The following is a 461,373-nucleotide window of genomic DNA, read 5'->3' on the forward strand; positions in this document are numbered from 1 at the left end:
GAGGAACAAATTGGGAATGTACAGAAAATCGTAAAGGAAACGATTGGTACGGAACCGAAATTCTTCCGACCTCCTTTCGGCTCTGGCGGGGATACCGTCAAGGACATTGCCAAGGATCATGATTTGTTATTCATGACTTGGTCCAACGGCTCGCTGGATTGGGAAAGCAAAAACAAAAACAAACCCGATGCTGTGGTTAACAATGTACTGGAGCAGCTTCATCCCGGCAGCAACATCTTGATGCATGAGCTTCCCTGGACCGTCGAAGCACTTGACAGTCTGCTCACCAAGCTCGAGTCTAAAGGTTATGGATTTGTGGATCCTGGATTGATCGAACCGAAAATAAGATAACCCTCAATACAAAAAAGCCTTAATTCCGCCGTCATCACTTTGACGAGTTGGAATTAAGGTTTTTTGCGCAATGTAATGACATGATATTCCGCCGGACACTTCAAGCGCAGCGGGATGTGCGAGGTGCCAAATCCGCGGCTGATCAACATTCGGGAAGTGTGAAGGCTGTCGCCAACTTTTCTCGGCAGTGAATACCAACCTGATTTAAACTTCTTATAGAAGCGCTCCAGCCGTACGGCACCGGCAAAAGGAAGCACGATCTGTCCCCCATGCGTATGTCCTGCCAGCAGGAGATCACCGTTCGTTTCCTCCCTGTCCTTCACCCAGATCGGATCATGGACAAGGATGATGTGGTATGAATCTTCTTTTGGATTGCCGCGAAATTGCGTATACGGATGCTTTTTGCTTGCTGGCTGCCGAATTCCGCTCAGCGTTATACTCTCTTCATTCTTCTTCAGTGTAATTGTCTTATCACTCAACAAGGCAACCCCTGTCTCGCGCAGAACCTGACGAACCGCATCCTTGCCTGCATATAGATCATGATTACCCAGGACCGCATATACGGGGGCTATACGGAGCAGGACCGACATGTTATGCCTCATCCGCTGAAAGGATACCCCTTTTTCCGTAATATCTCCTCCAAGAAAAACGCAATCCACTGGCAAGAGATTGGAGGTCAGCTTCTGTTCTGACAAAACTCTGCGATGTATATCGGTTATGAACAATATTCGATACCCGTCAAAAGACTGAGGAATACGGTCGGATACAACTTCCTCTTCACGTACGCGATATCCTCCGGCTTCGGACCTCATCCAGCCGATTGTGCCTGCACCAACAGCCGCAGCACCGGCTAACCACATCAACACACTCATAATAACTCCTTTAATAATTCGCTTAATGGAGGCGCGCCGATCAGTCCCCACCACAACAGTCCTACCATTAATAATATGAATATGACAATCAATGAGTTCACAAACCATTTGCTCATTCTGACACGATAGGAGGAATACGTATTCGTTCGTTTAGGCGCCGATACCTCTTCCCCGGATTGACCTGAGCGTGACCTTGTCGATCTGGACCGGCTCAGTCCTTCAGTCGGACTGTCGTCCTGAAGTTTCTGCTCCACCGGTTCTTTATGTACCGATGATTTAGAGCGATTTAATGTATCTTCTGCACGTTGTGACTTTGATGCAGTTCCTTGTTCCGAAGCAGCGGGTGTCTTGTTCTTCCGGCCTTTATTACGGCTCCGATGTCGTTCCATTCTGCTAAGCTCGTTCATTTTCCTCTTTCCTCCGAAATCGAATCAGCATCCCTGAGATGAAATCAATCAGAAAATGGCACAGTATAGGCGCCCACAGAGTACCTGTATGAATATAGACGTACCCCAGGCCATAACTGCTCAAGAAAACCCATCCTGTAGGAAGCCAATGCTTTAGATATCTGACATGTATAAGCGCGAACAAAATGCTGGTCCAGTAGGGTCCAAATGCATGCTGTACCGCTCCACGAAACAGAAGTTCCTCACATACAGATACGATCAGGGCAATCACCAAAATATGCCATACCGGCCTGTTCCGAAACAACATTTCATTGATTCCGCCGTCATCCATACTATCTTCAGATACAAAACGGGACAATACAAAATCCACGATCAGCATAGCTGCAGCAAGACCAAGACCCCAATATACAAACTCGACTTCTTTCGGAATGACAAACAGCTCAAACGGATTCCTCTTTTGAAACAAGATCCAGATCAAACCCACAATGAGGGTTAAGGCTTGGGTAAGATACAGATTGATAAGCAGCAGTCGGTCATTCAGTTGATGGGCTTCGATTCTTTTTACGCGTATTTTAAATTTTTTCATAGAAGATGGGCCTGTCTTTCATCTTGATATTTTAGGATAATCTTCGTGTACAACCTCAGTGATATAAGATTGATTCCATCATAGGCGGGCATAAGCATCATAGCAAATTACCGGCATGGTATTCAAGGCTATCCCCTGTTTCTTCGCTCTAAGGACGGAATAAACACCTATTGACACAATGTTAGAGCCATGATACATTATGAAAAAATTAATCTGTGAAAACCGATGATGGAAAAAAGAAGCTGCAACGTCCTCAGAGAGCCGATGGTTGGTGGAAATCGGTGGCGGTAAAGTATTCTTGAGCGTTCCTGAGATATTTCGCTGAACATTGAAGTAGGCGTAAATCGGATGATATCCGTTACCAATCATGGTCTGAACAGACCGCTTGAGGCTGCAGCAAGACAGCAGCGAATAAGGGTGGCACCACGAATAACTCTCGTCCCTTACTACGGAAGTAGTATGCGGATTGAGAGTTTTTTATGTTCCTGATTCTTTGTCACGACACCGCGTCAAACCTGTATAGAATTCTTCTGGCTTTACTAGGCAATCTTTGAACGTGTATAACGGAATGCGCGCCAAGCGTAATCCTTATTCAATATTGCAGTACCGCATTTATAGAGGATTTTAAGGAGGAAGAGAAACCATGTTTAAAGTATTGGTATCGGATCCGATCAGTGATTTGGGGATTCAGCAGTTGATGGATGCTGCCGATGTGCAGGTAGACAAAAAAACCGGGCTCAGTGAAGATGAGCTCACTGCCATTATCGGTGAATACGACGGACTCCTCGTACGGAGTCAGACACGTGTAACAGAACGCATTATGAATGCAGGAACAAACCTCAAGGTGGTTGGCCGGGCTGGTGTCGGTGTTGACAATATTGACCTGGAAGCCGCTACGAAGCGCGGTATCGTTGTCATTAACGCTCCGGATGGCAATACGATTACAACGGCCGAGCATACCTTTGCTATGATGATTGCCCTTGCCCGCCATATCCCGCAAGCCTATGCAAAAACTATAGGCGGATCCTGGGATCGCAAATCCTTCCTCGGCGTCGAGCTGCGCAATAAAACGCTTGGCGTTATGGGAATGGGACGAATCGGCAGCGAGGTTGCCAAACGCGCCAAGGCATTCGGCATGAACATACTTGCCTTTGATCCGTTCTTAACGGAGGAGCGTGCAGACAAACTCGGCGTGAGTCTCTCCTCGGTGGATAACATTATCCGCAATGCGGATTTCATTACGGTCCATACTCCGCTTACTCCTGAGACCCGCCACATGATCGCAAGACCGCAGTTTGAAGTGATGAAACGCGGCATGCGTATCGTGAACTGTGCACGCGGCGGTATTATCGACGAGCGCGCACTGGTCGAAGCCATTGATGAAGGCATTGTAGCTGGAGCTGCTTTTGACGTATTCGAGCATGAACCGCCGGAAAGCGACCATCCGTTCCTGACCCATCCAAAGGTGATCGTGACTCCGCATTTGGGTGCATCTACGATTGAGGCTCAAGAGAACGTAGCCATCGATGTATCGGAGCAGGTGCTGCATATTTTGCGCAATGAGCCGTTTAAGAATGCCGTCAACTTCCCGCTTGTAGCAGCAAGCGTCATGAACAAACTCCAGCCATACTTCTCCCTCGGTGAGAAACTCGGCAGTGTGGCCGCGCAAATTACCGCGCACGCTGTGAAGGAGATTCATGTCGACTATGCGGGCGAGCTGGCTGAAGTGGATACCCAAGCGTTGACACGCTACATCGTAAAAGGCGTGCTTGAGCGTCATCTCGGAAACGAAGTGAACATTGTAAACTCCATGCACCTGGCCAAAAGCCGTGATCTGCATGTCGTTGTATCTCAAACACCAAAAACGAAAGACTTTACCAATCTGGTTACCGTTACGCTTAAAACCCAAAACGGTCTGGAGCGGATTGTAGCCGGTACACTCCTTCTCGGTTATGGGGAACGGATTGTCCGCCTTGACAAATTCCCGGTCGATATCTCGCCGGAAGGTCATCTGATTCTGATCTCTCATAACGATAAACCGGGCATTATCGGTCGTGTCGGGACGCTGCTTGGCGAGAACGATGTCAACATCGCCTCCATGCAGGTGGGCCGTAAAGTCATCGGCGGCGAGGCTATCATGCTTCTGACCGTAGATAAGGACGTGCCTAAAGATGTTCTGATCAAACTCACAGGGCTGGCAGAACTGAACACCGCGCAACAAATTGCACTGGGCTAAACAACTGATTCAGATAAACGCGGGTTAGTCGATGTTCCACGTAGAACAAGATTACCCCCTTTATTTCAACAAAAAAACACGCTCCATGTGAGCGTGTTTTTTCTTTTGTGCGGGCATTCCCTATGATTCTACCGCTTTTGTGGGAATGATCATCGTAAATATGGTGCCTTTGCCAACCTCACTCGTTGCGTTAATCGTTCCGTGATGCGCAGTCACGATGTTTTTCACAATGGCGAGACCAATACCGGTACCCACCGTTTCACCTCTTACACGCGCTTTGTCCGCCTTATAGAACCGTTCGAAAACAAAGGGCAGATCTTCGGGTGGAATGCCGACACCCTGGTCGCAGATTTTCACCTGAAGTGCTTCATCGTCCAAAAGGGTGATCCGGTCTGCGGTGATCTGGATTTGCTTGCCTGAAGGGGTGTGACGGAAAGCATTATCCAGCAGATTCGTAAGCACCTGCTCCAGCTTATCTTCGTCTGCTGCTTCAAGCATCAGATTCGGATGAAGTTTATTCAACTGAAGATCAATTTCCCGCTCCTTGGCACGCACGGCGAATTTCCGGTATACCCGCTCGCACAATTCACCGGCATCCATTTTCCTCAGTGACAACTCCGCGTGTCCCGCTTCCATGCGTGTCAAATCAAGCAGATCCTTCACCAAGCGCCCCATCCGTAGAGATTCCTCATGGATGACCTGGATAAGCTCCCTGCTCTCTTCCGGCGAAGCCGCCATGCCGTCAAGCAATGCTTCGCTGTAACCCTGCATCATCGACAGCGGTGTCCGGATTTCATGTGACACATTCGCAATGAAATCCGTACGCATCTTCTCCAGGGTCACCTGCTCGGTAATATCCCTGAGCACGACAACAGCGCCCCGGATCATATCGTCCGCGTACAGCGGGGCCATATGGGCCGACCATATCCCCTGCTTGACATGCAGGTCTGCACTCTGGTCCCTGCCTTCGTTCACGGTGCTGTAATAGAGCTCGCTCAGCGGCTTCGGCATTACATCAGCGGCCCAGCCGCCCCCTTGCAGCTCATCATCCCACTGCAGTCCCTTCCAGGTCTTCATGATTTCCTGTCCGGGCGGGTTCACCAGTATTACTTGACCATGATGGTCAAAGGTAATGACCGCGTCACTCATACTTCTCAGCACGCTGGACAGATGCTCCTTCTCATGGTTCAAATTACGAATATTTGTCTCCAGTTCGGCTGCCATATGGTTAAACGTATTGGCCAATTCACCGATCTCATCACTGGTTACCAGATTCAATCGTGTTCCGTATTTCCCTTTCCGAATATCATTGGCAGCCTCAATCAATTGCTGCATGGGCTGCGTGATCTTGGTTAACAGAAACAGTCCAAAAAAGGTGGTCATCGAGAATCCGATGATCGCCACATAAGTAAATAAACGTTTGATGGCATCCGAATTCGCAAACGTGGTGTCGATATACGGCAGCAAAAATAATCCGAGCGTCAGCAGTACGCACGCAACCAAACAGGTTATCGTAATCCACAGCTTGCCGACGAGTGATCTCCAGAAACTCACGTTACTTCGGTACCTCCAGCTTGTAGCCCACTCCCCACACGGTTGTAATCATCGCTGCGGAATCGGAGGATACCTTATTCAACTTCTCGCGCAATCGCTTCACATGGGTATCCACTGTGCGAAGATCACCGAAAAACTCATAATTCCATACATCCTTAAGCAGTTCTTCACGAGAAAACACTTTATCTGGCGAGGATGCCAAATAGTGAAGAAGTTCGTATTCTTTCGGCGTCAGGCTGATTTCGTGTCCTCCTGCCGTCACGCGGTGAGCGTCGTGCTCTATGACGAGATGCGGGAATACGATGCTGTTGCTTGGATTCGTTTCCTTGCTCAGGTAGGCAGTCGCTGAAGACCGGCGTAAAATAGCTTTTACACGATAGATAACCTCGCGCGGACTGAACGGCTTCACGACATAATCGTCGGCCCCCACTTCAAAGCCCTGTACGCGATTGATCTCCTCGCCCTTGGCAGTCAGCATCAGGATCGGCGTAGACTTCACCTGACGAAGACGCGTGCACACCTCGACGCCATCCATGCCGGGCAGCATGACATCCAGAATAACAAGTCCATAATCTTCTGAGCTGGCTTTGCGAAGCGCGGTCTCCCCATCCTCCGCCTCTTCGATTTCATAACCTTCCTTCTCCAGATACATCTTCAACAATCGACGAATCCGTTCTTCATCATCTACAACAAGGATACGATTTCCGTGCTCTGACATTGGCAGCAGCTCCTTCATGTTTATAGGGAAAATCAGAAGTGGCCCTCTTGAATAGGAAAGGGCCCTTCTGATTGTTAATTCATTGCTATTAAGTTAACCATTAATCGGTTCCGGCATAAGAGTGCAGGCCCGCAATAATCAAGTTAACGCCCACCAGCGTGAACATGACAACGATAAAGCCAATAACGGACAGCCAAGAGGAATGTTTGCCCTGCCAGCCCCGTGACAGCCGCAGATGGAGATATACGCTGTAGAAGAGCCAGGTGATAAGCGCCCATACTTCCTTTGGATCCCAGCCCCAGAATCGGCCCCAGGCAATTTCCGCCCAGATCATGGCGAATATGAGTCCGCCGAGCGTAAATACCGGGAAACCAATCGCAATGGCGCGATAACTGATCTCATCCAGATCATCCGGATCCAGTCTGCCGAGCGCAGGCTGGATGAACTTCGCCAGCGGCTTGCGCAGAATGAGACGCAGCAGACCGTACAGGATCAAACCGCTGAGCAGCGACCATATTACTGTATTCAGCTTACGTCCTGCATTCACCCCGTGCATCCATGACGGAGCTTCCATGAGCGGAGATTTCATGCCCAGGAAGGATTGCATACTCTCCGTCTCACTCTTATATGGTGCAACAAGTGGAGGCATGTTATATTCCACTTTTACTATTGTACTATTTTCTGTCTTCGGGTCAACCAATGTCTGATTAAACTCGGCCTGATATCCGCCCGCACGGAAGCTGTATACCGACAAAATAAATCCGATCAGTACCACGATGGCAAACATGCAGAGCTCAAGCCAGCGCTGTTCCCTGCGCGAGCCCTTGTCAGTTCCGCTAAAGTTAACGGTACGAAGCAGGTGCATCAATCCGGCTATAAAACCGACGGCAAAAAACGCATCACCCAGCGCCGCCAATGTCACGTGAATCCCCAGCCAGTAGGATTGAAGCGAAGGAATGAGCGGCTGTACCTGCTGCGGAAATACGGCTGCATAAGCCATGATCAGTATAGCCAGCGGCAATGCAAACAATCCGAGCAGCGATTTTTTGTAGATAAAATAAAGGACTAGGAAAGCAATCATGATGGCCATCGACAAGAAGGACATAAACTCATACATGTTGCTGACAGGCACATGCCCCGAGCCTGCCCATCTTGTAAAGAAGTACAGCAAGTGGCCGATTAAACCGATCGTTGCTGTAACAAATGCAATCTTGCCCCACTTAGCCAAATGAGCTTCCGGATCCCGTTTACGGAACCGGCGTCCCATAACGGCAAGTGCATACATGATGAATGCCGCGCAGTATAAGGTAAAGGCTACAATAAAGGCGTCGCCGCTAAACTCAATTAGATTCATCCTTACTCCCCCTGTTATTCTCCAATGACTTTTCATCGACTTCGATATTCATTTGCTTGAGGATCGCGGAGATTTCCTTGCGAAGCCCAAACCAGTTTTTGTTCGTATGTGCGCCGAGAGTCAGTGTTTCGTTATCAATACGCAGCCAGATCCGGCGATGGGTGAAATAAAAGCCCATAATCAATCCAATCATGCCGATAAAACAACCCACCCATATGAATGGCATCGCTTTATCCACACGAATATTCAAATACGTCGTAGATTCCGAAAAGTCCACATCATCCATGCTGAGCACGTCCAGCGATACGAGCGACTCCCCACCCGCCAGCTGTGCATTGATTGCTTCCTGATTGAACCGTTCCTTATCGAGCTGCTTGGGAAAGTAGAAGTATTGAATGCCTTCCTTCGGCAGATCAGGCCCCTTAATCAGAAATAAGAATGCAGGCGCATTCGGGTTGGGTGACAGGTTGACCGGATTACCGTTATCGCCAAGTCCAAAATCAGTAAAGGATTGTGTAAGCGTTAACGTATATTCCCCTGCCTGATACTCCCTCTGGGGATCATTGATCGATAATGTAATCTTGCCAAATTCTTTACCGCTCTTACTATCAATCAGCACCGGCGAAACCGTACGAAGAATCGGGGTCAGGTCATAATCGAATTGGTAAGCTTTAAACCCTTTGTAATTGAGCGGATGATTAACCTCAATGTTATGGCGTGTCAATTCCACGAGCTGAGGCTCTTTATCCAGTCCATCGCAATTGGCCTCACACATATACAGAACAGCCTGGGTTTGGAATTCTTTTGGCAGCACTTTGTTCTTGCCTTTGAATTCTTCAGGCATATCCTCTTCCGTGTAGAATTCAACCTTAAATCCATTATTCAACAAATAATAACTGGTGTTCTTGATGTGCACAGGTTCCCCCTCGGGAAATGCCATGTGCTCGTCCATGTGCAGTCCGGGCAAATTCCGTCCGAGAACTGCAAGTAGGAATATAATGAGACCGATATGAAGCACATAAGGACCCCAGCGGCTGAACCGCTGCTTCTCTGCCAGAAGCGTCCCGCCGTCCGTGCGAACCCGGTAGCCCTTCTTCTTGATCATCGGCTTCACCCGTTCGACCCACTCTGCTCCATCCTCCCCGACCTGCCCTTGATAGACAACTTTCTGACGGGTAAGAAATGACATATGCTTCGGGATACGCTGTCTGCTGAGTGCCTTGTAGAGCGGCAGCACGCGATCAAGACTGCAGATGACAAGCGATGCGCCGATCATGACGAGCAGCAGCACGAACCACCATGATGTGTATGTATGTGACAGCCCGAGCAAGTAGTATATATGCCCCAGCTGCCCGTACTCCTCTTTGTAATAAACCGAGGGGTCAATATTGAGGAATGTGCTCTCTTGCGGAAAAATGGTCCCCAAAGAGGAGCCAATCAGGGTCAGCAAGATCAAATAAATGGCTACCTTTACCGAAGAAAAGAAATTCCATACCCGATCAATAATACCGGGATTTGCTTTTTGTGATCGACGGGCCACCCCGTCATAACGCATTTCCAGAACCGGCTGGGCCTCTGCTTCTTCGGTCAACGGCTTGCCGCATGCCTCGCAAAGGACCGTCCCCGTTGGATTCTGGTGTCCGCAATCACACTTTGTGTTTTGGATCAAAGGCTTGGAACCTTGACTCATTTCGCATTCACCAACTGTTCAATTTGTTTGTCAAGGGTGTTCAAATCCAGTTCGCCTATACGAATATGGTCTATCTTGCCGGAGGCGGAAACAAAGAAGGTTGTTGGCATGGGTCCGACGCCAAAGCTGGCAACGGCATCCCGCTTAGGGTCCATCAAGATGGGGAACTGAACTCCCGTCTGAGCCACAAAATTCTCAACGGTCATCTTGTTCTCTCCCACATTTATGCCAATGATCTCAACGCCCTGACTGCTCCATTTCTCCCACTGAGCTTGAAGAGCCGGCATTTCCCGCACGCATGGCGGACAGTAGGTGCCCCAGAAATTAATAACCCTGGCTTTACCTTCATATTCACTCATGGTATGTACTTTGCCATCCATGCCTAGAAGTTCAAAATCCGCTGCCTTCTGTCCCACTTTGGGAACCTCGTCAGAGCCGAATACAACCGTTGCAACGGCGTACACTCCGACCAGGATGATGGCAAGCAGAATAACAATCTGTACGCTTTTCTTCGATTTGCCCATAAAGCAGCAGCTTCCTTTCTATGACATTCATCATATCGTATACTACGGGTGTGAACATCCTATGAACAATTATAACGAAATTTGTCATAAACGCCGCTCGCCATTTTGAATATTATGTGTCGGGTTTAACGTTTTTTCTTCGGATTCCCGCCTGGCTTCGCGGCTTTGGCCATCTGCATGAGCTGGTTGATTTCATCCGCTGTTAGATGGCGGTACAAGCCACGTTTTAAATTTTGCAGGAGCAGATCCCCGTAAGAGATCCGTTTCAAGCGCAATACCGGATGGGAAATGGCCTCAAACATCCTTCTCACCTGACGGTTACGGCCTTCGTGAATGGTGATGGATATAACGGATTGCTTATTATCAGGATCAACATCCTTGTATTCCACTTCGGCTGGCGATGTCATGCCGTCCTCCAGCATAATCCCCTGGCGCAGCTTGTCCAGCTCAGTGCCATGAGGCACCCCTTTCACAGTAGCCAAATAGGTTTTTGGCACATGATATTTGGGGTGGCTGAGCAGATTGGCAAATTCGCCGTCATTGGTCAGCAGCAGAAGTCCTTCTGTATCGTAATCCAATCGTCCAATCGGATAGACGCGCTCTTTTATGCCCTTCAGATAATCCGATACAATTTTTCGACCTTCGGGATCAGAAGCACTCGTAATGACTCCCTTCGGTTTATTCAGCATGACATATACCTTTTTCTCATGCTTGATCGGTTTGCCAGAAACCGTGATCATATCCTGGGCTGGATCGGCCTTCGTGCCGAGTTCGGTAACGGTCTCTCCGTTCACCTGCACCTTGCCTTCAAGAATCAATTCCTCGCACTTGCGGCGGGAAGCGACTCCGGCCTGTGCCATAATTTTCTGTAATCTCTCCATGTTCGTTAGGTCACCTCATCCCTAATGATAACCATCGACAGGATAAATCACAAGCGCGTTCCATGGAAAATGTGCTCCAGGGCAGGAGTCGGAGTGTGGAAATAAGTATAGCGGAGAAATATCATGAAGCCTGGATAGCTCCAAAATGATTTTGCTGGCGGTAAAAAGCTGGGTTTTCTGATCCAAATTCATGGACTCGTAACCGAGATTGAAGTCTCCTTCCAGGCAGATGTGTATGTGATCCCGCCGCATCAGCACAGACGAGGAAGAAACCGACCCATCCGGGTGGATCTTGAAATCCCAATTCGGCGGCTCCTGCTCGCATACGGTATGATGAATAACAAAACCCTCGAATTCCACTTGCGCCACCCCCACTACAATTCGTAATTGCAGCAGTATATGACACCGTGAAACCAAGGGTATAGGCATACGTCCTGTTACATCGAAAAACGTCCCGTCTTGTTGCATACCTTATCATACCATCGCACACTCCATAGGATATAGGGCTAACCAAAAACCAGCAAACAAACGGCGATTGCGGCAATAAACCCAACCAAATCGGAGAACAGCCCCACCTTCAGCGCATAACGTCCGTTGCGAATACCAACTGCGCCAAAATAAACGGTCAGCACATACAAGGTTGTATCCGTGCTCCCCTGTATAGTCGAAGCGATCCGGCCAATCATGGAATCCGGGCCGTATGCCCTGATCAGTTCCGTGGTGTAGGCAAGTGAACCGGTGCCTGTCAGGGGACGGAGTATGCCTAGCGGCAGTATCTCGCTTGGCACTCCCAATGAATGGAGAAAAGGGCCCGTCCAGCCCACAAAAAACTCCAGCGCGCCGGAAGATCGGAAAACACTGATTGCCACCATCATGCCGACCAAATGCGGAATGATCCCAATCGCCGTGGAGAAACCGTCTTTGGCTCCATCCACAAACGATTCATATACGGGAACTTTGCGTGTATAAGCGTACAGAGGAATGAAGGCGATAATGACGGGAATGGACCATGCGGATACGAGGTTAATCCAAGACAGCAAAGTTCATCACCCCTTTACGTCCGGGCCCAGGCTTGTACCGATTCCCGGCGCCTTCTGGCGACGAATCGTGCGTCTGCGGTACCACCTGTCAGCCATAATTGCTGCCGCAGTAGCAACGGCTGTAGCCAATAACGTGGTGCCTACAATCTCTGAAGGATTGGCCGATTCATAATTCAGCCTGATCGCGATCAGCGTGGTGGGTATGAGCGTAATGCTTGCTGTATTTAATGCAAGCAGCGTACACATTGCTGGAGAAGCCGTCTCCTTGTCCGGATTCAGCTTCTGAAGCTCTTGCATCGCTTTAATTCCCATCGGAGTTGCCGCATTGCCCAGACCGAACAAATTAGCGCTCATATTTGACAGTATATAACCCATCGCGGGATGATTCTTGGGCACATCCGGGAACAGAAAGCGAACAACTGGCCCGAGCAGCTTGGCAACCTTTTTCAGCAGGCCCGAATCTTCTGCCAGCCGCATCATGCCAAGCCAGAACACCAGTATGCTGATCAGACCGAAGGAGACTGTCACCCCTGTTTGAGCTCCGTCAAATGCGGCTTTTGTGACGCTGTCAATGTTCCCGTTAATAGCCGCAAAACCAAACCCGACCAGTATCATCCCCATCCAAATCAAATTAATCATCTCTTCGCCCCCAGTTCGATGCCTCGCTGCATGAGAGTGTAAACAACTCTTCAGCGAAGACTAGTTATGATTGGCCCTGAACAGATGCCTGATCACTTCTCCGGCCGACTGCCATAATGACAACGAACCCAGCGGTCCGGATGTGCTTCTGGACTTCTGCATGACGTCCGGGGTTTCAGGAAGCCTGCTTCCTTCTTCGTAAACAGGAACTTTACCTATGCTGACGTTATCCAGCAGCAGTTCAATATGGCCGCGAAGTCCGAACGAAACATCCGGCGCAGTCGCTTTATGCAGAACGAGTCTCTTCACCAGGCGACTCTCCTCATCATGCGCAAACGCATAGGTGAAGGAACTTCCCGTGACAAGGGTGTATCCCTGGATTTTCTGCCCTTTTTCGGTAACCTTCTTTAGAGGAAAATGGGCAAATCCGTAATCCAGCATGTTGGAATGATCGTTCCAGTCATTACCATCGTTCAGCGTTACGGCTGCAATCTGCTGGCCATTCCGGGTGGCGGAGCTCACCAGGCAGCGGAATGCTTTTTTGGTGTAGCCAGTTTTAACACCGTCGGCCCCTTCATAGAAACGAAGCATTTTGTTCTTATTGTCCCACTTGTAGTCCCATGACTCGTTTGGATTAGGCGCTTTTTTGGTTGGTGTTTTGACAATTTCACTAAAAACAGGGTTCTTGAGTGCGTAAGCCGTCAGTTTGGCCATATCATTAGCCGAAGAGTAATGCTCGTCATGATCCAGTCCATGCGGGTTCATGAAATGCGAGTTCGTCATGCCAAGCTGGGCTGCCTTTTCGTTCATCAGCATCACAAAGCCTTCCTCTGTACCGCCGACATGCTCGGCAATGGCTGTAGCGGCATCGTTACCCGAACGAAGCATGAGGCCGAACAGTAAATTCTCAAGGGTCATCTCCTCGCCCAGCTTCAAAAAGATAGAGGAGCCTTCCTTGGCAAAAGCATTTTTGGAGATCTTGACACGGTCGTCCAGCTTGCCATGTTCAATCGCCACAATGGCTGTCATAATCTTTGTCAGGCTGGCGATTCTTAAGCGCTCATCACCGTTCTTGCTGTAAAGCATCCTCCCGGAAGTCACATCGATCAGCGCTGCGGCCTGAGCATGGTTCGCTGGCCCTTTCTCATGATCTGCATACACCACGGGCGCAATCGTAACCAGCAAGCAGCATACAGCGATTAACATGGATAACAAGGACTTGCCTTTTTTCCATTTCATTTTCATCATCTTATCCTCCGGTGTTCAGAAATCTTGTACAAGTATATGTCGCCTTCGCTTAAGGTATGTCCAATTCATCAGAGAAACGTCTATCGACGGATTTATACAGTTGCCATGGGGCTTTATTTAGAGGAGGTTTTCCTGCACGCATCATCTTAACGGCAAAAATCCCTTCCGTTAGGAACGGAAGGGATATGCTTGCTCCAATCAGTACGCAGGCGGTGGTGTTGTGCCAGTGCTGTTGCCTGTTTGAAACATCGACTGAATTTGCTCAAGCAAATACGGGGTCGAATCAATGATCCGTTCGAACAGATGGGTCTGGTTATCCAGCGGCACGATGTGCACGCCTTCGTTTCCTACGACTAGAAAAGCAATCGGTCTGATGGATACGCCACCGCCGCTGCCTCCGCCAAAAGGATGGGAAATATGGTCGCTATGCGTCCCGTCTGTGGAATGATGGTGTGTGCCACCGGCTTCAACATTGTAGTCGCTGCCGCCAGCTGCAAAACCAAAGGCCACTTTACTGATGGGCAAGATTACGCTGCCGTCAGGTGTATTAACGGGGTCGCCAACGATCGTATTTACGTCCACCATTCCCTTGATGTTCTCCATTGCCGTTTGCATCAAGCCTTGAATAGGGTGTTCTGCCATGATCTAACTCCTCCTTTCACCTTTAACACGCGAACTATAAGTACCAGTCCAGCATACATAGCTTTTCCGCAGGAGATTTTCGCTATACAGTATAGTTCAGTGGAAATTTGCGGCGGGCCATTAAATATCGGTACCACATCGATTTGAGGCATGTCCTTCATGTTTAAACGGTGGGACATCCATCCAAGAAGCGTATGCTTCACCCCATGCAGCATCCCGGTTGCAACGGCCGTATCTGCCGCATGTTCCAAGGCAATCCGCGTCGACCATCGGACATCCATGAGATGAACCGCCGCCATCGTCTGCTTAACCCATTTTTTAAGACCTTTCGTCGATAATAATGCCCGCACATAATCCCTGTATCGAATGGTTCTGCTTGAAGAAATCTTCTCCTTGTTAGAACCTAACGGGATCCCCTGTTCTCCGGGAACGGTCTCCTTCTTATATTCAATGCCACCGTTGGCCAGATGAAAGGGGACTTCATATTTGCGCGTAATCAAACCGAAAATCATCTTAAGTTCCGCTAACGCTTTATATTCATCTTTTCTTAGAACCACATCCAGCTTAATCGTTATCTTGGAACTCAGCACAACGATCAGCAATACGATGAGGAGGACAACCAGACCGACCGCCAGAAAAATCCAAACCCTCACAAAGTAACCCCCAAAACGAACTTAGTAAAATGTAATCCGCTTGGCTTAGTATGGCAAAATCTCCTCAAAATGATGCGAAAACTATCCCAGGTTCCCGATTTCATGTACTTTCAATCAAAAAAAATCCCGGACGGTGAATTCACCACGCCCAGGATCAGCTCTTACTTAAGGCTTATAATATTGAATAATGGCTAGCTTTCCTCCACATCATCAAATGTAAGCTGACGACCATCAAGCTTATCAAACAGCAGCTGCGTTTCCTCTTCCAGATTATCGGTATCCTCAAACTGCGACGGCTCCGGCAAATCCTTGATATTGGCAAGTCCGAAATATTCGAGGAACGATTTGGTTGTACCATACAGAATGGGTCTGCCAATCGCCTCCGCTCGCCCGACTTCCTCGATCAAACCTTTACTGACAAGGGTGTGAATTGCCCGCTCGGACTTAACGCCGCGAATATCTTCAATCTCTACGCGCGTAATCGGCTGCCGATAGGCAACGATGGAGAGTGTTTCCAGCGCTGCTTGAGACAGTGAAGACCGTGAAGGCGAATAGGCCAGGCGTTCAAAATACGGCGCATGCTCAGACAATGTAGCCATTTTGTAGCTTCCCGCGATTTGAACAATCTGAATTCCGCGCTCCTGACGCTCCCACTCCTCCTTCATATCCTCAAGCGCTTCGCCAACCAGGCCATCCGACTGCTCGGTGATCTCAGCAATTTGCCTTACCGACAAGCCCTCTTCCCCCGATAGGAACAGAAGCCCCTCAATAATCGATTTCAGCTTCGGATAATCCATCAACACGTTCTTCCCCTCTCCACTCCATGACAATATCTTCAAACAACTTCTCTTGATAGCACAATATCTGTTTCATTTTCATCAATTCCAAAATGGCCAGGAAAGTCACTACGATTTCATGCCGTTCCATCTCTTCGTGAAGCAGCTTGGAGAACAGCACACGTCCTCCCGGTCCCACTTGCTCCAGGGCATCCATGACTTGACGAATCCGATCCTTTACCGATATTTCATCCCGCTGAATACGGGCATACGATGTACGTTTGACTGCTTTGTTTAACGCTTTTTGAAAAGCACTGATCAAATCTGAAATGTGCAGCCCCAGCACCGGGTTCTCTTCCACCTCAGGCATAAAAGGAGTGAGGTCTTCCGCTTCCTTGGAGTAGATCAGACTCCGCTCCCATTCCTTCTCATGAAGATGGCGGGCAATGCCTTTGTATTTGCGATATTCAATCAGCTTCTGAATAAGCTCCGCTCTCGGATCCATGTCGTCCTCATCATAAAAATCGAACTCGTCCATTTCGATAACCGGGGGCTTCGGAAGCAGCAACTTGCTCTTTATAGACAGCAGCGTTGCAGCCATTACCAGAAATTCGCTTGTAATTTCGAGCTCCAGCTCCTGCATATTGTGCAAATAGGCCATGTATTGTTCGGTAATCTCGCTGACGGGGATATCCTGGATGTCGATTTCCGCTTTATCAATCAAATGCAGTAGCAGATCGAGCGGTCCTTCAAACGTTTCCAGCTTGTATAATACGGTCACGGTGAATCCTCCCGCCAAAAAATAAAATGCAGTGCTCTGAAAAAGAGCACTACATTAAATAAGCACTATTTTAGGCTTTTCGTCAAGTTTGCCATTTCGATGGCCGCCATGGCTGAATCCCAGCCTTTGTTACCGGCTTTCGTTCCCGCACGCTCCACGGCTTGTTCGATATTCTCTGTCGTTACCACACCGAAAATGGTAGGTACGCCGGTCTTCAGGTTAATGGCCGATACGCCCTTAGCCACTTCGTTGCACACATAATCATAATGGGTAGTGGAGCCGCGGATGACGGTTCCCAGGGTGATAATGGCATCATATTTGCCGCTTTCTGCCATCTTCTGGGCAATGAGCGGGATTTCAAACGCTCCCGGCACCCAGGCCACATCAACTTCATTCTCCTGGGCTCCGTGACGCTTCAATGCGTCGAGTGCGCCGCTCAGCAGCTTGCTGGTAATAAATTCATTAAAACGACCCACGACAATACCGTATTTCAGACCTTCGGATATTAATTTACCTTCAAATATTGTTGCCATAATGGGATGACTTCCTTTCGGATTGGAGTTTATATAAGGTCTCACTGGTGTTTACAATTGCTCCTTGAAGCCCGCTGCGCTGACGGCTGCTGCTTCCGATCGCTGTTAACTCCTGATTTCAGGATTTATTTTCCAAGGTGGAAATCAGGAGTTAAAGGCGACCGCTAACGCTTCTCCAGCAGCATTCCGTCCTCTTCGCTCGGTCTGTCTAAGAAGCAACCAAAAAACCAGATTGACCTTTTATTTTGTTGGGGATTAGTTGGTGCTCTCGTTCTGCTCGATATCATCGAATTTCAGCATATGACCGAGCTTCGCTTGCTTCGTATGAAGATAGCCGGTGTTATCCTCGTTCTCCGGCATCTGGATCGGCACGCGTTCCACGACCTCCAAGCCATAGCCCTCCAAGCCTTTGATTTTGCGCGGATTGTTTGTCAGCAGGCGGATCTGCCTTACGCCCAGATCCTTCAGAATCTGAGCCCCGATGCCGTAATCCCGCAAATCGGCGGCAAAGCCAAGCTTTAGGTTCGCGTCAACCGTGTCCAGACCTTCTTCCTGCAGCTTATAAGCTTTCAGCTTATTGATCAGGCCAATGCCGCGCCCTTCTTGACGCATGTAGAGAAGAACGCCTCTTCCCGCCTCATCAATTTGACGGAGTGCCGCCTCGAATTGAGGACCGCAGTCACAGCGATGGGAGTGAAATACATCACCTGTCAGGCACTCGGAATGCACACGCACCAGGACAGGCTCGCTGCCGTCAATCTCCCCTTTCACCAAGGCAATATGCTCTTTATTGTCCACATCGTTGGTATAGGCAACAGCCTGGAACACGCCGAAATCGGTAGGCATCCGTACAGATACCTCTCGCTGGACAAGCTTTTCCTTCTCATTGCGGTAATGAATCAGATCCTTGATGCTGATCAGCTTCAAGTCATGTTTCTTGGCAATCTCCACCAGATCCGGAAGTCGTGCCATTGTACCGTCCTCCTTGATCACCTCACAGATGACCCCGGCAGGATAGGACCCGCTTAATCTGGCAAGATCTACAGCAGCCTCTGTATGGCCGGCCCGGCGAAGGACTCCGCCGTCTTTGGCTATAAGGGGAAACATATGCCCCGGTCTGCGAAAATCAGCCGCGGTTGCGCTTGAATCCATAATGCCCCGAACAGTCACGGACCGTTCATAAGCGGAGATGCCTGTCGTGGTATGCTTATGATCAATAGAAACCGTAAAGGCCGTTCCATGATAGTCCGTGTTCTGGGTAACCATCGGTTTAAGATCAAGCTCCTGTGCCCGGGACTGCGTCATCGGCAGACATACCAGCCCCCGGCCTTCCGTAATCATGAAATTAATGACTTCCGGAGTTGCCTTGTCGGCAAGTGCGATGAAGTCCCCTTCATTCTCACGGTCTTCATCGTCTACTACAATGACAACCTTGCCTTCCTTCAAATCTGATAACGCCTCTTCGATGGTATGAAATGAAAAGCGCTCTTCCATTGCTACTCCTCCTTCTTCTCATGGAGATACCTGTATGAATATCAGCTAGGCAAATCCATGCTCGGCAAGGTAATCCCTGCTGATTCCCGGGTTCGTCCCACGTCTGCTGCCCGCACCCTCCGAGCCGTAATGCAGCAAGTGGTCCACATATTTACCAAGAATGTCGCATTCGATATTAATCGTATCGCCCGCTTTTTTATAGGCCAGCACAGTCTCGGCCAGCGTGTGGGGGATGATGGAAACCGTAAAGGAGGAATCCGTTGTTTTCACAACGGTCAAGCTGATTCCATCCAGTGTAACCGAGCCTTTGGGGATGATGTATTTAAACACGTCATCTTGCGAAGGTGCAATCTCATAGACCACCGCATTCTGATCAGCCTGCACGCTGCGAATCACGCCGACTCCATCCACATGTCCCTGGACGATGTGGCCCCCGAATCTGCCTCCGGCCGCCATTGCCCGTTCAAGATTCACCTTTCCACCTGGTTGAAGCTCCTTAAGGTTGGTATTTCTATAGGTTTCCGGCATCACGTCAACCGTAAATATCCCTCGATCTATCGTCGTTGCAGTCAAGCATACGCCATTGACCGAAACGCTGTCACCCAGCTTCAAATCCTCCATGATCCGGCTGGCCGAAATGCTCAGCAGCATGGCTTCGCCTTTGCGGCCAATTCGCCTCATCTCACCTATTTCCTCAACCAATCCCGTAAACACAGGCTTCCCTCCTTCCTTCCCGATGTCTTACATCCAGACCGGAATGCCGGTGATGTAAATATTGTCGCCCAGTCTTTTACTTTCAAGCCCTGTCAGCACGATGGCTTGGTTCATTTGCTCATAACCGCTAAACATGAAATTCCCCGGAGCATCGTACCCTCCAATGATTTTTGGGGCAATAAACTGGATAAGCCGATCCACAAGCTTCTGTTCCAGCATGGCGCCGTTCAGTGTGCCGCCTCCTTCAAGCAGAATCGAGGAAATGCCCATCTGGCCGAGCTTCGCTATGGCCGCCTTCAGATCAACGCGCGGACCTTCCCCGCATGGGATCACTTGAACTCCCCGCTCCTCCAGCAATGTCCGCTTGCCTTCATCTGCCTGCTCCGTTGTCAAAATCCATGTGGGCGCCGTTCCGTCCGATACCACATGACTATCAAGCGGCATTCGCAGGCTGGAGTCCACAATGATCCTGACCGGATGCAGCCCTCCAACACTCAGTCTCGTTGTCAGGCTTGGATTGTCCGCAATGACCGTGGACACCCCGACCATAATGCCTTGATGACGATGACGAAGTGTGTGAACTAGCTCCCTGGATTCTTCGCTCGATATCCACTTGCTGTCACCGGTTTTCGATGCAATCTTGCCATCCAGCGTGCTTGCTGTCTTCAACGTGACGAACGGCTGACCCGTCGTAATGAATTTAATGAAGGCTTCGTTTAAGCGAAGCGCACGTTCTCTCAAGATCCCTGTCACGACCTCGATTCCGGCTGCCCGCAGCATCTGGATGCCTTTGCCCGCAACGAGCGGATTCGGGTCCTCACACGCCACGACCACCCGCTTGACCCCTTCGGCGATCAACCTTTCGCTGCAAGGAGGTGTCGATCCGTAGTGGCTGCAAGGCTCCAGCGTCACATACACCGTGCTGCCAGCCGCTTTGGTTCCGGCCATGTTCAAGGCATGAATCTCGGCGTGCGGGGTTCCACGCTCCAGATGGGTTCCCACTCCTGCAAGCGCACCATCCTTCACAATGACACAGCCGACAACCGGGTTGATACCGGTCTGTCCTTGAGCACGTTCGGCCAGGTCCAGTGCAAGTGACATATAGAATTCATCGTTGACGATATCCATGGTACACATGGGCCCCCTCTCACAACCTCCATAAAAAATAAAGTGATCGATGTACATTCCACATTGTTAGACTGCAGTTAGCAGTAATTGGTCTTTCGATATCATAAAAGCCCCTGTTTCAAAGGGGGCATACTCTCTGATATCTAAAAAAGCCCTGCTTCAGATTCAGAAGAATCCGGAACAGGGCTTGATGGAAGTTAAAGGATGACAAGGTAAATAACCGTCATGAACGCAGGTTTTGCCTACAACAAACAACTCAAAGCCATACACAGCGACAACAAATAATCGCCAAAGCCTGCTTTGATTCGCATGTGAAAACCTGCACATAACGCATGTCACGATCTGTGCATAGACACGACTGCACTTGCTGCCGCCAATGTGTCTTTCACTCCTTCTCCCATCCAGACTATACTGTCGGTCCCGGATTTGCACCAGGTCCACCGCATACGGTGTCATTCACACACGTATCCGGGTCACGGACTAAGATGCAGTCATTGGCTAACATTACGTTAAGCCCACTGCATTCATCACCGCCGGTAGGGAATTTCACCCTGCCCCGAAGGATTAAACTTATGAAGTTGTTTTATCTTATGATGAATCTTATCACCACCTTTTGAAAATTGCAAGGAAAAACCACTAACTTTTTTTAAGCACATAACTTTAATATTCATTTCCCATGACCTGCTGTTTTCTTCAATGATGCGCTGGGAGCAGGAGTATCCTGTCGTAAGAGAGAACATAATTGATGGATAAACATGAGGTATTGATCTCTGTTAAAAAGGAGCAAACAACGATGAAAACATCCCTGGACATCATCGTCCGACCTACGGAAATTGACGTCAATGGACATGTAAACAATGCTAAATACCTGGAGTATCTCGAATGGGGCCGAGAAGAATGGTACGAGGCTGGGGACCTCCGGTATGACGTGCTAAAACAACTCGGTGTCCAAACCGTAACCGTCAACATTAATATCAATTATCGCAAGGAGTGCAGTCAAGGCGATCGGTTGACCATCTCGACCGAGCCGAAATCTGTCGGACGGACGAGTTATGTCATGCTGCAGCAGATCCACAACAAGGAAGGTGAACTGTGTGCAGATGCAGAGGTAACCAGTGTAGCCATGGATCCCCATACTCGCAAAAGCAGATCAGTTCCGGAGGAGCTTCGCAGATTATTTCCTTCGTAATCCGCATCCCCGATTTTCTAATTACCATCATCATAAAAACAGGCACACCCTAAGGTGCGCCTGTCCAATCCGGAAGCTAACAATTACGCTTCGTATACTTCTACTTTTTCCATTTTGTCGCGGCCCTTGAATGCATCCACGTACTCCATGCCTTCCACAACTTTACCAAACACAGTATGCTGACCGTCCAGATGCGGCTGCGGCTCGTAGCATACATAGAACTGGCTGCCGCCTGTGTTACGGCCTGCATGCGCCATAGCCAAGCTTCCACGCTCATGTTTGTTAGGGTTAATCTCACAGTTGATGGTATAACCCGGACCGCCGGCACCTGTTCCTTGCGGACAGCCGCCTTGAGCGACAAAGCCAGGGATTACGCGATGAAATACAAGGCCGTTATAAAAACCGGAGTTAGCCAATTTCTCAAAGTTGGCTACCGTGTTCGGCGCCTCGTTCTCAAACAGATCAAGCAATACCTCTTTACCGTTTTCCAGTGTGATCTTCGCTTTTTTTGCCATATAGGTGTATCTCCTTCCGTTATTAGACCGCTTCAGTAGTTTTGTTACATAATGCATTTTATAGTTTACTATGAATTGAGCCTCGAAGCAAAATGAACTTGTCCTCGCGCACCCGCCATGTCGAGCTGAACAGGCACACCAAAGAGCCCTGACCGCAGCCCTGAGGCATTGGCGGGCCCTCTGATGGAATGGCTTTTCATATCTAACTGAGGTGATTATTTAGCTCGTTACGGTTTCTTTTGCCACATTCGCAGGCACGATGTCGTTACTGATGATGTCTGCAAGCGACTCGCGACGTACGACCAGATTGCTCTGGCCATCCTTCACAAATACGACTGCCGGCTTGCGGATGCGGTTGTAGTTGCTTGCCATAGAGTAGTTGTAGGCACCTGTACAGGATACAGCCAGCAAATCACCTGTCTCTACCTTCGGAAGATCCAGATCCCAGATGAGCATATCCCCGCTCTCACAGCATTTGCCAGCGATGGACACGGTTTCTTCAACCTTATCGTTAGCACGGTTGGCAAGCACTGCTTCATATTTCGATTCATACAACGCCGGACGAGGATTGTCCGTCATCCCGCCATCTACGGCAACATATTTGCGTACGCCTGGAATATCCTTGCTTGTGCCCACCGTGTACAGCGTGGTGCCTGCATCGCCAACGATGCTCCGGCCCGGCTCCACCCAAATTTCAGGAAGTTCGGAACCCAGACCAGCAAAGTGAGTTTTCACCGCATCCGTAATCGCTTTTACATACTGGGATACTTGAAGCGGAGTGTCTCCATCCACATAACGGATACCAAACCCGCCGCCAAGATTTACAACCTTGAACACAACGCCCAAGCCTTCTTTTACAGAAGAAGCAAACTCGGCAACACGCTGAACGGCCATCTGGAAGCCTTCCACCTCAAAAATCTGGGAGCCGATGTGGGAATGAATGCCCATCAAGTTAATGTTCCCTTGTGCTTCTGCAAGCTTTACCGCTTCATATGCGGAGCCGTTACCGATATCAAAACCAAACTTGGAGTCGGTTTGACCTGTGGAGATGTACTCATGCGTATGAGCCTCAACACCCGGTGTCACGCGAAGCAGAATGTTAACGGTGCGGTTCTTCTCGGCTGCAATGGCCTGCAGCATGTGCAGTTCAATCACGTTATCCACTACAAAACAGCCGATATGTGCATCAAGCGCCATTTCAATCTCTTCCGGCGTCTTATTGTTCCCGTGGAAATGAATCCGTTCCGCAGGAAATCCTGCTTGCAGCGCTGTGTACAGCTCGCCATCGGAAACCACGTCAAGCGACATGCCTTCCTCATCCGCCAAGCGGCACATAGCCATGACGCAAAACGCCTTGCTTGCATACGCGACTTGGAATTTCAACCCGGAAGCATTGAATGCCTCGATATATTCCCGACAGCGGTTGCGCACCGACTGCTCGTCTACAATATATAGTGGTGTTCCATATTGAGCTTTCAAATCGGATGTGTCGCACCCGCCGATTTCCAAATGCCCCTGATCGTTGATCTTACTTGTACCGTGTAAAAACATGCTTACAATTCCTCCGATCCATTGTTTCAAAATAGGATAACCGAATAATTGTTCACAGTATAGCAGACAACGTAAGCGAAGCAAAATGGATTTTTCAACACAACATTTGTGTTATTGTTAATGCTCTCCTCGCGGATTCATGTCAGAGCCCATTTTTGTGTTGTCACGGGTTTTATTGATAGCCGGCCTTCTTCTCGACATCAGCAGCGGTTTCCGGAATAAAATTTCGCCCATTGCTTTTGCACTAAATGGTATGAATGGCCACAGGTAAGAGGAGTTATAGGAGCGGTGGGTGGTCAGAACCAGAATCAGAAGTGTGGTCCCTATGACAAAGCCCTTTGCTCCAAACAAGGCCGTGGCAATCAGCAGAATCAGCCTGACCATCCGGTTGGCAAGCCCCAGCTCGTAACTCGGGGTCGCATACATCCCGATGGTCGCAACCGCCATATACAGAACGACCTCGTTGACAAACAATCCGGTTTTAACCGCGATATCGCCAACCAAAATGGCAGCGATCAACCCCATCGCCGAGGCCAGCGGCGTCGGCGTATGAACGGCAGCGAGCCGCAGCAAGTCCACACCGAACTCAACGATCAGAAACTGCAGAATAATCGGAATTTCCGTATTCTTCTGCGGTCCGAGGATGTCCAGTCCGGGTGGCTTCATTTCCGGATGGATCACCAAGAGCATCCACAACGGCAGCAGGAACATGGATGCAAATATACCAATAAAGCGTATCCAGCGGAGATACGTCCCCATAAACGGGGTCTGCCGGTTCTCCTCGGCATGCTGACAGAGATCGAGGAACGTGGTCGGCATAATCATCACACTCGGAGAAGTATCCACCATGACCACGATCCGGCCTTCGAGGAGATGCGAGGACACTACGTCAGGCCGTTCAGAATACCTGACAAGCGGATAGGGGTGCCATCCCTTGTTCACAATCGCTTCCTCCAGCTGCTTATCGCCTAGGGGCAATCCTTCCAGATCCACTTCCTCGATTTTATTGCGAATAGCCTCAACTTGGGTGCGGTCGGCTATGTCATCGATGAAGACCAGACTGACGTCCGTTCTCGTCCGCCTTCCCACTTTGATGATCTCCACGTGCAGTCCGGGATCACGAACCCGTCTCCTGACCAGATTCACGTTGGTCACAAGCGTCTCCGTAAACCCGTCCCGGGCGCCTCGAACGACACGTTCGACCGCAGGCTCTTCAAGTCCCCGAACCGGATATTTCCGGGTGTCCAGGATGATGGCGGAATGGGCATCCTCGATGAACAGGGCGCATAAGCCTGAGAGAACCTCGTCAATTACCTTGCTGAGCCTCGTATCCCGTTCCACCTGGACATGAGGAATATATCGGTTCATCATTTCGTTCAGCGCCTGGTTGTTTACGTCCTCAGGCTTCAGGTACGTCAGCCGGGTTAATATTTCCGTCACCACCATATCGTTGGTGAACCCGTTCAAGAAGAGAAGCCCTGCATTTCTGCCGGCAAAATTCATTTCGCGGAATATCACATCAAACGAGACTCCGAGGCCGATCACTTCCTTAAGCGTTTCTTTCAGATCACTCAGCTTCGCGGGAACATCGTCCGTCTGCTGCCAATAGATGACCGATTCCTTAGTGCTGTCAGAGGTTTCGGCTTCCCTCTTCTCCTTCAGTGCCTCTTCATTCAACTTTTTAATCTCCGACGGGGGAACAATCGGAATATCTTTAACCAGATCACCGTTGCCGTCATTATGTGCTGTTTTATCGTCCATAACCTACCTCCTAGCCATAAACTATCATTTACTGAATACGAACCAGTCGAACAGGGAGCCCGCCACCTTGCCTGCCACCATGGCCATTAGAAGGCCGAACAGATACCCCTTTAACCGGAGCCGCTTGGCCAGGATTGGCAGCACATTCAGAACTTCCGTCAGCGCGGCTGCCAGCATGCCGATAAAAATGCCGCACATCAACCCGATTACGGTACTCACGATCGGTCCCAGCGGAACGGACCATCGCCAGAAATCTGCCACCGTCCCGATAAAAGACCCTGCAATCAGCGCACCTTCATACCAATGCACCCGGTTATAGGTTCCGGTCAGCTGAGACAGTCTGGGAATGATGTCCAGCACAATGATGAGCGCGATCACTCCGCCGCCGACTGCAATGCCTCCCGCTACGCCGAGAACACAGGTGAATATAGCCTGGAGAATGGACAAGATCATGGTTTTTCACCCGGTGGTTTAGCCGCGGTGTTCATTTTTCGGTATTCCTCGGCAACCACGAATTGGTCCAAATTTTCCTGGTAAAGATACATCTCCACCTCAAGCGGGGTCGGCTCCTCATTCCATTTTTTCTTGAACAAATGATTGAAGAACACCGTCATCCCGAAACCGAGACCCAGGGAATACGCAATTTGAAACAAGTATGGATGCTCGTCTCTTTTCCCTGTCACCATTTCGACGATTCGAATTTGTACCTCGAGCATATTGACGTCCGCATGAAAGTTCATGATGGTTAGTGCGGACCCGAAAAACAACAGCAGCCAGATTAGCGGAAACCAGAGTTTCGATCGTTTGCTGTCAGGTCCTACGAGCTCCACGAGGGTATGATGATTTCCCATCGTTTCAATATGGGCGCCCGGAATCACCTTCTTAATCTTCGGTATGATTTGAATCAGATCCATGACGAGCCGGTTGCCATCGATATCCTTCGGCTGCGTTAGCGGCAGGTCTCTAAGCCTTCTCTCCCATTCGGGTTCACAGACTATGAAGGCAACATCACCTAATTTGACGGTCTGATCTCTCGGTAACTTGATGCGGCTCCGGAGCTGCAGAAACACCGTCGGAGTGGGATTAACCTTCATCCGAAACACTCCTTTACTGCTAAATTACCGTTAGTATGGGAAATCCTCCTCGTTTCTACTCGGATTTACCATACTTTCTTTTTTCGGCCACTTGAAAAACAGCTTCGGAAACGCAAAAAAGCGCCACCCTAAAGGCGGCGCCGAATGGAGCAGGCTTATATAGAAAAAAGGAAGCGCTACTGCGCAATCTCGTTTCGAATGCTCTGCAATATTTTTTTCTCAAGCCGCGATACCTGTACCTGGGATATCCCCAGCCGGCTGGCAACTTCCGACTGTGTCTGATCCCGGTAATACCTCAGATACACAATGAGCCGCTCCCTCTCGGTCAAGCCGCCTATCGCTTCGTTCAAGGCCAGCTTGTCGAACCATCGTTCCTGCGATTCATCGGCTATCTGATCCATCAGCGTAATGGGATCTCCGTCATTCTCAAATACGGTTTCATGAATCGAGGTCGGCGGTTTATTCGCCTCCTGGGCAAACACCACTTCCTCTGGTGTTACCCCTAACTCTTCGGCAACCTCTTTCACCGTAGGCAGACGATCCAGCTGCTTGGACAGCTCGTCCCGCTTCTTCCTGACTTTGTTCGCCATTTCCTTGAGCGACCGGCTGACCTTCAGGGTCCCGTCGTCTCTCAAGAAACGCTGAATTTCTCCGATAATCATCGGTACGGCATAGGTAGAGAACTTTACGTCATAACTGAGATCGAACTTGTCCACTGACTTCAGGAGACCGATACAGCCGATTTGAAATAGATCATCAGGCTCATACCCCCGGTTCATGAACCGCTGAACGACAGACCAGACAAGACGAATATTACAGTTGACGAGCGTATCCCGGGCGACATTATCCCCACTTTGGCTAAGTGCAATGAGTCGTTTGACCTCCGCGTCGTCCAAATAAGTCTGCGAAGTTTTCTTCACATCGGCATCCATTTGTCCAACCCCTAATTATATAAAGCTTTCTTAGATTCGATCCTCTTTTTCATTTTGATCGACGTACCGCTGCCTGGTTCGCTGACCACTTCAAATTCGTCCATGAAATTCTCCATGATCGTGAATCCCATGCCGGATCGCTCCAGCTCCGGCTTGGATGTATAAAGCGGCTGCTTGGCCATTTCCAAATCTTCAATGCCTCGACCCGAATCCTCAACGCGCAGCGTGATCATATCCCCGTCAATCGAAGCCTCAATCTTGACAACGCCCACCGGATCGCTGTCATAGCCATGGATGATGCTGTTCGTGACCGCTTCGGAAACCACCGTTTTCAGGTCACTGAGCTCATCCATGTTAGGATCCAACTGGGAGATGAACGCAGCTACGGCGACACGGGCAAAGGATTCGTTTTCCGACTTTGCGGCAAACTGCAGAGTCATAAAATTATGCTGTGCTCTTCCTTCACTCATGACACTACCTCCAAACCCGAGAGTGCCGTACCCTCGTTCTCATATATCGGCATGATTTTGAACAGCCCCGACATTTCAAGCAAGCGGTAAACTTGCGGCTTCACATCGCATACCGCCATCTTTCCACCCTTTTGCTTGATGAATTTATAGCGTCCCAGGATGACCCCGAGACCTGAGCTGTCCATAAAGTCCAATTCCTTTAAGCTCAGCACCAAGTGCTCTGTTTGACGTCTCTGAATGGCTTCTTCCAGCTGCATCCGGACATGATCGGCCGTGTGATGATCCAGTTCCCCGGATAGACGGACGATCAGAATATGCCTGTGATGCTCCATCTCAACCTGCAGATTCATGTTTGCTCACTCTCCTCCCTGACATGAACAAAGATTTCTACATTTGAAAAAGACATTCCTGCATCACGACAAAACTAGAAGAAAACTCCCATTAATCTACATGAAACAACTTGCCGGTTGTCCGTTTGAACAGCTTCCAGAAGCCTGCCTTCTTCACCTCAACCGGAGATGTCAGCTCAAACTCCTTCACCAGTCGGTCCCCCTGATAGACCAAGAGCTTGCCGATGACTTGTCCGGCGGAAACAGGAGCCTTCACATTCTGATCCATCTGAATTTCATGACGGATATCCGGGTCCTTTACGCCCTTCTTCACAAGCACGCTGTAGTCTCTGTCCGCTTGAATGGACAGTTCCGGCACATTTCCTTTCTGAACCTTCACGATGCCCAATACTTCGCCTGGCTTATAGATAGAATGCATCGTGTATTGAGCGAACGCATAGTCAAACATACGGGATACTTCATTATTCCGCGTCTTGGTGTCAGGAGCTCCCATGACAACGGCTACTGCGCGCAGTCCATCCCGTTTGGCCGTTGCGGACAAACAGAATTTAGCCTCTGACGTATATCCGGTTTTCAGGCCGTCTGCACCTGTGTAGAAACGAACCAGCTTATTGGTGTTCACCAGCCAGAACGGCTTTTGCGAATCCTTTCGCAAATAATCCTGGTACGAGCCTGTATATTTGGTGATCTGCTCATATTTCAGCAATTCCCTGCTCATGACCGCGATGTCATGAGCTGAAGTATAGTGATTCTCTGCCGGAAGTCCGTTGCAATTCACAAAATGCGTATCTTTCATTCCCAGCTCAGCCGCTTTGTCATTCATCATCTTGACAAAACCTTGTTCGGAACCGGCAAGCTTCTCCGCCATCGCAACAGAAGCGTCATTGCCTGATGCCATGGCAATGCCTTTCAGCATTTCATCAACGGTCATTTCTTCCCCAGGCTCAAGAAAAATCTGCGATCCACCCATGGAGGCAGCATATTCACTGGTACGTACCTTATCCGTCCACTGCAATCGTCCCGCATCAATGGCCTCCATCGTAAGCAGCATCGTCATAATCTTGGTGATGCTGGCCGGAGGCAGCTTATCATGGCTGTTTTTTTCATAAATAATGGTTCCGGTATCCGCATCCAGCAATATGGCGGAACGAGCACTAGGCGCCAGTTCCTCTTGAGATGACCCTTCGCCGGTTTTACTATTTTCTTCTGCATAACTTGGAACAGCCGTACTGGACAACCCAACAAATAGAACAAGGAATCCAGCGATCAACGCTTTTTTCAATTCCGTCCCCTCCTGACATTCGTAATGGCATCCCGCAAGTATACGGGTCTGCTATTCATTGTCGTCAGGATGAAAACAAATTATTCCAGTATTTTACGGAAAAGTTAGGACTCTATACTTTCGGGAGCATAGCAAAAAGGCCGTACTCCGGTAGATTCGCATCTACTAGAGTACAGCCTTGTACTTGGAAATATTACATTTTCGGGATAATGGCCAACACAAGCGCAAGGAATTTCTCGCGAACCTTCTCTGCTGTCTCCATAACCTCATCATGGGAAAGCGGCTGATCCAGAATACCTGCTGCCATGTTGCTGATGCAGGAGATGCCCAGCACCTCAAGCCCCGCATGTCTGGCCACAATCACCTCAGATACCGTTGACATGCCTACCGCATCCGCGCCCAGTGTGCGCAGCATGACAATTTCAGCCGGCGTTTCATAGGTTGGCCCAAGCAAGCCGGCATAAACCCCTTCTCTAAGAACAACGCTCTGACTCACGGCTACTTCTTTTGCCAACTGACGGAGCTTCCGGCTGTAGGCCTGCGACATATCCGGGAACCGTACGCCAAGCTCAGGATCGTTAGGTCCGATTAACGGACTGGTTCCCGTCATGTTCAAATGATCGGAGATCAGCATAAGGTCGCCCGGCTCGAAGGAGGTATTGATACCGCCTGCCGCATTGGTAACGAGCAAACTCTTCACGCCCAGCTCTTTCATGACCCGTACCGGGAACGCCGTCACTTCCGGACCATAACCTTCATACATGTGGAAACGGCCCTTCATCATGACCACAGGTCGGTTGTGAATCGTGCCCAGGAGCAGCTCCCCTTCATGACCTTCTACCGTCGATACCGGAAAATGCGGAATGTCGGTGTATGGGATCGAAACCGGGTCCTGAATCAATTCGGCCAGGACACCGAGTCCCGAACCCAGAATCAGGCCAACCTCGGGCTGAACGCCATTCTGTTCGCGTATGTAAGCTGCTGCTTCCTTAATGCTCTGTTGATTAACTGAACTCATGTTAATACCTCTCCTAACTGAAAATAAGTTGTAGATCAGTGGACATGTTGCGGTCCTTAAGATCTCGGGTGGTAATGATCATAAACTTCCTTCATGCTCTTCTTGGTGGATTGATACATGCCCGTGGTGGATAATGCCGAGTGACCCAGCATTTCCTGAACGGAGCGTAAATCGGCACCATTCTGCAGCAAATGTATGGCAAAGGAATGGCGAAGGGTATGCGGCGTTATTTCCTCATCGATTTCGGCCAGCTTGCCGTACTTTTTAATAATTTTCCAAAATCCCTGCCGTGTCAAGCGGGTACCCAGTGAATTCAGGAATAATGCCTCTTCCTCGGCATCTCTTATAAGCTGGCTCCGCATATCACGCATATAATAAGCCACACTCTGGGCTGCAATCTGGCTGATCGGAAGAATACGCTCCTTCCCCCCGGGTACGGCACAGCGCAAAAATCGCATCTCCATATTCAGGTCATGAATGCTGAGTGAGACCAGCTCCGAAACCTTGATGCCTGAGGCATAGAGCAGTTCCAGCATCGCCCTGTCCCTTGCCCCCTGCGGCGTGTCGGAATCCGGGGCGGACAGAAGCTTGTCCACCTGCTCAATGGTTAAAGCCTGTGGAGGCTTCCGTTCCGGCTTGGGACGATCCAGCAGCTGGGTTGGGTCTTGTCCGATAACTGATTGACGCACCAGATATTGAAAAAAGGACCTCAGGGAAGCCGTGCAGCGAAGCTGGCTCGATGCCGCCTTGCCCTGCTGCCTCAGTCTTCCCAAATACAATCCCAACACCGTCCGGTTCACATCCTGTGGATGGGTCACTTCCCTGTCCGCTGCATATTCAATAAATCCGTTAAGGTCTGCCCGGTAGGATTCAATCGTGCTCCGGGACAGTCTCTTCACTTCTTCCAAATAGGTTACATATTCGTCCAGATATTGCTTCATGATCACTTTATCTCCTATTCCGTGCACCTAAAAAAACACAGTCATTCCCCGTACCAATAATACAATCGCAGGCGTTCCGCCGGCGAATACCGGGAATCCATGGTGCTTTCAGGCTGAAATGCCTTTACAGCTTGGCCCGAAGGTGCACTGTAAGGATCCATCGGGGTCAGCCAGTCGCTTACCCAGCCCAGCACAAAATAAAAAAACATCGCCAGAACGGCAAACATCGAAATAAAACGGATCAGTGAGCCTATTTTCCGAATCGATATAATCACATGCAGCGCCTCTCTTTCATCATCGCGATATGAAAGCTGGTATTCCAGGTATCGCATCACGTAAAGCCTATGATACAAGCTGCAGGATTATGACGACATGACCCTTATTTTCCTATACGGAATAAGGTAAAGGCATCTGATATTTTGAAGAATAAAAAAAACGTCTGACGACGTACTTGTAAATGGTACAGATGGAATGCTCTTATGTGAACGAAACAGATGCGTGCATGTTTATGATTATAGGATTGCTATCTAAAAAACCCTCCCGGCTTACCGCCGTAGAGGGCTTGCCGTGATCGTCATCACTGCTGTTTGGTTAATTGATATAAAATTTATGATTTGTCCTGGTCATTCTTGCCCTTCTCTTTGCAACGGTAGCATATGCCATGGAAATCAAGCCGATGGTCATGAACGGTAAAGTTGAACTCTCGCTCCAACCGCTCTTCCAAAGGGCCGAGCCAATCCTCGCGTATCTCATCCATGCTTCCACATTGAGTACATATCAAATGGTGATGGTGATGCTTCGAAGTATCCGTCCGCAAGTCATAACGGGCGACACCATCGCCAAAATTTATCTTCTCTACAACATGAAGCTCACTGAGCAGCTCTAGGGTACGGTACACGGTTGCCAGACCGATCTCCGGAGCCTTCTCTTTCACGAGCATAAATACATCCTCTGCGCTAAGGTGGTCGTCTTCATTTTCCAACAATACGCTTACCGTGGCTTCCCGTTGGGGCGTTAATTTGTATCCTTGGGATTGTAGCTGCTGCTTAATTTTGTCGATCCGCGCTTCCATCGTTTCCCTCCCCCTTGGAAATCACTGCACGTTATTGTTCACTTCCTTCATTATAGGGGGATTTGACAAACAAAGTCAAACGGTTTTGCTATATGGAAAAATTCGCGGATTAAAGCAACATTGGAGTGACCCAGCGCATCATAACAGGGGTAACCCAGGTTTCAAAGGATGCAACTCCGAGTGTCAGCAGGACCATGCAGAACGTCAACAAAGCATAAGATGCAAATGGCTTCATCATGCTGCCGCCGCGATTCATAATAAAACGGTCTCTGATGATATATAGAGAGAAGGTGATTGCTGCTACACTGCACATCATGAGCACCGGAATAATCAGCAAATTTTGCGGCGCAATCGACACCAGGGCAAACAGCAGTCCTTTCCACGAATATTGCCCGACCAAATAACCGACCGTGAACCCGATAAGAACTCCCTTTAAGAAATCCAATATCAATATTCCAGGAAGTCCGATGACGGACAATCCCAGAATCCATATCAAGCCGATCCATTTCAGATGAAGGGCTGCGATGCTCCAGTAAGAAGATTGACTCATGGCTTCTCCACCGTCCTGCACGTTAACAAAAAAGTGATTCAAATATCGGGCCATTTCCTGCTGCTGCTCCAGTGAAAGTGCATTGACCATCAACGCTCCAAACAGTACGCCGACTAAGAACAGGACGGCAACAAACACATAGAGCGTAGTCTGATCCTTAAAGGCTTGGCGGAATGATGACATAGAATAGAGTCTCCTTTCTGCGTCTCTACTCTACTCTATGACACTCGTCCTTCTTCTATGACTTTCGGTGAATGAAAGAGAGTCCCGTGGATTTATCGAAGCACTTTCCCGTAAGTGCCTCCCCCGCCTGCCGACAGGGACAGCGTCCCGTTTCGGGCCATGACAATGCTTGCCGCCAGCTGATCGCCGGCAACTGCCGCAAGCTCTGCCTCCGTCGCCTGATGAAGGATATTCATTTCCGTTCCAAAGGCTTGCAGCAGCTTCGACATGGCGGATTTGCCAAGCCCGGGAATGAATTCTAGCGGAACCTGATAGTGATACTCCGGTCGGCTGAGGGGAATCACGGGTTCTTCACGATCCGAGACATGAAGAATCCGATCAAATACCCCCTGTACCAACTTGGTGCTGCCGCAGTATGGGCAGCGCTTCATTTCTTTTATATCACTGCCCTCATCCAGAATGCTATTGCATCCGCTGCAATAGGTCCGATGGTATTTTCCCAGTCGGGGATTAAGCCCGTAGTTTGCGCTGATTTTCCTCCCGTCCTTGGCCTCGAGTGCCATTCGGAATTCCGCAAAAGAAGGCTCAGCCATGTCAATTCGGTTATACTCCCTGCCGATCTTACCAAGCGAATGGGCATCGGAGTTGGTCAGAAAGGAATAACCGTCCAGCTCGCTTATCCGCCCTGCCATCGAGGAGTCCGCACTGAGCCCAAGCTCGATTCCGGCGATCCCGTTCAGGTCGAATACCTCGCTCATACGATCCGCCATGCTGCCATACAGCCCCTTATGAGGCGTAAACACATGTGCAGGCACCAGCAAACCGCCGCGGTCAACAATCTCCTGCTGCAATTCACGCGGAGTAACGTAGATGCGCTGAGAGCTCAGCTGCACATTTTTCATAGATCTCGCCATCCAGACGGTGAAATCCTGCATCGTACCCAGATCTGGAAAATAGGCCAGCACATGGGCTGCACCACGGCCGCTTTCACGAATTTCGATCTCGCTGCCAAGCAGGATGACCGTATCCCGGTACGCTATCCCTCCGCCATCGATCTCTTGCATGGCTCCACTGTCGAGACACTGGATAATATCCTCCTGCACCGAAGGAGAGTGGCAATCGATGATGCCAATCATCTGGATGCCTTTTCGCTCCGATGCCTCGATGGCAATATTCTCAAAGGTCAGATTGTTGCTTGCGCTTATTTTCACAGCTTGCCCGCTGCTCGTGCGTCCGATGTGAATATGCATATCACCATAAAAAGAATGAAGCTTCCGGGCCGTTGTCTGTTCTAAAGATGACAGCATATCAGATTTTCCCTGTCAGTTTGTACATATTCCAGGCATACACAGCCAGGATGGTCTTCGCATCGCTGATCCTCTCTTCTTGAATGAGGGAATAAGCTTCTTCCAGCGTAATTTCCATCATTTCTATAAATTCATCCTCATCCGGATTCATATCGCCGCTAACGAGATCTTCCGCCAAATACAAATGAATGATTTCATCCGCAAAGCCCGGTGACGTGTAAAAGGAATGAAGCTTCCGAATGGAACCGCAGGTATACCCCGTCTCTTCCTGAAGTTCGCGCTTGGCAGCCTCCAGAGGATCCTCCCCACGCTCCAGCTTGCCCGCAGGTATTTCAACCTCGCAGCGGCCCAGCGGCTGCCTGTACTGATTCACAGCCAGCATTGTGTCGCCTTTTAATGCCAGCACGGCGACCGCACCCGGATGCCGGACAACTTCACGGCTAGCGGTCTGTCCATCCGGAAGTTTCACCGTGTCCACCTGCAGCGAGATAATTTTCCCTTCAAAAATCGATTGAGAAGACAACGTGGTTTCTTCCAGCAATTTATCCGAAGCTTCCCGGTTCTTACTGCCGATATCGCTCATAAAATGACCTCCTTTGTTTAAAAACGGCATGTCTGACCATGCTATTGCATAAGGTGTATTATATCAAAATTCCGCAGAAAGAAGGTAACACCCATGAAAAGCTATAAAGGAGACCATTCGATTCATTTGGTAGGACAGGCCTGGCAGATTCGGATTATGCTGAAGCAGTGGCAGGAGCAATGGGGCTCAGAGACGAGAGTTATGGATATTATTTCAAAAAATACAATAAATAAACGCGAAAGCGGGACAAAGAATTAGGTTCTAAGACCTATTTTTCGACTTTTTTCTGTTTTTTTCGAATATAGACCATGACCTTTTCACCTAAACGGGTGTTATACCATTGGGAGGCTTCGACATGCGACAATTACCTATTATTGAATCCGAACCAATTACAAATCCACCATCAACTGATTATGAACGCGGAAAATGGTACAAAAGACGCGGGTATCTCGATAAAGCTCTGGAAAGTTTCAAGGAAGCTGCGAAGTCCGATCCAACTGACAATACCCGTTCCGGATGGAAAGAGATTGACCTAAGCTGGCTTGAGTACGGGTTATTAAGCATGCGTATGCGCGCCTTCCACAAATCTGAGGAGGCCTTTAAGACCGTCCTGCATCACGCGGGTACATATGCTCAGGAGGCGCTCAATCACTGGGCAGCCCTTCTGCTTCTGCAAGGGACGACCGATGAGGTTATATATGAGCAGCTATTGGCTGAAACGAACCGCTTTCCCGCATCCCATGCAATGGTTGGCAGGTCGTTGTATTACATCGGAGCTTACCCTTTTGCTTCCCTCTGTTTTGCCAATCAGGAGAACTTGAATCCCGATACCTGCATCCCATACGTGTCCTGTCTCATTATGACCGATCAGCTGCCTGAGGCCATAGAGCTTATTGACAGTTATCTGCATGGCTCCAAGAACAGCCAAGGAGAGCAGGCCTGCCCGAGAGCAGCCGAAAGGAATCACTTGGCTAGAATCAGACAGCTCTGTGAGTGGAAATGGGAAGGTAGAGCTCCGGACAGGTTCATCATCATGTCCGAATTGCTTGAGTTAGCCCGTACCGCCATATCACTTGGCATGGTATCAGTAGCCGAGGAGCTGCTTTCGGATTGCAGCGATCACACTGATTATGCACTGATCTGTTTTCTTTATTATGAAGGTTACAGGGGACTCGCTGTATCCAAAATAAATCAATTGGAAGCGCTCCCTCTCCAAGAACATGGCAGCTATAGTATGAACGTATGTTTTATAGCGGCAGAGAGTCTGTATGACCAAGGAAAATACGATGAAGCCGCATCCTTGCTGGAGCAGCTAAGACGGTCTTATCCTGAACACACCGAGACGCGATTCGGCGAAGCTGCCTGTTATTTACAATCTGCCTTGATATCCCTCTCCTCACGACTGGAGGAGCAGTATCCATCAGAACCTGCGCGGAAGGAAATCGAGCAATACATGGACAGCATCCATGCCGCGCTGCATGTTGTAGAAAGCACGAACTGGCATACTACCTGGTCGCCTGCACAGAGACGAATAGAAGGCAATTCGTTGACGATGTCATTCTTGAACTGATAGATAAATTCACAATAAAAGCCCGAAGCGGACTTCATCGTCTGCCTCGGGCTCTTTTATTGTATTCCTATCAACTAAGCCTTAGCCGTTTCTTGGATAATCCCTACGACAATCTGGGCAGCTTTTACCAGATCAGCCGCTTGAATGCGTTCCTGCGTGGTATGGATTTCTTGATATCCGATGGCCAAATTGACGGTTGGAATGCCAAGACCATTGAAAATGTTGGCATCACTGCCACCGCCGGACTGGAAGGTTCGGGTTGGGAAACCTAATCCACGGATGGCACGCTGTGCCAGCTGAACAACCTCATCATGTTCATTAAAACTGAATGCTGGATAAACGATTTCGCTGATGAACTCGCAATTGGCGTTGTATTCGCGAACCGTGGTCTCGAGCGCCTCACGCATATCATTGACTTGTTTATCCACTTTCTCCTGAACGATGCTGCGCGCTTCCGCATCAATCTGAACATGGTCGCACACGATATTCGTTGCGCCCCCGCCCTGAAACTTGCCGATGTTCGCCGTGGTTTCCTTGTCGATGCGTCCCAGCTTCATTTTCGATATGGCTTTGGAAGCCACTTGAATTGCACTGATGCCATCCTCCGGATTGACACCTGCATGAGCAGATTTTCCTTTGATAATCATCTTGATTTTTGCCTGGGTTGGCGCTGCAACAGCAATCGAACCCAATTCGCCATTGGAATCGAGGGCAAACCCGATATCCGCGTCCAAATAATCGGGATCGAGCGCACGGGCTCCGACCAGCCCCGACTCCTCACCTACCGTAATCACAAACTGGATTTGTCCGTGGGGAATGTTATTTTCCTGGATTACCCGAATACCCTCCAGAAGTGCTGCGATTCCCGCTTTGTCGTCCGCGCCGAGAATGGTCGTGCCGTCGCTTCGAATCCAGCCGTCTTCACCAAGTACGGGTTTGATGCCTTTACCGGGTGTTACGGTATCCATGTGGCAGGTAAAGAGCAATTTAGGCGTTTGTTCAGCAGCCTGATCCGCTTTCCAGGTAATAATCAAATTACCCGCGCCGTGACCTGTTTTTTCCTTTGCATCATCTTCGGTGACATCAAATCCAAGACGGGTAAATTTATCTTTAAGCACTTTCGAGATCTCTTCTTCATGTTTCGTTTCGCTATCCACCTGAACTAATTCCATAAACTCTCGAATGATACGTTCTTCTGAAATCACTAGACTTCCCTCTCTTTCGCAGATACGATACAATATCCTTATATCCATTTCTTAAATCGATGATGCAGATGCAAGTCTTGTTCATCATTAAACCTATTTCAAAGGAGTTACACCATGCAACGTAAAAAGTGGTTTCGAATTGTTATCTATCTTATGCTGATTGCTATGATCGGATCAACGCTTCTGATTGTACTTGAGCCTTTGTTCCTTCGTTAAGGCCTTGCCGCTACTCACAGCTCCCGTTTACAACCAATGAGCCTCATATGGAAATACCCGGGTGAAGTAAGGCACGATCTCCCGGGCTACTTCCTCTACTTCAAACGTATGCCCCGTACAATCCTCCAGCGAAGTTACACCAAATTCCTGTATTCCGCATGGAATGATGCCTGAGAAGCCCGCGTCGGCAATTCCGGATTTAATATTAAACGCAAACCCGTGGCTCGTCACAAATCCGCGATGCTGTCGACATTTATTAAACTTAACGCCAATTGCGCAGATTTTCGAATCCCCTACCCATACCCCGGTATATTCGGGTTTGCGCCCTGCTTCAATATGATAGGAGGCCAGGTAATCAATAATAACCTGTTCCACATCGCGAAGAAATCCGTGCAGATTCAAATTCTTCCCGCCATCCAGAAGCAGCAGCGGATATCCGACCAGCTGCCCTGGTCCATGATATGTAATATCTCCGCCACGATCAATTTCAAACAGGCCGATTCCCTGTTTCTCCAGCTCCTCTTTACTAAGCAGCAAATGCTCCGGATGGCGCTGTGAACCCATCGTATAGGTTGGAGGATGCTGAAGGAGCATCAAACTTTCGTGACGCTCCCCTTGATCAATGGCAGAAACATGCAATTTCTGAAGTTCCCAGGCCATACCATAATCTACAATTGGCGTATACGATACGTCTAACGGTTTATTCATCTGCTCACGCCTTCTTTCATAGGGTTCCGACTAACCTAATGAAAACTTTATGCCACTGACTTCATACGAAAAAAACGGCAATTTTTAGTAGAGCTTTGTATCCAAGGTATAACCTTCGAGGTTATCTTTAACACGCTGCAGGAACCTTCCGCAGATGACGCCATCCAAAATCCGATGATCCAGAGACAGACACAGATTCGCCATCGAGCGAACAGCAATCATGTCATTGATGACAACCGGCTTTTTAACGATGGATTCAAAGGTCAGAATCGCCGCCTGCGGGTAGTTGATGATCGGATACGACAGAATCGAACCGAAGGATCCCGTATTGTTTACCGTAAACGTCCCGCCCTGCATATCGTCCAGCTTAAGCTTGCCCTCGCGTGTCTTGCGTGCCAGCTCCTCGATCTCTCTTGCCAATCCCGCAATGTTCTTCTGATCGGCACGATGAATAACCGGCGTCAGCACGGAATCCTCTGTTCCGACTGCCAGTGATAGATTGATATCGCGCTTCACCACGATTTTATCCACTGCCCAGAAGGAATTCATGATCGGATAATCTTTAATTGCGTTCACAACGGCTTTGAGCAAGAAGGCCAGGTAGGTGAGATTAACTCCTTCCTTGCGCTTAAACTCGTCCTTCAGCTGATTGCGAAGCAGCACAATGTTGGTCACATCTACTTCAATCATGGTCCAGGCGTGCGGGATTTCCGTCACGCTTTGACGCATATTTCTAGCGATTGCATTGCGCATTGGAGTAACGTCAATAAAATATTCCGATCTTCCGCCCTCCATTCCCTCCACTTCGATGGTTGGAATCTTCGGCGATTCCGTCAGATGCAGCCCGGAGTGGCGCACATTCGGGATAGCCGTACCGAGCGGTGGCGACGGTTCCGACGGCGTCTGATGCTGCAGACCTTCAAATGGTGACATCGAACGATGCTGTACCGTCTCTTTCGGGGCTTGCGATGGATTGAAGGCCGCTCCTTCGGCCGCATAACTTGCGGCTGCTCCACCTTTTTCGATATAAGCCAGTACATCCTTACGCGTTATTCTTCCACCCATGCCGCAGCCCTGTACTTGCGAGAGGTCAATCCGGTGCTCTGCAGCCAGACTCTGCACCGCCGGTGAATAACGCGAGCGCATCGAATACGCTTCATTAGTACCCTCTTGGGGTTGACCCGCTGTGGAAGCATTTCGGTTGATTGCCGTCTGTGACAACACCGCTGCCTCCTGAGCGGAAGCAACCGATATCCGGCAAATTACCTCACCTACATTAACGGTTTGACCTTCCTGGGCAAGAATCTCTCCCATGACACCATCCAGCGTAGATGGAATCTCCGCATTAACCTTATCGGTAATCACTTCGCAGATCGGTTCGTACTGCTCTATGGAATCCCCCGGCTTCTTCAGCCATTTGGCAATTGTCGCGGAAACAAGGGATTCCGCCAGCTGAGGCATCGTAACATCGGTCAATTTCTGATTTTCAGACATGCTCACAACTCCCTGTTCTTAATAAAGCGCCAATTGACGCATGGATTCTTTGACTTTGTCCTTGTTAAGCATAAAGAACTTCTCCATCGGTGGACTGATTGGCATGGCCGGTACATCCGGACCGCAGAGACGCATAATCGGGGCATCCAAATCGTAGAGGCAGTGCTCCGCAATAATAGCGGATACTTCCCCTCCAACGCCGCCGGTCTTATTATCCTCATGCACGATCAGCACTTTGCCCGTTGTACGGGCTGCTTCGATAATCGCTTCCCGGTCAAGCGGTTGAATGGTACGCAAATCCAGGACATGGGCGCTGATGCCCTCTTCCTTCTCAAGCTCCTCGGCAGCCTGCATAACAAAATGCAGAGGCATGCTGTAGCTGATTACCGTAATGTCCGATCCTTCACGCAGCAAATTTGCTTTGCCAATCGGTACAACGTAATCGTCGTCCGGAACATCGCCGGTTATTAGTTTGTAACACTTCTTATTCTCAAAGAACAGCACCGGGTCCGGGTCGCGTACAGCCGCTTTGAGCAGTCCCTTGGCATCATAAGCTGAGAACGGGGCAACAATCTTAAGTCCCGGTGTTCCAAAGAAAACGGATTCCGGACATTGGGAATGATACAATCCCCCGAATATCCCGCCGCCAATAGGTGCACGAATGACAACCGGGCAGCTCCAATCGTTATTGGAACGATAGCGGATTTTTGCCGCTTCGCTAATAATCTGATTGGTAGCCGGGAACATAAAGTCGGAATATTGCATCTCGGCAATCGGCTTCATGCCATACATCGCAGCACCAATCGCCACGCCGGCAATCGCGGATTCTGCCAGCGGCGTGTCAAGCACCCGTGCTTCGCCGAACTGGTCCATTAAACCTTTGGTTGTGGTGAATACGCCGCCTTTTACGCCAACGTCCTCACCAAGGACGAATACCGATTCGTCACGCTCCATCTCTTCCTTCATGGCCAGACGAATTGCATCTATATACTCCATTACCGCCATTCTGCTGCGCCCCCTTCATCATCGGCATATACGTGAAGAAGCGTATCTTCCGGCTTCGGAAACGGAGAGTAGTCTGCAGATTCCGTCGCTTCTTTGATCTCCAGATTCAATTGTGCGACCAGATCCTGATCGCGTGTTTCGTCCCAGAGCCCAAGGTCGATTAAATAGGTCTTAAAGCGGGCAACGCCGTCTTTTTTCCAGTTCTCTTCAACCTCTTCTTTTGTCCGGTAAGCCAGATCGTTATCCGATGTGGAATGAGGGGACAAACGGTACATCATGGATTCAATCAGCGTAGGTCCTTCCCCGCGAATCGCACGTTCGCGTGCTTCCTTCACGGCTGCGTACACTTCAAGCGCATCATTGCCGTCTACTCGAATACCAGGGAAGCCATACCCAAGAGCACGATCGCTCACCTTACCGCTAATCTGTTTATGAAGCGGCACCGAGATGGCATATTGGTTATTCTCACACATGATAATGACAGGAAGCTTGTGAACACCTGCAAAGTTGCAGCCCTCATGAAAATCGCCCTGATTGCTTGATCCTTCACCAAATGTAACAAACGATACAAAGTCCTTCTTCTGCATTTTCGCGGCAAGCGCAATACCGACCGCATGCGGAACCTGGGTTGTCACCGGGCTTGAGCCCGTCACAATCCGCAGACGCTTGCTGCCGAAGTGTCCTGGCATCTGGCGTCCCCCGCTGTTCGGATCTTCAGCCTTGGCAAATGCCGACAGCATCAATTCCCGAGGCGTCATGCCAACGGCCATTACAAATCCGTAATCACGGTAGTATGGTAAGAAATAATCCTTCTCCCGGTCCAGTGCAAAAGCAGCAGCAACCTGGCATGCCTCCTGCCCGATACCCGATACGTGAAAATTAATTTTGCCCGCACGCTGCAGCAGCAGGTTGCGCTCATCGAACTTTCGCGCCAGTACCATATATTTGTACATGTCTAGCACTTGTCCGTCGGTCAGTCCAAGCTGCTCATGCCTATTGTTGTTCGCCGTAACCGTTTCATGTTCTTTCATGGAGATCCCTCCTTTATGTGAGCCATGACTATCAGGCTTGACCTGCCCATTTCGTTAAGAAGGGGGCATATTAGATCAAGTATTAAAACCTGGTACTAAGACTTGGCTTAATGTTATTATAATCCCTTTCTCCGCAAAAAGAAATGAGGGATTCCACAAAAGAATACACTCATCTCTACAAACCAATAGCCCGTCCATCCACCGCAAGCATCGCTTCGCCTATAATTTCCGACAAAGACGGATGGGCATGGACAGCCGTCCCCACTTCCCATGGTGTCGCATCCAGCACTTGAGCTAATGCCGCTTGACCAATCAGCTCCGTTACATGCGGACCCACCATATGCACACCCAGAATATCCTGTGTCTTCTGATCGGCAATGACTTTAACAAACCCTTCCTTCGTTCCATGGATCAGTGATTTGCCAATCGCCGAAAACGGGAATTTCCCAATCTTGATCTCATGCCCGCGTTCTCTGGCCTGCTTCTCGGTCAGACCAACGCTCGCCGCCTCATGACGGGTGTATACACAGCGAGGAATCCATTCACTGCGGAAAGTCTCCGACTTCTCGCCCGACAGATGGTTTACGGCCGCAATGCCTTCATGACTCGCCGCATGGGCAAGCTGAAGCCCCCCGATGCAATCTCCGATCGCATATATGTGAGGCTCTGTCGTCTGCATATTCGCATTCACCGTTATTACACCGTTCTCCACCCGAACATCGGTATTCTCAAGGCCAATATTCTCGGTATTGCCTACTCTTCCGACTGAGAGGAGCAGCTTGTCCGCGGATAACCTTCTTGTCTCATCGCCTTGCTCGATCGTAATGGAGACGCTATGATCCTGGATTTCGCAGCTGTCGGTCAAAAGATTAATGTTCGTGATCACCTCAACGCCTCTGGCGGAAAGCATCTTCGTAAGCGCTCGCCCGATTTCTTCATCTTCGGATGGCAGCAGATGAGCGGAGGCCTCTACTACCGTCACCTTCACGCCAAAATCGTTCAGCATGGAGGCCCATTCCACGCCGATGACGCCGCCCCCTACGATCATAATGGATGAAGGAAGCTCCTCCAGTTGAAGTGCATGATCGCTTGTCAGTACATGTATGCCGTCCGGCTCAAGGCCCGGTAAGTGACGCGGCCGCGATCCGGTCGCAATGATCAGATGGGCGGGAACCACCGTCTCCATCTCCCCATCCGGAAGCTCAACCGCCACAGCACCGCTCCGCGGGGAGAAAATCGATGGACCGATGACTCTCCCTTTTCCTTGTATGACGGTGATTTTATTTTTACGCATTAAATATTGGACGCCCTGATGCAGCTTATCCACGATGCCGTCTTTACGCTTCTGCACGTTGCCAAATGACAGCCGAATCCCGTTCGTCTCGATTCCGTAACTCTCGCTATCCTTCATTTCTGCATACAGTTCAGCACTGCGAAGCAATGCTTTGCTGGGAATACAACCGCGGTGAAGACAGGTTCCCCCCAGTTTGTCCTGTTCAATGATGACCACATTTTTGCCAAGCTGGGCAGCACGAATGGCAGCTACATAACCACCGGTTCCCCCGCCAAGAATTGCTACGTCACAAGTTATAGCCACAAACGGCACCTCCATAATAAGTCCAGTTTTCACTATCATTGTACTCTCTTTTTTTCGGATTACAAAATCCGAATCGATAATCGAAATAGACATCATCATATGAAAAAGGTATGATAAACGTTAGTTACTTACATCAGTCGCAGGAAGGAATCTCCTATGAAAATGTTAATTTCCCGCTTTATTGCCATCTTGATTTTGGTCATCCCGGGCTTCATGGCAATGAAGGGTTTCTTAATGATGAAGGATGCGGTTTTTCTATATATTTCCGTTCATGGGGATGATAGCGTGGCGAATCCCGCTTTCGGCTGGCTGCCGTTTTTAGGCGGACTTTCGCTGTTTGTCATCGGCATCAGTTTCTTGGGCGGGTGGATCCTGTTCCGGGATCGCAAACGAAATTACGTCGGCCCGAGATTCAAAAAGAAGCGTCCGACGTCAAAATCAGGAACGCCATCCAAAAGTTAATCAAGCGATATGAAACAAACACCGGAGAGCCATCCCCGGTGTTTGTTTTTTTTGATTGTTTGAACCAGCTATTCCATCAAAGCATCCTTCAATTTGCTCGACATTCTTGTCTGTTTGGAAGTGGCCTTCAAAACGGTTTTGCGGAGATTCATGTTTTGCTTCGTTATAACTTCAAGTTCTTCATACATGGCATGAATTAACGTTGCTGCTTCCGGAGATAAGCCTCCCTGCGACTCCACCTCTTGCATACGTGCCTTCCAGGTTTCCATCTTGTCACTCATGCTTGTCTCCCTCTCAGAGCATTTCACTCTACTCATACTTGAACGATCTATCCGTTCCTATTAATGAACTATCGAACCTTCAGATCAGCAGACAATTCAGCAATCAATTTTGGCATCCATTCCTTCAACTCCCAAAACGAAAAGCCGGCAGTAGCCGCTTTGGCATGATCCATCGTCCAATCCCCCGGAATGCCGAAAGGAGACATATGCTCAGGTGCCGCCGATGTCTGAAGAGGTGCCGATCTTCCAATTTCCTGCTGAATCAAGCCCATGATTTCTCTGACTGATATTGTACCGACGGAACAAGCATTAACCGGTCCTTCAAACTGAACCTGACCTGCCCACTCCAGAAACTCGGCCGCCTCCTCAGCATGCACAAACGATATTTCCGCATCCGGATCGGGCAACCCAATAGCTTCTCCGCTGGCAGCATGCTCAATATGGAAGAGCAGTCTTCTTGTATAATCATCCGGTCCCAGGACAATCGGTAATCGAACGGCGGTGACATTCAGGTTATGTCGGCTAAACAACACGGCCTCAGCCTGACGCTTGCCTTCCTTGTAGCTGTAATCCTGGCTTGCATTCATCATGACAGGATATCTGTAAGGATCGAAGTCCTCTTCCCGCACAGGGTGATCTGCAAAATCATATACCGATAGCGTGGAGGTCAGCACATATTGTCCAACCCGTCCCGTAAAAATATCGGCTGCTTGTCCCGCTTCTTCTGGAGTATAACATATATTATCGTACACGATGTCAAAGTCCTGATTCCCCACCGCTTGCTTCAGGCTTTCCGGATCTTTGCGATCCACGGCAACTCTCTGTACAGCACCTCCAAAAGAATCCTGGTGTTGTCCCCTCGTCAAAATCGTAACGGCATCTCCGTTAGCCAGCAGCCGGTTAACAAGCCTTCTGCCAAAAAAACGGGTTCCGCCCAATACTAGAATCTTTGCCATTTATAATTCCTCCTTACCAGGAAATAAAGTTATCGCGTTTAAAATTCGGTGTATTCATCTTAACCAGTAGTATCGTTATCTGTCCCTTTTTCTCCATCTGCATCGCAGACTCCTTCTTTTCTCCTATTTTATCTTTGTAACCACCTTCCCAAAAAGCAAAAACCGACCAAGCTGGCGCTCAGTCGGTTGGCTGCTGCATATACGGAGCTGCTGCTCCTGTTATACGAATTAGAATCAGGTTTAGGAGCAGAGGTTATGACCTGGATGCCAGATCACTATCCGCTCTCGGTACCCCGAAATCCGGCATTCCATCCTCTGTCCACTGGAAAATCTGCACCCGCGTATGTCGATTCGGATCGTATAAGGGGTCTCCCACAATCTCCTTATAACTTCTCGCATGGTAGACCAGGATGTCCTGCGAGCCATCCTCGGAAACGGTGAAGCTGTTATGCCCTGGCCCATATTGGCCGTTAGCTTCCGATGTAGCAAATACAGGCGATGGTGATTTCATCCACGAGTCAGGATTTAACAGGTCACTGTCCTCATCTGCCGTCAGCAGTCCCATCGCATAGTTATGGTCGGTGGCGCTTGCCGAGTAGGTCATGTAAATACGTCCGTTGCGCTTAAGCACAGCGGCCCCCTCGTTTACGAGATATCCGATCTTCTCCCATTCGTACTCGGGAATCGATATACAGACCTGCTCGCCTGTCAGCGTCCATGCGTTTTCCATCAATGAAATGTACAGATTGGAGTTGCCTGGAATAGCAGGATCCTTCTGAGCCCACACATAATACCGGTTTCCTCTATGCTCAAACGTTGTTGCATCCAAGGCAAACGACTCCCACCGGGTAATCACTTGGCCTTTCTCCACCCATTCCCCATCCAGCGGGTTTGCCGCCTCGTTCTCCAGCACAAACATACGATGATCAAACAACCCGTCCCTTGTTTCTGAAGTATGGGCAGCTGCATAATAGACATACCATTTGCCGTCGATGTAATGCAGCTCAGGAGCCCATATGTTGGCACTCATCAGGCCTGATTCATGCTTGCGCCAGATCGTCGCCTCTTGTGAATCCGCGAGCCCTTGTATCGTTGTCGAGCGCCGTAGCACAATGCGGTCGTATTCCGGGACGGAACCGGTAAAATAATAATAACCATCGACATGTTTATAGATCCATGGATCTGCCCGCTGCTCGATCAGGGGGTTTTTTATATATAATTCAGACATGGTGACGACTCCTATACCTTATTATTTTATTTGTATTCTATCTAACCCTTGATACCGGCGTTTAAGTTAATAGACTGCACAAAGTATTTCTGGGCAAACAGGAACAACAGCAGCGTCGGAATGATCGCTAGAATGGCAGAGCCCATTAATTGGCCGATCATGCGATAATTGCCGTATATGTCCTGCAGCAGCAATAGACCTGCGGTGACCGGCATTTTCTCCACATCCGTATATACGATGACAGGCCAGAGAAAATCATTCCAGGACCCTGTGAAGGAAAACAACCCGCACACAATCAATACCGGCTTCATAAGCGGCAAGATGATAGAGTAATAGATTTTAAAATCTCCCGCACCATCAACACGAGCCGATTCATCCAGATCCTTGGGAACGCCCATCATAAATTGCCGAACCAGAAAAATGTTACCCATGCCCGCCAACCCCGGAATAATCATCGCCCATGACGTGTTCACCCAGCCCAGCGCATCGATGATTTTGTAAGACGGGATGAGATTAACCACGCCAGGAAAAAAGGAGATACCCAGCAAAGTAAAGAACAATGCATCTCTGCCTTTAAACTTCATGCGTGAATATCCATAACCAGTAAGTGAAATGACCACAATCACCAGCAGTGTATGCAGGGTTGCAATGAACACCGAGTTCATCAGCCAGCGTAAAATAGGGGCCGTCGACGTGTTCTGCAGAATGGTAACATAATTATCGAAAATCCAGTTGACGGGCAGCAATCTGAAACCGCTGGACACCACTTCAGCTTGCGAGCGAAAAGATGTGGTAATGCCAAAAATGACGGGAATTGCCCATATGATACACAGCACAATCAGAAATGTGTAAGCTATATATTTTGAGATGCTTATATGGGATGCAGCCTTCTTCGGACCGGATGGACCAAGCCTTGGATTCTTCATATCGGTTTCATTTAATACCGGTTTCGACATTGCACAGTACACCTACCTTTATCGTTTCCGTTGCTTGCAAGCATGGCTTGCCATCTATGAAGCGTTTCGGTTCATGACATAGTATTGAAGAGCTGAGATCACAAGTATGACTAATCCCAGCAGCACTGCCATTGCGGAAGCCATACCAGCAATCGATTCTCCATGACCGAAAGCCAGCTGCCGAATGTACATCATCAATACCGTTGTGCTCTGCCTTGGTCCCCCGTCCGTCATCATGAGCGGTTGACCGAATACGTTGAAGGCTCCGGCCGTTGTCATAACAAAGGTATAGATCAGCGGAAAACGAATCGACGGCAGCGTGATGCTCGAAAACCTGCGAACCGGTCCTGCTCCGTCCATTTCTGCTGATTCGTACAAATCCTTGGATACGCCGCTTATGGAGGCGCGGTAGATAATCATGTTTCCACCCACGCCGCCCCATACCGTAATGACAATGATAATGAGCCAAGCGTAGGGTTGATTTGCCGCCCAGACGGTTTCCGAACCGAAGATATTATTCGTGATTCCAAGCTGCTTATTAAATATTAATGACCAAATAAGTGCCGCCGCGGAAATCGAGATGAGTCCGGGTATATAGAGAATGGACTGGATGACATTTTTCATTTTCACTTTTTTATGCTCAAGTGAAACAGCAATCATTAAAGGGATGATAATTAATACAGGCACGCTCAGCACAACGAAAATCAGCGTGTTTTTCAGACCATTCATAAACTGGCTATAGAACGTGGACTCCGTGTTGAACAGAATTGTTTTATAGTTGGCAAGCCCAACCCACACGGGATCATTGATCAAATTCCATTGCGTAAACGATGCATATATCCCGTAAATGGTCGGCAGCAGGATAAATACGATAAATAAAATCAGATGGGGACCTACAAAGAAAAAAGGCGTCAACGACTTCTTATTCATACCCTTTCATGTCTCCTTTGGAGAAGAAATGTGTCTTGGATCCAACGACACGTTTCTTTTTTTCAATCGGTTCGGTTCAGATTCCCTGCCTGTTATTTCGCGCCGCTATTGCCCTCAGCTATTTTATCCTCTACAAACTTTTGCATTGTCACCAAAGTTTCGTCGATATCGACATTTCCTCTTACGATATCCCCTGCATAGGTATCTACGGCTTCTGCCACATACGGATAGTATTCATAGGTGTAGATGTACAACGATTCGATCTCCTTATCGTTAGAAGTGAAGAACGACTGGATGTAGCTGTCGTAATCAAGGCTCTCAATGACTTGTTTACTGGCCACGATCTGTCCCGCCTTTGCCCACTCTATGGAGTGTTCCCGTATGAATTCGAGGAACTGGCCGATGGCTTGTTCTTTTTCATCCGTTCTCTTCTCGTTCTTCAGCATGGAGAATAAGTGTGAGGAGGCACGGTTCGTGAATGTATCTGCACTGGTCGAATAGATGTTGGTTACGCCAAAATCCAATCCTTCCACGCTGGCATGTGCCGTCGAACTCCATGTGCCGTCTGTAGAAAATAAAACGTTTCCAGCTTGGAACATCAAGTATCCGTCTTCGCCGAACGGAGTCATTAACCCCGCATCCGATATCTTCTTAATCTCGGTTAGGGCCTGCTTCATGGCTTCTGTGTTTACGGCCGGCTTGCCGTCTTGCTCGATACCGCCGCCCAGATTCTGAATCTGAGCCAACACAACCCAGCCTAACAATGCATCGTTGACCACATAGTCGCCTTCATCTAACTTTCCTTGCAGGGATAATATTTCATCAATGGTAACGACATCGTCATCGAGAAAACTTTCGACATTGTATTTTTTGAGCAGGTTCTTGTTGTAATACATCGCATTGCTATGAATATCGAGAGGCACAGTATATTGGGTACCCTCCACATTTCCGGTTGCCCAGGCTTGTGGCAAATAATTGTCTTCTTTCAGTTCTGGTTGCGCTTGCATAACCGTTGTCATGGGTTCAAGTACGCCTTGCTTCACAAAGCTCGGCACCCGGTCGGCATGAATAATGGACAAATCCGGTACGCCCTTGCCGGAGTTCAGAACCGTGGATATCTTGGTATACATATCCGAAGTAATCACATGTTTCACTTTATACTCGGGATTTGTTGCATTATAGTCCTTTACGAGCTGATCCATGTAAGCTCCGTCATCACCTGTCAAAGGCGTCCAGAAGGTGATGGTGTTTTTGTCTCCGTTTCCACATCCCCCTAGAACTGCTACGGCTAACCATACAAGTATCAGTGAAACCCCCATTTTTTTCTTCAACAAACTCTCCTCCTATTACTAATCATTTGGTTAATCATTCACCTGTCAGGGAAATGGAAACGATTAACTTTGGTTCAGTATACACTCGCTCTGAAAGCGGTGTCAATAACTTAAATATAAATCTAATATAATAATTTTATATTTAATTAACTATTATGTTAATCATATACTCGAAATTTTGTTTCTATAAAAGAGGTGATTTATATACAGGTTAACCTTGCCTATGGTATGATGCTTATTAGTTAATGATCTTTGTTCATCTTGGTTCATGAAAACTTTTTTGAAAGAAGTGGTCATATGCAATTGGAAATAGACAAGTCATCGCTTGTGGTTTATGAGGCGTTGGCCAGCGAAGTTCGAATCAAGATAATTCAGCTGCTCTCCAAAAACAAAATGAATATCAAGGATTTGGCTCAAGAACTTCAAATTAGCAGTCCGATTGTGACAAAGCATATTAAAAAACTGGAAGATGCGGGGATTATACGCACGGAGAAAATCCCCGGAAAATCCGGACAGCAAAAAATTTCAATCCTGAAAGTGGATCATATCGAAATCAATTTCCCCAAAAAAATTTTTCATTCTTTTGCTTCCTATGAAGCTTCGGTGCCTATCGGCCATTACACGGATTATGATCTGAAGCCTACCTGCGGCCTTGCGACTGAAAAGGAGTTTATCGGAAGGGTGGATGAGCCTAAGTATTTTATGGATCCGAAGCGGGTTGATGCAGAGATTCTATGGTTTACCGAAGGGTTTATCCAGTACAACATCGCTAACTTTCTTCAGAAGGACGAGAAGCTGCAGCAGTTCGAGATCAGCTTGGAGCTGTCGTCGGAATTTCCTTTTTCCAACGATGTTTGGCCTTCGGATATTACGTTCTCATTAAATGGGATTGAACTCGGTACGTGGACAAGCCCCGGGGATTTCGCAGATACGCGAGGGAAATATACACCTGAATGGTGGCCGCACAACATCAACCAATATGGACTACTGAAAACGATCCGGATTACAAGTCATGGCACATACATTGATGGCGACCCGCTCTCCCCTGTCTCTGTGAACGATCTGGATACCACTTGTGACCGTTGGACCTTTCGAATTGAAGTAAAGCCAGACGCGGAGCACGTTGGAGGAGCCACGATATTCGGCAAAAAATTCGGCAACCATGAACAAGATATCGAGTTCAAAATGTATTATCTGTGAGGGGGATAGGATCCCGAGCATTAAGAATGAGGAGCATATAGCGAGAAGAAACCAGCCGAATCAACGGCTGGTTTCTTTTGTGGAGATCTTATTTTTTATTTCACTTAGCAGGAAGATAATTTCGGCAAACGCTATTGTGAAAAAACCTGATACGGTACCAATTATCAACCAGGGTAAAGCAACCATATAATCAAAATCATCATATGACATTTCTGGCTTACCAATTATAAAGAAAACAATCACTGAACAGATTACCTCAATAATTCCGATCGAAAATACGATACTTCCAATCGTATTCTTACGCTGATTGCCTGTTTCCACGGATTTAAGAGCGATAGAACTATTCACGTCTGTTTCCTCTTCGTTTGTTGCTGTCCCACAATGAATACAAAACGGTGCATCAACAGGTAGATCTTGTTTACAGTTGTTACAGTACATTTTGACCTCCTACATTTTATCTCCCTTCTCTTTTTATCGTATACTGTAACTTTTTAATGAAGGGTATACTCAATAAACAAACTAACAAAAAAATAAAATCACTCCTTCACAGGTTACTCATTCGCAACCAATAAAGGAGTGATTTCAATGTTAGTCCTTACCCTTTCAAGAAACCTTATGCTCGATTCTCAGCTTGTCTGCCACCATCGCGATGAACTCGCTGTTTGTTGGTTTGGATTTGCTGATGTTGATCGTATAACCAAACAGATGGCTGATGGAATCGATATTGCCGCGCGTCCAGGCCACTTCAATGGCGTGACGGATGGCACGCTCCACTCGGGAAGGCGTTGTTTTGAACTTCTCGGCAATGGCCGGATACAGTGTTTTGGTTATCGCACCCAAAATTTCGATATTGTTGTATACCATAGTAATCGCTTCCCGCAAATATTGGTAACCTTTGATATGAGCAGGAACGCCAATTTCGTGAATAATCGATGTGATATTCGCATCCAAATTCTTGCCCTTGCCCATAGGAACCACATTGGATTTCATGCTTGAAAACGGCGTGCTGGACGAGATATTGCTTGGCGATCCAACCAGCTGGCGAATGCGGCTAGCCAGAACCTCCATATCAAACGGCTTCAGAATATAATAAGAGGCACCCAATTGCACAGCACGCTGAGTAATATTCTCCTGACCAAATGCCGTGAGCATAATGACTTTCGGCTGTGGAGACAGGTTCATATCGCGTAAACGCTCAAGTACGCCAAGTCCATCCAGATGAGGCATAATAATATCAAGGATTAGCACATCTGGTGCTTTTCCTGATTCCTCAATCATGTTCAATACTTCTTCGCCATTATAAGCGATTCCGGATACCACCATGTCTTGTTGATCCGAAATGTATTCACCAAGCAGGTTTGTAAACTCACGGTTGTCATCTGCCAATAATACTTCGATCTTTTGCAATTCGTGCTCCTCCTTTATCAGATCAGTGATTAGTTTAGAACATTTTCTTGTGTTTAAAGTTTTCGACATGCTTATTTAAATTCCTTCTGTCGAAAATTATTTTTCTTTATTTTTTTTTGAAGTTGATTTATAATTAAATATTTTGTTTCAAATTAATCTGTATTTCGTTATTTTACGACAAAAAATCTCAAGGCATTAACCTGCCTTAAGATTTTGAGGAATTGACTCTGTAGATTGTAGTACACCGGAATCCTGAAGCATCCATTCAATAAAGCATCCATATCCCGATTTGGGATCATTCACAAACACGTGGGTTACAGCTCCAATCAGCTTACCGTCTTGGATAATTGGACTGCCGCTCATGCCCTGTACGATACCGCCTGTCTTCTTGAGCAGCCTTGGGTCCGTAATGCGCAGCACAAGCCCTTTCGTTGCCGGAGCGTCCTGTTTGGACACATGAACAATCTCAACTGTGAAGCGTTCGACTTCCTGACCTTCAACAACGGTCAAAATCTCGGCTGGGCCTTCCTGAACCTCATGAGACATGGCAACCGGTATCGGCTCCTGATAAAGCCCGTGATCCGGCAGATCATTCATTTTACCAAAAATGCCAAAGTGGGTGTTACGCTCGACGTTGCCCAAAATCTTGCCGTCCTTCGTGAAGGTTGCCCGTTTTTCTCCCGGCTCGCCTTCTTCACTACGGCTAATGGACGTGACGTTAGACTGAACGATCTGGCCACTTCCAACCTCAATAGGGGTTTGAGTATTCATATCGGTGATGACATGGCCCAGGGCGCCATAGACTTTCTGGTGGGGTGCATAAAAGGTCAAGGTGCCTACACCTGCGGCAGAATCACGGATATAGAGGCCAAGGCGCCAGCTTTGATCTTCCTGGTCATAAGCTGGACTCAGCTTGGTCTTCATTTCTTTACCGCCCCGCTTAAAAGAGATATCCAGTGGCCGCTTGGCTTTGCCCGCCTTCTCCACGAGATCTGCAACCTTAGTTACGTCATTGAGCGGCTTGCCATCCATCGTCGTAAGCAGATCGCCAAGTTTTAAACCTGCTGCTTCTCCGGGTGACACTTTGGCACCGTTTTGAACGCGTACCAGGTGATGACCAACCACGAGAATTCCAGAGGATTTCACTTTGACACCGATGGTTTGACCACCCGGGATTACCTTGAGTTCAGGCATCACTTTGACATGTACAGTCTTCAGAGGAATTTTACCGAATAATTTCAGTGTAACTTCAGCTTTTCCGCTTTGCTGAGGATTTAAGTGCAGCGGATGCTTCAATGATACTTGAAGCTGCGATTCGCTGGAGCCGTTGAGTTGCACGACATCCGGACGATCTACTGAAGCGAGTGCTTGAACGGGCATGGCAACATCCAGGCGGGACTGCTGACCGGAAATCAACCTAAGCTCATCAGGCAATGAAGCAAAAGATTGGACAGGATCAGCAGATCCAAGGAAACAAAGAAGGAAAGCAAGAACGAAACCGAGCAGTTTTCTCCTGAGGTTAGGCTTCAATGGCTGTCACGCTCCCTTTTTCTTCTTTCGCTTGACGAAAAGGTGGTCGCCAATTGCGTACCTTTAAGTTACCCTGCCCTTAAGGTTTTATAACTGTCAATCATTGACCCAAAGCCTTTCTGGAAGCCTTTTGCGCTGCCGCCAGATTGAGCATTTCCTGGGCATGATGCAGCGTCTTTTCCGTGATTTCGACTCCGCCAAGCATTCGTGCAAGCTCTTTTACACGCCCCTCTTCCGTCAGGTTCTCCACTTGGGTCATCGTTCTGGAGGCTTCAAGTTTCTTCTCGATTAGATACTGATGATCCGCCATACAAGCCACCTGAGGCAAATGCGTAATGGAGAACACCTGACAGGTTTTGGCCAGCAAAAACAGCTTCTCAGCAATCGATTGGGCTGCTCTGCCGCTAACACCCGTATCGACTTCATCAAAGATTAAGACCGGAATTTGATCATGACGGGCAAATATACTCTTCATCGCCAGCATAATTCTGGACATTTCACCGCCTGAAGCAATCTTGGCAAGCGGACGCAGCGGTTCTCCCGGATTGGCGGATATGAGGAATTCCGCTGTATCCATTCCTTGTTTGGTCAGCCGTACTCGATGTCCTTCATATTCATATCCGTTAGGATCCACCTGCAGCTCTAAACGTACCTCCAGAGAGGTTCGCTCCATCTGAAGATCCTTCAGCTCGCCTTCCACTTGTCGTGCCAAATCCTGCGCGCACTGCTTGCGGGCAATACTGAGCTCTTTAGCACTAACCAAAAGCACGCTCAATAGCTCATCCCGTCGCTGCTCCAACGCTTGAATAAATTCGTCCTTGTTTTCCAGCATGTCAGTTTCCTGCTGAATTCTCACGTAGTATTCCAGAATTTGCTCCACATTATCCCCATATTTTCGGCGTAATCCGGATATCATTTCTAAACGAAGCTCAATGTCGTTAAGCCGCTCGGGATTGAATTCAATCCCGTCCCGATAATCGCGAAGCTGGAATACGGCATCCTCAAGCTGATAATACGCAGATTGAAGCTGCTCGACCAGCGGCTTTAACCCCTTCTCGTCATAAGCAGATACATCTTCCAATTTCGACAGTGCCCGGCTGACGGATTCGAGACCCGAGGCCCCGTACAAGAGGTCGTATGCTCCTGCTACGGAGTCCATCATTTTCTCACTATGGGACAGCTTGGTCCTTTCATCGGAAAGTTCCTCGTCTTCGCCTGTTTTTAGCTCGGCTGCCGCTATTTCCTCCAGCTGAAAACGATACATATCCAGCATTTGATACGCCTTTTGGCTGGTCTCTTGCAGGTCCCTAAGCTCTCTTTCCACTTTACTAAACTCGGAGTACAGCTCCTGGTATTTACGCTTGGCAGGTCCTATGACCTTATCTCCGTACGTATCCAACAAGCTCATATGCTGCTCTGAACGCAGCAAACTTTGATGCTCATGCTGACCATGGATATTAATCAGTTTCTCGCCGACTTCACGGAGCATACTTAGATTCAGAAGCTGTCCGTTAATACGGGACGTGCTTTTCCCTTGGGCTGTCAGCTCTCTTCGGATCAGCAAATGTTCCTCCCGATCCGCTTCCACACCCAGCTCCTTCAGCGTATTCCAAACCGGATGATCAATGGGAAGCTCAAATAAGGCTTCGATCTCCGCCTTGTCACAGCCGTAGCGAATCAGCTCAGCAGAACCGCGCCCGCCTGCAATTAACCCAAGCGCATCGATAATAATGGATTTACCCGCCCCAGTCTCCCCTGTTAGGACATGAAATCCCGGATAAAATTGCACATCCACACTCTCAACAACTGCCAAATTACGAATGGATAACGTGTTTAACATGCTTAACACCTCCACAGCCTGCTTATATATAGGACATTGACTTACGATATGAATTTATTGATCTGGGATACAACGTGTTCCCCATCGGCCTCCGTACGGCAAATTAACAATATGGTGTCATCTCCGCAGATGGTTCCCATAATTTGGGACCACTCCATATTATCCAGCAGTACCGCAACCGAGTTGGCTGTTCCAGGCAAACATTTCATGACGACAAGGTTTCCGGTACGATCGATGTATACGAAATTATCGATCAGTGCTCTTTTGAGCTTCTGTACAGGATTGTAACGCTGATCAGTTGGCATGGAGTATTTGTAACGCCCATCATCCGTTGGCACCTTAATGAGCAGCAGTTCTTTTATATCTCGTGAGATTGTAGCCTGTGTAACCTGAAAACCCTCAGCACGCAAAGCATCCACAAGCTCATCCTGTGTCTCAATATCATGGTGGGTAATTATATCCCTGATTTTAATATGGCGTTGTCCCTTCATAAAGAGCCTCCTGAGTATTAACTGTTGTATTCATCATTGCCGATCCATTCTTCGTCTGACCAATCTAAACCTAAACGGTGAATGACCTGTTCATTCATATCGATATAGAGCAGCCCGGCACATTCCGGATACAGCAGCAAAAATGGCATGAGCCGGTCACGGATGCCCGAGCCTGTCCAATCGACCGGCATTCGGTCCCGCGACACCTTTACCATATACAGCTCACCTCTGTCATCGGATGCAACATAATCGACAAACAGACGACTATGGATCGGCCTCTGTCCCGTTTCGAAAGATAAGTTTATTTTTACTTTACCCCCAACTACATCATATCCCTCTTCTTCAAGCATCCCAATCGCTGGATGATCTGGTATTCGCTCATTGATCGGGATACCCGGCAGCCGGTCCGGTGATGGTGACATCAGCCAACGATTCAGCCTATAGCCGATAAGCAAGGCAATGACGACACCAAGCAATATCATTAATAACCAATCATAACGCTCATTCATCCTCTCACCTCGAATTTTGTATTCGCGGATGAGAACATAAATTCCTCTTTTTCAGCAAAAGAAACCCATCATTTCGATGAGTTTCCCGTAAATGTATGAGCCGCTTGTGTTACAACGGTGTCAATCCATTGACTCAAGTGGACAGCATCTTGTCCATCTCCCTGAATCGGTGCTTCCGAAACTTCAGAAACCTCCGGCTCTAAACGCCAGTGGGCCAGGAATTCAATATTTCCTTCCCCTCCGGTAATCGGTGAGAAAGTAAGATTTTTCAATTTGAACCCTATCTCTTCAGCAAAAGTCAGCACCTGCGTTAGAACTTCCTTGTGAACCTTCGGATCCCGAACCACGCCGGATTTACCGACCTTCTCCCGCCCTGCCTCAAATTGAGGTTTGATCAGAGCGGCAACATCTCCGGGTTTACCCAGCAGCATTTTCAATGGTGGCAAAATAATGCGGAGGGATATAAACGACACGTCAATGCTTGCGAAATTAGGCTGTGGGCCCTTCAAATCCTCCGGTGTCATATATCGGAAATTCGTTCGCTCCATGACACACACGCGCTCATCGTTACGCAATGACCAGTCCAGCTGATTATAGCCAACGTCAATTGCATATACATAACTTGCCCCGTGCTGGAGTGCGCAATCCGTAAAGCCGCCAGTCGAAGAGCCGATATCCAGCATCGTGCGCTCCTTCATATCGATATCGAATTCACGAATCGCCTTCTCAAGCTTTAAGCCCCCACGACTGACGTACGGATGAACAGAGCCTTTGACTTTCAGTTCTGACGTCCTCGGGATTTTCATGCCGGCCTTCTCGATCCGCTCGGTTCCAGCGTAGACCAGTCCCGCCATAATCGCAGCTTTGGCTTTTTCCCTGCTTTCATAATATCCCTGCTCCACGAGCAAGACATCAATCCGTTCTTTCTGAGATGAATCCATATTATACTCCCGATCGTTACTAAGACATAAAACTTCTCTTGCCAAGCTCAGCGGTCCGAGCGGTTTTCAATTTCCGGATTTCCTGACACACCGATTCCAGGGTCAGCCCTACTTCTTCACGCTGCTGCGGAATGCTTCCATGCTCGATAAACCGATCCTCAATGCCCATTAAGGATACGACTGCATCATGTATTCCCTGTTCTGCAAAATACTCCAGAACCGCACTGCCCATACTGCCCGCTTGGGAAACCTCCTCTAGAACCAGCATGGACGTACCGGTCTCTGCCAAATTCTTGAGCATCTCTCCATCGAGCGGTTTAATGAACCGGGCATTAACGACTTCTACCGAAATGCCTTCCCGCTTAAGCTGCTCGGCCGTTTCCTCGGCTAATTGTACCATCGGGCCCGAAGCCAAAATGGCATATCCTTCACCCGGACGAACGATTTCCCAAGTTCCGATAGGAATGGGTACCAGTTCGGTATCCATCGGGACACCACGAACGTTGTTCCGAGGGTAACGATATGCAATCGGACCCTCATTATAGTCGAGAGCTGTTTTCATCATATGACGAAGCTCATTCTCATCTTTCGGCATCATAATGACGATATTCGGGATGTGACGCATAAAGGCCACGTCGTATACCCCTTGGTGTGTTTCGCCATCAGCGCCAACAAAGCCGGCGCGATCAATCGCAAACATAACGTTGGCGTTATGACGGCAAATATCGTGCACGATCTGGTCATAAGCGCGCTGCATAAACGTCGAATACACGGCAAATACAGGCTTCATGCCCTCCATCGCTAGAGCTGCGCACAGTGTTGCTGCATGCTGTTCGGCGATGCCCACGTCAATCATCCGGTCAGGGAATTTCTTGCTGAACGGGATTAAGCCGGATCCGCCCGGCATCGCTGGCGTAACGGCTACGATGCGTTTGTCCTGCTCACCCAGCTCAATCAAAGTTTGACCAAACACTTCGGTGTACATGGGGTTGCCAACAGCTTTAAGCATTTGACCGGATTCAATCTTGTAAGGAGTAGAAACACCATGCCATTTATGAGAATCTGATTCTGCAGGACGGTAACCCTTGCCTTTGGTGGTTACCGCATGGACCAGAACAGGTCCATCTACGTTGTCAGCCTGGTTTAACGTATCGATCAGCTTGTTCAGATCGTGTCCGTCCACAGGTCCCAAATACGTAAAGCCAAGCTCCTCGAACAGAACGCCGGGAACCATCATGTATTTGAGGCTGTCCTTCATCTTCTCCGCAGTCTTTGCCAATTTCCCGCCGATAGCAGGAATCTTCTTCAGCACCATCTCCACTTCGTCTTTAGCGCGAAGATAAAAGCGGTCTGAACGAATTTTGCTTAAATAGTTATGCATGGCACCCACATTGGGTGCAATCGACATTTCATTATCATTTAAAATGACTATCAGCTTTTTCTGCTCATGGCCAATATGATTGAGAGCCTCAAACGCCATGCCGCCGGTAAGGGCGCCATCCCCGATCATGGCGATAACCCGATTGTTCTCACCCTTCAGATCGCGTGCCATAGCCATTCCCATTGCAGCTGATAGCGAAGTGCTGCTGTGCCCGGCTTCCCAGACATCATGCTCGCTTTCAGAACGCTTAACGAAGCCGCACAAACCCTTGTATTTGCGGAGCGTGTCGAACTGATCCATCCGACCCGTCAGGATTTTGTGTACATAGGCTTGATGACCCACGTCAAAAATCATCTTGTCACGAGGGCTGTCAAAGCAATAGTGCAAGGCCAGCGTGAGTTCAACCACTCCCAGGTTCGGTGCAAGATGGCCACCGGTAACGGACAGTTTTTCAATTAGAAAATTACGGATTTGTACAGCTAAATCCTCGAGTTCGTTCACCGATAAGTTCATTAGTTGTTTGGGATGTTTGATATTTGGAAGAAGCACGAAGAATCTCCCCGCTTTCCTTGATTAAGTTTACGTTTCTGAGGCTGACTTGTGAATCAGCCATTAATAGACATTATATCACAAAAAAACCTTATGCATGTAATGCACGCTTAGTGGTCCCGAGCCATCAAGAAATCTGCAATCTCGAGCAGTCTGGATGGATCGTTGAAATTCCCCTCGGTGATAACCCTCTTGGCTTCTGCTGTCAGGCGTTCAACCTCTCGCCTTGATGGGTCCAAACCGATGAAGTACGGATAAGTTACTTTTTCCTGCTTCACATCGCTCTGTACCGGCTTCCCAAGCTTGGACTCATCCCCGACCAGATCCAGAATATCATCCTGAATCTGAAAAGCAAGCCCGATGTGGTGTCCAAAAGTCCGAAGCGACTCAATCTGGGCTTCCGTGCATCCGGCGATATGCCCGCCTGCCATGAGTGAGAACATGATCAAATCACTGGTCTTGTGCAGATGGATATACTCCAGCTGCTCCAGCGTCGTCAACCCTTGTTCACCCTCCATGTCGGCAACCTGGCCTCCTACCATTCCCCGAGGCCCTGCATACTCAGCAAGATCCTCCACAATCGACAGCACGCGTTCTGCCGGAACGCCAAACTGTCTGGAAGCCTGAATTATGCTATAGAAAGCGTGGGTCAGCAAGGCGTCACCAGCCAAAATAGCACTGGCCTCACCAAATACCTTGTGATTTGTCGGTTTGCCTCGGCGGTAATCGTCATCATCCATCGCTGGCAGATCATCGTGTACGAGCGAATATGTATGGACCATCTCAACAGCACATGCCACCGGAATTGCGGCATCGCGTGATCCGCCCCCCGCTTCGCAGGCAGCAATCACAAGCAGCGGACGCATACGCTTTCCGCCTGCCATTAAAGAATACGACATGGACTTGTGAAGGGTTTCAGGAACTTTCCAACTTGGGGGAAAAAGATTCGTAAGCTCACTATCAAGCCTGTCACAAATTTCATTCATATATTGATTGATCGGTTGTCTATTATTCACCCAGTTCACCTGTCTCCTCCAGCGTCCCGCCAAAGGGCTTGCGCTTAAGTTCCCCGCCTTCTTCAACAATCATTTCGATCTTCTGCTCAACCTGCTCCAGCTTTTGGCTGCACATCTGCGACAGCTTCATGCCCTGTTGAAATAAATCGATGGCCTTCTCCAGAGGTACGTCTCCATCTTCCAATTGCTCTACAATGGTCTCAAGCTGAGCCATTGCCTCTTCAAAACTGATCTCCACGGTTTCATTCGCCATGCCCTTCATCCTCCTTCATTCCCCATACTTGACACTGCAGCTGTCCATCACTGACCCTCACATTAACCAAATCGCCCAACTGCACATCCTCTAAAGACTTCACGAGTCTCTGCTCTTTCTCGTCATACACCAGACTATACCCTCTGGACATAATCTTAAGCGGACTGAGTGCATCGAGATGCCGCATTTCGGTTTGAAGCTGTGACAGCCTGGATTTCATGATGGACTGCATCGCATTCATTAACTGGCGGTTAGCCTGATCTTTCCTTCGCGCCGCAAACTCCGCTTGCGTGCGCGGATTGTACCGAATCAACCCCTGATGCAGTGATTTTTGCCGCTGACGGCTCAGGGATAGCTGCGATTTCAAATTCCCGTGCAGCCGCTGTGACAGCATGTCCAACCGCTCAGCATGCTGCAGCATGTATCGGCGAGGGTGAACAAGGACGGGAGAGCGCTGAAGTGAAGCTAAACGCTCACGGCTCCGCTTCAGGCGCTGCTGAAGCCCCTGATTCAGCTGCCGCTGTCTCTGAACAAGCTGCCCCTTCAATTCTGCGCTGCTTGGTACCGCAAGCTCCGCTGCAGCAGTTGGCGTAGCTGCCCGAAGATCGGCAACAAAATCGGCGATCGTAAAATCCGTCTCATGACCAACGGCCGATATGACAGGAATGTCCGATTCATAAATGGCTCTTGCTACGATCTCCTCGTTAAATGCCCACAATTCTTCAAGCGATCCACCGCCGCGTCCTACAATGAGTACGTCTGCCTCAGCCATGTCATTCATTGTCCGAATCGCTTTAACAATCGAAGGAGCTGCTCCTTTTCCTTGGACCAGAACGGGATACAATATGGTTCTCGCTTGAGGGTACCGCCTTCTAATGGTAATCATAACATCCCGAACAGCGGCTCCCGTCGGCGAGGTAATGACGCCAATCGTCTTGGGATAAAGCGGCAGGGGGCGCTTGCGATCAGCCGCAAACAAACCTTCCTCCTCCAGCTTGGCTTTCAACTGTTCATATGCCAAATACAAACTGCCGATACCATCCGGCTGCATTTGAACAGCATAGAACTGGTACTGCCCATCCCGTTCGTAAACCGACACGTTTCCACGAGCTATGACCCGCGAGCCTTCCTTCGGAATAAAGGGAAGTCTCTGATTGTGGGTGGCAAACATAATTGCACGAATCCGACTTCCTTCATCTTTGAGGGTGAAGTACATATGACCGCTGGAATGATGGGTGAAATTCGAAATTTCACCTCGGATCCAAACATCTGAGAGCCGCGAGTCGCCTTCCATTTTCATACGGATATAACGGTTTAAATCCTTTACGGATAAAACGCGTCCTGGATCTGCCGATTTCATATTAGGCCAACCCATTCAGCCTTTTGGCGGCTAACAAGGTATTCTGCATCAGCATCGTGATGGTCATGGGGCCTACGCCTCCAGGAACCGGGGTAATAGGGCCGGACACTTGCTTCACGCTCTCGAAATCAACGTCCCCGGCAAGCTTTCCGTTCTCCAGGCGATTCATCCCGACATCGATGACAACGGCTCCAGGTTTCACATAGCTGGCATCGATCATATTGGCTCTGCCGATCGCGACGACCAGAATATCCGCTTGACGAGCAATTTCGGCCATGTTGGCAGTTCTGGAATGACACATCGTAACCGTGGCATTCTCCCGCTGAAGCAGGAGGGACACCGGCTTGCCCACAATATTGGATCTGCCGATTACAACGGCATGCTTGCCCGCAATCTCTATGCCGGTTCGTTTAATCATTTCAATCACACCTGCTGGAGTACATGGAAGCAAGCTGTCATCGCCTATTACGAGGTTACCCACATTAACCGGATGGAAACCATCCACGTCCTTCTCCACCGAGATTGCATCGATGACAGCTTTCTCATGGATGTGTTTGGGCAGAGGCAGCTGAACCAGAATCCCGTGAATGGAATCCTGGGCATTAAGCTTGTCCACCAGCGCCAGCACTTCTTCTTGGCTGGAATCCGCGGATAGCCGATGCACCTCCGAATAATAACCCAGATCCTGACATGCCTTTTCCTTGTTACGAACGTAAACATGCGAAGCCGGATCATCACCTACAAGTACAACAGCCAAACCAGGACGTACATTCTGCTTGGACAATTGTTCTACTTCTAACGCAATCCCCTTGCGAATTTCCTCGGAAATCTGTTTACCGCTAATAATCGTTGCTGCTGTCATCCTTATCTCTCCTCCACTATGATGGAATGATGCGGCCTTTACGTTAAGTGCGCACAGTTCAAGACTGACGCAGCTTCAGTTTGACTTGGTCCAGTTCTTGAATCATCCGGCCCAGTACGCCGTTCACGAATTTACCGGACTCATCGGTTCCAAAATGCTTGGACAACTCAATTGCCTCGTTTACGGCAACCTTCCCGGGCACATCTTCACGGCTGCTCAGTTCATATACTGCCAAACGGAGAATTTGACGATCCACACGGGAAAGACGACTCACCTGCCAGCCTTTCAAATAATGAGCGAGCAGTTCATCAATGGATTCCTTGGATTCCCAAGTTCCGTTAACCAGCTGCAGTACATACTCCTTCATTTGGACTTCGTCACCGATTACCCGCTCGGTCTCATTCTCTTCGGCCGCTTCCGAGAGCAGCATCGACACGGCTTCCATGCTGTCGACTTCGTTCATCTCCATTTGGTAAAGGCTCTGAACGACAATCTCTCTAGCTACACGTCTTTTCATTTCGTTCCTCCTGTGGACCCTGCCTGAATCCATTTTTTCTAATTAGTATGATCCATTTATCATCAAGACTTGACAACAATAAAACTCCAAAAAAAAACCTGTGAATATCTCTCTCCGCAAAAAAGGCGCACTAAACCTGTCCTCAGCATTTTTTCCGGAGAAAGCATATCACAGGGTTCATTTAAACGGCCGCCAACGCTCAGAAAGCCAGCGCCCCCATTCCTGAAAGTGGAACATGGAGCCTTGCTTCAAATCCTTACGTTTGCCAAATATATAGCCGATAAATACCACTAATGCAAAGAACAACATATCCCAAAAACCGGATAATAAATAAATCAGTCCGCACACAAGCCCGCCGGTCACGCCGGCAATTCTTCCTCTGTGACTCTCCCATATTTCTTTCCAGGGCATTTGGGAAGCTCACCTCTATTCCACGCGGCTCTTGAAGCTTGGTGCCTGAACCACGTTAGCAATATACACGGATACGGATGACACAGGTATTCCAGTTGTATCCTCAACAAAGTCGTGCACCTGCTTCTGTACTTCGGTTGTCAGCGTTGGAATGGATTCCTCTCCATCAACCACGGCGCGAATCGCGATATCCAGACCTGACTGGGATACTTTGATTCGGGACTTCAAATCCTTTACGCCTCGGACGCGTGAAGCAGCCTTGAGACACAGATTCTCGATCGTCTCCACAGAGATTTGGATATCGCCAAATTCTGTACGCTGATCAATGGAATTCAGGTTCGAGCGATCACGTCTTACTGAGATGTAGAAGAAACGAATGCTCAGCAAAAACAACACCGCAGCTACGATAATTCCAGCCCAGAAAAGACGTTGTTCCTGCACACTCGTTAACGTATACGGAACAGCGCCGCTCAACAGGAGGATGGCAACTACGGATATAACACCGATGCTTAAGCTGTAGATAAACAGCAGAAGTCTGTCCATTATTTTGGCCACGATTCAGCACAGCCTCCCTTATAAATTAGAGTAAACCCTCGACATCGCTGCCCAGGGCTAGCCTGAAACTATTCTATTTCACGCGTTGAGCCAGATCCAACTCTTCCGTCTTCTCTACGGATTTCATGAAATGGACATCATGAATATGTACATTGACTTCAATAACCGTAAGCCCTGTCATATTCTCTATTGAACGTTTCACGTTGCGTTGGATTTCTCCAGCTACTTCCGGAAGACGATACCCGTATTCCACAATAACGGATACATCAACAGCAGCTTCGCGTTGTCCCACTTCCACTTTAACACCCTTGGATAAGTTTTTGCGTCCGAGCAGTTCAGCAATACCGCCTGCGAAGCCTCCGCTCATTCCTGCAACTCCACGCACTTCAACCGTGGCAAGTCCAGCGATGACTTCAATAACTTCCGGCGCAATCTGAATCTCACCGATATCTGTACGTTCGAATTCTGTAGGCAAAGTTTCCGCCATTGTCTCAACACACCTTTCAGAATAAGTAAGCGGATGCACCCGAACTGCATAAGGCATGCGCTCTTATTACTCATACTATACCATTTGGCCAAGTTTATGACAAACTTGGCCAAAGTATTCAAATCTCATTTTCTTCCAAAAATTTAATATCAAAGTCACCCTTCAGGAAGGTGGGATGATTCATCAGTTTTTGATGGAACGGGATTGTAGAATAGATTCCCTCAATCTCGAATTCCGCCAAGGCGCGCTTCATCTTCGCAATCGCTTCTTCACGAGTCGGCGCCCATACAATCAACTTGGCAATCATGGAATCATAATAGGGCGAAATGGTATAGCCGGGATATGCCGCGCTGTCCACCCGCACGCCAGGACCACCTGGAGGTAGATAGAACTGAATCGTTCCCGGTGCAGGCATGAAGCCTTTGTCCGGATTCTCGGCATTGATGCGGCATTCGATGGACCAGCCGTTAATGACAACATCCTCTTGACTGAAGGAAAGTGTGTTGCCTTCAGCGACAGAGATCATTTCCTGGATCAGATCCACCCCGGTTACCATTTCGGTCACCGGATGCTCTACCTGAATCCGCGTATTCATTTCCATGAAGTAGAACTGACCGTCTGGCGACAATAAAAATTCAAGCGTTCCGGCACCAGAGTAATCAACAGCTTTCGCCGCGCGCACCGCCGCTTCTCCCATCCGGCTGCGTACCTCTTCACTTAGCACCGGACAAGGAGCTTCTTCAACCAGCTTCTGTCTCCGGCGCTGCACGGAACAGTCACGCTCTCCGAGATGCACGGCGTTGCCGTGTTTGTCAGCCATAATTTGAATTTCGACATGCTTCATGCCGGTTAAATATTTCTCAAGATAAACTCCCGCATTGCCGAATGCTTTCTGAGCTTCCTGCTGTGCGTTTGTAATCTGCTTAACGAGCGACTCTTCGTCCTCTGCGATCCGAATTCCCTTACCCCCGCCACCTGCAGTGGCTTTGATAATGACCGGATAGCCGATATCCCGGGCAAGCATAACCGCCTCGTTCAGATCCTCTACCAAACCGTCCGAGCCCGGAATAACCGGTACACCGGCATCCTTCATCGTTTGTTTTGCAACGGCCTTATCCCCCATACGGTTGATTGCGTCAGCCGAAGGACCGATAAAGGTAATATTGCAGGATTCACAGATCTCAGCAAAGTCCGCGTTCTCGGCCAGGAAGCCGTAACCCGGGTGAATGGCATCACACTCGGTCAGTGTGGCAACACTCATAATATTGGTGAAATTCAGATAACTGTCTTTGGATAGTGTAGGGCCGATACAATAAGCCTCATCCGCTAAGCGAACATGCAGCGACTCGCGATCCGGCTCCGAGTATACAGCAACGGTTGCGATGCCGAGTTCCCGGCATGCCCGGATGATACGAACGGCAATCTCTCCCCTGTTCGCAATAAGCACTTTTTGAAATGTCATGCAGTAACCTCCTTCGGACTCTTACGACTCTCGTTCTTGGCGAGTCCCTCCATATTACTCCGGCTTCACCAGAAACAGAGGCTGCCCGAATTCTACAAGTTGTCCGTTCTGAGCGAGAACCTCTACGATTTCGCCTTTGATCTCTGCTTCCAGTTCGTTCATCAGCTTCATGGCCTCAATGATGCAGACCGTCGATTTATCAGTCACCTTGTCCCCGGGACTAACAAACGGCCCAGCTTCTGGAGAGGGGGAACGATAAAAGGTTCCTACCATCGGTGAAACGATTTTATGTAATGAGCTGCTGCTATCCTCCACTGTATCCTGCCCCGGTGCGGCTGCAGGCGCCTGATTCCCCGTATTCGGCTGTACGATCTGTGGTGCCATCACTTGCTGTGCTGGTATGTACGCTTGCGGCGCAGCTTGATAGTTGTTTACAACCTCAGCTGCATTGGGTTTCTTAATGGACAAGCGTGTACCTTCGCTCTCAATCTCCAGTTCATGTACGGAAGTTTGATCCACCAGCTTAATAAGTTCTTTGATTTCGTTTAATTTAAACATTATCGACGTTCACTCCTTCACTTTCTTGGAAGCCCTTGCTTAGGACAGTCAGTCAATAGCTTAGAGTATTATATCACAATCAGGCGAAATAGAAAGAGCCCAAGGCAATCCTTAGACTCTTTCAAGAGTATCGTATAAAGATGCTTTATGTTGAATCCTGCAGACGGGCTTACGGCGTAACATATCGGACAGTTACTTTATCCGGTGAAACCTTCAGTTCCTTCATCACAAGATCGACAATGCCGGCTGCGCCTTTGGCATCAAGTTTGTCGCTCAGAACAACAACATTGTACTTCTCGCTTTCTTCTTTTACAACAGCGTTGCCAAATTGCTGCTGCAGCGACTCCTCGATGCTGAGAATCACTTCCTCTTTCTCTTCAGCCGCTTTCAGCTGTTGGGTTGCTTGTGCCGTTTGCTCCGGCTTATCTTCGTGATTGTCGATCTTTGTCATCAAATCATCGTATAATTTCATATTTTTTTGTGCCCGCTCTAATTTATAGGACTCCAATTGAGCTTCAGCGGAAGTTGCGTTGGCAGCCACTTGCTCTAATATTTCTTTCTCTGATCCCTCTCCGGTATTCGTGCTGCTGGTATCTTTGGAATTCTCAGCTCCATCCTTGGATTCCTTCACCTCAGGCTCTGCCGGTTTTTCTGCTGCCCCATTCTCTTTTCCTTCATCCCCTTGCTCTCCCTGTGTCGCTTCCGCAGGGTCTTGAGCACCTGTGGCACCTGTGTCGGTTGTTCCAGCCCCTTGCTCATTAGCACCGGAATCGCCGTCCGTGCCTTCTTCGAGAACTTCGTTCACAACCAGTTCGTCACCAGTGCCTGTAGTTCCGTTTGCTTCTTGTCCAGCACCTGGCTTCTGTCCGTCAACCTGCGTGCTCTCGGCAACAGGCGGTGCTTTGGTTCCGGAATCATCCGTAAATAAGTAGTAGGCTGACAGAATGACCATTAAACTCAGCATGGAAACCAACCAGATGGTTTGTCTTTTGTTATTCATTTGAACTTTTCCTCCTTTAATTGAAAAACCTTGGAATGAACGATCGGCTCATTCGCGAGACTCCTTGCTTACTACTGCTTGCGTGGGACAACGGATATTCGATAGGATGGGACATTGAGGCCGCGCTGGATCGCATCCACGATCAAGCTTTTGACAATTTCATTCTCCGCGCCCTTGGCTACGACAAGCACACCCCGGACCTGCGGCTTGATCTTCTTGGTAATAATGGGCGTTTGATCACCGGCTGAATCGTAAGTGACGATCTGCCCGTCGCGCTGATAGCTTGTAACATGACGTTTCCCCCCGTTTGCATCGGTTTCCTCCGTCAGCTCTTGTGTATCCTTCATGTTGCGCTGAACCACCAGTTCTTCCGTAGAATCCACGGTTACCATCACATCGACGGATCCTACGCCTACAATCTGTTCCAACATGGTCTTGGTACGCATCTCGAAATCCTGCTCTATCGATTCAAAATCCGCGCCGCCGCTGCTTGAAGTCCCCCCTTGCGTTGTAGATACTGAGGCCGATTCGGGCGGTGGCTCACGGCCGATATTCTCGTGATCAAGCTTCTTTACATTCACGAAAGAATTGAACAGCATGATTGCCACACCGATAAGACCCAGAATGATCAACCAGCGGAAGGTTTGTATTTTTCTTGCTCCGCCAGCTCCTCCGCCAAGCCACTGTTCCAATCGCTTCAACCAATTCCCCATCATCCTCACCTCCGCTACAGCTTTTTATCCTGCTCCTGGCCTGGCATATATATCGTGATCAGATCCGGCTCCAAATCCCAGCGACGGCTGATGTAATCCCGTACGGGCTCCGCCCTTGCCTCCTCGGCTATGCTTACGGCCTCTGCGTTATCCTTAGCGTTTGCCTTCCCATCTCTTTCCGTTGATGAAGGCTCAACGTTGACTCGAACAGAATCCACAGGGGGGATGCCGATGGGGTGCTGATTTTCTTCCTCTACTGCAGCATCCGCTTGTTCCATCCCGGTCAGTCTGACATCGACAGAACGTATTGCCGCGCCGGAATATCCCTTGTCCTGTCCGGCAACCGCAGCCAGTACCACCTTAACCTCTTGTACCGCTTCCCCTGTTTCTGCGGAAATTTCTTCCTTCATCACCCGTGCCAGTTCATTGCCTGCCCACTGAAGGCTTTGACTCTGCTGCATATCCTTCAGCTTCTCGGCCTGTGCCATAATCTGTTCCAGTTGAACCTCTTCCGGCAGCCCCTTCTCCTGACGCTCCAGCTCCATCGCCAATTGGTTCTCGGGCGGGTCCGTAATCAGCGAGATAATCGGACTTAGCAGTGTGAGTAGGATGAGGAGGCTTAGAACTAACCGGGCATAACGTTCCATCGCCTTGCCAGGCAGTATCAGATCAACGAAGGCCGCAAAGAGGACCACCATAATGACGCTTTTCAGCCAAGCTCCAAGCCAGTCCATTCGTCAACCCTCCTAAACTGCGACTGTTGCATTACCTTTTCACCTCATCATGACGGTGATGTTGCCTGCGGTGAGCAATATCGTTATCGCCAGGAAGAACATCATGCTCACGGCGGCCAAGGCTGCAAACACATACAGCATCGTCTTTCCGATCGTTTGCAAGCAGGTCCCGATCGGCGTGTCCCCAAGCGGCTGCATCACCGCAGCTGCCAGATTATATATCAAGGCAAGCGTCAAGATTTTGATTGCAGGAAATGCACACAGAAACAAGATGATGATGACCCCTGCCAGACCGATGGAATTCTTAACGAGCAATGAGGCCGAAATCACGGTATCCGTCGCGTCTGCAAACATCTTGCCGACTACCGGAACGAAATTGCCTGTTACATATTTGGCTGCCCGGATCGTCACGCCGTCCGTAACCGAGCTGGTTAACCCTTGAACGGAAATGACGCCGAGGAACACGGTAAGCAGCACGCCCAGAACCCCCATGGAGATTCCTCTAAGCAGATCGGCAAGCTGGGTCAGCTTGTACTTTTCAGACAGCGAACTCACAAGATGCAGCAGTGCCGAGAAGAACAGCAGCGGGAAAACAATCGTGCTTATCAAGGTGCCTACCGTATGTACCATGAATATGACCAGGGGATGAGCAACCGATACCGTTACAACATTCCCCATTGACGCCATGAGCGCAAAGAGCAGAGGAAGCATCGCCATCATGAAGTCAATCATCTGCGTGATCGCATCCCGCGCATATCCAATCGCGATGCTGAAGCTGTTAACAGCAATGACCAGCACGACCATATAACAGATCGTATAGGCTACGCGGCTCACCGTGCTTTTTTCAAAAGCCGTCTGCAGGTTCTCCAGGATGAGACTCATGATGCTCAGCATGACGATGGTAGCCAGCAGTTTGCCGTTATAGAGCACCTCATGCCATAAATATTTCCCAATACCGGACATAACCCCTTTGAAACTTAACCCGTCGCCGCCCGGCAGCAGCATATCCATCAGAGACGGCGTCTTGCCGTCCGGGAAGAATCCGCCGTAATCCTTCATCAACCGGTCCCAGTATTTCTCAACCTGGTCCGTCGGCAGCTGCTCCGTCTGCTGCTCCACCCAATCTCCTGCCGGATTTGATGCCTCAGCCGCGGATACCGTGCCGCACAACAAGCCGGAGAGAAACAACATCAAGGTTAGTAAACGAAACACGGCTAAGCCTTTTTGAATGGTCGCTCCTCTTCCCATGTCCCCCCACCTTTATCAAGCCGGGAGGAGCTTCAGGACCGTCTCGATAATGATCCCGATAATCGGTACAGCGAGCACCAATATGAGCACTTTTCCCGCCAGTTCTATTTTGGATGCGATTGATTCCTGTCCGGCATCTCGTACGATCTGGGCTCCCATCTCCGCAATATAGGCAATGCCGATAATCTTCAGGACCGTCTTTAGATATATGATCTGGACTCCGGAGTTCTCCGCCAAATCCTCCAGCATGGATATGACATTTCCGATCTTCCCGATGAGGAAGAGAAAGATCAGCACTGAGGTCGCCACGGCGAGAAGAAAGGCAAAGAGAGGCTTCTGTTCCTTGACCACCAATATCAGCACGGTTGCGATGAGACCCAGCCCTACCACCTGGATAATTTCCATAAAGGTCCACCTACTGGAATAGAAAAATACTTTTGATTTCCTTAAGCAAATCGTCGAGCAGTCTTATGACCATAAACAGCACCACCACAAACCCGATAAGAGTCACCCAATGCGCCATGTCTTCCTTGCCCATTTGTTTCAGAACGGTATGGATCATGGCGATAATAATGCCGATACCCGCGATCTGGAAGATGGCATTCACTTCAATGTTCATTTCCTTGGCACCTCGCTAAAAGATCAAAATGACGATCAATGCTCCAATTAGCAGCCCCAGACTCTTGCTCATCTTTTCATATTTGACCTGGTCGTCCCTAGCCGCTGCTTCTTCATGCTTCAGCTGACCGACGGCCAGAGCTATATGTTTGATCTGGTCCTGCCTGTCACTGGTGCCAAGTACGCCGCTAAGCTGCTCCAACACCTCTCGCTCGGCACTTTTCATCGATGTTCGCTTCCAATATTCGCCAAGTGCCTTCCGGATGCTGTCCTGTGCGGATAACCCGTAGTCGGGTCTCATGTAAAGTGCAGCTGAGGCAAACAAGGATCTGAGCGGCTCTCGAAGGGAAGTGCCAATTCGCTCCAGTGCATCGGGAAGCGGTGTAAAACCGTAGCTGATTTCCGTCTCTAGCCGTTGAAACGCCAGAATGAGTTCTCTTAGCTGCCTGGGTCTTGTCGCAAACTGCTGGGCTTGAAAAAATCCGGCCAAAGTACCTGCTCCCAGCACGAGCACCGCGCCCACCAGTTTAAGCATAGGCATCACCGCCAGGCGGGCCGCTCGCAGCCGGCTGAAGTGTGCGCTGACCTCCGTCATACAGCTTGTATGATCTTTGGTCACCCGTTCTGTTAAGAACGGCATACATCTCAAACATCCGGTTCTCCAGTAATCCGGAGAGTGCTGGTCGGCCCCGCATATCCTGGACGGATGAACCATGCGCCGTTGCAATCACGCTTATGCCTGCATGCAAGGCTTCAATGACAGCTTCGGCGTCTTCCGGGCGGCCGATCTCGTCCACAATCAGCACATCCGGCGACATGGACCTTATCATCATCATCATCCCTTCCGCTTTCGGACATCCATCCAGCACATCCGTACGGGGACCCACGTCAAATCCCGGCACTCCCCGCAAACAACCTGCAATTTCAGAACGTTCGTCAACGATGCCAACTTTCATTCCCGGCCAATGCACGGCCGACTTCCCCCATTTGCCATGGCTGATTTGCCTCGCCAAGTCCCTGAGCAGCGTGGTCTTGCCTTGCTGAGGCGGAGATAGAATCAGCGTGTGCAGGACCCTCTTCCGCTTGCGGTCCAGTAAATGCGGGATGATATCGTCTGCTGCTCCCTGTACTTCCTTGGCAATCCGTACATTGAATCCGCTGATGTCCCGAATGTGTTCAACTCTACCTCCGCTAAGCACGGTCCGGCCTGTGAGTCCAACCCGATGACCGCCGGGTATCGTGATGAACCCTTTGCGCAGCTCCTCTTCCATGGTGTAGAGGGAATGATTACTGATGAGATCCAGCAGCCTGTGGGTGTCTTCGCGTGTCGGTTTATACGCTTCTTCTGGCCGCAGAGTGAGTCCGCCCCGCAGGTCCAGAAAGTGATGCTTACCCGCCGAATTGATTTCGAGCGGACGCTCCTCCCGGATGCGCACCTCCTCCACATGATGGAGAAGCTCGTTCGATAAGCCCAGCAGCATTCGTTTTACGGTTTCGGGAAACAGTTCCAGCCAGCTCAGTGTCATTTCAATTTCCCCCAAGTTGTCCTTTTTTGAAATATGGCGCTTTACAGAACGTCATTTAAATAAATAGAACTTCTTATCCCATGTGTATGCTTGTACCGAGAAATTATGCAGCGAATCTATCATTTTTTTAAAACTCCGTATAAGAGACAGGAGACGCCGCACAAAATCCAGCCAATCTTCCCCCAAGACAATTTATCTGCCATTCCTACAAGACCGATCGTTGTCGTAATAATCAACACCAGCGGACCCGTGAAAGCCAGTGCTGAATTAACAGCCAGCGCTTTATCAACTTGATTCAGTCGAAGCATGATGATGGCCGCCACAATCTCGAGACTGCCGGAGAAAATTCGCAATGTAGCCATACTAGCGACAAACTTGTCCAGCATGCTGTTTATCCTCCTTCTTCCTTCTTCACGTCAGTGATGTTTAAAAATATGCGAGTGACTCTCGTTTTATCTCTATTTTTTTTCAATTTCATAGAACCGATATCTGAAGCGAATGAACAACGCAAAAAATCCCGATCGATATCGACCGGGATTACTCTATTAAAACAGGTATAATAGCTGAAAATGTTATCGTCGAACCTGCGGTCCGCCAACGGAAGCCTGCTGGTCTGTATCCAGCCCGTACGCAGTATGCAGCGCCTGTACAACACCTTCGAGATTGCTGCCCTCAATTACGCAGGACACTTTAATCTCGGAAGTGCTAACCATCTTGATGCTGACGCCTTGCTGTGAAATCACATCGAACATCTGAGCTGCCACACCAGGATGGCTGACCATTCCCGCTCCGACAATCGACACTTTCACAAGATGATCTTCCGATGTCACATCACGGTACGGAAGTTTACCGCGAATCTGCTCAATTACGGACAGTGCGCGTTCGCGATCGCTCAGGGAAACGGTAAAGGAAAAGTCCGCTTCGCCATTCTGCACACCACTCTGCACTATAATATCGACGTCAATCGCTTCCTTCGCCAGCTCTCCGAACACTTGAGCCAAGACACCCGGCGTATCGGCAACACCTAGGATACTGATTCTGGCCACATTCTTGTCAAATGCAATTCCGCTGACAACCACACCTTGCTCCATGCTTGTTTCCTCCTTAACAACCGTACCCTCGTTATGATTAAAACTGGATCTGACGACTAGCTTGACTTGATTATGCTTCGCATATTCAACCGCACGCGGGTGAAGGACCGCTGCACCAAGATTGGCAAGCTCCAGCATCTCGTCATAGGAAATCTCCTTCAGCTTCCGCGCGCATTGGACTACCCGCGGATCTGTAGAGTAGATTCCGTCCACATCCGTATATATTTCACATACATCCGCTTGAATGGCTGCTGCAAGAGCAACCGCGGTGGTGTCTGATCCTCCGCGACCAAGCGTCGTAATTTCTCCTTCTTCGGACATTCCCTGGAATCCCGCGACAATGACGATGTGACCATCGTCAAGTGCCTTATGCACGCGCTCAGGCATAATGTCGGTTATACGAGCTTTGCCATGGACCGCTTCCGTACGGAAGCCTGCCTGCCAGCCAGTAAAGGACATCGCCTTGTGCCCCAGGCCGTGAATAGCCATGGACAGCAGTGAAATTGATATCTGTTCCCCTGTGGTCATCAGCATATCCATTTCCCGCGCCGGCGGGTTATCATTCAACAGTTTCGCCTGATCGATCAAATCGTCTGTTGTATCCCCCATAGCAGACACTACAACTACACATTGATGACCTTCATCTTGTTTCTCTACAATTCTTCTGGCAACACGCTTCATGCGTTCTGTATCCCCAACAGAGCTGCCTCCGAATTTCATGACGTACAGTGACAATGCTTCTTTCACTCCCCGCTAATCAGTATGTAACAGCATTCAGGTGGTTTCTCACTTTAAAACAGTATAATACGAAAGTGAGTCATCCCGTCAAGGATTTTCAAAAGCAAAACGTGCACAGCGCATGGATCCAAGCCCGGCTCATCGCAAAAAACTCCCGTACATGCGTACAGGAGTCCTTGATTTAGAACATATTGGCACCCTGCGAGTCTTCGAAGGGTCCCGTTTAAGCCATACTAAGCACGGGAGATATATTTACCTTCGCGCGTATCAATCAGAAGCACATCGTCTTCGTTAATGAACAGCGGAACCTGCACATTGAGGCCGGTTTCCACTTTCGCACTCTTCGTAGCACCCGTAGCCGTGTTGCCTTTGATTCCAGGCTCGGTCTCAACAACCTTCAGCTCAACGCTGTTTGGCAGGTTGATACCAAGGATCTCACCTTGGTAGCTGATGATGTTAACGTTCATGTTCTCTCTCAGGAAGTTAAGCTCCCACTCCAGCTGCTCGCTGGTCAAGCTGAACTGATCATAAGTTTCGTTGTCCATAAACACATGCTCTTGTCCGCTTGCGTACAGGTATTGCACTCCGCGGTTGTCGATGATGGCACGACCGATGGTTTCCCCCGCACGGAATGTCTTCTCAACGGTGTTGCCGTTGCGAAGGTTTTTCAACTTGGAGCGCACGAAAGCTGCGCCTTTACCCGGCTTCACATGTTGAAAATCCAAAACGCTAAAAATATCGCCATCCACTTCTACGGTCAAACCTGTTTTAAAATCGTTAACTGAAATCACTAAGATTCCCTCCTAAGGATACGGTCTAATGAATTGCATTTCATTCCTGATCGAACATTCTTGGTCATAAGAGACTCCTGGAGCTGCCTCTTTATAGTACAGTGTAATCTTTGGACGAGCTAGTCAGTATATGAATACCCGTTTCCGTGATTACGATATCATCTTCGATACGCACGCCGCCAAGCCCAGGCAAGTAGATACCCGGCTCGACCGTGACCACCATGCCCGGCTGCAGCACATCATCACTCATCTTGGAGAGGCGCGGAGATTCATGAACCTCCATACCCAAACCATGTCCCGTGCTGTGGCCAAAATATTCGCCATATCCATAACGTGAAATGATATCACGTGTTAAGGCATCTGCCTCGCGTCCCGTCATGCCTGGTTTAATATGATCCAGTGCGTGAAGCTGCGCTTCAAGCACAATATCATAGATTTCCTTCAGTTTAGGGTCAGGATTGCCGAGTGCAACAGTTCTTGTCAAATCGGAGCAGTATCCGTCAAGCAGCGCACCGAAATCAAATGTAACGAATTCATTCCCCTGAATGACGCGCTGACTGGCAACACCGTGCGGAAGGGCGGATCGTTCGCCGGAGGCAACGATGGTGTCGAAGGAAGAGGAGGTCGCACCATGCTTGCGCATGAACATTTCCATTTCCAGATCGATCTCCCGTTCCGTTTTACCGCTCGACAGAATGGTCAGCACATGACTGAACGTTTGATCCGCCAAATCTGCCGCTCGCTGCATGATACTCAGCTCTTCAGCATCCTTAAATATACGCAGTTCCTCCACAAGGCCTGTAATCGGCGCCAAGCTGATTGGTGCAAGCTGTTCGGAATATGTGGAAAACACACCGTATGTAACATGATCCTGTTCAAAACCAAGCGAGGTGATTCCTTCTGCAGCAAGCAGATCTTTAACCGTATCCATGACCTTCGGTCCATGCTCGACCACTGTAAACCCAACCGCTTGCTGCGGAGCCTGTGTCATGTAACGGAAATCCGTCAATAGATAAGATTCATTCAGCGTGATCAGCACATAACCGGCAGATCCGGTGAATCCCGTCAAGTATCTGCGGTTGACCGGGCTTGCAACCAGCATAGCCGACAAGCCTTTGCCTTGAAGTTTCTCACGCAGCTCAACAACTCGTTTGTTACTCATTCGTTACCCTCTCCTCTCACCCATTTCCCAAGAGCAAACTATCCTTCTTGGTCATCCAGAACTTGTAAAAGGGCTGACAAGCCCAGTGTGTAACTGACTGCGCCAAAACCCGCGATTTGCCCGACAGCAACAGGTGCTATGACGGAAGTATGACGAAATTCCTCCCTGGCATGAATGTTCGATAGATGAACTTCCACTGTCGGAATACGGGCGGAACTGATGGCATCACGTACAGCGTAGCTGTAATGAGTCAGTGCGCCTGGGTTAAGGAGTATGCCGTCCGCGAGCCCAATAGCTTCATGGATCCGGTCAATAATTGCACCCTCATGATTGGACTGAAAGAAGGTAATACCGATACCGGCGAGATCCGCCTGTTTGCGCAAATTATCTTCGATCGCCTGCAGGCTGAGTGAACCATAAATGCCCGGTTCCCGGAAGCCGAGCAGGTTTAAGTTCGGTCCGTTTATCACCCATATGGATTTCATAGGGTTTCCCACCTTTTTCGTCAAATAACCAAAAGCTATTTTACCATAGGCAGCATGAGATTGAGAAGTTTTTCTTGTCTAGCCTGTCACCTTCTTCGGTTCACGCAGTTTCTCATCGGTGAATTCCTGCGCTGCCGTATAGCCGATAAATAGTCCCCACAATATAAAAATACAAACTTCGGAGATGTTTGTATCCCACGGCAGCTTCTTGACCGGGTCCGTCAGTCGGAGCCACGGGTTGAGGGCAATAAACAACACAGCCCACCATAAAATTCCATAGGCAATCCCGGGCCATGGACCCTTGAGTTTCCTTAGCAAGAGCACATAGATAAGCGAAGCAATGACGGAAAAGGCGATGAAGGATAGCCACCCGGCGATTTGACCCGCTGTGCTCTTGAGAAATTCATGTTTGAAGAATGGCTCCAACAAAAATCCAGGCAGCACCTTCGTAAAACTCAGCCAGTAAAACAACCAGAGTACAGCCCCCCAGATCAGTCCAGCATAATAGCCCAGCTCCAAGGCAAACAAGAATGGACTCGTTACCTGATTCTGCTGCCGAAATTGATGTTCATGCATCTATCGATTCTCCTCTCTATGCTATGGAAACACTTCATTGCCTCAGTTCTTCTTTCAAAGTAGTATGCACCTCTTCCCTTACGGCTAATCCAACTAGAAATTACTTTCAAAATTCGATACAATAGTTCATAGAACGAAAAACATGTCAGGGAGGGTGAACTGGTTGTCCGATAAGTCAACCCCGATCAGCTATGGAGGCCAAGCTGTAATCGAAGGCGTTATGTTCGGCGGCAAGCATGTCAATGTGACAGCCGTGCGGCGAAAAAATAACGAAATCAAGTTTCTAGAGGTGCCTCGCGAAGACAAGGCATGGGTTCGTAAGCTGCGGAAGATTCCGCTTCTTCGCGGCATCGTCAGTCTCATAGATTCAACAATCAAAGGTTCCAAACATCTGAATTATTCGGCTGATGCTTACGCAGACGATACGCTGGAGCCGGAAGAACGCGAGAAACAGAAAGAGAAGGAAGACTCAGGCTGGAGTTTAAGCATGATTATTGGTGTCGCCGCCGTCAGTGTGCTTTCCTTTATATTCGGTAAGCTGTTGTTTACACTCGTACCTGTTTTTGTAGAAGATTTCTTTTTTGGCGATACATTTGATCACTATATTGTGCATAACCTGATTGAAGGCGTTATTAAATTAATACTGCTCCTTGTGTATTTGTGGGCGATCTCCCAAACACCTGTCATTAAGAGACTGTTCCAGTACCACGGTGCTGAACATAAAGTCATAAGCGCATTCGAAGCAGGTGAAGAACTGACGGTGAAGAACGTTCAGAAATATACGCGCCTGCATTATCGCTGCGGCAGCAGTTTCATGATGCTGACTATTGTGCTCGGCGTTGTGGTTTACTCGGTAGTCCCATGGGATACCATGACAGAGAGGGTCATTCAACGAATCGCGCTTCTTCCGGTGGTGCTGGGCGTTTCCTTTGAGTTTCTGAAACTCACCAATGCCATGCGTGATACGCCGGTGCTTCGTTTCCTCGGATATCCCGGTCTGTGGCTGCAGCTTCTGACTACAAAGGAACCTAATGATGCTCAGGTTGAAGTATCCATCGCATCCTTTAACAGAATGCGTGAGTTAGATGCTCAATACGAGAATGTTACCGTTCACCAATCTGTGACAGGAAGTGTGCTGGATCCCGCGAAAGGGTGATAATCCATGAGAAGGCATGCGATCATTTTTTGGACGGCTAGCACCTTAGCCGCCGTAGGGCTGCTGGTACTCCTGTTAGAACCTGGATCAAGAATGAGTATTCTGATCCCCTTGATTATTGTTGGCGTTGTGTATTTGCTCTACAAGTTTCCGCCGCGCCGCTTAAGCAAGCGTCCCAAGGTGAAGCCTTCCAAGAGAACAGCGGCAAAAATGGCAGCCAAGAATGCTCCGGTGCGAAAGAGCAGTCCAGCTAAACGCAAACAGTACCCGTTTCAGGTCATCGATGGGCAAAAAGGTAAATCAGACCCGCCGGATGATGTTCCTAAATATCATTAACAATAAAAAACCGCCCCCTGCATGGAAATGCCGGGTGGACGGTTTTTTTATTGTTCAGAGCTCCAGCGGCTGAAAAATATCGTCCCTGCCGTTAATCCGGAATTATACAAATCCTCACTCTCGTCCTTCGTCAGGTTGAAATGTGTCGTTCCGATACCGAGCGTCGGGATTTTAATCGTTCGGTTTCGATTTTTCTGCTCGATGTACCGTTCATCGTGGGCCGACAGCATCGTCTCAAACATGGCAGTCAGCATGCCGATGGGCCCCTCGATCAGATGAGGAAAGTTGCTATTCTTTCCAACCATTTGAAAACCAAGCACAGGCAGCGGCTTAGGCCCCCCTTTGGAATCACGGTCAAAGAGCCACAACGGGAAATTGCTAAGCAGCCCTCCATCCACAATGTAGACAAACTGATCTGCCAAGGATTTGCCCTTAGCAGCCCTGCCCAATAAGCGAAGAATGACCGGATCAAAAAAATAAGGAATGCTGCAGCTCATACGAACAGCCTTGGCCACAGGGAACGTTTGCGGGTTAATTCCATATTGACGAAGATCATCAGGAAGCACCAGCAGCCTTCCGTTTGTTATGTCAGAGGCTACAATATACAGCTTGCCTGCCGGTATGTCCGAGAAGGTAAAGATCCCTTTCGCAAGTAAAATGTCTCGAATCCAGTTCTCCAGGGCTTCTCCGGAATACAGACCCTTCTTAATCAACACCCGCAAGGCAGGACCGATAAACTTCGTATTAAATATCGGGGCGCGCTGGAGAAACGAATGAAAAGGCGTTTCCTCGATAATATCCTTGATCTCATCCGCGCGGTAACCGGCTGCCAGCACGGACGCAATGATTGATCCGGAAGATGTTCCGGCAACGCGGCTGAACTCTACCCCGGCATTCTCCGCTGCTTTGACAGCCCCTGCAAGCGAGATGCCCTTGACTCCCCCACCTTCAAAAACCGCATTGATTTGCATACAAAAATCCCCCGCCTCACATGGTCTAATGACTATGTATGAGCACGGGGGATTTTTCATACCTATAGGACTTGCTGGATTATCTATAATATGATTGCAATTGATCTTTAAGACCTAACGGATTGCTTAAAATATTTTCTGCTCTAAAGAAAATGCTGCCTGTAACCTCTGAATAATTCTGATTGTACTTCAATTGGTTAATAATTTCCGATGCGCTTTGCCAACCGATTTCACTGGTTCCAAGCTTGTAGGGTGCATGACCGATAATGAGATCCACGTCCGTTCCTCGAACCTCGCCAACCCACCAGTCAACCAGCTTGTCATAATCGACAGCCGGATTACTCATGCTCCAGTAAATCTGTGGAGCTACATAATCGATCCAGCCGTTCTGGATCCACGCCCGTACGTCGGCATACATGCTGTCATAAGCGGTCACACCGGCTTTGGTATCGGATCCGGTTTTATCCACTGACTGGTTGCGCCATACACCGAATGGGCTGATTCCGTATTCAACGTTAGGCTTCGCACGGTGAATACTCTCACCAAGCGACTGGACAAATGCATTGATGTTGCCGCGGCGCCAGTCTCCGAGATTGGAGTAAACTCCATTATTGTACTGCCGGTACGCGGCATCATCATTAAATACCGTATTGGATGGATAGAAGTAATCATCCAGATGAATGCCGTCGATATCGTACCCGTTCACCACTTCCATAATGGTATCAATAATGTGCTCACGCGCATCCGGGATACCTGGATTGATATACAGCTGCTTACCGGTGTTCACGATCCAGTCCGGATGGCTTAAGGCCACGTGAGATGGATCGAGTGTTGCCGTCAGGATATCGGTGTTGGCCCGGAACGGATTGAACCAAGCGTGGAACTCCATATTCCGCTTATGTGTTTCTTCTACCATGAATGCCAGCGGATCATACCCCGGGTCTGCCCCTTGAATGCCAGTCAGCACCTTGGACCAGGGAACCATGGAGGAAGGATACAAGGCATCTCCAGCCGGACGCACCTGCACGTACACGGTATTGATGCCAACTTCCTGGAGTGAGTCCAGTAAGGAGGTATAGGATGCTTTTTGCTGTTCGGCGCTGGTTTTCGATTTTGGCCAATCGAGATTGAACACCGTGGAGATCCAGGCCCCTCTGATCTCGTCTCCCGTGGATACGGGCGGCGGAACGACAACCATGCCTGTGAAGAGCGAAATACGCTGTGCCGTTTGATTCCACTCTACTTGCAGGCCAAGATTCTCACTGATAAACCGCAGCGGAACCATAACCCGACCGTTCTTAATCTCAACCGATGCATCCAGGGCTACGGATGCGCCGTTCACAATTGCGGTTTTTTTGCCGGAAGTCAATTGAAGATTGGAACCGTCCTTACCGATCGTTACCGTCTTCGATTTCTGATTCCAATCGACCGATGCGCCAAGCCCCTCACTGATAATACGTGTTGGAACCATCGTCACATAGACCTTGGGCAATATGTAAGGAGATACGTCACTGTTCAGGTTAACACCGTCCAACTGTATGCTGATACCGGCTGTCTTCGCTTGCGCAGTTGGGACCACCGACGGGAGACACAATAGCAGCATAATCAGCACCAACAACCATCTACGAAGCTTCATTTCTATTATTCCTCCGAAAATATGAAATTTGCAGGTAAATCTAACCTATTAATAAAACACTAGAAATATGACAGTTTAGTTTAAAAAAGCATCTGTCACAAGCGGACAGATGCCACATTACGATTCGTTGACTAATTCGTTATGAACGTCACGCAAATCCTGAAGTCGATTCTCATCACGCTTGAAATACTCGACAAGCGTCTCAATTCTCATAATGGAATCCCAGCTCAAATGATGCTCGATTCCCTCAACGTCCTTATAAATATTTTCATCCTGTACACCGATCATCTCAAGGAATTCCTCAAGCAAATGATGGCGTTCCATGAGCCGCTTGCCCATTTTTTTGCCTTTGCTGGTCAACACCAATCCACGATATTTTTCATAAATCAAATATTCGTCTTTGTCCAGCTTTTGAATCATTTTCGTGACGGATGAGGGGTGAACCTCCAAGCCTTCGGCAATATCCGAAACGCGCGCATATCCTTTTTCGTCAATCAGCTTGTAGATGCGCTCCAAATAATCCTCCATGCTAGGTGTCGGCATCTTATTCCCTCTTTTCTATAATTACATAACCATTGCAAAAAAACCTCTTTTACCTGCACTAGTAATGATACATGTTTTTAAGACCCGTTGGCAAGTCCTGGTCCAATCCTATAACATTATTGACTTATGAATTGGACCAGCTTAACCTGCTCATTAGAATTTGAGCCACTCCGGCGTAATGCCTTGCAGCCAAATCGTAATTTTGTACATTTGATCCGTAAAGAGCAGAACCCCCATCAGAATCATCAGGATGCCGCCTACCTTCATCAACGTGCTGGAATATTTCAGGATCCAGCGGGTAGAGCCGATAAAGAATGCCAAGATGAAAAATGGAACGGCAAATCCTAGTGAGTACGAAGTGATCAGCGGGAACCAGGTTCCTGGATCAGAGGCTGCCAGTGCAATGATTGCCGTTAAGATCGGCCCGACGCAAGGCGACCATCCTGCGGCAAACCCGATGCCAAACAAAAACGTTCCTATGTATCCGGTCGGCTTCGATTTAAAATTGAATTTCCGATCCTTCATTAGAAATTTAGGCTGGAAAAGGCCGATCAGCATAAGTCCCATCACAATGATAAGCAGTGCAGACAACTGGCGAATCAGATCCTGATACTCTGTAAAAAACTCCCCGAATAAACCTGCCCCCCAGCCAAGGGTGTAATAAACGGCAGAAAACCCAAGGATGAACGCCAAAGTGTGCGTCATGGTCCGGAAGCGGACCTCCTTGCGGTTCTGCTCGTTCTTCAGGTCATTCACCGACATGCCTGTAATGATGGATAAGTAGGACGGGTATAACGGTAAGCAGCATGGAGATATAAAGGAAGCAAAACCGGCAGCAAACGCAATGCCGATATTAATATCAGCCATTTTATTTCAGAACCCCCTTATGTCGTAAAGCCCTTTTTGCCGACAAGTGTAACGATAAGCAGACTAATCAGCAGCAGCACGATAGTTGCACCCGGTGCCAAATTGAATACGCCCGCAAGCATCAGTCCCCCGATAACGGCAATTTCGGAGATGATAACCGATAAAATGATGGAGCTTCGGAAGCTTCTCGCCAGCAATAAACTGATCGCTACCGGTATGGTCAGGAGCGCAGATACCAGAAGTGCGCCCACAATCTTGATGGCCGTGCTTACGACAAGTGCGGTCAGAACCGTAATGATCATGTTCATCATTTTGACAGGCAGCCCGCTGACGCTTGCCGCATCCTCCTCGAAACTGAGCAGGAAGAATTCTTTGAAGAACATGACCACCACCGCGATCACGATAATCGTTACACCGCCTACCATATAAATATCGGTGGTATCCAGCGTATAGATGCTTCCAAATAAATAACTCATAACATCCGTATTATAGCCCATTCCCAATGTGAAAAACAGCGAAGCCAACGCTACGCCGCCAGACATAATAATCGCGATTGACAGCTCGGCATAGCTTTTGTATGCCTTTCTCAGCTTCTCAATCGCAAAAGAGGCCAGAACCGCAAACACAAGTCCTGCGGCTAGTGGATATACTTCAATCAAAAATCCCAGCGCCACACCCGCAATCGTGACGTGCGACAAGGTATCGCCGATCATGGACAGCCTGCGCAGCACGAGGAATATCCCGATAAGCGGGGCTGTTAAACCGATCAGAACCCCTCCGATCAGCGCCCGCTGAAAAAAATCGCTAAGCAAAATATCAAGCAATGATAACGTCTCCTTCTCCTGCTTCACACAGTTCCGTATGCAAATGTATTATACGAGCGAATGCTGCAGGTCAACTTCCGCGCAATTCTCGATTTCATGAGAATGGCGAACATAAAATTGTATTTTCCCGTTCTGCGATACCGGCGACTCTCCCAAGTAGTCTTTAACCATGTCCAGGTCATGGGTCACCATCAAAAAGGTCATATGATGATGGGCATGCATATGGGTAATCAATTCAAAAAATCCGGCCTGAGTCTCGGCATCAATACCAATCGTTGGCTCGTCCAATATGAGCAGATCCGGACGATTGATAAGCGCACGGGCCAGGAATACACGCTGCTGCTGACCGCCGGACAGGGCGCCGATCCGCTTGTCTGCAATATCCTGAATACGCATGACTTCCAGAGCATCCTCGCATTTCTGATGATCCAGACGGGTCAAACGGCGAAACATTTTCTTGCGGTTATATAACCCGGACATCACCACTTCGCGCACGGTTGCCGGAAACAACGGGTTGAACGAATTTTTCTGCGGAACGTATCCAATCCGCTCCCAGTCCTGAAATTTCCGGATCGGCTGACCAAACAGTTCGATGGATCCTTCCGCGGCAGGCAGCAATCCAACGATCATGCGAAGTAACGTGGTTTTGCCCGCTCCGTTAGAGCCGACGATCCCTACAAAGTCTCGTTCTTTGATGGTGAAATTAAGATCCTTGATCACCTGCTGATCGCGATAATGAAAGGATACATTCTTGATTTGTATAATCGGTTGATGGCAATCCTGCGCTGCCGGTTCCATAACCAGGCCGCCTTTCTCTCTGTAGTCTCTCTATCAAGTATACGAGCATATTAACATTCCATAACACAAAAGAAGAGGGGGATATTATCCCCCTTCTTATTTATTGTAATGCCTTCGTTAGATTTTGCAAATTTTTCTCCATCAGCGTGAAATAATTCTCACCGCTGTCCACCTGCTCCTTCGTCAATCCCTCAACCGGATTCAGCACCAGCGTTTCCACGCCCGCTTCATTAGCCAGCGTTTTTGCAAGTTTATCCGATACAAGTTCTTCGAAGAAAATATATTGAACTTCCTTCTCCTTCACCGTTTTGGTCAGGTTCACAATGTCCTGTGCTCTCGGCTCAGCATCTGGAGACAATCCCATAATCGCATGCTGTGTCAGACCATAATCCCGGCATAGATAACCGAATGCCTGATGAGATACAACGATGTCTTTTTTCGGCAAACCGGACAATTGATTCGTAAAGTCGTTATCCAGCTTCACGAGCTTCTCTTTCAATCCTTCATAGCGCTGTTCATATAAGTCCTTATGTTCGGGATCCACTTCAACGAGGCTATTCTTGATGTTCTCCGCCATCGCCAATGCCGATTTCGGACTTACCCATGTATGTGGATCTGCATGATGCGCACTCGCGTTATTCTCCGTTGCGCCTTCTTCGTGGTCATGGCCTTCATGATTTTCTTCGGCACCTTCCTCGTGGCTGTGGTCGTGCTCCTCTTCATGAGCTGCTTCTCCATGCCCGTGACCATCGTCACCCTCTGCATCAATCAACTGAATGCCTTGGCTGACTTCGACTGGTTTCACCTGGGTATCCTTATCAAGCCCCTTCAGAAAACCGGGTACCCATCCCTCAAGACCTGCGCCATTATAAAGAAACAGCTGAGCTTTGGAAGTGTTGACGATATCCTGGCTGCGCGGAGTCCAATCATGCGGCTCTACGCCGGTTGGCAAAAGATTTACCACATTGACCTCGTCGCCGCCGATTTCCTTCGTAAATTCATATATAGGATAAAAGGTAGTAATGACGTTGACCTTGCCTTCTACAACGCCTCCGCCCGATTTACTGCCACACCCGGACAAAATGACAACTGCCAATAACATGGAGGTTATACTCCAGGTCCAACTGTTAAGCATATTCTTTCTCTTACTCATGTTCATCTCCCCACACCGCTCCGTTCATTTAATCGTAAACTTTACTAACAAGATTATAAGAGCAGGAAAACCCAATTGTCAACCAAATCGTAAAAATTACTATTAGATTTCGATAGAGATGTTATGTACTCCTTATTAACGGAAAAAAATAACGGCGTACCCTTAACAGGGTACACCGTCTATTCCGACTTCATTCAACATAGTCGCACATTATTTCACGACAGCTCCATTAGGCATGCTGTCCGGTACCGTTGCAAGCGTTAACTGATCCCCCTCGGAAGCTGCCAGGATCATCCCTTGCGACATTTCTCCTCTTAGTTTCACCGGCTTCAGATTGGTCACACAAATCACTTTGCGTCCCACCAATTCCTCCGGCGTGTAAAACTTGGCAATGCCGGATACCACTTGCCGCTGTTCGAAACCGAGATCAAGCTGCAGTTTCAGCAGCTTGTCTGCTTTCTTCACGGGCTCTGCGGAGATTACCTGCGCCACTCGAAGCTCGACCTTGGCAAAATCCTCTATGCCTATCTCCTCTTTGAGCTCTACAGGCTCTGCTGCGCTATTCTCGGATGAAGAAGCACCCGAGGCAGAAGCCTCTTCCTGGACAGCCTTCGTGCCGCCTGTCATCGCCTCTACGATGAACGCCACTTCTTGCTCTGTGTCCAGACGCGGGAAGATCGGCTCGCCTTTTTGCAGTTTCGTTCCGGCCGGAATGGCCCCGAACTGACGGCCGCTCTCCCAAGTCGTCAGCTCACCCTCCACCAGGCCGAGCTGATCCCACATTTTCTTCGGCGTACGGGTCAGGAACGGCTGCAGCAGAATGGACGCTACGCGGAGCGTTTCCACCAAATGACTCATCACGGATGCGAGTTCGTGGCGATTGCCCTCATCTTTAGCCAGCGTCCATGGCTGTGTCTCATCAATATATTTGTTGCTGCGGCTGACAAACTGGCTGATCGCCGTCAAGGCAACCGAGAATTCCATATTCTCCATAGCGGTCTCGACTTTGTCATACACGGTCTTGGCGGCTTCCTCTATGGCGGCATCAAACGGTGTCACACCTGCAATTAATGCCGGGACTTCTCCGTCAAAATATTTATCGACCATGGCCACGGTGCGGTTCAGCAGGTTGCCCAGGTCGTTGGCAAGATCCGAGTTTACCCGCTCGACAAAGCTCTCCGGCGTAAACGTACCGTCCGCGCCAAATGGAACCTCGCGCAGCAAATAATAACGAAGCGCATCCAGTCCATACCGGTCAATCATCGTGACCGGATCAACCACGTTCCCTTTGGACTTGGACATTTTACCGTCCTTCATCAGCAGCCAGCCATGGGCAAACACTTTTTTCGGAAGCGGCACATCGAGTGCCATCAGGATGATCGGCCAATAGATCGTATGGAAACGCACAATCTCCTTACTCATCAGGTGTACATCGGCTGGCCAGTATTTATCATACATGCTGGTGTCCTCTGCACCGTATCCAAGTGCCGTTATATAGTTCAGGAGTGCATCAATCCACACATAAATCACATGTTTCGGATCGCTTTTGACTTTTACGCCCCACTCATAGGTCGTACGAGAAACAGCCAGATCCTCAAGGCCCGGTTTAATGAAGTTGTTGATCATCTCATTCTTGCGGGACACCGGCTGGATAAAATCCGGGTTCTCTTCATAGTACTGAAGCAGGCGGTCCACATACTTGCTCATGCGGAAGAAGTAGCTCTCCTCCTTCACAAGCTCTACCGGACGACCGCAGTCCGGACAATTGCCGTTCACCAGCTGACGCTCCAGGAAAAACGATTCGCAAGGTGTGCAGTACCAGCCTTCATACTCGCCCTTGTAGATATCATCTTGCTTGAGCAGTCGTTCAAATACCTCCTGCACAACCGTTGTATGGCGCTTCTCCGTGGTACGAATGAAATCCTCGTTCGAGATGTCCAGCTTCTTCCACAGATCCTTGATTCCAGCCACAATGTCGTCCACGAACTGCTGAGGGGTCTTCCCTGCTTCTTCCGCTTTCCGTTCAATCTTCTGTCCATGCTCATCGGTTCCCGTCAAATAACGGACATCGTAACCTCGAAGCCGCTTGTAGCGAGCCATAGCATCTCCTGCCACCGTGGTGTAGGCATGCCCGATATGCAGCTTGTCGCTTGGATAATAGATGGGTGTTGTAATATAAAACGTCTTTTTGTCGGCCATAAAAACCTTCCTTTACCTTAAATTAATTGTTGCATCAAGCCATTGCCGGCATGCAGGAAAACAGCAAAAAACCCCCGTCCCCATGGGACGAGAGTTGTTCTCACGTGTTACCACCCAAATTCCCTGTACCCTTAAGGGCAACAGGCTCTTCTGCCGTCAAGCGGCCGTCCATTAACGCTGGCTCACGCCGCCCCTTTACGGCAGCCTCCCATGCTGGCTGCAGCGCTCAAAAGCGGATCCTCCAAGACCATTTTCCGAAATTCGCCATGACCGGTTTCCAGCTTCCCCGGCTCTCTGTACAAGGCGCAGCTTTTCGTACTTATCTCTTCCTCGGATTTACCTATAATTTCTTATCATTTTAATAAAATGGGCTGCCGGGTGTCAAGCCGGTCTGTGCGGACATCCTATTCCTACTGTCAGCATGCCACAACCGCAAGCATTTTACCAGGGACAAGGGCTATTCCTCCGTCAATGGAGAATGCGACTCTCCTTTGCGCGGCGGAACCATGTCAATGCCGCCAGGATTAAACGGATGACATCTTGCAATCCGCTTGGCCGCCAGCCAGGACCCCTTCAAGGCACCGTGCACTTCAACGGCCTCCAAAGCGTAGGCTGAGCAGGTCGGATAAAATCGGCAGGTTGCCGGTTTTAACGGTGAAATGAATTTCCGATAGAAGTGTATCGGCACCTTCACAACCCTGCGCGCGGTGCTCATGCCCGGTTGTCCCGTTTTCCTCCACTTGAAGGTGAGGTTCCCTTATCGGTATTATCCTTGCTGCAATCCCGGCAGTAGCCAAACACTTCGAATTTATGCTGAACGACTTGAAAATCATCCGGCGCATCGGTCAACTGCATCGGACAGAACGTGATCGGATATGTCTTCTGGCATTGCAGGCAGATCATATGATGATGGTGATGATCCTCGCTGCACCGTCCTCTGAACTTGATCCCTTCCTCGAACACGACCTGCTCCAATACGCCAAGCTCATACAATACCCGAAGATTACGATACACCGTATCAAAGCTCAAACCGCTGTACTTCCGGCCCATATATTCGTATACATCCTTGGCTGTCAAATAGCCGGGATGTTCCCCAAACAATTTGGCAAGCGTCTTGCGCTGATCGGTAATGCGCAGCCCCTGTTCCGACATGGCGTCGATAATCTCTTCTGTCGTAAGCATACGCAATAACCTCCTCTTCATGAAGATACTCTCTCCTTATAATGCCTGAAAAATGAGACATCGTCAATGTAAGCGGTTATGTGCCTGCTGTGTTCGTACATTGAAAGCCATGATTTAATAACGACGGCTTCGGATCACCGCACCGACGGATAAGAATCATCATAAAAAGGGCAGCCCTCTCACCATTTCCGTGGTTGTAAGGACTGCCTTTGTTGTCATAAGAAAGTAATATTAGTTCTTAACCTGCGGCAGCGGCTGCAAGAGGATGTTGATTGGCAGACTGCTTCCCGGTGCTGCTGTGAACAAAATCTCTACGCTCTGCTCGTAATTGCCTGTACGGTACAGTACTGCGGCTTCATTCGGAGCGGAAATTGCGCCTCCGCTTGTATTCGGCGTCTGAATGATGTTTCCGTTCACCATCATCGCGCCCATGTATTTGCCTCCGCGCGGATTCAGGGTAATGAGCGTATTAGGCGCTACGCGATGCAATTTGATTTTGTACAGTACACCGAAGTTGCCGGCATTGGATTGATATGAGCCGTTAATGCCGTCATACCCTTCCAAATTCGGATCATTTGTCTTGTCACCCAGCGCAAGCCGGGAAGGTGTATTCCCTACCAGTTCGTAAGACTCGATGATCCGCGTGGAATCCGGATAGGTTCCCCGATTATGAACGCCATCACTCGGATGCAGAATCAGATAAGGAAGCTTTTGAATCGGATCCTTGACTTCATCAATCATGATAACGTCATATCGGATCGGCGAATCCGAATACAGATCAGCAAACATCGAGAGCACCTGCTGGTTCTTCATCGTTTGCGCGCTTAAATCTTGTAAAATGATTCGACTTTCCCCAGGTGCAAGGGAAATCGTCTTGAACGAATCCGGTGACTGCATCGATTCAAGGTAACGCTGCACGGCTGCTTTGCCTGTCGCTGTAGGAATATTAATCGGTCCGCCCATTCCGGTATACTCGGTTGTCAGGCGTGCCGTCGATGTGTTGATATTAGTTGCGACTACGTACATCTTCATGTTTTTTCCGGTTGCGTTCAAATGGTGAATCATGAAGCGTGTGCTGGCATTGCCAATCTCGCGGTACACAATCCCCTCTTGATATACTGTTTCCGGAGAGTTGCTGCGGATCAACAAGCTGGGCTCGGAGCTTCTCGTAATGGGCATAAGATTCCATGTTGGCACCGCTGTTCCGTCAAACGTATATTTGTCGCCGATACCCGTAAATAACTGATTGAATTGATCCTTTGTATACAAGACCTCATTCGTTACGTTAATGATTTTCTCATAAGAGCTGGTGGCGCCATGCTTATCCGTAACAATCAATAACACTTTATGCGGGCCGGCCGTGAAAAAGGCCTGATCATTGTTTTCCCATTTATACGTAATCTCATCGCCAGGATCACTGTCATAACTCTGGTTGATATACGTAATTTTCTCACCGATCTTATATTCCTTCTTATCGGTATCAAACATCGCTACAGGCGGGGTGTTTGGAGCTGATATATGGATGCTGAGTGTATACGGCTCGCTCCACTCCCCACTCGAATCCTGTACGGAGTAGGAAACCGTATGCACGCCGGGTTCATTGAAAACCTCTTCGCGGCCTTCCCAATGCTCATTTACGATCGCAAGGCCTGTCGGCGAATACGAGTTCGTTTTATACGTAACCTTCTGACCGGCAAGGATCTCACCAGACTGAACGGTAAAGGAAGCCACCGGCTTTGAGCTCACGCTGAGTATAATCCGCTTGTTCGGCTGATCCACCCGATAAGAGATATCAAGCGCCTGCGTAATGCTGGTCAGCGGCACCATGAACGTATTGTTGGACTGGTATGCCGGGCCCTTCATTGATTTTCTCTGACCATTCACAGTGTATACGCTGCTGTTCGTCTTGAAGCGAAGCTCATCGCTGCCACGGATAATGATCGTTTCTTTTGTTTTCCCGTCATAAGTCAGTTTCAGGCCGACCCGATCAACAAGGGAACGAATCGCAACATAGGATACGCCATTCTTGACAGCCATCGGCTGTCCAGCGGTATACGTTTTCCCGTTCTGGTACATCTTGTTGCTGTTCATCATCAGGATCAGGTCATTGGGGCCAAGATTCGGTATATTGGGAGTCTCGCTCCCTGGTTCCCCGCCGTTATTTCCACCGGGCTGTTGACCGCTATTGCTGTCATTGCCCATCTTGGATAAATCCAGAATAACCTTCTTCTCTGGCTGATTAACCTTATATGGAATATCAAGCGCTTGCGTGATTGCGGTTAATGGAACCATAAACACATTGCTGCTCTGATAGGCAGCGCCTTTCATTGGGCGCACCTGTCCGTTCACTTTATAATTGCTGCTTCCTGTCGTAAAGCGTAGTTCATTGCCGTCTTTAAGGATGATCGTTTCCTTTGTCTTGTTATCATAAGCCAGCTTTAGTCCTGCGCGTTCAACCATCGCACGGATAGCCACATAGGATACTCCTTGCTTCACAGCCATCGGCTGTCCTGCCTTGTACTGCTTACCGTTGTGATACATTACATTGCTGTTCATCATCAGCACCAGTTCATTGGCTGAAACCTGGGAAGTGCCGATCTCGGACTTATCTTCGGTCGTACTGCCCTCTTCATTTTCTGATACCGTATTATCGGAAGGATCGCTTTCCTGCTCCTCCTGCTGTTCATTTGGTGCAGAAGAATCGGAATCAGGATCGCTTATCGTACCTTCGACTGCCTGGGTCGGTGTTTCATTTGGCGTTTCTTCGGCTTGCTGCAATTCCGTCTGCTGTTCTCTGCTCTGCTGGGTTTGTCCTTCCACCGGGGACTGCAGCGCTGAATTGCTAATTAGCGCCGGAGCTGTAATATCCGGTGATTCAGCTGCCACGGGAAGAGCCGTTGATACTTGGGCCGCGGCAAGGACTGTAATCATCGAGATTCTTTTGAAATTCATCCTTTACTCCTTTAAAACACTCAGTATAGTCTGTCTGCCTCTATGGGACATAGTATTAGACGCCAACATTCCCGAAAAGTTGCTCAGAAATAGCTGGAAAATAGGAAAACCGGAGCATTCCCCGTAAGGAAGACTCCGGCTCCAATAACATTTATTTAATTATTGACATAATCCTGGTGGCCGCTCCAACCCAGCGGATAAGTATCGCTAATGCTGACCGGGAGTTTCCCTTCCGGTATCACCTTGCCCAACAAGACGCCGGCAGCCGCATTCATATAATAAGGTGTGTTCTCGTAACTGCACAGATATGTTGCAACGGGAGGAAGGTCATTCATATCATATGGATTGCGGGTTGCAACAACAACGATTGACACACCCTCAAGCTCAGCCAGCTTATTCACCAGCTTCTGTTGTCCCGCGGGGAGACGGCTCTCCGACGTGTACGTAGCCACTACAATTTGTCTATAGCCTTCAGCAGCCTTAACTGCTTGCTCTACCTCCGCATCCGACATATCGGTTCCGACACGCAGATCGTCTGCCTGCACCCCATAACTTCTCAGCGCATCGCCTAACGTATAGCTTTTGCTCCAGGCTTCATCCACCTGGGTAGCTTGCAGCAGCTCTGGCCAGATAACCGCAATCGCTTGCTCTGCCTGAAGTGGAAGCTGGCCTTCGTCTTTCACCAGCGTGATTCCTCTGCCCGCGATTTGGGCCAGTAATTGTTTGGTCTCTTCCGTCACCTCTCCAATCGATTGGACCGGCAGCTCTTCGGCAAGCTTCGCATTGCGCTCCTTGAGCGCTAATATCCGCTCTACAGACCTGTCGATCAGGTTCATGGACAATCTTCCGCTTTGAACGGCTTCAATGACAGCTGTAATCGCTGCGGTCTGCTCTGACAGGGTATGGCTGACCAGCACGCAGTCCGCGCCGGCTTCAATAGCACGAATCGCTCCTTCAGGAATGCCATACTCTTTGGAGATGGCATGCATCTCTAGACAGTCTGTCACGATCAGCCCTTCAAACCCCATCTCCTCTCGAAGAAGTCCGGTCAGCACGGCATGCGAGAGGGTTGCCGGGAGATCACTCGATTCGATTGCCGGGAAGCTGACGTGCGCGGTCATAATCGCATCAACGCCAGCCTTGATCGCTTGCGCGAAGGGGTATAATTCTACACGGCGAAGGCGTTCCATATCATGCGGCACAGAAGCCCGCCCCAGATGGGAATCGACGCTGGTGTCGCCATGTCCGGGAAAATGTTTGGCTGTTGCAGATACTCCCTCTTCCTGGTATCCCTTGATCGCAGCTGTCCCAAGGGCAGCAACGGCTTGCGGGTCTTCACTGAAGGAACGTACGCCGATCACCGGATTGCGAGGGTTGTTGTTGACATCCAGACAAGGCGCAAAGTTCATGTTCACACCGAGTGAACGAAGCTCACGCGCCCCAATCTGTGCCACCCTGTAGGAATCTTCCGCGCTTCCCGCTGCGCCAAGCGCCATATTACCAGGAATGCGGCTGATGCCTTCATGATCGATTCGTGCAACCATGCCGCCTTCCTGATCAATCGAGAGCAGAAGCGGAAGCTTCTGGCTGCCTGAGGCGAGCTGCTGCAACGATTCCGAAAGCTCGGCCAGCTGGGGCAGCGTTCTCACGTTTCGGCGGAAATAACAGATACCCCCGACCTGATATTGATCGATCAGTATGTTTGCATGTTCATTCGGCGTTAGGGCATTGAATCCGCATATAAACATTTGCCCTACCTTTTGCTCTAAAGATAAATCCGCTATCGTCCATTTCATGGTTTCAAAAACCTACTTTCTATCAATTTAAGGACCATGCAAGGCTGGTTAAGCGGGTTCGTATGATGACTTGGCAGCCCGCATTCGTACAGGGAGATCTTAGACCGTTGCCTCCCCGGACATTTCCCGGAATTCGGATGGTGTCATGCCCGTGGCCTTTTGAAACACCTTGGTGAAATAACGGCGTTCATGATAACCGACAAAAGAACCGATCTGCGCAATATTCTTATCGCTGTTCACAAGCAGAAACTTGGCAGCCTCCATTCGCTGTCTCGTCAAGTATTCCACAAAGGTAAGACCCACATGGTTCTTGAACAATAAGCAGAAGTAACTTGAGCTGATGCCCAGATGTTCCGAGAGCTCCTCAATGCCCAAATCCTGCCCCATATGGGTATTGATATACTCTAATGCGGATGTAACCAATTGGTCGGGTGTTTTCTTGACAGCTACAGGATTTGGAGCCTCATCAATAAGCGAAACGGTGCTGTAATACTTCTCTTTCGCTCTCTTCTTGCGGATTTCCTCCCCAATGTCCCGAATCTTCATCTCCAGTTCACCGTAATGAATCGGCTTGCTGATATAATCTTTAACGCCAAGTTTGATTGCTTCCCGCGCATATTCAAATTCCTGATAACCCGTCAGCAAAAAGATTTCCGCCTTGCTCCCCTTATCGCGGATCTTCGTAATAAAGGACAATCCATCCATCACAGGCATCCGGATATCCGACAGAATCAAATCGAGATGATGCTGATCAGCTACTTCAAGTGCCTCCATCCCGCTTCTGGCAAGTCCGACAACCTTCATCCCCATCTCTTCCCAAGGCAGAACCCTGCTGAGATTGTTCAAGATGGGAGCCTCATCGTCAACTAATAATACCTTCAGCATGCTGCCCTTCCCCCCTGTCATAATTGGGTATGACACATTGTATAACGGTTCCGCCGGGACGGCTGGAGCATATGAACAGACCGTAATAATCCCCGTACTGAATCCTCAGCCGGTCTGCCACGCTTCGCAGTCCTAGTCCACGCCGTTCCTGGTTCACTTTAAGGTTCTGCATCGTTGTCTGTTCGGACACGTTATCCTCGGATACCATATATTCAAACATCGACAGCTGTTCGGAGGTCATCCCAAGCCCGTTATCCTCCACCCGGATGAAAACATTCCCGAGTTCCTTCCACGCGGATATGCGAATCATTCCCGTATAGGCTATCCCTTCAAATCCATGCTGTATGCTATTCTCGACAAGCGGCTGCAGCGTCAGCTTCAGGATACGGCTGTGCATAAGCTCCCTCGGAACGTCGATTTCATATTCGAACAAATCCTCGAACCGAAACTTCTGAATTTCGAGATAGCTCTGCAAATGCTTGATTTCTTCCTCGAGTGTGATCTCTTCCTTGTCCTGTATACTGATTCGCAAAATGCTGGCAAGCCGGTATACCATTTCACTGACCTTGCGCCCTTCATTCTGGATGGCAAGGACATTGATAGATTCCAATGTATTAAAGAGAAAATGCGGCTTAATCTGTGCCTGCAACACCCGCATCTCTGCTTCGGTCTTCTGCCGCTGTTCCTTCTTGATCTGCGCAAACAGATTGTTGATCCGGTTCATCAAATTGTTGAACCCTTTCGAGAGGAGCAGCAGTTCATCCTCTCCCTTCTCTTCAACCCTCGCGCTCAAATCCCCATCCTCCACTCGGCGCATAAAGCGTACAATGACAGCGATCGTGCCGGTAATCCGGTTCATGAACAGACGGTTGAACACAATGGCTGTGACAAGGCTGATGCCCATAATGACAAAGAACCATTTGGCAAAGGAAGTAACCTCCTGCGACAAAGAATTCCAATCGGTAACCGAAACGAGATTCCAGCCATAATCGTTCAGATGATAGATGGAGACAATGTTCTCATTGCCGTTAAACTTGGCTTTAAAGCTCTGGTAGCCTTGTTTAAACTCGACTTTTTGCTTCATATACTGACTGATATTTTGGCCATCCATATCATTCTTTGGATCAAAGAGGATTAATCCCTCATTATTAACTACCATGAATGAGGTGTTCTGCAGATTGTTCGGGAGTGTAAGGTTACGGAAGATCTCTTCAAATTCCCATTTTTTGATCTGAACAACAAGAATACCTAGCTTGCGAAGTGTGGAGACATCCTTAATGAGCCTGATCTGGGTGAAGACCGGGTCCGCACCCGTCAATTCCGGAAATTCATGCGGAGCCAGCCATTTGGGAATTCCGTTCAGTTTGACAACCTCTTCATATAGAGGACTATTCTTAAATTGTTCGTAAGGCAGGGTTCTGAAATTTTCTTTACTAAAAATCGGAATCGGTGGCGACTCTTTGCTGAAATGATACAAAAACGCATAACTGATCGCAGGATGATTATATAGAAGGTTTCGAAAACTGCGCTGTCTGTCATTGAGATTGAGCTGCTCGGAATCCGTTATCAGGTTCTGTGAATACGGATCTTTTGCATTCAGCGCCATTGCAAATACGGATGTGGCAATCCCGTTGTCCGTGACATATTCCATCTCCTTAAACACGTTCAGAATACTGTAACTGATCGCTTTAAGCGAGTACTCGGCTTGCTGGCTGTACTTTTTCTCAATCGAGTTATAGGTAATAAAGAAAGTAAATAGACCTAGCACAAATAACGGAATAATAATGAGCCCCAAAAAAGCCGTGAATAGTTTGTTCCGCAAATTCATACGCATGCTCCCGCTCCTGTATTACCCCTTGACACTTCCTGCGGTGACGCCTTCAATAATCTTCTCTTGTAGAACTGCATAGATGATTAGGACCGGAAGTACGCTGAATACGATACCCGCCGACATCTGCGCGTAGTTCATATTATAGGCGTCTCTGAAACCGACCATTCCGACAGGCAGCGTTCTCAGTTCATCATTAGATAGGAAATAGTTAGCAAGCAAGAATTCGTTCCAGTTACCGAGGAAGTTGATAATGAAAACGGTAACGATGGCCGGAACGGTTAGAGGTAAAATAATTCTAGCAAACAACCCGCCAGACCTCAATCCATCAATAACCGCCGCTTCTTCTATTTCCCCTGGCAACGACCGCATGAAGGCAGCCAGAATAATGACAGAGAAGGGTATCGCATTAGCAACATACGGTAGAATGAGAGCCATATGTGTGTTCAAAATGTCGAGCTGTCTCATCATGCCATAAATCGGCAGCATCAGAGAATTGTTAGGAATCAGCATCCCTATTAAAATACATTGGAAAACAATTGCGCTGATCCGGTTGTACCGCATGCGTGTGACCGCAAATGCCAGCATTGCCGCAAACAGGATCGACAAGCAGGCAGACAGCACGCCAATGTACAAGCTGTTCCAGAAGTAGGTGCTGATCTTGGCGTTAACCCACGCATTGACGTAGTTATCGAATACAAACGTGCTTGGCAGTCCAAACGGGTTCGACGCGATGGACTGGTTATCCACTTTCACGGAAGAGAACAACACGAACAGGAATGGATAGAGAATGATGAGCAGATAAGCCATCAGGAATATATGCGGGATCAGTTTCTTCAGTGCTCTCATCAGTATTCAATCCTTTCGTTGCGACGTGCAATCAGCACCTGGTAGAGCACCGTTACGATAATCGTGAAGAGGAAGATCAACACGGCAATCGAATTGCCAAAACCATGTTTGAAACTCGTAATTGCATATCGAATCATATATGTTGCCATAACGTCGGTTGAGCCGGCCGGCCCGCCCTTGGTCATAACCAGAATAATATCCGCCGCTTTCATGGCTCCCGCGATCGAAAGCATGATCACTACAGAGATAATTGGCATAATTAATGGAAGCGTGATTTTCGTGGCTCTTTGAACGCCTGTCGCACCATCCATCGCGGCAGCCTCATCAAGCTCCTTAGGTATGGATAGAATCGCCGCAAGCACCATCACGATGTAAAAGCCGGTCCATTGCCAGCCGTTCGTAATCAGGATGGCAATCATGGCCCATTTTCGATCAGACAGCCAGTAGATTGGCTCAACGCCAACCAATCCTAAAATTTCATTCATCAGGCCAAAGTCCGGGTTGTAAATGAACCCCCACAAAATGCCGATAACTGCTGTTGACATAATAGATGGTGCAAAAACCGCTGTCTTGTAAAGTCCCTTCAGACGTTTCACGTTTGCAATAAGCAACGAGAAAATCACGATAATCGGAACCTGGATCAAACAGGAAAAGAGAATGAAATAAACGTTATTCTTAACTGCTTTCCAAAAAGCATCGTCATTAATTGCGGTAACATAGTTATCAAGCCCAATGTACTTCACATCTTTGGAGATGCCGTTCCAGCTCGTAAAGCTGTTATCAAACGCAGTGAAAATCGGGTATATGAAAAAGGCCAGAAACAGTATGAATGCCGGCAGCACAAAAACGATGTAAATCAGAGGATTTCTCAGCGCTTTGTTCATGGTAACCTCCGTATTTATGTCTGTAATTTAGACGAAAGGACACCCCCATGTCTAGCAGCGGGTGGTGCCCTTTAACGTCTAATCTTGATTATTTATTCCTCTGCAGCATTGGCCGCTTCTTGTACTGCTTGAACATTCTCCAGCATCTTCTCGGTATTAAGCTCGCCGCCGATGACCTGTTGGATCCCCATGCTCAGTGCCGTATTCACGTCTGCTTGGACAAGTGCATCAAAGGCAGGGAAGGATTTGTTGATTTCACTTACTCCTCTGAAAATATCCTGCATGAGCGGATCGTCTGAAGTGGAGTTCATGGTTGCCAGATCCATCTTCATCGCCGGCAGCACGCCGTCTTCTTTCAGACCGCGAAGCTGCATTTCATCTGTCCACATATTTTTGATGAATTCTTTAACCGCTTGAAGTTTACGAGGATCCTCAGCCACCGAAGCAGAGAAGCCGTATCCATTATTAGCATCCTGCATGACAATCACAGGATCGCCTTCATTAACCGGAGGCAGGTTAAAGTATCCGATCTTGCCTACCATATCGCCTGCTTGAGCCGGATCTCTGAATACGGAGTTAGCCCACGATCCGTCCATCATCATCACAGCTTCGCCGGAGATGATCTGGTTTCTCATGTCCGCATACTCGAAACCGAGCTCGCCTTTTTTGAAGTAACCTTTCTCAACCCATTCCTCATGTTTCTTAATGCCTTCAACGACTTTCGGATCGGTCCATTTGGTTTCTCCCGTTTTAAAGCCATACGTAACTTCCGGTCCTGCATAGTAGCTCCACAGATTATTCGTGGTCATGAGCGGAATCCATGCGTCCTTGGAGGATTGTGCAAACGGAATTTTTCCGTCGGCTTTGATTGCTTCCGCAATTTGCTCCAGCTGTGCCAAAGTTTTCGGCACGGTCAGACCTTTCTGTTCGAAGTAATCCTTGTTATAGAAAATCCCTTCAATGGAGATACCAATCGGCAACCCGTAAATCTTACCTTCATGCGTGAATGGATCCAGCGTTGAAAATTTATCTTTAATGCCGAGTTCTTCCAAAATAGGGGTTAAATCAAGCATCAAGCCTTCTTTGGAATATACGCCTGCGTCCGGGCTTCCGAACACATCGAATACTTCCGGCGGCTTGCCTGCGGCCATCTCGCCTCTTAATTTCTCTTTACGGTTCACTTCGGAGTCTACTGCGTCCAGCTTGATTTTAAGCCCGGGTACAGCTTCTTCAGTTTTGCTGACCACATCGTTCAGCAATGCAAGACGGAACTTCTTGGATTCACCTACCTGCGTATGGCGAATTGTAATTTCAAACGGTTCATTGCTGGCCGCGCCTTCCGTACCACCTGATGGTTTCTCTGCTCCCTTGTCACCGCATGCGGACAAAAGTGCGGACGAGACGAACAGAAGCGACATTAATAATGCCAGACCCTTTTTCTTCATTGTCTTTGACCCTCCCGAAGTATTTGTATATTTGATAGGCGTTTTCCTTACATCTTCATTATAGAAAGCGATTCCACTTTTCGATAGGTCGATATTTTTCTATCTAAGGGATAAAATCCTCCACAAAAAACAATAACCCTTCCATAATGAGGAAAGGTTATTGTTATAAATAATAACATATTATGTTCAGTATAATACAACAAAATTAGTTCGCCACCGATTATTTTTGCTCGGCTGCTTCGCCAATCAACTGATAAGCGCGTGCGATTTCTTCCTCTGACGGTGACGGAACTCCTTCTAGCGGATATGCCATTCCGAGTTCCTTCCATTTGTACACACCCATCTGATGGTAGGGCAGAATTTCGAATTTATCAACGCCTTGTAAAGTGCGAATAAATTGACCGAGCGCCCTCAGGTCGTGTTCGCTGTCATGGATACCCGGCACATATACGTGCCGGACCCACATTTTTCGACCATGGTGGGACAGCCAGCGGGCGGTCTTCAGCGTCCTCTCATTCGACTTCCCGGTCAGCTTGATATGCTTCTCATCGTTGATATGCTTCAGATCGAGCAGAACCAAGTCGGTATGCTCCAGCAGCTCCGATATTTTCTCCGGCTCATTATAACCGTTGCTGTCAAGGGTCGTGTGCAGATTCCAGCGGCGCTTTACTTCCTTAAACAGCTCGGTTACAAAAGGATACTGCAGTGTCGGCTCGCCTCCGGATACGGTCAGCCCTCCACCGGAAGAACGATAGTAACTTAGATAAGGCTCAATCTGAGCCAGCACATCCTCTACCGTCATTTCCTGTCCTTCATGCAATCCCCACGTATCCGGATTGTGGCAATATTGACACTTCAGCAGACATCCCTGCATGAAGAGTACAAAGCGGATACCTGGACCGTCCACCGTTCCGAATGTTTCTATGGAGTGTATATGACCTTTAAGCATAGGGCGTCATCCTTTCTGTATCCGCTGTTGTTACTTTCCATTCTTACATCGTTCCGTGGAAGGTACGATTGATCACGTCGAGCTGTTGTTCGCGTGTCAGTTTGACAAAATTGACCGCATACCCGGATACCCGGATCGTTAACTGCGGATAATTCTCCGGATGTTCCATCGCATCCATCAGCTGCTCCCGGTCAAACACGTTCACGTTCAGATGATGAGCCTTGCTTCCAAAATATCCATCCAGCATCGCAACCAGATTGTTCACGCGAATCTCGCTTTCCTTCCCGAGGGCTTTCGGTACAATCGAGAATGTATTCGATATCCCGTCGAGGCTGTCCTCATAAGGCAGCTTGGCCACGGAAGTCAATGAAGCGAGGGCACCCTTCTTATCGCGTCCGTGCATAGGGTTCGCACCCGGCGCAAACGGCTCGCCCGCCTTGCGGCCGTCCGGTGTGGTTCCCGTTTTCTTGCCGTATACGACATTGGACGTAATGGTCAGCACCGATTGGGTCGGCATCGCATCGCGGTATGCCTTGTGTTTGCGAATCATGCTCATGAAGGCTTCAACGAGTTCTACGGCGATGTCGTCAACCCGATCGTCGTTGTTACCGTAGCACGGAAAGTCGCCTTCTATTTCAAAATCAACTGCAATCCCTTGCTCATTGCGTACTGGCTTCACCTGTGCATGCTTGATTGCACTCAGCGAATCCGCCGCTACGGACAGGCCCGCTATACCGCATGCCATCGTCCGCAGAATATCCCGATCATGAAGCGCCATTTCAATCCGTTCGTAGCTGTATTTATCATGCATATAGTGGATCACGTTCAGTGTGTTCATATACAGCTTTGCAAGCCATTCCATCATCGGCTTGAATCGCTTCATGACCTCGTCATAACTCAGAACCTCTGCCGTAATAGCAGGGTATTCCGGACCAACCTGGGCGCCGGATTTCTCATCCTTCCCGCCGTTGATTGCATACAGGAGCGCTTTGGCCAGATTGGCTCTGGCTCCGAAGAACTGCATCTGTTTCCCGATGCGCATAGCGGATACGCAGCAAGCAATCCCGTAATCGTCTCCGTAAATCGGACGCATGAGATCATCGTTCTCATATTGGATCGAGCTGGTTTCGATCGATACCTTCGAGCAGTATTTCTTGAAGCCTTCGGGCAGTTTCTCAGACCATAATACCGTCAAGTTCGGTTCCGGGGCAGGGCCCAAATTATACAACGTATGCAGGAAACGGAAGCTGTTCTTGGTTACTCTTGTTTCCCCATTTAACGACATACCGCCAATCGATTCTGTGACCCATGTTGGATCACCGCTGAACAGTTCATTGTAATCCGGTGTACGCAGGAACTTCACGATCCGCAGTTTCATGACAAAATGGTCAACCAGCTCCTGTGCAGTCTCTTCCGTCAGCTTGCCTTCAGCCAGATCACGCTGGATGTAGATATCGAGGAAAGTAGATACCCGGCCAAGCGACATGGCTGCGCCATTCTGTTCCTTGATAGCAGCTAAATAACCGAAATACAGCCATTGGAATGCTTCCTTCGCCGTATTCGCAGGCTTCGAAATGTCAAAGCCGTGCATGCCCGCCATTTCCTTCAATTCCTTGAGTGCATGGATTTGCTCGGACAATTCTTCCCGCAATCGGATCACCGGCTCATCCATCGCATCAACCTCAAGCTCGCCCAGCTCTCGCAATTTATCCTGGATCAAGACATCTACACCATACAAGGAGATTCTGCGATAATCGCCAATAATACGACCACGGCCATAAGCATCGGGAAGACCTGTAATAATCCCTGCCTTACGAGCTGCCCTCATCTCCGAGGTATAGGCATCAAACACGCCCTGATTATGTGTTTTGCGTATGCCTGAGAAGATGTCCACTACCGCTTGCGGCATTTCAAAACCATATGCGTTGCAAGCATCAATCATCATTCGGATTCCGCCGAACGGTTGTATCGAACGCTTGAACGGCTCATCCGTCTGTACGCCGACGATCTGTTCCTTCTCCTTATCCAAATAGCCAGGTTGATGGGACACAATCGTGGAAGGCGTATTCACATCAACATCCAGCACCCCGCCATTATCCCGTTCTTTTTTGGTTAAATCCGATACGATATCCCAGAGTGCCTTCGTGTTGTCCGTTGGTCCTGCCAAAAAATCATCAGAGCCATAATAAGGTGTTATGTTCTCTGCAATAAAATCATTAACGTCAATCCGCTTGTTCCATTTACCTGATTTAAAACCTTTCCAGCCCACTTCTTTTTCAATCACCGACATATTGAATCCCTCCTAGATTATGCTGCAGCTTGCTGCACAGGCGGAGTCACACATTGATCCATCTCAGATCTTAATGTGATTATTTTCACGATCAATGCTGCCTCGACCCCGCCGTGTACCTTCAAACTTCTATATCAAAGACCTGAGATTCAGCTTTCTTCTACACTTTTATTGTAATCCTGTTCATTCTCAGCATCTGTGATAAAAATCACAAACTTATCTTTTCCCGTGATTTTTATCACTCTGTTTTACCCGCCCGCTTCTGTTATGCAGTCCGCAGTCCACAACCCGTCTCTCGTATTTCTTGGATCTAAAAGCGGCCGTAGAACGTGTTGCGGTATACTTCCGCAAGCTCTGTGACAAGCGGCAGCTTTGGATTGCTCGTAGTGCACTGGTCTTCAAAGGCCCGGTCCGCCAAATGCTCAACACGTTTCTCAAAATCTTGAGGATCGATTCCCAGCTGCTGGAACGACTCTTCGATGCCCAGCTTCTTGTTCAGCTCTCGGATTGCACCGATCAAACTGTTGACGCCCTCTTCCGTCGTTCTTGCAGGCAAGCCCAGAATCCTTGCAATTTCTGCATATCTCTCATCGGCTACAAAGTGGGTGTATTTAGGCCAAGCGGCAAATTTGGTTGGCTTCTTGGCGTTGTAGCGGATGACGTGCGGCAGCAGGATTGCATTGGTTCGCCCGTGAGCTGTGTGATACTGGCCGCCCCATTTATGCGCAAGGCTATGATTGATGCCAAGGAATGCATTCGCGAAGGCCATGCCGGCAAGCGTCGAAGCATTATGCATTTTCTCTCTGGCCAGCTTGTCGCCGGTAAGCGCCGACTGCTCAAGATACTGGAACACCAGCTGTATGGCCTTGATTGCCAAACCATCCGTGAAATCGTTAGCCATGACCGATACATACGCCTCGATGGCATGTGTCAAAACGTCCATCCCGGTATCCGCTACCGCTGTTTTTGGCAGGGTGTATACAAATTCCGGATCGATAATCGCAACATCCGGGGTCAGCTCATAGTCAGCCAGCGGGTACTTGGTATTCCCCAGCACTTTATCCGTAATGACCGCAAACGAGGTCACTTCCGAGCCCGTTCCCGAGGTGGTTGGAATGGCAACGAATTTTGCCTTCTGTCCAAGCTTCGGATATTTATAGACCCGTTTGCGGATATCCATAAATTTTTGCTTCAGATTATTGAAGTCCGTATCCGGGTATTCATAGAACAGCCACATCGCTTTTGCTGCATCCATCGGCGAACCGCCGCCGAGGGCAATGATGCAGTCCGGCTGGAATCGCTTCAGCATCTCCGATCCGCGTTCTACCGTCGTTGTGGAAGGATCCGGCTCAACCTCCGAGAACACCTCGATAGGAACCGGCACTCTGCGCTGACGCAGATAGTGCTCTACCCGCTCTACGTAGCCAAGCTTCACCATCATCGGATCGGTTACGATAGCAACCCGGGTAATATCGGGCATTTTGGCAAGATACTGCGTGGATCCTTTTTCAAAATAGATTTTATCCGGCACTTTAAACCACTGCATATTCACGGTTCTGCGGTTCACCCTTTTCACGTTGATGAGGTTGACGGCTGTTACGTTCGACGAGGTAGAGTTACGGCCATACGAACCGCAGCCCAGCGTCAACGATGGCAGGTTCGTGTTGTAGATGTCACCAATCCCGCCTTGCGAGGATGGCTGGTTCACCAGAATACGGCAGGTCTTCATCCGGTCCGAGAATTTCATGATGATTTCCTCATTGTGCGAGTGGATGACCGACGAGTGGCCCATGCCGCCAAATGCTACCATTTCTTCCGCGCGCGTAATTCCTTCCTCTGCATTTTTCACTTTATAGCAGGCCAGAACCGGACTGAGCTTCTCGGCAGACAGTGGATATGCAGGACCTACTCCCTCCAGCTCGGCGACCAGAATTTTGGTGCTCTCCGGCACTTCAAAGCCGCAGGCCTCGGCAATCCTGAATGCCGGCAGTCCGACGATTGACGGGTTAACCGCACATTTCTCCGATATCATCGCGTGTGCAGTCAGCTTCGCCAGTTCCTCCCTGTTTACGAAATAACAGCCGCTGGCCATCATTTTTTTCTTCACTGCCGTATAGATAGGCTCCTCTATAATGACTGCCTGTTCAGAAGCACATATCATGCCGTTATCAAAGGTCTTGGACAGAATCAGGTCATTTACCGCCTGATCCAGATCTGCACTCTTTTCAATGAAGCAAGGCACATTGCCGGGTCCTACACCAAGCGCAGGTTTACCGCAGCTGTAGGCTGCCTTTACCATCGCGGATCCGCCGGTAGCCAGAATGCAGGCAACATCAGGATGGTTCATCAGTGTATTGGTTTTATCCATGGAAGGAGCCTCGATCCACTGAATGCAATCGGCCGGAGCACCTTGAGCAACAGCAGCATCCCGCAATATCAGGGCAGCTTCCCTGCTGCATGCCTGTGCGGATGGATGGAATCCGAAAATGATCGGGTTTCTTGTTTTGATGGAGATCAGTGCCTTAAAAATTGTTGTGGAGGTGGGATTGGTTACCGGGGTAATCCCCATGATGATCCCGATCGGCTCCGCAATTTTCTGAAAGCTGTCAAAAGCGTTATCCTCAATGACACCCACCGTTTTGTCATACTTGATGCTGTTGTGGATGTACTCTGTGGCAAACAAGTTTTTGATAATTTTATCCTCATATACACCGCGGCCAGTTTCTTCTACAGCCATTTTTGCCAGCTGCATATGCTTATCAAGGCCTGCGATGGCCATCGCCTGCACAATCCCGTCAATTTGCTCCTGATTCAATTCCATAAACTTTTCTTTCGCCCGGTTCGCTTTGTCAATCAGACCTTGAATGTACTCCCCTGCTGTCTGTCCCTTTACTTCGCTCGTTCCTTTGCTCACAGCCATATCTCTCATCCTCCCATGGTTCATGATTCTTTCTCTTCTACGGTTTGATCGTATCACAGCCATTTCTAAAATCATGTGAAATATTTCACAATATTAAAATTTATCTTTTCTGTGTGATTTATACCTGTCTTCGCCCTATTTCAAGTGAAAGAGATCACAAAGTTTGAAAATTCGCCATCATTTCCCTCTTGTTCCGCCCCACAAGTGAATGTTTTCACGTTATAATGTATTTAAAGATTAAACAGATCAAATTTTAGGATGTTAGGGGATACCAACATGAAAACTGTAGACAATGTAATGGAAATCGAAAACCTAGGGAACACCCAGTGCTTCTCGGAACAAAACCGCAACCGTCTGCTGGTCACCATGAAGGAAAGAGTACTCCCTGAAGGCTCCCATTTGTTCTGGGAAGGTGACTTCGCCGACAAGTTGTACTTCGTGAAACAAGGAAGAATTAAGTTAACTAAATCGACTGATGAAGGCAAAGAGCTTATTCTATATATGTATCATCCAGGGGATATGGTCGGTCAGGCCGATCCATTCTTCAGCACCAATCACAGCTTCTCGGCAGAGGTGCTTGAGGATAGTGTGGTCGGGGTTATCGAGCATAAGGATTTGGAGATGCTGATCTGTCAGCATTGTGATTTTGCCATTGATTTTATGAAGTGGATGGGCATTCACCACCGGATCACCCAGACCAAATTCCGTGATCTTATGATGTACGGCAAGCCGGGTGCATTAACCTCGACGCTGATTCGTCTGAGCAATACGTACGGTCAGCATCAGGCAGATGATACCATTCTCATTAATAAGAAGATTACCCACACCGATCTCTCGAACATGATTGGGGCAACTCGCGAAAGCGTGAACCGGATGCTGAGTGATCTCCGTAAAAAAGACGCCATTGAATATGCCGGGGGTATGATTGTCATCAAGGATCTGCCGATGCTGCAGGAAATATGCCATTGCGAGATGTGTCCGCTCGAAATTTGCCGGATTTAATGTCACTGCGTCTCGCTGTGCATAATATACAGCCTTTTGACCACAATAAACCTTGTCTTTCCAAACCAAAATTAAAGGGAGTGCTCAGCATGCGTGAAGGTTTGATTCCTGCTGTTCTTGGAACTGTGGTTTCTGCTTCGGGTGCCGCTCTGCTTAGCAGCAAGTATAAACTTGCCGCAACCGGTATTCTCGGCTTCGGACTGGCTCATCTTGTGCTTGGTGCGATTGACCTGGTGGAACACCGGTAAACGATTGGAAAGACTGCACGTCATAAACACACCTTCCTCTAGAGGGTGTGTTTATCTATGTTATATGATCTGAGCCTCCATATAGGCTCGTTCTCCGCTTGGCACTTTCAGATAAGGCCGGATCCCGGCAAACCCCTTCGCATCCAGATCCACACCCGTCATCCAGTTTCCCTCCAGCCAGTCACTGCCCGATTGCATAATGACAGCCGGTGCCTGAATATGTTCCTGATACAAAATGACGCCACCTTGAATAGCCTTGAACGTCTTCCCTTGCTGCAACAAGGGTTCGGCACTGATGTACGTCGGCACAAAATAAGCAGCAATCACATCCAGCTCCTCCCCGTCAAAAAACGGCTCACTGCCGAGAAATGGATGGAGCATTGCAATCTTCTCATAATGGGACCAGATTATCATCTGCAGAAATCTGCCCAGACGCCCCTTATCCTGCCCGCCGGTTGTTTTTGATTTATCCGTTTCATAACCGATGAATTTCCATCCACGGGGACCCTTCACCCATTTCTGAAACATGTCGTTCACATCGCTGCAATTCCGGCTGGCGGCATCCGCCGATTCTGGGCTTGTTCCGGATAAAGCCAACCACAGCGGCTCGGGCAAATACTGACTCAGCATCCGCTTGGTCTTCTCAAAAATATGAAGGACTTGCATTGAAGCGTTTTCAAGTTCTGAGATATCCTCTTGTCCATAATGAAAATGGGAGATATACGTTCGCTTGATCATGGGCTCGCCTCCTTGATTTACCGCTGGGTTATATACATCATATAGCAGGTGCATCGGATTGGTGCATGTCCACATATCTTGCTTCATTGTAAAAAAATCATACTTCAAATTTTGAAAAAAAACCCTGAAATGAGTTGTCTCATGCCAGGGTTTAATCGTCAACGGGGATCTTAAGATGACTCATCTTTCGACCCATTGCTCTGCCCAGGAAGCCACTTGTTCCATTACCGGACGAAGTGCATTCCCTTTTTCAGTTAGTTCATATTCGATACGTACCGGCGTTTCCGGATAGACATGACGAATCAATATGCCTTCGCACTCCAAATCCTTCATCCGCTCCGAGAGCATTTTGTCACTCATGGACGGAATCAAATTGGAAATATCCTTAAAGCGCTTAGGCCCGCTCATCAATGTCTGAATAATCAAACCGTTCCACCGTTTGCCCAGAAAAGAAAACGCAGATTCAAAACGGGGACACATCGTAACATTTGTAACTTCCATATCTCTTCACCTCTTTACGAAGTCACCTTGTTTATAGAAACTCAATAAACTAAACCATAATTCTTGCAAAACTTACGAATTGTAAGTATGTTTCATTTTAGCATATTTTCGAGAAGCTGAAAACCACCTAGCCCCTTTTTCCCAGAAAATCAGCACTTATCCTGAAATCATCCGAGCCAATATATCCAAATCGGACTCGATCAAACGGGATAATTTCCTATTATACAGTACCGCAGCTGGATGGAACAGAGGAAAAATCATATGGGTTTCGGTTGAGAACCTATATCCAGCCGAAGCATCCCCCAGGCTAATCGCCTGTTGTACAGGGCCCTCGATCAGCTTTCCATGCAGCGATGTCACCGTTTCATGGCTTCCGATCAGCCGATGCAGCGCGGTATTTCCCATGGGAGCGATGATCTTCGGCTGGACCCATCTGATCTCTTCATCCAGCAAGGGCGCATGCGCCAAAATTTCCGCTTTGGTGGGTGTACGGTTCGAACGGCTGATGATGTTCTCACCGGACGCCCGCACGATCACCTTCTCCTTATAGGGCCTGCTTCTCATGGCACTGGTAATATACACTTGCTCCCGCGTCAAGTTCAGTCGCTCCAGATAAGCATTCATCTCCTGACCGGCCTGCCCTACAAAAGGTCTTCCTTCCAAAACCTCATAGGCCCCGGGCGCTTCTCCAACAAACATCACGGCTGCGGAGCTTGTTCCTCTCCCCAGCAGAAAACCCTCAACAGGTTGATGAGCCAGCCTGGCCTGGCATATGGCGATAATGGTGGGATCGACAGGTGCGCTTTGTACTTCATTCATGCGTACAGCCCCCTTCTTGTATAACATACAATACCCCATACTTACGTATATTCTATCCCTAGCCTCCAAAAAAATTTACGATTCTGCCGCCGCAACTGGAAAACGAGCCGAACAAGGACAGATCCTTGAACGACTCGTCGTTGTGTTTACTTAAGTACGCTTGTATAAAAGGCTTAGACTAGTACTGGAAGCGCACGAACAGGCTGGCTGTTGCCGAATGTTTGCTTACCTGCAGTTGAATGAGCCCAGTTGATAGCGTTGGTTATCACTTTCAGTACTTCGGGATTGTAGTAAGTTGGATAGGTCTCGTGTCCCGGACGGAAGTAGAAAATGTTCCCATGACCGCGCTTGAACGTACAGCCGCTGCGGAAAACTTCGCCGCCTTCGAAATTGCTGACAAATACCAGCTCATCTGGGGCTGGAATATCAAAGAACTCCCCGTACATTTCCTCATGCTCGATCATGATAGGACCCGTAATTCCCGCCGCAATCGGATGCGTTGGATTTACACTCCAGATAATTTCCTGCTCGCCGGCTTCGCGCCATTTCAAATCACAGCTCGTTCCCATCAACGCTTTGAACGGTTTGGAAAAATGCCCCGAATGAAGAACGATCAGACCCATACCGTCCAGCACGCGCTTAACGACTTTGCTGACGATCTCGTCACTAACCTGGTCATGAGCCATATGCCCCCACCACAGCAGCACATCAGTCGAATCCAGTACATCCTCAGTCAACCCGTGCTCTGGCTGATCCAGCGTTGCCGTTCTGATGATGAAATCCGGATTATGCAGACCCTCCGCCAGGGCTGTGTGAATCCCTGTCGGATATACACTCCGAACCTCATCATGGATCTTCTCGTGTACGAACTCATTCCATATGGTTACATTAAGCATGTTGCTGTTCCCCCTAATTGCGTATTCGCTAGGTTGCCCTAAGATGTTAGACCCACCACATTTCTCCGAGCGGCTCTTCGATCAGCACTTGCTGAAGGTTTTGCACCGCTTTGGAGAAGCCTTCTTCGATGGACATCAGCCCATCTTCATGTTCAATACTTACTACATAGTCATATCCAACCAGACGCAGGGCACTCATCATGTCTGCCCATTCCTTCACATCGTGTCCATAACCAACGCTGCGGAACTGCCATGCACGATCCAGCATTTTTTCATAAGACTGCATATCGGTCAGACCGTGCTTGTTCACGTTAATCGGATCGATGCTTGTATCCTTCGCATGGAAGTGATGAATAGCTCCCTCGCGGCCCAGAATTTGAATCGCTTGAACAGGATCAATTCCTTGCCACCACATGTGGCTCGGGTCAAGGTTCGCACCAATGACTTCACCCGCTGCTTCACGCAGTCTGAGAAGTGTGCCTGGCGTATGAACCGAGAAGCCGCCGTGCAGCTCAAGACCGATTTTAACGTTACGGTCAGCGGCGAATTTACCCCACTCGGTCCAATAAGGAATGACCTTGTTGTCCCACTGCCAAGTCAGAATCTCTTGGTAGTCGTTAGGCCAAGGTGCTACCGGCCAGTTCGGATATTTAGCATCCTCATGATCGCCCGGGCAACCGGAGAAAGTATTAACGACAGGCACTTCCAGCTTCTCTGCAAGCTCTACCGTTTTTACATACACATCGTGGAACTCTTTAGCGATTGCCTTTTGCGGGTGGAGCGGATTGCCGTGACAGCTCAGTGCGCTAATGATCAACCCGCGGGACTCTACCGCGTTCTTGAAGTTTTTCAGTGCTGTTTCATTTTCAAGCAGCTCTGCAGGGTTGCAATGTGCATTGCCCGGGTAACCGCCAGTTCCAATCTCAACCGCTTTAAGACCCTTGGATGCCACATAATCCAAAGCATCCTCCAGCTTACGTCCGCTCAGCAATACCATAAATACGCCTAATTTCATTGTGTACCTCCTGGTTTTTCATTTTGTATTTGTATTTCTTGTCAGGTTCTTAATTATCGAAATAAACGGCTTTTCCTGTCTTGGCTGATTCATAGATCGCTTCCAGAATCTGCGTTACCACAAAAGCCTGTTCCGGCTTAACGACAGGGTCTTTATCTTCAATAATGGCTTCAATCCACATTCTTGCCTCGCGGTCTGCGTCGCTTTCCTTGGAACCGGAGTAGAACGCCACACCGCCAGCATTCAGATCCACTTTGGTTTCATACAGTCTGCTCATTTTCTCCCCGTTAATGCGCAGACCGTCCTTCATGTCAGCTCCGCCTTCAGTACCTGCCAGAACGGCCTTGGCTTCGCCAGTCTCAACAACGTTAAGCGCCCAGCTGGATTCCAGAACAATCGTTGCACCGTTCTCCATGGTGATGAATCCGAACGCTGAATCCTCCACCTTGAATTCCTTCGGATCCCAAGGACCGAACGCATTCGCAGCATTCTCACGATGTCCCAGCTTATGGAAGGTTGATCCAAGCACACTCTTCGGCTTGTAGTTGTCCATCAGCCACAGCGTCAAGTCCAGCGCGTGGGTACCGATATCGATCAGCGGTCCTCCGCCCTGCTTCTCTTCATCAAGGAATACACCCCAAGTCGGAACGGCACGGCGGCGGATGGCAAGTGCTTTACCGTAATAAATCTCGCCGAGCTCGCCTTCTTCACAGATTCCTTTCAAATACATGCTATCGTCACGGAAACGGTTATTGTAACCGATGGTAAGTTTTTTTCCGGTACGCTCTGCAGCGTCCAGCATCGCCTTGGCTTCAGATACCGTCTTGGCCATTGGCTTTTCGCACATAACGTGCTTACCGGCTTCCAAAGAGGCTACCGTAATTTCAGAGTGGGAATCGTTTGGCGTACATACATGGATGACATCAATACTGCCGTCTTGAAGCAGCTCTCTGAAGTCCGTATATACTTTGGCACCTTCGACTCCGTACTCATCGGCTGCTTTTTGCGCACGCTCTTCTACGATGTCGCAGAAAGCTACCATTTCTGCCTGTGCCTGCTTCTTCAGGCTTGGCATATGCTTGCCGTTGGCAATTCCCCCGCAACCGATGATTCCGATCTTCAATGTTTTCGACATGTCCATTTCCTCCCATACGCATCTGTTAATTTTGGATACACTCCAAATATTATTGCAACGCTTTCATGCGGATTGCTGCCAAGAGTTCATTCCTGCCAAATCCGTCAGAAGCTGGTTTGCAAGTACTTCATAACCAGTTTACAAGAATAGAAGCCGGGCTGCCAGTTCGCTAAAGGCTCATGGATACATACGAGAAAACCAGGACCTGCCTGCTCGCCATTCAGTCACTCACAGTGCCATTTATTCAGCAGATTCTGCCTGCTGCGGCGATGGAAGTCTGCCATAACGGTATGTGCTTTGCAGAACAATATGTCTGCCTTCAAGCGACGACTGCTGAAATGACTGCATGATCTCCAGCACATGATAAGCCAAGCGAGCGCTGACGCGGTGGTCCTTCTGCTCATGGATCGATTGAATCATGTCATCAATGCCCAGACCCCGCTCATTCTTGCCGCATTCAAATACAGGATCCAGCAATTCCCACTCTTCGGAGCCTGGTTTACGAAGCTTTACCTCTCCATTGAAGAAATTGGGATCACCCAAACTAAGACTTCCCTGGGTACCGTAGATTTCAAGCCATGGCAGTCCAGAACCGCCGAAGATATCAAAACTTGTAATCATGGTCGCAATGGCACCGTTCTCAAAATCCATCGTTCCGGCTAAATGCGTCGGTGTTTGCACTGTTATCGGTTTTCCCTCCAGCGGGCCGGAGCCGACAACGCGGTCGGGAATCTGAATGCCTGTGGATGCGCTGATCCGGCTTGCAGGACCCAGCAGCTCAACCAAGGCCGATACATAATAAGGCCCCATGTCCATCATGGGTCCTCCACCCGACGCGTAGAAAAATTCAGGATTCGGATGCCAGGCCTCCGGACCGGAACCCATCATGAATGCCGTAGCAGCGATAGGCCTGCCAATCAGGCCGGATTCAATGGCCGCTTTAGCCGTTTGTACACCGGATCCCAGAAAAGTATCGGGTGCGCAGCCGACACGAAGGCCTTTTTGATCCGCAAGATTCAGCACACGGCGGCCTTCATCAAGGGTAATAGCCAGCGGCTTTTCACTGTAAACATGCTTACCTGCTTCCAGGGAGGCAATATCAACATTGGCGTGGCTTGACGGAATGGTCAAATTAATAATGAACTCAATATCAGTCTGTGCGAGCATCTCCTCAACGGTATACACGTTCGGGATGTTGAACTCATCAGCTTTCGCTTTCGCGTTTTCGATAATAAGGTCAGCACATGCCACGATTTCAACCCAAGGGCTGTTCTTTAAGTTCGTGAAGTATATGCCGCTGATGTTTCCGCAGCCAATTATACCTGCTTTCATTTTTTTCATCGCTGTCACTCCTTGAGTGTTTAGATGTGCTCTAGACTAGTACAATGGTATTCTTTTATGCTTTCGTTTAAAATGAAGAATATGATTAAAACATGAACAATCTGGTCATTATTTTCTTATTCTTCAAAGGGGACTTTAGCAATGGATTCAAATCTTTCCAACCAAGTCGTAGCAGCAGATTTCTCTTTTCACCGCAAACCTTTCAAGATGTCCCTGGCGGACGGTTTTGATACCTACTTAATGCGATGGCAGACCGACGGAAAATGCCGCGCGAAAATCGATGATAAACTATCGCTCATTGAGGCCGGAGATCTGTTGATTTTCACTCCCGGACAGCCATACGAGCTCCGAATTGATGATGAATACAACGCTTTGGGAGAGTTAACCATTGAAAGCGGGGATTATCATATTTTTTTCAAAGGGCCTTGGGCTGATGCATGGTGGAATTCGAAGAAACGGCCCACCAAAATCCGTGTTCCGCTCGAAGAACGCTACCTGGGTCTGTTCAGGCAAATCCTGCTGGAGCAGCGGCGCGTATCCGATCCTTATCCGGAAATCTCCGATTATACAGTGCGCATTCTGTGCCTCGAAGTGGACCGTCTGCTGTCGGAGCAGCCTTCGACGACGCCCAAGACGTATCTTGCTTATCGCATGAAGAATTATATTGAAGAGAATGCCTCCTCGATGTTCAAGCTGGAGGATGTTGCCGCCCATGTCGGGATTAGCGTCTCCCGTGCGGTTCATCTGTTCAAGGAGGCATTCGGTACAACCATCATGCAATACACCATGGACGTGCGTCTGAGCATGGCCAAGGAACGGATTGTGTTCAGTCCTCTTTCGCTGGAGGATGTAGCCGAAACCTCCGGCTTTGCCAACTACACTTATTTTCACCGTGTTTTCCGTTCGCGATTCGGTGTTTCGCCTAAACAATTCCGGATGGCCAGCCGAACGTCAAATTAATGAGCCATTCTGACCATAAAAAAGCGGGTCGACCAAGGTTTTCTCCTTGATCGACCCGCTTTTGCCTAAGATCACATGTAAGATATGCCATGAGTTCACGCTTACTTCTTATCGGCACCAAATGTGGCTACTGCCTCAGAGACAACGATCGCCAAATCCTCGTTTCCGAATAATGACAGCACTCCAAGCAGGGTCTGATCCGGTATCTCACCCGCTTCTTCCTTAGGCACCGTTAATGCCAGAACCCGGGTCAACTGATCGTTGGCGGGCTGACTCGGATATGCTTTGCGGTAAAGTTCGGCTGGATCCAGACCGTGATTCACGCACCACTGGGCAAATACGAGGATCATCATATCCTCATCCTGGCGGTACGATTCCGCAATCCGTTCTTCCATGGATTTTCCGGCTGCTGACTCCATGTAATAACTCCTCCTCATGCGATGGGAACTTCTTTGTCGTTCCTTTCGTCCATGAAGATATTATACCGCTTATTGCACCCTATACAAAACCAAAGCTAATCGACCATCTTTACATGGACCGGATTCCTCTTCGCTTTGTCCTCATTCTTCTTCTTCATCCAAGTTCCAACACCAATGATAATGGCGATGACCAGAATTTCAAAACCGTACTTCAGAAAGTCATTTGAGAACCAGTCATGAATCATGGGCTCTGCTACGATCATCTTCGATGCTGTCCATGCAAGCACCGCTGCACCGATGGTAATAATGATTGGAAAGCGATCTGTCAGCTTCAGGATAATGGTACTGCCCCACACCATAATGGGAACAGAAATTGCAAGTCCGATAATGACGAGCATGAAGCTTTCACCCGCTGCTCCGGCTACCGCAAGGACGTTATCGAGTCCCATCATGGCGTCCGCGATGATGATCGTACGGATTGCTGCCCACATTTGGTTGCCGGCAGATATTTCATGCTGTTTCTCATCCACCAGCAGCTTGTAAGCGATCCACAGAAGCGCAATGCCGCCGATCAGGCGCAAGCCGGGAATCATTAGGAGCTGTACAACGAGAAGTGTAGCCACAATCCGAATGACAATCGCACCAACGGTACCCCACAGGATAACCTTCCTCTGGTCTTCTTTCTGGACATTACGAGCCGCAAGTCCGATAACAATGGCATTATCGCCTGCCAGCACCAGGTCAATGAGGATAATCGACAGCAGTGCCGTCCAAAATTCCACCGACATCAAATCCATGCTTCTCCCACCCTTTCTTTGATTTCTTTTAGGTTTCCACCTGCGAATGCCCTCCATCCAAAAAAAATGCTGTTACCTTAATTTATAAGGTCTACAGCGTTTTTTGAACGCAAAAAGAGACCTTCACCTCATTCATAAATAAATCAGGCAAAGGTCTCGCTAAACAACAAATTCGTTGCCAATAAAGCCGGGGATAGTTAGTCCCGTCATGACGACTTTATTTATGATATAGAACTTATGAGTAATCAGCAGAGCTGGATTAAACTCTATATCGCAAGAAAACCCATCTTCGAATCGCGGTCACTCATCCTTGAAAAAGGCCACGATAAATAGGTTTTCTTATAAAGCTACTCCCCTTTGGGATATTCAATTTTACATATTATAACATATGGAAAATCGCTTGTATATTCAATTTTTTCCATAAAGTCATAGTCTCTCCGCACCGAAAATCGGGCAGAATTCCCGCTTTTTTGCTATTATTATGCTATTCAGCTTTATCATGCAAAGCGAGGAGACATAATGAAACGATGGTTTATACCGGCAATTTATGCTGCCGTCCTGGCATTAGGTTTTACATACAGAGCAGAAATCATGGACTGGCTTCGAGGAGAACCCTCGCTCTTCCTGATGGTGATGCTGGCCACGCTGCTGGCCCTGTTCCCCATTGCACCCTACAAAGTCGTAATCGCTGTACTCGGATACGCTTACGGCACGATCTGGGCTGCAGCTATTTCTTGGTTCGGCACAACGGTAGCCGCCATTCTCCTGTATGCGGCAGTTCGCGCACTGTACAAGGAGAACGGCAGGCGCTTGCTGAGGAAATATGCGGCTGCAGAAATGTTTACCACAGCGGTGGAACGCCGTCCGTTTCAAGCCATATTGCTCGCACGGCTGCTGCCCGTCATACCGCAGATGGCCGTCAATATCTATGCAGGGGTGGCCTCCATTCCCTTCTGGACATATACAGCTGCTTCCGCCATCGGTAAAATCCCTGCGATTCTCCTGTACGCTTGGATGGGCAGCGGACTTGCCGAGCATCCGGCAATATTCGCTGCCATTGCTGCAGGACTCATGCTGGTAACCGCTCTAGGCCTGGCGATATTCCGCCGCCTGAAGGCAAGGAAACATGAAGATTGAGCAATATTTTGGTTTCGCCAACCAAAAATGATTATAATAATAATAAGACTTACATTTATATTGTTATTACGATGGAGGGATAATATATGAGTAATCGTTCAAACCCAAGCGAATTGGCTACCTTTGCGGGAGGCTGCTTCTGGTGTATGGTCTCTCCCTTTGATGAGCTGCCCGGCATTTTGAATGTTGTATCCGGCTATACGGGCGGACATAAGGAAAATCCGACCTATGAAGAGGTGTGCTCTGATACAACAGGCCATTATGAGGCCGTGCAAATCACCTACAACCCGGAAGTGTTCCCATACGAGAAGCTGCTTGAACTCTTCTGGCAGCAAATCGATCCTACCGATGAGGGTGGACAATTTCATGACCGCGGCTTGTCGTATCGGACCGCTATTTTCTATCATACAGAAGAACAGCGAGAACTGGCAGAGCAGTCGAAGCAGGCTGTAGCGGCCAGCGGACGATTTGATGGACCGATTGTAACGCCGATTATTCCGGCCAGCACCTTCTATGCAGCCGAAGAATACCATCAGGATTATCACAAGAAAAATCCGGGCCACTACAGACGCTACCGCAAAGGATCCGGCCGCGAAGACTTCATTGACCAGCACTGGTCCGATCCCGTCGATACCGAGGATCTGAAACAGCGTCTTACGCCGATACAATACGAAGTAACTCAGAATAATGCGACCGAACCTCCGTTCCACAACGAATTCTGGGACCATCACGGAGAAGGAATCTATGTAGACATCGTGTCGGGCGAGCCGCTCTTCAGTTCTACGAACAAGTATGATGCCGGCTGCGGATGGCCAAGTTTCACCCGTCCGATTCGCGAATATAACATCAAGGAAAAAATGGATCTCACCCATATGATGGTCCGCACCGAGGTGAGAAGCAAAAAAGGCGACTCACACCTCGGTCATGTATTCGACGACGGCCCTGGACCCAATGGACTTCGTTACTGCATCAATTCAGCGGCACTGCGTTTTGTTCCGAAGCAAGACATGTTGCAGGAAGGCTACGGCGAATATTTGCAGCTGTTTGAATAAACAGGAACATCCAAAGTACATTGTCCAATCAACGGACAATGTACTTTTTTTATGGAGTTAGAGTGTTTATTCATTTTTATAGGACAGGGTAATAATACAGTACAGACTGAATCCAATGAAATGGAGGGATCGCAATATGCCTTGGAGCAAAAATGATTATCCGCCATCGATGAAAAATCTGGAGCCCCGTGTGAGGAATAAAGCGGTGGAAATAGCCAATGCCTTACTGGAGGAAGACTACGATGAAGGTCGGGCCATCGCAATCGCCACCGCCAAAGCGCAGGAGTGGGACGAAAATCACCCCAAAGAGGGGAAGTAACATCCATCCCTGACCGCATACTAAAGAAGCTCACCCTGATGCGGGTGAGCTTCTCTTAATGGGACCGTATTATGAACGGCCGCTAACGGTATGCTGTGCTGCCTTCGGAGTAACCGGAGTGCTTGGGGCACGGACCGCCTTCCGAAATGGTTTCTTTTCCGTTTTCTCGGTACCGTACGTAACTGTGATCGTGATCACTTGTCCGGCAATCGATACGGCTAATATGGTGTATAAAGTCTCAACCAATGGCATGTAGAATAGCGATAATAGCAGTACTACGGCATCCATCAGGAAAAACACCGTCCCTACCTTAAGCCCGCTCCACTCGCTGAAGAGCACGGAGATCACATCGTCTCCACCTGTTGCCCCACCGAATCGGAGCACAATACCGGCTCCAAAACCTGTTAATAAACCAGACAGCAGCGCGGCTGCCAGTAAATTATGGCCCAAATCAATCACGAGCGTAGAATACCGCTCTATTAATGCGTAAAACACAGTGAACATACTCGCTGCAACAACCGTATTGAAAATAAACTTCCGGCCTTTGATAAACAAGGCAACCAGCAGTACCGGTATGTCCATCAGGATCATACTTAATGCCGGCGGAATATCGAGTGCATATTTGCCAAGCAGCGCAAGGCCAACAAAGCCGCCTTCGGTTAAATGATTGTGAAAATTAATGTGATAATACGTAAAAGCCATTAAAAACGTTCCGAACAACATCGCCGACATGGTGATAATTGTGTTTTGTCTTTTCCTCATACAGGATCCCTCTTGTCGTAGTAGATTGGTCAGACATAGGCCAATCTCTACACTGAGGAAACCTGGAGGAGCTCATCCTTCGAACCATAGTTCCCATCCTTTCGTGAGAGACCGTCCTTGTCTTCAGACGTCCGACTTCGCTCTACGAAGGAAGCTATGTGTATGAGAGATCATAACGTTTCCAAATCGTCCTTTGGGGATTCGTCCTTCGGGGACACATGGTATCCTGATCCTTTCTTTCTCGTTATAGTTAACTGCTAACATTATTATAACACAGATTGCAGGCTAGCTAAACAGCCATCGGTACTCATTGGAATTTACTGGATGAACACTTGTGTGATGCGGTACATCATCACCCCCAGGAAGATACGCTCTGCCTTACCATGGATTACATGAACATCAACATAATTGCACACTCAAGTTGAATATCCATCCACTCTATTCATGATATGTACGCCTATATCGTGAACATACCAAAAATTATACATTGCGCGAAGCATAATCCTCGAATACGATGTGTATATTAGAACATATGTTCTTATACGTATTTCATTTATGAGGAAGTGTTACTTATGAAGCCTTCAACTCCTCCACTGCCCTCTGAAGAAGACGAAGCATTGATCAGAGACTATCTCCTGTACAACCTGCTCCAATCGCTTCTTAAGCGGGACATTCAAATCCTGAAGACCCTTAGTCTCAAAATGGCAGACCTCTACATTTTAAATTTGCAATACATGCAAAAAGGGAATTCTGATCATGCCTGGTCGGTTCAGCAGCAGATGAGGCAGCGCGGTATCCGGATTCAGAACCAGAGCCGTACCGCAGAAGATGGGGTGCAGGTGCTGTATCTATGCCGCGGATATGAACGCAGGCTGCTCAGCGACTGGGCCTCTCTCAAGGAAGCAATAAAGGAACAGCTTGTTTCGTATCTTGGCACGGATTTGGCGGCATACTAGCTCCAACTACGTACAAGACAGGAGCTTTCATGAAGAATATTTTCCATATTTATTCTACTGATTTAAATAGAATCGTTCGAAACTGGGCTGCAGCCGTCATCATCACCGGGTTGGCCATTCTCCCTTCACTATATGCCTGGTTTAATATTGAGGCCTCCTGGGATCCCTACGGCCAGACTTCGGGGCTGTCCATCGCTGTCGCCAACTTGGATAAAGGAACCACCCTGCGCGGCGAACCGATCAATCTGGGAAAAGAAATCGTGGAGTCTCTCCATCAAAATGAAAAGCTGGGCTGGCGGTTTACGGAGGATAGCGAGAACGCCATTCAGGGGGTAAGGCGCGGTAATGATTACGCGGCCATTGTCATTCCGGAGGACTTCTCTGCCCGTATCGGCACGGTGCTTAGCAACGAGCCTGTCAAAGCCCAGATCCTCTACTATACGAACGAGAAGATTAACGCGATTGCCCCCAAAGTCACGGCACAGGGCGCATCCGGCGTTGTCGAGGAAATCAGCAAAAACTTCATCAAAACCGCCAACGGTACCATCTTCGAGATTTTTAATACGCTCGGGATTGAAATCGAGAACCAACTCCCTGCGATTAATAAAGTGCGAAACCTTCTGTTCCGGCTTGAAAAAAGCTTTCCTGAGCTCAATGAAGCGGTAACCACAGCTCAGGAGGATATTAAGCTGGCCAACCAGCTCGTTCAGCAAGCCCATACCGCCCTCCCCCGCCTGGAAGGAATCGCTACCGAGGGCAAGGAAATGGCGGGCGCACTGGCGGACTTCGCCAATCAGGTTGCCGGTGCCTCGAAGTCTCTGGAGCCTGCCTTGCGTCAAGATTTGGAGGTATTGGATGCAGCTACTGGTGCCCTCTCTCAGGCGCTGGACGCTTTAGGGCAAGCCGACATGGATCCGAAGGAGCTTGCCGACCGCCTGAACGCTGCCCAGGCTCGCGCCGAGACAGCTGCTGAAGCTGCAGCTCGGCTGAGCCAATTGTTTAAGCGGCTGGGCTCCGTCTCCCCCGCAGCAGCTTCAGGTGCCGCCAGGCTTGAGGAAATTGCGGCAAGATGGAAATCTGCGCATTCCGTGCTCCAGACCCTAACACAAGCGGTGGAACGGGGCGAGGAAGCACCCGCCGATTCCGTTGCTAAGCTGAAAAAACTTGCCGATGACATTACAGATCTGACCAACACACTGTTAAGCCGCTACGATAGCGAGATCGGTCCAGCCATAAGCAAAGCCTTCAGCAAGGGCTCCGATACCGCCAAGCGTGTCCAGAATGAGCTGACACAGGCGCTGACCAGCGTGCCCGACATCCAGCGCCTGTTAAAGGATGCCCAGAGGGGGCTCACAGTGGGGGGAGAAGAGGTGCAGCTTGCCCAGAGCCGCCTGCCGGAGGCCGAGCTTCGCATTACAACGCTGGCCAACCGGCTCCGGGAGATGGAAGCTGAGGGCGATATTCAGGAAGTCATCGATCTGCTTCAGAACAATTTTGAGCTCGAAAGCCAATTTTTTGCCGAGCCTGTCACACTGGAAGAGAATCGGCTGTACCCGATTCCGAACTACGGCTCCGCGATGTCTCCCTTCTTCACGACCTTATCGTTGTGGGTGGGTGCCTTGCTGCTTGTGTCCCTGCTCTCCGTTGATATTCATGATGAGGAGAGAAGCTTTCGCAGCATCGAGGTCTACTTCGGGCGCTACTTAACCTTTCTGACCCTCGCTCTGTTCCAGGCGCTGTTTGTCACCCTCGGCGACCTCTACCTGCTCCGGACCTATGTGGTGAATCCCGGCTGGTTCATCCTGTTTGCGCTGCTGATCAGCTCCATCTTCATGCTGATTGTATACACTCTGGTGTCGGTATTCGGCAATGTCGGAAAAGCAATGGCCATCGTGCTGCTTGTGCTGCAGCTGGCGGGTGCGGGCGGCACCTTCCCGATTCAGATGACACCGCCATTCTTCCAGGCGCTGCACCCGTACCTGCCCTTTACCTATGCCATTAGTATGATGCGGGAAGCCGTTGGCGGCATCCTGTGGGACATCGTGATCCGGGATGCCTTGCTCATGCTCATCTTCGCTGCCATCGCACTGGTCATCGGAATCGTGCTCAAGAAGCCAATCAACCGCGCCAGCAGCGGACTGGTCCGCAAAGCAAAAGCCTCGAAACTGATTCATTAAATCGGCATGCAAATAACCCTAATGAAAAGGACATCCCCACCGGCTTCTTATCACCAGGGGATGTCCTATGTGCTGTCGTTCCATTATCACTTTTTGGTATCCGATATTTCGTTCAATTGCTGCAGTGTATCCTCTCCCACGTCCCCCAGCCGCCAGATCGCAATCTTCGCGATGCCGGATGCCCGCGCCGTTTCAATCCAGCCCGCGACGGTCGTCCCATCCGCATACCACACGGTATGATCAGCGCCGAGGTCGTCGGTATATTCAAAATACAAGGCCCCGCTCGCTGGGTCTCTCTGCGGCTCGTCTGGAATTGAGTTCGCCAGCTCGATCGCCCGCTGCTCCGTCAGCGATGTGACTTTGCCACCCTCCGCCCAGTCAAACCCGCCAAGAGACAGAGCCAAACCATGCTCGCCGGGGATCTGCTGCAGTTTCTCTGCGAGCTCCCGGATCATGGCATGATCCGCCTTCGGTCCAGGTCCGCTGTGACCACCGTGCAAATTATAGGCCATCAGGACATAATCCGGCCCCTTCGGCAGGTCAAGCGATGCCACGCGGACGCCCGGCTCCAGTACAATTCGAAGAGACAGATCTTCTGTCCGGAGGCGCTCATACAATTCACTGTACAGAGCGGACAGATTATCCCAGTCTTCCTTACGGACCTTCTCGTAGTCCAGTTCCACACCGGTAAAGCCATGCCGGGTCACCTCAGCCACGATGTCCCCGATATGCCGGCTGCGGCTTTCCGGTGTAGCCACGATCCGGGATACAAGATCTGCATCTTTCTGCACCGTCGATCCATCCGTATTGAAACGGTCGTTCACGATGGTCAGAACCCTGCGAATCTGTCCGTCTTCCCGGGCAGCCTCCATGACCTTAGGGAGAGCCTCCAAATAATCCGGTGTAATGTGGAGTTCGTCTTGTTGATTGAAGTAAACCGCAAACAGATGGATTTCTTCAAGCCCTCCGGCAAGCAGCTTCAAATCCGTTATCCCCGTCTTCCACTGCCAGTCCGTAATCCAGGCGGACAACCTGACCCCTGTCTGGGGCGGCTGTAGTACCCGTTCCTTCTCTTTGCCTTGTGGCCACCAGATGATGACAGCAGCGCACATGGTCACCAAAACTGTTGTTGCTGCCCATTTCACCGTTCGATACCTCATTCGTTGATCACACCCTACGCCACCCTAATTTTAAAAAGTCTCCACGGCCCAGTCGACAGCCCGGTTCACGGTTCTCTGCACGCTTGTTACCATACCGGTAAATCCAGTCGGCTTATTGGTAAACAGCAGCTTCTGATCCCTGTCCGAAGACTTCGACAGGATCCTGACGTCTTCAAAAATGGCATCGTAGATGTCATCCTTCTCATTCTGCTCATGAAATTGCGATTCGAACGCTACGCCACCGGCACCAATCGAAGCATGCACTGGCTGCTGGTCCAGAATCAGCTGCTGATCAACGCTCAAGGACAGTGAATTGCCATCCACCGAGATCTCCAGCACCCGGCTTCCGCCGATGTTCACAGGATAATCGTTCTCGTCATCACGGGCGCCGGACTGCGTTTGTTCCTTCGTATACACCGACGCCTTGTCGAACTGCAGATCCTCTTCTCCCCATCCTACCTTCGGCAAGGAGTACGTGAACAGTGTCTCGGGAGGCTGCCCCGCAATCTTCTGTTCCACCGCCACGTCATTATTCTCCAGCAGAAGGCGCAGATAAGAACCCTTCATCCGGTCGTAACGAACATAGACGGATTGGCGTCCCACCACATTACCGAGCGCTTTTGCCGAGACGGTAACGTCAGACGCTTCACTTCCCTTCAAATATACGCCACCTGCCTGGGAGGGCGGAGACGTAACCACCATGCGGTTATCCTGGAATTCGGCCGCTCCGCCAAGCAGCTCCCACTTGTCGGCCTGCCGCTTGTCCCCCCGAACAAACTGCATGGGCTGCCCTTGATCCTTGCGCAGCTTCATGACAAGGTGATTGGTGGACCAGTAAGGCGCAGGCTGAACCCGAGTCAGATTATAAAGATCGCTGTCCTTCGTGTTAAAGGCGTTGCCCTCCCGGTTGAAATTCATGCCGAACAGCTGTTGAATCTGATCCGTATTCGCGTTCGCAACAAGCTGATTCATCCCGCTGCCAAGCGCATTGGCGTGCATAATCATGTAAGTGCCGGGAACATAGCCGAGCGCCTCCGTGTAGACCTTATTCATCACCTCATAATCTGCACGGACCCGTTCTTCCATCTCTACGCGATTCTCCAGCGGAATCATATTCTCATCGCGGATGAAATCCATCAGATAGTGGTTGTAATACTCCACGCTGGCTTTGCTGGTCAGCTCGCTCTCGTCTTTAACACCGATATAGCGGCCTTCCTTGTCAAAAATATTAATATACGTCAGTCGGTTGCCGTTGGTCCCCAGCTCCCAAAAACCCGTGCGGGTCATCTTCAACATATCCTTCGGCTGCAGAAACTTCCGTTCGCTGTTGCCCATTTTGTTCGCGTAAGACAAAAAGGTTGCCTTATAATTGTATTTCTCCAGCAGCGGCTGCGCGAACAGGGCAGAATCGTTCCTTCCGTCTTCAAAGGACAGATACAGCGCTTTATCCGGCAGCTTCTTGCCTTCGGCGTAATAATCGATAATATCCTGCTGCGATATCGTGACGTAGCCCTGGTCATGCAAAGACTTCAGCTGGGCATCCAGCTGGCTTTTGGACACCAGCTTGGACGTTCCGGTACGACCAACTCCAAAATAGGACAAAGCGATAAAACCCTGTTCCTGACGCCAGGCCGATTTATCCGGCTCCTTATAGGCTCTGAAATCGAAAATCGCGTTCGCCAGCATAATCGCAACTACGCCCAAAATCAGAATCTGTGCCGTAACCTTTATGATTTTCCCGCGATTCTTTCGCCGAACATTAAGGGCAGTATTTTGTTTCTTCCCCATTTGTCATCCTCACTTCAACCGCTTTGACACATCAGAACGGTAATCCGAATTTTTTGCCTTTGCGCTTGCGGGCTTCCTTCTTCAGTCTGGCTTCAATATCCTGCGGCGTTTCCCTGGTCCCCCAGGTCGATTTCCAGAAGGTAAACCAGGCTACCGGCATTTGCCATAACAGCACAAATTCATAGAACAGACAGAACACGAAGCCGAACACCCAGAGCCTGCTCTTGCGAAACAGTAAATGGGCAAGGCTCATAAGCAGCGCCATCAGCAGCAAGCCCATCAGGAAGGTTCCCGGAAAAATGCCGTGAACGATTGGCACATACATCAGATTGTAGGCAACCACAACAGGCGCCGCGATCGGCACAATCAGCCCGATATAGAAGAACAGCGCCATGAACGGCTCTTTCCGCCATATAAAACTGCCAGCCCGCAGAGACTCGCGCAGCCAGGAGCGCTTCCAGCGCATCTGCTGCTTCAGGAATACCTTCATCTGTGAAGGAACGATGGTTGAGCATATGGCCGAATCCTGATAGCCGGTACGGTGTGTTTTTAGAATAAAATTGGTCATGCTCCGGTCATCACCGAAGGTTGCGGGTCTGCCGAGGAACTTCTGGTTCAGCCATGCATCCGCATGCTGGACAATCAGCTCTTTTCGGTAACAGGACAACGGACCCGACAAACAGGTTACGCTGTCAAACCATGATTCTGCCGCTTTCATAATCCGAAATGCAATATAATATCTGACCGTCTGAAGCTTCGTCATATTATTGGTATATTTATTCTCGACGTCTGTCCGTCCGGCCACACCGCCCATTTTCGGGTCCTGGAAGGGTTGAACGAGATGGCGTATGGCCGTCGGGTCCAGAAAACTGTCGGAATCCACAAAAACAACCAGATCATGCTTCGCCATCTCCACACCTTTGACCAGTGCGGCCCGCTTGCCTGCATTCACCGGCAGCACCGTATAGGTCAGACGTTCCCGGGTAGCGTAACGCTCCGCCTCAGAATGAATCAGTTCGATCATATCCTGGATCTGCTGCACCGATTGGTCCGTCGAACGGTCATCCACCACGATAACCTCCAGCTTCTCAACAGGATAGTCCTGATTGATACAGCTGAGAATCGTGCGTTTGATCCAGTCGGCCTCATTAAAGCAGGGAATGATAATCGACACGCCAGGTGTATACCCGGGATTGATCGGCACATCGCGGTATAAGGCTCCGAATAGGTAACGAGTCAACAGAAACAGTGCTGCAATAATGCTGTATAAATACAGCACCATATTGTATTTAAAATAGATGATACTCTCGGCGCGCATAAGCATAATGAAGAGCACCGACACGAACAGAAGCGTGCTGGCGGAGTAGACGGAATATCCCCACCGTTTGCGCTGAAAATAATCGGTTAGCGGCTTCTCGAATTCAATGGCAAGCATCAACTCGTCGCCGGATTCCGTTTTGTTTACAAACTGGCGAACAATGCTTGCATCAATCCGCACAGCCGATTCGAAGCCCTCGGGCATCGCACCCGGAGGAATTCGGAATCGGGCCTTCACCTTGTCGCCAACTTCAAGGCCCGATGCGTCCGGCACCCTAAGCAGCAGGCCTGTACCCGAAATATCGGCCGCCTGCCCCTTGGTTCCAGAGCTTTTCTTTTTCCCCTTAGGAACAATCAGCACCTCGAAATCTGCCACATAACGCAAACTGAGCATCCGAAGTTTATTCAAATATTCGGTATTGGACAGATCGTCTCCAGGTTGCAGCGCTCGATTCCCCCTCCGGTCCGCATTCATGCGAATTTGCTCCGGATCAGGCACATACGAAAGAGTCCTTCTGTCCGTACGCGGTAACGTAAGTACTTCCTTGGTACTCTTTTGTTGCTTACTTTTTTTTATCCCCATTGCGTTCTCCCATCGTTATCTCACAAACTCCAATAATGAAAACCGTTGGCTTCACATTCGGCCTTTGGATAAACTCCCTTCACATCAATCAAGAGTTTCTCCTTCTCCGTGCTGAACATCCCGTTAAAATCGGAAATCGCAAGCTGCTTGAATTCATGGTGAGCGACCGCTACGATTGCAATTTGGATTCCTTTTAACTCACGCATATCCGACAGCTCGATACCATATTCTTCATATGCCTGCTTCGAATCCACGTATGGATCCGTCACCATCGGCTGTATCCCGTAATCCTGCAGTTCGCGGATAATATCGATGACCTTGGAATTGCGTATATCCTGGCAATCCTCCTTAAAGGCAAGACCCATCACCGCAACCTTCGCTTGCACCAGATCAAGACCTTGGCGAACTGCAAGTTTAATGACATTCTGGGCGATGTATTTTCCCATCCCGTCATTGATATGCCTTCCGGCCAGAATGATCTTGGAATGATATCCGGTATCCTCGGCCTTGTATGTAAGATAATACGGATCAATTCCGATGCAATGTCCACCGACGAGACCTGGCCGGAACGGCAGGAAATTCCACTTCGTTTCCGCTGCCCGGAGGACGGCATTCGTATCGATATCCATCTGGTTGAACAGCATCGACAGCTCGTTCATAAACGCGATATTGATATCGCGCTGAGCGTTCTCAATGACTTTGGCTGCTTCGGCCACTTTGATGCTTTCTGCCCGGTGGACGCCGGCTTCGATAATCAGCTCATATAGTCTGGCGACCGTCTCCAGCGCCTCCGGATCGCTGCCGGACACGATTTTCACAATCGTTTCAAGCCGGTGCACCCGATCTCCCGGGTTAATTCGTTCCGGGGAATATCCCACCTTGAAATCCACGCCAAAGCGCAGACCTGACTCCGCTTCGAGGATTGGAATGCAAATTTCCTCCGTAACGCCCGGATAAACTGTCGATTCATAGACAACTACAGCCCCACGCGATAAGGCACGACCCACCATCCTGCTGGCACTGCGCACGTATTTCAAATCCGGCACATTCCCGCTTTTTACGGGGGTCGGAACGGCTACAATAAAACAACCAGCCTCCCTCAGCTTGTCCGGATCTGAAGTGAATACCGCCCTGCAGTCCCTAAGAGATGCATCTCCGATCTCACCGGTGGCGTCCATTCCGCTGCTGTACTGCTTCACCTTGTCTTCACTCAGATCAAAACCGATAACGTCCAGTTTCTTCGAAAATGCAACCGCCAGCGGAAGACCTACATATCCAAGACCCACCACCGCCAATTTGTCCAATCGGTCTACCATGTTCTCATACAACCCCATATTATTCCATCTCCGTTGCGGCCTTGTTTTGCTGCATCATGTCCGCCATTTTAACAAACGTGTATCCCTTGCCTTGCAGGCCTTCCAGCACGCTTGGCAGAGCTTCTATCGTGTGAATATCATCCAGCATGTGCAGCAAGATGACGCTGCCTCGTTCCGTTTTGGTCATAACTCCGTTCACGATATCTTTCGCACTGTTTGAAATGTCCCAATCCAGCGTTGTCACATCATACATGGCAATCACCGGATAACCGACAGCGGCCAGCGCTTTCGCCCGCTCATCATCTACCACGCCGGTTGGCGGACGGAACAGCATAACGGGCTGTTGTTGAATGGCTTCCGTAATGACCTGATGAGCCTTGACCACATCTTCCTGCAGCTCTTGTGGTGTTAACGAAGTAACAACAGGATGACTATAGGAATGGTTGGCCACATCATGGCCGCCTTCTACCATCGCCCGTGCCAGGTTCGGGTTGCTCTCCACTCCTTTTGCCCGCAGGAAGAAGGTGGCCTTTACATCATGCTCTGCCAAAATATCGAGAATGCGGGTCACCGTTTTGTCACTTCCGAAATCGTCAAACGTCAAGGCTACCTCTTTTTTGTTCGTATCCACTTTGTAGACGAGTTCATACTTCGCCTGTTGATAATCCGGATTGATTCGGGCTGCGTCGTATCCCGGAATCTGTTCAAGCGGTTTGCGCTCTCCGCCATTCTCAACAAGCTCGTTCAACGTAACAAGCTGATACCCGATATCATCTGCTGCCTGGGCTATATATTGAATAGATGAGATCACTTCCGGATTGACGTCGGTATTCATCGAGATAATACCGCCTCTGGAAATGAATTTGGCCACATACTCTCCGATCTCTTCCGCACTCTGCATATTACGGTCCTTGGGGTTGATGTTGTAACTCACAACCGCCTTCATGCCGAGATGCGCAGCCGCCAGGGGTACATCGGCAGGGTAATCGCCGGAGCGTGTCCGAACATAGCGCGGCTCTGCTCCGGTTTCCCGCTTGATAACGTCATTCGCCAATTTGATTTCCTTATAGATCTGATCATAATCAAGCTTGTTCATATCCAGTTGGTTCAGTGTATTGTTCTCGATTTCGTGACCTCTGGCCAAGATGGCGCTGGCAATATCCGGCTCCTCCGCCACTCTCATGCCCGGCAGGAAGAAAGTTGCCTTGATCCCCCACGCATCCAGTTCATCGATCAGAGCGGTCATGGTCGCTTTATCACCCATGCCATTGAAAGTAAGTGCCAATTCTTTTTTGGCTGTGTAAACATACGGGATCTCCCTGCTCTTCTCCCCGGTATACCGCTCTACCTTCGGCGCGGGCGCCATCGGACCGGTTCCTTCATTAGAGGCTGGTTTACCGCCAAATAGACCACAGCCTCCCAATAATATCAGGATCATGAATAGTGCAGTCATTCTCGAAAGTATGTATGGAACTCGGAATTTAATAGAAACTCTTTTCATCTGGTTACTCCTTCTATATTTCAAACCGGGACTTTTGTCATGCAGTCATCCTGAACAAACCAGTAGAATATAACACCATCCGTCCATAATTGCTACAGCTGTTTTAAAGAATTCATGGATTTTTTTCTTTTTTTAGATGGCTGTAACCAAATTGAGGGATATATGGTTCATTATACCTATTCGCTCGATCCATCCACTGCTTTTGAATCATCTTTCATCCTCCTAGACTTGATGATTCATTATAAAATTCAATTCTATACAATTTCTAAACAATTCAAAAAACGCATAAAAAATACCCCCGAAGATCTCTGAAGACCTTCCGGGGGTACGCTGAAAGTTGAATGAGTGAATGATATGAAGCTGCTTGCACATTAACCCGGAATACGGACCGGGCTTACTACAAAATCACCGTTTTTCCTCGACCATCGCCGTCCGTTTGTGAACCCAAGCCTGGTAATGATGGACAGCCAGGCCTGCAAAGGAGGAATGGTCGCTGCCAAGCTTGGCGGCGCTCAGGGCTTCATCCTCCATTTCCTGCTCGCTCTTGGTGAAGAAGGTCAAATGCTCCCCTTCTTCCGTATCCCCAAGCTCCATGCCGATCCAGACGGACTTGCCGAGTTCGTCCGCCTGCTTCAGCTCTTCCTTGGACAATTCATACATTTGCTCCCCGCTGTCCCGGTATGCCATAACGGCAATTGCATCCGTATTCTGAATCATCCAGCGGCTGAACGAATCCGAATTCTCGCCTTTCGGTCCAGGTATGGAATCAAGCCAGAACGGAACGGCGGCACTGAGCGGGAGGTTCTGACGCTCCGCCTCCTGCACCCACACTTTCATGTTCGCGCTCCATTCTTCCACGACCTGCACCTGTTCCCGGTCCCATCTCCTTAGCACATAGGGCTCGACATCGAACTGCACACCCTCAAATTTCTCCTCAGGTGCAGAAGCCTGATTGTACTCGTCCAGCCAGGTTAACAGCTCCATCCCTTGACCCTGGCCTTCCCCATAAGCCCAATCCGGCTGCCCGCCCAAAGCATGTACGCTGATGCCCTTCTGATGGGCAGCCGCCACAAAGCGGCGATATTCCTCTTCCGTAACCTCTTTTTGGATTTGCAAAAAAATCGTTGTAATTCCTTCCCTCCCGCTAAAGGCTACAATCTCCTCCGTTTCACTCCGGATCAGACTTGCATCCCACAGCCAGGTGGCTTTGTTCTGATTCACCTTGCCTGACGGAAGAAGAAAAAGGATCAGCAGCAAAAGGCAGATGCCGGCAACCAGGATGATCAACTTCGCTTTTGCGTTTATATACCTCAGTCTTCTCGTCCACTTCATCAGATCAAGACGGCCTCATCCGGCTCGGCAACATGCTGAACGGAGTGGCCAATCTTGTAGATATGAGGCTCGGCATACGCCTTAAATGCATTTCTCGTATCCAGGATCGGCACGCCCGCGGAAGCGATGGAATGGTAATCGAGATTACTATGATTCGTGATCAGCACAATGCAATCGTAACGACTGAATTTGGTGAGGTCATACTCCACGCTGCGGATCGTTGTGCCATGCTTGTCCACAAAGCTGTTGGCGTACGGATCGTAATATTCCACATAGGCGCCGTTCTCCTTAAACTGCTCATATACTTCAAGTCCCGGCGATTCGCGCAAATCGCTGATGTCCGGTTTGTACGCCATGCCAAGCAGCAGGATGTTGGAGCGCTTAATCGATTTGGCATACTCATTCAGAATCGTAGCCGTCTTGTTGATCACATAGTATGGCATATTGTCATTTGTGGATTGCGCCAGCTCGATGAATTTGCTGTAGAAACGGAAACCCTTGGCCTTCCAGGATAAGTACATAGGGTCCAGCGGAATGCAGTGACCGCCGATGCCCGGTCCCGGATAGAACGGCATGAATCCGAAAGGCTTGGTTGCTGCCGCATTAATTACTTCCCAAATATCAATGCCCATGCGGTCACACATCATGGCCATCTCGTTCACGAAGGCAATGTTCACGCTGCGGAACGTATTCTCTAGCAGCTTGGACATTTCCGCAACCTTGGGGTTGCTGACAGGCACAACCGTCTCCACGTACTGCTTGTACAACGCCTCGCCCAGTTTAAGGCAAGCATCCGTTGTTCCGCCGATCACCTTCGGCGTATTGCGTGTATTAAACCGGCTGTTGGATGGATCTACCCGTTCCGGCGAGAAGCACAGGTAGAAATCCTGACCGACCTTATAACCGAGCTTTTCGATCTGCTGCTGGATCAGTTCCTCGGTTGTTCCCGGATAAGTCGTGCTCTCCAGAGTAATCAACAGATTGGGTTTCATGAAGCGTTTGAGCTGATCGACTACCATTGTAATGTAGGATGTATCCGGGTCCTGGTTCTCGCTGAGCGGCGTCGGCACACAGATGCTAACCGCATCAATGACCGTAATCATGCTGTAATCCGTTGTTGGTTTAAAGCGTCCGGTCTCCATGCAGGCTGCAAGCTCTTCGGACGAGATGTCCGTGATATAGGATTCTCCGCGATAGATTCGATCAATCTTGTCTGAATCGAGATCGATTCCAATCACCGTAAATCCCTGTCTTACCATTTCTACGGCGAGCGGTAATCCTACATAGCCCAGCCCCACAACACCCAAAACAGCTTTCTTATTTTCAATGGCACTCAATAAAGTTTCGTATTCCTCATTCACAAGTATTCAACCTCCATCGGATGTATAGTCTGTTAGTCTATCGTCTCACTTTTTGGCTAAAGGATAGACCTCGTTTTGTTGAACTCTCTCCTTGCGATTAAAGAACTTCTCAGCTCAACTAATCACGTATCCATTCTTCATTCAGACATTCCTCATCAAGCTAAAGACGTTAATAACCATGTGTTTAATGAAGGCACCGGCGGATGCGGGCATCCAGCTCTACCGGCGAGAACGGCTTGGTTACATAATCATCCACCCCGTTCTGGAAGCACTGGCTGATGGTCTGCTCCACACGCTTCTCGGTCAATACAACAATCTTTGGCGGTTCCTTCACCTTGAGCTGCTGGATATGATGAATGAAGGGCAAACCATCGATGCCGTGCAGATTAAGCTCCGTCAGCACAAGATCAGGCTCCCATTTCGGGATAAGATCCAGAGCCTCCAAGCCATCCACCGCTTCGAGTGTTTCATAGCCTTGCATGGCCAAGCGTATTTGCAAAAATTCTCTCACCGTGGCGTCCTGATCCACAATAAGAATTCGACTCTGATCACGGTCTGCTTCCTCCTGCGTGAATATATGAATATCCGAAGAGGTGCTGAGCCTAGCCGCTTCCGCCATCTGCTTCATCGTCTGCGTTGACGGTGTTTCAGTAAGCGCTGCAAGCGTAATTCTCGGATCCGACTGCTCCAGCCGGCCCTGAAGATGCTGCTTCAAGAGCAGTGCCTGATAGTGGGCGGCATCCAGCGTATACCCAGGCAATGTAAGGGCCAAGACGCCGGTACTGACATCTCGCAGAACCTCGCTGTTCACACCGGACAGCTGGTCCACAAAGCTTTGGACCTCCGTCAGCTCAGCATCCGTTCCGGACGGATCGCCAGCACAGTACAGAAACAGCAAAGCTGTTCCGTTTCGGTGTCCTCTCACTTCCTCCTCCAGGCGGCCGTAGAAATCAACGGCCTGCACGCGTTGCAATGTTGCGGATTGAGACATAATTGTAAGTCCCACCTCTCTTTATGGTTTGACGCTGTAAAAACATGAACCGGGCCTTGATGTCAGGCTGCCTCGTTCTTGTCTTTCCAGCTCTGCCGGGTCATGGTTCCCCATGAATTGTTGTTTTGCATGTATTGAATATGCCCCTGTACCCTCCACAGCACGCCCAACTGGTGGTAACCCACAAATTTGAGTGCCGAGAAGAGAAGCATCTTCACCAGATCCGACAATTTGGTATACCGCCGGAAGGCCATCTCCTCCAGGATGAGGGCGCCTACACTGAGCAGGTACCCGCTTAAGAAGTTGACGAGTCCAAACACGACCAGTACTTGCCAATTTGTCATATCCAGCATTACATATCCAAGCAGAGCCAGAAGGCCCGTGATTCTGAAATAAGGGTTTAGCGCTTCAAAAATAACGTTGTAGGGCATTGTCAGCAATCCCATGACTTTATATTTCGGGTTGAACAGCATATTGCGGTTCTCGATCATGTTCTTCAAATTTCCCCGTCCCCAGCGCTTGCGCTGGTTGGACAATATGTTGTAGCTGTCCGGCGCCTGCGTCCAGCACACTGCTTCCGGACAGAAGGAGACTCGATATTTGATTTTATTTTCCAGCATATAGCGGTGCAGCTTGATGATGATATTCATGTCTTCTCCGGGATAACCGCCCCGATAGCCGCCTACGGCAATGACATAATCTTTTCGAAACATGCCGAAGGCTCCGGAGACGATGATAAGCCCGTTAAGATGACTCCAGCCGATTCGTCCCCCCAGAAAAGCTTTGAGGTATTCAATCGATTGGAACATGGGCCACATACGGCGCGGCAAGGATACGTCCTTAACCTCTCCGTTCTCAATCACGCAGCCGTTGGCAATTCGAACATCTCCCCCGATGGCCACCGTCTCTTCCGGGTTCTCCATATACATCCGGGCCATCCGGATCAGCGCATCCTTCTCCAGCAATGAATCCGCATCAATGGAAGAGATCAGCGGATAACGGGAGAGGTTGATTCCCGCGTTCAATGAATCCGCCTTGCCGCCGTTCTCTTTATCAATCACGTATAACTGCGGATACTGGGGGTTGTAATAAATCCCGCGCATCTTATGGGTATGGATGTTCCCGCGCAGCTCCGGATTTGGCAGCAGCGTCAATCCATACTCCTCAATCAGCACCTGCAATGTGTCGTCGGAAGATCCGTCATTGATGACAATAACCTCGTACGTGGGATAATTCAGTGTCATCAGACAACGAACATTCTCTGCGATCGTCAGCTCTTCGTTGTAAGCGGGAACCAGCAGGGATACGGATGGTACCAGCTCGGAGCCGGACAGCGTATTGTATTTTGAGTAATTAGCCCGTCTGAAAATATCCCGGATATTTCTGAAAGAGAACAACAGAATTACAAAATAAAGCGCGCTAACGGCCATGACGTAATATATCGCCACCATGCCGTAAGTGAGCAGGATGTCTCTAAGCAGTGTAATCCCCTCCTACTCCTGCAACGGTGCCGATGCGCTTATTCGGTTGAACACCGAAATAACGATCGTACACCAGTTTTCTTTTGTTATAGGCAACCATTTGCTCCACTTGTTCATGTTCGCCTTCCTTGGCCATGATCCGTTCGATCCGGTACAGTGCCGTTTCCCTTGCCGGACCGGTTCCTGTCAACGCAGCCTGACACAGTGTCTCGAAACCTTGTTCTCCAAGCATGGCAAGACTCTCGGCGCTATGATTACGCACATACCAATTGTCATCCTTCAGGGCAGAAGCCAGAAGCGGAATGCTCCCTGCGGCATGAAGCCGTCCCAGCGCCTTCGCTGCTGCTGAACGTACTTCCCACGCATGATCATTCATTAGCTCCTCAATGGTGTCATCCTTCAGGGCAGGGTTGGAGCTCAGGTACAGCTTGACCGCTTCTGCGCGTACGTCCTTCTCCTCGGATCCCACCAGTTTGCCCAGTGCAGGAACGACCGCCGGAATGGCTTGCCCCCACATGGCAACGAGCGAAACCTTGACCAGTCCCGGATCCGGATCATCCAGAAGCTTACGCATAAGGCTGGCCGAATCCAGCCGGGTCTCGAGCAAAATATCGGCAGCCATATGATGGATGGCTTTATCGTACGAGAGCAGCTTCGACAGCATCTCCCGAATCTGCTGGGACTGCACCGCGCTTTTGGCTATTGCCCGCGCAATGATGATGGTCATGGGACCGTATTTCATGCGATTCATCATATGCTGAAGCTGCGGCACCGCCTCTTCGGCACGCATCCCCCCAAGCCGGTAGGCCGCCTCGATTCGGCGGTCTTTCCGCAGGCTGGACAGTGCCCGGATATCGGCCTCCACAAATCCGGCATCCCTGCACAAGCGAAGCAGCTTCTCTCTGGCATCCCCTTTGAACTGCTCGATCCATTCCATAAACTTGGCCTGAATGACCCGGCGTTCTGCCGGGGTCAGTTTGCCAGGCGGAAGCTCTGGCGTTATATCGCCATGCAGATGGGTCTGCACATACACAAAGTAATCATGGTACTTTTTCTTTAAACGTTCCATTTCTTTCTGCTCGGCATTATGCTTGATCTTCATTTGGAACAACAGGATAATGCCGGCTGCAATGAGGCCGAGACATACATAGATGAATACGTACGCCATGGCTAAATTTGAAAACATATCCGATGGCTCCTCCTTTTATTTAGCATCTGATTGCCGCCCCGGTTCAGGCAGGCGGGTGAAGATTTCCTGCATATCGTAATAGCTTTGCTTCAACCGCTCACTGTACTTGGTGGCTTCCCACAGCTCCCATGTATAGGGTTTGATATCCTGCAGGTTTATAGCCTCCGGCGATTCGGCTGCCGAAGCCCCGTTCTGCTTCGAGCGTTCCGCAATCCATGGTGCCAAGCGAATTCCATCCGCCGTCACGGTGCTGAATGAGCGCTTGTCTTGAAGCGGAGTGTAATCCACAACCTGCAGCGAGCTTGGGTCTCCGAATCCCAATAGCATCCAAGGAATTCGCATCTCAATGAACTGTCCTTGATACTGCCACGCTGTAAGAGAATTGAAATCCGGAGATTCCGGATCGGTGGTCCCCCGTTTGAGAATTCCTACGGTTTCATCCACAAACGGATGAGAGAAACGGGTGTCCGGGGGATTCATCAGCAGGCTGATCGCCAGCTTCCAGGAGTGAAACGATCCACCCGGTACTACAGGATCATTCTTCGTGCCCTTGGCTTCCTCCCCTGGCAGCATCCAATATCCTTCTTCGCCGTACAATCGGCTGTGAAAGTCATAAGATGGCGCTATGGTTACCTGGGACTCGTCCTCTTGCCCTAACTGAATCAAAGTCTCCAAAGCTCCGCCGGTAAGCGTTCGTCCTGCCAGCTCCTTCTCCGGGATGTCTCCGCCTTGAATCGTGTCCGCTCCAATGAAGAGCTTCGAACGCTCAGGGTCAAACACCTCGCCCAGCTCCATGCCAATGTACAGATAGGCTTCATCATGAGTCAGCCTCATGCTCTTCACCCCCGGAGCCGTTCCGGACCAAGCCTTAACCTCCCCATCAGGAAGCTTATCCCAGTCAGCCAAATCGCCGTCAATCGTAATCTGCTCTGTTTTACCCGGCTGCATGGCCAGAACCCCGAACATCTTCTCGTTGGTCAGCACATTCAACCAGAATGCCCGGCGGTCTGCTGGGATTTCAAAAGGCATCGTATTCCATGTTTTCTTGAACCATTCGTCCTGCCACATGAACAGGATTGCCCCGGAATATCCCTCATCGTAAATATCCTGGGTTAGTGAGACGTTGACCAGACCCTGCTCTGCTTCATCATGCCCGCCTTGATCCTTCCCTCCAGGACCATGGTGTGAAACGCCTATGGATGACGGCACGCCATATTCGGTGACCATGATCGGCATATCCTCGAACTCCGCCTTCAATTTGCGCAGGTAGGCTTTGTATGTGTTGTATTCCCCGTCTCCATCAGGAATGGTCTGCAATGTTTCGTCCGTTCGGAAGAAATCCGGATAGTACGGATACACATGGTAAGCCGCAAAATATCCTGCTTCCCAATTCACCGGTGTGACATGCCTCGCGTCAACAGACACCAGATCCTCCTCGAACAGCGGTTCGCCGGGATGCTCCAGCACATCCGTTGTGACCCAATTCGTAAATGTCATCGGATGCTGCCAGCCATACTTCTGCTCTTCGGTAGCCGTATAATCCAATAAAGATGCCAGCCAATTCTCGAAGGGGCTTGCGTCTTCCGTCCCCGAGAAATAGGAGCCCTCGTATTGAGGAACATCCTTATGTACCGTATTTGTTTTCTCAACCATGGCGGGGTCCCACTCTGTACCCACATGCCAGGCCATCAGGTACTTGCCTGCATTGACCTTATACTTGCCACTCGACTGCCCATGTTTGGGCTCTACGTTGATATCCCCATAGACAGCCGCGACTGCCTTGGATATTTCGGCTTTAAACGTCTGGACGATTTCCTCGTCATAAGCATCCTGACGCTCGATCAGCTGCTCCTCCGGCGACCAGATGCCCTGCATAAAGTACAGGGGGTCTTCGCCTTTATCACGGTTATATTTCACCAAAGCCGAGTAAAAGACCGGATTGTGCACCGTATAGACCCTGATGACGTTTGCTCCCATGTCATCAATCTGCTTGAACCAACGCAGGTAATCCTCCTCCGTTGCCGGCAGCTCACCAGGATAATGCCCCGGTACCGTTGCACCCAGATTCACGCCTTTGGCAAAAACCTCATTCCAAACCTCTTCGTTTTCATATTCCAATAAAGAGGTGCCCTCGGTTTTGAACTTCATTTTCACGCCGTCCGCATCCGCATACGTTTTTAATGACGGTCTTAGATATCCTAGAATTACAGCGGCACCGCAGAGAAGCACTATAGTGCAAAGCGCTGCGATTACCCACCATTTTCGTCTGCTCATCGTCTTCGTTGCTCACCTGCCCCTTCTATGACATGCTGATTGCTGCACCGACGTTCATGACGTGAGCTATACTCGTCATTCTATAGCCGATGCGTTCCCGATACCATATTCCTTCTTTACCAACTTTTCTAATACCGACAGTAGTCTTAAAGAAGCGGATTTAACACTCCCATAACTTTTCCCCCGAATCATGCATCGCCGTCTCTTCAACCTTGTCATTTGACAACTTCACAAGATGATGTTAGTTACGTGTAGCTAACGGGCATGGCCCCGAAGAAGCTGTAGCCTGTATGACTTTATCCCATGAAAGGAGTACAGCGTGTTCAGACCGTTTTCAGAAAATTTTCGTGAATCGTAATATTAAACGCAGAAAAATTGCTAAAGTTCCGGTCATTTTTACATCATTATCCATAGTTATGACAAAATTGATACCAAAGTCGTATAAAAAAACGGCTGAGAACCGCATTCTGTAAAGGATTGGCAATATTAGCCTTTTATACAAAATGAGAACAGAGTCCTGTACCGGGATTGGGTAATATTCTATAGATTTGATTATCAGGATCAAGTGGTAAGTATCGCCTATTTTTGATGATTTCGGTCTCGATTACTTAGCAGTAGTTTACATAAATTAGTTTGAAAATTTACACAAATCCGGGCATGACAACATAAAACAGACCCGATAATTAGTCTTGCGGGTCTGTTTGTAAGGCTATGAGGTTGAAAAAGTTACCTTGATTACCGTTTATTCTACAGGCAAATGTCACCTTCACCTCCAAAATGTCGAATATCTCCACTCCTCTACCCGCCCCTATATAAGCGCCAGCGGCGTTAATTGATTCATCGTTTAGACATCGGCAACATCCGACCCTGAAATCCACTGTAGTTCCCCGGACATCTGATGAATTGCCCACGTCTTTGTGACCAAGTCGATTGTACCTCCCCCCGAGGATAAAGCCCGTCCTCCTTATTTCTGAAAATTCAGGAGATCAAGCATTCGATGCACGCCGACACCCTCGATCAAGATCGGAATACGGGGACCTTCATCGCGGCCAAGGACCAATTGATAGATAAGACTGAACAAACGCTTCTGATTTTGTTTCATCATCTTCTTATCATCATGGTGGCAGATCGCATAGATCTTCTCCATTCGTGTTGATCCAGTAAGCTCGGCATCCTTCAGCAGATCGCATACGGTGTGAAGCCATTGCCGCTCCAATGAATCCAACGTCTCGTACCGTTGGTGATCCTGGTGCTCCTTCACGGTAATCAGCTTTTGCGGATACCAGTGTTTGATCCAATACTCGGCTCGTCGTGCGGTGGGTTCGAGCTGCTCCTTCGCATAACTTTCACCAACTCGATGCAATAGCTCCTGCAGAAGTCGGTAATCAAAATTCACGAGCGGCAATATGCCGGATAGCTGGCTGAATTTGGGAGCCCGGCCCGGATGGCTGTCCGGCATGGAGAGCTCGAGTGCAGCCTCAATATCAGGGCTTAACTCCTTAAAAGCAGCAGGATTGCGGTAACGCTCATATTCGGTATAGTTACGGATCACATCTTCATCAAGTCCGATATGGAAGGGTGCATTCGGCTGATACTTGGCAAACATAAACAGAATATTCTCAGGCGCGTACACCTTCAGCAGGTCCCCAGGCGTATAGTTGCTGCCGGAAGAGCTGGACATTTTTGCATGGCTCCCCTTCATGCTTATAAATTCGTAGGCCGCATAGGAAGGCGCTGGATTTCCGAAAATGTTCTCCGAGATCACTTTGGATACATTGTAGCTGCCTGTTTCCGACGAATGGTCTCTGCCTCCCGGCTCGAAGGCGACATTTTCCATCTTCCAGCGCATGGGCCAATCGATTTTCCACTGCAATTTCATATGCGTTGCCTGCAGGATCGACAGGGTGCCCCGATGCCCACAGATGCAGGCATAACCCAATCTTTCCGTTTGCTCATCGAATTGCTGTATCGTCGTTGTATCCCTTCTGCATTCCTCACAGTATACCTGTACTGGATAATAAACAGCCCGTTCTTGGTCATGGGCTCCACCCGTTTTGAAGGCATGCAGGATATCGTAAATTTCCGTCCTGTGTCGGATCGCATGAAGCATAAGCGAATTATACCGCCTGGATTGGTACTCCCGGCTCTGATAAATAAACTCGGGTTCGATCCCGAATTCGGCTAAGGCAAGCTCGAACTCCTTCTCATAATGCTCCGCATAGGAAGCATGACATCCGAACGGACATGGGACCTCCACGTAGGGCATGCCGATGTACTGCTCAAACCCCGGGTCCACTCCCGCAGGAACCTTCCGGAATCGGTCAAAATCATCCCAAGAGAAAATAAACCGAACCTTCCTGCCCTGCTTTCTCAGCGCTTTTGTTACAAAATAGGCCGTCACGATTTCCCGGAAATTTCCGATATGCACAGCCCCGGAAGGACTGATTCCGGCTGCGCACACATAGGTCTGCCTATCTGGATACCTCTCGATCAATTCGTTCGCGATTCGTTCTGACCAATGCATTCCGAGCCCTCCTCTAATTCGTTTGGTAAAAACCAAAAAAAGCCCTCATCCGCAAGATTGTCATCTTGAGGACGAGAGCTTTGAGAATACGCTTCGTGGTACCACCCCGGTTTGTGAAAGCTGTCACCAGTTCCACCTCTTCAGGTACGGCATCACGATGCTTATACCCTATCTCTGTAACGGGAGAGGCCCGTCGTAACATCCTTGAGCCCTTCTGCCCAATTCCTTACGCAGCTCCGAGTCTTTGTTCATTAAGAATATTGCTGCTCCATTCCCACCTGCCAGGAGCTCTCTGCAAACAACGTTTCTCAACTACTCTTCTCTTCATAGCTTTTCATTGTTTCCATAATATTTAAGCCATATTAAACCATGGCAATTCGAAATGTCAAGCAAGTTTACCAACAATCCGCCTATAGGTTGCCTCGTCCGAGACAACATACAGCTTGGCGTCCCGCGGGATCGGCTGATCCAGCTTGCGGTTAATGGTGAGGTCGTTGCGATCGGAGATAAGCGTCGCTCCCTGCCGCAGCAGATCCTGAAAGGCATCGCCATAAGTCTTCCATGCCTGGTTCAATGACACTTCATATATATCATCGCCATGCTCACGGCTAAGCAGTTGCATCAGCACATCCGAATTGCCCTCCTGCAGAGCTGCACGTACCGCTAAGCGGGAAACCGCATCATGCGAAAGAACAAACTCGTTCACATGGTTGTGGCGGAAATTCTGAACATGCTTCTCCTGAACAATCTCCACCGTGGTATGTACATTTGGTGCAATCCGTTCAATGCTAGAAACAATCAAGAGCGATTTGCCATCCACCAGCGCCGATTCATCAATCCGAGCGTCTGCAAATACAATCGCCGATTTCGCCTCCAGGATATTGGCCCGCATCAGCACGTCATCTGCTGACGGGTCCCCGCTAATAAAATGCACCTGTTCGAGATGCTCTGCAGGATGCTGACTGGAATCATCAATGACAACAATCTCGGACTCCGGCGAATACGACAAAATCTCATCGATGGCGGATTGCGCTTTTTTGCTCCAGTTTATAATGATCACTTGACCGCTGCCCCGAAAATTCAACCTGCCCGCCCCTCTCTGCCGCTGCATACTTCCAAACGATTCGATCACTTTACCAATTACTAAACTCAGCAGCCCGATACCAAAAATATATATAAATATGGTCAGTATCTTGCCGGGCACTGTGACTGCATAATAATCGCCGTAACCTACGGTTGCCATCGTGGTAAGCACCCAATAAAAGGCGTTAAACCCGTTCTGAAAGGTTTCCGGTTCCAGCAGAAATGCCAGCGTCGAGCACAGTACCACAAACAGAATGACAAGTACGCTGATCGTCGTTTTACGCAGACGCATCATTTTCAAAGATAATCTTAGAAAAAAGTGCACGTTCCTGATCCTCTCCCCAAGGGCGCTATTCTTCCTAAATAATCAAGCTGCTGATCGCAAAGGCTGTACCGATAAACACCATAGCGAGCAGAATTCCGATAGCTACATTCCCCTTTTGCAGTTGCTCGGAGATGCGAAGACCCGGCGTAACCAGCTCGAATACCCAATAGGCAACGATCAAACATACATACCCTACGGCAAACCACAGAATCATATGCCAGATCGATGAATTCGTGTATGCTGATATCCCCAGGATAATGGCCGTTGCCATAAATTTGCCTCCAAAAGCCAGTCCTACCGCTGTATTCCCTTTCTTCAGCTCCTCCATGTCGTTAAACCGGGTCATCCAGCTAAATATCAACATCCCCAGCAATTGAAGCACGATAATGCAGAGCACACTTATTACAATATTAACAACGACCGTCAATCCGCCCACCCCCGAAATTTTGCATAGGCCAAGTCGTAATCGGCGAAATCATGGACTTCCTCCAATACAACATCAACCGTTTTCTTTTTCTCCATTGCGGTAAAACGCTTCTCGTCAATCGGCTGTTTGATCCGGTTTCCTGTCGGCAATTCAACTACCGCAAAATGTCTTGTTTCTTTTTTGTATGTTGTTTTGTATACACCAATCAGCTTCACATCCGTTTTAACCGTGACTTTCAGGTTGGTTAAATCCGCTTGCGCGCTCTTCTTGTCCTTGAACGATTTGATCGTCTGCCAGGAGGATAACCGGATATCATTCCGCTGATTCGCATCGGTGGCGAGTTCGGCGTCCATGAATTCAAGCGTCCAGATTTTGTCCCCGGTTGCATAATTGTTGTCGTTTGGCAGCAGCTCGTTATCCGGCAGCACTGTCATATCTCCGCCAATCAAATCGCCTACCGTGCCTTCAACAATTCGGTAGTCCCATGGCACACGGGTAGAGGAGGATACTTCCTCTGAAGAACCGCTATGGAACACGGACGACTCATTGCTTCCGCATGCGCTCAGCGCCAGCACCATGATCGATAGAATCAGTACAGCCAGCACGACAGAAGGCTTCCTCTTCCTTAGAGGAGCGCCGCTTGGCTGCATTCCCTTTTGTTTCAACTGCATTTATTTCACTCCCATTGCGATAAAATGGCTGGAATTCCCCGTAATCAAGCCGCCCGCCCGTCCGAGCAAGCCGCAAGGAGTTCCATTCAGCACGAACAATCCGGTCAATAAATGAAATGCTCCTTCCGCTGTCTCAACCCGAGCCAAGTCCGCTCTTCGTTGATAGACCGTCGGGAACATCACACTCGTGTCGTAGCCGTCCTGATCCTCTACTTCAAGCTGACCTGCCTGATCGTACAGTTTAACAGAACCACCTTCACGGCCGAACATGGATTTGGAGACAAAATGACCGGAGAACACCGGTTTGTTGTATGTCGGCAGCATATATTTAAGGATGGCTTCCCGTTCGTTCTCCTCGTACAGAAGCCCCAGCTCATACATCCCCCACATGGCGGCAAGCAAACCTTTGGATTGCAGCAGAATGCTGTGCGGTGAGTTGAACAGCTGCAGTCGTCCCGTCTCGATGGCATAGGCCAGCGCATCTCCGCCATCATCGACGGACATCCATTCCTTCGGGTATAGGGCAAACATTCGGTGGATCTCCCGGCCGGCACCGTCCTTCAGCATGCCTTCATCCACCCACAGATCAAGACAATCCACCAATTGAATATCAAGACCGCTATGCCGGACCAACGCTTCAATCGTACCGGAGTCCTCTTTGTGCTCACCATATGCAATACAGGCTGCCGTATCGGGACGCTCCACTCCCCACGCCGCTGCAACCAGCTCCTGCATTCCTTCATTGGGCGAGAAGATTCCGGCTTGCCGACACAGCCATGGAGTGGCAATGGAAGCTTCAACATAGCCTGTAGGCGTATCCGCATTCAACTCAAGCAGCTTGATGCTGCCGTCATGGGCAATGGCAAAGTCAAACCTGGCATACCTGCTGATCAGCCCCTCCTCCGGGAGCGGGCATTCATCGAGCATTTGCCATAGGATTGGCGGAATGCCAATCAAACTGTATATGTGATGATTGCGATGAATATTGCGAACGGTTTTGTCTAAAATCGTCCACAGTATAGATGCCGCTTCTTCCAGCTCGTGATAGGTCTCTTGACGCATGGTCACAATCTGGTCTATCCAGTAGGCTTCCCCTTCCATGTCCGCCCACGTAAATCCAAGCTCCGCAAGCTCTGACACCCGCTCGTTCCGATTGGGCTCGGGCTTTCCTGTAACTTCAAACACACTTTCTTGACTCATCCTCCAAAACCACCGGATCTGGAGCTGGATTTCGAACCCGAGGAGCTGAATCCACTGGAATTACCGCCAATGCCGCCGGATTTGGACGAGGTGGAGCGGCGTGTAATCGTACCCGAAGATGAGGTTGAAGTTTTGGGGCGAACAGTCGAGTTTACCACCGGTTTGTTCTGGAACGTACCACTCGAATACGTGCGGGGTTTGTATGGTTTACCACTGTTCGCGTAATAACCGCGGTGATTGTTATACCATCCGCTGGATGAATAATAGGAACCGTTGTTAAACAGCATGTGATAGAGCAGCAGATCATCCCAGCCGAAGCCTGAGTTGTACCCGCCATAGTTGTTGACAACCGTCGTTCCGCCGCCTGAGCCTGCTGCAGCTCCCTCCACCGGCTCATCCTGGAATTCTTCCTCGCTTGGAAACGGAATGTTCCAATCCACATTCTTATCAAAATACTTCTTTACTTCTTCTGTTGACCAGGACACCAACTGCGGCTCGTCAGCCGAGGTAACCGCTTCCGATGCGAGATCCTTTGCGGCTGCGCCCGAAACCAGAAAAGCATTCGCTAACAAAGCGATGCCGAGCGAGCTTGACAAGACCCGGATCGGTTTGCCATCCGGCGTCAGCCATTTCGATGCCGGCTGCTCTTTTTTGTCTTTTTCATGACTCAAGATGATTTCTCCTTTCGGACAGGGTTCATTCGTTCCGCATCGGAACGAGCAGAAGCTCCAGTTTGCCCGTGTCTACATTTAATCTGCCTTCAATCGTTTCGTATTCCCGGCCGCCTGCGACGATATAGTTCACATGCTCCAGTGCGGCAACCATGTTAATCGTCCATGCACGCTCTTCAATCTGGATCAGTTCACCATCCGGTCTTTTTTCAAACAAAATGACATTCATTCCATTATCCACTGGTTCTTACCCCTTCCATCTAAGCAGTGAGTATTGATACGTGCAATATTTGGAATCGTTTCAGAAATCTATGATCATTTATCAACGCTTGCAGAAGCGATAATCTTCCAAAGACGCAATCCATATAATAACACCGCTACAGATTATTTACACCTTCGAATTAACATTAAAAAACTCCCGAAAATGAACATTCTAGCCATACAATGCCTGATTCTTTACGTTTTATAGGGTGTAGCATCAAATTTCGTGATCATGGTCTCCCTTGACATTGCCACTCATGTCATCGTTTAAAATCAAGGGCATTGCCCGCTTGATGCGGAAGGCTCCAGAAGATGAACGACGCCCGGCGCGATAAGCAACGCGCTGCGATCGGGAACACCACATGCAAAGAAGCATGGATCATTCCGCGAGGAACGAACCATGCTTCTTTTTTATAACCATAATCGCTGGTTTATCTGATCAATTCCCTGATTTCTTGCAGGTTATCGTGTTTCCGTCATATCGATCACTCCTTGTAAATGAATATTACTGGATCTCAACGACAAAAGGCACCGTCATCACTTCGCCCTGGTGTTGAAATTGCCCCCAAATCTTGTAGATGCCGCTATGGGGAAAGGTAGCGACAAACTCCGCTTTCGGTCCCGTGCTCTGCTCCTCCAGAGGATGCACATGGATGTACTGCTGGGCGTCTGCGGACAGAATGACAACATGCCCGACCGCGCCCAGGTATGGCTCCAAATCGCTGATTCCCTGCTTTGTCTGCGCATCCCGAATATGATAGCTGAGCACAACCTCTTCATTCGATAAGGTATTGCTCAGGCTCAGTTCAATTTCCTTGCCGTTTACTTGTTGGATCAGACTGGTGTCAGGTTGAACTGCCGAAGCTTCTCCTTCTTCTCCCTCGATCCGGAGCCATTCGCTTAGCGTCGTCCCTTCAGCACCCTTGGGGACAAAATCCGCAAACCATTTATATTCGCCGCCAGCCGGAAAAGTAGTTTTCACGGTAAATTTACCATTCTCCATGTAATCGGGATGGATATGGTGGAAAAAAGACAAATCCCGATTCACGATGATCAGATGCAGCAGTTTCTCATGATTGACATCAAATTCCTGGACGGGTGCGCCGTTACTGTCTGTGATCTGAATCGATAGCTCGGTTTCGGTGCCTGCGCTTACCGGCTCATTCGATGTAACTGCAGCTTTGTAGTTGTTCGAGGCAGCCTCATGCCCGCCTTCGTGTCCACTGTGTCCGTTCTCTTCCTGGTTTGCGTTTTCCTGATTTGAGTTCCCTCCCTGGCCACCCGTATCTTGTACCTGCTTCGCGTTATCGCATGATGTCAACAATCCCAAAGCAAGCAGGCCCGTTAAGATTAGCAAGGTCCCCTTCTTATTCCACATAGGCTATCACTCCAATCATGGATATACTTTGCGGTGACTTTAACTCTCTTTTATTAGTATACCCCCCTATCCTATAATTAATCAATTTTAGTTTTCTTCCTCCCCACACAGATAACACCTTGCAATTGAGGCAAGGTGTTCTTCTATTCTTCACTATTACCCCAAGAACCCATCTATTCCTTATGGCTATAAGCGCGTACAGCCGATGATTTCATAAATCTTCTCCATGTCCACATGCTCCCGCACGATGTCTGCCACACGGTCGAATTCCGCGAATTTGCGTGCCTCGGCTTGGAACGTTACCGGAATGGCATCCAGTCCCTTACTCCCCCGGACACCGTTCAGCCATGACCTGCGGAAAGCATCGTTGTCAAACAACCCGTGCAAATAACTTCCCCATACTCGGCCATCGGCGGTAGCCAAGCCTTCTGGATGGATAGGAGTATCTTCTTCACTTTTTAAAGAATTCTCGCAGTCTGCTTCTATTAAAAACAGTGGATGGTGCCCCGATCCGCCAGGCATCGAGGTCCATTCGGTCACGCCCATATGGATTTCATAGGCCGCTATCGCCACATTGGCCTCTGTATCCGGTAGAATGAGTCTCAAAGGATGTTCCTGTGACAATCTCCCTTTTACGCGAACGGTCCTTTTCTGTTGTAAAAAGGAGGTCCGGATCGGCAGCAGCCCAAGTCCTGCCGCATCCCGTTCGTTTCCTTCCACCGCATGCGGATCGGACAACTGCTCGCCCAGCATTTGATATCCTCCGCAGATGCCAACCAGCTGCACATCCCGCTGCTGCGTCTGTTTCATAATCGCATCCGCCAGCCCCCGATCCTGGATAAACCCGAGATCGCTGATCGTATCCTTGGTGCCAGGCAAAATAATGACGTCCGGCGTCCCGAGTTCATCAACCGATTGGACAAAGCGCACGGTAACATCCGGCTCCCAGCGCAGCGCATCAAAATCCGTAAAGTTCGAAATCCGCGGATACCGGATAACAACAATATCGAGGTCGCGTTTTTCCTGTCTTTGATATTGAAGCTCATCCAGCACAACGGAATCCTCAGCCTCGATTCGCATGTCCTGAATATAAGGGAGAACGCCCAGCACGGGAATGCCCGTCCGCTCTTCTAGCCAGTCCAGTCCCGGCTTCAGCAGTGCCAAATCCCCGCGGAACTTGTTGATGATAAACCCCCGGACCCTGGCAACCTCATGGGGCTCCAATAGTTCAAGGGTGCCTACGATGGAGGCAAACACGCCGCCGCGATCGATGTCTGATACCAAAATCACCGGCGAATCCGCCCATCCCGCCAAATTCATATTCACAATGTCGCGGTCCTTGAGATTGATCTCCGCCGGACTTCCCGCGCCTTCCATAAGCACGATATCGTATTGCTCCCGGAGCCGATCGAGTGCAGCCAGTACGATTCCCTTGGCCTTCGGCAAAAACTCCGTTCGGTAATCCATCGCACTCATCTGCATTTCAGGCACGCCGTGGATTACGATTTGCGAAAACATGTCCTTCATCGGCTTGATCAGGATCGGATTCATGTCCGTGTTTGCGGCAATGCCGCAGGCTTCGGCCTGCACGCCCTGCGCTCTGCCGATCTCTTTGCCATCCAGCGTCACGTAGGAGTTAAGCGCCATATTTTGCGACTTGTATGGAGCTGTGCGATAACCATCCTGGAGGAGAATACGGCATAGCGCGGTCGTTAGGATGCTCTTGCCTACGTCCGAGGCCGTGCCCTGCAGCATAAGTACTGCTCCCCGTGCCTCGCCGTTATACGTATGCGTATCGTTTATGTATGTTCGTTCACTCATCTTCCTCACCCTTTTCCATGACTTGATCTGCTTGTTCATCATTATAACAAACCGCTGCCAAAGGGGAGCATTATGACTCCATTCCGGAATCTTAGGTTCCTGTTCGGCGAAAACGTACACAAAGCAGGCGATCCGCCTGGATCACCTGCTTTGTGTCATTCAAAACCTTTATAGACACTCAAATGTGCGAGCGCTTAGGGACAATATTTTTCACAATGAGGGATACATTCATCTATTAATATACTTTTTTAGTCAAAGTTGTATTATCTTGGATAGGTGACTAGAGTGGTTAAGGGAGGAACTGATTGAATGTTAATGTATTTCAGCGAGATTAGCAACATCTATATTCATGTAAAGTGGTTTACGGACAATTTCGAATGGGTTCCCCTGCCCTTCCCCCGTGTCGTTACATTGACCTTCTTGTTTTGGTTAGCGTTTACATTGTTCGTCTTACTGGTATCGAGTGTGTTCAACGATCCGTTGGGTAAGACGCGGCCCGTGGTGCGGATTCATCAATTCCTGTACCGTCTCAGGCCGCATACCGAAGTCATTCTCCGCATCGGGCTGGCCATCGGCCTGGTACTGCAGCTTCTGAGCGGTTCTTATCTGGCACCCGAATTCAGAACCAATTCCATGTGGATTATCCTCGGCCTCTCTGCCGCCGCTGCGTGTCTTCTGTATCAGCGTACATTGCCGATCAGCGGTGCCATCCTGTTCCTGTTGTATATTCAAGCTTCATTAAACTACGGTATCTTTCATTCCATTGATTATTTGATTTATATCGGTATTGTGTATTATCTGTTCGTGTGCGGCACGCCCTTGAAAAAAACAGCCGCTCCGGTCATGTATGTATGCACAGGCATGTCCCTCGCCTGGCTCGCCATGGAAAAGCTGACCATTCCAGAACTGGCGTGTTCTGTCATGGGCAGCTATGGACTGCCTACCTTCGGATTCTCCATCGAACACTTTGTTATGATCAGCGCTTTTATCGAAATTGGACTGGCGTGGGCATTCATCGTAGGCATCATGAGCCGATTCACCGCCCTGCTGGTATCAGGTATTTTTATTATGACAAGCCTTGTATTCGGTTACAAGGAAGTCATCGGGCACACCATCATTCACACGCTGCTGATTCTGTTCCTGATCGAAGGCACAGGCGATCTGCGGACACCTTTTCAGTTCCACCGCTCGCCCGTCCTTCGCGGATTATTTGTAAGCGTAAACTTTTGCCTGTTTCTGTTCAGCTTAATGGCCTTGTACATCTGGATGGGCAAAACACTGTGAGACAGCTGTTAATTTCCTGGTCCCTGAACCCCGGCTTTAATTCGGGAGCTCTACTGCTGCCCTGGCTTCGCTTGCCCGGATTACGGCATCCAGCACCTCTTGATTCCGATAGCCGTCCATGAATCCAGGAACTCCATCGGCAGGCGCACCGCGTAATACGGCTGCAAAATCCGCATATTGCTTCACCTTGCAATGCTCCGGCACTTCCATTGTCGTTCTGGAGAGCTGACCTGGCTCCTCCTCTCGAATCCATATGAGCCGGTCCGGGTCCAATGTGCTGGCATGTGCCGTACCGAAGTCGCCATATATGGACACCTCATGCTGATTGCCTGAGCCAAATGCATTGCGCGATGTCTGGAATACGCCCATAATGTCACCCGTCATCCGCGCCTGAAAGCTTGCAAAATCGTCTACTTCGATCTGGGCCATTGCGCCCGTTACCGGATCGCGGCGTTCCGGAATAATCGTGTGCAGCTGTGCGGTTATTTCCTCGAACTCCCCGAACAGAAAGCGCGCCATATCAATCATGTGCGATCCCAAATCACCCAGAGTGCCTGTGCCCGTGATGGCTTTATTGTATCTCCACATGTAAGGAACCTGCTCGCTTGGCACACCGAACCCTTGCAAATACTGAATCGAGAAGTGACGAATCGTACCCAGCTTGCCTGTGCGCACCAGCTCTCTGGCATAACGGAAAGCCGGTGTGTAACGGTATGTAAAACCGATCATGGCCGGAACGGGCTGTCTTTCATACTGCTCCAGCAGGGGCACCGCTTCTTCGAAGACGCGAGTGAATGGCTTCTCCGCCAAAAAGGGCTTGCCTGCCTGCAAGCATGCACTGATAATATCTGCGTGCACATTGTTAGGTGTAATCGAGATTACGGCATCGACGTCCGGATCTTCAATTAAATGATGGAAGTCAGCGTAACGCTTGCTGTCCTCAATGCCGAGCTGATCGCCTACCCGAGCCACAGCTTCACCATTTACGTCACTAACGGCGACAAACTGATACATGTTCTCTTCATTCATCCAACGGATATGCTCCTGAGCCATGCCCCCCAAGCCAATTAATCCAATGCGAAATTTATTCATCTAGATGCACTCCTCTTCTATATAACTGATGGTCTTAGGATTGAACAACAGGGACGATGGGCGCAACCCGTCCGTAGGATGTTTTTGCCCCATCAACAGGCACAGCCCAGAACACGCCGTTCGTGATCACCTGCAGAATCTCGGGCTGGTGGTACACAGGGAACATTTCATGGCCTGGACGGAAATAAAACAGCTTCCCTCTGCCTCTCCTGTAACAGCACCCGCTGCGGAACACTTCGCCGCCTTCAAACCAGGAGATAAATACCAGTTCATCCGGTGCCGGTATTTCAAACCGTTCTCCATACATTTCTTCCCTCGGAATTTCGATATATTCACCAAGACCCTTCGCGATAGGATGACCGGGCTCGACCACCCACAGCCGTTCGATCTCGCCATCGTCGCGCCACTTCAGCATGCCGGTGTTTGTACCGAGAAGCTTGGAGAAGATCTTGGAGCCATGACCGGAATGAAGGACAATCAGTCCCATGCCGTCCAGAACGCGCTGACGCACCTTCTCGACAATCTCGTCCCGCACCTCATCATGTGCCAAATGGCCCCACCACAGCAGCACATCCGTGTTCGCCAACCGCTCATCGGTCAATCCGTGATCCGGCTCATCCAATACTGCGGTAGCTACTTCTAAGCCTTCAACTCCTTCGAGATGATCCGCTATTGCTCTGTGAATCCCATTCGGATAAATGCTCGCTACCTGTTCATTATGTCTCTCATGCCGGTATTCATTCCATACTGTGACTTTGATGTTTCCCATGATTGCAACCCCCTGTAGGTCGATAGAGTTCTTCTTTTATTCCCTGAATAATCACACTGCCCCACAGCCTATTGATCTGCGGGGCAGCCTGAATCCGTGCAGCCGATCCTTATTTCACGCTGATATAACGCTGATAAGCTTCCTTACGGATCTCGATCAATCGCTCTAACCCCATGTCGTTCAGCTTCTTGACATAAGCGTCCCATTCCGCATCGATATTGCCTTCGGATATCCACTTCGCCCGGGTTGTGCCGACAAAGCCATCGATATCCGTTGTGAGTGTAGGCAGTTCCTGGAACTCCTCAGCACTGTACATCACATTCGGGAACGGCGTGGTTACATAATCGCTGCCCAGCTTGTCAATGACCAGCTTCAGACCGTCCCCCGTAGTCTCATCCAGAATGATGTTTTTCTCGAAGCTCGGGCTCACATACTTCGGTCCGAAATCCCGGACGGACTGTTCCCAGTACCAAGCGTCGGCACTCGTTCCTTCCGGAGGATTCATCAGGGTAAAGGTACCGTCATCGTTCTTCTGGATTACAGTGCCGATGGCTCCCCAGAAATTCTGGATGCTCGCTTCATTGGTGTAGAACTGATCCGCCCAACGAGCTGAGACCTCCGGATGTTTGTTCGACGTTGTAATGAGGAACTCATTTCTTCTTAAACTCATGCCCTGCGGCTCACCGCCCTGATATCGCTTGCCGTCAGGTCCTGCGATGGACGGGATTGCAATGTATTGATCCTTCCACTTGCCAAACACGGCATCCGGGACCCATTGATTGGAGAAACCGATCAGCGCCGCATCCGGGTTCTGATGTTTCGCCGTGGACATGGTGCTGTCCTGCGTGAAAATCTCTTGGTCGATCAGGCCTTCCGAATACAGCTTGTGTGCCCACTTGATCGCTTCCTTGTAATTCTCCGTCACCGGATAATAAACAGGCTCATTGTCGATGACCATCATGCTGTTGGCATTGATGTCAGTGATGCCGAATGGATTCAACAAATCCATGCTGATATTGCCCGATCCGCTGACCGGAATTTCATCCGCCTTGCCATTTCCGTTCGGGTCCTTATCTTTAAACGCCTTGAACACTTCATACAGCTCGTCTGTGTTATCCGGAACATCCAACCCGAGTTTATCCAGCCACGTTTGGTTAATGATCGGCTGGATTGACGCCTTCGGTCTCGACGGCAAGCGTGCCGGCAGGGAATATATTTTACCGTCCGGGAATGTGCTCATCTTCTTCATCTCTGGCGTTTCTTCCAGCGCCGCTTTCAAATTTGGCATGTATTGATCAATGTAATCGTCGAGCGGACGGAAATAAGACAGGTTGTTCACGATGTCGGAATCGCTGAATACGATATCACCGAAAATAATATCAGGCAGCGTCCCGCTGGCCAGCATTATCGATTTTTGCTCTCCCCAATCATTGGAGGACATGATTTGCCAATTGATTTTGACATTAGTCTCCTTCTCCAAATCCTTGAGCCACTGGTTCTGAAGGAAGGTGTCCCCCATATTGCCCCAGCGAACAGTCAGGACGTCCAGGGTTATCGGCTCATTCACAATCGGCAGGCCCTCTCTATTGAAAGCGGCCTCGGTATCCGTCTTAGCCTCATTGTTCTTGCTGCCGCTGCAGCCGGCCAGGTTTAACAGCAGGATTGCCGCCATCATAATAGAGAAAGCCCATTTCAGATGATGCGGCCTCTTTTTATTGTTTGTTCCCATACCACCATTCCCCCAATTATTATTTTCTTGGATCCATCCGGTTTTACGACTTCACGGCTCCGATCATCACCCCCTGATTGAAATACTTCTGCACAAACGGGTAGATGCACATGATCGGCACCGTTGCCACGATAATCACCGCGTAACGCATAATGTTAGCCAGACGCAGCGCAATGGCCGCGGCCTCTCCAGTACCCATGGCAGACTGCATCTGGTTGGTGACCAGAATGTTACGCAGAATCAGCTGCAGCGGATACAGGCTTGTGTCTTTTAAATAAATCAAAGCATTGAAATAGGAATTCCAGTGACCCACGGCCGTCCACAATGCAATGACCGAGATGACCGCTTTGGATAGCGGGATTACAATCGTCATGAAATACCTGAGGTTTCCGCAGCCGTCAAGCTGAGCCGCTTCCCATAAATCCTCCGGAATGCTGCTCTGAAAAAAAGTCCGGGCCACAATGATGTTAAACGCCGCAACCGAGAACGGCAGCACCATGACAAGGAACGTATCGTAGAGATGAAAATCCCGGATCGTCATAAAGGTAGGAATCAGACCGCCGTTAAAAAACATCGTAAATATAAAGAGCAGCGAAAAATACTTGCGGCCCGCAAGGTCTTTCCGTGACAGGGCATACGCTGCGGAAATGTTAACCACGAGTCCGATGGCCGTACCCACAATCGTATACAGTATCGTATTTCGGTACCCAATCCATATATTAGAGTGCTTCAGCAATTCCTGATAGCCTGCCAGCGTAAAATCCTTGGGAACAAGCCACACCTGTCCATTGGCAACCGCTGCCGGCTCGCTGAATGATGCAATGATTATGAAGTAAAGCGGGTAGATCAGCACGATCAGCATCAGGACCGCGAACACATACAGGCCGATTTCCAGCGCTTTGTCGGAAGATCGAGTATTTTTCTGCCGCGGCGCCCTTTTCTCTCTAACTTCCACTAAGCCCATAGAACCCTTCCTCTCTTTTTGTTACCACAGACTGTTCTCGCTGTATTTTTTCGAAATCTGGTTGACCAGAATAAGCAGCGCAAAATTAATGACTGTATTAAACAGATTGATCGCCGAGGAGAAGCTGTACTGGCTGCTCAGCATCCCGATTTTGTATACATAGGTGGATATGACCTCGCTTGAGGTAATATTGAGGCTGTTTTGCATCAGATATACTTTTTCAAAACCTACGCCCAGCAAACTGCCAATCCGCAAAATAAGCAAAGTGACCACGGTTGGCATCAGCATCGGAATATCAATAAACCGGATTTTCTGCCACCGGCTTGCCCCGTCCATCGTTGCCGCCTCGTACAAGCTCGGACTCACCGCGGAAAGCGCCGCGATATAGATAATGCTGTCCCAGCCCGTATGCTGCCACACATCCGACCATACATACACACTGCTGAACAAGCTGGCAGAGCCCATCAAATTCGGAGCCTCCGCACCGAAGAGACGGAAGATATTCCCGATCAGTCCCGAACCTGGCGAGAATAGAATCAGCATGAGCCCCACCATGACAACCGTGGATATAAAATGCGGCATATAGGTTACGGTCTGGAAGAACCGCTTGAACCTATTCTGCCGCATTTGATTGACCATCAGGGCGAGCATGATCGGAATCGGAAACGTTGCGACACTGTACAAACTGATGACCAGCGTATTGGTAATAGTGGTTGAGAATTGATAGGAATTGAAAAACTTCTCGAAGTATTTCAGTCCTGCCCACGGGCTATCCATAATCCCAACAGCCGGGCTGTAATCCTTAAATGCGATCAGTATGCCGTACATCGGAACGTAAGAAAATAACAAGACCAGTACAACCGCAGGCAGCAGCAATAGATACAGGCCCCAATTTTTTCTTATCCGCCCGAGTGTCGGGTGTGTTGAGCTATTCAGTTGGCCTGCTTTCAAATCGATTCCCCTTTCTCCTCTTGTTGTCGTGAACCCGGTATGTCGTGTAAGCAACTCAAGTATACTTCCGCCCAGAATCGTTATTTGGACCTCATGATGCTCTATTCGGACCTTTGCCCCTTTCTACAGCCAGGGAAGCTCTAAATTTCAGGGAGGAACATGCTATGATCCGGACTTTACGATGTATTATTCGGACTTTATGGTAAAAGCGACTGCGTTCGCTCCTGTTTTTTTTGCCTAATCCCTATATAATATCGTTATCATCAATAAAACGCTTTCATAAAAAGGAGATTGGAAAGGAACCCCGGACATCCCTATGGTTAAAGCACTGAATAATAAGCCTTATCCCATCCGTCACTACGTCAAAATCATGCTCTTCATCTCGATTTTTGCCCTTGTAGTGGATCTGGTGATCAGTTTCGCGTCCATCTTCATCGTGAAGCAGCAATCCACAAGGTATCTTCAGGATACAGCGAATCTGTATATAAGGCAGATCAATCATGACTTCTCGTACATCAACCACTATATGGGGTGGACACTCGCGAATGATGAAAGCGTCAAGATGATGGACACCCCGGGCACCGACTATGTAGATTATATTAAGTCAAACGAACGAATGCATAAGCGCTTTAACGAGCTTCAGAAAAACTATGGTCAAGAATACAACTTTTTCTTCTATCTAAAGGATCAGGATTTCTTCCAGAACTATGCGCCTATGTCGCTGTCGTATGCAGAGTTCCGGGACTTAAAGGAGCAGATCGTAACACTCACCGATTCCAAAAACGTATACGAAACCTTCTACTCGAACTGGAACCCGATTCAGGTTCAAGACAAGTTCTACGTAATCAACATCGTGCCTTATCATAATCGCTATCTGATCTGTCTCATCTCCGCGGATGATTTGATCCGTCCGCTGCAGCAGCTGAATCTGGGTGAGGAGGGTTCTGTCTCCCTGGTGGATCTTCAAGGTGGGTCCCTCTCCAGCCCGGGTGCCCGTGAAGCCGATAGTCTGAATCTCGAAGGCACCAAGGCTTCCCTGCTTAGCTTCTCGAAGCCGCGCTCAACGGTTACCGAAGGGTTCTCGAATGCTTCCTTCAACGTGCAGCTGGTCATCCAATTCGGCGTATTCGAGACCATTATGATAGCCCAGCTGCTCATTATGCTTCTGTTCGTGGTGCTCACGTGTACGCTCAGTGTTGTCATGCTGTATTTCAAGAAAAAGGTGTTGAAGCCGATTCAGAATTTCTCGGAGAATGTGAGGCGCATTCACGAGGATAGCGAGAATCTGGATTTTATGAGCAGCGAAATTATAGAGCTTGAGCAGGTGAATTCCCAGTTCAAACATCTGATCGAACAGATCAAGAAGTTCAAAATCGATATTTACGAACAGGAGCTCGAGAAGCAAAGAATTCAGCTGGATTATATGAAGCTGCAGATCAACCCTCATTTTTTCCTGAACTGCTTGACAAACATCTACAGCATGGCGCAAATGCACATGTTTAAGGAAATCGAATATATGTCGCTGTCCACATCCAAGTATTTCCGTTACATCTTTCAAAGCGTGGATCATGTCGTACGGCTGGAAGACGAAATTGAGCACGTCCGAATCTATTTGGAGATCCAGAAGCACCGTTATCGGGATGCTTTTTCTTACCGCATCGAATATAAGGATGATCTTGCCGGCCTAACCATTCCTCCCTTGGTACTTCAGACTTTCATCGAAAACGCGGTGAAATACGCGGTATCCAGAGACCAGGAGCTGCAAATACGGCTGTCCGTCGCCTTGGTGACAGAAGGAGAGAAGTTTTATACAGTCATCCAGATATCCGATACGGGACCCGGGTTTCCTGTGGAGGTATTAGATAAGCTCGCTAACGGCAAGCCACTGGATCAAAGCGAAGGAAAACACATCGGGATCATGAATACCATGCAGCGGCTGGAGCTGCTCTATCACCATCGGGCTCAAGTTGAGTTTTCGAATCCGGCAGGCGGCGGTGCCTGCGTCAGTTTGACGCTTCCACAGGCCATGCAGGATATAAGGAGGGAAATTCAATGAATGTATTGTTAGTGGATGACGATTATTTTGTCGTGGCTGCGCTGGAGAAGAAGATTGATTGGCGTGCACTCTCCATTGAGCAGGTCCATACTGCTTACAGTGTTGCACAAGCACGTGACATTTTACAGAAGCATTCCATTCAAATTCTTGTCTGTGATATCGAAATGCCGCAAGGGAGCGGGCTTGAGCTTCTCGCCTGGATACGGGAGGAGCAGTACAGCATCCAAACGATATTCCTGACCAATTACGCCGATTTCAACTATGCCCAGAAAGCCATTGAGCTGCAAAGCTTTGATTATTTCCTGAAGCCGATTGAATTCGATAAATTAAGCCTCATCATCTCTAAAGCGGCCTACAAAGCCAAGGAACAGCAAAGTTATCAGGAAGCAATCCAGGATGGGCAACTCTGGAAGAAAAATCAAAAGAAACTGCAGGACCATTTCTGGCGCAGGCTGATCCGGGAGAAGAAGGCTTCGTCGGACCGGGCGGCCATCGCAGGTTATATCGCGGAACAAAACCTGTCCTACCAGTTGTCGGATCTGTTTCTGCCCGTGCTCATCACCATCTTTCCGTATGACAAAAGTCTGGGCAAGGAAGACAAGGATCTGTTTGACTATGCGTTCCTCAACGTGTTGTCCGAATTGTTCCTGGACCCTCTTATTTCCGTCGAAACGGTTATGGAATATAAGGATTACAATTGGGTGGTCATGCTGAAATGGAATCGGGCCCCCGATACCCGGGTAATCGAATGCATCTGCTTGTCGTTCATTGAAAAAGCCAATCAATTTCTCAGAAGCGATGCTTGCTGCAACGTATCGACCTCGGTGGCTCTGGAAGCGATCAACAAGTCCATACGGGACCTGCTCCAAATGAACGAGGATATGATCAAAAAGCGGAATCAGATCTTTTTCCTGGAGCAGTATCCGCTGCAGGAAGCCGTTTATGCGCCTCCCCCTCTTCAAGACTGGGAAGAGCTGCTGAACCAGAACAACCCGGGAACTTTTTTGGGAGAGACCCGCAATTACTTGCAGAACCTGGCCAAGAATGGCGTCTATAACGCCTCCGTGCTGCGTTTGTTCCGCCTGGACATCGTGCAGCTCGTGTACGCCTATCTGAAGAACAAAGAGATTCAGGCACACAAGCTCTATACGGGTAAAACCAATGATCAATTATTCATGCAATCGCTGAACTCGATTGAAGATATGGAGAAATATATGGAATATCTGGTCAGCACGGCAGCAGAATATCATTCCTTTGCCGACCATTCCCAAACCGTTGTGGAGGAAATCAAGCACTATATTCAATCCCATTACGGTGACGAGCTGACACGAATGAGCCTGGCGGAGATTGTCTATCTTAACCCGGATTATTTAGCCCGCCTGTTCAAAAAAGAGACGGGGATCTCTTTGGGCACCTATATCATTCAAGCCCGCATTAAGGCGGCCAAACATCTGCTGGAGGCAACCTCGTTATCTGTATATCAGATTGCGGCCAAGGTGGGGTATGCCAACTATTCCTATTTCTCGAAGCTATTCAAGCAGGATACGGGCTGGGCGCCGAGCGACTATCGAAGGGAGCTGCTGGCCGGGCAGCGCGTGCAAGTGGATCATGTAAAATAACGATAGCTTGCACAGCCATCAGGGCAGCTTGTAAGCCCAGTGACGGAAAAAGAAAAAGTACCCCGGCTTCAAGCACAATCTGCTTGGCCGCGGTACTTTTTTTGCAATATTCAATGAATGCTCAATCCGTGCGAGTTACGCAGGGTATATGTCAAAATCCTTCAGGGTATCGCCCGTTCTGGCCGATTCGAACACCGCTTCGATCAGATTCAGGACGCGCAGCACTTCCTCGTTCTTCACGATGGGTTCTGCCTCGCCCCGGATAACGGCCGCAAAGTTATCGAAAAAGCTGCTGGATTGACGATACGGCTCAGGCAGGGCTCCTGTAATGGTAGCTTCTTCGGAAGGAGGCGCCATCGTTTTGGTCAATCCCACTCCGGCCTGAATCGGCTTCGGCTCTACTATTACGGCATCCTGGTTGCGGGTAACAACTCTGCCGTTTAACGACCAGTCCTCAATAATGCCTGTCCCTTCCGTGCCTTTGACATACCAGCGGGGCAGTGTAATGAAATTTGTTGTTCCCACTTCAATCAGAGCCGAGACCCCGTTCTCGAATTGCAGTACCGATTCAAAGCCGTCGTCCACCTCATCACCCAGAATAAAACTCAATCGGCTGCTCAGGCTGACGATCTTGCTGTCCACCATAAACAGGATCTGGTCCAGCAGATGCACGCCCCAGTCCAGCAGCATGCCGCCGCCGTACTGTTCAAGATGGCGCCAGTCCCCCGGGATGCCGTTCGCTCCGTGCACCCTCGATTCAATCCGGAACAAATCGCCGATCGTTTTCTCATTGTACATCTGTTTAATCGTCAAGAAATCCTCGTCCCAGCGGCGGTTCTGGTGAACCATCAGCACCCGCCGGGCAGCATCGGCAGCGGACACCATCTCTTTAAAGTCGCTTACAGAAAGCGTTACCGGCTTCTCGCAGATGACATGTTTGCCGGCGGTAAAGGCCTGAAGCGCAAGTTCCTTGTGCACGTCATTCGGCGTTGCAATCAGAATTACGTCCACTGCAGCATCCTGAAGCACTTGCTCGTAGCTGACATAGGCAGGGTATCCGTCCTCAGAAGACACCTTCCGCCGATCTTCCAAAATATCATAGGTTCCCGTAACCTCGAGATATTCATTGTCCTTGATCAGCTTGGCATGGTAACTTCCCATTCCCCCATAGCCTACAATTACAATTGCTTGTTTGGTTTTCCCCATAGTCATAGATATCCGGCTCCTTTTTAACATCTCTCAGCTGTTCTTGCATCATTGTCATTATAATATATTCCGTGAAATAACGGTTCTCTTTTACGATATTGTATTACCGCGGCGATCTCAAGGCTGTGAGTTACTTCGCTGTGGATGATATTATTTCTCTTCTTGCTAAAAAGCGTTACCCTGCCCATTTCACCAGGGTAACGCTTCTCACAACTCCAGATTATTCCTTAACCACTAATTTTAGCGGTGCGGCAATATTCTCTTCGACCTCTTTGCCCTGCAGCACATCCCTGGCCGCGCCGACAGCCAGTTGGCCGATTAACTCGGGCTGCTGCGCTACTGTTGCTGTCAGCTTGCCGGCCTCGATGGATTTCAAGGCATCGTCATTCCCGTCAAAGCCGATGACCATGATGTCTTTGCCCGAACTTTGAATGGCTTCAATCGCGCCAAGCGCCATCTCGTCGTTGTGGGCAAAAATCGCTTTGGCGTCCGGGTTGCCCTGCAGCAGGTTTTCCGTTACGGTAAGCCCCTTCGTCCGGTCAAAATCCGCCGCCTGCTTCGCCACCACACTCAGCTGCTCATCGGCGATATCATGGAATCCCTTTCCGCGCTCGCGGGTCGCAGAAGCGCCCGGTACGCCTTCAAGCTCGATCACCTTCGTATCTTTGCCGAGCTGCTCCACGATATATTCGGCTGCCATCTGGCCGCCCTTCACATTATCGGAGGCAACCAGCGCAGCGACCTCGCCTTGATCCGCCGAACGATCCAGCGTAATAACCGGTATGTCCAAGCTATTCGCGGTTTGAACTACTGTTGAAATCGCAGAGGAATCCGTCGGATTAATTAGTAATGCATGAACACCTTGTTGAATCAGATCGTCAACGTCATTGCTCTGCTTGGCCGAGTCGTTCTGTGCATCAACGACAACAACCTGCATCCCTTGTTTGGCCGCTTCAGCGACAACGCCATCCTTCAAGGATACAAAGAACGGATTGTTCAGCGTGGAGATGGAAAGACCGATCTTGATATCTTTGACATCTCCGCTGGTTTTGGGCTTCGCCCATTCCGGCGGCTCCAGGGAACACCCGGTTATGAAGATCAGCATAAGTGATACCAGCAGCAAAGTTGTTTTTTTCATCGTTCATTCTCCCCCTTAAGCCGATTTTCTACGGTCGAGCAGTACGGCAATCGCTATGACAACGCCTTTGACAACCATCTGATAGAAGGAATTCACGCCGAGCAGGTTGAGTCCGTTATTCAGTATGCCGATAATCAGCACACCGATCAGCGTCCCGACAATTCGGCCCCGTCCGCCGGTCAGACTGGTTCCGCCGAGAACTACGGCAGCAATTGCATCCAATTCATAGGAAGTGCCCGCCGTCGGTTGTGCGGAATTCAAACGGGATGTGAGAATCGCACCGGCCAGGGCGGACAGCATCCCTGCCAGGGAATAGATCATAATCTTCACGCGCGGCACTTTAATGCCGGATACAAGCGAAGCTTTTTCGTTACCGCCAATGGCATAAGTTTTGCGGCCAAAGGACGTTTTATGAAGGATGACCCACAACACGGCAAAGGTAATGATCATGGTAATGGCCGGCACCGGAATGCCAAACAGATATCCGCGTCCAAACAGCTGGAATGCGAGGCTGTCACCCAGGCCCGTGATCGGGTTGCCGTTTGTATAGACAAGTGTAAGTCCTCTGAATATGGTCATCGTGGCCAAGGTGGCGATAAACGGCGCCATCTTGCCCTTGGTGATCATGAGACCATTGATCATCCCCATCACTCCGCCGAGTGCAACGCCGATAATGATCGCAAGAATCGGGTCAAACCCGGCCAGCATCATATTGGCAACAAACGCACTGGACAGTGCCAGAATCGATCCGACCGACAGGTCAATGCCCCCGGTCAGAATAACAAACGTCATGCCGAATGCAATCAATGCATTAATCGATACCTGACGCAGCAGGTTCAGAATGTTAAGCGGTTCCAAGAAGCTTGGATTCAGGACGGATACAATGACGATGAGAATGATTAGTCCGAGCAGAGGACCGAGCTTTTGCGTCAAACCTGAGACCTTAAATCCTTTTTCCGCCTTGGCATCGTTGATAGTTGTCATATTACTGTCCTCCTGTAGCTAGAGTCATGATTTGTTCCTGCGTTGCCTGTTCGTGGTCCAGTTCACCGGATATCCTGCCCTCATGGACAACGAGTATCCGGTCACTCATCCCGAGCACTTCCGGCAGCTCCGAAGAGACCATCAGAATCGCGACGCCGCGCTCGGTCAGCTCATTCATCAGCTGGTAAATTTCCCGCTTCGCGCCGACGTCCACGCCGCGTGTCGGCTCATCCAGGATGAGTACGCTCGGCCCGATGCCAATCCACTTCGCGATAACAACCTTCTGTTGATTACCGCCCGAAAGATTGCGTGCCTGCGTTTCCGAGCTGTGTGTCTTGATCTGCAGCCGCTTTGTCAACGTATCTACGAAATCCTGCTCCTTCTTCCCGGAGATGAACCCTCTCGAAGAGAAGCTGAACAGATTGGGCAGTGCCATATTCTCGCGAACCGAGAAATCCAGAACCAACCCTTCATCCTTGCGGTCCTCCGTTATAAATCCAATGCCGTGTTTGACGGCATCATCCGGCTTCCTGATGGAGACCTTCTTGCCTCGTACCCAAACCTCGCCGCTGTCGAGCGGGTCCAGTCCAAAAATCGCTCTCATCATCTCGGTACGTCCCGCTCCCATCAAACCGGATACACCTACGATTTCACCAGCGCGAACCGAGAAGCTTACATTCTCGAACCGGCCTTTTCCGCTAGTATTCTTCACTTCGAGAACGGTCTCTCCCGGAGACGGCTGCCGCGCCGGATAACGCTCGGTCAGCTCCCGGCCGACCATTTTCTTGACAACTTCATCAAAACTCGTGTCCGGTATCGCCTGGGTGTCCACCGATTTACCGTCCCGCATGACCGTAATCCGGTCGCAGATCGTAAAGATCTCTTCCATTCGGTGCGAAATGTAGACGATGGATACGCCTTCTTTTTTCAAAGAGCGGATGACGTCAAACAGCTTCTCGATTTCCCTTTCGGTCAGCGCTGCCGTCGGTTCGTCCATAATGATCACTTTCGCTTGGGTCATAAGTGCTTTCGCAATCTCAATCATCTGCTGCTGGCCGACGGAGCACAATCCCGCCTCCTGTGTCAACGGAATCGTAACCGCCAGTTTGCGGAACTGTTCCTTCGCAAGCGCCTTCATTTGTTTCATGTTCAGGAATCCGATACCCGACGTCAACTCTTTGCCGATAAACAAGTTATCCAGCACCGTCATCTCCGGCCAAATGTTAAGCTCCTGATGAATGAAGGCTACACCTCGCTCCTCCGCTTCCTTCGGGTTGGCAAAATAGGTCTCCTGACCGTCGACGACAATCTTGCCTTCATCCCTGCCGTGAAGACCGGTCAAGATATTCATCAGCGTCGATTTGCCTGCGCCATTCTCTCCCATCAGGGCATGGACCTCTCCTTCCCGGAGATCAAAGTCCACGCCTGCAAGCACCCGATTCGTGCCAAACGATTTATGAATATTCGTCATCTCAATGTTCATGGTGCTTCCTCCTTTTTTTAACCGAAATGAACGCCAGCCTGTAAAATGCAATTCGCGTACGGTCTCGCTTCTCCTGTACGGATGACCGCCTTTGCGGTTCGAGTCCTCTCTTTAAACAACTCGTGCGGGCAAGCCTCGATCTCGTTGCCTTGAAAAAGGTCCTGTATATCATGCAGTGTTTCCTTATTATCAAGCTTCATTTCTTCGGCAATGACGATTTTCTCGATCACCATATCTTCGGCAATCGCCTCCACCACTTCCATGAAGCTTGGCGTGCCTAACTTTAATGCCAGATCAATCTTGAGAACTCCGGGAGGAATCGGAAGGCCAACATCGCCAACAACGATGGTGTCGGTGTGCCCCAAATCAGCCAGCACTTTTGCGATATGACTGTTCAGCATTCCGCTCTTCTTCATAATCAGAGGCTCCCTTCCACTTCGTCGCGTGTCGGCATCCCGCCTTGTGCTCCGAACCTCATAACGGATAAAGATGCGGCACGGTTCGCAAATCTTAAGCTGTCCGTAATGCTCATGCCCTCTGCGAGAGCCACGGCGAAGGCACCGTTAAACGTGTCGCCCGCTCCCGTTGTGTCCACCGCTTCAACCTGGTAGCCCGGCACAACCACCTCTTGGCTTCCGTCAAAATAACGCACTCCGTTCTTGCCTTCCGTCACGATCAGCTTGTTCGGGTATCGGCGCAGCACGTCGCTTAATGGCTCATCTCCAAAAAGGATGGCGGCCTCGTGTTCATTCGGCGTAATATAAGCTGCCTGTTCGATAACGCGGCTCGGTACCGGGCGAGCAGGAGCCGGATTCAGCATCAACGGCACATGGTATTTCGAGCATATTTCACTGACGTGCACCACCGTTTCTTCCGGAATTTCCTGTTGAATCAGCACGATATCCGAAGCCTTGATCACAGCTGCTGCCTGACCTACGTAGGCCGGGGTAATCCGGTCGTTGGCTGCTTTCACAACCACAATGCTGTTGTCACCCTCCGCCAAAATGATGTGCGCGGTTCCGCTCTCTATACCTGTAACCGGTTCCACATAGTCCGTAACAACACCATTCGATTGCAAATTGTTCAAAATCGTTTTACCGAAGGAATCGTCGCCCACGCAGCCGACCATCGTCACCTCTGCGCCAAGCCTTGCACAAGCAACAGCCTGATTGGCTCCCTTCCCTCCAGGTACCGTCTTGAAGCTGTCGCCAAGCACCGTTTCCCCCGCGCCGGGACGCTTGGCGGCGGTTACTACCAGATCCATCGACGCGCTTCCAATCACCACGATTTTTGCCATTATGATTCCACCTTTCTCGTTGTCTGCCGCTCCATAAATTCTACCGGGAATTCAATGCTGCTTCTCTCAATATGCTGCCCTTCGATAAGTTCAATAAGTAATCTTGCCGCTGCCCTGCCCATTTCATACGCGGGCTGATGTATGGTTGATAACGAGGGAGCGAGCAGGCTGCTAAGTAAAATATCATCAAATCCGATGATTTGTACGTCTTCCGGCACCCTTTTCTCCAGCCGATGCGCTTCCTTCAGCACCGCTGATGCAACAATGTCGTTACTTGCAATCACGCCATCAGTGTCCGGATATTGGCGAAACAATTCATAAGCAAACCCTTCTGCGTCGGTTAGGGAAAAGGATGTCGTCTTCAGCACTTGATATGCTGCCCCCCGGTCTTCCAGAACCTCGACGGCTCCTTCAAAACGCTCCAGCGCCGGCCGCACATCCGCCGGACCTTGCATAACCGTAATTTCCTTACTGCCCCGGAGCATCATCTCCTGTGCGGCAATTCTGCCGCCCTCGCGGCCATCTGCGAATACAGAAGGCCTATCGTTCGAGGTTCGGTCCAGAAAAACAACGGGAATGTTCAGACCGGTGTACATATCGGCCTCCGGATCATTCGTTGACGAAATGACGCCAACTACATTGTTCTGAACGAAGGTCTGGATGTATTCCATTTCCTTCTGCTTCTTCTCATCGCTATTTCCAAAAATCAACCGGTAATCGTTCTCCTGCATCTCATCCTCAACCCCGCGGGCAAGCTGCGGAAAATAAGGGTTCATGATGTCCGGAAGAAGCAAGCCGATCAATTTGGATTTTCTTTTATATAAAGAACGCGCCACTTCATTCGGCGTGTAATTCAATTCTCGAATGCTCTGCTCCACCTTGGACCTGGTGTCCTCGTGCACGTAACCGTTTCCATTTAAAACCCGCGAAACTGTCGCTACAGATACTCCTGCCTGCTTGGCCACATCTTTTATCGTTGTCATCCTAAAATCACCTCACCCATGTGTAACCGGTTACAGATATAAGATATCACATCTGCTTCTGAGCTGCAAGCTTTTTGAAGGAGGGATATTCTTGCATCCCTTCCGGTCAAATCTTCTTCCATTCTTAGATTATAAAGTAATAAATTACGGTAATCTTACAAAATCCCACACTGGATTTTACATCTGACTCCTATACTCAATACCTGTAAGGCCAAGCTGGAAAGTGAGGTAAACATGATTATGGAAAAAGAATTTACGCTCCCTTCTCCGGGGCACTCTCTAACACCATCCGTCAGCGAGGCACAGGCTTCAAATGAGACAAAACCCGTCTCAATCAAGAAAACCAAGCGCAAGGAAATCATGCTTGCCTATGCCTGTTTAACCCCTTCGCTGCTCATCTTCGGTCTGTTTCTATTCTACCCGCTGCTCAAATCGGTTTATCTCAGCCTCTTCCTGACCGATCCGCAGGGCCGGGTGGCTGAATTCGTCGGGATGGACAATTTCAGGGAGATATTAACCTCCGAGATGTTCTATAAAAGCTTTGGCAACACACTGCTGTTTATACTGCTGACGGTCCCAACCGGCATTGCGGCTGCTGTTCTGCTGGCAGCTCTGACGCATAACAAACTGAAAGGCATGAAGGTATTCCGCTTCATCTTCTCGCTGCCCATGGCCGTATCCGTTGGTACCGGCTCCATGATCTGGATGATTCTCTACCATCCAACCCTGGGCGTGCTGAATTACTTCCTGTCGCTAGTCGGAACTCAGCCGATCCAGTGGCTGACCGATCCGAAATGGGCCATGATCTCCATCGCGCTGATGACAGTCTGGATGAACCTGGGTTTCAACTACATCCTGATGCTGAGCGGAATGCAGGGCGTATCCGAGGATATATATGACAGCACAAAAATAGACGGCTCCGGTCCGTTTCGGACGTTCTTCCGGATTACGATGCCGCTGATTTCCCCTACTTTATTTTTTACATCCGTTGTGTCGGTCATCGGCGCCTTTCAAGCGTTCGGACAGATTAACATCCTTACGAAGGGCGGTCCGATGAACAGCACCAACGTCATGGTGTTTAACATCTATCAGGATGCGTTTGTCAATTTCCGATTTGGCATCGGCAGTGCGCAGGCACTGATCCTGTTTGCCATTATCCTGCTGTTAACCGTCTTTCAATTCAAATTCGTGGAGAAGAAGGTGCATTATCAATGAACATGCGTCTCATGCCCAAAAGCTTCGTTTACATCGCCCTTCTTCTAGGTTCGCTGGCTGTTGCTTTTCCGCTGCTGTACACCTTGTCAACATCGCTTATGAGTGAGGCCGAATCGGCCGTTTATCCGCCGCCTCTGCTTCCCGGGGCCATCAATCTGTCGAACTTCGCCAAGGTGATTGATACGATTCCCGTGCTGACCTTCATCGGAAACAGCCTGATCGTCTCCATTGCGATTATGCTGGGGCAGATTGTGACAGCAAGCCTGGCAGCTTACGCCTTTGCCTTTCTCCGGTTCCCGGGAAAGACCCTGCTGTTCAGCCTCTTTCTCGCCACCATGATGATTCCTTGGGAAGTGATCATGATTCCGAACTATTTAACGGTCAAAAGCTTGAATTGGCTGGACACCTATCAAGGGCTGATCGTGCCGTTTCTGGCTACTGCCTTCGGTACCTTCCTGCTGAGACAAACCTTTTTGCAGCTGCCGAAGGAACTGTTTGAAGCGGCTCGGGTGGACGGCTGCGGACATGTCCGGATATTTCTGAAAATGGTGCTGCCGTTATCGATTCCCGGAATCGCCACACTGGGCGTGTACTCGTTCTTGAACAATTGGAACATGTACCTATGGCCGCTCTTGACAACAAACCGTGTCGAGATGCGCACCGTCCAGATCGGGATCGGCATGCTGCAGTTTGAGGAGATGAATTCGTGGAATCTGATTCTATCCGGTGTTCTGCTGCTTCTGCTTCCTTCCCTGCTGCTGCTGGCACTTGGGCTGAAGCCTCTTGTTCGAGGCATCACGGCAGGCGCATTAAAGGGTTAATGGCTATATAGCCAAGACCATGCATGATCAGCCTTGCGAGCCGGTTGTCTCTAAGAGACGGGACCACGCAATTTCTGATAGATAGAACCATACTATATTTTCAAAAGGGAGAGATTAACCAATCATGAAACGTTTTGGGAAAAGATCCTTCACGCTGCTCCTGCTTTCCTGCTTGATGCTGATCAGCGCCGCTTGCAGCAATTCGCCTACCACCGGGGAGACGACTGCTGCCGCAGGCAGCGAGCCGTCCAAGGAGCCTGTAAAAGTTGTATGGTGGCACTCCATGAGCGGTGAACTCGGCACGGTCGCGGACAAGTTAATCTCCGATTTTAATGCCGCTCACGAAGACATACAGGTAGAGGGCGTATTTCAGGGCACCTACGATGAAAGCCTGAACAAACTCAAAGCTTCCCTGGGCTCAAACAGCGGCCCTACGATGATTCAGGTGTACGAGATCGGCAGCCGTTTCATGATGGATACCAAGGCAATCCGTCCGGTTCAGGACTTTATGGATGCCGAGCAGTACGACATCTCTTCCCTGGAGCCGAATATCAAAAATTACTATACGTTCGACGATAAACTGTACTCGATGCCGTTTAACTCCTCCAACCCGATTCTGTATTACAACAAAGATGCCTTTAAAGCAGCCGGTTTGGACCCTGAGAATCCTCCAAAAACCTATGAGGAGGTAGCGGAAGCAGCAAAAGCCCTGACAAAAGGCAATCAAGCGGGCGCATCCTTCGCCATCTACGGCTGGTTTATGGAGCAATTCCTTGCGAACCAGGGCGTTGAGCTGCTGAATAACGGCAACGGCCGTACATCCCCGGCCACCGCTTCACAGGTTAACAGCCCTGCCGGCGTGAAAACACTGGAATGGTGGAAGCAAATGGTGGATGATAAAGTGCTGCTGAACCTGGGGCGTAAAACGGATGACACCAAAAAAGCTTTTGCAGCCGGACAAATCGCCATGACACTGGACTCCACGGCTTCGCTTCGCGGCATTGTCAGCGCGGCGGAAGGTAAATTCGAAGTCGGTACCGGCTTCCTGCCCAAACCGGCTGACGGCGGCGACGGCGGCGTCATTATCGGCGGTGCCAGCCTCTGGCTGATGAACAACAAATCGGAAGAAGAGCAGCAGGCCGCTTGGGAATTCATGAAGTATTTGGCCGAGCCGCAAACGCAAGCTTACTGGCATGTCAACACTGGCTACTTCCCGGTTACAACCAAAGCCTATGAAGAAGAGCTTGTGAAAGAGAATCTGGAGAAATACCCTCAATTCCAAACAGCCGTGGATCAATTGCATCAAACCACAGCCAATCTGGCAACACAAGGCGCTGTCATGGGGGTATTCCCTGAAGCTCGCCAGCTTACCGAAACGGCCATCGAAGAGGTGCTGAACGGTCAAAAAACACCGCAGGAAGCCCTGGACAAAGCTGCTTCGGAAATCAGCTCCAAGATCGAAACCTATAATAAAACAGTAAAATAATAAAAGAGAAATCGTTCGATTCTTTCAACACCCTCCTGCACAGACATTGGACCTATGGGTCCCGATGTTTGGCCGGAGGGTTTTTTTGATGTGAATCTTCATATGCCCGCTACAATCAGCTTGTATGGGGATTAACCCAAGTCACGAAGCAGGGCCAGTGAATACAATGTTACAAAGTGGAGGTGAGCCCATAATGAGAAATCTTCCATCCACCGTAACAATCCTCTCGGTGCCTTTTGACCGCGGAGCTACCCGGCGGGGAGCCGGTCAGGGACCGAATGCGATATTCGGATCGGGTCTGAAGCGCAAGCTTGACACACTCGGTATCCCCTATCGCGTCGAAGAGCTGGCTGCCCCCCCTGAAATGAAGGATGAGGCACACAATCCTCAATTAAAACATGTGCAGGAAGTATTATCGATCAACGAGTTGCTCGCAGCTCGCGTATACGCCCTAGCAGAGACAGGGGTCTTCCCGCTTGTGCTTGGCGGTGACCATAGCATCGCAATTGGCACACTGGCCGGACTGACCCGGCACCACCGCAATCTGGGGGTCATCTGGCTAGACGCCCATTCCGATCTCAATACGCCGGATACAACGCCATCTGGCAACATCCATGGCATGTCACTGGCTGTCAGCTTGGGTAAAGGCGATACACGGCTGACATCCATAGGTGGTGCAAAATCCCCCATCAAGCCGGAAAATGTGGTGCTCATCGGTTCGCGTTCCCTCGATCAGGGCGAACGGGACCTGATTCGGCAAGAAGGCATTACTTGCTTCACGATGCAGGACATCGACCGCTTGGGCATGTTCCGGGTCATGGAAGAAGCCATCCGCATTACCTCGGCGGGGACGGATGGTGTTCATCTGTCCTTTGATATCGACAGTGTCGATCCCAAAATCGCGCCTGGCACGGGAACGCCGGTTCAGGGCGGACTCAGTTACCGCGAAGCACATCTTGCCATGGAGATGCTGTCTGAATCCGGCATCGTAACCTCAGCCGAATTCGTCGAGAACAATCCGCTGCTGGACCGCGGTCAGACCACGTCCCGACTGCTTGTTGGCTTAATCGCCTCCATGCTGGGCGAAAGCATCTTGTAATCATGAAGCTTCTCACGTCTGCAAGCTTCATGATGAAGTGTCTGCGTCGTGGAACAACTACCTATCAGGGCTTCTTAGACTTCTCCAACCTCTCCGGCTTCTTCAGACTACTAAGGAGGTTACGCCATGGACCCTACAAGGCTTCATATCGAGAAAGCCGAAACGTACGGTGCAAGAAACTACTTCCCCCTTCCCATCGTCATCGCGGAAGCGGAAGGGATTCATATCACGGATGCGGACGGCAAGCGATACATCGACATGTTAAGCGCCTACTCCGCTCTGAACGCAGGCCATCGTCATCCCCGAATCATTCAGGCGCTGAAAGATCAGGCGGATAAGGTGACATTAACCTCACGCGCTTTTCATAACGATCAGTTGGGAGACTTCTACGAGAAGCTGTCCGCATTCACCGGCAAAGGCATGATTCTTCCCATGAATACCGGAGCCGAAGCTGTTGAAACCGCGCTCAAGGCGGCTCGCCGATACGCTTATCGGAACAAAGGCATCCCGGCGGATCAAGCAGAAATTATCGTCTGCGAGGGTAATTTTCACGGCCGTACCCTTACCGTCACCTCGTTCTCCTCATCCAGCGAATACCGGGAGGACTTTGGCCCGTTCACCCCTGGCTTCAACATCATTCCCTATGGGGATTTGGAAGCGCTCGAGCAGGCAATTACACCGAATACTGCCGCTTTTCTTGTCGAGCCGATCCAGGGAGAATCCGGAATTGTCATTCCGCCTGACGGATATCTGAGCGGCGCTATGGAACTGTGCAAACAGCACCACGTCCTTCTGCTCGCCGATGAAATTCAAACCGGCTTCGGCAGAACGGGAAAACGGTTTGCTTGTGACTGGGAGAACGTGGTGCCCGATATGTACATTCTTGGAAAAGCGCTTGGCGGCGGCGTCTTCCCTGTCTCTGCTGTGGCGGCGGAGGCAGATATTCTTGGTGTATTCGAGCCGGGATCCCACGGCTCTACCTTTGGCGGGAATCCACTCGGCTGCGCGGTAGCGATCGCCTCAATGGACGTTTTTGCCGAAGAGGGGCTCGAAGCCAGATCCTTAGAGCTTGGCGAATACTTTCTCCAGCAGCTTCGTTCCATTCGGCATCCCGATGTTAAAGACGTGCGCGGCAGAGGATTATTCATCGGTATGGAGCTGCATGTACCGGCCCGACCCTACTGCGAGAAGCTGAAGGATCTCGGGCTGCTCTGCAAGGAAACCCATGAATCGATCATTCGCTTTGCACCGCCGCTCATCATATCGAAACCGGAGCTGGACCAGGCCGTGGAGATCGTACGGCAGGCGTTTGCGTGACAACGAATACCCTGGCCGCCGCATATGCACCAATAAAAAACAGTTTGTTCACCCGGCCAAGAAGAAGGCGGGCGCAACAAACTGTTTTTCTTATGGGTATTCGTTATCCATTCCGTGCAGACGCCTAACAAGCAGCCCGAATCCGTTGATTCAGCCGGACTTCGGCTTCATTCTTCTTGTGAAGAGGAGCAGCTGAGATACCACGGCAAGCACGGGAAGCTCGATCAGCGGTCCGATGACCAGGGCAAGCGCAATCAGGGGCTGGTCCGGAAAAGCTGTCACCGCGATAGCCAGAGCTACCGGAGAGTTTCGGGCAATGATCGTTAAATGTAAACTGACCGAATCCTCATAGGAGAAACGCAGCATTCTGCCTACCAGACTGCCCGGGACGTAATTGACCGTGAAGTAGATCAGGATCGGAACGATAAGAATATAGATCATTTCCAGGTTCTTCAGTAAATACGAGCCCTGAGATGCAAACATCGCCACAATGGCCAAAGACAGAAACATAATCTGTGCTTTGGCAAAGAACGGCACCAGCTTCTGGTCCAGCACCTCCTTCTTTTCCCTCAGCAAAAACCGGGTGAGATGTGCGAGGGTGAACGGCACCACGAGCACCAGCAGTACACTCTCCATGATTGTTGTCATCCGCATCGTTTCAATCGTGCCGGCGAACAGCAGCAGATAGAGCGGCAGCAGCAGCACCTGAAGGATCAGATTGATGGGCAGAACCGATGTGGACAAGGGCACATTGCCTTTTGCAATTGAAGTGAACACCAAATACCAGTCGGTGCAAGGAGTCACCATCAGCATGATGAAGCCTATCCAGAGGGCAGGATAATCCGATAAAAAGACAGCACCCAGCACCCAAGCCAGCAGCGGCGTCCAAATAAAATTAATGATGGTGCTCGACCCTAGAAATCAGATGTTCTTGAAGGCCTGCGTTAATTGCCGCAGCGGTATCGTCAAGAACAATCCATATAACATCAGCAGCAAAAAGGGAACAATCACATATTCCGCATAACCCGAAGCAGCCGGAAGCTGCCCCAACAGCAGCCCGATCCCGACCGCACCCATAATGATCAACGTTTGAAGCTTCTCAAATAAACTCATCCTTCACTCCTTACTTCTTGCTACGGAGTACGAGGCTCCTGCAAATCTTATGGCGGAGTCCTACCGCATTTCCTGTATAATTGATTGTATAATATGGACTTCCAATTCGTAACCCCAAGCGTCATTCGTAAAGGGTCGTTAAGCCTTTCCCCTTCATTTCCGTGAATCACGCTTATCGTATTTTAATCATACACCGACAACATATCGCTCAAGGAGGTTTTTTCATGAGAATCGCTGTTTGCGGAGGCACCGGATTTATAGGCCAAGCATTATGCAAGCGTTGGCTCCAAGACGGGCATGACATTGTCATTGTAACGAGATCGGTTCCGAAATCTCACGCACAAACCGAACATAACGGGCACTTATCCTATCTGACCTGGGATGAGATGAAGTCCAATCCCGAGCGATTTGAGCATCTGGACGCGCTCATCAATCTTGCCGGCTCCTCTCTGAGCCAGCGCTGGACACGGGAGGGCAAACAGAGAATTCTGCAGTCCCGGCAAAAAACCGTATCCTCTGTAGCTGAATTGATGCACAAGTTGGAGCATAAACCAGCGGTCATTGTTCAAGCTTCAGCGATGGCGATTTATGGTACTTCCGAGCACAAAACGTTTGATGAGGAGAGTCCTGCCACCATTATGGATTTCCCGTCCGAGGTTGTATCGGAGTGGGAACAGGCAGCAGACCACATCCCTGTTGACCGGTTAATCAAGCTGCGGATCAGTGTCGTGCTGGGCAATCCAGGCGGGGCACTCCCCAAGATGCTGCTGCCTTACAAAGCGGGCGTCGGCGGTAAGATAGGCAGCGGCAAGCAATGGTTATCTTGGATACATATCAACGATATCGTAGATTTAATTGACTACTGTGTCCGGCACAAGGAAATATCCGGAGCCGTCAATGCCGCTTCGCCGCATGCGGTCAGGAACGATGAATTTGGCAGATGTGTGGCCAAGGTCTATCATCGTCCACATTGGCTCCCCTTGCCTGCCTTTATGCTGCAAGCAATCCTCGGAGAAATGTCCCTCATTCTGTTGAAGGGCCAGCGAATCGTCCCGGCCAAAGCCCTGCGTCACGGCTTTCAGTTTCGCTATGCGGAATTGACGGAAGCGCTGCGCCAGATTAGAGAAAGCTGATAACTCATAAAAAAACAATTGGTTTCCGATTATTGGAAACCAATTGTTTTTTTATACATTTTTTATTGAACCGGAGACAGTTCGCTTTCCGTCACCCATTTATGGTTCTTGACTTCTTCACCCGTGGTTGATGTGAAGTCCACCATATACACCGTCGTTTGTTCCGCAGAATCGATGACCGCAGTTGCGCCCTCCATCCCTTCCATATGGTCCGCGTTAACTACAACCTCCGTACCTGGCTGCAGCGGTTCCTTACCGGCATCCTTCAGCTCTTCTTGAATCACCCATTTATGATTCTTCACTTCGGGACCGCCATTCGTTGGTGTATACGATATCGTGTACACCGTGGTATCATACGCTCCAACAATTGTTGCTTTAGCCCCTTTCATCCCGGGCATATGGTCAGTTTCAATGAGCGCTTGGGTACCAACCGGATAAGTTGGATTCTCTGCCGCCTTCAATCCTTCCGGTACCTCGCCTGAGCCGGAATGGTTCATGCTGCCGTGATCCATCCCGTCCATGCTCCCGGAGGTTTCCTTGCTTGGTGTGCTCTCGGGGTTTGCACCGTCCGTGTTTCCGCAGGCCCCCAATATGAAGATGAGAGATGCTAACACTCCCAGGATGATCGGCTTCCATCGTTTCTTAGCTGACATAAGTATAAACTCCTCTCTAGAATTGAATATTTATAGCATAGCATCTACTTATGAAGAACTTGTGTAGCTGTCTATGCACAACATCACTATACCCATTTTTTCTTTATAACTTATCATTATGATATAAAATAGAGAGACATCGTATTATCCTGTAACTTACATGACCGGCAGATACAGAGCCGTTTTTGAGAAGGAGAAGACTCTCCCATGCTGATTGACAACCATTTATTTGTATCGTTTTATAAACGGGCCAATTCCATCCTGAACCGTACCCTGAACCGTCTTGAACAGCAGGATCTAACCGTTCATATTCACTATTGGGGATTCATGCCGCGTCATTACGACAATACCGAGCATAAACATTCTTTTTTTGAAGCTTGTTATGTATTAACAGGCAGCGGCTCGTATATAGAAGACGCTACAGAGTTCCCCCTTCAACCAGGCACCATGTTTCTCTCCCGGCCAGGCGTCCAGCACCGAATCCGAAGCAAGGAGGGCTTGTCCTTATGCTATGTTGCTTTCGAGCTGGATGAAACTGCACATAACGAGCTCTATGCGGCCGCATTCCGGCTGTTAGCCAAACAGGGCATTCCCGTGCTTCAGGAAGGGCAGCTGCAAGCGCCCGGGCTCCTGTGGCTGTCGCTGTTATCACAGTTTCATTCCGTGGATAAAACCTATTCCCCGCATGTGCTGAACAGCATAGCCACGTCACTGATTTTATCCATTGCTGCAGCCCACGGCCCCGGGTTCTATCAAGAGCCTTCCGGAACAGAGGTCCATGATGAAGGGACCTCGATGTTTCATCAAGCCGAGCTGTTCATCAAGGATAATCTCAACGAGCCGCTGTCGCTTGAGCGGGTGGCGGGCCATCTCCACATCACAACCCGTCATTTGACACGGCTGTTCCGCAAATACGGTCATCAATCCTTTGTCCATTATGTGCAGGAGCAGCGCGTGCAGAAGGCGAAACACCTGCTCCTGCATACAGATCGGCAGATTAAAGAGATTGCTGTATTTTGCGGATTCGAGTCCGTACACTACTTCACAAGGGTGTTTACGTCCAAGCTTGGCGTGACCCCCGCCCGGTTCCGGCGCTCGCAGTTTTCTGAGGGTCGCTATGACTCTGAGCTTTAGCACCTCTCCACTGATGTCCTGATCGTACAAAAACAATTCCTCTTTTTATAAAGACGTATCCTCCCTTGCCTTCTACAATGAAGTCGTAACCAGACAATCCGAAGGGAGGATACATCCATTCATGACATCTGCAACTGCCTTTCAATCACATCCAATCAACCATTTGGACTTTCGCAAGGAACCCCTGTTTATGAAGTATGGGACAGACGCTTGGTGTTCTCTTATCCTATCCGCCTATAACATGAAGTCGCAGCAAGAGATACCAGGAAAACCCGGAATCTTTGTAACTCTCGATGGAACACACGGTGCTCATTTCGATCAATTGCTGGTCAAGCTTCAGCAAATCTGTGACCAAGAGGGGATCCCCTTCCTGAGTGATTCCACGTCCTATTATGTAAAATCCGAGGCCCAGCTCCGAGCTGAGATGGCGCCTTATTTGACCGATAACCGGGCGTTCGGCTATAAGGCAGCTGATGTCAGACCCAGTCAATATTTTCAGCATAATGCAAGAGAATCCTTAAAAAAAAGCGCGCTTGAATTTGAAACGAAAAACGGCATTTACGTTGTATACGGACCCGGCGCCTCCATGCTGGCGGACAGAGATCCCGATCTCCGCTTCTATGCCGACTATTCCCGCGAGAACCAGCAGCGGCGACACGCCCAGCATATGGGCAGCTTCGGCTTGGGCATGAGTCACGACAAGGTTGAGACGTACAAGAACTGTTTATTTCTCGAATGGCCTGTTTGGGAAACTTACCGCCGCGACTGGTTAGCCTATTATGCCCAGCAAGAGGATAAGAAGGCGTTCTACATGGACTTGAATCACCCGGATGAGCCGGTGTGGCTGCCTGTAGCAGCCTTCAAGGAAGTACTGCACAAAGCCGGTCGGCAGCCGTTTCGGGTCAAGCCGTTTTTTGCCCCCGGGATTTGGGGCGGTCAATACTTGAAGGAATTATGCGGCCTTCCCGAAGAATGGTCAAACTGCGCCTGGAGCTTTGAACCCATCGCTCCCGAGAATACGCTGCTGCTGCGCGTTCAGGACGTCACCCTTGAAATTCCCTTCACCCTGTTGATGGAGGCATCGCCCCATGACATATTGGGACAGCGGAATGTCGAGTTATTCGGCGATTACTTTCCGATCCGGTTTGACTATCTCGATACGATGCAAGGCGGGCAATTATCACTTCAGGTGCATCCGCTGCAAGAGTATGCCGAATCGCAGTTCAATGAGCATATGACACAGCAGGAGTCCTATTACATCATGCGCAATACCCCTGGAGCTAAGGTGTATCTGGGACTGAAGGAAGGAATAACCGGCGGACAGCTGCTTGAAGCGGTGGAGGATGCCCACCTTCACGAACAACCGCTAGAGCTCTCCTCGTACGTTAACGAATATGACTCACAGACGGGGGATCTCTATCTCATTCCGCCGGGAACGGTGCACTGCTCCGGCAAAGATAATCTGGTGCTCGAAATTTCCTCAACCACCTGGTGGTTCACTTTCAAAATATACGATTATTTGCGGCTCGATGGGGACGGCAGGCCTCGCCCGATGAACCCTGATCATGCACGCCGGAACATCAACGATGCCATGAATACGTCTGCCGTAGAAAACGGACTTATCGCCCGGCCAACGCTCATCAGCACGCAAGGTCAGAACTCGCTGGAACTGCTCGGCCAAAGGGATGATCTTCTCTTTCAGGTCAGCAGGCTGTCTCTGCACGATACGTGGAACGCAGACACACACGGGGAATTTATCATGTACAACCTCGTGGAGGGTGAACACGTCCGCCTTGTCCCGGCAGCAGACGAGGGTGCTGCCGTTGAGTGGGGCTACGGGGAGTCCTACATCGTCCCTGCATGTGTGGGCGAGTATCGTCTGGAGAACCTCTCCAGCTCTCCCTGCACGCTGATCGCCGCCCAAGTCAATCCGGAGTGGAGCCATCCCTTGCTTCCGCCTTCCCGGACTTTCGGAGAGGAGAATTTCCATGCCCTGCGATGATGGAGCAGATCACCCAAGCGAGCCGTTTCCTGCCCGAATCACCATCACGCTGGATGCCGGCGGCACATTCCTGAAAGGGGCACTCATCGTGAACGGGACGTTTATTCCCGGTTCGTTCCTTACCTGGCCTTCAAAGTCTCAGGGCTTGGCAAGCGACACGATCGCCAGCTTCGCCGATGCCTGCCGGGAGCTGCTGAACGTATTTGCCTCCACCTGCAGACCTTTGGATTATCACGATTCAATCCGAATCGGTTTTGCTTTTCCCGGACCTTTCAATTATGCAGAAGGCATCGCCCTCCTTCAGGGTGTCGGCAAATATGAATCGCTCTACAGATTGTCGGTGCGCGACCTGCTCCGAACGGAATTTCAGAAACAAAAGAGCTTATTCCCGGGCATCATGACCAATCGTTTAACCGCAGCCAATATCCGGTTCGGCAATGATGCCTTCATGTTCGGGCTTGGCGCCAGTATCCGGTTTCCGTCCGAGCGGTTAATATGCCTTACGCTCGGCACAGGCCTCGGGTCAGCCTTTATAGACAATGGGCAGATCGTCGCTGGCAAGAACAGGGTTCCAGACAGCGGAATGCTGTTTGCCGAACCCTACCGGGATTATACGGTGGACTGTTATTTTGGGAGAAGGGGCATTCTGAATTTGGCTGGCGAGCGGGGACTGCTCGTGGACGGAATGGATGTAGCCGATCTTGCAGAAGCAGCTACACGCGGTCACACGCAAGCTGAGGATCTGTTTCACGAATACGGTTACAGGCTGGGAGAGATGCTGCTGCCTTATATAGCTGACTTTAAACCCCACCGCCTGGTACTCGGGGGGCAAATCTCAGGCAGTTTTCCCTTATGGGAAAGGGATATACAACTGGCTTTAGGCAAATATGCCATTCCTATTCTCCCTCTAGAGGATGGAATCAGCGCTGTGTTTAACGGCATAGAGGGACTTTTTGTAGATGGATAGCCACACATACGTCCCACTTAATAACTAGGAGGTTACTGTTACATGAACTTATCAAACCAAGGTGATCACAGACCCGCTCGTCCCTGGACCATTTATGCCATCCATCATTCCCACACGGATATCGGTTACACCGAGCGCCAGGAGAGGATCGAACAGTACCACGTTGACTTTATTCGCCAGGCGGTCGGCATCGCAGAAGCCGCACATCGCGGGGAGCGTCCGGATTGGAGCTCATTCCGCTGGACCTGCGAAACCTTCTGGGCCGTGGAGAAATTTCTGGAAGCGGCCTCTCCCGAAGAGAAAGAAGCTTTTCAGCAAGCTGTCATCCGAGGGGATATTGAGCTGTCGGGAACTTATCTGAACATGACCGAGCTCCCGGACTTTGACCTCCTGAAGCGCAACCACGGGAAGGCTCAGCAGTACGCGAAATCCTTCGGACACCGAATCGACAGCGCCATGACAGCTGATATTAACGGCTACGGATGGGGATATGCTGACAGCCTGCTGCAGAATAACATTGAGCACCTGTTCTCCTGCATCCACACGCATCACGGCATGTATCCACTGGGTCGCAAGCAGACCCCATTCTGGTGGGAAAGTCCGGAGGGCGGCAAGCTGCTTGTGTGGAACGGCGAACATTACATGTTTGGCAACGAGCTCGGATTCTGTCCGGATGCACTCGGCAAATACATCATCAAAGACGAATTCCAGCATAACCTGATGGAGCCTGAACATCGCCACAACGACATCGCATCATTACGGATTAACCGATATTTATGGAATCTGGAACAGGAATCCTATCCCTATTCCTTCGTTCCGATCATGGTGTCCGGTCTTGGGACGGATAATGCATCTCCGAATGCGGACATTGCGGAATGGATGACCAAATGGAATGAGCAGAACGGTGACCGCATTACGATTAAGATGGCTACCCTCTCCGAATTTTTTGCGGCTCTGAAGCAGGAGGACTTATCCGAGCTGCCGGTGCACCGGGGCGACTGGCCGGATTGGTGGACGGACGGTGTTGCCTCCACGGCGATGCACACCCAGATTTACCGGGATGCCCAGCGCACGCTTCGCAAAGTGAAGCGGCTGGATCCGGCTTCCGAAACGGTAAGCCCCGCCGAGATCGATGATGCTGCACAAGCACTAACTATGTACGCGGAGCATACGTGGGGTTATCATTCCTCCGTGTATGAGCCATGGCATCCGCAGGTTCAAATGCTGGAGGTTCGGAAGCAAGCCTATGCAGCTGAAGCAAGCAAGCTGGCATACCGGGCATTGGATAAAGCGCTGGTTGCCCGTCAGGGTGCGCTTCTGGCCCCCCATCGCCCTCTGCGGTATGAGGTGATCAATACAGAGCCCGCCACAGCCACACTGCAGGTCGCTATTCCGCTCGATGGCTGGGAGAACGTCATCTTGAAGAGGAAGTTCGAGCTTATCGATGAATCGAACGGACAGTCGCTCCCGTATCAGCTGACGCACACAGGCGCCCTCGCAGCCGAGCTGACGCTAACGCCGGGTGAATCCCGCACGCTGTCGATCCACCCGCTCGAAATGGCAGAGGTCGGCTCCCCTTCCGGGAACATGGTGACTGCGCGCAACACCGAGCCAATTGCTTGTGAAGGAATCGCCGACATTCGGTTGGAGCCCCTGGTCCCTTATCCGGTCATAGTGGGTGAGAGCTTCATCGAATCGGATTCGTTCCGCATCGAATGGGAGATCAACGCGGGCATTACGGCTTGGATCGACAAGACACGTTCAACCGATCTGCTGGATGATACACGCCGGCATGGGCCGTTCACGCCGGTTTACGAGGTTACGCCTGCACAGGATGAGCACAGCCCATCCCAGATATGCGCTACCCGTGCCCGTATGGGCCGCAACCGGAAGGGTACCCATGTGCAGCGCGATGCCGGGCGCCTGACTCGCGTCAACGTGCTCGACAATGGCCCGCTGTTCGCTCTGATCGAGCTGGTCTTCGAAGTGAAGGGGCTCAGCTACTATGCCCTCCACATCAAGCTGTTTGCGAACCAGCCTCGTGCCGAGGTGTCCGTCCGCTTCCACAAGGACAGTGTCTGGCTCCCCGAAAACGTATATGTGGCACTTCCATTCTCCATGGGTCCCGAAGCGGAGCTTTATGTTGAAAAAGCCGGCTGCCACATCCGTCCATGGAAGGATCAAATTCCGGGAAGCTGCATCGATTACACCAGTGCCCAAGAGGGCATATTCTGGTACTCGGCCCAAGACCGGGAAGCGCTCGCTGTATCGATGACAGACACGCCGCTTGTGCAGTTGGGAACGCTAGAGCATACGCCGCGCCAGCTCCATACCATGCAATCGGCGGACAGCCGGCCTTACACGTATGCGTGGATATTGACCAACTACTGGGAAACCAACTTCAAAGCCACGCTCGGCGGCTTCTATGAGTTCCGATATGCGGTAGAGCGGCATCACGGGATCGACCCACAACAGACCAAGGAGGCTCTGCATGCTTCAACCGGGCAATTTACGATTCATCGGATAAAATAATCATGTATGAAAAACAGCTGCCTTGAATTCAAGGCAGCTGTTCTGATTATATATAGGGAGAATCAACGTGTACCGGACCCCTGTTCATTTTTCCGAATCCTGACTCCTCAGTGGTCTCGATCCGTTGCACCCTGTGTACCCCGTTATCCCTTTGATCAAAACCAACAGAAGCCTGAATGATCAGACTTCTCAGAATAACAGTCGCAGACTGTTTTTACGTGTTGACACCGAACCCCCCTGGAAGTTTCTACGTCCAAGCCCACATAAACCCGTCACGATCCCAGGCAATGCGGCCGCCATGCAGTTTGCGGAATGCCTTCTTCACTTCCTTGGACAGCGAGGCATTTCCGTTCTCGTTAACAAAAACGAACTCCTCACCGAAGTGCTCGCTTACATACCGTATGGCCTCGGTCTGATACAAATTGCCTGTGAATCTGATTTCCTCGACCATCCATTCGGCCACCTGCTGTGCTGTAAATGCCATATTACATCTTTCCCTTCCTTCATGCGTCCACTTATTATAACAGAACTGAACCCATACACACACGAAAGGCCACCGTACTTCTCGTTGCCCCTCACCCTCGATAGAATTCCGAAGCACATGGTTAGATGTGATATGTGCCGTTTGTTTAATGATTTCCTATTTTGACCGGCAATCCCGTTTCAGCAGACTGCAAAGCTGCATATGTAATCTCCATTGTGCGGACGGCATCCTCATAAGAGGATAGGATTCCTGAAGTTTCGCCTGTGCGTACCGCATGAATAAATGCTTCGTTCTCCCGTTGATATGGGTTGGCCGCATTCCGGTATTCCGTTCTCCTGCCTTGTTCATTAACGATCAGCCTGTCTGCTCTGATGTCAAGACTCCCCTGTTCCGTATAGATAACCAAGCCTACCTTCTCCGATTCTGGCAAAATACAGGTATTGGAGATGGCTGCCACTGCCCCGCTCTTTAACTTCAGTGTAGCGGTTCCCACATCGTGAACGCTTACATTATCATGCATATCCTTCATCGCTCTATGGGCAAAGGCCGCATACACTTCATCCACTTCCCCCAGCAGGCAGCGCAGCAGGTCAACCATATGCGTGGTTTGTTCTATGAATTGTCCTCCAGAGCCTTCCTGTTGTCTCCACCAATACACCTGCGGCATATCACCCATCCAGTAGCCAAGAGCCATGCCGATCTTTCGGCTTTCCAGCAGCTCAGCCGCTTTGATGGCAGCGTCCGTATAACGGAAATGATAACCGACTGACGTCATTAGCCCTGACTTCTTCACCCCTTGCGCAATCTTCTTCGGGATTTCCAGATTCGTGCCAAGCGGCTTCTCGACCATAAACGGAATATGCCGATCCACAAGCAGGGACTCTATCTCCCCATGCGCAAAGGGTGGAACACAGATATAAACAGCATCCGGCTTGCTATCATCCAGCATCTGCTCAACGTTCGCATACGCTTTGGCAGAGCTGTATCCTTCTATCGCTTGGTCTGCCTTATCCTGGCTTGTTCCGACAAAGGCAGCAACACTCACTCCGTCCATGTCGGATAAAATACGGGCATGCATCTTGCTAAACCAGCCGGTGCCGATGATTCCTACGTTCAATGCCATATGATTCCTAGACCTCCTCCTGAATTAGAAACGCAATGGTTTTCTTCTCATCGATTAATAAAATAAACCCAGCAGCGAACATAACAAACATCAGAATGTTGGCCATGCTATCAACCGCTGTGGAGCTGATGTCTTCAGATTACATCAAATGGACCTGCGTTCCAATGATAATCATAAAGATAATAGCTGCAGACCCTATCCATGAAAAAAGGATGCAAAAAATAAAAGCAGCCGGTACATCGTGTGTACTTGGTTTGAACGTTAGATGTAGCTGTCCAGCGTGGAGGGAATGAAGCCCCGTCCAAGTCCTTTATCATAAAAAAACTGCCCCCCGTTCACTGTAACGGGGAGCAGTTGCTGTATGTTATTTAAAAATCATCCATATAACAATGAATGCAATTAAGGATGCCAGATAGATGATGAGCAGCTTCGTGAGATTGGTCTTGGTTTTCCGTTCATAATTCGGATTAGCCTTCTTATTCTCTTGTGATAACCCTACAAGAAGTGTTGATACTCCTCCAATTAATGCCAGCGCAATGACAATCATGTACATAACCAACCCCAAACAACCCCATTCAATTATTCATTATATAGAATCTGCTATTGACCCGAGGTACCAGGATCAACATCATGCATCATAACTTGTTCGTTCAGCCTCATTATAATGAACAAACGTTTAATGCACACCATCCAATTTCGCGCCAGTTCGGACCATCCAATTGGTCCTTCAGCCACCATCCATTTCATTGTATCCTAAATCACGTGTGATCATCCGATTCAGCCTGTCCAGTGCCTCTTCGGCTTCAGGCATTGGAAAAAGAGGCCAGACATGCATCATATGTTCATACTCCCAATACTCGGTATCAACACCCTCATCATCCAATCGATCACGCAGCAGCCGGGCATCCGGCAGCAGGGAATCATCGGTCCCGATCAGGATCACCGTGCTTGGCAGGTTCTTCATATCGCCGAACAATGGACTGACCGCAGGATCGTCCATGGGCAGATTCCCTGCATACATCCTTCCGACTGCTCCAAGCCCGGCCGGCTGCAGGAAGACATCCCGCTGCGGTATGCCGAGTTTGGCAATCTGCGGATTGTCCATGGCGACGTCGACCCATGGTGCAATCAGAATTAATCGCTTGGGCGTAAGTGGCGTCTCTTTGAATCCTTGGGCAACGTTCAGCGCTAATGCGCCGCCAGCCGAATCCCCCATCAGAAATACCGGACTCTGGGCCTTAGAGCAGACAAACTTATAATATTCGCGCATCAGCTCAGTCAGATCCCCTGCTTCTATGCTTGGCACGGTCGGATAGTTGGGCATATATATCGATAATCCGGTTAATTTCGTCCACTGTTTAACAAAAGCAAAATGAGGCGGGAGAATTTCTTCGATATAGGCGCCGCCGTGCAAATATAGGAGCGTTCCCTTCTCCCGAGCACCATGCGATATATAATAGTTCATACTCAAACCGCTTTCGCTCTGGAGAGATCGCATTTCAAATCCTTCCTGCTCGCCGGTAAGGGCTGGATAAGGAGGCAAGGTATCGATATACTGCCGAATTGCCTTGGCATCCTCCCATTTATGATGAAATCCCTCAGCCGTCAGTTTCTGTTTGATAGCTATGCTTTCTTTACTCGGCATCTGGTCCAATCCCCTTTTGTTTGTGTTATTAATCGTATGTAAGTCCATCTATATCACTGCACATTGCACCCGGGCTGTAGCAATTGATACAGAACAACGCGCAGCAAAGAAGCCTCGCCTTTCACAAATGAAAGCGAGGCTCCTTGGTTTGATTATTCTATTTTGCTCTTGTGAGCGATTGGGAAAGCTCCGTAAATATAACCCCGAGCGCATGTGCCCCGGCGTCCGGGTAGCCGATGCTCCGCTCGCCGACGGTTCCGGCTCTTCCCATGCGAGCTACGAGGGCCTCCGTGCTTTTTGCACCCTCCACGGCTGCCCGTGCCGCTTGAACGCCGGCAGCCAACAGATTCTCCCCGTCATGCGCGCTAACTCTCCAAGCCTCAGCATACGGAATGAGTGCGTCCATCAGCGTCTTATCCCCCACAACTGCCCCTCTTCCAAAGGATCTTTCACCCGTGTCCTGTATTCCTTGAACCACGGCTTCCATCATCTCGGCGATTTCAGCTATGGACAGCTCCTTCTTATGCAACGCATATTTGCCCGCCGCCCGAAAGGCAGAACCCCAGATCGGACCGGATGCGCCGCCGCAATGCTCCATGATAATCAGTGAACAGGCGTTCAAGAAACTTCCGATATCAGCGGCCTCGGATATAAGCTCCTCCCATTCGGCTTTGAGTTGCTTGAATCCCTTGGCAACACTCATGCCAAAATCACCGTCACCGGCGTGCGCATCCAGTTCACAGAACGGGACTTCGTTCGCAATAATGACCTCACTCATTTTGTCTATCAAGTAGATGATGTTGTTCAGTGACAATTGATCGTCCGAAACGGCAGCATACTCTTCATGTGTCACCATGTTGTAGGATTCCGGCTGCTTCTTATGCCGGGATTCCTCTAGAACATCGTGAAATACGACAGGCTCTAGCGGTCCTCGTGTTACGAGTGCAGGCGTGTCACATGGCTCGCCCAGCAAATATTTCAGCTGGTCCGTCAATTTCATGATGGAGACCGAAGCGCCTACCATATCGATGCTTGTCATGTAATTGCCGACAAAGACTTTAAGCACCGTAACGTTCCGCTGATTTAATTCCCGCATGACAGAACGGTTCAAGAGATACAGCTCCTGCAGCGGGGTGCCCCCGAAGCCGTTGACCAATACGGCAACTTCCTGCGGGCTATCACCGTTTACTTGCAGACTTTCCAGCAGCTCCGCTACCATTCTCCGTGCCAGCTCGTCAGCCGGAATCATCTGCTCACGGCGGATTCCAGGCTCGCCGTGAATGCCTACGCCATACTCCATTTCCTGCTCGCCAATGGAGAAAGTCGGCGTCCCCTTGGCAGGCACCGTGCAGGACGTGAACGCACAGCCAATGCTTTTGACATTATCGATGGCATGCTGAGCCGCTTCTTTAACCTGCTCCAGCGACATGCCGGCCTCTGCGGCCGCACCCGCTATTTTATGTACCAAAACCGTGCCCGCGACCCCTCTTTTTCCTACGGTGTACAGGCTGTCTTCAACCGCGATGTCATCGTCAACCTTCACATAGTCGACTTGAATGCCATCTTCATTCGCCAGATAGGCGGCATTCTTGAAATTCATCATATCTCCGCTGTAGTTCTTAATAATCAACAGGGTGCCCTTCCGACTGGCCGATGCCCGGATTGCCTGATACACCTGAATTTGGGATGGAGATGCAAACACATCGCCGCAAACCGCGACGTCCAGCATGCCCTTGCCGATAAAACCCGCATGCGCAGGCTCATGCCCGCTCCCCCCGCCACTGATCAAGGTTACTTTGTCCTGGTTCATGTTTTTCTTTTGGATAAAGGTATGCTTATGATGAAATTCCAACTCTGGATGAGCCATGACGAAGCCGCTGCACATCTCTCTGACGAGGGTTTCCGGTTTGTTCATGATTTTCTTCATAATTATCGCATCCTTACGATTTGGAGTGGTTAATTTAGAGCAGACCCTATATTAATCTGACTGATGTCACAGAAACGATCCTAATCTTCAGTAGACGGATCAACATGAATGTCACTGTCAGGATCGGTCATTACCCAGCGTGTGAAGGTTACGTGCAGCCCGGAACGGGTCGGCGAACAAATAAAAGGCCCTGCTTGACTTGCTGTATTGATCGGAAAAGGCGCCACTCGAAGAGTTCGCCAAGGATGCATCTCAGTTCTCGCCCTAATGATGACCGCATCATTCATTCTCGAAGCGCGGATCGTGACATTCTCGCCAACCCACTCCGGTACAGGTGCGAGCGACCAATCCGAGTATCCTTGGGTGACAACAACAGCAAGCTGCGGGATTCCATCATTAATCTCGATCCCTGCTTTGATCCATTGCCCCGGAGCGTTCATCAGCATGATTCCTGCCTGATCATAAAGCTCCGTAAACGATTGCAGCTGAAACGTTACTTCCATGGCCGTATCCTTTTCCCACCGTGTGAGCAGAGAATGTCCGCTGTCGCGTTGAAACCCGTATAAGGTTTTCTCCCAATAATCACTGCCTTCTCTGGACTCTACCTTCAAATATTGTCCTTCCTTCGTCTCGGTGACTGATATCGGCACGGTTGTCCATTGACCCGAATCCCAAGATATTCGGCTACGTATCATTCCATCACGACTCCTTACCTCATCTAATGTTATTTCAGTATCTTCACAAGCGGGATTCCTGAATGAACTGCTCCGCGCTATGCAGTAAAAGAATGCAGAAGGAACGGTTATGTCCGATGAAAAACGAAGACACATCGTAGCGGCTACGGGAAGGCTCATAGGTTATGAGCGCTCGATGTTTCATGTTCCTCATAAGAAGGTTCGTGAACGACTCCGCAGGACCGCGGTCGGAAAAATACGTAAGATAGGCATACAGCGAATGGTCCACAGGTTCATCGAGGGGACTCACGCCAGCGCAGGAGAACTCGGTGACCAGTCCTGCACGCTGCAGCCGGATCAATATCGGATGCAGCTGCTCGTCAACCGGCGTTTTGCCGAATAGCCGCGTACGCTTGGGCAGCTTGCGCACCTTGGGTCTGTTAATCCAATCGTTTAACTCCCGCCTTCTCCGACGCCACTGCTCGTCGGTATGTGTGCTCAGCAGCAGCTCGCCGCCAGCATCATGTCGTTCCTGATGCATACCATCCCTCCTCTCTTCAATTTTGCAGGAACCTGCTAATCTCAGTGTAGTCCCATTTCGTATGAAGTCAAATAAGCCGGACCTTGGGTCCGGCTCCTGGTGGTTCGTATGAACTAGCGTGTTTCCCGATGAAGTGTTACTCGCTTCAAGCGCGGACTATATTTGCGCAACTCCATCCGCTCCGGGTGATTTCGTTTATTTTTTGTCGTTGTATAGTTGCGGTCACCGGTTTCCGTGCATGCCAAAGTTACCGTCACTCTCATATTCAGCACCTCCTCATCTCACATTTTATTAATCGTAATTATTACGATTAGTTAAACCATACTTTAATCCTGTTCTTATGCTTTGTCAAGAAGCAGGTCTGATTGCGCTCAGTCTTCGGTACTGGCTCCCTTCGCCTTGGCGGCTCTGGATAAACTCCACAGCAGGACGGTGATTAACAGAAACGCGGTTAGAGCCATAACAGGAATTGTAATAAAACCCAGCCAGGTGAAGTAATTTACGTTGCAGGGAGTGGGGCCGCAAGCTGCTAAACCATGATTGCTAAACAACGAATAGAAGCGCTGATACGCGATGTGGTATACCGAAATGGCTCCTCCGATGCAAGAGAGAGGAAGAACATACTTCAAGATTCCCAAATCTTTCTTGTAATACGCAATGCCCAAGAGAATGGTTAGCGGGTACATAAAAATCCTCTGAAACCAACACAAGTCACATGGGATATATCCTTTGATTTCGCTAAAATAAAGGCTTCCCAGAGTTGCTGCAATCGAAATGATCCATGCAGCCCCGAGTCGGAAATCTGGCTGGAATTTATAAGTCGTCAATGGGTTCATTCTCCTTATTCATCTCATATTTATGCTGCTCTGTATCATCATAGTGCACATGCTGTCCCCAAAGAATGACCCTTACGGGCTATATTCGCTCGTTCTCTGGACGATAATACGAATGATCATCGGCACAAATGTTTATCATGCTTACCCCATCCAATTCACGGGCTGAAGGCACCATCCATGTTCAACAGATTGATAGAGATTTGTCATCATAATGATAAAATTATGAAAGCCCTTTATTTGTGCATAGTGATATGATCAAGATTACAGACAGGAACAACCTGAATATGTCATGAGAGGATGAGGAAAGTGTGGAAGCCGGATCGTAACAGCACACAACCTCTATATCAGCAAATTGCTGATGATCTGGAGCAAAGAATATCTTACGGTGAGTTTCCGCCAGGGAGTTTACTTCCATCCGAACGCAAACTCGCCGAGCAATTGGGAGTTAATCGAAGCACCGTGGTTCTGGCTTACTCGGAGCTTCGGGCGCTTGGTATCATAGAGAGCCGTTCCGGGAGCGGAACTCGGGTCAGCAGCTCCAAGTGGGGAGCTACACCCAAGCATACGCCGAACTGGCACCGTTACGCGGAGGGAGGAAACTTCCTGCCTAACCTGCCTTTTCTCCGTCGCATTCGGGAAGCATTGGCTTATGATCCCTCCCTGATTGATTTTGCGAGCGGAGAGCTTGCCGGCGATTTGGCGCCGAACGAAGAAATGAACACGATATTGAGTCAGAAACCGGATACTCCCTATCTGGGTTATGACAATCCGCAAGGATATGGTCCACTACGACAGGCATTGGTAACTTATCTCAAACAATATCGGGGGATTCATACCACTGAATCGTCCATATTAATCACGTCAGGCTCCCAGCAATCGCTGTACCTCATTACGCAGTGCTTGCTTTCGCCTGGTGACGCAGTGGCTATTGAAGACCCGTCATATTGCTATTCACTGCCTATGTTTCAATCTGCCGGTCTTCGATTGTTCAGACTGCCTGTTGATGAACGAGGGGTACAGCCAGAGGACATACGCTCCCTGTACAAGAAACACCGGATCAAGATGATTTTTATTAATCCGAATTTTCAGAATCCGACAGGCACCGTCTTGGCTGAAGAGAGAAGAGCCCAACTGCTTGATGTTGCAAGTGAGCTTGGGCTTCCTATCGTGGAGGATGACCCCTTCAGTTTGACGGCCTACCAGTGTTCGCCCCCTGCACCGCTGAAGTCCGTGGATTCAGTCGGGTCGGTGCTGTACATTGGATCTCTATCAAAAATCGCAGCGTCCGGCCTCCGCGTAGGCTGGATGGTCGCCCCGAATTCTGTCGTTGAACGGCTCGCGGACGCCAGACAGCAGATGGATTTCGGGCTGAGCGTGGTTCCCCAAAGCCTCGCTGGACAGTTTCTCAGCTCCTCCTATTTTGCGCCTCATCTGGACAAGCTGAGAGCTAGCTTACTGTACAAGCGTGACTTACTGATGGAGTCCCTTCGGAAAGAGCTGAACGGTCTCGTTCAGTTCCATGTGCCTGAGGGCGGTTTGCATCTCTGGTGCAAAATCATGCCGGAAGTGAATGATAGCAAGCTGCTGGAAGCTTCCATTCAAAAGGGAGTTATTTTTGCGCCGGGAAGCGTATATGGTTCAGCATCCGGTTACGTTAGATTCACTTATGCCCGTGCCAGGGCTGAGGATATCCCGTCCGGCATCTCGAGGTTTGCTCAAGCTCTGCACGCCACGATTCAATAGGGCAGATCGTTAACAAGGGGATGTTCTCCTCCATGGAATAAAGAAAAGGTTAGCTTACCAGAAGCTAACCTTGTTCTCGTGACCTAACACACTTGTTCCTATTGAATCCTGCTCATCAATTCCTTAACGAACGCAAGACTCGGCAGCTCGCCGGTGACTCGATCAACCATTTTACCCTGGTCATCAATCAAGACGGTTACCGGAAGACCGCTGATGCCGTATTGGCCTTTGATTGTATTGTGCTGATCCAGCACAATCGGCATCTCCAAATGATGCTTCGAAGCGAATGCCTCCGCTTTCTCTCGGCTTTCTCCTATATTGACAGCGATAATCTGAGTGCCGGATTCCTGCGCGTACGCTTCGTTCAGGATCGGCATTTCATTAACGCAGGGACCGCACCAAGACGCCCAGAAATTTAACAGCACGGGCTGCCCTCTGTAATCGGAGAGCCTGACGGGCTCGTCCTGAAGATTCACCGCCTCAAAGTCGGGAGCCGTTTGGCCAATCTCAGCGGTTTCCTGATCCCCCAGCAGGGCATGTACGAGAGCGTATATTCCGGCTGCCGTTACAAGCGCAAGAATCAGCCGTCGGATCCATGATGAATGAGCTAATCGGTTCATTTCATTCCACCTCGCTTAGACCGCCTCTACTTCAGCAGCGATTTGACGTCCTTCAGAATTTTGTCATAAGGCGGGTCTATGTTGCCATCATATTTCGCGACAACCGTACCCGATTGGTCTATCAGGTAGAAGGACGTGCCATGAATGACCTGATCCGCTGCTGTATCCATGGCAATAGGTGCTTTAAAGGATTGCAGCACAAACGATTTAATATCCTCAAACGTATATCCCGTGAGCGCATGCCAGTTCGTGAAGTTTGCATCAAATTTGCCCAGGTAACTCTTGAGTGCTGCAGGTTCATCCCGTTCCGGGTCTACCGAAAAGGATACCAGCGTGGCTTCGAGCCCCGCATCACTCAACCGCTGCTGCAGCTCTGCCATATTGGCAGTCATGGTTGGACACACCGTAATGCAGCGTGTGAATACAAAGTCCGCGATCCACACGTTTCCTTTCAGATCAGCTAAAGAGACCTCCTCTTCATCCTGATTGATGTATTCAAATGGCTGGACCGGAATGCTCAGCTGACTCGGCTTGGAATTGCCGCATGCGGCTGCCACCAGCAACACCAGCATGAGCACGCCTATGAGCATGATCTTTTTCATGTATCCCCCTCCTGCTCCTCGTTCATGTTCGCAAGCCACGCCGCTATGGATTGGATCTCGCTCTCCTCTAGAATCTTCCTGTAGGAAGGCATGCCTCTATAGCCATCCGTTACAATGTTGCGTATTTCATCCTCCGAGAGCCTCGTTCCGACATCTTTAAGACTAGGACCTACCCTTCCGCCTAAATCGATAGCATGGCATGAGAGGCACTGACTCTTGTAGAGGGCAACCGCCTTTTCATCCTCCGGTGTAACAATACTGGCGCGAAGCGCAGAGTCGTCCTCGGTTCTTTCACTGCAAGCAGACAACACCAGCATCGCCAGCATAATAAGCATCAACCTGTATTTTCGGGTCATTGTATCCGCCACCCCTTCTTACCCGATCACTGCTACCTCAGTTCACTTCTCCACATGATCTCCTACAGCAATCTCTTTTTTTGGCATCACATGCATGCCTCTTGCGGTCACATGCGCAGTCACTTCATAGGTCCCTTCGACCTCAAAAGCCTTCTCTATTCGGTACCTTCCGTCTTCTTCATGTTTAGCTTCTATCCGTTGGAACTCATCCTGATCGGCCAGTCGGAACTCGAATTCCACCTCTTGGGCATCTTCAACAAGCGACTCGCCTTGTGTCACTCGCGCTTCAAAAGGGACGGTCTCCGAGGTCTTTACCGGACCCGTCGGCAGAATCAGATCGACCCGGATCAATTCTTCAACCTCTGCATCGGACGCAGGAGCCGAAGAACACGATACTAATAGCAGCACGCACAATATAAGAACAATCAACCCCGATTTCTTCATCATTTCACCCCATTATGCATGCCTATCATTAAAGCGCAGGCGTATCCAGAATCATAACAATGAACACGATCATCAAATAATTTACGGAAATCATGAAATTGGTTTTAGCCCAGCGTTCATCCTCCGAAACGGTTATTCCATGCAGCGTATGCAAGAGCCATATCACACCACCAATCACAGACACCGTCAGAAATACGGGACCGGAGAAGCCGTAAACGTACAGCAAAATGACGGTTGGGAGCAGCAGCGTTACATAGGGAATCATCTGCACTTTGGTACGCCTAACTCCCTTACGGACAGGCAGCAATGGAAACCCTGCCGCTCTGTACTCCTCCACCCGCCGGATGGCCAGCGACCAGAAATGCGCGGGCTGCCACAGGAATAGCAAGCAGAATAACAGAACAGCTCCGGTATCCACGGTTCCCGTGCCGGCACAGTATCCGATAACAGGCGGAACCGCTCCCGATACCCCGCCTACAGCGGTGCTCCAGGTTGAATTTCGTTTCAGCCACATCGTATAGATGACAATGTAAAAGAACATCCCCAGCAATCCAAGCCACCCGGCAACCTTGTTCACGTTCAGGAACAAAATGACTTCTCCTGAGATACCAAGAGCCACAGCACACCAAACAGCATGGGTTAACTTTATTCGTCCCGTCGCTAGCGGCCTATTGCAGGTTCGGGCCATTTTGCGATCCAGCTTGTAATCCCAAACGTTATTAAAGATGCAAGAAGATGCCATCGTAAGTGTTGTTCCAAGCAGCATCCAGCACAACAGGCCAAAGTCCACCACCCATTTGGAGGCTAGCCAGTAGCCTCCAAATGCAGCAACCAGATTAAGCTGAATAATGCGCGGCTTTATAAGCTGCATCCAATCCCCCAGTAAGGTGGCATTCTTCATACAGCTACCATGTTATACAGCATGATCCACATGGACCCCGCTACGATAACCAGCAGGATAACCAGACCCAGCACCAGCGATATCAGATTGTAGCGCGGCTTGTTCTCCTCACGCAAATGCATGAAGAATAAGAGCTGAACCATAAGCTGCAGCACCGCGGCAGTCATCAGCACGACCGAGTTCCAGGTTCCTTCCAGCCAATCATTCATCACAACGGTGATGGGAATCAGGGTCAGAATGATTGAGCAGAAGAAGCCGATGGTATACGATTTGAAAGAACCGTGACCCTCCGGGGTTTGATGCGAATTCGATGGAACCATATTAACTCACCCCCATTAAGTACACGACCGTAAATACAAAGATCCACACCACATCAAGGAAATGCCAGAACAGACTAATCACATTCACCTTCCGTTTGGTTACCGGGGTGATTCCCCGCTTGGCCAGCTGAATGATCAGGGCGATCATCCAGACCAGTCCAAACAGTACGTGCAGTCCATGCGTACCCACCAGGGTGAAAAAGGCGGATAAAAATGCGCTGGTTCCTATCGTCGCGCCTTCGTGTACCAGATGATTGAATTCGGCAATTTCCATCCCGATAAATATGGCGCCCAGTCCAGCTGTAACCGCCAGCCAGGATATGAGACCCTTAACGTTGTGCTTGTGCATGGACAGCAGCGCAAGACCGCAGGTATAACTGCTGGCAAGCAAGATAAACGTGCTTGTTATAATTCCGCCCATTTGAAACAGGTCTGCAGGTCCCGGACCTCCGTCCGTATTTTGCTGCAGCACGATATAGGTGGCAAAAAGCGTTCCGAATATAATGACATCGGTCATCAGATAAATCCAGAAACCGAACGTTCGCACTTCCTCCATATCCGGATGACCATGATGTTCATCATGCGCGTGAGCTTGCAATATTTGTTCTGATGTTTGGGACTCAGCCATTAGATACTCACCTTCCTTATGGCAGCTTCTGTTCGCTCGATTTCATCAACCGGAATATAATAATCCGTATCATAGTTAAAGGAATGGTACAGCAAACAGCCAACAACGCCTGCCAATCCGGTATATATGAATCCGGTCCAATCGAATATGAAACCAAAGCCTGCTATAAACCAGAAAGCCGACATGACAATCGGGACTCCGGAATTTTTAGGCATATGAATCGGCTCCAGCTTCTGCTTAATGGCTTGATGCGCCCCTGCGGATTGTTTCTGCTCCCACCATTCATCTTGACGGGATGCATTCGGCAGAACGGCAAAGTTATAGACCGGTGCCGGCGACGGAATGGACCATTCCAGCGTGCGGCCGTTCCACGGATCGCCCGTGGTGTCCCGGTTCTTGGCCTGGTGCTTGAATCCATCCACGATCTGCCAAACCTGAAACAGAAAAGCAATGGCCATCAGCACGGCACCGATCGTGGACACCAGGTTCAGCTCCCACCAGCCTTTGTCCCAGCTGTAAGTAACCACCCGGCGGGTCATTCCCATCAGGCCGAGCACATACTGCGGCATAAAGCAGCAATAGAACCCGATGTTCCAGAACCAGAACGCCCATTTTCCGATGCGTTCGTTCAGTGTGAAACCGAACATTTTCGGCCACCAATAATACAATCCGGCAAAGTACCCGAATACGACGCCCCCGATGATCACCTGATGGAAATGTGCCACCAGGAAGTAACTGTTATGGAACTGAAAATCCGCCGGAGCTACGGATAACAGAACGCCGGTCAAACCGCCGACAATAAAACATGGAATGAATCCAATCGTCCATAACATTGGCGTTTCGAATGTGATTCTCCCCCGGAACATGGTAAACAGCCAGTTGAACACCTTCACGCCGGTAGGGATTGCAATCAGCATGGTTGTCAAGGCAAAGAACGCATTGACGTCCGCGCCCGATCCCATCGTAAAGAAGTGGTGGGCCCATACAAGGAAGGACAGGACGCTGATGATCATCATGGCCCATACCATGGACTTGTAGCCAAACAGCTTTTTCTTCGAGAACGTGGATACGATCTCTGAGAATATCCCGAATGCCGGCAGAACGATGATATACACCTCAGGGTGTCCCCACATCCAGATCAGGTTGATATACATCATCGGGTTCCCGCCGCCGTCAAGCGTGAAAAAATGAGCCCCGGCATAACGATCCAGAAAAAGCAGCGCAAGCGTCGCGGTCAGAATCGGAAACGAGAAGATAATCGCGATGCAGCTGGATAGCACCGACCAGGAAAACATCGGCATTTTCATAAGTTTCATGCCCGGTGCCCGCATTTTCAGAATCGTCACCAGGAAGTTGATCCCGGTCATCAAGCTGCCGAGCCCCGAGATTTGGATTCCCCATATATAGAAGTCCTGCCCCACGCCCGGATTGTACATGGTACCCGAATACGGCGGATACGCAAGCCAGCCGGCATCCGGCGAGCCTCCGATGACAAACGACAGGTTAAACAGCATCGCCCCTGAGAAGAACAGCCAGAAGCTGAGCGAATTCAGGAACGGGTAGGCTACGTCTCTCGCGCCGAGCTGCAGCGGCACCATGATGTTGAACAAACCAAACATGAACGGCATGGCCATGAACAGAATCATGATAACTCCATGCGTAGTGAAAATCTGGTTATAATGATCCGGCGGCAAAAAATTAAGCTCCGGCATGGCCAGCTGCGCCCTCATTAAAAGCGCATCCACTCCGCCCCGAAACAGCATCAGGAAGGCAGCCAATATGTACATAATGCCGATCTTTTTGTGGTCAACGGTTGTCAGCCATTCCCGCCATAACCACTTCCACTTCTTGAAGTACGTCAAGCCGCTTACAGTGGCGATCAAGGTTAGCACGATGGTGACATCCGCCCCATAGATTAACGGATCGCCCGTTACAAAAAACTCGGAAGCAAACTCTTTTATTTTTTCCCACATTAGAAGCTCTCTCCTTACCTAGTCACCTGGTCCTCGAATTCGAAGTTTTGCGTGTTTTTCCATGACAAGCCATGGTTGTGAGAAGCGGCATATTTGGTCACCGTCATCTCGAACAGACCTTCCGGAAATGCGGAATACGATTGAACCTCAGATGTGGACGGCTCTCTCAGCTGTTTATAGCCTTCCAAAGTCAGCTTGGGCGAATCGGTCTTGACCTCCTCCACCCATGCGTCAAACTCCTCCTTGGACGTGGCCTCCACATCAAAATACATCTTGGCGAAATCCGTGCCTGTAAAGTTGGCTCCGGAGCCCCAATACTCCCCTACCTCATCGGCCTGCAAATACAGCGTCATCGCCATGCCCGACATGGCGTACATCTGACCGCCCAGCTGCGGTATCCAGAACGAATTCATCGGCGAATCCGCCGTAATTTCGAAGCGGATGGGCACATCCTCCGGAATCTTCAACTCATTCACCGACGCTATGCCCTGCTCGGGATACTGAAACAGCCATTTCCAGTTCAGGGACGTTACCTGCACCGTAAGCGGTTTCTCGCTGGAGGCGATCGGTTTCGACGGCTCCAGGTCATACGTTGCTTTTACCGTGATAATGGCCAGCATCAATATGATGAGCACGGGAATTCCCCACCAGATCAGCTCCAGCTTCGTGCTATGCTCCCATTCCGGCGTATACGCTGCTTTTCTTCCTTTTTTATCCCGATACCGCCAGATGATGACGGCAGTCAGAATCAATACCGGAACGATGACGATGCAGCACAGCAGGGTCGAAATAATCATCAAATCGCGCTGCTGCTCCGCAATGGGCCCTTTCGGGTTCAGAACAATGATATTCTCGCTGCATCCGGTCATCGCCAGCAGCATGATGGACAGCAAAAAAACCAATCCCATCCATCGAAGTGCTCTCGGTCGTTTCATTACATTCAGCTCCAATCTCTGCTCACTTGTCGTGACTTACTTTAGTGGAGAAGACATTCGGTGTCACCAGCCGTTCGTTCACTAAAAATACAGGCCAAGTTCAATTTTCTGTAACAAATTTCATATACAAGTCCGAATTTCAATCTCATCAACTCATCGTCTCTTCCACGTACGGATCGCAAAAACAGAAAGCAAACTAAAAAGCAAGGTGGCGAGCACGTTGTGAATCAGGCTTGCAAAAATATAGACATGGCTGTTGTTCATCGCAAGTGTCAGCCACGCTCCGCTCAGAATCTGCGCGAGCACCACGAGATTGAGACCAACTGCCAGCGCTGTCAGGCCTGTTGAGCGCTCCCTGATCTCGTATCTTCTTACGGCTAGAAACAGAATGATCAACAAAAGCAGTAGAATCGCAGCAGCAACACGATGAAGAAAGACGATGCCCGAGGCGCCTCCCAGATAGGGGATAACTTGGCCATTGCACAGTGGCCAGCCTATACAACCGGCCTCCGACTCGGTATGCCGGATATAGGCGCCAAGATACACCACACCGCAGCAATACAGCCAGATCCCCCAGCCCAGATAACGAATAGATCGCGGAACCCTGGCATTGGAACGGTAATCGTATGGGCTTGTGCCATACATCCATACCACCAGCAGCATGCTGCTGGCCACCGCAAATAAAGAGATTCCGAAATGAAGAGCCATGACCGCTGGCTGCTGTGGCCACATGACGGCCGCGGCCCCCATCAGTGCCTGGATCACGGTGAAGAATAAGGTGCCACCGGCATAATAACGCGCTTCCTTATGGCCCCCGTAATATTTCCGGATCACGATATACGTGACAAGAACGAGGATGCCGACCACCCCGGTTATCATCCGGTGCGAATATTCAATCATGGATTCGAGTGTATATGCCGGGATGAATTTCCCGTTGCACAGCGGCCAATCATCGCCGCAGCCGCGACCGGAACCGGTCTTGGTTACAAGCGCCCCTGCCAGCAAAACGAAGAACATGCCGATAAAAGATGACCATGCCAGCATGCGATGCCGTGATGTTATTGCGTACAATATAATCCACCTCTTGTGTCTGAATTTAAGCTGGAGCAAGATCCGTTTTATGACCTGTCCCATTGCACAGAATAACGAGTTGTCGGCCATTCGTGACCATCCATTATGGGTCTTTTTCTGCCATCCGCTTCACGTAGTTGACAAAAAAAAAGAACGCCCTGGGGCGCTCTTAGTCTGAATCGTTGTTACGTTATCCATCATTCGTTCTTTGATACAGTGCCAGCAACAAAATCATTCCGATAATGCAGGCCGTTCCCGCCCACTGAAAAACGCCAAAAGGCTCTTTCAACCAAAAAACGGTGGTTAGCACAGCCGCCAAGGGCTCGAGCGTTCCAAGCAAACTTGTTTCTTTGGGCGAAAGGCTCTGCAGACTTTCGATGTAGAACCAAAATGCAATCATCGTGCCAAAAACGATCACGAAGACTAGATATAAATAGGCCTCTGATTGCAAGCCGGCCAGATTTATTTTCCATGGCGGATGAAACCAAGCAAGAGCACTTCCTCCAATCAACATAGCCCATCCAACAATAACAAGGGAATCGTATTGTTCAAGTAGAGGAACTGCATATATCGTGTAAAAGGCCAGCGCAATTCCGGATAGAACCCCCCACACGATCGCAGGTGTCGGCACGGAAAGCTGCGTGACGGAGCCATTGGACAACAACAAGAAACAACCTGATACAGCTAGCAAAGCCGTAATCATATCTTGCCTGCTCAGCAGCTTCCGTTCCTTTATAGCAAGGTATACGATGATCATGACAGGTGCTAAATACTGCAATAGCGTCGCAACCGCAGAATTCCCATGCTTTATCGATGCTAGATAGGTATACTGAACCGTTAGCATGCCAAGTAATCCGAAAACCATCAATTGCATCGCTGTTTTGCCATTCTTCCAAATCTTCCATATCTGGGATCGGTCCTTGACGAAAAACTGTATGCTCAACAGCAAAATCCCGGCTAAGCATAGACGCGTTGTCACCAGCCAATTTAGATCTATAGCGTACTGCTGCATGAGCTTTTGCGCTACGGTTCCTCCCATTCCCCAACATAATGCGCCGAGGATGACAAGACCTAATCCGGTTCTCCGTGCAGGTGTTCCCATGTTGATGTCCCCATTCAAAATATCATAATATTGATATTGTAAAGGTTGATCAACAGATGGGATATAAAAATAGGATCTAAAAATATAAGTATATTGAGGTGGCTTCTTGCAGCACAAAGAGATCAAAATCGATGCGGGCAGCTTAAGAGAGCTTACGGACCATCGTACCGTTGTACTTCCTCTTGCCTGCTATGAAACGGTCATTAAGCAAAACATACACGGTCACATACCGCTTCATTGGCATACCGAGTTACAGTTTGTTTATGTTGTTCAAGGAACAGCGGTCTTTCGCATCAACGAAGTCCAGCAGGTGGTCAAACAAGGCGAAGGCATATTTATCAACAGCGGGAGCTTGCATATGGCCGAGGATAGGCATCATTCAGGCTCTGTTTACATTTGTTTGAATGTGTCGCCTTCGTTTGTCCTGCCCCAAGAATTATATACGACCTATGTATATCCATATATCCATGCAACCAATCTGCCTTTTCTGTTCCTTGCCCCCTCCGAACCATGGACTCTCCGTATTTTAAGTTCGATTGAGGCGATCAACACATGTATCAAGTTGCAATCGCCGTATTATGAAATCCATATCGTTGAACATCTGGCTTCCATATGGAGAAACTTCATGCAGAATGGAATGGTACTGGAGTACAATCAGGCCGAAACAAGAAAGAATCAGCGCATGAAGGAAATGCTGAACTGGCTCCATATGCATTATGCGGAGAAAATCAAATTGGAGGATATCGCAAAAGCGGGGAACTTGAGCCGCTCCGAAACGTGCCGTTATTTCAAGCAAATCCTCAACACATCGCCAATGCAGTATGTGATCGATTATCGGATCAAACAAAGTCTCGTGCTGCTTCACGATCCTGAATCGAGCGTGACAGATGTCGGTTATCGGGTCGGTTTTAACAGCACAAGCTATTTTATAGACAAGTTTCGAGATGCCATGAACATGACGCCCTTAACGTACAAGAACCAAGTGCCTCGACAGAAGGATATCAGCCCGTAAATATAGGGCATGCTGACTTGGTCAGTACTTCCCATCTGAATTTGCTTCCTTATTTAACATTTCAACCTGTCAATGAAAAAAAGCCGGAAAGCTTCCGGCTCCTTCCGTCGCCCGTATATTCTTCGGTCCCCCACCGCACTTTCAATACATCATCTGGCTACTGTTTTCTTTATATAAACAAAAAATGCATCTATTACATATTGATCAGTTGTCAAAAGAACATACGTTCGGTATATAATAAAAAGGAGTCTAGCGAAGCAACATGAAGCCAATCCGATCGGTTCCCCTCTGTCGCTGTAAACCGCGGAAGAGCTGCATATTCAGATGCGGGTGCGGCGCGAGACTAGAAGATCTACACCAACCTATAAGCGAGGTATAATACTATGAATCTTAACCCAAACGCTGTTAACTATGCCCATCAAACCGGACACGATAGCGGGGAAACCCGTCAGCTTCTGCAATCGCTGCTATGGAACAGGCATGACCTGCCCTCTCTGGAGCACAGCCGTCTCTACCAGCATCAAGAGGGGTTCACGCTCACCGGAACGGTCGTAACCAGTCTGGATACCCAGCCCCTCCACTGCTCCTATGAAGTCGAAACAACAAGCGGCTGGAAGACCCGTGAGGTTCGGATTCACCTCTCTAATGGCACCGAGGAACAGTCCCTTCACCTGAAACAGGATGAGGACAATCGCTGGTGGAGCAGCGGCACAGAATTAACGTCATTTGCGGGAATGAATGACATTGATCTCGGGATCACCCCGTCCACCAACACGCTCCCGATCCGGCGTCTGCAGCTAAAACCGGGGGAGAGTGCGTCCATGATCGCTGTCTGGATTCAGTTCCCAAGTCTGACCGTCAGCCCTCTTCCTCAACGATATACGCGTACGGGTGAACGCTCCTACCGTTATGAGAGCAACAACGGGGCCTATCAAGCGGATCTGGAGGTCGACGAGCACGGGTTTGTCACGAAATATGCGGACGTTTGGAGCCGAACCCGCTGAATAAACTCCGGTGGAGTTTGGATGCCGAGGATGACCTGCCCCTTATTTTGCCGGATCGGGTAAAATAACTTTTACGCGTTCCCCACCCTGCCTTCAACATGACAAATATCCCCTGCGCGGTCTGGCTTGACCTTGCAGGGGATTTTTATACTTCTTACCTCTGGCTTCTTACCTCTGGCTTTTTTTTGCTTCTTATCTCTTAGATCACGGCTTTATGTGTTCATGCTTCTTGCTTCTTGCGTCTTGTTTCTTGCTCTGCTTCCTGCTCCATGCTTACTGCTGCTTCTACCCTCTTGCTTCATCCTTCCTGCCCTAACTTTCCAATCAATGCGGGACAAATACAAGCTGCAGCACAAACAGCACGGCAAAAATATACATCAGCGGATGAACTGCCTTCCACTTGCCCTTCACGATTTTCATGAGCGGGTAGGAAATAAAACCGAGCGCAATTCCGGTCGCGATGCTGGATGTAAGCGGCATGGTCAAGATGACCAGAAACGCAGGGAACGCTTCGTCAAAATCATTCCACCGGATGTGCTGGACATTGCTCATCATCAGGCACCCTACGACGATGAGTGAAGGCGCCGTAATGGCAGCTAGTCCGGCCACCGCTCCAATCAGCGGACTGAAGAAGGCCGCAACCACAAACAATCCGGCAACCACAACCGCTGTCAGGCCTGTACGCCCGCCTGCGCCGACCCCTGCAGCGGATTCAATGTACGCGGTTGTCGGGCTTGTGCCAACCATGGATCCCGCTACCGTTGCCACCGAATCAGAGAACATGGCACGCTCGGCTCGGGGCAACTTGTTATCCTTCATCAGCCCCGCCTGCTCTGCAACACCGACAACCGTACCTGTGGTATCGAACAATGTCACAAGCAGGAACGAGAACACAACGGCGTAAAGCCCGTGTCTGATCACATCCGAGGCTGCCGTAATCGGATTCCATACCAGAATGCCCTCCGGCAGTGTAGGAACAGACATAATGCCACTCGTAAAGGACAGCATACCGGCAAAATAAGCAATAATTCCGGTAATGATCATACCGATAAAGAGGGTACCCTTCACATCCCGGGACAGCAATACAAGTGTAACCGCCAGCCCGACCAAAGCGAGCACCACCGAGGGCTGATGCAAATCGCCAAGGGCTACTAGATTATCCGGATGCGCCGTAATAATGCCGCTCATCCTGAGACCGATAAAAGCAATGAACAGGCCGATTCCGACCGTGATTGCATGCTTGAGATTCGCAGGGATCATCTCGATCAGCCTGCGCCGAAGTGAGGTCATCGACAACAGCAGAAACAGAATACCCGCGATGAAAACGGCGGAGAAAGCTTCAATATACCCAAGTCCGGCATGTCCTTGAACGACAGAGTAGGTGAAATAGGCATTCAATCCCATCCCTGGCGCTACAGCGATCGGGTAACGGGCTACGAGCCCCATCAGCAGTGTACCGATGACAGCGGCTATAATCGTAGCCGTGAAGCTTTGTTCAAATGGCACGCCCGCTTGCGATAATATCAGCGGATTCACAACGGTCACATAAGCCATCGTGAAAAATGTCGTGGTCCCGGCAACAACTTCTGTCTTAACCGAGGTACCGTTAGCTTTTAAATCAAACACAAAATATCCTCCATTCATGATGCATGGACCAGCCAAAGAGTCTGGACCTTTTGGTAAGTTGCATGATGTTTGTTATACTCAAAACACAATAGGTGTTTACTCTATATCCTCGATTGGTACGCTATTCTCAGGTAGGCGTAAGCCACATCGATTACAGGAGGCCATAGACTATGTGCGGACGCTTTACACTCACCGTGACGTGGGAAGAGCTTATGACCAGGTATCTTATCGATCCCGAGTCGGTATCTCCCTTTCACATTCCCCGATACAACATTGCTCCAACCCAAATGGTAACGGCCATCATCAATGACGGCAGCACCAACCGAATCGGACAACTGCAATGGGGGCTTGTCCCGTCCTGGGCCAAGGATTCCTCCACAGGCGCCAAAATGATCAACGCACGCAGCGAGACACTGGAGGAGAAGCCTGCTTATAGGATGCCCTTTTATCGGAAAAGATGCCTAATTCCTGCAGACGGTTTTTACGAATGGCAAAAAAACGAGAATGGCAAACAGCCCTTTCGCATCGGCTTGAGAAGCGGTGATTTATTCAGCATGGCAGGTCTGTATGACATCTGGATCACCCCCAGCGGAGAAAAACTGAGCACCTGCACCGTCATCACCACCGAGCCCAACACACTCATGGTGCCCATCCATAACCGGATGCCGGTTATTCTCAGACCCGAGGACGAGGCATTATGGCTGGAACGGACGACAGCTGCAAGTGAGCGTAACCCCTCCAACCTGCAATCTCTCAAAGAGCTTCTGAAGCCTTATCCCGCTCAGGATATGCAAGCCGTACCAGTTAGCACAACGGTCAATTCCGTCAAAAATGATACGGAGGACTGTATCCGCTCCATTACTCGCAGCTAAGTCAGCCTGAACGCAAAAAAACTTTGCCTATCCTCCTGTCTCCTCGCGACATTGCCTGGGCAATGATTCAATCGCCTGTGCCTGGATCCATACAACCCAGTCGTCATTCAGAATTGCTTGCAGAATTATCATTCCTGTTTCAACAACATTTAAGCCCCTGCTCATAAGGAGAAGAGTACTCCAGAGAGGGGCTTCTTCTATGCTTGTAAAACCTTGATGTCATCCAATGGTTTAACGAAACATTCCCCACAGCTTGATCAGATGGAATGTATTGTTCGGGTCAATACGCTGTGCAAGCACGAATTGCACCATTTGCTGCTCCTGCGTTGAACTCAGCTTCTCATTCAGTATGCCGCTGGCGGTTCGGACCAATTGATGCACCTTGGTACTGTTTTGAAGATCGGCTTTGGTCAATCCTTGGGTGAGTCCCTTGATTTTCTCCTTGATTGCCGGGTTTTTCATTTTAAGTTTAATCCGCTCCACCAGCTGCGGACTAATCCCGTACTGCTGATAACCCAATGTTGAAGCACCTCCAGTCATAAATGCTGTCACCTTTTTTGATTATATGACGAAGGTCTGTCCATTGTGCCAACAGATTACACGCCGCTAATCCATGATATCGCCCTGAAAAATCTTCTCCTGCTGCAAAAATTCACGCAAAGGCTCATACTCGGGTGACGTCCAGAAGGCAGTGTCACTGACCAGAGCAGCGGCATCACCTCTGGCTTCTTCCACTACTTTGAAGTCGGCCACCATGTCGGCCAGCCGGAATTCCGGCAGCCCGCTCTGCTTCGTACCGAAAAAGTCGCCAGGGCCGCGCAGCTCCAAATCTCGCCGGGATACCTCAAAGCCGTCCTCGGTTTCGGTCATCACCTGCATGCGCTCCTGTCCTACCTCCGACTTCGGATCGGCCACAAGAACGCAATAGGAAGCATGCTGTCCCCGGCCTACCCGCCCGCGCAGCTGGTGCAGCTGCGACAGGCCGAAGCGGTCCGCATCCATAATGATCATCAGCGTTGCATTCGGCACATCCACCCCAACCTCAACTACCGTTGTAGAGATGAGCAGCTGCACTTCATTGCTGTAGAACTGGCGCATGACTTCATCCTTCTCGGCAGGCGTCATGCGGCCGTGCAGGAGTCCGACAGCATACTTGGGAAAGGCCTGCTGCATCTGAACATGCAGGTCAATCGCGTTCTGAACATCCAACTTGTCCGACTCCTCAATCAATGGAGCGATCAGGTATGCCTGCCGTCCCTGGTCTACTTCCCGGGAAATAAATCCGAGCACACGCTCCATGAGTTCGTGTTTGACCCAATAAGTTGTGATCGGAATACGCCCTTTCGGCCGCTCCGACAGGGTGGATACATCCATATCCCCAAAAGCGGTAATCGCCAGCGTCCGCGGAATCGGAGTTGCCGTCATCGTCAGCACATCCGGGTTATAACCCTTACGCCGGAGCACGCTCCGCTGATTCACGCCGAAGCGATGCTGTTCGTCCGTCACAACGAGCCCAAGCTCACGGAAGTACACATCATCCTGAATAAGGGCATGTGTGCCCACCACAACGTCTGTCAGCCCCATCTGCAGGGAAGCCAGCAAGTCCTTGCGCTTCTTCCCCGTAACGCTGCCTGTCAGCAGACCCACGGTAATTCCAAAGGGTTCAAACAGCTTCTGCAAGGAACGCATATGCTGTTCCGCAAGAATTTCCGTCGGCACCATCAAGGCACCTTGAAAGCCCGAACGCACGGTTGTAAACAGGGCAATGGCAGCAACAATCGTTTTTCCCGAGCCCACATCTCCTTGAAGCAAACGATTCATGCAGTAGGGGGAGCGCATATCGTGCAAAATCTCCAGCTCCACCTTCTTCTGCGCATCGGTAAGCTCAAACGGGAAGCTGCGCACAAACTCCCGAATGGTTGCATTGTCAGCCGTATGTACAACACCGTCCATCCGTCCCCGGTTCAGTGCCCGGAACGCCTGCATCTTCAGCTGGAACAGAAAGAGCTCTTCATACACCATCCGGCGTCGCCCTTCCTGACCTTCCCTGGAATCCACAGGCTGATGAATCGTCAAGATAGCCCCTTTACGGGGCATCAGATCATACTTTCGAAGCAAAAATTGCGGCAAAATCTCGGGAATCATCTCCCCGTACTGCTCCAAAGCCTGTCCCATCGTTTTTCGGATCCAGGATTGCGTAATCTTCCCACCGATGGAGTAGACCGGCTGCAGCGTCCCGCTGCGGAAGGCCCCTTTATCCGGGAACTCCGATTCGGATACCGTAAGCTGCATTCTCCGTTGATCCCACTTGCCCGTCAGCACGATCTCCCGGCCAGCCGTCAGCTGATCCTTGAGAAAATGCCGGTTGAACCAAGTCGCAGTGAACATCCAATTCTCTGCGAGCATTTTGCAGGTTAGACGGGATTTCCCACCATAGCGCTGCAATACAGGCACACTGGCGATCTTCGCTTGAATGGTGATTCTGTCTCCGTCTTTCACTTCACTTAAGGACCGGAGCCGGTAATCCTCATACCGGAAGGGGTAATATTCCAATAAATCCTTAACCGTAGAGACGCCAAAGGCGTGAAGCTCCCCTTCTTTCAGGGCGCTCACGCCGTTGATCTGTCTGACGGATATTTGATCGAGTTTGAGACTCATATCATCTACCTCACTTAAGCAGGCCATATATATGCTGCAATGGTTCCCGGTCCAACATGCGTACCGATAACCGGACCGATCTCGGAGAACACCGTTTCCTCAATCGTAAACACAGCGGACAGCTGCTGCAGAAAATCCTCAACCTGAGCAGGGTCAGCTGTATGACCCACAGCCACTTTAATATTTTTTACGCCGGATAAATCCTGTTGAAACAGCTCAATGATTTTGGCGGTTGCTTTCTTGCGTCCGCGCACCTTGTCTACCGGGAAAATGATTCCTTCACCATCAATGGACAGGATAGGTTTAATGTTGAGCAACGTGCCCAGCACTGCCGAAGCTTTACCGATCCGCCCACCCTTCTGCAAATATTCCAGCGTGTCTACCAGGAAGTAGAGGCGGCGCTTGGAACGAAGATCTTCCATGGACAAAATAATATCTGAAGCAGCAGCTCCCTCTTGAGCGAGCTTGGCTGCATGAACAACAAATAATCCGAAACCGTAGGAAGCTGATTTGGAATCCCACACGGTAATATCCGCTTCACCTTCCATAAGAGAAGTTGCAAGCAATGCGGACTGATACGTCCCACTCAAGCCCGATGAGATGTGAATCGACACGATGGAGCAGCCTGGATGCTGTTCCAGGATGGACTCATACACGGCTACAAAATCTGCGGGAGATGGCTGGGAGGTCGTTGGAAGCTGTGGCGATTGTACCAGCTTGGTGTAGAACTCGCCTGGCGTAATTTCGACTCCGTCCAAATACGTATCTTTCCCAAACATAAGTCTCAGCGGCACGATATGAATGTTGTGTTGCTTCGCCAGGTCTGCCGGAATATCCGCTGTGCTGTCTGTCACAATAACGGTCTTATTCACCGGAACCCCTCCTAAAAATATACCCTGCATAATGTTGAATCCTCTATACACGTACACATACTTCCCTATTTCTTGAATCAGGACTCCACAGAGAACAGATAAGAATAAATCGGCTGTCCGCCATAGTGTACTTCAACTTCTGCGTTCGGGTAGTGCTCCCCTAGCCAGTCGGTCAGGGCGTTGGTCGATTCCTCGGTTGCATCCGCTCCGGTAAGAAGTGTGACAATCTCGTCGCCGGATTCCAGCATTTTGCCAAGTAAATCCTGCGAGGTTGTAATCAGATCCGCATTGGCTGCAACAATGTTGGAATTGCGAATTCCGATAAACTGGCCTGCCTTGATCTCCAGATCATCAATCGTGGTATCCCGAACCGCATAGGTCACTTGACCGGATTGAACGCGGGTGATGGCGTCCAGCATGCTGTCCGTATTCATGTCCGCACTTTCGTCCTCCTGGAATGCGAAAGCTGCCGCCATCCCCTGCGGAATCGTCTTGCTCGGAATAACCGTCACGCTGCGCTCGCCTTCAAGAAGCTCCCGAGCCTGCTGGGCAGCCAGCACGATGTTCGAGTTATTCGGAAGAATGAACACTTGCTGAGCCGAGATCGAAGAAATCGCATTGACAAAATCCTCCGTGCTCGGGTTCATTGTCTGTCCGCCGGAGAGAACGACGTCAACGCCCAAGCTTTTGAAAATATCGGAAATGCCTTCCCCTGACGATACCGCAATGAAACCATAAGGTGCGATTTCGTCCGCAGGAGGAACAGCCGGCGCTTCCGGCGTTACATGCTCTGCCGGGATATCCGCAAACAGCTCTGGCATCGGTGCAATATCCATCCCTGTTGTCAGAAGATCACGATGCTGCTCACGCATATTCAAAATGTGAATCTGAGTGATTTCTCCATACTGAAGCGCCAAATTCAACACTTCGCCCGGAGCTTTGGAATGCACATGCACTTTGATCGTTTCGTCATCGGAAATGACAATGATGGAATCTCCGTTCACTGCAAGCGCTTTCCGGAAATAATCTTCATCGAATTCCGCGCCTGCTCCCTCTCCAAGCTGTCTGTTAATAAAGAATTCCATATCATATAAAAATTCAATGTCCTCTGTGGACAGTCTGGACTGGGCTGAAGCCGGAGCTTGAACCGCAGAGAAGTCAGGGACCGCATGGGAGACCGGTGCTGTATTGCTCTTTTCGGCTTGTCCTTCCGACACAGCATATGATCCGGAGGGGACGTCTTGTCTGAGTGCCTGCAAGAAACCTTCGTAAATGTATACCAGGCCTTGACCGCCCGAATCCACGACACCAACCTGTTTCAGAACAGGGAGCATATCCGGTGTCTGGGAGAGCGTTTCCTTCGCTTTCGCCAGCACCTGCTCCATCAGCTCAACAACATCGTTGCTGCGGCGGGAGAAATAAACTGCATGTTTAGCCGCTTCCTTTGCTACCGTAAGGATGGTGCCTTCTACGGGCTTTACAACCGCTTTGTAAGCAGCTTCCACGCCTGTCTGGAGCGCAGCAGCAAATTGATGGGTATTAAGTTCTGTATATGGTGCTGCATACCGGCTGAAACCGCGGAACAACTGGGATAAAATAACCCCTGAGTTCCCTCTGGCTCCCATTAGAAGCCCCTTGGACAGCACACCGGCACTATGTCCGACGGATTCCGAATGCTTACTCTTCAGTTCTGCAACGCCTGCAGTCATCGTCAAATTCATGTTTGTCCCCGTGTCGCCATCCGGCACCGGGAAAACATTCAGGGAATTGACGTGTTCTGCATGCTGCTGCAGCTGCTCCGCTCCGGCTAGGACCATCGCGGTAAATTCTGTTCCATTCAAAGAACGCTTACTCAATGAGAATTCCCCTTCCTGGCTTGATACCCATAACACTTCTTTTCGTAAATTTCATTATCTATTTCATAGCTTATAGCTGACGAAATGCCCAAACGGTAAATAATAGACTTGCCATGATTAAATCGATCATAACATCTTGATGGGCTACCCTCTCGTCCTCTACGTCTGCCGGCGTTCCAAGCATCTTGAGAGCCATGCCGACTAGCCCACAATATATTTCTTCGGAAATATTATGGACTAATCAACATTGTACTATAAGAAGAAAGAGAAATAAATGTTTTTAGGATAGTTGACGGAGCAATTTTTACTGTGATATTATATTTAAGTATTGTTTCATGCAGGGTTAGGTACAAGGAGGTGTAATGAATGGCTCGCAAATGTTATGTAACTGGCAAGAAACCAAGCAGTGGTAACCACGTTTCTCACGCTAACAATCACAACAAGCGTTCTTGGGGTGTCAACGTTCAAAAGGTTCGCATTTTGGTGGATGGCAAGCCAAAACGTGTATACGTCAGCACTCGTGCTTTGAAATCCGGTAAAGTGACTCGCGTATAATCATCTCGTGTTATATGAAGAAAAACTTCTTAATCTCCAGGCACCGTTTGTGGGCTATCCGGGACAAGGAAGTTTTTCTTGCGTTTAGATACATATTCTTCTCCTAAACAAAAAGCACCTTGAGCGGATAGCAGGTGCTTTTTTTATTTAGATATAAGAAAAATGAACGAGCAAAACTCCCGCTTTCTTATATCGCAAGAAAACTTCCGGTCGAACGCGGTCTGTCTTCGATAAGTACGTCGCTAGACACTCTTCTTTTGATATAAGAAAGCGAAGGAGACATCGCGCTTGGCTTACTTATACCGCAAGAGAAACTTCCGCACGAGATGCGGTATCTCCTCCATGCGCGGATCGGAGTGTTCTTGCCTCTTTCCCTAGAACCGGCAAGGCGGTGCCAGTCCCGGGCGGAGGTTTTGTTACGCCGGGACAAGCTGTCAGCTCTTGTGAAACGTATTTAAGATCGCCTTCACAAAACCTCCCAGAAACTTCGGCAGCTTGAACGTATAGAATTTCATGTCTCACCCTCCCCATCATTCTCATGCCTTCCTAGATTATGTTATGCACCAAGCCCATAGATGTGAACACAGACAAAAAAGGCTACATGAGAACCCTGCTCATGTAACCATATTTATGCGGGAAAACCCCGCCCTATGCATCCCTTGCTCACGTTCCGGTCAAGATGTTACGCTGTTTCGAATATTTGCGATGGCTGCTGCGCGATCCGGTTTGCCGAATACCGCACTTCCCGCCACCAGGACATCAGCCCCTGCTTCCACCACAAGGGGCGCTGTCTCCGCTGTAATGCCTCCATCCACTTCAATATGGATATTGGGGTAGTCAGAGCTTGAAATCCATTCACGGAGCTGTGAGATCTTGTTAACGGTCCGCTCGATAAAAGCTTGTCCCCCAAATCCAGGGTTTACAGTCATGACCAGCACCAGATCCAAATCAGGAAGCACCTCCTGCAGTACATGGGCCGGCGTGGCCGGATTGATCGCAACGCCTGCCTTTACGCCATGCTCCTTAATAAGATGGATCACACGATGAAGATGCGGACAGGTCTCGGCATGAACCGTAATCAGGTCAGCTCCTGCCTTTACGAAATCCGCTATATAAAGTTCCGGCTGCTCGATCATCAGATGCACGTCAAGCGTCAGGCTCGTGTGCGGTCTGATCGCTTGGACGATAGGCGGACCCAGCGTAATATTAGGCACGAAGTGACCGTCCATCACGTCCACATGAATCCAATCGGCTCCGCCGGCCTCGGCATCCTTGATTTCTTGTCCCAGCTTGGCAAAATCAGCTGACAGTATGGATGGGGCAATTTTTATCATAGTTTCAGTACCTCCGCTTCTTGTCTTTCATTTCTGCAAAAAACTCCACATAATGCTCGTAGCGGCTGGCTAGAATGATTCCATCCTCTTTGGCTTGAATCACCCGGCAGCCCGGCTCATGCAGATGACTGCAGCCTCTGAATTTGCAGTTGTCGGCATAAAGAGCAAACTCCCTGAAACAGGTCGAAAGCTCCTCGACGCCCAGCTCCAAAAAGTCCAATTGGCTAAAGCCCGGTGTATCGGCAACGTACCCGCCGTTATCAAGCTCGATCAGCTCGACATGACGCGTCGTATGCCGACCCCGGCCAAGACGCAAACTGATTTCACTGGTCTCCAGCGTGAGGCCGGGCATCAGCGCATTAAGCAAAGACGACTTCCCGACACCGGATTGACCGGAGAATACGCTGATATGGCCCGCCAAGCGATCCTTCACCTGTTCGGTGCCTGTACCTTCGACCGAGCTGGTAATCATCACTTCGTAGCCTATTTGCTCGTACTGGCGCTTGACCTGCTCCAGTATATCGTCTGAGGCATCCGCAAGATCCTGCTTCGTCAAGCAGATCAACGCTTCAAGACCGGCATGCTCAATATGTACCAGGAACTTGTCCAGCAGGTGCAAGCTCAGGTCCGGTTCTTTAACCGAAAACAACAGCACCGCCAAGTCGACATTAGCGACAGGCGGGCGAATTAATTGGGAAGACCGTGGAAGAATTTCTTCCACGGTCCCTTCCCCATTCTCAGTCAGTGAGTACATAACGTGATCTCCAACGAGCGGAGAGATGCCTTTCTTTTTGAAAATGCCGCGGGCTCTGCATTGAACCGCTGGGTCCTCCCCGGATATAATGTTGCCGTCTTGCAGTGGTTTGACATAGTAATATCCGCTTAGTGCCTTCACGATCAATCCCTCAAGCATATAATAGGCCTCACCTTTCTTGTTGAAATTTTAGTGTTCTCATGACTTGTGTCCTAATCATTATCCTTGTTGCCTCGACCCTTGCCGTTGCCATTATTGCCGGATTCCCAATGATTGGCTGCATCGTCTTCGCCATTGTTACCCTCTTCCCCGTTGCCTTCGTCCGGATTGGTGTCGACCGGCACATCAGGCGGAGCAGGCGGCTCTTCAAAGGTCGGCTGCGGCACGGTTCCGTTCTTGACGTCGCTGTAACTTACGCTGTACGTATCCACCTGGCGGCCATCACGGAATATCATCACCGTGGCATCCTTGTTCGGTGCCAGCAGCAGCTTGACAGGCACCATTTCCGACGTCGTAATGACCTTGTTCACGACTTCCTGGTTTTCTCCCAATGCATCGGTAAAGACCACACGAATCTTGCTTTCTTGGCCCTCCATGCTAGGTGATACCGGCACGCTGTAATTATATTCAAGTGCATCCGATGGATAGCCGGAGCTGACGAACAGCGTGATTTCGGCGCCTGGTGCAACTTGTTGATTGGCCTCATGCGGCCACTGCTCTATTACGATGCCCTTCTTCACTTCAAAGCTGGATCTCTCTTTAATTGGCCCAATCTTAAAACCATTCGACTTCAAAATATTGACGGCGTTCTCCTGCTCTAAACCAACCACGCCCGGCATAGAGACCAAATTTTTGCCCTCGCTTACCGTTAAGGTGATTTCCACCTCATCGGGATTGAATTCTGTTTCAAAATCCGGACTTTGTTTAAAGATCAGACCCTCCGCGACATCATCATTTTTCTGCGAAGATTGTTTAATTGAGATTGGTTTGACTCCCATCTCTTTCAACTCGGCAACGGCCTGATCAAACGTCTTGCCCGAGAGATCCGGCATTTTTTCGAGCGGCTTCTTATCCCCAACCGACAATTGAACCGGAGAACCCTTCTTCAGCATGGTCTCCGCTTCCTTGTTCTGCGCAAAAACAATGCCTTCATCGACATTCGGTTTATATTCCCGGAGGACTTCCTCATCCACCGTCAAACCGCTCGCCTCGAGCTCGCGAATCGCTTCCTCTTCCGTCATGCCTACAACCTGAGGAACCTTAACCTCCGGTACCTCCAGCATGTTGTTCACATACATGACAACACCAGCCATGATACCCAGGAACAGGAGTACCGATCCGATGATAATGGTCGGCTTGACCCATTTTTTCTTCGGTTTACCGGTGGGCTTTTCCTCATATTCCTCATTGTCCGCATCATCGTCCGGGTCATCATGCTGACTGCGCTGCATCGTTTTGAGTGCCGGCATGACCAGGGTTGAATCGGCATCTTCCTCAAACTCCATCTTCGGTTCATTGAGACGCATTGGGTGCAAACACGTCTCCAGGTCGTCCATCATCTCTTCCGCAGACTGGTAGCGCTCCTCCGGATTTTTGCGCATGGATTTCAGAATAATATTCTCCACGCTTTGAGGGATAAGCGGATTGACCTCTCTCGGCTCATCAAATTCCTCCTGGAGATGCTTCAGAGCAACACTAATCGGGCTCTCGCCCAGAAAAGGAAGACGGGCAGTAAGCATCTGGTATAACACGATACCAAGCGAGTATAAATCCGATTTCTCTCCGGTCACGACGCCCTTGGCGTGCTCCGGCGAGAAATAATGCACAGAGCCCACAACGGAGCCTGTTTGCGTAATCGTTGTCGACGTGACCGCTCTGGCAATCCCAAAGTCGGTTACTTTGACCCTCCCATTGCGGCCAATCAGAATGTTATGCGGTTTGATATCCCTGTGTATGATCTGATTATGATGGGCATGCCCCAGTGCATCACAAATCTGGGTAGCAATCCGCACGGCTTCTTCCACCTGCAGCGGCGCCCGTTCTTTAATGATTTCATTCAAGTTCTGGCCTTCGATATATTCCATGACGATGTAATGCACTTCTTCCTCCTGGCCCACATCATAGATGCTGACCACATTGGAATGCGACAACGAAGCCGCTGATTGTGCCTCACGCCGGAAACGGCGAATAAATTCCTCGTCGTGCACAAACTGCTGGCGCAGCACTTTGATCGCTACGTTTCGGTTCAGCAAAATATCCTGAGCCTTGTAGACCAGCGCCATGCCACCGCCACCGATGCGTTCAATAATCTTATAACGACCAGCCAATTCATGTCCGATCATGAATCCCACCCCTTTATACGTTGCCCGTCAACCTCTTCATGATGTTCAAACATTGCGACAGTAATGTTGTCCTCACCGCCAGCGAGAAGTGCCAGTTGAAGCAGGCGATCCGCTCTTTCTTCCAGAGGAAGGTCAAGTGAACCCGAAATTTGTCCAATCAGTTCACGGCTGACCCGGTTGCTTAGCCCGTCACTGCAGAGAAGCAGCACTTCGCTTTCTCCTATCGTAACCGGTGTAAGCTCAACCGTCACATCCACATCCGTTCCAAGCGCCCGGCTTAATACATTTTTCCGGGGATGGGTTTCCAGTTGATCTTCCGTAATCTGACCACTTTTATAAAGCTCATTGACCAGTGTATGATCATCCGTGAGTCGAATCACTTGTCCGGGAATGATTTTGTAGGCCCGACTATCCCCGATATGTCCGATATAACCCTCGGATCCTCGCAGCAGCACCGCTACAATTGTCGTTCCCATATTGTGAAGCCGCTCATCAGACGAGGCTTCCCGATAGATAACTGCGTTAGCATGCAAAATGGCATCCCCCAGCGCAGCCCGAATACTTTCCATGGACATGTCCTGCTCCAGTGAGGACAAATCCTCGGCTACGGTGTCTACCGCAAGCCTGCTGGCGGTGTCACCTGCAAGATGACCTCCCATACCGTCAGCAACCACACCTAAGGTGTAGCCATGCTCCAGTGTGCTAACAAATACCGAATCTTCATTAACAGGACGAACACGTCCCACATGGCTTACATGAACCGTCTTGATCAAATGTTCTCACCTCAACTCCATATGCTTGGCCCGCAGCTGACCGCAAGCGGCAGCGATATCATGGCCTTGTTCACGACGGATGGTCACGTTGACCCCCTTGTCTGCTAACGCACGCTGAAATTTGAAAATGTCGTTTCGCGATGTGCGAACATATTTCCGCTCCGGCACGTGGTTAACCGGAATCAGATTGACAAAGCAGTTCATGTCCTTGATGACGTCCGCAAGCTCTTCGGCATGTTCAACCTGATCGTTCACCCCACCGATCAGCGCATACTCAAACGTAATGCGCCGTCCGGTTTTCGCCTGATAATGACGAAGCGATTCAATCACATCATCAAACGGAAAACGACGGTTGACCGGCATCAGCTTCGAGCGCAGTTTATCGTTCGGTGCATGAATGGAGATGGCCAGATTAATCTGGGTATTCTCTTCTGTGAATTTATAAATGTTAGGCACAATGCCACTCGTCGAAACGGTGATGTGGCGCTGGCCGATATTCAGCCCTTTTTCATGGATCATCGTGCGCAGAAACTTCATGGTTGCCTCATAGTTCTCGAACGGCTCGCCTGAACCCATGATCACGATGCTGCTGACACGCTCTCCCGTTTTATCGAGAATCTTCTGCGCCTGAACCACTTGGGCCACGATCTCGCCGGAGGTCAGATTCCGCTTCAAGCCTCCCAAGGTGGATGCACAGAACGTACATCCGATACGGCAGCCCACCTGTGTCGTAACGCAAATGCTGTTACCGTAGTTATGCTTCATAATGACCGTCTCGATGGCATGGTCATCATGCAGGCCGAACAGGAACTTGACCGTTCCGTCCTTGGATTCGAGCTTGGTGATTTCGGACAACGTAACGAAGCTGAACTGCTGCTCCAGCTTGCCGCGGAGCTCCTTGGACAAATTCGTCATTTCCTCGAAGTCATTTACCCGCTTCACATACAGCCAGTCATAGATCTGGGTTCCGCGAAACGCCGGCTCTCCATTCTCTTGAGCCCATGCTTGTAGTTCTTCCAGTGAATAATCGTATATAAAAGGTTTCATTCTCACCACACCTGTCTAATTTAGAGGATATTCGGAAACATTCTCCTGAAATCCCGCTATTACATTCATATGCATCTCTTTTTTCATTCTTCCTATTCTAACATAAATAAAAGAGACGGTAAAAGAGGAAAACCCGCCGGCACTGGCGGGATACGACTATAGTCATAACAGCAGGACGCCCTAAGAGGACTGTCTGCTGATTCTTGCAATGTAGAAGCCGTCACTATGATAGTGTTGGGGCAGAATCTGAACTCCCCCTCCTCGCAGAAGGGATTTCTCCTCCAGGCGGCTCAGACTCCCAAGACCATCGTCCGCAATGGCAAACTCCGCATGGCCTTCCAGAAAAGCAGATACCACGCCTTCGTTCTCCTGCGGTTCCATGGTACACGTGCTGTATACCAGGATTCCGCCTGGACGAAGCAGGGAAGATACCGACTCCAGCAGCCTTAACTGCAGCGCGGCAATCTCAGCGATGTCCTCCTCTGACTTGCCCCACTTCAAATCGGGCTTGCGCCGGATCACACCAAGCCCCGAGCAGGGAGCATCCAGCAAAATTCGGTCAAAAGACGCAGGCTCGAAGCGATCGGCCAAATCCAGCGCATCCCCAGTCACGGTCATAATGCTGTCCAGTCCCAGGCGGCTTGCCTGGTCCGATATCAGCTTGCCTTTGTGGGTATGAATGTCGTTGGCAATAATGGAGCCTTCATCCTTCATCAGTTCGCCCATGTGGGCGCTTTTGCCGCCAGGAGCCGCACAGCAATCCAGAACCCGCATACCCGGCTCAAGCTGAATGGCTTCAGCGACCAGCATTGAGCTCTCATCCTGGATGGAGATCAGCCCATCCCGGTACCAATCGGTCAGCGCCATATTTCCTGCGCCTTTAACTACAATCCCATAGGGACTGAGGGGCGAAGGTGTCGCATCCAGGCCGTGGCTGCCCATCAGCTTCAACATCTCCTCACGGCTGATCATCGTTGTGTTGACTCTGACGCTGACAGCCGGCGGTTCATTGTTTGCGGCACAGATTGCCTCTGTCGCCTCGGTTCCGTACTGGGCAATCCATCGCTCAACCAGCCACTGCGGATGAGAATGCAGGAGAGAGATCCGCCGGGCAGCAGGCATGTCCTCAGGGATTGTCAGGTCTGCCTTCTGACGCAGAATATTCCGAAGCACCCCGTTCACCATGCCGGAGATCCCTTGATGCCCGCGGCGCTTCGCCAGATTAACAGCCTCACTGACAACCGCATGATCTGGAATCCGATCCAGATATACGACCTGATACAGACTCATTCGAAGCAGCGCTCTTACCCAGGGCTGAAGCTTGGCGACCCCTTTGTTGACATACCTGTCCAAAAAATAATCAAGGGTGTTCAGCCTCGATATTGTGCCGTAGATCAGCTCCGTAGCAAGGCCTGCATCACTCTTGGATAGCGAGGCCTTCTGCAGAGCCGAGTTGAGCAGGAGATTGCTGTACGCTCCCTCCTGCTCCACCTGTGTCAGTACATTCATTGCCAGCTCCCGCGGGGATTCCTGACGTCCCTTCGGGTTACGGTTACCGCTCACGTCAGCACCGTCCCGACCGCCAGGCTTGTCCCGCGCACGAATTGGGCAGCATCCATCGCCTTCTTGCCGCTAGGCTGGACGGTAAGCAAAGTAAGGGAGCCGTCACCGGTCTTCACAACGATGCCCTCTTCGTGAAGTCCAAGGACCGTTCCGGGCTGGGCTTCGCTGGATATCACTTGAGCGCTGCTCGGATTGGCCGCTGCCCATACCTTAAATACTTCTCCGTTCCATAGCGTAAATCCGCCGGAATACGGAACAAGACCACGGATTTGATTATAAATTTCTCGGGAGCTGCGGCTCCAATCAATCTTCTCATCATCCCGGGTCAAATTCGGTGCATACGTTGCCTTCGCCTCGTCCTGAGGCTCAGCATCCACCTTGCCCTTCACCAAACGCGGAAGCTCCTGCTGAAGCAGCTTCGCGCCTGCTTGGCTCAGCTTCTCGAACATGGTTCCGGCCGTATCGGTTTCTTCAATGGGAACTTCGGCCTTGGCAATCATGTCGCCCGTATCAAGACCCTCTGCCATATACATGAGCGTAATGCCTGTTACCGCTTCTCCATTGATGATGCTGCGCTGGATTGGTGCTCCTCCCCGGTAAGCGGGGAGCAGCGATCCGTGTACATTCAGACAGCCCAGCGATGGCATATCCAGCACCGATTTCGGCAGGATTTGACCATAAGCGGCCGTTACGATCAGATCCGGCTTATATTCCGCCAGTTCAGCCACAGCTTCCGGGCTCCGCAGGCGCTGGGGCTGCAGAACCGGGATACCATGGCGAAGCGCGGCTTCCTTCACCGGCGTCGGAGTCAGCACTTTTTTACGCCCTTGCGGACGATCTGGCTGCGTAACCACGGCCGCTATGGAATAACCTTCGGCAATCAACATTTCCAGGCTGGGTACTGCAAAGGCCGGGGTGCCCATAAATACTATCTTCATCGGTTCTCCAGCTCTTTTCTTGGCTGTTCCGGAACATATTCGTACACCCGATCAGCGATTTCTGTAAACAGCACCCCGTTCAGATGATCAATTTCATGCTGAAACGCACGTGCAAGCAGCCCCGTACCCGTAACGATGAGTTCATTGCCTTCACGATTAAGCCCTTTAACCGTCACTTTCTCCGCGCGGCGCACATCCCCGTTCCATCCCGGTATGCTAAGACAGCCTTCCGGTCCGAATTGCTCGCCTTCGCTCTCCACAATCTCTGGATTGATCATCTTGATGAGACCGTGCTCGTCGCCAGCATCAATGACGATCAGACGCTTCAATATGCCGACCTGCGGCGCAGCCAGCCCCACGCCATCTGCATCGTACATCGTATCTGCCATGTCATCCAGCAGCTTTTGTACGTTCGGCGTGATTTTGGTAACTTCCTTTGCCTTCTTGTGAAGAACCTCATCCGGTTCTTTAACGATAATTCGAATCGCCATGTATACGACACCATCCTTGTGCTTTTCATCATTATATGCGGTATTACATTAACATTTGCGGATCAACATCAATACTGATTTGGAGTTTGCTGTCCCGCGCCGAATCCTGAAGCTTCTCGGCAACCAAACGCACCAGCGAGACGGCATCCATCGTTCCCCGCCATTTTATCATACATTGAAATCTGTATCTATTTTTTAACCGCGGAATTGGCGAAGCCACGGGACCCAGTATATCGAGCGCGCTCGCGTCAAACCGGTCCAAGCTTCCGAACCATCCTCGCCGGTCGGATTCGCTTTTTATGGCAGCGGCAAAATTCTCCGCCATTCTAACCAGCAGCGGCAGCTGCTCATGGGACAGCGTCACCAGTATCAGCCTGCAATACGGCGGGTAGTGGAGCGCCTTGCGGTGCTTCAGTTCGTCCTTGACGAAGGATAAATAATCATGGCTGCTCGCGTGAATGATCGAATAATGTTCCGGAGTATACGACTGGATGACCACTTCCCCAGGCAGCTGATGGCGCCCGGCACGTCCGGCAACCTGAGTGAGAAGCTGGAACGTCTTCTCGGCAGCCCGGAAATCGGGCAGGTTCAGCGCCGAATCGGCTGTAATGACACCGACTAAGGTAACATCCGGGAAATCCAGTCCTTTGGCGACCATCTGGGTGCCTAGGAGGACGTCTCCCTTTTTATCTCGAAATTGCTTAAGCAGCTTCTCGTGGGAGCCCTTCTCTGTGGTCGTGTCCACATCCATTCGAATGACGCGTATCCCGGGAAACAGCTTGGCCAATTCTTCCTCGACGCGCTGTGTGCCCGTACCGAAATAGCGTATATGCTCGCTTCCGCAATCCGGACACACCTCTGGTGCTTGTGCCGCATAACCGCAATAATGGCAGCGCAGATTGTTCGATTTCTGATGATAGGTCAGCGAGATATCGCATTCCGGACAACCTGCCACATATCCGCAGCTCCGGCACATCACAAACGTAGAGTAGCCCCGCCGATTCAGAAGCAGTACCGTCTGTTCTCCGCGTTCAAGCCGCGTTGTAATCGCTGCATGCAGGGAACGGCTAAACATAGAGCGGTTTCCATCACGCAGCTCCTCCCGCATATCCACGATCTGCACCTCCGGCAGCCGGTTCCCCAGCGCGCGGCTTGGCATCTCCAGCAGCTGCGGCGCAAAATGATCCTGCGCCTGCGATTTTGCCGCATGATAGCTCTCAAGCGAAGGCGTTGCAGAGCCTAAAATGACGGCAGCGCCGGTCAGCGAGGCCCGGTGAATCGCAACGTCCCTGGCATGGTACTTCGGTGTTTCTTCCTGTTTATATGATGTTTCATGCTCTTCATCCATAATGATCAGACCTAGGCGATCAAACGGCGCAAACACCGCCGATCGGGCACCCACAACTACAGAGGCGCGGCCTTCCCTTATTTTGCGCCATTCATCATAGCGTTCACCGTCCGAAAGCCGACTGTGCATGACGGCCACGCGGTCGCCAAAGCGGGCTTTGAATCGTTCCACCATTTGCGGGGTGAGCGATATTTCCGGAACCAGAACAATCGCCTGACGCTCCTGTTCCAGGCAGCGCTGAATGGTCTGCAGGTAGATTTCCGTCTTGCCGCTGCCTGTAACCCCATGCAGCAGAAATACGCCATGCTCACGTTCGTCAAGCTTATGCACGATGCTGCGGTACACCACCTGCTGCTCCTGCGTGAGCGCCAATGGGGTGCTCGGCGTGAAGTTCCGCCCTCTGTATGGGTCGCGAAACACTTCGACATCTTCAAGGGTAATCAGCCCTTTGTCAGCAAGCGCTTTGACGGTACCCGCTGTGACGCCAAGCGTCTGCAGCAGATCCTTTTGCGATATCGGCAGAAAGTCCTCCATCTCCAAAATATATTGAAGCACTTCCTTTTGACGCTGAGCCTTCGCCGGAAAAGACGCTAAAGCCGTGCTCGCTTCCTCGCTCGAAACGGCAAGCTCTATCGCCTTCATCGTTTTTTTCTGCAGTTTATCCTTGATCTGCTGAAATTCACTGAGCCGTCCTCGGCCAATCAGCGCTTTTATCGTTGCAGCCCCATCCGGAAACGCCCGGGATAGCTGCTGAAGCGACACCTCGCCCTTCTGACCGACAAACCGGATGATCTGCTGCTCCAGCTCACTCTCGGGCAGGAGAGCAAATAGTCCGTCCGCTTCCTCTGTGCTGTCCATGTCCATATCAGAATGGGCAAGGGAAATATAGCGCTCCGCTTTTCCTTTCAGCGCCGTTGGCAGCATCGATTGGAGAGCAGATATATGACGGCAAGCATAGCGCTCCTTCATCCATTCCCCGACCTCAATAAGTTCAGGAGAAAGAGGCGGCATCACATCGAGCACTTCCTGAATCGGCTTCATTTTGGCCGTATCCATCTCGGGACGCGGATGCAGAGAAACCACGAAACCCTGCAGCGTACGGTGTCCAAAGGGCACTCCGACACGGCTTCCTACCTCAATCCAGGGGCGCAGATCCTCCGGGATCAAATAATCAAAAGGCCGGTCCGTATCCTTGGACGGCACGTCCACAATTACACGGGCCATTTCCATTAGGATAACCTCCCGGGTAACCGCTCCGCCGCCAGCGTTAAGAGCCTCAGGGCCACTTCCTCCTTGGACATTACGGGAAGCTGCAATACCAGCCCCTCTGCGTCAAAGATATGAACGCTGTTGGTATCCGTGCCAAATCCCGCGCCCTCCTGCGTAACATCGTTGGCAACGATCAAATCGCAGTTTTTACGTTTCAGCTTCTCTTGGGCAAACTGCTCCACGCTATCCGTCTCTGCGGCAAACCCGATCAAGAATTGCGAGATTTTCCGGCGCCCCAGACTCTCCAGAATGTCCGTTGTTTTTACAAGCTCAAGCGTCATGGTCTCGCCGCGCTTCTTGATCTTGGACGCTGCAACTTCTGCCGGGCGATAATCAGCGACAGCTGCCGCCTTAACAACGATATCACTGTTCTCAAACACGCGAAGCACCGCTTCGTACATGTCCTGAGCTGATTCCACCTTTTCCGTGGAGATTCCCTCAGGCGGAGCTTCATCCGTGTGGGCGGCAATGAGGTGAACATCCGCTCCCAGTATTTGGGCAGCTTTAGCAATCGCAAACCCCATTTTCCCGGAAGAATCATTCGTGATATAACGGACCGGATCGATACGCTCTACCGTACCCCCAGCCGTGACAACCACTTTTTTGCCTTGCAATGGGCCAAGAGACTCGCTTCCCGTGCTCACGCTCACCTCTTCCAGCTGAGATGCTTGATCATTGAAAAACCGTTCAACCACGTCAACGATCGTATCCGGCTCTTCCATCCGTCCCTTTCCGACATATCCGCATGCCAGAAGACCTTCTCCGGGTTCAATCATGGCCACTCCGCGGGAAACCAGCGTCTCCATATTCGCCATAACGGCCGGATGCGTGTACATATGCACATTCATCGCCGGTGAGATCATGACGGGTGCAGTGGTCGCAAGCAGCGTTGTGGTCAGCATGTCGTCTGCCAGGCCGTGCGCCATTTTACCAATAACATTCGCAGTTGCTGGAGCGATCAGCACCAGATCGGCCAAATCGGCCAAGTGGATATGCGAGACTACCGACGGGTCCCTCTCATCAAAAGTATCGCTATAAACCGGGTTTTTGGTCAGAGTCTGCAGCGTTAATTCCGGAATGAACTGCTTCGCCGATTCCGTCATAATGACGTGCACATCCGCTCCCCTCTGGACAAGCCTGCTGCATAAAGTCGCTGCTTTATACGCGGCAATGCCACCTGTAACGCCAAGTACGATGACTTTTCCGTTCAACATGACAATCCCCCGCTTTCGATTGGTCTGAAAGTTACACTATCATATCTTGTCAAAAAAATAACAACCTTTCGGTTGTCACATTTTTGCGCGCTAACGCTGTTGTATTCAAATGTCGGAAAAAGTCCTAGTCCTGGCCCTTCTCAATCTTCACGTAATCGCCGTAGATCTCTTCCAGAGCGACACCGACATACTTATGAGATTTCGGATGTTTCAACTCGCTAACTTCTCCTTCACGCAATTGGCGTGCACGGCGGGAAGCCGCAACCACAAGAGAATATTTACTGTCTACCTTATTCATCATTTCATCAATGGATGGATATAACACAGTCGAAGCACCTCTTCTTATTTTACTTGAAAGTTTATGCCGTCTATGAACAGACAGACAGCTTACTTTCTCACCTTACAATGTTCGGCTATAATGATAGATTCTATTCTCTTACAAGCGAGATTGATTTCATCATTCACTACCGCGTAATCATAATGCTGCAGCAGATTGATTTCGTCAACAGCTACGGACATACGATGGTCGATTGTAGCCTGACTCTCTGTTCCCCGGCCCTGGATTCGGTCTTTCAATTCATCCAGCGACGGCGGCATGAGAAACACAAAGATACCATCCGGAAACTTCTCCTTCACCTTCAGTGCACCCTGCACTTCGATCTCCAGTATAATATCCTTGCCAGTGGCTAATGTTTCTTCCACAAAATCACGCGGGGTCCCATAATAGTTCCCGACGTATTCCGCATATTCAAGCAGCTGATCATTGTCAATCATATCCATGAATTGCTCGCGACTTTTGAAAAAATAGTTCACACCATTTACCTCACCGAGCCGCGGCGACCGTGTCGTTGCCGACACCGAATACACCAATTCCGGAACCCGGCTGCGAAGCGCCGTACAAACGGTTCCCTTTCCCACCCCGGAAGGACCGGACAATACAATCAATAATCCTTTAGACATAGTACTCCCCATCTTATTCGTCGTTGTCGTCATCTTTGCTGGACAGACGGTGAGCCACCGTTTCAGGCTGCACAGCCGATAAAATCACATGGTCGCTATCGGTAATGATAACAGCCCGTGTCCTTCGACCATATGTAGCATCGATCAGCATATGACGGTCCCGTGCTTCTTGAATAATCCTCTTGATCGGAGCCGATTCAGGACTCACGATTGAGATGATTCGATTGGCCGATACGATGTTTCCGAAGCCAATATTAATAAGTTTGATTGCCATAGTGCGGTTGCTCCCCCTATACATTTGACTCTTATTTGCCGATGAAGCTGCGGTTATTCCACATTGGCGGCTTGCTCACGAATCTTCTCCAGTTCCGCTTTCATTTCGACAACACGGTTTACCAGAGTCAGATGATTGGCCTTCGATCCAATCGTATTGACTTCTCTGTTCATTTCCTGAATCAGAAAATCCAATTTACGGCCTACAGGATTTTTCTGATGAAGCAGCTCCCTGCACTGTTCCAAGTGACTGTGAAGACGAATCAGCTCCTCGTCCACATTGGAACGTTCGGCAAACAGAGCGACTTCCATTCCGAATATATGTTCATCAACAGCAAGCGCCCCCTCAGCAAGCGACTCGATGCGCTGCCGCAGACGCTTCCGGTATTCTTCCGGCACGTCTGGAGCGAGCTCGGTCATCTCGCGGTGGAGCAGCTGCAGGCGGTCAAGTCTCTGTTCGATGTCCCTCACCAAAAAAGACCCTTCCCTGCCGCGCATTTGCATCAGACCGTCCAACGCTTGCTCAAGACCTTGAAGAAGCGCATCATTCCATAACTTCTGCTGCGCTTCATCCATGGGAAGTCCGCTCGGACTAACAAGAACATCTGGCAGCGACATAATATCCCGCACCGCCAGATCTCCCTTAATTCCGTATGACTTCAAATCCTCGGCAGCCTGCAAATATGCCTTAACCATAGCGTGGTTCAGCACAGCACCCTGGGACTCGCCGTTGTTTTCCTTGTTAATATAAACATCAATCCGTCCGCGACCGATTCGGCTCTGTACCGCCCTTCGAAGCGAATCCTCGAAGCATGCCCATTCACGAGGCATTCGAAAGACGATCTCACAATACCTGTGATTGACAGACTTCAATTCGAAAGAGATATTGTAACCTTGAAAATCGACAACGGATTGCCCATATCCGGTCATGCTCAATGACATCGGAATCACATCCATTACACTATTGTAATTGATAATTATTAATGAAACAAGGGGGTCAATCGGCGGCCCGATTTCTCCCAGACATACTCCATTAATTGCACACTCATTTCATAGAACATAAACGGAGTCATCAAGTAGATGCCGTTAAAAAGCTCTGTTGCCACGTCCAGCAGCTCCTTGCCGATCTTGACGCCCATGGCCCGTCCCGCTTCACCTTCAAGCCCGGCCATGCGCATCCGAACTTCGTCCGAAAGCTGAATGCCCGGCACCTCATTGTGCAGGTACTCCGCATTCCGTCCGCTTGCCAGCGGCATGATGCCGATAAAGATTGGAATCTCCAAATGAGCTGTCGCTTCTCTAAGTCTAACCATCAGCTCGGGGTCGTACACAGGCTGCGTCATCACATAATCCGCACCGGAGGCAATCTTCTTCTCCAGGCGTGCAACCGCCTTGTCGAGATGCCGGACATTGGGATTAAATGCGGCCCCGACAACAAACTTGGCTTTTTGCTTGAGCGGCTTGCCCGAGAAGGCAATGCCATCATTCAGTTGTTTGATCATTCGTATGATTTCAAATGAGGTCATGTCATAAACCGAGCTGGAATCCGGCAAGTCTCCGAATCGCGCCGGATCCCCTGTCACGGCCAGCACGTGATCGATGCCAAGAGCATCGAAGCCCATCATATGCGACTGCGTTCCGATAAGATTGCGGTCACGGCAAGCGATATGAATCAAGGGCCGCAGACCTGTGCGCGCCTGTACCAGATGACCGAGCGCCATGTTGCTCATACGCGTTACGGCCAGCGAATTGTCAGCCAGGGTCAAGGCGTCGGCACCGGCTTTTTTCAAAGCTTCCGCACCTTTCATGAACTTCGTGATATCCAGATCCCTTGGAGGGTCCAGCTCTACGATAACCGTGTGACGCTCCTTCACGATATCTACGATTGTTGGTTCCCCGCTGCGCTCATAAAACTGCTCTTGAGCCGACTCATGGATCACGATGCGGTTGACCTCAGCCTCTTCAACGACTGGCAGCGGTGAAGGCACGTACCCGGATAAGGCCAAGGAGATTTCTGAAATATGCTCCGGTGTGGTTCCGCAGCAGCCGCCGATAATTCTGGCACCCCGATCCGCAAACTCCAGGGCCGTCTTGCCGAAATACTCCGGACTCGCGCCATAACGGTATTCTCCGTCCACGTAATCGGCGATCCCCGCATTAGGGTAGACCGATGCCGGAAGATTCATAACGCCGTTCAAGGTTTCCAGCGCGCGCATAATGCCGTTAGGACCGGTCCGGCAGTTGAAGCCGATGATGTCCGCGCCTTCCTGGCTCAGGATGCGGTAAGCATCCGGCATCGTGAAGCCGTCCAGCGTACGGGCTATATCCTCGACCGCAAACTGGCAGATTACCGGAATATCACTCAGCATTCGCGCCTGCGCCAACGCCAGCTGCATTTCGTCCACGTCATAGAACGTCTCCAGCAGGATGCCGTCAACGCCTTCCGATATCAGAACCTTCAGCTGCTCTTCGAAGTAACGCTTCAGCTCGCTGGTAGAAATGTTGTTTCTTTTGCCTGCCCGAATGGAGCCCACAGCCCCCACTACGTATCCGTGATTACCGGCAGCTTCACGGGCGATTCTTACACCTGCACGGTTAATCTCTTCTACCCTCGTCTCCAAACCGTATTTGGACAGTTTGTCGTAGTTGGCAGAGAACGTGTTCGTCTCGATCACCTGAGCACCAGCTTCAACATACTGGCGATGAACGTTCCCGATGACCTCCGGGGAGGTTAAATTCAGTTCTTCATATGATATGCCTACAGGAAATCCCTTTTGATATAAATAAGTACCCATCGCGCCGTCACCGACCAGTACCTGATTCTCCCATGCCTGCCGAAGATCCGGTTTCATCGCGTTTTCCCTCCACCTGACATTTATTTTCAACTAATGTATCATAAAACTCTCATAAAGATAAAGAGACAAAAGGGAGACCTTCCAAAGGCCTCCCTACCGTGTCCACCCCTACAGGACAAACTTTATAAAATGCTAGTTTTTATCTCGCAATCGTGCCTAATCGCCAACAGCTGTGCCTTAAATGGCTAACGTTCCTTTATACACGAGCTCGGCTGGGCCTGTCATATAGACATGGTTGTCGTTCTCATCCCACTCGATAAACAAGTCTCCGCCTTTCAGGGATATCGTTGCGCTGCGGTCTGTTGATCCATTTAGCACAGACGATACCAGCGTCGCACATGCGCCCGTTCCGCAAGCCAGGGTCGGACCTGCGCCGCGCTCCCATACCCGCATATCCACTTGATCCCGTGAATTCACGGTCGCAAACTCCACGTTAATCTTTCTCGGGAACAGCGGATGCACCTCCAGCTTAGGTCCCCATGTACCCAGATCAAAGTTAACAGCATCGTCAACATAAATCACGCAATGCGGATTACCCATGGATACTGCAGTGAAACGGAACTCCCGGCCGTCCACCTCAACGGGATGATCCACAACCGGGTTGAGATCAATGGTTGTTGGCACACTCAGTCCATTCAGTACAGGCTCGCCCATGTCTACCCGCACACTGCTCACTTGACCATCCTGCACCGTAAGGCGAACCTGCTGCACTCCGGCACCGATGGTTTCTATCGTTATCTCCTCACGGTTGATATGCCCGTGATCATATACATACTTCGCGACACAGCGAATGGCGTTGCCGCACTGCTCGGCTTCGGAGCCGTCCGAGTTCATAATTCGCATCATGAAGTCCGCCTTCCGGGAAGGCAATATATATACAAGTCCGTCAGCACCGATACCGAAGAAGCGATGGCACAGCTTCACAGCCCGTTCGGACGCATCATTAGGAAGTTCTTGTTCACCGTATACAACAACGAAGTCGTTGCCAAGTCCGTGCATTTTCGTAAATTCCATAGTAAAAACCCATCTCCTCTGCAATTGCTACGCTTGTGCATAGTTTATCGCAGAAGGGATGGGCCATCCATTCATTTTACGCCGAAATATTTGCACTCTTCGTCATCATGCTGCGGCGGTTGCGATTCCGTCTGCCTCCCCACACGCTTCCCGCCCCCATCAGGAACGTAGGGATCCCGGCAGCCACGAGCGTAAGCGCCCATTCCTTCAGACCGAGCGGAACCGTTTTGAAGATCGGCTGAAGCGCCTCGATGTACATCACGCCAAGCATCAGTAAGATCGAGGACAGCACGGCCAGCACCAGGGCTTTGTTCTGGAGCGGATTGCGGTGGAAAATCGACCGCGAGCTGCGGCAGTCAAACACATGGATCAGCTGTGCCATGACGAGTGTAGCAAAGGCAACGGACTGCGCTTTGGCCAGCTGGGCGGGATCGTTTGGCGCAATGCGCAGCGTGACCCAGAAGGCGCCGAGTGTACACAGGCCGATCAATATGCCGCGGCTGATGATTTTCCAGCCAAGACGTCTTGCAAAAATATTTTCCTTGGCTCCCCGCGGTTTGTGCTCCATCAGATCCTTCTCCGGCTGATCCACGCCAAGCGCCATTGCCGGGAGGCCGTCGGTGACCAGGTTCACCCACAAGATCTGGATCGGAACAAGCGGAAGCGGCAGGCCCAGCATCATGGCAAAAAACATCGTCAGAATTTCACCAACATTGGAAGCAAGCAAATAACGGATGAATTTACGGATGTTCTCATAGATGCTACGCCCCTCCTCGATCGCCGAAACAATCGTGGAGAAATTGTCGTCGCTGAGCACCAGTGACGAAGCTTCTTTGGTTACATCTGTTCCGGTAATCCCCATTGCAATCCCGATATCCGCTGCCTTGATCGCCGGTGCATCATTCACGCCGTCTCCCGTCATGGCAACTACATGCCCTTTGCGCTGAAGCGACTTGACGATACGGAGTTTATGTTCCGGCGATACACGGGCATAAACAAAGGTCTGATCCACCTTCGCATCCAGCTCCTTGTCATCCAGCCGGGCCAGCTCTTGACCCGACATCGACAGACCGTTCCTTGGAAGGATGCCAAGCTGGGCGGCGATTGCTTCTGCCGTTGTCCGGTGATCGCCCGTTATCATTACGGTCTTGATGCCCGCACGGCGGCAAGTCGCAATCGCATCTCGCACTTCGCGGCGCGGCGGGTCAATCATCCCTGCCAGTCCAACAAAAATAAGCTGACTCTCCGCCTCTTTCTCCGTTTCGGGCTTATCGTAAGAGCGCAGATCCCGATACGCCAGGCCAAGCACGCGCAGTGCATCGGAAGCCATGCCTTCATTGGCTGCAAGCACCTTCTGACGGAGCGTCCCCGTGAGCGGGACGATATTGCCGTCCCACATTATATAGGTACAGGCATCAAGCAGGACATCCGGGGCGCCCTTCGTACACAACAAGCGTCCGCCCTGATGGCTGACGATGACAGACATCAGCTTCCGTTCCGAATCAAACGGGAACTCTTTATCTCTTTGATAGACAGAGTTCAGGCTGCTCCGGTTTAATCCCATTTTGGACGATAGCGTCAGCAGCGCTCCCTCTGTCGGGTCCCCTTTTAGTTCCCAGGCAGCGGCTGCCGGTTCTTCCTTGCTCTTCCGCTTGTTCCGCATTTCTTCCTGCACGTTCTCATAAATCTCGGCATTGTTGCACAGCCCGCTAATTTGCAGCAGCCTGCGCAATCCCTGATCCGATCTCAGTTCAACAGGCTTGCCTCGGTGGAGGATCTGGCCCGTCGGGTCATAACCTTGTCCAGTTACTTCCAATGATCGGCCTCCCAGCCAGACTTGGGTCACCGTCATTTTGTTCTGGGTAAGCGTTCCGGTTTTATCTGAGCAGATCACGGACGCGCAGCCAAGCGTCTCCACGGATGGCAGCTTGCGCACAATCGCTTTGCGTTTAATCATCCGCTGCACGCCCAGTGCGAGGGCAATGGTTACGATCGCCGGCAGACCTTCAGGTATAGCGGCAACCGCGAGGCTGACACCTGCGAGGAACATGCCCGCAGCAGGCTGTCCATGCAGAATGCCTGCAAGAACGACCAGAATCGTCAGGCCTAACGACACGCCGATCAAAATTTTGCCAAGCTGCTCCAGGCGATGCTGTAGTGGAGTCTCCTGGGATTCCGTATTCTGGATCAGATCGGCGATTTTGCCCATCTCCGTGTCCATTCCTGTGCGAATGACAACGCCCTTGCCTGTGCCTCGGGCCACCATCGTGCCCATAAATCCGATGTTCTTGCGGTCACCCAGCGGAACATCCGCATCGCTTATCGGCTCGGCATGTTTGTTAACCGGCAGGGATTCTCCGGTTAATGCCGATTCCTCGACGCTGCAGCTGCTGATTTCGAGCCAGCGAACATCGGCCGGAATCCGGTCGCCGCTCTCGACCAGTACCACATCGCCCGGCACGAGCTCTTTTGCCGCAAGCTGAACCACTTTCCCGTCCCGAATCACCCTGGACGTAGGTGCGGACAGCTGCTTTAATGCCCGGAGCGAGCGCTCTGCTCTAAACTCCTGAACGAAGCCAAGAATCCCGTTGATCAGAATGATGGCTACAATCGTTACAGCATCCAGATACTCGCCCAGCAGGCCGGACACCAGGGTGGCTCCAAGGAGCACCAACACCATGAAATCCTTAAATTGATTCAAGAACAGAACAAATGGAGAAATTTTAACGCCCTCGGAGAGCTCGTTATAGCCGCTTTTTTTCCGTCTCTCCCCTGCCTCCTCTTCCGTGAGGCCCTGCTGCGGACGCACTTGCAGCACCTGCTGCAATTCTTCCATATCCATCTGGTGCCATTGCTTTTGTTCCATGCTTCCATTCCCTCCCGGTTGTTTTGCAAGTTCCGGCGGATGACAGCTTTTCCACCCTTTCTACGTAAATGTATTCGGACAGGTCCTGAATTATCACAGAAGGGGCCTTAAGTTTTTAAGGGAAATATGGCATCATAGAGAAGTACGATTAGGAAGGGTAACAAACAGATAGGAGAATGAATGATGGCATTAGACGGTATTGTCACACGCGCAATCGTGCATGAGCTTCAATCATGCCAGGGTGCGCGGATCAATAAAATATATCAGCCGAACGATCGGGACATCGTCCTTCATATGCGCACAAAACAAGGAAATGCCAAACTGCTGCTATCGGCCAACCCTACATATCCCCGGGTGCATCTGACACAGGAGACGTTTGTGAATCCGGCTGAAGCCCCGATGTTCTGCATGGTCCTGCGCAAGCATTGCGAGAGCGGCATCATCGAGGACATCCAGCAGGTCGGCATGGAACGGATTATTCATATTACGATCCGTCAGCGTGACGAGCTTGGGGATATATCTTCCAAAAAAATCATCATCGAGCTAATGGGCAGACACAGCAACATTATTTTGCTCGATCCCGCAAGCGGCACCATTCTGGACGGCATCCATCACGTAACCCCGTCCATCAGCAGTTACAGAGTGGTTATGCCCGGGTTCTCCTACACGAATCCGCCGGAGCAGCACAAACTTAATCCGCTGGAAACCGGGCAGGAAGCTTTCCGAGAAGCTTGCTTGATGAGTGAGGAGCAAGCCGTTCCGTGGCTCGTAGGGACATTCAGCGGTCTAAGCCCTCTGGCAGCCCAGGAGATAACCCACCGCACGGGCGCTCATGCATCTGCCGAAGAGGAAACGGAGAAGGACTGCGGCAGCCTGTGGAGCACATTCGACGAGATCATGGAATTAGTTCGGAGCCATCAATATACCCCGGTTACAGGCCTGAATGGAAAGGGGAAATCGGTCTTCTCCGTCATTCCGTTAAGCCTCCTGGCAGGAGAAGCCGCAACCTACGACTCCGTCAGTCAATGCTTGGAGGATTATTATGGTGATAAAGCGCAGCGGGATACGGTTAAGCAGAAGGTCAGCGACCTGCTTCGGTTCCTCCAGAATGAACGAACCAAGAACATCAAGAAGCTGAATAACCTGAATGCCGATTTGGAGGAAGCCGGTGATGCAGACCGGTATCGCATCTATGGCGAGCTGCTCTTCGCCTCGCTGCATCAGATTCAGAAGGGAGACCGGGAAGCAAAGCTGACCAACTTCTATGATGAGGACCAAGCTTCCGTTACCATTCCACTGGATCCGCTTTTGACTCCATCGGACAATGCGCAGCGTTATTTTAAAAAATACAACAAATACAAAAATAGCCTCGCCGTCATCGATGAGCAGCTGATTAAGACCCGTGAAGAGATTGATTATATCGAAAACCTGCTGCAGCAGCTGGCGCACGCTTCCTTGAACGATATCGACGAAATACGCGACGAGCTGATTCAACAGGGATATTTGAGAGATCGAAACCGCAAAGCCAAGAAAAAGAAAAAAAATGACAAGCCGACGCTGCATGTCTATACTTCATCCGAAGGTGTCGAGCTCTACGTTGGCAAAAACAACCTTCAGAACGAATATGTGACCAACCGTCTCGCATCCTCCAATGATACATGGCTGCACACCAAGGATATTCCAGGCTCTCACGTCGTCATCCGAAGCAGCGATTACGGTGACGCCACGCTGCAGGAAGCGGCTCAGCTTGCCGCTTATTACAGCCAGGCTAAAGAATCGAGCAGCGTGCCGGTCGATTACACACTCATTCGACATGTTCGCAAGCCGAATGGAGCCAAGCCCGGATTTGTCATCTATGACAATCAGAAAACCTTGTTTGTCACACCGAACGAGCAGCAGATCAAGGCCCTACCCAATTCGGTGAAAAACAACCGAAATTAATACAAGCTCAAACACAGTGGCATCGCTACACAAAGAAACGGGTACCCTGGCAGATCAACTGACCTGCCAGGGTACCCGTTTATGATTTAGCTCGCGCCTGCTGAAGCTGTTCCAGCACCTGCATAGGCACCTGCCGACTGCCGATATCCCCATGAAATACCTGGCCCTGCCTCTCGCCATGATAATCCGATCCGGCTGTGACGATTAAGCCGTATTCCTTGGCCATTGCCAAATAGCGCAGCTCATCCGGGGCTTCATGATCGGAATGATAAACCTCAATTCCCTTAAACGCAGCCGCTTGGATTACCTCTCTTACCAATCCATCGTCACCGTACAGCCCCGGGTGCGCAAGCACCGGTACTCCGCCGGCCTCGCGAATCCATTCGCAGGCCTCCTTCGGATGAATTCGCGGCTGAGGGACGTAGGCCGCTGCGCCTTGCGCTAGATAACGATCAAAGGCATCCCTAAGATGGAGGGCATGTCCTTTCAAAACCAGCGCATCCGCAATATGCGGGCGCCCGATGCTCTCATCAGGCTCAAGCTGCCGTCCCAAACCCTTGATTACTTCCTCCATCGTAAGCTCAATTCCCAGCTCCTGAAGTTTATCTATGATGCGCGCATTGCGTTGTTCCCTTGTTCGTCGCAGCTCTGCCAGACGTTCAAGAAACACGGGATCCCGGTAATCTACATAATAGCCAAGGACATGTATATCCGTTCCTCCGGCCATGGTGCTGATTTCCACGCCCGGAACGACAACCATGTTCAATCGTTCTCCCGCCTGCAACGCCTCCTCGACGCCAGCCACTGTGTCATGATCCGTTATTGCCAGCGCTCCCAGTCCCCGCTCGAAGGCAAGCTGCACATTCTCTGAGGGACGATTCATTCCATCCGATGCCTGGGTGTGGGAATGAAGATCACAGCCCATCCGCTCCGTCGTTTGGTCCATCCTGCTCCATCTCCTTTCTTTGCTGCCAGTTCCGATATGCCTTTGCCTAGCGCTGACGCTCCCTTAGATAGGACAGAAACGTTATGGCTGACATGGGCAGCAGCGCTGAACGCAATTGTATCGAATAAAAGTTCCGTTTAAACGAGGCATCGGCAATATCAATCATTTTGACTAAACCGAGCGCAGTTTCATGTTTGACCGTTGAGATCGACAGCATCGTAATGCCGAGGTCTTCCTCTACGGCCGATTTCACCGCCCCTGTGCTGCCAAGCTCCATTACCGTTTGTATGCTCCCGGGGTCAAACCCCCGCTCCAGCAGAACATCCTCCATGACCTGCCGGGTCCCCGATCCCTTCTCGCGAAGGACAAACGGATAGGCCAGCACTTCCTCCAGATAGATTTTGTCTTCCCTTGCCGCCAGTGGATGCCCTGAGGGTACAATCAGTTTGAGCTCATCCTCCATGACCGCATCGAGCACCATATCCGGATGTTCCACCGGGGCTTCAATCAACCCGAAATTCAATTGGTGGCTTGCGATTTCCTCAAGAATCTGCGTGGTGTTCATCACTTTAAGCATAATGGATATGTCCGGATACTCCCGTCCAAAAGGACCCAGCAAACGGGGCAGAACATACTCTCCGATGGTCAGGCTCGCCCCGAGCTGCAGCCTTCCCTGAAGTTTGTTCGAGAAAGCGGCCATCGCCGCATCCGTTTCCTGAGACAACTCCAGACTCCGTCGTGCAAAAGGAAGCAGCGTCATCCCTGCCTCGGACAATTCCATGCGTTTGGTGGAACGATTAAGAAGCTTTGTCCCGAAGTATTCCTCCAGCGCTTGCACCTGCATCGTCACGGCCGGCTGACTCATGTGGAGCGCCTGCGCGGCAGCGGAAAAGCTCCCCCGCTCGGCGACCGTGTAAAAAATATGTAGTTGATGAAAGTTCATAACATCGGTTCCCCTCTCGCTGCCTCTCTTGTTTTATCATTGTAACGGATCACAGCAGCGCATACAAAAAAAGACATCCGCGCTTACGCTCGCATGCCACATCATGAATTATGGTTCATCTCTATTTACGCTTACGGCTGTTCTTGATCAGTGTCATACGACGCGAATGGCGAAGCCATGAGTAATAAGACTTCAAATCACGAAGCTCAATGGTTTCAGACATACGTCCCAGAAAAGTTACAATGATCATCCGATGCAGTGGATTGCCAATCAGATCACGCTCATGCTCCAGCTCCGAAAACTCCGCCACAACAACCAGGTCGTCATCAATCAGATAGACGTCCTGTTCGTTACGATAATACGGCACGATCCGGTCCTGCTTCAGGCATTCCCACATCCAAGTTCCGATCTCCTCATGGGATGTGTCATTGCCCTCCACCCGGTCTGTATAACGGTTCTTCGCATGGTTGGTAATCACGATGTCGGCTACCTTTTTATCATTTAACTTAATATAAAACGGCTCATAGGTGCTCCACCGCTCAGTCCCTTTGTCGCGCATGGAATATCACTCTCCACCAAATGGGTCTTTGTATCTATGTATATATACCCAACATATTACATCATTCCACTAGTATTCACAAGATTGAAACATCGTTTCTTGTGAACAATCACCGAAAATTTAGAAAAAGCTCTAGTTGTATCCTGTGTGGGAAGGTGCAACGTCATATGGAATGATGGACCAATTAAAGTGTAAATTGTACCGTATTTATACTATTTTATCAAACAAGATTCCGATTTATGCCAATCTATCGTCCCCATTCCATAATAAACTTTGCGCAGCGGAGGTGAGCGATGTAATTTCCACAAAAAGCGAAAGCTGCAAACTGCTGACATGCTTATACAAAAAAAGCGGCCCCCGGGAAGGGCCGCTTTACGCTCATCCGCCAACTATGCGATTACCGTTGACTTCAAAATCCGGTACAGCCTGTGGGCTAGGGGCCGTAAAACTTCGCCTTGTCCGGCCCTTTGCTGCTGTACTCCGTCTTAATCTCATTCCGGTAGGAGCGCTCGATCTTACGAACGTAGGACAATCTCCGGATGTTCTTCATTGTCTCTTCGGCACGGTCAGCGTTGACGTACATGACAACATAATGCATACGGCGTGATATATAATGCACGCTGCCGTATTTCTCCAAGTTCCTTGCTGCCTTTACATCGCTGACCCATATAATAAAACCGGTCCGTTCAGCCAACATCCTAAGCTCCTCGCCTCACTTTCATCTCTATCTCTAGTGTGTGCCTCTTATCCGCAGGAACAAGCTCCGCCGCTGCCGCATCCCTTCTTCGGAAGAGGATCATTGCCCGGAACCTTGATGCTCTCGGAGACCGAAAAGGCAATTCTCTCCGACATTGAGTGCAGCAAATCGTCCAGATTCTTCTCGGCCTGCTTGAACCGTGCGACAGGCTCGTACGCCTCCAGCTCGGATTCCACTGCGGCTACTTCGTCCTTCGCCGAATGATAATTCGGGTGAAAGTGACCGAACCGCTGAGTCTCATCAAACAGTTCTTTCTTGGATTCAAGCTTTCTGATCAAAGCCTGGATCGTCGGATCACTCTCTACTTCCTGCTTCCAATATAGATAATCCGCCACTTCGACGGAAGCATTAATCATGTCGCCTATTTCATAGGCATAGGTGAGCACCTCGGCCATATCGACCGTGTTTAATTCCGATACGCTCATGAACTCATCCCGCTTTTCTATTAGTTTGGCCCACACCTGGGTGGAGTGGACTCTTTTATCATAGCATAACGCTCGCATCTTAAGAAGGGGAAATTCAAACGCTTTTACGGAACGACAAGTCGCATTTCCTTCCATTCCCCTTCACCTAACTGCACGGTACTCCCCATCTTTTCCGAATCCGGTTCGTATAGCGCACCCGAAATTTTCCATGGCTGGCGTTCAAGCTGAAACGGAATAAACTCCATGCGGCTGCCATCGATCGCTATCTCTAATTTGGCTGACAACTCAAGTGCCTGCTCCATCATTTGCTTCGCCGTCGAGCTGTGATACGATCGCCAATCCCGCGTCCACATCACAGGAATATGATTCAGGTCCGGAACGATCGAAACTCTATCCGGAACGCAATCATCCAGCTCAAGAACAAACTCCCTGCGCGCAGGGAGCATCAATCCGCAGGCTGGATTGCACACATAACGAGCCGCATGGTAACGATTATCCGATCCGTCGCAGGCCAAGACTTCGACTCTTTCCTTCAGGGTTATGCCCGCCTGTGGTAAGTTCTCCGGATTCCACGATCTTTCAGTATCCTTGCCCCACTGACATAGCGCAGCCTGCACGTTCTCCGGTACCCCCGTCCCCGCATGCTCCTTAAGGAAGGACAGTATCTTTTCCGGTCCCATTCCTACTTCCGCTGCCTGTGCCACAGAGTCTCTGGTCAGACGGTAAACCGTCATAAGATCATCCGAGATGCGTTCCGTGCACATGGCAGCCGTATATTTAACCGTATAAGACACATCTGGCGGGATCAATATTTCAAAATCCGGTTGGATAAAGAACTGCCCTTCCACGGGATGATTGCGGTTCCCCCCACTCAGCAAAGCTGATGGATCCATACGCCATCTAAAATGCAGCCTGCCTTCTTCATCGACTCCAAGATCGGTGTACCCGCACCCGGTCAGCAGCCGTACCCATGGAGCAGCATCCTGCACCGACAAGCTCTGTGCCTTGGACGCATCCCTTTCGGGCCGATCCATGCTGCTTGCCAGCAGCTGATCAACGGCAAACCAGATGCCTCTGGTTAGAGAAGAATCGCATATCCGCCAGGTAAAATGCTGATATTCCGCTTGATTCGGAACATAGCGCTCCATCATGTTAAGAAGCACTAATCGGTCCATCGCTTCACGCGGAAGTGCCAGCCAATGCTGCAATGCGGCCGTGTTTGCCTTCAGTGAGCCCTGCACCGGAGCTGCCAGCTCAAACGTGAGCAGCAGATCCAATATAACCGCGACATGAGGAGGGTAAGCTTCATCATGGGCATAACGGAGAAGAAGTCCCTCCACGTCGGACGGTGTTAGTTCTGCCACGCTACCAAGCCTCTGAATATGCTTCTTATGCAGAACCCCTTTGCCGGTCATAGCTGCGTGATGCTTGGCAATATATACGAGTACATTGAACAGGTCGACTGTGATGCCACTCCTGCCTTCCTGCAGCAGCTTCACGGCTGTCGCGGTAAGCGGTTCAGGCTTCAGATGACAGAAAGCCTCCTGAAGCGTCTGCAGCTTGTCAAAAGGGATAAAGTACAGCCTCTCGCTCCATCCTTTTTTGACCGCCTGGACCCAGCCCTGCTGCCGCAAGGATACAAATGCGAGCTGCACCTCCATCCCGCTTAGACGCTGAACATGCATGGAGCGCAGCCTGTCGTCGTCAAAGCTCTGTCCCGCAAATCGGCGCCAGATGTGTTGGAGAACCGAACGCTCCTTCGGATGAAGCTGGTCTAAACTGCAGCGTCCCGCGCTGTTCTGCTGGTCCGTCATCTCCAGGAAGCCTCCTTCCCGCGAGATAATTCGAACCGGGAAGTCCCCGAAATCCCGCGCAGATCAACAGAACCCGGAGGCTTCGCCAGAACCGTGTGATATGCATACCCCTGCTCAATCAAGAACAGCTGCCTCCGTATGGCAAACATCTCCTCCCGGCTATCCTCCGAGACTACTGCATAAAAATAAGCCCGGTTCTCCCCTTGCTTCGGCCGCAGCAAGCGTCCGAGCCGCTGTGCCTCCTCCTGCCTTGAACCATAGCTGCCCGAAACCTCGATCGCAACGGAAGCATCCGGCAAGTCCACTGCGAAATTAGCCACTTTAGAAACGACAAGCACGCGCACGTCTCCTTCCCGAAACGCCTTATACCATTCATTCCGCTGATCCTGCGCCATCTGTCCCGTAATGAGGGGTGCATCCAGTTGCCGGGCAATAGTATTGAGCTGATCCAGGTATTGGCCGATGACCAAGATTTGAGCTCCTTTGTGTAAATCCACGAGCTGCTTTACAACTAGCAGCTTGGACGGATTCTCGGCCGCCAGCCGATACTGCTCCCTTTTGCCTGCAGCCCCGCAAGCTTCTTTGAGTTCTTCCGGCATCGGCACCTTCATCTCAACGCAGTCCACCGAGGCAATCCAGCCCTGTTCCTCCAGCCGTTTCCACGGCATTTCATACCGTTTGGGACCGATCAGCGAGAACACGTCATGCTCCCGTCCATCCTCCCGAACCAATGTGGCCGTCAGGCCAAGCCTGCGTGTTGCTTGAATATCGGCCGTTGCACGGAACACCGGAGCAGGAAGAAGATGAACCTCATCATAGATGATCAAACCCCAACGGCGTTCGTTAAACAGCTTCATATGCGGCTGCTCATCGTCCTTTCCCTGGCGATGAGTCAAAATTTGATAGGTGGCTACCGTGACCGGCCGAACATCCTTGCGCTGACCGGAATATTCACCAATGTCATCGACAGACAGCGACGTTTTGTGTAACAGCTCGGTGATCCATTGTCTGACAGACGTTGTGTTGGAGGTAAGGATCAGCGTCTCACACTGCAGCTCGCGCATGGCAGCCATGCCGATCACCGTCTTTCCGGCTCCACAGGGCAGCACGAGCACCCCGTTGCCTCCTTCACCGCCGATATCCCTGAAGGATTCCACAGCTTTCTGCTGATACTCGCGAAGCTTGAATTCTTGATCAGCTTCTTCCGGCAACTCTCCGCTCGATTCCTCACTTCTTCTCGTATCCGGTCGTTCTCCCGCCCAGAAGATGTTCAAATATTGTCCATCCAGATATCCCGCATGATCCAGAACAGGATAGCCAAGCCGGGTCAGCTCCTGTTTTAATACGCCACGGCGGCCAGCAGACACCTCTGCCTCGTTCGGCGAAATAAACTGCACCCCGATCTCCACCAGAGAGTGCTTGGACTTCAGTTCCTGCATCACGGATTCCTCCTCACTGCGCAGGAGCAAGGAATGCTCAAGCGTTGGATGCGGAAGCAGCGACAACTGCCCGTAGCGGCCAACGATCCGTCCAACCTCTTCCAGAAGCGCTGCCGGCACGTCCCACCTTGACAGCGATTGGAGACTCGAGCAAATCATCTCTGCCGTCATTCCCGCGGCGGCGGCATTCCACAACGTCAACGGGGTCAAACGATATGTATGAAAAGTTGCAGGACTTTTGATCAAATCCGCATAGTGCGCCAATTGTTCACGTGCGGCCTCAAATTCAGCATGCGTGGTTTCAAGAAGTATGGTCCGATCCCGCTGGACAATGCATGGTTTGTTGTGCACCATTTTTCCCTCCTCGTATCATATGGATCTCCGTTTTCCATAGCTGAGCTAAAAAAAGAAGCCCACATCCAATGTCATGGATCTGAACTTCCCCTATGATTTATAGGATTTCCAAAATACGAGGGTTCATGCGCTATGAATGCGATTTTCTATGGTTCTATTCCCCATTCTGATAGCTCGATACCATTTCTATCAACAGCTTCGCCCCGTAACGCATCGCATCTTCATCAAAGTCAAACATCGGATGATGGTGAGGATAAATCGCCTGCTTATCCGGGTTACCCGCCCCCACGAAAATAAAGCAGCCCGGGATCTCTTGGAGATAATAAGCGAAATCCTCTGCAGGCATTAATTTAGGAGAGACCATCACCTGCTCCGCTTCGAATACCTTAGGTGCCGTCCGAAAGAAACGCGCGGTTTCTGCTTCATCATTTACAACGGTCGGATAGCCGACGAGATATCGAACCGATGCCTCTGTGCCATAGGTTTCCGAAACCGTCCGGGCCATATGCTCGATCCGCTCCCGGATCAAAACCCGGGTATGTTCGTCGAATGTGCGAACCGTTCCGGTGATCCGGCAAGTGGAGGCAATCACATTTTGCGCCGTCCCTGCTTGAAAGGTTCCTACCGTAACAACGGCCGGCTGAAGCGGATCAACGGTACGGCTTACGATCGTCTGGAGCTGCATGACAAGCGCTGCACCGGCCACCAAGGCATCAGCCGTAACATGCGGCATCCCGCCATGTCCTCCGCGCCCTGTAATATCAATGAAGAACTCGTCTGCCGCTGCCATCAGCGGACCTGGCGCACTGGCTGCCGTCCCTACGGGGAACGGCGACCACAGGTGAAGTCCATACACTACGTCGGCTCCTTCAAGCGCTCCATCCTTGATCATCTCCACGGCTCCGCCGGGACACACTTCCTCCGCAGGCTGGAACATAAACCGAATCTCACCCTGGACCTCTTCCGGATACGTACTGTAATATGCCGCAGCACCGAGCAGCATGGAGGCATGACCATCATGTCCGCAAGCGTGCATAACCCCTTGAACCTTGGATTTGTATTCACAGCTTTTACCGTCTTCAATCGGCAGTGCGTCCATATCGGACCGCAGCACCACGGTCTTGCCGGGTTTATCCCCTTTTAGAATGCCTATAACACCATGCCCGCCTACGTTCGTCTTGACCTCCAGACCCAACTCCTGAAGCCGGGACGCTATAAATGCTGAAGTTTCTTTCTCCTGGAACGAAAGCTCCGGGTTCATATGTAAATGACGCCGCCATTCCACCATCCGTGGAAACCACTGCTCCCAAAAAACTTCCTTCGTCAAGTTGCATCATCCTCTCCCCGCTATTATTGCGGCTCAATCGATCGCAAGAAATCCGTAAAGCTTACTTAACAGCAGTCCATGCCCGACCATCGCATCCATATGGCTGCCCTCCTTCATCTTGCGATACACCTCCCTGAGCGGAACCCACACAGCTGTCACATCTTCGTCATCCTCTTGATTCGACTCCTTCTTCCCGGACACCTTCAAATCGTCGGTGAAATAATAATGCACGCAGCGGTTAGCCAGGGAAGCCATTGGATAAGCGCAACTCATATAGGTCAGATCCTTGCAAAGAACACCCGCTTCTTCCTCAAGCTCCCGCTTTACGGCCAGCGCGCGTTCCTCCCCCGGCTTAACCGTCCCGCCCGGGAGCTCCCACGTGATTTCATTAACCGCTTCACGATGCTGACATACCAACAATAAACAGCCCTGATGAACAGCCACCACCGCCGCCGATTCCGGAATCTGGTCCATCACAACAATTTCCTTCTGCGTGTTTTCTTCCACTGCGTAATAATCCGTGCGGTAAACGATGCGATTCATAGGTAATTTCCACCCTTCATCTGAATTGAAGCCCTATGAATATATAACCACTGGAATGGAAAGCGTACATTTCACAGCGTTTTCACTTTCTTTTATTCTAACAGAAAAGAAGAATGCCTGTCGTTATCAAAATCTCTTCTGGATAAAAGGTCTCAAATGAAGCGTGACGGGCGCTTCAGGCTTGCACAAGTTCCTGAAACATACTATCATATTAAAGAACTTTGCAAGGACTATTAAGGGGGTTACGACCACATGATTTTCGAAAATACAGGCTTGGACGGATTGCACAGTGATTTAGCTTACCTTGACGAATGTGCTGAGAAAGTTGGCTTCATTCGTTGGCAGTGGGAATACTACCGTGCTACATATGACTTGAAAATCGAAGATAAAAAAAATCAGGCTGAGTACTTCCTGCGCATGAACACCCGTGCGGTTGAAGGCAAGCTCGAAAAACCGGATACCATCCTCAAAATCGAAGCGGTATACCTGGGTAAAGCTACGTTCCCGCACGGACTTGAGTATGAATCCATGGCTCCTCAGCCTGTTATGAATGTGGCAACCAAGAAGCTTCAAGAGCTCAAAGCTCTTCTGGAAGCGTAAGGTCGAACATTATGAATACGACCAAACCTCAGCCGAAGAGAGGGACGCCTGATTTTCAACTGCTGATCCTTACCTTGCTGTTAGTGGGATTCGGACTGATCATGGTGTTCAGTTCCAGCTCCAGCTTGGCCGTTTTCAATGAAAAATTTAATAACGATCCACTGCATTTTACGAAACGGCAAGTCGCATTTGCGGTCCTTGGCACGTTGGTTATGTTTGTCACGATGAACATCAACTACAAGAAATTCAAGAAGCTCTTTATTCCGGTGTTTTTTCTGACACTGATTCTGTTGATTCTTGTGGTCATCATCGGCTCAGCCACCAACGGAGCCACAAGCTGGTTCAATTTGGGGAAACTTGGCATTCAGCCGACCGAGCTTGCCAAAATTGCGACCATTGTCTATCTAGCAGCGCTGATCACCAAAAAAGGGGAACGAATCCGTCAGTGGAAGGGCGGTTTCTTCCCCGTACTCATTATTGTGGGGATCGTTGCCGGCCTTATCATGCTCCAGCCGGATTTAGGCTCCTGCTTCATTCTGGTCGCTACCAGCGGCCTGCTGATCTATGCAGGCGGAGCCAGCCTCAAGCATATTCTCGGCTGTATCTCGCTGGTTGTGCTCGGTTTGGCGCTCACACTGGGTATCGGATCGCTCTTTAACTCCGGCGGTGACCAGGAGCAGGCCTCCAAGAACTATAAAGTGGGCCGTATCGAGGCTTTCATGGACCCGTTCCAAGATGAATCAGACACTGGCTACAATTTGGTTCAATCGCTGATTGCTATCGGTCAGGGTGGTCTTACCGGGGCCGGTTATGGAGAAAGTGTGCAGAAGCTGCATTACCTGCCGAATCCCTACAATGACTTTATCTTCTCCGTCATCGGTGAAGAATTCGGCTTTATCGGAACCGCCATCTTCCTGCTGCTCTATCTATATTTCATACTGCGGGGAATCATTGTTTCACTTCGCTGCTCGGATCCGTTCGGGACGTTAACAGGTGTCGGAATTATGGGACTCATCGCCATCCAGGCATTCATCAACATCGGCGGAGTGACCAATACCATTCCGATTACCGGTGTTACCCTTCCGTTCATCAGTTATGGCGGATCTTCGCTGCTGGTAATGATGCTGAGTATGGGCATTGTGCTCAGCATATCTAGAGACAGCAACCGTCCGATGAAAGAGGAGCAGGTTAAATCCGTAATTAAAAAAGACTACCGGGCAACCGTGTAGTCTTTTTTCTTCATTTTTTTCATTGTTTGCGGGGGAAGTAACCCCCTAGGATTCGTCTTATTTTGCTCGAAACTGAATATCGTCGATTTCATCGTCTTTAAATGCTACACCTTCGACCTTCACGTTTACCTCAACCACACGAAGCCCTGTCATGCTCTCCACTGCTTCGCGGACATTCTGTTGAAGCATGCGGCACACTTCATGTATAGGTGTCTCATAGAGCACGATAATCCGCAGATCGATCGCAGCTTCCAGCTGCCCTACTTCTACCGTAACACCTTTTTGCACATTTTTGCCGCTCAGTCGCTTAGCCCAGCCTTCTGACAATCCACCGGACATTGCTGCAATACCTGGGGTTTCCAAGGCAGCCAATCCGGCAATTTTCGAGACGACATCATCCGAAATTCGAATCAAACCGTTATCCAGTTGAAGTTGTTCCGTCATGCCATATCCTCCTTCACCTCATTATCCGTTATTGTAAATGGTAACGGACCTAAAAAGCAAATGCTCACTTCGCAAAAGCCGGATAATTTTTCAAAAAAATTGGGTATATTGTAAAAAGTAATACGAGAATCGTCGTTTCGACTCGTATAGAACTTATCATTACATAAACCAAAGGTAGGTGCAGGTTATGAAAAAGTGGTTGAATCCCTCGCTTCTCATCTTTACCTTTCTGCTGAGCGCGCTTGGGCACTTTGCGAATTGGAATTTCACGCTCCAGTTTATTTTGTCTTCCATTTCGGTTATTTTTGTGGCCGGCTTTCTGGGCAGGGCAACCGAAAGTGTTGCGCATTACGCCGGTCAGCGGCTCGGGGGGTTCCTCAACGCCACCTTCGGAAATGCGGCGGAGCTGATCATCGCAATCCTTCTGATCAAAGAAGGTTTGTACGATATGGTCAAGGCAAGCATCACCGGCTCCATTATCGGCAACCTGCTGCTCGTGTTGGGTCTCAGCCTGTTTGCCGGAGGACTGAAGTTTAAAATCCAGAAATACAACGTGACGCTGGCGGGCCTGAATGGATCACTGATGACGCTGGCCATCATTGCGCTATTTGTCCCTGCCGTCTTTCTGAACACCCACTCCATTACGGAGGGACAAACCAAAACGCTCAGCCTCATTGTCGCGGGAATTCTAATTGTGGCTTACCTCGCATGGCTTGGGTTCTCGATGATCACGCATAAAAATTATTTAGCGGATGTCAGTGATGATCATCATCAGGATGCGCTGCCGCACGAGCACGGTCCCACCTGGTCCAAGAAACGCTCGATTCTGTTCCTTGTGGTAGCAACCGTCATGGTTGCGTTTGTAAGCGAATGGCTTGTCGGGGTGCTTGAGCCGATCAGCCATGAGTACGGTCTCAGTGAGCTGTTTATCGGGGCATTCCTTGTGGCCATTATCGGTAACGCGGCCGAGCACAGTGCAGCCATCATGCTCGCCATGAAGAACAAGATCGGTGCTGCGGTTGAAATTGCCGTTGGCAGCAGCCTGCAGATTGCCTTGTTTGTTGCTCCGGTGCTTGTCTTCATCAGTTTCTTTCTCGGCAATACAATGGATCTCGTGTTCACCACGCTCGAGCTGGTTGCAATCGGCGTCGCCGTATTCATTGCAAGGTCCATCACGCAGGATGGAGCCTCTAACTGGTATGAGGGCCTTCTGCTGATCGCTGTATATGTAATTTTAGGCGTCTCTTTCTTCATGGTATAGGCACAGCCGCAGCCCCGGTATGAATGCAAGAAAAACCGCATGTCAAAAAACGCATGTCGTGTGGGCGCGACATGCGTTTCTCTATGTATGCGCCTGTACAAGTACAGGCTATTTGGATTGATTCATGGCTTCGTACAGGAGCGCCAGATTGCGTTCAAGCTTGCTGATCAGCTGCTTTCCCGTACTTTCCGGAAGAAGCCCGGCCCGCACCGCGAAATCAACCTCTTTTGAAAAACCGTACATTTGGGTATCCAGCACTTCCTCATAGAGAGGACAATAACGGGTCGCCAGATTCTCCATCTGTACTTCAATAAGCTTTAGGATTTTATCTGCATCTTCATGAAGAAGACTGATCGCTTTTAGATTCAGCTGTTCCTGTAAATCAGATGAAGTCATGATCTTCCCCCCTATGTCAAAAATCACAGCACAGTTACTATCTTTAATATTAGTCGAAATCGAATCTCAATACAAGGACCTGAATAAAATAGACCCCTGCTCTACGAAAAAACACCCTTCCATTGAATGGAAGGGTGTTTTTGGCGACTGTTATTCAGCCACGACGGATACATTCAAACCATGTTTGGTGAATACGTCGATCATTGCTTTTTTAGCTTCATCAGCATCTGGTCCGTGTACATGCAGTTCATAGCTTTGGCTGTTGACAAGCGTTGTGAACAGACCCAAGATGCTTTTCACATCGATGTACTTGTTCTCTGCCTGCAAAACGATAGAGGAAGAGAACTGGCTAGCGGTTTGTGAAATTTCCACGATAGATTGATTATTGGACATACGAATCCCTCCGTAACTTTAGGATCTGAATAAAGCTCATCACTGCACCTTCATGATACATTGAATCCGTTTTCTTATGCAACATTTTTTCCAATCTATTTAAGATTTTCCGGATTTAACGCTGCGAGTTCTGGAATCACAAATATACCATCCTTGCGAATCAGACGATCGTCAAAGTAGATTTCCCCGCCGCCGTACTCAGGCCGCTGGATTAAAACCAGATCCCAGTGAATGGAGGAGCGGTTGCCGTTGTCTGTTACATCATATGCTTGACCTGGCGTAAAATGCAGGCTTCCAGCGATTTTCTCATCGAACAGAATATCTTTCATCGGCGTCAAAATGTACGGATTAAAACCGATGGCAAACTCACCGATGTATCTTGCACCCTCATCCGAATCCAAAATCTCGTTCAGACGCTTGGTGTCGCTGCCCGTTGCTTCTACGATTTTCCCGTTTTCAAAGCGGAATTTAATATTCTCGAAGGTTACCCCGTTATACAAAGTCGGCGTGTTGTAAGAGATGGTTCCATTAACAGAGTTGCGAACAGGAGCCGTGTACACTTCGCCGTCCGGAATATTTTTCTGACCGGAGCATTTTTCGGCACCGATGTTTTTGATCGAGAAGCCGAGTTCCGTACCGGGTCCGACAATACGAACCTTATCGGTGTTTCTCATCAGCTCGGCCAAAGGATCCTGGGCACGGTCCATTTTGGAATAATCCAGATTGCAGACATCAAAGTAAAAATCCTCGAATGCCTCTGTGCTCGTGTTGGCGAGCTGCGCCATACTGGCGTTGGGATAGCGGAGAACTACCCATTTCGTGCGCTTGACACGCTCTTCGCTATGTACCGGGTGGGAATAAAGCGCATTGTACAGCTTCATATTCTCCTCAGGCACGTCAGCCATATCGTTGACGTTCTCGCCTGCACGTATGCCGATGTAACAATCCATTTGTTTCATACGCTCCAGGTCCAACTCGGCCCACAGCTCCAGCTGCTCCTTGTTGGCATTCTTCAACATGGCGCGTTGAACCGTGCGGTCGGTCAACTGTACGAACGGACGGCCTCCTTGATTCCCGACCTCCTCAATGATCGCATTTAGCAAATCACGCTCCGATCCGATCATCTCGATGAGCACATTTTCTCCCGGCTGCATATCTACGGAATAATTCACGAGATTCTGAGCCAGTTTCTGAATTCTGGGATCACGCATATGTCTTATCCTCCTTGTGTTGACTGTTCCCTACTTCAATAATTGAACAGTGGTAAATTTATAGATTATTGTAGCATGGAAGCCGGCTTGCGTCAGCGCTCCACGTGAAAAATATTTTCACGTCACTTACGTCAATAACCGGTAAATGTAACTTCAGACAAGAGCGTTTCCGTCCGAGTCTTGCCGTGGCTATCTATAAATGAAAGCTTTCGCTCCATCGTTAATTTGGCTGGAAGATGGTTTTTCTTGTTAATTGTCAAATGATTTACGGAAAGAGCATCCGCCTTCTGCAGCCTATTCCTCATCTCTTTATAATCTCTTTCCCACACGGTCTTCAGCTGTTTACGCACCTTGGGATTGTCGCTGTATAGCGGGTCTCCTTTACGCTCAATTCGCTCTGCCAGCACCTTCATCTGTTCATCCAAGGAGCCATATGCCATCTCGGCTGCCGCTTCCGGGGACAATTCGATTCGAAGCACCTTCGTCCCTCTTGCCGCGCCGAGCTCTTGAGTCACCGTCTTCTCCGAATTACCCAAATACTCCAGCAATTCCAACGGATTGAGGCGGGTCATCCACATTTCGTCAGCTCCCTGTGATGAGAGTGTGCTCCACCTGCCTTGCTTGCGCTTAAGTGTCACTTTAAGCCCATCTGCTTTATATATCGAATCCGCCGGTCCCTTTTCTTGAAGCAGCTTCGCGGCCTCGCCTTTTGACGATAACGTTAAATCCTTGTGATGCTGCAAATGCCCTTCAAATGCCATACTTTGCTGAAACGGACCATTCTCCTCGCTCCGAATCGCCGCCTCCCCTTTAAATGAGAAATTGTCGATGCCAGACAGTCCCGAAAGGGCACGATTGAACGATTCTTCGGCGGACAGCTGTTCCTGCCAGGCACATCCCGTTAAGCAGCTTATGAGCAAAATCATTCCGATGAGTGTCCATAATTTCCTCATTCTCATAATCATCAGCCTCTCGTTGATCTTGCTCTTAGGCTATCCGTGGCTCATGACATTATTCAGATTACAAAAAAAACCCTGCAGCCACAGCTGCAGAGTTGTTAGTCCAAAGCAATCTCGGCTCCCGCCCTCTCCACGACGATCCGGTTGCGCCCGCTATTCTTCGCTTCGTACAGCGCCATATCCGCTCGATAGAAGAGCGATTCCACACTGATCTTGTCGTTGGTCCAGTTCCACTCGGAAACGCCGCAGGAAACCGTGACTCTCGGATCGGTCTCTTCCGCCACCCTTAAACGAATACGCTCAGCTACCTGCACTGCCTGTTGAATGCCGAGTCCTGGCAAATACACCGCCAGTTCCTCGCCGCCCCAACGGGCAGGAATATCGCTGTGTCGAATGGTACTTTTCACAATGCTGCTGACCTGCTTCAGGATCTTGTCGCCTCTCTGATGGCCAAACGTATCGTTAACCAGCTTGAACTCATCGATATCCACAACAATCAGAGAACCGCAAAAATCTCGGTTTTGACATTCATGAATCATCTCATCAAGATAATGTCTTGCATACAGTTCAGTCAGCATATCCCGATTCGCCATTCGTCGCACCTCGGCATGCAAAAAGGCATTCCCGATTGCCAGACCGATATGGCTTGTAAGCGCTTGAAGCAGACGATAGCTGTCATATGAGAAATAATGCCGCTTCGCGTGTGTTAAGAGAACCACGCCCCGAACCTCGCCGTTAACCGTCAGCGGAGTTGCAATCATCGAGCTTGAATTCGTGCTGTCCATCAGTCTCGACTCCGCCGGACGTTCTTCATGATAATCCGACAGAATGAGCGGCTCCTTCGAATGATAGACCAGACCGCCCAGACCGTAATCCTTCTCAAAGACCTCCTTCGCCAGCCACTCGGCGTTGCAGGACACCACTTCAAGGCCGCCAAGCTCCTCGTTGTATATCAGAATGCAGCAATAATCCGCCTCCAGGATTTTGAGCAGCTCATGGTTGGCAAATTGGAATATTTCCGCCAAATGCAAACTTTTGTTCAGGCGCTGCGTCAGCTCATTAATCATACGGAGCTCGTGGATCATCAGGTTGGACTGCTCGTACAGCTTGGCATTCTCAAACGCTGTACCCGCCGCATCGGCCATCATGCCGAGCAATTCCAAATCCATGTCCGGCAGTTCGGATTTGTCCACTTCCACGTGAAGCACGCCGTAAACTCCTTGCTTGCCCCCCATTGGAATCCCGATCTCCACTATAGGATGAGGAGGCTCATGTTCACGGATCGTCAAGGTGCCTTCCATAAATGTTCGGACGTAGACCTCCTCCTGCCAGTGATGGAGAAGCAAGGGACGCACCAGCGGATGCCCGCTTTCATGATCCTGGGACATAAACAATTCGACTTTCGCCCTAGGATACAGAGCCAGGACACTATCAATGGCCTCAATAAGCACGTTGTCCACATTAATCTGAACATGCATCCGCTTTACATACTGAAATAAAATGGAACGGCGATGAACTTCGCGCTCCGCCTGGGAATGAACTTTCTCCAGATCATCAGCAAATATGTATTCGAGCTGGCGATAGAAGCAGGAGCGAAACAACAAGGCATGACTCTCTGCCAGCATAAGCGACTGCTCCTGTTCCATGGCATCTGTAGAGACGCAGACCAGCACCCCAAACAAATCGCCATGAACACGGGTGAACAGCGGAACAGAGCATAGCACTCTCCCCTCAAACGACTCCTTACCCATACCTGCCGCGGCTTCTTTAGCAATCATAGTATGCGATAGCGTATCGTCTTCACTCGCATAAAGGTATTCTCTTATTTCAGGTGCCCCTGTCAGCCAAGTCCCCTCATGAGAAAGAAGGGCCCAGCTGAATTTCTTCATCGCTTGTGTGCCTGCACTTTCTCTCTGCCACTCCATATAGCTGTCTGTTATGAGAGGCTGAAGGTAAGGGAAATCATGGGGTGTAATATCCAAGCCCTGAAGCCAAAGACAAGGCTCATTTCCCGGAATAGGCCCGGAATCATTGAACATGACCACAGAACCGGGAGAGCTTTCGTACACTTTCCGTTGTTCTTCTGACATATTGGGCGCTCCTTTGCACCATTATAAAAGGCCTATCCAAGACTGGCGTTCCGATTCATAATGTAAGGATCCATTAGTGCTGCCGCTTTTAGATTGCGGTAACCCAGCTGTTCAACATGTTGGGGAGTATAATCACCGAAAACGTTCCGTTATGTAACTAGATAAATGCGACTACTTAATTCACTAATATCTTACTCTTTTCTACCCATTTTTGCATTAAAATTTATGCGTTTTTCACAATATTTTTAGGTCCATGGTCCTATCGACAAATTTAGACAAAAAACAAGAAATGGTAAGTTACAGGTTGAACTTGACTTTATATCATTACTTCATATAATATTTATTGTTGAGTAAGAATGCAATGCATTCGATGAATTTGGGCGGGTTGTGTCACCCTCACGTTATTTGTTACTGACAGGACAGCGGCTGAACTTTCCTGACAGATCTTCCGGAAATCACGGGTTAGAGTAAACAAATACGGCGCAAATAGAGCCCTAATGAAACTTTAATTAAAAAGGAGTCTATATAACATGGCACGTTACACCGGTCCTAAATTTAAATTAAGCCGTCGTCTGGGAATCTCCCTGAGCGGTACAGGTAAAGAATTGGCAAAACGCCCTTTCCCTCCAGGTCAGCATGGTCCTAACCAACGGAGAAAAGTAAGCAACTACGGTATGCAGCTTCAAGAAAAGCAAAAGCTGCGTCACATGTACGGCTTGGGCGAGAAGCAATTTAAAACCCTGTTTAACAAAGCAACTAGCATGAAAGGTATTGCTGGTGAGAACTTCATGTTCCTGCTTGAGAGCCGTCTGGACAACCTGGTTTACCGTCTTGGCTTCAGCAACAGCCGCGCAGGCGCTCGTCAATTGGTTGCTCACGGTCACGTGACTGTGAACGGCAAGAAAGTCGATATCGCTTCTTACGCTGTAAGCACAGGCGATGTTATCGGTCTTCGTGAAAGAAGCCGCAGCCTCTCTTCCATTAAGGAAGCTTTGGCTAACCGTGTACATCTTCCAGCTTACATCGAGTTTGATGAAGCTTCAATGGAAGGAAAGTACATCCGTCTTCCAGAGCGTTCCGAACTTTCCCAAGATATCGACGAGAAACAAATCGTCGAGTTCTACAACCGTTAAGATTAACGCAGAACTCAAAAAACCTGAAGGCTCCTGCCTTCAGGTTTTTTTATGCCTAAATACGGACCCTCTTGATTCATCCGATACCCAACAGAGTGTAAAACCGTCTTGTGTCTTTTCTCTCTGTGATCACGTACTTTACTGTGCCTTTGTTTTAAGAAAGCTTTAATCTGGCAAATTTACGTTTGCCCACCTGAATAATATCGCCATCTTGAGGAGTGATTTCACCATAGATGTCAGTCCATTTCTCTTCATTCCATTTTACAGCGCCCTGCTGGATTGACCGCCTGGCCTCAGCGTTCGAAGCCGCAAAGCCAAGTTGCGTAAGCAGCTTGATCAAACCAATCTTGCCGTTCTCCAGTGTCTCTTCGGCTACAACGAAATCCTCAATCTCTTCAGGCAGAGCATGCTGCTGGAAGACGGTTACAAAATGCTGCTGGGCAGCATCCGCTGCTTCCATTCCATGATACATACGTACTAAAGTGTGCGCCAGCCCCATTTTGGCATCCCTAGGATGTACACTTCCGTCCTGTAGCCCTGTCTCCAGCTTGTTCAAATCCTCGCTTCTTACATCGGTAGCCAGCCTATAGTATTTCAGCATGAGCTCATCCGGAACGGACATGGTTTTGCCATAAATTTCGTTAGGTTCTTCATCGATTCCGATGTAATTGCCCAGGCTTTTACTCATCTTCTGCACGCCGTCAAGTCCTTCGATAATCGGCATTGTGATCGCAACCTGCGCCTCTGTGCCATACTCCTTCTGCAAAGTACGCCCCATCAGCAGGTTGAACTTTTGATCTGTACCGCCAAGCTCTACATCGGTCTTAAGCGCAACGGAATCCATTCCTTGCATCAGCGGGTAAAAAAACTCGTGAATACTGATCGGCAGCCCGTTTTGGTAACGTTTAGTGAAATCATCACGCTCCAGCATACGTGCAACGGTTACCTTTGCCGACAAACTGACAACTTCTGCAAAAGTCATCGGTGCGAGCCACTCGGAATTGTAGTATATCTTTGTTTTATCAGGGTTCAGCACTTTGTAAATTTGTTTTTTGTACGTTTCCGCATGATGCTTCACTTCTTCTTCCGACAACTGCTTACGCGTTTCGGATTTACCGGTTGGATCCCCGATTCGGCCGGTAAAGTCGCCAATGATGAGCTGCACCTGATGACCAAGCTCCTGAAACTGGCGCAGTTTCTGCAGCACGACGGTATGGCCTACGTGAAGATCCGGCGCAGACGGGTCCATTCCCAGCTTCACACGCAGCGGCTCGCCGGTTACGACCGATAGCATCACCTTATATTTCATCTCATCTTCCGGAACGATCTCCACGGCCCCACGGGAGATGACCTCCATCTGACGCTCTACCTCCTGCCTCTGTACCATTGACAATAGTTCCCACTTCATGTTCCATTACGCCTCCTCATCTATTATGAAACGCAAAAAAGCCCCTTCTCATCCCAAGGGACGAGAAGGAGCGCTCGCGTTACCACCCTAATTAAAACCCGTCTTCACACAAAACCTTCGCGCAAAAAAACGGATTTTCACTTCATTACCATAACGGAATTGTCATCCCGGAACCGGACTACACAGCAGCTGTGCACCAAATACGCAGCTCTTATTCCCCCGGACAGCTCTGGACGGTAATTCAAAGGGGTATCGTTATCGGTTTGCACCAGCCACCGACTCTCTGAAACGATAGGATCCGCCTTCTACTGGAGTCCTTCAACGCTTTTTTCGATATGAACTTTGCATTATTTGTAACATAGGCTTTGCGAAAAAGTCAAACTTCCTCAAAAAAGGACACGCTATACGTGTACACATGATTCAAAACCTTCGATTTATGCTATAATAGGTGCGTTAAAAGGAGGAGTATACATTCATGGTTGAGGAGAAAAAACAGGAGCCTGAGAAACAGAAAAAACCGCGCAAACGGTCCTTTCTGCGGGTTTTCGGATCCGTTATCGGATGGCTCTTTGTGGTAGGTCTGATGGGCGCTTTGTTCGCCGGAGGAGCCGTAGCCGGCTATGTAACCTCTATCGTTGAGAATGAGCCAGTAAGATCAAGAGCGCTCATCGAGAACACGATGAACGATAATGCCATAACCGGCTTCGCCTACTTCGCGGATGGCTCACCGATAGGACAGCTTAGAACCGAAGAAGACAGACGACCGGTGGAGTTCAAGGAGCTCCCCCAGCTTGTTAAAGATGCCGTCGTATCTATAGAAGACAACCGGTTTTATACACATAAGGGTGTTGACATAAAAGGTACAGCTCGCGCCGTAAAGGAACGTGTGCTGAATGAGCCGGTCCAAACCGGCGGCAGTACCTTGACACAGCAGCTCGCCAGGCTAACTTTCCTAAGTCGCGATAAAACCGACAACCGCAAGGTTAAGGAAATGCTGCTGGCCATGCGTATGGAACGTTTTTTAAGTAAAGATCAAATTCTAACAGCTTACTTGAACAAGGTTCCTTACGGTAACGGCTCAAGCGGATACCAGTTGTTCGGCATCAAGGCCGCCGCTCGAGGGATATTCAACATCAACAATTTGAATGACCTGAACGTTGCTCAAGCAGCATATTTGGCAGGTCTTCCGCAGCTTCCATCCTCCTACTCTGCCTTCAACGGCAAGGGAGAATTTGATGAGAAGGCATTCAACCGCGCGGTGAACCGCCAGCACCGGGTATTGGCGAGCATGCTCGAGGAAGGCAAGATAACCCAAGCTCAATATGAAGAGGCTAAAGCATTTGATATCAAACAATCACTTGCCCCTCGCACGCAGAAGGCTTATGTGACTTATCCTTATCTCATGATGGAAGTAGAACGCCAAGCATCGAATATTCTGATGAAACTGGGTCAGGAAGCGGATGAGAACGCAAAAGGCGCCCAAGGGAACTCAGAGCTTATGGATGCTTCCAGAACTCAGCTGAGTACTGGCGGTTACCGTGTTTACACAACGATTGACCGTACATTGTACAAAACGATGCGCACCATTGCGGAGGATGATAGCAACTATCTCCCTGACAGCGCGGAAAAAGGAATGGAACAGACCTCCGCCATGATGATTGACAACAAAACCGGCGCCATTCTCGGTATGATCGAGGGCAGGGATTTCAACACCGAACAAATGAACTATGCTACGCAAATGAAACGACAACCTGGATCTGCCATGAAACCTATTGCCGCCTATTTACCGGCACTGGATTCAGGGGCACTCCAGCCTGCGAGCGTAGTCGATGATTCACCCATCATATTAAAAGACTACAGCAAGGTGTACCACATCCCTAAAAACTCGTACACCGGGTATAGAGGATTGATGACAGCCAGGCAGGCACTCAACGATTCGACCAATACGGTGGCACTCAAACTGTTTAACAACACGGTCGGCATCGAAAAGGCTTGGGAGTTTTCCAAGAAGCTAGGCATCACTACCTTGGAGGAAGACGATTATAATGCTTCAACCGGTGTACTGGGGGGATTGCATTACGGAGTAACGGTAGAAGAACTTACCAATGCTTACAGCGCCATCGGTAACCAGGGTAAATTCACCGATGCATTCATGATTGAAAAAATCGTGGATTCCAAAGGAAAAATCGTCTACAAGCACGATGTAAAGCCGGAACAGGTATTCTCCGAGCAGACAGCGTATCTCATGACGGATATGCTTCGAACCGTTATTACGAACGGTACAGGCAGCAAGGTTAGAGACAATTACAAGAAATTTAATGAAGTTCCGGTTGTCGGTAAAACGGGCTCCACCCAGAATTACGGGGATGTCTGGTTTATGGGTTATTCGCCTGACATTACACTCGGAGTATGGGTCGGATACAAGGAGCAAAAAAATACTCTGGTTGGCGATCAGCGCAAGCACGCCCAGGCCATTTGGGCAAGAATCATGAACGAAGTGACAGACGTCAAGCCGGACCTGTTCCCTACCAAAACGTTCGAGAAACCGGAAGGCATTATCTCCAAAACAGTCTCCGCATACAGCGGTAAAATACCGACGGCATTAACGGACAAATTCGTAACGGATCTGTTCAATGCGAAGTTTGTACCTACTGAAAGCGATGACGGTGTCGCAAAGGCGAAATATATCACTTACCGGGGTGTAAATTACATTCCGCAGGAAGCAACGCCGCTTGATATGCTCAGGGAGCAAATCGTAATCAAGCGCGAGAAACCGCTTGATGAATTGATTGTTGAGCTGCAGAATGCCCTGAAAGTCATGAAAGGAGATAAGCGACCTCTAGAATCTTATCTTCCACAAGACGCAAAGAAAGGCATGCCAAGCAAGGTCGACCCAAGAACCGATGATGGCAAAGCCCCTACTCCACCGAAAAATGTACATTATTCGATGGGCAGCGGCTCGATAAGCTTTAATGCCAGCGGATCGCCTGACGTTGTCGGATACCGACTCTTTAAATCCATTAACGGCAGTCCGTATACGCATCAAGGTCAGGTTATCCTTGGCGACGAAAGCCTTGTCTTCTCAGGCCTTGGGGCTAACGGCATGTTTGCCACGTATTATGTTGTAGCCGTTGATGTAGCCGGGAAAACATCCGAGCCAAGTGCAATTGTGGGGGGTACCACACCAGGATTCCCTCTTCCAGGCGAAACTGGAACGAATCCTGATGATACCATCGACAATCCGGATGACGGGATCACGGAGGAAGATCCCAATATCGATCCTGGACTCGGGAATGAAGGTGCTTCAACCGTACCGACTGCACCGGGTCAGCCGACCCTGGTGGCTACTCCTGAGGGCTTCTCGGCCAGCTGGAGCGGCAATGCTCCAGAGGAAGAGGTAATGGTCTACAACATTTACATCAGTCCAAATAGCGACGGCAACTACCAAATTCTTGGCTCTAGCAAGAGTACGGAGTTCTACTATTCCTCTGGTGGTCCGATAGGCGGTACCTATAGAATTACTGCTGTGAATCCGATCGGTGAATCCCCGGCTTCACCGGCCGTATATTTTGAGAAGAAATAGTTGCGTTAAATAGAAAGCCAGTCCCTCTTACAGATTACCTGTTCGAGGGGCTGGCTTTTTTGTTAGAATCAGTTCATCGTATCTTCTCTGAACACAGAACGCATATAACAGAAGTTACTACTTGCTGGATCAGGTTGACGGGCCTCTATAAGTTTATGCTTCCTTATCTCTTAAAAAGGCTGAGAACGAGCATGGTCGAAACCGTGCTCATTCCCAGCCCTGCATCGATTCTTAGCTTAATCTTCAATCGTGGACAGATCACCTGTAGGAAGATCCAGCTCCCACGCTTTCAGTACGCGGCGCATAATCTTACCGGAACGTGTCTTCGGAAGTTTATCCTTAAACTCAATTTCCCGAGGGGCTGCGTGAGCAGATAATCCTTCCTTCACAAAACGGTAAATTTCATCCTTGAGCTCCTGAGAAGGAGTATATCCTTCACGCAAAGAGATAAAGGCCTTGATGATCTCGCCTCTGGTAACGTCAGGCTTACCGATAACGCCTGCTTCGGCAACAGCCGGATGCTCAACCAGTTTGCTCTCTACCTCGAACGGTCCAATCCGCTCGCCTGACGAATTGATAACATCGTCGATTCTGCCCTGGAACCAGAAGTATCCTTCTTCATCCATATACGCCGAGTCACCTGAAATGTACCAGCCTGGAATTCGGAAATATTCCTCATACTTCGCTTCGTTATTCCAGATTCCTCTCATCATGGACGGCCATGGAGTCTTAATTGCCAGATTCCCCATCGTGTACGGAGCTACTTCTCGTCCTTGATCATCCAGGATCGCGGCCGTAATGCCTGGCAGCGGGCGTCCCATGGATCCTGGCTTGATTGCCATGCCCGGATAGTTACAGATCAGCTGACCGCCAGTTTCTGTCATCCACCACGTATCATGAATACGCTGGTGATAAGCCTTGTGACCCCAACGGACAACCTCGGGGTTAAGCGGCTCGCCGACGGACAACACGTGGCGCACATTGCTCAAATCATACTGGTCGATAAGCTCCGAGCCTGCACCCATCAACATGCGGAATGCAGTCGGGGCGCTGTACCATACCGTCACTTTATTGTTTACCAGCGTGCTGTACCAATCCTGCGGACTGAAACGGCCACCACGGACAACATTCGTAACCCCGTTCAACCAAGGCGCAAAAATACCGTACGAAGTACCCGTTACCCAGCCCGGATCCGCCGTGCACCAATATATATCATCTTCCCTTAAGTCCAAAACAACCTTGCCGGTATAATAATGCTGAATCATCGCATTCTGCACATGATACACGCCCTTCGGTTTCCCGGTAGAGCCTGATGTATAGTGCATGATCAATCCATCTTCCCGCTCAAGCCATTCAAGCTCCAGATCACTGGATGCAGCTTCTACTTCTTCGAAGTAACTTACTAGCCGCGGATCCTCTTCCTCCAGTTCACCAACAACAAAAATATGCTTCAGCTCGGGCAACTCGTCTCGCTTTACACGCGACAACAATGCAGGCGTAGTGATCAGCGCAACAGCTCCGCTGTCCTCCAAACGGTCCTTCACCGCCGTCTCCATGAATGCTTCAAACAGGGGTCCAACCACAGCGCCGACTTTCAAAATCCCCAACAGTCCTGCATAGAGTTCGGGACCACGCGGCATAAAGATAAAGACCCGATCTCCTTTGCCGACACCATACTTGCGCAGCACGTTGCCGAATTTGTCGGATTGCTCTTTCAATTGTGCATAAGTAAGAGATTCCTCGCGTGAAGCATCGCTATACAAGAGAGCAACTTTGTCTCCTCGTCCCTCCGCTACATGCCGGTCAATAGCCTCATACGCCATATTCACTTTACCCGACTCATACCAAGTAAAATGTCTCTCGATTTCGTCCCATGAAAACTCGGAGCGTGCCTGCTCGTAACTCTTCATATTGGAATGTGAAACTTCACTTGGCAATATTTCGCTATGCGTTTGATTCATGATAACATCCTCCTCATTCTCATATCGTCTCCTCATAGTGGACAGCGCTTACAAAATGATTGAATGAAACATACGATTTACACATTGCGGTGGGCCGTCATGTTGTCACAGTCATCGAGTAATGAAGCCCTAGATTTCGCAAGGAAACATATCGTTAAGTACGATATAATTGTGAAGGTTTTATGTCGAAAAGATTATATCATAGCTGTTGTTTGCCTGTCATTGCTTTTCATTTTTTTATTTTTTTGCTATAAGTAGGGTATGGAATTGAAAGGAGCGTAACGGATGGAACACTGCAAGGTATACCAGTCTCATGTTTTGTTCCCTGAAGACCGCCGCCTGATCATCGAAGGCCCTGTACCTCCCGAGCAACTATCCGAACTAACCATGCACCCTGATCTCAAGGCTTTTCGTCGTCCTGGTGAGCAGCATGAAGCTTTGGTGGAAATTGCAGGCCTGCCCGAAGGCAGAATTATCATCACGAGAGACCGCAACATGATCGTAGGATATGTAACTTTTCATTACCCGGATGAGCAGGAACGCTGGTCTGAGGGCAATATGAAAGATTTAATTGAGCTGGGTGCTATTGAAGTAGCGAACGACTACCGTTCGCTGGGACTTGGGCAGCAGATGATTAAAACTGCCTTTCAAGAAGGACAGATGGAGCAGTACATCGTCTTCACCACAGAATATTACTGGCATTGGGACCTCAAGGGAAGCGGCCTTAACGTATGGGATTACCGCAAAATGATGGAGCGATTAATGAAAGTGGTCGATATGGAATGGTATGCTACCGATGATCCGGAGATTTGTTCCCACCCGGCCAACTGTCTGATGGTCAAAATCGGGCGACATGTGCCGCTATCATCGCAAGAGCAATTCGACCGCATCCGGTTCAGACAGCGATTCATGTATTAATCGATAGAATATAAACAAACTCCCCGGATTCCCCGGGGAGTTTGTTTATATTGTCCTGCACTACGCTACGATATGCAAGACTATGATAGTTTCGCTTTATACTATTTCATTGCTAGAGTCTGCCCAGCATATAATTCACGATTTCGTGAGAGCGCCTGGAAGCTTTCACTGTAAATTCGGGGAAATTGACATGCGCCGAACCGTCTGCCTTGTCCGACATGGATCTGATCACGACATAAGGCACGCGGTTCATATAGCATACCTGCGCAACGGCAGAGCCCTCCATTTCCGCGCAAGCTCCGTTTAGATCCTCGTAGAGAGTCTGGACGATTTCACGGCTGGCAATGAACTGGTCACCGGACAGTACCTTACCGATCACATAGTGATCAACAGACAACTCTTTGCAAGCTTCTTCTGCGAGCTCGATCAAGGATTGATCCGCAGGAAAATCAGATACCTCCTGATAAGGAATCATGCCACGGGCAAATCCTAACGGGGTCACATCCATATCATGCTGCATACATGAAGAGGAAATGACAATATCGCCGATATTCAGATCCGGATGCAGCGCACCTGCAACACCCGTAAACAATATTTTCGAAACGCCAAAGGAGTCAATCAAAATTTGCGTGGTGACAGCAGCATTAACCTTGCCCACCCCGCTCTTGCAAACCACAACCTGTTTGCCGTGAAGCGTTCCCGAAGCATAAGTAACCCCTGCTTTAACCGTCGTCACTTTATTCTCCAATTGACCAAGCAGCAGCTCCACTTCTTCGTCCATGGCCCCAATGAGGCCGATTACCTGTGTTGTCATACTTCGTCCCTCCTGTTCAAAAGCGCATAAAGATTTCCACCAGAAAAAGCCCCTTAAAACCAGGAGCTTTCTTCAGATTAATTCGGTGTTAATTTTAAAGCTTTGGTACTCTCTTCTTACTCGTTCACATGGCTAACCGACAGACGAAGAATCGTTTCATGCGGCAGAATCACGCGAGGATTCTCCACGTTCTCTTTCTTCATCAGCTTGGTAAGCAGACGCATCGCCACTGCACCAAGATCATACATCGGTTGAGCTACGGTTGTCAGCTGCGGACGAACCATCGAAGCCATCCGGATATTATCTACACTGATAATCGAGAAATCATCCGGTACCTTATAACCTTCATCCTGAATGCTGTGAATGGCACCAATCGCCATCTCATCGGTAGCTGCAAAAATCGCTGTTGGTTTCTTCTTGAGTCCCAGGAAGTATTTCATAGCTTCAACACCGGACTCATAGCGGTAGTTCCCGATCCGCACCAGATCCTCTTGATATTCGATGCCTGCAGCCTCAAGCGCCTTTTTGTAGCCTTGAAAACGGGCATAACCGTTAGCCGGATCCTGCAATGTACCGCTGATCATAGCGATCTCGCGATGTCCATGCCGAACCAATGTGCTAACCGCATCAAATGCCGCCTGCTCATGATCAATATCGACTGAAGGATACGAACCTCTCTCATCGCTTGTCGCACACAGAACAATCGGCACAGCCGATGTCTGGAATGCCTGGATGTGCTCGTCCGTCACAGTCCCGCCCATAAACAGCAGGCCATCCACTTGCTTCTCCAGCAATGTGTTGATAACGCGGATTTCTTTTTCCTTCCGCTTGTCGGCATTACACAAAATTATATTATAGTGGTACATGTTAGCAATATCCTCAATACCACGGGCAATTTCCGCAAATATCGAGTTCGAAATGTCCGGGATCACAACGCCGACGGTTGTGGTCTTCTTGCTGGCCAGACCTCTGGCTACCGCATTCGGACGATACCCTAAACGTTCAATCGCTTCGTATACTTTTTTCCGGGTCTGAGGCTTAACGTTCGGGTTATTGTTTACAACCCGGGATACCGTCGCCATGGAAACGCCTGCTTCGCGCGCAACATCGTAAATGGTTACCGTCAAATTCCTTCTCTCCATTGCCAATAGATTTTCATTCGTTCAATACCAATTGAATTTATGATACGACAAATTACTGCTTTGTGCAACGACACGGCACTAGATGCCGTCCAATTGAGTTTTCAGCGCTTCAGCCGTAATATGAAAATGGGATGTATGCCAGACTGGCGCTCCTTCTTTTACAAGAATAACTTGTGGCGATTCGTGTACAGTGCTCAGAGTTTCCGCAGCCTGAGTCGATATCGGTCGGTCAGCAATGACGTCGATCCATACATAGTCAATCTGCTCGTTCGGCCGGTCCTGGAGGTAAGCCTGGACTTCCTTATAAGCTTTGGCACTTATTGGGCATCTGGTACTATGTTTGAACAACAGCAAGGGCTTCTGTTCCGAAGATTCAAGCGTGTTGCGTAACTCCTCGATAGTAGTCATTTTCGTCAACGTCGCCATAGGATATACATCCCCTTCATTGTATTGAAGTTCCTATCCTCTATCCTAACAAAAAGTGCGTGAAAAATCCAACAACCGCGAAAATTTTCTGAAAATTATCTTGAATAATGACCGGAGTTTTCAGGAATGAGGGATTTTATGGCGCTTAACTGCTCAAGTCGCCCCTCCATTTGTCTCATCCAGTCATCATCGCCCATGTTCTGGGCATACCGAAACAGATCCAACAGCATGTTAATTCGGTCATCAAAAGCTTCCATGCAGCGTGACTGCAATTCTACCATAGAATCATCAACGTATGTACGGAACACTTCTCGTAGAACATAGGCTGACTCATTGACATCTGCAAACGAGACGCTTATTCGCCTGCTCTCATTGCTAATCGATGCGAGATAGCGAAGTAAATCCGGTTTAATAAGAGGTAGAAGCTCATACTTCTTGCAAGCCTGACAGGCATAAACAGGAACATGACATATTCGAGTTTTTCTTTCATGAATCAGCTTTCTTAGTTCCAACTTCATAAATTGTCCGCAGTTGCAGGTTTTGAACAAATTGCCCACCCCAAATCCTATCGCGTAATCTAAAACCAAAAGTCCCTTGACACAAATCTGTCACCTAAACTAGTTCTATTCGACTATCATACCAAAGAATCCTGCTAATTTGTGATAATGCTTTATTTACCAGATATGTTTCCAAATGTTCATTTCCGGGTCATTCCTATGAAACGCCCCTCTATCTTTGTTACAATATATACAGACTCAAGAGATGTAATCAGTCGTAATACGGATAGATCAAAACATTCGCGGAGAAAGGAGTCTGTTATAACATGAGACTGACAGGAAAAAAAGTTATAGCGCTTGTAGACGAGGAATTTGAGGATCTGGAATTGTGGTACCCTGTATACCGGGTCCGTGAAGAGGGGGCGGAGGTCCATCTTGCCGGGCTTGAAAAAGGAAAAACGTACACCGGCAAATATGGTGTTCCGGCTCAGGCCGAGTATGCATTCGAAGAGCTGAACAGCAAGGACTATGACGGGATTCTCGTCCCAGGCGGCTGGGCGCCGGACAAACTGCGCCGTTATGATAAAGTGCTCCAGTTGGTCAAAGAAATGAACGAAGACAAAAAGCCGATCGGACAAATCTGCCATGCTGGATGGGTGCTGATCTCCGCCAAAATTCTGGATGGCGTCACGGTGACCTCCACGCCCGGGATTCGGGACGATATGGAGAATGCCGGCTCCATCTGGGTGGATGAGGCGGTTGTGACCGACGGCCACATTATTTCGGCGCGCCGCCCACCGGACCTGCCGCCATACGGCAAAGCTTTTTGCGATGCTCTGGCACAGCGTGACTAGATTCCCCTTAACCTAACGATGCACAAACAGCCTCTGCATTCACTGGACCGTGAATGCAGAGGCTGTTTTGGCGTAAATATAGCTTGTCCTCCCAGAAAAGAAAACCTGAAATAAAAATTTCAACCCTTATTATGAACCTTCAAGAGGCCGTGCTGTCCGTACCGTTGGTGCCGTTCAAATAACTGCTGCGTTCCGCAAAGGCGCTGAGACGTTCTTCAACAGCGGAGCTGGTGCGCAATTTGAAGCAAGCTGCTGCCTCTCCCTTCGCTTCAGCCGCATTTGTATTCAATATGCGATGCTTCACGCGAAGCAGGGATTGCGGAGACATGCTTAAATCCTGAACGCCAAGCTCAAGCCACAGCGGAATCGCTCTCTCGTCCCCGGCCAATTCTCCGCACACACTAACCGGAATGCCAGCCTCGTGTGCCGCCTCTACCGTCGTCCGAAGCATGCGCAAGACCGCAGGATGAAACGGATGGTACATATGCGCGATCTGTTCATTCATCCGGTCCACCGCCAGCACATACTGAACGAGGTCGTTGGTGCCGATGCTGAAGAAATCCGTTTCTTCCGCCAGCAAATCCGAGATGGTGACAGCTGCCGGTACCTCAATCATGATCCCGACCTTAATGTCAGGATTGTATGCAATGCCACGACGGTCCAAATCGGCCATCGCACGCCGAAGCACGACATTAGCCTGCTTGACTTCCTCAACCGAGGATATCATCGGGTACATGATTTTGACGTTGCCATAAGCGCTCGCCTGCAAAATAGCTGACAGCTGCGTCTGAAACAGCTCCGTCCGATCCAAGCTGATACGTATGGCGCGGTAACCGAGGAATGGGTTTTCTTCTTCCGGCAGCGCGAAGTAATCCAGCTGTTTATCACCGCCGATATCCAGCGTACGTATCACGACCGAGGCTTTCCCAGCGTTCTCGGCCACCAGCTTATACACTTCAAACTGCTCTTCCTCGGTCGGGAAATTGTGACGATCCATATATAAAAATTCAGTCCGGAACAGTCCGACTCCCTTAGCCCCGTTCTTCAGCGCAATATCGAGCTCCTTGACGGAGTTCATATTCGCGGCCAGATTGAAATACGTGCCATCCTTCGTCACCGCGTCAACGGTTGCTAGGAGCTGCAGCTGCTCTTTCTTTTTCCGCTGCTGATCGCGTATTCCTTCATAACGTTCCACAATCAGGGTGTCCGGCTCCAAATACAGCAGGCCCTCGTCCCCATCCACAACCAAATGCTCCCCGGTCTGGATCGGCTTCTCCAGCTTGTTCTCAATGCCTGATACAAGCGGTATGCCAAGCGCACGAGCCATAATTGCCGAGTGAGAGGTCTTGCCACCTGTCATCGTTACTATACCAAGAACGTGGGAAGGGTTAAGATGCACCAGCTGTGACGGAGAAAGCTCCTTCGCTACCAGGATGTAGGGCTGGGTATCGGCTGGAAGCTTGACTTCGGGAGCACCGAGAAGATGCTTGAGCAGCCGGTTGCCAACATCCTTAATATCGAGCGCCCGCTCCTTCATATATTCGTCATCCAGCAGATCGAACATGGATACGAAATGATCAATCGCCTCTTTGACCGCCACCTCGGCCGCCTTGTACTGGCGTTCGATGATCCCTTGAATTTCATTCATAAATACAGGATCCTCCAGTATGGCCAGATGCGCATCAAAGATCTGCGATTCTTCGTGCCCCACCATTTCCTTGAACTCGTTCTTGATATATTCAATTTCATTCTTGGAGGTTCGTATGCCTTCATATAAGCGCTCGAACTCTTTGGCTAAATCGACAGCGTCCATTTCGGAATCGGGAAGATCCAGCTCCCAATGCGGCAGTACGAAAGCCTTACCGATCGCTACGCCTGTTGCTGCGCCAATGCCTTGTATCATGATTCTCTACCCCCAGCATTACTCTCATTTAAAACGACGGACATGACAGATGACTGTCCTCTCTTAACGGACTTGAATGGAGCATAGCTCCAAGATCTTACTTTATCGGGATTGGTGATGACCATTGGCGTGGCCAGTGATGCGGCATGTGTCTTTAGATAAGCCAGATCAAATTTGACCAACAGCTGCCCCGGTTCAACGGTATCCCCTTCCCCAACTACAGCCGTAAACGGCCCCTTCAGCTGGGAAGTATCGATGCCAATATGAATCAGCACCTCAAGCCCCTCAGGTGTTGATATCCCGATCGCGTGCATCGTCGGGTAGACATGCATCACGGTACCGTAGACCGGGGATACAAGCTCCCCTTTTTCCGGTATAAAAGCAACACCGTTGCCGACAAGCTTGGCGGCAAATATGTCATCGGGCACCTCGTCAATCGGAAGCATGCGCCCCTGTACAGGTGCACTGAACAGAACGCGCGGCAAATCCTGCTGCATCAGCTTGTTGATTTCCTCGCGGATGAGCTCGGAATAGGTCCCGAACACCACTTGCACATTCCCTCCGCCCAGCTTAATGATGCCAGCTGAACCCAGCAGTTTAAGTGCATCGGAATCAATCTGGCGATCGTTGTATACGGTCAATCTCAGACGCGTCATGCAGGACTGGACCTGAACGATATTGTCTTTGCCGCCAAGCGCCTCCAGTATGAGCGGTGCCTGGTATGGGATATCTCCCGCCCGGCCTTCCAGCGCCGAGCCTTCCTCGCGCCCTGGTGTCGGGATCTCGAAGGTACGTATCGCCCATCGGAACAGAAAATAATAGACAAGGCCGTACACGATCCCAATCGGTATGATCATCCAGGCGTTCTGAGACAAGTGAAAATTCAGCACATAATCGATAAATCCGGCCGAGTACGAAAACCCGTGATGGATATCAAATGAATAGGTAAGCACCATGGCGAATCCGGCCATCAGGGCGTGGAGCACATACAGATAAGGAGACGCAAATAAGAACGCAAATTCGATCTGCTCCGAAACCCCGGTTAAAAAACAGACAAGCGCGGACCGCATAAACGTTTTTTTCACTTTCGGCTTCAGATCTTCACGCGCTTCTTGAATGATAGCAAACGCAATTGCCGGCAGGGCAAACATCATGATCGGGAAGAGCCCGGCCATGAAGTCCCCCGCAGTCGGATCACCTGCAAAAAATCGAGGCAGATCCCCCTGAACGATGGTACCGTCTTCTGTCTCATAGGAGCCCAGCTGAAACCAGTACACATTGTTCAGCAGGTGATGCAGGCCGAACGCTGTCAGTACCCGGTACAAAATACCGTAAAGAAACAAACCGAAAGCGCCCATATGTACGGTAAGCTCATAGAACGCATCAAAACCTCGCTGTACAATCGGTGCCATCCCCAGCATGATCCATGCAAATATGGTGGAGAACAGTCCCATGAACAACAGGACAAACCGGGAGCCTCCAAAAAACTGTATGGCTTCGGGAAGTTTGATATGTTTGAACCGGTTATAAACGTAACCGGACATGACTCCAAAAATAATACCGATCAAGGTTGAGGGCTGCACACTCCCGTCACCCAGACGGGATATAACCTGATCATAAATGAACATACCGGCCAGAGCCGCAAGCCCTGCAGGACCTCCCTGATTCGAGAGCCCCCACGCGACACCGATGGCAAATAAATACGGCATATAATAAAACACACCGTGTCCGGCTGCCTGGGTAATTTCCCCCAAGATTCCGAAGCCCCACGCCGACCATGGCAGACTCCCCACGCTAAGCAGGAGAGCTGCAGCCGGAAGCGCCATTGTAGGGAGCATGACTGCTCTGCCCAGCTGCTGTAATGATCCCAACCAATTCAAGGCGAGCCCTCCTTTCTATCCTTGATGGTAAGCGTTAAGCCTGTTTTTGTCAAAAAGAAATAAGGGCCATGTCACACAGAAAAGCAAGTCCTACAAGCAGGAACAACGGCAGGTTCAGACCGTGTCCAGTCTGCTACCGGCTGCTTCAATGTAAGACTTGCTTTACTAACTCGCGATACCCTGATTACAGATTCATGTTAACGCCCGCCGAGTGCAATAGAGTCCTCCACCTTAATGCACCGGTCCATGATCGCGATCATACCGCTGCTCTCGGCGATGGCCGCAGCCTCTTCACTGATAATGCCCTGCTGCAGCCAGAGCACCTTGGCGCCGATCTCGGCAGCTTCCCGTGCGACCTCCGCGCAATATTCGCTGCGTCTGAACACATTGACGATATGGACGGGCTCCGGTATGTCCTTCAGAGACGGATAACTCTTCTCCCCCAGAATTTCAGCTGCACCAGGATTAACCGGGATGATGCGGTATCCGCGCATCTGCATTGCAGCGGATACCATATGGGATGTACGATCCGGCCGGTCAGACAGACCTACGACAGCGATATTGCCTGCATTACGCAAAATATCCGCGATTTCTTCACGTGTCGGATTTTCAAACGCCATGGTTTATGACCACCTTTCCATTCCCTTGATATGCGTAGCGGAGTTCCCCTCTATTTTACCCATTCCACATCGGCGCCAAGCGCCCTCACATGATCAAAATACTGTGGGTACGACTTCGCTACGTGATGCGCGTCCTTAATGCGGATCGGCTGCTGCGCGCGAAGACCAACCACCGTCAGGGCCATGATGACGCGATGATCATAATGGGCATTGATCTCCACGCCGCCCTCGACTCCTTCCGGCCGACCATGCACGATGATCTCAGCCTGACGTTCTTCCACATTGGCTCCCGCTTTCCGCAGCTCGTTTAAGTAATCGGTAATCCGGTCACATTCCTTGTAGCGGAGATTCTCCACATTGTAGAACCGGGAGGTCCCTTCGGCAAATACGGCTGCCGCCACCATGGCAAGAACCGCATCTGTCGCTGCGTCTCCATCAAATTCGAGCGCCTTCAGGGTACCGTTCCCCTCCACATGAACGTTACCGTTCTCATGCGTGAGGGGAACCTCCATCTTACGGAGAACATCGATAATGGCACGCTCGCCTTGCTTGCTGTCCTCCGACAGATTGCGGATCGTAACATGCGATTGCGTTACCGCTGCAGCCGCCAGGACAGCCGCAGATCCCGGATAGTCCCCTTGAACCGTGTAGGTCTTCGCTTCGTATGATTGTCCGCCAGGAACGCGGAAGAACGTATAATCCTCTGCTGCGTCTATGGTGATGCCCGCCTGCTCCAGCACTTCCAGAGTCTGACCGATAACCACCTTGGATTTCAGATCACCGGTTACGGTAATCTCGCTATCCTCGGCAAGCAGTGGGGTCAAGAACAGCAGTGCGCTTAAATACTGCGAGCTGACCTCCCCTGATACGGTGAGCTGTCCGCCTTTCGGATGTCCGCCGCGTATCGTGATGGGCAGTCTGCCCTCATTATGCTCCACTTCCACACCCAGTTGGCCCAGCGTCTCAATAAGATCATCATGAGGGCGTTTGCCAAGGGAATCGGGATAGGTATTTACGAAAGTTACTTCTTTAGACAATGCGGTGACGCCCATCAAGAAGCGCAGAACGGCCCCAGCGTTGCCCACATTCAATTCCTTCACATCGCGAGGAGATTTGCCAAAACCTGTAATGACCGCTTTCTCCTCGTCCTCCTCGATCACGGCTCCGAGATCCTGAATGCAGCGTCTCATAGCATCACTATCTTCACTGTGAGCAGGGTAATAAATCGTGCTGGTCCCTTCCGCAAGCGCAGCTACAAGCAAGTAGCGAGTGGTATAGTTCTTGGAGGACAGAGCTCCAATCTCTCCGTTCAATTTCGGTGTCGGCCTGACGATTACGTCCATGGTATGTATCTCTCCTTGTATATATTATGATGCGGATATCCTCGCTTGAATCATCCATTAGGATAAATTGACAGAGGAAGAACCGCTTGGTTATCATAGTTCATATGAAACCAGAAACTAAAGATCGATATGATCTTAAATTTTTATGATTAGAAAAGAGGTCTATATGATGAAACCGATCCCTCAGATTGAAACTTCGGAACTTAGAAGCCGGCTTCAAAACGGCGAAAATGTGTACATGATTGATGTCCGCGAGGACGAGGAAGTTGCGGCAGGCATGATCAGCGGTGCCAAGCATATTCCTATGGGCGACATTCCGAATCGCCTGGATGATATCCCGCGCGATCAAGAAGTAATCATTATCTGTCGCAGCGGCGGACGCAGTCAGCATGTGTGCGAATTTTTGAGTCACCAGGGTTTGGACAATGTAACTAACATGAAGGGCGGCATGCTGCAATGGCATGACGATGAAGAATAGGAATTCCATCAAGATGAAGGTGCGGGATGAAGATCATCCCCGCCTTTTTTTGCATAATGCTATCCACGCCATGCCTTATTACGCAAGCAGCAAGCCGATCTCTTGTCATCTTAGCCGCGGTAATGCGTTAAAATGTCAGTCGCCACTTCTTCCGCGGAACGGCCTACAGTATCGAGCATGACGTCCGCAAACAGGTATTTATCCTTCCGCTCATCCAGAATGCGCCCGACCCTCTCCTCTACATCTCCCGCAAGCAGCGGCCGATTGACATCGCCCCGAACCCGTTCCACGATACTGGCTGTATCTGCGGTCAGCGCAACAACCCAGCCGCCTTGTTTCATCGCTTCACAATTCTCCGAGCTCAGGACAGCTCCGCCTCCGGATGCAACAACAATTCCCTTCCGGAGCAGAACACTGCGAAGTGCAGCAGATTCCGCTTCACGGAAATAAGACTCTCCATCTGCCTCAAACATCTCGGGGATGGTTCTTCCATCCAGCTTCTCGATTTCGGTATCCAAATCTATTAGCGTATATCCAAGCGAATCTGCCACGAGGCGTCCTACGGTCGACTTCCCCGTGCCCATCATCCCGATCAGAATGATGTTCTTACCCATCTTATCCAAGTATCACACCCCATTTGCTGCTTCACTGTAAAGGTTGTTCATATCATACCACAGCCCCAAATCTTTCGACAATGGACCTGACTCTCTAAATCCTACATCTGCAGCAGGCAAAACTCCTATTTTAGCGAGTCTATCTCGTTCACTTGGATCATATAATTATTACAAGAATACCAGACTCACCAGACTCAAAGAAAGGAGTGAACCTCATCCATGTCTTTCCATCCGACCGGTCTGACCTCCTCGTCCATACGCATCCGCCGAATACTCGACCCATCCTATCCCTTATGTCGTGAAGACGTGATCTGGGTGCTTCATTTTGTGCAAAAAAAAGTGGCTCTGAAGGATCCGGCGCTGCTGGATCTTTCAAAGCCACGATTACTGCAAAATTTCAACAGTTATAGCGAAGCTGCGCTGCTCTTGCTCGGAAGCGGAAACCACGTCCACACAAAGAGCGACGACATTCGCACCTGTCTGTTAGAAGCCATGCACGGACTTGCTGAGCTGCGGGAAGCGATCTCCCCTTCTCAAGCCCGCACCGATTGACCTCTGTCCTATACCTGAGGTTTTAGTCCATCCAGTTGTAGTGGAACGTTCCTTCTTTGTCCACACGTTTGAAGGTGTGAGCGCCGAAGTAATCACGCTGTGCCTGCAGCAGGTTTGCTGGCAGGTTTGCTGTGCGGTAGCTGTCGTAGTAGGCAAGCGCACTGGAGAAACCAGGAACCGGAATACCCAGGGACACCGCGGAAGCGACAACTTTACGCCATGCATCTTGATAGGTTTCGATAATATCGGTAAAGAACGGATCCAGCAGAAGGTTCTTCAGCTCAGGATTGTTCTCATATGCATCGGTGATGTTTTGCAGGAAACGGGAACGGATAATGCAGCCGCCGCGCCAAATTTTAGCGAGGTTGCCGTACTGCAGGTTCCAGCCGTACTCGTCGGAAGCGACACGAAGCTGTGCGAAGCCTTGGGCGTAAGATACGATCTTACTTGCAAACAGCGCTTTGCGCACATTTTCAATGAACTCGGCTTTGTCGCCGTCAAATGCATCCGTTTTAGGACCGTTCAGGATTTTGCTTGCTGCTACGCGCTCTTCTTTCATGGCGGACAGGAAGCGGGAGAATACGGATTCCGTAATCATGGACAATGGCACGCCCAGATCCAGCGAGCTTTGGCTTGTCCATTTGCCTGTTCCTTTTTGACCAGCCGTGTCCAGAATAACGTCAACCATCGGCTTGCCGGTTTCTTCGTCGTATTTGGAGAAAATGTCAGCTGTAATCTCGATCAGATAGCTGTCGAGTTCGCCCTGGTTCCACTCCGTAAAGATTCCATGAAGATCCTTCGCATCCAGACCCAATACGTCTTTGAGCAGTTGGTAAGCTTCGCAGATCAGCTGCATATCGCCATACTCGATACCGTTGTGAACCATTTTTACATAATGGCCGGCACCGTCTGGTCCGATATATGTACAGCATGGTTCTTCGTTAATTTTAGCCGAGATGGCTGTCAGAATAGGTTCAACCAGCTTGTATGCACTTTCTTGTCCACCCGGCATGATGGAAGGGCCTTTCAGCGCACCCTCTTCACCACCGGAAACGCCAGCACCGATAAAGTTGAAGCCTTGTTCAGCCAGTTCCTTGCTACGGCGCTGGGTATCAGGGAAATAAGCGTTACCGCCGTCGATAATAATATCACCTTGATCCAAATGTGGAATCAGCTGTTCAATGGTAGCGTCAGTAGCTTGTCCCGCTTGAACCATGATCAGGATTTTACGAGGAGTTTCAAGGGAATCCACGAATTCTTCAATCGAAAAAGTCCCCTTCACTTGCTTGCCTTCGGTTTCCTTCAGCATATCTTCCGTTTTTTGCGGAGAGCGGTTATATACGGAAACGGTGAAGCCTTTGCTTTCGATGTTCAGGGCCAGGTTTTTACCCATTACAGCAAGGCCAATGACACCGATTTGTTGTTTTGACATCTGGTTCTCCATCCTTTGCTCCAATATATTTTTAAACAACCCATCCCTATCCGAGATGATTTGCAATAATCTTATATTAACGTTTTTCATTTGACAAGTGAACCCCTGTCACAAAATCAGAACACGCGCGAAAACACCCCTATTTTGTTTCGGAGTGTTGTTCGTGCTTTAAACTTGTATCTGCGAGTGAAGTCAGGTTTACCACTCCAACCTCATCAGCTCTAAGGAAAGCTCAAGTAATCTTTGCTTGCACGCCTCGACTTTATCCCGGTTCCCCTCTAGCAGCGCTTCATGAAGCTTTTCAAGCTCATCGTCCGTTTCCAGTCTGGACAACAGCAGCCGCTGTTCCCCCACATCCGACTCGAACAACCGCAGCATTTCCTGCTCCGTCATCGGCGTCCCCTTCTGGAATAAAACCCGCTGGCGGTAGCCGGATATTTCCACGAGCCTTATGACCTCACCGAACAAAATATTCTCAATCAATATTTGCCGGTCCTTGAAACGTTTGACGACAGCGTGGCCACGGGTATTCTCGATTAATTTTTCCATCCATTCAGCCAGCTTGGGATCGCGAATCATATAATCACCTACCAGCTTAAATCCGCTGCCCGTGCGTTGAAACCGCAGCTTTACCAGCTTGCGCCCTGTCCGGATTGAAATGACAAACTGCGTATCATTCTCGCTCCAATAAAGCGAATATCCTTCTTGGATCAATTCCTTGATTAGGTCCTGGATATGCCGGCGATCAAACCGGAGCTCCAGGTTGCAATACTCCACTTCCTCGCTCTTATTCACGGCACTCCCTCCTCCGGTTTACTACCGATCACTAGACGACGGTGAAGATTCCCCAATGGCTGCTTTTGACGTTGTCTTATCTATATCTTATACTCCATCTTATGTAACGGTAACTTGGTTTATTGACTATTTTTAACCCACATGAAAATCCGGTGAAGCTTTCGTGGGCGATGCGTGACGTCCATTGGCCTTATGGTATAATAAGTTATTCAAAAGCCGAGTTTAGGTTCTATCTAAATCAACAACAGGGAGGCCATCACATCCATGACGGTTACCGGATTCACAGATAAAGATTTCGAAGTATTCTCCGTTCCCGGGCTTGAAGCCCGTATGGAGGTTCTCATTGAACGGGTAAGACCCAAGCTGGAGACGCTGGGTGCCGAGATAGCGCCTTATGTATCCGCTTTGGCCGGTGAAGAGATGTTTGTGCACGTGGCCAAGCATGCAAGACGCACCGTCAACCCTCCCATCGACACCTGGGTCGCTTGGGCTGCCAGCAAGCGGGGTTACAAAGCTCTGCCCCATTTTCAGGTGGGCATGTTCGGCACACATCTGTTTATTATCTTCGCGGTCATATACGAGAGCCCGAACAAAACCGTGTTTGCAAGCAATTTGGAAGCCAAACTGAAGAAAACAGCGAAGGCACTCCCTAAAAACTTCTATTGGTCCACGGATCATATGAACCCGGCTGGCACGCCTCATCAGGATATGAATGAACAGGAGTTCGCCTCACTGATTCATAAGCTGAAGCAGGTGAAAAAATCCGAGGTCTTATGCGGTCTGCAGATTCCACGCGAGGAAGCCGTCAAGCTGGACGGGGACGAGCTGGTTAAGAAGGTGCAGGAGACGTTTGAGACGCTGCTGCCGCTTTATAAATTGGCATTTTAAGCGAGAATGCAATCAAAAGGGGAAAGGGCTGCCTGAGCGGCTCTTTTTTTATGGGTGATATTTTAATGAAGGAAAGATGAAGATCTCAAGTTTCCTCCTTAATATGTCTAAAGTTTGAAGGGTTCGTGTACAAAGCAAGAAAAGCCGTACATTCTCCTTGCATTCCCCCCCTATTTTGCTATACTCAATTTTGTTTATATAATAACCGTATTCAACAAATCATATGAAAATACAGACAAGGAAAGGTTGTGACAACGTCCATGGACCACAGTCGTACACCGCTCTTCACCGCACTTAAGGAACACGCGGCCAAAAACCCCGTGCAATTTCACATTCCGGGACATAAGAAGGGCCTCGGCACCGATGCCGAATTTAGGGAATTTATAGGGGATAATGCCTTTTCTATAGATTTGATCAATATTGCGCCGCTTGACGACTTGCATCAGCCTACAGGCGTAATCGAGGAAGCCCAGAAGCTGGCTGCTGACGCATTTGGTGCTGATCATACCTATTTTAGTGTACAAGGGACAAGCGGAGCGATCATGACCATGATCATGTCGGTCTGCTCGCCTGGGGACAAAATCATCGTACCGCGGAATGTTCATAAGTCCGTGCTTTCCGCCATCATTTTTACCGGCGCCAAGCCCGTATTCGTATCGCCTGCCCAGGATCATAATGTAGGGATTGACCACGGGATCACCATCAGCTCGGTTCGGAAAGCGTTAAAACGTCACCCTGACGTAAAAGCTGTATTGGTCATCAACCCGACCTATTTTGGCGTAAGCGCAGATCTGAAAGAAATCGTCGATTTGGCGCACAGCTATAACGTGCCTGTTCTGGTGGATGAGGCGCATGGGGTATTGATTCACTTTCATGAGGAGCTTCCGATGTCGGCTATGGAAGCAGGCGCGGACATGGCAGCGACCAGCGTTCACAAGCTCGGCGGTTCGATGACCCAAAGTTCCGTGCTGAACGTGAATACCAAGAACGGTTACATTAACCCTTACCGCGTACAGACCATCATCAGTATGCTGACAACAACGTCAACTTCCTATATTTTGCTGGCATCGCTGGATACTTCGCGCCGGAGCCTGGCTCTTCATGGCCGTGAGATGGCTGCAAAAACGATTGAGCTGGCACAATATGCACGTGATGAGGTCAATAAGATCGAAGGCTTGTACAGCTTTGGTGAAGAAATTTTAGGCGGTGAAGCAACGTACTCCTTTGATCCAACCAAGCTGACGATCCATGTCCGCCATCTCGGCATTACGGGGTATGAAACCGAGAACTGGCTTCGAGATCACTACAATATTGAAGTAGAGCTCAGCGATATGTACAATATTCTGTGCCTCATTACACCAGGAGACAACCAGGAAACGATCGACATTTTGCTGACGGCGCTCCGTGAGCTTTCGGACGTATACATGCATGTGAATGAAATTAACGAACTGATTGTAAAAACGCCGGAAATTCCGCAATTGTCGCTTATCCCTCGCGATGCTTTCTACGGGGATACCGAGGTTGTTCCTTTCAAGGAATCAGCAGGACGCATTATTGCTGAATTTATTTATGTCTATCCGCCAGGAATTCCGATTCTGCTTCCGGGTGAAGTTATTTCCCAGGAAAACATTGATTACATCATTGATCATGTCGATGTAGGACTTCCGGTTAAAGGTCCTGAGGACCGCAGCATCCAAAATGTGAAGGTCATCGTGGAAACCAATCCGATCTTCTAAATACCTGTACACACAAAAAATCCCGATGCGAGAGGTTCGCACCGGGATTTTCAGTTAAGGCGTACTATTCCTGGTTTGCAGCAGCGACCAGTTCGTTATAAACCGCCTCTACTTCATTCCATTCCTCTTCGTCCTCAATATTGTAAAGAACCATTTCCTCGTTCTCTTCTTCCATACGTAGAATGACGCCGTCCGCTTCCGGATTTTCGCGTTCAAGCAAAAGCGCGTAAAGCTTCTCGCCGACATCAAATGTCTCAACAAGAACCATCTCTACTTCTTTTCCTTCTTCATCCGTCAATGTCAGCACAAACTCTTCATGCTCATGGTCGTGGTCATGACCGCAAGCATCTCCGTGTTCATGTTTGTGTTCACTCATTGAAAAAACCTCACTTCGGTTAAATTATCATACTTTCGTATCGTATCATGGATAGCTTCTTCAGGTCAATTTCCCCAAGGGACGCTCTCATTAGTTAAGTGCAGTGATCACTTTCTCCGCAACTTTCACAAATCCGGTATCCGATTTGACCTTTACATAGAAGCCAACGGAATACTTGCCGGTTGTTTTAAAATCGTACGTAAAATCATAGGTTCTGAACCAGAAGTTATCCTTGCGGTCCTTCACTTCCTGGGACTGGATATCTTTTATATTACCCGAAGGATCCTCGATGGCGACTTTCACTGCATGGATGTCATTGTTCAAGCTGTCTACCTGACTGAATACATTGAACTTCAACTTGCCTTTGTTCACGTTGCCGAATACAGTATCTCCTTTAAACAGAAAAATATGCACATTCGGCTTGATGACTTGAACTTGTCCATTGGAAGAATTCCAATCCACCGCACCGTCAAATTCCCTCACCGGCACATAGGTTTTGCCATCAATTAAATACCCGCCATCTTTTAATTCACGTCCGTTCATCCATACACGAACCCGTTCATTGACGGAATCTGCAAATAAAAGGGTGCTGCTACCCATTAAAGAAAGCACGAGCATACATGCCATCACTTTTTTCCACTTCATTTTATCATTTCCCTCCATTGGCTCATCATGTTGTTATATGTGTATACTACATGTCAAAAAACAAGTTGCGGACAATTTTGCACTTTGTGGTAAAATTTTTTCCTCATGCCTTTCGGCGTGTGCCTATCCTGATTTTCACTGCAACATCGGGGTGTTTCTATCATAAACTCGGTGTAAATCTACATATAATTCGTTAAAATATACATTAGCTTACTGGACTAACATCATTTCATCAGGAGGTTTCATCCATTGACACTGAAATTGCAAATGCTTGGCACCGGCAGTGCGTTTGCCAAGAACTACTACAACAACAATGCACTGTTCCACGACGGGGATTTCACGCTGCTCATTGATTGCGGTATTACGGCTCCTATGGCACTCCATCAATTAGATCTGACGTTCGATGATTTGGATGCTCTGCTCATCACGCATATCCATGCTGACCATGTTGGCGGTATGGAGGAGCTCGCTTTTATTATGAAAATGAAATACAATCGCAAAATCCCGCTCTACATCGCTGAAGCGCTGGTCGAACCGATATGGGAGCATTCTCTCAAGGGCGGATTATACCAGCAAGGACATATCTCCTCCCTGGAGGATGTATTTGACGTTCGTCCCCTGAAACCTGGGGTGAAAGCCGATATCTCTTCGGGAATCTCGGTAGAGCTGATTCATACGCAGCATATTCCAGGGAAGGATAGCTATTCCCTCTATTTGAATGACCGGATTTTTTACAGCGCGGATATGGTGTTTGATCCTGCATTGCTCCACAAGCTGGTGAACGAGCGGGATTGTGAATTTATTCTGCATGAATGCCAGCTGCAGGGTCCGGGCGAGGTTCATACTACCCTTGACGAACTGCTAAGTCTTCCTGAAGAGATTCAGGAGCGTACCTATCTCATGCATTACAGCGATGACGTTGAAGCGTTCATTGGCAAGACCGGCACCATGGAATTTGTAGAGCAGCAGCGGGTATACGAATTGTAGATCAATATATATCATGCATAGATTGTAAGGCTTCCCGGGAATACTAAACTCGGGAGGCGATATGATATGGACAATGGTCAACAAGAAGTCGTAGGCGTACGCAAAAATGGCGACGGCGACATCATCGAACTTAAGCTGGATAACGGAACTGTCGTTGACTACAAAACAGCTCAACACATGGTCAAAAATAAAGAGATCAAGAACCTGAACGTCTTCCGTGGACGTGACGGCGACGAACACCTTCGTTCCAATGCGGATGGCGATCCCAGCAACAACCTGGACAATCTGCCGACGTTTTAATCAACAAAAAAAAAGACCTCGAGTTCAACTCGGGGTCTTTTTTTTTCTATATAACCAATTTGGATGTTCGGCATTTTCGTATAATTAAACCGAAACCGTCTACAGTTCCTTTTTCATACGGACATGGGGAATGCCGGCATCATCAAACGGCTCGTCCGATATCGTCTCATAACCCAGCTTGCGGTAAAATGGCTCTGCCTGCACTTGAGCATCCAGGATGGAATACTGCAGCTTCAATTCACGCGCCTGCGTTTCCAGCGCCATCATCAGTACCCGGCCAATCCCTTTGGAACGAAAAGGCTTGCGAACCGCAATGCGCTGCATTTTGGCGGAATCTTTATTGTAATACGTGATGCGGCCCGTTGCCGCAAACTGCCCTTCGGACTTGATCAGCACATGATGCGCATCCGATTCCAGGTTGTCGTAGTCATCGATCTCCAAGTCAATGGGCACCTTCTGCTCCAGCACGAACACGTCCTTGCGAATATCCAGCGCCTGCTGCAATTGCTCTTCGGTTGATACATTTATGATTTCTGCTGCCATTTCAACACCTCTTTTATGTAGAATCAATTTCTTGTGATTTCTGCAGGTCGAGATATTATACAAAATATTCGTTTTCCTGTATAGTAGAAGCTACTGTCTTCTTGAAAGGAGCGTTGCCTCTATGGGCATGGGAGCTACGATATTTTGGGCGATTATCATAGCCGTCCTGATCATCTACCCCGTCTTTTGGGCGATTAAAAAAGGGTATTCCCGCAAATGGGATGAGGAATAGCATCGGCCGTTATACGACAAACCGCCAGCCTGCCAGCCGGCGGTTTGCTCTGCTCGTTGATCGAGCAAGAGTACGGACCGTTCGCGGAATTCGATCCAGCACGGGTCGTCCTTACAGCTTGTTACGGATTCAGATCGTGTAACGTATCCTCCGAATCCATCGGGGATACCGGCTCCAGTGACCCACTTCCCGGTTTGGAGTATACATCCTGCTCAACAGAACGGCTGTAAACATCAAGCAGCACAGGTGCTGCCGGAGCATGCAGCGGCTCAAGCTGCACCGACGTTCTCTCCGGGATACTGCACCCGCTCCCGAGAGTAGATATTACGATGAATGAAAGAAGCAGCCCTGCTTGTTTGAAACGATGGGATTTCCGACCTCTCATGCCATTCACGCTCCTCTAATGGAAAAATCATGCTCTATGTAGTGTGAACCGGAACATGATTTTTTATAACGAGAAAACCATTGACAGCCATAATGTCTGCTGGTAATATATGAATTACCTTTTTAAATATTTCATGATCTGTTAGCTCAGCTGGGAGAGCACTATCTTGACAGGGTAGGGGTCAGTGGTTCGAGCCCACTACAGATCATAACCGAGAGTCCTTACACTGTAAGGACTTTTTTCTTTTTATCATCTTCCTCCCATTAGGCAAAAGTATCAATTGGTGCCCTTTATTCAAGTAAAGTGTATTTAATCATTTTTTGGTGCCGCGAATAACTACAACAATACTCCCCCTTATCGATGGGTCACGCCCTCTAACCAATCGATAAATGATTTCTTCGGTACCAACATTTTGCGACCTACACGTACATGATGAAATCGATTTTCTTTGATCAAATTGTAGGTCTGATTAATTCCAATATCAAGAACCTTTTGAATATCAGCAGGCGTTAAAATCTCGGGGGATCCCTCCAAGGATCATCGCTTACCTGTGTTAATTTGAAATTACTCACTTGTGACTTATGAACCTCTTCTCTCCACTCCATTCGCTTGATATCATCTAATATCATTTCAATCTCCCGGTTAACATACTGCTGCAGATCGGTTAGTCTTCTCTCTAGGTATTTAATCATCCTATCATTCTTCTTCGATTATATCGAAGCGAAAGGGAAAGTAACTTTTAAAATCAAAATCTGGAGCTAGATCGTGGTCGTCCACACCCGCAGTCCATTTGAGAACCCAGAAGGACCCGGACTTCCTTTATTCAGAAGTCGTCGCATGCTATTAAATCAACAGTACATGTAAAAAATGAATCACAGTACCGATATATTTTGCAGGCTAGGTGAAATGGTTTGTTTTAAAGGAGAGGATGTGGAACTAATGGCTGGATGTAGAAAGTTTTATGAGAGCTAAGTCTCCGAGTTGGAACTTTCCTGAGAATGAAGAACTGTATGATGTTATGGAGGGTTCTATGGGCTGATCGAGATCATAGCTGTTAAACCGTGAAAATTAAACACCAGTAGCTGACCTACACAATACAATTGCAGAGATCTTGGTTAAAGAAGCGAAAAAGAAAGCTGCTCAGGATAATAAGGGACTGGGGACTGCCCCCCGTTTATGAGACAGGGATCAAAACACCTTTCAAGTTAAGCAGCCAGTCGTCGGTAATCCACCGGCGACGGGTTATTTAATTTCGTCTGAATACGAATTGAGTTATAGTAGTAAATGTAGTCTCGAACGGTCTGTTCAACGATGGCCGTCGTTGCAGGTTAATCCTTCGAGATAGAACGTTTCAGACTTTAGCGTGGAATGAAACGATTCGGTAGAGGCATTATCAGCGGGCGTACCCTTACGGGACATGCTCATGGTAATGCCTTTTCCTTTCACCGCCTCTTGATATGCTTGTGACGTATAGACGCTGCCTTGATCGCTGTGGAGCATGGAATCTTTTGTGAGAGGCAGCTGATTCAGCGTATCTAAAACAAATGCTGTGTCTTGTTTGTCTGCTATACTGTACGCCACGATCTCCCCGTTAAACAAGTCCAAAATGCTCGACAGATACAACGTTTTTCCTCCAAACGGCAAGTAAGTGATACCCGTTACGAGTTTTTGCATCGGCGCATTGGCCTCAAATTGACGTTTTAACTGATGTTCCGCTATATGTGTCGGCTGTCCTGTTGGCTTGCGTTTCTTAGTCCTGACTCGACACTATAATCCCTCAACGTTGCATAATTCGCTGTACTCGTTTGTGATTGATGGATTGCCCTTTCGAAGCAGCGCAGTAATCTTTCGAGGAATTTATGCCGGGTGCAAAATTAACGAATCTCCTCGGTAAGTAGATCTTCTCGTTTTGTAATAAGGGGTCCTTTCCAGCGATAGTATGACGAACGAGCAATCCCTAATAGTTCCCATGCTAGTTTACTGACAGCTCTCCTCGAACAGATTCCATCCAGGCTACTACGGCCTCTGGTGACACCTCCTCTCCAACTCCTTGTACTTTTTTAGTAACTCCAGCTGTTGTTTCAGATACCGATTATCTGCCTTTGCTTACCGACAGGCTGCTCAAGCCGATGAAGTTCCCCATTAAGATACCACGACATCCAAACTTTAAAGTTGAGTGACATTCCTGATCTCTAGCTTGTCCATGACCTCCTTCGTCGGGATACCTGGTAACCTCATTTTAATTGCCTCATTTTCACTTCTACGGGGTAGCTAACTCGTGTTGCCAACGTAAAAACACCTCCAAGTTGTCTTCCACATCTTAACAACATGGTTTCTTTCACTTGAAGGTATTTTAATTTGTCTCATATTACGGGGTCAGCCCCGAGGGGCAATTATTGGACCGTTCCAGTTCAAAAGTTTCAATAAAAGCTAAAGGCAAATTCAGCATGACAAGAGCGACGGAAAGGAATTTTTATGAAGGATAATTCTCTGTGAAGATTTTTCTATCCTATCGTTGAATTATGGCTCTTAAGGATATTTAACCACGTTGGAGGATTATATATGGATTTTGATATGGGTGGATTTATAGGCGGCGTATTAGGCGTATTTGGAGTGTACGGCATCGCTGTTTACCAAATACGTAAGCAACGACAGGCGGAAAAACCGGCTAAAGATCGCAAGCTTACGGTCTGGCAACAATTCTGAGCCAAAAACTAAATTCAGCCTGGGGCTATTTTACAACAGAGAATTTTGAATAGGGAGAACTTTTTAGAAATATAGATCAAATGAATCATCAATTACAGAAGCATCTGCCTGAGGCAATCGAGACAAAACAAGAAACTTGTTTCAATAATAACTAATATTATTGACGGGTTGTCTGCGATTAGTGAGAAGTATTCAAAGGAAAATCGAAATCACGATAATTTCATGGCTTATGAAACTGAACTTCTTACTTATACAGAATTTATGCGCAATAAGTGTCACGAGTTAATTGAGGAAATAAAAAAACGTAATCAATAAGACTTTTAACCGAAATAGCAGCTGAAGGAGCGGAATTCTGAATCCGGGTCCTTCCAGCACTCAGAAAACAAAGAAATGTAAAGTAGGGTTGATTTCATTTGCGAAAGAAGATGTAAATAAGCTGGACCAATGTAAATAGATTGATTTCTTATCACGCGAATCACCTCTTCCTTAGAACTTTATGGAAAAGAAAAAGCACCCTAAGTGGGTGCTTGCTCTTCGATACGAATCAATATTCATTTTCATCAAGGAATAGCACTGTAATAAGTAAAGCTAAATTCGTACGATTCAGTATTTACAAATTCATGAGCTTTCACTCGCAAGAATAACGTAGCTCCTTCAGGAACATACAGGTTCTGAAAAAATGATGGATAACCAGTATTACCTTTGTTGGTAAGGCCTCCAGTTATCAGATTCGTTTCTCTTGTTTCGTTATATTTAACAATCGCCCCCAATTCCAAGATATTATCAGCGTACCCACGAGGCCAAACAGCACCGAAAACGAATCGATCTTGTCCTGTATTATTGGTCCATTTGAACCAATCCTCATCTTCACCGCTTTGTAAGAAAAGATTAAAGTTGTTTTGTTGTTGTAAAAGATCGATAGCTAGTTCTCTAGAGTCACCAACCCCTATCACAAATGGGGCCACTTCACTTGTTGTCGCATTGTCAGCAAAGGCTGCTTGCGAAAACGAAAAAACACTGGTTGAAATCAAGAGTACCGTCAACATTTTTTTCAATTTCATGTTACTCCTCCTCTTAAAATCTATGTATTTCGATCAACAACATCATAACATTTGGAAAATTTAATATATATAGGGGTAAAGTATCACATTTTTACGAAATAGATATTATCTTGATGTCTAATAGAGGCGCATTTTGTCAGGTGTTCCTTTATTGGTTTTTCTTTACTTCGCAATAATAAGCGTATATCCACAGGTATTACGAAATATAATGTTACCATTGCAGTTGAAAGGATCATTAAGGCTTATTCTGTCTGGTAAGTATTTTGTTAACAAGGACAATTCCTAATATCTCCGTGATAGCAATTACTCCAAAATACCATAATCCTGATAGCACGGATCGCTCGTCATTACCGATGTTAAATATCCCATTTTCCCCCTCCAAAATGCATGATTCGACATTTTTGCATCACTTCACCAGCATTAAGAGATGATTCAGCTCGACGAGGAAGTTACTGTAAGACTCGTAGCATAAACAAGGTTGCTAATGTTTTTTTGATATTCATACTTAATCCACCTCTCTGACCCATGTATTCCCTCAAAAAAATATTAAATTTGGTAAAATTAATATATATAGGATGAATGCATTTTATCTTTACAAAATTCTTATTATTCTGATGTCAAATAAAGGTGTAATTTGTAAAAACAAGCTATATGTTAAATTTGAGTTTAAAAGTTATATTATTTTCTGGAAATTAGAAACTTTTTCAATTAACTTGGAGGTTTTTTCAATGTATGGTATGTATATATTGTTTATTATCTTGATTATTGTTGGAGTTACTCCAACCTTTTATAGACTCTACAAACGAATAAATCTATTAGAAGGCATTAGAAAACTTGAACATGTGGATTAGTATCTAAATGTAGAAATCAACCTCTCCACAAGGAATAGCGTATAAGCCCAAAATGGATGGGAGGAACACGAGATGAATCTGCTTATCATTGCAGGAATTGTTTGTCTCTTGGTTACAGGACTCTTATCTGGAGCATTCACTACAGGAGACCAGCAGAGAGGTAATTTCTATGCTGAATCGAAGGTGAACCGGACTTCTAAAAGGAAAGCAGCCAATTGGTTCTTTTTAGCCGGTGTTTTACTGCTTGCAGTTGGTGGCGCGGTGCATCTTCTGTTACGTTAATACTTTACTTTTAGGAGGGACTTCATGAGTGATTTTGTTAGCAACGAAGATCATGGAATAGAAGTTAAGAGGGTTCAATATGTGCTGATCTCCCTGCTCTCTATTTGTACATTGAGAAGGGTCCCCGCAATCGAAACATTCAGGAACGAAATATATGTTCATTTAATGAAATTGAAAATCTCAGATTAACCTATCTCTATCTCTATCTATCCAACTCCAGCAGATGATTTTGACGCTGCAGCAGTTTTGGGCATGGGGAGAGCAGAATTGCATCATCCCAACAATGGTTACGGGTGCCTCGCCTATCGAATTTCAATGAGCTGTCCAGAATACGGCACCTCTCTCCATTCCGTTATAGTCAGTAACTCCTCTTCTAGAACAATTAGGCTTTGCATATCCCGCCAGACATTAAACCTAATGTAACCTTGCCGCTCTAATGATTCGATACCTTCCAAAATTTCAACCGCCTTCCGGCCGGTAAGATATTTGAGCAGCCTCAAGGTTGGGACACGGCTGCGATGAGCCTGATAGGTAATCAATATTTTGAGCAGCTTGACCTCCAGATCATGAAGCATGCGAACCCCTTCCTTTCTCATGTCTCCAGGACAGAATGTTGTTTACATTAAATACACGAGGTTGACCTGTTTCCAGGCATGTTGCCCTAATGCGCGAATCCCGAACACTATGGATCTGTATTTTACGCTGGGTGATCTTACCCTTCTGATCCTCGTAAATGATTTCGATGGTTTGTTCCAGGTATTTTTCAAACATCATGCCACCGCCTCTAACAAGAACATTTGTTTGTATTATATGCGAACATTCGTTCTTTATCAATAACAATTTTACCCTGATTATCTTGCAGATAAAATCCACAAATTTGCCGCTGCCTATAGCTCCTTATCCATACTTATACAGCCGCTTTATTGTTTCCTCCCCATCTTACACGCAAAAAGAAATCCGGCACCTAGACGGCACCGGATTTCATCATCATTCATGCAGCTTATCTTAAATTGGAGTCCCTCAGTCCCCTTACTGCACATATCAACACAGCAATTATTTCAGAAGTTCTTCCGGTGTCTCTCCACTGTACACAAATACGGGACTTGCGGTATTAACTACGAATACGGCTACCATCGTCAGAGCAGATGCGATAAATGAAAACAACTGATGCCTAACCTTGCTGATCCATAACATGAGCTTGTCCTCCTTTCCAGTGTACTAAACTGAGCGCCTGGATAAAAAATATGACAGCCAATGTGGGGGACTGAAGTCCAAAATTAAGCATAACGATAAAACAGCTAATCAAGCGAAGTTTATAATAATGTTCCCTCGGTATTCGTGACTGCTTCTCGATTCGGCTGGGAGCAAACATCATAACCAGCAGCAGACTGAGAACGTTCATGACCAGCACCGTGACATGATTGACGTCCACGAAAGATACCAGGGTAAAAAGAACCGTCGTGAAAGCGATGCAACCGGCTCCCGTCTTAAGGTGGAAGCCTCCAGAGAATTGCCTCAGCACCGCAAAACCTATCATACTTATAAGGGCCTGCTTCGCATTACCGGTGAAAGCAGAAATGAGCAGCGTGAAGATCACCGTGAGCATCACGTTCAATAGAATAGCAGCGGCGTGCTGTAAAACAGAAATAGAAGAATTATGATCAGGTATCTGTCGTTTTATCACTTCCGCTATCCGCTTTGACAATCCTTCTATGATCATAAGAACCCCGCTCCTCTGTATTGATGGCATAATACAAGAAGATTCCAAACGTTATCCCAAAGAAAAGAAGATGCAGCCATAAACGATTGAGGTAAAACAGAATTGCCATCAACATCAAAACAACGATGATTAACGCAATCAACAGGATATGTTCAGATTTAATGCGCAGTTTCTCAAGATCGTATTTAAACCCTATCCGAAACTTATACATGACCCAAGAAATTAATAATCCAGTCGCGCCCGACAATAATTGAAGGATATAACCATTGGCAGGATTGGTCTGAAGTGTGTCAATAGAACCGAAGAAAACGGATAAATAGGCACTCTGAATCAAAGCATACAGCATGTACCCGATGATGGTACAAATAGCCGACCAGATAACAGGAATCTTGATAATGGCTGAGAACAAGAAAACAAAAATCAGAACGGTAATGAGAGGAGCCAGAAAGTCCAGTTGAAGTTCATTTCGCATGATGAAACTTTGTAAGTTGGCAAGGATCATGATCACCAGCGCCTGCCATATGTACTCTTTGGTTTTAAATCTAAGCAATGTCATAATCAGTGAATAAATCGCCAGTGTTTCAAAGGTTGAAAACAACATAAACCAAATGGCTTGCATTCAAAGATTTCCTCCCTATGCCATAAGAAATGGGTTTGATGTGTACTACGCCGCTTCCCGATCTACCCTGATTGCATTGGAAAGTCATAACGCCTCGATCAGATGGTATTCCGACAGTCCATTAGCTTATGGAATCAATCGAGTCATCCTAAAAGAATGCATGTTCTTGGAGTCATCAGAAGGCGGCTGCCACTTCTTATATGTCTGGAAACTCTGTTGGAAAATACAAACAACATCAAACGGTGTTACAGCTCTGGATCAGGTTTAAGAAGTCTTAAACGCAATCGATTCAAAACGCTAAACACCCTGGGCATCAAAGCACAGCAACGTTAAATTATATCCAGAAAACTAAAACCAAGCCTTAGTTATCAAGTATCCACGACCCTATGAACATGACTAATCCAGAATAACTCTGGTCATTCTATTGCGATCCTGACATCATCATCTAAGTCGATTATATAAGGCCTAATAGGCATAACAACAGGTAATTAAATACAAATGTGGGGGAATCCATGATGGATTAATGAAGTGTGATGAGAAAGAAGGGAGTTAATTAGTTATATCTATTATTATATACGAACTTTTGTTCCTGTTCAATTGCTTTGGAGCACTTTAAACCATTTATCTCTGACATCTACCTCCCACGATAAAAAAGGATGTCCCAACATCTTCCAAGATGTTGGGACATCCTTTCTATGTGAGTAGCACAGGTATCGCTTACGGATGATACCCTACCAGATTGGATATATCAGCTGCCGCCTGTAATACTTCCTGAATCCAATCCTCTTTATGCTGATCGATACGATCGCTTGGACCAACCAGACTGATTGAAGCATTCACCTGACCCTCGCTGTCGTATATAGGTGCTGCTATACCTGTTACTCCGACATTCCTCATATTCGAGCTGATCTCATATCCTTGATCCTCAATGCGGCTGATTCGCTCGCGCAGTTCCTTCACACTCTTCATCGAGTGCTCCGTAAATGCAGCCAGCGGCTCGATCATAATCTGCTCCTTCACTCCTTCAGGACTGAATGCCAGTATGACCCGCGAAGCACTCGTGGCATACAAGGGAAACCGGCGGTATGCATCAATAATAAATCGTATGGGCAGCGGAGAATCGATTTTGTCCATATAGATCGCTTCGTTCCCTTCACGCACACATAGACAAACCGATTCTTTGGTTAGCTTGGCAATACGCTCCAGATAAGGCCTTGCAACGCTGACCCAATCATTGTTCCGTTTAACCCGGTTTCCGAGCTCCAGACATGTATACCCAAGCGAATACTGTCGTGTCAGCCTATTCTGCTTAATGAACCCTTCACTCTCTAAGGTCGCCAGCATTTTATGTACGGCCCCCTTGGACCATTGCAGCTCCTTGCTAAGCTCGGTAATCCCCCACTCCTTCTGATCGCGGAGAAATAACTTCAGCAATTTGCAGCTTTTTTGTACGGATGTCAACAACTGATCCATCTTTAGCCTCCTATCAGCCACTTCCGTTTAATATGAGATCGTTTTTGACGCGCTGAATATATGTCAATCATGTTCGAAACAGTCTATCAAAAAAACTTGGTTTCATGTGAGATATTTCATTGTAAACACGATTGAATATACCATGTTGCTATGTTAAAATCAAAAACAATATTTCACTATTATAAAACATCGTTCTCTAATAGTGAACAAATAATAAGGGGGAATCATTGTGAAAAAAGGTCGCCTTGCTTCTATCATTCTCGCTTTAACACTCTCCACCTCGCTGTTATCCGCATGCGGAGGCGCAAAAACGGCTTCAAACGGCGGTGCCGAGTCAGCGGAAGGTTCCACCATCTCCGGTGAACTGGTTTTTGCCGGCAACGGTGCAACGGTAGAATCCCTGTTCAAAGATGAAATCTTCAAGAAATTCAATGAAAAATACCCGGATGTCAAACTAACCTACGTGGCCGGCGTCGCGACGGACATTGTTGCCAAGGTGAAAGCTCAGCAGGGTTCCTCCCAAATTGATATTGCATTTATTGAGGGCAGCGAACAAGAAGCAGGTCGCGTTGAAGGACTCTGGGAAGCCTTGAATGCGGACGAAATTCCGAATATGTCCAAAATCGATGACCGCTTCAGAGTCTCAGAGAACAGCGGCGTGACCATCAATTACACCCCGATGGGGATCTCTTACAATGCCAAGCTGATTCAGAGTAAGAACCTCCCCGTTCCAGCATCATGGAACGATCTGACTCTCCCCGAAATGAAAAACAATATAACGCTTACCGAAATGTCGAGTAATTTCGGCCGTTCGGCAACGATCATGCTGGCATATGCCAACGGCGGCTCGGAAGCCGATATGACGCAAGGGTTTGAACAATTGAAAACGATTGCTTCTTATATGCCGACATTCGCCAAAACAGCCGCTCAAATCCAGCAGAATCTGCAGGATGAGACAGCTGCATACACCGCCTGGACCATGGCGCGCAGCATCGTGCAGAAGGATGCGGGTGTCGACCTGGAATTTGTCATTCCTGAAGAAGGAGCAAACATCGTGCCAACCGTTGCTTCCATCGTAAAGGGAGCGAAGAATCCTGAAGCGGCTAAGGCATTTATCGATTTTATCCTGACCGATGAGATTCAAACCCTGTTTGCCACAAAGTTGTATTACAACCCGGTCATGGACGTTACGCTTCCGGACGACATCGGCAGTCTGATCAATTTTGACAAGAGCAAAATTGTGAATTTCGATTACGGTGTAATCAGCGAGAACAAGCAAGCCTGGCTGGAAACCTTCAATAAAGACATCGCTCCGCTTGTAGGCAAATAAGTTCGATACGAAGATTCAGAATCGGAGGAAACACAGATGACGAAGGAGTATGACGTTGAACTGCATCAGATCCGCAAGTGCTTCGGCAGCACCGTGGTGGTAGACGATTTTAATCTTCAGGTGGAGCGCGGGGAATGTGTCACTTTTCTCGGTCCATCCGGCTGCGGCAAGACAACAACATTGAATATGCTGGCTGGTTTTCTGGAGCCTGACGGAGGCACTCTGACGATCAAGGGCAAGCCGATGAACGGTGTTCCCTCAAATAAACGTGATCTTGGCATGGTGTTTCAAACATACTCCTTGTTTCCGCATATGACAGTTGCAGAAAACGTGGCGTATGGCTTGAAATTGCGAAAAATCCCCAAATCCGAGATTGCTGCCAGAGTGAACAAAGTGCTGGAGCTGGTCAAGCTTCCCCACCTGGCTGATCGTTATCCCAAACAGCTGTCCGGCGGCCAGCGCCAGCGCATTGCGATTGCCCGCGCCTTGGTAACCGAGCCCTCGGTACTGCTCCTTGACGAGCCGCTGAGCAACCTCGATGCCAAGCTCCGGGAAGAGCTGCGCGAAGAGATGAAACGGCTCCAGCAGGAGCTCAAAGTCACGACCATTTTTGTTACCCACGACCAGGAAGAAGCCATGTACATGTCCGATAGAATCGTTGTCCTGGATCATGGACGGGTAGAGCAGATCGGAACACCGGAAGAAATCTACCAGAGGCCGGCTTCACCCTTCGTGCACGAATTCGTAGGCAAGTCCAACCGCTTTCAGGTCAAGCTTGCCGCTACAGACGAACACCTGTGGCATTTTGCAACTAAGGAAGGGATCCTCCTGCAGGCAGACCGCCATTCGCGGCAGGAGTTAACAGGAGATGCTGCCGTGGCTTATGTCAGACCTGAGCATATTGTCATACAGGAAGTGGTGGGAGACGCTCCACCCCCCAGCATGAATACCGTGTTTGGCATCGTGAGGCTGGTTTCCTTCCTCGGTTCGATTGTTGAAGTTATCGTAGAATGCCATGGTCAATTGATCACCGTTCGAACCGGCATCGCTCCGCACCTTCACCTGGTTGAAAATAAATTCGTCCAGCTAAGCTGGGACTCCCAGCATGTGAGTGCTTTTCCAGCAAAGGAGGCATAGCCTATGAACTCCCTGCTCCGATCCAAGGGCTTCATTGCCACCTTGCTGCTGGTACCCGGACTTATCATTATTCTGGGTGTGTTCATCCTGCCTATGTTCTACATGTTAATGATCAGCTTGCGCGAGGACATGGGACAAGGAGCCTGGACACTGGCATCCTATGCGCATCTCTTTAAAGATACCTATTATGTGCAGATTCTGTGGAGAACCGTGAGGCTTAGTCTGTATACGGTTTGCGTTTGTCTCGTCCTTGGCTTCCCGGTTGCCATGTACATGGCTCAGGCTACGCCGAAAATGCGGGGTCTTATAACATTTCTCATCATCTCCCCTCATCTGATCAGCGTAGTCATCCGCAACTTCGGCTGGGTCGTGATATTGGGCAACAACGGTTTTATCAACAATACGTTAATGTCGCTAGATGTCATCTCCGAACCGCTGCGGCTGCTGTACAATGAGCTTGGTGTTGTGATTGGATTATCCGATTCGCTGATCGTTTATATGGTCCTGGCCATTTCCACGAGCCTGTATGCTGTTGACTCATCCCTGTACAAGGCAGCCGGCATTCTCGGCGCAACACGATTCAAACAATTCTTCAGCATCACGCTGCCTCTGAGCATTCCCGGCATTTTTGCCGGAACAACACTCGTGTTCAGCCTGGCTATGAGCTCTTTCGTCACGCCAGCCCTTATGGGTGGCACCTCAGTAAAAGTACTGCCGGTGCTGGCTTATGAGCAGATGATGGCATCACTCAATTGGTCCCTTGGAGCTGCCATTGCATTCCTGCTTCTCGGTTCAACCATCGGTTTGGTCACGCTATTTACCAAGCTGGTGGAAACGAAGCGTTATAAGGAGGTGTTCTCATCATGATTCGTGAAAAAAAATCTCGCAGACCCTCCGTGCTTGGCATCATCACGTTCTTTGTCGTGCTGATGGTCATCTCCCCATTGCTGATCATCATCCCGACGTCGTTTACGTCGACGGGTGTCCTGCGGTTCCCGCCGCAGGGGTTCTCGCTCCAGTGGTATGAGAAAATATTCGACCGTCCGGAGTTCATCGAGTCGTTCGGGTTCAGCCTGCAGCTTGCTATCATTACCGCCGTTATCGCAACCGTCATCGGTACGCTGGCTGCACTGGCATTGCACAAGTACAAGCCCCGCGGCTCAGGCGTCATCAGTTCCCTGCTGTTATCACCGCTGACGGTTCCGGCACTGATCATCGGCATTGCGGCTTTGCTGTTCTTCACACGCATTGGGCTTGCAGGCACGTTCCTCGGTCTGTTATTGTCCCATATTCTGATTTCTGTGCCTTACGTTGTACGACTGGTTTATACGGGACTCAGCACCTTTGATTATACTTTGGAACGGGCCGCATCCATTCTTGGGGCAAACCCGCTGCGGACCTTCTGGGACGTTACGTTTCCACTGATCCGCCCAGCGGTGCTCTCCGGCTGTGTGTTTGCGTTTCTGACCTCATTCGATAATGTCACCGTGTCACTCTTTATGATCTCGCCGTCCACAACAACATTGCCGATGGCTATCTTCAACTACATGCAGGAATCGTTAACTCCGCTCGTTGCATCGATATCCTCTATCGTGATCTTGCTGAGTTTGGTATTTATTTTCATCTTAGAGCGCGTATACGGCTTGGATCGTTTGTTTGGCTCCAACTCACACGCTCATTAAGGCAGGTAGAACGGATATGAAATGGGTAACCCGACTGGAACTGCTGCTCCCGGAAATGCTCCGGCTGCTAGAGCAAAGCGTCAACATGGATTCGCCTTCCCAGCGTAAAGACTTAACCGACCGAATGATCGACTGGTATGAAGAAATATGCCTCTCACATCTGGATGCCAGAGCTATCCGGGTTCCAAACGAAGAATATGCCGACCGCCTGGAGATTCATATCGGCAGCGGGCAGCGGCGCATCCTGCTCATTGGACATGCGGACACGGTGTGGCCCGCAGGCGAATGCGCGCAAAGGCCGTTTCGTATCGAGGGAGACAGAGCCTACGGTCCGGGGGTTCTGGACATGAAGGCCGGGATCATTCAAGCCATATTTGCCTTAAAGGTGGTGCAGGAGATGGGAAGGCTCCCTGCCGATGTTACCTTTATTCTGTTGATTAACAGCGATGAGGAAATTGGAAGCCCTTCTTCCCGCCTCTGGATCGAGGAGCATGCCCGCTCCAGCCAGGCCGCCTTTGTGCTGGAGCCGCCGATGGAACCGGAAGGCGCCGTCAAAACGGCTCGCAAAGGAAATGGTCGCTACCATCTCCAAATCGAAGGTCGTGCCGCTCATTCCGGGGTTAATCCGGCTGCCGGCGTATCGGCGATCCACGAGATGGCGCGCCACATTCTGAGCCTCCAGGAACTGAGTGATGACAAGCGCGGCATACATGTCAATGTCGGCATCGTAAACGGAGGAATCGGCTCCAATGTCGTTGCCCCCCAGGCGGAAGCCTACATCGATATCCGGGTAGAAACGATGGAGGATTTCAACCGAATGGCACATAAAATGCAAGAGCTTGCTCCAATCCACCCGGAGATCCGCCTGCAGATCGAAGGGCAGATGAATCGGCCGCCCATGGAACGAACGGCGGCGATTATGAATCTGTATCATTTGGCACAACAGGTTGCCGAGGAAGAACTGAATCTGCCTCTGCCGGATACCAGCACGGGCGGAGTCAGCGACGGCAACTTTGTTGCCGCATGCGGCACGCCGACACTGGATGGCATGGGCGCCCGCGGCGACGGGGCCCATGCCCTTCACGAATATGTGTTGATTGCCGATATCCCTAAACGCGCTGCGCTTCTGGCCGGCATACTGGTCCGGGTATAAAATAGCGGTATCTAGTACGATACATAGGAAATCAAAGAAGGGGCATCCATCTCGGATGCCCCTCTCCTTTGCCGTCTCCAGTCCTACAATAGGATTAGAGCCTTGTGAGCAGGTCTGTTTTTGTGTATGTTAGTTTTGACTGGAAATGACAGCCTAAGGAGAAACGCCATGCGAACCAAAATCCTGCAAAACTTAACAGTTCTATTCCTTACATTGAGTTGGTTAACCACCTATGCAAATAGCGACAGTCCACTCGACCAGCAAACGTTGGATCGATTACGGGAATCCTATGATCTTGAGGCTCCTTCGACCCAAGCTACGGCTCCATATATGCCAGACAGGTGGAGTCAAGGTGACTGGGGAGTCAGCCTGGACTCGTCTTCACTGACCGAATTGTTTCATGCAGCCCTGCAGCCTGTGTTCTATATTGCCCGGCAGCTGATTTATATGTTGTCCTCGTAACGCAGCCCGAAGCCCGCTTCATCCAGTCTCGGATCGTTACCCGAACATTCCGCTTTTTACTTGTACAGCTTGGTCCATACCCATCCATTCACAGCGAGCAATACAACGATATAGGCCGGAATGCCATAAGCAATGGTACTGCTTGCATAATGCAAACCGATGAATCCGCCTACAACAATGAAGTAGACCAGAACCCACCAGCCTTCCTTCTGCTGAGCCATATTAAACGCTTGGGAGAATGGCGGAGTCCTCAGCATAGCCTTGGCTGATAACGGGATCAACATCAATCCGGTAAGCAGCACAATGAGAATATCCGGCAGGATTCGCATACCGAATATGATGACAAACACCACCGCATTCACAGCGAACAGCGGCAGGAATATTTTGATGGCAAACGCCTTTAAAGCCCCTTGGTACAAGGGGGTCATGCTCGGCATCGGGGCTGACCCGAACAGCCAGAAGGCTTTGGGCTTGCCCGAGTATTTCAGCATCATCACGACCGTAGCAACCATGATGAGCATAACATACAGCACATAATAGGATGATCCCCTGCCGATTTCTGCGAATGAGGAATTACGGATTGTGGAGAAAAAGAATAAATAAGGCAGCAGCACGGCTAACCCTAAAGTAGGGTACACCTTAAGCTTAAATTCTCGCTCGTTCTTAAGCATGCTGGCAGACAACCGGAAACAGGCCTGCTCCGTGCGCGATCGGCATACCCATCTGGCCAAGAACCGGTCAAACTTTCCACGCTCCCGCCCTTTTCCCGCTTCGCTGTGAGCCAGCTTCTCCAGATACAACTCGAATGACGGAATCAAGCGGGCATATATCATCATAAGCAGAATCGGGACAAATACGGCTAATGCCGAGAGAAGAATCAGCCACCCGCCCCCCTCGCCAAACAGCCACTCATAAGGAGCCGCATACCATACTGGCGGAAGCAGGATTTGCCACCAAGCCGGTGTAAACACCAGATTGAAATCAATCAGATCAAAGGAACGAATCACAAACTGATACCCGATGGCCAGCGTGGCGGACAGACCAATCTGCACGTAATTGATCAGATCCTTCAGTTTCTCTCCGTCCCAATATTTCAGCAGCACCAGATAAATCATGGAAGTACTCACAAGGATGAGCATATTCATCAGGATCAGCTCAAGGATATAGATTAAAAAGAATCCAACGCCGTGCTTGATCAATCCAACGACCAGGGAGCCGGCCGAAAGAGCCCCGGTTAAAAGAAGCAAATAAATACCTGCATGAATCGATCTGGCCAGACCGACCGTTCGACCGTCGATCGGCTTGGTCATCAGTATGCTTCGGTCGCGCACATCCAGCAGCACCGAGGAGAAATCCGAAATCATGGAGGTCATAATCAGAAACATTAAGATTGCGGATAAAAGGCTCATCGGCAGTAGATATTCCGGATCGCTCCAGAACACAAACGGCGTCAGGACGAGCCCGATCAAGCCGTACATCCAGAGAGAGCTGACAAACAGGTTCTTGTCCTGCTCCTCCTTCTTCCGATTGACTGAGGACAAGATGACAGGGGCCCGCCTTGAGTCCATGATGAGTTTGACATGTAATATACGGCGCAGGACCTCATAGTCCACACCCGTCCTGGAGATCACGCCTTGAAATCGGTCCAAAATCTTAAGCATTCGAAATGAGGATTCCGGCCCCGGCATGTCAGCTCTCCTCCCGAACGATCGATACGAACCGCTCAGCAATCTGGGCATGATCATGGAAACCTGTCAGCTGATTAAATACCTCTTCCAAGGAGCCTTCATGTGAATGCTGCTGCAGCTCCTTGAACGTTCCATCCGCTACGACCCGGCTATCGGCGAGCAGAACGATGCGGCTGCTGATTTTCTCAACAACGTCCATGATATGCGAGGAATAAAAGATCGTCTTGCCTTGAGCCGACAATTGGGCGAGAACTTCTTTAACCACCATGACACTGTTCGCATCCAACCCGCTTAAGGGCTCATCAAGGAATAACAAATCCGGGTCATGCAGCAGGCTCGAGATCAGCAGTACTTTTTGCCGCATCCCCTTTGAGAATGTAGCAATCCGCGAGTGATAAGCTTTGTCCAGACCAAAGCAATCCATTAAATGTTTGGCCTTATAATCCGCAGTATCATATGTAAGTCCATACAATTCACCTGTAAAAGTCAAATACTCGGCTGCCGTCAACTGATCGTACAATTCTGCGACCTCCGGCACATACCCGATTCTCCGTTTATAGTCGATATTCCCATCGGAAATATCCTGCCCGAATATGCGAACGGTCCCCGTGTAACCCTCAACCAGTCCCAGCATAATCTTAACCGTTGTGCTCTTTCCCGCTCCATTCGGACCGATGTAACCAATCATCTCGCCGCGGCGCACTTCCAGATCAATGCCGTTCAATACATAACGATTATCATATTTCATGCGCAGATCTTGAATCGATAACACTTCATCTGTAGACATCGTATACGAATTCTCCTATTCTCTCATTGTCTTCACATACCTACCTTATTATGGGAGCTCAGGAAAATCAACCTTTCATTCATATTCGCTCTGCAAAATCCCCATATGCAAAATATGATGCCAAACACCCGGTACAAGCTTGTCTGGAGCTGCCCTCATGCACAAGCCGATCCATTCATACAGCTTGACAACTTATCATGAAAGGGTAACACAAATTCTTATCGTCAAGATTCGATCATGCACTGAGCTTGTCTCACAAAGTCTTGTGTCACAGCCAAGCTCGCTACCAGATTTAAATAGATTGTCCCGCCTTGCCCTCTACAGCCCTCTTTGAAAACAACTTGTTCTATTTTTCGAAGTGTGAACAATTTCGTCAACATTCGCGAATAACCGCATATATATGGGGGAGAACGAAAAGAGGTGATCGGACATCATAAAGGGCATCAACCGCATACTGATTTTTACCTTGCTGCTGGTTTTCTTCCTCCCTAACCTGACCCATGCCGCCTCAGGGCAGAAACTGGACAGTAAATACGCTTCGTATGCACAATTTATCGTCATTAATAAATCCACCAACAAGCTGACGTATTACGAGAAGGGAAAGGTCATTAAAACATTCCCCGTCGCCACAGGCAAAAAGCCCTCCTATACGCCGGAAGGCCTGTTCAAAATCCATGAAAAGGTAAAAAACAGACCTTACTACAAGGAAGGCATCAAGGGCGGAGATCCGCGCAATCCGCTGGGGGACCGCTGGCTGGGCATTAACGTGAAGGTCAACGGCAGGATCAGTTATGCCTATGCGATCCACGGGAACAACAATTCGAATTCGATTGGAAAATACGTATCCGCCGGATGTATTCGCATGCATAATAAGGACGTGCGCTGGCTCTACGACAAGGTTAAAATGAATACCCCTGTCCTCATCCAAAAATAATCCAAAAGCTTAGAAGCTGAACACTTGATGGTGTTTGGCTTTTTTAATTTCTATGAGCCATACGCAGCTCCAAACTCTATAATGTTGCGATCTGGATCCAGCACGAAAATTTGCGCAAAACCTGCAACGCTGTCGGGATTGGCAGTATATTCAACACCCATTCGGTCCAGCCATTCCTTGGTTTCGCGGTAGCTCTTCACCCAGATCGAAAAATGCCCGTCCGTCGTATCGATTCCGCGCTCGCGAAGCGTATCGCTGATCGGATGCTCCAGCAGATGGAGCTGCTGATCCCCCACCGCGTACCAGACCCCTTTGGATGTAAACGGCGGACGCCGCAGCTCGCGGAACTTAAGGACTTCCGAGTAAAACACCTTGGCTTTTTCCAAATCCCGAACGGCCAAACTGACATGGTGCAGTCCTACATATTGAATCATGTATCACACCTCACTTGTAAGCGGAATAAATGCTTTATGATGGTCTGCCAGCCATATCATACTTCATTTGAATCGAGGTATGTATCTCCATTCTAAAGGATACCTTATACATTATATAACATGAATCAACCACTTAAGGGGGGAGTTTCACCATGGATATCCATTCCGAGGAATACAAAATCGCATCACTGAATGGAAATGAAGGCACCTTAAAAGCGATTGAAGATGCCGAGACGAAGATCGCCGAGCTCACAGGCAAAGATATCACACTGATTGCTTACGAGAAAGAACAAGGTCCAGAGGATACACCATAAACAAACCCTGCACAAAAAAGAGCTGCCCTCCATGAGTCCGCATAGACTCTGGAAGAGCAGCTTTTCTTTAGATGAAGCAGGACGCCGTCACTGCTGCCTGATAGGTCACGTTAACCTCCAGCGCTCTGCCGGTAAGTCCGTTCTGATCGAACGGCAGCCGCTCGGCTTCCAGTTCCTCAATCTCTTCGATATGCCCATCCACATAATCGGCAAGCCGATCCTGTGTGGAAGAGATTCGTGCCAGCAGCCCCCCGTAGCGGAGGTCCAGTACCTCCCAGCCAAAGGGCTTATACGTGTTCATCCAGAGCGCACGGTGCGAGAGCCGCAGCGCCTCGATGCGCTGCTTTAGCACGAGCAACGGGGAATCCGGTGCTGCTGCAAGCTCAGCCAGCTGATCCTTTTGTCCCGTTTTATACCACTTTTTCAGCGTAACGCCGAGGGTGCTTTTAATAACAAGCACCGATGCCAATCGTTCATAAAATTCATACAGACGACTGAACGGTGCCGGGAATTGCTCCTTGCATTGCCGCCATCTCCGCTCCAGTCCAGCGTAATGCTGGGGCAGCACAGCTTCCGCTTCACCTTCCACATGTTTGTCCAGCAGCCCTAGCAGGGGATCCTGCCACAATAAATATTTGGATGGGTTCGCCATCCAGTGATTGCCCTCCGACACGCCGGGAACCTCATCCATATATTTCAGGGCGTTCAGCGATTCAAACAAATCGATGCCCGTACAGGCCGCAAGCCGCCTTGTAAGAAGCTTATCATCAACCTCATCGCCATATCCATGCTCGGCAAATAGCTGCAGACCGGCAAGAATGACCAAGTGATTGCTTTCGTTGCCGTTATCTCCCCAGGCGGTAGCAATCACCTCGCGGATGCCTTTGGTTTTGGCAGCACGCAGGGCAGGCTGGCTGGTCATCCATGTCTTGCCGTTGTTGGGACAGATACTGTTCCACATATGGATGCCGCCGGCAAAAATCGGCTTGGAGCCCAGCCTCATATGCTTCTCATATAACTGTTCATATCCGTTTTCATCACGGCGTCCATAGTCCCAATACACAAATTGAACGCCTTTTGGAATTCGGCTCATATTGTCATCCGAGAAATCCGCATCTACATTGTACAGCGCCCCTTGATAATCATTCGCCAGCAAATTAAAATACATGTCGCTCCAGATCATCGGCTCGAGTCCGAGACGATCGGTGATGGCAAGCACCCGGTTGACATGGTCATTCATGATCTGGAAACGGTCCTGAACCCCGTTCAATTTCAGATAATTTCCAAGACCTACCTGGAATGCCTCATCCATGCCGATATGAATTCGCTTGGAACGGAACATGCCGGATGCGGCTGTGATCATCTGCTCAATGAAAGCATATGTCTTCGGCTCGCCTGCGAGCAGAATATCGGCATGGTCCTTCATATCTGCCGCATACCCCCATTTTAGCGCTTGCTGCAGATGCCCCAGGGTCTGAATACACGGAATCATCTCGATGCCGAACAAATCCGCATAATCGTCGCACTCCTTCAGTTCCGAAGCTGTATACCGGCCGCGCATGTATCCGAAGTAGGGCTGCTCTTCTACCTCGTACGTATCCTCGGTATACATCATCAGTCCGTTCAGTCCCATCAGCGCCATATAACGGATAAACTGTTTGATCACCGCCACCTTGAGAACGCCATTGCGGGAAACGTCGAGCATCGTGCCGTTAAAGTCAAACTTCGGTTCCGCCGTCAGCTCGAATAAAGCCCGCTCCCTGGCCTGCTCCAGAAACAAACCGAGCGCACGGAAAAAGTGTATGCTCTCCTGGTAACGGATCAGTCCCTGCCCATCCTTCAGCGCCACCTGAATCGGACCTTCCATCTGAACGACCCGAATCTTAATGCCTTCTCCGTCTGTAATGGAGATGTCCAATATGTCTGAAAGCTCGCTGATCCCTTTAAGCAGTTTTCCAGACAGGTGATCAAAATGAATCTTCATGTCATTCCCTCCATGATCCCATTTTTGAGATGCTGTCTATCATTGTGTGAAACAGCAAAGCCCGATCCCTTCATCTTGGAATCGGGCTTTGCCAAGGCGAGAAGCTAATATCCTTCCCAGCCTATATATTAGGTTTCTTACTCGGCCGAAACTTTAACACCAAGTGTCACAATCTCATATGGCTTGACTGGCAGCGTGCAGCTTCCCTTGTCATCCAAGCTTTGAACGGATCCCTCTTCTTCCAATATCGAGCTCTTATAAACGCCTTGGGTTGGCAGGGAAGATTGCAACTTCAGCTCTGCATCCGTGCCTGCCATATTGAACCAGCGCAGCATCAGATCGCCTGTCTTCCGGTTCACCTTCAGGGAAGAGAAGGCAAGCTCTTCATGACTCCATCCAAGCGGCGCGGAGGTCGATGCAACGGTACCTGCATGAACTCCGGTCTGAGCAACCGTCCATGGGATCTGGAACTGGTAAGCCTCGGCATAAGCGCCGGAAGCGATGCCGTCGCCCTGGTGCGGAATCACTTCCATGCGAACCGTATGAACGCCGATACACTGAGCTTCCGGCGTTGGGAAGTAACCCCAATCCCCGAGCTCACCGACGGAGCGCAGCAGTGTAACCGCGATCGTGTTGCGACCGTCACGCAGCACTTCATATTCGTTCAAGCCCTGGTTCGCCACCGTCAAGCCTGCTGCAGCCGCGGTAACATCCACGAAGGCCTGCTGATGAGCCGTATAACTCGGGTTCTCCCATTCGGCAGCCGGCTCGTTGTCCCGCTTCGCCACTTCGAACATGGAATCCACGTTATGAGACGCTGCCTGCAGATCCGTTGGGAACAACGCACGCACCCGATGATCCTTCGCCTGATTATCCATCGTGGCTTCGATCTCGACACCTTTGCCGCAACGGTTCAGGCTGAGCACGGTACGTATGGACAACGGCACCATCTCGCTCGATCTTTGGGCCTTGCGGTTCGGGTAATACACCAGTTCATGCTGCTCTTCGTCCAGCTTGCCGTCGGCCATAGCCGGAATGGACCAGTTATGGACGATTTCGATGGAAGCGCGGTATGGCGAATCCTCCAGGACCGAAATTTTGGCGGTTTGGCCTTTTGTAGTCCATGCCGTTTCGCCATCCGGCTGTTTATACATATATTCGTTACCGATATCCCCGGTATTCTCATAGACGCCCAGATCGCGGTATACCTGTCCATTCTTCTTATCCGTTAAGGTGAAGGAACCGTCCCCTTCGATCTCAACCTTGAGCAGCTCGTTCTCCATTACGTTGGATTGGCTGATCAGGGATTTAATCGGAGTTGGCTTATTATCACTTTTCACCCATGCGTAGGTTGTCAGACCCATTGCTGCAATTTCGCTTGCCTCGAATGTCAATCTGACCCTGCGGCACATATAAGGCTGGCGGAACCGGTCATCCGGGAGATCGTATCCGAACTGAAGACCAAGATCTTCAACGGTACACGGTACCGATTCACCCTGCGCGTTAACCAGAACGCGGCCGGACAAATCGATTTCCTTCATCCGGCGGCTCGTTTCTTCCAAAGAGTAGCCTTCCCGGAAATAGAGCCGTTTAGCGTCCAGCTCGATGCTGACCGTACCGCTGCGTGTCCATCCGGTCGTATTAAATACGACCAGCGGCAGCGGATCAGAGCCCCACTGCTCGAATCCGGTTGTGTCAACCGCATCCGCGATCACGCGGACGCTGTCATCCACAATATTTTCAGCCACGTGGGCGCTTTTCTCGAAGCGGGTGACCATCTCGCGGTGAACCTCGTCCACGCTGCAGCCGCAGATGCTGTCATGCGGATGATTCTGCATCAGCGTTTTCCAGGCATAAGTGAACAGATGATGCGGATACTCCTTGCCAAGCAGGCTTGCGTACGACGCCAGCGGCTCGGCCACTTTTTCCAGCAGGGTCTGGCCGCGCTGGTTCATCTGCTTCAGGTATACACGAGCCGAGGCGGTATTCACGAGCGTTCCCCAGCCGTCCGTCCGCTGGCTGCGCAGCTCTCCTGTTACGGAGGACAGGTCCTGCGGCAGTTTCTCACGAACCGCTTTCAGGTAATCATCAAAATTGGAGTGAATGAACTCCGTATCCGGATACAGCTTCTTCGCCGTACGGATGCCTTCCGGGAGATCCGTCTGAATCGGCTGATGGTCGCAACCGTTCATATAGAGCAGTTCGGGCGTGGAAGCATACTTCTCGGCATCCGCCAGCTTGCGGTCCCAGAACTTCTTCGCCTCTTCTTTGTCAACAGGAACTTCGTTGCCGTTGCTGTACCAGTTGGCAAACAGGATGCCCAGCACCTTGGAGCCGTCCGGACCTTCCCACATCAATTCGGAGAACGAGGACTCATAACCGCTATCGGAAACGGTATTGTTAAAGCCAGTTGGCTTCACGCCCCGGCCGAAGAAGGCGTTATCGATACCGGACTGTTGCATCAGCTGCGGGATTTGGCCCGTAAGTCCAAACGTATCTGGGAAATAACCGATTTTGGCAACCGTGCCATAACGCTCGGCATCCTGGTGCCCAATCTGCATGTTTCTCACATTGGCTTCGCTGCTTGTCAGATACGCATCCTGCAGAATGTACCAAGGCCCGATGATGATGCGTCCGTCCGTGATCAGCTTCTCAAGCTGCTCCTTCTTCTCGGGTCTTACCTGCAAATAATCTTCAATAATAATGGTCTGACCATCAAGGAAAAAGCTGCGGTATTCCGAGTCCTTATCCATCGTCTCGAGCAAGCTGTCCATGAGCTCGATCAGCCGTACATGGTGCTTTTCATACGGTAAATACCACTCGCGGTCCCAGTGAGTATGAGAAATAATATGTGCTTTTCTGGATTGATCCATCTCTACGTAGTCCCCCTTATGTTAGCCTTTCGATACGGTAATTCCAACCTCATCCGGGCGGTACACCGATAACAGGTCCCCGCTCGCATCCACTGCAAACAATACCGAGCGATCCGCCTCAAGCATAAATGAATAGATAAGACCTGTTGAAGGATCCTTCACTTCGACATTCGTATCCCACGATTGCTCTGAACCGAATACGAAGAGTGCCCCTTCTTCAAACGTTACCTTGCGTCCGTATACGCCGGAATGGTCTCCACCTTGGCTCCAGATCAGCCCCGTGTCGGCAGCAGATAACTCCAATGCGTATCGATACAGTGCAGATAGGGTATCGATCCGGTCATTCAACTCAACGGGAAGCGGACTCCAGAGAAGGCGTCCGGCACCGAGCCTGACCTCGATGACGGCGTCGCCAGCCTCATCGGCTGAATGTACGTCGCTGCTGATCACAATTTCCTTACTAAGCTCGGCGATTTTTCGATGACCGTATGACGCGGGCCATGTGGTATCCCCGATACGCAAGCTCTCTTCCCGGCGCACATTCACCACTTTGCGCTGTCCCAGCTCTGCCGTCATTCGCTCGACCGGATGCCAATAAGCATCCAGACCGACAGGTCCGGTCAGAAGGAGCGTGGCTCCCGTTTCTTTTACGATATCCATCAACTCGGCAAACGCCCTGTCATCTATATTATGAGCACTCGGCAGAACGATGAATTTCACCGGATGTCTCCGCAGCGAGCTTAGATCATACTCTCCAACCGCGCGGAAAGGCACATTCAGCTCGTAAGCCAGGGCGCGTGTCGCCTTCGTTGTTGCTTCAAAAGCAAGCTTCCGGTTCGAGAAATCGTTCGAGTATGGGAAAATGACCGCTGTCTCTTCAAGCTTCCGTCCCTTAAACAAGTCCCGGATGCCCTCCATGAATGCGCCAAAATCATACGACACATCCGCTTCCGGCTTCTCCGTCCCGTCAGCGCGGACAGCTCCGATATGCGATTCATTGGCATTATCCATGTAGAAGTTTGTGTTCCAGATCCAATGAACGGCGCCTGCACCGCCTGTTGAGAAGGCGTACGCATATTTGCGCTCCAGCAGGTTCCGAAGCTCGGCTTCGCTCCGCTTAGCCCGGCCATCCGGTGTTTCCACGTACATGATGCCCGTTTCCTGAATGAGGTTTGGTTTATCCGGCGTTTTGGCAAATATGCCGTCCCAGATCAGATAATCGTTAAACCACCAGGAGTGAACCGTTGTATAGTCCACAGCCTCCGCATAGAAGAACGGGGATGGACGCTGTGCTCCTAAGGCCTCATCTTGTCCAACCGTAACCATATGGTCAGGGCATACCGCTTTGATATCATCATATAGTTCCTTCGCCCAGCGGTTGTGCATGTCCATCGAGAAGAGTACATAATCGAGCCACTGGGTGCCCTTTTTCCCTTGATGCATATCTTGAACGTCGAAATTAATGGCTTCAGGTCCCGGAGGAACCGCAGACTCGAATGCCGGCAGCTGATCGGAAGTCATGTTCCAGCGTTCCTGCAGAGACTCAACCGAGCCATGACGCTTCTTCAGCCAATCGATATACGCTTGCTGCTCGAACGAATCCTTAGCTGAACGAGGACCGTCCGAGAAGATCTGCGGCGGATCGAACATGGAAGGCTCGTTAATCAAATCCCAGTCCACGTTCTTCGTAGCTTTATGCCTTGTGATAATGGAGCGGATAAACCGCTTCTGCGCTTCCACGCTTCGCGGATCAAGGTAAGGATTCTGTCCTTCCCAAGTCTCCGGTGTAAAGGAGAAGAACGTAAACGTGACCTGCAGATCATGCTTCTTCGCCGTTAACAGGAAGGCGTCAATCGAACGCAAAACCTCTTCGGATGCATGCCCGTCCACCTGCATGATATTGCGGTAAGCGGTCCAGATCCCGGTACGAATCCAATTGATGCCGGCATTGCGCATTTGCGCCATATCGCGATCCCACACATCCGTATTCGGAAGGAACAGGAACTTACGCGCGACATCGGACGTCATGTAAGTCATCCCGACAACAGGCAGCGGGCGGCCATCTTTGATAAAGTAATCCCGGTTGCAGGTGACTGGCGTTCCAGTCTCCAAAAGCTCATGATCAGCTCCCCAGAAGCCTTGTCTCAGCCTGCGGATTTCTCCATCCGGACCTTCGGCTTCACACAACACCCGATAAGATCCCGGCTTGATATCAAGCGCAACCGGAATGCGCTGTACATGAAATTGTCCAGTTACATCAACGATTACGGAATGATTCCATACCGGAGCTTCATCCAGGTCATGCTGAACCGAGATGCGGAACGTCCAGCTCTGCGGCTCATGGACAGGCAGATTCCGCCCCATCCGTTGTGCCTGCAGGGTCAGGGTCGCGCGCTCGCCGGACTCATAGGTTGCATAATTCGGCTTGATCCACAGCTCGGTAATCCCTTTGGCGCAGAACGCCGCCCACCGGCGCACCTCTTCTCCCCCATCCTGTTCCCAGAAGGAGGCGGAGAGAGGTTGATTTACAAACAACCAGCGACCTCCCAGAAACGGCCCGCCAACGTTCTCCCACAGAACTACAGGAGCAGCGACTTGCCTTCCCTTGGCTGTACATCCCTTAAGGAGCGGATAAATCCGCGTATCCATCGGTCCTGCCGAGCCCATCTGGTGAGGCAGATCGCTGCTCTTGGTAACATGCGGAACCAAGTTCCATGTATCCTTAACGGTAAACCGTTTGTGACTGTTCTCCATCAGCGGAATATCTTCACTCGCGATCAAATCATTCACGCGCCCACAATCCACAGGCAGCGCCTCATGAATGTTCAGCTGCTGATGATATGCCGTCTGTTCATGCTCTACCACCCAGGCACCGTCCTCCATGCGGACGGGACGTTTGAATGGGGCACCCCCAACACTGACCAAGCCGCCGCCATTTCTCAGAAAGTCCAGGATGGCTCTCCAGGCGGATTTCGGAAAGTACGGAGCGTGTAAATTGACAAAGCTAACGCCTTGTCCCCCTGCTGCTGCCAGCGTTTCAGCCAAGTTCTCTGCGCCGCACACGGAATCGAACATATCCAGACCGGCTGCCGATACCGGCAGTCCGGCAGCTTCAGCTGCCGGAAAGGACGGATCATAGAATACAATCAGGCGTTCGCTCATAGAATCCCTGCTTTCATCGCCTGGTACACCAATTGCGAGAACAGGCTGTTGGACCAGGCAAACCATGATCTGGTAAAGACTTTAGGATCATCGGCATGGAAGCCCTCATGCATGAAGCCGGTATCCGCATCGGTCGCTTCCAGCAGCGCGATCATCTCCAGCTTCTCTTCTGCCGTCTGCGCCGTAATTCCCTGCATGGACAATGCCATATGCCAAATATAATCCGGCGGCGTATGCGGACTGCCAATTCCCTTGGCAACCGCCCCCTCGTAATAGAAAGGATTTTCTTTGCTCAGCGCAAATCGTCTGGTGTTCTGATAGATCGGATCATCTGCAGTCACATAACCCAGATACGGAATAGACATCAGACCGGGCGTGCCTGCATCATCCATCAGACAGTAATTCCCATAACCATCAGTTTCATAAGCGTAAATCGGACCAAACTCCGGATGACGGTAAATACCATATAACTGAATCCCGTGATCCACATCGGCTGTAAGGCGCTTCAGCTCATCAAGCAGTTTCATATCACGGAATACCCATTCCGCAAATTCCTGCATTTGACGAAGGGCTACAACGGCGAACATATTCCCTGGAATATTGTAATGGAAATCGCAGGCATCATCGCTTGAACGGAAGCCGGACCAGATCATGCCCGTATAGTTAACCGGCATGCCGAGTCCGTTGTTGCGCAAGGAATCGGTAGGTATGCCGTTGTCCCGCGTGAAACGGTAAGGTGATTTCTCGAAATGATGCTGTTCGGTTTTAAACAGCTCGATGATTTTGATCATCGCCGACTTGAAGTTTGCATCAAATACGTCCGTCAGGCCAGTTTCCTTCCAGTACAGGTAGGCCAGGCGGACAGAGAAGCAGAGTGAGTCGATCTCGAACTTCCGCTCCCAGACCCATGGCGACATCTCGGTTTCATCCGTTGTGTTCCAGTGCCAGTCGTTCGCCGATTCATTGAAGGCATTGGCATAAGGATCGATATGAATATATTGGAAATGGCGCTTGATCAATCCGCTGAGTATACGCTGAAGCTCTGGATCATTCTTTGCAAACGGAATGTAATGAATCACCTGTTCTACTGAATCACGCAGCCACATAGCCGGAATGTCACCGGTAATAACAAATGTCGTCCCGTCCTCCATCAGCTTCGTTGTGGTCTCGAGCGTGTTTGGAAAACAGTTCTTGAACAGCTGCAGCAGCTTGGGACGATGTGCTAATTTTTCTTCGGCCTCTTGCAGAACCGCCTGAATCGATTGCGGCAGCTCAAGCTCCGGCATTGGTATTTTGGGGAGTCTGAATTGTTCCATGATTTGTTCTGGCTCCTTTTGATTAGGTATGTTGTGTAGTCAATTTGATGGTCTTGATCTCATACGGCAGGAAATGAAGGGTTAACCTTCCTTCTGCTGTATCCAGCCTTTCGAGTTCCTCTTCAATTGCATTGGACAGATGGACCGTTTCGCAAGGATAAGGCCAAGTCAGTTTCACTTCGTCTCTACCCCCGGCGGATTCATAGAATCGCAGAATATAACCGGTTCCATCCTCTGCAGGTTTAACCGTATCCAGCACAACATGCTGGCTCTCGAATGGGATCAAAGAATGAACAGAGGGCTGAATGCCCTGCTTCGAACTTGTTCGCACGCATGGCAGTTCATGATTCAGCTCGGCAGCTTTACGAACGATGCCGGCATTTCTCCAGTCTCCTTCGTGCGGATACAGGGAATATGTGAATTCATGCTCTCCCAGGTCTGCTGTAACATCGGGCCATTTCGGCGCTCGCAGCAGGGACAACCGGATCGTGCTGTCCTGAATGTCGTACCCGTACTTGCAGTCATTGATGAGGCTGACGCCGTATCCATGCTCCGATACATCGGCGAAGCGGTGTCCACAGACCTCATATTGCGCCTGCTCCCAGCTCGTATTGCGATGGGTCGGTCTCTCAATAGTACCGAACGGAATCTCATACGTTGCCTTATTGGCAACAACAGCGATCGGGAAACCGACTTTCAGCAGCTTGTGCGATTCGTTCCAGCTGACAAAGGTCTTGAAGTCGATCCGCCGGTCATGATGATAAAAAATCAAATCCTGCGTGATCTCCGAGTTATGGATGCGCCAACGGAAACGAAGCACATCCTGTACTTCACCCGCCATCAGCAGCCTCATCTCGATCAGTTGCGCTTGATCGGCTATTTGCTCCTCATAGCGAGTATCGATATCCCATGCATCCCACAGGGTCGGACGGTCATGGAAGAAGTGGAAGCGGTTTGCGGCTTCCCCTGGCTTAATCACTTCCCGCTCCGCATCTTTGTCCCACAGACTCACGATTTCGCCCTGCGCGTTAAAGCGGACCTTATAAAACTCCGTTTCCCAGCCATCCGAAAGTCCAGTAGAACACTTCTCCGCCGCTGCCTCGTTTCCTGCCGAGGGTCTAAGCCAAATCGTTTTGTAACCAAACGCGGGGATGCCTTGAACATAAACGTTCAAGCCCTGAAAGGCTTCGCCGCTCTCTAAGGTCCGAACATCATACTGCAGCAGCGCTCCATCGGAATCATAGGGAGCGTGGCTAACAAGCTCCGGTCCGCCCTCAATCGAAATGACCCCATTTCTTTCCCATCCAAGTCCATTGAAGATGACATAGGGTAGACCTTCCCCTTCTGTATCGGCCTGACCGGCCAATACCTGCAGCCCTTGGGTGAGACTGCGATTCCCCTTCCGGAACACCTCGGCATATTCCTTCTCAGAGGTAACATAAGACTCCGTAATGGCAGAGCCCGGAATAATATCATGGAATTGATTAAGCAATATCAGCTTCCAGCCCTCATGCAGCTCGCTGACGATTTCCTGCTTCTGCCCACCGTCCATCGACGGGAATGCAACCGAGCTCCATAACTCGGCTTCACGGTACAAGATTTCCGCCTTGCGGTTAAAGCGCTTGTTCCGTGCGTGGGTTGTGTAGGTTCCTCGATGCAGCTCAAGATATAAATCTCCGCGCCATTTCGGCAGCTTTGGCGAAGCGGCGTCAATCCCTTCGAAAAATTCGGCGGCCGTGCTGTACTTGCTGGCAGGCTGCCCAACCATCAGCTCAGCCCGATTGATATATTCCAGCATCTCGCGAGTCACACCCCCGCCGCCATCACCGTGTCCATAGAGCAGCATCTGCTCCGGATGGACGGGTCTTTGCCGGTAAGACTGCCAATGCTCGTGAACATCATTTGGCAGTGTGTTCTCGTTCACGCCATGATTAAGATAGGAGAGCATCGGTGTTCCGTCAATGCCCACCCAGTGGAATAAGTCGTACGGGAACACATTCGTATCATTCCAGCCGAGCTTTGTTGTCATGAAATAACGAATGCCGCCATGCTTCAATATTTGGGGCAGTGATGCACAATATCCGAACGTATCCGGGAGCCATTCAATATGTGATGTCAAACCGAACTCTTCCTGATAGAAGCGCTGTCCATAGAGCATCTGGCGCATGAGGGACTCTCCGCTCGGAATGTTTAAATCCGGCTCGACCCACATCCCGCCGACCAGTTCCCAGCGTCCCTCCATGATTCTAGCCCTCACTCTCTCGTACAGCTCGGGATCATGATCTTTCAGGAATTGATACAGCAAGGGCTGGCTCTGCGCATATTTGTATTCCGGGTATTCATTCATCAGCGCGTCCACCGTGGAGAAGGTCCGGCTTGTTTTTCGAACGGTTTCCCGGACCGGCCACAGCCAGGCGATGTCGATATGAGACTGTCCGACCATGTGCTCGGTTCCTTCAGCATGGCCGCCAATGGCTGTAACCTGCTGCACAAGCTCTTGCTCAATCGCGGTCACCATTTCACCTGCGATGATCGATGCCTCATTCAGACTTACAAAACGATCCATCGCCTGATACAAGGCCTCCATCAATCGGATGCGCCGCATATCGTTGTCCGGCAGCAGTATAACCGAATCCCTGATAACAGTTGCAGTGTACATCAGACTCTGAACAGGCACGTTCACGTTGACAAGCAGACTCTGTACTCGGGTAATCGGAGGCTGGATGACAGCCTGCTGATTGAGCGGATCCACGGGCTCCGGAATCGGATCGTATAATTCGATTTCCAGCTCCATGTTCATGCCGGTGCGCTTCGGATCAAGCGTTACAAACGTATGATTGCGGTCCAAACCCTGATACGAAGCTCCGTTAACACGCAGCAAAGCTTCGCCTCCGGACTGAAACAGAAGCCCTATCGCGCCATCTGCCCACTGCGGGGGCAGCTCAAGGCTCATTCGAAAGAAATAGGTTGTGCCCTGCGTGCTCGGGAATCTGTTGAAGTCATGTCCTTCGGCAAAAGGGGCTGAGTCTTCATACACGCCCGGAACCATATAAGTGGTCCGCGTAATATCCCACCCCTTAAGTTCTCTCGACTCAAGCCACTGGCGCTCCGACAATTCGCGTATAAATCGCCTAATGCGTTCCATCCATCAGCCCTCCTGCACGGTCAAATCCGCACTCAGCGTGTCATTGACATGTCTGCCAACCATGATTCGGAACAGACCTGGTTCAACAACCTGCTTATAATCTTGACCGACATATTGAAGCTGTTCGGCGCCTATCGTAAATTCAATCTTTCGTTTTTCTCCAGCCTTCAGAGATATTTTGCGGAAACCCTTCAGTTCACAGGCTGGTCTTGTGTATTTGCTGGCCACATCGCTCACATACAGCTGAACAACTTCGGATCCTTCCCGAGTGCCGCTATTCGTGACGTTGACGGTGACAACTGCCGTTTCGCCGATTCCAATGACATCCGAGGATAGCTGGATATCCGAATAACTGAATTCGGTGTAACTAAGCCCATACCCAAACGGATAACGCGGCTGGGAATCTTCTTCGAGGTACCGCTTGCCGCGCGACCGCTTGCCGTTGTAATAAACCGGAAGCTGTCCGACATCTTTTGGGATTGACAAGGTTAGCTTCCCGGACGGATTCACATCCCCGAACAGGATGTCGGCAATCGCATGTCCGCCCTCCTGACCCGGGTACCACGCTTCCAGAATGGCATCGGCATGGTTGTCGATCCACGGTTCCGCAATCGGCCGGCCGTTGATATACACAACGATCATCCGCTTGCCAAGCTTATGAATCTCTTGGGCCATTTCCAATTGAACGCCGGATAGCTGCAGCGTCATCCGGTCGATGCCTTCGCCGCAGTCCATGTCGCTTAAAGCGTCGTCCGTGACCTTCGAAGCCCCTGTGCGCAAATCGATCGTTCCTTCGCCGAAATCGCGGGCGCTGGAGCCGCCCAGCACCAACACCACGGTATCGGCCTGATCCGCACAAGCTAATGCGAATTCAAAACCCTCCCTGGAATCGTCCTTAATACGGCAGCCCGGAGCATACAATACATGGTCTGGAACATCCCCCAGCTTGGCACGAACCCCATCCAGCACCGTGACCACGCTTGCTGGCGGCTGTGGTGATGTATAGTCCCCAAGCTGATTGTATCCCTGATCGGCATTAGGTCCAATGACAGCAATCACGCCCCCGTCCTTCGGTAACGGCAGGGCCTTTCCTTCATTCTTAAGCAGCACGATGCCTTCTGCCGCAAGCTGTCTGGCAAGTTCTACGTGCTGTTCGCTGCCGATCACTTCCTCGGCGATCTGTGGTTCAACGTATGGACTCTCAAATAAACCGAGTTTAAATTTCAAAGTCAATACGCGGCGAACGGCTTCATCCAGAACGGAGGCCTCCAGCTTGTTTTGCTCGATTGCCGTTTGCAGATATTTCCCAAACATCTCACCCGACATCTCCATATCGATACCGGCCGATAGAGCCTGAACAGCGGCATCCATTCCGTCTTCTGCCGTATCATGGCCGCTGGCCAGCATGTCGATGGCACCACAGTCGGTGATCACCATGCCGTCAAAGCCCCACTCCTTGCGGAGAATGTCGCCTAACAGCTCCGTATTTACGGTGCAAGGCACGCCATCGATCTCGTTATAAGCCGGCATAATGGAGGCAGCTCCCGCTTCCACGGCCTTCCGAAACGGCAGCATATCCACTTCCATCAGCTCACGGGTCCCCATGTGCACAGGTCCCGCATTCCTTCCGCCTTCAGAGCTGCCATAACCTACGAAATGCTTCAGCGTTGCTGCAACACTGCTCGGACTGTCCAAAGACTCGCCTTGAAGGCCTTCAACCGATGCGACTGCATATTCACTGATCAGGTAGGGGTCTTCGCCAAAACATTCCTCGGTACGTCCCCATCTGGGATCGCGTACAACGTCCAAGACCGGGGAATAGGTCACAGCACCGCCCTGACTGCGCGTCTCAAGCGCAACGGCGCGGCACATATCCCGGTATAACTCCACATTCCATGTGCTTCCGATTGAGAGCGGTACCGGAAACACCGTGCCGCCAATGGCCATATGACCATGCGAGCATTCCTCCCCGATGAGAATCGGAATGCCGAGACGGGAATTCTCGATTGCATACCGCTGAATTTGATTAACGGCTTCCGCTCCTTCACGTGGAGAAAGACCGGTTTCAAGTGTTACACCGGTCCATGGATCGGCGCGAAGGGTCCCGTACAGGGAGCCGACGCCGCCATCTTTCACTTGCTCTTTAAATGAATCCGCTAAGGTAATCCGGCCTTCCTTCACCTCATAGGTCTTCCAGCCGAACGGCTGGACCAACTGGCCCACCTTCTCCTTCGTTGTCATAAGGCCAAGAAGATGTTCCACTCTTTCCGCAATGGGTTTACTGGAATCTTGATAAGTCATCTCATACCCTCCGGTACATGAAGAATTTATTCTTTAACCGCGCCGATGGTCAGACCTTGAATGAAATAGCGCTGGAAGAAAGGATAGGCCAGAATAATCGGCCCGGTTGCCAGAACGACCATGGCCATCCGTGACGTATCCTGCGGCATGCTCTGAAGAGCGGCCATGCTAAGAGATGAATTCTGAGAATTCTGCAGGATGAACTGCATGCTGGTCTCAATCCGCATCAGCATGGATTGCAGTGGAACCAGGTTGGGATCATCAATATAGAGAAGTGCATTAAACCAGTCGTTCCAGTAGCCGAGGGTGCTAAACAGTCCGATGGTTGCCAGACCCGGCAGGGAAAGCGGCAATACCAGCTTGTAGAATATTTTAAATTCACTCGCGCCGTCGATTTTACCGGATTCAATGATGGCATCCGGAACACTCGTGCTGTAGAAGGTTCGAAGAATCATAATATAGAAGGCATTAACCGCCAGTGGCAGGATCAGAGCCCAGATCGAATCCTTCAAGCCGAGCAGTTGCGTTGCTACGATATAAGTCGGCACCAAACCGCCGTTAAACAGCATCGTGAAAAATGCAAAGAACGAGAAGAAATTACGATATCTGAACCCTTTGCGGGAGACCGCATAAGCGTACAGCGAAATAATAAACAAACTAATCAGCGTACCTACAACCGTCACAAAAATCGTAACGCCGTACGAACGAAGAAGTGTATCCCCGGTTTGGAATACATATTTATAAGCCTCAAGGCTCCATTTTTCCGGCCAGATCTGATATCCGTTGCGGGCCAGAGAACCTTCATCTGTAAATGAGATGATCATCACGAATAAGAACGGAAATACACACAGGAACGAGAAAATACCGGCTATCAGGTTGAATACGACATTCCACCCGGATGAAAGCTCATGGAAATCTTTCATCTTGCTTTTCGATTTGAACACATCACATACCCCCTTCTTGGTAGATTGATCGATTAGAACAAAGCGTTATCCTTGTCATATTTACGCACGATGTAGTTGGATACCATAACCAGGATAAAGCCGACTACCGACTGGTACAGTCCTGCAGCGGTACTCATTCCGATTTCGCCTGTTGTTTTCAGACCACGGTATACATAGGTATCGATAACATTCGTTACAGAATACAACGTTCCCGAATCCCTTGGCACTTGATAGAACAGACCAAAGTCAGCGTAGAAGATTTTACCGATCGCAAGAAGAGTTAAGATTGTCATCAGCGGTTTCAGCATCGGAAGGGTAATGGCTTTAATCTGCTGCCATTTGTTCGCTCCGTCAATCATTGCCGCCTCGTACAAGGATCTGTCGATCCCCATAATCGCTGCCAGATAGACAACGCTGTTGTAACCTACGGATTTCCACAAGCTGATCAGCGTCAGGAATATCGGCCAGTACTTGGCCTCGGAATACCACTGAACCGGCTCCATCCCGAACCAGCCCAGGATTTGATTCAGCATCCCCTTGTCCATGCTCAGGAAACTGAAAGCAAAATAACCTACAATAACCCAAGATAAGAAATACGGCAAGAACATCCCGGTTTGATAGATTTTGGCCAATTTCTTGTTCACGATTTCAGACAATACGATAGCCAGTGCCACGGAAAGAACGAGACCGAGAATAATAAACACAAAATTATAAAGCACGGTATTGCGGGTAATGATGTAAGCATCGTTGGTACTGAACAGGAACTTAAAGTTTTGGAAGCCTACCCATTCACTATTAACGATGCTTGCCCAGAAGCCGTCCCGGCTAAAGCGGTATTCCTTAAATGCAATGATCGTCCCGAACATAGGCAAATATGAGAATAAGAGAAACCATAGGGTCCCCGGTAAAACCATGAACAGCATGGCCTTATTCGTCATAATATTTTTGAAAAACTGTCCGATTGCTCTCACGCTTACCCCTCCTCGTGAAGTATATGAATGAACAAAAGAAGGGCGGTGAACATCCGCCGCCCCGTCCTTGTTCATGCTGAAGCGGTATCTTTGCCCATAGTGGACATGCGGACTGCTTCATGCATTGTTATTACTTGCTTGCTTTCCAAGCATCAATTTGGCTTTGTGCTTCAGCCATGATCTTGTCCAGGCCAGCAGCTTTCAGCTTTTCATTCGCTTTTGGCAGGAACTCTTCCGGATTCACGGTACCTGTCATCAGCGGTGCCCAGAACTCTTCTTTTACGTTATTGACTGCAGCGAGCTCTGTGGATACTTTGGTTGGATCGAAGTTGAAACCGAGCAGCGGAGCAGGCTTGCCGGACTCGTTAAACTTCTTGAACTCTTCCCATTTGTTCTCGGGATCTTCAGGATTCAAGTACGTCAGCATAACATTCCCAAGTGCGAAGGTAGGCATGTCGTAGTTTTTCGATTCTGGCAAGTTTTCCATTACATTCTCGCTAAGCTTCTTGTAATGCACGTCTTCGATACCGGAGTCAACCAGGTTGCGAAGATATACGTCCGTGTTCAGCAAGTTCAGGAATTCCATCGCTTTCTCAGGGTACTTCGAGTTAGCGGAGATCGCTTGCATGGAACCCATAACCGACCAGTTAAAGATGTTGGCATCGCCAGCCGGCGTGGATACGACCGGATAGCCATAGCTTTGGCTCCACAGATTGTCTGCGAACGGCTGTGTTGCCGCACGATCCGCAAACCAGTTGCCGGATGTCATCAGGTCTTGCGTCGAAGTTGTTGTAGCTGCTTCTGGGGAGATATATCCCGCTTTGTAATACTTGTTCATCAATTTGAGCATGTCCATCGTTTCTGGCATTTCGAGGAAGTTCACAACTTTTAATTCTTCCTTGTCATCCAGGTATACAGCCATTGGCATCTTTTCGATGATGTAATCAAACGGAAGCAGCGGGCCGAAATCCTTGCTTACGGCCAATGGAACAACGTTTGGTTCATTTTCCTTAATCGTTTTGAGCAGTGGCTCCAGGCTTTCCATCGATTTCACGCCTGAAATATCGAGATTGTATTTATCAAGCAGTGTTTTATTAAAGCGCCATGCTTCTTGAGCAGGAAGCTCTTTATTTGCCGGAATTGCGTAATTGTGTCCGTCTACCTTGGAACCTTCCAGGAACGCCGGATCAATTGCGTCTTTAATGCCTTGTCCATGGCTTTCGATCAGTGCATCCAATTCCATGAATGCGCCTTTACGTGCATTTTGTACATAGTCGAAGGCCCATGAGCTTGTGAAGAGGATGTCCATCGGTTCGCCGGAAGCTGCCATTACCTGCATCTTCTGGTTGTAGTCACCGAAGTCGATCATTTTCATGTCAACGGTTACACCAATCTTCTCAGTTGTGTATTTATTGATTTCCTCTTCAACCTTGTCAACATCCTTTTGAGGTGTTCCGATCGTGTACCAGATCAGCTCTACCGGTTTCTCGGCAGTTCCCCCGCCATTTCCTGCACTCTCTTCCTTATTGCCTCCACATGCTGACAGCAGCATGGATGCGGACAAAAGAAGCGTAAGCGGCAGAAGCCATTTCTTTTTCGATTTACTCATGTTTATCCTCCCTTTTGAATCCTTGTGTCTCTACACCTATAAGGTTATCCCATGAAAGCAGTTTCACATAGGCGAAAAATTAAAGGAATTATGGTGAAAATAAAGAAAAAAACTCTGATTAAATCAATCAGAGCATTCCTCTAAAGTCTCTTGGCGATACGCCGACAAACTTTTTGAACTGTTTATAGAAATAACCCGTTTCCCAGTAACCTACATTTTTTGCGATATCTTGAACTTTGGCAGAGGAGTTTCGCAGTAGTTCTTTGGCTCTATCGATGCGGTACCTGTTAATATACTCCGTAAAACTCTCTCCCGTTTCTTTATGAAAGAGATGCCCAAGATACACGGGATGAATATGGTATTGGGCACCTAACACCTTCAATGACAAATCCTCGTTAAAATGCTGCTGGATATGGTGCAAAATCTGCTGAATGACAGGGCTCTTCACGTCATTGTTGAGCGAGTCAACCAGACCGCCGACCCCTTCTTTCACGGCCGTAATCAAGTCGTCTATCGATATGGACTCCATAATATCGGTAATCGTGTTTTTTACAAAATCGGGGGCAGCCGTGTATTGAATATCGTTAAGCTCCAGCTTCAGGCGAACAACCATCTCAACCGCGACACTCTTCAGTATCGTTGGGGTCATGCCCTGCGTGTGGCGAAGCCGGTCAAAATCGCTGTCGATCAGCTCAAACAGCCCCTGCTTGTCCCTGCCAGCGATGCCTTTTGCATACTCAGGCCACTGGACCGTGTAGGATTCCGCGGCTTCGCCCTTCTTCGCCTGAACATCAACATAATCCACGTAGGAGGGCTGCTCCAGCACGAGATAGTATTCCTGTGCCTCCTTCGCATGGAGATAGCTATCCTTATAATTTCCTCCGAGGCTCTCTATGCTCCCAAGCGATATGCACAGCTCCTCTTCATAACACTGCTCGCGCACCTGCTGCAGGAGCCTGATTGCCCTCGCCTTTTCCGTATCCGGCTCCCTCATCATAAATATCACCACATGGTCGCCGTCATTGTCCCGGAAATACATAACGCCCTGCTCCTGCTCCATCAATTGATACAGACAGCTCTCAAGCGGCGTGAAATCAGCTCGCAGTATGGATGCCATGACATAGGGCAAATTCAGGTTCAGCCCCAGAAGATTAGCGCGTTCCTCCAGCTCCTCCGGCTCAATCCGGTCCGTGATCCAGCGGTATAGAATATTGCTTCGCAGAATGTTAATGTCGTATTCGTCCAGTCTCATTTCTCTCTTGGCATTGTTCATCTTATCGGTCGTACTGGCAATGGTCTCTTCCAGTTCCTTCAGATTGATCGGCTTGAGCAAATAATTCTCGATCCCGAGACGCATACCTTCCTTCAAATAGGCAAAATCGTCAAAGCCGCTGAGGATGATCACCTTCAGATTGCGGTTCAGCTTGCGTGCGCCTTCTATCAATTCAAGTCCTGTCATCACAGGCATTGATATATCCGTTATGAGGATATCAACGGGGACGACCGCCATCTTCTCCAATGCCTGGCGACCGTTTCCTGCGTGACCCACCACCTCAATGCCATACTTGGACCAATCCACGACATCTACCAATCCTTCTATAATGAACGGTTCATCATCCACGATAAATACCTTATACATTGTTATCCAACTTCCCTTCTGTCACCGGAAATCTGACGGTCACCGTCGTTCCGTTACCCGGCTCACTCTCGATGTCCATCCCGTAAGAACTTCCAAACGTCAGCTTTAACCGTTCATTCACACTTCGCAGCCCAAAGGATTCTCCGTTGGACTCAGCCATCTGCAGTCTTGCACGGATATCCTCAAGCCGCTTTGGTTCGATTCCCTTCCCGTTATCCTTGATCACAATGCAGACCTCACCGTCCTGCTGCGTAGCGGTGATCGATAGCCAGTTATCATCCTGGTCGCTCCGCAATCCATGTACAATATAGTTCTCAATGAGCGGCTGCAGCGACATTTTCATCATCGGCACACTCTTGATTGGTTCCTCGCAGAACATTTTATAAATATACTTGTCCTTATAGCGAATACGGAACAGTTCCAGATAGAGCCGGCAAGCTTCCAGCTCATCCTTCAACGTATAGTTGGACTTGCGCTGTACGATATTCTTAAACAGCATCGATAAGCTGTAGATCATATCACCAACATCCTGAGCGCCCTGAGAGAGAGCTCTCATTCGTATCACTTCAAGCGTATTATATAGAAAATGCGGGTTAATTCTGGCCTGCAGCGCGGACAGCTCCGCGTTCTTCTGGTTGATCTCCGCTTTATATACCTTATCGATATATCGTGTCAGCTCATCCAGCATTTCATTAAAGCTGCCGGCAATTTGCCCCAGCTGATCCTCCTTGGTATCCTGCATCCGGGCAACAAACTCGCCCTTCTCCACCTTGCGCATGAATCGGATGATGTTATCGGTCCGCTTGGAGTAGTTCACAATCATCAGGGCCGGAATGGAAACGGCAACAACAATGCATAACAAGGCTGCAATAATAATCGTGCTCTGCAAGCCATGCAGGGATTCCGCAACCTCGCGCTTCGGAGTAATCCCTACCACCGTATAGCCCGCCTGATTGTGAGCCGATATGGTTACATACGACTCCTCGTCCAAGAATACGGTTTCTTTGGAATTGAGCAGCCGCTCCGCATACGGATACTTCTCTCCATAATATCTGCCACCAGAATCAAACATTACGCTGCCATCACCCGATAGGACCATTACAGATCCCTTCATCTCATCCTCGCTGCTGTTCAGCACGGTTGCGAGCGCTTCCGTCCGGAATAAAACAAGCAGCTGCCCCAGATTCTTGTAGGTGGTCATATCATTGATCGGACTCCGTATCGAGAATAGCGGTACAGCGGCATCTCCAGCCAGCTTGCGAACCCAGAAATTCGGCAGTGTGACGCTCTGGCTTTCCATGGCCATAACATCGGGTATGTAAGAATGCGTAGCGTTCGCCTGATAGAGCCGGGTCATGCTGCCCTGTTTATATACATACACATACTGCTTCTCGGCACTGTACAGCATAATATTCTCAATATCCGGATCATCATCCAGCCGCTGCTTAAAGTATGCAAGCACACTGTCCGTATTGGACTGTCCGCTGCCCACAATCCGGTTCATCCGCTTGGCAATATATTCATTAAACGAGTTCATGAGAAAGTAGGAGGTGTCAAGGCCAAGGGAACCATTGCGATACAAGTCATTCACGTAGGACTGTACATTCTCATATTTTTGATTAACGTGCCGCTCCACCCGTTCAACTCCGCTGCGCTGGATATCCAGTTCGCTGCGAACAGCGGATTGAAACAAGAAATAATACATTAGAAAAGATAAAGTTACGATGGTGACCACCGCAATCAGGGAAATCAAGAGCAGCATTTTGGTAAACATATTATTTTTGATGTATTTTTGATAAAACCCAACAGGAGACATCGGTTATCCCCTTCCTGATGTAAAGCTTTTCATTATTAAATATAACATCGACCCGCCCTTATCAACGGATGAAATTTCTTCCAAACCGTGAAGGTGCAATCTGCCTATTTTAGGCCGATTCTGGGTCGAATGCCTTCCCCGATTCATAACATGGATGAAAAAGGAGGTGGATGATGATGCCCAAGTACCGCATCATTGTCGATGTGGCCAACTATCAGCTGCATTTGCTGGACGGTGACGCCGTGGTACATACGTACCCGATTGCTGTAGGCAAAATGGCCACGCAGACCCCTCCCGGCAATTACACAATCGTCACCAAAGAGCCCAATCCAGGCGGACCATTCGGAGCTTATTGGTTAGGTTTGTCCAAACCGCACTACGGCATCCATGGCACGAATGATCCTTCATCCATCGGCAGATCCGTTTCCCATGGCTGCATTCGGATGTACAATGAGGATGTTGTGCAGCTTGCTTCGCTCGTACCCCTGCATACCCAGGTCACCATACGAAACTAATAACATAGACTGGTGATTTCAAATCCCTCCAAATTGGTTAAATACAAATGTTATATGGTACTTACGTATTTACCTATTCGTTGTTATGGAGGGATTGCCCATGATGCAGAGCAAATATTTCAGGACATGCTTCGGTATAATCGCGCTGCTCTTAATCATTTATCTAGGATCCGAGATCAGCTTTTTGTTCCGCCCAATCGTCTCCATGATCAACATGTTGATTGTTCCTGTCGCGATGGCCGGCTTCTTCTATTACCTGCTTCGGCCAATTGTCGATTACCTGGAACGCCAGAAAATCAAACGCTCCATTGGTGTCTTGATGCTGTATTTCGTGTTTGCCGGACTCTGTGCGATCTTTGGCATCGTGGTGTGGCCGACACTTCGGGAACAGATGGAGACTTTCATAAGCAACGCCCCTTTCCTAGTGGAGGGCGTCCAGGAACAGATTGACCAGCTGCAGCAGAATCCGTACTGGTCCCGCTTCATACCAACCGAATCAGAGTTGACCACTTCGCTCACGGAATATATGAATCGTATCATTACCTGGATTAGCAACTCCATCAACAACCTGATTACCGTTGTATCCGGTGTTGTTATCATTATTGCTACGATTCCCATCATTCTGTACTACATGCTCAAGGAGGGCAACAAGCTGCCGCCAAGATTGCTCAGCGTTCTGCCTAGACGATTCCGCCGTGACGGTCAGGAAGTGCTGGGTGAGATTGATTCCGCACTCAGCAATTTTATTATCGGCAAAGTCATCCTTAATCTTATACTTAGCGTTCTGATTTATATCGGATTTTTAATTATTGGACTGCCCTATTCCTTGCTGTTAACCGTGATCTCCTTCTTCTTGAATTTCATTCCGTATATCGGTGCGCTGCTTGCAACCATCCCTGTCGTTATCGTCGGGTTCATTGAAGCTCCGTCCATCGCCATATGGTCTGTCGTTGTCATTGTGATCGCACAGCAAATTCAAGATAATATTCTGACCCCTGTAATCTATGGCAAACAGCTCGATATTCACCCTCTCACCACGGTGGTCCTTATTCTGGTAGGTGGAGATTTCTTCGGACTCCTCGGTATCCTGCTCGCTATTCCTGCCTATATGATCATTAAAATTCTCGTGGTGCGGATCTACGAACTCTTCCTTGCTGAAAAAGTAGAGGAGGCTTAAACGCTTCAAGGAATTCTGCTTATCCTTCATTCAAACAAAAAAAGGATGTCCCCGCCAACTTTACGATGGCTGCTGGGGACATCCTTTATTCAAATAATTACGCATTGCCCCGCAAGGACCGAACGACAAAATAATGCTCGTCCTTACGCAAAATCATTCCATTTGACAGCGTGACCGTTTCCTCATCATGAGAAGCAAGAACGGCCTGAGAGGAGACCAATTGATTACCCCTCCATACCATCACACAAGATCCAAAGTAGACTGCATTATCAAATTGAATCGTATGATTCACGACATAACCGATAGAGTTTAGAGCCGGAGAAGAATTTCTCGGCATTATTCTATGAATGGAGCGAAACGGGATGACAAGCTCCCCCGGGCCAAGAATGACCTTCTCCTGAATGGGGTCCCATGATTTCAACACACCTTCAACCGTGCTTTTCGCCCCGTCTAAACGCTGAATGACAACATGACGACCGATCCAATGCTTCATGAAGGTCACCTCTCGCGGATTATTCAACTCCATCGCCCGGTGTGCTTGGGATGTCCCAATTCACCGGATCCATACCCTTTTGCATTAAATAAGCATTCGATGCTGAAAATGGACGACTGCCGAAAAAACCTTTGTGCGCTGCAAATGGACTCGGATGATTGGACTCAAGCACCTTGTGCCGACTTCGGTCTATGAAAGAACCCTTCTTCTGTGCGTAACTGCCCCATAATATAAACACCATTGGCTGATCGCGTTCATTCAGCTTTGCAATAACGGTATCCGTGAATCGCTCCCACCCGATTCCTTTATGCGAATTGGGCTCACCTTCGCGTACCGTAAGAACCGCATTAAGCAGCAGCACCCCCTGATCAGCCCATGACTGCAAAGAGCCATGGTGCGGAACAGGTACACCCAAATCGGATGCCAGCTCCTTATGGATATTGCGCAGAGACGGAGGAATCGTAACTCCGGGTGAAACGGAAAAGCTTAATCCCTGTGCCTGCTTTCGTCCGTGATAGGGATCTTGTCCCAAAATAACGACTTTTGTGGATTCATACGATGTTTGGTGAAGAGCTCGAAATATATCTTCCTTAGGAGGATACACCGTGCTGCGCCGGTATTCCTCGTCCACCCGTTCCATCAACGCTTCAAAATAAGGCTTATCCATCTCTCCGTTCAGGATAACGTCCCAATCATTGTTAAACATCCGCATCTCTCCTCCCCTCCTCCTCACACAGGTCAGCGTGGAATTATAAAAGAATGCGATTTTTATAGAAAGGACTTTAACGTCTTCCATTCCGTTTGTTCCGATAATAGCCTTCGTCAAAAAAATTGACCTCTTGTCAATTTAAAAAATAAGCCGGCACCCATACAGGGGGCCGACTTATTTGCATCTTACCAGACGCTGTTATAATGCCGAGGACGGGGGTCGAACCCGTACGGTAGTCACCTACCGCAGGATTTTAAGTCCTGTGCGTCTGCCAATTCCGCCACCCCGGCATATTTTATCTTAGATTCGCTCTATTCAAATCACCATATGGGATTCATACCGATTAACGGAAAATTTTGCGATTCTTTTCGTTCTGGCGACAAAATCGATAATACCATGTCTAACCATATGATGTCAATATATGAAACTCATATTTTTTCGCATCACCCTGAATGCGATCCCCCATTTTTCTCGATTGCCCCGAGTCGCTGCTCTAATTCATCGATTCGATCGCGCTGCTCCGTTATGTCCGATGCTTTACCGGAAGCCTTTACCTTTGTCCAATCCACCACCCCCTGGTAGCGGCTCACGTCAATCCCTTGGGCATTCGAACGATTACGTGATTGCATCTGGATCACTCCTTTCTACCATTACATGCTCTGCATGCGGAACATGCTTGTGCCGATCGGTGTTTAATGTCGAACGGCGTCTGAGCCAGACATTAGGAATAATTTTACCGTGTTCACCAAATGATAAAGAAGCTTGCATGTCACATGCCAAGACTAGAACAGCAGAGAAAAGGATAATGATCACCATGAAAAAGCTCTCAACTGTTATATGGCTTACTCTCTCCCTCTCCCTGTGCCTTAACGAGCATGTTGATGCAGATCATGTGCCGTCTGCTTCCAAGGGAAGAGACTACTATGAGGAGCGCGGAGAGATCGTATGGGAAGTGCCCACACCCAGCAAAGTGATTGCCCTCACCTTTGATGATGGTCCGGATGCACATACGACCGTTGAAATTCTGGATCTGTTAAAACAATATGGCGCAAAGGCGACTTTCTTTGTTGTGGGCAACCGGGTGGAGAAACACCCCGATATCGTGGCACGTGAGCTTCACGAAGGGCATGAAATAGGAAACCACTCCTACACTCATCCTTCCTTCCACAATATCAACGCCAGCAAATTAACCAGTGAACTGAACCGGACCCAGGAAGCGATTTTCAAAGCGACAGGCAGTAAAACCGTATTGTTCCGCCCGCCCGGTGGAAGTTACAATGAATCCATTGTAAGGACAAGCAAAGATATCGGTATGCTGACCGTATTATGGTCATGGCACCAGGATACGCTGGATTGGCGAAAGCCCGGCGTTAACCGGATCGTCAAAAAGGTTCTGGATAACGCGCACAATGGAGACATCGTGCTTATGCACGATTTTGTCCCGACCAGTACACAGACGGTGGAGGCGCTCAGCGTGATTTTGCCGGAGCTGCAAAAGCGTGGCTTCACATTTGTTACTGTATCCGAGCTGCTCTCCTATCATGATAAATCGCATAAGTTTATTGAAGTAAACCACTGATTCATCCCATTGCAATGCTAAAATAACCGCTGCCTGCAGGAGGTAACGGTTATTTTTCATCAGCTGATTTCTCGCTGTTTCGGACATTCAAACTCCCACTTGAATATTTTAAATCCATTTGATAAGATACAGAACGAACGTTCAGTATAGAAAAATAATGACAAAATCTGTACCTATAAGGGGGGCGCTAATGAACAAAAAACAACAGCAAAGCGAAGACACCAAGCGGCGCATCGCTGAAGCGGCCAAAGCCCTCATTATGCAAAAAGGATACAAGTCGACCTCGATTGAGGAAATCGTTGAAGCAACGGGAAGCAGTAAGGGTAACATTTACTACCACTTTAAAAGCAAGGAAGGGCTGTTTCTGTATCTCATCGAAGAATGGGATCTGGAATGGGAGCAAAAGTGGAGCAGCAAAGAACATCAATATACCACCATCACAGACAAATTGTATGGCATCGCTGATCAATTGGTGTTTGATGATTTGAACCACCCGTTCTCCAAAGCACTGGATGAATTTCTGAACAGCAACGAGAGTATGAGCGAGGATGTGGAACAGCGGATTACCCAGATCATTCGGAATCGACTCGAATTTAATCAGAAATTGCTGCAGCAAGGGATTGATCAGGGTGAATTTGAGAACCATAACGTGGAGCATCTCTCGATTATATTTGAAAGCTTGATCGCGGGTTTAAGCCAGATGTCTCAAATGGCTAAGCTCGACAATGTGCTCGCGCTTTATCATTCCGCCATTCGTGTGCTCTTGTATGGTATCGCCAAGAAACCTGGCATGAATAACGGCAGATAAACGTTCCATTTTTTGTGGAATGTTACAAACCGAACGTTCAGTATGCAATTATATAAACATGTAAATCACGACAACACGTGGGATCGTCATTTATTTTTGGAGGAATCATCATGTCATTACTGCTGCGTAATAATGGAGCGATCCTGCTCCTCATGTTCAATATATTTTTAGTCTTTACCGGTATCGGTCTGGTCATACCCATTATGCCCACCTATATGACGGAGCTTAATATTAACGGCAGTACCGTGGGCATGCTCGTGGCTGCTTTTTCATTAACGCAGCTGCTGTTCTCGCCACTCGCGGGCCGCTTGTCCGACTCCGTAGGACGTAAAAAAATTATCATCTCCGGTATGATTGTATTCGCCTTATCGGAATGGCTATTCGGGGCTGCCAGCACGCCGACGCTGCTGTTTGCAGCCAGAATGCTTGGCGGCATAGGCGCCGCACTCATCATGCCTGCCATTATGGCCTACACGGCTGACGTGACTTCTAATGAGGAGCGTGCAAGAGGCATGGGCTTCATTAATGCTGCGATTACCACCGGATTCATTATCGGGCCGGGAATCGGGGGTTTCATTGCTGAATTTGGGATCCGGGTTCCCTTCTATGCAGCCGCGGTCGCGGGCGGTATCGCTGCCTTGGTAACGTTAATTCTGCTGCCCGAATCTTCAGCCAAACAAGAAGCGCCTACCGTACTGGGACGGAAGAAGGAGAGTCTGTTTCTCCAGCTGGCGCGTTCCTTCAGAGAGCCCTATTTCTTAAGTTTGGTCATTGTATTTGTTCTCTCCTTCGGTCTTGCCAATTATGAGACTGTGTTCGGATTGTTCGTGGATCATAAATTCGGTTTTACCCCCAAAGATATTGCCATGATCATAACATTTGGTTCGATTGCCGGCGCCGTTGTGCAGGCCACAATATTCGGATGGATCCTGAACCGGTTTGGGGAGAAAAGAGTCATCACACTCAGTTTGTTAACCGCGGGGATATGTATACTGTTAACCCTGTTTGTGCATAAGTACTGGTTGATATTCCTCGTAACCTTCCTGGTGTTCCTGTCGATTGACATCCTGCGTCCCGCTATCGGTACGCAAATGTCCAAGCTGGCCAAGGACCAGCAGGGCTATGTTGCCGGCTTAAACTCCGCTTACACCAGCCTTGGAAATATCGCAGGCCCGCTTGTGGCCGGGTATTTGTTTGACCTGGATATCAATTATCCGTACATCGCTGCCTCCATCGTGCTCATTCTCTGCTTCTTCCTGGCCATGCGTGCCGGCAGAGCCTGGTCCGCTACCGAAGCCGTCATGAATGAACGTTGACGAACAGGGAAACGATCCCCCTACCGCTATATCTTTATAACATGGAACAAGCGCTCGTCAGCATCTGACGGGCGCTTGTTTTGCTATGTATTTTAATAAGCCACCAAGACAATGATTGCCAATAGAGCCACAAGCGCAAATAAAAGTGCCCAGCCCAACTCGAAGCGTCTTTTTTCTTTATAAGCCTTGAAGGCTTTTCTCGATTCAAACACGAATACAATCACCAAAAAGGCAAGCAACACAGGCAGTCCCCAGGACTGATTCAATACCCATTCTGACACTATGATCCCCCGTCCTATGTACTAAAATGAGCTGACATACCAACCAGCCGCAGCCCTTGGATTACGTCTGGTCTTTAACGGCTCCTCTAAAATGTAACGCAAGTCGCCTGCGATTACAAATTCCCCAAGGAGAACATGTTGAAACCACGGAGAGATTTGGGCGTATTGTTTCAAAGGACCTTTCGTGAAAACATGATGATCTGATTCGTCATTCGTGACAAACGAAGAACTAAGGCAGCAGCAACAACCCTTACAAAATGGAGGTGCACAAGAAGTATGAAGAAGTTGGGAAGAACCCAATTAGAGCATTCCGGTGGTGTTATATCCTTGATCTTCGATGTTGTACTTTATATCCCCCGCTTGATCATCAGATGGTTAAACTGATACCAAGCAGCACGCTCGCTATGATCATTTATGGCTGCAGCCATATAAACAAAAAAAAACCCGCCAGCCAAGGCTAGCGGAGTTCTTCAAAGCATCATTCACTTATAATGTGAAGTTGGATAAATGACTGCATTTCCTCTAACTTCAACTTCAAGCTCTTTTATTCCAGCAATATTAATTTCAATCTGTTCAGGCTTGTCCTGGGGAATGAACAACGATTTCAATTCTTCTCGGTTGTCCTTGTTCTTGAGAATGATCGTTACATCTTCTTGGATTGCACGTACATCCAAAACCAGTGTTTGATATTTAGATTGCGGGAAAAGATACACACTTGGCAATGAGCCCTTAGTAAGAATGACTTCCTTAAATTTATCCGTGTATTGTGTATCTCTAGACAAAGCTGCGTTATAGTACTTTATTTGCTCATTCAAAATAGGGGTTATTAACAGCTTCTTTCCCAGTGGACTGCATTCGGCAGTACATTGCGCTGTCAAAAACCTCATCCCATGCATCGGCATACTTTGGGTTGTCTGTTTGAATGCTGAGCGGCTTCCCGAGTAGATAACCAACCTTCTGGTCAACCAATTTACGCACAAACGCATTAGCCAGCTTGTTATTGGCTAAGTTACCGACAGGTTCTTTTGCGCCACTAGCTCCAATATGTCCGTTTTATTACGGTAATAGAGTTCTCCAATCTCCATCCATTTCCGCTTAGGGGAGGTCCTCCACCCGCCAATCTCAAGCTGAATGATTTGCTCTAATGTAGCTGCCGTCTGGGCACCACGAATGATAATGTCTTCAATTTCCTTTTGATATTCATCTGTCGGCCACAATAATGACACGATATTCCTCCTTTCACGCTTTCCCCGGGAAGAACACTCCGCCCCGACGCTTCACGATGGTATGAACAAAATAACGATCACCGTCCATTTGGTGATCGTTCTCTTTGACCGGCTTATCTTCGCCGTGTGCAGCTGCTTTCTCATCCCAAACATAGGAGCTGAACTCCTGGAATGTCTCTTTACAGCAGTCATTGTACTTGATTAGTCCTTCAACTAATGCTGAAGCCACGTCACGGATCCCAGACTCGAGTCAACGCTTCTTCCAGAGCGATGATGTCGTCAATTTGACGGAATGTCTTTTCCTCAATCTCGGATTCTACCAGCTCCGTGCGCGTGACGGGAATCGTCTAGTCAGACCGGATTTCTCATCGTGCACCGTCACGGCTTCCTTTACCGACTTGAGCTCATACAGAATCCGTCGTTCCTTTTCGGTCAGACCGTTGGTCAGTCGTTTGATCCGTAGCAACATCCTACGTTCGCGGATCTCGAATTTCATAATAGCTTCATCCGCCTGCAGGATCGGGTCCGTATCAATCAGATCGATGAGATCCAGCTCATCACCTTCCAAGGCATCAAGCCAAATCGTTTCATACTCCCCCGTCTTTACGGCTTTTTTGTTGCGATGTGGACTACCGGTTCCACCCTTATTACCAAGTGCTCTTTTATTGCCCGGAGGTGCTCCGCTGGTGGAACATCATTACTCATAAAATCACCCCCTCGACATCAAATTTCGACATTAGGAAGGTTTTTCCTTCTTAACACAAGGCCGTCTGCTGCAGAACTGCTTCGCGCCCGTTCATTCGCCCCATTCACACCTCTTACACTTCTCTGGTTGTTTTGGCTTATAACGTTATCGCTGCACTTTATTATGTTATCGTCCTATTAGCATTGATTATCAGGGGAAAAATACAGCGCATGCATGAATAATGATTGCTTGGGGAATTTTAAAAATGCAAAAACCAAAACAATATAGGAGGATTCAAATGAAAAATCCCCTCAATACCACAAGAATTAATTTTGATCAACAGCAACCCAGTCTAAATTTCAGCGGCCCTATCAGTAACACAGAAACATTAACCACTGCACCTTTGCAATCTCAAGCACCTCTCCAACCACCACTAACTAAAAGATATTGCCCAATAAATACTGAGGCATACGGCTACTATACAGGGAGTTATAAACCTGATTATGCTGTTGATCGTCAGGAGACTAGTCAATGGTTCATCGCTAGTACTCGGGGTGAAATATTGATTTCATTTCCAAGTTCCGAATACATTAATTCCATTGAGTTTACTGCCTCTACTGGTTTAGACGCAAATTTTGAATACACAATTGAGGGCAATAAACTTGGAGAATTGCCCAAAATAATCGGAAAAGCGACAAGATTTATTAGAGGAGGCTGGGCAAGGGTCGAAATCGAACCAATTGTAATTGCTCCTACTGGATGGTACGATCAAATAAAAATAATTTGTGAATCTATTAACGTACCCAATGCTTATGCTTCAATAAATGAAATCTACCTACAATAGGCGTCGTTGAGCAAAAATCAGAATAAGCGAGAAGAGGTACGCCCCGGTCATATGCCGCATTCATGCAGCCGTGCGTGTCATTCTCGCTTTTTCTATGCTTCTATAGTAACATGGTAAATTTATCAGGTGGTGCTCAAGTTAGGTTCAATAAATGTTCAAATTGGGCTCTCTTTAATATCGGGCTTTACTTACTATTCAACAGACACAGATAAAGCATTGTAAATATGATCCAAGGCTTGAATATCTTTTGTACTTAACCCATTTCTTTGTCCGATAATTGCATCAGGATCTTTTGGAACGATTGTGTCCTTGCCATTTTTGGAGAATGCATTTCGAGGATAATGCATTAAGGAACCATAATCATACAATCCAACATCTTCCCCATCTGTTATGTGCTGATCAAAATTATGTTTATTTTCTTCAATTATGTTTTCATAATAAATAGTTACATAGCTATTTCGATCTTCTCTTGATTGTTCGTGCCACAAACCAATTGCATGTGCCATTTCATGGATAACGTTTCCTTTTGAACAATTATCCGCCAAGCGAATATCTTGTCTACCACCAATCATGCCAATATGTGAAGAGCATCCTGTTGAATGAATAAAATATACATAGTTAGGTTGGTTACTCCTTTTCACAAAACGTATACTCGTTTTGTTTTCCCATTCTTTTATCGCCTCAGTAATTCGATCCTTATTAGGAAGAGCAGAATCAACTTCATAATAAACTGTTTTGTTAGGCCATCTAACATTTCGGATAGGCTCAAATATTATGGCTTCCGTTTCCATTTTATCTTTTGAAATTATCTTCCTTTCTTCACCCAACACAATATCTCCATCAATAATAACCATTCCGTCAATTGAGTGGTATGCTATTTCTCTCCATGAGCCATCTTTAAGCTTGATAAATCCTTTCAGAGGCATTTTGTTATATATTTCCTCAGAGTAAACTTCACAAAAATGTTGTTCCACTTTTTCTACACTCCTTCATTTTTAGGTATAGTGTTCAACAAAATCGAGTAAAGGATACTCCAGTTAATTTAGAGATTTATGGAATATGCTCTATGAAATTCTGTATCTTAGCTAACGTGAATTACTCTCTCCGATGAGCATCCTGCTCAAAGAACCCCATGAGCTTCAAACTGTTTGCCATACTCTCAGTGCCTTCTGATATCTTCCGCCGAATAGTACTGTCACTTAGACCATGCCGGAAGAACAGCAGCGTCTCCTTATAGGAGTAACCTTGCATGTACCTGTAATCGACAGCTCTCTTTGCCTCATCGTCCTGGATCAAACTGAAAGCCCTTCGAAGCTGATGAGTATAAAACTGGTACTGCTGATACACCCAACGTTGCTTCTCGATCAGAATCGTAGCATTGGCCGTCTTATCAGCATGCAGATCCTCCTGATCGATGCGGCGAGCTGCTTCACCATCAATAGCCACTTGCCTTAATTTTTCTTCGAATTTTTCAAAATCGTGCATAAGCATTGTCATCTCTTTATATTTTCCGAGCAGGAATTTTGTGCGCTGGATCTCCGCTTCATTCGCTGTTGGAAAGAGTTCCCCTTGCCCCCATGACATCGCCATTCCCCTCAATCCCCTTTGTGATATAATCGTTGAGAGAAATATATTACCTATTGACCCCCGACCCGGCCAAGGATTAGGGGGTCTTTTCACTTCTAAATATCATCAGAGCCCACATCGTCAGATTTGATGTTCAAATCCGTACATTGCGGATTAGAATCGAATCTGCCCGACTCGATTTGCTTGATAATGTCCGTCAAAACCGACTCACGCCCTAAGTAAAATCGAGTATTCTTTTCCTTAAATTTTTCTTTGATGCAAAACTCTAATTCCTTTTTCAATCCTTCCAGCAGCTTTGTCTGGTCTATTAGCTTTACTTGCTTATTCATGGGCTACATCTAGTCTCGACAACCACCGAGTTATGTCCATTGCTAGCTCAGTGTTTGGTGTCAATTCAGCGTATTGAAACAACGCTCCAACCGCAGCTACGTCCTTGTCCGGCATTAATACAAAACATGATCCATCAACCGCACGACCGGTCTCATTGTCGATCACTGTGTACTTGTTATAAAGCCCTGGTTTCGGCTCCACGCCAACATCCACCACCTTGATTGCCCGCGGGCTTTCGCCCTTCTCGATAGCTCCCCTCAAGACCAATCTTTCCAGAATATTGTGCGCTGTTGAGGTTGATCTGCAGTTAATCCCTTTCGCAATCTCTCGCACGGTTGGAGGATAACCATGCTTATTTACGCAAAATTTAATGAAATTTAAAACCTCTGCCTGCCGAGCTGTTAAACAATACTTCTCGCTCATCCCATCACCTCGTCCCAACACTTATCACATAAAGGTGGTTCAATGGGGTTTCCCATACAGCCACACTCTCGACCGTTACAACAAAACACAGGTGTATAGTTTTCTAATGGCGTTCCACACTTTAAGCATTTCTCTTCTCGTTGATCATCCATGCGGCACCTCCAGTAGTTCAGGATCCTCCAAAACCTCATACTCGATCTTCCCATTCGCCTTCTTCCCACTTTCTTAACGGGAATGTATCAACTGTGAAATATCCATCCTGGCAGAGACTGACCTCCCGTTTGTTGATGACATCCAGGTAAAACCCGCATTCCTCCTCAGACCATCGAACGACCGCTCTCTCATTCCATTCGTATGTGATGCCATAATCCAGTTCCTGTATACCAGTGATTAGAACAGAGGCATTCTCGTATATTTCCTTGCTATTGCGATCGGGCAGTCCGGTATACTGGCCGACTGTTTCGGAATCGACTTGATGTGGGCCATTATCGGTATACAGCCAGTATTCCTTGCCGCCATCAGTTGATTCGACTACATGGACGCCAAAGCCATGTAACCATTGGTCATCGCAACCCTAGCTAATGTCTCAGCCGGAAATCTCCCTCGACCAACTTCCAGGTAGTAATAACCGTTTGGGCTTTCGTAGCCCAATAATTGAGACATTTCCTCTAGAGACAACCCCTTCAACTTACGAAGTGTTTTTATTTTTTCTAGATTGACCTTTTTCACTCCACCACCTCCACATTACCATTTCGGTAACTCCTGATACGATTATAATTTGCCAATTCGGTAATACCAATAACTTAATTACCTTTTTGGCAATTTTATTTCATTGCCATTTTGGTAATGCTATTATTGTTTCATGAACTGACAAAGAGGGAGTATATATGAAGACTCTTGGAGATCGAATTAAATATTTAAGAGAAAAAAAAGAAATAACACAAAAAGAATTGGCTACCAAAACAGGTTTAACTGTTGTTCAACTCTCTCGATATGAGACTAATGACAGAAAGCCTGATCCTGAAGCATTAAAGCAAATTGCAGATGTATTAGATACTAATGGCGATTACCTGCTCGGACGTACTAATGATTCCTCGCCTAAAATTACTGCCAACAAAGAAGATGATGAAATCGAGGAATTGCTCGACGATCCAGTACACGGGGCATTCTTCAAAGGATATCTGGATGCCCCAGAACAAAAAAAGGCAGAGATGCGCCAATTTTTAAAGTTCATTTTGGAGCAAGAGAAAGATCGTAAACCTGGTCAACAACAAGGGGAATAAATCCTATAGCAAGTACCTCATCCGATGGGGATATGTGAGCGGAGTTTAACAATGAGTATTTTTGACCTATTTAGAGTAAAGAAAATAAAGGCCGAGCTTGAAAATGTTCGCCAGGACTATGAAAACTTAAAAGTAATTATGACACCCGAACATCAAGATGCATTCGATTTGACAACAGAAATAACAAAATTATCTCAAAAAAAAGATTCACTTCTAGCCGAGATTCAACACAATAAAAATCAACTGGACAAGATGCAATTACAGTATGAAATCAAATCTAAAGACATACTAGATCTGGATGACCAAATTAGTTTGGAATCGTTCTCTCTCTATAAACCCAAGTTTGAATTCGCAAACAGTACTGTATTCAAACAAAAACTAGATACATTGAGAGATGCGCAAAAGTTAATGATCAAGGAAGGCACTGCGTGTGAAGGTAGCCAGAGCTGGACAGTAAACAATAATAAGACCGAAGGAAGAAAAATGGTCAATGATATGATTAAACTTTCACTTAGGTCATTTAACAATGAATGCGATGCCTGCATTTCGAATGTAAAGTTTAATAATATTTCCACTTATGAAAAGCGTATTTTCAAATCTTTTGAAACTCTTAATAAGCTTGGTAAAATAATGCAGGTTAGAATTTCTGAAGAGTATTTCCAACTTAAATTAACAGAATTATATCTCGCTTATGAATATTCCGTAATGAAACAAGAAGAAAAAGAGGAACAACGTCAGATTCGAGAACAAATGCGTGAAGAAGCTAGACTCCAACGTGAAATTGATGAAGCTAGGAAAACTATTGAAAAAGAGAAACGTCATTATTCAAATGCTCTCGAAAAAGCAATAAAGCAGCTTGATCTCTGTAAAACAGAAGAAGAGCGCTTGCTCATTCAAGAAAAAATAAGTGAGCTAGAAAAAAGTCTACATGAAATTGAAGCCAATCTTAAAGAAGTTGACTATCGTGAAGCCAACCAAAGAGCTGGTTACGTTTATGTAATCTCTAATATAGGCTCATTTGGAGAAGGTGTATTTAAAATCGGTATGACTCGTAGACTAGACCCATACGATCGAGTATACGAACTCGGAGATGCTTCGGTACCATTTAATTTTGATGTTCATGCTATGATTTTTTCGGATGATGCCCCCACCCTTGAAGCAAAGTTACATAAGACGTTTGAAAACAATCGTCTAAATATTATTAATAAGCGAAGAGAATATTTTAAAGTATCATTGGACGAGATTGAGAATGTAATAAAAAATAATCATGATAAATCTGTTGAATTTACTCGAACATCTGATGCGGAAGAGTATCGCGAATCAATTTTGATTAGAACTCAGCGAGAGAATGTTGATTCAGAACCACCACATATTTCTTGGCAAGAGGTAGCTGTTGGCAATCAACTGACGGAAAAAGTATAGAACAGATACTAAAGGAAAAACAACTGTTGCATGTTTATAAAGAATAGCTACAATCTTATTTGCATCAAAAATAGCCGTTATTGGCTATTCTTTTTCACTTCAAAACCGAACATACACTCCCATTTCTTAGGTATTAACAGCATGTTCAGATTTTATGAAACCACTCTCTTAGAACAGTTTGTCGAAGACTTGTATAAAAAACACGGAGTGCTTACTCCACAACAACTGAATACTGAAGAATTATCCAGGCGGCTGAACGTATGGGTTTATTATTCGGAGCTAGGTAGTGAAGCGGTAGAAATAAAGAGTGGGTTAGGATCCATTAACATTTATAAGAATCAGTCAAGGGTAAGGCAATGGATCGACTTTTTACATGAACTTTGCCATATATTACGACATTCGGGTGATCAGAGAATTATGCCAGAGCAATATACCAAAGCTCAAGAATCTGAAGCAGATAATTTTGTTCTTTATGCAGCAATGCCGATTTCAATGATCTCACAACTTCGATTACCTGTAAGAAAGAATGATGCTATTCATTTCTTAGCCTCTATTTTTAATGTCCCGTTATATTTAGCTAAAAGGAGACTGGAACAAATTCAACATAGATTGTGCCAAGGGATGTTGTTAACGGAGACAGTTGCTCAGGTCGAAGACAAGTGATCATGTTAGACATAGCGATCATGATGATATGAGAGAGACTAAGATCTACGCCTATTATGATCCCGCTGATGATTTGATCGCACCTTCACAATTTATCATTCATGTAGACCATGAAACTTTACATACTCAAGAAGAGCTCATTTTCTCCATCGATGGCCCATTCGAGGTAGTCGAGGATGGCCAGCTTGAGAATTTCATAGACAGTAAACCAGTTAAGTTTATTGATTTGGATTATACCAGTGACGGTAGAATCAGTTTAAAGCTAAGCCATCTGGCAAGCAGATATTATAACTCTGCCAATAAGTTTATAATTCAGAAAAGGGATATTGAGGAATTACTATGGTTCTATGGAGATGAATTTTAAGGAGGGCTTTTGTATATGAAAGGTCATGTATATCCAAGAGGAAAAACTTATACTTATGTAATCGATCTGCCACCTGATCCAATGACAGGTAGCCGGAGACAAAAATCAAAAGGTGGGTTTAAAACTGAAAAGGAAGCCTGGACAGCGTGCCACCTAAAAATCGCTGAAATAGAGAACGGCTTGCATGTCGATGACTCGAAGATAACGCTTCGAGAATATCTATTAGAATATCTCGAAACCCCTGCCAAGCCGAATTTCAAGCCTACTTCGTATGATACTGAGAAAACGGTCATTGAAGCGCGAATTATTCCTGCACTTGGTAAAGTAAAACTTCAAGCATTGACTCCACGAGCAATCAAAACATTCTACGCCGAGTTACGAAAAACCTATTCAAAGGAATATGTAAAGACCATCCACGGCATTCTGAAGCGTGCACTGAGAAATCGCATACACCGAGTCAGGGCTCTTGTCAGAGGATATCATGAGCAAGGTATCCATGAGAAGTAAGGTTAATGCGAACGAGCAAAAGGAAATGAAGTTCTGGTCTGTTGAAGAATTCAACCAGTTTCTAAAATCATCGAAAGGTCATGTTCACTATATTGTATTCTCGCTGGCAATTTACACCGGCATCGTCGTGGTGAATTTGAGTACGGTGATGGGTATGAGAATAATGATCTCGTATGCTGCTACCCAAACGGCGGTTATATAAAACCGAAACGTATAACAGAAGGAATGGACGTTTTGGTCCGGAAGGCAGGAGTAAAGAAGATTCGATTCCACGATTTAAGACATACCCACGCGTCATTTTTACTCCGGATTGGCATAAACCCCAAAGTGGCAGCTGAACGCCTCGGAATGACTCCAGCAATGTTCAATGAACGATACTCTCACTTACTCCCTACTATGCAAGATGAAGCCGTCGATAGGATTGAAGCAGAGCTTAAAAAGTACTCTGAAAAGACGCTAGATCCTGTGGATAAATAGCTGCCGTTAGCAAATCGAAGTAACCTATATTTTCACCATAGTTTTATGCTACGTGTAACGCCCTTTTAAACAGCAAAAAACCCTTGCATCGCAAGGGTTTTCGATAAAGTGGGCCCTGAGGGACTCGAACCCCCGACCAATCGGTTATGAGCCGACCGCTCTAACCAACTGAGCTAAGGGCCCTGAACATACATGTACACATAAACATAAGGACGTCATACATACATCGTTTAAAAATTGGTTGCGGGGGCAGGATTTGAACCTGCGGCCTTCGGGTTATGAGCCCGACGAGCTACCGAACTGCTCCACCCCGCGTCAATGCTGTATCAAACAGCGACAAGAATAAATATACACCATTCCCTTGCATCAAGTCAAGTACTGTTTTAATGGAATTTAATCAAGGCATAAATCGAACGCCGTATCGGCCCTTCCTGGAACGGTAAACCTCCACCATCCGCGGATCATTGTACCCGAACAGCCATCCATCCTGCTCCAACCGTTTGGCGAAGCACCCTGCTTGAAATTTGGTTTTATACAGCTTTCCGTAATAGATCCAATTCATCCTATGCGACTCCTTACCTGAAGTATAATCTGCTGCTGTCATATTATGTCCAAACTTCCACTAAAAAACCGCAATATCCACAAAGTCCTTCCCTAATAAAAAAAACAATCAGCCCTATACCGTACCACTGATCATAGCCCCGTCATGTAGACACAAAAAAAGAGAGTTTTAATTAAGGCGGCGATCTTTTCCCGGAATTCAACCGAGGAAAAGTCGCCAAGTTTGTTTTTGTCGCTTAATAAATCGCTCCGCCTATTGTCCGTCAGCCTCTGCAAACCGGGCAGCAATGCTCATGAGCTCCTGCTCCATCGAATTCATCATCTGGATAAAATTCACGAGCTGTGCCTTTGTCTCCTCAGCCTCTGTGCGAAACCGCTGCTGCGAAACACCCTCCCATTCCGCATTCAGCGTCTCAATGATCTGTGACATTCTGGCTACCAGTTCCCCGCCATAGTCACTTCCGCTGCGAATGTCTGCCGCTGCGCGGCGCAGTTCCTCCGGGGATACCTCTATGCGTCCTGACATGAACTACCTCACGCTCCTCCCTTATGAACCTTTATGAAAATATACTCTGGGATGTTATGTAGCTTTTGTCTCAGCCAGCACGGTTTGAAACTGCTCCTCCTCTTCGTCCTGGTAGCCGGTAAATATTATGTCCTGGATATCCTCATGATTAAACACATAGGCAAATTCCGGGCTAACATACCCTTCCGGGTACGGACAGGCCAGATAATCGAACATTTGCGGCTGCTCAAGTGCAAGAATCTGCTTGCGCCCGTATATCACCAGCTTCTTCTCCCCTTGTTTCAAAATAACAATCGATCCGTTTGGCAATAACTGCTGTGTCATAATTACCCTCTCCTTTTCTTGCTTGGACGATGCGGTGCCGCCGGTGCGCGCCCCTGTTTCATTTTGTTCAGATACGCTGCGTTCCGCTGCTCCTTCGGCAGCCCCAAAACGGGGTAATGCTCTTTCAGTTGATCCATATGATTCTGAATGAAGAAGTAGCGATGAATGAACACAACAGCCAAATACAGACCGAGAATCAACAGGACGGAAAAAGCCGCCATTCCCATCACGAACCTGCCAATATCTCCGATAACCGCGACTGCCAAGTAATAACCTGTGTAGCCGATAGCCGCAAACAGCATGGCGGCCTTGCCAGCTTTTCCGACCCGACCCTGCCTCTCCATGGATTGGTAGGCTCCTTGCTGCAGCGCTCTAAAATGCAGGACATAGAATAGAGCGAGCAATAGCAGCATGACCGCTACCGAGCTGAGACCATATCCAATGGAATCCACTCCAGCCATGTGATACATCATTTTTAATATAGCGACTTGACAAGTAACGGCCAGCGCCAAACCATACAACCCCAAATACAGCACGAAACCGACCTCGGATTGATACGGGTTTAAACTCAAGCCCATTCCCCACAGCAGCATAGCCCCCCATACTGCGCAAGCGATGTAAAAATAGATCGACATCATCGGCTCCGACAAAGTAACCAGTGCAGGTATCAGCATAATAAATAAAAAACATACGATGCCGCCCCGGATTTGCTCTGCGGGTATCAGCCGGAAATGAAATAACGCTTCCTCCGAAATCTTTGTGCCCATCTCTTACACTCCCCTTATTTGAACCAACCGGCTATCGTCGACCCTAATTTCTCAACTCCTATTTTTAAACCCTCGGTTAAAGTATCCTTCTCGCCATTCCCGTCAAAATCTGCAAACTTGATCCCATCCATGACATAGGAAGCACCCACCGAAACACCAAAACCGATAGCCGCACCCGCGAGGGTTCCAATCGGACCGCCCACCGCCGTCCCGATCAGCGCGCCGGCTTTGGCACCAGCTGCTGCGGAGGCTACAACCGTACCCAGGCCGACACCCACATCCACGGCAGCGTCCCCGGCTATTTTGGCTCCACTTTTGTTCTCATTGATATTCGTGACCAGATTGCCCGCCGTTTGCATGGCGATACCGGCATAACCGAGCTTACCGCCTTTCCAGCTAAGCGAATCTTTAACCGCTGCGCCCGGAAGGACATATTTTGGGATTCGGGGGTGATTCCGCCAGTTGTATTCGGCATAGGTTTTCTTGCGGATATTGGCCATCATTCCGTTGGTCACATTGGCTCGCATATTCCCGCGTCTGTCCTTCTCAAGCCAGACTCCAAATCCGTTCCGGTACATGTCCCAGTATTTATACATCGTTCCTGATGCCGTTACGGTCCCGAACAATACGCCAGTGGCCGCCAGCGGGTTGCTGGACCATTGATCAGCCGTTCCTCCAAATGGAGCGAGCGCATTAAATTCAACCCCTGCTGCCATTACGGGGGGATCTGACTTTTTGCTCCCGTTTTGTGCCAGGCTCGTCTGTAGCAGCAGATGCGGACTAATTTGAGCTACCGATTGTTTGCCGAAGGTCAAGCTGTTCCCAAGCGACTGGTCGGTTTGCGAGAAATCGCTGGCCTTCTTCACCAACTGCCCGCTATTCTGCTCCAGACGGCTTACCACCGACTGACAAGCAGCCCTGCACTGCGCCAGGCGCTGCTCAACCTGTGCACGATGACGTGTCTCCCACGACATGCTCTGAATGCGCTGCTGCATCCGCTCCTGAAGCTGCTGGACTTCCCGTGCAATATCAGATACCGCTGCTCCTTGCTGGTTCAGCATTTCGGGTACTACACGTATTTTGGTCATATCAAACAATCCTCCATGTAGTTGATCGAGAAGACACACTGTAAGATGTTAGAGCCATGTTTGTCCTCTATCACTTTATACGCTCTATTACGGCTCCAAGCTCATGGATGATCTCTGTAACTTGGGCGCCCCGGATCTGATCCTGATCTCCTTCAGGGCGGATCAGCCAATTGGAATCTTTCCCCCTTAACAGTTCAATTCCTTGGATTCTGCAATTCAGATCCGGACAATAATACACAGTGAATGAAGCATATCTCTCCGGACTGCTTACAGAGTCAGCCAAAGCCGTAACAACGGATTCCGGGTAGCCTTGCGCCAGCAAATGCCGCTGCGGCTCCTGCTCACCTTGTTCAGCGTTCATCCATTGCTGGAACCAACCCTTAGGCAGAGCCAGAGGGCCCGTGCTGCGGTTTTTCCTATCCTCAAGCTGCAGGTAGCCAATGATCTTCAACCAGGCCTCTGAAGGCGTTCCCAGCTCCTCCAATACATATATCCGCTCACCGGATGGACCGCTCTCGATTTCGGATTTTACGACAAGGGCTGAACTGTAGTAAATAAAACACTCCTTCGGTTCTCCCTCAGAACCGGTAACCCTCATGTGAATCGTTAACAGGGTCCGACTGCATACTTCTATGTATTCCAGCAATTCCTGCGCAAGAACCGGCTCGTTATCGACGGTATCTGTAACAATCAAGCCTTCCTCCAGGAGCTCCTGTTCTATCCTGGCCACTTCTGCGGGCATCTCCTCGGCAAGCGTACCGCGGAAAGGATCTTCGAGCCCGATGACAGCTCTTGCACCAACGATGCCGGTTAACACAAAAAATTGTTTGCCGGTCAGTTTGATCCTTGACGAAAATTCCAAAGATCTCTCCTCCTTACGGTCAGTCCCGCCTATTTTTGTAAATAAATCACAAGCCATCATTACTATTATAGGTGAGACGTCTCCTCCCCCTCTACCAAATCCTGGCCCTAAATTTATAGGAACATATACCCAATTCAGTCACATATAAAACAATGAATCGCTGAAAACCTCAAAAAAAAACATCCCGGGTCGTAAACAACCACTGGAATGTTCTTTGATTTCATGTAGGATGAGGCGGGTCATCCTTCTGGATAATGCCGTAATACATAATCGTCATCAACTGCTCACTCACCGCGTTAATGCTACCCAGACCATTATACCACTCGCTCCGCGCCGTAAACTCCTTAATGAAGGTCATGAAAGCGACCAGCACCTGAGGGGAGATATCTTTTCGAATCTGGCCAAGCTGCTGGCCCTTAAAGATCAGCAATTCAAAATCAGGCACTACATACTTCTGGTTGAACTGCATCAGCTTCTCCATCTGCTCCGGAAATTTGGCCAGATCCGTCACGAACTTCTGCGACACATGCACCGAAAATTTCTCCTGATCCCTATAGAAAATGGTTAATGCTTCAAGAGGATCCCTGGCCTGCTCCATCACATCACGATAAATTGACATCAATTCCTCAATCATCCGATCCACTACATGATCCAGTAACCCTTCCTTGCTCTGATAATAATTATAAATGGTCATCTTGGAGACAGGCACCGCTTCCGCGATTTGTTCCATGCTTGTCTGCAAAATTCCATGTTCCAAAAACAACCGTTTCCCAGCTTCCAGCACTGCTTCTTTCTTTGCATTCATCGGTTAAACGATATCCCTTCTCTTCAGCATAAGGACACCTATGGCTGTGCCAGCCGCATACAGTCCTAATGTAACGACCCAGCTCACCGCTGTCAACCCGCCCCCCCGGACAATATCCAACGCATCGAAGAGCCGGTAGGGCGAGATTGAAGATACCTTATGCATCATCTCACTGCTGCCGGAGAGCAGCTTGAGCAGGAATGCCAGGACAGCGACTCCAGCTCCAACGGCCACAGCCGTGCGATCAGAAGAGAACCAGGAGGTAAGCGCGTAGCCGATCCCCATGAACAGCAGCACCAGTAAATAACCTGACAACAATAGCAGCAATAAGCCTCCATATTGCTCCAGTTGCACCGTATACCTAGCCAGCAGCAGAATAAGCAGTGAACCGACAACAAACACAATTGTCATATGCAGCCAGTTCGCAAACGCTTTGCTCCAGAATACCTCTCCTCTGCTGTAAGGCAGCGTGAACAGAAATTCTGCAGTGCCCCTGTCTCGTTCCCTGGATATGCTTCCAGCTGCCCACGACGTCGCAAAAGAAGATATCAGCACGATAAAATAGGGGTAGGCCTGCGTTGCCACGAACCCTTCGAAGGTACGAAAGCTTTCAGGCTCTATGCCAAATGCTTTAAGCAGGCCTTCCGGCAAACCTTTTATGAGCTGTTCCATTTCCGGATTGTTCACAAAGGCTTCTGCCTTGCCCAGCAAAAGAATCAGTATTAATAAGGTCACAAGAAAACACGTCCAGAATCCGCGTCTGTTTTGACGAAGCTCCTGTTGAACCAGATTCCACCTCATACCCGTTCCTCCTCTGCATGCTGCACCCGATAATCGTCCATGAACATTTCTTCAATTGTTGGCCTTCGAATCGTCAGATCCGCTATCGGAAGCCGGGATAATGCAGCCAGCGTATTCGACAACGGGTTTCCTCCCGTATCAAACCAATGATACGTTCCATCAAACTGGACCTTTGCATCGATAAACTTCAAAAGGTCGTTCTCGCGCTGATCACCCGGCATTTCCAGCCGAAGCATGATCCGATGGCTTCTCCCGGCAGACAAATCTTCCATGCGTGATATACGGAGCAGTTCACCATCACGTATAAAAGCAACTCGCTGGCACACCTTCTCCACCTCCGACAGCACATGAGTCGAAAAAAATATCGTCATGCCCCATTTCCGGTTGAACTCACCCAGCATTTGAAAAAACTCATGCTGCACAAGGGGATCCAGACCAGAAGTGGGCTCATCGAGAATAAGCAGTTCCGGCTGGTGCAGAAGAGCCAAAATGATGCCCAGCTTCTTTCGATTGCCAAGGGAATAGGCTTTGATTTTGATGCCGGGATCCCATTGCAGCCTTTCGGCATATTGAAGAGCCTCGGTCTGTTTAACTTTCAGCCCATGTGCTCTGGCGGTAAATTCAAGCATCTCCCTGCCCGTCATATTAGGATAGAGGATGATCTCTGATGGTAAGTAACCGATGCGCCGCCGAAGTTCCGGCTGCTCTTGCCGCATGGATGTGCCAAGCACATGAAGTTCACCCGAACTTGGAGACAATAACTGCATGATCATTCGAATGGTAGTCGACTTCCCAGCGCCATTCGGTCCAATAAAGCCAAACACCTCGCCCTGCTCAACTGACATGTTCAAATCCTTAACTCCGTATGTAGAGCCAAACTTTTTATGGACACCTACTGCTTCAACAGCCAACATGGTCATCCCTCATTTATACTTTTATTTTATTTATAGTATAAACTATGCCATGATTTAATCCCATATACCCCCTATATATTTACTTTATTAATTCAGAAAGTATAAATTGGTTTCTCACAAGGAATAAACAGCTACGGTTCTAGAGGGACTATCCCTTTCTAAAAAGATAAAAAACGCCGCCTCTGCAAAAAATCTCAGAGGCGGCAGTCGGATCAAAAATTATAATCTGTACAATAATGTTTATAGTCCGAAGGAGGAAGGATTCGCTCTCCAGGACTGAAGTAGCTGTACATCCTCTTCTTGTATCCGGTTCTCGGATAGGGCTACATCGATGAGTGCACCGTAGTTGGACAAGCTCTGCAGCGGAATTCCAGCTTCGGCGAAGGCTTGTACCGCTTTATCCAGCTGATAGCTGAATATGGCCAGTACCGCCAGCGGCTCTGCACCTGCATCCTTGACCGCTTGCGCTGCTTTCAATGAGCTGCCGCCGGTGGAGATCAGGTCCTCAATCACAACCACCTTCTGCCCCGTCTTGATCAGACCTTCAATCAGGTTTTCCTTGCCATGGCCTTTAGCCTTGTCCCGAATATAAGACATCGGCAGATTCAACTTCTGGGATACAAAGGCCGCGTGCGGAATTCCTGCTGTCGCCGTTCCGGCAATGGCTTCCGCTTCCGGATACTGCTCCCGGATGACAGCAGCAAACGATTCAGCGATGTAGTCACGAATCTCGGGGTAGGACATCGTCAGGCGGTTGTCGCAGTAAATTGGGGATTTGATGCCCGACGTCCATGTAAACGGCTGGTGTGGACGAAGGGAAACGGCCTCAATCTTCAGCAAATGGGATGCGATCTGATGCGGAATATTCGCGAGTGTACTCATGCTTGAATCATCTCCTCAATAATCTGTTCTGCTGCTTGTCTAGGGTTCGCGGTAGCGGTGATTGGGCGACCAACAACTAGATAGTGGCTGCCCCTGCGAACCGCTTCTCCCGGCGTAAGCACCCGGGCCTGGTCACCGATATCCGCGCCAGCAGGACGAATGCCCGGGATAACGGTTTTAAAATCCTTACCGCACGCGGTGCGAATGGCTTCCACTTCAAGCGATGAAGCCACGACGCCGTGCAGTCCGGCTTGCTGGGCCAACGAAGCGTATCTTACAACGGTGTCCTCTACAAGCCCTGGGATCCCGATTTCGTTATTCATGACATCCTGATCCGTACTGGTTAACTGCGTTACCGCTATAATTGTAGGCATGGCAAGACCCGGGGTTTCCGCCACTGCGGCCTCTGCCCCGGCTTTTGCCGCCTGCATCATGAGCGCACCGCCGCCGGAGTGGACGTTAAACATGTCCACACCCAGCCGCGTAACGCTGTGCGAGCCGCCTTTTACCGTATTGGGGATATCGTGCATCTTCACGTCCAGAAACACGGAATATCCTTTTGCCTTCAGTTCTTTCACGAAGTCAGGACCTGCGGCGTAGAAGAGCTGCATGCCCACCTTCATGTAACAGGGAATGCCCTCGAGCTGCTGAACCAGATCCTTCGCACGATCGGCATCCGGGTAATCCAGAGCCACCATTAGGCGGCCCGCCATTTCATTGTAGCTTGAGCTTGCGTTCATCTGTACCCCTCCTTCTCGATTTAAACCGGCATCGCTTCCGAGGAGAAGTTGATCGTCTCCAGCATGGTCAGAAGCTCACGAACCGTATCGAGCGAGGTCATGCACACTACGCCGTTCTCAACCGCTTCACGGCGAATACGGAATCCGTCACGCTGCGGCGTTTTGCCTTTGGTCAATGTGTTAAAGACAAAGTTCGCTTCACCTGTGCGGATCATATCCAGAATATTTGGTGTTCCTTCGGACAGCTTGTTAATGGTCGTCACATCAAGTCCCGCTTCTTTTAATGCCGCGGCTGTTCCGCCTGTTGCTATGATTTTATAACCAAGCTTATGGAAGCCTTTGAGCAGTGCTGCTGCTTCGGCTTTATCCTTGTCTGCGATGGTAGCGATAATGGCACCCGTCGAAGGAATCTTCATGCCTGCACCGATCAGCCCTTTATATAGTGCCTTGGCATACTTCACATCGCGGCCCATCACCTCACCGGTAGATTTCATCTCCGGTCCGAGTGTAGGCTCAACGCGGCGAAGCTTCGCAAAGGAGAATACCGGCACTTTAACCGATACATAGTCGCTTTCCGGCCACATGCCTTCCTCGTATCCCAAATCCTTGAGCTTCCCGCCCATAATAGCCTGCGTAGCCAGGTTCGCCATCGGGATGCCGGTAACCTTGCTCAGGAATGGAACTGTCCGGGAGGAGCGCGGGTTCACTTCGATCACGTACACTTCATTTTTGTAGATAACGAACTGGATGTTGACAAGTCCGCGGGTATTCAGTTCCTTGGCAATCTTGATCGTAATCTCCGTGATCTTTTCCTTCAGATCCTGGGACAAGTACTGTGGAGGGTATACCGCAATCGAGTCACCGGAGTGAACTCCTGCGCGCTCTACATGCTCCATAATTCCCGGAATCAGAACGGTGTCGCCATCGCAGATCGCGTCTACTTCCACTTCCTTGCCCATCATGTACCGGTCAATCAGCACCGGATGATCCGGGTTAATCTTAACCGCCTCTTTCATGTAGCTAAGCAGCTCGCTGTCGGAGTATACAATCTCCATGGCCCGTCCGCCGAGTACATACGATGGTCTTACCAGTACCGGATAACCCAGCGATTGAGCCGTTTCTACAGCATCATCAACCGATATTACGGTTTTCCCTTTCGGTTGGGCAATGTCCAGTCTGGACAGGAGCGCTTCGAATTTTTTGCGATCCTCGGCTTCGTCAATGCTTTCCAGACTTGTGCCCAGAATCTTCACGCCCGCTTTGCTCAGCGGTTCGGCGAGATTAATGGCCGTCTGCCCACCGAACTGCACGATGACGCCGATCGGCTTCTCCTGTTCGATGACGTGCATAACATCTTCGAAGAAGAGCGGTTCGAAGTAGAGGCGATCCGACGTATTAAAGTCGGTTGATACGGTTTCCGGATTGTTGTTGATTATAACCGCTTCGTATCCCGCCTTCTGGATCGCCCATACAGCGTGCACGGTGGAGTAGTCGAACTCGATGCCTTGACCGATCCGGATCGGACCGGAACCCAGCACGATGACCTTTTCCTTGGCGGATTCGATGACTTCATTTTCCGTTTCATAAGTTGAGTAGTAGTATGGCGTTGTTGCTTCGAACTCTGCAGCGCAGGTGTCGACCATTTTGTAAACCGGACGCAATCCATGCTCGTGACGCAGGAACCTGATTGATTCTTCGGTTGTATGTGTACTCGCATTGCCTTCAGCGCGAAGCTCGGCAATTGCGCGATCCGTGAAACCAAGACGTTTCGCTTCGTACAGGGTTTCATAAGTCAATGAAGCTTCTTGGCGGATGTGATCTTCATATTTAATCAGGCGCTCGATTTTGTCCAGGAACCACCAGTCGATGTTTGTAAGGTCTTGGATCTGCTGCAGTCCATAACCGCGGCGGAATGCTTCGGCGATCAGGAATATCCGCTCATCGTCTGCTTTCACAAGACGCTGCTGGAGCACTTCATCACTCAGCTCAGCGGCACCTTTCAGGTAAAGACGGTGCACACCGATCTCCAAGGAGCGGACTGCTTTATGAATGGATTCCTCAAAGGTGCGTCCAATCGCCATCACTTCGCCGGTTGCCTTCATCTGTGTTCCCAGCTTCCGGTTAGCGTGGATGAACTTATCGAATGGCCAGCGCGGGATTTTGCTGACGATATAGTCCAGGGTAGGCTCGAAGCAAGCATAGGTCTGGCCCGTTACCGGATTGACAATCTCGTCCAGCGTGTAACCCATGGCGATTTTGGCTGCCATCTTGGCAATCGGATAACCCGTTGCTTTTGAAGCGAGCGCAGATGAGCGGCTGACCCGCGGATTTACCTCAATGACGTAGTATTGGTAGCTGTTCGGATCCAGCGCGAACTGTACGTTACATCCGCCTTCAATGTTCAGGGCACGGATGATCTTGAGCGATGCGCTCCGGAGCATTTGATACTCGCGGTCAGACAGCGTCTGGCTTGGTGCCACAACGATACTGTCGCCTGTATGAACGCCCACCGGATCGAAGTTCTCCATGTTACACACAACGATACAGTTGTCGTTCGCATCGCGCATGACCTCGTACTCGACTTCCTTCATCCCTGCGATGCTCTTCTCGATCAGACACTGTGTAATCGGGCTGTAGCGAAGGCCGGAGCTGACCGTTTCGCGCAGTTCCTCTTCCGTTGCGCAGATACCTCCGCCGGTTCCTCCCAAAGTGTAGGCAGGACGAACGATAAGCGGATAGCCGATCTCATCAGCGAAGTCCATTGCCTCTTCCAAAGTCGTTACGATGGTGCTCTCTGGTACAGGCTGCTCAAGCTCGCGCATCAGCTCACGGAACAAGTCACGGTCTTCCGCTTTCTCAATCGATTCCAGCTGAGTTCCGAGCAGTTTGACATTCTCCTGTTCCAAAATGCCGGCACGCGCAAGCTCAACCGCCATGTTCAGACCCGTTTGTCCTCCAAGCGTTGGGAGCAATCCGTCCGGACGCTCCTGTCGGATGATTTGCGTGACAAAATCCAGGGTGATGGGCTCAATGTATACTTTATCCGCCATGTTAGTATCTGTCATGATGGTCGCGGGGTTGCTGTTGATCAGCACAACCTCGATACCTTCTTCTTTCAGTGCTTGGCAAGCTTGCGTTCCTGCATAGTCGAATTCCGCTGCTTGACCGATGACAATCGGACCGGAGCCGATGACGAGAATTTTTTTGAGTGTTTCATTTTTAGGCATATTAGCGAGCTCCTTTCACGGCTGCGGCCAGAACCGCCTGGCGCGGCTTCCGGACTTCATTCTGTTTATGGTCTCTTATCATTTCAAGGAATTGATCGAACAGATAGCTGCTGTCGTGCGGTCCAGGTGCAGCTTCAGGGTGATACTGTACGGAGAAGGCCGGGAATTTCGAGTGCTTCAAGCCTTCAATCGTTTTATCGTTATTGTTGATATGCGTGACTTCAAGCTCCGTGCCTTTAACGGAATCTTCATTTACTGTAAACCCATGATTCTGGGAAGTAATATAGCAGCGTCCGCTGGCAAGCTCTTTAACCGGATGGTTCCCGCCGCGGTGTCCGAATTTTAGCTTCTCGGTGTCAGCGCCCGCAGCCAGTGCAAACAATTGATGACCCAGGCAGATGCCGAAGATCGGATATTCGCCAAGCAGTTGTTTGACCATGTCTACAGCGTACGGAACATCTTTCGGGTCCCCAGGGCCGTTGGACAACTGGATTCCATCCGGATGGAGTCTGCGGATTTCGTCCGCAGTGGTGTCATGCGGAACTACGATCACATCGCAGCCACGGGAAGTCAGCTCGCGTAAAATCCCGCTTTTTGCACCGAAGTCAACCAGAACGATCCGTTCCTTGGAGCCGGGGCTCGTAAACATTTGCGGTGTTGAAGTACTTGCCACCTGATTGCGAAGTTCAGCAATCGTTGTGTCGCCGAGCATTTCCTTCAGCTCTTCTACCGGCTTGTTGGACGTTGTCAGAATCCCCTTCATGGTTCCGTAATGACGGATGATGCGGGTCAACATCCGTGTATCGATTTCGCTGATCCCTGGAATTCCATATTCCTTCAACAAGCTGTCAACGCTGTATTCTGCACGCCAGTTGCTAGGAACAGGCTCATGACGACGAACAACGAATCCGTGGACGAACGGCCGAATGGATTCAAAGTCATCCCGCGTGATGCCGTAGTTTCCGATCAAAGGGTACGTCATCGTCACGATCTGTCCGCAGTAGGACGGGTCGCTCAGCACCTCTTGATATCCTGTAATCCCTGTATTGAAAACGACCTCTCCGGTCATTTCAGCATCCGCGCCGAAGGATTTTCCGCTGAACAGCGTACCGTCCTCCAGTAACAATCTTGCCTGCATCCCGATCACTCCTGTCATCTATGTGTAATATATTTTATAAGTCATTGGCCTAAGTGTTACTTAAAATCCATTTTGTTCGGACCATTTCATATCGCCGTCCACCCAAGTCATCACAGGCCAGCCCTTCAGCTTCCAGCCGGTGAATGGAGTGTTGCGGCCTTTCGTAGCGAACTCTTCCGGGTTCACTTCCTTCTCGGCTTCCAGGTCAATCATGGTCAGGTCCGCTGCTGCCCCGGCTTCCAGCACACCCGTTGCAAGACCGAATACTCTTGCCGGATCACTTGTCATCCGTTTGACCAGCAGTGCGAGATCCCATTTGCCTGTTGCAACAAACTTGGTATAGAGCAGTGGAAATGCCGTTTCGAATCCAACGATACCGAACGGTGCGAGCTCCATGCCTTTGGCTTTCTCTTCAGCGCTGTGCGGGGCATGATCCGTCACGATCATATCAAGCGTTCCGTCCAGCAGACCTTCTATACAAGCCTCTACGTCACGCGGAGTGCGCAGCGGCGGATTCATCTTCCAGTTTGCATCAAGGCCGGGAATATCTTCGTCCGATAGCACCAGATGGTGGGGGCATACCTCAGCTGTTACCGAGATGCCAATCGCCTTCGCCTGGCGGATCAAACGTACGGACTGCTCTGTGCTCACATGGCATACATGGTAGTGTACCCCGGTGGCTTCCGTCAGCAAAATATCCCGTCCGACATGGATTGCTTCCGACTCGTTCGGAATTCCTTTCAGGCCATGCTGCTGGGCGAACTTGCCTTCGGTCACGCAAGCTCCCTTTACCAGCGAATCGTCCTCGCAGTGAGCGATAACCGGCATGCCCAGCGCTTTAGCTTTTTTCATGGCATCTTTCATCATCTGTGCGTTCTGTACGCCGACCCCGTCATCCGTGAATCCAATCGCCCCTGCTGCCTTCAAGGCTTCGAAGTCTGTCAGTTCACGGCCCAGCTCATTCCTGGTTATTGCAGCGTAAGGCAGCACCTTCGCAAGATTCGCCTCACTCGCTTTGTCCAGTATCAGTTTCACCGTTTCAGGCGAGTCAGTAACCGGCCTTGTGTTAGGCATGCAGGCGATGGTCGTAAATCCGCCCTTCACTGCTGAGCGGCTGCCGCTCTCGATCGTTTCCTTGTGCTCATAACCCGGCTCTCTCAAGTGCACATGCATATCGATGAATCCCGGTGTGACCAGTTTGCCCTCGGCATCGATTATCCGCACGTTCTCGCCCGCTTCCGGCAAGGCTCCAGCCTCACTCACAACCGACTGAATCAATCCGTCTGCAATGACGATATGTTTGTCTTCGAGCTGTCCTTGTTCATTGATCACTTTGGCATTCCTTATCACTTGCATTTGCATCTTGGTTCCCCTCCGCAGCAGAAGCACCGTTCGCTTCTTTGTATATTGTATAATAAAAATTCATGTTTGTGTATAATTATTAATATTTATTCATCTATATTCATGCTTCAGGTTAGCCCTTCATCGCCCGTTCCATAACCGCCATGCGAATCGGCACTCCGTTCGCCATCTGATTGAATATCATCGATCTGGGACTTTCCACAACCGTGTCATCAATTTCAACGTTCCGGTTCACGGGTGCCGGATGCATAATCATCGTGTGCCCTGACAGCCTCGCTGCCCGTTCTTCCGTAAGACCGTACTGCTCCCGGTATTCCGCGCTGGATTTGAATACTCCTGCGTTATGACGCTCCAGCTGAACCCTCAGCATCATAACCACATCAGCCTTCAGCGCCGTTTCCATCGATACATAAGGTGCATACTGGGCAAGCTCTGGTGCCTGCATCGTTTCCGGTGCGCAGAACTGCACATGCGCTCCGAATTTCTGCAGCGCCCACAAGTCCGAACGCGCCACCCTGCTGTGTTTGATATCTCCGATGATAGACACCGTTAATCCTTTAAGCTCTCCGAAACTTTTCTTCATTGTATATAGGTCAAGCAGTGCCTGCGTTGGATGCTCATTGTTGCCATCTCCTGCATTCACCAGTGGAATCGACACCCGTTCTGCCAGTTCTTGAAGCACTCCTGAAGGTTTCAAGCGGATGACACCTGCGTCAATCCCCATCGATTCCAAGGTCCGCACGGTATCGTAGATCGACTCGCCCTTCTCTACACTTGAGGCTGCCGCTGCAAAGTTCATCACCTCGGCGCCGAGTCTTTTCTCAGCCATTTCAAAAGAAAATCTCGTTCTGGTGCTGTTCTCGAAGAACATATTAACCGCAAATTTTGATTTGAGAACCGGTACCACTTTGTCGGACTGCGCTTCCCAATATGCCGCCCGATTCAAGATCGATCCAATCTCGTCTCTGCTAATATCCTTCAATCCTAAGAGGCTGCGTTCTTTCACTGAAATGGCTGTTGTCATGATTATCGTTCCTCTCTTTGGCTAATGGTCACTTCATCCTTGCCGTCGATTTCGGTTAATGCCACCGTAATTTCCTCATGTTTAGAGGTAGGAACGTTCTTTCCGATATAATCCGGCCGGATCGGCAGTTCGCGATGGCCGCGATCTGCGAGAACCGCAAGCTGTATCATTCTTGGCCGCCCGCAATCCATCAGGGCATCCATCGCCGCCCGAATGGTTCGTCCGGTGTACAGCACATCATCGAACAAAATCACTTTCTTATCATGGATGTTCAGGTGCTCCAGACTGAGCTTTGCTCCTTCCACCCGCTCTGCGGTGGCTTCCTTACTATCCCGGTCATCCCGATAGGAGGTCACATCAATCTCTCCCCAAGGAATCGGCGTACCTTCAATCTCGTTCATTCGCTCGGCGATTCTCTGAGCCAAAAATACCCCGCGTGTGCGGATGCCGACCAGTACACAATCTTCAATCCCTTTATTCTTTTCCAATATTTCATGGGCAATTCTCGTTAGCGCGCGGCGGATGGCCGTCTCGTCCATAATCACATGCTGTTCATTGCTCATCCTTAAGTCCTCCTTCAACACGTTTGATTAGCCCTTTCCAGTTCCTGACGATCCGTGGGTTTCTTACACACAAAAAAACTCCTTGCCCGGCTTGGACAAGGAGTTGATCTCATAGAGATAGTGTGGAAAGCGCAGCATCTATCCGCAGACAGAGCTATGCCTCCTGTTAATGAACCTCGGTTCACGTTACCTTGCCAGCCTCACGGGACTGATTTAAAGGTGCTATTCGATTGATCTTATTATGACAGACCCCACAGGAGATGTCAACCTCGATCATGTCGAAAGTTGTCGCGTTCCGAACAGAGTTTATTGCGCTATTAAAATTCGAATTCCACATCGCTAAGTCTGCTGCGAATTTCGGAAATTACCCGTTTCTCTTCTTCCTCACCGTCAGCAATGAAGGTCACGGAGAAGCGAACGAAATGTCCTGCATCATCCCAAGGCACCGTAGAGATCAGTTTCTCGCGGATCAGATATTGGGAGAAGTCCTCTCCGGACTCAAAGCGGCGGCCGCCTTTAACTCCTTTTGGAGCCTCCACATACAGGAAGAAGGAGCCTTTCGGTTTCTCGGCTGTAAAGCCAAGTTCATTCAGCACGTCCACCAGCATATTGTGACGACGCGAATACTTCTCTGCAATCTTCTCGGTAATTTGCGGATTGTCCAAGCCGTATGCAGCTGCCTTTTGGATGGCTATGAATTGACCGGAGTCGTTGTTGTCCTTCACATCGCCAAACGCTTTGACCACAAGCGGATTGCCGACGATGAAGCCGATGCGCCATCCTGTCATGTTGTAGGATTTGGACAAGGAGTGAAGCTCCACGCCAACATCCTTCGCGCCAGGTACGGAGAGGAAGCTGAGGGGCTTCAAGCCATCGTAGGTGAGCGCTGCATATGGAGCATCGTGGACGACGACAACTCCGTACTTGCGAGCCCATTCCACAACCTCGGAGAAAAACTCAACGGTTGCGCTGGCGCCCGTCGGGTTGTTCGGATAGTTCAGGTAGAGCAGTTTTGCACGGCGTGCAATGTCTTCAGGAATGGAACTGAGATCCGGCAAAAACGCGTTTTCTTTTTTCAATTCCACATTGTATACTTCGCCGCCCAAATACTTGGTGTGCGTGCCAAGCACGGGATATCCCGGAACCGTCATAATGGTTACATCCCCCGGGTTAATGAAGCAGGATGGCAGCATAGCCAGTGCAGGTTTGGAACCAATGGAGTGCAGCACTTCTGTAGCCGCATCGATTCCTTCGACTCCAAACACATTCTTCAAGTAGCGAACAGCCGCTTCCTTAAACTCAGGAATTCCGTTATCCGCATATCCCCGGTTTTCCCGCTTGGAGGCTTCCTCAGCGAGTTTCGCCACGATGCCTGCGTCCGCCATCTCGTCCGGCTCGCCAACACCCATATCGATAAGCTCCGTGTTCGGATGCTCCTGCTTCGCAGCTGCCTTCGCTCTCTTGATTTTCTCAAATTTATAAATGGCTGTATCTTTGCCGTAGTTGGCACCGCCGATACGGTTAGCAAAGTTTTGCTGAATGTACGTTTCCTGATATTTGTCAATACTCATGATTTGTATTCATCTCCTACTCTTGCAATGATATTCATCCATAAATATGCCGTAAAATCTCGGCAGGAGCCATGCATTATATATCAAATGATTTGTACTTTTTCAGCTTGATCGTATGTCATAGACTTAAGCCTCATCAGCAAAATCCAGCTTAAGACAATTCCAGCCATTCCGCCAGGAGCTCGTCACGATTCGCAGCCAGCGACTCACGCTCATTCCAGCGCTGTTCCAGAAGCGCTGCATCCGTTCCGTCAACCATCGGACCCTCTGTCTCAAGCCATCCATCAAGCTGTTGAATGAGTCTCTCCAAACGGTCGATCTCCTCCTCCAGCCAATGGCTCCGTTCGGCAGAAGATGGATTCTCTCTTATTCGGTTTGAATGTTGCGCAGGTTGAGCGCTGGTCTTCTCTTTCGCTTTCTGCTGCGCTATCTTCGGCAAGGCAATGTCATCTCTTCCGCCTGGAAGCTCTCTTGCAAGTGACGCTGCAGCCAACTGATCCTTCTTGGCTCGAAAATCATCATAATTTCCCAAGTAAACGATAAGCTTGCCTTGATCCAAATCCCATACTTTATGAGACAGCTGATTGACAAAATATCGGTCATGAGAGATGGCAAGTACGGTCCCCGCATAATCTCGCAATGCATCCTCCAGCGCTTCGCGTGAGGCAATATCCAAATGGTTGGTTGGTTCATCCAGAAGAAGCAGATTCGGCTTCTGGTATATAAGCAGTGCTAACCTTAATCGTGTCCATTCACCGCCCGACAGCTGCCCGACTGTTCTTAATACAGCCGCACCGTAGAACAGATACCTTGCCAATATCCCGCGAGCTTCGCCTTCCTCAACTCCGACCTTGCCGCGGAAATATTGAAGCACGGATTCCTTGGGATTCTCCGGCTCTTCTTGTTGCGCCAAGTAGCCAACATCCACCCTGGAACCCCATTCCAGCGTTCCTGAATCCGGCATCAGCTCTCCCATCAGCACCTTGAAGAGCGTTGTTTTACCGCTGCCGTTCGAGCCCATGAGCACAATCTTCTCACCATACTCTAGCAAGCCGGATGCCCCTCTCAGCACCCTCTGATCTCCGTAAGCAACCTCAACTTGTTCAAAGTATGCCACACGGCGGCCCGAACGATCCTGCGGATTGAGATCAAAATCAGCTTGCCTCCGTTCCAATACAGGCCTCTTGACCTGTTCCATCCGTTCCAGCGCCCTGCGCATGGATGCCGCCCGTTTGAAAAATTTCTCATTGCCGCCGATGCGTCCGAATTCCTCCAGCTGCTTGATCGATTCCTTCATCTTTTTGATCACTTTCTGCTGCTCTTGATACTCCGCAAACTGTTGGAGCAACCGTTCCTCCTTATCTCTCATGAATGCGGTGTAACCGCCACTGGCTGTGAAAACTTCCCCATCCTCGATCTCAATCGTTTTGGACACCACCCGATCGAGAAAATATCGGTCATGGGAGATAATGACGCAGGTTCCCGGATAGTCGCGCAGAAAACCCTCCAGCCATTCGGTACGTGCCAGATCCAGATGATTGGTCGGTTCATCAAGCAGCAGCAATTCCGGCTGTACGATCAGCTGTGATGCCAGCATCACCCGAGTTTGTTCTCCGCCAGACAACGAGCCGAAAGTATGCCCGTACTCACGCTTGGAGATTTGAAGCCCTGAAGCAATCCTATCGATGCTGGCCTCCAGTTCATAACCGCCCTCGATCTCAAACCGCTCCTGAAGAGCTGAATAGCGGCGGAGTACACGATCTAATTGCGCTGCATCCGCAGCGATCTCAACATCACTCATTTTCTTCTCAAGCTCTGTCATCTCCGTTCGGTAGTCCGCCAGATGACTCAAACCTTGTGATAGAACATCCATCACCGTCCAGGCATCCATATAGCTCGGAATTTGCTCCAAATATCCGATTTTCGCATTCTTCTTTATCGCCAATTGTCCTTCGGTTGGCTTGTCATGACCAGCAAGAAGACGCATCAGCGTTGACTTTCCGCTTCCGTTCCTTCCGATGAGAGCAACCTTCTCGCCTTCTTGGATTTCAAATGATATCTGGTCCAGCACCAGATTGGCGCCGTGGTATTGAGTAAGTTTTTGTACATTGATCATATTCATATTAGGTTTCCTCCTGTATGCTCCGAACAAATTTCATCCGTACTGTTCGAATGCCTGTTAGCTGGAGAAGAACCGGGCGCTGCAAATGCAAAAAGGGCCCACAGAGCAAGCTCTGCGGACCCTTAAGAATAGTAAGCCTTAATTAGGGCTTAATCCGTGCAGGCAGGCAGGTGACTTCTCGCGATGGTACAACCGTATAATTGAAATTGGACAGACCTCTCCCGTTGTAGAGAAATGCATGAACAATGCCAGCCATAGATACAGGCAGCTGGCTAATACGGTTGTTTACCATCTCGATATTCATCCTGCTCACCTCCTTCATTAAAGTTATCGTCACTATAACATACCCGACAATTCAAACGCAAGAAAAAAAAGGAACCGCTAGCGGCCCCTTAGGATCGCCAGCAATTCCTCCATATCCTTCGGCATCGGTGCAGAAAACTCCATGTACTGTCCGCTTGAAGGATGGACAAAACCTAAAACGGCTGCATGAAGCGCCTGCCCGTTCAGTTTGATTCCCTTGCTCTTGCCGTATACGGGATCACCCACAAGCGGATGGCCGATATACTTCATATGCACGCGGATTTGATGCGTTCGTCCTGTCTCCAGCTTCAGCTCGAGAAGACTATAGTCTCCGAACCGTTCCACCACGGTAAAATGAGTAACTGCATGCTTGCTGTTTCGGTCCGTCACCGTATATAATTTACGATCCTGCGCATCCCTGCCGATAGGTGCATCAATCGTTCCTTGATCATGACTGATATTTCCATGTACAAGAGCCAGATAACGACGGTTCACGCTATGGTCCTTCAATTGAGCGGCCAGAGAAGCATGAGCTTTATCGTTCTTGGCTGCCATGATTAAACCGGTTGTATCCTTGTCAATTCGATGAACGATGCCAGGCCGAAGCTCCCCGTTAATGCCAGACAAGTCCTTGCAGTGAAACATCAGCGCATTCACAAGCGTTCCGGACGAATGCCCCGGTGCCGGGTGAACCACCATCCCTCTCGGTTTATTCACCACAATCACGTCCCGATCTTCAAAAGCAATTTCAAGCGGAATGTCCTCCGGAATAATCTCAACTACCGATGGCTGAGGTACACTCAGCACAATATGATCACCCTGACTCACCTTATAATTGGATTTTACAGGTTCCTCGTTGACCTTAACATGTCCATCTGTAATCCACAACTGCACCTGGGAGCGCGAAACTTCTTCCCCTAGGCTCTCCGTTATGTATTTATCTAAACGGGTCTTGGAGGAATCAGCATCTACGGTCCACTCATGAAGCTCCTGGCCCTGTACCGTTCCATCGTTAAAGTCCGCATCCATATCCATTTCGTCTTGCAACATCATTCATTCCCTTCTGTACCCGAAACTCCACTTGTTGTCTTCATCTTCTCGCGTCTTCCGTCCAGAAGCGTATCCAATATAATTAACGCCACACCGATCACAATACAGGAATCAGCAATATTAAATATCGGGAATGTGTAGCTGCCGAAATTGAACTGCAGAAAATCCACAACCTCTCCCATTACCAGGCGATCGATGAAGTTCCCCAAGGCCCCGCCAAGAACAAGCGCAAGTGCTGTAGGCAGTAATCTGCGTCCTTCCTTCACTACCTTTTGCAAGTACCAGATGATACCCGCCACCACGATAAGCGTTACAACAATGAAGAACCATAATTGATCCTGCAATATGCCAAAAGCGGCTCCCCGATTTCGGCTCGATGTGATCAGGAAGAAATCACCGATTACCGGAATCTGCTCATATAGCTCCAGGTTTTGTGCAATCAAGTACTTGGTGCCCTGATCGATAAGAAATAAAACAAATGCAATCAAATAATATACCACTTGTTTATGTCACTCCGTTCTTGTCTTCTCCAACCAAACGTTCACCTTCGCTGATCGGTACATAACTCGTCTTATTGTAGCACAGCGGCTCAGAAATCGTCCATTCCTGTCCATTGGCGAGAACATTTTCCGTCAGTAAAACCGACACGATAGGTGCACTCTATACATATGAATCAGAAGGTCAACTTCGGACCATGAAAGGAGCCTGATATGTCGCATTTAACTCAGGAGCAACTCGATATTCTGCAACAGAAGCTGATGGATCAAAAAGTTGAGCTTGAACGGCGCATGATCTATAACGACCAGCATGGGCTCGGCGAGTCCGAGAGAGATTCAACCGGCGAGTTATCACATATCGATAATCACCCCGGTGATCTGGCTACAGAGCTCTATGAGCGGGAAAAAGACCTCGCCCTCCAGGACAGGGTAGATCTTGAACTTCAACGTGTCATTTTCTCACTGGAAGCCATCCATCACGGACGCTACGGTGTTTGTCTGACCTGCGGCCAGCCCATTCCATATGAACGGCTGGAAGCACTGCCTGATACGCAATATTGCGTAAAAGACACTCCGCGTGAAAACCTGTCCTACAATCGTCCGATTGAGGAAGAGGTGCTGGCGCCCGCTTTTGGTAAATCCAGCATGGATGAACATGAGTATTCCGCTTTTGATGGCGAGGACGCTTGGCAGATCGTCGAAAGCTGGGGCACCTCCAACACACCTGCTATGGCGGAAGGAAACGACATTGACAGTTATAACGAGATGGATATCGAGAATGGCGATGATCATGGCGGTTTTGTTGAGGTATATGAAAATTTCGTTGCAACCAATATCGATGGTTCCGAGGTCTTTATCGTGCGTAGTCCCCAGTACGTTGATTACCTGAATCGGGGCGAAGGAAGTTACCTCCTTGATCCCAACGGGGACCCCGATGATGAATCCTTCAGCTAACTAATAGTTCCGGGTGGGCGGTATGACTGCGATTAGGGCAGCTGCCGGCCCCTTGTACATACTTGCAAAATTCCTTGTTATGTCAACTCCAGCTGACGCTGAACAATACGCACAATGTCTGCAATATAATCACCGATAATCGGCAAATTCAGTGCGCCCAGCGCCTGAAGAACGTAGATGATGGTGGCTGCAAAAAAGGTAAAACCAATCGCAATCCCCACGCCGCGGGCTGTGCCAGCCAGCAGATTCGTCCATATCAGCTTCCAGGGCCGGTTCAACAGCTGAGTGTATTCCGCAATCCGGGACTTCTCCAGCTGTTGTGCAATGTCCGTGGTCATTCGGTGTATCGCGCTCAGTTGATCCTTATCTTCATCCAACACCTTCTTCTCTTCTGTTAACTCCGCTTCATCCGACTTCTCCGCCATATTTCAACGCCCCTTTAGCCGCAATCTCTGCCTGGATACGAAACCACGATTCGCTGATTATTATGTATCTATTGGTAGAATCTCATTCGTATAGAACCTAAACCGCTGAAGAACCCTGCTTCAACTTGAATATGAAAAAAACCAACGCCCCATGATAGGGGCATTGGTATTAAATCCAATCTATCTTTCAGGCGATATGGATACCGATCGTTTTGCCGCCAAGCTCAACCCGCTCCATGCCTTCACTTTGTCCAAATTGCAGATCGTTCACGAGCACATTCTCGCGCAGAACCTCTTCAAAAGCGGTAATAGCGCCTCTAAGCTCATCATCCGTGTCAAGAGTCAGGTTGACCCGCTTTTCAATCGGCAGATCCAGTTTCTTGCGTGTATCCTGTACGGCACGCACGACTTCACGAACCCAGCCTTCCTGCTCCAGCTCTGGGGTGATATCGGTATTGAGCGCAACGGTTAACCCATAACCCGAAGCGGATGCAAAGCCCTCCTTCGCTTTCTTCTCCACCAGAAGCTCGTCAGCAGTAATCTGCAGCTCCTCACCTTCCAGTGAAGTGACATTCACACCGCCCGTTTGAACCGCTTTGCGAGTGTCGTCACTGCTCATCCCCTTCAAGAACCCTTGCAGGAAACCGATATTCTTACCGTATTTCTTACCGGCAACCTTGAGATTCATCTTCAGCGTGAAATCTACGAAGCCGCTGTCGCTGGTCTCAACCTCGATTGCTTTTACGTTGATCTCATCCTTGATAATGTCTTCGTATCCGGAAAGATCAAATTCACGGTCCATGGACACAATCAGCTCGGACAGCGGCTGACGCGTCTTGATTCCGGTCTCGTTGCGGACGTTGCGCGCAAGCTCCACAATCTGTCTTGCCGTCTCCATGTCCTGCTCCAGCGCCTTGTCGATCAGCGCATCGTCTGCTTGCGGGAAGTCGGCCAGATGCACGCTCTCTCCGCCGCCCAGGTTGACAAAGATATCTTCGGACAGCATCGGCGTAAATGGAGCCATAAGCTTCGAGAGGGTGAGCAGCACATGCGTCAGCGTTCCATACGCAGCCAGCTTATCTTCGCTGAGCCCGCTGCCCCAGAATCGGTCGCGCGAACGACGAATGTACCAGTTGCTCAGCTCATCCACATAGGCTTCGATGGCTTTGGCTGCATTCAGGAAATCATTCACAGCCAGCCCTTTATCAACTACTTGAATCAAGCTGTTCAGGCGGGAGAGAATCCAGCGGTCCAGCTTATGGTCCGATCCCTTGAATTCATGCTCCTTCGGATCATAGCCGTCAATACCGGCGTACAGCGTCAGGAATGCATGAGTGTTTACCAGCGTATCCACCACTTTGGATTTCGCCTCGCCAACGATCCCTTTGGAGAACCGCTTGCTGTTCCATGGCGCACTGTCAGCCAGCAGCGCCCAGCGGAAGGCATCCGTACCGTACTCTTCGATGATATCCCAAGGATCAATGACATTCCCTTTGGATTTGGACATCTTCTGTCCATTCTCATCCAGGATATGACCTGTGGCCATGACCGCTTTGTAAGGAGCTTTACCCGTGAACAAGGTGGATACGGCCAGCAGGCTGTAGAACCATCCACGTGTCTGGTCAATTCCTTCGCAGATCATATCGGCAGGATACTGCTGTTCGAATTTCTCCTTGTCCTCGAACGGATAATGATATTGTGCAAACGGCATCGATCCACTGTCAAACCATACGTCGATCACCTCAGAGGTGCGTTCCATCACGCCACCTTCGCAATGCGGGCATTTCACTTTCACTTCATCCACGTAAGGCTTGTGAAGTTCCAGATCCTCCGCAATCTCGCCAACCGCGTTGGCACGAAGATCAGCAATGCTGTGCGGGGCATATTGTCCTTCGCACGTGTCGCAGACCCATACGTTCAGCGGCGTTCCCCAATAGCGGTTCCGGCTGATATTCCAATCAACCAAATCTTCCAGGAACTTGCCGAAGCGGCCATCACGCACGTGGCCCGGATACCAGGTTACCCCATTGTTGTTCGCAATCAATTGATCCTTAACGGCTGTCGTCTCGATGAACCAGCTCTCCATTGCATAATAGAGCAGCGGGGATTTACAGCGCCAGCAGAACGGGTAGCTGTGCTCATATTTCTCTTTGCTGTACAGAAGACCTTTTTCAGACAACGACTTCACGATGTCCAGATCGCAATCTTTGACGAAACGTCCGGCAAAGTCTGTCACTTCATCGGTGTATCGGCCTTGGCCATTGACCACACTTACAAAGCTGATGCCATTCTCGCGGCATACCCGGTAGTCATCCTCACCGTGAGCAGGAGCCATATGCACAATGCCCGTACCGCTTGCATCCGTAACAAAGGAGGCGCCAACGACTATATTTTTTTTCTCCGCTTGTACGAAGGTAAATGGAGAATCATAGGTTTTGCCAACCAGCTCAGAACCTTTCAACGTAGATAGAACGGTAAACTCGCCCTTCATGACATCCTCTACCAGATTTTTAGCGACGATGTAGATGCCGTCCTCCTGCTCTACGCGCGCATAATCCATATCCGGATTTACAGCTAGCGCCACGTGGGATGGAAGTGTCCAAGGCGTGGTCGTCCATGCCAGTACGTATTCTCCGCTATCGTGCAGCTTGAATTTGGCAGTTGCACTCAGGTCTTTAACATCCTCGTAGCCCTGGGCTACTTCATGAGAACTGAGTGTCGTCTGACAGCACGGGCAATACGGGCTTACACGATGACCGCGGTACAGGAGACCTTTGTCATGGATTGTCGCCAAGATGTTCCATACACTCTCAATATAATCATTCTCCAGCGTGATGTAGGGATGATCCAGATCGGTCCAATAAGCAATCGCTTCGGTCAGCTCACGCCATTTATGCTCGTATTCAAACACACTTGATTTACATTTCTTGATAAAGGCTTCCACGCCGTAATTCTCGATTTCCTGCTTGCCGGAGATACCAAGCTGCTTCTCCACGCCAAGCTCAACCGGCAGTCCGTGCGTATCCCAGCCCGCTTTCCGAACGACATGGTAACCTTTCATCGTCTGATAACGGCCAACAAAATCTTTAATGACCCGGCCAAGCACGTGACCGATATGCGGCGCACCGTTCGCGGTTGGAGGCCCTTCATAGAATACATAATTCGGCTTGCCGGCCCGGCTTTCGATCGATTTCTTGAACGTGTTCTCCTCGTTCCATTTGTTCAAGATGCGCAGCTCTCTTGCCCGCGCCTTCTCTTTGACGTCTACTCTGTTCATGCCAATCGTCCTTTCGCCCTGATTCGTAATGTTCTGTGAAAATAAAAAAAGGCCTCATCCCCAAAGGGACGAGAACCTGTTCTCGCGTTACCACCCTAATTTCGCTGAACAGACTTCCGCTAGAAGACTATCCATAACGACACCTTAAGTCCATGTCTTCACTACAAGACAAGGTCCGATGTAACGTTCGGCAGACGGTTTAGCTTACACACGCGGTTAAACGCTTCAGCTTCACTTCTCCGGGATGATCTTCTGCTTGGTCTGAACGCCGGACTTTCAGCAACCGCCGGCTCTCTGAGGGACAGATCCTTCGCGTACTATTCCCATCAACGAATTCGAATATGAATCAACAATATGTTATTAGTTATAGACTCTTTCCGGGAAAAAGTCAACCGGATACCCGCCTAGTATACCTCTTTAGGCTCAAGACTTGCTTCACGGCTCTCCAGCGTCTCCCAGCCTTCTTGCTTCAAGAGCTCCAATTGCGCCTCAACCAAGGAGCGGAAACGGGTACGGTAGATGGATGCCTGCTTCTTCAACTCTTCAACCTCAAGCGCAATTTTGCGGGATTTGCTCAGCGCATCATTGATAATACGGTCTGCATTCTTCTCGGATTCCTTCACGATCAGCTGAGCTTCCTTCTTCGCGTTGTGTTTCAGCTCGTCCGCTGCTTCTTGAGCGACAATGATCGTCTTGGATAAGGTTTCCTCAATATTTGAAAAATGATCCAATCTTTCCTGCATCGTCAACAGCTGGTTTCCCAGTTCCTTATTTTCCCGGATCACACTTTCGTAATCTTTAATAATCTGGTCCAAAAACTCGTTGACCTCGTCCTCATCATAACCCCGAATTCGACGGGCAAATTCCTTGTTATGTATATCAAGCGGTGTCAATGGCATGGTGTGCACCTCCTAAATATATGGGCCTTACAAGACGGTTCATCCGCTGTAGTAGCCAAACCACCCGTCCATGAAGACAATAGCGGTCATTCTGATTTATCGGCAAATCCATTGTAATTATTAATGTACCTTGTATTGTTTCGACAAAAAAACGGCAATTCCTTCAAAGGTCAGGCATATTTCCCAACCTTGATACGGTACCGCCCTTTTTTCGTCAGGCCGCCTGTCTCCAGTACTTTAAACCTTCCAAAGCCTTGGATGGAGACAACATCGCCTTCTTTTAAATTCGTTGAAGGATCCTCTTCCACTTTCCAGTTCACACGGCATCGGCCCGCCTTGATCGGTACCACGATTTTCGTCCGGCTGATCCGGTATGCGTCACTGGCGATCCCGTCGAGTCTCATGGAAGATGCGGTAATATCCATCGTATCGAAATTCGTATGCGTGACCTGAAGCTTGTCCAGCGGCAGCAGTTCCGTCATCACGTGCACCCTGTGAACTTGACTGAGATTCAGATGCAGGAACGAACTGATGTCCTCGGCAACCACCGTATGGCAGCCGTCCTCAAGCACATGAATATCACCGATCTTGGATCTCTTGATGCCAAGACCCAGAATCGAACCCATGTAGTCGCCATGGTCGAGCTCCAGAAACTTCTGATCCCCGGAAGATATGCTGAGCACTTTCATCTTCAAATCCTCGCCCTCAAGATCCCGGTAATCCGGTGCAATCAATGCCCGAACGCGCTCTGCGTCAGCATGTCCACCCTGAAACAGGGCATGCACATCGGGGTGACGATTCACGAGCGACTCCAGAATGAATCTCTGACGAGGGTCCAGGAAATCCGTCAGCTTCGCTTCATGATACTGTCCGGCATTGACAACCCATTCCCAAGCCCGGTCCACAAATTCACGTTCGTCCCTGTGAAAATGATCATAGATGTCCAGTTTCATGCTTATTCACCTGCTACAGTAGATATCCGAGGATAGCATACACGCCCCGTTGTGCCAGCTGCAGAACGAACAACGCGACAATCGGAGAAATATCGATCATGCCCATAATCGGCGGGATAAACCGGCGGAATGGAGCCAAATACGGCTCAACTAACTTGCCAAGCAGCTCCCCGACAAAGCTTTCTCTCACATTCGGGAGCCAAGACATTAAAACGTAGACCAGGATCATGTAAAAATAAATTTGGAACAGGGTTCCAACAATGCTATAAATTTCGCTGCTCAAAGCCTAGATCACCTCATTCTGTTATATTCATGCTCGTCAGCTAAAATCTCGGAGATGGAACCTTGAATTTCGACGGTATCCGGTGTGCATAGGAAGATATTCCCGCCTACCTTGGAGATTCCGCCACTAAGCGCATATACCGTTCCGCTGAGAAAATCGATAATGCGCAGCGCCTGATCATTGCGTACGCGCTGCAGATTAACGACAACCGTTCGGAATGAGCGTAGATGATCTGCAATCTCCTGTGCTTCATCATATGAACGCGGCTCCACTAATACAACCTTAACGTTCTTCTGTGAATGAATGCTGACGATATTTGCATTTTTTTGATTTTTCCGATGATCAAACGGGGTTGCCTCCACCGGCTCGTCCTGCGAGGCAAGAACCTCGCGTTCCACAACTTCTTCTTCCTCTTGCAGTCCCAAGAAATTCATAAACCGGTTCATCACGCCCATCGTCAATCCTCCTCTTTACCTACTAAAATTGAGCCGAGACGCACCCAGGTCGCCCCTTCTTCTATGGCTACTTCAAAGTCATTGGACATACCCATGGACAATTCAGTCAATGGCTCCAATGTCAGCGCCTGCTCATTCAGCTCATCTCTTAGTTGTCTTAAACCACGAAATACAGGACGCGTCTGCTCCGCTGACGATTCATATGGAGCCATGGTCATGAGTCCGGTTACCTTTACGTGTGAAAGACTGTTGATTTCCTTCAAGAACTCGGCTGCTTTCTCAGGAGCCAATCCGTACTTGGATTCCTCGCCCGAGATATTAACTTGCATAAAGGCGGATACCTGAAGGTTCAGCGCTGCAGCCCTCTTCTCCAGCTCATGGGCTAAGGACAAGCGGTCAAGTGAATGAATATATTGAAATTTATCAATGACATCCCTGACCTTGTTGGTCTGCAGGTGCCCGATGAAATGCCACGTTCCCCGGTCTCCAAGGGCGTTCCACTTCTCCTGGGCGTCCTGCCAGCGGTTCTCGCCGATATGCTGAAGTCCCTGATCCAGTACCGAAGCTGTTTTATCCAAGGAGACATATTTAGTGACCGCAATCATATTCACTTCATTCCGGTCCCTGCCGCTTCTTGCGCAAGCCTCCGTTATTCGCTGTTCCACCTGATCGATACGTTCCATCAAACTCAAGGGACGACTCACCTCTTTCTCATCCCGATCCAACTTGCCATACGACCCGTTGTCCCTCCATCCTTGCGGTAGGAGAAGAACAGATCGTGATTGCAGCTTGTACACCATGAAGTACATTCGATATGTTCCGCCAATATTCCTGCTTTAATCATAATGTGTCTGTTTATTTCTTTCAAGTTCAGCATGTATTTTCCGCGTCCCTTGTCGATATACAGGGCTGATTTTGCAGCTTCCTCTGGCGTAAGCCCCCCGAATCCAATATCACGGACACGATCCATGACCCGATCATCCACCTCATAGCAGCACTCGCCTATCGACGGACCGATGGCTGTACGAATATTCTGCGGCATGCTGCCATACTCCAGGGCCATCTTGGCGACCATTTCTTCAGCAATACGGCCTACCGTTCCCTTCCAGCCGGCATGGGCCAAACCGACAGCACCCGAAACGGGGTCCCAAAAATACAATGGCACGCAATCCGCGTAGAAGGAAGTCAGCAGCACGCCGGGGACATGGGTCACAAGTCCGTCTGTATTTTGAAAGGCCGAGGTCCGATCCAAGCTTCCTCTGCCTCTGTCCTCTTCATGAACGACACCAATCTGAACGCCATGCACCTGTTCACCACAGGTCCAGTCCTCCAGTGAAAACCCAAGGGACGCAGCGGTTAATTTCCGGTTCTCTACAATGTCACCCGGTTCATCTCCGACATGAAAGGCCAAGTTCAGACTGTCATATGGTACCCGGCTAACGCCTCCTTGCCGGCCTGTGAAACCGGCTGAAATCGCAGCAGCCTCCGTTTCCCTTCCCCATTTTTCCAGCACGAACAGACTCGGTGTCTGCTTCTCCTGACTCACAAACGGTTCCATGAACATTTCACCTCTATCCCAGTGTAACAGAAAACATACGCTGGAGACACATCAACCGATTGGCGGCTTGTCAGAAGCTGCGCCGATCATGGCGATCCGGGCGATCCAGATATTCCACCGGCTCCTGATCTTCCGGCATTCTTCGCAGCTCCTCCATCTTGACAAGCACTACATCCGAACCAATCTTCACGATATTCCGCCAGGGGATGATCAGATCACTCCCGCCGCCAAACAGCCCCATAAACTTGCCGTAACTCGGCACAACAATCGCTTCAATTCGACCCTGCCGCAAGTCGAGTTCCAGATCACTGATCTGTCCCAGCCGTTTGCCATCAATGATATTAATAACATCCTTCGTTTGAAAATCGGAAATTTTCATCTTTTTCCCCACCATTTGATTTTCAGGTATCATGAGCATTCACACCTTAGATGTATTTGAGGATCGGGCATGCCGTTTACATAAATACCCTCTGTTCAGTATATGAGCCGCATGAGTAAAATAACTTACTTAAATTAAAAAAACGACCCCTTGAATGGGATCGTTGTCTTTTCGTTTGATGGCTGGTCTTCCTAAGTTTTGACATGCTTCTGCATTTGCTTGATCGCTGACTTCTCCAGACGGGACACCTGAGCTTGGGAGATGCCGATTTCATCAGCAACTTCCATCTGGGTTTTGCCTTCATAAAACCGCATGGATAAAATCATTTTTTCACGTTGTCCGAGCTTGTGCATCGCTTCCCGGAGTGCAATTTCTTCAATCCAGGATACATCTTTGTTCTTATCATCACTGATTTGATCCATCACATAAATCGGATCTCCGCCATCATGATAAATCGGCTCAAACAAGGACACGGGATCTTGAATAGCATCGAGTGCAAAAACAACATCTTCCTTGGGCACATTCAGCGCTTCGGAAATTTCAAAAATCGTCGGTTCGCGCGAGTTCGCATTTGTCAGCTGATCCCGGACCTGAAGTGCCTTGTAAGCAATATCACGCAGGGATCGCGAGACGCGAATCGGGTTATTGTCCCTTAAGTAACGACGTATTTCTCCGATAATCATCGGTACGGCATAAGTGGAAAATTTAACATTTTGCGACAAATCAAAATTGTCGATGGCTTTCATCAATCCAATGCACCCTACCTGAAACAGATCATCAACAAACTCCCCCCGATTATTAAACCTCTGGATGACGCTGAGGACCAGTCTCAGGTTGCCATTCACCAGTTTTTCTCGAGCTGATCGTTCATTGTTCTGCTGCAGATTATGGAACAGCTCCCTCATTTCCACATTCGTCAGAACCGGCAGTTTTGACGTATCCACACCACAAATTTCAACTTTGTTTCGCGTCATGATGACTAACCTCCCAAGGAGAAACATTACTGTACATTATCTCCGAGGGGGGTTATTTTATTCCTTGGGTTTTCCAGTTACACCATCTTGTTGAATTCTTTGCGGAGTCGTTTAATAATTCTCTTCTCCAATCGGGAAATGTAGGATTGTGAGATTCCAAGCAGGTCTGCCACGTCTTTTTGCGTCTTTTCTTCCCCGTCCTGAAGCCCGAAACGAAGCTCCATAATCATGCGTTCCCTGTCGCTTAATTTATCAAGCGCTTTTTGCAGGAGTTTCCGGTCCACCTGCTCTTCGATGTTACGGTAGATGGTGTCATTCTCGGTGCCCAGCACATCGGATAAGAGCAATTCGTTGCCATCCCAATCGATGTTCAGCGGTTCATCAAAAGAAACCTCGCTTCGCGTTTTGTTATTCCGCCGCAGGTACATCAGTATTTCATTTTCAATACAGCGCGAGGCATATGTAGCCAGCTTGATTTTTTTCTCCGGGTCAAAAGTATTCACCGCTTTAATCAGTCCGATCGCACCAATCGATACCAAATCCTCGATGTTAATGCCGGTGTTCTCGAATTTGCGGGCAATGTACACAACCAGACGCAGGTTACGTTCGATCAGCATAGCGCGGGTGGCTGCATCGCCGGAAGGCAGCTTCTTGAGCAAGAACTCCTCTTCTTCTTTCGTAAGCGGAGGCGGAAGCGCCTCACTTCCTCCGATGTAGTAGATTTCCTGACTCTTCAGGCCTAGTAAAAAAAGTACGCGGTAATACTGCAGCTGCAATGCTAATCTCCATTTAACGGGCATCTCGTATCCTCCTAAACGTTTTCCCGAAGGGACAACATAACTTCGTAAGTGTAGTCACGGTTTTCCTCGCTTGGCATGATAACTTTCCATAAGAGTTTCAAAGATTACATCAGCATTCCATATAGATTACACGATTCGAAGACTATGAAAATAGCTTTATCATCGTTATCCCGCAGTCTTCGCCTCACCAGATTCAACAAGGCTAGATTCGGTATTCTGTTGTAAAGCTTCCTCCTGAGCAATACCTGCATGAACCTTGGGCGTGCCCTCTCCCTCCGTCAAAGCCGGATGGATAATGGCCCGGTATGCCCTGTCGCCGGACAGCGTTCCGCCATCAAGACCAATCAACACTTTGGATGATACGTATTCCAGTCCTCCCAGTTCAATCCGTACCATGTCGGGCTTTAGGGCAAGCATGAATGCGGCCCCCCGGTTGACACCACGGTACGGAACTAACCGCAGACGGTCCTGCCAGTCAAATTCCTCTGCCCCCAGCCCCATAATTAATTTGTCCGGTTCCCCCTCCATCAGCTGTTTGCTCCAGCCCTGGGGCAGATAAGCTTCCCATAGCGCTGCTTCCATCACCATAACGGGCGTGCGCGTCAAGGGATCGCTTAATTGGTTTCCTGTATCGAGCAAACCCACACAGGAAATTTTGGTGCTGCCAATCCATACGGAGACATCACCTAACAGGGTTTCACGGTTCTCGGTTTTACGTTTCGTGGTCTGAACCGCCTTAAATGCGAATACAACTACAAAAAAGGTAATGCATGCAAACCAGAATCCCACCTTCAATTCAAAGGATAGCCCTCCCGATGTCGTATACCATATCCCACTGAACAATTCTCCCGAATTTTGCACCAGATAATGAAATCCGATAATACCTCCGGCTGCGGCAAAATTCACCATATAAAAAGCTCCCAAATGACGAAGGTAACTCTGCAAGCTTGCAAATCCAAAAGCAATCCAGAGCATAATCAATGAAAGTCCAAACTTAATGAGAAAGGTGTACAAAAACGACAATTGCGGGACAAACATCATGACAACATACAGTGCGCCTACCACGGAAGATAACACTAGCCTCCACCATCTTGGTTTGACCCTGCGCATCCAGGCGGTTAACGCCAGCAATATGCCGTCAATGACGAGGTTTGCCAAAAATATGAGATCAATATAAACAACCAGGTTGTTCACCTGCCTAGTCGAAAAATCCACTTCCGTTATGCTTCTGTTGTTTTCTGGGCAATGGGAGATGTTACTAGTATAAAAAGAATAGAATTCAAAGTCTGTCTAAACCTGTGGGCCGATTACAGACTTTTTTTGTCGATGAAGGGCAGTTTTTAGAAACCGGAGCCAAGAGGACTCTCCGCTCGTCAGTCAACCATCTTGATCTTGGGAAAAAACCAGGGGAATATCCATATGTTACGCAGCGTTTGAGCACCTGAACCTTTATTCGTGAAAGTGTGACAGCATCAGCACTATTTACTTCTTACTCTCTTATGGATGGGATGGGATGTGGTATGGCAAGGCTGTGGAGAAAGATAAAAAAAATAAACCTGTCTTCATCAGGATGACGAAGCACAGGCTTATTCGAATTAATCATTATTACGGGAACGATTGCGAAGGAATGTAGGAATATCGAGCTGATCATTGCCGTTCTGATTGCCAAACGGCTTCAGATTCACATTGCTCTTGTCCGTTGCCTGCTGCTGCTGCTGCTGTTGTTGTTCCCCTTGAGGCATTGCAGGGCGACGTCCAGGAGGGATCGGTGAAGGTTTGCTCTCAAAGCCGGTAGCGATCACCGTTACCTTGATTTCTTCCTTCATGCTTTCCTCGATAATCGCACCAAAGATCATGTTCACTTCCGGATCGGAAGCTGAGGTTACGATCTCGGCCGCTTCATTTACTTCATACAAGGAGAGATTGGCTCCTCCTGTAATATTCATGATAACACCACGTGCTCCCTCAATAGAGGTCTCAAGCAGCGGGCTCATAATTGCCTTGCGGGCAGCTTCAGAGGCACGGTTCTCACCGGTAGCCAGTCCAATACCCATCAGCGCAGATCCGCGTTCTGTCATGATGGTCTTCACGTCGGCGAAGTCAAGGTTGATCAGACCCGGTACTTGGATCAGATCAGAAATGCCCTGAACGGCCTGACGCAATACGTTATCAGCTTCTCGGAACGCTTCCAGCATCGGTGTCTTCTTATCCACGATCTCCAGCAAGCGATCATTCGGAATGACGATGAGTGTGTCCACTTTCTCTTTCAATGCTTCAATGCCAAGCTCCGCTTGGGAAGCACGCTTGCGTCCTTCGAACGTAAACGGACGAGTGACAACCCCAACCGTTAATGCCCCGCACTCCTTAGCAATTTCAGCTATGACAGGAGCTGCGCCTGTTCCGGTTCCGCCGCCCATACCAGCTGTAACGAATACCATATCCGCACCCTTCAGGGTGTTCATAATCAAATCACGGGATTCTTCGGCGGCCTTCTTGCCGACATCAGGATTGGCACCAGCACCAAGGCCGCGAGTCAACTTATCCCCGATTTGCAATTTGTGTTCGGATTTAGCAAGATGAAGTGCCTGAGCATCCGTATTTACCGTTATAAATTCAACACCCTGCACACCATTCTCAATCATTCGGTTAACAGCGTTGCTTCCGCCGCCACCTACTCCGATTACTTTTATTTGAGCCAAGCTATCCATTTCAAAATCGAATTCCAACATCTAATCCATCTCCCCCTCAATGTGCGTGGATGGCACGTCCACTGTCGAATGAATCCGCTATATAAACTCGCTGAACATCTTTTTCAGGCGTTCAATAAATCCCGGCTTCTGGCTGGTCTCCTGAGTTGCTGCGACAGGATTTTGCTGCTTCGCGCGATTCACCGGTTTCTTGCTGTTTCCGCTGCTGTTGTTGCTTCCTCCTGTATTGCGTACACGTACATTCCGGATTGCATTATGGAGGATGCCGACTCCGCTGCAGTATCCCGGATCACGAACACCGATAAAATCCGGAACAGCAATCCGTACGGAAGTCGCCAGCTCATTTTGTGCCACCTGCAGCACACCAGGCATGGACATAGTGCCCCCAGTAAGTATATAACCACCAGGAAGCTCACTGTAACCCAAGCGTTTAATTTCTTGGCTTACCAATTGGAAGATTTCCTGAATACGAGGTTCTATGATAGCTGCCAGATCTTCTTGAGTGAACTCCTTGTCCACATTGCTTCCAATTCTCGTCACTTTAAAAGTTACTTCGGGCGCAGCACTCTCAATCAGTGCGCATCCATACTTCAATTTCACCTTCTCTGCTTGATCCGTCAGAGTTCGCAGTCCATATGCAACATCATTCGTAACAAAATCGCCACCAACCGGAAGCGTCGAGGTTGCGGCAATGCTGCCTCCCTCAAACACAGCCAGCGTGGTTGAGCCTGCTCCGACGTCCACCAGTACCGAACCCATCGTTTTCTCATCCTTCGACAAGGCGAGTTGTCCGGCACCAAGCGGAATCAACACCAGATCCTTCACTTTCAGGCCTGATTTCTCCACGCATCGTAACAGATTATGTATTGCCGTTTTGGCGCCAGTAATAATCGTCGCTTCTACCTCAAGCCTCACGCCGATCATTCCTCGCGGATCTGAGATTCCTTCCAAACCGTCAACTACAAACTGTTTAGCAACCACATCGATAATTTCACGATCAGGTGGAAGCGCCACGACCTCCGCTGCCTTCAGCACGCGGTCGATGTCCTCTTCGCCAATTTCTCGATCCTCGTTCGATACTGCCACAACTCCATGGCTGGATTGAAGTCCGATATGATTTCCGGAAATGCCGACATATACTTCGGATATTTGAATACCGACCATACGCTCCGCATGATCTACAGCGCTGCGAATGGATTGTACGGTCTGGTCGATATCTACAATTGCACCCTTGCGAATTCCCTCCGAGTCGGCAGATCCAACTCCAATAATATTAAAGGTTCCATTATTAACTTCCCCAATAATAGCACGAACTTTGGATGTACCGATGTCCAAACTAACAATGATGTCATTGTTGCTCAAGCCCTGGCACCTCCTGTTTTTAGCAAATTAATTTGATAATAAAGAATACATTTCTACTTATTCCACACTCGCAGGTCTTTCCCTCTTTTTTCAACATTTTTTTTACTGCCAACATTTGCTATAACAGGCCGTAAAAGTCATTCAAAAAAGAAGAACCGAAACAAGTTGTCAATACTTTCAATTGTACCATTTATTCCTATTCCTGAGTAGGGGGTTATTGCCCTTCCTCTGACTCTTCTGTAACTTCTTGTTCAAACGGTACATAAGCGTCTGCTTCCAGCATCGTAATCACACCCGGCCGCTCCATTTCGGTAACCTGACTCAGGTACTCTACTTTATCCCGAAGCAGGGAAACCGTAGTGATGACTTCGAATTTGGAACGTGTGTACAACTTGATCCGGTCCGGGAAAGAGACTGTCGGTGAAGGCATGATTTCCGAGATGTCCGAGGTCAAACTATTGGGAATCTCCGCAAGCACTTCACTTAACATAGCCTTGTTCGGGTCCGATGGATCCCACTTGGTCAGGATCGGCTTCTCCACGGCGATACCGCTCGCTGTAACAGGAACGGAAGTACCGCTGGCCAGAATCGCTTGAAGTTCTCCGTTCTCCGACAGCTCATAGGCGACCGTAGGATGCTCCGTAACCGCGATTCGCACCTCACCCGGAAAGCTCTTGACCACTTCAGCCGACTTGATAGTTCCCAGACCCACGAGGCGTTCCTGCACATCTTTAGGCTCTACGCTGAAATATTGGTCTCCTATGCGAAGTCCGCTTTGCTTAGTAAGCTGCTCATTGGTATTAAACGTATTGCCTGTAAAATGAATCTCGGTAACTTGGCTGACCGGCGATCGGAAAAAGAGAATCGTCAGCAGCGCTGCAAACAGCAGCAAAAGAATCCATATAATTTTCCTGGCTGTTTTCGGTTTGGGCTTGTCCTGCTTAAGGACAGGCATATGTGTCTTGGACATATCCACTCTCTCCATAAAGACCTGTTATCCCCTCCTCTGGAGGGGATGCTCAGGACCTCAATTGGCTAAATCAAGCGGTTTGGGCACAGGAGACTGACGATAGATCCGTGCACCTAAACCTTGGAACATGTTTTCAATACGATCATAACCGCGATCAATATGGTGAACTTGCTCCACCACGGTCGTTCCCTGCGCGGCCAAACCGGCAATGACGAGCGCCGCTCCAGCCCGAAGATCGGTTGCCTCCACAGTGGCTCCGTAAATTCTCTGAACACCGCGTATAAACGCATAGTTCAGATCCGTGGAAATGTCTGCTCCCATGCGGGAGAGTTCCTCCACATGTTTGAACCGTCCCTCAAATACCGTTTCTTTCATAACACTAAATCCATCGGCCAAGGACAACAAGACCATGACCTGGGACTGCAAATCGGTCGGGAAAGAAGGATAAGGTGAAGTCACAATTCGTTCAACAGCTTTGGGACGGCTCATACAGCTTATGTTTATTATATCATTGCATACACTGGTTTGAACACCGGCGCGCTTCAGCACATGTATAAGAGAAGTTAAATGAGAGGGATTGGTCTTTGTAAGCGTAACACTTCCCCGGGTGACGGCGGCTGCAATCATGACGGTTCCCGCTACGATCCGATCCGGTATGATCTCATACTCGCAAGGCGTAAGACGCTCCACGCCGTGGATCGTAATCGTATCCGTTCCGGCACCGATAATGTTGGCTCCCATCTTGTTCAGGAAATGCTGAAGGTCTTGAATTTCAGGCTCTCTGGCTGCATTGGTGAGCACCGTTGTGCCAAGTGCCGTTGCTGCTGCCATCATGATATTCTCCGTTGCCCCTACGCTGGCAAAATCGAGATGAATATCCGTTCCGATCAATCGGCTTGCTCTGCAATGGATTTTATCGTTGCTCTCCTCGATTTCCGCACCCAGTGCCTGCAATCCCTGAAGGTGGAGGTCGATCTTGCGTTCCCCGATCGCACAGCCCCCGGGCTGATAGATCGTCACTTCACCAAAACGGGCCAGCAGAGGTCCCATCAAAAAGATGGAGGATCGCATCTGCTTCATTAAATCTTCCGGGACATGAAACGAATTGGCAGACGAGGTATCCACGGTAACCGTCTCCAGCTCATGCTTGCATTTGGAGCCAAGACGGCCAAGAATGCTTAGCATCACTTCAATATCCAGCAGATGCGGGACATTGCTTAATCTTACAGTCCCTTCTGCAAGAAGACTTGCTGCTAGAATAGGTAAAGCTGCATTTTTTGCTCCATGGATACGTATGGTTCCTGATAGGGGCCTTCCACCCTCAATCACCAATTTGTCCAATGTATCACCTCCGAGTTTACCGCTCGCCCAGAACGTACACCTCAGGCACCATATGAATTCCGTTCTTCTCTGAGATGGTTTCCTTGATGCGTTCCATCAAAGCGAGCACGTCCTCTGCTGTCGCTTGACCGGTGTTCTCAATGAAATTGGCATGCTGTAAAGAAACTTCTGCGCCCCCGATCCGTAGGCCCTTGAGGCCAGCAGCCTCAATCAACCTTGCGGCATGGTCGCCAGGCGGGTTGCGGAATACACTGCCTGCGGTTGCGGATTGGAGCGGCTGTGTACGCCGGCGACGGTCCTTGTAAGAGGCCATAACAGCTGAAATTTCTTTGCGGTCTCCTTGACGGAGCCCAAATACCGCTTCAGTCACAATCCCTTTTCGTTCATGCAGAATGGAGTGTCGGTAATCAAACGCCATATCTTTCGCAGCATACGTAACCAATTCCCCTGTTTCCAGTACAATGTCAGCGGACTTGAATATGCGTGACACATCAGACCCATGGGCGCCTGCATTCATGTAAACGGCACCTCCAACTGACCCAGGAATACCTCCGGCAAACTCAAGACCGGCTAATCCTTGTTTTCCGGCCAGAACACTGAGTTTGACAAAAGACAGACTACCGCCTGCAGTTACTGTCTCTCCGTCAAAATGAAGCTCCTCAAATCCCTGACCCAGCTTGATGACCGCTCCCCTAATGCCTTTATCGGCAACTAACATGTTTGAACCGCGCCCGAGTTGCGTCCAATGAATACGATGGGCATGGAGAAGAGTGACCAGTTCCTTGAGCTGTTCCTTGTTCTCAGGAATAATCAGGCAATCGGCTGGTCCGCCTATTTTCCACGTCGTATATTTTGCCAGCGGTTCATTCCATAACACGGCTCCGACATTGGCTTCAGATAGTAGCGATTTCCACTGCTGCATTTTAAATAAACCTCCCTTGACTTTCAAAACCAAAAGGCCATTCCTTCTGCTTAACGAAGGAGATGGCCGCTGTCAGTAATGCCGGCCTCATGGGTGTGTCACGATTATAGAGTATCTTATGTCAGGCTCCATAGGTGTGTGACAATCGCCCAGCCGTTTTAGCGTTTGCCGGTTAACCGGCGGATTTCTTCGACCATAACGGCAGCCGAATCCGGTTTGCCAAGCTTTTTCGAAGCGGCCGACATCGTCTCTCTGGTCGAGCGACTGGTCATAATCTCCTCAAGCTTTCCAAACAGCGTTTCTGCCGTCAAATCCTTTTCAAGTATCATGCTGGATGCGCCCGCTTCTTCCAACTGCCTTGCATTCGCCTCCTGATGGTTGTTGGTAACGTTAGGAGAAGGTATAAGTACAGATGGAATACCAAGCGACGTGATCTCAGCCAGGAACGATGCCCCGGCACGATTCACGATCAGCGAAGTGGCCGCAAGCACCTCCGGCATATTATGAATGTATGGCATGATATGAAGATGATTAGCCATCGTGCCGAGCTGCGCTAAAATGGATTCCCGCGTATTCTCGAAATACGTATCGCCTGTTACGAACACAAAGTGCACGCCAGGCAGCTTATGAAGAAACGGTGCCATGCCCATCATGGCGTTATTGATCGCCTTGGCCCCACGGCTTCCTCCAACGATAAGAACGACTTGAGCTTCCATCGGGATGCCAAGCGTAGCAAATCCACGTTCACGATTGGCGGTTAATACCGTTGTCGCGCGTGGATTTCCTGTATAAACCGTTCTTTTGGCTTTAGGAAAAGAGGATACCGAACCTTCAAAGCTGACCGCGACCGTGTCCGCATAACGGCTGAGGAACTGGTTGGTTAGCCCCGGTATCGCATTCTGCTCATGAATCATGGTCGGTATGCCGAGCTTGGCGGCTGCATAAACGACCGGACCGCACACATATCCGCCTGTACCGATCACGACATCGGGCTTGAACTCCCTCAGCAATGCCTTGGATCGCTTCACGCCTTTGAAGAAACGCATAATCGTTTTGACGTTATCAAACGACAGCTTGCGCCGGAACCCGGTGATGTCAATGCTCTCAAATGGCAGCTTCTCTTGGGGCACCAGTTTGCTTTCCAGGCCGCGCTGGCCTCCAATATATAAAAACTCCGTCTTCGGATCTTCCTTCTCACATTGTCTTGCTATGGCAACGGCGGGGTAAATATGTCCCCCCGTTCCGCCGCCGGTCAATACGACACGCATACCCTTCACCTCGCATAACGGGAAATATTTAATAGAATGCCAAGGGCCGTCAGCATCAGTGTCAGTGAACTGCCCCCGTAACTGATGAGCGGCAGCGTAATTCCTGTTACCGGCATCAAGCCGATAACCACACCGATATTGATCACGACCTGGATGGCGACCATGCCTACGATTCCTACAGCCAGCAGGCTGCCAAAGCTATCCGGTACGGTCATGGCCACTCTCATGCCCCGCCACACCAAGGCAGCAAACAAGAGCAGTACGATGAGGCCGCCAATAAACCCGAGTTCTTCAGCCAGGATCGAGAATATAAAGTCAGTCTGCGGCTCAGGCACATAAGCGTACTTCTGACGACTCATGCCAAGACCGAGTCCACCAAGACCGCCCGGCCCAATCGCATAAAGGGATTGAATAATCTGATAGCCTGCACCCAGCGGGTCAGACCAAGGATCCAGAAACCCGGTAATCCGCTTCAGCCGGTACGGAGCTGCCAGAATCAAGCCTATGAAGCCTGCTATTCCGCCTAAAGCAAGGAAGCCCAGATGCTTCATCCGTGCCCCTGCGGTGAATACGATCATCATCGCAGCTCCCAGCATGACGGCTCCTGTCCCCAGATCCGGCTGCAGCATAATCAGTCCAAATGCCAGTCCAATCAAACCGAGGGGCGGCAGAAGTCCCTTCGTAAACGACGTAATATCGTAGTCCTGTTTACTGAGCCAGCGCGATAGAAACAGAATCATACCGAGTTTCATAAATTCAGAGGGCTGAATGCCAAACGAACTGATGCCAAGCCAGCTTCTGGCCCCGCCGCGCACAACGCCGACACCCGGAATAAGAACGATAACAAGGAGGAAAAAGCAGGCCAGAAGCGCAAGCTTGCTGTACTTCTTCCAGACTCGGAAGTCAATCTTGGATGTGAAATACATCGCAGCAAGGCCCAGACAGGCAAAAAACAGCTGACGCTTCACAAAATAAAATTTATCGCCATAGTCATGAAAAGCGAGCACGGAGCCCGCGCTGTATACCATGACGATTCCGATGGCCAGCAGGGCCAAAATACAGATAAGCAGCCACAGATCGGGCGCCTGGCGGTTCTTGTTCATGGAAAGGCCACCTCGTACATCCTTAGTAGGGGCTTATCCACCCCCCTACTTAAAGGTTATGCACCGCCTCTTTAAAAATGCTTCCTCGTACCTCAAAGGAAGGAAACATGTCCCAGCTCGCACATGCGGGAGATAGAAGAACAATGTCTCCGCTCTCCGCAAGTTCAGAAGCTTTCCGGACAGCCGAGGTCAAGGTTGCGGCGGCGTCCTTCCCATTATCGACGAGTATGATGTCCTTTAATCCCGCTTTGGCTGCAGCATTCGCGATTTTCTCCTTCGTTTCGCCAATCAGTACGACAGCTTTCACCCTTCCTTGCATGGAAGGAATCAAATCCTCGTAATCCGAACCCCGATCAAGCCCACCTGCAATCAATATGATAGGTTCTTTGAAAGAGGTCAGAGCCATATTCGTTGCTTTGGAGTTGGTTGCCTTGGAGTTGTTGTAATAGGAAATCCCCTGAAGCTCGGCAACAAATTCAAGACGGTGCTCGACACTGCGGAAGCTGGACAAAGCACCTTCCAACTGATCAGGCGCAACTCCGGCTGCAATGGCGATCGCACAAGCAGCTAAGGCATTATCCACATTGAATCTCCCAGGCAGTCCGATGTTCTCCACACGGATGATCTCATGCGTAAAACCTTCACCGTCTGTATAAATAATCGTGCGCCCTACATCACCCTCATCATCATCCGAATCCTGCGAACCCGGAGCATACGGCGTCGAAAGGTAAACCCCTTCGCGAAGGGTCTCAGTCATCGAGAAAGGAATAATGCGCGCCTTGATATACGGGACAAGATTTCTGCACACGGGATCATCCCAATTGAGCACAGCGGTATCATCCGCAGTCTGATTGACAAACAGCCTGGCCTTGGAGGAGATATAATCGTCCATTCCGCCATGGTAATCCAGATGTGTCTCCGCAATGTTGAGAAGACAAGCAATGCGCGGCCGGAACTCTTCTGTTCCTTTTAATTGAAAACTGCTCAGCTCTACAACCATCCAGTTGTCCGGAGTTGCTTCCGCAGCTGCCTCGGACAGAGGCGTGCCGATATTTCCGGCTACAATCGGTGACAGTCCTGCGCTCTCCAGCAGCTTGCCCACCCAAGTTGTTGTCGTTGTCTTGCCATTGGAGCCCGTGATCCCTATGATCGGCGCTTCACACAGGTGATAGGCCACCTCGACTTCTGTCACAATCGGTATCTCCAGCTCAAGCGCCTTCCGGACAGGAGGGACGGAATACGGAATCCCGGGATTTTTGACAAGAAGCGCCACACCGGGATCAATCAGGTCATCGGGATGTCCACCACAAATAACAGAAATACCCAAAGCCTCGAGCTCCGAAGCTTCAGGACACTGTTCTCTTTCCTTTCTATCGTTAACGATGACCGAGGCTCCGGCCTGATGCAGTACCTTAGCTACCTGCACTCCGCTTTTGGCCAAACCCAGCACAACGACTTTTTTATCCCGATAATCATCTAGCTGCTTCATATGTTACAACCCCTTGTTGATATAAAGTCCAAGTCCCGCAAGTATCAGTCCCACGGCCCAAAATGTAATGACTACGCGCCACTCCGACCATCCGGACAATTCGTAATGGTGATGGATCGGGCTCATTTTGAATATACGCTTGCCTCTGGTTTTGAATGAGGCAACCTGAAGCACGACCGACAGCATCTCTATGACGAATACCCCGCCGACAACCAGGAATAGCAGCTCGCTCTTGGTTACGATGGCAATCGCACCAATAGCCCCTCCGATTCCCAGAGATCCCGTATCTCCCATAAACACCTTTGCGGGGTGTGCGTTAAATACGAGGAAGCCCAGCACCGCACCGATCATCGCCGCCGCGCAGAATGCCGCTGCAAACGTGGTCGACTGGATGGCTACAATCGCATAGGCTCCAAAAGCAATCGCGCTGACACCGGACAGCAGACCGTCCAATCCGTCCGTGAAGTTGACGGCATTGCTGATGGCAAGCATCATGATGACGATAAACGGATAGTAGAACCAAGGTCCCCAGTCAAAGGACCAGTCGATGCCCGGCACACTGATAGCAGTGCTATGTCCATTGGAGATTAGCAGCCAGCACATAATACCGGAAAACAGAAGCTGTCCAAACAGCTTCTGCCGGGCCGTGAGTCCTAATGACCTGCGAAATACGATCTTAATATAATCGTCAAGAAATCCGATCAGCCCGAAGCCGAGTGTCGCTACGATCAGCACGTAGAAATCCGTATCGACAGGCGAGAATTTAATATAAGTCAGCGTAAAAGCAAGCAGGATGACTACGCCGCCCATCGTTGGCGTCCCCGCTTTTTTCAAGTGGCTCTGTGGTCCGTCGTCCCGGACCTGCTGGCCGAACTTCATCCGCCGCAGCAGCGGAATGAGAAGCGGAGCCGAAATTACCGCAAGTATAAACGCTACACCGATCGTCAGTAACAGCAGTTGAAAATCCATCAGCTCACCCCCTCACTCCGTTGTTGCCGCCAGGCAGGGCCTTCAAAGCATCGACCACGTGCTCCAGCCTCATACCGCGCGAGGCTTTCACTAATACGATATCCTTCTCGGATACGTGCTCAAGCACAGATGCAATCAGCTTCTCTTTATCGGTGAAGGAAAGCACGGCCCCATCAGGGAAGCGCAGCTTTGCTCTCTCCGCCGTATGAACCGACAGCGGCCCGTAGGTAAACACAAGATCCGCATTGTCCGGAGATAAATAGTCTCCTATCTCCGCGTGGAACTCCTCTTCCCGCTGACCAAGTTCCAGCATGTCCCCGAGAACGGCGATCCGTTTGCGATAGCCTTTCATATCGCCCAGCACATCCACAGCCGCCTTGACCGCCGTCGGACTTGAATTATAGGCATCGTTCAGCACAGTAACCCCAAACGGGGTCTCCACCGCTTCAATTCGCATGCTGGACAGCTTCAAATTGGCAAACCCGCTGCGAATGGCTTCATCGCCGATACCCAAATGAGCGGCAACCGCCATCGCCGCGAGTGCGTTAACCACGTTGTGACGCCCGAGAAGCGGCAGGCTGAAGCCTTCTCCTGCATGTCGGTTCGACGTGAAGATGATGCCTCTGGCATGAAACATCAATCCAGTGGGGTAATCGTCGTTAGTCTCCTGATTCCCAAACGTAAAGATGTTCAACCCCTCCGGCTTCACCGTAGACTCTTCCGCAAGCACCTGATCGATCAACGGTTCGTCTCCATGGTAGATCAGCAATCCGCCTGGCTTCATGCCGCTGATGATCTCCAGCTTGGCGCGAGCGATTTCCTCCCGGGAACCGAGCTGCAGCATATGGGCTTCGCCAATATTGGTAATCACGGTCATATCCGGGCGTGCTATGGTCGAGAGCAGTTCGATCTCATGCCGTCCACTCATACCCATCTCAAGCACGATGATGTCGGTATCTTCTTTCATGGCCAGTACGGTCAGCGGAAGTCCGATATGGTTGTTGTAATTGCCTTGTGTCTTGTGCACTTTATACGTGGTCTCTAGCAGCGCAGACACCATGTCCTTAACCGTGGTTTTACCATTGCTGCCGGTAATTCCGACCACCTTCGCACTGGTCTCCGATAAATACGCCGCAGCCAGCGATTGAAGCGCCGTCAATGTATCCTCAACGAGAATGAGCGGCAGATCGGGAACAGGCTGATGATCCCGCTGCCAGAACGCCGCGCCCGCTCCGCTTGCAAGCACGCTTTCGGCGAACTCGTGTCCGTCAAACTTCTCGCCCACAATCGGAACAAACAGATTGCCAGGCTGTATGGTTCGGGAGTCAGTACCGACTCCTTGAATGATGATGTTGGCATCTTGGTTACGTGAGAGCGTGCCGCCGCACAGGTCGGCGATGCTCTTTAATGATTTATGGATCACTTTTGTCTGCCCCTTATCGCGTCTTTGGCTACGATGCGGTCGTCAAAATCAAGCACTTCGCCCGCAATCAACTGGTAGGTCTCATGACCTTTCCCCGCAATCAATACTACATCGCCCGGGCTTGCCATTTCAATAGCCTTTTCAATCGCCTTCCTGCGATCAACAATGAGATTGTAGCTTTCTGCTGCCACTCCGTCCTCAATCAAGCCGGCTTCGATATCCTTCAGAATCAAATCCGGGTCCTCGGTACGCGGGTTATCGGAAGTCACCAATACAACATCGCTATATTTCGCGGCAATTTTGCCCATGATCGGCCGCTTGGTCCGATCCCGGTCACCACCGCAGCCGAATACCGTGAGCACACGGCCTTCCGCGAATTCATTAACGGTACGAAGCACGTTTTCGAGACCGTCCGGCGTATGCGCATAATCCACGATTACAGCGTACGGCTGGCCCTCATCCACAACCTCCACGCGTCCATCCACTCCGGGAACGGACTCCAGGCTGCTCTTGATGTCCTCAAGCGGCACGCCCTCGAGAAGCGCTGCAGCGATGGCTGCCATCGCGTTATATACATTGAACTTCCCTACCATGCGAATCGAAATATCTGCGCTGCCACGGAATGTGTCCACATGGAACGAGGTGCCTTGAGCAGTGATCGATATGTTGCTGGCCCGCACATCCGCATCTTCTCCCAAACCGTAAGTAATTACTTCGGCAGCGGTAATCTTGGCAAAATAAGCGGAAGCATCATCATCCGCATTCAATACTGCATATTTGCGCGATTTTTCATCCTTGGCAAAAGCGTTGCCCAGCCGGGAGAAAAATAACCCTTTCGCTCCGCGGTACTCTTCCATGGTGTGGTGATAGTCCAGATGATCCTGCGTCAGATTCGTGAATATGGCGGTCCGGAAATCCGTCCCCTTCACCCGGCCCTGCTCAAGTGCATGCGAGGATACCTCCATCACACAGCACTCGGTGCCTGCGTTAGCCATGTCGTTCAAGTAACGCTGAAGCTCCAGTGCCTCCGGTGTCGTTCTCGGCATCGGGAAAGACTGATTGCCGTATTTCATCTGAATCGTTCCGATCAGTCCGGTCTTCAGGCCGTGGTCGTTCATGATCGTCTCAATCAAATACGTTGTAGTGGTCTTGCCGTTCGTTCCGGTTACACCGATCATCTTCATGCGGGCGCTCGGCTGATCGAAAAAGGTGTTAGCCAAGCCTGCCATCGCAAAACGGCTGTCTTTTACGATAACCTGCGGAAGATCAACCTCGAGCTTACGCTCAACGACGAGTGCGGCTGCGCCTTTCTCCGCGGCCTGGGCAGCAAACAGATGTCCATCTACCGTATGACCCGGCAAGCAAATGAACAAATCCCCCGGTTTCACTTGTCTGGAGTCCGTTTCAATCCCCGTAATTTCAACATCTCCGGATCCATCGATCACAGCAGCAGCCAACACGGATGATAATTGCTTCAATTTCATTGTTATCCCTCTCTCTATATATCTGCATCATCCGACCCGCTTGCCGGCTGGATGATGCCATTAATGTTCGTGTTTCGATTCCTCGGGGTCTTCACCCATATAAATCCGAATGGTAGAGCCTCGCTCCACCCGGCTTCCCGGCTTTGGCGCCTGGGAAATGACCGTATTGCCGGTCCCGGACCTAGCCAGCATGAAATTCATATTCAGATCCTCATACAAATCCTGAACCGTCGCCCCGACCAGGTTCGGCACGGTCACCGTTGGTGTCTCGCCGTATTTGTACTCGCGGGCAAGCTGATCTTTACGCGGCGGAACATTCATGTAGTGCAGTGCATCCTCCAGAATGTTCTGCACGATGGGAGCAGCCACGACGCCACCGAACTGAATGCCCTTCGGGTTGTCAACGGCTGTGTAGACCACGATCTCAGGGTCGTCCGCAGGTGCAAACCCGATAAAGGATACGATATGCTCCGTTGACGAGTAGCGTCCATTAATGACCTTCTGGGCGGTTCCTGTCTTCCCGCCGACTCGATAGCCGTCGATGAAAGCCGGGCGACCGGTTCCCTTGGCTACGACGCTTTCCAGCGCCTCGCGCACCTGCTTGGATGTTTCTTCCGAGATTACTTGTCGGACGAGCTCCGGCTCGATTTCCTCAACCGTCTCCCCCGTCTCCGGATTGATCCACGCCTTGGCTACGTGCGGCTTGAACAATTTACCTCCGTTAATGGCAGCAGATACTGCCGCAACCTGTTGAATCGGTGTAACCGATACCCCTTGGCCAAACGCCGTTGTGGCCAGCTCAACAGGCCCGACTTTATCAAGCTTGAACAGGATTCCGTTCTCTTCTCCGTTCAAATCAATGCCCGTCTTCGCTCCAAAGCCAAAATCGCGGATATACTGGAACAGACTTTCCTTACCCAGTTTCTGGCCCAATGCCACAAAGCCCGGGTTACAGGAGTTCTGCACAACCTCCATGAAGGTTTGGCTGCCATGACCGCCTTTTTTCCAGCAGCGCAGTCTCGCTCCTCCAACCTCCACGGCACCACCGTCGAAAAAGTGATCGTTCTTCAGATCCACCTTGTCCTCTTCGAGCGCAGCAGCAAGTGTAATAATCTTGAACGTCGAGCCCGGCTCATAGGTCATCCAGATCGGTAAGTTGCGATTATAAGTCTCGGCCGAGAAATCCTGGTAGCTGGCAGGTGAGTATCCCGGCCTGCTAGCCATCGCCAATATCTCTCCTGTCTTGGGATTCATGGCAATTGACCAGGCTCCATTGGCCTGATACTTCACCATGGCCTGATCCAGCTCCCGCTCCATGATGGACTGAATCGATTTATCAATCGTTAACTCTAAATTCAGTCCGTCACGAGGCTCCACGTATTTTTCTGAAGAGCCGGGCATGATTCTGCCGCCTGCATCGGACAGATAGGATATTCCGCCATCGAACCCTTTCAGCTTGTCTTCATGTTTGGCCTCAAGGCCGGTAAGTCCCTGGCTGTAGGCCCCCGTAAATCCTAATATATGGGCGGCCAGATCGCCATAGGGGTAATAGCGCTTGTTATCCTCAGCAACAACGATACCCGGCAGCTTCAAATCACGAATTTCCTGAGCCAGCTCCATCGTAATTTTTCGTCCACCGGGATTTATCCGTTCCAACCTCGAACGTTTGGTAATCTTCTTCTTGATATCGGCTTCATTCATGCCAATAAGCCCTGCCAATGTTTTGGCTGTATGGTCCGGATCCTTGACTTGTACAGGAATCGCCCAAATGGTCGGTGTTGTTATATTCGTAACCAGTGCGGTCCCATTACGGTCCAGTATTTCGCCACGCTGTGCCGCAAACGGAATATCACGGCGCCACAGATCCTCCGCCTTCGCCGACAGCTCCGCACCTTTCCCGATCTGCACATAGGCTAGTCTGATGATCAGTGCAGAGAATAGCAGGAGCAGCAGCAGCAGGCTCCAGAGCAGCCGTCTCCGCTGAGATACCTTGGATACTTTCACCTAAGCTTCCCTCCCCGTTTGAACCCGAAAGCTCATGAAATGCGTTCTTCACATGAGTATTCGGGACAACCTTGGGTTAGAACAAGCTATTCCCCGTCTGCCTTACCTTCAGTTTCACCTTCGCCGGTTGCTCCGGCTTCGTTATCCGCAGGAGGCTCGGCTTCATCCTCCGGGGTATCGGTTCCTGTTAACAATTCCTCCGCGGATTTAAGTGTTAATTGCACGATTCGCTGACCATTCTCCTTGGCTTCCAGTTGGGAAGCAACGTAGCCCTCGCCCTGAACGTTAACCTTTACTTTCATCAAGGTGAGCACTTCCATTGCATCCCTTAGCGATTCGCCCTCTAAATTCGGAATTTCCATCGTCGGACTATCCTCTGTAAGAAGATAAATACGCTGTCCTGCACTAACGGTAGCTTTTGGAGGCGGGTATTGCTCCTTCACCATGTTCCCATTGCCTAAAGTCTCAAATGCTACTCCATCCTTTAGGAGTTTAGCTTTTACTTCGCTGAGCTTCATCCCCGTAAAGTCTGGTGCCTCAAGGGAATCCTTCGCAGACGTCACTGGATTCGATTTTTCTTTATCCGGTGTACTGTTCGATTTGGGAACGCCCCAATAATTCAATGTTTTGGAGACAATCTCTTTAAATATAGGTGCCGCCAGCGCACCGCCGCCCTTTTCCACGTTCGGTTCGTCGATAATGACCAGCACGGCAATTTTCGGATTCTCAACCGGAGCGTACCCGATGAAGGAAACCACCTGTTTCGAACGATCCTTGTATCCGCCACCGGATTTTATGGCCGTACCGGTTTTGCCCGCAACACGGTAGCCGTCAATATACGCCCGTCTCCCTGTACCATTTACTTGATCAGCTACGACCTGTTCAAGGTATGTCCCTGTTTCTCTTGCAGCTTCAGGAGTGATGACCTGCCGCACAACTTCCGGCTCAATTTTCTGAACCTTGCCCGTGTTGGGATCTTCGATCTCCTTCACCATATGAGGGACCATGAGCTTGCCTCCATTGGCAACGGCCGAAATGGCCGCAATCTGTTGAATAGGCGTTACAGATACGGCATAACCGTAGGTCATGGTTGAAATATCGGAATCATAAGTCATATTCAAGGTACCCAAAACTTCATGCGGGAGATCGATATTCGTTTTCTCCGTAAACCCGAAATCCCGAATATAGTTCGTAAATCGCTCCTTACCGAGCATTTCGTAGCCCAATTTTACAAAAGCGACGTTACTCGACTTCTTCACGCCTTCCAAGTAGGTGATTGGACCCCACCCTACGCTGTTAATGTCGCGGTGGGTTCTTCCCCCCGCTCTTATGGATCCAGATTGATAAATGGCACCCGGGTTAAACAGCTTCTCCTGCACGGCACTGGCCAGCGTTACAATCTTGAAGGTCGATCCCGGCTCATATATGGACCGCACAGCATGATTATTAAAATTCTTTTGATTCCATTCCGAATATGTATTGGGATCAAAAGTTGGCATATTGGCCATTCCCAGTATTTCCATCGTGTTCGGATCCGCCGCGATCACCGTCATACTGATTGGTTTATACTGGTTATACGTCTCGCGCATCGCTTCCTCGATATAATACTGGATTGTATCGTCCATCGTCAGCACTAAATTTTTCCCATTTATCGCAGGCTGGTATAACTCATCCTCGCTCGGGAGCTTGATCCCTTTCTTGTCGCTCTTGTACGCAGCGAATCCGTCGGTTCCCTTCAGATCCTCATCATAGTATTGCTCAATACCCCCGACAGCCTTACCCTGACGCTCGGTATATCCCAGGATATGCGCAGCCAATGTCTTCTGGGGATAATAGCGTTTTGACTCTCTTTGAAAGCCGATGCCCGAATCCGCCACTTTACCGGCAGCCTTTAATTTTTGGTTCAAGCCATCACTAAATTCTTTAACCTCGTCCTTCTTCTCCTGATCGATTTTCCATCCTTCATTGCGGACTTCCCGGCCCTGGAGGTACTCACCTTTTTCATTTTTGGCCTTGACCAGTTTACGGAGCTCATCCTCATCCTTGCCGAGAATTTCATGCAGCCCCTTTACCACCTCGTTCTCCAAGCCGTTAGCTTGAATGACGGCCGGGTTCAGAACAACCGTAAACGCAGGGGCATCCATGGCCATGATATCGCCGTCCCGATCCATAATCGTCCCGCGCGTTGCGGGAAGGTCCTGTTTGCGCAACCATTTCGACACGGCTTGTTCCTTCCAAAAATCGTTGTCAATGACCTGCAGCCAAAACACCCGACCAATCAATAAAGCAAAAAAGAGGGTTATACATCCCCCTATTAGCACGGTACGCAGTTTAATTTTTTTTATCATCGGTCAAAACCTCACACTTCAATCATTTTGTCCCGAGTCTGAATCCTGTGTCCCGGTTGATCCCGAGACGGGTGATAGATGGATCGCGTTGTCATCCTCAATAGGCACATAACCAAGCTCTTTGGCCTTCTCCAATACTTGCGTCTCCAGTGTCTGCTTCTCAACCTGAAGCTGATTGATATTCCGTTTCGCTTCTACTATCTTATTGTCCGTATCATGAATCTGTCGGTTCAAATCATAAGAATGAACATGGCTCATGCCGATGACGCCCATGACAACAACCACGAACACCACGGACAACAAATACAGCAGCTTTTCTTTTTGGGGAAGCTGGGAACGACGTTTAATGACTTTCGTCTTCTCGAGATAAGCGGACTGCTGCTGCGTTTCCTTCTGTCTCTCCTGTACGGCTAAATTGCCGCGCGTGTAAGCCATGGCTGATTCTCCTTCTTCAGGGATTTTACGTTCTACAGTTTCTCCGCAATCCGCAGCTTCGCCGATCGTGCTCTTGGATTACTCTCAATCTCTTCCGCTGAGGGGATGAGCGGTTTACGGTTAACCAGCTTCAGGTCACCTTGGCCGCCTCCACATACACACATCGGAAAATCAGGAGGGCACGTGCACTTGGGAATGTAACTGTTGAATATCTGTTTGCATATCCGATCTTCGAGCGAGTGGAAAGTGATGACGGAGACTCTACCACCTGGTGCAAGACATCTCACGGCTTGGTGAAGCGCGTCTTTGAATGCACCGAGCTCATCATTTACCGCAATGCGAAACGCTTGAAAGCTGCGTTTAGCTGGGTGGCCGCCCGTTCTCCGAGCTGCGGCTGGAATCCCTTCCTTTATCATTTCGACAAGCTCTCCGGTTGTGTGAATAGGACCCTGTACCCTTCTTTCCACAATAACCTTCGCAATTCGCCTTGAAAATTTTTCTTCGCCGTATTCGTACAATATTCGTGCGATTTCCTGTTCCGGCCATTCGTTTACAATCTTGGCTGCCGTAAGCTCAGCGGATTGATCCATCCGCATGTCCAGCGGGGCGTCATGATTATAACTAAACCCTCTCTCCCCCTCATCGAATTGCGGAGAAGATACGCCCAAATCGAACAGTATACCGTCAACTTGTGGCTGCCCGTTCTCGTCAACTCCCACTTCGCTTCGGAGCACCTCCTCCAGATCGCGAAAGTTAGTTTTGACAAGGGTAATCCGGTCCACGTAAGGCTTCATGACTTCCCTGGCATTGTTCAATGCCCAGTCGTCCTGATCCAGTGCGATTAACCGGCCATTCGAACTTAGTTGGGAAGCAATGAGCGAGCTGTGCCCTGCTCCCCCGAGCGTACAGTCAACATATATACCGTCTGGTTTGATGCGCAGCCCTTCTGTCGCTTCTTGCTTAAGCACTGTGATGTGATGGAACAAAGCTGCAGCCCTCCATTGTTTCTCATTCATGATTTTTAAGTAATACTTGTCCATTTACAAAGTTTCACATGCCGGTCATAGATCAAAATCAAAGTCTACCAGCTTCTCAGCAATGTCGTTAAATGTTTCCTCCGACTGCTGATAGTAATTTTGCCACTGCTCCTTGCTCCAGATCTCCACTCGGCTCGATACGCCGATGACGACGCATTCTTTCTCGAGCTTGGCGAACTCGCGCAAATTGCCCGGCAAATTTACCCTTCCCTGTTTATCCCATTCACATTCCGTCGCCCCGGAGAAAAAAAACCGGGTAAATGCGCGTGCATCCGACTTCATGAGCGGCAGGGACTTGAGCTTCTGCTCCATGATGGCCCATTCATCTCGGGGGTATACAAAGAGGCAGTTATCCAAACCGCGGGTTACGATAAATGAATTGCCCAGGAGGTCACGAAATTTAGCAGGGATAATGATTCTCCCCTTATCGTCGATGCTATGCTGAAACTCCCCCATGAACATCAGGCATTCCACTCCTTAACCCCGATTCCCCACTTTGCACCACTTTCCACCACTTTAGGATAATAGATTCGGCGTCAAGAATCAAATTCCTTCAAAGATGCATTTGTTTTTTTGGAACTTTCTCTCAGAACCACCGCACAAAAAACCTCCTTTCATTCCTCATTGGGAATAAAAGGAGGTTTGCAAATGATCTAAAGCTGCTGCGGTATTAGTGCTGAGCCCAGCTGTCCAAGTAGGATTTCTGCTCATCGCTCAGGCTGTCAATTTGGATACCTAGACTTTCCAGTTTATATAATGCAACCTGTTGATCCAATTCGTATGGAACATTAACGACACGGTTACCGATACGCTGGTATTGATCATTCACATGTTTAAGCGACAACGCCTGAAGCGCAAACGTCATATCCATGATTTCTGCGGGATGCCCATCTCCTGCCGCAAGATTCACAAGGCGGCCTTCTGCAAGCAGATAAATCTTACGGCCATCGTTCAGATGATATTCCTCGATATTGCGTCGAACCGTACGAACCGACTTGGAACGTTCCGTGAGGTCCGGCTTATTGACTTCTACATCAAAATGACCGGCATTCGACAGGATCGCTCCGTCTTTCATGACATCGAAATCTTCCCCGCTGATTACATCCCGGTTGCCTGTCACCGTGACGAAGAAATCTCCCAGCTTCGCTGCTTCACGCATCGGCATAACGTGGAAGCCATCCATGTAAGCCTCAACCGCCTTAATAGGATCAATCTCGGTCACAATGACGTTGGCGCCAAGACCTTTAGCGCGCATAGCCACGCCCTTGCCGCACCAGCCATACCCTACAACGACGACGGTTTTGCCTGCAACAACCAGATTTGTTGTCCGGTTGATTCCGTCCCATACCGATTGTCCGGTTCCGTACCGGTTATCAAATAAGTATTTGCAATACGCATCATTTACAGCGACCATCGGGAATTTCAGAGAGCCTTCTTTTTCAAGGGACTTCAGACGCAGGATTCCTGTTGTTGTCTCTTCGGCACCACCCCGGATTCCTTCAAGCAGATCCGTGCGCTCCGAGTGGAGTATTGTTACGAGATCCCCGCCATCATCAATGATCAAATCCGGTCTTGTCTCCAGAGTTGAAATGAGGTGCTGCTTATACTCTGCCGGATCCGGATTATACTTGGCAAACACCGTGATTCCGTCTTCTACCAGCGCGGCGCATACATCGTCTTGCGTAGACAACGGATTACTGCCGGTAATGGTCACTTCAGCTCCGCCAGCCTGAATGACCTTTGCCAGGTAAGCTGTCTTCGCTTCCAGATGCAAGGAAATGGCCACTTTCAAGCCTTTGAATGGCTGTTCTTGTTCGAACTGCTCGTGCACCCGGTTCAGTACCGGCATATGCGCCTGCACCCAATCAATTTTCAGATGGCCTTCCGGTGCCAGTTTCAAGTCGGTAATATTGCTGGTTTGTATTGATGATGAGCTCATATTAACAGCCTCCCGTGATCTGATGATTGAATTCCTGCTCATTATACGTAAACAACCCGGTGAATGCCCGAACTTTCGTATGGGATTTCCATCAGGCTATCCACCAGATTCAATCCATAACGATTCATGTATTCAAGGATGTTGTACACCCTCTCCTGAGGCTTGCCTTCCGGTAACAGCGTTTGCTCGATCCGCTTCCACTGTGCCAAGGCGGCCTCATGCTGCTGTTCCAATGCATTCCGGGATTTACTCAACAGGTAATCCATCTGCTCCAATATCTTATCTTTATTGGTTAATCCTAATTTTAACAGTCCTGACTGCATTCTGCCAAGATCTTCTATTAAGGGTTGATATAAAGCTTCAAATTGTTCACGGGTCTTGCTGAATCGATCCTCCAGATTCAGTTCGTCCTTGCTCGCAAGCCATGTCTCGCGCTTCTTGTCGAGGCGGTTCTGAACATCTTCGAAGGATATTTCATATTTCTCCATGAGTTTATGGACGGTTCCGTCTACGATGGAGAACGACATTCTCGGTATGATCAGCGGCATCTGCAGACCTAAATCAGCAAAGGCATAACGCGTAATCGCCCAATAAGAAATTTCCCCCGGACCGAGTATCGTTCCCAGCACAGGCAGCAGACAATCCTGCATAATTGGGCGAGTCAGCACATTGTTGCTGAAACGCTCGGGATGCGCATGCAAATCTCGAAGAAGTTCCTGCTCTGTGAGCGTAACCATGCCTTTACGGTCTGAGAATACATTCCCCTCCCGGTACAGCAGTAAGCGTCTGCCTTCATGCAGGTAGAACAGGTTAGCCCCATTCTCGGAAACATCGGCCTGAACATCATAACCAAGTCCCTTGATATCCCTTGCAGCCAGCTGATACGAAAGTCCTAAGGTTTCATTATGAGTGATCAGCGATTCGAATACAGGTACTTCCAGCGCCCGAAGTCCGGGGTCCGCCGAATCCAGCAGTATGAGGCCATATTTGCCAAACAAACGGTTGATCAGTTTAGCGAAGGCCTCGCTGAGCCCCCTCGAGCCGTTACACGCATCACGTGCCAGCTTCAATATATCTGCCTTGTACTCGCTGTCTGACAGCTTCGTTTGCAGCTCTGACAGCATCAAATTCCAATCCTCTTCGGCAACGCCAGTGTAACTGACAGACGTTCTAAGCCCATCCTTTGCGTCGAGCTTGATTTTGGAAATCTGCTGGTCCTGACGTAGGAAAAAGGTATGATTCACTTCATCCCAGTCATGATCCTCCCCAGCAATCCAGAACACAGGCACAACGGGACGATTCAAGCGTTCCTCCGCTTCACGGGCGGCTTGAATGACGGTAATCGCTTTATATATAACTAGCAGGGGTCCAGTGAACAGCCCGCTTTGCTGTCCGCCAACCATGGTTACCGTTCCCGGCTGCTCCAGAAGCTGGAGTGATGTATGTACGGCGGGATGATCATTGTGTAGCTGATTATACGTACGAAGACAGTCTACCAGCACTTTACGCTGAACTCGCTTATCTTCGGAAAGATCCAGCCATTTTACCCGCTCGGCATAGCCGTGCTCGCTGCGATGATCTTCACCATAGAACCCGCTTACCCGTTCGAAGTGGTGAATATAATCCTGAGCGAGACGCGAAGCGAGGGACAATGGTTCCGGAACGATATTCATGAGGTCTGCCTCCTATTCTGAGTCGCAACCAAATCTAGATTGTTAAGCACTCGAATTTCTTATATATGATTAGCCTTTCTTGATTGTACCGAATGTTGGCATTCTGCGTCAAAGGAAAAGAATAGCCGCCGGCATACAAGCCGGCGGCTATTCTAGAGATCAGCATTTTTTCTGGATTTAGGACAAGCGCGCTTTAAGCGTAGGCTTTAGCAACCCAGTGTCCTTTAGATACCTCTATCAGCTCCGAATCCTTCACGTCCAACTGGACGGTTCCGTCCTCGCCTTTGGCTGCTGAAATCGGTCCCTGCATATCATTCTCGAGCTTGAGACGTTTTTTGTTTGCCTCGATTTCCGGATCCGGAATCGGAATCGCGGACAGCAATGTTTTGGTGTACGGATGGATCGGATTCGCATACAGTTCTTCACTATCTGCCAGCTCCACCATTTTACCCAAGTACATTACCGCTACCCGGTCACTGATATGCTTAACCATGGACAAGTCATGCGCAATGAAGAGATAAGTCAGGCCAAGGCGATCCTGCAAGTCCTTCAGCAGGTTAACAACCTGCGCCTGGATGGAAACGTCAAGCGCTGAGATCGGTTCATCACAAATGATGAATTTAGGGTTAACCGCAAGTGCACGGGCTATCCCGATCCGTTGACGCTGACCGCCAGAAAATTCATGAGGGTAACGCGTCGAATGGTCACTATTCAAGCCAACCATATCCAGCAGCTCCTCGATCCGCTTCTTGCGCTCGGCGCGGCTGCCTGCCATTCCGTGAATATCCAGTGCTTCTCCGATGATATCCGAAACCGTAAATCTTGGATTCAGCGAGGCATACGGATCCTGGAAAATCATCTGCATGTCACGGCGCATCGCCTTCATTTTGCCCGGAGACAGCTTGTAAATGTCGGTTCCGTTAAAGTTAACGCTGCCGGCAGTTGGTTCGTAGAGCCTCAGAATTGTCCGTCCTGCTGTTGACTTGCCGCAACCGGACTCTCCCACCATACCAAGCGTCTCGCCTTCGCGAATATAAAAATTCAAGTCGTCGACCGCTTTAAGGATGTTGCCCTTACCGACATTGAAATACTTCTTAAGGCCCTTTACCTCGATCAAGTGGTTATCCTTCATGAACCTTGCGCCTCCTTCGCCATCGGATGCAGATTCCAGCAGCGCGCCATATGCGTGTCACTGAATTCCGTTGCGCCCGGATCTACCCGTTCACAAATTCTCATAGCTTCATCACAGCGCGCAGCGAACGGACAGCCTACCGGAGGTTTAATGAGATCCGGCGGTGTTCCGATAATCGGAATAAGCGGCTCGTCTTTTTTCTGATCCAGACGCGGCATCGAACGAAGCAGGCCTTTGGTGTAAGGATGCTGGGGATTTTTGAATATCTCCCATTTCGTTCCGGTTTCCACGACTTCACCTGCATACATAACGATAACACGGTCACACATTCCGGCAACCACACCAAGGTCATGCGTGATCAGAATGATCGATGTTCCGAGGCGCTCCTGCATTTCCTTCATAACATCCATAATCTGTGCCTGAATGGTAACGTCGAGTGCCGTTGTCGGCTCATCGGCGATCAGCAGGGTCGGCTTGCATGCAAGCGCGATGGCTATCATCGCACGCTGGCGCATACCGCCGGAGAACTCATGCGGATACTGATTGAAGCGTTCCTCGGCATTTTTGATGCCAACCAGCTTCAGCATTTCAATCGCATGTTTTTTTGCTTCCGAGAAGGACATCCCTTGGTGCTTAACCAGCACCTCCGTGATCTGCTTCCCTATTCTAATGGTCGGATTGAGCGAGGTCATCGGATCCTGGAAAATCATTCCGATATCCTTGCCGCGAATCGCTTCCATCTGTTTATTGGTTTTTTTGAGAAGGTCTTGTCCTTGGAAAATGACCTCTCCTTTTTTAATTTCTGAGGGCGGGGACGGAATCAATCGCATAATGGTCTGGGCAGTAACACTTTTACCGCTTCCGGACTCACCGACGATGGCAACCGTCTCCCCCTTGCCGACTTCAAAATTCATGCCGCGCACAGCCTTTACTTCACCGCCGCGAACACGAAACGATACGTTGAGGTCCTTCACCTGCAAGATCGGTTCCATACCTTCCCACCTCCTATTTTTTCAATTTCGGATCAAGAGCATCACGCAGTCCATCACCGAAAATGTTGAATGCTAACATCGTCAAGCTGATAAATAGAGCAGGGAACAACATCCGCCATGGATAGTACATCCATCCGGACAGCGCATCATTAATCATGGAGCCCCAAGAAGCGACCGGAGCTTGAACGCCAAGACCAAGGAAACTCAGGAAGGCTTCGGCGAAAATTGCACTAGGCACCGACAAGGTCAACGTAACGATGATCGGTCCCATCGCATTGGGTATCAGATGCCGGAACAACAGGCGGGAAGTCCCCGCACCCATGGAGCGAGAAGCAAGTACATACTCTCTGCTCTTGAGCTGCATGATCTCGCCCCTTACAATCCAGGACATATTGATCCATCCCGTGATGGTTAAGGCGAGTATGATCGTCCCTAAACTTGGTTCGAATACAACGAGCAGTAAAATCGTAACAAGAAGATATGGAATGGAATACAGAATTTCTGCAAACTTATTCATAAACTCATCTACACGGCCACCGAAGTATCCCATGATGCCGCCATATATAACACCAATCATCAAGTCAATAGCAGCTGCTGCAAGACCAACGGTCAATGAAATCCGAGCGCCCATCCAGGTACGTACAAAAACATCGCGTCCCAGGTCGTCGGTTCCAAACCAATGTTCTGATGAAGGCGGCATGTTCGTATTCATGTAATCATTCGTCTCATAGTCATAATTCGAGATCATCGGGCCGATAATGGCCATGATGATGATGAGGATCATAATAATCAAGCCAGCCATCGCTAGCTTGTTCTTACGCAATCTCTCCCAGGAATCTCTCCACGAGGATAAACTTTCACGCTGTATTACTTCGGATTGTTTCTCATCAGGACCAATCTTCTGAAAATCTTCAGGCTTCAGGTTTAGTGCCGCAGGATGAGGCATACTTTGTTCTTTCTCCATGTCTACCTCTCCTTCCCGCCGGTCAATTTAATACGTGGATCAACGAATATATACACGATATCCGTAATGAAACGCGCCAGCATCAACAAGATGCCGTAGAAAATGGTGATACCCATAATCACTGTATAATCACGGTTTGTAATACTTTCAACAAACTGCTTACCGATACCGCCAATACCAAAGATCTGTTCAATAACAACCGAACCTGTGATAATATTCGCTGTCATCGGGCCGACGTAGGTTACGACCGGCAAAATACCATTTCGGATGACATGACGGAACATAATGGCAAACCAATTAAGTCCTTTCGCCTTCGCCGTCTTGATATAATCCGAATGCAGCACCTCCAGCATGCTGGATCGTGTCAAACGGGCAATAAATGCAATCGGTTGAGCGGATAACGCTATAACCGGAAGCACGTAATCTAGCGGTCCTTCAAAGCCCATGACATTGAAGATGCCTGCCTTCTCAGCCAACAGGTACTGCAGCAAAGATGCGAGTACAAAACTCGGTACCGCGATCCCCAACACCGAGACAATCATAGCGATGTTGTCAATCAGCTTGCGGTGATACAGTGCTGCAAGCATCCCCAGCAGGACACCCACGATAACGGATACGACAATCGCAATGAGACCCAGTCGCAGTGAAGGCCCGAACGTGTCGACAATAATACCAGTAACGTGTTGTCCCTGCTTCTTCATGGACAAACCAAAATCACCCTGGACGATATTCCCCAAGTATTTCGTATACTGCTGAAACAACGGTTTATCTAAATCATACTGTTCCATCAACCTCGCCAAAATTTCAGGCGATGGCTTTTTCTCTCCCATAAACGGATCGCCCGGTATGGCTTTCATAAGAAAAAAAGTGGCTGAGATCAGTATGAACAACGATACAAGCATATAAAAAAACTTACTCGCCACATACCTCAGCATTTCGCTAGCCTCCTGATCAGTTGTTCTAAACCAAGCCGTCTATATAATTGTATAATTCCAGAACGGATTGAGCATCCCTTAACTTTCCCCAACGGACACAAGATTTGGAAACCTTGCGCTCATACAAAAAAATCGGGATATATATGAGGTTTGAATGCCCCACATATATATCCCGAACCGTAACCTTTTATAATTGGTTTACAAAAGACTACTCGATATATGCACGTGTGAAATCGATATCACCTTTATAATCCAGATGGAGGTTTTTCACCCATGGTTTAACCAGGGACACACTGGAGTAGTAGTAAATTGGCATTACAACCTGGTTGTCTTGAACAAGAATTTTCTCGGCTTTGGACATCAGCTCCATGCGCTTAGCATTGTCGCTAGTAGCATAAGCATCTTTCACAAGTTTGTCATATTCTTCGTTCTTGAAGCCAGTGTCGTTGTTACCACCTTTGGATGTCCACATATCGATATAAGTCATCGGGTCGTTATAGTCTGCTCCCCAACCGGAACGTGCAACTTGATAGTTCAGATCCGTACGGTTTTTCAGGAATACGCCCCACTCTTGGTTTTGAACTTTTACATTAACGCCGAGATTATTCTTCCACATATCGGAAACCGCAAGTGCAATTTTCTTGTGATTGTCATCGGAGTTGTGGATCAGAGTAACTTCAGGCAATGTGGTATAGCCTTTTTCCTTCATACCTTGCTCGAGCAGTTTCTTAGCCTCTTCAAGATTTTCTTGGAAGTAAGTATCCGGTACCTCTTTGCGGTACTCGTCGGACTCACCCTTGATACCCGGAGGAACAAAACCAAATGCAGGGATTTGTCCGCCTTGCGTAATTTTTTCTACAATTGCCTTACGATCAATCGCCATCGAGAATGCTTTACGGATGTTTACATTGTCAAATGGTTCTTCAGTTGTGTTAAAGACATAGAAATATGTCGATGAAATACCTTTGATCATCAGCTCATCGCCAAGTTCCTTCTTGATCGCACTCAGCTGATCCGTCGGGATGTTGCCTGTTGGATGCCCTGCATAATCCAGCTCATCGTTGCGATAGCTTGAAACTTCAGTTGCCGAGCTGTTGACGATACTCATTTTGACTTTTTCAAGTTTGATGGAATCCTTGTCCCAGTACTGGTCGTTCTTCACAAGCTCGATCTTTTGACCTTTAGTCATTTGTGAAACCTTGAACGGACCGTTACCGATCAACGTATCCGGCTTGGTTGCCCAAGAAGCATTTCCTTCAACGGAGCTGTGAACCGGGAAGTACGTTTGGAATGACATCAAGCTGAGGAAGTAAGGTGTTGGGTTTTCGAGTGTAACTTCCAATGTATAATCGTCAGTTGCCTTTACGCCAACCTCATTAGCGTCTTTAATGTCTCCAAGATTGTAAGCTTCAGCATTTTTGATGTAATACAGCTGATAAGCGTATGGTGATGCAGGTGTAAAGTTTGGATCAAGTACACGTTTCCAAGCATACTCAAAATCTTTTGCTGTTACTGGATCGCCGTTGCTCCATTTGGCATCTTGGCGAAGGGTGAAGACATATTTCAGTCCATCTTCAGAAATATCCCATTTTTCGGCTACGCCTTGCTCTTCGGTGCCGTCCGCACCTTTACGAACCAAACCTTCAAATACAGAACTAATTACCGTATTCGATGTGTTATCCTGAGCCAAGCCCGGATCCAATGTAGGAGGGTCGGAAGCAAGGTTCATGCGGAAGACCTGCTCTTTAGGCTTGTCCGTTCCGCCATTATCGGCGCCTTCGTTCTTGTCAGCTCCACATGCTGCCAACACGGAGCTGAAAGCAAGAATAAGCGTCATAAGAAGCAGTAATTTTTTGTGTTTCTTCATCTTGCGGTATCCCCCTCATAGATTTTAGGTATATGCTTATCGATTATACAACCAGTGGTCAAAAAAATCCAGAAATCAATAAATTGAAAAATCTGCCTGACCCAAGAATCAAATAGATTTATCATTGAATTCTAGTTATTACATTGTTCTTACGTAACTTTAATTATGTATGAAAGGATACCAAAAAATGTGAAAACTACGTAACCGAAACTCATAGCAACGAAGCCAAGCCGCCAGACGGCTCTCGCCAGTCTTTTGCCGTTAACCTTGCCCTTCCAGCGGTTCTGCGCACTTCCGATTAGCCCAGTTGCAATAAGCAGCATGAGGAGAATAAGATAGAACCCGGATTTGGACTGGAACGTATTATTAAACAAGGCGGATACCGAAAACAGCAGGAAAAAAGTGGTGACATCCATAGCCAGCCCAAACGCTTGTTTTCGATTTTTGTTTCTTTGCAAGACGATCATATAAACAAGGATAAATGGAATGAACGGAAATAGACTTAATGTGTTAAACACACCCTGCAAGAACCCCATGCTTAAACCCCCCTATGTATTCATCCCCTCAATGAGCTGCACAATGAGCTCGTGTGTTGGCACCGCAATGCCATATTTACGCCCCAGGCCTACAATGCTTCCGTTAATCCAGGCCACTTCGGTCGTTCTGCTGTCCATAACATCCTTTAGCATGGAAGACGTGTTACCCGAAGTCGATTGACAGACAGCTACAATCCATTCCCAGAGCCTGCTCCCATAAGAGATGCCGCCCGCTTTATATACGGCGATCCCTTCATCATAAAGCTGCTGCATCAGCCTGACGCGTTCGGGCGATGATAACAGCTCTCCATTAGGAATCCGCCACAATGCAGTCAAAGGGTTAATCACCGCATTCATCAGCAGTTTACGATAGATCATCACATCCATTTCATTCGACAATAAAGCTTCAAATCCTGCTCTATTCAGCTGTTTAACGAGCTCATTTTCATCATTTCCCTCTGAAACTGGGCTTGCAGAGTCCTGTTCGGGCATGAATTTGCCGATTGTCGTCGTTCCGCGGCCAGCATGCAATACAGATACGAGACTTGTGCGTTTGGCTCCCTCTGTTGTAATGGCCGCATACAGTGTCCATGCAGGCAGCAGTTCTTGAAGCCGCTCCAGATGCCCCGTCCCGTTCTGATAGCAGATCAGCCTGCGATGGTCTTGACCATATGGAGCCAGCACCCGGGCTGCCAGATCTTCGATCCCTTGCTGCTTCAACATCAGAAACAGATAGTCCGCATCGGCTGCAGCCCCTCGCTCGGCAAAGGAAGACAGTGTGCAGACCGTGAGCGAGCTGGAATCCATCCGCTTGTGCCGGCCTGTACCTTCCTCGATGGTGATGCCTGAAGCCTTCAGCATGTCCGCTTGCTCTTCACTGCGGCACCATAACGTGACACGGCAGCCGGAGCTCGCAAGTTTGCCTGCATATAACAGGCCCAATGAGCCTGCACCGATGATATGTATATTCATGTTCATGTGAATCCTCCAAAAGTAATCAAACGTTACGTACTAGCCCTAGTATATATCAGAATAATCTCCTATACGCACAAATAACCCGCCAAAGCGCATGAAATGCACTAATGCGGGTTACGGTGAATAGCAAAACAACCTTTTTTCCTATTCGATTCGTTCGAGATTACCGTTTGCATCCATTTTGAAGCGAGTTTTAAGTTCCTCATCCTCTTCGTTTAAGAAAGCCAATCTTCGTGCCCGATCCATAATCTGAATCAATGCCTTATAATCATCATTGACAACATGATAGTCAGTTTTCACTTCGCTTACTTCCTTTAGCAAACGTTGATTCTCACTGCGAAGCCTTGCGAGCTCATCCTCTTTCTCACGCAAACTCTTCTCAAGCGATTTATACTGACGCGAACTTTCCTGAAGCCCACCCTTCCATTGACGAAGGAAACGGATGACGGCATCAATAGAAAGCGTTTCTTCACTTGCACCTTCATTCTTGTATACATCCTGTTCCAGTTCCGGAGCAGCCAAGCCAGCAACCTGCGGTCCGCTTAAGGAAGGCTGCTTCTTATAATAACTTCTCTTCTGACGCTGAGATTTCGCCAAACTGATAGCATCCTCATATTTCTTGCGAACACAACTGTTCCAACGAAATCCGCATGCTGCCGATGTCCGGCCTATTCTTTCTCCCACTTCCTCAAAGGCAGCCAATTGGGTGCTGCCCTCACGAATATGACGCAGGGTCACCTCCGCCAATATCAGGTCGTCCTCTGCACTCCATGCATCCTGTCTCACTGCTGACATACCATAAAACCCTCCTAACGACATCCTAAAATAACCGTCTTCAATACCGTAAATCCGGCTGCTGAATAGGGTATAAAAACTGCTTAATTCATTTCTATGCCTCTCATAGAGTTCATAGAATCTATTTGATACTAAAATGTATTTCCATTTTGGATACAGATCATACTCTTACAGGAGGGAAAACCACCGATTAGCTGAATTTGTTAACGAATTCAATGCCCTGCTTCTGGATAATAATAAAAAATGAAGGGTTTTCTTGAGTTAGGCGTTTACACGTTTTTCCCATAACGCTATAATGTTCATAGCAGCATTATGTGCGTACATACGAGAGGAGGATATAATCGTGGCACGGATGTTTCGAGTCCTTGGCTTTTTCACCCTGACTATCGGGTTGATGGCCTTTGCCGGTGATCATATTGAAATGGCTCTGCTCTTCTTCCTGCAGACTGCATTTTTCGTGATCCTGGGATATTTGAAATTCACGGAGAGAACCTATATTCTTCTCTTCTGGGCTTATATGATCGTGACCTTCACGGGCTTTAGCTATTGGACGGTCTTCATTATGGGCAAACCACTCTAACAAGCATAACCATGCAAGCGATTTATCGATCTGCCGGCGGTCAACCTGGACAACCTGAGGCTGCGCTGGTGGGTTTTCCTTGCGCTTAGAGAACAAGTACTTAAAAAAGCGATCAGGTGCTTTAGCTGCCGGATCGCTTTTTTAGTTCCTAAGGATTGATAATTGAGTCGTACACGTCATATATTGGTTAAACATGAAGGGACAACGGATGGATTCCTTTCGACTAACAACCATTCAAGGAGGACTCCCGTTTGAATGTTCGAGTAAAATATCCGATCCTCCCGTTCTTGCTGTTCATCGCCCTGTTGTTCTGCTTCATTGCAGCTCCTGTCGCGGTATATTCGCAGCAGGAAACAAGTCCTGCTATGCCTGATTCGGAAGAGGCGCGCCAACTTCTGGAGGACAGCCTATCCATCGTGGAGATTGATCATGAAATTGAACGGATAACCAAACGTCTGGATGAATTGCAGGTGCTTCAGAATGAGCTGCAAATCAAGATTCAGGATATGGGCACACGCATTGAAGACCGGCGGGATCGGGCAGGAGCTGTTCTTCGGTCTTATTACATGGGAGAACGGGATCACTTATTCTTGATGCTGTTTTCCGCCAAGGATTTAGCCGGTTTTTTTCGAATCATGGACTTCTACGATATTATCATTCAGAACGACCGGGATACGCTTACGGTTTACAACAATCAATACCGCTCCCTCGCATCAGCCCAGGCTGAAGCAGCTCGAAACGCCGCTCAGCTCGCGGATGTAAAGGACAGCCTTGTCAAGCAGCGCGAGCGGGTACTTGCGCTTGAGAAGCAGGTTGACGGGGCTCTGACAGCCAGCGGCAACCCGGATGCGATGAAAAAGCTGATTGAAGAATTCACACGGTATTGGGAGAATGTAGGACTGTATGAGGTGAAACGTCACTTTCAGGCCCTGGCCAGTGCCATGGAGAATCTGCCGCAATTTGTCCAAGGTAGCAAAAATATGTTGAAAACCAACGGGAAGGTGTACACCATTGATATCCATGAGGATGATCTCAACGCATTTTTGAGGTCCCAGGATGAGATTTTTAATGCCTTTTCGTTTCATTTTGACGACGGGAAGGTGACAGCTACCGGTAAAAACGGCAATCTATCCCTGCTGATTGAAGGAAAATACACCGTAATCAATGAACCGGAGAACGCCATCATGTTTCAAGTTGATAAACTTGTGTTTAATCGGCTGGAACTCCCGGATACTACCCGCAAAGCTTTGCAGGAAGAATTCGACATGAACTTTTATCCGAAACAGCTGGTGTCCTTCTTGAAGGCAACCGAAGTATCGAGCGAGGACCAAAGACTCGTGGTGAAAATGGAACTGGACTTATAGCGGGCCCTCTCTCTCTGGTGCCGTAGTCCTGACAAAACGAACAAGCTGCCCTGGATAGGCAGCTTGTTCGTTTAATTATTCGTGTTGATCAGACCTGTACAACCTCATATATTCTTCCCTCGTCATTTCCCCAAGCAGCAATCGGCGTGCCGACTCGGAATAGGTAAGAAAACCTTCCGCATCCCCGAATTCCAGAGCAGCCGCTTCATTCCGGGAGAGCAGCACTTGAGCCGGCACGGCCGCTTTTTGCCAGATGCCCCGATCTCTTAAGGCTGCACCCGTAACATACAGCTCCGAAACAACCGGCAAAGTTCCGACGTCTTTACTCCATTCATGCTGAATATCTTTATCTGTCATATAGGTAATCCATTTCATCGCTAAGGCGGGGGATTCCGTGTGCGCGGCTACCGCAAAACTTCTCGTCCGGACGACAGGTGTGTTCAAATGGGTCTTTCCCATCGCAAGGGCAAGAGATAAACCTTCGGTATCCTTGTCTGAAAAGCTAGAATAGGGTTCAATGACCACCGGTGCCTCCCCCTTCCCAGAGGATGGAGAAGACGGTTCCTCAGTGTTCCTCGGAGTATCCTCCTCGACTTGGTTCGTTTCCATCATTTGCTTCCTGTTGTGAATCAGCATATCCAGCACCTCTTGCTCCGGCTTGGAAGGATCACCTTCCAACAAGTGGACTGCTGCACCGAACGCATATGGATCATTCGGATCAAATGAGATCACAGGGGTTTCTATATGTAGCTCAAAAAATTCCTGCCACGCCTTACGGCTCTCCGGCATTTTGAATACAGTACCGTCCTTCTCTTTGGCCTGCCAGGTCATCACATAGGGATCTATATCAAATGGCATCCCCCATTGATATCCGTTCCACTGCAGCGGCGGCAGAAGACCGCTCAAGGTATCGCCGCCAGGCATGACCGCTTGCGATGCATCAACCGGCAATAAATAGCCGTTCATTGCAAGCGCTTTAATATAGTGTGTATCCATCAATAAAACGTCGGGCCCTTCTCCAAGGGTCATCTGAAGCAAAAAAGACTCTAGCTGCTCTTCATTGGTTTCCAGAGGAACGATTTCAATCTCCGCCCCCGTCTCCTCCTTAAACCGCTCATTGATCGCTTTAAGCTGCCGCATCTCATCACCGTTCAACTGAACTCCGACTTTAACAGGACCCAGATCACGATCCGGAATATCCGGCCTTTGCTGTGGAGGGATCGGCTCATCCCCCGGCGGTTCTCTTCTTGTATTGTGAGTGAAGTCAAAACTGGGAGATAAACTGGATAAGGACAACAGTAAAATGGCGAACAGGAACCAATATTTTTTCCGCTTCATATCCCATCTTCACTCCTTCTGCAGGCACATGCCCTTATTTTACCAAACTTCTAGTGCTCTTGTCCTATCTTTTTTAATATTTATCTAGTCCATATTTTGTTAAAAACCGAAGACAAATAGGACTGCCCGCTGATCATAGGCAGCCCATATCATTATGATTATTCTTCATCATCATTTCTCGGGAAATATAAGGATTACAACAGATCCGCTGCCAGCTGCGCCAGCTTGGAACGTTCCCCTTTTGTCAGCGTAATATGACCGCTTAAACTCTCTTGTTTGAAACGTTCTACCACATAAGTCAGGCCATTGCTCACGGCATCCAGATATGGGTGATCAATCTGTTCCGGATCCCCCATCAGGATGACCTTGCTCCCTTCTCCAGCACGGGAGACAATCGTTTTGACCTCATGGCGGGACAAGTTCTGGGCCTCATCCACAATGATGAATTGACCCGGAATCGAGCGGCCCCTGATATAAGTTAATGCCTCCACCTGGATGCTGCCCAGCCCCATCAGTATTTTGTCGATATCTCCCGATTTTTTTGTATCGAACAGGTACTCGAGATTGTCATATATCGGCTGCATCCAAGGTCTTAATTTCTCGTCCTTCTCACCAGGCAAATAACCGATATCCTTTCCCATTGGGACGACCGGGCGTGCGATCAGAAGTTTCTTGTATTTATGTTCATCCTCGACCTTGGACAGACCCGCTGCCAATGCCAACAGCGTTTTGCCCGTTCCGGCTTTCCCCGTTATGGTGACAAGTGGAATGTCGTCATTCAGAAGCAATTCAATCGCCATGCGCTGCTGGGCATTTCGTGCGCTGATGCCCCATACAGGTTCGTTGCTTAGATGAAGGGGCTCCAATCTTGTTGCGTCTTCATTTACATGAAGCAGCGCAGACTTCCCTGAACCCATCTCGTCCTTCAGGATAACAAATTCATGCGGGTACAGCGGGTAGGACAATTGAAGAGGTTTAATAGGCAGATAACGGTAGCTGTAAAATTCATCGATGACCGAAGGATGCACCTTTAATGTGGAGAATCCGGAATACAATTCACTTGGATCTGCCGTCCGGTCTGATAAATAATCCTGTGTCGTTAATCCGAGCACATCCGCCTTGATTCGAACGAGCACATCCTTACTGACCAGCACGACAGGTCTTCCAGTGTCCTTTGGATCCTCCTCCAATTTATAATTCAACGCGACAGCCAGAATGCGGTTGTCGTTGGATGCCTCGCTAAATAACTCCTGTACCTTGACAAAGCTCCGATGATTCAGCTCAACCTTCAATGTCCCGCCATTCTCCAGGTGAACCCCATCATGCAGGTGCCCCTGTTCTCTTAACCCGTCAAGCAAACGGGAGACCGTTCTGGCATTACGGCCAATCTCATCGGCATTTCGCTTTTTGGAGTCAATCTCTTCAAGAACCACCGCAGGAATGATGACTTCATGCTCCTCGAATGCATAGATCGATTGAGGATCATGCAGCAGTACGTTCGTATCCAGCACAAATATTTTTTTCATCTTATCCCTCCACTGCTTCTTCATCAGGTACACACATAAACCTTTCCGTCCCGGACATAATAAGCTTAGCGACTGGAGTAATTTAGTGAACTCTACTACGAAAGGACAGATCAATCCATGAGAGCTGCTCTATCCATCATGCTAACGGTGTTTTTGCTCGCAGGCTGCGGGACACCAAATCACAATGCATCACCCTCTCCTCGTAATAAAACCAATGGAACCACAGTGAACAATGTTAACAACATGAATGGGAACAGAGGTTATACCACTAACAATGTAGACGGTACAACTCCGGATAACACCAATTCTGGGCGAGTCGGCAACGTGAATGACAACAACGGGAAAGTTGATACCACTACCGCAAATCACCTGAAATCACTTGCTGAAAGTGTGCCCGGCGTGAAAAACGCAAACTGTGTAGTCATGGGTAAAACCGCTGTTGTTGGTCTTAATGTAGATGGAGATTTAGATCGTGCAGAAGTCGGAAGCATCAAATACACAGTCGCTGAAGCCCTTCAAAAGGATCCAGCAGGTGCCAACGCACTTGTTACCGCTGATCTGGACGTTTCGAATCGCATAGCTGAACTTGGCCGCCATATCCAGCAAGGTCATCCAGTCTCAGGCGTTGCTAGCGAGCTTGCAGACATCGTAGGCCGCATCATCCCTCAGCTGCCTAAAGATGTAACGCCAAGAGACGGTAGTGCCGAGGATGTCGGAGCTCAGACGGTAAAACCGAATAACCACCATGCGCCAGCCAAACATCAGCACAAGAAATAGCAGTGTCTGACGATGAATCGTCTTTGGATTGGTGGTTCATCCGTCATAAGCCGAGTTTGTCCGTCAAGCGTCTCCAAATTTCATACAAAAAAGCCCAGTGAATGCTCACTGGGCTTTTTTCATGGTCATAACAACGCCTCGAACCAGCAATGCTGCTGCATCGGAGACATGACCCGTATCGTATTCGGAGTGCTGTGCCGAATTTGGTATAAATTTGACATCCATGCCGAATGAACCTGTCATCTGGGACATGGAATCAGAAGGATGGCATCTGCATGCTTCCCATCTGCGGATGGATTCTGCCCGCACAAACGCATGGGCATCCTCATCAGTCTGCCGATTCTGGTGGATGAATGGGTGTGTCGTATGCATCATGAGGTAGGGCATTCCTTCGGCCTCCTGTACAATGATCTCCATCTGATACATTGTATTATACCATACGATAAAACTTGCCTTCAATTGTCACGGAGTTGCTTTAGAATCCGCTTCTGTCCCCTGTGCATTGTGTTTGCCAGCAAGTTCGTCTTGCAGTGCTTGTCTTGCTGCGTCCAGTTCATCGTTATTAATGTAGACGTTAGGACTTCTCCACTCACCGGTTATTGGCATAAATTTAACATCTTCTTTTCCAATATCATAATAAGTCATAAGCAAATCTCGGATCTGCTGCTGCTCGAAATCGGTGGTCATATTGTCACTAACCGCATCTAGCGCATTGCCAACCTTCGTAACGCCACCGAACGATTTCATCCTGTCGAGCAGGGAATGCAGCACCTCGCTTTGACGAGCGTTGCGATCAAAGTCGTTGGATTCCTTGGTCTTCGGACTACAGTTCATAGATTTGCGGTAACGTACATAATCTAGCGCCTTCTTGCCATCAAGCTTCTGCGGACCCACCGTCAGGTTAATATCAGTTCCATCCACCGAATCCCGATGGCACATATTGTATTGGACGTTAACGTCTACACCGCCGAACGTATCCACAACATCACGGAAGCCCTGAAAATCGATAACTGTCACATAGTCGATATTAACGCCAAGATATTTACTCATCATCACTTTCATTTCTTCTTCAGCCGGAATACCGCTGCCCGGCTCCTTCTTCTCAGCTGCATTGTATGCCGCTTTAAACCTTGGATAATAAGCGTTGAGTTTGGATGACTTATATCCTTCAAGTTCAATCAGCGTATCCCGAGGGAGTGATACCAGCGTTGACGAATTGGTTTCCGGATGCATGGTGGCCACCATTACTACATCCGTCAAATAAGTTCCGGTCTCCGGCCGATGATCCGTACCCAAGAGAAGCACGGTGAGCGGCTTTTCTTTTGCGGATTGTCCAGGTGCTACAGGCTTGTCGATCCCGCTTTTTTCAATAACCTGATTCCCCTTGACGAACAGGTATCCGGCATAACCTGCTGCTGCCAAGACTGCGATTAACAGTACGATAAGAACAAATTTAAAAAATGATTTCCATGGACTTTTTTTCTTTTTTGGCACTGGCTGTTTCTTGCCCTTCCCCCCACTTTTGGCTCTCGGAGGGAGATTGGTATGATTAGAATTCATATCATAACACCTGATTTCATTCAAATTAGATGAATGTCCGATAAACGCTTCAAATATCGAAGCATTTACCGGACCATGGTTGTTGACTTCTCTCTCTTATAAACGATGGGGACTGACAAAAAGTTGCCGTATACTTGTTGCCATAGCTGCTAAATTTCTACAAGGCCTAAGACTTAGGCTCAGCCTGGGACTTCTTCTTCTGACGATCTTCGACAAAGTAACGAATACGCACCATCAGCATCAATGCCACAGCTACTAACAAACATTGGATAATCGGCAGCTTGTCGATCTGAAACACAAGCAGTATCGCCGAACCCAAGGCCATCAAGATATACAGCAGAATTTCCTTTAATAAAGGAAGCTTCTGCTTTACACGGAATACCTTGTTGTAAACGTAGGTGATCAGCACAAAAATGACAATATAGGAGATGAGCGGGTGCGAGGCAAACCATTCTTGCATGATAGGTTCACTCCTTTAGACAAGTAGATCTCTATCTATTATAGATTTGCTTGCGCCATTTTACGATGTTTTTCTGCACGCTCGCGCTCACTCTTGTTCAGGATCTTCTTGCGAAGACGAACGGACTTCGGTGTAATCTCGCAGTACTCGTCATCATTCAAGTACTCCAGAGCCTGTTCCAATGAGAAGATGACCGGTGTTTTCAATTTAACAGTATCATCCTTAGTTGCCGAACGAACGTTGGTCAATTGCTTCTCTTTACAGATGTTTACAACGATATCGTTATCGCGGGTATGTTCCCCGACGATCATGCCCTCATAAATTTCAGTACCCGGCTCCAGGAACAGGGTTCCGCGATCCTCAACCGACATCATCCCGTAGAACGTTGTAGAGCCGTTCTCCGTAGAAACCAGAACGCCTTGGTGACGTCCGCCGACTTGGCCGCCGATAAGCGGTCCATAGCTGTCGAATGCGTGGTTCATGATGCCGTAACCGCGAGTCAGCGTCAAGAAGTGTGTACGGTAACCGATAAGGCCGCGGGCCGGAATCAGGAACTCCAGACGCACTTGTCCGTTGCCGTTGTTCACCATGTTCACCATCTCGGCCTTACGAGCACCGAGGCTCTCCATTACAGCACCTGTGCTTTCTTCAGGCACGTCGATCATCAGACGTTCGATCGGCTCCATTTTGGCACCGTCGATTTCTCTGACGATAACCTCAGGCTTGGATACTTGAAGCTCGTAGCCTTCGCGACGCATATTCTCAATCAGAATACCGAGGTGAAGCTCACCGCGACCTGAAACGATGTACGCATCCGGACTGTCGGTTTCATCCACTCTCAAACTTACGTCTGTTTCCAGCTCTTTGAAGAGACGGTCGCGCAGTTTACGGGATGTTACCCATTTACCCTCGCGTCCGGCAAAAGGACTGTTGTTTACAAGGAACGTCATTTGCAGAGTAGGTTCGTCAATTTTAAGAACTGGAAGTGCCTCGGGATGTTGGGGATCGGCAATGGTTTCTCCGATATTAATATCTTTAATTCCCGCGATCGCCACAATGTCTCCTGCTCCTGCTTCAGCAACTTCAATCCGCTTCAGTCCTTGGAAACCGAACAGTTTCTCGATACGGGCATTCTTGGTGGAACCGTCGCGAAGCATAACGGTTACCGGCTGACCTTGCTTAATAATCCCGCGGTTCACACGACCAACGGCGATACGGCCAAGATATTCATTGTAATCCATCAAGGTTACGAGGAACTGAAGAGGCTCGTCCACTTTTTCGGTAGGGGAAGGAATATGGTCAATAATGGTTTCGTAAAGAGCAAGCATGTTATCATCCTGCTTATCGGCATCCAAACTTGAAGTACCGTTCAAGGCTGATGCATATACAACAGGGAAGTCCAATTGGTCGTCGTTCGCTCCAAGCTCGATGAACAGGTCCAGGACTTCATCAATAACTTCAGCCGGGCGAGCCGCTGGGCGGTCGATTTTGTTAACTACAACGATTGGCGTCAAGTTATGTGCAAGCGCTTTGCCTAATACAAACTTGGTCTGAGGCATACAGCCCTCATAAGCGTCAACCACGAGCAGAACGCCGTCGACCATTTTCATAATACGCTCTACTTCACCGCCGAAATCGGCGTGTCCAGGTGTATCCACAATGTTAATCAAGAAATCTTTATACGTAATAGCCGTATTTTTGGCTAGAATGGTAATTCCGCGTTCGCGCTCCAAATCATTGGAGTCCATCGCGCGCTCCTGCAGCGTCTCATGCTCCCGAAAAATACCGGACTGCTGCAGCAGTTGGTCTACAAGTGTTGTTTTGCCATGGTCAACGTGAGCAATAATGGCAATGTTGCGAATCTGATCTCTTGATTGCATAAATATATCTCAAATCCCTTCTATTCGAATGAGCCACAAAGAAAGCGCCGGACGACATGCCGACGCTTCAACATACTTCCTATAATATAGGTAAACGAGCGGGAAAATCAAGTCTTTTCAGAAAACTTCCAGTAACATTTATCTCTTACCAATTACCAACCTCTGCTCCATTTATTATTCCGTCTAGAGCGATTACGGCCGAGGATCATCCAAATGCCTGCAGCAATTAAGATCAGGGCAATAAGATAGAATCCCCCGGTATCTAGCCAGGTGAATATAAAAATCAGAATGGAGAGCAGCGTAAGTCCAAGCGCAACAGGCAGTGCAGCACCGGGACGCGGAGTCTCATACAGATAATACTCATACAGGCCAACGGCAACGCCAAGAATCAACACAGGCCATAATGAAGCCATCAGTCCCCATCCTCCAATATTGCATATGAAGAACAGGATCCCGTAAACCGTTAGAATACCGCCCGGTATGAGGATGGCGGCAGAGGCACGGCGACCAAAAAACATGATATGCAGAAAAATACCCGGCAGCAGCAGAACCAGCGGCCATAATGTTCTGCCTAAAAATCCAAACACACCCAGCTTGCCGAGCAAAATAACGACTCCAGCGACAACGATGAATATACCCAGCGCCAAATCTTTTCTGGAGGACATTTGATCACCCTCTCCTCATTATATGTATCACCCAAAATAGCGGTTTATAAAATAAGTGGTTACGTTAATTTTAGCCCAAACCGACAAAAAAAACCATATCTTGAGTTTGTTCCACTCAAAAATAGCATCGCCCTGCAGCATATGCCTTAAGCAAACAAAAAAAGATGGCTGCCGATGCAGTCCATCCTTTTGTTTCCAGCTTCCTATTTTATTACCGGAGTCTCACCCGTTCCATATGTTATGAACCGGATTATGTCCCCGGCCGCCTTATCGTCTGCAGTCCTCCAATCAGAACGACAACCCCTGCAATGACGATTGGCAGCGCGTTATGGGCATACGGCATCCAGGAAGCCAGAAGCAGACCGACGCGCGAGTCCTGTATGAGCATTTCGCCTGCCGTAAATGCTAGAATACCGGCTCCTATGTAGAGCAGCACGGGGAAATGATGAAGCAGCTTAGAGATCAGCCCGCTTCCCCATACAACAATGGGAATGCTTAACAGGATGCCGATGACAATCAGGGCAAGGTCACTATTTGCCAGGCCCGCAATAGCCAGCACATTGTCCAGGCTCATCACAAAATCAGCAACCAGAATGGTATTGACCGCTGCCCATATCGTCAAGGATCGGGACATGGCAACATCCTCATGCTCTTTTTGTGTCATTAGTTTTATGGCGATCCAGATCAGGAGCAGTGCACCGCCAGCTTGCAAAAACGGGATTTTGAGCAGCAGAACCGCAGCAAAAGTCAGAATGCACCTCAGAAGAACCGCTGCGCCCGTTCCGATCCAGACCGCCCGTTTGCGGTGCAATTCAGGAAGGTCCCTGCTGGCCATCGCTATGACCAGGGCGTTATCACCACTGAGTACAAGGTTAATCAGCAATATCTGTCCCAACAAAACAATCGTCTCCACAAGAACAACACCCCCACTCTACACATATGTGGTAATTGTCCAAGCTATGCTTGCACATCGGGAAAAATAGGCCTATAATAAATCCACTTTGTTTATTGTGGAACCGTATTTTAAGAGGAGTGACATTCATGGAAACCACAACCGCTGAATTTTTTCTCGCACTAATCAACATTGTGTTTCTGGATTTGATCTTAGCCGGAGACAATGCCATTGTGATCGGCCTTGCGGCACGCAACCTCCCGAAGGAAACCCAGAAAAAAGCAATCATCTACGGTACGGCCGGAGCGGTTATTCTTCGTATCATAGCCACCATTCTTGTTGTATGGCTGCTCAATATCCCTTGGCTTCTGCTCGTTGGAGGCGTACTCCTGATCGGGATTGCCTACAAATTGATGACGGACGACAACAATGATCACGACAATATAAAAGCAGGCAAAAGCCTTGGAGCTGCGATTCGCACCATTATTATTGCCGATGCCGCCATGGGGCTGGACAACGTAATTGCTGTTGCAGGAGCAGCCAAGCACAATATGATTCTTGTTACCGTGGGTCTTCTCATCAGCGTTCCCATCGTGGTGTGGGGCAGTACCTTGTTTATCAAATTGATCAACCGGTTCCCTTGGATCATTTATGTAGGCTCTGCTGTACTTGCATTCACGGCATCCTCCATGATTACCGATGAGAAGCATTTCCTCAGCTACTTTGAAGGACATCTGATCATTAAATACCTGTTCATTGCGGCCATAATCGTGGGCGTACTGACGGCAGGGCATCTGAAGAAACGATCTGTGCAGCGGCGTCAGTCCTCCACCCTCTCCTAATCGAATACTCTACTGTACGAACAAAAACACCCCAGGGGATCAGCCTTGGGGTGTTTTTCAACTTTTGTTTCATCTGCGTTTATATACGAATTATAACCTGATCCTGGATAAAATCTAGAACCAGTCTTCGTTTAATGTGAACTCTTCATTCTTCTCAGCCATCGTACCGATCTTGCTGTCAGGCGTAATGATGACAGTCTCCGTGCCTTCAACCGCAGCCTGAAGCAGAGCAGGGAGCCGAGTTAACGAGGCCTCCACTTTCTCGATAATGTTCAGGTTCGGATTCGTAGTTGGAGATTTAGGCACAAATAACGTGCAGCAGTCCTCATACGGTAAAATCGAAGTCTCAAACGTACCGATGTCCATTGCGATATTAATGATATCATTCTTATCCATCATGACAAGCGGCCGAAGCAGAGGCAATTCGGTTGCTCTGCCAATGACATTCATGCTGGGCAGTGTCTGACTGGCTACTTGTCCGAGACTGTCCCCGGTCACAATGGCCAAGGCCCCTTCACGCTCAGCGAGCGAGGAAGCAATACGAAGCATCGCCCTGCGCATGAAGGTAATAATCAGATTATCCTGCCCAATGCCGACAAAAGAAGTTTGCACATCGGTGAATGGTACGAGATGTAGCTTGATTTTGCCGGTATAACCGGATAACAGTCTTGTCAATTCCATTACTTTTTCCTTGGCCAGCTGGCTCGTGTAAGGGAAGCTGTAGAAATGAACGCATTCAATTTCGAGGCCCCTGCGCATGGCCGACCAACCGGCTACAGGACTGTCAATCCCACCAGAGAGGAGCAGCATGGCCTTGCCGTTTGTGCCGAGCGGATACCCGCCTGCCCCTGGAATGACTTCATAATAGAGGTACGTCTCATTCTCACGAATTTCCACGCGCAGCTCAATATCCGGCTTCTTCACCTTTACTTTAAGCTGAGGATAGGTGCGCAGCAGAGGGGAACCGACCAGATGATTCATCTCTTGTGAGGAATGGGGGAACTGCTTCCATACTCTTCTGGCATTGACCTTGAAGGTTGTCGTATCGGTTAATTCCTTCTGTCCCACAAACTCAACTGCTGTAGCAATAATGGGGTCAAGCTCGGATGGACATACACGAACAGGGCTGATCGAAACAAGCCCAAACACCTTCTTGAGGGCATGGATCAGAATCTCGGGAGGTTCTCCGTTCAGCTCAATATACAAACGACCGTATTCCTTCAAAATTTTGGCTCCTGGATACGGTTTAAGCACGTTTCGAATATGATTTAACACCGATTTCTCGAATCGGTTGCGGTTTTTGCCTTTTAGGGTAAATTCGCCAAAGCGAAGCAGCAGCATATCATAAGTCATCTTCGGTTACCCTCTCTTTCTATAATGGGACGCAGTTTACTGCACGCATTAGCCAAAACCTCCACGAATCGAGCCGCATCGCCGAGCTGATGCTCTTTACCGAGACTGATGCGGATTCCGGAAGAAGCTACCTCCATGCTTTTACCCATAGCAAGCAAGACCCGACTGGGCTCGCTTAATTTGGAAGAACAGGCGGATTTGGTTGATATAAGCATTCCCATCTCTTCCAGGGCATGAACCATCACCTCCGGTCTTAGACCCGGATAGGAAAAATGAATAATATGCGGCGCATCCAACTCATTGCTGTTTAACACCAAACCGGGTATTTTGCGTATACCCTGGAACAGAAGCTCCCTCAGTTCCATCATCCGGGCGTAGAGCTCAGGTTGTCTCTCTTGGGATAGCCGCATGGCCTTCGACATGGCAACCGCACCTGCGACATTCTCCGTTCCTGCCCGCAGTCCATTTTCCTGCGATCCACCAGATATCAACGGAAAGAGCTGAACCCCTTGCTTAACGTACAGGACACCCATCCCTCTTGGACCGTTGAATTTGTGGGCGGACAAGCTGTACAAATCCGCTTGCCACTCGGAGATGGTTACGGGCAGCTTGCCAAATCCCTGCACGCCATCGACATGAAAGAGTGTGCGCGAATTCACTTCCTTCACGATCCGGCCAATATCAGCCAGTGGCTGGATGGCGCCAGACTCATTATTCACATGCATGATGCTGACAAGTACGGTATCTTTACGAACAGCTTCCTTCAAGACATCAAGATCAATCACACCAGCAGCATCGACTGGAAGATAGGTTACTTCCCAGCCAAGCGATTCCAGCTGTTTGCAGCATTCATAAACCGAAGGATGCTCTGTTCCCGTTGTGATGATATGGCGCCCCCGGCTGCTGTACTGCATCGCGGACCCTTTAATAGCCATGTTATTGCCTTCCGTTGCACCAGACGTAAATACGAGCTCTGATGGCAGAACATCAAGTGATGCTGCGCAGACCTCCCTTGCCCTTCTCAGAAGTTTAGCGGCTGCCTCCCCTGAGCGGTGAAGAGCAGACGGGTTCGCGTAATGTTTCTTCATCACTTCGGACATCGTATCCACCACTTCATCAAAAGGAGGGGTCGTTGCAGCGTGATCCCAATATATCAAGGTTATTTCCCCTTTCCATTCTTACGCCATCGCATGTTGTAAATCATATCATTCCAGACCTTTATATTTACACAAAAAGACCAAACGGTAAAGCCGCACTCCATCTCAATCGGACAAAGTCATGCTTATCGTTTGATCCTCTATCAGGTTTACTATTCATCCCGAAGCGGGGTTATAAACTGTATTTCGACTGTGCATTCATTACTTTGCCAATATAAGCCTGGGTTTCCTCAGGTAACATATGTACCATCGACATAAGCTCCTCATCACTGGATGCGCCCAAACCTGCAACTCGTGTCGGACCTGCATTGTAGGCTGCAAGCACCATCGCCAATTCCCCGCCGAACCGCTGAATCAGACTGGATAAATATTTGGTGCCACCTTCAATATTCTGAGCCGGATCAAATGGGTTGCTGACCCCAAGTCCCCTTGCCGTCCCATCCATGAGCTGCATCAATCCCTTTGCTCCTGCAGACGATACTGCATTGGGGTCAAAAGAAGATTCTGCGTCTATAACCGCCTTGATCAGTGATACGGGCACACCATATCGTTCCCCCGCTGATGTAATTAATTCTTCAAATGTCGTGGGCTTGGTCGCTCCCGTGTCATTCAGCGCTCCCTCTACCGGATAATACGAATTGGATTCCTGGACAGCACCAAGCTGCTGCCACAGCAGTCCATCCTTAAAGGTAACACCAGGGGCAAGCTGCGTAATGGAGCGCTCTACCGGCTGGGACGAGGCTTCTTCTTGAATCAGGCTGCTTAATACATCCACAAAACCGGCTGCCGATCCGGTGGAATTCGTATTTACCTGTGGTACATCCGTCATTTGCTTCCATGATATCGAATCGATCTGCATCATATGGCTCACTTTCTCCCGCAAAAATTTCAAACTTGTCCTTTCATTTTACCATGGAATTGGAACAATCTGCTATACCCCTTCGACAAAAAAATTGCGGATCACCCTTTTTGATGGATGACCCGCCCATATAAAATGATCTATCTGCTGAAAGGAATCAGGATAAAATAACTGAGCGTTGCCAATATGCCAAGACCCATTGACCATGCCCCCGTTGTTTTGCTGCCTTTACTATAAGCATAATAACCAACAACCGTTGCGATGGGGCCCAGAATCACCGACCACATAAACAGGGAGGCAATACCCATTACCAAGCCGACATATCCTGCCGTGCGGCCTGCAGACAAGCCTGTTGCATCATCCTCGTCCACGCTGCGCACAGACGTTTCCATTGGCGGGGCAACCTCAGCTGCGTATTCCTCACGGTGATCTTTACGAGGGAAGTCCACTCTGTTCCGATTGCTATCCACAATCTTTATCTTGTTGTCGCGGTGTTTATCATCCATTGCTAACTCCTCCATTTCCTTCAATCTCTAATAAGCGGTTTTCCGGAGAATATCCGGCACTCCGGGCATTCCGTTTAACCCTTTGGCTTAAAGGTAAGGCAGCAGGTCTCTGAGGACTTGTCGGCAACATCCTGGTGATCGTCCACATAAGGCTCTGCTCCATACTCCTCATTGAGTTTTACGTTTGCATGACGGTCGATTTCGATCATAATCATCTCGGCGTGACATAAATTTTGTTCTCCCCAGTAATGGCAATTGCTTACACTGCACTTAACTAATGGTTTGGCTTCGTTGGCCATTTTAGCATCACCTCGTCAACATTTTTTCCTGAGTTAACTGCTGGTATGCACAAGAATGATTGTCAGTTGGTGTTAAGAGTCACCACGCAAAAAAGAGATGCCAATGTATGGCATCTCTTGTTCTTTCCTTGTTTGTATTAAGCGTGACTTTTCTCGGATTGCATACGGCGCTCCGTTAAATAATCACTTTCGTAGTAGGCAAGATCATCGCGAAGCTCTTCATAAATTTTGGTAATATTCATAATGACGTCACGTGCTGGTCGAACCGGCTTCTTCCGAAAACGGATGGCATCCTGTCCGGTGTAAGCATACCGGCCATCTTCCGAATAACTTTCGTTTTTCGGATAGAAAAAACTATTCACGCAGCGGTGATACAAGTTATACAAAGCCTTCTCGGCAAAATCGATATCAAAATTAGGGCGACGCTGTACAACACCAAGCTTCTCATAGGAAACTTCTGAAAACACAAGCAAATGGCGAACATCTGACAGAAATCCTTTGTAAAAATGAACGGTTTCCTCGTCCTGTTCTGTTACCAATTGAGATAAAGCATGTTCATTCAAAAATGTTTCCATAATCGAAATAGCAGATTTCAACTTTTCTCTGGATTCGGAGCACAATTTCTGAAGATTGTCTGCTGGCATTACGATAGATCCCCCTTAAATGGTCGTGACCATACAGGTCATTTTGCCTGACGGTCGTTTTAATATGTACTATCCTAACACAAATTTTGGGATAACGAAATCCCTATCATGAATACACTTACAAGGTTATTTTTAGTACAAATCATTTTTCCCATTCAACCCTAAATTTCACAATGCCTCGAGAACGCATAAAATAGATTCTCACTCCCCACGCTAAGACTAATTAAAATACGTAATGCGGCGAGGAGGAAAATTTGTGAAGTCACGTACCATGTGGAGCATCATCGGTGCCGCGTCTATTCTTGGCGTGCTCCTGATCTCCCTGTTCACCCCGGGTTCGAAGCAGCCGGCTCCAACTGCCGAACCATCACAGCCTTTGCAGCCTCAGCAGGAGAATAAAGCCAAGAACTTTACCATGTTAAGCGACATCAAGGCTACGGATAAATTAAACCGGCTCGATGCAAGGGGTCACTTAAGCAAGATGCTGAAGAACGAGTCTTTACGAAATGCCGGACAGATTAAAGCCTATACGCTGAAAGAGCAAAAAACACACAAGCATTTTCAGCAAATTCGGTGGTACAACCTGAAGCAGAATAAAATGACCGATATACAAGGTCAGCTTCCCAAGATGAGTAAAAAGGATAAGGATCTGATTGCCCACCATTTTCAGATGGCACAGCAGAAGATCAAACATGGCGAAGCGTATGATTCACCAAAATTTACTGCTGCTGGGCAGCCTTATTTTGTTGTAGCGGAGCCATCCCAGGATGGAAAATATGGTGCAGCCGCTTTGGTTAACCAGGCTGTGCTTCAAGAGGTCAGCAATCACCAGAAGCGCAATCTGCGCTTGATCCCGTACCCGAAGGAAGGAAAATTCCGGGTGGAATCCATTCATGCCGATACACTCTCTGACATTACCGTCAAGACCGGTCATGATAATGAGAAGGCCAGCCATTTTTACGAAAATGAAATCGTTGTGTCTTTTCAGGCTGAACCGACAAAGCAGCAGCTTCAGCACATCGGGAATGAGATTTCGTGCGATACCCCTAGGAAACTTGGCTATGCTTATATTTTTCGGTCCAAGAATATGGACTACCAACATCTTCGTGCCTACTTCCAGAAGAACTGGGACACCAAATATACCGAGCCACACTATATTTACTTAACCAATGACCGTCTGCCTCAATCGCGGATGTCCTCCGATGCCTTGCCGGATGGTGCAAATGCGCAGGTCAATATTCCAAATGATCTGCTGTTCTCCCAATATCAGTGGAATTTGCCTGTCATTGAGACAAATCGCGGCTGGGATTTATCCAAAGGGAGTGAGGATGTTGTCATCGCCGTGATAGACACCGGAGTCGATCTTACGCATACCGATTTGAATGGACAGCTGGTGGAAGGCTACAACATTGTGGACAATGACCAGCAGCCGCTGGACGATGTCGGACACGGAACGCATGTGGCAGGCATTATCGGCGCTCTGGTGAACAACGGTGAAGGGGTCGCCGGGGTTAGCTGGTACAATAAAATCATGCCGGTTAAAGCGCTTGACAGCTCGGGTTCCGGCACAACCTATGCTGTAGCAGAGGGCATTATTTGGGCGACAGATCACGGAGCGAAAGTCATAAATATGAGCCTTGGCAACTATGCAGACTCTCAATTCTTACACGATGCTGTAAAATACGCCTATGACCGTGATGTTGTCCTGGTTGCCGCCTCGGGCAATGACAACACAGAGCGCCCTGGTTATCCTGCTGCCTATCCTGAGGTGCTTGCTGTCGCAGCGACAGACTCGAATCAAAAGAGGGCGGAATACTCCAACTACGGCGACTACATTGATGTATCGGCCCCCGGAACCAATATCGCCAGTACGTTTCCAGGCAATCAGTACGCCGCTCTTTCCGGAACCTCAATGGCCAGTCCTCATGCAGCTGCCATGGCAGGGCTCATCCGTTCTCTTAACCCGGACCTGACAAATCAAGAAGTTATGGATGCTATGATCAAACAAGCCGTAGATCTTGGCGATAAGGGAAAGGATAAGTATTACGGTCATGGTCAGATCGATATTTTCCAATCTCTGAAGGCCGTTGGCGCCTCGGAAGTTCCTCTGCAGTTATGGCCAGGCCATGCGTTACGCAATCTGGAACACGAGCTGCGCAAACTAAACGGGTCTAACCGATAATAAATATAAAGAATAAAGCAGCTTACGCCCATCAAGCGTTGGCTGCTTTATTTCTCTATCCGTTCAACAGTAGCTTCCGATATTATTTCTTGCGGCGGGAACGGCTAGTGCGTACAGCCGCTTTCTTCGACCGCTTGCTGGATACGGTAACGCCGCCGTAGCCTCCAGGGCCTGTTACTACCTCTTCCTCGCTGTACGTGTATACATGTTTCTCCACCGGCACACAGTGTACTTTATCCACCACTTTAATTGGATGAATAACAGGTACGATTTGCGGTATAAAGTGGTCTCTAACAACTACAATCGGTTCGCACATAATCGGCGACACAGGACATGGATTTTCGTTATGACAAGACATAATTTTGCAACTCCTTTCCGTTGATGCTTATAGCTTATTATTCAAGGGGCTATTTGGTATGGACGATTGTCCTTGAGAGGCAATTCATCCCCTTTAATTTTCGCGGAATCAAGAAAAAACGCGCATTCTCTTTACACTCCTCAACACGGAGCGGTAAGAAAATACGCGTTTGTACCTTTACGGATTAGATATAAATAAACCGTTGTTCAGTTGGGAAAGTTTTCCGTAAGCCGGGTTCTGTGCTCTTCGTGGTCATAGCGGGAACTACCCTGCCACCATAAGCGACAATCATCTATCTAGGCCGATCATTACTAATCGACTCAAGCGACCAACCCGGACGCGCCTCGGGCTAAGGCTGTCTCCTCGAAGGAAACTGCGTCCCATTAGGTCTTGCTCCAGGTGGGGTTTACCAGGAACGAAGTCACCAGCGTTCCTCGGGGTCTCTTACACCTCGGTTCCATCCTTGCCTGTGCCGCAATGAAGCGGTCATCGGCGGTCCATTTCTGTGGCACTATCCTTCAACTCGCGCTGACTGGACGTTATCCAGCACCCTGCCCTATGGAGCCCGGACTTTCCTCTCGCGGCTTGCACCGCCAGCGATTGTCTGTCAAACTTTCCGGACAACATTATATATTATATCTTGATTTGCAGCCATACACAACCCTGCAAACTTTTACAGCAGCTTCGCAAGCGAGTATTAACTTCCAAGCACTAACCTGTACATAACAACATTTACCTACATAAACCGAAACGGCTCCGTATTAATACGGGAAGCCACAACCCGAGTGTCATACTTATGCTCCTGCAGCTTCTGCTCCATCCATTCGGCAACCTTAACCTTCATTATTTTCTCGGCATTATGTCCAGGATCAATAATGGTTAGTCCCGCAGCCAGTGCATCCTGCGCCGTATGATAATCCACATCGCCTGTAACCAGCACATCCGCGCCGCGGAACAGAGCTTTCATCATATAGCGCCCTCCGGAACCTCCGATGACCGCCGCCTTCCGTATGGTGCGGTCGAGTTCCCCTACGACACGAACGTGAGGGACATCCAGCTTCTCCTTCACTACTTCCACCAGTTCAGCCAGCGTCTGGGGCTCCTTCAGCTTGCCAACCCGGCCAAGGCCGAGGGATCTTCCCTTCAGATCCATGGAATACAAGTCATAGGCCACCTCTTCGTAAGGATGCGCTTTAAGCATCGCCGCAACGACCTTGTTCCGGATCGTATGAGGAACAATCGTCTCAATTCGAACCTCGTTAGCCCGCTCCATCTGACCTTCCTTGCCCTGAAACGGACTGCTGCCTTCTCTTGGCACATAAGTACCAAAACCCTCGATATTGAAGCTGCAGTGGCTGTAATTTCCGATCGAGCCTGCACCTGCACCCAGAACGGCATCCAATACCTCCTGATGATGGCTCTTCGGTACAAATACCACCAGCTTCGACAACTGCTCGTTATGCATGTCATGGATGGGTGACGTGTTCTCTATGCCCAATGCTTCAGCCATCCAATCATTCATGCCGCCTTCGGTCACGTCGAGATTTGTATGACTCACATACACGGCAATATCATGCTTAATCAGCTTTTCGTATACTTTGCCCATCGGCGTGTCCGTCTGCAGCTGTTTCAATGGACGATATATTATAGCATGGTGCGCGATAATGAGATCGGCACCAAGTTCGATAGCCTCATCCACGACTTCATCATTGACATCCAGTGCTACGAGCACCGTCCGAATATCCTTCTGCAATGTTCCGAGCTGCAGCCCGATCCGATCATCGGGTTCGGCTACATGCTTCGGGGCTAATTGCTCCATGTATTGAATTACCGTTTGTCCTTTGGCAAGCATGCCAGCACCTCCTGAATAAATTCAATATCCGATCGAATCTCGTTAGCCTTGCCGACTGCCGAGTCCTGATCCGAACGCGAAAGCGATTGAAGTATGTAGTTCATCTTCTCTATCTCGGCTTTCCACTTATCGTGAAATACGGGATTCGGAGTCTTCGTCAGCCAAGGTCCCATACGCAGCAGCCAGTCCAAATTCAACTCAACGCCAATAGCGATCGTTCTTTCCGAATACACCTGCTCATTCGTCAGATTCGTCAATTCTGCAGGCTCCGCAACCAGTACCTCATAGATTTTGCCGTCTTCCTCCAGAATGAACTCCTCAATCAGCACCCAAGCGTGGGAGTACAGCCATTTACGCAAAATGTCCTCTCCGACATTCGGCTGCAGGATCAGCCTGTTCACGCCGGCCAGCTTGTCCTCGCCGCGGTCCAAAATAGCGGCAATCAAGCTGCCGCCCATGCCCGCGATTGTAATGACATCAGCCTCACCTGCTGAGAGTACATCCAAGCCGTCTCCTCTCCGTACACTGATCACCTCGGTCATTCCTGATTCCATAACCTGCTTTACGGCAGCGTCGTAAGGTCCCGGATTCACTTCACCCGCGATCGCTTTGATCGCGGCTCCGCTTTCCACAGCAGCCACAGGAAGCAATGCATGATCGGAACCGATATCTGCAAGCCTGCTGCCGCGTGGGATCTGCTCCAATATTTGCGATAATCTCTTTGATAATTTCACAATGACACACCTTACCATTCCATATTTTCATCCGAATCACAATCTATTCATTACCCTAACAGACACGATGCCAAACTGCAAACCGGCAAAATGAGCGAAATAATTCGGTGCCGTGTCATTTGCAATGGGTTTGGAAAAGAGCTAAAATAAAGACCAATAAAACAAATACAGGAATAAATACCAAAACCAAGAAATCGTTGCGCCGCGCTGCTGAACTTCGAAAAAAAGGACCTGCTGCTGTTACTGCAGAAGGTCCGTGGATTAAGCTATTCGAGAAAATCCTTCAAGCGCTTGCTGCGGCTTGGGTGACGAAGTTTACGAAGCGCCTTGGCCTCGATCTGCCGGATTCGCTCGCGTGTAACACCGAACACTTTACCAACCTCTTCAAGCGTTCTGGTGCGGCCGTCATCAAGACCAAAGCGAAGACGGAGTACATTCTCCTCGCGCTCGGTCAGTGTATCAAGCACATCCTCGAGTTGTTCCTTAAGCAGCTCATATGCCGCTGCGTCGGCAGGCGCAAGTGCTTCCTGGTCCTCGATGAAATCGCCCAGATGGGAATCATCCTCTTCCCCGATTGGCGTCTCAAGCGAAACCGGCTCCTGGGCAATCTTCATGATTTCCCGGACTTTCTCAACACTGAGTTCCATCTCTGCAGCAATTTCCTCCGGCGAAGGCTCACGTCCAAGCTCTTGCAGAAGTTGTCTGGATACACGAATCAGTTTGTTGATGGTTTCCACCATATGAACAGGAATGCGAATGGTACGAGCCTGGTCTGCAATCGCACGCGTAATGGCTTGACGAATCCACCAGGTGGCATACGTACTGAATTTAAACCCTTTTTTATAGTCGAACTTCTCCACGGCTTTAATCAAGCCCATGTTGCCCTCCTGGATCAAATCCAGGAACAGCATGCCACGCCCGACGTAACGCTTGGCGATACTTACAACGAGACGAAGGTTGGCCTCGGCAAGACGGCGCTTCGCTTCCTCGTCCCCTTGCTCAATCCGGTTCGCAAGTTCAATCTCATCATCAGCAGACAACAGCGGAACCCGACCAATCTCCTTAAGGTACATACGAACAGGATCGTTAATCTTGATCCCCGGTGGCAATGAGAGATCATCGTCAAACCCAAAATCCTCATTCTCGCGGGATTCGGAGTCTTCCGATTGCCGATGAGTTCCCTCATCGTCATTCTCATTTACCACATCGATTCCAAGGTCGGCAAGCTGTTCATAAAACTCTTCCATTTGCTCCGTGTCCTGGTCGAAAGGCGATAATTTCTCCATAATATCTTTATAGCTCAATACGGATCTCTTTTTACCCTGTTCAATCAACTGATCCTTGACTTGATCCAGCGTAAATTCCGTTTCTAGTTCAGTATGCTGATCATTCGCCATCTTTCGACTCCCTCCTCCCTAGAAACAGCAATGTGCGGTCTTCATTGTCTTTCTAGGGCGATAATCTCACTTGCAATTTGTGCGGCTCTCATAAAATCACCTGAGCGCTCCGCTTTTATCATTTCTTCTTTTTTCTGGTCGATCTCTCTCTGCTGCGGGAATTTCAGTACCTCGCGTATGCAATCATCCAGCACTTGGACATTCCACTCGGCTGGTGCTTCCATCATCATGATGGAGCTGACGGTCATTTCCAAACGGTCATCCTGGAGCGATGACATGAAACGGCTGATATCCGGAGATTTGCCTTGTGCGTAAAAAGCATATAGATAAGCAGCGATTGCCGCATGATCTTCGATATTAAACGCTTCTCCCAGGCGATCGCCTACGTATCGCGCTGCCTCTGCATCCTGCAGCATCAGCGACAGCAGCCGCCGCTCTGCAGCATGGTAAGCAGGCAGAAGTGTCGGGGCGGACTGGCGCCCTTTTTTATGCCTACCATTATTCCACCTTTTTTCCTTATTATCCCCATTCTCCATCTTTTTTTGCATAGACTGCCGAAGCAGATTGCAATCCTGCTTCAGACTCTCGTAGGAAAGATGCAGCTCAGAGGACAATTCCCTCAAGTAAACTTCCCGTTCGGTTGAGGAATTCAGTACTGCGATAATCGGCAATGCTTCTTTGGCATACGCAATCTTACCATCTTCTTCTAGCAGTATATGGTTTTTCTTCAGATATATAAGTTTAAATTTTGTTGTTGAAACGGCCGTTTCTACCACATGCCTGAAACGCTCGGCTCCGAACTTCCGGATATAATCATCCGGGTCCATTCCTTCGTTGACCAATGCGATTCGCACTCTGAGACCAACGCCTTCCAGCATTGGAATGACTTTCAACGCAGCGGCCATACCAGCCTTGTCGCCATCGTAGATAACAACAACTTCATCAGCCATCGATTTCATGATAGCTACTTGGTTTTCCGTTAGAGAGGTCCCCATCGTTGCCACGCCGCTCTGCAGTCCTGCTTCCCATGACGATATTACATCACCGTAACCTTCAAATAACAGAATTTGACGCGATTTGCGTATGGATGTTTTCGCCTGGTGCAGGTTGTACAATATGCGGCTCTTATTAAATAGAAGTGTCTCCGGAGAATTTAGATACTTCGGTTGACCGTCCCCCAGTATTCTGCCAGCGAATGCAATCACTTTGCCGTTGCGGTCATGTATCGGAAACATGATTCGTCCGCGAAAACGGTCGAGATAGCCCTCTTGTTCATGTCTTGCGGATAATAACCCGCCCTTCTCCATCTCTTTCAAGTCAAAGGATCGCTTGCTTAGGAACTGGACCAGTGTGTCCCAACGATCTGGAGCATAACCGATCTGAAACTGGTCAATCACTTTGTCGTTCATTCCACGGGAACGTAAATACTTCATGGCTTCTGTACCGTGCTCCGTATTCTTTAACAGGAAATGGTACAGCTTGGCACTGAGCTCATTAGCTTCAATCAAACGTTCTTTTTCCGGATTACGAGGAATTACGGGAACCCCTTGACCTTCCGGTAACGAGATATCATTCTCTTCTGCCATTGTCTTGACGGCTTCGGGAAAAGAAAATCCTTCGATTTCCATTCTGAATTTAATGGCGTTTCCGCCCTTACCGCAGCCATAGCAGTAAAAGATTTGGCGTTCCGGTGTAACCGTAAAGGAAGGAGTCTTCTCTGAATGAAACGGGCACAAGCCCTTCAGGTATTTCCCCTGTTTGGTAAGATGCACGTATTTGCTGACCGTGTCCACGATATCGCTCTTGGCCAGAACTTCCTCAATGACATCATCCGGAATATTGCCTTGTCCGGTACTCATCCAAACCACCTTCATCTCTTTTGGCACGTAAATAGTATTCGCTACGGGTGGACATTCTCCTGCAATTCATGCAAAAGTTTTGTCAGTTTATGTTGAAAAAACCTCCGGTCTTCCTCAAGCAGCTTCTTGGGCCCTTTGCCATACCTGCCTTGCTTTCTTGCCTTAGCCTGATGATGACGGGTATCCAGCATGAAATCGATATCCGTATTATCGAAAATACGCCCGCGAAAGGAAATCACATGGCATGATTTGGCAAGCGCCAGTGCAGCCAGTCCATAATCCTGCGTCACCACGATATCCCCCCTGGATATGTGGTTGGCAATGTAGAGGTCGGCACTTTGATCGCTCCGATCCACCTGGATCGTCGTAACACCCTCTTCAGCTTGTAACAGATGATCGTAGGAAGAAACAAGCAGTACAGGCACATGGAACGTACGAGCAGTCTCTGCGATTTCCTTCTTGACTGGACACGCATCACCGTCAACCACGATCGTAATGCAGATGCTATCGTTCATTCACATTCACCGGCTCTATCTTTAATCTTGGAATAATCCTTATGCTGTATATTATTATATACGTCTTTGGCAGATTAAAATCCTGCTTCTGATAATAAACAATGACCCCTACTTGCTTGATCCCTGCCGATGGACTCTTATGCACAGCGAAAGCGGCATCCCGCGCTTAACCACGGGCTGTCGCTTTCACTGAACAATACATTATACCATTTGCAAAATCATACTGTCACTATCTACCACACCAATTTTGTAAAATCAGCATACTGCTTCAAATCGCCATCAATTCCGGACAGAAGCGCAAGACGATTGGCCCGTACAGCTTCGTCCTCAGCCATAACCATAACGGAATCAAAGAATCCGGTAATCGGTTCTTTTAGTCCACCCAGCAAGGACAATGAACGTTCCCCGTCGGCAGCTTCGAGCGCTGCTTTGTAATCTTCGCGGACAGCGTTCCAAGCTTCATACAGGGTAGCTTCTTCCGTTTCGGTGAACAGTTCCGGATTGACTGCAGCCTTGCCGGCCTTGGCAGCCAAATTGCTGACCCGGTTGAAGGATTCTACCGTTGTTTTGAAATCCTGCACGCCCTCCACTGCATTCATCAGCGCATGGCCTCTTGAAACAACGGATACCACATGATCAAATCCGGCTGTAATAACTGCATCCACCACATCGTAACGCTGATCCTCGGACAGAAGTTTCTTCACGCGAAGCCCGAAAAACTCCTGAAGGTCCTTGGCAATTTCGTCTGTCGAGCGCTTCAGCGCACGAATATTCTCATGAATCTCCAGCGCAATGCCGAACACATCCGATAACGTAATCGGAAGTTTGTGCTCCAGAATGATCTGTACAATTCCTGCTGCCTGACGGCGCAGCGCGTATGGATCCTGGGAGCCCGTCGGAATAATGCCGATGGAGAAGCAGCCCACAATCGTATCGATTTTGTCAGCGATACTGACGATGGACCCTGCCTGAGTAGATGGTACCGAATCGCCGGCAAAACGAGGCTGGTAATGCTCAAATACCGCTTTTGCCACCTCTTCTTTCTCACCGGATTTTCGCGCGTAATCTTCACCCATCACGCCCTGCAGCTCAGGGAACTCATACACCATCTGGGTGACCAGGTCGAATTTACAAATATCGGCTGCACGACTCACGGAATCGGCTGCATCCGCGGAAATGCTGAGTTTCGTTGACAGTTGATCGGAAATTCGGCGGATTCTGCGAACTTTATCGCCAATGGTGCCCAGCTCTTCATGAAATACAATGCTTTCAAGCTTCGATAAGGCGTCTTTGATCTGAAGTTTCTGATCTTCCTCATAGAAGAATTTCGCATCCGACAGACGGGCACGCAGTACCTTCTCGTTACCTCTTGCAATGACATCCAGCGAACGGCTGTCTCCGCTGCGTACGGTTACGAAGAATGGCAGCAATTGTCCCTGCTTATCCAGAACCGGGAAATAACGCTGGTGCTCACGCATTGAAGTAATTAACACGTCCTGCGGAATATGCAGGAACGAGGAGTCGAAAGTTCCATACAGCACGGTTGGGGTTTCAACCAGGAACAACACCTCTTCCAGCAGATCGTCCTTAATGGCGATATTCCAGTCTTTTTCCTGGGCCAGCGCCTGAATTTGCGACACAATCATCTCCTGGCGTTCATTCACGTCAACAATGACATGCTGTTCGCGGAGCACTTCGCGGTAAGCGGACGCTTCCGGAATAACTGCTTCGCTGCCAAGGAAACGATGTCCGCGAGTCACATTGCCAGATTTCACGCCCGTTATTTCCAGATCAACCGTTTCGCTGCCCAGCATAGCCACCATCCACTTAATCGGACGGACAAATTTAAATTCGTGCGATCCCCAGCGCATATTCTTCGGGAACGTCATCGAGGTCAAAATGCCATGAAGACCTTCGGACAAAATAGACTTCGTATCAACGCCGACACTATTCTTCGTAACGTAGATATACTCCACTCCGCCAAGCTCCTTAAAGGTGAAGCTCTCGGGGGCAACGCCCTGGCTTCTTGCAAAACCGAGAGCCGCCTTACTCCATTGACCGCTCTCATCCAGCGCGATTTTGCGGGAAGGCCCTTTGACTTCCTCGCTAACGTCCTCCTGCTTATCTGCAACATCCTGTACCCATACCGCCAAGCGACGCGGTGTAGCATACGCCGTTACATCTCCATGCCCGATCCTGGAAGCATCCAGCCATTTGACCATTCTGTCCTGAAGCTGTTCCATCGCAGCGCGCAGAAATCGTGCCGGGACTTCTTCCAGTCCGATTTCAAACAATAAATCCTTAGACATGGTCTGCGCCCCCTTTCTTAATCAGCGGGAAGCCCAGCTTCTCGCGCTCCTCCAAATACGTAGCTGCCACCTGACGAGCCAGGTTGCGCACGCGCATGATGTATCCCGTTCTCTCCGTTACACTGATCGCGCCTCTGGCATCGAGCAGGTTAAAGGTATGGGAGCACTTGAGTACATAGTCGTAAGCCGGGAACACCAGATTCTGATTCATGGCTTTGTTGGCTTCTTCTTCATACATGTTAAACAACGTGAACAGCATTTTGACATCCGATACTTCGAACGTGTATTTCGAATGCTCAAACTCCGGTTGATGGAATACGTCCCCGTATGTGATGCCGTTTACCCATTCCAGATCGAACACGTTCTCTTTGTCCTGGATGTAGGATGCAAGGCGCTCCATACCGTAAGTAATCTCAACAGCTACCGGATTTGCGTCAATGCCGCCAACCTGCTGGAAGTACGTAAACTGGGTAATTTCCATACCATCAAGCCATACTTCCCAGCCAAGACCCCATGCGCCCAGAGTTGGTGCTTCCCAGTTATCTTCAACAAAACGGATGTCGTGATCAAGGGGATTGATTCCAAGACGCTTCAAACTCTCCAGATACAGCTCCTGGATATTATCCGGCGAAGGTTTGAGAATGACCTGAAATTGGTGATGCTGGTATAGACGGTTCGGGTTCTCTCCGTAGCGACCGTCAGCAGGGCGGCGGGAAGGCTCTACATACGCCACATTCCACGGCTCGGGTCCGATCGAACGCAAATAGGTCATCGGGTTCATCGTACCGGCACCTTTCTCGGTGTCGTACGGCTGCACGATGATGCAATTCTGCTCTGCCCAAAACTGCTGCAGCGTCAAAATCATCTGCTGGAAATTCATGATTTTTAGCTCCTTTGCTTTCTTTTTCAATACATTCCATCACGATAACAATTCTCTGTACAACAAAAAGCTCTCGCCCTACGCCTGTTGTACAGACATAGGGACGAGAGCTGTAGCTTCCCGCGGTTCCACCCTACTTGGCACTGCTCATTCGCTGTCATGCTTCAAACCAGCCAATAAGCAAAACCCACTTTATCGGTTCATCATGCTCCCGGGTGCCTCTTCATGAATCTCTCCCACCAGGCTCTCACCATCCCCGGCTCGCTATACAACGGATCGATAATCCACTACTTTCCCGTTCAATGCATGTCAGTATTCAAAAAACTAATAAACTGATAAATATCATACCTCATTCTATACCTTACGTCAAATGTTGTACTTGTCCATCTGGTCCAAAAAGTTTTGCGATTTCAGACGCAGTCCGAGCTGCATATCCATTAAGGCTCGCATGACCGTTTTGAGCTCGGCCTTGGTCTCATCCTTCACATCCACATTGCCAAGCCGTCGCAGGTCCAATCTTCCGAACAGACGCAGCAGCTTCAGGGTTCTCGGTGTAACGGACATCGCCGGCGGATCCAAATGCTTGCAGTATCGACACAGCACTCCGCCAAGGCGAGGGCTCACCAGCATATCTTCATCTTTTCTAGTCTGATTGCATGATATGCACACATCCAGCTCCGGCCCATAGCCTGCGGCCTGAAGGATTTTCATCTCATAGAGATTTATGATAATTTGGGGATCCTTATCCTCTTGAAGAGCTTCCATACAAGCCTTCAGCTGATGAAACCAAAAAGCGCCTGTCTCCTCATCCTGCAGCACCCGATCCAAGAGCTCGCAGGCATAAGAAGCATAGGCAGCTTTGACAAGATCTTCGCGGAGCCTATGATGAGACTCCATAATTTCACCAGCATTCAAATTGCCGAGCCCTGTACCATTACGGAAGAAAACATACTCTCCATAGGTAAACAACTGTGTCAGAGCAGCATGCCGGCTTTTCACCTTTTTTGCTCCTCTGACCAGCACACCTACCTTGCCCGATTCTTTGGTGCAAAGTGTAATGATTTTGTTCCCTTCGCCGTAGTCCATGCTGCGGATGACAATCCCTTCCGCCCGATATAGCATGCGTTTTCCCCCAACCATTCCTGGAGCAACCAATGATTACTCGTCTTCTTCATGCGGGGCCGCCTCTTCTTCAACGGATGCTGCTGCAAGAACCGATTCACTTTCGGCTTCCTTATACAGCAAATATGCATCGACATCTCCTGTCATCGCAAAATACTTCCACGAAAAATCTCGCATTCGTATTCATCCTCTCTTCGGAAATGACGTTTCGCATCTACGGAAATTAGGATGTGCGTCTGGAGCCGTTTTATGAAATGCAATTGTTGGCAGGCGGCACTGCGTATGTTTTCCCGTTAGATTTGGACACCGGATGGATTACTCCCCACGGTGAAATCCGAGATCACGAAGGACACGATCTTGATTGCGCCAATCTTTTTTAACTTTAACCCAGAGTTCCAAGAAAATCTTGGATCCGAGCAGTCTTTGAATATCCTGACGGGCTTGTCTGCCTACTTCCTTGAGCAAAGCGCCCTGCTTTCCGATGATAATGCCCTTCTGCGAATCACGCTCCACAAAAATAACGGCTGAAATGTACACAGTTCCGTTCTCCTCCACCCGCATATCTTCAATGGTAACAGCGATGGAGTGGGGCACCTCTTCCCGGGTCATATGCAAAATCTTTTCGCGGATCAGCTCTGCGCACACAAACTGCTCCGGATGGTCCGTTACCTGATCCTCCGGATAATACTGCGGGCCTGGCGGCAGGTATTTCTGAATCTGATCAAGCAGCGTATTCACATTGCTGCCGAGTTTCGCAGAAATCGGAACGATCTCGGCAAAATCATGGAGCTTGCGATACTGCTCAATAAGGGGCAGCAGGGCAGTCGGCTCGATTTTATCGATTTTGTTCATCACCAGGATAATCGGAGTCTTGAGCTTTTGCAGCTGCTCCGCAATGTAACGATCCCCTCCGCCGATTCCTTCAGAAGCATCAACAAGAAACAGAGCTGCTTCAACCTCGCCTAATGTGCCCAATGCAGTCTGATTCATATAATCCCCAAGCTTGGATTGGCGCTTGTGAATACCCGGCGTATCCAGAAAGACTACCTGTGAATCATTGGTTGTGTACACTCCATGAATTTTGTTTCTCGTCGTTTGCGGCTTGTCCGACATAATCGCAATCTTCTGACCAATCACTTGATTCATCAGGGTCGATTTGCCTACGTTCGGTCTTCCGATAATAGCCACGAATCCGGATTTAAATTGTTTTTTCTGCATAACATTCCTCCGCTACTGTTCCTGTATCAACTTGTTGTATTCTTTTTAATTAATTCCACTAATTCACTCAAGCTTGCTCTTTGTTCAGATCCCAGGGGCCAAATGCTCCCGGCAGCAGCTCACTGACGGTGGTCTCCTGTATATCGCCTTTCAGATTCCCCATAATCACTTTCATATCCGGCTTGCACAACTCCACCAATACTTGGCGGCATACACCGCAAGGTGAGCAGGGGCCTTCTGTATCAGCAACAATGGCAATCGCCTGGAAGCTCCCTGCTTCATGACCATCTGCAATCGCCCGGAATAATGCCGTACGCTCTGCACAATTGGTGGGACCATAGGCAGCGTTCTCCACGTTGCAGCCATGGTGTACCTCTCCATGCGCATCCAGAAGAGCTGCGCCCACACCAAACTTCGAGTAGGGTATGTAAGCCCGCGTGCGTGCCTTGATTGCTTCCTGCATTAATAATCCTGCATCCATGTATAGTTCCTCCTATAGATCAACTTGTTGATATCAATTTGTCATTGATTGTATCCATTCCCAAACCGGTTGATAGAACACCAGTAAACCGACCATGACGGCAAACGCCGCTGCAACTAACGCTGCACCGGCTGCGGTATCCTTAGCCAATCGGGCTAAAACATGTTTTTGTGGCGAGATTAAATCGACTACGGCCTCGATTGCGGTATTCATTAGTTCTGCAATGAACACAATGGCGATGGCCAATATCAGAAATAACCAGCTCATCCGGTCCAAGTGCAGCAAAGCTGCTGCGATGAGTACGATCAAGGCAGCAGCCATGTGTATTTTCATATTGCGTTCCGTTTTCACAGCCGTGACGATGCCCCGTAAGGCACAACCAAATGCCTTATATAACGATTGTCTGTGCGGTTTCACTATCTTGTCAATCCTACTTCGGTTAGCACAGCCTCCTGTTTGCCCATCATTACGGCTTCGCTCGCTTCATCCTGATGATCATACCCGAGCAAATGCAGAAATCCGTGAACGAACAGAAAACCCAGCTCCCGTTCAAGAGAGTGACCGTATTCTTCGCTTTGCAGCTTTGCACGCTGGACCGAGATGATAATGTCACCCAGAACATCCGGGACACTCTCCAGTTCCTCACCTTCGTCAAGCTCATAAATGATTTCGAGCTCGTCGTTTGTAATCTCATTCATGGCAAAGGACAGCACATCGGTTGGGCGGTCAATCCCCCGATATTCCCGGTTCAATTCATGAATCTGTCCATCATCAACAAAGGTCAGATCCACCTCTCCATCCGTTACTCCCTCGGCCTCTCCTGCCTTCTGAAGGATCGCTTCAAGCACAGCGATAAACTCCTCGCCAATGTGAAATTCCTCTTGTTCATTATTCCATGCCAGCTGCAGGCTCATTCTTAAACGCTCCTTCTCTTGTTCCTAACTGGTTGCCGTTGTCCCTGAAGCAGTTTCATCCGTTGATGGTGCCGGCGGTTTAGGCCGCTTCACATCTTCCGGATATTCGATCCGGGAATGGAAAATTCCCATCACCGTTTCCTTCAATGTCTTGGCGATAATATCCAGTTCCTTCATCGTTAAATCACAATCATTAAACTGATGGTCGTCCAAGCGGCCCTTGATGATCTTCTCGATCATCGATTCAACCTGCTCCACCGTCGGTTTGCGCAGCGAGCGAACGGCTGCCTCCACGCTGTCGGCAATACCGACGATGGCAGACTCCTTGGACTGAGCCTTCGGCCCATGATATCTGAAATCATCTTCCGTGAAATCCGGTTCAATGCCCTGCTCTTCAGCCTGACGAACCGCTTTATGATAAAAATAATGTAAAAATGTCGTGCCATGATGCTGCTCTGCGATATCTCGTATCGGCTTGGGCAGCTTGTACTCCTTCAACATTTCCACGCCATCCCTTGCATGAGCAACGATAATGGATTTGCTCAGCTTCGGCTCAATGGAATCATGCGGGTTCTCCATATTGTTCTGGTTCTCGATAAAATAGATCGGTCGCTTGGTCTTCCCGATATCATGATAGTAGGAACCGACACGGCAGAGGAGACCATTGGCGCCAATCGCTTCCGCTGCAGCTTCCGACAAATTGCCGACCATTACGCTGTGATGGTAAGTGCCTGGTGTCTCTGTCAGCAATTTGCGCAGCAGCGGATGATTCGGATTCGACAATTCTACGAGCTTTAATGCCGACAGGATGCCGAAGGTGACTTCGAAGAACGGCATAAGCCCGATGACGAGGATAGCTGTCAACAGCCCGCCCGCAATAGCAAAGCCTATTGAATACAGCGTTTCTGTCGTGGTCCAGGTATCGTTATTGATTAACAACATGATAAACACGATCAGCGCTCCGAAGAGAGAAGCCATAATACCGCCCTTCAGCATCGTTGACCGCTGGCTCGCACGGTGGATAGAGAAGATCGCTACACATGAAGTTACGGCTGCGAATAAACCGAATTGGAAGTCAAACAGTTCCCCTCGCACATTCAATATCACACTCGCCATGATACTGAAGATAATGACACTGAAATAGGCAAGCGAGGTTTCCAGCAGCAAGGTTACCAGAATCGCGCCGATCGCAACGGGCGCAAGATATCCTACATAGATCTGGGAATCACTTTGCAGGAAAGCGGTCAAATGCATGGTGATCAAGGTGATCACGTACACGAGAAGCAGCATTAACAGCTGCGAATTGTTGTATTTGAATTTGCCGGGATCCGATTGTCGGATGAACATCAGTATGCCAAGCGATAGCAGAGCGGACAGCAGCAAAACACCCAGCTCCGGCCAGTAATTCACTTCATCCTTAAGCAATCCATTCTTGCCAAGCAGCTCATAAAGTTCCGGTGTGATGAGCTGACCCTTGGCCACGAGGATATCCCCTTGTTTAATGAATACAGGCGGGGTATTCTCGCGTTTCTCAACCCTTGCTTCCTTCGTTGCTACCTCGTCAAGAAATTTGTTAGGCGTGATCGCAAGACGCGACAGCTCCTGAACAACTTCTCTTGAAGTCCGATCATCTAACCGACTTGTACTTACCATCTCCGCAACTCTTGCGCGTGCTGTCTGCGCATCAAAGATTTCGTTCAGCATCAGCCGGGATACGATTTCCCGGGCAACGGATTTCATCTCGATAATGTCTTCAGAATTCAACCTTGGCAGCTTAATAAAAGTCTCCTCAGGGATGCGGTAGGTTTGTTCCTCGATCACACGCTGCATCTCGTCGAGCAGCTCTTTGGAATAAGCTTCATTTGTGCTGTTGGCCGAAACAAAATTTTGCACGAACTCTTTTGCCATTCTCGGAATTTCATTGCGATAAATCCCGACTTTTTCTGATGAGCTGATATCCACATCTTGATTCAGGCGCTCAATGCGATCAAGAATTTGGGTAACCAGCACGTCATTTCGCAAAGGAACAAGAGGGTATATGGGCTGGACGCTCTCTGCGGCAGCCTCTTGTGCCTTCAATGTAGCCTTGCTGTCCTCTATTTGTACAGGCGACACGATGTTCTTCTCACTCTTCGTATTGACCTGAATGTCATACCGCTCCGGCAAAAGCTTCGATGCTAGACTGATATAAAAGAGCAACGCAAGCAGCAAAAACAGAATATAGCGTGTTGCCACGCTATATTTCCATCCGCTGTTTTTACCCCATATGGACTTGTCCGTCGATGGTTCTTTGGAGGCCATTGCGACAATCCCCTTTAATCTTGGTTTTCTGCTGCTTTATCATAAGCGACGATGATTTTTTGAACTAAAGAGTGCCGTACAACATCCTGTTCAGCAAAGTAAACAAATCCGACTTCCTCAATATCGCTCAAAATCCTTTTAGCTTCGATAAGTCCTGATTTCTTGCCACGCGGCAGGTCAATCTGGGTCACGTCCCCTGTAATGACCATCTTCGAGCCAAATCCGAGCCGTGTCAGAAACATCTTCATCTGCTCCGGTGTTGTGTTCTGCGCTTCATCCAAAATAATAAATGAATCGTCCAGCGTCCGTCCGCGCATGTAGGCAAGCGGCGCAATTTCAATCAATCCCCGCTCAAGTGCCTTGGCGGTTTGATCCGGACCCATCACATCATATAACGCATCGTACAGGGGTCTGAGATAAGGATCCACCTTCTCCTGCAGATCCCCTGGCAGAAAGCCCAGGCTCTCTCCTGCCTCGACTGCAGGCCTTGTCAGAATAATCCGTTTCACGGAGCCTTCCTTAATCGCTGCAACGGCCAGCACGACCGCCAGATAGGTTTTCCCGGTTCCCGCAGGGCCGATGCCAAATACGACATCCCGTTTCTTAATCGTGGTCACATAGTGCTTCTGACCGATGGTTTTTACTCGAATAGGCTTACCCTTGAAAGTTGTCGTGATCTCGCCCTTGTATAGATCAAGCAGTTGGTCCGCCCTCAATTCCTTGGCGAGTTCTACAGCATACAGAATATCGCGTTCAGTCAGCATGTAACCGTTCCGGACAAGCTGAAGCAGCACTTCAAACAGCTGCTGGAGACTCTCCACATTTCGGTGTTCTCCCCGAATCGTGATGACCGCTTCCCGTGAATCGATGGTTGCGGGAATTTCTTTTTCAATTAATTTAAGAAACGTATCTTGTGGTCCGAACAAAGACAGACCTTCTGACGCGCTTTGCAGTAAAATTTGAATGCTGGTCGTTTGCTGTGACAAATAGCCTCATTCTCCTTGATTGTATACTATGGGAAGTTCTTTCGCGATGGTCTCTTCCACCTCAAAAAGCACTTTCATATAAACTTTACCATTCTCTTTCTTATCATGCAAAATTTTTTGGCTTACGAACCTTGATTTCGCTCCGTATTTCGCTAAAATATCCCGCTGTGCCCCCTCGATGCCCTCTTTTTTCGCTTCTTCCTCCGTGATGGTATGCTGAACCTCCGTGACCTCCATAATTTTTTCTGTCATCCAGCCCAGCGGAAGCACGCGCGTTCTCCATGTGAGGGGATCATAATAGGTCAACGTTTCCTGTTGCGAAAATGGAATTTCGCCATAACCCCACAGTTGGACGGCCCGATCGCCAAACACGATATAAGATCGTTTTTTCCCTTCGCCCGTATAGACCTTATGCGTCTTAACCAAGGGGACCTCAATGTTGTACTCATGCCACACAAGCCCCCTCACTTCTCCATTGGCCACCACTCTCTCCGAGTTCTCCTCATCCCCGAGGACACCGGAAATCAGGACGTCGCCCTTCTTCACCCGGGAGTTGATCCCTACTTTGGGGACCCCCTTCTCAGCATATATGTGGGTAATGACAGCATCCTGTGTACTGATAAGATGCCTTGGGCTCTGAAGAGGCGGCTTCTCCGGCACGGCAGCTTCTACAATCTGTATACGTATGCGTGTCCCGTTACGTTCCACTCCCACCCATGAGGTTCCCGGTAGGCGGGCCGTCATATTCCCGGACAGCTTGTCCAACGATTCCAGCTTAAAAATCCATTGAAAAGGATAAATCCCTTCCTGCTTGGCTGCATCCAGCACATCTTCCGAAGCAATGGTCTCATTCCCCTCTACCTCAACATTCCATATCATCGAGGAAAGGGTCAGCAATATGGTAAAAAACAAAACAATGCCAAACACAAACGCTTTGCGTTTCAACAGACGCCGAGCCTTAAAGGGGTAACCGCAGCGCTCCTTGATGCGCGTGCGGCAGCCTGTCCGTTTTAACAGCGGACGGAGCCCTCTAAAATCCTTCAGCAGCAGTTTAAGCTCCGCTGAATGCGCCCCTGTCGGTGTAACGTCCCAAACGGGAATCCCCGCCTCCGCCAACGAATTGATGAATGCTTCCACATGCTCACCGCGAACAGCAAGCGTCAAATATCCTCGAAGGTTAATCATTGTCGGAATCTTCACGGTTTCTCCCCCGTTCCTATGTATTGGATATTATGAATGGTTCCAATGATGGTCACTTCATTACTCTGGATTGCCTGAATCGCAAGACCGGACCCTGAAATCTCCAAAGAACCCTGCGTCAAAGACAACACAAGTCGTTCCTCTGAAAAATGCCGGACTCCGCGATGGTTCTCGATATGCAGCTCTTTATTGCCAATCAGGGTCAACCGCGGCAAATCAAATAACAGGTCCTGTGGCAAATCAAGCATTTCTTGGGTCCATTTCTGCAGCTTGCGGCTGATGCGGGACATATGGAGACTTTCCCCCTTCCTGTACTGTACACCTTATGCCCCAAGTAGCTGTTTTATGAGATCAAAAGTAAAAAGACCGCAACGTCAAAAAAATCTTGACGAGGCGGTCTCCCACTTCTATTAATCTACTTATCGACGAGGATTCATCGGGCGTTTGGCACGTGGGGTTCCTAATATTTCTGACCATACAATACCATTTCGTGCCTGTTCTGCAAAATTCGATCGACTGCCGTCAGACTGTTCACGATCTTCGTCTCGAATTTCGACAACGGTTTCCGGTAGTGCGGTGGTCATCCTGTTCAACTCGGAATGTATCCGATCCAGATCCGATTGCATCATGCGCATCCTATGATCCATGCTATCGGATTGACGATTCATCTCCTGGTCACGTCTCATTCGATCAATCTCTTGATGTTCAAGAGAGTATCCGTTCCCGGTCCCCGGTTCTTCTTCATCGATCCTGTCAAAACGGGAGGTTTCATGAGCAGGTGCTGGACGGGAGACTTCCGGAGATGTCTGTACCCGCCTTGTTTCAGGCCGCTGCTGCGGATCCTGCTGCCTCTGCTGTCCCGGTCTTGCAGGACGTTCTCCCTCGCCACCGAATGTTGGCATACGGGTGGTTTTCCCCTCCTCAGGGTTCTTGCCGCGCCTTCCGAGGGCGGAGATGATGAAGAAGCCTATAACAGCTACAATGTAAAAATTTTCAATTAACCAGCTCACTATAGGCTCACCTCATCATTACTTGTTTTTGTTGTCTCCCGGATTATCATTGTTCTCGCCCATCTTGCCGAAGGATCCCCTCATTTGCGTGTCGGCTTCGATGTTTTTCAGGTTCATGTAATCCATGACGCCGAGTTGACCGCTGCGAAGGGCTTCAGCCATGGCCAGCGGAACTTGGGATTCCGATTCCACAACGCGCGCTCTCATCTCTACGACGCGAGCCTTCATCTCTTGTTCCTGCGCAACTGCCATCGCGCGTCGTTCTTCCGCCTTCGCTTGGGCAATACGCTTGTCGGCTTCAGCCTGTTCGGTCTGCAAATAAGCACCGATGTTCTTGCCTACGTCCACATCCGCGATATCGATGGACAGGATTTCAAATGCGGTACCGGCATCCAAGCCCTTGGACAGTACCGTTCTGGAGATCAGATCCGGATTTTCCAAAACATCTTTATGAGAGTTACTCGAACCGACGGTTGTAACGATACCTTCCCCTACACGAGCGATGATCGTTTCTTCCCCGGCGCCCCCGACCAAACGGTCAATGTTGGCACGCACGGTTACACGGGCTTTAACTTTGACTTCAATCCCGTCTTTTGCAACAGCGGCAACGATTGGCGTCTCAATGACACGCGGGTTAACACTCATCTGAACAGCCTGCAGAACATCGCGTCCCGCAAGATCAATTGCGGCTGCACGTTCAAATTCAAGTGGAATATTGGCACGTTGAGCTGCAATCAGGGCATTTACAACCCTGTCTACATTACCGCCTGCCAAATAGTGACTTTCCAGCTGATTGATATTTAAACCAAGACCTGCTTTTGTCGCTTTAATCAGCGGATTCACAATTCGGCTTGGCGTTACACGCCGCAGGCGCATAGCCACCAATGTTATAATCCCTACGCGAACGCCGGAAGCAATCGCCGAGATCCAGAGCATTAACGGGAAGAAACTGAAAAACACACTAAGTACGATGATCGCGACAACCACGATCAACAGAATCGTTATCAAAGAACCATCCAATGCCATACTTACTTCACCCTCCATTTGAAAAATATTTTCATCATATCCTGGAACCGATTAAAACACTTGCCCTTTTCATACTACACAATTACGTGACGAGGTTCACCCTTTTTCTTCCTCTACCACAATTCTAGTACCGTCTGTCTTGATCACTCGGACCGGGCGACCGGAATCAATGAATCCTCCCAGCGTGACCACATCCAGACGTCTTCCCTCGAGTTCCATCGTTCCAGCTGGACGGAGCGGCGTAATTGAAGTTCCAATGAGACCGATTAATACATCCCGGTCTTCATTCGGAACATATCCCTGCTCCCTCGATAAGCTGTCACTAAGTATGAACTTCCGCCATATCCCGCGTTCCTTGAATACGAGAGCGACAACGATTACAGCTACAAGAGCCGAGGCGGCGGCAATACCAAGGGACAATGCCACATGCGATGTGCTGTAGGCCGCCAGCACGACACCGGCGATCAAACTGGCTGATCCAATAATGCCCAGTATGCCGAAGCTTGGCACAAACAGTTCCAAGGCCAGCATCACAATGCCGATAATAAACAGCAGCCAGGTCTCCCACCCGGCAAAACCGGCTACCTGATTACCGAAGAAATACAGTACAAATGAGGCCACGCCGAGAATTCCAGGTACGCCGAAGCCCGGTACAATGACTTCGATGATAACACCTGCGATACCAATGAATAACAGCAGTGTCATTACCCCAGGGTGTGTTAGGAAGGTAGCCAGCTTTTCCGAGAAAGTCGGCTCCATCCGGAATACATCCTGAGTAGAATAATCCATCCACGCGATAACCTCTTCGGTGCTGTTTGCAAGCGTATCCGCATAACCCGTCTTGAGTGCTTCATCTGGCGTCAATGAAATAATATCACCGGGTTGTTTTGTCAATCCGATCTCAGGCATATCAACCTTCAGATTAATGTCAGCCATGCCCATGGCGATATTCTTGTTTCGCCCGCTTGCTTCAGCAGCACCAGCCATCTTGCTCTTCCACCAGGAAACCAGCTTGGCATCTTCAATCCGGTTTCCTCTGGCATCGACCATATAGGCTGCACCTATCATGCTGCCATCCGACATAGCAATCTTATCTGCGTTCAGCGCGATATAGCTGCCAGCCGATGCAGCATCGCCTGTAATGTAGGCTACAATAGGAATATTGCTGTCCTTCATCAAGGTGGCGATTTTCCCAGCCTGATCGACCAGTCCGCCAGGCGTATCAATCTCCAGAACAATGAGCCCGGCCGACATTTGTTCGGCTTCCTTAAACCCGCGTTCCATGAAACTGGTTAAACCCCGCTCGATCTGCTGTTTAACCGGAATGACATAGACCGACCCGACGTTAGCCGCCACTGCAGGCTTTGTCGGACCAAAATACATCCCGATGGATATCAGTATCATAACCGCGGCTGCCGTCAAAGTCAGGAACCTTCGCATCCAGATCTGTCCCTTCATCTTTCTCCCTCCTTTTCGAATTATTAAGCCATCCATCCCCTAATTCAACAAAATGAGTTCAGCGACCTGCCTTAAGCATAAGCATATGTATTTACTTGCCCTCATATGGTAGTTATTACGAATCAGAAACGATTTCGTTTCAAAAAGTATGCCCATCGTTGGAAAAAACCATCGATTAAGTAAATAGCATTTCTAACAAAGTAAGCGGTTTAGCCACAGAGTAAGAAAAAACACCCCTTGAAAAACAAGGGGTGTTTCACTTATGTTGTTACAGAAATTGTTGAACTACTTGATTAACAAGCTTTCCGTCTGCACGCCCTTTAACTTTTGGCATGAGAGCGCTCATCACTTTACCCATCTCGGCTTTTGAAGAAGCACCGGTTTCCTGGATGGTCTGCTGTACAATGACTTTAATTTCTTCTTCAGTAAGCTGTTCCGGGAGGTAGGCGCTAAGGAGCTCAATTTCTGCTTTTGCATCGGCGGCAAGATCGTCGCGTCCCGCTTTTTCAAATTCTTGGAGGGCATCTTTGCGCTGTTTGATTTCACGACTAAAAATATCAAGCACTTCGTTGTCATCCAAACTTCGTTTCAAATCTATTTCAAGATTTTTTATCGTCGAACGAACCATTCGAATCGTTGAGAGTTTGAACTTGTCCTTACTCTTCATCGCTTGCTTCATATCTTCGTTCAATCGTTCGCTAAGATTCATGCTTTTTTCAGATCCTCCTAAAACTTTCTCTTACGAGCAGCCTCGGACTTTTTCTTGCGCTTTACGCTTGGCTTTTCATAATGCTTGCGTTTCTTCACTTCAGCCAATACGCCATCTTTAGCAATGGAACGCTTGAAGCGACGAAGTGCAGCATCAATTGTCTCGTTTTTGCGAACTTTAGTTTCAGACACCAGTTTTCCCTCCCTCCGACCAGACCGTCCAAGAGCATTAACACGGTTCATCAAACTTCATTATAGGGCAAACCGAAATAGGGTGTCAACCTTGGGCGCCTAATTTACAATAGTCTCAACAATTGGAACAACCCCACAGAGGTCAAACACTGGGAGGTTGATATCGTTCTCTTTATTCCAGATGCTATGTATGAGCGGGTGAAATGCCTGTCAATGCACCTAAACGACGGCCGCCCATCAGATGATAATGTACATGGAACACCGATTGTTCTCCATCAGGTCCGCAGTTGTTAATCAGCCGATAACCGCTCTCTGCAATGCCAAGCTTGGCCGCAGCTTCTTTTGCTGCTTGGTGCATCTCACCAATCAGCTGCGAATCCTCATCCTGAATATCGTTCATGGATGCGATATGCTTCTTGGGAATGATCAATACATGAACAGGTGCTTCCGGGTTAATATTTTGAAATACAAGCACCTTATCATTCTCGAGTACTTTCGTCGAAGGAAGCTCACCCTCTACAATTTTACAAAAAAGACAATCCATGCACGGTTACCCCTTTCTTACGTTCTCACGCTTTTATCATATAAGAAAATGGACCATGCGTCCAATAAATGACTTTATCAGCAGCAGGCAAAAAAAGAGAAGCACCCCTGGAACGCAGCTGTCCAGTAAGGAGGCGCTTCATCATGAGAGCAAGGGAAAAGTTAGGAATCCCCCATGATCAAGCGCCTGCCCGGTGCTTCTTGTATATGTCGGCTTAACTGTACTATAACAGTGCCTTGTTGCTGTTTCCGTGATATATATCACATCGACTGCTCTAGCTGCTACAGCGATTCGATCGCAAGCTGCGATCCTTCTCCAGCCTGCTCCGCAGGCCGCACGACCAGCTTCCGTGGCAAACGCGCCCGAAGCTCTGGCACGTGACTGATGATGCCGACGGTAAGCTTATCATTATGAAGCCGCTCCAGAGCGGTGATAACCGTCTCCAGCAGTTCCGGATCCAGGGTGCCAAAGCCTTCATCAAGGAAGAAGAACTGGAGCGGATACTGCCCCCGAAGCTGAATCTGCGCTGAAAGCGCCAAAGCCAAGGCCAGCGAGGTTAAGAATGTCTCACCGCCGGATAGCGTGGATACCGGCCGCCTTACGCCGCCGTTGGCGTCATCCCGAATGACAAAGCCTCCCCCGGAATCCACCTCAAGCGAGTAGCGCTGCTTGGTCAAGAAGCGAAGACGCTGGGAAGCAGACTGGCTCACCTGCATCAGCTGCTCCTCCGCAATGTATTCCACGAATGCATTGCCTCGCAAGCAGGACTGCAGTTTGGACAAGCGCTCGCTTTCCCGTTGAAGGCCAAGGCGCAGCTCTTCCAATTCCATAAACCGGATATGTCGCTTCTCCAAATCTTCCAGGTCCCGCTCCGCTCTGGCTTTCGCCCGTACGGCCTCCTCATCGGCCGTACGAGCCACCTGAAGCTCGGCAGAGCTTCGTTCCCATTCCTCTTGACGGAATGGATCGGTGCCGAGCTTCTGCTCGACGTCCCGAAGCCTTAGCGTCCATTCTCGTTGTCCCTCACGATGCGCCTTCACCAGCTGGGCACATCGTTCGGTTTCGCTCTCGGATAAGCAGGCTTCCATAACGGCTGCCTCCGTAACAAACGGCGAGGCTTCCAGTTGCTTCTCCCATGCAAGCTTGGCAGCAAGATACAGCTCCTGTGCGGCGTTTGCAGCCTGTTCTGCAAGAGCTGCTTCTTTGGCTGCAAGCTGCGCCGCCTCATCGGCCTTTCTGCGCTTGCCTCTGGCTTGCTCAGCGGATTCCTTCAGAAGCTTCAATCTGGATCGGCATTCGCTCAACAGCTCTTCAGCGGATCGTTCCCCAATCCATGCCTGAAGGCGCTCTTTCTTGTCTTTCAACACTTCAGCTTTGCCCTCACGCTGGGCATCCCACTGAATCAGCAGCTTCTCCAGCTCACGGAGCTTCTGCTCCAGGCGGAGGACCGCCTGCTGCTTCTCCTCAATGAAGGGAACGCTTCGTTCAAGCCCTTCCCTAATGGACTCGGACTCCGCATCCTTTTGCTGCATGAGCTGAAAACGATCAGCCGTCTCTTCCAAAGGAAATGCCGGGTTGTCCTCCTGCCATAAACTTTGAATGTCGGCAGTTTCGACTTCCAAGCCTGCAAGCTGATCGCGCAGCTGGTTCACTGTCGTATGACCATTCTCAGCCGCAGCATTCTGCTTCATGAGCTCCTGTTGGCAAGCGTGGAGGCTCTGCTGAGCCTTGGACGCCTCCATGCGGCACTGCCCAATGGAAGCTGCCTGTGCTTCCGCTCTTTGCACCAGCCATGCAGTGTCTGAAGCAAGCCTCTCCACATCGTACGGTGTTTCAACAACAGGCACTCCTGAGGCTGCAGCTTCCACCCATGCTTCGTCCTGCTCCTCACGAGGGCCCTCGAGAAGGAGTTCGCTTCCAGCGAACGGCTCCGTCTGGGCATTCAAATGACTCACCAGAGATTCCGCTTCGTTAAGCTGCCCCCGCAGGGTCAATCGGATTTCCTGTATCTGATGTGCAATCCGTGACAGTCTATCCAGGTTCTCGTCAGAGGTCGTATCAGACGGCTCCGAAGCTGCGGCAGGAAGAGGGTGATGCTCGCTTCCGCATACGGGACAAGGCTTACCCTCCTGTAGCTCAAGAGCCAGCGACATGGACAAATCATGAAGCTGCTTTTCACGAAGCAATTGATTCATCGCCTGGTTTACCTGGCTGGCCGCAACTGCCGTCCGGTCGGCAAACGCCGCAACTTCAGCGGCAGAACGCTGCAGATTGCCGGCATGTGCCGAGAGCTTTATGTATCGCTGCTGCAGTTCCACTTCCTGCTTCTGCAGCATACTGAGCCTTAACTCTTGCTCCTTGAGTTTGATCTCCTGCTGTTTCAGTTCGTGTTCTGCCTTTTCCTTATGCTTACGGGCTGCCTCCAATGCCTGAACCTTCTGCATCGCCGCATGAAGCGCCTGACGCTCACCTGAGCGGGTCTCAAGCCCTTTGAGCTTATCCTGCAGCTCCTCCCGCCGTCTGCGTCCTCGTTCAAGCAGCTCCTGCTCCTTCTGGAGCTGCACGCCCACCGTCTCGAATTCTTTGCGGGCATCCGCTCGCTGTACATCCAACCGGGCCAACTCGTTGGACAAAACATCCCGCTCTTGCTGCAATATGACAGCTTGCTCGAGCTGCTGCTCACGCAGCACGAGCTTCGGCTCCTCTGCGATGAGCGCTGCCTGGGCAGCTTCATCTGCTGTGCCCGCCTGTTCAGCAGCCTGCTGAGCTGCTGCAGCCTGCTTGGTGAGCCCCTCGGCATGCCTGAGCCGAGTTTCCCACGTTTTGCCGGTATCACGCCACGTCTCAAGCGCAGGGAGGACAGCGGCAGCTGCTCCCGTCAGCTCCAGCCGGTGCTCCAGCCGCTTAATCTCTTCCTCTTGAGCAGACAATTCATCCAGCTTGCCCAACAACCGTTGCTTCTCCATGTCCAGCTCGCGAATTTTTCCCAGAGCTTCATGCGCCTCAATTGTGGCCTGGAGACGGCTGCGGGAGGATACAGCGAGTTTCTTAGCATCTTCCAGCGCTGTTTTCGCTTCTGCCAAAGCCTCTTTGCCCGCGCTGCCCAGCCCTTGCTGCTCCGCTTCTATGGATTTCAGGGCACCGTCCGTATCCTTCACCCGGCGGCTGAGCTTCATGGCAAGCTGATCTCCGTACCTCTCCAAATGAAACAGCCGCTGGAGCATCTGCCTGCGATCGCTGCCCTTCAGGGATAAGAATTCGGCGAATTTCCCTTGAGGGAGCACGACCGCACGGGTAAAATCGTCCATCTTCAATCCGATTTTCTCTTCTACGCAGCGGGTGACGTCGGCCAGCTTATCCGCCATCACTTGCTCCCCTTCGGGTGTAACTTGGATAAAACGGCTGATCGTATTGCTGATGGAGAGCTCATTCACTCGTTTAAATCTCCGCTCTACCCGGTATCGCTCCAGCCCGGCAGCAGAAGAAAGCTCAAACGTAAAGGAGACAGACAAGCTGTCCTCCGAATGGTTCATGATTCCCTGGGTGCCGTTAACCGCGCGCTCCACTTTCCCGTACATAGCCAGTGTAATGGCATCTAGCAGTGTGGATTTCCCGCTTCCAGTCGGACCGAATATCCCGAAAAGTCCGGTTTCACACAACGTTTCAAAATCAATTTCCTGCGTACTGCGGTAGCTCTGCAAACCGGATAACTTCAACAGAATCGGTTTCATCTACGCTTTCACCTCCGACCCGTCGGGTTCCTCTTCCTCTACAAGCTCCAGGAACAAATCAACCAGATGGTCCTCGGGCTCCGCCCCGCCGGTTTGCCGCTGATAGAACTTTCGGAACAGATCTGGAAGCGGCAGTCGGGAACGCTCATTCTCCAGCTCCAGCGCCTCCATCTCCGGATATACCGGGCGAATGTGAACAATCCCGTCTCTGCTCTTGCGCAGGCGCTGGATGTCCGCAAGCCCCATGGCCTCCGTCAAGGATACCTCCAGATCGATAAAGGCATCTGGATCACGACCCTCATCAAGCCACTGATAAACTTCCTCCAAGCCGCCCTTTGCCTTCCAGCGAACTAGCGAACGACCGCTGCTTAGAAACAGCTCCTCAATCACGGGGACTCCACCTGGCGACACGTCAACCATCGTCACAGATTTGGCCTGCCCAGCTTCCGAGAAGCTGTAAGCCAGCGGTGAACCGCTGTAGCGGATGATCCCCTCCCCTTTCACAGCCTGAGAGCGATGCAAATGACCCAGCGCCGTATAGGCTGCGCCGACAGAGAGTGCGGACGGATCGACCGTATAAGCTCCGCCAACCTGTATCGGTCGTTCAGAATCGCTCTCAACGCCGCCAAGAACATAAATATGGCTCATAGCCAGGTTAACCGTCTGCTGGGAAAACTCCCGTGCCATCATCCTCATCAGTTTCCCTACTCTTTCGCTATAAGCACGGCGGAGCTGGTCCTCGTCCCCATCCACCGAGAGCAGTTCATTCAACCGCGCCTCCGAGGGATAGGGAAGAGCGGCTATCTTGGCTGTTTCTCCCGTACGTGCCGCCGAAACGGTCACGGCATTGGCGATAGGAGTTCCAATGAGGGTAATGCCCCTGGTCAAAACAAGCGGCGTGATGGATGCCACACGCTCCGGCTGATCATGATTGCCGGCAATGACCACCATCGGGCGGCCTCCCTCTGTCAGCCTGGCTGCCGCATCATAAAACAGCTGCTCCGCTGCCGCAGGTGGATTTACGGAATCATAGACATCTCCCGCCATAAGGATCAGGTCTGCCTTCTGATCCTTAGCCAGCTCAACCACCTCATCCAGAAAGTGCTCCTGCTCCGCCAGCCGGCTCCGTCCTTCAAGCGTTCGCCCCAAGTGCCAGTCTCCGGTGTGCAAAATACGCATCGCAAATCTCCTCTCCCAAACTTCCAACAAACTCAAACTCACTAAATGGGTTAAACCTGAACGGCCTGTCCCCCATCAAAAAAGTACAGCCATTTCTCATATACAGGCTCGCCTAAAATGTCTTCCAGCGCCTTTGCATACAAATCCAGTTGAAAACGGTACTGTTCCGCCAACGCCGGAATGCCGCCGCGGTGCTCCAGCACCCGATCCGTTTTATAATCCAGCAGCACAAGTCTTCCATTGTGCCGGAATAAGCAGTCTACAACCCCCTGGATCAGCACCGTCTCGTCCTGAAGCAGTTGAACATGCGGGTGATCGTTCGCCGTCTGTTCCGCGATTTGGTCTATAAAAGCAAGCCCTTGATAGGCTTCCGCTGCAGGCAGTGCATAGGAGAACGGCATTTCACGCCATGTATCTTCTGCTTCCATAAGCTGCTTCCCAACTGCACAATCAAAAAGGCTGCTGATTTCCGCCGGCTCCACGACAGCAGCCTGCTCTCCGGTTATGATTTCCTTCTCCACAAGATAGCGGATGGTTTGTTCAATCTCGGAAATCCGTTCAGCAGCTCCCCCCAATCGTTGAAGGGGCAAGTGCTGCATAATCGTATGGTAGACCGTTCCCCGCTCGGCTGGTGTCAGCTTCGCAGACTCCATGAATTTTGGCCGCCTCAGGTTCAGTGTGAAGGAAGCGCCAAGTCCTATATCTTCCTGGCTCTGGCGTTTCACGGCCTGCTCCTCTATCAGATCCAAGGAGGGACTGTCCTGAAGCGTCAAGAGTTTCTTCATCTCCGTCACAGACGTTTTGGCGGAAATTTGACTGACCGCTTCATAGCGATAGCTCCAAGACAAGCGCCGGTCAATGGCTTCCCACTGGTGATCGGACACAGCATCCTCCTGCTGCGCCGTCGCTGAATCCAGTTCTACCGGATCAAGATTGTGAAGAGCTTTTAATTTGTTCATTCGATCCAGACTGTCTGCTTGAACATCATCCGCAATTCCACTCATGCCCTGCGCCAAAGATTCCGGTGTCTCTATCGAAAACAACCACTCTGATTGATCCTCAGCCAGCACACCCAAATTCCCCTCTACGGGCAACCCTGCCATTTCACGGAGCAAGGTCGCGGAAGGGTGCCGGATCACGGCAGGACCGATCCAGTCCAAATAACTCCGGCCTCGGGCAAGGACATAATCCGGCAGCAGCAGCTCGGGATTATGATCGGCCTGCGCCCATGCAGACACTTTTTTCGGCAAATCCTTCACCGTACCGACCAGGATCATCTTCTCCTTCGGTCGTGTGAGCGCAACGTAGAGCACTCGCATCTCTTCGGCCAGCAGCTCCAGCTGCGATCTGCGGCGGATTGCCAGATTAGGCAGGGTGGGGTAACTGACCCGCATGCCCTCATCTACAAATTTCGGTCCAAATCCAAGCTCCTTATGCATGAGGAAGGGCGAGTTCAAATCCTGCTGGTTGAAATTCTTGGACAACCCCGCCACAAAAACGACCGGGAATTCCAGCCCTTTGCTCTTGTGAATGGTCATCAGACGTACAGCGTTTCCTTGGCTGTCCGTTCCGCCGGCAGTCCCAAGATCTCCCCCCCGCTCCCGAAGCCTTGAAACAAAGGTAAGAAAACGAAAGAGTCCCCTTGAGGAAGTATCCTGTTCATACTGCACCGCACGGTCATACAAGGCTGTCAGATTTCCCTGACGCTGCTTGCCTCCCGGCAAACCGCCGATCCAATCCAAGTAACCGGTCTCGCTGTAGATCCCCCAGATCAGCTCGCTCAGGCTCCCCTGACGGGCCTCCTGACGCCAGCGCCGCAGCCGGTCCATGAACAACCCCAGTTTTGTGCCCAGCTCCGTTGATATTTCAACATTCGGGCCGTTCATCCGCATCGAAGCACTTGAAGAGCTGCCTGCAACCAGCTCATGGCCTGCCGCCGCTTCTGCCATACTTTCCAGCTCTGTGCCCGGAGTCCACTTCCCGTCAACGAGACCTAATGAACGTTCTGAATCCAATACCGGCGCCAGTCCACCTAACGCAGCAGCTGCCTTAAGCGCATCGTAATAAGTACCTTTGGCGCACAGGCGGACCTGTGCCATCTCTTCCTCCGATAAACCGAGAATGGGCGATCGCAGAACCGATGCCAGAGGAATATCCTGCCGAGGGTTATCGATTACCTGCAGCAGCGATAAGATAATCTCCACTTCGGTTGCCTGAAAGTATCCTTTGTTCTGCTCGCCGAACGCCGGAATTCCCTCCTGTCGCAGCTCCTCAATGATTAGAGGCGCCCATACCATGGCAGAACGCAGCAAAATGACCATATCTCCATACCCGGCGGGCCGCATCGATTTCAGTGCCTTATCGTAAACCATGAGCGGCTTTCCGCTTTCGCCGGTCATCTCACGGATTCTGCGGGCAATGGCACGAGCTTCCAGTTGGGCGGTTTCCATCTCAAGCGCCTCAACCTCCATCATGCCCCCGTCCTCTTCCGAAGCCGATTCTTCGGACGGTTCCTCCGCACCCTTTCCGAGACGGTCGATGAGAAGCAATTCCGGCGTATAAGGACTCATGCCCCCTGTATCCTCGCGTTCGGGAAAGGAAGCGCCGGATATCAGCTCCGCTCGCTCGTCATAGGCGATCTCCGCTACGGATTCATTCATGATCTGTCGAAACAGCACATTAACAGCATTCACAACTTCCATCCGGCTTCGAAAATTTCGAGCCAGATCAATCCGCATGCCCACAAGGGACGTGTTGACGTCCGAGGAGAATTTTTTGTATTTATCAAGAAAAAGTCCCGGCTCTGCCAGGCGGAAACGGTAGATGCTCTGCTTGACGTCTCCAACCATAAACCGATTTCCCGGCGCTTCTCTGGATATCAATCGTACGATATCTTCCTGCACACTGTTTGTATCCTGATATTCGTCCAGCAGCACTTCGTCAAACTGCTCGCGATATTCCATCGCCGCATCGGAGGGCATCATATGACCCGGCACGGAATCCGGATGGCGAAGAATATGTAGGCAGTAATGCTCCAGATCGTTAAAGTCGACCAAGCCTTTGGATGCCTTGGCCTCCCGGTATCGCTCGCCAAAGGAAACAACCGTCTCGGCCAGTTCCTGCATCAGCGGCGCAGCCGTATGCAGCTCCTGCAGAAATTCTGATGCCGGTCGGCCGAACAAGGCGCTTTTCAGCTCATTTACGGTCTTCTTCACATGGTCCCGAAGTTCCTTGACCCGTTCCTGCAGCTCAGGCAGGACATCGTCCTTCCTGACCGATTTCAGCTTGCCAAAAGAAACCTCGCGAAAAATACCGTATAACGATTCCCACGGTGAAGAATCGATGGCTTCAAGCAAAGAGGCCACCAGCGACAAATCCTCATTCAGATTATCCACATACGGTGCTGGCCCCCCGGGCTGCATAGCGATGGTTTTCGCTTGCAATAGCAGGCCTGCAGCTCCGTTCAATGCTAAACGTGCATCAGCCAATACACTCTGAACCCACGCTGTTTGTCCGAGCGCCTCGGTATCCGCTACATGGAAGCTTGCCGCTGTGTCTCGGAGCCAGCTTGCCGGCCATGAATGACTGCGCGAGAAATCGTAGAGGCGCTGCACGAGACGATACAGTGCATCGTCCGTTCTCTCCCCGCTGAACCAATCAGCCAAACGGAGAAACGTACTGCCCTGGTCCTGCTCTGCTTCACCATACTTCTCTTCGAACAGCTCCTCCAGCATATCCTGCCGCATCAAATCCGCCTCATGTTCATTCAGAATGCGGAACCCCGGATCCAGCGGGATCAGCTGATAATACCGGCGGATGACTTCCATGCAGAAGGAGTGCAGCGTTGTAATCGACGCCCTGCCAAGTAAAGCGAGCTGGCGCCGGATATGCTCGTTGTCCTGGTCACGGTCCAGCTCGCGTTCAAGCGCTTCCCGAATCCGACCGCGCATTTCGGCTGCCGCTGCCTTGGTAAAGGTAGCCACAAGCAGCCGGTCCACACTGAACCCTGTGGTATCGTCAAGGATTTTGCGAATGATCCGCTCAACAAGCACGGCGGTTTTTCCTGAGCCTGCTGCGGCTGCAACCAGGATGTCATCACCCGAAAGTGCAATGGCCTTCCATTGGTCATCACTCCACATGCTGCCCTCAGGCTTTGCTATCATCTCTCTCACCGACTCTCTCCTCCCTTCGGATGTCCCAGCAGATCCCAGACCTGATCGCGTCCCGGCTTGCCCAGCAGCTGGTAGTCGCTGCCCTCAATCGCATCGTCGAACTGACACACCGGCCGGTAGGAACAGTACGTGCAAGCTGTTTCCTGCTGGATTCGGTAAGGTTCAATCGCTACATCGCCGCCGGTAATTCTGGAGCCGATCGTCAGCATATTTTCCCGCACTGCGGATAGCAAAGTCTCCCACTGATCCGGCGTCGCAACGGCTGCGCTGCTGTAGAAGCTGCCGTCTGTTTTGACGGCAACAGGCAGAATAGCCGAATGGCCTTTTTCAAGGGATGAATCCATGAGGGAAACGGCTTCACGGTCTGCAAGCAGCAGACCTTTCATTTTGTAGCGCTTGAGCAGTTCCTCTGCCGCCTGTTCCGGCGTCATGCCGTTTGCGGATTGCAATACCGGATCATGAACGTGGAAATACAGCGTTCCCGCAGGCAATGCCTGTTCGCCAAGCCAGTCCTCCGCAAACGTCAGCAGCACGTCCAGATAGGTCAGCATCTGCAAGGACAATCCGTAATAGACCTCATGCAATCGCAGATCCTTCTGGCTGGATTTATAATCAATGACCCGAAGCATGATCCCATGCTCGCCACGTGCCATATCCACCCGGTCAATACGACCGACAACCTCCATCTTCACCCCGTTAAGCAGTTCAAACGTCAGCGGCGGCAGCGGCTTGCCGGGACCGAAATCAAGCTCAAGGCCGATCGGCTCGAATTTGCCGCGCCGGGCTTGTTCACCCAATATAACGGAAGCTCTGCCCACAATATTCTTCAGCTTCCGGGAGATATATCCATACCGTTTGGAGCTCAACAAGATTTCGCCCTGCAGCATCGGAGCGAGCCGATCCACGGTAGCCTCCGCCTCACGCAGACACTCATCTGCCGACAGGTCTCCCCAGCTTCGATGCTCCGATTGAAACTTCACTGCCATGCTGCTCAAGGCAGCATGGAACAGCTGTCCGATGTCAGGAGCCTGCAGTCGATACAGCTGCCGCTCTCTCAGCTTTAATCCATGTGATGCAAAATGTGAAAATGGACAGGCTACAAACCGCTCCATCCGGGATACGCTTGTCCGCAGCTTCGTTCCATACAATTGCCTGCTGGTCTCTTCCTTAAGAGGCTGCGCTTCATTCCGATAGGACAATGAAGAGAGCATCGATTCCAGACGCGGCCGAAATTCCGGCTTCTGAGCAAACCAATTGTACATATGCCACCAAATGTGCGGAATGTCCTCTCCATTCCTCCAGTCGCGAAGCCTTCCCGTTAAATACGCAAGCGTCTTGTGCGGACGGGCCGCATATCGCTCCTGTTCGGGAACCGATTGCCCGGCATGCGGCCTTGGATACAGGGGTGTCTCGTCGATCTGGAACATCAGCTTCAGATGACGGATCACCTCGGAAGGCAATAACGTCTTGCCTTCATCAACTGCAGCAGGATAGCTGACCCACAGCTGCTCGCTGGCTGAAGTAAGCGCGTTGTAGATCAGGAAGCGCTCATCCAGCAGTCTGCGGGATATACTCGGGGCAAGCTCCAACCCGCGATCTTCGAGATGGAGCCGCTCCGGCTCTGTCAAAATGCCGTCATCCTGAAACTGGGCTGGAAGAACGCCATCGTTAATGCCGAGCAGAAAAGCATACTTCACCCCGCCCGTTCGTGTCCGGTCCATGCTTCCGATAAGCACCTGATCCAGAGAGGGTGGTACAAGGGCCATCTTCATTTCAGTGAGACCCGTATCCAGCACCCCTGTAAACAATTCCGTGCTCAGCTTCTCTGCACCCATCATCTCCACAATCTGGTCAAGCAGGTCAAGCACGGCTCCCCATACCTGGCGATGCTCCCTGGCTTCCTCTGGACGTCCTGCGTCCAACGCGGCCCGGCTGAGCAGCTCCAGCTTCTCAGGTACATCGCACTCCTCCAGAAGGCGATAAACTGCCGTACTCTGATCCATGGCGGTCGCAGCCTTTTTCATCCGTTTCTCGAACGCATGAAGCGGCTCTGCGATGACCCTTCTTGCGTATTCAATAGCCTGCATGCTGTCGAGATTGAGCACCTCGTTTTCTCCATCCTCTAGAGAGAGACTTGGAATCCCCTTCCACGGACGGCCATCCGTCCAGCGGTAACCATGAATCCCGGAAGCGAGCACATGATTCTCCAACCGGTCCATATCCTCCCGGTTCAGGGAGCCGTCCAGCGGAAGCAGCAAATCCGTCTTCACGCAGCGGAACACATCCTCATAACGCCATCTTCGCCCAATGACATCCAGAGCCGAGCGAATGAATTCAACTAACGGATGGTGCAGTTCGCTCCGCTTCTGATCCAGAAAATAAGGAATATCGTATTCCTTGAATAACGGGCCTACCAGATGCTCATAATCTCCCATATTCCGGACGAATACCGCCATCTCCCGGAATCTCGCTCCTTCCTCCTGCGCCAAGCGCAGCATCTCTCGAAGTGCCCCTTCGATTTCGGCCCGGCGATGGCTGGCAGCATGAAGAAGCAGCCCTTCTCTGCGGCCGTTCTCCTTGTCCTCATGATTCCCGTCTCCATAAGCTCCCGTCCAGCGCTTCTTCCGGTCATAACCGCGCTCAAGATGCGCCAGCACTGGGGAATCCTGAAACCTCGGCGGCACTTCAGGATGCAGCATATGGTGTTCCGCATCCATTCCCAACTCATCGGCAATTCCTTTCAGCTTTATGTACGTCACCGCGGTAGGATGAAACAAATCCAGCTCATGTGGAACAGCCCCATCCATATAAGGTTTGTCGAGTGTCAGAGCTATCGTGACGTGATTGGCATGATGGATAAGCTCCCCGAGCACCCGATACTCCTGCGGGGTAAAGCCATGGAAGCCATCGATCCAGATGTCGGCACGCTTGATGTATTCTGAGTCCGCCACGCCCTCCGCCAGTGAGGCGAGTGTGTCTTCCTCATCCGTGTACAGCCGCGATATCTCGAGTTCGAAATCACGGAATACAGTTACGATATCTTCCAGCTTTCGGCGAAGCATCGGAGAATTTCCGGAGCCCGACATCATCTGGCTCAGCTGCTCCTCCACACAGGAAGCGTCAATGCAGTATCGCTTCATTTCCGTGTACAACTCACTCAGCTTACCGACAAAACCGAGCTGCTCGCCTGAGGCGCCGAATAGCTGCAGTTCTTCTTTGCGCCTCCGCAAAATTTTATACATCAGCATGCGTTTTCCTTCTTCACTGATCGCCACTTTCGCTGCTCCGCCAGTCTCCTGCATGACCCGGTAGGCCAATCGGCGGAAACTGAGCACTTGCGCACGCATCATGCCCCGTATGCCTCCCGCATTCACGAGTGCGTGTTCGGCTTCATAGGACCCCTGCTCCGGAACGATCAGGATCATCGGATTCCCCCTGGGATCCCGCTCCAGTCGATCCATCATCTCTTGACGGATCAATGTGCTCTTGCCGCTGCCTGACCTTCCGATCACAAATTGAACGCTCATGCTATGCCCCCTCCCACAGTGTCTGCCAAAGGGTACTCCTTCACCTGAGAACACGATATCGTTCCGATGAAATCATACCCTTGAATCTATGATTTATTTGACCAAAAAGGATGTAAAATCCATTGTAATTGTTAGCACTCTATCAAAAAAGATGCTGATTACTAGTATAACATAAGTGCGGTTTGATGGAACATACGTTTGGATTTCATTGCCATTCCAATATATTGTGTGCATAAGAAAAAGGACCTCCCCTCATGGTTTACCCACCACTTGGAAGATCCTTCTTATCCATACGATTCGGCAGCGCTCTATAGTCTTGATTTGCTGCGCACTTCAAACACAGCGAATTTCAAATAATGCCCCTCGTCCACCCCAAGGATTTGAGGGTGATCTTTACCAGCGGCACGCCATTCCACCAATCTCAGAATTTTGCCTGCATCTTGGGCCGCATCCTGGATCGTATCCAGGAACAAATCCGGCCGCATATGGTACGAGCAGCTAGCCGTAACCAAATAACCGCCCTCGTTCACCAGTTTCATGCCATGCAAATTGATGTCCTTGTATCCGCGGCAAGCCCCTTTGACGGCTGACTTGGTTTTGGCAAATGCCGGTGGATCCAGAATTACCACATCCCAGGAACGGCCGCCTCCTGCTGTCAGGGGTTTGGAGGTGTCTACCTTCTGATCCCCTTTGGCCCGCTGTTCACGTTCATCCAGTCCTTTTACCTGGTTCCGCAAATATTGGAAGGCATCATCCACAACGAACTCCACCCGATCCTGAAATCCGTTCAGTTCGACATTCTCTCTGGCACTGTCTATTGCATGCTCCGAAATATCGAGGCAGGTAACTTTCTTGGCGCCATATTGGCAAGCATGCAGGGTGAAGCTGCCCGTATGGGAAAAGCATTCAAGCACCGTGGCTCCGTCCCAATATGGAAAAGTAACTTCTTTTCCACTCTTGTTCACAGGCACCTTCTTCAGCTCACCACCCGATTCCACTGCTTGAAGCGCAATTCCGCTGCGGCTTCCCCAGCCAGTCATTAACGGTTTAATGGAAGCCCGATTCTCACGCTGGTCAAAGAAATATCCCGTCTTCTGTCCCTCTTCGATATCAACCTTAATCTTGAGGCCGTTCTCCGTCACGGTTACGTGGCGCGGACACTCTCCGTAGAGGACCCCTTTGCGCAGCTCAAGTCCCTCCAGCTCACGAACGGATACGTCGCTCCGCTCATAGATCCCTTTTGGCTGCATAACCTCAACCAGCGCACTCACAATCTCTTCACGGCAGCGATCCATACCCAGCGTCAGCAGCTGCACAACCAGCACGTCAGCGAAACGGTCTACAATCAAACCGGGTAAAAAATCGGCTTCTCCGTATACCAGCCGGTAGGCGTTCTCTTCCCCGATAAACCGTTCCCGGTGCTTCAGGCACTCCTGAAAACGGGCGGCAAAAAAAGCCCGATCCATCAACTCAACCGGCTCGTAGGAAACGGTGCGTACCGTGATTTGAGACTGCGGATTGTAATAACCCGAGGCAAGAAACCGCCCTTGGTGGTTTAACACAGAAACCAGATCCCCCGGTTTCGGCTCTCCCTCAACTGAGGCAATCTCGCTTTTATAAACCCAGGGATGCCCCTGCTCCAATCTCTTTTTTCGACTGCGCTCCAAAATAACCGATGGCACTGTATGTTCACTCCTTAAGTTATCCCCTGCGCCATATCTATAGGCATGCATGTCCGCCAGGGGTCATATACGTAATAAGAAAAGCGTCTACCGACGTGTTTTTTGCGTAAGACAGACAGCGTGTAAAGGATGTTTTTCTTGCGATTATCGAATTCGCTCAGCTTCGGTGAACTGTTATAAATTCCATAATCTTAAGAAAAGCACCGATGGAGGTCTTACCGAAGAGATCCGGTCAAATCCTTCCGCCGCGGCCGACGTTATTATCTCACACTTTATTCCTCAGAAAAGGAGAACATCATGCTATCCTCACTCTGGTTTCCCATCTGTTATGGTCTTGTTCTGTTCCTGTTCGGTATGAAGGTCATGGAGGTTGCCCTCCAGCGCTGGGCCGGTCCCCTGTTGCATAAGTGGCTCCACCAAGCGACATCCACACCCATCAAGGGCATGATCGCCAGCACTGCGGTAACAGCACTGCTCCAGAGCAGCACCGCTGTAACCGTACTAGCGATAGGATTCGCGAATGCCGGCCTGTTGAGTTTTGCCGGAACCCTGGGCATCATTCTAGGCACCAACATCGGCACAACGGTTACCACGGAGCTCATCAGTCTTCAAATCGGACAGGCAGCCATGCCCCTCCTTGTCCTCTCCCTGATGTTATGGATTGGAGCTGTACTCGTCAGCGAACACGTACCTTCCAGCTATGACAAATTAAAAGAGAAGCTGATCCGCAGTCAGTTTCTCTGCTTGGCGGTTGCCGGATTCTCGCTTGTGCTGCTCGCCATTCAATTCATGCAATCCATCGGCCCCACCCTTCAAAGCCTTGGCGTGTTCCAATGGTTTCTCGACCATGCTTCGCGAAGCGTCCTCTGGGGCATTGCCGCCGGAACGCTGCTGACCGCGCTCATGCACAGCAGCGCTGCAGTCATCGCCATGGCAATGGGCCTTGCAGCAAGCGGAGCACTGCCTCCCGAGATTGGCGTCGCCATCGTGCTGGGCTCTAATGTGGGGACCTGCGTGACAGCTTTAATAGCTGCGCTTGGCAGCACCCGGGCCGGACGATTTGTGGCTTGGTCCCACATGGGTCTCAATATCGGCGGGGTTCTTCTCTTTACGCCCTTGATTGCAGGTTTAACGATGGTATCGGGCTGGTTTGCCGCAGACCCGGCTGGTCAGATCGCCCATGCACAAACCTTGTTTAATGTCGTTTGCTCTCTTATCGCGCTTCCGCTGTGCTATCTGCCATTCTGGAACAAACGGGCTCAGACCTAAATCTGAATATCTTCGTCTACAGGAATGCTGATATCAAGCAGCGTAAGCGCTTTGCGCAGGATAACATCATTATTGTTGTAACCGTTACTGCGCTGCTTCCTCCATGCGGTAAGAGGCTCAAACCAATCCACCCCGTTAATTTCCTCGACCTGGGGTTTCAAAACACCCTTTTCTGCCTTTACCAGGTAGTAGTGAACTTCCTTGTCCACCTGGCCTAATTCGGGATGATGGTATTTATATGCAATGATGTCCACTGGAGAGGTGATGGATCCGACTATACCTGTCTCCTCGCATATTTCTCGGAGTGCCGTCTGCTCGACGGTTTCACCTGCTTCCATCTTGCCTTTGGGAAGCGAGGTTTTTCCGTAACGGTCCAATATGAGCTGGATCTGAAGCGCCCCTTCATAATGACGGTATACAACACCGCCTGCGGAAATTTGTGTATATGTCATGTCCTGTTCCTCCTTCATGTACAACAAGGATTCCACTTCCAAATGGCTAGGAAATGAAATCCTTGTCTGGTATGGCCGCTATTGGAATTACTGGGCAGCTGCCTTAAGTCCATGATCCATGACGCTGAGGAGTTCGCCCTCGCATTCATTTACACCGGCTTTGGTCACTTTTACGCGGCACAATTTGCCTTCGAGATCAGACGAGCCATTGAATATGAGCTGGAGGTAGTTATCGCTGTAACCCTGCATCTTTCCGCCTTTGGGAGCACCCTTGTATTCCCGCTCCGGTATCACGTCCAGAATCTTGCCTACAAACTGCTCCGCATAAGCAAGCTGCAGCTGCTCCGACAAGTCGATCAGATCATGGACACGGGCGTTCTTCACTTCCTCGTCCACCTGATCCTCCATACGTGCTGCCGGCGTACCGGTACGCTTGGAATAAGGGAACACGTGCATCTCGGAGAATTGAATGGCCTTCATCAGATCATAGCCGTTGCGGAACATCTCATCCGTTTCTCCTGGAAATCCAACGATGACGTCGGTGGTAATGCCGACATCCGGCATCGCTTGGCGGATCAAGCCCATCTTGTTATAGAACTCTTCCGTCGTATATTTACGGCGCATCCGTTTCAGCACCGTATCATCTCCAGCTTGCAGCGGAATATGGAGGTGACGGCACATTTTACTGGAACGGTTCAGAACGTCCAGCATCTTCTCGTCGATCTGGCTCGCTTCAATGGAGCTGATGCGAATGCGTTCCAGACCGTCAACCCGGTCAAGGTCCCACAACAGGTCGGACAATCGGTATTCCTCGAGATCGTCGCCGTATCCGCCCGTGTGAATACCGGTCAACACGATTTCTTTATATCCTGCCCCTACCAGCTGATGAGCTTGCTGGATAATGCTCTTCGGATCCCGGCTCCGCGACAGTCCGCGGGACCAAGGAATAATGCAGAACGTACAGAAGTTGTTGCATCCGTCCTGAATTTTCAGGAATGCACGTGTACGCTCGGCAAAATCCGGAACGTCCATCTCCTCGAACACTCTGGTCTTCATAATAT

The 461,373-nt window shown here is 49.5% G+C and carries 442 protein-coding genes, 4 tRNA genes, 1 other RNA gene, 3 pseudogenes, 1 riboswitch and 5 other annotated features (2 of these 456 cut by a window edge); of the genes and pseudogenes, 82 read left to right on the plus strand and 368 right to left on the minus strand.

Annotation, left to right across the window (positions count from 1 at the left end; translation table 11 throughout):
* On the plus strand, positions 1–351 hold the 3' portion of the coding sequence (locus WDY75_RS20340) for a polysaccharide deacetylase family protein (protein ID WP_063479125.1). The gene continues 561 nt to the left of window position 1, outside the view; the window shows 351 of its 912 coding nt (coding positions 562–912); its start codon lies beyond the left edge, outside the window; its stop codon occupies positions 349–351.
* A gap of 53 nt (positions 352–404) precedes the next feature.
* Here WDY75_RS20340 and WDY75_RS20345 read toward each other — a convergent pair whose 3' ends face one another.
* The 3 genes from WDY75_RS20345 to WDY75_RS20355 are packed head-to-tail and all read right to left on the minus strand — an operon-like array spanning position 405 to position 2,216.
* Positions 405–1,223: a metallophosphoesterase gene (locus WDY75_RS20345; RefSeq protein WP_036636819.1), complete on the minus strand. Its 819-nt coding sequence runs from the start codon at positions 1,221–1,223 to the stop codon at positions 405–407.
* The gene (locus WDY75_RS20350; protein WP_006209440.1) at positions 1,220–1,630 is read right to left on the minus strand and encodes a hypothetical protein; all 411 of its coding nucleotides are present in this window, start codon (positions 1,628–1,630) and stop codon (positions 1,220–1,222) included. The genes WDY75_RS20345 and WDY75_RS20350 overlap by 4 nt, the downstream gene beginning before the upstream one ends.
* Complete coding sequence (locus WDY75_RS20355) at positions 1,617–2,216, minus strand: CPBP family intramembrane glutamic endopeptidase (protein WP_006209439.1); 600 nt, start codon at positions 2,214–2,216, stop codon at positions 1,617–1,619. The genes WDY75_RS20350 and WDY75_RS20355 overlap by 14 nt, the downstream gene beginning before the upstream one ends.
* Positions 2,217–2,432: 216 nt before the next feature.
* Positions 2,433–2,663 (plus strand) — a binding site (T-box leader).
* 196 nt (positions 2,664–2,859) lie between these two features.
* Here WDY75_RS20355 and serA point away from each other — a divergent pair.
* Complete coding sequence (gene serA, locus WDY75_RS20360) at positions 2,860–4,452, plus strand: phosphoglycerate dehydrogenase (protein ID WP_006209438.1); 1,593 nt, start codon at positions 2,860–2,862, stop codon at positions 4,450–4,452.
* 120 nt (positions 4,453–4,572) lie between these two features.
* Here the strand turns inward: serA and WDY75_RS20365 are convergent, their stop codons facing one another.
* The 18 genes from WDY75_RS20365 to ribD all read right to left on the minus strand — a co-directional run bounded on the left by WDY75_RS20365 (position 4,573) and on the right by ribD (position 20,821).
* Entirely contained in the window at positions 4,573–6,006 is a 1,434-nt protein-coding gene (locus WDY75_RS20365; RefSeq protein WP_036636815.1) for an ATP-binding protein, read from the minus strand.
* 1 nt (position 6,007) lies between these two features.
* A complete protein-coding gene (locus tag WDY75_RS20370; protein ID WP_006209436.1) occupies positions 6,008–6,724 on the minus strand; it encodes a response regulator transcription factor in 717 nt (238 codons plus the stop codon).
* 100 nt (positions 6,725–6,824) lie between these two features.
* Positions 6,825–8,078, minus strand: coding sequence for a cytochrome c biogenesis protein CcsA (gene ccsA / locus WDY75_RS20375; protein ID WP_006209435.1), 1,254 nt, complete (start codon positions 8,076–8,078; stop codon positions 6,825–6,827).
* The gene (locus WDY75_RS20380) at positions 8,065–9,768 is read right to left on the minus strand and encodes a cytochrome c biogenesis protein ResB (protein ID WP_063479124.1); all 1,704 of its coding nucleotides are present in this window, start codon (positions 9,766–9,768) and stop codon (positions 8,065–8,067) included. Before WDY75_RS20380 ends, ccsA begins: the two co-directional genes overlap by 14 nt.
* Entirely contained in the window at positions 9,765–10,292 is a 528-nt protein-coding gene (locus WDY75_RS20385; protein WP_036636810.1) for a redoxin domain-containing protein, read from the minus strand. Before WDY75_RS20385 ends, WDY75_RS20380 begins: the two co-directional genes overlap by 4 nt.
* 125 nt (positions 10,293–10,417) lie before the next feature.
* A complete protein-coding gene (locus WDY75_RS20390; RefSeq protein ID WP_006209431.1) occupies positions 10,418–11,173 on the minus strand; it encodes a pseudouridine synthase in 756 nt (251 codons plus the stop codon).
* Positions 11,174–11,194: 21 nt separating this feature from the next.
* Positions 11,195–11,533, minus strand: a complete 339-nt coding sequence (locus WDY75_RS20395) for an N-acetylmuramoyl-L-alanine amidase (RefSeq protein ID WP_063479123.1) — start codon at positions 11,531–11,533, stop codon at positions 11,195–11,197.
* A gap of 146 nt (positions 11,534–11,679) precedes the next feature.
* Positions 11,680–12,213, minus strand: coding sequence for a spore maturation protein (locus WDY75_RS20400; RefSeq protein WP_006209429.1), 534 nt, complete (start codon positions 12,211–12,213; stop codon positions 11,680–11,682).
* A 6-nt stretch (positions 12,214–12,219) separates the two neighbouring features.
* Positions 12,220–12,852 carry a nucleoside recognition domain-containing protein gene (locus tag WDY75_RS20405; protein ID WP_006209428.1) on the minus strand — a complete coding sequence of 211 codons (633 nt, stop codon included), beginning with the start codon at positions 12,850–12,852 and terminating at the stop codon, positions 12,220–12,222.
* Positions 12,853–12,912: 60 nt separating this feature from the next.
* Positions 12,913–14,100: a D-alanyl-D-alanine carboxypeptidase family protein gene (locus WDY75_RS20410; RefSeq protein WP_036636808.1), complete on the minus strand. Its 1,188-nt coding sequence runs from the start codon at positions 14,098–14,100 to the stop codon at positions 12,913–12,915.
* 198 nt (positions 14,101–14,298) lie between these two features.
* Positions 14,299–14,742 (minus strand): GerW family sporulation protein, encoded by a 444-nt coding sequence (ytfJ, locus tag WDY75_RS20415; RefSeq protein WP_063479122.1) that lies wholly within the window; start codon positions 14,740–14,742, stop codon positions 14,299–14,301.
* Positions 14,715–15,395: a DUF2953 domain-containing protein gene (locus tag WDY75_RS20420; RefSeq protein WP_006209425.1), complete on the minus strand. Its 681-nt coding sequence runs from the start codon at positions 15,393–15,395 to the stop codon at positions 14,715–14,717. The genes ytfJ and WDY75_RS20420 overlap by 28 nt, the downstream gene beginning before the upstream one ends.
* Positions 15,396–15,586: 191 nt before the next feature.
* Complete coding sequence (scpB, locus tag WDY75_RS20425; protein ID WP_006209424.1) at positions 15,587–16,192, minus strand: SMC-Scp complex subunit ScpB; 606 nt, start codon at positions 16,190–16,192, stop codon at positions 15,587–15,589.
* Positions 16,161–16,952 (minus strand): segregation and condensation protein A, encoded by a 792-nt coding sequence (locus WDY75_RS20430; RefSeq protein WP_006209423.1) that lies wholly within the window; start codon positions 16,950–16,952, stop codon positions 16,161–16,163. Before WDY75_RS20430 ends, scpB begins: the two co-directional genes overlap by 32 nt.
* 65 nt (positions 16,953–17,017) lie before the next feature.
* A complete protein-coding gene (gene ribE, locus WDY75_RS20435; RefSeq protein WP_063479121.1) occupies positions 17,018–17,485 on the minus strand; it encodes a 6,7-dimethyl-8-ribityllumazine synthase in 468 nt (155 codons plus the stop codon).
* A 255-nt stretch (positions 17,486–17,740) separates the two neighbouring features.
* A complete protein-coding gene (locus WDY75_RS20440; RefSeq protein ID WP_006209421.1) occupies positions 17,741–18,979 on the minus strand; it encodes a bifunctional 3,4-dihydroxy-2-butanone-4-phosphate synthase/GTP cyclohydrolase II in 1,239 nt (412 codons plus the stop codon).
* Between the two features lie 45 nt (positions 18,980–19,024).
* Positions 19,025–19,693, minus strand: a complete 669-nt coding sequence (gene ribE / locus WDY75_RS20445; protein ID WP_063479120.1) for a riboflavin synthase — start codon at positions 19,691–19,693, stop codon at positions 19,025–19,027.
* Positions 19,694–19,720: 27 nt separating this feature from the next.
* On the minus strand, positions 19,721–20,821 hold the full coding sequence (gene ribD, locus WDY75_RS20450) for a bifunctional diaminohydroxyphosphoribosylaminopyrimidine deaminase/5-amino-6-(5-phosphoribosylamino)uracil reductase RibD (protein ID WP_063479119.1): 1,101 nt from the start codon (positions 20,819–20,821) through the stop codon (positions 19,721–19,723).
* Positions 20,822–21,206: 385 nt separating this feature from the next.
* A riboswitch (FMN riboswitch) is annotated at positions 21,207–21,389 on the minus strand.
* A gap of 225 nt (positions 21,390–21,614) precedes the next feature.
* On the opposite strand from ribD, the gene WDY75_RS20455 reads away from it, so the two are divergent.
* Positions 21,615–22,010 (plus strand): thioesterase family protein, encoded by a 396-nt coding sequence (locus WDY75_RS20455; RefSeq protein ID WP_040680533.1) that lies wholly within the window; start codon positions 21,615–21,617, stop codon positions 22,008–22,010.
* A gap of 83 nt (positions 22,011–22,093) precedes the next feature.
* Here the strand turns inward: WDY75_RS20455 and WDY75_RS20460 are convergent, their stop codons facing one another.
* The 16 genes from WDY75_RS20460 to WDY75_RS20535 form a co-directional block, all read right to left on the minus strand.
* Positions 22,094–22,525, minus strand: a complete 432-nt coding sequence (locus WDY75_RS20460) for a peptidylprolyl isomerase (RefSeq protein WP_006209417.1) — start codon at positions 22,523–22,525, stop codon at positions 22,094–22,096.
* A gap of 219 nt (positions 22,526–22,744) precedes the next feature.
* Complete coding sequence (gene lysA / locus WDY75_RS20465) at positions 22,745–24,076, minus strand: diaminopimelate decarboxylase (RefSeq protein WP_006209416.1); 1,332 nt, start codon at positions 24,074–24,076, stop codon at positions 22,745–22,747.
* A 117-nt stretch (positions 24,077–24,193) separates the two neighbouring features.
* Positions 24,194–25,837, minus strand: coding sequence for a spore germination protein (locus WDY75_RS20470; protein WP_063479118.1), 1,644 nt, complete (start codon positions 25,835–25,837; stop codon positions 24,194–24,196).
* 24 nt (positions 25,838–25,861) lie between these two features.
* Complete coding sequence (locus WDY75_RS20475; protein WP_006209414.1) at positions 25,862–26,290, minus strand: stage V sporulation protein AB; 429 nt, start codon at positions 26,288–26,290, stop codon at positions 25,862–25,864.
* Positions 26,287–26,931: a stage V sporulation protein AA gene (locus tag WDY75_RS20480; protein ID WP_063479117.1), complete on the minus strand. Its 645-nt coding sequence runs from the start codon at positions 26,929–26,931 to the stop codon at positions 26,287–26,289. Before WDY75_RS20480 ends, WDY75_RS20475 begins: the two co-directional genes overlap by 4 nt.
* Before the next feature lie 176 nt (positions 26,932–27,107).
* Positions 27,108–27,863: an RNA polymerase sporulation sigma factor SigF gene (sigF, locus tag WDY75_RS20485; protein WP_006209412.1), complete on the minus strand. Its 756-nt coding sequence runs from the start codon at positions 27,861–27,863 to the stop codon at positions 27,108–27,110.
* An 11-nt stretch (positions 27,864–27,874) separates the two neighbouring features.
* The gene (gene spoIIAB, locus WDY75_RS20490) at positions 27,875–28,333 is read right to left on the minus strand and encodes an anti-sigma F factor (RefSeq protein ID WP_006209411.1); all 459 of its coding nucleotides are present in this window, start codon (positions 28,331–28,333) and stop codon (positions 27,875–27,877) included.
* Entirely contained in the window at positions 28,330–28,683 is a 354-nt protein-coding gene (spoIIAA, locus tag WDY75_RS20495; RefSeq protein WP_006209410.1) for an anti-sigma F factor antagonist, read from the minus strand. Before spoIIAA ends, spoIIAB begins: the two co-directional genes overlap by 4 nt.
* Before the next feature lie 91 nt (positions 28,684–28,774).
* A complete protein-coding gene (locus WDY75_RS20500) occupies positions 28,775–29,965 on the minus strand; it encodes a D-alanyl-D-alanine carboxypeptidase family protein (RefSeq protein WP_006209409.1) in 1,191 nt (396 codons plus the stop codon).
* 193 nt (positions 29,966–30,158) lie between these two features.
* Entirely contained in the window at positions 30,159–30,983 is an 825-nt protein-coding gene (locus WDY75_RS20505; RefSeq protein WP_006209408.1) for a purine-nucleoside phosphorylase, read from the minus strand.
* Between the two features lie 56 nt (positions 30,984–31,039).
* Positions 31,040–31,924 (minus strand): tyrosine recombinase, encoded by an 885-nt coding sequence (locus tag WDY75_RS20510; RefSeq protein ID WP_063479116.1) that lies wholly within the window; start codon positions 31,922–31,924, stop codon positions 31,040–31,042.
* Positions 31,925–31,965: 41 nt separating this feature from the next.
* On the minus strand, positions 31,966–32,199 hold the full coding sequence (locus WDY75_RS20515) for a YqzK family protein (RefSeq protein WP_036637025.1): 234 nt from the start codon (positions 32,197–32,199) through the stop codon (positions 31,966–31,968).
* A gap of 332 nt (positions 32,200–32,531) precedes the next feature.
* Entirely contained in the window at positions 32,532–32,996 is a 465-nt protein-coding gene (locus WDY75_RS20520) for a Fur family transcriptional regulator (protein ID WP_006209405.1), read from the minus strand.
* A gap of 109 nt (positions 32,997–33,105) precedes the next feature.
* Complete coding sequence (gene spoIIM / locus WDY75_RS20525; protein WP_006209404.1) at positions 33,106–33,729, minus strand: stage II sporulation protein M; 624 nt, start codon at positions 33,727–33,729, stop codon at positions 33,106–33,108.
* A 92-nt stretch (positions 33,730–33,821) separates the two neighbouring features.
* On the minus strand, positions 33,822–35,036 hold the full coding sequence (locus WDY75_RS20530; RefSeq protein WP_063479115.1) for an endonuclease Q family protein: 1,215 nt from the start codon (positions 35,034–35,036) through the stop codon (positions 33,822–33,824).
* A 1-nt stretch (position 35,037) separates the two neighbouring features.
* Positions 35,038–35,619: an NUDIX domain-containing protein gene (locus tag WDY75_RS20535; RefSeq protein ID WP_036636793.1), complete on the minus strand. Its 582-nt coding sequence runs from the start codon at positions 35,617–35,619 to the stop codon at positions 35,038–35,040.
* A gap of 93 nt (positions 35,620–35,712) precedes the next feature.
* Here WDY75_RS20535 and mciZ point away from each other — a divergent pair, with 93 nt between their 5' ends.
* Together mciZ and WDY75_RS20545 are read left to right on the plus strand one after the other, a co-directional pair.
* Positions 35,713–35,877: a Z-ring formation inhibitor MciZ gene (gene mciZ, locus WDY75_RS20540; RefSeq protein ID WP_082834326.1), complete on the plus strand. Its 165-nt coding sequence runs from the start codon at positions 35,713–35,715 to the stop codon at positions 35,875–35,877.
* Between the two features lie 97 nt (positions 35,878–35,974).
* Positions 35,975–37,189, plus strand: a complete 1,215-nt coding sequence (locus WDY75_RS20545) for a tetratricopeptide repeat protein (RefSeq protein ID WP_063479114.1) — start codon at positions 35,975–35,977, stop codon at positions 37,187–37,189.
* A 74-nt stretch (positions 37,190–37,263) separates the two neighbouring features.
* Here the strand turns inward: WDY75_RS20545 and WDY75_RS20550 are convergent, their stop codons facing one another.
* On the minus strand, positions 37,264–38,394 hold the full coding sequence (locus WDY75_RS20550) for a tripeptidase T (RefSeq protein WP_036636787.1): 1,131 nt from the start codon (positions 38,392–38,394) through the stop codon (positions 37,264–37,266).
* A gap of 114 nt (positions 38,395–38,508) precedes the next feature.
* On the opposite strand from WDY75_RS20550, the gene prli42 reads away from it, so the two are divergent.
* Positions 38,509–38,610 carry a stressosome-associated protein Prli42 gene (gene prli42 / locus WDY75_RS20555; protein ID WP_006209398.1) on the plus strand — a complete coding sequence of 34 codons (102 nt, stop codon included), beginning with the start codon at positions 38,509–38,511 and terminating at the stop codon, positions 38,608–38,610.
* Positions 38,611–38,637: 27 nt separating this feature from the next.
* On the opposite strand, the gene lipB is transcribed toward prli42, so the two are convergent.
* The 5 genes from lipB to lpdA form a co-directional block, all read right to left on the minus strand.
* Positions 38,638–39,318: a lipoyl(octanoyl) transferase LipB gene (gene lipB, locus WDY75_RS20560; protein WP_036636785.1), complete on the minus strand. Its 681-nt coding sequence runs from the start codon at positions 39,316–39,318 to the stop codon at positions 38,638–38,640.
* 84 nt (positions 39,319–39,402) lie between these two features.
* Positions 39,403–40,812 carry a dihydrolipoamide acetyltransferase family protein gene (locus WDY75_RS20565; protein ID WP_063479113.1) on the minus strand — a complete coding sequence of 470 codons (1,410 nt, stop codon included), beginning with the start codon at positions 40,810–40,812 and terminating at the stop codon, positions 39,403–39,405.
* Positions 40,813–40,830: 18 nt separating this feature from the next.
* Positions 40,831–41,817 (minus strand): alpha-ketoacid dehydrogenase subunit beta, encoded by a 987-nt coding sequence (locus WDY75_RS20570; protein ID WP_063479112.1) that lies wholly within the window; start codon positions 41,815–41,817, stop codon positions 40,831–40,833.
* The gene (locus WDY75_RS20575) at positions 41,808–42,848 is read right to left on the minus strand and encodes a thiamine pyrophosphate-dependent dehydrogenase E1 component subunit alpha (protein WP_063479111.1); all 1,041 of its coding nucleotides are present in this window, start codon (positions 42,846–42,848) and stop codon (positions 41,808–41,810) included. The genes WDY75_RS20570 and WDY75_RS20575 overlap by 10 nt, the downstream gene beginning before the upstream one ends.
* Positions 42,849–43,023: 175 nt before the next feature.
* A complete protein-coding gene (lpdA, locus tag WDY75_RS20580; protein WP_063479786.1) occupies positions 43,024–44,445 on the minus strand; it encodes a dihydrolipoyl dehydrogenase in 1,422 nt (473 codons plus the stop codon).
* Positions 44,446–44,601: 156 nt separating this feature from the next.
* On the opposite strand from lpdA, the gene WDY75_RS20585 reads away from it, so the two are divergent.
* Positions 44,602–44,907 carry a DUF2627 domain-containing protein gene (locus tag WDY75_RS20585; RefSeq protein WP_063479110.1) on the plus strand — a complete coding sequence of 102 codons (306 nt, stop codon included), beginning with the start codon at positions 44,602–44,604 and terminating at the stop codon, positions 44,905–44,907.
* Between the two features lie 68 nt (positions 44,908–44,975).
* Here WDY75_RS20585 and WDY75_RS20590 read toward each other — a convergent pair whose 3' ends face one another.
* The 6 genes from WDY75_RS20590 to WDY75_RS20615 form a co-directional block, all read right to left on the minus strand.
* On the minus strand, positions 44,976–45,188 hold the full coding sequence (locus WDY75_RS20590; protein ID WP_006209391.1) for a hypothetical protein: 213 nt from the start codon (positions 45,186–45,188) through the stop codon (positions 44,976–44,978).
* A gap of 68 nt (positions 45,189–45,256) precedes the next feature.
* Positions 45,257–46,144: an NAD-dependent epimerase/dehydratase family protein gene (locus WDY75_RS20595; RefSeq protein WP_063479109.1), complete on the minus strand. Its 888-nt coding sequence runs from the start codon at positions 46,142–46,144 to the stop codon at positions 45,257–45,259.
* A gap of 253 nt (positions 46,145–46,397) precedes the next feature.
* The gene (locus tag WDY75_RS20600; protein ID WP_063479108.1) at positions 46,398–47,372 is read right to left on the minus strand and encodes a family 43 glycosylhydrolase; all 975 of its coding nucleotides are present in this window, start codon (positions 47,370–47,372) and stop codon (positions 46,398–46,400) included.
* A 41-nt stretch (positions 47,373–47,413) separates the two neighbouring features.
* A complete protein-coding gene (locus WDY75_RS20605; RefSeq protein WP_063479107.1) occupies positions 47,414–48,328 on the minus strand; it encodes a carbohydrate ABC transporter permease in 915 nt (304 codons plus the stop codon).
* Positions 48,329–48,382: 54 nt separating this feature from the next.
* On the minus strand, positions 48,383–49,258 hold the full coding sequence (locus WDY75_RS20610; RefSeq protein WP_063479106.1) for a carbohydrate ABC transporter permease: 876 nt from the start codon (positions 49,256–49,258) through the stop codon (positions 48,383–48,385).
* A gap of 92 nt (positions 49,259–49,350) precedes the next feature.
* Positions 49,351–50,592 carry an extracellular solute-binding protein gene (locus WDY75_RS20615; protein WP_063479105.1) on the minus strand — a complete coding sequence of 414 codons (1,242 nt, stop codon included), beginning with the start codon at positions 50,590–50,592 and terminating at the stop codon, positions 49,351–49,353.
* Between the two features lie 294 nt (positions 50,593–50,886).
* Between WDY75_RS20615 and WDY75_RS20620 the strand changes: the two genes are divergently transcribed.
* Positions 50,887–51,789 (plus strand): ArsR/SmtB family transcription factor, encoded by a 903-nt coding sequence (locus WDY75_RS20620; protein WP_006209385.1) that lies wholly within the window; start codon positions 50,887–50,889, stop codon positions 51,787–51,789.
* A gap of 60 nt (positions 51,790–51,849) precedes the next feature.
* On the opposite strand, the gene WDY75_RS20625 is transcribed toward WDY75_RS20620, so the two are convergent.
* From WDY75_RS20625 to WDY75_RS20780, 32 genes are all read right to left on the minus strand, one after another.
* The gene (locus WDY75_RS20625) at positions 51,850–52,227 is read right to left on the minus strand and encodes a zinc ribbon domain-containing protein (RefSeq protein WP_063479104.1); all 378 of its coding nucleotides are present in this window, start codon (positions 52,225–52,227) and stop codon (positions 51,850–51,852) included.
* Between the two features lie 165 nt (positions 52,228–52,392).
* Positions 52,393–53,196, minus strand: coding sequence for a sporulation transcription factor Spo0A (spo0A, locus tag WDY75_RS20630; protein WP_006209384.1), 804 nt, complete (start codon positions 53,194–53,196; stop codon positions 52,393–52,395).
* A 195-nt stretch (positions 53,197–53,391) separates the two neighbouring features.
* Positions 53,392–54,726, minus strand: a complete 1,335-nt coding sequence (spoIVB, locus tag WDY75_RS20635) for a SpoIVB peptidase (RefSeq protein WP_063479102.1) — start codon at positions 54,724–54,726, stop codon at positions 53,392–53,394.
* Positions 54,727–54,826: 100 nt separating this feature from the next.
* Entirely contained in the window at positions 54,827–56,566 is a 1,740-nt protein-coding gene (gene recN, locus WDY75_RS20640) for a DNA repair protein RecN (RefSeq protein WP_338840695.1), read from the minus strand.
* Between the two features lie 41 nt (positions 56,567–56,607).
* Positions 56,608–57,057, minus strand: coding sequence for a transcriptional regulator AhrC/ArgR (gene ahrC, locus WDY75_RS20645; RefSeq protein WP_006209381.1), 450 nt, complete (start codon positions 57,055–57,057; stop codon positions 56,608–56,610).
* Positions 57,058–57,074: 17 nt separating this feature from the next.
* A complete protein-coding gene (locus WDY75_RS20650) occupies positions 57,075–57,566 on the minus strand; it encodes a hypothetical protein (protein WP_063479101.1) in 492 nt (163 codons plus the stop codon).
* 68 nt (positions 57,567–57,634) lie between these two features.
* Entirely contained in the window at positions 57,635–58,507 is an 873-nt protein-coding gene (locus WDY75_RS20655; protein WP_063479100.1) for a TlyA family RNA methyltransferase, read from the minus strand.
* A gap of 19 nt (positions 58,508–58,526) precedes the next feature.
* On the minus strand, positions 58,527–60,437 hold the full coding sequence (dxs, locus tag WDY75_RS20660) for a 1-deoxy-D-xylulose-5-phosphate synthase (RefSeq protein ID WP_063479099.1): 1,911 nt from the start codon (positions 60,435–60,437) through the stop codon (positions 58,527–58,529).
* A gap of 110 nt (positions 60,438–60,547) precedes the next feature.
* Positions 60,548–61,423, minus strand: coding sequence for a polyprenyl synthetase family protein (locus WDY75_RS20665; RefSeq protein WP_152825305.1), 876 nt, complete (start codon positions 61,421–61,423; stop codon positions 60,548–60,550).
* 22 nt (positions 61,424–61,445) lie between these two features.
* Complete coding sequence (gene xseB / locus WDY75_RS20670) at positions 61,446–61,706, minus strand: exodeoxyribonuclease VII small subunit (RefSeq protein ID WP_063479098.1); 261 nt, start codon at positions 61,704–61,706, stop codon at positions 61,446–61,448.
* Positions 61,696–63,066 carry an exodeoxyribonuclease VII large subunit gene (xseA, locus tag WDY75_RS20675; protein ID WP_063479097.1) on the minus strand — a complete coding sequence of 457 codons (1,371 nt, stop codon included), beginning with the start codon at positions 63,064–63,066 and terminating at the stop codon, positions 61,696–61,698. The genes xseB and xseA overlap by 11 nt, the downstream gene beginning before the upstream one ends.
* Before the next feature lies 1 nt (position 63,067).
* Positions 63,068–63,928 (minus strand): bifunctional methylenetetrahydrofolate dehydrogenase/methenyltetrahydrofolate cyclohydrolase FolD, encoded by an 861-nt coding sequence (gene folD / locus WDY75_RS20680; RefSeq protein ID WP_036636766.1) that lies wholly within the window; start codon positions 63,926–63,928, stop codon positions 63,068–63,070.
* A gap of 58 nt (positions 63,929–63,986) precedes the next feature.
* Positions 63,987–64,445, minus strand: coding sequence for a transcription antitermination factor NusB (gene nusB / locus WDY75_RS20685; RefSeq protein WP_006209373.1), 459 nt, complete (start codon positions 64,443–64,445; stop codon positions 63,987–63,989).
* 177 nt (positions 64,446–64,622) lie between these two features.
* Positions 64,623–64,856, minus strand: a complete 234-nt coding sequence (locus WDY75_RS20690) for a DUF2273 domain-containing protein (RefSeq protein ID WP_006209372.1) — start codon at positions 64,854–64,856, stop codon at positions 64,623–64,625.
* A 15-nt stretch (positions 64,857–64,871) separates the two neighbouring features.
* Positions 64,872–65,411 carry an alkaline shock response membrane anchor protein AmaP gene (gene amaP / locus WDY75_RS20695; RefSeq protein ID WP_006209371.1) on the minus strand — a complete coding sequence of 180 codons (540 nt, stop codon included), beginning with the start codon at positions 65,409–65,411 and terminating at the stop codon, positions 64,872–64,874.
* Positions 65,412–65,484: 73 nt separating this feature from the next.
* A complete protein-coding gene (locus tag WDY75_RS20700) occupies positions 65,485–65,898 on the minus strand; it encodes an Asp23/Gls24 family envelope stress response protein (protein ID WP_006209370.1) in 414 nt (137 codons plus the stop codon).
* A gap of 118 nt (positions 65,899–66,016) precedes the next feature.
* On the minus strand, positions 66,017–67,360 hold the full coding sequence (accC, locus tag WDY75_RS20705) for an acetyl-CoA carboxylase biotin carboxylase subunit (RefSeq protein ID WP_036636762.1): 1,344 nt from the start codon (positions 67,358–67,360) through the stop codon (positions 66,017–66,019).
* A 54-nt stretch (positions 67,361–67,414) separates the two neighbouring features.
* Entirely contained in the window at positions 67,415–67,918 is a 504-nt protein-coding gene (gene accB / locus WDY75_RS20710) for an acetyl-CoA carboxylase biotin carboxyl carrier protein (protein ID WP_006209369.1), read from the minus strand.
* Between the two features lie 169 nt (positions 67,919–68,087).
* Positions 68,088–68,918 (minus strand): SpoIIIAH-like family protein, encoded by an 831-nt coding sequence (locus WDY75_RS20715; RefSeq protein WP_006209368.1) that lies wholly within the window; start codon positions 68,916–68,918, stop codon positions 68,088–68,090.
* A 71-nt stretch (positions 68,919–68,989) separates the two neighbouring features.
* Entirely contained in the window at positions 68,990–69,631 is a 642-nt protein-coding gene (gene spoIIIAG, locus WDY75_RS20720) for a stage III sporulation protein AG (protein WP_006209367.1), read from the minus strand.
* Positions 69,632–69,645: 14 nt separating this feature from the next.
* Positions 69,646–70,365, minus strand: coding sequence for a stage III sporulation protein AF (spoIIIAF, locus tag WDY75_RS20725; protein ID WP_063479096.1), 720 nt, complete (start codon positions 70,363–70,365; stop codon positions 69,646–69,648).
* A 39-nt stretch (positions 70,366–70,404) separates the two neighbouring features.
* Positions 70,405–71,613 (minus strand): stage III sporulation protein AE, encoded by a 1,209-nt coding sequence (spoIIIAE, locus tag WDY75_RS20730; protein WP_006209365.1) that lies wholly within the window; start codon positions 71,611–71,613, stop codon positions 70,405–70,407.
* A 15-nt stretch (positions 71,614–71,628) separates the two neighbouring features.
* The gene (spoIIIAD, locus tag WDY75_RS20735) at positions 71,629–72,018 is read right to left on the minus strand and encodes a stage III sporulation protein AD (protein ID WP_006209364.1); all 390 of its coding nucleotides are present in this window, start codon (positions 72,016–72,018) and stop codon (positions 71,629–71,631) included.
* Positions 72,019–72,028: 10 nt separating this feature from the next.
* Positions 72,029–72,232: a stage III sporulation protein AC gene (spoIIIAC, locus tag WDY75_RS20740; RefSeq protein ID WP_006209363.1), complete on the minus strand. Its 204-nt coding sequence runs from the start codon at positions 72,230–72,232 to the stop codon at positions 72,029–72,031.
* A 15-nt stretch (positions 72,233–72,247) separates the two neighbouring features.
* Complete coding sequence (spoIIIAB, locus tag WDY75_RS20745) at positions 72,248–72,766, minus strand: stage III sporulation protein SpoIIIAB (protein ID WP_006209362.1); 519 nt, start codon at positions 72,764–72,766, stop codon at positions 72,248–72,250.
* Positions 72,759–73,757: a stage III sporulation protein AA gene (gene spoIIIAA / locus WDY75_RS20750; protein ID WP_006209361.1), complete on the minus strand. Its 999-nt coding sequence runs from the start codon at positions 73,755–73,757 to the stop codon at positions 72,759–72,761. Before spoIIIAA ends, spoIIIAB begins: the two co-directional genes overlap by 8 nt.
* A gap of 119 nt (positions 73,758–73,876) precedes the next feature.
* Complete coding sequence (locus tag WDY75_RS20755) at positions 73,877–74,143, minus strand: YqhV family protein (protein ID WP_006209360.1); 267 nt, start codon at positions 74,141–74,143, stop codon at positions 73,877–73,879.
* A 186-nt stretch (positions 74,144–74,329) separates the two neighbouring features.
* On the minus strand, positions 74,330–75,583 hold the full coding sequence (locus WDY75_RS20760) for an aspartate kinase (protein WP_063479095.1): 1,254 nt from the start codon (positions 75,581–75,583) through the stop codon (positions 74,330–74,332).
* A 236-nt stretch (positions 75,584–75,819) separates the two neighbouring features.
* Positions 75,820–76,377 (minus strand): elongation factor P, encoded by a 558-nt coding sequence (gene efp / locus WDY75_RS20765; protein ID WP_006209358.1) that lies wholly within the window; start codon positions 76,375–76,377, stop codon positions 75,820–75,822.
* A gap of 91 nt (positions 76,378–76,468) precedes the next feature.
* Positions 76,469–77,539 carry a M24 family metallopeptidase gene (locus tag WDY75_RS20770; protein ID WP_063479094.1) on the minus strand — a complete coding sequence of 357 codons (1,071 nt, stop codon included), beginning with the start codon at positions 77,537–77,539 and terminating at the stop codon, positions 76,469–76,471.
* Between the two features lie 38 nt (positions 77,540–77,577).
* Positions 77,578–78,024, minus strand: a complete 447-nt coding sequence (aroQ, locus tag WDY75_RS20775) for a type II 3-dehydroquinate dehydratase (RefSeq protein WP_063479093.1) — start codon at positions 78,022–78,024, stop codon at positions 77,578–77,580.
* A 78-nt stretch (positions 78,025–78,102) separates the two neighbouring features.
* Positions 78,103–78,600: a YqhR family membrane protein gene (locus WDY75_RS20780; RefSeq protein WP_006209355.1), complete on the minus strand. Its 498-nt coding sequence runs from the start codon at positions 78,598–78,600 to the stop codon at positions 78,103–78,105.
* 163 nt (positions 78,601–78,763) lie between these two features.
* On the opposite strand from WDY75_RS20780, the gene WDY75_RS20785 reads away from it, so the two are divergent.
* Positions 78,764–79,756 carry a DUF1385 domain-containing protein gene (locus WDY75_RS20785; protein WP_063479092.1) on the plus strand — a complete coding sequence of 331 codons (993 nt, stop codon included), beginning with the start codon at positions 78,764–78,766 and terminating at the stop codon, positions 79,754–79,756.
* A 6-nt stretch (positions 79,757–79,762) separates the two neighbouring features.
* Positions 79,763–80,092 carry a hypothetical protein gene (locus tag WDY75_RS20790; protein WP_036636750.1) on the plus strand — a complete coding sequence of 110 codons (330 nt, stop codon included), beginning with the start codon at positions 79,763–79,765 and terminating at the stop codon, positions 80,090–80,092.
* A gap of 47 nt (positions 80,093–80,139) precedes the next feature.
* On the opposite strand, the gene WDY75_RS20795 is transcribed toward WDY75_RS20790, so the two are convergent.
* The 20 genes from WDY75_RS20795 to adhE form a co-directional block, all read right to left on the minus strand.
* Positions 80,140–81,063 (minus strand): patatin-like phospholipase family protein, encoded by a 924-nt coding sequence (locus tag WDY75_RS20795; RefSeq protein ID WP_006209352.1) that lies wholly within the window; start codon positions 81,061–81,063, stop codon positions 80,140–80,142.
* A 79-nt stretch (positions 81,064–81,142) separates the two neighbouring features.
* Positions 81,143–82,699 (minus strand): family 10 glycosylhydrolase, encoded by a 1,557-nt coding sequence (locus WDY75_RS20800; RefSeq protein ID WP_063479091.1) that lies wholly within the window; start codon positions 82,697–82,699, stop codon positions 81,143–81,145.
* A gap of 117 nt (positions 82,700–82,816) precedes the next feature.
* Positions 82,817–83,242, minus strand: coding sequence for a transcriptional regulator MntR (gene mntR, locus WDY75_RS20805; RefSeq protein WP_006209350.1), 426 nt, complete (start codon positions 83,240–83,242; stop codon positions 82,817–82,819).
* A gap of 153 nt (positions 83,243–83,395) precedes the next feature.
* Positions 83,396–84,109: a cytochrome c biogenesis CcdA family protein gene (locus WDY75_RS20810; protein WP_006209349.1), complete on the minus strand. Its 714-nt coding sequence runs from the start codon at positions 84,107–84,109 to the stop codon at positions 83,396–83,398.
* 17 nt (positions 84,110–84,126) lie between these two features.
* Positions 84,127–84,933, minus strand: a complete 807-nt coding sequence (locus tag WDY75_RS20815; RefSeq protein WP_006209348.1) for a metal ABC transporter permease — start codon at positions 84,931–84,933, stop codon at positions 84,127–84,129.
* A gap of 48 nt (positions 84,934–84,981) precedes the next feature.
* Positions 84,982–85,731 carry a metal ABC transporter ATP-binding protein gene (locus WDY75_RS20820; RefSeq protein WP_063479090.1) on the minus strand — a complete coding sequence of 250 codons (750 nt, stop codon included), beginning with the start codon at positions 85,729–85,731 and terminating at the stop codon, positions 84,982–84,984.
* A gap of 100 nt (positions 85,732–85,831) precedes the next feature.
* Positions 85,832–86,890, minus strand: a complete 1,059-nt coding sequence (locus tag WDY75_RS20825; RefSeq protein ID WP_082834325.1) for a metal ABC transporter solute-binding protein, Zn/Mn family — start codon at positions 86,888–86,890, stop codon at positions 85,832–85,834.
* Positions 86,891–87,094: 204 nt separating this feature from the next.
* Positions 87,095–89,083 (minus strand): methionine--tRNA ligase, encoded by a 1,989-nt coding sequence (gene metG / locus WDY75_RS20830; protein WP_063479089.1) that lies wholly within the window; start codon positions 89,081–89,083, stop codon positions 87,095–87,097.
* Positions 89,084–89,163: 80 nt separating this feature from the next.
* Positions 89,164–89,423, minus strand: a binding site (T-box leader).
* Between the two features lie 117 nt (positions 89,424–89,540).
* On the minus strand, positions 89,541–89,798 hold the full coding sequence (yidD, locus tag WDY75_RS20835) for a membrane protein insertion efficiency factor YidD (protein WP_006209344.1): 258 nt from the start codon (positions 89,796–89,798) through the stop codon (positions 89,541–89,543).
* Positions 89,795–90,265 carry a Fur family transcriptional regulator gene (locus WDY75_RS20840; protein WP_006209343.1) on the minus strand — a complete coding sequence of 157 codons (471 nt, stop codon included), beginning with the start codon at positions 90,263–90,265 and terminating at the stop codon, positions 89,795–89,797. The genes yidD and WDY75_RS20840 overlap by 4 nt, the downstream gene beginning before the upstream one ends.
* Positions 90,266–90,496: 231 nt before the next feature.
* Complete coding sequence (locus WDY75_RS20845; protein WP_063479088.1) at positions 90,497–93,217, minus strand: stalk domain-containing protein; 2,721 nt, start codon at positions 93,215–93,217, stop codon at positions 90,497–90,499.
* Positions 93,218–93,372: 155 nt separating this feature from the next.
* On the minus strand, positions 93,373–95,013 hold the full coding sequence (gene nagZ, locus WDY75_RS20850) for a beta-N-acetylhexosaminidase (RefSeq protein WP_063479087.1): 1,641 nt from the start codon (positions 95,011–95,013) through the stop codon (positions 93,373–93,375).
* 99 nt (positions 95,014–95,112) lie between these two features.
* Entirely contained in the window at positions 95,113–95,898 is a 786-nt protein-coding gene (locus tag WDY75_RS20855; protein WP_006209341.1) for a response regulator, read from the minus strand.
* The gene (locus tag WDY75_RS20860; RefSeq protein ID WP_063479785.1) at positions 95,876–97,726 is read right to left on the minus strand and encodes a sensor histidine kinase; all 1,851 of its coding nucleotides are present in this window, start codon (positions 97,724–97,726) and stop codon (positions 95,876–95,878) included. The genes WDY75_RS20855 and WDY75_RS20860 overlap by 23 nt, the downstream gene beginning before the upstream one ends.
* A 21-nt stretch (positions 97,727–97,747) precedes the next feature.
* Complete coding sequence (locus WDY75_RS20865; RefSeq protein ID WP_006209339.1) at positions 97,748–98,575, minus strand: carbohydrate ABC transporter permease; 828 nt, start codon at positions 98,573–98,575, stop codon at positions 97,748–97,750.
* Positions 98,575–99,459 (minus strand): carbohydrate ABC transporter permease, encoded by an 885-nt coding sequence (locus WDY75_RS20870; protein ID WP_006209338.1) that lies wholly within the window; start codon positions 99,457–99,459, stop codon positions 98,575–98,577. The genes WDY75_RS20865 and WDY75_RS20870 overlap by 1 nt, the downstream gene beginning before the upstream one ends.
* Positions 99,460–99,551: 92 nt before the next feature.
* Entirely contained in the window at positions 99,552–100,904 is a 1,353-nt protein-coding gene (locus tag WDY75_RS20875) for an ABC transporter substrate-binding protein (RefSeq protein WP_063479086.1), read from the minus strand.
* 220 nt (positions 100,905–101,124) lie between these two features.
* Positions 101,125–101,853: a pyruvate formate-lyase-activating protein gene (gene pflA / locus WDY75_RS20880; protein WP_063479085.1), complete on the minus strand. Its 729-nt coding sequence runs from the start codon at positions 101,851–101,853 to the stop codon at positions 101,125–101,127.
* Positions 101,854–101,896: 43 nt separating this feature from the next.
* Positions 101,897–104,143, minus strand: a complete 2,247-nt coding sequence (gene pflB, locus WDY75_RS20885) for a formate C-acetyltransferase (protein ID WP_063479084.1) — start codon at positions 104,141–104,143, stop codon at positions 101,897–101,899.
* 310 nt (positions 104,144–104,453) lie between these two features.
* Positions 104,454–107,063, minus strand: a complete 2,610-nt coding sequence (gene adhE / locus WDY75_RS20890; protein WP_338840699.1) for a bifunctional acetaldehyde-CoA/alcohol dehydrogenase — start codon at positions 107,061–107,063, stop codon at positions 104,454–104,456.
* Positions 107,064–107,339: 276 nt separating this feature from the next.
* Between adhE and WDY75_RS20895 the strand changes: the two genes are divergently transcribed.
* Both WDY75_RS20895 and WDY75_RS20900 read left to right on the plus strand, forming a co-directional pair.
* Positions 107,340–108,065: a Crp/Fnr family transcriptional regulator gene (locus WDY75_RS20895; RefSeq protein ID WP_036636723.1), complete on the plus strand. Its 726-nt coding sequence runs from the start codon at positions 107,340–107,342 to the stop codon at positions 108,063–108,065.
* A gap of 89 nt (positions 108,066–108,154) precedes the next feature.
* Positions 108,155–108,313 (plus strand): hypothetical protein, encoded by a 159-nt coding sequence (locus WDY75_RS20900; RefSeq protein WP_006209333.1) that lies wholly within the window; start codon positions 108,155–108,157, stop codon positions 108,311–108,313.
* 60 nt (positions 108,314–108,373) lie between these two features.
* Here the strand turns inward: WDY75_RS20900 and WDY75_RS20905 are convergent, their stop codons facing one another.
* From WDY75_RS20905 to WDY75_RS20935, 7 genes are all read right to left on the minus strand, one after another.
* Entirely contained in the window at positions 108,374–109,051 is a 678-nt protein-coding gene (locus tag WDY75_RS20905) for a hypothetical protein (RefSeq protein ID WP_036636721.1), read from the minus strand.
* A gap of 180 nt (positions 109,052–109,231) precedes the next feature.
* Complete coding sequence (locus WDY75_RS20910) at positions 109,232–109,552, minus strand: winged helix-turn-helix transcriptional regulator (RefSeq protein ID WP_006209331.1); 321 nt, start codon at positions 109,550–109,552, stop codon at positions 109,232–109,234.
* Between the two features lie 156 nt (positions 109,553–109,708).
* Positions 109,709–110,371, minus strand: a complete 663-nt coding sequence (locus WDY75_RS20915) for a uracil-DNA glycosylase (RefSeq protein WP_063479082.1) — start codon at positions 110,369–110,371, stop codon at positions 109,709–109,711.
* A 173-nt stretch (positions 110,372–110,544) separates the two neighbouring features.
* Positions 110,545–111,267 (minus strand): ThuA domain-containing protein, encoded by a 723-nt coding sequence (locus tag WDY75_RS20920; protein WP_006209329.1) that lies wholly within the window; start codon positions 111,265–111,267, stop codon positions 110,545–110,547.
* A 46-nt stretch (positions 111,268–111,313) separates the two neighbouring features.
* Positions 111,314–112,282: a sugar phosphate isomerase/epimerase family protein gene (locus WDY75_RS20925; RefSeq protein WP_006209328.1), complete on the minus strand. Its 969-nt coding sequence runs from the start codon at positions 112,280–112,282 to the stop codon at positions 111,314–111,316.
* 49 nt (positions 112,283–112,331) lie between these two features.
* Complete coding sequence (locus WDY75_RS20930; RefSeq protein ID WP_006209327.1) at positions 112,332–113,417, minus strand: Gfo/Idh/MocA family protein; 1,086 nt, start codon at positions 113,415–113,417, stop codon at positions 112,332–112,334.
* A 240-nt stretch (positions 113,418–113,657) separates the two neighbouring features.
* Positions 113,658–114,758 carry a Gfo/Idh/MocA family protein gene (locus WDY75_RS20935; RefSeq protein ID WP_006209326.1) on the minus strand — a complete coding sequence of 367 codons (1,101 nt, stop codon included), beginning with the start codon at positions 114,756–114,758 and terminating at the stop codon, positions 113,658–113,660.
* Positions 114,759–114,899: 141 nt separating this feature from the next.
* Here WDY75_RS20935 and WDY75_RS20940 point away from each other — a divergent pair, with 141 nt between their 5' ends.
* Positions 114,900–115,718: an AraC family transcriptional regulator gene (locus tag WDY75_RS20940; RefSeq protein ID WP_063479081.1), complete on the plus strand. Its 819-nt coding sequence runs from the start codon at positions 114,900–114,902 to the stop codon at positions 115,716–115,718.
* Positions 115,719–115,819: 101 nt separating this feature from the next.
* Here the strand turns inward: WDY75_RS20940 and WDY75_RS20945 are convergent, their stop codons facing one another.
* Together WDY75_RS20945 and WDY75_RS20950 are read right to left on the minus strand one after the other, a co-directional pair.
* Positions 115,820–116,137 carry a hypothetical protein gene (locus WDY75_RS20945; protein ID WP_006209324.1) on the minus strand — a complete coding sequence of 106 codons (318 nt, stop codon included), beginning with the start codon at positions 116,135–116,137 and terminating at the stop codon, positions 115,820–115,822.
* Between the two features lie 95 nt (positions 116,138–116,232).
* A complete protein-coding gene (locus WDY75_RS20950) occupies positions 116,233–116,934 on the minus strand; it encodes a TerC family protein (protein ID WP_006209323.1) in 702 nt (233 codons plus the stop codon).
* Between the two features lie 519 nt (positions 116,935–117,453).
* Between WDY75_RS20950 and WDY75_RS20955 the strand changes: the two genes are divergently transcribed.
* From WDY75_RS20955 to WDY75_RS20965, 3 genes are all read left to right on the plus strand, one after another.
* The gene (locus WDY75_RS20955; RefSeq protein ID WP_063479080.1) at positions 117,454–118,071 is read left to right on the plus strand and encodes a TVP38/TMEM64 family protein; all 618 of its coding nucleotides are present in this window, start codon (positions 117,454–117,456) and stop codon (positions 118,069–118,071) included.
* An 86-nt stretch (positions 118,072–118,157) separates the two neighbouring features.
* Positions 118,158–119,123: a peptide-methionine (S)-S-oxide reductase MsrA gene (gene msrA, locus WDY75_RS20960; protein WP_063479079.1), complete on the plus strand. Its 966-nt coding sequence runs from the start codon at positions 118,158–118,160 to the stop codon at positions 119,121–119,123.
* A gap of 136 nt (positions 119,124–119,259) precedes the next feature.
* Positions 119,260–119,442 (plus strand): hypothetical protein, encoded by a 183-nt coding sequence (locus WDY75_RS20965; RefSeq protein WP_006209320.1) that lies wholly within the window; start codon positions 119,260–119,262, stop codon positions 119,440–119,442.
* Positions 119,443–119,511: 69 nt separating this feature from the next.
* On the opposite strand, the gene WDY75_RS20970 is transcribed toward WDY75_RS20965, so the two are convergent.
* Complete coding sequence (locus tag WDY75_RS20970; RefSeq protein ID WP_006209319.1) at positions 119,512–120,204, minus strand: YitT family protein; 693 nt, start codon at positions 120,202–120,204, stop codon at positions 119,512–119,514.
* A 572-nt stretch (positions 120,205–120,776) separates the two neighbouring features.
* Between WDY75_RS20970 and WDY75_RS20975 the strand changes: the two genes are divergently transcribed.
* Both WDY75_RS20975 and WDY75_RS20980 read left to right on the plus strand, forming a co-directional pair.
* Positions 120,777–121,160, plus strand: coding sequence for a hypothetical protein (locus WDY75_RS20975; protein ID WP_006209318.1), 384 nt, complete (start codon positions 120,777–120,779; stop codon positions 121,158–121,160).
* 29 nt (positions 121,161–121,189) lie between these two features.
* Entirely contained in the window at positions 121,190–123,337 is a 2,148-nt protein-coding gene (locus tag WDY75_RS20980; protein WP_063479078.1) for a YhgE/Pip domain-containing protein, read from the plus strand.
* 86 nt (positions 123,338–123,423) lie between these two features.
* Here the strand turns inward: WDY75_RS20980 and WDY75_RS20985 are convergent, their stop codons facing one another.
* The 20 genes from WDY75_RS20985 to WDY75_RS21080 all read right to left on the minus strand — a co-directional run bounded on the left by WDY75_RS20985 (position 123,424) and on the right by WDY75_RS21080 (position 149,991).
* Positions 123,424–124,497, minus strand: a complete 1,074-nt coding sequence (locus WDY75_RS20985) for a glycosyl hydrolase family 18 protein (protein ID WP_063479077.1) — start codon at positions 124,495–124,497, stop codon at positions 123,424–123,426.
* Positions 124,498–124,527: 30 nt separating this feature from the next.
* Positions 124,528–126,285: a polysaccharide deacetylase family protein gene (locus WDY75_RS20990; protein WP_063479076.1), complete on the minus strand. Its 1,758-nt coding sequence runs from the start codon at positions 126,283–126,285 to the stop codon at positions 124,528–124,530.
* A 31-nt stretch (positions 126,286–126,316) separates the two neighbouring features.
* Complete coding sequence (locus tag WDY75_RS20995) at positions 126,317–128,185, minus strand: glycosyltransferase family 2 protein (RefSeq protein WP_063479075.1); 1,869 nt, start codon at positions 128,183–128,185, stop codon at positions 126,317–126,319.
* 20 nt (positions 128,186–128,205) lie between these two features.
* Positions 128,206–129,519: a nucleotide sugar dehydrogenase gene (locus WDY75_RS21000; RefSeq protein ID WP_063479074.1), complete on the minus strand. Its 1,314-nt coding sequence runs from the start codon at positions 129,517–129,519 to the stop codon at positions 128,206–128,208.
* A 1-nt stretch (position 129,520) separates the two neighbouring features.
* Positions 129,521–131,002, minus strand: a complete 1,482-nt coding sequence (locus WDY75_RS21005) for a polysaccharide deacetylase family protein (RefSeq protein WP_036636693.1) — start codon at positions 131,000–131,002, stop codon at positions 129,521–129,523.
* 405 nt (positions 131,003–131,407) lie between these two features.
* Positions 131,408–132,334, minus strand: a complete 927-nt coding sequence (locus tag WDY75_RS21010; RefSeq protein ID WP_063479073.1) for a hypothetical protein — start codon at positions 132,332–132,334, stop codon at positions 131,408–131,410.
* On the minus strand, positions 132,334–133,695 hold the full coding sequence (locus WDY75_RS21015; protein ID WP_006209308.1) for a nucleotide sugar dehydrogenase: 1,362 nt from the start codon (positions 133,693–133,695) through the stop codon (positions 132,334–132,336). Before WDY75_RS21015 ends, WDY75_RS21010 begins: the two co-directional genes overlap by 1 nt.
* A 184-nt stretch (positions 133,696–133,879) precedes the next feature.
* The gene (locus WDY75_RS21020; protein WP_006209307.1) at positions 133,880–134,686 is read right to left on the minus strand and encodes a response regulator transcription factor; all 807 of its coding nucleotides are present in this window, start codon (positions 134,684–134,686) and stop codon (positions 133,880–133,882) included.
* Positions 134,687–134,748: 62 nt separating this feature from the next.
* Positions 134,749–136,116 (minus strand): glycosyltransferase family 2 protein, encoded by a 1,368-nt coding sequence (locus WDY75_RS21025; protein ID WP_006209306.1) that lies wholly within the window; start codon positions 136,114–136,116, stop codon positions 134,749–134,751.
* A 43-nt stretch (positions 136,117–136,159) separates the two neighbouring features.
* A complete protein-coding gene (locus WDY75_RS21030) occupies positions 136,160–137,353 on the minus strand; it encodes a HEAT repeat domain-containing protein (protein ID WP_063479072.1) in 1,194 nt (397 codons plus the stop codon).
* Between the two features lie 18 nt (positions 137,354–137,371).
* A complete protein-coding gene (locus WDY75_RS21035; RefSeq protein ID WP_063479071.1) occupies positions 137,372–139,630 on the minus strand; it encodes a hypothetical protein in 2,259 nt (752 codons plus the stop codon).
* Positions 139,631–140,594: 964 nt separating this feature from the next.
* Positions 140,595–142,154 carry a lysine--tRNA ligase gene (gene lysS / locus WDY75_RS21040; protein WP_063479070.1) on the minus strand — a complete coding sequence of 520 codons (1,560 nt, stop codon included), beginning with the start codon at positions 142,152–142,154 and terminating at the stop codon, positions 140,595–140,597.
* A gap of 64 nt (positions 142,155–142,218) precedes the next feature.
* Positions 142,219–142,491: a binding site (T-box leader), on the minus strand.
* Positions 142,492–142,539: 48 nt separating this feature from the next.
* Entirely contained in the window at positions 142,540–143,562 is a 1,023-nt protein-coding gene (locus tag WDY75_RS21045) for a potassium channel family protein (protein ID WP_006209300.1), read from the minus strand.
* A gap of 34 nt (positions 143,563–143,596) precedes the next feature.
* The gene (locus tag WDY75_RS21050; RefSeq protein WP_006209299.1) at positions 143,597–143,989 is read right to left on the minus strand and encodes a DUF350 domain-containing protein; all 393 of its coding nucleotides are present in this window, start codon (positions 143,987–143,989) and stop codon (positions 143,597–143,599) included.
* Positions 143,986–144,660, minus strand: a complete 675-nt coding sequence (locus WDY75_RS21055) for a hypothetical protein (protein ID WP_006209298.1) — start codon at positions 144,658–144,660, stop codon at positions 143,986–143,988. Before WDY75_RS21055 ends, WDY75_RS21050 begins: the two co-directional genes overlap by 4 nt.
* Positions 144,661–145,860 carry a glutathionylspermidine synthase family protein gene (locus WDY75_RS21060; RefSeq protein WP_063479069.1) on the minus strand — a complete coding sequence of 400 codons (1,200 nt, stop codon included), beginning with the start codon at positions 145,858–145,860 and terminating at the stop codon, positions 144,661–144,663.
* Positions 145,857–146,531 (minus strand): hypothetical protein, encoded by a 675-nt coding sequence (locus WDY75_RS21065; RefSeq protein WP_063479068.1) that lies wholly within the window; start codon positions 146,529–146,531, stop codon positions 145,857–145,859. The genes WDY75_RS21060 and WDY75_RS21065 overlap by 4 nt, the downstream gene beginning before the upstream one ends.
* A gap of 25 nt (positions 146,532–146,556) precedes the next feature.
* Positions 146,557–146,772, minus strand: coding sequence for a hypothetical protein (locus WDY75_RS21070; RefSeq protein WP_006209295.1), 216 nt, complete (start codon positions 146,770–146,772; stop codon positions 146,557–146,559).
* Between the two features lie 525 nt (positions 146,773–147,297).
* Positions 147,298–148,170, minus strand: coding sequence for a hypothetical protein (locus WDY75_RS21075; protein WP_063479067.1), 873 nt, complete (start codon positions 148,168–148,170; stop codon positions 147,298–147,300).
* A 186-nt stretch (positions 148,171–148,356) separates the two neighbouring features.
* The gene (locus tag WDY75_RS21080; RefSeq protein ID WP_231888040.1) at positions 148,357–149,991 is read right to left on the minus strand and encodes a cobyric acid synthase; all 1,635 of its coding nucleotides are present in this window, start codon (positions 149,989–149,991) and stop codon (positions 148,357–148,359) included.
* A 309-nt stretch (positions 149,992–150,300) separates the two neighbouring features.
* Between WDY75_RS21080 and WDY75_RS21085 the strand changes: the two genes are divergently transcribed.
* Positions 150,301–151,275 carry a hypothetical protein gene (locus WDY75_RS21085; protein ID WP_006209291.1) on the plus strand — a complete coding sequence of 325 codons (975 nt, stop codon included), beginning with the start codon at positions 150,301–150,303 and terminating at the stop codon, positions 151,273–151,275.
* A gap of 36 nt (positions 151,276–151,311) precedes the next feature.
* On the opposite strand, the gene WDY75_RS21090 is transcribed toward WDY75_RS21085, so the two are convergent.
* The 5 genes from WDY75_RS21090 to WDY75_RS21110 form a co-directional block, all read right to left on the minus strand.
* Positions 151,312–152,367, minus strand: a complete 1,056-nt coding sequence (locus tag WDY75_RS21090; protein WP_063479066.1) for a Gfo/Idh/MocA family protein — start codon at positions 152,365–152,367, stop codon at positions 151,312–151,314.
* Positions 152,368–152,401: 34 nt separating this feature from the next.
* Entirely contained in the window at positions 152,402–153,136 is a 735-nt protein-coding gene (locus WDY75_RS21095) for a ThuA domain-containing protein (RefSeq protein ID WP_063479065.1), read from the minus strand.
* A 109-nt stretch (positions 153,137–153,245) separates the two neighbouring features.
* The gene (locus tag WDY75_RS21100) at positions 153,246–154,865 is read right to left on the minus strand and encodes an extracellular solute-binding protein (RefSeq protein ID WP_063479064.1); all 1,620 of its coding nucleotides are present in this window, start codon (positions 154,863–154,865) and stop codon (positions 153,246–153,248) included.
* 43 nt (positions 154,866–154,908) lie between these two features.
* Positions 154,909–155,829, minus strand: a complete 921-nt coding sequence (locus WDY75_RS21105; protein ID WP_006209287.1) for a carbohydrate ABC transporter permease — start codon at positions 155,827–155,829, stop codon at positions 154,909–154,911.
* Between the two features lie 21 nt (positions 155,830–155,850).
* Positions 155,851–156,780 carry a sugar ABC transporter permease gene (locus WDY75_RS21110; RefSeq protein ID WP_036636665.1) on the minus strand — a complete coding sequence of 310 codons (930 nt, stop codon included), beginning with the start codon at positions 156,778–156,780 and terminating at the stop codon, positions 155,851–155,853.
* 316 nt (positions 156,781–157,096) lie between these two features.
* On the opposite strand from WDY75_RS21110, the gene WDY75_RS21115 reads away from it, so the two are divergent.
* Both WDY75_RS21115 and WDY75_RS21120 read left to right on the plus strand, forming a co-directional pair.
* The gene (locus WDY75_RS21115) at positions 157,097–158,836 is read left to right on the plus strand and encodes a sensor histidine kinase (RefSeq protein WP_063479063.1); all 1,740 of its coding nucleotides are present in this window, start codon (positions 157,097–157,099) and stop codon (positions 158,834–158,836) included.
* Complete coding sequence (locus WDY75_RS21120; protein WP_006209285.1) at positions 158,833–160,455, plus strand: response regulator; 1,623 nt, start codon at positions 158,833–158,835, stop codon at positions 160,453–160,455. The genes WDY75_RS21115 and WDY75_RS21120 overlap by 4 nt, the downstream gene beginning before the upstream one ends.
* Positions 160,456–160,590: 135 nt before the next feature.
* On the opposite strand, the gene WDY75_RS21125 is transcribed toward WDY75_RS21120, so the two are convergent.
* From WDY75_RS21125 to WDY75_RS21155, 7 genes are all read right to left on the minus strand, one after another.
* Complete coding sequence (locus WDY75_RS21125; RefSeq protein ID WP_063479062.1) at positions 160,591–161,667, minus strand: Gfo/Idh/MocA family protein; 1,077 nt, start codon at positions 161,665–161,667, stop codon at positions 160,591–160,593.
* 214 nt (positions 161,668–161,881) lie between these two features.
* On the minus strand, positions 161,882–162,799 hold the full coding sequence (gene rbsB / locus WDY75_RS21130) for a ribose ABC transporter substrate-binding protein RbsB (protein WP_036636654.1): 918 nt from the start codon (positions 162,797–162,799) through the stop codon (positions 161,882–161,884).
* 15 nt (positions 162,800–162,814) lie between these two features.
* Positions 162,815–163,783 carry a ribose ABC transporter permease RbsC gene (gene rbsC / locus WDY75_RS21135; RefSeq protein ID WP_006209282.1) on the minus strand — a complete coding sequence of 323 codons (969 nt, stop codon included), beginning with the start codon at positions 163,781–163,783 and terminating at the stop codon, positions 162,815–162,817.
* Between the two features lies 1 nt (position 163,784).
* A complete protein-coding gene (locus tag WDY75_RS21140) occupies positions 163,785–165,266 on the minus strand; it encodes a sugar ABC transporter ATP-binding protein (RefSeq protein WP_063479061.1) in 1,482 nt (493 codons plus the stop codon).
* A gap of 17 nt (positions 165,267–165,283) precedes the next feature.
* The gene (rbsD, locus tag WDY75_RS21145) at positions 165,284–165,682 is read right to left on the minus strand and encodes a D-ribose pyranase (protein ID WP_036636652.1); all 399 of its coding nucleotides are present in this window, start codon (positions 165,680–165,682) and stop codon (positions 165,284–165,286) included.
* A gap of 2 nt (positions 165,683–165,684) precedes the next feature.
* Positions 165,685–166,563, minus strand: coding sequence for a ribokinase (rbsK, locus tag WDY75_RS21150; protein WP_063479060.1), 879 nt, complete (start codon positions 166,561–166,563; stop codon positions 165,685–165,687).
* Complete coding sequence (locus tag WDY75_RS21155) at positions 166,563–167,546, minus strand: LacI family DNA-binding transcriptional regulator (RefSeq protein WP_063479059.1); 984 nt, start codon at positions 167,544–167,546, stop codon at positions 166,563–166,565. Before WDY75_RS21155 ends, rbsK begins: the two co-directional genes overlap by 1 nt.
* A gap of 234 nt (positions 167,547–167,780) precedes the next feature.
* Between WDY75_RS21155 and WDY75_RS21160 the strand changes: the two genes are divergently transcribed.
* The 5 genes from WDY75_RS21160 (at position 167,781) to WDY75_RS21180 (ending at position 173,484) form a co-directional block, all read left to right on the plus strand.
* Complete coding sequence (locus WDY75_RS21160) at positions 167,781–168,761, plus strand: carbohydrate ABC transporter permease (RefSeq protein WP_063479058.1); 981 nt, start codon at positions 167,781–167,783, stop codon at positions 168,759–168,761.
* Entirely contained in the window at positions 168,758–169,582 is an 825-nt protein-coding gene (locus tag WDY75_RS21165; protein WP_063479057.1) for a carbohydrate ABC transporter permease, read from the plus strand. The genes WDY75_RS21160 and WDY75_RS21165 overlap by 4 nt, the downstream gene beginning before the upstream one ends.
* Positions 169,583–169,706: 124 nt before the next feature.
* Positions 169,707–171,068 carry an ABC transporter substrate-binding protein gene (locus WDY75_RS21170; RefSeq protein ID WP_006209274.1) on the plus strand — a complete coding sequence of 454 codons (1,362 nt, stop codon included), beginning with the start codon at positions 169,707–169,709 and terminating at the stop codon, positions 171,066–171,068.
* A 193-nt stretch (positions 171,069–171,261) separates the two neighbouring features.
* Entirely contained in the window at positions 171,262–172,167 is a 906-nt protein-coding gene (rocF, locus tag WDY75_RS21175) for an arginase (RefSeq protein WP_036636648.1), read from the plus strand.
* Between the two features lie 126 nt (positions 172,168–172,293).
* The gene (locus tag WDY75_RS21180) at positions 172,294–173,484 is read left to right on the plus strand and encodes an ornithine--oxo-acid transaminase (RefSeq protein ID WP_063479056.1); all 1,191 of its coding nucleotides are present in this window, start codon (positions 172,294–172,296) and stop codon (positions 173,482–173,484) included.
* Between the two features lie 150 nt (positions 173,485–173,634).
* On the opposite strand, the pseudogene WDY75_RS21185 reads toward WDY75_RS21180, so the two are convergent.
* Positions 173,635–174,597 (minus strand): annotated as a pseudogene (locus WDY75_RS21185) (arsenic resistance protein).
* Between the two features lie 224 nt (positions 174,598–174,821).
* On the opposite strand from WDY75_RS21185, the gene WDY75_RS21190 reads away from it, so the two are divergent.
* Positions 174,822–175,730, plus strand: coding sequence for a TIGR01777 family oxidoreductase (locus WDY75_RS21190; protein ID WP_063479054.1), 909 nt, complete (start codon positions 174,822–174,824; stop codon positions 175,728–175,730).
* A gap of 62 nt (positions 175,731–175,792) precedes the next feature.
* Here WDY75_RS21190 and WDY75_RS21195 read toward each other — a convergent pair whose 3' ends face one another.
* On the minus strand, positions 175,793–176,383 hold the full coding sequence (locus tag WDY75_RS21195; protein ID WP_006209269.1) for a YdhK family protein: 591 nt from the start codon (positions 176,381–176,383) through the stop codon (positions 175,793–175,795).
* Between the two features lie 207 nt (positions 176,384–176,590).
* Here WDY75_RS21195 and WDY75_RS21200 point away from each other — a divergent pair, with 207 nt between their 5' ends.
* The 4 genes from WDY75_RS21200 (at position 176,591) to WDY75_RS21215 (ending at position 183,018) form a co-directional block, all read left to right on the plus strand.
* On the plus strand, positions 176,591–177,517 hold the full coding sequence (locus WDY75_RS21200) for an AraC family transcriptional regulator (RefSeq protein ID WP_063479053.1): 927 nt from the start codon (positions 176,591–176,593) through the stop codon (positions 177,515–177,517).
* Between the two features lie 121 nt (positions 177,518–177,638).
* A complete protein-coding gene (locus WDY75_RS21205; RefSeq protein WP_063479052.1) occupies positions 177,639–179,519 on the plus strand; it encodes a class I mannose-6-phosphate isomerase in 1,881 nt (626 codons plus the stop codon).
* Positions 179,506–180,486, plus strand: a complete 981-nt coding sequence (locus tag WDY75_RS21210) for an ROK family protein (protein ID WP_063479051.1) — start codon at positions 179,506–179,508, stop codon at positions 180,484–180,486. The genes WDY75_RS21205 and WDY75_RS21210 overlap by 14 nt, the downstream gene beginning before the upstream one ends.
* A 42-nt stretch (positions 180,487–180,528) precedes the next feature.
* On the plus strand, positions 180,529–183,018 hold the full coding sequence (locus tag WDY75_RS21215; RefSeq protein WP_063479050.1) for a glycoside hydrolase: 2,490 nt from the start codon (positions 180,529–180,531) through the stop codon (positions 183,016–183,018).
* 247 nt (positions 183,019–183,265) lie between these two features.
* On the opposite strand, the gene WDY75_RS21220 is transcribed toward WDY75_RS21215, so the two are convergent.
* From WDY75_RS21220 to WDY75_RS21260, 9 genes are all read right to left on the minus strand, one after another.
* Positions 183,266–183,502 (minus strand): DUF6953 family protein, encoded by a 237-nt coding sequence (locus WDY75_RS21220; RefSeq protein ID WP_006209264.1) that lies wholly within the window; start codon positions 183,500–183,502, stop codon positions 183,266–183,268.
* Between the two features lie 145 nt (positions 183,503–183,647).
* Entirely contained in the window at positions 183,648–184,625 is a 978-nt protein-coding gene (locus tag WDY75_RS21225; protein WP_006209263.1) for a Gfo/Idh/MocA family protein, read from the minus strand.
* Between the two features lie 364 nt (positions 184,626–184,989).
* Positions 184,990–185,178, minus strand: a complete 189-nt coding sequence (locus WDY75_RS21230) for a hypothetical protein (protein WP_036636628.1) — start codon at positions 185,176–185,178, stop codon at positions 184,990–184,992.
* 174 nt (positions 185,179–185,352) lie between these two features.
* On the minus strand, positions 185,353–186,270 hold the full coding sequence (locus WDY75_RS21235) for an alpha/beta hydrolase fold domain-containing protein (RefSeq protein ID WP_063479049.1): 918 nt from the start codon (positions 186,268–186,270) through the stop codon (positions 185,353–185,355).
* 157 nt (positions 186,271–186,427) lie between these two features.
* On the minus strand, positions 186,428–188,197 hold the full coding sequence (dhaK, locus tag WDY75_RS21240; RefSeq protein ID WP_006209257.1) for a dihydroxyacetone kinase subunit DhaK: 1,770 nt from the start codon (positions 188,195–188,197) through the stop codon (positions 186,428–186,430).
* A gap of 80 nt (positions 188,198–188,277) precedes the next feature.
* On the minus strand, positions 188,278–188,892 hold the full coding sequence (locus WDY75_RS21245) for a DUF1349 domain-containing protein (protein WP_006209256.1): 615 nt from the start codon (positions 188,890–188,892) through the stop codon (positions 188,278–188,280).
* Positions 188,893–188,935: 43 nt separating this feature from the next.
* A complete protein-coding gene (locus tag WDY75_RS21250) occupies positions 188,936–189,412 on the minus strand; it encodes a hypothetical protein (RefSeq protein WP_036636622.1) in 477 nt (158 codons plus the stop codon).
* A gap of 113 nt (positions 189,413–189,525) precedes the next feature.
* A complete protein-coding gene (rpmG, locus tag WDY75_RS21255; protein WP_006209254.1) occupies positions 189,526–189,675 on the minus strand; it encodes a 50S ribosomal protein L33 in 150 nt (49 codons plus the stop codon).
* A gap of 108 nt (positions 189,676–189,783) precedes the next feature.
* On the minus strand, positions 189,784–190,239 hold the full coding sequence (locus WDY75_RS21260) for a disulfide oxidoreductase (protein ID WP_082834323.1): 456 nt from the start codon (positions 190,237–190,239) through the stop codon (positions 189,784–189,786).
* Between the two features lie 315 nt (positions 190,240–190,554).
* Between WDY75_RS21260 and WDY75_RS21265 the strand changes: the two genes are divergently transcribed.
* Positions 190,555–191,991, plus strand: a complete 1,437-nt coding sequence (locus WDY75_RS21265; protein ID WP_082834322.1) for a PLP-dependent aminotransferase family protein — start codon at positions 190,555–190,557, stop codon at positions 191,989–191,991.
* Between the two features lie 98 nt (positions 191,992–192,089).
* Here the strand turns inward: WDY75_RS21265 and WDY75_RS21270 are convergent, their stop codons facing one another.
* From WDY75_RS21270 to WDY75_RS21320, 11 genes are all read right to left on the minus strand, one after another.
* Positions 192,090–192,611: a redoxin domain-containing protein gene (locus WDY75_RS21270; protein ID WP_063479046.1), complete on the minus strand. Its 522-nt coding sequence runs from the start codon at positions 192,609–192,611 to the stop codon at positions 192,090–192,092.
* Between the two features lie 26 nt (positions 192,612–192,637).
* Positions 192,638–193,213, minus strand: a complete 576-nt coding sequence (locus WDY75_RS21275; RefSeq protein ID WP_063479045.1) for an SCO family protein — start codon at positions 193,211–193,213, stop codon at positions 192,638–192,640.
* Positions 193,210–193,569, minus strand: coding sequence for a cytochrome c (locus tag WDY75_RS21280; RefSeq protein WP_063479044.1), 360 nt, complete (start codon positions 193,567–193,569; stop codon positions 193,210–193,212). The genes WDY75_RS21275 and WDY75_RS21280 overlap by 4 nt, the downstream gene beginning before the upstream one ends.
* Positions 193,570–193,611: 42 nt before the next feature.
* Positions 193,612–194,016, minus strand: a complete 405-nt coding sequence (locus tag WDY75_RS21285; protein WP_036636611.1) for a FixH family protein — start codon at positions 194,014–194,016, stop codon at positions 193,612–193,614.
* A 25-nt stretch (positions 194,017–194,041) separates the two neighbouring features.
* Entirely contained in the window at positions 194,042–194,884 is an 843-nt protein-coding gene (gene cyoE, locus WDY75_RS21290; protein ID WP_235187292.1) for a heme o synthase, read from the minus strand.
* A 26-nt stretch (positions 194,885–194,910) separates the two neighbouring features.
* Complete coding sequence (gene cyoD, locus WDY75_RS21295) at positions 194,911–195,234, minus strand: cytochrome o ubiquinol oxidase subunit IV (protein WP_006209247.1); 324 nt, start codon at positions 195,232–195,234, stop codon at positions 194,911–194,913.
* 1 nt (position 195,235) lies between these two features.
* Positions 195,236–195,862: a cytochrome o ubiquinol oxidase subunit III gene (gene cyoC / locus WDY75_RS21300; protein ID WP_006209246.1), complete on the minus strand. Its 627-nt coding sequence runs from the start codon at positions 195,860–195,862 to the stop codon at positions 195,236–195,238.
* On the minus strand, positions 195,862–197,835 hold the full coding sequence (locus WDY75_RS21305; protein WP_063479043.1) for a cbb3-type cytochrome c oxidase subunit I: 1,974 nt from the start codon (positions 197,833–197,835) through the stop codon (positions 195,862–195,864). Before WDY75_RS21305 ends, cyoC begins: the two co-directional genes overlap by 1 nt.
* Before the next feature lie 14 nt (positions 197,836–197,849).
* Entirely contained in the window at positions 197,850–198,770 is a 921-nt protein-coding gene (gene cyoA, locus WDY75_RS21310; RefSeq protein ID WP_036636606.1) for a ubiquinol oxidase subunit II, read from the minus strand.
* 153 nt (positions 198,771–198,923) lie between these two features.
* Complete coding sequence (locus WDY75_RS21315; protein ID WP_006209243.1) at positions 198,924–199,841, minus strand: COX15/CtaA family protein; 918 nt, start codon at positions 199,839–199,841, stop codon at positions 198,924–198,926.
* Positions 199,842–200,031: 190 nt separating this feature from the next.
* Positions 200,032–200,943, minus strand: coding sequence for a DMT family transporter (locus tag WDY75_RS21320; protein WP_063479042.1), 912 nt, complete (start codon positions 200,941–200,943; stop codon positions 200,032–200,034).
* 106 nt (positions 200,944–201,049) lie between these two features.
* Here WDY75_RS21320 and WDY75_RS21325 point away from each other — a divergent pair, with 106 nt between their 5' ends.
* Positions 201,050–201,955: an AraC family transcriptional regulator gene (locus WDY75_RS21325; protein WP_063479041.1), complete on the plus strand. Its 906-nt coding sequence runs from the start codon at positions 201,050–201,052 to the stop codon at positions 201,953–201,955.
* A gap of 383 nt (positions 201,956–202,338) precedes the next feature.
* Complete coding sequence (locus WDY75_RS21330) at positions 202,339–202,959, plus strand: putative glycolipid-binding domain-containing protein (RefSeq protein WP_063479040.1); 621 nt, start codon at positions 202,339–202,341, stop codon at positions 202,957–202,959.
* A 324-nt stretch (positions 202,960–203,283) separates the two neighbouring features.
* Here the strand turns inward: WDY75_RS21330 and WDY75_RS21335 are convergent, their stop codons facing one another.
* A complete protein-coding gene (locus WDY75_RS21335; protein WP_063479039.1) occupies positions 203,284–204,585 on the minus strand; it encodes an NCS2 family permease in 1,302 nt (433 codons plus the stop codon).
* A 170-nt stretch (positions 204,586–204,755) separates the two neighbouring features.
* Between WDY75_RS21335 and WDY75_RS21340 the strand changes: the two genes are divergently transcribed.
* Positions 204,756–205,457: an SOS response-associated peptidase gene (locus WDY75_RS21340; RefSeq protein ID WP_063479038.1), complete on the plus strand. Its 702-nt coding sequence runs from the start codon at positions 204,756–204,758 to the stop codon at positions 205,455–205,457.
* A gap of 231 nt (positions 205,458–205,688) precedes the next feature.
* Here WDY75_RS21340 and WDY75_RS21345 read toward each other — a convergent pair whose 3' ends face one another.
* The 4 genes from WDY75_RS21345 to WDY75_RS21360 form a co-directional block, all read right to left on the minus strand.
* On the minus strand, positions 205,689–205,976 hold the full coding sequence (locus WDY75_RS21345; RefSeq protein ID WP_006209234.1) for a stage VI sporulation protein F: 288 nt from the start codon (positions 205,974–205,976) through the stop codon (positions 205,689–205,691).
* Between the two features lie 87 nt (positions 205,977–206,063).
* A complete protein-coding gene (gene recG / locus WDY75_RS21350) occupies positions 206,064–208,115 on the minus strand; it encodes an ATP-dependent DNA helicase RecG (RefSeq protein WP_036636596.1) in 2,052 nt (683 codons plus the stop codon).
* A 14-nt stretch (positions 208,116–208,129) separates the two neighbouring features.
* Positions 208,130–208,987: a DegV family protein gene (locus tag WDY75_RS21355; RefSeq protein ID WP_063479037.1), complete on the minus strand. Its 858-nt coding sequence runs from the start codon at positions 208,985–208,987 to the stop codon at positions 208,130–208,132.
* A gap of 77 nt (positions 208,988–209,064) precedes the next feature.
* Positions 209,065–210,843, minus strand: coding sequence for a DAK2 domain-containing protein (locus WDY75_RS21360; RefSeq protein ID WP_063479036.1), 1,779 nt, complete (start codon positions 210,841–210,843; stop codon positions 209,065–209,067).
* Between the two features lie 366 nt (positions 210,844–211,209).
* Between WDY75_RS21360 and rpmB the strand changes: the two genes are divergently transcribed.
* Complete coding sequence (rpmB, locus tag WDY75_RS21365; protein WP_006209230.1) at positions 211,210–211,398, plus strand: 50S ribosomal protein L28; 189 nt, start codon at positions 211,210–211,212, stop codon at positions 211,396–211,398.
* Positions 211,399–211,832: 434 nt separating this feature from the next.
* Here rpmB and spoVM read toward each other — a convergent pair whose 3' ends face one another.
* The 18 genes from spoVM to WDY75_RS21455 all read right to left on the minus strand — a co-directional run bounded on the left by spoVM (position 211,833) and on the right by WDY75_RS21455 (position 232,439).
* The gene (spoVM, locus tag WDY75_RS21370; protein ID WP_034273235.1) at positions 211,833–211,913 is read right to left on the minus strand and encodes a stage V sporulation protein SpoVM; all 81 of its coding nucleotides are present in this window, start codon (positions 211,911–211,913) and stop codon (positions 211,833–211,835) included.
* A gap of 159 nt (positions 211,914–212,072) precedes the next feature.
* Positions 212,073–212,732, minus strand: coding sequence for a ribulose-phosphate 3-epimerase (rpe, locus tag WDY75_RS21375; RefSeq protein WP_063479035.1), 660 nt, complete (start codon positions 212,730–212,732; stop codon positions 212,073–212,075).
* Between the two features lie 4 nt (positions 212,733–212,736).
* Complete coding sequence (rsgA, locus tag WDY75_RS21380; RefSeq protein WP_063479034.1) at positions 212,737–213,645, minus strand: ribosome small subunit-dependent GTPase A; 909 nt, start codon at positions 213,643–213,645, stop codon at positions 212,737–212,739.
* A 53-nt stretch (positions 213,646–213,698) separates the two neighbouring features.
* The gene (pknB, locus tag WDY75_RS21385) at positions 213,699–215,828 is read right to left on the minus strand and encodes a Stk1 family PASTA domain-containing Ser/Thr kinase (protein WP_063479033.1); all 2,130 of its coding nucleotides are present in this window, start codon (positions 215,826–215,828) and stop codon (positions 213,699–213,701) included.
* On the minus strand, positions 215,825–216,601 hold the full coding sequence (locus WDY75_RS21390; protein ID WP_006209227.1) for a Stp1/IreP family PP2C-type Ser/Thr phosphatase: 777 nt from the start codon (positions 216,599–216,601) through the stop codon (positions 215,825–215,827). Before WDY75_RS21390 ends, pknB begins: the two co-directional genes overlap by 4 nt.
* Before the next feature lie 6 nt (positions 216,602–216,607).
* Positions 216,608–217,648, minus strand: coding sequence for a 23S rRNA (adenine(2503)-C(2))-methyltransferase RlmN (gene rlmN / locus WDY75_RS21395; RefSeq protein WP_006209226.1), 1,041 nt, complete (start codon positions 217,646–217,648; stop codon positions 216,608–216,610).
* Between the two features lie 180 nt (positions 217,649–217,828).
* Complete coding sequence (rsmB, locus tag WDY75_RS21400; RefSeq protein WP_063479783.1) at positions 217,829–219,157, minus strand: 16S rRNA (cytosine(967)-C(5))-methyltransferase RsmB; 1,329 nt, start codon at positions 219,155–219,157, stop codon at positions 217,829–217,831.
* Positions 219,158–219,207: 50 nt separating this feature from the next.
* Positions 219,208–220,149 (minus strand): methionyl-tRNA formyltransferase, encoded by a 942-nt coding sequence (gene fmt, locus WDY75_RS21405; protein ID WP_036636584.1) that lies wholly within the window; start codon positions 220,147–220,149, stop codon positions 219,208–219,210.
* The gene (gene def / locus WDY75_RS21410) at positions 220,146–220,640 is read right to left on the minus strand and encodes a peptide deformylase (protein ID WP_063479032.1); all 495 of its coding nucleotides are present in this window, start codon (positions 220,638–220,640) and stop codon (positions 220,146–220,148) included. Before def ends, fmt begins: the two co-directional genes overlap by 4 nt.
* A gap of 43 nt (positions 220,641–220,683) precedes the next feature.
* Complete coding sequence (priA, locus tag WDY75_RS21415) at positions 220,684–223,218, minus strand: primosomal protein N' (RefSeq protein WP_063479031.1); 2,535 nt, start codon at positions 223,216–223,218, stop codon at positions 220,684–220,686.
* The gene (gene coaBC, locus WDY75_RS21420) at positions 223,218–224,471 is read right to left on the minus strand and encodes a bifunctional phosphopantothenoylcysteine decarboxylase/phosphopantothenate--cysteine ligase CoaBC (RefSeq protein ID WP_063479030.1); all 1,254 of its coding nucleotides are present in this window, start codon (positions 224,469–224,471) and stop codon (positions 223,218–223,220) included. The genes priA and coaBC overlap by 1 nt, the downstream gene beginning before the upstream one ends.
* A gap of 124 nt (positions 224,472–224,595) precedes the next feature.
* Complete coding sequence (gene rpoZ / locus WDY75_RS21425; protein ID WP_006209220.1) at positions 224,596–224,796, minus strand: DNA-directed RNA polymerase subunit omega; 201 nt, start codon at positions 224,794–224,796, stop codon at positions 224,596–224,598.
* 62 nt (positions 224,797–224,858) lie between these two features.
* A complete protein-coding gene (gene gmk, locus WDY75_RS21430; RefSeq protein ID WP_006209219.1) occupies positions 224,859–225,431 on the minus strand; it encodes a guanylate kinase in 573 nt (190 codons plus the stop codon).
* 13 nt (positions 225,432–225,444) lie between these two features.
* Positions 225,445–225,705, minus strand: a complete 261-nt coding sequence (remA, locus tag WDY75_RS21435) for an extracellular matrix/biofilm regulator RemA (protein ID WP_006209218.1) — start codon at positions 225,703–225,705, stop codon at positions 225,445–225,447.
* 53 nt (positions 225,706–225,758) lie between these two features.
* On the minus strand, positions 225,759–226,646 hold the full coding sequence (locus WDY75_RS21440; protein WP_006209217.1) for a YicC/YloC family endoribonuclease: 888 nt from the start codon (positions 226,644–226,646) through the stop codon (positions 225,759–225,761).
* A gap of 38 nt (positions 226,647–226,684) precedes the next feature.
* Complete coding sequence (locus WDY75_RS21445) at positions 226,685–228,556, minus strand: bifunctional homocysteine S-methyltransferase/methylenetetrahydrofolate reductase (RefSeq protein ID WP_036636576.1); 1,872 nt, start codon at positions 228,554–228,556, stop codon at positions 226,685–226,687.
* 180 nt (positions 228,557–228,736) lie between these two features.
* Complete coding sequence (gene dapF, locus WDY75_RS21450; protein ID WP_006209215.1) at positions 228,737–229,573, minus strand: diaminopimelate epimerase; 837 nt, start codon at positions 229,571–229,573, stop codon at positions 228,737–228,739.
* Positions 229,574–229,649: 76 nt separating this feature from the next.
* Entirely contained in the window at positions 229,650–232,439 is a 2,790-nt protein-coding gene (locus WDY75_RS21455; RefSeq protein ID WP_006209214.1) for a calcium-translocating P-type ATPase, SERCA-type, read from the minus strand.
* Positions 232,440–232,622: 183 nt separating this feature from the next.
* Here WDY75_RS21455 and WDY75_RS21460 point away from each other — a divergent pair, with 183 nt between their 5' ends.
* The gene (locus WDY75_RS21460; RefSeq protein WP_063479029.1) at positions 232,623–234,380 is read left to right on the plus strand and encodes an NFACT family protein; all 1,758 of its coding nucleotides are present in this window, start codon (positions 232,623–232,625) and stop codon (positions 234,378–234,380) included.
* A 79-nt stretch (positions 234,381–234,459) separates the two neighbouring features.
* Here the strand turns inward: WDY75_RS21460 and WDY75_RS21465 are convergent, their stop codons facing one another.
* From WDY75_RS21465 to WDY75_RS21505, 9 genes are all read right to left on the minus strand, one after another.
* Positions 234,460–235,326, minus strand: a complete 867-nt coding sequence (locus WDY75_RS21465; protein WP_063479028.1) for a PHP domain-containing protein — start codon at positions 235,324–235,326, stop codon at positions 234,460–234,462.
* 46 nt (positions 235,327–235,372) lie between these two features.
* The gene (locus WDY75_RS21470; RefSeq protein ID WP_006209212.1) at positions 235,373–236,269 is read right to left on the minus strand and encodes a LysR family transcriptional regulator; all 897 of its coding nucleotides are present in this window, start codon (positions 236,267–236,269) and stop codon (positions 235,373–235,375) included.
* A 121-nt stretch (positions 236,270–236,390) separates the two neighbouring features.
* Complete coding sequence (locus WDY75_RS21475) at positions 236,391–236,828, minus strand: hypothetical protein (RefSeq protein ID WP_063479027.1); 438 nt, start codon at positions 236,826–236,828, stop codon at positions 236,391–236,393.
* A gap of 433 nt (positions 236,829–237,261) precedes the next feature.
* Positions 237,262–237,525 carry a YlbG family protein gene (locus tag WDY75_RS21480; protein WP_006209210.1) on the minus strand — a complete coding sequence of 88 codons (264 nt, stop codon included), beginning with the start codon at positions 237,523–237,525 and terminating at the stop codon, positions 237,262–237,264.
* 47 nt (positions 237,526–237,572) lie between these two features.
* Complete coding sequence (locus WDY75_RS21485) at positions 237,573–238,010, minus strand: YlbF family regulator (RefSeq protein WP_006209209.1); 438 nt, start codon at positions 238,008–238,010, stop codon at positions 237,573–237,575.
* A gap of 104 nt (positions 238,011–238,114) precedes the next feature.
* A complete protein-coding gene (locus tag WDY75_RS21490) occupies positions 238,115–239,824 on the minus strand; it encodes a helicase-associated domain-containing protein (RefSeq protein ID WP_063479026.1) in 1,710 nt (569 codons plus the stop codon).
* On the minus strand, positions 239,821–241,617 hold the full coding sequence (locus WDY75_RS21495) for a DNA repair helicase XPB (protein ID WP_197477109.1): 1,797 nt from the start codon (positions 241,615–241,617) through the stop codon (positions 239,821–239,823). Before WDY75_RS21495 ends, WDY75_RS21490 begins: the two co-directional genes overlap by 4 nt.
* 154 nt (positions 241,618–241,771) lie before the next feature.
* Positions 241,772–242,944, minus strand: coding sequence for a M20 family metallopeptidase (locus WDY75_RS21500; protein ID WP_063479025.1), 1,173 nt, complete (start codon positions 242,942–242,944; stop codon positions 241,772–241,774).
* Between the two features lie 33 nt (positions 242,945–242,977).
* Complete coding sequence (locus WDY75_RS21505; RefSeq protein ID WP_006209205.1) at positions 242,978–243,487, minus strand: NUDIX hydrolase; 510 nt, start codon at positions 243,485–243,487, stop codon at positions 242,978–242,980.
* A gap of 252 nt (positions 243,488–243,739) precedes the next feature.
* On the opposite strand from WDY75_RS21505, the gene WDY75_RS21510 reads away from it, so the two are divergent.
* Positions 243,740–244,087 carry a YugN family protein gene (locus WDY75_RS21510; protein ID WP_006209204.1) on the plus strand — a complete coding sequence of 116 codons (348 nt, stop codon included), beginning with the start codon at positions 243,740–243,742 and terminating at the stop codon, positions 244,085–244,087.
* An 11-nt stretch (positions 244,088–244,098) separates the two neighbouring features.
* Entirely contained in the window at positions 244,099–245,316 is a 1,218-nt protein-coding gene (gene ftsW / locus WDY75_RS21515; protein WP_006209203.1) for a putative lipid II flippase FtsW, read from the plus strand.
* Positions 245,317–245,373: 57 nt separating this feature from the next.
* On the opposite strand, the gene WDY75_RS21520 is transcribed toward ftsW, so the two are convergent.
* Positions 245,374–245,760, minus strand: coding sequence for an Asp23/Gls24 family envelope stress response protein (locus tag WDY75_RS21520; RefSeq protein WP_006209202.1), 387 nt, complete (start codon positions 245,758–245,760; stop codon positions 245,374–245,376).
* Between the two features lie 187 nt (positions 245,761–245,947).
* Between WDY75_RS21520 and cax the strand changes: the two genes are divergently transcribed.
* A complete protein-coding gene (cax, locus tag WDY75_RS21525; protein ID WP_006209201.1) occupies positions 245,948–247,021 on the plus strand; it encodes a calcium/proton exchanger in 1,074 nt (357 codons plus the stop codon).
* A gap of 108 nt (positions 247,022–247,129) precedes the next feature.
* Here cax and WDY75_RS21530 read toward each other — a convergent pair whose 3' ends face one another.
* The 5 genes from WDY75_RS21530 to WDY75_RS21550 form a co-directional block, all read right to left on the minus strand.
* A complete protein-coding gene (locus WDY75_RS21530) occupies positions 247,130–247,417 on the minus strand; it encodes a YlaN family protein (RefSeq protein WP_006209200.1) in 288 nt (95 codons plus the stop codon).
* 150 nt (positions 247,418–247,567) lie between these two features.
* Positions 247,568–247,810: an HPr family phosphocarrier protein gene (locus tag WDY75_RS21535; RefSeq protein WP_006209199.1), complete on the minus strand. Its 243-nt coding sequence runs from the start codon at positions 247,808–247,810 to the stop codon at positions 247,568–247,570.
* Between the two features lie 95 nt (positions 247,811–247,905).
* Complete coding sequence (locus WDY75_RS21540) at positions 247,906–249,021, minus strand: aminopeptidase (RefSeq protein WP_006209198.1); 1,116 nt, start codon at positions 249,019–249,021, stop codon at positions 247,906–247,908.
* Between the two features lie 131 nt (positions 249,022–249,152).
* Positions 249,153–249,980 carry a hypothetical protein gene (locus WDY75_RS21545; RefSeq protein ID WP_063479024.1) on the minus strand — a complete coding sequence of 276 codons (828 nt, stop codon included), beginning with the start codon at positions 249,978–249,980 and terminating at the stop codon, positions 249,153–249,155.
* A gap of 98 nt (positions 249,981–250,078) precedes the next feature.
* Positions 250,079–252,070, minus strand: coding sequence for a sensor domain-containing diguanylate cyclase (locus WDY75_RS21550; protein WP_036636546.1), 1,992 nt, complete (start codon positions 252,068–252,070; stop codon positions 250,079–250,081).
* A 530-nt stretch (positions 252,071–252,600) separates the two neighbouring features.
* Between WDY75_RS21550 and rpsD the strand changes: the two genes are divergently transcribed.
* Complete coding sequence (gene rpsD / locus WDY75_RS21555; protein ID WP_063479023.1) at positions 252,601–253,203, plus strand: 30S ribosomal protein S4; 603 nt, start codon at positions 252,601–252,603, stop codon at positions 253,201–253,203.
* Positions 253,204–253,357: 154 nt separating this feature from the next.
* Here the strand turns inward: rpsD and tyrS are convergent, their stop codons facing one another.
* Positions 253,358–254,611 carry a tyrosine--tRNA ligase gene (tyrS, locus tag WDY75_RS21560; RefSeq protein ID WP_063479022.1) on the minus strand — a complete coding sequence of 418 codons (1,254 nt, stop codon included), beginning with the start codon at positions 254,609–254,611 and terminating at the stop codon, positions 253,358–253,360.
* A gap of 53 nt (positions 254,612–254,664) precedes the next feature.
* Positions 254,665–254,942, minus strand: a binding site (T-box leader).
* A gap of 144 nt (positions 254,943–255,086) precedes the next feature.
* On the opposite strand from tyrS, the gene WDY75_RS21565 reads away from it, so the two are divergent.
* Positions 255,087–258,194, plus strand: coding sequence for a penicillin-binding protein 1A (locus tag WDY75_RS21565; RefSeq protein WP_036636545.1), 3,108 nt, complete (start codon positions 255,087–255,089; stop codon positions 258,192–258,194).
* Positions 258,195–258,430: 236 nt separating this feature from the next.
* Here the strand turns inward: WDY75_RS21565 and acsA are convergent, their stop codons facing one another.
* A complete protein-coding gene (gene acsA / locus WDY75_RS21570; protein WP_036636544.1) occupies positions 258,431–260,155 on the minus strand; it encodes an acetate--CoA ligase in 1,725 nt (574 codons plus the stop codon).
* 285 nt (positions 260,156–260,440) lie between these two features.
* On the opposite strand from acsA, the gene WDY75_RS21575 reads away from it, so the two are divergent.
* Complete coding sequence (locus WDY75_RS21575; RefSeq protein ID WP_006209193.1) at positions 260,441–261,073, plus strand: GNAT family N-acetyltransferase; 633 nt, start codon at positions 260,441–260,443, stop codon at positions 261,071–261,073.
* 112 nt (positions 261,074–261,185) lie between these two features.
* On the opposite strand, the gene WDY75_RS21580 is transcribed toward WDY75_RS21575, so the two are convergent.
* The 4 genes from WDY75_RS21580 to WDY75_RS21595 form a co-directional block, all read right to left on the minus strand.
* Complete coding sequence (locus WDY75_RS21580; RefSeq protein WP_063479021.1) at positions 261,186–261,887, minus strand: 5'-methylthioadenosine/adenosylhomocysteine nucleosidase; 702 nt, start codon at positions 261,885–261,887, stop codon at positions 261,186–261,188.
* A gap of 116 nt (positions 261,888–262,003) precedes the next feature.
* Positions 262,004–263,014 carry a catabolite control protein A gene (ccpA, locus tag WDY75_RS21585; protein WP_006209191.1) on the minus strand — a complete coding sequence of 337 codons (1,011 nt, stop codon included), beginning with the start codon at positions 263,012–263,014 and terminating at the stop codon, positions 262,004–262,006.
* 93 nt (positions 263,015–263,107) lie between these two features.
* Positions 263,108–263,455 (minus strand): bacillithiol system redox-active protein YtxJ, encoded by a 348-nt coding sequence (ytxJ, locus tag WDY75_RS21590; protein ID WP_063479020.1) that lies wholly within the window; start codon positions 263,453–263,455, stop codon positions 263,108–263,110.
* Between the two features lie 95 nt (positions 263,456–263,550).
* Complete coding sequence (locus WDY75_RS21595; RefSeq protein ID WP_051449084.1) at positions 263,551–264,012, minus strand: hypothetical protein; 462 nt, start codon at positions 264,010–264,012, stop codon at positions 263,551–263,553.
* 266 nt (positions 264,013–264,278) lie between these two features.
* Here WDY75_RS21595 and WDY75_RS21600 point away from each other — a divergent pair, with 266 nt between their 5' ends.
* A complete protein-coding gene (locus WDY75_RS21600) occupies positions 264,279–264,806 on the plus strand; it encodes a type 1 glutamine amidotransferase domain-containing protein (RefSeq protein ID WP_006209188.1) in 528 nt (175 codons plus the stop codon).
* A gap of 139 nt (positions 264,807–264,945) precedes the next feature.
* On the opposite strand, the gene ptsP is transcribed toward WDY75_RS21600, so the two are convergent.
* The 4 genes from ptsP to aroA all read right to left on the minus strand — a co-directional run bounded on the left by ptsP (position 264,946) and on the right by aroA (position 270,552).
* A complete protein-coding gene (gene ptsP / locus WDY75_RS21605) occupies positions 264,946–266,709 on the minus strand; it encodes a phosphoenolpyruvate--protein phosphotransferase (RefSeq protein ID WP_006209187.1) in 1,764 nt (587 codons plus the stop codon).
* Positions 266,706–268,589: a glucose PTS transporter subunit IIA gene (locus tag WDY75_RS21610; protein ID WP_006209186.1), complete on the minus strand. Its 1,884-nt coding sequence runs from the start codon at positions 268,587–268,589 to the stop codon at positions 266,706–266,708. Before WDY75_RS21610 ends, ptsP begins: the two co-directional genes overlap by 4 nt.
* A gap of 197 nt (positions 268,590–268,786) precedes the next feature.
* The gene (locus tag WDY75_RS21615) at positions 268,787–269,209 is read right to left on the minus strand and encodes a CoA-binding protein (protein ID WP_006209185.1); all 423 of its coding nucleotides are present in this window, start codon (positions 269,207–269,209) and stop codon (positions 268,787–268,789) included.
* A 50-nt stretch (positions 269,210–269,259) separates the two neighbouring features.
* The gene (gene aroA / locus WDY75_RS21620) at positions 269,260–270,552 is read right to left on the minus strand and encodes a 3-phosphoshikimate 1-carboxyvinyltransferase (protein ID WP_063479019.1); all 1,293 of its coding nucleotides are present in this window, start codon (positions 270,550–270,552) and stop codon (positions 269,260–269,262) included.
* 169 nt (positions 270,553–270,721) lie between these two features.
* Between aroA and WDY75_RS21625 the strand changes: the two genes are divergently transcribed.
* Complete coding sequence (locus WDY75_RS21625) at positions 270,722–271,030, plus strand: rhodanese-like domain-containing protein (RefSeq protein WP_006209183.1); 309 nt, start codon at positions 270,722–270,724, stop codon at positions 271,028–271,030.
* A gap of 110 nt (positions 271,031–271,140) precedes the next feature.
* On the opposite strand, the gene WDY75_RS21630 is transcribed toward WDY75_RS21625, so the two are convergent.
* Positions 271,141–271,644: a shikimate kinase gene (locus tag WDY75_RS21630; RefSeq protein ID WP_063479781.1), complete on the minus strand. Its 504-nt coding sequence runs from the start codon at positions 271,642–271,644 to the stop codon at positions 271,141–271,143.
* Positions 271,645–271,863: 219 nt separating this feature from the next.
* Here WDY75_RS21630 and WDY75_RS21635 point away from each other — a divergent pair, with 219 nt between their 5' ends.
* On the plus strand, positions 271,864–272,196 hold the full coding sequence (locus tag WDY75_RS21635) for a hypothetical protein (protein WP_006209181.1): 333 nt from the start codon (positions 271,864–271,866) through the stop codon (positions 272,194–272,196).
* Positions 272,197–272,218: 22 nt separating this feature from the next.
* Here WDY75_RS21635 and gndA read toward each other — a convergent pair whose 3' ends face one another.
* Together gndA and WDY75_RS21645 are read right to left on the minus strand one after the other, a co-directional pair.
* Positions 272,219–273,628, minus strand: coding sequence for an NADP-dependent phosphogluconate dehydrogenase (gene gndA, locus WDY75_RS21640; RefSeq protein ID WP_197477108.1), 1,410 nt, complete (start codon positions 273,626–273,628; stop codon positions 272,219–272,221).
* A 198-nt stretch (positions 273,629–273,826) separates the two neighbouring features.
* On the minus strand, positions 273,827–274,423 hold the full coding sequence (locus tag WDY75_RS21645) for a hypothetical protein (RefSeq protein WP_063479018.1): 597 nt from the start codon (positions 274,421–274,423) through the stop codon (positions 273,827–273,829).
* A gap of 264 nt (positions 274,424–274,687) precedes the next feature.
* On the opposite strand from WDY75_RS21645, the gene WDY75_RS21650 reads away from it, so the two are divergent.
* Positions 274,688–275,311 carry a DUF1054 domain-containing protein gene (locus WDY75_RS21650; RefSeq protein WP_063479017.1) on the plus strand — a complete coding sequence of 208 codons (624 nt, stop codon included), beginning with the start codon at positions 274,688–274,690 and terminating at the stop codon, positions 275,309–275,311.
* Positions 275,312–275,571: 260 nt separating this feature from the next.
* Positions 275,572–277,047 carry an aminotransferase class I/II-fold pyridoxal phosphate-dependent enzyme gene (locus WDY75_RS21655; protein ID WP_063479016.1) on the plus strand — a complete coding sequence of 492 codons (1,476 nt, stop codon included), beginning with the start codon at positions 275,572–275,574 and terminating at the stop codon, positions 277,045–277,047.
* Between the two features lie 64 nt (positions 277,048–277,111).
* On the opposite strand, the gene WDY75_RS21660 is transcribed toward WDY75_RS21655, so the two are convergent.
* Positions 277,112–277,423, minus strand: a complete 312-nt coding sequence (locus WDY75_RS21660; RefSeq protein WP_006209176.1) for a DUF1292 domain-containing protein — start codon at positions 277,421–277,423, stop codon at positions 277,112–277,114.
* Positions 277,424–277,513: 90 nt separating this feature from the next.
* The gene (locus tag WDY75_RS21665) at positions 277,514–278,068 is read right to left on the minus strand and encodes a hypothetical protein (RefSeq protein WP_006209175.1); all 555 of its coding nucleotides are present in this window, start codon (positions 278,066–278,068) and stop codon (positions 277,514–277,516) included.
* Between the two features lie 249 nt (positions 278,069–278,317).
* On the opposite strand from WDY75_RS21665, the gene WDY75_RS21670 reads away from it, so the two are divergent.
* The gene (locus WDY75_RS21670) at positions 278,318–279,055 is read left to right on the plus strand and encodes an MBL fold metallo-hydrolase (protein WP_006209174.1); all 738 of its coding nucleotides are present in this window, start codon (positions 278,318–278,320) and stop codon (positions 279,053–279,055) included.
* 66 nt (positions 279,056–279,121) lie between these two features.
* Complete coding sequence (locus tag WDY75_RS21675) at positions 279,122–279,355, plus strand: DUF3892 domain-containing protein (RefSeq protein WP_063479015.1); 234 nt, start codon at positions 279,122–279,124, stop codon at positions 279,353–279,355.
* Positions 279,356–279,454: 99 nt separating this feature from the next.
* On the opposite strand, the gene WDY75_RS21680 is transcribed toward WDY75_RS21675, so the two are convergent.
* On the minus strand, positions 279,455–279,898 hold the full coding sequence (locus WDY75_RS21680) for a GNAT family N-acetyltransferase (protein ID WP_006209172.1): 444 nt from the start codon (positions 279,896–279,898) through the stop codon (positions 279,455–279,457).
* A gap of 353 nt (positions 279,899–280,251) precedes the next feature.
* Entirely contained in the window at positions 280,252–280,515 is a 264-nt protein-coding gene (locus WDY75_RS21685) for a hypothetical protein (RefSeq protein WP_036636523.1), read from the minus strand.
* A 135-nt stretch (positions 280,516–280,650) separates the two neighbouring features.
* Between WDY75_RS21685 and WDY75_RS21690 the strand changes: the two genes are divergently transcribed.
* Positions 280,651–280,723 (plus strand) — tRNA-Val (locus tag WDY75_RS21690).
* A 146-nt stretch (positions 280,724–280,869) separates the two neighbouring features.
* On the opposite strand, the gene WDY75_RS21695 is transcribed toward WDY75_RS21690, so the two are convergent.
* The 3 genes and pseudogenes from WDY75_RS21695 to WDY75_RS21705 all read right to left on the minus strand — a co-directional run bounded on the left by WDY75_RS21695 (position 280,870) and on the right by WDY75_RS21705 (position 282,803).
* Positions 280,870–281,049 carry a helix-turn-helix domain-containing protein gene (locus WDY75_RS21695; protein ID WP_082834320.1) on the minus strand — a complete coding sequence of 60 codons (180 nt, stop codon included), beginning with the start codon at positions 281,047–281,049 and terminating at the stop codon, positions 280,870–280,872.
* Positions 281,025–281,207, minus strand: coding sequence for a hypothetical protein (locus WDY75_RS21700; RefSeq protein WP_006209169.1), 183 nt, complete (start codon positions 281,205–281,207; stop codon positions 281,025–281,027). The genes WDY75_RS21695 and WDY75_RS21700 overlap by 25 nt, the downstream gene beginning before the upstream one ends.
* 513 nt (positions 281,208–281,720) lie before the next feature.
* Positions 281,721–282,803 (minus strand): annotated as a pseudogene (locus WDY75_RS21705) (IS3 family transposase).
* Between the two features lie 274 nt (positions 282,804–283,077).
* Between WDY75_RS21705 and WDY75_RS21710 the strand changes: the two are divergent.
* A complete protein-coding gene (locus WDY75_RS21710) occupies positions 283,078–283,221 on the plus strand; it encodes a hypothetical protein (protein WP_156515052.1) in 144 nt (47 codons plus the stop codon).
* Positions 283,222–283,781: 560 nt separating this feature from the next.
* On the opposite strand, the gene WDY75_RS21715 is transcribed toward WDY75_RS21710, so the two are convergent.
* Complete coding sequence (locus WDY75_RS21715) at positions 283,782–284,282, minus strand: hypothetical protein (protein ID WP_006209164.1); 501 nt, start codon at positions 284,280–284,282, stop codon at positions 283,782–283,784.
* A 923-nt stretch (positions 284,283–285,205) separates the two neighbouring features.
* Between WDY75_RS21715 and WDY75_RS21720 the strand changes: the two genes are divergently transcribed.
* Together WDY75_RS21720 and WDY75_RS21725 are read left to right on the plus strand one after the other, a co-directional pair.
* Entirely contained in the window at positions 285,206–285,415 is a 210-nt protein-coding gene (locus WDY75_RS21720) for a DUF5316 family protein (RefSeq protein ID WP_006209162.1), read from the plus strand.
* A gap of 24 nt (positions 285,416–285,439) precedes the next feature.
* Positions 285,440–285,604, plus strand: coding sequence for a hypothetical protein (locus tag WDY75_RS21725; protein WP_006209161.1), 165 nt, complete (start codon positions 285,440–285,442; stop codon positions 285,602–285,604).
* Between the two features lie 113 nt (positions 285,605–285,717).
* Here WDY75_RS21725 and WDY75_RS21730 read toward each other — a convergent pair whose 3' ends face one another.
* From WDY75_RS21730 to WDY75_RS21755, 6 genes are all read right to left on the minus strand, one after another.
* The gene (locus WDY75_RS21730) at positions 285,718–285,990 is read right to left on the minus strand and encodes a hypothetical protein (protein WP_006209160.1); all 273 of its coding nucleotides are present in this window, start codon (positions 285,988–285,990) and stop codon (positions 285,718–285,720) included.
* A complete protein-coding gene (locus tag WDY75_RS21735; protein WP_006209159.1) occupies positions 285,980–286,186 on the minus strand; it encodes a hypothetical protein in 207 nt (68 codons plus the stop codon). The genes WDY75_RS21730 and WDY75_RS21735 overlap by 11 nt, the downstream gene beginning before the upstream one ends.
* 282 nt (positions 286,187–286,468) lie before the next feature.
* Positions 286,469–286,609 carry a cyclic lactone autoinducer peptide gene (locus WDY75_RS21740; RefSeq protein WP_006209158.1) on the minus strand — a complete coding sequence of 47 codons (141 nt, stop codon included), beginning with the start codon at positions 286,607–286,609 and terminating at the stop codon, positions 286,469–286,471.
* Positions 286,587–287,099, minus strand: coding sequence for an accessory gene regulator B family protein (locus WDY75_RS21745; protein ID WP_338840771.1), 513 nt, complete (start codon positions 287,097–287,099; stop codon positions 286,587–286,589). The genes WDY75_RS21740 and WDY75_RS21745 overlap by 23 nt, the downstream gene beginning before the upstream one ends.
* Positions 287,077–287,754, minus strand: coding sequence for a hypothetical protein (locus tag WDY75_RS21750; protein WP_006209156.1), 678 nt, complete (start codon positions 287,752–287,754; stop codon positions 287,077–287,079). The genes WDY75_RS21745 and WDY75_RS21750 overlap by 23 nt, the downstream gene beginning before the upstream one ends.
* Positions 287,755–288,471: 717 nt before the next feature.
* Positions 288,472–289,227, minus strand: coding sequence for an IclR family transcriptional regulator (locus WDY75_RS21755; RefSeq protein ID WP_036637990.1), 756 nt, complete (start codon positions 289,225–289,227; stop codon positions 288,472–288,474).
* 229 nt (positions 289,228–289,456) lie between these two features.
* Here WDY75_RS21755 and WDY75_RS21760 point away from each other — a divergent pair, with 229 nt between their 5' ends.
* The 6 genes from WDY75_RS21760 (at position 289,457) to WDY75_RS21785 (ending at position 294,991) form a co-directional block, all read left to right on the plus strand.
* A complete protein-coding gene (locus WDY75_RS21760; RefSeq protein ID WP_036637987.1) occupies positions 289,457–290,557 on the plus strand; it encodes an extracellular solute-binding protein in 1,101 nt (366 codons plus the stop codon).
* A 36-nt stretch (positions 290,558–290,593) separates the two neighbouring features.
* The gene (locus WDY75_RS21765; RefSeq protein ID WP_063479014.1) at positions 290,594–291,694 is read left to right on the plus strand and encodes an ABC transporter ATP-binding protein; all 1,101 of its coding nucleotides are present in this window, start codon (positions 290,594–290,596) and stop codon (positions 291,692–291,694) included.
* A 3-nt stretch (positions 291,695–291,697) separates the two neighbouring features.
* Positions 291,698–292,561 carry an ABC transporter permease gene (locus WDY75_RS21770; protein WP_006209152.1) on the plus strand — a complete coding sequence of 288 codons (864 nt, stop codon included), beginning with the start codon at positions 291,698–291,700 and terminating at the stop codon, positions 292,559–292,561.
* A complete protein-coding gene (locus WDY75_RS21775) occupies positions 292,558–293,376 on the plus strand; it encodes an ABC transporter permease (protein ID WP_006209151.1) in 819 nt (272 codons plus the stop codon). Before WDY75_RS21770 ends, WDY75_RS21775 begins: the two co-directional genes overlap by 4 nt.
* Positions 293,377–293,392: 16 nt before the next feature.
* Positions 293,393–294,529, plus strand: coding sequence for a M20 family metallopeptidase (locus WDY75_RS21780; RefSeq protein ID WP_063479013.1), 1,137 nt, complete (start codon positions 293,393–293,395; stop codon positions 294,527–294,529).
* Positions 294,530–294,697: 168 nt separating this feature from the next.
* Positions 294,698–294,991: a hypothetical protein gene (locus WDY75_RS21785; RefSeq protein WP_063479012.1), complete on the plus strand. Its 294-nt coding sequence runs from the start codon at positions 294,698–294,700 to the stop codon at positions 294,989–294,991.
* A 56-nt stretch (positions 294,992–295,047) separates the two neighbouring features.
* Here the strand turns inward: WDY75_RS21785 and WDY75_RS21790 are convergent, their stop codons facing one another.
* Both WDY75_RS21790 and WDY75_RS21795 read right to left on the minus strand, forming a co-directional pair.
* On the minus strand, positions 295,048–296,679 hold the full coding sequence (locus WDY75_RS21790; RefSeq protein WP_063479011.1) for a hypothetical protein: 1,632 nt from the start codon (positions 296,677–296,679) through the stop codon (positions 295,048–295,050).
* 1 nt (position 296,680) lies between these two features.
* A complete protein-coding gene (locus tag WDY75_RS21795; RefSeq protein WP_006209146.1) occupies positions 296,681–297,466 on the minus strand; it encodes an ABC transporter ATP-binding protein in 786 nt (261 codons plus the stop codon).
* A 466-nt stretch (positions 297,467–297,932) separates the two neighbouring features.
* Between WDY75_RS21795 and WDY75_RS21800 the strand changes: the two genes are divergently transcribed.
* Positions 297,933–298,400, plus strand: coding sequence for a L,D-transpeptidase (locus tag WDY75_RS21800; protein WP_231888038.1), 468 nt, complete (start codon positions 297,933–297,935; stop codon positions 298,398–298,400).
* A gap of 50 nt (positions 298,401–298,450) precedes the next feature.
* Here WDY75_RS21800 and WDY75_RS21805 read toward each other — a convergent pair whose 3' ends face one another.
* Positions 298,451–298,834, minus strand: a complete 384-nt coding sequence (locus WDY75_RS21805; RefSeq protein ID WP_063479009.1) for a VOC family protein — start codon at positions 298,832–298,834, stop codon at positions 298,451–298,453.
* Positions 298,835–298,986: 152 nt separating this feature from the next.
* Here WDY75_RS21805 and WDY75_RS21810 point away from each other — a divergent pair, with 152 nt between their 5' ends.
* Positions 298,987–299,148: a hypothetical protein gene (locus WDY75_RS21810; RefSeq protein WP_006209143.1), complete on the plus strand. Its 162-nt coding sequence runs from the start codon at positions 298,987–298,989 to the stop codon at positions 299,146–299,148.
* Positions 299,149–299,215: 67 nt separating this feature from the next.
* Here the strand turns inward: WDY75_RS21810 and WDY75_RS21815 are convergent, their stop codons facing one another.
* The 11 genes from WDY75_RS21815 to WDY75_RS21865 all read right to left on the minus strand — a co-directional run bounded on the left by WDY75_RS21815 (position 299,216) and on the right by WDY75_RS21865 (position 320,908).
* Positions 299,216–301,132, minus strand: a complete 1,917-nt coding sequence (locus tag WDY75_RS21815; RefSeq protein ID WP_063479008.1) for a beta-N-acetylhexosaminidase — start codon at positions 301,130–301,132, stop codon at positions 299,216–299,218.
* A 137-nt stretch (positions 301,133–301,269) separates the two neighbouring features.
* Complete coding sequence (locus tag WDY75_RS21820; RefSeq protein ID WP_063479007.1) at positions 301,270–304,005, minus strand: alpha-mannosidase; 2,736 nt, start codon at positions 304,003–304,005, stop codon at positions 301,270–301,272.
* Between the two features lie 21 nt (positions 304,006–304,026).
* On the minus strand, positions 304,027–307,167 hold the full coding sequence (locus tag WDY75_RS21825) for a beta-galactosidase (RefSeq protein ID WP_063479006.1): 3,141 nt from the start codon (positions 307,165–307,167) through the stop codon (positions 304,027–304,029).
* Positions 307,164–308,483 carry a glycoside hydrolase family 125 protein gene (locus tag WDY75_RS21830; RefSeq protein ID WP_006209139.1) on the minus strand — a complete coding sequence of 440 codons (1,320 nt, stop codon included), beginning with the start codon at positions 308,481–308,483 and terminating at the stop codon, positions 307,164–307,166. Before WDY75_RS21830 ends, WDY75_RS21825 begins: the two co-directional genes overlap by 4 nt.
* A 22-nt stretch (positions 308,484–308,505) precedes the next feature.
* On the minus strand, positions 308,506–311,628 hold the full coding sequence (locus WDY75_RS21835) for an alpha-mannosidase (RefSeq protein WP_063479005.1): 3,123 nt from the start codon (positions 311,626–311,628) through the stop codon (positions 308,506–308,508).
* 3 nt (positions 311,629–311,631) lie between these two features.
* Positions 311,632–313,929, minus strand: coding sequence for a glycoside hydrolase family 3 N-terminal domain-containing protein (locus WDY75_RS21840; RefSeq protein ID WP_063479004.1), 2,298 nt, complete (start codon positions 313,927–313,929; stop codon positions 311,632–311,634).
* A gap of 26 nt (positions 313,930–313,955) precedes the next feature.
* On the minus strand, positions 313,956–314,852 hold the full coding sequence (locus WDY75_RS21845; RefSeq protein ID WP_036638029.1) for a carbohydrate ABC transporter permease: 897 nt from the start codon (positions 314,850–314,852) through the stop codon (positions 313,956–313,958).
* 53 nt (positions 314,853–314,905) lie between these two features.
* The gene (locus tag WDY75_RS21850; RefSeq protein WP_164481452.1) at positions 314,906–315,835 is read right to left on the minus strand and encodes a sugar ABC transporter permease; all 930 of its coding nucleotides are present in this window, start codon (positions 315,833–315,835) and stop codon (positions 314,906–314,908) included.
* 139 nt (positions 315,836–315,974) lie between these two features.
* Positions 315,975–317,453: an ABC transporter substrate-binding protein gene (locus WDY75_RS21855; RefSeq protein WP_006209136.1), complete on the minus strand. Its 1,479-nt coding sequence runs from the start codon at positions 317,451–317,453 to the stop codon at positions 315,975–315,977.
* A 127-nt stretch (positions 317,454–317,580) separates the two neighbouring features.
* Entirely contained in the window at positions 317,581–319,092 is a 1,512-nt protein-coding gene (locus tag WDY75_RS21860; RefSeq protein ID WP_036637960.1) for a response regulator transcription factor, read from the minus strand.
* Positions 319,085–320,908 (minus strand): sensor histidine kinase, encoded by a 1,824-nt coding sequence (locus WDY75_RS21865; RefSeq protein ID WP_063479003.1) that lies wholly within the window; start codon positions 320,906–320,908, stop codon positions 319,085–319,087. Before WDY75_RS21865 ends, WDY75_RS21860 begins: the two co-directional genes overlap by 8 nt.
* Positions 320,909–321,084: 176 nt before the next feature.
* Here WDY75_RS21865 and WDY75_RS21870 point away from each other — a divergent pair, with 176 nt between their 5' ends.
* Both WDY75_RS21870 and WDY75_RS21875 read left to right on the plus strand, forming a co-directional pair.
* Complete coding sequence (locus WDY75_RS21870; RefSeq protein WP_036638025.1) at positions 321,085–321,423, plus strand: L,D-transpeptidase; 339 nt, start codon at positions 321,085–321,087, stop codon at positions 321,421–321,423.
* 100 nt (positions 321,424–321,523) lie between these two features.
* Positions 321,524–322,600: an AI-2E family transporter gene (locus WDY75_RS21875; protein ID WP_063479002.1), complete on the plus strand. Its 1,077-nt coding sequence runs from the start codon at positions 321,524–321,526 to the stop codon at positions 322,598–322,600.
* A 97-nt stretch (positions 322,601–322,697) separates the two neighbouring features.
* Here WDY75_RS21875 and WDY75_RS21880 read toward each other — a convergent pair whose 3' ends face one another.
* From WDY75_RS21880 to WDY75_RS21895, 4 genes are all read right to left on the minus strand, one after another.
* The gene (locus WDY75_RS21880; RefSeq protein ID WP_006209132.1) at positions 322,698–323,093 is read right to left on the minus strand and encodes a hypothetical protein; all 396 of its coding nucleotides are present in this window, start codon (positions 323,091–323,093) and stop codon (positions 322,698–322,700) included.
* A gap of 19 nt (positions 323,094–323,112) precedes the next feature.
* Positions 323,113–323,799: a uracil-DNA glycosylase gene (locus tag WDY75_RS21885; protein ID WP_063479778.1), complete on the minus strand. Its 687-nt coding sequence runs from the start codon at positions 323,797–323,799 to the stop codon at positions 323,113–323,115.
* A gap of 207 nt (positions 323,800–324,006) precedes the next feature.
* Positions 324,007–324,092, minus strand: a tRNA-Leu gene (locus tag WDY75_RS21890).
* A gap of 153 nt (positions 324,093–324,245) precedes the next feature.
* Positions 324,246–324,431, minus strand: coding sequence for a hypothetical protein (locus tag WDY75_RS21895; protein ID WP_063479001.1), 186 nt, complete (start codon positions 324,429–324,431; stop codon positions 324,246–324,248).
* Positions 324,432–324,616: 185 nt separating this feature from the next.
* Between WDY75_RS21895 and WDY75_RS21900 the strand changes: the two genes are divergently transcribed.
* From WDY75_RS21900 to WDY75_RS21910, 3 genes are all read left to right on the plus strand, one after another.
* On the plus strand, positions 324,617–325,381 hold the full coding sequence (locus tag WDY75_RS21900; protein ID WP_036638018.1) for a polysaccharide deacetylase family protein: 765 nt from the start codon (positions 324,617–324,619) through the stop codon (positions 325,379–325,381).
* A gap of 190 nt (positions 325,382–325,571) precedes the next feature.
* Positions 325,572–326,189, plus strand: coding sequence for a TetR/AcrR family transcriptional regulator (locus WDY75_RS21905; RefSeq protein WP_063479000.1), 618 nt, complete (start codon positions 325,572–325,574; stop codon positions 326,187–326,189).
* Positions 326,190–326,299: 110 nt separating this feature from the next.
* On the plus strand, positions 326,300–327,505 hold the full coding sequence (locus tag WDY75_RS21910) for a tetracycline resistance MFS efflux pump (protein WP_006209127.1): 1,206 nt from the start codon (positions 326,300–326,302) through the stop codon (positions 327,503–327,505).
* Between the two features lie 92 nt (positions 327,506–327,597).
* Here WDY75_RS21910 and WDY75_RS21915 read toward each other — a convergent pair whose 3' ends face one another.
* The 6 genes and pseudogenes from WDY75_RS21915 to WDY75_RS21940 form a co-directional block, all read right to left on the minus strand.
* Entirely contained in the window at positions 327,598–327,786 is a 189-nt protein-coding gene (locus WDY75_RS21915; RefSeq protein ID WP_006209126.1) for a hypothetical protein, read from the minus strand.
* A gap of 482 nt (positions 327,787–328,268) precedes the next feature.
* Positions 328,269–328,664, minus strand: coding sequence for a hypothetical protein (locus WDY75_RS21920; protein ID WP_338842220.1), 396 nt, complete (start codon positions 328,662–328,664; stop codon positions 328,269–328,271).
* On the minus strand, positions 328,594–328,764 hold the full coding sequence (locus tag WDY75_RS21925; protein ID WP_338840785.1) for a hypothetical protein: 171 nt from the start codon (positions 328,762–328,764) through the stop codon (positions 328,594–328,596). Before WDY75_RS21925 ends, WDY75_RS21920 begins: the two co-directional genes overlap by 71 nt.
* Before the next feature lie 26 nt (positions 328,765–328,790).
* A complete protein-coding gene (locus WDY75_RS21930; RefSeq protein ID WP_063478998.1) occupies positions 328,791–329,012 on the minus strand; it encodes a hypothetical protein in 222 nt (73 codons plus the stop codon).
* 13 nt (positions 329,013–329,025) lie between these two features.
* Positions 329,026–329,253, minus strand: a pseudogene (locus tag WDY75_RS21935) (PBSX family phage terminase large subunit); the annotation flags it as partial.
* Between the two features lie 75 nt (positions 329,254–329,328).
* Positions 329,329–329,580, minus strand: a complete 252-nt coding sequence (locus WDY75_RS21940; protein ID WP_063478996.1) for a hypothetical protein — start codon at positions 329,578–329,580, stop codon at positions 329,329–329,331.
* A gap of 415 nt (positions 329,581–329,995) precedes the next feature.
* Between WDY75_RS21940 and WDY75_RS21945 the strand changes: the two genes are divergently transcribed.
* Positions 329,996–330,541 carry a hypothetical protein gene (locus tag WDY75_RS21945; protein WP_063478995.1) on the plus strand — a complete coding sequence of 182 codons (546 nt, stop codon included), beginning with the start codon at positions 329,996–329,998 and terminating at the stop codon, positions 330,539–330,541.
* A gap of 191 nt (positions 330,542–330,732) precedes the next feature.
* Here WDY75_RS21945 and WDY75_RS21950 read toward each other — a convergent pair whose 3' ends face one another.
* The 6 genes from WDY75_RS21950 to WDY75_RS21975 all read right to left on the minus strand — a co-directional run bounded on the left by WDY75_RS21950 (position 330,733) and on the right by WDY75_RS21975 (position 333,610).
* Complete coding sequence (locus WDY75_RS21950; protein ID WP_082834318.1) at positions 330,733–331,515, minus strand: M12 family metallopeptidase; 783 nt, start codon at positions 331,513–331,515, stop codon at positions 330,733–330,735.
* A 121-nt stretch (positions 331,516–331,636) separates the two neighbouring features.
* The gene (locus tag WDY75_RS21955) at positions 331,637–332,131 is read right to left on the minus strand and encodes a hypothetical protein (protein ID WP_063478994.1); all 495 of its coding nucleotides are present in this window, start codon (positions 332,129–332,131) and stop codon (positions 331,637–331,639) included.
* 92 nt (positions 332,132–332,223) lie between these two features.
* On the minus strand, positions 332,224–332,457 hold the full coding sequence (locus tag WDY75_RS21960; RefSeq protein ID WP_063478993.1) for a hypothetical protein: 234 nt from the start codon (positions 332,455–332,457) through the stop codon (positions 332,224–332,226).
* Entirely contained in the window at positions 332,450–332,881 is a 432-nt protein-coding gene (locus WDY75_RS21965; RefSeq protein ID WP_063478992.1) for a hypothetical protein, read from the minus strand. Before WDY75_RS21965 ends, WDY75_RS21960 begins: the two co-directional genes overlap by 8 nt.
* Positions 332,882–333,068: 187 nt before the next feature.
* The gene (locus WDY75_RS21970) at positions 333,069–333,380 is read right to left on the minus strand and encodes a YopX family protein (RefSeq protein ID WP_338842215.1); all 312 of its coding nucleotides are present in this window, start codon (positions 333,378–333,380) and stop codon (positions 333,069–333,071) included.
* 32 nt (positions 333,381–333,412) lie between these two features.
* On the minus strand, positions 333,413–333,610 hold the full coding sequence (locus WDY75_RS21975; protein WP_063478991.1) for a helix-turn-helix domain-containing protein: 198 nt from the start codon (positions 333,608–333,610) through the stop codon (positions 333,413–333,415).
* Positions 333,611–333,768: 158 nt separating this feature from the next.
* Between WDY75_RS21975 and WDY75_RS21980 the strand changes: the two genes are divergently transcribed.
* The 7 genes from WDY75_RS21980 (at position 333,769) to WDY75_RS22010 (ending at position 337,597) form a co-directional block, all read left to right on the plus strand.
* Positions 333,769–334,164 carry a helix-turn-helix domain-containing protein gene (locus WDY75_RS21980; RefSeq protein WP_063478990.1) on the plus strand — a complete coding sequence of 132 codons (396 nt, stop codon included), beginning with the start codon at positions 333,769–333,771 and terminating at the stop codon, positions 334,162–334,164.
* Positions 334,165–334,215: 51 nt separating this feature from the next.
* A complete protein-coding gene (locus WDY75_RS21985) occupies positions 334,216–335,586 on the plus strand; it encodes a DUF4041 domain-containing protein (RefSeq protein ID WP_063478989.1) in 1,371 nt (456 codons plus the stop codon).
* 141 nt (positions 335,587–335,727) lie between these two features.
* Positions 335,728–336,249 (plus strand): ImmA/IrrE family metallo-endopeptidase, encoded by a 522-nt coding sequence (locus WDY75_RS21990; protein WP_063479776.1) that lies wholly within the window; start codon positions 335,728–335,730, stop codon positions 336,247–336,249.
* A 28-nt stretch (positions 336,250–336,277) separates the two neighbouring features.
* The gene (locus tag WDY75_RS21995; RefSeq protein WP_156515050.1) at positions 336,278–336,613 is read left to right on the plus strand and encodes a hypothetical protein; all 336 of its coding nucleotides are present in this window, start codon (positions 336,278–336,280) and stop codon (positions 336,611–336,613) included.
* A gap of 15 nt (positions 336,614–336,628) precedes the next feature.
* Positions 336,629–337,120 carry an Arm DNA-binding domain-containing protein gene (locus WDY75_RS22000; RefSeq protein ID WP_231888037.1) on the plus strand — a complete coding sequence of 164 codons (492 nt, stop codon included), beginning with the start codon at positions 336,629–336,631 and terminating at the stop codon, positions 337,118–337,120.
* Complete coding sequence (locus WDY75_RS22005; RefSeq protein WP_231888036.1) at positions 337,110–337,322, plus strand: hypothetical protein; 213 nt, start codon at positions 337,110–337,112, stop codon at positions 337,320–337,322. Before WDY75_RS22000 ends, WDY75_RS22005 begins: the two co-directional genes overlap by 11 nt.
* An 11-nt stretch (positions 337,323–337,333) precedes the next feature.
* Entirely contained in the window at positions 337,334–337,597 is a 264-nt protein-coding gene (locus WDY75_RS22010) for a tyrosine-type recombinase/integrase (RefSeq protein ID WP_231888111.1), read from the plus strand.
* A gap of 109 nt (positions 337,598–337,706) precedes the next feature.
* Here WDY75_RS22010 and WDY75_RS22015 read toward each other — a convergent pair.
* From WDY75_RS22015 to WDY75_RS22130, 24 genes are all read right to left on the minus strand, one after another.
* Positions 337,707–337,780 (minus strand) — tRNA-Ile (locus WDY75_RS22015).
* A gap of 55 nt (positions 337,781–337,835) precedes the next feature.
* Positions 337,836–337,912 (minus strand) — tRNA-Met (locus tag WDY75_RS22020).
* 82 nt (positions 337,913–337,994) lie between these two features.
* Positions 337,995–338,159, minus strand: coding sequence for a hypothetical protein (locus tag WDY75_RS22025; RefSeq protein WP_006209118.1), 165 nt, complete (start codon positions 338,157–338,159; stop codon positions 337,995–337,997).
* 252 nt (positions 338,160–338,411) lie between these two features.
* Entirely contained in the window at positions 338,412–338,684 is a 273-nt protein-coding gene (locus WDY75_RS22030; protein ID WP_006209117.1) for a WXG100 family type VII secretion target, read from the minus strand.
* 54 nt (positions 338,685–338,738) lie between these two features.
* Positions 338,739–339,008, minus strand: a complete 270-nt coding sequence (locus WDY75_RS22035; RefSeq protein ID WP_006209116.1) for a DUF4176 domain-containing protein — start codon at positions 339,006–339,008, stop codon at positions 338,739–338,741.
* Between the two features lie 2 nt (positions 339,009–339,010).
* Positions 339,011–339,775 carry a hypothetical protein gene (locus tag WDY75_RS22040; RefSeq protein WP_063478987.1) on the minus strand — a complete coding sequence of 255 codons (765 nt, stop codon included), beginning with the start codon at positions 339,773–339,775 and terminating at the stop codon, positions 339,011–339,013.
* A 14-nt stretch (positions 339,776–339,789) separates the two neighbouring features.
* Complete coding sequence (locus WDY75_RS22045) at positions 339,790–340,863, minus strand: WXG100 family type VII secretion target (protein ID WP_063478986.1); 1,074 nt, start codon at positions 340,861–340,863, stop codon at positions 339,790–339,792.
* 70 nt (positions 340,864–340,933) lie between these two features.
* On the minus strand, positions 340,934–341,725 hold the full coding sequence (locus tag WDY75_RS22050; protein ID WP_063478985.1) for a hypothetical protein: 792 nt from the start codon (positions 341,723–341,725) through the stop codon (positions 340,934–340,936).
* A 220-nt stretch (positions 341,726–341,945) separates the two neighbouring features.
* Positions 341,946–342,530, minus strand: coding sequence for a TetR/AcrR family transcriptional regulator (locus WDY75_RS22055; protein WP_063478984.1), 585 nt, complete (start codon positions 342,528–342,530; stop codon positions 341,946–341,948).
* A 3-nt stretch (positions 342,531–342,533) separates the two neighbouring features.
* Positions 342,534–343,331 (minus strand): ABC transporter permease, encoded by a 798-nt coding sequence (locus tag WDY75_RS22060; protein WP_063478983.1) that lies wholly within the window; start codon positions 343,329–343,331, stop codon positions 342,534–342,536.
* Entirely contained in the window at positions 343,328–344,245 is a 918-nt protein-coding gene (locus WDY75_RS22065; protein WP_006209109.1) for an ABC transporter ATP-binding protein, read from the minus strand. The genes WDY75_RS22060 and WDY75_RS22065 overlap by 4 nt, the downstream gene beginning before the upstream one ends.
* Positions 344,246–344,485: 240 nt before the next feature.
* Complete coding sequence (gene pyrE / locus WDY75_RS22070; protein WP_063478982.1) at positions 344,486–345,127, minus strand: orotate phosphoribosyltransferase; 642 nt, start codon at positions 345,125–345,127, stop codon at positions 344,486–344,488.
* Positions 345,124–345,867, minus strand: a complete 744-nt coding sequence (pyrF, locus tag WDY75_RS22075) for an orotidine-5'-phosphate decarboxylase (protein WP_063478981.1) — start codon at positions 345,865–345,867, stop codon at positions 345,124–345,126. Before pyrF ends, pyrE begins: the two co-directional genes overlap by 4 nt.
* 20 nt (positions 345,868–345,887) lie before the next feature.
* The gene (carB, locus tag WDY75_RS22080; protein WP_006209106.1) at positions 345,888–349,094 is read right to left on the minus strand and encodes a carbamoyl-phosphate synthase large subunit; all 3,207 of its coding nucleotides are present in this window, start codon (positions 349,092–349,094) and stop codon (positions 345,888–345,890) included.
* A 1-nt stretch (position 349,095) separates the two neighbouring features.
* On the minus strand, positions 349,096–350,232 hold the full coding sequence (carA, locus tag WDY75_RS22085) for a glutamine-hydrolyzing carbamoyl-phosphate synthase small subunit (protein WP_063478980.1): 1,137 nt from the start codon (positions 350,230–350,232) through the stop codon (positions 349,096–349,098).
* Positions 350,233–350,292: 60 nt separating this feature from the next.
* Positions 350,293–351,594: a dihydroorotase gene (locus WDY75_RS22090; RefSeq protein WP_036637921.1), complete on the minus strand. Its 1,302-nt coding sequence runs from the start codon at positions 351,592–351,594 to the stop codon at positions 350,293–350,295.
* Between the two features lie 112 nt (positions 351,595–351,706).
* On the minus strand, positions 351,707–352,621 hold the full coding sequence (locus WDY75_RS22095) for an aspartate carbamoyltransferase catalytic subunit (protein WP_269148277.1): 915 nt from the start codon (positions 352,619–352,621) through the stop codon (positions 351,707–351,709).
* The gene (gene pyrR / locus WDY75_RS22100) at positions 352,621–353,181 is read right to left on the minus strand and encodes a bifunctional pyr operon transcriptional regulator/uracil phosphoribosyltransferase PyrR (RefSeq protein ID WP_006209104.1); all 561 of its coding nucleotides are present in this window, start codon (positions 353,179–353,181) and stop codon (positions 352,621–352,623) included. Before pyrR ends, WDY75_RS22095 begins: the two co-directional genes overlap by 1 nt.
* A gap of 317 nt (positions 353,182–353,498) precedes the next feature.
* Positions 353,499–354,752 carry an LL-diaminopimelate aminotransferase gene (locus WDY75_RS22105; RefSeq protein ID WP_063478979.1) on the minus strand — a complete coding sequence of 418 codons (1,254 nt, stop codon included), beginning with the start codon at positions 354,750–354,752 and terminating at the stop codon, positions 353,499–353,501.
* A gap of 151 nt (positions 354,753–354,903) precedes the next feature.
* On the minus strand, positions 354,904–356,874 hold the full coding sequence (gene abc-f, locus WDY75_RS22110; protein WP_063478978.1) for a ribosomal protection-like ABC-F family protein: 1,971 nt from the start codon (positions 356,872–356,874) through the stop codon (positions 354,904–354,906).
* A 142-nt stretch (positions 356,875–357,016) separates the two neighbouring features.
* Positions 357,017–357,178 (minus strand): hypothetical protein, encoded by a 162-nt coding sequence (locus WDY75_RS22115; protein WP_006209100.1) that lies wholly within the window; start codon positions 357,176–357,178, stop codon positions 357,017–357,019.
* 77 nt (positions 357,179–357,255) lie between these two features.
* Positions 357,256–358,227, minus strand: a complete 972-nt coding sequence (locus tag WDY75_RS22120) for an RluA family pseudouridine synthase (protein ID WP_063478977.1) — start codon at positions 358,225–358,227, stop codon at positions 357,256–357,258.
* Complete coding sequence (gene lspA / locus WDY75_RS22125; RefSeq protein WP_063478976.1) at positions 358,227–358,727, minus strand: signal peptidase II; 501 nt, start codon at positions 358,725–358,727, stop codon at positions 358,227–358,229. The genes WDY75_RS22120 and lspA overlap by 1 nt, the downstream gene beginning before the upstream one ends.
* A 4-nt stretch (positions 358,728–358,731) precedes the next feature.
* On the minus strand, positions 358,732–358,875 hold the full coding sequence (locus WDY75_RS22130) for a hypothetical protein (RefSeq protein WP_006209097.1): 144 nt from the start codon (positions 358,873–358,875) through the stop codon (positions 358,732–358,734).
* A gap of 62 nt (positions 358,876–358,937) precedes the next feature.
* Between WDY75_RS22130 and WDY75_RS22135 the strand changes: the two genes are divergently transcribed.
* On the plus strand, positions 358,938–359,678 hold the full coding sequence (locus WDY75_RS22135) for a TraR/DksA C4-type zinc finger protein (RefSeq protein ID WP_006209096.1): 741 nt from the start codon (positions 358,938–358,940) through the stop codon (positions 359,676–359,678).
* 77 nt (positions 359,679–359,755) lie between these two features.
* Here WDY75_RS22135 and WDY75_RS22140 read toward each other — a convergent pair whose 3' ends face one another.
* The 38 genes from WDY75_RS22140 to WDY75_RS22325 all read right to left on the minus strand — a co-directional run bounded on the left by WDY75_RS22140 (position 359,756) and on the right by WDY75_RS22325 (position 402,352).
* Positions 359,756–360,103: a DUF5665 domain-containing protein gene (locus WDY75_RS22140; protein ID WP_006209095.1), complete on the minus strand. Its 348-nt coding sequence runs from the start codon at positions 360,101–360,103 to the stop codon at positions 359,756–359,758.
* A 187-nt stretch (positions 360,104–360,290) separates the two neighbouring features.
* Positions 360,291–363,380 carry an isoleucine--tRNA ligase gene (ileS, locus tag WDY75_RS22145; RefSeq protein ID WP_063478975.1) on the minus strand — a complete coding sequence of 1,030 codons (3,090 nt, stop codon included), beginning with the start codon at positions 363,378–363,380 and terminating at the stop codon, positions 360,291–360,293.
* Positions 363,381–363,441: 61 nt separating this feature from the next.
* Positions 363,442–363,719, minus strand: a binding site (T-box leader).
* A gap of 65 nt (positions 363,720–363,784) precedes the next feature.
* Positions 363,785–364,279, minus strand: coding sequence for a DivIVA domain-containing protein (locus WDY75_RS22150; RefSeq protein ID WP_036637907.1), 495 nt, complete (start codon positions 364,277–364,279; stop codon positions 363,785–363,787).
* A gap of 170 nt (positions 364,280–364,449) precedes the next feature.
* Positions 364,450–365,232, minus strand: a complete 783-nt coding sequence (locus WDY75_RS22155; RefSeq protein ID WP_006209094.1) for an RNA-binding protein — start codon at positions 365,230–365,232, stop codon at positions 364,450–364,452.
* Between the two features lie 13 nt (positions 365,233–365,245).
* Positions 365,246–365,515 carry a YggT family protein gene (locus tag WDY75_RS22160; RefSeq protein WP_006209093.1) on the minus strand — a complete coding sequence of 90 codons (270 nt, stop codon included), beginning with the start codon at positions 365,513–365,515 and terminating at the stop codon, positions 365,246–365,248.
* An 8-nt stretch (positions 365,516–365,523) separates the two neighbouring features.
* Positions 365,524–365,970 (minus strand): cell division protein SepF, encoded by a 447-nt coding sequence (locus WDY75_RS22165; protein ID WP_036637904.1) that lies wholly within the window; start codon positions 365,968–365,970, stop codon positions 365,524–365,526.
* Between the two features lie 2 nt (positions 365,971–365,972).
* Positions 365,973–366,662, minus strand: a complete 690-nt coding sequence (locus WDY75_RS22170; RefSeq protein WP_006209090.1) for a YggS family pyridoxal phosphate-dependent enzyme — start codon at positions 366,660–366,662, stop codon at positions 365,973–365,975.
* An 8-nt stretch (positions 366,663–366,670) separates the two neighbouring features.
* Positions 366,671–367,528, minus strand: coding sequence for a peptidoglycan editing factor PgeF (gene pgeF, locus WDY75_RS22175; protein WP_036637899.1), 858 nt, complete (start codon positions 367,526–367,528; stop codon positions 366,671–366,673).
* A gap of 70 nt (positions 367,529–367,598) precedes the next feature.
* Positions 367,599–367,907: a YlmC/YmxH family sporulation protein gene (locus WDY75_RS22180; protein WP_100086481.1), complete on the minus strand. Its 309-nt coding sequence runs from the start codon at positions 367,905–367,907 to the stop codon at positions 367,599–367,601.
* A 191-nt stretch (positions 367,908–368,098) separates the two neighbouring features.
* Positions 368,099–368,881, minus strand: coding sequence for an RNA polymerase sporulation sigma factor SigG (gene sigG, locus WDY75_RS22185; RefSeq protein WP_006209087.1), 783 nt, complete (start codon positions 368,879–368,881; stop codon positions 368,099–368,101).
* A 77-nt stretch (positions 368,882–368,958) separates the two neighbouring features.
* Positions 368,959–369,681 carry an RNA polymerase sporulation sigma factor SigE gene (gene sigE / locus WDY75_RS22190; protein ID WP_006209086.1) on the minus strand — a complete coding sequence of 241 codons (723 nt, stop codon included), beginning with the start codon at positions 369,679–369,681 and terminating at the stop codon, positions 368,959–368,961.
* Positions 369,682–369,846: 165 nt separating this feature from the next.
* Positions 369,847–370,866, minus strand: a complete 1,020-nt coding sequence (spoIIGA, locus tag WDY75_RS22195; protein WP_082834392.1) for a sigma-E processing peptidase SpoIIGA — start codon at positions 370,864–370,866, stop codon at positions 369,847–369,849.
* A 410-nt stretch (positions 370,867–371,276) separates the two neighbouring features.
* Entirely contained in the window at positions 371,277–372,410 is a 1,134-nt protein-coding gene (gene ftsZ / locus WDY75_RS22200) for a cell division protein FtsZ (protein WP_063478974.1), read from the minus strand.
* 57 nt (positions 372,411–372,467) lie between these two features.
* Positions 372,468–373,751 carry a cell division protein FtsA gene (gene ftsA, locus WDY75_RS22205; RefSeq protein WP_006209083.1) on the minus strand — a complete coding sequence of 428 codons (1,284 nt, stop codon included), beginning with the start codon at positions 373,749–373,751 and terminating at the stop codon, positions 372,468–372,470.
* Positions 373,752–373,965: 214 nt separating this feature from the next.
* Positions 373,966–374,721 carry a cell division protein FtsQ/DivIB gene (locus WDY75_RS22210; protein ID WP_040680456.1) on the minus strand — a complete coding sequence of 252 codons (756 nt, stop codon included), beginning with the start codon at positions 374,719–374,721 and terminating at the stop codon, positions 373,966–373,968.
* 57 nt (positions 374,722–374,778) lie between these two features.
* Positions 374,779–376,062 (minus strand): UDP-N-acetylglucosamine 1-carboxyvinyltransferase, encoded by a 1,284-nt coding sequence (murA, locus tag WDY75_RS22215; protein ID WP_006209081.1) that lies wholly within the window; start codon positions 376,060–376,062, stop codon positions 374,779–374,781.
* Between the two features lie 16 nt (positions 376,063–376,078).
* Positions 376,079–376,984 (minus strand): UDP-N-acetylmuramate dehydrogenase, encoded by a 906-nt coding sequence (gene murB, locus WDY75_RS22220; RefSeq protein WP_006209080.1) that lies wholly within the window; start codon positions 376,982–376,984, stop codon positions 376,079–376,081.
* Positions 376,985–377,142: 158 nt separating this feature from the next.
* The gene (gene murG, locus WDY75_RS22225) at positions 377,143–378,252 is read right to left on the minus strand and encodes an undecaprenyldiphospho-muramoylpentapeptide beta-N-acetylglucosaminyltransferase (protein ID WP_063478973.1); all 1,110 of its coding nucleotides are present in this window, start codon (positions 378,250–378,252) and stop codon (positions 377,143–377,145) included.
* Positions 378,253–378,257: 5 nt separating this feature from the next.
* Positions 378,258–379,355, minus strand: a complete 1,098-nt coding sequence (gene spoVE, locus WDY75_RS22230; protein ID WP_006209077.1) for a stage V sporulation protein E — start codon at positions 379,353–379,355, stop codon at positions 378,258–378,260.
* A gap of 49 nt (positions 379,356–379,404) precedes the next feature.
* Positions 379,405–380,844 carry a UDP-N-acetylmuramoyl-L-alanine--D-glutamate ligase gene (murD, locus tag WDY75_RS22235; RefSeq protein WP_063478971.1) on the minus strand — a complete coding sequence of 480 codons (1,440 nt, stop codon included), beginning with the start codon at positions 380,842–380,844 and terminating at the stop codon, positions 379,405–379,407.
* Between the two features lie 3 nt (positions 380,845–380,847).
* Entirely contained in the window at positions 380,848–381,813 is a 966-nt protein-coding gene (mraY, locus tag WDY75_RS22240; RefSeq protein ID WP_063478970.1) for a phospho-N-acetylmuramoyl-pentapeptide-transferase, read from the minus strand.
* A 4-nt stretch (positions 381,814–381,817) separates the two neighbouring features.
* The gene (gene murF / locus WDY75_RS22245) at positions 381,818–383,236 is read right to left on the minus strand and encodes a UDP-N-acetylmuramoyl-tripeptide--D-alanyl-D-alanine ligase (protein WP_063478969.1); all 1,419 of its coding nucleotides are present in this window, start codon (positions 383,234–383,236) and stop codon (positions 381,818–381,820) included.
* Entirely contained in the window at positions 383,233–384,720 is a 1,488-nt protein-coding gene (locus tag WDY75_RS22250; protein ID WP_006209073.1) for a UDP-N-acetylmuramoyl-L-alanyl-D-glutamate--2,6-diaminopimelate ligase, read from the minus strand. Before WDY75_RS22250 ends, murF begins: the two co-directional genes overlap by 4 nt.
* A 60-nt stretch (positions 384,721–384,780) precedes the next feature.
* Complete coding sequence (locus WDY75_RS22255; protein WP_063478968.1) at positions 384,781–386,724, minus strand: stage V sporulation protein D; 1,944 nt, start codon at positions 386,722–386,724, stop codon at positions 384,781–384,783.
* A gap of 86 nt (positions 386,725–386,810) precedes the next feature.
* Positions 386,811–389,072, minus strand: coding sequence for a penicillin-binding transpeptidase domain-containing protein (locus tag WDY75_RS22260; RefSeq protein ID WP_063478967.1), 2,262 nt, complete (start codon positions 389,070–389,072; stop codon positions 386,811–386,813).
* A gap of 18 nt (positions 389,073–389,090) precedes the next feature.
* Entirely contained in the window at positions 389,091–389,507 is a 417-nt protein-coding gene (locus tag WDY75_RS22265) for a hypothetical protein (protein ID WP_063478966.1), read from the minus strand.
* 32 nt (positions 389,508–389,539) lie between these two features.
* Positions 389,540–390,493 (minus strand): 16S rRNA (cytosine(1402)-N(4))-methyltransferase RsmH, encoded by a 954-nt coding sequence (gene rsmH, locus WDY75_RS22270; protein WP_036637877.1) that lies wholly within the window; start codon positions 390,491–390,493, stop codon positions 389,540–389,542.
* Between the two features lie 75 nt (positions 390,494–390,568).
* Positions 390,569–391,006 (minus strand): division/cell wall cluster transcriptional repressor MraZ, encoded by a 438-nt coding sequence (gene mraZ, locus WDY75_RS22275; protein ID WP_006209069.1) that lies wholly within the window; start codon positions 391,004–391,006, stop codon positions 390,569–390,571.
* Positions 391,007–391,214: 208 nt separating this feature from the next.
* Positions 391,215–392,483 (minus strand): adenosylhomocysteinase, encoded by a 1,269-nt coding sequence (locus tag WDY75_RS22280; RefSeq protein WP_063478965.1) that lies wholly within the window; start codon positions 392,481–392,483, stop codon positions 391,215–391,217.
* 41 nt (positions 392,484–392,524) lie between these two features.
* Complete coding sequence (bshC, locus tag WDY75_RS22285) at positions 392,525–394,156, minus strand: bacillithiol biosynthesis cysteine-adding enzyme BshC (protein ID WP_063478964.1); 1,632 nt, start codon at positions 394,154–394,156, stop codon at positions 392,525–392,527.
* Between the two features lie 193 nt (positions 394,157–394,349).
* Complete coding sequence (locus WDY75_RS22290; RefSeq protein ID WP_063478963.1) at positions 394,350–395,288, minus strand: ABC transporter ATP-binding protein; 939 nt, start codon at positions 395,286–395,288, stop codon at positions 394,350–394,352.
* Positions 395,285–396,280 carry an ABC transporter ATP-binding protein gene (locus tag WDY75_RS22295; protein ID WP_036637867.1) on the minus strand — a complete coding sequence of 332 codons (996 nt, stop codon included), beginning with the start codon at positions 396,278–396,280 and terminating at the stop codon, positions 395,285–395,287. Before WDY75_RS22295 ends, WDY75_RS22290 begins: the two co-directional genes overlap by 4 nt.
* Before the next feature lie 13 nt (positions 396,281–396,293).
* Positions 396,294–397,244 carry an ABC transporter permease gene (locus tag WDY75_RS22300; protein WP_063478962.1) on the minus strand — a complete coding sequence of 317 codons (951 nt, stop codon included), beginning with the start codon at positions 397,242–397,244 and terminating at the stop codon, positions 396,294–396,296.
* A gap of 2 nt (positions 397,245–397,246) precedes the next feature.
* Entirely contained in the window at positions 397,247–398,179 is a 933-nt protein-coding gene (locus tag WDY75_RS22305; RefSeq protein WP_063478961.1) for an ABC transporter permease, read from the minus strand.
* 208 nt (positions 398,180–398,387) lie between these two features.
* A complete protein-coding gene (locus tag WDY75_RS22310; RefSeq protein ID WP_063478960.1) occupies positions 398,388–400,046 on the minus strand; it encodes a peptide ABC transporter substrate-binding protein in 1,659 nt (552 codons plus the stop codon).
* 149 nt (positions 400,047–400,195) lie between these two features.
* Positions 400,196–400,582, minus strand: a complete 387-nt coding sequence (locus tag WDY75_RS22315) for a DUF3397 domain-containing protein (protein ID WP_036637861.1) — start codon at positions 400,580–400,582, stop codon at positions 400,196–400,198.
* 12 nt (positions 400,583–400,594) lie between these two features.
* Entirely contained in the window at positions 400,595–401,560 is a 966-nt protein-coding gene (locus WDY75_RS22320) for a ketopantoate reductase family protein (RefSeq protein ID WP_082834315.1), read from the minus strand.
* A 141-nt stretch (positions 401,561–401,701) separates the two neighbouring features.
* Positions 401,702–402,352: an RsfA family transcriptional regulator gene (locus tag WDY75_RS22325; RefSeq protein WP_036637856.1), complete on the minus strand. Its 651-nt coding sequence runs from the start codon at positions 402,350–402,352 to the stop codon at positions 401,702–401,704.
* Positions 402,353–402,695: 343 nt separating this feature from the next.
* Between WDY75_RS22325 and WDY75_RS22330 the strand changes: the two genes are divergently transcribed.
* Together WDY75_RS22330 and WDY75_RS22335 are read left to right on the plus strand one after the other, a co-directional pair.
* Complete coding sequence (locus WDY75_RS22330; RefSeq protein WP_006209059.1) at positions 402,696–402,932, plus strand: DUF2626 domain-containing protein; 237 nt, start codon at positions 402,696–402,698, stop codon at positions 402,930–402,932.
* A gap of 251 nt (positions 402,933–403,183) precedes the next feature.
* Complete coding sequence (locus WDY75_RS22335) at positions 403,184–404,296, plus strand: coiled-coil domain-containing protein (protein WP_063478959.1); 1,113 nt, start codon at positions 403,184–403,186, stop codon at positions 404,294–404,296.
* Positions 404,297–404,371: 75 nt separating this feature from the next.
* Here WDY75_RS22335 and WDY75_RS22340 read toward each other — a convergent pair whose 3' ends face one another.
* Together WDY75_RS22340 and WDY75_RS22345 are read right to left on the minus strand one after the other, a co-directional pair.
* Complete coding sequence (locus WDY75_RS22340; protein WP_063478958.1) at positions 404,372–405,634, minus strand: extracellular solute-binding protein; 1,263 nt, start codon at positions 405,632–405,634, stop codon at positions 404,372–404,374.
* A gap of 194 nt (positions 405,635–405,828) precedes the next feature.
* Complete coding sequence (locus WDY75_RS22345) at positions 405,829–407,160, minus strand: PhoH family protein (RefSeq protein ID WP_006209056.1); 1,332 nt, start codon at positions 407,158–407,160, stop codon at positions 405,829–405,831.
* A gap of 117 nt (positions 407,161–407,277) precedes the next feature.
* Between WDY75_RS22345 and WDY75_RS22350 the strand changes: the two genes are divergently transcribed.
* Positions 407,278–407,937, plus strand: a complete 660-nt coding sequence (locus WDY75_RS22350) for a YhcN/YlaJ family sporulation lipoprotein (RefSeq protein ID WP_006209055.1) — start codon at positions 407,278–407,280, stop codon at positions 407,935–407,937.
* A gap of 105 nt (positions 407,938–408,042) precedes the next feature.
* On the opposite strand, the gene WDY75_RS22355 is transcribed toward WDY75_RS22350, so the two are convergent.
* The 6 genes from WDY75_RS22355 to WDY75_RS22380 form a co-directional block, all read right to left on the minus strand.
* Positions 408,043–408,324: a hypothetical protein gene (locus WDY75_RS22355; protein WP_156515049.1), complete on the minus strand. Its 282-nt coding sequence runs from the start codon at positions 408,322–408,324 to the stop codon at positions 408,043–408,045.
* 75 nt (positions 408,325–408,399) lie between these two features.
* Positions 408,400–409,497 (minus strand): LCP family protein, encoded by a 1,098-nt coding sequence (locus WDY75_RS22360; RefSeq protein ID WP_036644416.1) that lies wholly within the window; start codon positions 409,495–409,497, stop codon positions 408,400–408,402.
* Between the two features lie 166 nt (positions 409,498–409,663).
* Entirely contained in the window at positions 409,664–409,957 is a 294-nt protein-coding gene (locus WDY75_RS22365; protein WP_006209052.1) for a YlaH-like family protein, read from the minus strand.
* A gap of 38 nt (positions 409,958–409,995) precedes the next feature.
* The gene (gene typA / locus WDY75_RS22370) at positions 409,996–411,837 is read right to left on the minus strand and encodes a translational GTPase TypA (protein WP_006209051.1); all 1,842 of its coding nucleotides are present in this window, start codon (positions 411,835–411,837) and stop codon (positions 409,996–409,998) included.
* Between the two features lie 152 nt (positions 411,838–411,989).
* Positions 411,990–412,502: a hypothetical protein gene (locus WDY75_RS22375; protein ID WP_063478956.1), complete on the minus strand. Its 513-nt coding sequence runs from the start codon at positions 412,500–412,502 to the stop codon at positions 411,990–411,992.
* 250 nt (positions 412,503–412,752) lie between these two features.
* On the minus strand, positions 412,753–413,415 hold the full coding sequence (locus tag WDY75_RS22380) for a TerC family protein (RefSeq protein WP_063478955.1): 663 nt from the start codon (positions 413,413–413,415) through the stop codon (positions 412,753–412,755).
* Positions 413,416–413,543: 128 nt separating this feature from the next.
* Between WDY75_RS22380 and WDY75_RS22385 the strand changes: the two genes are divergently transcribed.
* The gene (locus WDY75_RS22385; RefSeq protein ID WP_063478954.1) at positions 413,544–414,236 is read left to right on the plus strand and encodes a TerC family protein; all 693 of its coding nucleotides are present in this window, start codon (positions 413,544–413,546) and stop codon (positions 414,234–414,236) included.
* Between the two features lie 114 nt (positions 414,237–414,350).
* Here the strand turns inward: WDY75_RS22385 and thiI are convergent, their stop codons facing one another.
* The 6 genes from thiI to WDY75_RS22415 form a co-directional block, all read right to left on the minus strand.
* Positions 414,351–415,589 carry a tRNA uracil 4-sulfurtransferase ThiI gene (gene thiI / locus WDY75_RS22390; RefSeq protein WP_063478953.1) on the minus strand — a complete coding sequence of 413 codons (1,239 nt, stop codon included), beginning with the start codon at positions 415,587–415,589 and terminating at the stop codon, positions 414,351–414,353.
* Positions 415,586–416,746, minus strand: coding sequence for a cysteine desulfurase family protein (locus tag WDY75_RS22395; RefSeq protein ID WP_063478952.1), 1,161 nt, complete (start codon positions 416,744–416,746; stop codon positions 415,586–415,588). Before WDY75_RS22395 ends, thiI begins: the two co-directional genes overlap by 4 nt.
* Before the next feature lie 172 nt (positions 416,747–416,918).
* Positions 416,919–417,605 (minus strand): lytic transglycosylase domain-containing protein, encoded by a 687-nt coding sequence (locus WDY75_RS22400; RefSeq protein ID WP_063479774.1) that lies wholly within the window; start codon positions 417,603–417,605, stop codon positions 416,919–416,921.
* 140 nt (positions 417,606–417,745) lie between these two features.
* Complete coding sequence (locus WDY75_RS22405; protein WP_006209043.1) at positions 417,746–418,111, minus strand: hypothetical protein; 366 nt, start codon at positions 418,109–418,111, stop codon at positions 417,746–417,748.
* A gap of 74 nt (positions 418,112–418,185) precedes the next feature.
* On the minus strand, positions 418,186–418,410 hold the full coding sequence (locus WDY75_RS22410; RefSeq protein ID WP_006209042.1) for a DUF1540 domain-containing protein: 225 nt from the start codon (positions 418,408–418,410) through the stop codon (positions 418,186–418,188).
* Between the two features lie 137 nt (positions 418,411–418,547).
* Positions 418,548–419,054, minus strand: a complete 507-nt coding sequence (locus WDY75_RS22415; RefSeq protein ID WP_006209041.1) for a YpuI family protein — start codon at positions 419,052–419,054, stop codon at positions 418,548–418,550.
* A 256-nt stretch (positions 419,055–419,310) separates the two neighbouring features.
* Between WDY75_RS22415 and WDY75_RS22420 the strand changes: the two genes are divergently transcribed.
* Positions 419,311–421,236 carry a S8 family peptidase gene (locus tag WDY75_RS22420; protein ID WP_006209040.1) on the plus strand — a complete coding sequence of 642 codons (1,926 nt, stop codon included), beginning with the start codon at positions 419,311–419,313 and terminating at the stop codon, positions 421,234–421,236.
* Between the two features lie 82 nt (positions 421,237–421,318).
* Here the strand turns inward: WDY75_RS22420 and WDY75_RS22425 are convergent, their stop codons facing one another.
* The 30 genes from WDY75_RS22425 to WDY75_RS22570 form a co-directional block, all read right to left on the minus strand.
* The gene (locus tag WDY75_RS22425) at positions 421,319–421,594 is read right to left on the minus strand and encodes a hypothetical protein (protein WP_036644428.1); all 276 of its coding nucleotides are present in this window, start codon (positions 421,592–421,594) and stop codon (positions 421,319–421,321) included.
* 211 nt (positions 421,595–421,805) lie between these two features.
* Positions 421,806–422,210: RNase P RNA component class A (gene rnpB, locus WDY75_RS22430), an RNA gene on the minus strand.
* 120 nt (positions 422,211–422,330) lie between these two features.
* Entirely contained in the window at positions 422,331–423,446 is a 1,116-nt protein-coding gene (locus WDY75_RS22435) for a Nif3-like dinuclear metal center hexameric protein (protein WP_063478951.1), read from the minus strand.
* Positions 423,422–424,180, minus strand: a complete 759-nt coding sequence (locus WDY75_RS22440; protein WP_063478950.1) for a tRNA (adenine(22)-N(1))-methyltransferase — start codon at positions 424,178–424,180, stop codon at positions 423,422–423,424. Before WDY75_RS22440 ends, WDY75_RS22435 begins: the two co-directional genes overlap by 25 nt.
* Before the next feature lie 266 nt (positions 424,181–424,446).
* Entirely contained in the window at positions 424,447–425,577 is a 1,131-nt protein-coding gene (gene rpoD, locus WDY75_RS22445; protein ID WP_006209036.1) for an RNA polymerase sigma factor RpoD, read from the minus strand.
* Positions 425,578–425,618: 41 nt separating this feature from the next.
* On the minus strand, positions 425,619–427,436 hold the full coding sequence (gene dnaG, locus WDY75_RS22450) for a DNA primase (RefSeq protein WP_006209035.1): 1,818 nt from the start codon (positions 427,434–427,436) through the stop codon (positions 425,619–425,621).
* A gap of 41 nt (positions 427,437–427,477) precedes the next feature.
* Positions 427,478–427,951: a YaiI/YqxD family protein gene (locus tag WDY75_RS22455; protein ID WP_006209034.1), complete on the minus strand. Its 474-nt coding sequence runs from the start codon at positions 427,949–427,951 to the stop codon at positions 427,478–427,480.
* A 233-nt stretch (positions 427,952–428,184) separates the two neighbouring features.
* Positions 428,185–430,260 (minus strand): glycine--tRNA ligase subunit beta, encoded by a 2,076-nt coding sequence (gene glyS / locus WDY75_RS22460; RefSeq protein ID WP_063478949.1) that lies wholly within the window; start codon positions 430,258–430,260, stop codon positions 428,185–428,187.
* The gene (glyQ, locus tag WDY75_RS22465; protein ID WP_006209033.1) at positions 430,253–431,140 is read right to left on the minus strand and encodes a glycine--tRNA ligase subunit alpha; all 888 of its coding nucleotides are present in this window, start codon (positions 431,138–431,140) and stop codon (positions 430,253–430,255) included. Before glyQ ends, glyS begins: the two co-directional genes overlap by 8 nt.
* 366 nt (positions 431,141–431,506) lie before the next feature.
* Complete coding sequence (recO, locus tag WDY75_RS22470) at positions 431,507–432,262, minus strand: DNA repair protein RecO (RefSeq protein ID WP_063478948.1); 756 nt, start codon at positions 432,260–432,262, stop codon at positions 431,507–431,509.
* 36 nt (positions 432,263–432,298) lie between these two features.
* The gene (locus WDY75_RS22475; protein ID WP_006209031.1) at positions 432,299–432,439 is read right to left on the minus strand and encodes a YqzL family protein; all 141 of its coding nucleotides are present in this window, start codon (positions 432,437–432,439) and stop codon (positions 432,299–432,301) included.
* 138 nt (positions 432,440–432,577) lie between these two features.
* Complete coding sequence (era, locus tag WDY75_RS22480; RefSeq protein ID WP_036644442.1) at positions 432,578–433,480, minus strand: GTPase Era; 903 nt, start codon at positions 433,478–433,480, stop codon at positions 432,578–432,580.
* A gap of 67 nt (positions 433,481–433,547) precedes the next feature.
* Positions 433,548–433,961 carry a cytidine deaminase gene (cdd, locus tag WDY75_RS22485; protein ID WP_006209030.1) on the minus strand — a complete coding sequence of 138 codons (414 nt, stop codon included), beginning with the start codon at positions 433,959–433,961 and terminating at the stop codon, positions 433,548–433,550.
* A 33-nt stretch (positions 433,962–433,994) separates the two neighbouring features.
* On the minus strand, positions 433,995–434,378 hold the full coding sequence (locus WDY75_RS22490) for a diacylglycerol kinase family protein (protein WP_006209029.1): 384 nt from the start codon (positions 434,376–434,378) through the stop codon (positions 433,995–433,997).
* A complete protein-coding gene (gene ybeY / locus WDY75_RS22495; RefSeq protein WP_063478947.1) occupies positions 434,378–434,875 on the minus strand; it encodes an rRNA maturation RNase YbeY in 498 nt (165 codons plus the stop codon). The genes WDY75_RS22490 and ybeY overlap by 1 nt, the downstream gene beginning before the upstream one ends.
* Before the next feature lie 24 nt (positions 434,876–434,899).
* Positions 434,900–437,176: an HD family phosphohydrolase gene (locus tag WDY75_RS22500; RefSeq protein WP_036644448.1), complete on the minus strand. Its 2,277-nt coding sequence runs from the start codon at positions 437,174–437,176 to the stop codon at positions 434,900–434,902.
* Between the two features lie 14 nt (positions 437,177–437,190).
* Complete coding sequence (locus WDY75_RS22505) at positions 437,191–438,162, minus strand: PhoH family protein (RefSeq protein WP_006209026.1); 972 nt, start codon at positions 438,160–438,162, stop codon at positions 437,191–437,193.
* Positions 438,163–438,168: 6 nt separating this feature from the next.
* Entirely contained in the window at positions 438,169–439,362 is a 1,194-nt protein-coding gene (gene yqfD, locus WDY75_RS22510) for a sporulation protein YqfD (RefSeq protein ID WP_063478946.1), read from the minus strand.
* Positions 439,359–439,652: a sporulation protein YqfC gene (gene yqfC, locus WDY75_RS22515; protein ID WP_063478945.1), complete on the minus strand. Its 294-nt coding sequence runs from the start codon at positions 439,650–439,652 to the stop codon at positions 439,359–439,361. Before yqfC ends, yqfD begins: the two co-directional genes overlap by 4 nt.
* A 129-nt stretch (positions 439,653–439,781) precedes the next feature.
* Positions 439,782–440,372, minus strand: a complete 591-nt coding sequence (locus WDY75_RS22520) for a hypothetical protein (RefSeq protein WP_063478944.1) — start codon at positions 440,370–440,372, stop codon at positions 439,782–439,784.
* An 18-nt stretch (positions 440,373–440,390) separates the two neighbouring features.
* A complete protein-coding gene (gene floA / locus WDY75_RS22525; protein WP_006209022.1) occupies positions 440,391–441,398 on the minus strand; it encodes a flotillin-like protein FloA in 1,008 nt (335 codons plus the stop codon).
* Positions 441,399–441,494: 96 nt separating this feature from the next.
* Complete coding sequence (locus WDY75_RS22530) at positions 441,495–442,856, minus strand: NfeD family protein (RefSeq protein WP_063478943.1); 1,362 nt, start codon at positions 442,854–442,856, stop codon at positions 441,495–441,497.
* Between the two features lie 268 nt (positions 442,857–443,124).
* The gene (locus WDY75_RS22535) at positions 443,125–443,565 is read right to left on the minus strand and encodes a GatB/YqeY domain-containing protein (protein ID WP_006209020.1); all 441 of its coding nucleotides are present in this window, start codon (positions 443,563–443,565) and stop codon (positions 443,125–443,127) included.
* 17 nt (positions 443,566–443,582) lie between these two features.
* Complete coding sequence (rpsU, locus tag WDY75_RS22540; RefSeq protein ID WP_005547957.1) at positions 443,583–443,756, minus strand: 30S ribosomal protein S21; 174 nt, start codon at positions 443,754–443,756, stop codon at positions 443,583–443,585.
* Between the two features lie 184 nt (positions 443,757–443,940).
* The gene (locus WDY75_RS22545) at positions 443,941–444,300 is read right to left on the minus strand and encodes a histidine triad nucleotide-binding protein (RefSeq protein ID WP_006209019.1); all 360 of its coding nucleotides are present in this window, start codon (positions 444,298–444,300) and stop codon (positions 443,941–443,943) included.
* A gap of 281 nt (positions 444,301–444,581) precedes the next feature.
* Entirely contained in the window at positions 444,582–448,031 is a 3,450-nt protein-coding gene (locus WDY75_RS22550) for an AAA family ATPase (protein ID WP_063478942.1), read from the minus strand.
* Positions 448,032–449,210, minus strand: coding sequence for an exonuclease SbcCD subunit D (locus WDY75_RS22555; RefSeq protein WP_063478941.1), 1,179 nt, complete (start codon positions 449,208–449,210; stop codon positions 448,032–448,034).
* Positions 449,211–449,260: 50 nt separating this feature from the next.
* Entirely contained in the window at positions 449,261–453,373 is a 4,113-nt protein-coding gene (gene addA / locus WDY75_RS22560) for a helicase-exonuclease AddAB subunit AddA (RefSeq protein WP_063479773.1), read from the minus strand.
* A gap of 5 nt (positions 453,374–453,378) precedes the next feature.
* Complete coding sequence (gene addB, locus WDY75_RS22565; RefSeq protein ID WP_063478940.1) at positions 453,379–456,909, minus strand: helicase-exonuclease AddAB subunit AddB; 3,531 nt, start codon at positions 456,907–456,909, stop codon at positions 453,379–453,381.
* Between the two features lie 308 nt (positions 456,910–457,217).
* Positions 457,218–458,591 carry a class I SAM-dependent rRNA methyltransferase gene (locus WDY75_RS22570; protein WP_063478939.1) on the minus strand — a complete coding sequence of 458 codons (1,374 nt, stop codon included), beginning with the start codon at positions 458,589–458,591 and terminating at the stop codon, positions 457,218–457,220.
* Between the two features lie 297 nt (positions 458,592–458,888).
* Here WDY75_RS22570 and WDY75_RS22575 point away from each other — a divergent pair, with 297 nt between their 5' ends.
* On the plus strand, positions 458,889–459,860 hold the full coding sequence (locus WDY75_RS22575; RefSeq protein WP_063478938.1) for a Na/Pi cotransporter family protein: 972 nt from the start codon (positions 458,889–458,891) through the stop codon (positions 459,858–459,860).
* On the opposite strand, the gene WDY75_RS22580 is transcribed toward WDY75_RS22575, so the two are convergent.
* Both WDY75_RS22580 and mtaB read right to left on the minus strand, forming a co-directional pair.
* On the minus strand, positions 459,857–460,312 hold the full coding sequence (locus WDY75_RS22580; protein WP_006209012.1) for an NUDIX hydrolase: 456 nt from the start codon (positions 460,310–460,312) through the stop codon (positions 459,857–459,859). The genes WDY75_RS22575 and WDY75_RS22580 overlap by 4 nt on opposite strands.
* A gap of 87 nt (positions 460,313–460,399) precedes the next feature.
* On the minus strand, positions 460,400–461,373 hold the 3' portion of the coding sequence (mtaB, locus tag WDY75_RS22585; RefSeq protein WP_063478937.1) for a tRNA (N(6)-L-threonylcarbamoyladenosine(37)-C(2))-methylthiotransferase MtaB. The gene runs 370 nt beyond the window's last position; only the last 974 of its 1,344 coding nucleotides appear in the window; its start codon lies off the right edge, out of view; the stop codon is at positions 460,400–460,402.

The sequence above is a fragment of the Paenibacillus glucanolyticus genome, assembly GCF_037333485.1.
Classification (GTDB): domain Bacteria; phylum Bacillota; class Bacilli; order Paenibacillales; family Paenibacillaceae; genus Paenibacillus_AQ; species Paenibacillus_AQ glucanolyticus.

Coding starts and splice junctions, on each gene's coding strand:
- WDY75_RS20900 (WP_006209333.1), top strand. CDS start 108,155: ATGCGTGAAGGTTTGATTCCTGCTGTTCTTGGAACTGTGGTTTCTGCT.
- glyQ (WP_006209033.1), bottom strand. CDS start 431,140: ATGAATTTCCAGCAGATGATTTTGACGCTGCAGCAGTTTTGGGCAGAG.
- cyoD (WP_006209247.1), bottom strand. CDS start 195,234: ATGGTTCCATCGAATTCGCATCAAACCCCGGAGGGTCACGGTTCTTTC.
- WDY75_RS21955 (WP_063478994.1), bottom strand. CDS start 332,131: ATGGCGATGTCATGGGGGCAAGGGGAACTCTTTCCAACAGCGAATGAA.
- WDY75_RS20700 (WP_006209370.1), bottom strand. CDS start 65,898: ATGGCGGAAACTTTGCCTACAGAATTCGAACGTACAGATATCGGTGAG.
- WDY75_RS22000 (WP_231888037.1), top strand. CDS start 336,629: ATGAAAGGTCATGTATATCCAAGAGGAAAAACTTATACTTATGTAATC.
- WDY75_RS22295 (WP_036637867.1), bottom strand. CDS start 396,280: ATGGAACCGATCTTGCAGGTGAAGGACCTCAACGTATCGTTTCGTGTT.
- WDY75_RS22045 (WP_063478986.1), bottom strand. CDS start 340,863: ATGACCAAAATACGTGTAGTACCCGAAATGCTGAACCAGCAAGGAGCA.
- WDY75_RS20520 (WP_006209405.1), bottom strand. CDS start 32,996: ATGGAAGCGCGGATCGACAAAATTAAGCAGCAGCTACAATCCCAAGGA.
- WDY75_RS21650 (WP_063479017.1), top strand. CDS start 274,688: ATGACGGTTACCGGATTCACAGATAAAGATTTCGAAGTATTCTCCGTT.
- WDY75_RS21030 (WP_063479072.1), bottom strand. CDS start 137,353: ATGTTTTCAAATTTAGCCATGGCGTACGTATTCATCTATGTATGTCTC.
- rbsK (WP_063479060.1), bottom strand. CDS start 166,563: ATGGCAAAAATCGTGGTGATTGGAAGCGCGTCGATGGATCTGGTAGTA.
- murG (WP_063478973.1), bottom strand. CDS start 378,252: ATGCGTGTCGTATTGACCGGCGGCGGAACGGGGGGACATATTTACCCC.
- serA (WP_006209438.1), top strand. CDS start 2,860: ATGTTTAAAGTATTGGTATCGGATCCGATCAGTGATTTGGGGATTCAG.
- WDY75_RS20865 (WP_006209339.1), bottom strand. CDS start 98,575: ATGAGAGCACTGAAGAAACTGATCCCGCATATATTCCTGATGGCTTAT.
- WDY75_RS21510 (WP_006209204.1), top strand. CDS start 243,740: ATGATTTTCGAAAATACAGGCTTGGACGGATTGCACAGTGATTTAGCT.
- cyoA (WP_036636606.1), bottom strand. CDS start 198,770: ATGAAACGACCGAGAGCACTTCGATGGATGGGATTGGTTTTTTTGCTG.
- WDY75_RS21270 (WP_063479046.1), bottom strand. CDS start 192,611: ATGAACCGATTAGCTCATTCATCATGGATCCGACGGCTGATTCTTGCG.
- def (WP_063479032.1), bottom strand. CDS start 220,640: ATGGCGATTCGAATTATCGTTAAAGAACCGGATGAGGTTCTTCACAAG.
- rbsD (WP_036636652.1), bottom strand. CDS start 165,682: ATGAAGAAGAGCGGAATGCTGAACAGTCATATCGCAAAAGTGCTGGCT.
- WDY75_RS21215 (WP_063479050.1), top strand. CDS start 180,529: ATGAACTTATCAAACCAAGGTGATCACAGACCCGCTCGTCCCTGGACC.
- sigG (WP_006209087.1), bottom strand. CDS start 368,881: ATGACGCGAAACAAAGTTGAAATTTGTGGTGTGGATACGTCAAAACTG.
- sigE (WP_006209086.1), bottom strand. CDS start 369,681: ATGCCCGTTAAATGGAGATTAGCATTGCAGCTGCAGTATTACCGCGTA.
- WDY75_RS20610 (WP_063479106.1), bottom strand. CDS start 49,258: ATGAATAAGAAGTCGTTGACGCCTTTTTTCTTTGTAGGTCCCCATCTG.
- WDY75_RS20595 (WP_063479109.1), bottom strand. CDS start 46,144: ATGGCAAAGATTCTAGTATTGGGCGGAACCCGTTTTTTTGGCAGAAGG.
- WDY75_RS20585 (WP_063479110.1), top strand. CDS start 44,602: ATGAAAATGTTAATTTCCCGCTTTATTGCCATCTTGATTTTGGTCATC.
- WDY75_RS21035 (WP_063479071.1), bottom strand. CDS start 139,630: ATGAGCAGACGAAAATGGTGGGTAATCGCAGCGCTTTGCACTATAGTG.
- WDY75_RS20655 (WP_063479100.1), bottom strand. CDS start 58,507: ATGGATTCATCTCAGAAAGAACGGATTGATGTCTTGCTCGTGGAGCAG.
- mntR (WP_006209350.1), bottom strand. CDS start 83,242: ATGCCGACACCTAGCATGGAGGATTATTTGGAGCGCATCTACAAGCTG.
- ahrC (WP_006209381.1), bottom strand. CDS start 57,057: ATGAAGGGACAACGCCATATTAAAATCAGGGATATAATTACCCACCAT.
- spoIIAB (WP_006209411.1), bottom strand. CDS start 28,333: ATGAGTGAAGGAAGAGCACAGCATAATTTTATGACTCTGCAGTTTGCC.
- glyS (WP_063478949.1), bottom strand. CDS start 430,260: ATGTCTAAGGATTTATTGTTTGAAATCGGACTGGAAGAAGTCCCGGCA.
- WDY75_RS20840 (WP_006209343.1), bottom strand. CDS start 90,265: ATGCTTACGACAGAAGAGATTATCGACGCCATGTCGGAACAGGGGCTG.
- WDY75_RS20925 (WP_006209328.1), bottom strand. CDS start 112,282: ATGAAATTAGGCGTATTTATGGTATTGCTGAGCGGACGTAAGCTGGAG.
- WDY75_RS21055 (WP_006209298.1), bottom strand. CDS start 144,660: ATGCAGTTGAAACAAAAGGGAATGCAGCCAAGCGGCGCTCCTCTAAGG.
- WDY75_RS22265 (WP_063478966.1), bottom strand. CDS start 389,507: ATGGCTTACACGCGCGGCAATTTAGCCGTACAGGAGAGACAGAAGGAA.
- remA (WP_006209218.1), bottom strand. CDS start 225,705: ATGGCAATCAAACTTATTAATATTGGCTTCGGAAACATCGTATCGGCC.
- WDY75_RS22290 (WP_063478963.1), bottom strand. CDS start 395,288: ATGAAGGATAACCACTTGATCGAGGTAAAGGGCCTTAAGAAGTATTTC.
- spoIIIAE (WP_006209365.1), bottom strand. CDS start 71,613: ATGGGAAGAGGAGCGACCATTCAAAAAGGCTTAGCCGTGTTTCGTTTA.
- WDY75_RS21870 (WP_036638025.1), top strand. CDS start 321,085: ATGCCCAAGTACCGCATCATTGTCGATGTGGCCAACTATCAGCTGCAT.
- abc-f (WP_063478978.1), bottom strand. CDS start 356,874: ATGAATATGATCAATGTACAAAAACTTACTCAATACCACGGCGCCAAT.
- WDY75_RS20345 (WP_036636819.1), bottom strand. CDS start 1,223: ATGAGTGTGTTGATGTGGTTAGCCGGTGCTGCGGCTGTTGGTGCAGGC.
- WDY75_RS21550 (WP_036636546.1), bottom strand. CDS start 252,070: ATGTCAGAAGAACAACGGAAAGTGTACGAAAGCTCTCCCGGTTCTGTG.
- WDY75_RS20970 (WP_006209319.1), bottom strand. CDS start 120,204: ATGAGGAAAAGACAAAACACAATTATCACCATGTCGGCGATGTTGTTC.
- WDY75_RS20470 (WP_063479118.1), bottom strand. CDS start 25,837: ATGGACGATAAAACAGCACATAATGACGGCAACGGTGATCTGGTTAAA.
- fmt (WP_036636584.1), bottom strand. CDS start 220,149: ATGAAGATAGTATTTATGGGCACCCCGGCCTTTGCAGTACCCAGCCTG.
- xseB (WP_063479098.1), bottom strand. CDS start 61,706: ATGGCGAATGAAACCGTGGAGATCAGTTTTGAAGAGGCAATGGCTCAG.
- WDY75_RS21330 (WP_063479040.1), top strand. CDS start 202,339: ATGAATCTTAACCCAAACGCTGTTAACTATGCCCATCAAACCGGACAC.
- WDY75_RS20910 (WP_006209331.1), bottom strand. CDS start 109,552: ATGGAAGTTACAAATGTTACGATGTGTCCCCGTTTTGAATCTGCGTTT.
- WDY75_RS20915 (WP_063479082.1), bottom strand. CDS start 110,371: ATGAATGAAGTACAAAGCGCACCTGTCGATCCCACCATTATCGCCATA.
- WDY75_RS21710 (WP_156515052.1), top strand. CDS start 283,078: ATGGATTTTGATATGGGTGGATTTATAGGCGGCGTATTAGGCGTATTT.
- WDY75_RS21320 (WP_063479042.1), bottom strand. CDS start 200,943: ATGGGAACACCTGCACGGAGAACCGGATTAGGTCTTGTCATCCTCGGC.
- WDY75_RS20935 (WP_006209326.1), bottom strand. CDS start 114,758: ATGAAAAAAATGAAAGCAGGTATAATTGGCTGCGGAAACATCAGCGGC.
- cdd (WP_006209030.1), bottom strand. CDS start 433,961: ATGGATGCAGGATTATTAATGCAGGAAGCAATCAAGGCACGCACGCGG.
- WDY75_RS22035 (WP_006209116.1), bottom strand. CDS start 339,008: ATGACACAGCAGTTATTGCCAAACGGATCGATTGTTATTTTGAAACAA.
- WDY75_RS21885 (WP_063479778.1), bottom strand. CDS start 323,799: ATGTTTAACAATGATTGGGACGTTATCCTGAACGGAGAGATGGATAAG.
- WDY75_RS21200 (WP_063479053.1), top strand. CDS start 176,591: ATGCTGATTGACAACCATTTATTTGTATCGTTTTATAAACGGGCCAAT.
- WDY75_RS21080 (WP_231888040.1), bottom strand. CDS start 149,991: ATGAGTGAACGAACATACATAAACGATACGCATACGTATAACGGCGAG.
- WDY75_RS22280 (WP_063478965.1), bottom strand. CDS start 392,483: ATGAGCTCATCATCAATACAAACCAGCAATATTACCGACTTGAAACTG.
- WDY75_RS21090 (WP_063479066.1), bottom strand. CDS start 152,367: ATGAATAAATTTCGCATTGGATTAATTGGCTTGGGGGGCATGGCTCAG.
- WDY75_RS21530 (WP_006209200.1), bottom strand. CDS start 247,417: ATGACTTCATCTGATTTACAGGAACAGCTGAATCTAAAAGCGATCAGT.
- pgeF (WP_036637899.1), bottom strand. CDS start 367,528: ATGGAACCGTTTGTGAGTCAGGAGAAGCAGACACCGAGTCTGTTCGTG.
- WDY75_RS21660 (WP_006209176.1), bottom strand. CDS start 277,423: ATGAGTGAACACAAACATGAACACGGAGATGCTTGCGGTCATGACCAC.
- WDY75_RS21840 (WP_063479004.1), bottom strand. CDS start 313,929: ATGACTTATCAAGATTCCAGTAAACCCATTGCGGAAAGAGTGGAACAT.
- WDY75_RS20795 (WP_006209352.1), bottom strand. CDS start 81,063: ATGCAAATCAATGCGGTTTTTGAAGGTGGGGGAGTCAAGGGCATCTCG.
- WDY75_RS22155 (WP_006209094.1), bottom strand. CDS start 365,232: ATGAAACTGGACATCTATGATCATTTTCACAGGGACGAACGTGAATTT.
- WDY75_RS22385 (WP_063478954.1), top strand. CDS start 413,544: ATGGAAACCACAACCGCTGAATTTTTTCTCGCACTAATCAACATTGTG.
- carB (WP_006209106.1), bottom strand. CDS start 349,094: ATGCCTAAAAATGAAACACTCAAAAAAATTCTCGTCATCGGCTCCGGT.
- WDY75_RS22150 (WP_036637907.1), bottom strand. CDS start 364,279: ATGCCATTGACACCGCTTGATATACATAACAAGGAATTTGCCCGTCGA.
- WDY75_RS22500 (WP_036644448.1), bottom strand. CDS start 437,176: ATGGCCTCCAAAGAACCATCGACGGACAAGTCCATATGGGGTAAAAAC.
- WDY75_RS20620 (WP_006209385.1), top strand. CDS start 50,887: ATGCAATTGGAAATAGACAAGTCATCGCTTGTGGTTTATGAGGCGTTG.
- WDY75_RS21505 (WP_006209205.1), bottom strand. CDS start 243,487: ATGAATCGCATCGTTTACCGCACGGATTATTACGCAGTGGAAGAAAAC.
- ftsW (WP_006209203.1), top strand. CDS start 244,099: ATGAATACGACCAAACCTCAGCCGAAGAGAGGGACGCCTGATTTTCAA.
- WDY75_RS22040 (WP_063478987.1), bottom strand. CDS start 339,775: ATGGGCACAAAGATTTCGGAGGAAGCGTTATTTCATTTCCGGCTGATA.
- rocF (WP_036636648.1), top strand. CDS start 171,262: ATGAGAAATCTTCCATCCACCGTAACAATCCTCTCGGTGCCTTTTGAC.
- WDY75_RS20460 (WP_006209417.1), bottom strand. CDS start 22,525: ATGGCAAAAAAAGCGAAGATCACACTGGAAAACGGTAAAGAGGTATTG.
- WDY75_RS20820 (WP_063479090.1), bottom strand. CDS start 85,731: ATGGAACCGGCAGCGCAGGATTGCCATCAACCGATTATACAAATCAAG.
- WDY75_RS20605 (WP_063479107.1), bottom strand. CDS start 48,328: ATGTCGAAACCGGTATTAAATGAAACCGATATGAAGAATCCAAGGCTT.
- murB (WP_006209080.1), bottom strand. CDS start 376,984: ATGCAGCAGTGGAAATCGCTACTATCTGAAGCCAATGTCGGAGCCGTG.
- carA (WP_063478980.1), bottom strand. CDS start 350,232: ATGCAGGCAAGATTGTTACTGGAGGACGGTACGCTGTTCAGCGGAAAA.
- WDY75_RS22475 (WP_006209031.1), bottom strand. CDS start 432,439: ATGCGAGATTTTTCGTGGAAGTATTTTGCGATGACAGGAGATGTCGAT.
- adhE (WP_338840699.1), bottom strand. CDS start 107,063: ATGGCTGTGAGCAAAGGAACGAGCGAAGTAAAGGGACAGACAGCAGGG.
- WDY75_RS20755 (WP_006209360.1), bottom strand. CDS start 74,143: ATGCTGGACAAGTTTGTCGCTAGTATGGCTACATTGCGAATTTTCTCC.
- WDY75_RS20965 (WP_006209320.1), top strand. CDS start 119,260: ATGCCTTGGAGCAAAAATGATTATCCGCCATCGATGAAAAATCTGGAG.
- pyrR (WP_006209104.1), bottom strand. CDS start 353,181: ATGAGCAATGAACAGCATGTGATTATGGACGAGACGGCCATCCGCCGC.
- WDY75_RS20650 (WP_063479101.1), bottom strand. CDS start 57,566: ATGAATGAGCGTTATGATTGGTTATTAATGATATTGCTTGGTGTCGTC.
- WDY75_RS20990 (WP_063479076.1), bottom strand. CDS start 126,285: ATGGGGAAGAAACAAAATACTGCCCTTAATGTTCGGCGAAAGAATCGC.
- WDY75_RS21835 (WP_063479005.1), bottom strand. CDS start 311,628: ATGGAACGCATTAGGCGATTTATACGCGAATTGTCGGAGCGCCAGTGG.
- xseA (WP_063479097.1), bottom strand. CDS start 63,066: ATGAAATCGGCAGATCCAGGACGCGTTTTATCCGTAAAGGATTTAAAC.
- WDY75_RS20455 (WP_040680533.1), top strand. CDS start 21,615: ATGAAAACATCCCTGGACATCATCGTCCGACCTACGGAAATTGACGTC.
- WDY75_RS20920 (WP_006209329.1), bottom strand. CDS start 111,267: ATGCTTAATGTAACCATATGGAATGAGTTCGTACACGAGAAGATCCAT.
- mciZ (WP_082834326.1), top strand. CDS start 35,713: ATGAAAAGCTATAAAGGAGACCATTCGATTCATTTGGTAGGACAGGCC.
- WDY75_RS22310 (WP_063478960.1), bottom strand. CDS start 400,046: ATGAAGAAACACAAAAAATTACTGCTTCTTATGACGCTTATTCTTGCT.
- spoIIAA (WP_006209410.1), bottom strand. CDS start 28,683: ATGAATCTGCAGGTTGAGATGGAGCATCACAGGCATATTCTGATCGTC.
- WDY75_RS21565 (WP_036636545.1), top strand. CDS start 255,087: ATGGTTGAGGAGAAAAAACAGGAGCCTGAGAAACAGAAAAAACCGCGC.
- WDY75_RS21220 (WP_006209264.1), bottom strand. CDS start 183,502: ATGGCATTTACAGCACAGCAGGTGGCCGAATGGATGGTCGAGGAAATC.
- WDY75_RS20800 (WP_063479091.1), bottom strand. CDS start 82,699: ATGAAGCTTCGTAGATGGTTGTTGGTGCTGATTATGCTGCTATTGTGT.
- WDY75_RS21160 (WP_063479058.1), top strand. CDS start 167,781: ATGATTATGGAAAAAGAATTTACGCTCCCTTCTCCGGGGCACTCTCTA.
- WDY75_RS21535 (WP_006209199.1), bottom strand. CDS start 247,810: ATGTCCAATAATCAATCTATCGTGGAAATTTCACAAACCGCTAGCCAG.
- recO (WP_063478948.1), bottom strand. CDS start 432,262: ATGCTATATCGGGCGGAAGGGATTGTCATCCGCAGCATGGACTACGGC.
- ribD (WP_063479119.1), bottom strand. CDS start 20,821: ATGGATATCGTCAACGATGAATTCTATATGTCACTTGCACTGGACCTG.
- WDY75_RS21715 (WP_006209164.1), bottom strand. CDS start 284,282: ATGAAATTGAAAAAAATGTTGACGGTACTCTTGATTTCAACCAGTGTT.
- pflA (WP_063479085.1), bottom strand. CDS start 101,853: ATGCTTAAAGGTCATATACACTCCATAGAAACATTCGGAACGGTGGAC.
- WDY75_RS21810 (WP_006209143.1), top strand. CDS start 298,987: ATGGATATCCATTCCGAGGAATACAAAATCGCATCACTGAATGGAAAT.
- WDY75_RS20690 (WP_006209372.1), bottom strand. CDS start 64,856: ATGCCCTGGAAAGAAATATGGGAGAGTCACAGAGGAAGAATTGCCGGC.
- WDY75_RS20790 (WP_036636750.1), top strand. CDS start 79,763: ATGAGAAGGCATGCGATCATTTTTTGGACGGCTAGCACCTTAGCCGCC.
- WDY75_RS21725 (WP_006209161.1), top strand. CDS start 285,440: ATGAGTGATTTTGTTAGCAACGAAGATCATGGAATAGAAGTTAAGAGG.
- WDY75_RS21225 (WP_006209263.1), bottom strand. CDS start 184,625: ATGGCATTGAACGTAGGAATCATCGGCACCGGCTGGTTTAGCAAGATG.
- WDY75_RS21765 (WP_063479014.1), top strand. CDS start 290,594: ATGACGAAGGAGTATGACGTTGAACTGCATCAGATCCGCAAGTGCTTC.
- WDY75_RS20985 (WP_063479077.1), bottom strand. CDS start 124,497: ATGAGGTATCGAACGGTGAAATGGGCAGCAACAACAGTTTTGGTGACC.
- bshC (WP_063478964.1), bottom strand. CDS start 394,156: ATGAATATCGTTCCGGAACCATTGTCCCTCGCTTCGCGTCTCGCTCAG.
- pknB (WP_063479033.1), bottom strand. CDS start 215,828: ATGATCGGACATGAATTGGCTGGTCGTTATAAGATTATTGAACGCATC.
- pyrF (WP_063478981.1), bottom strand. CDS start 345,867: ATGAACGCAAGCTCAAGCTACAATGAAATGGCGGGCCGCCTAATGGTG.
- WDY75_RS21250 (WP_036636622.1), bottom strand. CDS start 189,412: ATGCATCAGGAACGACATGATGCTGGCGGCGAGCTGCTGCTGAGCACA.
- WDY75_RS22005 (WP_231888036.1), top strand. CDS start 337,110: ATGAGAAGTAAGGTTAATGCGAACGAGCAAAAGGAAATGAAGTTCTGG.
- WDY75_RS20380 (WP_063479124.1), bottom strand. CDS start 9,768: ATGAGTCAAGGTTCCAAGCCTTTGATCCAAAACACAAAGTGTGATTGC.
- recN (WP_338840695.1), bottom strand. CDS start 56,566: ATGTTAAACACGTTATCCATTCGTAATTTGGCAGTTGTTGAGAGTGTG.
- spoIIIAG (WP_006209367.1), bottom strand. CDS start 69,631: ATGGGGAATTGGTTGAAGCGATTGGAACAGTGGCTTGGCGGAGGAGCT.
- dnaG (WP_006209035.1), bottom strand. CDS start 427,436: ATGAGTACCGGACAAGGCAATATTCCGGATGATGTCATTGAGGAAGTT.
- ccsA (WP_006209435.1), bottom strand. CDS start 8,078: ATGAATCTAATTGAGTTTAGCGGCGACGCCTTTATTGTAGCCTTTACC.
- WDY75_RS20930 (WP_006209327.1), bottom strand. CDS start 113,417: ATGTCGAAAACATTGAAGATCGGAATCATCGGTTGCGGGGGAATTGCC.
- lysA (WP_006209416.1), bottom strand. CDS start 24,076: ATGTTTTTACACGGTACAAGTAAGATCAACGATCAGGGGCATTTGGAA.
- WDY75_RS21845 (WP_036638029.1), bottom strand. CDS start 314,852: ATGAAAGATTTCCATGAGCTTTCATCCGGGTGGAATGTCGTATTCAAC.
- yqfC (WP_063478945.1), bottom strand. CDS start 439,652: ATGTCCCGCATCAGCCGCAAGCTGCAGAAATGGACCCAAGAAATGCTT.
- WDY75_RS22340 (WP_063478958.1), bottom strand. CDS start 405,634: ATGAAGCGGAAAAAATATTGGTTCCTGTTCGCCATTTTACTGTTGTCC.
- WDY75_RS21805 (WP_063479009.1), bottom strand. CDS start 298,834: ATGATTCAATATGTAGGACTGCACCATGTCAGTTTGGCCGTTCGGGAT.
- WDY75_RS20665 (WP_152825305.1), bottom strand. CDS start 61,423: ATGAATGAAATTTGTGACAGGCTTGATAGTGAGCTTACGAATCTTTTT.
- pyrE (WP_063478982.1), bottom strand. CDS start 345,127: ATGAGTACACTCGCGAATATTCCGCATCAGATCGCATCCCATTTGCTG.
- WDY75_RS21140 (WP_063479061.1), bottom strand. CDS start 165,266: ATGAACATTGAGATGACGAATATTCATAAATCGTTTGGCACGAATCGG.
- ileS (WP_063478975.1), bottom strand. CDS start 363,380: ATGAACAGAGTAGACGTCAAAGAGAAGGCGCGGGCAAGAGAGCTGCGC.
- WDY75_RS21540 (WP_006209198.1), bottom strand. CDS start 249,021: ATGCGTGATCCCAGAATTCAGAAACTGGCTCAGAATCTCGTGAATTAT.
- WDY75_RS21460 (WP_063479029.1), top strand. CDS start 232,623: ATGGCATTAGACGGTATTGTCACACGCGCAATCGTGCATGAGCTTCAA.
- WDY75_RS20390 (WP_006209431.1), bottom strand. CDS start 11,173: ATGGAGAGATTACAGAAAATTATGGCACAGGCCGGAGTCGCTTCCCGC.
- WDY75_RS20600 (WP_063479108.1), bottom strand. CDS start 47,372: ATGTCTGAATTATATATAAAAAACCCCCTGATCGAGCAGCGGGCAGAT.
- cyoC (WP_006209246.1), bottom strand. CDS start 195,862: ATGGCTGAGTCCCAAACATCAGAACAAATATTGCAAGCTCACGCGCAT.
- spoIIIAF (WP_063479096.1), bottom strand. CDS start 70,365: ATGGACTGGCTTGGAGCTTGGCTGAAAAGCGTCATTATGGTGGTCCTC.
- WDY75_RS21980 (WP_063478990.1), top strand. CDS start 333,769: ATGAAGACTCTTGGAGATCGAATTAAATATTTAAGAGAAAAAAAAGAA.
- WDY75_RS21440 (WP_006209217.1), bottom strand. CDS start 226,646: ATGTCATTGAGCATGACCGGATATGGGCAATCCGTTGTCGATTTTCAA.
- WDY75_RS21720 (WP_006209162.1), top strand. CDS start 285,206: ATGAATCTGCTTATCATTGCAGGAATTGTTTGTCTCTTGGTTACAGGA.
- WDY75_RS22530 (WP_063478943.1), bottom strand. CDS start 442,856: ATGAAGGGACAGATCTGGATGCGAAGGTTCCTGACTTTGACGGCAGCC.
- WDY75_RS22425 (WP_036644428.1), bottom strand. CDS start 421,594: ATGTCTTGTCATAACGAAAATCCATGTCCTGTGTCGCCGATTATGTGC.
- prli42 (WP_006209398.1), top strand. CDS start 38,509: ATGCAACGTAAAAAGTGGTTTCGAATTGTTATCTATCTTATGCTGATT.
- WDY75_RS20350 (WP_006209440.1), bottom strand. CDS start 1,630: ATGAACGAGCTTAGCAGAATGGAACGACATCGGAGCCGTAATAAAGGC.
- WDY75_RS22105 (WP_063478979.1), bottom strand. CDS start 354,752: ATGAGTATTGACAAATATCAGGAAACGTACATTCAGCAAAACTTTGCT.
- WDY75_RS21900 (WP_036638018.1), top strand. CDS start 324,617: ATGAAAAAGCTCTCAACTGTTATATGGCTTACTCTCTCCCTCTCCCTG.
- WDY75_RS21615 (WP_006209185.1), bottom strand. CDS start 269,209: ATGGCGTTTGAAAATCCGACACGTGAAGAAATCGCGGATATTTTGCGT.
- murD (WP_063478971.1), bottom strand. CDS start 380,844: ATGAAGCAGCTAGATGATTATCGGGATAAAAAAGTCGTTGTGCTGGGT.
- WDY75_RS22135 (WP_006209096.1), top strand. CDS start 358,938: ATGTCGCATTTAACTCAGGAGCAACTCGATATTCTGCAACAGAAGCTG.
- WDY75_RS20950 (WP_006209323.1), bottom strand. CDS start 116,934: ATGGATTTGATGTCGGTGGAATTTTGGACGGCACTGCTGTCGATTATC.
- scpB (WP_006209424.1), bottom strand. CDS start 16,192: ATGGATTATCCGAAGCTGAAATCGATTATTGAGGGGCTTCTGTTCCTA.
- WDY75_RS21235 (WP_063479049.1), bottom strand. CDS start 186,270: ATGCCGAGTAAAGAAAGCATAGCTATCAAACAGAAACTGACGGCTGAG.
- WDY75_RS21480 (WP_006209210.1), bottom strand. CDS start 237,525: ATGTTGGCTGAACGGACCGGTTTTATTATATGGGTCAGCGATGTAAAG.
- WDY75_RS20870 (WP_006209338.1), bottom strand. CDS start 99,459: ATGAACAAAGCGCTGAGAAATCCTCTGATTTACATCGTTTTTGTGCTG.
- WDY75_RS21465 (WP_063479028.1), bottom strand. CDS start 235,326: ATGGACCAAACGACGGAGCGGATGGGCTGTGATCTTCATTCCCACACC.
- WDY75_RS22535 (WP_006209020.1), bottom strand. CDS start 443,565: ATGAATCTTAGCGAACGATTGAACGAAGATATGAAGCAAGCGATGAAG.
- WDY75_RS20410 (WP_036636808.1), bottom strand. CDS start 14,100: ATGATGAAAATGAAATGGAAAAAAGGCAAGTCCTTGTTATCCATGTTA.
- WDY75_RS22375 (WP_063478956.1), bottom strand. CDS start 412,502: ATGTCCTCCAGAAAAGATTTGGCGCTGGGTATATTCATCGTTGTCGCT.
- metG (WP_063479089.1), bottom strand. CDS start 89,083: ATGGCCGACAAAAAGACGTTTTATATTACAACACCCATCTATTATCCA.
- WDY75_RS20770 (WP_063479094.1), bottom strand. CDS start 77,539: ATGAGTAACAAACGAGTTGTTGAGCTGCGTGAGAAACTTCAAGGCAAA.
- WDY75_RS22325 (WP_036637856.1), bottom strand. CDS start 402,352: ATGTCAGCAGTGAGACAGGATGCATGGAGTGCAGAGGACGACCTGATA.
- msrA (WP_063479079.1), top strand. CDS start 118,158: ATGAGTAATCGTTCAAACCCAAGCGAATTGGCTACCTTTGCGGGAGGC.
- WDY75_RS21580 (WP_063479021.1), bottom strand. CDS start 261,887: ATGACAACACAGGTAATCGGCCTCATTGGGGCCATGGACGAAGAAGTG.
- WDY75_RS20480 (WP_063479117.1), bottom strand. CDS start 26,931: ATGAAGGTTAATCCCACTCCGACGGTGTTTCTGCAGCTCCGGAGCCGC.
- rsmB (WP_063479783.1), bottom strand. CDS start 219,157: ATGAATGTACTGACACAGGTGGAGCAGGAGGGAGCGTACAGCAATCTC.
- WDY75_RS20780 (WP_006209355.1), bottom strand. CDS start 78,600: ATGCATGAACATCAATTTCGGCAGCAGAATCAGGTAACGAGTCCATTC.
- WDY75_RS21755 (WP_036637990.1), bottom strand. CDS start 289,227: ATGGATCAGTTGTTGACATCCGTACAAAAAAGCTGCAAATTGCTGAAG.
- WDY75_RS20860 (WP_063479785.1), bottom strand. CDS start 97,726: ATGAATTTGCGGAACAAACTATTCACGGCTTTTTTGGGGCTCATTATT.
- WDY75_RS21115 (WP_063479063.1), top strand. CDS start 157,097: ATGGTTAAAGCACTGAATAATAAGCCTTATCCCATCCGTCACTACGTC.
- WDY75_RS20355 (WP_006209439.1), bottom strand. CDS start 2,216: ATGAAAAAATTTAAAATACGCGTAAAAAGAATCGAAGCCCATCAACTG.
- WDY75_RS22345 (WP_006209056.1), bottom strand. CDS start 407,160: ATGAAAAAAATATTTGTGCTGGATACGAACGTACTGCTGCATGATCCT.
- WDY75_RS21520 (WP_006209202.1), bottom strand. CDS start 245,760: ATGACGGAACAACTTCAACTGGATAACGGTTTGATTCGAATTTCGGAT.
- WDY75_RS22455 (WP_006209034.1), bottom strand. CDS start 427,951: ATGAACGATAGCATCTGCATTACGATCGTGGTTGACGGTGATGCGTGT.
- WDY75_RS21305 (WP_063479043.1), bottom strand. CDS start 197,835: ATGTGGGAAAAAATAAAAGAGTTTGCTTCCGAGTTTTTTGTAACGGGC.
- WDY75_RS20565 (WP_063479113.1), bottom strand. CDS start 40,812: ATGTCTGAAAATCAGAAATTGACCGATGTTACGATGCCTCAGCTGGCG.
- rpmB (WP_006209230.1), top strand. CDS start 211,210: ATGGCTCGCAAATGTTATGTAACTGGCAAGAAACCAAGCAGTGGTAAC.
- gndA (WP_197477108.1), bottom strand. CDS start 273,628: ATGTCAAAACAACAAATCGGTGTCATTGGCCTTGCTGTAATGGGTAAA.
- WDY75_RS21280 (WP_063479044.1), bottom strand. CDS start 193,569: ATGACCCGAAAATACAGGTTGATGCTTATTATGCTGGCGATGCTGGTG.
- WDY75_RS22365 (WP_006209052.1), bottom strand. CDS start 409,957: ATGCAAGAATGGTTTGCCTCGCACCCGCTCATCTCCTATATTGTCATT.
- nusB (WP_006209373.1), bottom strand. CDS start 64,445: ATGAAAAGACGTGTAGCTAGAGAGATTGTCGTTCAGAGCCTTTACCAA.
- WDY75_RS22355 (WP_156515049.1), bottom strand. CDS start 408,324: ATGCCCTACCTCATGATGCATACGACACACCCATTCATCCACCAGAAT.
- folD (WP_036636766.1), bottom strand. CDS start 63,928: ATGACAGCAGCAACGATTATTAGCGGTAAACAGATTTCCGAGGAAATT.
- WDY75_RS20440 (WP_006209421.1), bottom strand. CDS start 18,979: ATGGAAGAGCGCTTTTCATTTCATACCATCGAAGAGGCGTTATCAGAT.
- WDY75_RS20510 (WP_063479116.1), bottom strand. CDS start 31,924: ATGAAGCAATATCTGGACGAATATGTAACCTATTTGGAAGAAGTGAAG.
- WDY75_RS21445 (WP_036636576.1), bottom strand. CDS start 228,556: ATGAAACCGGATCTTCGGCAGGCATGGGAGAATCAGGTACTGGTCGGT.
- WDY75_RS22090 (WP_036637921.1), bottom strand. CDS start 351,594: ATGCAAATGCAAGTGATAAGGAATGCCAAAGTGATCAATGAACAAGGA.
- WDY75_RS21750 (WP_006209156.1), bottom strand. CDS start 287,754: ATGCAAGCCATTTGGTTTATGTTGTTTTCAACCTTTGAAACACTGGCG.
- WDY75_RS20590 (WP_006209391.1), bottom strand. CDS start 45,188: ATGAGTGACAAGATGGAAACCTGGAAGGCACGTATGCAAGAGGTGGAG.
- WDY75_RS21875 (WP_063479002.1), top strand. CDS start 321,524: ATGATGCAGAGCAAATATTTCAGGACATGCTTCGGTATAATCGCGCTG.
- WDY75_RS21095 (WP_063479065.1), bottom strand. CDS start 153,136: ATGGGAAACATCAAAGTCACAGTATGGAATGAATACCGGCATGAGAGA.
- ribE (WP_063479121.1), bottom strand. CDS start 17,485: ATGGCAACAATATTTGAAGGTAAATTAATATCCGAAGGTCTGAAATAC.
- lysS (WP_063479070.1), bottom strand. CDS start 142,154: ATGCATTGGTCAGAACGAATCGCGAACGAATTGATCGAGAGGTATCCA.
- WDY75_RS21635 (WP_006209181.1), top strand. CDS start 271,864: ATGTCTTTCCATCCGACCGGTCTGACCTCCTCGTCCATACGCATCCGC.
- dhaK (WP_006209257.1), bottom strand. CDS start 188,197: ATGAAGAAAATCATGAACAAACCGGAAACCCTCGTCAGAGAGATGTGC.
- WDY75_RS21165 (WP_063479057.1), top strand. CDS start 168,758: ATGAACATGCGTCTCATGCCCAAAAGCTTCGTTTACATCGCCCTTCTT.
- WDY75_RS21780 (WP_063479013.1), top strand. CDS start 293,393: ATGAAATGGGTAACCCGACTGGAACTGCTGCTCCCGGAAATGCTCCGG.
- WDY75_RS22030 (WP_006209117.1), bottom strand. CDS start 338,684: ATGTCAGGACGCATAGAGGTATCCCCGGAGGAACTGCGCCGCGCAGCG.
- WDY75_RS20535 (WP_036636793.1), bottom strand. CDS start 35,619: ATGAGCGATATCGGCAGTAAGAACCGGGAAGCTTCGGATAAATTGCTG.
- ytxJ (WP_063479020.1), bottom strand. CDS start 263,455: ATGGCGACGTTGACGAAAATGACTACTATCGAGGAGTTACGCAACACG.
- yidD (WP_006209344.1), bottom strand. CDS start 89,798: ATGAGCACCGCGCGCAGGGTTGTGAAGGTGCCGATACACTTCTATCGG.
- ytfJ (WP_063479122.1), bottom strand. CDS start 14,742: ATGGCAGAACACCCTATTCAAGGCTTGATGCAAACGGCAATGGAGAAC.
- spoIIIAB (WP_006209362.1), bottom strand. CDS start 72,766: ATGCTTAAACTGGTGGGCGCGGTGCTCGTGCTGGGAGCAGGTACTTTG.
- WDY75_RS20895 (WP_036636723.1), top strand. CDS start 107,340: ATGAAAACTGTAGACAATGTAATGGAAATCGAAAACCTAGGGAACACC.
- priA (WP_063479031.1), bottom strand. CDS start 223,218: ATGGAAATGGCCCGTGTAATTGTGGACGTGCCGTCCAAGGATACGGAC.
- WDY75_RS21005 (WP_036636693.1), bottom strand. CDS start 131,002: ATGAAAAGAGTTTCTATTAAATTCCGAGTTCCATACATACTTTCGAGA.
- WDY75_RS21700 (WP_006209169.1), bottom strand. CDS start 281,207: ATGATTAAATACCTAGAGAGAAGACTAACCGATCTGCAGCAGTATGTT.
- spoIIIAA (WP_006209361.1), bottom strand. CDS start 73,757: ATGACACTGAGCTGGCTGGAACTGTTTCCCGAAACCGTAAAACGAATG.
- WDY75_RS20825 (WP_082834325.1), bottom strand. CDS start 86,890: ATGAACATGAGTAAGAGAAAGAATATGCTTAACAGTTGGACCTGGAGT.
- WDY75_RS21020 (WP_006209307.1), bottom strand. CDS start 134,686: ATGTCTCAATCCGCAACATTGCAACGCGTGCAGGCCGTTGATTTCTAC.
- WDY75_RS21100 (WP_063479064.1), bottom strand. CDS start 154,865: ATGGGAACAAACAATAAAAAGAGGCCGCATCATCTGAAATGGGCTTTC.
- WDY75_RS21680 (WP_006209172.1), bottom strand. CDS start 279,898: ATGGCAGCAGAAATCATAAATGTATCAACCGAAGAGCAATTGCAGCAG.
- rlmN (WP_006209226.1), bottom strand. CDS start 217,648: ATGAAACCTTTTATATACGATTATTCACTGGAAGAACTACAAGCATGG.
- WDY75_RS21625 (WP_006209183.1), top strand. CDS start 270,722: ATGAAACCGATCCCTCAGATTGAAACTTCGGAACTTAGAAGCCGGCTT.
- WDY75_RS20810 (WP_006209349.1), bottom strand. CDS start 84,109: ATGGCTGATATTAATATCGGCATTGCGTTTGCTGCCGGTTTTGCTTCC.
- rpe (WP_063479035.1), bottom strand. CDS start 212,732: ATGATAAAAATTGCCCCATCCATACTGTCAGCTGATTTTGCCAAGCTG.
- WDY75_RS21855 (WP_006209136.1), bottom strand. CDS start 317,453: ATGAGTAAATCGAAAAAGAAATGGCTTCTGCCGCTTACGCTTCTTTTG.
- WDY75_RS21785 (WP_063479012.1), top strand. CDS start 294,698: ATGCGAACCAAAATCCTGCAAAACTTAACAGTTCTATTCCTTACATTG.
- spoIIM (WP_006209404.1), bottom strand. CDS start 33,729: ATGTCATCATTCCGCCAAGCCTTTAAGGATCAGACTACGCTCTATGTG.
- WDY75_RS22115 (WP_006209100.1), bottom strand. CDS start 357,178: ATGAATATCGAGATGGTAAACAACCGTATTAGCCAGCTGCCTGTATCT.
- WDY75_RS22250 (WP_006209073.1), bottom strand. CDS start 384,720: ATGAAATTGAAGCAATTATCATCCGTGTTGGCTGCTGCTGTGATCGAT.
- WDY75_RS22415 (WP_006209041.1), bottom strand. CDS start 419,054: ATGCCAGCAGACAATCTTCAGAAATTGTGCTCCGAATCCAGAGAAAAG.
- WDY75_RS22350 (WP_006209055.1), top strand. CDS start 407,278: ATGAGAGCTGCTCTATCCATCATGCTAACGGTGTTTTTGCTCGCAGGC.
- rbsC (WP_006209282.1), bottom strand. CDS start 163,783: ATGACAACTATCAACGATGCCAAGGCGGAAAAAGGATTTAAGGTCTCA.
- WDY75_RS22435 (WP_063478951.1), bottom strand. CDS start 423,446: ATGCTTGCCAAAGGACAAACGGTAATTCAATACATGGAGCAATTAGCC.
- WDY75_RS22305 (WP_063478961.1), bottom strand. CDS start 398,179: ATGCTGAGGTATGTGGCGAGTAAGTTTTTTTATATGCTTGTATCGTTG.
- WDY75_RS21025 (WP_006209306.1), bottom strand. CDS start 136,116: ATGGCCGTTAGCGCGCTTTATTTTGTAATTCTGTTGTTCTCTTTCAGA.
- WDY75_RS20875 (WP_063479086.1), bottom strand. CDS start 100,904: ATGAAGAAAAAGGGTCTGGCATTATTAATGTCGCTTCTGTTCGTCTCG.
- WDY75_RS21155 (WP_063479059.1), bottom strand. CDS start 167,546: ATGACAACGATAAAAGATGTGGCCAAGCAGGCAGGAGTATCTGTAGCG.
- WDY75_RS22025 (WP_006209118.1), bottom strand. CDS start 338,159: ATGAATTGGATCTATTACGGAAAGCTGTATAAAACCAAATTTCAAGCA.
- WDY75_RS22120 (WP_063478977.1), bottom strand. CDS start 358,227: ATGTTGCAAGACGAAATGGATATGGATGCGGACTTTAACGATGGAACG.
- cyoE (WP_235187292.1), bottom strand. CDS start 194,884: ATGCAGCTTATAAAGCCGCGCATTATTCAGCTTAATCTGGTTGCTGCA.
- WDY75_RS20545 (WP_063479114.1), top strand. CDS start 35,975: ATGCGACAATTACCTATTATTGAATCCGAACCAATTACAAATCCACCA.
- WDY75_RS21475 (WP_063479027.1), bottom strand. CDS start 236,828: ATGCGCGACAAAGGGACTGAGCGGTGGAGCACCTATGAGCCGTTTTAT.
- ybeY (WP_063478947.1), bottom strand. CDS start 434,875: ATGAGCCTGCAGCTGGCATGGAATAATGAACAAGAGGAATTTCACATT.
- WDY75_RS21740 (WP_006209158.1), bottom strand. CDS start 286,609: ATGTTATGGATCAGCAAGGTTAGGCATCAGTTGTTTTCATTTATCGCA.
- spoIIIAD (WP_006209364.1), bottom strand. CDS start 72,018: ATGGAAATTATCCAGGTGGTAGGGCTGGGTCTCATCGCAACCGTGCTG.
- WDY75_RS21195 (WP_006209269.1), bottom strand. CDS start 176,383: ATGTCAGCTAAGAAACGATGGAAGCCGATCATCCTGGGAGTGTTAGCA.
- coaBC (WP_063479030.1), bottom strand. CDS start 224,471: ATGTTGAACGGAAAAGTCATCGTACTTGGCGTTACAGGTGGCATTGCC.
- WDY75_RS22300 (WP_063478962.1), bottom strand. CDS start 397,244: ATGGAGAAAGAACAAAGTATGCCTCATCCTGCGGCACTAAACCTGAAG.
- tyrS (WP_063479022.1), bottom strand. CDS start 254,611: ATGAAGTGGGAACTATTGTCAATGGTACAGAGGCAGGAGGTAGAGCGT.
- WDY75_RS22575 (WP_063478938.1), top strand. CDS start 458,889: ATGCTATCCTCACTCTGGTTTCCCATCTGTTATGGTCTTGTTCTGTTC.
- pflB (WP_063479084.1), bottom strand. CDS start 104,143: ATGTCGGTGATTGAAAAAGAAGTGGGCTGGAAAGGTTTTAAATCAGGT.
- WDY75_RS21340 (WP_063479038.1), top strand. CDS start 204,756: ATGTGCGGACGCTTTACACTCACCGTGACGTGGGAAGAGCTTATGACC.
- WDY75_RS21285 (WP_036636611.1), bottom strand. CDS start 194,016: ATGATGAAGAAATCGGGGTTGATTGTTCTTATATTGTGCGTGCTGCTA.
- spoVM (WP_034273235.1), bottom strand. CDS start 211,913: ATGAAATTCTATACGTTCAAGCTGCCGAAGTTTCTGGGAGGTTTTGTG.
- ftsZ (WP_063478974.1), bottom strand. CDS start 372,410: ATGTTGGAATTCGATTTTGAAATGGATAGCTTGGCTCAAATAAAAGTA.
- WDY75_RS21735 (WP_006209159.1), bottom strand. CDS start 286,186: ATGTTTGAAAAATACCTGGAACAAACCATCGAAATCATTTACGAGGAT.
- WDY75_RS21990 (WP_063479776.1), top strand. CDS start 335,728: ATGTTCAGATTTTATGAAACCACTCTCTTAGAACAGTTTGTCGAAGAC.
- WDY75_RS21060 (WP_063479069.1), bottom strand. CDS start 145,860: ATGAGTCAAGAAAGTGTGTTTGAAGTTACAGGAAAGCCCGAGCCCAAT.
- WDY75_RS22180 (WP_100086481.1), bottom strand. CDS start 367,907: ATGAAAATTTCCGATTTTCAAACGAAGGATGTTATTAATATCATTGAT.
- rpoD (WP_006209036.1), bottom strand. CDS start 425,577: ATGGCGAATGATCAGCATACTGAACTAGAAACGGAATTTACGCTGGAT.
- WDY75_RS22320 (WP_082834315.1), bottom strand. CDS start 401,560: ATGAACATGAATATACATATCATCGGTGCAGGCTCATTGGGCCTGTTA.
- WDY75_RS20980 (WP_063479078.1), top strand. CDS start 121,190: ATGAAGAATATTTTCCATATTTATTCTACTGATTTAAATAGAATCGTT.
- WDY75_RS22315 (WP_036637861.1), bottom strand. CDS start 400,582: ATGGGGTTCTTGCAGGGTGTGTTTAACACATTAAGTCTATTTCCGTTC.
- WDY75_RS21545 (WP_063479024.1), bottom strand. CDS start 249,980: ATGAGAATGAGGAAATTATGGACACTCATCGGAATGATTTTGCTCATA.
- WDY75_RS21075 (WP_063479067.1), bottom strand. CDS start 148,170: ATGTGGAATAAGAAGGGGACCTTGCTAATCTTAACGGGCCTGCTTGCT.
- WDY75_RS21830 (WP_006209139.1), bottom strand. CDS start 308,483: ATGGAACAATTCAGACTCCCCAAAATACCAATGCCGGAGCTTGAGCTG.
- WDY75_RS20845 (WP_063479088.1), bottom strand. CDS start 93,217: ATGAATTTCAAAAGAATCTCGATGATTACAGTCCTTGCCGCGGCCCAA.
- recG (WP_036636596.1), bottom strand. CDS start 208,115: ATGAGTCTCAAACTCGATCAAATATCCGTCAGACAGATCAACGGCGTG.
- WDY75_RS20575 (WP_063479111.1), bottom strand. CDS start 42,848: ATGAAAGAACATGAAACGGTTACGGCGAACAACAATAGGCATGAGCAG.
- WDY75_RS21495 (WP_197477109.1), bottom strand. CDS start 241,617: ATGGTGCACAACAAACCATGCATTGTCCAGCGGGATCGGACCATACTT.
- accC (WP_036636762.1), bottom strand. CDS start 67,360: ATGACATTTCAAAAAGTGCTTATTGCGAACAGGGGAGAGATTGCCGTT.
- WDY75_RS21205 (WP_063479052.1), top strand. CDS start 177,639: ATGACATCTGCAACTGCCTTTCAATCACATCCAATCAACCATTTGGAC.
- WDY75_RS21190 (WP_063479054.1), top strand. CDS start 174,822: ATGAGAATCGCTGTTTGCGGAGGCACCGGATTTATAGGCCAAGCATTA.
- WDY75_RS22550 (WP_063478942.1), bottom strand. CDS start 448,031: ATGAAACCGATTCTGTTGAAGTTATCCGGTTTGCAGAGCTACCGCAGT.
- WDY75_RS22400 (WP_063479774.1), bottom strand. CDS start 417,605: ATGCAGATCGATTCGATATCATGGAAGCAAATGACGGATGTACCACAG.
- WDY75_RS21770 (WP_006209152.1), top strand. CDS start 291,698: ATGAACTCCCTGCTCCGATCCAAGGGCTTCATTGCCACCTTGCTGCTG.
- dapF (WP_006209215.1), bottom strand. CDS start 229,573: ATGGAATTTACGAAAATGCACGGACTTGGCAACGACTTCGTTGTTGTA.
- spoVE (WP_006209077.1), bottom strand. CDS start 379,355: ATGAACAAGAACCGCCAGGCGCCCGATCTGTGGCTGCTTATCTGTATT.
- WDY75_RS21905 (WP_063479000.1), top strand. CDS start 325,572: ATGAACAAAAAACAACAGCAAAGCGAAGACACCAAGCGGCGCATCGCT.
- ptsP (WP_006209187.1), bottom strand. CDS start 266,709: ATGATACAAGGCATTGGCGCAGCAACAGGCGTAGCGATCGGTAAGGCT.
- rsgA (WP_063479034.1), bottom strand. CDS start 213,645: ATGCTTGAGGGATTGATCGTGAAGGCACTAAGCGGATATTACTATGTC.
- WDY75_RS21655 (WP_063479016.1), top strand. CDS start 275,572: ATGGACCACAGTCGTACACCGCTCTTCACCGCACTTAAGGAACACGCG.
- WDY75_RS20905 (WP_036636721.1), bottom strand. CDS start 109,051: ATGATCAAGCGAACGTATATCTCCCATTTTCATTATGGACAAGAGGAT.
- WDY75_RS20385 (WP_036636810.1), bottom strand. CDS start 10,292: ATGGGCAAATCGAAGAAAAGCGTACAGATTGTTATTCTGCTTGCCATC.
- WDY75_RS21895 (WP_063479001.1), bottom strand. CDS start 324,431: ATGCAATCACGTAATCGTTCGAATGCCCAAGGGATTGACGTGAGCCGC.
- era (WP_036644442.1), bottom strand. CDS start 433,480: ATGCAGAAAAAACAATTTAAATCCGGATTCGTGGCTATTATCGGAAGA.
- WDY75_RS21795 (WP_006209146.1), bottom strand. CDS start 297,466: ATGTCTACAGATGAAGTGTTATCGATTCAAGATCTGCGCATGAAATAT.
- WDY75_RS21685 (WP_036636523.1), bottom strand. CDS start 280,515: ATGAGAGGTCGGAAATCCCATCGTTTCAAACAAGCAGGGCTGCTTCTT.
- sigF (WP_006209412.1), bottom strand. CDS start 27,863: ATGGATGCCGATGTGAAGAAAACTTCGCAGACTTATTTGGACGACGCG.
- aroA (WP_063479019.1), bottom strand. CDS start 270,552: ATGGACGTAATCGTCAGGCCGACACCGAAATTGAACGGAGAGATTGGA.
- WDY75_RS22065 (WP_006209109.1), bottom strand. CDS start 344,245: ATGTTGGCTGTTGAAGCAGTAGGTGTCCATAAAAAGTTTGGCTCTACA.
- WDY75_RS21170 (WP_006209274.1), top strand. CDS start 169,707: ATGAAACGTTTTGGGAAAAGATCCTTCACGCTGCTCCTGCTTTCCTGC.
- WDY75_RS21995 (WP_156515050.1), top strand. CDS start 336,278: ATGAGAGAGACTAAGATCTACGCCTATTATGATCCCGCTGATGATTTG.
- addA (WP_063479773.1), bottom strand. CDS start 453,373: ATGATAGCAAAGCCTGAGGGCAGCATGTGGAGTGATGACCAATGGAAG.
- WDY75_RS21085 (WP_006209291.1), top strand. CDS start 150,301: ATGTTAATGTATTTCAGCGAGATTAGCAACATCTATATTCATGTAAAG.
- mraZ (WP_006209069.1), bottom strand. CDS start 391,006: ATGTTCATGGGGGAGTTTCAGCATAGCATCGACGATAAGGGGAGAATC.
- WDY75_RS20945 (WP_006209324.1), bottom strand. CDS start 116,137: ATGGAGTCAGCAGCCGGAAAATCCATGGAAGAACGGATTGCGGAATCG.
- acsA (WP_036636544.1), bottom strand. CDS start 260,155: ATGAATCAAACGCATAGCGAAATATTGCCAAGTGAAGTTTCACATTCC.
- WDY75_RS21910 (WP_006209127.1), top strand. CDS start 326,300: ATGTCATTACTGCTGCGTAATAATGGAGCGATCCTGCTCCTCATGTTC.
- WDY75_RS22545 (WP_006209019.1), bottom strand. CDS start 444,300: ATGGATTGTCTTTTTTGTAAAATTGTAGAGGGTGAGCTTCCTTCGACG.
- WDY75_RS20405 (WP_006209428.1), bottom strand. CDS start 12,852: ATGATTAATTTGATTTGGATGGGGATGATACTGGTCGGGTTTGGTTTT.
- WDY75_RS22555 (WP_063478941.1), bottom strand. CDS start 449,210: ATGCGTATTTTGCACACCGGAGACTGGCACTTGGGGCGAACGCTTGAA.
- WDY75_RS21860 (WP_036637960.1), bottom strand. CDS start 319,092: ATGTATAAGGTATTTATCGTGGATGATGAACCGTTCATTATAGAAGGA.
- WDY75_RS21960 (WP_063478993.1), bottom strand. CDS start 332,457: ATGAATAAGCAAGTAAAGCTAATAGACCAGACAAAGCTGCTGGAAGGA.
- WDY75_RS22165 (WP_036637904.1), bottom strand. CDS start 365,970: ATGGGCGTGATGAACCGGTTTATGAATTTCTTGGGACTGCAAGAGGAA.
- WDY75_RS21790 (WP_063479011.1), bottom strand. CDS start 296,679: ATGCCGGGGCCGGAATCCTCATTTCGAATGCTTAAGATTTTGGACCGA.
- WDY75_RS22360 (WP_036644416.1), bottom strand. CDS start 409,497: ATGAATTCTAATCATACCAATCTCCCTCCGAGAGCCAAAAGTGGGGGG.
- gmk (WP_006209219.1), bottom strand. CDS start 225,431: ATGTCTAAAGGATTATTGATTGTATTGTCCGGTCCTTCCGGGGTGGGA.
- WDY75_RS20955 (WP_063479080.1), top strand. CDS start 117,454: ATGAAACGATGGTTTATACCGGCAATTTATGCTGCCGTCCTGGCATTA.
- WDY75_RS22260 (WP_063478967.1), bottom strand. CDS start 389,072: ATGATAAAAAAAATTAAACTGCGTACCGTGCTAATAGGGGGATGTATA.
- WDY75_RS20370 (WP_006209436.1), bottom strand. CDS start 6,724: ATGTCAGAGCACGGAAATCGTATCCTTGTTGTAGATGATGAAGAACGG.
- WDY75_RS20530 (WP_063479115.1), bottom strand. CDS start 35,036: ATGCTGTCATCTTTAGAACAGACAACGGCCCGGAAGCTTCATTCTTTT.
- WDY75_RS22060 (WP_063478983.1), bottom strand. CDS start 343,331: ATGAGGTGGAATCTGGTTCAACAGGAGCTTCGTCAAAACAGACGCGGA.
- WDY75_RS21945 (WP_063478995.1), top strand. CDS start 329,996: ATGAAAAATCCCCTCAATACCACAAGAATTAATTTTGATCAACAGCAA.
- aroQ (WP_063479093.1), bottom strand. CDS start 78,024: ATGAAATCCATATGGGTGATAAACGGACCGAACTTAAACCTGCTCGGC.
- addB (WP_063478940.1), bottom strand. CDS start 456,909: ATGAGCGTTCAATTTGTGATCGGAAGGTCAGGCAGCGGCAAGAGCACA.
- floA (WP_006209022.1), bottom strand. CDS start 441,398: ATGGCATTGGATGGTTCTTTGATAACGATTCTGTTGATCGTGGTTGTC.
- spoIIIAC (WP_006209363.1), bottom strand. CDS start 72,232: ATGAACATTGAAGTGAATGCCATCTTCCAGATCGCGGGTATCGGCATT.
- WDY75_RS20715 (WP_006209368.1), bottom strand. CDS start 68,918: ATGAATAACAAAAGACAAACCATCTGGTTGGTTTCCATGCTGAGTTTA.
- WDY75_RS21965 (WP_063478992.1), bottom strand. CDS start 332,881: ATGAGCGAGAAGTATTGTTTAACAGCTCGGCAGGCAGAGGTTTTAAAT.
- WDY75_RS20855 (WP_006209341.1), bottom strand. CDS start 95,898: ATGCTGAAGGTATTATTAGTTGACGATGAGGCTCCCATCTTGAACAAT.
- WDY75_RS22055 (WP_063478984.1), bottom strand. CDS start 342,530: ATGAATGCAAAGAAAGAAGCAGTGCTGGAAGCTGGGAAACGGTTGTTT.
- thiI (WP_063478953.1), bottom strand. CDS start 415,589: ATGACTTATGATATGCTGCTGCTTCGCTTTGGCGAATTTACCCTAAAA.
- typA (WP_006209051.1), bottom strand. CDS start 411,837: ATGCAATCAAGAGATCAGATTCGCAACATTGCCATTATTGCTCACGTT.
- WDY75_RS21600 (WP_006209188.1), top strand. CDS start 264,279: ATGAGACTGACAGGAAAAAAAGTTATAGCGCTTGTAGACGAGGAATTT.
- WDY75_RS20995 (WP_063479075.1), bottom strand. CDS start 128,185: ATGGGGATAAAAAAAAGTAAGCAACAAAAGAGTACCAAGGAAGTACTT.
- WDY75_RS21575 (WP_006209193.1), top strand. CDS start 260,441: ATGGAACACTGCAAGGTATACCAGTCTCATGTTTTGTTCCCTGAAGAC.
- WDY75_RS21230 (WP_036636628.1), bottom strand. CDS start 185,178: ATGTACATGATTGTCATTGCGCTGGCATTAATTGGAGGAGTATCAACA.
- WDY75_RS21120 (WP_006209285.1), top strand. CDS start 158,833: ATGAATGTATTGTTAGTGGATGACGATTATTTTGTCGTGGCTGCGCTG.
- WDY75_RS22140 (WP_006209095.1), bottom strand. CDS start 360,103: ATGGCGGAGAAGTCGGATGAAGCGGAGTTAACAGAAGAGAAGAAGGTG.
- WDY75_RS21815 (WP_063479008.1), bottom strand. CDS start 301,132: ATGAAGATTCATTTTGATCACCTGTCTGGAAAACTGCTTAAAGGGATC.
- WDY75_RS20940 (WP_063479081.1), top strand. CDS start 114,900: ATGGATTCAAATCTTTCCAACCAAGTCGTAGCAGCAGATTTCTCTTTT.
- WDY75_RS21275 (WP_063479045.1), bottom strand. CDS start 193,213: ATGAAAAAGATCATGCTCATAGGCGTGCTCATGCTGGTGTTGCTGGTG.
- WDY75_RS21180 (WP_063479056.1), top strand. CDS start 172,294: ATGGACCCTACAAGGCTTCATATCGAGAAAGCCGAAACGTACGGTGCA.
- WDY75_RS22210 (WP_040680456.1), bottom strand. CDS start 374,721: ATGTCCAAGACACATATGCCTGTCCTTAAGCAGGACAAGCCCAAACCG.
- nagZ (WP_063479087.1), bottom strand. CDS start 95,013: ATGAAATGGACGATAGCGGATTTATCTTTAGAGCAAAAGGTAGGGCAA.
- WDY75_RS20505 (WP_006209408.1), bottom strand. CDS start 30,983: ATGAGTTCAGTTAATCAACAGAGCATTAAGGAAGCAGCAGCTTACATA.
- rpsD (WP_063479023.1), top strand. CDS start 252,601: ATGGCACGTTACACCGGTCCTAAATTTAAATTAAGCCGTCGTCTGGGA.
- WDY75_RS20625 (WP_063479104.1), bottom strand. CDS start 52,227: ATGTACTGTAACAACTGTAAACAAGATCTACCTGTTGATGCACCGTTT.
- WDY75_RS21630 (WP_063479781.1), bottom strand. CDS start 271,644: ATGGGTAAGAACATCATTCTGATCGGGATGATGGGCACGGGGAAGTCG.
- rbsB (WP_036636654.1), bottom strand. CDS start 162,799: ATGAAAAAAACAACTTTGCTGCTGGTATCACTTATGCTGATCTTCATA.
- WDY75_RS21775 (WP_006209151.1), top strand. CDS start 292,558: ATGATTCGTGAAAAAAAATCTCGCAGACCCTCCGTGCTTGGCATCATC.
- WDY75_RS21485 (WP_006209209.1), bottom strand. CDS start 238,010: ATGAGCGTATCGGAATTAAACACGGTCGATATGGCCGAGGTGCTCACC.
- WDY75_RS20570 (WP_063479112.1), bottom strand. CDS start 41,817: ATGGCGGTAATGGAGTATATAGATGCAATTCGTCTGGCCATGAAGGAA.
- WDY75_RS21820 (WP_063479007.1), bottom strand. CDS start 304,005: ATGGATCAATCCAGAAAAGCACATATTATTTCTCATACTCACTGGGAC.
- WDY75_RS21210 (WP_063479051.1), top strand. CDS start 179,506: ATGCCCTGCGATGATGGAGCAGATCACCCAAGCGAGCCGTTTCCTGCC.
- WDY75_RS21125 (WP_063479062.1), bottom strand. CDS start 161,667: ATGACTATGGGGAAAACCAAACAAGCAATTGTAATTGTAGGCTATGGG.
- WDY75_RS21730 (WP_006209160.1), bottom strand. CDS start 285,990: ATGCTTCATGATCTGGAGGTCAAGCTGCTCAAAATATTGATTACCTAT.
- accB (WP_006209369.1), bottom strand. CDS start 67,918: ATGTTTAAATTAAACGAAATCAAAGAACTTATTAAGCTGGTGGATCAA.
- WDY75_RS21470 (WP_006209212.1), bottom strand. CDS start 236,269: ATGAACTTTCATCAACTACATATTTTTTACACGGTCGCCGAGCGGGGG.
- WDY75_RS22405 (WP_006209043.1), bottom strand. CDS start 418,111: ATGGATGATAAACACCGCGACAACAAGATAAAGATTGTGGATAGCAAT.
- WDY75_RS21825 (WP_063479006.1), bottom strand. CDS start 307,167: ATGAGCGAACGCCTGATTGTATTCTATGATCCGTCCTTTCCGGCAGCT.
- WDY75_RS21455 (WP_006209214.1), bottom strand. CDS start 232,439: ATGGAACAAAAGCAATGGCACCAGATGGATATGGAAGAATTGCAGCAG.
- WDY75_RS21665 (WP_006209175.1), bottom strand. CDS start 278,068: ATGAAGTGGAAAAAAGTGATGGCATGTATGCTCGTGCTTTCTTTAATG.
- cax (WP_006209201.1), top strand. CDS start 245,948: ATGAAAAAGTGGTTGAATCCCTCGCTTCTCATCTTTACCTTTCTGCTG.
- WDY75_RS21985 (WP_063478989.1), top strand. CDS start 334,216: ATGAGTATTTTTGACCTATTTAGAGTAAAGAAAATAAAGGCCGAGCTT.
- lipB (WP_036636785.1), bottom strand. CDS start 39,318: ATGAATAAACCGTTAGACGTATCGTATACGCCAATTGTAGATTATGGT.
- rpmG (WP_006209254.1), bottom strand. CDS start 189,675: ATGAGAGTGACGGTAACTTTGGCATGCACGGAAACCGGTGACCGCAAC.
- WDY75_RS22580 (WP_006209012.1), bottom strand. CDS start 460,312: ATGACATATACACAAATTTCCGCAGGCGGTGTTGTATACCGTCATTAT.
- WDY75_RS20475 (WP_006209414.1), bottom strand. CDS start 26,290: ATGATCTTGTCCATTCTCCAGGCTATATTCACCTGTGTTCTCGGCGTA.
- WDY75_RS21675 (WP_063479015.1), top strand. CDS start 279,122: ATGGACAATGGTCAACAAGAAGTCGTAGGCGTACGCAAAAATGGCGAC.
- WDY75_RS20975 (WP_006209318.1), top strand. CDS start 120,777: ATGAAGCCTTCAACTCCTCCACTGCCCTCTGAAGAAGACGAAGCATTG.
- mraY (WP_063478970.1), bottom strand. CDS start 381,813: ATGGATTTTCAACTGCTGTTACTGACGATCGGTGTAGCGTTTATACTT.
- WDY75_RS21010 (WP_063479073.1), bottom strand. CDS start 132,334: ATGAAGTGGACGAGAAGACTGAGGTATATAAACGCAAAAGCGAAGTTG.
- WDY75_RS21880 (WP_006209132.1), bottom strand. CDS start 323,093: ATGAAGCATTGGATCGGTCGTCATGTTGTCATTCAGCGTTTAGACGGG.
- WDY75_RS21245 (WP_006209256.1), bottom strand. CDS start 188,892: ATGATACGTAGCCGAATATCTTGGGATTCGGGTCAATGGACAACCGTG.
- WDY75_RS21105 (WP_006209287.1), bottom strand. CDS start 155,829: ATGGGCTTAGTGGAAGTTAGAGAGAAAAGGGCGCCGCGGCAGAAAAAT.
- WDY75_RS21000 (WP_063479074.1), bottom strand. CDS start 129,519: ATGGGGTTGTATGAGAACATGGTAGACCGATTGGACAAATTGGCGGTG.
- WDY75_RS22410 (WP_006209042.1), bottom strand. CDS start 418,410: ATGGCCAACGAAGCCAAACCATTAGTTAAGTGCAGTGTAAGCAATTGC.
- WDY75_RS21865 (WP_063479003.1), bottom strand. CDS start 320,908: ATGTCTCCTGTTGGGTTTTATCAAAAATACATCAAAAATAATATGTTT.
- WDY75_RS21490 (WP_063479026.1), bottom strand. CDS start 239,824: ATGACGGACCAGCAGAACAGCGCGGGACGCTGCAGTTTAGACCAGCTT.